This is a genomic window from Chitinophaga sp. MM2321 (assembly GCF_964033635.1).
In the GTDB taxonomy this organism is placed as follows: Bacteria; Bacteroidota; Bacteroidia; order Chitinophagales; family Chitinophagaceae; genus Chitinophaga.
The window spans coordinates 5,941,449-6,402,821 of record NZ_OZ035533.1 but is presented as its reverse complement, the minus strand read 5'-3'; the positions used below and the strand labels follow the sequence as shown (position 1 = coordinate 6,402,821).

Annotated in this window: 386 protein-coding genes, 4 tRNA genes and 1 riboswitch (2 of these 391 running past the window's edge); of the genes, 213 read left to right on the top strand and 177 right to left on the bottom strand. The window is 45.3% G+C overall.

Features of this window, described 5'->3' with window-relative positions:
• From gldN to ABQ275_RS25170, 7 genes are all read right to left on the bottom strand, one after another.
• Positions 1-974, bottom strand: partial view of a gliding motility protein GldN gene (gene gldN, locus ABQ275_RS25200; protein WP_349315915.1) — the 5' portion only. The gene continues 58 nt to the left of window position 1, outside the view; only the first 974 of its 1,032 coding nucleotides appear in the window; the start codon lies at positions 972-974; its stop codon lies beyond the left edge, outside the window.
• A gap of 20 nt (positions 975-994) precedes the next feature.
• The gene (gene gldM, locus ABQ275_RS25195; RefSeq protein WP_349315914.1) at positions 995-2,533 is read right to left on the bottom strand and encodes a gliding motility protein GldM; all 1,539 of its coding nucleotides are present in this window, start codon (positions 2,531-2,533) and stop codon (positions 995-997) included.
• 55 nt (positions 2,534-2,588) lie between these two features.
• Positions 2,589-3,326: a gliding motility protein GldL gene (gene gldL, locus ABQ275_RS25190; RefSeq protein WP_349315913.1), complete on the bottom strand. Its 738-nt coding sequence runs from the start codon at positions 3,324-3,326 to the stop codon at positions 2,589-2,591.
• Positions 3,327-3,482: 156 nt separating this feature from the next.
• Positions 3,483-4,766 (bottom strand): SUMF1/EgtB/PvdO family nonheme iron enzyme, encoded by a 1,284-nt coding sequence (locus ABQ275_RS25185; RefSeq protein WP_349315912.1) that lies wholly within the window; start codon positions 4,764-4,766, stop codon positions 3,483-3,485.
• 267 nt (positions 4,767-5,033) lie between these two features.
• On the bottom strand, positions 5,034-7,082 hold the full coding sequence (locus tag ABQ275_RS25180) for a thioredoxin domain-containing protein (protein ID WP_349315911.1): 2,049 nt from the start codon (positions 7,080-7,082) through the stop codon (positions 5,034-5,036).
• A 201-nt stretch (positions 7,083-7,283) separates the two neighbouring features.
• The gene (locus ABQ275_RS25175; RefSeq protein ID WP_349315910.1) at positions 7,284-7,925 is read right to left on the bottom strand and encodes a uroporphyrinogen-III synthase; all 642 of its coding nucleotides are present in this window, start codon (positions 7,923-7,925) and stop codon (positions 7,284-7,286) included.
• A 185-nt stretch (positions 7,926-8,110) separates the two neighbouring features.
• Positions 8,111-9,163 carry a DUF4271 domain-containing protein gene (locus tag ABQ275_RS25170; protein ID WP_349315909.1) on the bottom strand — a complete coding sequence of 351 codons (1,053 nt, stop codon included), beginning with the start codon at positions 9,161-9,163 and terminating at the stop codon, positions 8,111-8,113.
• A 198-nt stretch (positions 9,164-9,361) separates the two neighbouring features.
• Here ABQ275_RS25170 and hemW point away from each other — a divergent pair, with 198 nt between their 5' ends.
• A complete protein-coding gene (hemW, locus tag ABQ275_RS25165) occupies positions 9,362-10,486 on the top strand; it encodes a radical SAM family heme chaperone HemW (protein ID WP_349315908.1) in 1,125 nt (374 codons plus the stop codon).
• Between the two features lie 100 nt (positions 10,487-10,586).
• Here hemW and ABQ275_RS25160 read toward each other — a convergent pair whose 3' ends face one another.
• Together ABQ275_RS25160 and ABQ275_RS25155 are read right to left on the bottom strand one after the other, a co-directional pair.
• The gene (locus ABQ275_RS25160; protein WP_349315907.1) at positions 10,587-11,561 is read right to left on the bottom strand and encodes a deoxyhypusine synthase family protein; all 975 of its coding nucleotides are present in this window, start codon (positions 11,559-11,561) and stop codon (positions 10,587-10,589) included.
• A gap of 186 nt (positions 11,562-11,747) precedes the next feature.
• Positions 11,748-12,200 (bottom strand): hypothetical protein, encoded by a 453-nt coding sequence (locus tag ABQ275_RS25155; protein WP_349315906.1) that lies wholly within the window; start codon positions 12,198-12,200, stop codon positions 11,748-11,750.
• A 316-nt stretch (positions 12,201-12,516) separates the two neighbouring features.
• Here ABQ275_RS25155 and ABQ275_RS25150 point away from each other — a divergent pair, with 316 nt between their 5' ends.
• The 6 genes from ABQ275_RS25150 to ABQ275_RS25125 all read left to right on the top strand — a co-directional run bounded on the left by ABQ275_RS25150 (position 12,517) and on the right by ABQ275_RS25125 (position 17,605).
• Positions 12,517-13,113 carry an ACP phosphodiesterase gene (locus ABQ275_RS25150; RefSeq protein ID WP_349315905.1) on the top strand — a complete coding sequence of 199 codons (597 nt, stop codon included), beginning with the start codon at positions 12,517-12,519 and terminating at the stop codon, positions 13,111-13,113.
• Between the two features lie 96 nt (positions 13,114-13,209).
• Positions 13,210-13,803: a DUF2911 domain-containing protein gene (locus tag ABQ275_RS25145; protein WP_349315904.1), complete on the top strand. Its 594-nt coding sequence runs from the start codon at positions 13,210-13,212 to the stop codon at positions 13,801-13,803.
• Positions 13,804-14,194: 391 nt separating this feature from the next.
• A complete protein-coding gene (locus ABQ275_RS25140; protein ID WP_349315903.1) occupies positions 14,195-15,334 on the top strand; it encodes a cystathionine gamma-synthase in 1,140 nt (379 codons plus the stop codon).
• A 194-nt stretch (positions 15,335-15,528) separates the two neighbouring features.
• Positions 15,529-16,302 (top strand): TIGR02757 family protein, encoded by a 774-nt coding sequence (locus tag ABQ275_RS25135; RefSeq protein ID WP_349315902.1) that lies wholly within the window; start codon positions 15,529-15,531, stop codon positions 16,300-16,302.
• Positions 16,303-16,319: 17 nt separating this feature from the next.
• On the top strand, positions 16,320-17,261 hold the full coding sequence (locus ABQ275_RS25130) for a DUF6263 family protein (protein WP_349315901.1): 942 nt from the start codon (positions 16,320-16,322) through the stop codon (positions 17,259-17,261).
• Positions 17,261-17,605, top strand: coding sequence for a hypothetical protein (locus ABQ275_RS25125; protein ID WP_349315900.1), 345 nt, complete (start codon positions 17,261-17,263; stop codon positions 17,603-17,605). Before ABQ275_RS25130 ends, ABQ275_RS25125 begins: the two co-directional genes overlap by 1 nt.
• A 4-nt stretch (positions 17,606-17,609) precedes the next feature.
• Here the strand turns inward: ABQ275_RS25125 and ABQ275_RS25120 are convergent, their stop codons facing one another.
• Positions 17,610-18,266, bottom strand: a complete 657-nt coding sequence (locus ABQ275_RS25120) for a sterol desaturase family protein (RefSeq protein ID WP_349315899.1) — start codon at positions 18,264-18,266, stop codon at positions 17,610-17,612.
• A 189-nt stretch (positions 18,267-18,455) separates the two neighbouring features.
• On the bottom strand, positions 18,456-19,703 hold the full coding sequence (locus ABQ275_RS25115; RefSeq protein ID WP_349315898.1) for a serine hydrolase: 1,248 nt from the start codon (positions 19,701-19,703) through the stop codon (positions 18,456-18,458).
• A gap of 151 nt (positions 19,704-19,854) precedes the next feature.
• Here ABQ275_RS25115 and ABQ275_RS25110 point away from each other — a divergent pair, with 151 nt between their 5' ends.
• Together ABQ275_RS25110 and ABQ275_RS25105 are read left to right on the top strand one after the other, a co-directional pair.
• The gene (locus tag ABQ275_RS25110) at positions 19,855-20,868 is read left to right on the top strand and encodes a fumarylacetoacetate hydrolase family protein (protein ID WP_349315897.1); all 1,014 of its coding nucleotides are present in this window, start codon (positions 19,855-19,857) and stop codon (positions 20,866-20,868) included.
• 2 nt (positions 20,869-20,870) lie between these two features.
• Positions 20,871-21,749, top strand: a complete 879-nt coding sequence (locus ABQ275_RS25105) for a flavin reductase family protein (RefSeq protein ID WP_349315896.1) — start codon at positions 20,871-20,873, stop codon at positions 21,747-21,749.
• A gap of 107 nt (positions 21,750-21,856) precedes the next feature.
• Here ABQ275_RS25105 and ABQ275_RS25100 read toward each other — a convergent pair whose 3' ends face one another.
• The 3 genes from ABQ275_RS25100 to lysS form a co-directional block, all read right to left on the bottom strand.
• On the bottom strand, positions 21,857-22,600 hold the full coding sequence (locus ABQ275_RS25100; RefSeq protein WP_349315895.1) for a DUF4197 domain-containing protein: 744 nt from the start codon (positions 22,598-22,600) through the stop codon (positions 21,857-21,859).
• Between the two features lie 39 nt (positions 22,601-22,639).
• The gene (locus ABQ275_RS25095; protein ID WP_349315894.1) at positions 22,640-23,473 is read right to left on the bottom strand and encodes a universal stress protein; all 834 of its coding nucleotides are present in this window, start codon (positions 23,471-23,473) and stop codon (positions 22,640-22,642) included.
• Positions 23,474-23,645: 172 nt separating this feature from the next.
• Positions 23,646-25,154 (bottom strand): lysine--tRNA ligase, encoded by a 1,509-nt coding sequence (gene lysS / locus ABQ275_RS25090; protein ID WP_349315893.1) that lies wholly within the window; start codon positions 25,152-25,154, stop codon positions 23,646-23,648.
• A 316-nt stretch (positions 25,155-25,470) separates the two neighbouring features.
• Here lysS and ABQ275_RS25085 point away from each other — a divergent pair, with 316 nt between their 5' ends.
• The gene (locus tag ABQ275_RS25085) at positions 25,471-27,618 is read left to right on the top strand and encodes a S9 family peptidase (RefSeq protein ID WP_349315892.1); all 2,148 of its coding nucleotides are present in this window, start codon (positions 25,471-25,473) and stop codon (positions 27,616-27,618) included.
• 875 nt (positions 27,619-28,493) lie between these two features.
• Here the strand turns inward: ABQ275_RS25085 and ABQ275_RS25080 are convergent.
• The 4 genes from ABQ275_RS25080 to ABQ275_RS25065 all read right to left on the bottom strand — a co-directional run bounded on the left by ABQ275_RS25080 (position 28,494) and on the right by ABQ275_RS25065 (position 31,862).
• Complete coding sequence (locus ABQ275_RS25080) at positions 28,494-28,832, bottom strand: tRNA-binding protein (RefSeq protein ID WP_349315891.1); 339 nt, start codon at positions 28,830-28,832, stop codon at positions 28,494-28,496.
• Positions 28,833-29,091: 259 nt separating this feature from the next.
• Complete coding sequence (lptC, locus tag ABQ275_RS25075; protein ID WP_349315890.1) at positions 29,092-29,640, bottom strand: LPS export ABC transporter periplasmic protein LptC; 549 nt, start codon at positions 29,638-29,640, stop codon at positions 29,092-29,094.
• Between the two features lie 124 nt (positions 29,641-29,764).
• Positions 29,765-31,057, bottom strand: a complete 1,293-nt coding sequence (locus tag ABQ275_RS25070; RefSeq protein WP_349315889.1) for a hypothetical protein — start codon at positions 31,055-31,057, stop codon at positions 29,765-29,767.
• Between the two features lie 169 nt (positions 31,058-31,226).
• Positions 31,227-31,862 (bottom strand): LON peptidase substrate-binding domain-containing protein, encoded by a 636-nt coding sequence (locus ABQ275_RS25065; protein ID WP_349315888.1) that lies wholly within the window; start codon positions 31,860-31,862, stop codon positions 31,227-31,229.
• A gap of 139 nt (positions 31,863-32,001) precedes the next feature.
• On the opposite strand from ABQ275_RS25065, the gene ABQ275_RS25060 reads away from it, so the two are divergent.
• From ABQ275_RS25060 to ABQ275_RS25050, 3 genes are all read left to right on the top strand, one after another.
• Entirely contained in the window at positions 32,002-32,820 is an 819-nt protein-coding gene (locus tag ABQ275_RS25060; protein WP_349315887.1) for a glycosyltransferase family 2 protein, read from the top strand.
• An 11-nt stretch (positions 32,821-32,831) separates the two neighbouring features.
• Positions 32,832-33,734, top strand: a complete 903-nt coding sequence (meaB, locus tag ABQ275_RS25055) for a methylmalonyl Co-A mutase-associated GTPase MeaB (RefSeq protein ID WP_349315886.1) — start codon at positions 32,832-32,834, stop codon at positions 33,732-33,734.
• Positions 33,735-33,922: 188 nt separating this feature from the next.
• The gene (locus ABQ275_RS25050) at positions 33,923-34,249 is read left to right on the top strand and encodes a multidrug efflux SMR transporter (protein WP_349315885.1); all 327 of its coding nucleotides are present in this window, start codon (positions 33,923-33,925) and stop codon (positions 34,247-34,249) included.
• 5 nt (positions 34,250-34,254) lie between these two features.
• On the opposite strand, the gene ABQ275_RS25045 is transcribed toward ABQ275_RS25050, so the two are convergent.
• Positions 34,255-35,532, bottom strand: coding sequence for a chloride channel protein (locus ABQ275_RS25045; RefSeq protein WP_349315884.1), 1,278 nt, complete (start codon positions 35,530-35,532; stop codon positions 34,255-34,257).
• A gap of 197 nt (positions 35,533-35,729) precedes the next feature.
• On the opposite strand from ABQ275_RS25045, the gene ABQ275_RS25040 reads away from it, so the two are divergent.
• Positions 35,730-36,302 carry a protoglobin domain-containing protein gene (locus ABQ275_RS25040; protein WP_349315883.1) on the top strand — a complete coding sequence of 191 codons (573 nt, stop codon included), beginning with the start codon at positions 35,730-35,732 and terminating at the stop codon, positions 36,300-36,302.
• A 159-nt stretch (positions 36,303-36,461) separates the two neighbouring features.
• Positions 36,462-37,076 (top strand): MarR family winged helix-turn-helix transcriptional regulator, encoded by a 615-nt coding sequence (locus ABQ275_RS25035; protein WP_349315882.1) that lies wholly within the window; start codon positions 36,462-36,464, stop codon positions 37,074-37,076.
• Between the two features lie 9 nt (positions 37,077-37,085).
• On the opposite strand, the gene ABQ275_RS25030 is transcribed toward ABQ275_RS25035, so the two are convergent.
• From ABQ275_RS25030 to ABQ275_RS24955, 16 genes are all read right to left on the bottom strand, one after another.
• Complete coding sequence (locus ABQ275_RS25030) at positions 37,086-37,559, bottom strand: GNAT family N-acetyltransferase (protein ID WP_349315881.1); 474 nt, start codon at positions 37,557-37,559, stop codon at positions 37,086-37,088.
• A 78-nt stretch (positions 37,560-37,637) separates the two neighbouring features.
• The gene (locus ABQ275_RS25025; RefSeq protein WP_349315880.1) at positions 37,638-37,853 is read right to left on the bottom strand and encodes a hypothetical protein; all 216 of its coding nucleotides are present in this window, start codon (positions 37,851-37,853) and stop codon (positions 37,638-37,640) included.
• A gap of 61 nt (positions 37,854-37,914) precedes the next feature.
• Entirely contained in the window at positions 37,915-38,487 is a 573-nt protein-coding gene (locus tag ABQ275_RS25020; protein ID WP_349315879.1) for a DUF420 domain-containing protein, read from the bottom strand.
• A 79-nt stretch (positions 38,488-38,566) separates the two neighbouring features.
• Positions 38,567-39,241: an SCO family protein gene (locus ABQ275_RS25015; protein ID WP_349315878.1), complete on the bottom strand. Its 675-nt coding sequence runs from the start codon at positions 39,239-39,241 to the stop codon at positions 38,567-38,569.
• A gap of 74 nt (positions 39,242-39,315) precedes the next feature.
• Positions 39,316-39,723, bottom strand: a complete 408-nt coding sequence (locus tag ABQ275_RS25010; RefSeq protein ID WP_349315877.1) for a cytochrome C oxidase subunit IV family protein — start codon at positions 39,721-39,723, stop codon at positions 39,316-39,318.
• An 82-nt stretch (positions 39,724-39,805) separates the two neighbouring features.
• The gene (locus ABQ275_RS25005) at positions 39,806-40,480 is read right to left on the bottom strand and encodes a cytochrome c oxidase subunit 3 (protein WP_349315876.1); all 675 of its coding nucleotides are present in this window, start codon (positions 40,478-40,480) and stop codon (positions 39,806-39,808) included.
• Between the two features lie 27 nt (positions 40,481-40,507).
• Complete coding sequence (locus ABQ275_RS25000; protein ID WP_349315875.1) at positions 40,508-41,071, bottom strand: cytochrome c oxidase subunit 3; 564 nt, start codon at positions 41,069-41,071, stop codon at positions 40,508-40,510.
• Between the two features lie 13 nt (positions 41,072-41,084).
• On the bottom strand, positions 41,085-41,984 hold the full coding sequence (gene cyoE, locus ABQ275_RS24995; RefSeq protein WP_349315874.1) for a heme o synthase: 900 nt from the start codon (positions 41,982-41,984) through the stop codon (positions 41,085-41,087).
• 115 nt (positions 41,985-42,099) lie between these two features.
• Positions 42,100-43,911: a cbb3-type cytochrome c oxidase subunit I gene (locus ABQ275_RS24990; RefSeq protein ID WP_349315873.1), complete on the bottom strand. Its 1,812-nt coding sequence runs from the start codon at positions 43,909-43,911 to the stop codon at positions 42,100-42,102.
• A 112-nt stretch (positions 43,912-44,023) separates the two neighbouring features.
• On the bottom strand, positions 44,024-45,070 hold the full coding sequence (locus ABQ275_RS24985; RefSeq protein WP_349315872.1) for a cytochrome c oxidase subunit II: 1,047 nt from the start codon (positions 45,068-45,070) through the stop codon (positions 44,024-44,026).
• Positions 45,071-45,130: 60 nt separating this feature from the next.
• Entirely contained in the window at positions 45,131-46,336 is a 1,206-nt protein-coding gene (locus tag ABQ275_RS24980) for a quinol:cytochrome C oxidoreductase (RefSeq protein ID WP_349315871.1), read from the bottom strand.
• Positions 46,337-46,380: 44 nt separating this feature from the next.
• A complete protein-coding gene (locus ABQ275_RS24975; RefSeq protein ID WP_349315870.1) occupies positions 46,381-46,989 on the bottom strand; it encodes a cytochrome c in 609 nt (202 codons plus the stop codon).
• Between the two features lie 83 nt (positions 46,990-47,072).
• A complete protein-coding gene (locus ABQ275_RS24970; RefSeq protein ID WP_349315869.1) occupies positions 47,073-47,666 on the bottom strand; it encodes a DUF3341 domain-containing protein in 594 nt (197 codons plus the stop codon).
• Positions 47,667-47,714: 48 nt separating this feature from the next.
• A complete protein-coding gene (nrfD, locus tag ABQ275_RS24965) occupies positions 47,715-49,151 on the bottom strand; it encodes an NrfD/PsrC family molybdoenzyme membrane anchor subunit (protein WP_349315868.1) in 1,437 nt (478 codons plus the stop codon).
• Between the two features lie 116 nt (positions 49,152-49,267).
• Positions 49,268-52,327, bottom strand: coding sequence for a TAT-variant-translocated molybdopterin oxidoreductase (locus tag ABQ275_RS24960; protein WP_349315867.1), 3,060 nt, complete (start codon positions 52,325-52,327; stop codon positions 49,268-49,270).
• 121 nt (positions 52,328-52,448) lie between these two features.
• The gene (locus ABQ275_RS24955) at positions 52,449-53,678 is read right to left on the bottom strand and encodes a c-type cytochrome (protein WP_349318807.1); all 1,230 of its coding nucleotides are present in this window, start codon (positions 53,676-53,678) and stop codon (positions 52,449-52,451) included.
• A 490-nt stretch (positions 53,679-54,168) separates the two neighbouring features.
• Here ABQ275_RS24955 and ABQ275_RS24950 point away from each other — a divergent pair, with 490 nt between their 5' ends.
• The 3 genes from ABQ275_RS24950 (at position 54,169) to ABQ275_RS24940 (ending at position 56,298) form a co-directional block, all read left to right on the top strand.
• On the top strand, positions 54,169-54,918 hold the full coding sequence (locus ABQ275_RS24950) for a copper resistance protein NlpE N-terminal domain-containing protein (protein WP_349315866.1): 750 nt from the start codon (positions 54,169-54,171) through the stop codon (positions 54,916-54,918).
• Between the two features lie 37 nt (positions 54,919-54,955).
• The gene (locus tag ABQ275_RS24945) at positions 54,956-55,522 is read left to right on the top strand and encodes a phosphoribosylglycinamide formyltransferase (protein ID WP_349315865.1); all 567 of its coding nucleotides are present in this window, start codon (positions 54,956-54,958) and stop codon (positions 55,520-55,522) included.
• Positions 55,523-55,626: 104 nt separating this feature from the next.
• The gene (locus ABQ275_RS24940; RefSeq protein WP_349315864.1) at positions 55,627-56,298 is read left to right on the top strand and encodes a hypothetical protein; all 672 of its coding nucleotides are present in this window, start codon (positions 55,627-55,629) and stop codon (positions 56,296-56,298) included.
• Position 56,299: 1 nt separating this feature from the next.
• Here ABQ275_RS24940 and ABQ275_RS24935 read toward each other — a convergent pair whose 3' ends face one another.
• On the bottom strand, positions 56,300-58,759 hold the full coding sequence (locus tag ABQ275_RS24935; protein ID WP_349315863.1) for a TonB-dependent receptor domain-containing protein: 2,460 nt from the start codon (positions 58,757-58,759) through the stop codon (positions 56,300-56,302).
• A 179-nt stretch (positions 58,760-58,938) separates the two neighbouring features.
• Complete coding sequence (locus ABQ275_RS24930; protein ID WP_349315862.1) at positions 58,939-59,340, bottom strand: MerC domain-containing protein; 402 nt, start codon at positions 59,338-59,340, stop codon at positions 58,939-58,941.
• A gap of 272 nt (positions 59,341-59,612) precedes the next feature.
• Here ABQ275_RS24930 and ABQ275_RS24925 point away from each other — a divergent pair, with 272 nt between their 5' ends.
• On the top strand, positions 59,613-60,239 hold the full coding sequence (locus ABQ275_RS24925) for an SCO family protein (protein ID WP_349315861.1): 627 nt from the start codon (positions 59,613-59,615) through the stop codon (positions 60,237-60,239).
• Positions 60,240-60,252: 13 nt separating this feature from the next.
• A complete protein-coding gene (locus tag ABQ275_RS24920; RefSeq protein ID WP_349315860.1) occupies positions 60,253-60,687 on the top strand; it encodes a transcriptional repressor in 435 nt (144 codons plus the stop codon).
• A gap of 116 nt (positions 60,688-60,803) precedes the next feature.
• Here the strand turns inward: ABQ275_RS24920 and ABQ275_RS24915 are convergent, their stop codons facing one another.
• The 3 genes from ABQ275_RS24915 to ABQ275_RS24905 form a co-directional block, all read right to left on the bottom strand.
• Positions 60,804-62,516 (bottom strand): M3 family oligoendopeptidase, encoded by a 1,713-nt coding sequence (locus tag ABQ275_RS24915; RefSeq protein WP_349315859.1) that lies wholly within the window; start codon positions 62,514-62,516, stop codon positions 60,804-60,806.
• Positions 62,517-62,798: 282 nt separating this feature from the next.
• On the bottom strand, positions 62,799-63,467 hold the full coding sequence (locus ABQ275_RS24910) for a DUF5606 domain-containing protein (RefSeq protein WP_349315858.1): 669 nt from the start codon (positions 63,465-63,467) through the stop codon (positions 62,799-62,801).
• Between the two features lie 94 nt (positions 63,468-63,561).
• Complete coding sequence (locus ABQ275_RS24905; protein WP_349315857.1) at positions 63,562-65,283, bottom strand: lamin tail domain-containing protein; 1,722 nt, start codon at positions 65,281-65,283, stop codon at positions 63,562-63,564.
• Positions 65,284-65,433: 150 nt separating this feature from the next.
• Here ABQ275_RS24905 and ABQ275_RS24900 point away from each other — a divergent pair, with 150 nt between their 5' ends.
• On the top strand, positions 65,434-66,423 hold the full coding sequence (locus ABQ275_RS24900; protein ID WP_349315856.1) for an aspartate-semialdehyde dehydrogenase: 990 nt from the start codon (positions 65,434-65,436) through the stop codon (positions 66,421-66,423).
• A gap of 323 nt (positions 66,424-66,746) precedes the next feature.
• Positions 66,747-66,998 (top strand): hypothetical protein, encoded by a 252-nt coding sequence (locus ABQ275_RS24895; protein WP_079471700.1) that lies wholly within the window; start codon positions 66,747-66,749, stop codon positions 66,996-66,998.
• Between the two features lie 97 nt (positions 66,999-67,095).
• Here ABQ275_RS24895 and ABQ275_RS24890 read toward each other — a convergent pair whose 3' ends face one another.
• From ABQ275_RS24890 to uvrB, 4 genes are all read right to left on the bottom strand, one after another.
• Positions 67,096-67,755: a DUF2461 domain-containing protein gene (locus tag ABQ275_RS24890; RefSeq protein ID WP_349315855.1), complete on the bottom strand. Its 660-nt coding sequence runs from the start codon at positions 67,753-67,755 to the stop codon at positions 67,096-67,098.
• A 163-nt stretch (positions 67,756-67,918) separates the two neighbouring features.
• A complete protein-coding gene (locus tag ABQ275_RS24885; RefSeq protein WP_349315854.1) occupies positions 67,919-69,001 on the bottom strand; it encodes a porin in 1,083 nt (360 codons plus the stop codon).
• Between the two features lie 267 nt (positions 69,002-69,268).
• Complete coding sequence (locus ABQ275_RS24880) at positions 69,269-70,660, bottom strand: ammonium transporter (protein WP_349315853.1); 1,392 nt, start codon at positions 70,658-70,660, stop codon at positions 69,269-69,271.
• Between the two features lie 408 nt (positions 70,661-71,068).
• Entirely contained in the window at positions 71,069-73,123 is a 2,055-nt protein-coding gene (uvrB, locus tag ABQ275_RS24875; protein WP_349315852.1) for an excinuclease ABC subunit UvrB, read from the bottom strand.
• 104 nt (positions 73,124-73,227) lie between these two features.
• Between uvrB and ABQ275_RS24870 the strand changes: the two genes are divergently transcribed.
• Complete coding sequence (locus tag ABQ275_RS24870) at positions 73,228-74,019, top strand: S1/P1 nuclease (protein ID WP_349315851.1); 792 nt, start codon at positions 73,228-73,230, stop codon at positions 74,017-74,019.
• A 120-nt stretch (positions 74,020-74,139) separates the two neighbouring features.
• Here the strand turns inward: ABQ275_RS24870 and ABQ275_RS24865 are convergent, their stop codons facing one another.
• The gene (locus ABQ275_RS24865) at positions 74,140-75,063 is read right to left on the bottom strand and encodes a PfkB family carbohydrate kinase (RefSeq protein ID WP_349315850.1); all 924 of its coding nucleotides are present in this window, start codon (positions 75,061-75,063) and stop codon (positions 74,140-74,142) included.
• 79 nt (positions 75,064-75,142) lie between these two features.
• Positions 75,143-76,558: an MATE family efflux transporter gene (locus tag ABQ275_RS24860; RefSeq protein WP_349315849.1), complete on the bottom strand. Its 1,416-nt coding sequence runs from the start codon at positions 76,556-76,558 to the stop codon at positions 75,143-75,145.
• 394 nt (positions 76,559-76,952) lie between these two features.
• Between ABQ275_RS24860 and ABQ275_RS24855 the strand changes: the two genes are divergently transcribed.
• Entirely contained in the window at positions 76,953-77,471 is a 519-nt protein-coding gene (locus ABQ275_RS24855) for a hypothetical protein (RefSeq protein WP_349315848.1), read from the top strand.
• Positions 77,472-77,663: 192 nt separating this feature from the next.
• Here ABQ275_RS24855 and ABQ275_RS24850 read toward each other — a convergent pair whose 3' ends face one another.
• From ABQ275_RS24850 to ABQ275_RS24840, 3 genes are all read right to left on the bottom strand, one after another.
• Complete coding sequence (locus ABQ275_RS24850; RefSeq protein WP_349315847.1) at positions 77,664-79,715, bottom strand: OmpA family protein; 2,052 nt, start codon at positions 79,713-79,715, stop codon at positions 77,664-77,666.
• A gap of 66 nt (positions 79,716-79,781) precedes the next feature.
• On the bottom strand, positions 79,782-80,789 hold the full coding sequence (locus ABQ275_RS24845) for a PorP/SprF family type IX secretion system membrane protein (RefSeq protein ID WP_349315846.1): 1,008 nt from the start codon (positions 80,787-80,789) through the stop codon (positions 79,782-79,784).
• A gap of 112 nt (positions 80,790-80,901) precedes the next feature.
• On the bottom strand, positions 80,902-90,540 hold the full coding sequence (locus ABQ275_RS24840) for a gliding motility-associated C-terminal domain-containing protein (protein WP_349315845.1): 9,639 nt from the start codon (positions 90,538-90,540) through the stop codon (positions 80,902-80,904).
• Positions 90,541-91,149: 609 nt separating this feature from the next.
• On the opposite strand from ABQ275_RS24840, the gene ABQ275_RS24835 reads away from it, so the two are divergent.
• The 5 genes from ABQ275_RS24835 to ABQ275_RS24815 all read left to right on the top strand — a co-directional run bounded on the left by ABQ275_RS24835 (position 91,150) and on the right by ABQ275_RS24815 (position 99,204).
• On the top strand, positions 91,150-93,726 hold the full coding sequence (locus ABQ275_RS24835; RefSeq protein WP_349315844.1) for a hypothetical protein: 2,577 nt from the start codon (positions 91,150-91,152) through the stop codon (positions 93,724-93,726).
• 21 nt (positions 93,727-93,747) lie between these two features.
• Entirely contained in the window at positions 93,748-94,668 is a 921-nt protein-coding gene (locus ABQ275_RS24830) for a transglutaminase domain-containing protein (RefSeq protein ID WP_349315843.1), read from the top strand.
• A gap of 16 nt (positions 94,669-94,684) precedes the next feature.
• The gene (locus ABQ275_RS24825) at positions 94,685-96,535 is read left to right on the top strand and encodes a chloride channel protein (RefSeq protein WP_349315842.1); all 1,851 of its coding nucleotides are present in this window, start codon (positions 94,685-94,687) and stop codon (positions 96,533-96,535) included.
• A gap of 168 nt (positions 96,536-96,703) precedes the next feature.
• Positions 96,704-97,309 carry an NAD(P)H-dependent oxidoreductase gene (locus ABQ275_RS24820; RefSeq protein WP_349315841.1) on the top strand — a complete coding sequence of 202 codons (606 nt, stop codon included), beginning with the start codon at positions 96,704-96,706 and terminating at the stop codon, positions 97,307-97,309.
• A gap of 2 nt (positions 97,310-97,311) precedes the next feature.
• Positions 97,312-99,204 (top strand): monovalent cation:proton antiporter-2 (CPA2) family protein, encoded by a 1,893-nt coding sequence (locus ABQ275_RS24815; RefSeq protein WP_349315840.1) that lies wholly within the window; start codon positions 97,312-97,314, stop codon positions 99,202-99,204.
• On the opposite strand, the gene ABQ275_RS24810 is transcribed toward ABQ275_RS24815, so the two are convergent.
• The 3 genes from ABQ275_RS24810 to ABQ275_RS24800 all read right to left on the bottom strand — a co-directional run bounded on the left by ABQ275_RS24810 (position 99,205) and on the right by ABQ275_RS24800 (position 101,064).
• Positions 99,205-99,456, bottom strand: coding sequence for a hypothetical protein (locus ABQ275_RS24810; RefSeq protein ID WP_349315839.1), 252 nt, complete (start codon positions 99,454-99,456; stop codon positions 99,205-99,207).
• 24 nt (positions 99,457-99,480) lie between these two features.
• Positions 99,481-99,720 carry a hypothetical protein gene (locus ABQ275_RS24805; protein ID WP_349315838.1) on the bottom strand — a complete coding sequence of 80 codons (240 nt, stop codon included), beginning with the start codon at positions 99,718-99,720 and terminating at the stop codon, positions 99,481-99,483.
• 156 nt (positions 99,721-99,876) lie between these two features.
• Entirely contained in the window at positions 99,877-101,064 is a 1,188-nt protein-coding gene (locus ABQ275_RS24800) for a DUF5009 domain-containing protein (protein WP_349315837.1), read from the bottom strand.
• Between the two features lie 148 nt (positions 101,065-101,212).
• Between ABQ275_RS24800 and ABQ275_RS24795 the strand changes: the two genes are divergently transcribed.
• From ABQ275_RS24795 to ABQ275_RS24785, 3 genes are all read left to right on the top strand, one after another.
• Entirely contained in the window at positions 101,213-103,261 is a 2,049-nt protein-coding gene (locus tag ABQ275_RS24795; RefSeq protein WP_349315836.1) for a M13 family metallopeptidase, read from the top strand.
• Between the two features lie 197 nt (positions 103,262-103,458).
• Positions 103,459-103,875 carry a GxxExxY protein gene (locus ABQ275_RS24790; RefSeq protein WP_349315835.1) on the top strand — a complete coding sequence of 139 codons (417 nt, stop codon included), beginning with the start codon at positions 103,459-103,461 and terminating at the stop codon, positions 103,873-103,875.
• Between the two features lie 63 nt (positions 103,876-103,938).
• Positions 103,939-105,018, top strand: a complete 1,080-nt coding sequence (locus ABQ275_RS24785; RefSeq protein WP_349315834.1) for a family 10 glycosylhydrolase — start codon at positions 103,939-103,941, stop codon at positions 105,016-105,018.
• A gap of 77 nt (positions 105,019-105,095) precedes the next feature.
• Here the strand turns inward: ABQ275_RS24785 and ABQ275_RS24780 are convergent, their stop codons facing one another.
• The gene (locus tag ABQ275_RS24780) at positions 105,096-107,390 is read right to left on the bottom strand and encodes a GH92 family glycosyl hydrolase (protein WP_349315833.1); all 2,295 of its coding nucleotides are present in this window, start codon (positions 107,388-107,390) and stop codon (positions 105,096-105,098) included.
• Positions 107,391-107,730: 340 nt separating this feature from the next.
• Here ABQ275_RS24780 and ABQ275_RS24775 point away from each other — a divergent pair, with 340 nt between their 5' ends.
• On the top strand, positions 107,731-109,581 hold the full coding sequence (locus ABQ275_RS24775) for an ABC transporter ATP-binding protein (RefSeq protein WP_349315832.1): 1,851 nt from the start codon (positions 107,731-107,733) through the stop codon (positions 109,579-109,581).
• A gap of 600 nt (positions 109,582-110,181) precedes the next feature.
• Positions 110,182-110,385, top strand: a complete 204-nt coding sequence (locus tag ABQ275_RS24770) for a dodecin family protein (protein WP_349315831.1) — start codon at positions 110,182-110,184, stop codon at positions 110,383-110,385.
• Positions 110,386-110,459: 74 nt separating this feature from the next.
• On the opposite strand, the gene ABQ275_RS24765 is transcribed toward ABQ275_RS24770, so the two are convergent.
• From ABQ275_RS24765 to ABQ275_RS24755, 3 genes are all read right to left on the bottom strand, one after another.
• Positions 110,460-111,299, bottom strand: a complete 840-nt coding sequence (locus ABQ275_RS24765; RefSeq protein ID WP_349315830.1) for a universal stress protein — start codon at positions 111,297-111,299, stop codon at positions 110,460-110,462.
• Between the two features lie 96 nt (positions 111,300-111,395).
• Positions 111,396-112,073, bottom strand: a complete 678-nt coding sequence (locus ABQ275_RS24760; protein WP_349315829.1) for an ATP-binding cassette domain-containing protein — start codon at positions 112,071-112,073, stop codon at positions 111,396-111,398.
• The gene (locus ABQ275_RS24755; RefSeq protein WP_349315828.1) at positions 112,070-112,447 is read right to left on the bottom strand and encodes a hypothetical protein; all 378 of its coding nucleotides are present in this window, start codon (positions 112,445-112,447) and stop codon (positions 112,070-112,072) included. The genes ABQ275_RS24760 and ABQ275_RS24755 overlap by 4 nt, the downstream gene beginning before the upstream one ends.
• Positions 112,448-113,208: 761 nt before the next feature.
• Here ABQ275_RS24755 and ABQ275_RS24750 point away from each other — a divergent pair.
• Positions 113,209-114,210, top strand: a complete 1,002-nt coding sequence (locus ABQ275_RS24750; RefSeq protein WP_349315827.1) for a PDDEXK nuclease domain-containing protein — start codon at positions 113,209-113,211, stop codon at positions 114,208-114,210.
• A 196-nt stretch (positions 114,211-114,406) separates the two neighbouring features.
• Complete coding sequence (locus ABQ275_RS24745) at positions 114,407-114,691, top strand: hypothetical protein (RefSeq protein WP_349315826.1); 285 nt, start codon at positions 114,407-114,409, stop codon at positions 114,689-114,691.
• 47 nt (positions 114,692-114,738) lie between these two features.
• Here the strand turns inward: ABQ275_RS24745 and ABQ275_RS24740 are convergent, their stop codons facing one another.
• Positions 114,739-115,014, bottom strand: a complete 276-nt coding sequence (locus ABQ275_RS24740) for a hypothetical protein (protein ID WP_349315825.1) — start codon at positions 115,012-115,014, stop codon at positions 114,739-114,741.
• 216 nt (positions 115,015-115,230) lie between these two features.
• On the opposite strand from ABQ275_RS24740, the gene ABQ275_RS24735 reads away from it, so the two are divergent.
• Positions 115,231-115,437 (top strand): YwbE family protein, encoded by a 207-nt coding sequence (locus ABQ275_RS24735; RefSeq protein WP_349315824.1) that lies wholly within the window; start codon positions 115,231-115,233, stop codon positions 115,435-115,437.
• Between the two features lie 73 nt (positions 115,438-115,510).
• Here the strand turns inward: ABQ275_RS24735 and ABQ275_RS24730 are convergent, their stop codons facing one another.
• Positions 115,511-115,786, bottom strand: coding sequence for a hypothetical protein (locus tag ABQ275_RS24730; RefSeq protein WP_349315823.1), 276 nt, complete (start codon positions 115,784-115,786; stop codon positions 115,511-115,513).
• Between the two features lie 332 nt (positions 115,787-116,118).
• Here ABQ275_RS24730 and recD point away from each other — a divergent pair, with 332 nt between their 5' ends.
• The 4 genes from recD to ABQ275_RS24710 are packed head-to-tail and all read left to right on the top strand — an operon-like array spanning position 116,119 to position 125,270.
• Entirely contained in the window at positions 116,119-117,939 is a 1,821-nt protein-coding gene (gene recD / locus ABQ275_RS24725; RefSeq protein ID WP_349315822.1) for an exodeoxyribonuclease V subunit alpha, read from the top strand.
• Positions 117,940-117,970: 31 nt separating this feature from the next.
• Complete coding sequence (recC, locus tag ABQ275_RS24720; protein WP_349315821.1) at positions 117,971-121,168, top strand: exodeoxyribonuclease V subunit gamma; 3,198 nt, start codon at positions 117,971-117,973, stop codon at positions 121,166-121,168.
• Positions 121,169-121,171: 3 nt separating this feature from the next.
• Positions 121,172-124,591, top strand: coding sequence for an exodeoxyribonuclease V subunit beta (gene recB, locus ABQ275_RS24715; protein WP_349315820.1), 3,420 nt, complete (start codon positions 121,172-121,174; stop codon positions 124,589-124,591).
• A 52-nt stretch (positions 124,592-124,643) separates the two neighbouring features.
• On the top strand, positions 124,644-125,270 hold the full coding sequence (locus ABQ275_RS24710) for a hypothetical protein (RefSeq protein ID WP_349315819.1): 627 nt from the start codon (positions 124,644-124,646) through the stop codon (positions 125,268-125,270).
• 73 nt (positions 125,271-125,343) lie between these two features.
• Here ABQ275_RS24710 and ABQ275_RS24705 read toward each other — a convergent pair.
• A tRNA-Gly gene (locus ABQ275_RS24705) sits at positions 125,344-125,416 on the bottom strand.
• Between the two features lie 135 nt (positions 125,417-125,551).
• On the opposite strand from ABQ275_RS24705, the gene ABQ275_RS24700 reads away from it, so the two are divergent.
• From ABQ275_RS24700 to ABQ275_RS24650, 11 genes are all read left to right on the top strand, one after another.
• Positions 125,552-126,469, top strand: a complete 918-nt coding sequence (locus tag ABQ275_RS24700; RefSeq protein ID WP_349315818.1) for an AraC family transcriptional regulator — start codon at positions 125,552-125,554, stop codon at positions 126,467-126,469.
• Between the two features lie 110 nt (positions 126,470-126,579).
• Positions 126,580-127,215 carry an LUD domain-containing protein gene (locus ABQ275_RS24695; protein ID WP_349315817.1) on the top strand — a complete coding sequence of 212 codons (636 nt, stop codon included), beginning with the start codon at positions 126,580-126,582 and terminating at the stop codon, positions 127,213-127,215.
• Between the two features lie 426 nt (positions 127,216-127,641).
• Positions 127,642-130,698: a TonB-dependent receptor gene (locus tag ABQ275_RS24690; RefSeq protein ID WP_349315816.1), complete on the top strand. Its 3,057-nt coding sequence runs from the start codon at positions 127,642-127,644 to the stop codon at positions 130,696-130,698.
• A gap of 11 nt (positions 130,699-130,709) precedes the next feature.
• The gene (locus ABQ275_RS24685) at positions 130,710-132,224 is read left to right on the top strand and encodes a RagB/SusD family nutrient uptake outer membrane protein (RefSeq protein ID WP_349315815.1); all 1,515 of its coding nucleotides are present in this window, start codon (positions 130,710-130,712) and stop codon (positions 132,222-132,224) included.
• A 179-nt stretch (positions 132,225-132,403) separates the two neighbouring features.
• Positions 132,404-133,267: a hypothetical protein gene (locus ABQ275_RS24680; protein ID WP_349315814.1), complete on the top strand. Its 864-nt coding sequence runs from the start codon at positions 132,404-132,406 to the stop codon at positions 133,265-133,267.
• A gap of 32 nt (positions 133,268-133,299) precedes the next feature.
• Positions 133,300-136,017, top strand: a complete 2,718-nt coding sequence (locus ABQ275_RS24675; RefSeq protein ID WP_349315813.1) for a glycosyl hydrolase family 95 catalytic domain-containing protein — start codon at positions 133,300-133,302, stop codon at positions 136,015-136,017.
• A gap of 33 nt (positions 136,018-136,050) precedes the next feature.
• On the top strand, positions 136,051-138,177 hold the full coding sequence (locus tag ABQ275_RS24670) for a hypothetical protein (protein ID WP_349315812.1): 2,127 nt from the start codon (positions 136,051-136,053) through the stop codon (positions 138,175-138,177).
• 108 nt (positions 138,178-138,285) lie between these two features.
• Positions 138,286-139,929 (top strand): sodium:solute symporter, encoded by a 1,644-nt coding sequence (locus tag ABQ275_RS24665; RefSeq protein ID WP_349315811.1) that lies wholly within the window; start codon positions 138,286-138,288, stop codon positions 139,927-139,929.
• A gap of 59 nt (positions 139,930-139,988) precedes the next feature.
• Positions 139,989-141,359 (top strand): LutB/LldF family L-lactate oxidation iron-sulfur protein, encoded by a 1,371-nt coding sequence (locus ABQ275_RS24660; RefSeq protein ID WP_349315810.1) that lies wholly within the window; start codon positions 139,989-139,991, stop codon positions 141,357-141,359.
• Positions 141,360-141,367: 8 nt separating this feature from the next.
• The gene (locus ABQ275_RS24655; protein ID WP_349315809.1) at positions 141,368-142,090 is read left to right on the top strand and encodes a (Fe-S)-binding protein; all 723 of its coding nucleotides are present in this window, start codon (positions 141,368-141,370) and stop codon (positions 142,088-142,090) included.
• A gap of 65 nt (positions 142,091-142,155) precedes the next feature.
• Positions 142,156-142,935 (top strand): SDR family oxidoreductase, encoded by a 780-nt coding sequence (locus ABQ275_RS24650; RefSeq protein ID WP_349315808.1) that lies wholly within the window; start codon positions 142,156-142,158, stop codon positions 142,933-142,935.
• A 144-nt stretch (positions 142,936-143,079) separates the two neighbouring features.
• On the opposite strand, the gene ABQ275_RS24645 is transcribed toward ABQ275_RS24650, so the two are convergent.
• Complete coding sequence (locus ABQ275_RS24645; protein WP_349315807.1) at positions 143,080-144,015, bottom strand: DsbA family protein; 936 nt, start codon at positions 144,013-144,015, stop codon at positions 143,080-143,082.
• A 98-nt stretch (positions 144,016-144,113) separates the two neighbouring features.
• Here ABQ275_RS24645 and ABQ275_RS24640 point away from each other — a divergent pair, with 98 nt between their 5' ends.
• Positions 144,114-144,422, top strand: coding sequence for a helix-turn-helix domain-containing protein (locus tag ABQ275_RS24640; RefSeq protein ID WP_349315806.1), 309 nt, complete (start codon positions 144,114-144,116; stop codon positions 144,420-144,422).
• A gap of 236 nt (positions 144,423-144,658) precedes the next feature.
• Here ABQ275_RS24640 and ABQ275_RS24635 read toward each other — a convergent pair whose 3' ends face one another.
• The 6 genes from ABQ275_RS24635 to hflX all read right to left on the bottom strand — a co-directional run bounded on the left by ABQ275_RS24635 (position 144,659) and on the right by hflX (position 151,077).
• Positions 144,659-145,630, bottom strand: coding sequence for a hypothetical protein (locus tag ABQ275_RS24635; protein WP_349315805.1), 972 nt, complete (start codon positions 145,628-145,630; stop codon positions 144,659-144,661).
• A complete protein-coding gene (locus tag ABQ275_RS24630) occupies positions 145,599-147,392 on the bottom strand; it encodes a DNA methyltransferase (RefSeq protein WP_349315804.1) in 1,794 nt (597 codons plus the stop codon). The genes ABQ275_RS24635 and ABQ275_RS24630 overlap by 32 nt, the downstream gene beginning before the upstream one ends.
• Positions 147,393-147,614: 222 nt before the next feature.
• Positions 147,615-147,688: transfer RNA gene (locus ABQ275_RS24625), tRNA-Asn, on the bottom strand.
• 137 nt (positions 147,689-147,825) lie between these two features.
• The gene (locus ABQ275_RS24620) at positions 147,826-149,475 is read right to left on the bottom strand and encodes a glycosyltransferase family 39 protein (protein WP_349315803.1); all 1,650 of its coding nucleotides are present in this window, start codon (positions 149,473-149,475) and stop codon (positions 147,826-147,828) included.
• A gap of 70 nt (positions 149,476-149,545) precedes the next feature.
• Positions 149,546-149,887, bottom strand: coding sequence for a Rieske 2Fe-2S domain-containing protein (locus tag ABQ275_RS24615; protein WP_349315802.1), 342 nt, complete (start codon positions 149,885-149,887; stop codon positions 149,546-149,548).
• On the bottom strand, positions 149,887-151,077 hold the full coding sequence (gene hflX / locus ABQ275_RS24610; RefSeq protein WP_349315801.1) for a GTPase HflX: 1,191 nt from the start codon (positions 151,075-151,077) through the stop codon (positions 149,887-149,889). The genes ABQ275_RS24615 and hflX overlap by 1 nt, the downstream gene beginning before the upstream one ends.
• A 294-nt stretch (positions 151,078-151,371) precedes the next feature.
• Here hflX and ABQ275_RS24605 point away from each other — a divergent pair, with 294 nt between their 5' ends.
• On the top strand, positions 151,372-153,357 hold the full coding sequence (locus tag ABQ275_RS24605; RefSeq protein WP_349315800.1) for a S9 family peptidase: 1,986 nt from the start codon (positions 151,372-151,374) through the stop codon (positions 153,355-153,357).
• Positions 153,358-153,467: 110 nt separating this feature from the next.
• Positions 153,468-154,244 carry an enoyl-CoA hydratase-related protein gene (locus ABQ275_RS24600; protein ID WP_349315799.1) on the top strand — a complete coding sequence of 259 codons (777 nt, stop codon included), beginning with the start codon at positions 153,468-153,470 and terminating at the stop codon, positions 154,242-154,244.
• 38 nt (positions 154,245-154,282) lie between these two features.
• Here the strand turns inward: ABQ275_RS24600 and ABQ275_RS24595 are convergent, their stop codons facing one another.
• Positions 154,283-154,984 carry a porin family protein gene (locus ABQ275_RS24595; RefSeq protein WP_349315798.1) on the bottom strand — a complete coding sequence of 234 codons (702 nt, stop codon included), beginning with the start codon at positions 154,982-154,984 and terminating at the stop codon, positions 154,283-154,285.
• A gap of 273 nt (positions 154,985-155,257) precedes the next feature.
• Between ABQ275_RS24595 and ABQ275_RS24590 the strand changes: the two genes are divergently transcribed.
• Positions 155,258-158,215, top strand: a complete 2,958-nt coding sequence (locus ABQ275_RS24590; RefSeq protein WP_349315797.1) for a PAS domain S-box protein — start codon at positions 155,258-155,260, stop codon at positions 158,213-158,215.
• Here the strand turns inward: ABQ275_RS24590 and ABQ275_RS24585 are convergent.
• The 13 genes from ABQ275_RS24585 to gcvT form a co-directional block, all read right to left on the bottom strand.
• Complete coding sequence (locus ABQ275_RS24585; protein WP_349315796.1) at positions 158,212-159,921, bottom strand: ATP-binding protein; 1,710 nt, start codon at positions 159,919-159,921, stop codon at positions 158,212-158,214. The two genes, ABQ275_RS24590 and ABQ275_RS24585, sit on opposite strands and share 4 nt — an antisense overlap.
• On the bottom strand, positions 159,918-161,042 hold the full coding sequence (locus tag ABQ275_RS24580) for a sensor protein KdpD (protein WP_349315795.1): 1,125 nt from the start codon (positions 161,040-161,042) through the stop codon (positions 159,918-159,920). Before ABQ275_RS24580 ends, ABQ275_RS24585 begins: the two co-directional genes overlap by 4 nt.
• A gap of 30 nt (positions 161,043-161,072) precedes the next feature.
• Positions 161,073-162,155: a porin gene (locus tag ABQ275_RS24575; RefSeq protein WP_349315794.1), complete on the bottom strand. Its 1,083-nt coding sequence runs from the start codon at positions 162,153-162,155 to the stop codon at positions 161,073-161,075.
• Positions 162,156-162,286: 131 nt separating this feature from the next.
• Entirely contained in the window at positions 162,287-162,850 is a 564-nt protein-coding gene (locus ABQ275_RS24570; RefSeq protein ID WP_349315793.1) for a K(+)-transporting ATPase subunit C, read from the bottom strand.
• 25 nt (positions 162,851-162,875) lie between these two features.
• Positions 162,876-164,921 (bottom strand): potassium-transporting ATPase subunit KdpB, encoded by a 2,046-nt coding sequence (gene kdpB, locus ABQ275_RS24565; protein ID WP_349315792.1) that lies wholly within the window; start codon positions 164,919-164,921, stop codon positions 162,876-162,878.
• Positions 164,922-164,944: 23 nt separating this feature from the next.
• Positions 164,945-166,663 carry a potassium-transporting ATPase subunit KdpA gene (kdpA, locus tag ABQ275_RS24560; protein ID WP_349315791.1) on the bottom strand — a complete coding sequence of 573 codons (1,719 nt, stop codon included), beginning with the start codon at positions 166,661-166,663 and terminating at the stop codon, positions 164,945-164,947.
• A gap of 246 nt (positions 166,664-166,909) precedes the next feature.
• Positions 166,910-167,251 (bottom strand): hypothetical protein, encoded by a 342-nt coding sequence (locus ABQ275_RS24555; RefSeq protein WP_349315790.1) that lies wholly within the window; start codon positions 167,249-167,251, stop codon positions 166,910-166,912.
• A gap of 258 nt (positions 167,252-167,509) precedes the next feature.
• Positions 167,510-167,854: a DUF86 domain-containing protein gene (locus ABQ275_RS24550; protein ID WP_349315789.1), complete on the bottom strand. Its 345-nt coding sequence runs from the start codon at positions 167,852-167,854 to the stop codon at positions 167,510-167,512.
• A complete protein-coding gene (locus tag ABQ275_RS24545; RefSeq protein WP_349315788.1) occupies positions 167,844-168,137 on the bottom strand; it encodes a nucleotidyltransferase domain-containing protein in 294 nt (97 codons plus the stop codon). The genes ABQ275_RS24550 and ABQ275_RS24545 overlap by 11 nt, the downstream gene beginning before the upstream one ends.
• A gap of 39 nt (positions 168,138-168,176) precedes the next feature.
• Positions 168,177-171,911 carry a DEAD/DEAH box helicase gene (locus ABQ275_RS24540; RefSeq protein ID WP_349315787.1) on the bottom strand — a complete coding sequence of 1,245 codons (3,735 nt, stop codon included), beginning with the start codon at positions 171,909-171,911 and terminating at the stop codon, positions 168,177-168,179.
• Positions 171,912-172,282: 371 nt separating this feature from the next.
• Positions 172,283-173,005 carry a 2-phosphosulfolactate phosphatase gene (locus tag ABQ275_RS24535; RefSeq protein ID WP_349315786.1) on the bottom strand — a complete coding sequence of 241 codons (723 nt, stop codon included), beginning with the start codon at positions 173,003-173,005 and terminating at the stop codon, positions 172,283-172,285.
• A gap of 17 nt (positions 173,006-173,022) precedes the next feature.
• Positions 173,023-173,496: an SRPBCC family protein gene (locus ABQ275_RS24530; protein WP_349315785.1), complete on the bottom strand. Its 474-nt coding sequence runs from the start codon at positions 173,494-173,496 to the stop codon at positions 173,023-173,025.
• Positions 173,497-173,635: 139 nt separating this feature from the next.
• Complete coding sequence (gcvT, locus tag ABQ275_RS24525) at positions 173,636-174,724, bottom strand: glycine cleavage system aminomethyltransferase GcvT (protein WP_349315784.1); 1,089 nt, start codon at positions 174,722-174,724, stop codon at positions 173,636-173,638.
• Between the two features lie 202 nt (positions 174,725-174,926).
• Between gcvT and ABQ275_RS24520 the strand changes: the two genes are divergently transcribed.
• From ABQ275_RS24520 to ABQ275_RS24510, 3 genes are all read left to right on the top strand, one after another.
• Positions 174,927-176,210 (top strand): M28 family peptidase, encoded by a 1,284-nt coding sequence (locus ABQ275_RS24520; protein WP_349315783.1) that lies wholly within the window; start codon positions 174,927-174,929, stop codon positions 176,208-176,210.
• A gap of 250 nt (positions 176,211-176,460) precedes the next feature.
• Positions 176,461-176,868, top strand: coding sequence for a hypothetical protein (locus tag ABQ275_RS24515; protein ID WP_349315782.1), 408 nt, complete (start codon positions 176,461-176,463; stop codon positions 176,866-176,868).
• A 10-nt stretch (positions 176,869-176,878) separates the two neighbouring features.
• Positions 176,879-178,294 carry a nicotinate phosphoribosyltransferase gene (locus tag ABQ275_RS24510; protein ID WP_349315781.1) on the top strand — a complete coding sequence of 472 codons (1,416 nt, stop codon included), beginning with the start codon at positions 176,879-176,881 and terminating at the stop codon, positions 178,292-178,294.
• 142 nt (positions 178,295-178,436) lie between these two features.
• On the opposite strand, the gene ABQ275_RS24505 is transcribed toward ABQ275_RS24510, so the two are convergent.
• The 6 genes from ABQ275_RS24505 to ABQ275_RS24480 form a co-directional block, all read right to left on the bottom strand.
• Complete coding sequence (locus tag ABQ275_RS24505; protein ID WP_349315780.1) at positions 178,437-181,619, bottom strand: efflux RND transporter permease subunit; 3,183 nt, start codon at positions 181,617-181,619, stop codon at positions 178,437-178,439.
• A gap of 40 nt (positions 181,620-181,659) precedes the next feature.
• A complete protein-coding gene (locus ABQ275_RS24500) occupies positions 181,660-182,730 on the bottom strand; it encodes an efflux RND transporter periplasmic adaptor subunit (RefSeq protein ID WP_349315779.1) in 1,071 nt (356 codons plus the stop codon).
• 66 nt (positions 182,731-182,796) lie between these two features.
• The gene (locus tag ABQ275_RS24495) at positions 182,797-184,155 is read right to left on the bottom strand and encodes a TolC family protein (RefSeq protein WP_349315778.1); all 1,359 of its coding nucleotides are present in this window, start codon (positions 184,153-184,155) and stop codon (positions 182,797-182,799) included.
• 10 nt (positions 184,156-184,165) lie between these two features.
• Entirely contained in the window at positions 184,166-184,741 is a 576-nt protein-coding gene (locus tag ABQ275_RS24490; protein WP_349315777.1) for a TetR/AcrR family transcriptional regulator, read from the bottom strand.
• Positions 184,742-184,787: 46 nt separating this feature from the next.
• A complete protein-coding gene (locus ABQ275_RS24485) occupies positions 184,788-185,393 on the bottom strand; it encodes a TetR/AcrR family transcriptional regulator (RefSeq protein ID WP_349315776.1) in 606 nt (201 codons plus the stop codon).
• Between the two features lie 227 nt (positions 185,394-185,620).
• Positions 185,621-186,880, bottom strand: coding sequence for a pyridoxal phosphate-dependent aminotransferase (locus ABQ275_RS24480; RefSeq protein WP_349315775.1), 1,260 nt, complete (start codon positions 186,878-186,880; stop codon positions 185,621-185,623).
• A gap of 378 nt (positions 186,881-187,258) precedes the next feature.
• On the opposite strand from ABQ275_RS24480, the gene dnaN reads away from it, so the two are divergent.
• Positions 187,259-188,377, top strand: coding sequence for a DNA polymerase III subunit beta (gene dnaN, locus ABQ275_RS24475; protein WP_349315774.1), 1,119 nt, complete (start codon positions 187,259-187,261; stop codon positions 188,375-188,377).
• Positions 188,378-188,600: 223 nt separating this feature from the next.
• On the opposite strand, the gene ABQ275_RS24470 is transcribed toward dnaN, so the two are convergent.
• A complete protein-coding gene (locus tag ABQ275_RS24470; RefSeq protein WP_349315773.1) occupies positions 188,601-188,726 on the bottom strand; it encodes a hypothetical protein in 126 nt (41 codons plus the stop codon).
• On the opposite strand from ABQ275_RS24470, the gene ABQ275_RS24465 reads away from it, so the two are divergent.
• Together ABQ275_RS24465 and ABQ275_RS24460 are read left to right on the top strand one after the other, a co-directional pair.
• Positions 188,717-189,553 (top strand): sterol desaturase family protein, encoded by an 837-nt coding sequence (locus tag ABQ275_RS24465; RefSeq protein WP_349315772.1) that lies wholly within the window; start codon positions 188,717-188,719, stop codon positions 189,551-189,553. The two genes, ABQ275_RS24470 and ABQ275_RS24465, sit on opposite strands and share 10 nt — an antisense overlap.
• 43 nt (positions 189,554-189,596) lie before the next feature.
• Complete coding sequence (locus ABQ275_RS24460) at positions 189,597-189,848, top strand: hypothetical protein (RefSeq protein WP_349315771.1); 252 nt, start codon at positions 189,597-189,599, stop codon at positions 189,846-189,848.
• Here ABQ275_RS24460 and ABQ275_RS24455 read toward each other — a convergent pair.
• Entirely contained in the window at positions 189,845-190,321 is a 477-nt protein-coding gene (locus ABQ275_RS24455; RefSeq protein WP_349315770.1) for a lipocalin family protein, read from the bottom strand. The genes ABQ275_RS24460 and ABQ275_RS24455 overlap by 4 nt on opposite strands.
• A 42-nt stretch (positions 190,322-190,363) precedes the next feature.
• Positions 190,364-190,469, top strand: a riboswitch (TPP riboswitch).
• A 54-nt stretch (positions 190,470-190,523) separates the two neighbouring features.
• Between ABQ275_RS24455 and thiS the strand changes: the two genes are divergently transcribed.
• The 7 genes from thiS (at position 190,524) to thiH (ending at position 196,525) form a co-directional block, all read left to right on the top strand.
• Positions 190,524-190,727 (top strand): sulfur carrier protein ThiS, encoded by a 204-nt coding sequence (gene thiS / locus ABQ275_RS24450; protein WP_349315769.1) that lies wholly within the window; start codon positions 190,524-190,526, stop codon positions 190,725-190,727.
• Positions 190,728-190,812: 85 nt separating this feature from the next.
• Entirely contained in the window at positions 190,813-192,669 is a 1,857-nt protein-coding gene (gene thiC, locus ABQ275_RS24445; protein ID WP_349315768.1) for a phosphomethylpyrimidine synthase ThiC, read from the top strand.
• Positions 192,666-193,268, top strand: coding sequence for a thiamine phosphate synthase (locus tag ABQ275_RS24440; RefSeq protein ID WP_349315767.1), 603 nt, complete (start codon positions 192,666-192,668; stop codon positions 193,266-193,268). Before thiC ends, ABQ275_RS24440 begins: the two co-directional genes overlap by 4 nt.
• Positions 193,244-193,996: a hydroxymethylpyrimidine/phosphomethylpyrimidine kinase gene (locus ABQ275_RS24435; RefSeq protein WP_349315766.1), complete on the top strand. Its 753-nt coding sequence runs from the start codon at positions 193,244-193,246 to the stop codon at positions 193,994-193,996. Before ABQ275_RS24440 ends, ABQ275_RS24435 begins: the two co-directional genes overlap by 25 nt.
• Positions 193,993-194,637, top strand: a complete 645-nt coding sequence (locus ABQ275_RS24430) for a thiamine phosphate synthase (RefSeq protein WP_349315765.1) — start codon at positions 193,993-193,995, stop codon at positions 194,635-194,637. Before ABQ275_RS24435 ends, ABQ275_RS24430 begins: the two co-directional genes overlap by 4 nt.
• Positions 194,625-195,398 carry a thiazole synthase gene (locus ABQ275_RS24425; RefSeq protein WP_349315764.1) on the top strand — a complete coding sequence of 258 codons (774 nt, stop codon included), beginning with the start codon at positions 194,625-194,627 and terminating at the stop codon, positions 195,396-195,398. Before ABQ275_RS24430 ends, ABQ275_RS24425 begins: the two co-directional genes overlap by 13 nt.
• A 20-nt stretch (positions 195,399-195,418) precedes the next feature.
• Positions 195,419-196,525 carry a 2-iminoacetate synthase ThiH gene (gene thiH, locus ABQ275_RS24420; protein WP_349315763.1) on the top strand — a complete coding sequence of 369 codons (1,107 nt, stop codon included), beginning with the start codon at positions 195,419-195,421 and terminating at the stop codon, positions 196,523-196,525.
• A gap of 471 nt (positions 196,526-196,996) precedes the next feature.
• On the opposite strand, the gene ABQ275_RS24415 is transcribed toward thiH, so the two are convergent.
• Positions 196,997-197,458 (bottom strand): PA2169 family four-helix-bundle protein, encoded by a 462-nt coding sequence (locus tag ABQ275_RS24415; protein WP_349315762.1) that lies wholly within the window; start codon positions 197,456-197,458, stop codon positions 196,997-196,999.
• Positions 197,459-197,719: 261 nt separating this feature from the next.
• Here ABQ275_RS24415 and ABQ275_RS24410 point away from each other — a divergent pair, with 261 nt between their 5' ends.
• The 13 genes from ABQ275_RS24410 to ABQ275_RS24350 all read left to right on the top strand — a co-directional run bounded on the left by ABQ275_RS24410 (position 197,720) and on the right by ABQ275_RS24350 (position 214,030).
• Positions 197,720-197,872 (top strand): lmo0937 family membrane protein, encoded by a 153-nt coding sequence (locus ABQ275_RS24410; protein ID WP_349315761.1) that lies wholly within the window; start codon positions 197,720-197,722, stop codon positions 197,870-197,872.
• A 303-nt stretch (positions 197,873-198,175) separates the two neighbouring features.
• Positions 198,176-198,895 (top strand): ferritin-like domain-containing protein, encoded by a 720-nt coding sequence (locus ABQ275_RS24405; RefSeq protein WP_349315760.1) that lies wholly within the window; start codon positions 198,176-198,178, stop codon positions 198,893-198,895.
• 41 nt (positions 198,896-198,936) lie between these two features.
• The gene (locus tag ABQ275_RS24400) at positions 198,937-199,770 is read left to right on the top strand and encodes a ferritin-like domain-containing protein (protein ID WP_349315759.1); all 834 of its coding nucleotides are present in this window, start codon (positions 198,937-198,939) and stop codon (positions 199,768-199,770) included.
• Between the two features lie 93 nt (positions 199,771-199,863).
• Complete coding sequence (locus ABQ275_RS24395; RefSeq protein ID WP_349315758.1) at positions 199,864-201,024, top strand: esterase-like activity of phytase family protein; 1,161 nt, start codon at positions 199,864-199,866, stop codon at positions 201,022-201,024.
• 94 nt (positions 201,025-201,118) lie between these two features.
• On the top strand, positions 201,119-201,553 hold the full coding sequence (locus tag ABQ275_RS24390; protein ID WP_349315757.1) for a copper resistance protein NlpE: 435 nt from the start codon (positions 201,119-201,121) through the stop codon (positions 201,551-201,553).
• Between the two features lie 122 nt (positions 201,554-201,675).
• Positions 201,676-203,277 (top strand): DUF6377 domain-containing protein, encoded by a 1,602-nt coding sequence (locus ABQ275_RS24385; RefSeq protein ID WP_349315756.1) that lies wholly within the window; start codon positions 201,676-201,678, stop codon positions 203,275-203,277.
• Positions 203,278-203,675: 398 nt separating this feature from the next.
• Positions 203,676-206,627, top strand: a complete 2,952-nt coding sequence (locus ABQ275_RS24380; protein ID WP_349315755.1) for a SusC/RagA family TonB-linked outer membrane protein — start codon at positions 203,676-203,678, stop codon at positions 206,625-206,627.
• Positions 206,628-206,654: 27 nt separating this feature from the next.
• Positions 206,655-208,205, top strand: a complete 1,551-nt coding sequence (locus ABQ275_RS24375) for a RagB/SusD family nutrient uptake outer membrane protein (protein ID WP_349315754.1) — start codon at positions 206,655-206,657, stop codon at positions 208,203-208,205.
• A gap of 149 nt (positions 208,206-208,354) precedes the next feature.
• Complete coding sequence (locus ABQ275_RS24370; protein ID WP_349315753.1) at positions 208,355-210,814, top strand: glycoside hydrolase family 31 protein; 2,460 nt, start codon at positions 208,355-208,357, stop codon at positions 210,812-210,814.
• A gap of 164 nt (positions 210,815-210,978) precedes the next feature.
• Entirely contained in the window at positions 210,979-211,590 is a 612-nt protein-coding gene (locus ABQ275_RS24365; protein ID WP_349315752.1) for a hypothetical protein, read from the top strand.
• A 91-nt stretch (positions 211,591-211,681) separates the two neighbouring features.
• Positions 211,682-212,233 carry a methylated-DNA--[protein]-cysteine S-methyltransferase gene (locus tag ABQ275_RS24360; RefSeq protein WP_349315751.1) on the top strand — a complete coding sequence of 184 codons (552 nt, stop codon included), beginning with the start codon at positions 211,682-211,684 and terminating at the stop codon, positions 212,231-212,233.
• A gap of 199 nt (positions 212,234-212,432) precedes the next feature.
• Positions 212,433-212,999, top strand: coding sequence for a DNA-3-methyladenine glycosylase 2 family protein (locus ABQ275_RS24355; protein WP_349315750.1), 567 nt, complete (start codon positions 212,433-212,435; stop codon positions 212,997-212,999).
• Between the two features lie 116 nt (positions 213,000-213,115).
• On the top strand, positions 213,116-214,030 hold the full coding sequence (locus tag ABQ275_RS24350; protein ID WP_349315749.1) for an Abi family protein: 915 nt from the start codon (positions 213,116-213,118) through the stop codon (positions 214,028-214,030).
• 286 nt (positions 214,031-214,316) lie between these two features.
• Here the strand turns inward: ABQ275_RS24350 and ABQ275_RS24345 are convergent.
• Positions 214,317-214,390 (bottom strand) — tRNA-Ile (locus ABQ275_RS24345).
• Between the two features lie 145 nt (positions 214,391-214,535).
• Between ABQ275_RS24345 and ABQ275_RS24340 the strand changes: the two genes are divergently transcribed.
• A complete protein-coding gene (locus ABQ275_RS24340) occupies positions 214,536-215,165 on the top strand; it encodes an HAD family phosphatase (protein WP_349315748.1) in 630 nt (209 codons plus the stop codon).
• Between the two features lie 42 nt (positions 215,166-215,207).
• Here the strand turns inward: ABQ275_RS24340 and ABQ275_RS24335 are convergent, their stop codons facing one another.
• The 3 genes from ABQ275_RS24335 to ABQ275_RS24325 all read right to left on the bottom strand — a co-directional run bounded on the left by ABQ275_RS24335 (position 215,208) and on the right by ABQ275_RS24325 (position 216,180).
• The gene (locus ABQ275_RS24335) at positions 215,208-215,444 is read right to left on the bottom strand and encodes a hypothetical protein (protein ID WP_349315747.1); all 237 of its coding nucleotides are present in this window, start codon (positions 215,442-215,444) and stop codon (positions 215,208-215,210) included.
• A gap of 82 nt (positions 215,445-215,526) precedes the next feature.
• Positions 215,527-215,877: a TM2 domain-containing protein gene (locus ABQ275_RS24330; protein WP_349315746.1), complete on the bottom strand. Its 351-nt coding sequence runs from the start codon at positions 215,875-215,877 to the stop codon at positions 215,527-215,529.
• A 12-nt stretch (positions 215,878-215,889) separates the two neighbouring features.
• On the bottom strand, positions 215,890-216,180 hold the full coding sequence (locus ABQ275_RS24325; RefSeq protein WP_349315745.1) for a DUF2752 domain-containing protein: 291 nt from the start codon (positions 216,178-216,180) through the stop codon (positions 215,890-215,892).
• A 124-nt stretch (positions 216,181-216,304) separates the two neighbouring features.
• Between ABQ275_RS24325 and ABQ275_RS24320 the strand changes: the two genes are divergently transcribed.
• The 6 genes from ABQ275_RS24320 to ABQ275_RS24295 all read left to right on the top strand — a co-directional run bounded on the left by ABQ275_RS24320 (position 216,305) and on the right by ABQ275_RS24295 (position 226,109).
• Positions 216,305-216,808: a ribosome maturation factor gene (locus ABQ275_RS24320; RefSeq protein WP_349315744.1), complete on the top strand. Its 504-nt coding sequence runs from the start codon at positions 216,305-216,307 to the stop codon at positions 216,806-216,808.
• A 16-nt stretch (positions 216,809-216,824) separates the two neighbouring features.
• Positions 216,825-218,072 (top strand): transcription termination factor NusA, encoded by a 1,248-nt coding sequence (gene nusA, locus ABQ275_RS24315; RefSeq protein WP_349315743.1) that lies wholly within the window; start codon positions 216,825-216,827, stop codon positions 218,070-218,072.
• Entirely contained in the window at positions 218,059-221,817 is a 3,759-nt protein-coding gene (gene infB, locus ABQ275_RS24310) for a translation initiation factor IF-2 (RefSeq protein WP_349315742.1), read from the top strand. The genes nusA and infB overlap by 14 nt, the downstream gene beginning before the upstream one ends.
• A gap of 199 nt (positions 221,818-222,016) precedes the next feature.
• On the top strand, positions 222,017-223,402 hold the full coding sequence (locus ABQ275_RS24305; RefSeq protein ID WP_349315741.1) for a peptidylprolyl isomerase: 1,386 nt from the start codon (positions 222,017-222,019) through the stop codon (positions 223,400-223,402).
• Between the two features lie 310 nt (positions 223,403-223,712).
• Positions 223,713-225,440 (top strand): amidophosphoribosyltransferase, encoded by a 1,728-nt coding sequence (locus ABQ275_RS24300; protein ID WP_349315740.1) that lies wholly within the window; start codon positions 223,713-223,715, stop codon positions 225,438-225,440.
• A 174-nt stretch (positions 225,441-225,614) separates the two neighbouring features.
• Positions 225,615-226,109, top strand: coding sequence for a histidine phosphatase family protein (locus tag ABQ275_RS24295; protein WP_349315739.1), 495 nt, complete (start codon positions 225,615-225,617; stop codon positions 226,107-226,109).
• Here ABQ275_RS24295 and proC read toward each other — a convergent pair.
• Complete coding sequence (gene proC, locus ABQ275_RS24290; protein WP_349315738.1) at positions 226,106-226,903, bottom strand: pyrroline-5-carboxylate reductase; 798 nt, start codon at positions 226,901-226,903, stop codon at positions 226,106-226,108. The two genes, ABQ275_RS24295 and proC, sit on opposite strands and share 4 nt — an antisense overlap.
• Before the next feature lie 87 nt (positions 226,904-226,990).
• Here proC and ABQ275_RS24285 point away from each other — a divergent pair, with 87 nt between their 5' ends.
• A complete protein-coding gene (locus ABQ275_RS24285) occupies positions 226,991-230,281 on the top strand; it encodes an AAA domain-containing protein (protein WP_349315737.1) in 3,291 nt (1,096 codons plus the stop codon).
• 88 nt (positions 230,282-230,369) lie between these two features.
• On the opposite strand, the gene ABQ275_RS24280 is transcribed toward ABQ275_RS24285, so the two are convergent.
• Both ABQ275_RS24280 and dusB read right to left on the bottom strand, forming a co-directional pair.
• Entirely contained in the window at positions 230,370-230,939 is a 570-nt protein-coding gene (locus tag ABQ275_RS24280; protein WP_349315736.1) for an NUMOD4 domain-containing protein, read from the bottom strand.
• 44 nt (positions 230,940-230,983) lie between these two features.
• Positions 230,984-232,051 (bottom strand): tRNA dihydrouridine synthase DusB, encoded by a 1,068-nt coding sequence (dusB, locus tag ABQ275_RS24275; RefSeq protein ID WP_349315735.1) that lies wholly within the window; start codon positions 232,049-232,051, stop codon positions 230,984-230,986.
• A gap of 204 nt (positions 232,052-232,255) precedes the next feature.
• Here dusB and ABQ275_RS24270 point away from each other — a divergent pair, with 204 nt between their 5' ends.
• From ABQ275_RS24270 to ABQ275_RS24250, 5 genes are all read left to right on the top strand, one after another.
• On the top strand, positions 232,256-233,206 hold the full coding sequence (locus ABQ275_RS24270; RefSeq protein WP_349315734.1) for a CPBP family intramembrane glutamic endopeptidase: 951 nt from the start codon (positions 232,256-232,258) through the stop codon (positions 233,204-233,206).
• Between the two features lie 27 nt (positions 233,207-233,233).
• Complete coding sequence (locus ABQ275_RS24265) at positions 233,234-233,488, top strand: DUF2007 domain-containing protein (protein WP_349315733.1); 255 nt, start codon at positions 233,234-233,236, stop codon at positions 233,486-233,488.
• A gap of 64 nt (positions 233,489-233,552) precedes the next feature.
• Positions 233,553-234,404 (top strand): phosphatidate cytidylyltransferase, encoded by an 852-nt coding sequence (locus ABQ275_RS24260; RefSeq protein ID WP_349315732.1) that lies wholly within the window; start codon positions 233,553-233,555, stop codon positions 234,402-234,404.
• Positions 234,405-234,508: 104 nt separating this feature from the next.
• Complete coding sequence (locus ABQ275_RS24255; protein WP_349315731.1) at positions 234,509-235,162, top strand: phosphatidylserine decarboxylase family protein; 654 nt, start codon at positions 234,509-234,511, stop codon at positions 235,160-235,162.
• 25 nt (positions 235,163-235,187) lie between these two features.
• Positions 235,188-235,424, top strand: coding sequence for a hypothetical protein (locus tag ABQ275_RS24250; RefSeq protein ID WP_349315730.1), 237 nt, complete (start codon positions 235,188-235,190; stop codon positions 235,422-235,424).
• A 116-nt stretch (positions 235,425-235,540) separates the two neighbouring features.
• Here the strand turns inward: ABQ275_RS24250 and ABQ275_RS24245 are convergent, their stop codons facing one another.
• Positions 235,541-236,236 carry a YjjG family noncanonical pyrimidine nucleotidase gene (locus tag ABQ275_RS24245; RefSeq protein ID WP_349315729.1) on the bottom strand — a complete coding sequence of 232 codons (696 nt, stop codon included), beginning with the start codon at positions 236,234-236,236 and terminating at the stop codon, positions 235,541-235,543.
• A 97-nt stretch (positions 236,237-236,333) separates the two neighbouring features.
• Between ABQ275_RS24245 and ABQ275_RS24240 the strand changes: the two genes are divergently transcribed.
• The 3 genes from ABQ275_RS24240 to ABQ275_RS24230 all read left to right on the top strand — a co-directional run bounded on the left by ABQ275_RS24240 (position 236,334) and on the right by ABQ275_RS24230 (position 239,887).
• Positions 236,334-237,035: an SDR family oxidoreductase gene (locus ABQ275_RS24240; RefSeq protein ID WP_349315728.1), complete on the top strand. Its 702-nt coding sequence runs from the start codon at positions 236,334-236,336 to the stop codon at positions 237,033-237,035.
• 98 nt (positions 237,036-237,133) lie between these two features.
• Positions 237,134-239,083, top strand: coding sequence for a BatD family protein (locus tag ABQ275_RS24235; protein ID WP_349315727.1), 1,950 nt, complete (start codon positions 237,134-237,136; stop codon positions 239,081-239,083).
• 18 nt (positions 239,084-239,101) lie between these two features.
• Positions 239,102-239,887 (top strand): tetratricopeptide repeat protein, encoded by a 786-nt coding sequence (locus ABQ275_RS24230; RefSeq protein WP_349315726.1) that lies wholly within the window; start codon positions 239,102-239,104, stop codon positions 239,885-239,887.
• A 9-nt stretch (positions 239,888-239,896) separates the two neighbouring features.
• Here ABQ275_RS24230 and ABQ275_RS24225 read toward each other — a convergent pair whose 3' ends face one another.
• From ABQ275_RS24225 to ABQ275_RS24200, 6 genes are all read right to left on the bottom strand, one after another.
• On the bottom strand, positions 239,897-240,706 hold the full coding sequence (locus tag ABQ275_RS24225; RefSeq protein ID WP_349315725.1) for a histidine kinase: 810 nt from the start codon (positions 240,704-240,706) through the stop codon (positions 239,897-239,899).
• A 239-nt stretch (positions 240,707-240,945) separates the two neighbouring features.
• Positions 240,946-241,656: a response regulator transcription factor gene (locus ABQ275_RS24220; protein WP_349315724.1), complete on the bottom strand. Its 711-nt coding sequence runs from the start codon at positions 241,654-241,656 to the stop codon at positions 240,946-240,948.
• 65 nt (positions 241,657-241,721) lie between these two features.
• Complete coding sequence (locus ABQ275_RS24215) at positions 241,722-242,741, bottom strand: ATP-binding protein (protein WP_349315723.1); 1,020 nt, start codon at positions 242,739-242,741, stop codon at positions 241,722-241,724.
• The gene (locus tag ABQ275_RS24210; protein ID WP_349315722.1) at positions 242,738-243,226 is read right to left on the bottom strand and encodes a gliding motility lipoprotein GldH; all 489 of its coding nucleotides are present in this window, start codon (positions 243,224-243,226) and stop codon (positions 242,738-242,740) included. The genes ABQ275_RS24215 and ABQ275_RS24210 overlap by 4 nt, the downstream gene beginning before the upstream one ends.
• A 15-nt stretch (positions 243,227-243,241) precedes the next feature.
• Positions 243,242-244,117 carry a YicC/YloC family endoribonuclease gene (locus ABQ275_RS24205; protein ID WP_349315721.1) on the bottom strand — a complete coding sequence of 292 codons (876 nt, stop codon included), beginning with the start codon at positions 244,115-244,117 and terminating at the stop codon, positions 243,242-243,244.
• 123 nt (positions 244,118-244,240) lie between these two features.
• Positions 244,241-244,837, bottom strand: a complete 597-nt coding sequence (locus ABQ275_RS24200; RefSeq protein ID WP_349315720.1) for a pseudouridine synthase — start codon at positions 244,835-244,837, stop codon at positions 244,241-244,243.
• A gap of 55 nt (positions 244,838-244,892) precedes the next feature.
• On the opposite strand from ABQ275_RS24200, the gene ABQ275_RS24195 reads away from it, so the two are divergent.
• The 15 genes from ABQ275_RS24195 (at position 244,893) to ABQ275_RS24125 (ending at position 259,092) form a co-directional block, all read left to right on the top strand.
• The gene (locus tag ABQ275_RS24195; protein ID WP_349315719.1) at positions 244,893-245,603 is read left to right on the top strand and encodes a Crp/Fnr family transcriptional regulator; all 711 of its coding nucleotides are present in this window, start codon (positions 244,893-244,895) and stop codon (positions 245,601-245,603) included.
• Positions 245,604-245,687: 84 nt separating this feature from the next.
• Positions 245,688-246,242, top strand: a complete 555-nt coding sequence (locus ABQ275_RS24190; protein WP_349315718.1) for a hypothetical protein — start codon at positions 245,688-245,690, stop codon at positions 246,240-246,242.
• Entirely contained in the window at positions 246,242-248,680 is a 2,439-nt protein-coding gene (locus tag ABQ275_RS24185) for a heavy metal translocating P-type ATPase (RefSeq protein ID WP_349315717.1), read from the top strand. The genes ABQ275_RS24190 and ABQ275_RS24185 overlap by 1 nt, the downstream gene beginning before the upstream one ends.
• Positions 248,681-248,874: 194 nt before the next feature.
• Positions 248,875-249,165, top strand: a complete 291-nt coding sequence (locus tag ABQ275_RS24180; protein ID WP_349315716.1) for a cupin domain-containing protein — start codon at positions 248,875-248,877, stop codon at positions 249,163-249,165.
• Between the two features lie 7 nt (positions 249,166-249,172).
• Positions 249,173-249,331 carry a cbb3-type cytochrome oxidase assembly protein CcoS gene (gene ccoS, locus ABQ275_RS24175; protein ID WP_349315715.1) on the top strand — a complete coding sequence of 53 codons (159 nt, stop codon included), beginning with the start codon at positions 249,173-249,175 and terminating at the stop codon, positions 249,329-249,331.
• 41 nt (positions 249,332-249,372) lie between these two features.
• A complete protein-coding gene (gene ccoN / locus ABQ275_RS24170) occupies positions 249,373-251,517 on the top strand; it encodes a cytochrome-c oxidase, cbb3-type subunit I (protein ID WP_349315714.1) in 2,145 nt (714 codons plus the stop codon).
• Positions 251,518-251,537: 20 nt separating this feature from the next.
• On the top strand, positions 251,538-251,717 hold the full coding sequence (locus ABQ275_RS24165) for a CcoQ/FixQ family Cbb3-type cytochrome c oxidase assembly chaperone (RefSeq protein WP_349315713.1): 180 nt from the start codon (positions 251,538-251,540) through the stop codon (positions 251,715-251,717).
• Positions 251,718-251,726: 9 nt separating this feature from the next.
• Positions 251,727-252,794 carry a cbb3-type cytochrome c oxidase N-terminal domain-containing protein gene (locus ABQ275_RS24160; protein ID WP_349315712.1) on the top strand — a complete coding sequence of 356 codons (1,068 nt, stop codon included), beginning with the start codon at positions 251,727-251,729 and terminating at the stop codon, positions 252,792-252,794.
• Positions 252,795-252,797: 3 nt separating this feature from the next.
• Positions 252,798-254,186, top strand: coding sequence for a cytochrome c oxidase accessory protein CcoG (gene ccoG, locus ABQ275_RS24155; RefSeq protein ID WP_349315711.1), 1,389 nt, complete (start codon positions 252,798-252,800; stop codon positions 254,184-254,186).
• A gap of 33 nt (positions 254,187-254,219) precedes the next feature.
• Positions 254,220-254,657 carry a FixH family protein gene (locus ABQ275_RS24150; RefSeq protein WP_349315710.1) on the top strand — a complete coding sequence of 146 codons (438 nt, stop codon included), beginning with the start codon at positions 254,220-254,222 and terminating at the stop codon, positions 254,655-254,657.
• 93 nt (positions 254,658-254,750) lie between these two features.
• Positions 254,751-255,461, top strand: coding sequence for a sulfite exporter TauE/SafE family protein (locus ABQ275_RS24145; protein ID WP_349315709.1), 711 nt, complete (start codon positions 254,751-254,753; stop codon positions 255,459-255,461).
• Between the two features lie 6 nt (positions 255,462-255,467).
• A complete protein-coding gene (hemN, locus tag ABQ275_RS24140; RefSeq protein WP_349315708.1) occupies positions 255,468-256,826 on the top strand; it encodes an oxygen-independent coproporphyrinogen III oxidase in 1,359 nt (452 codons plus the stop codon).
• A gap of 26 nt (positions 256,827-256,852) precedes the next feature.
• Positions 256,853-257,077 carry a hypothetical protein gene (locus tag ABQ275_RS24135; protein ID WP_349315707.1) on the top strand — a complete coding sequence of 75 codons (225 nt, stop codon included), beginning with the start codon at positions 256,853-256,855 and terminating at the stop codon, positions 257,075-257,077.
• Positions 257,078-257,397: 320 nt separating this feature from the next.
• The gene (locus ABQ275_RS24130) at positions 257,398-258,342 is read left to right on the top strand and encodes a UDP-3-O-(3-hydroxymyristoyl)glucosamine N-acyltransferase (protein WP_349315706.1); all 945 of its coding nucleotides are present in this window, start codon (positions 257,398-257,400) and stop codon (positions 258,340-258,342) included.
• 69 nt (positions 258,343-258,411) lie between these two features.
• Complete coding sequence (locus ABQ275_RS24125; protein WP_349315705.1) at positions 258,412-259,092, top strand: hypothetical protein; 681 nt, start codon at positions 258,412-258,414, stop codon at positions 259,090-259,092.
• 15 nt (positions 259,093-259,107) lie between these two features.
• On the opposite strand, the gene ABQ275_RS24120 is transcribed toward ABQ275_RS24125, so the two are convergent.
• From ABQ275_RS24120 to ABQ275_RS24100, 5 genes are all read right to left on the bottom strand, one after another.
• A complete protein-coding gene (locus tag ABQ275_RS24120; RefSeq protein WP_349315704.1) occupies positions 259,108-260,094 on the bottom strand; it encodes an NAD-dependent epimerase/dehydratase family protein in 987 nt (328 codons plus the stop codon).
• 72 nt (positions 260,095-260,166) lie between these two features.
• Positions 260,167-261,024: a 3-hydroxyacyl-CoA dehydrogenase NAD-binding domain-containing protein gene (locus ABQ275_RS24115; protein ID WP_349315703.1), complete on the bottom strand. Its 858-nt coding sequence runs from the start codon at positions 261,022-261,024 to the stop codon at positions 260,167-260,169.
• A gap of 100 nt (positions 261,025-261,124) precedes the next feature.
• Positions 261,125-262,153, bottom strand: coding sequence for a phenylalanine--tRNA ligase subunit alpha (gene pheS, locus ABQ275_RS24110; protein ID WP_349315702.1), 1,029 nt, complete (start codon positions 262,151-262,153; stop codon positions 261,125-261,127).
• 68 nt (positions 262,154-262,221) lie between these two features.
• A complete protein-coding gene (locus ABQ275_RS24105) occupies positions 262,222-262,908 on the bottom strand; it encodes a response regulator transcription factor (RefSeq protein WP_349315701.1) in 687 nt (228 codons plus the stop codon).
• Between the two features lie 22 nt (positions 262,909-262,930).
• The gene (locus tag ABQ275_RS24100) at positions 262,931-264,367 is read right to left on the bottom strand and encodes a HAMP domain-containing sensor histidine kinase (protein WP_349315700.1); all 1,437 of its coding nucleotides are present in this window, start codon (positions 264,365-264,367) and stop codon (positions 262,931-262,933) included.
• 189 nt (positions 264,368-264,556) lie between these two features.
• Here ABQ275_RS24100 and ABQ275_RS24095 point away from each other — a divergent pair, with 189 nt between their 5' ends.
• Together ABQ275_RS24095 and ABQ275_RS24090 are read left to right on the top strand one after the other, a co-directional pair.
• On the top strand, positions 264,557-265,324 hold the full coding sequence (locus ABQ275_RS24095) for a GLPGLI family protein (protein ID WP_349315699.1): 768 nt from the start codon (positions 264,557-264,559) through the stop codon (positions 265,322-265,324).
• A gap of 38 nt (positions 265,325-265,362) precedes the next feature.
• Complete coding sequence (locus tag ABQ275_RS24090) at positions 265,363-268,224, top strand: outer membrane beta-barrel protein (RefSeq protein ID WP_349315698.1); 2,862 nt, start codon at positions 265,363-265,365, stop codon at positions 268,222-268,224.
• Between the two features lie 99 nt (positions 268,225-268,323).
• Here the strand turns inward: ABQ275_RS24090 and ABQ275_RS24085 are convergent, their stop codons facing one another.
• Positions 268,324-268,605, bottom strand: a complete 282-nt coding sequence (locus ABQ275_RS24085) for a hypothetical protein (RefSeq protein ID WP_349315697.1) — start codon at positions 268,603-268,605, stop codon at positions 268,324-268,326.
• A gap of 217 nt (positions 268,606-268,822) precedes the next feature.
• Here ABQ275_RS24085 and ABQ275_RS24080 point away from each other — a divergent pair, with 217 nt between their 5' ends.
• Positions 268,823-269,713, top strand: coding sequence for a TIM barrel protein (locus tag ABQ275_RS24080; RefSeq protein ID WP_349315696.1), 891 nt, complete (start codon positions 268,823-268,825; stop codon positions 269,711-269,713).
• A gap of 118 nt (positions 269,714-269,831) precedes the next feature.
• Here the strand turns inward: ABQ275_RS24080 and ABQ275_RS24075 are convergent, their stop codons facing one another.
• The 3 genes from ABQ275_RS24075 to mqnC all read right to left on the bottom strand — a co-directional run bounded on the left by ABQ275_RS24075 (position 269,832) and on the right by mqnC (position 272,575).
• A complete protein-coding gene (locus ABQ275_RS24075) occupies positions 269,832-270,374 on the bottom strand; it encodes a GNAT family protein (RefSeq protein WP_349315695.1) in 543 nt (180 codons plus the stop codon).
• Positions 270,375-270,524: 150 nt separating this feature from the next.
• Positions 270,525-271,157: a hypothetical protein gene (locus ABQ275_RS24070; RefSeq protein WP_349315694.1), complete on the bottom strand. Its 633-nt coding sequence runs from the start codon at positions 271,155-271,157 to the stop codon at positions 270,525-270,527.
• A gap of 293 nt (positions 271,158-271,450) precedes the next feature.
• Positions 271,451-272,575, bottom strand: coding sequence for a cyclic dehypoxanthinyl futalosine synthase (gene mqnC, locus ABQ275_RS24065; RefSeq protein ID WP_349315693.1), 1,125 nt, complete (start codon positions 272,573-272,575; stop codon positions 271,451-271,453).
• 133 nt (positions 272,576-272,708) lie between these two features.
• Here mqnC and ABQ275_RS24060 point away from each other — a divergent pair, with 133 nt between their 5' ends.
• The 7 genes from ABQ275_RS24060 to ABQ275_RS24030 all read left to right on the top strand — a co-directional run bounded on the left by ABQ275_RS24060 (position 272,709) and on the right by ABQ275_RS24030 (position 279,274).
• On the top strand, positions 272,709-273,941 hold the full coding sequence (locus tag ABQ275_RS24060) for an aspartyl protease family protein (protein WP_349315692.1): 1,233 nt from the start codon (positions 272,709-272,711) through the stop codon (positions 273,939-273,941).
• A 13-nt stretch (positions 273,942-273,954) separates the two neighbouring features.
• Positions 273,955-274,869 carry a retropepsin-like aspartic protease gene (locus ABQ275_RS24055; protein WP_349315691.1) on the top strand — a complete coding sequence of 305 codons (915 nt, stop codon included), beginning with the start codon at positions 273,955-273,957 and terminating at the stop codon, positions 274,867-274,869.
• A 65-nt stretch (positions 274,870-274,934) separates the two neighbouring features.
• Positions 274,935-276,173: a pitrilysin family protein gene (locus ABQ275_RS24050; protein WP_349315690.1), complete on the top strand. Its 1,239-nt coding sequence runs from the start codon at positions 274,935-274,937 to the stop codon at positions 276,171-276,173.
• 43 nt (positions 276,174-276,216) lie between these two features.
• Positions 276,217-277,497 carry a pitrilysin family protein gene (locus tag ABQ275_RS24045; protein ID WP_349315689.1) on the top strand — a complete coding sequence of 427 codons (1,281 nt, stop codon included), beginning with the start codon at positions 276,217-276,219 and terminating at the stop codon, positions 277,495-277,497.
• A gap of 96 nt (positions 277,498-277,593) precedes the next feature.
• Complete coding sequence (locus tag ABQ275_RS24040; RefSeq protein WP_349315688.1) at positions 277,594-278,400, top strand: class I SAM-dependent methyltransferase; 807 nt, start codon at positions 277,594-277,596, stop codon at positions 278,398-278,400.
• Between the two features lies 1 nt (position 278,401).
• Positions 278,402-278,797, top strand: a complete 396-nt coding sequence (locus ABQ275_RS24035; protein ID WP_349315687.1) for a lysozyme inhibitor LprI family protein — start codon at positions 278,402-278,404, stop codon at positions 278,795-278,797.
• Between the two features lie 63 nt (positions 278,798-278,860).
• Positions 278,861-279,274: a hypothetical protein gene (locus ABQ275_RS24030; protein ID WP_349315686.1), complete on the top strand. Its 414-nt coding sequence runs from the start codon at positions 278,861-278,863 to the stop codon at positions 279,272-279,274.
• A gap of 87 nt (positions 279,275-279,361) precedes the next feature.
• Here the strand turns inward: ABQ275_RS24030 and ABQ275_RS24025 are convergent, their stop codons facing one another.
• Both ABQ275_RS24025 and ABQ275_RS24020 read right to left on the bottom strand, forming a co-directional pair.
• On the bottom strand, positions 279,362-280,501 hold the full coding sequence (locus ABQ275_RS24025) for a formimidoylglutamase (RefSeq protein ID WP_349315685.1): 1,140 nt from the start codon (positions 280,499-280,501) through the stop codon (positions 279,362-279,364).
• Between the two features lie 119 nt (positions 280,502-280,620).
• Entirely contained in the window at positions 280,621-280,869 is a 249-nt protein-coding gene (locus ABQ275_RS24020) for a hypothetical protein (protein ID WP_349315684.1), read from the bottom strand.
• A 349-nt stretch (positions 280,870-281,218) separates the two neighbouring features.
• Here ABQ275_RS24020 and ABQ275_RS24015 point away from each other — a divergent pair, with 349 nt between their 5' ends.
• Positions 281,219-282,316, top strand: coding sequence for a glycosyltransferase (locus ABQ275_RS24015; RefSeq protein WP_349315683.1), 1,098 nt, complete (start codon positions 281,219-281,221; stop codon positions 282,314-282,316).
• A gap of 262 nt (positions 282,317-282,578) precedes the next feature.
• On the opposite strand, the gene ABQ275_RS24010 is transcribed toward ABQ275_RS24015, so the two are convergent.
• On the bottom strand, positions 282,579-282,908 hold the full coding sequence (locus tag ABQ275_RS24010) for an ArsC/Spx/MgsR family protein (protein WP_349315682.1): 330 nt from the start codon (positions 282,906-282,908) through the stop codon (positions 282,579-282,581).
• 95 nt (positions 282,909-283,003) lie between these two features.
• Here ABQ275_RS24010 and polA point away from each other — a divergent pair, with 95 nt between their 5' ends.
• The 3 genes from polA to ABQ275_RS23995 all read left to right on the top strand — a co-directional run bounded on the left by polA (position 283,004) and on the right by ABQ275_RS23995 (position 287,745).
• Positions 283,004-285,814 (top strand): DNA polymerase I, encoded by a 2,811-nt coding sequence (gene polA, locus ABQ275_RS24005; protein ID WP_349315681.1) that lies wholly within the window; start codon positions 283,004-283,006, stop codon positions 285,812-285,814.
• A gap of 152 nt (positions 285,815-285,966) precedes the next feature.
• On the top strand, positions 285,967-286,491 hold the full coding sequence (locus ABQ275_RS24000; protein WP_349315680.1) for a GNAT family N-acetyltransferase: 525 nt from the start codon (positions 285,967-285,969) through the stop codon (positions 286,489-286,491).
• 108 nt (positions 286,492-286,599) lie between these two features.
• Positions 286,600-287,745, top strand: coding sequence for a C1 family peptidase (locus tag ABQ275_RS23995; protein ID WP_349315679.1), 1,146 nt, complete (start codon positions 286,600-286,602; stop codon positions 287,743-287,745).
• A 139-nt stretch (positions 287,746-287,884) separates the two neighbouring features.
• Here the strand turns inward: ABQ275_RS23995 and ABQ275_RS23990 are convergent, their stop codons facing one another.
• Positions 287,885-288,196 (bottom strand): hypothetical protein, encoded by a 312-nt coding sequence (locus ABQ275_RS23990; RefSeq protein WP_349315678.1) that lies wholly within the window; start codon positions 288,194-288,196, stop codon positions 287,885-287,887.
• 13 nt (positions 288,197-288,209) lie between these two features.
• Positions 288,210-288,827, bottom strand: coding sequence for an L-threonylcarbamoyladenylate synthase (locus ABQ275_RS23985; RefSeq protein WP_349315677.1), 618 nt, complete (start codon positions 288,825-288,827; stop codon positions 288,210-288,212).
• A gap of 162 nt (positions 288,828-288,989) precedes the next feature.
• On the opposite strand from ABQ275_RS23985, the gene mtgA reads away from it, so the two are divergent.
• Entirely contained in the window at positions 288,990-289,706 is a 717-nt protein-coding gene (gene mtgA / locus ABQ275_RS23980; RefSeq protein ID WP_349315676.1) for a monofunctional biosynthetic peptidoglycan transglycosylase, read from the top strand.
• Positions 289,707-289,709: 3 nt separating this feature from the next.
• Here mtgA and ABQ275_RS23975 read toward each other — a convergent pair whose 3' ends face one another.
• The 4 genes from ABQ275_RS23975 to ABQ275_RS23960 form a co-directional block, all read right to left on the bottom strand.
• The gene (locus ABQ275_RS23975) at positions 289,710-290,231 is read right to left on the bottom strand and encodes an ATP-binding protein (protein ID WP_349315675.1); all 522 of its coding nucleotides are present in this window, start codon (positions 290,229-290,231) and stop codon (positions 289,710-289,712) included.
• Positions 290,228-290,851 carry a nicotinamide riboside transporter PnuC gene (gene pnuC / locus ABQ275_RS23970; protein WP_349315674.1) on the bottom strand — a complete coding sequence of 208 codons (624 nt, stop codon included), beginning with the start codon at positions 290,849-290,851 and terminating at the stop codon, positions 290,228-290,230. The genes ABQ275_RS23975 and pnuC overlap by 4 nt, the downstream gene beginning before the upstream one ends.
• 63 nt (positions 290,852-290,914) lie before the next feature.
• Positions 290,915-292,615 carry a PNGase F N-terminal domain-containing protein gene (locus ABQ275_RS23965; RefSeq protein ID WP_349315673.1) on the bottom strand — a complete coding sequence of 567 codons (1,701 nt, stop codon included), beginning with the start codon at positions 292,613-292,615 and terminating at the stop codon, positions 290,915-290,917.
• An 80-nt stretch (positions 292,616-292,695) separates the two neighbouring features.
• Positions 292,696-293,292 (bottom strand): NifU family protein, encoded by a 597-nt coding sequence (locus tag ABQ275_RS23960; protein WP_349315672.1) that lies wholly within the window; start codon positions 293,290-293,292, stop codon positions 292,696-292,698.
• A gap of 152 nt (positions 293,293-293,444) precedes the next feature.
• On the opposite strand from ABQ275_RS23960, the gene ABQ275_RS23955 reads away from it, so the two are divergent.
• The 9 genes from ABQ275_RS23955 to ABQ275_RS23915 all read left to right on the top strand — a co-directional run bounded on the left by ABQ275_RS23955 (position 293,445) and on the right by ABQ275_RS23915 (position 313,145).
• Positions 293,445-293,960, top strand: a complete 516-nt coding sequence (locus ABQ275_RS23955) for a ferritin (protein ID WP_349315671.1) — start codon at positions 293,445-293,447, stop codon at positions 293,958-293,960.
• Positions 293,961-294,019: 59 nt separating this feature from the next.
• Positions 294,020-294,472: a methylglyoxal synthase gene (locus ABQ275_RS23950; protein ID WP_349315670.1), complete on the top strand. Its 453-nt coding sequence runs from the start codon at positions 294,020-294,022 to the stop codon at positions 294,470-294,472.
• A gap of 63 nt (positions 294,473-294,535) precedes the next feature.
• Complete coding sequence (locus ABQ275_RS23945; RefSeq protein WP_349315669.1) at positions 294,536-296,404, top strand: mechanosensitive ion channel family protein; 1,869 nt, start codon at positions 294,536-294,538, stop codon at positions 296,402-296,404.
• Between the two features lie 87 nt (positions 296,405-296,491).
• On the top strand, positions 296,492-298,033 hold the full coding sequence (locus ABQ275_RS23940) for a family 10 glycosylhydrolase (protein ID WP_349315668.1): 1,542 nt from the start codon (positions 296,492-296,494) through the stop codon (positions 298,031-298,033).
• Between the two features lie 377 nt (positions 298,034-298,410).
• Positions 298,411-302,937 (top strand): glutamate synthase large subunit, encoded by a 4,527-nt coding sequence (gltB, locus tag ABQ275_RS23935; protein ID WP_349315667.1) that lies wholly within the window; start codon positions 298,411-298,413, stop codon positions 302,935-302,937.
• Positions 302,938-303,003: 66 nt separating this feature from the next.
• A complete protein-coding gene (locus ABQ275_RS23930) occupies positions 303,004-304,476 on the top strand; it encodes a glutamate synthase subunit beta (RefSeq protein ID WP_349315666.1) in 1,473 nt (490 codons plus the stop codon).
• Between the two features lie 238 nt (positions 304,477-304,714).
• Complete coding sequence (locus ABQ275_RS23925) at positions 304,715-305,347, top strand: hypothetical protein (protein ID WP_349315665.1); 633 nt, start codon at positions 304,715-304,717, stop codon at positions 305,345-305,347.
• A gap of 288 nt (positions 305,348-305,635) precedes the next feature.
• On the top strand, positions 305,636-310,711 hold the full coding sequence (locus ABQ275_RS23920) for a translocation/assembly module TamB domain-containing protein (RefSeq protein WP_349315664.1): 5,076 nt from the start codon (positions 305,636-305,638) through the stop codon (positions 310,709-310,711).
• The gene (locus ABQ275_RS23915; RefSeq protein ID WP_349315663.1) at positions 310,695-313,145 is read left to right on the top strand and encodes a BamA/TamA family outer membrane protein; all 2,451 of its coding nucleotides are present in this window, start codon (positions 310,695-310,697) and stop codon (positions 313,143-313,145) included. Before ABQ275_RS23920 ends, ABQ275_RS23915 begins: the two co-directional genes overlap by 17 nt.
• Positions 313,146-313,190: 45 nt before the next feature.
• Here the strand turns inward: ABQ275_RS23915 and ABQ275_RS23910 are convergent, their stop codons facing one another.
• Positions 313,191-314,927, bottom strand: a complete 1,737-nt coding sequence (locus ABQ275_RS23910; protein ID WP_349315662.1) for a thiamine pyrophosphate-dependent enzyme — start codon at positions 314,925-314,927, stop codon at positions 313,191-313,193.
• A 150-nt stretch (positions 314,928-315,077) separates the two neighbouring features.
• Between ABQ275_RS23910 and ABQ275_RS23905 the strand changes: the two genes are divergently transcribed.
• Positions 315,078-315,470: a septal ring lytic transglycosylase RlpA family protein gene (locus ABQ275_RS23905; protein WP_349315661.1), complete on the top strand. Its 393-nt coding sequence runs from the start codon at positions 315,078-315,080 to the stop codon at positions 315,468-315,470.
• A gap of 41 nt (positions 315,471-315,511) precedes the next feature.
• On the opposite strand, the gene ABQ275_RS23900 is transcribed toward ABQ275_RS23905, so the two are convergent.
• Both ABQ275_RS23900 and ABQ275_RS23895 read right to left on the bottom strand, forming a co-directional pair.
• Positions 315,512-315,880 (bottom strand): VOC family protein, encoded by a 369-nt coding sequence (locus ABQ275_RS23900; protein WP_349315660.1) that lies wholly within the window; start codon positions 315,878-315,880, stop codon positions 315,512-315,514.
• A gap of 78 nt (positions 315,881-315,958) precedes the next feature.
• Positions 315,959-316,777: an AraC family transcriptional regulator gene (locus ABQ275_RS23895; RefSeq protein ID WP_349315659.1), complete on the bottom strand. Its 819-nt coding sequence runs from the start codon at positions 316,775-316,777 to the stop codon at positions 315,959-315,961.
• A 144-nt stretch (positions 316,778-316,921) separates the two neighbouring features.
• On the opposite strand from ABQ275_RS23895, the gene ABQ275_RS23890 reads away from it, so the two are divergent.
• Together ABQ275_RS23890 and corA are read left to right on the top strand one after the other, a co-directional pair.
• Positions 316,922-318,181: a DUF3472 domain-containing protein gene (locus ABQ275_RS23890; RefSeq protein ID WP_349315658.1), complete on the top strand. Its 1,260-nt coding sequence runs from the start codon at positions 316,922-316,924 to the stop codon at positions 318,179-318,181.
• 183 nt (positions 318,182-318,364) lie between these two features.
• Positions 318,365-319,471, top strand: coding sequence for a magnesium/cobalt transporter CorA (gene corA, locus ABQ275_RS23885; RefSeq protein WP_349315657.1), 1,107 nt, complete (start codon positions 318,365-318,367; stop codon positions 319,469-319,471).
• Here corA and ABQ275_RS23880 read toward each other — a convergent pair.
• Together ABQ275_RS23880 and ABQ275_RS23875 are read right to left on the bottom strand one after the other, a co-directional pair.
• Positions 319,468-319,974: a DUF2480 family protein gene (locus ABQ275_RS23880; protein WP_349315656.1), complete on the bottom strand. Its 507-nt coding sequence runs from the start codon at positions 319,972-319,974 to the stop codon at positions 319,468-319,470. The genes corA and ABQ275_RS23880 overlap by 4 nt on opposite strands.
• A 144-nt stretch (positions 319,975-320,118) precedes the next feature.
• Positions 320,119-322,212: a SurA N-terminal domain-containing protein gene (locus ABQ275_RS23875; protein WP_349315655.1), complete on the bottom strand. Its 2,094-nt coding sequence runs from the start codon at positions 322,210-322,212 to the stop codon at positions 320,119-320,121.
• Between the two features lie 765 nt (positions 322,213-322,977).
• On the opposite strand from ABQ275_RS23875, the gene nadA reads away from it, so the two are divergent.
• Positions 322,978-323,985, top strand: coding sequence for a quinolinate synthase NadA (nadA, locus tag ABQ275_RS23870; protein WP_349315654.1), 1,008 nt, complete (start codon positions 322,978-322,980; stop codon positions 323,983-323,985).
• Between the two features lie 1,698 nt (positions 323,986-325,683).
• Here nadA and ABQ275_RS23865 read toward each other — a convergent pair.
• The gene (locus tag ABQ275_RS23865) at positions 325,684-325,920 is read right to left on the bottom strand and encodes a FeoA family protein (protein WP_349315653.1); all 237 of its coding nucleotides are present in this window, start codon (positions 325,918-325,920) and stop codon (positions 325,684-325,686) included.
• A gap of 162 nt (positions 325,921-326,082) precedes the next feature.
• On the opposite strand from ABQ275_RS23865, the gene ybeY reads away from it, so the two are divergent.
• The 5 genes from ybeY to ABQ275_RS23840 all read left to right on the top strand — a co-directional run bounded on the left by ybeY (position 326,083) and on the right by ABQ275_RS23840 (position 331,657).
• A complete protein-coding gene (gene ybeY, locus ABQ275_RS23860) occupies positions 326,083-326,511 on the top strand; it encodes an rRNA maturation RNase YbeY (RefSeq protein WP_349315652.1) in 429 nt (142 codons plus the stop codon).
• 641 nt (positions 326,512-327,152) lie between these two features.
• Positions 327,153-329,021 (top strand): tRNA uridine-5-carboxymethylaminomethyl(34) synthesis enzyme MnmG, encoded by a 1,869-nt coding sequence (mnmG, locus tag ABQ275_RS23855; protein WP_349315651.1) that lies wholly within the window; start codon positions 327,153-327,155, stop codon positions 329,019-329,021.
• 353 nt (positions 329,022-329,374) lie between these two features.
• Positions 329,375-329,965 carry a sigma-70 family RNA polymerase sigma factor gene (locus tag ABQ275_RS23850; RefSeq protein ID WP_349315650.1) on the top strand — a complete coding sequence of 197 codons (591 nt, stop codon included), beginning with the start codon at positions 329,375-329,377 and terminating at the stop codon, positions 329,963-329,965.
• Positions 329,958-331,154, top strand: a complete 1,197-nt coding sequence (locus ABQ275_RS23845) for an outer membrane beta-barrel protein (RefSeq protein ID WP_349315649.1) — start codon at positions 329,958-329,960, stop codon at positions 331,152-331,154. Before ABQ275_RS23850 ends, ABQ275_RS23845 begins: the two co-directional genes overlap by 8 nt.
• A 107-nt stretch (positions 331,155-331,261) precedes the next feature.
• Positions 331,262-331,657, top strand: a complete 396-nt coding sequence (locus tag ABQ275_RS23840) for a hypothetical protein (protein ID WP_349315648.1) — start codon at positions 331,262-331,264, stop codon at positions 331,655-331,657.
• 4 nt (positions 331,658-331,661) lie between these two features.
• Here ABQ275_RS23840 and cls read toward each other — a convergent pair whose 3' ends face one another.
• Positions 331,662-333,143 (bottom strand): cardiolipin synthase, encoded by a 1,482-nt coding sequence (cls, locus tag ABQ275_RS23835; RefSeq protein WP_349315647.1) that lies wholly within the window; start codon positions 333,141-333,143, stop codon positions 331,662-331,664.
• A gap of 188 nt (positions 333,144-333,331) precedes the next feature.
• Entirely contained in the window at positions 333,332-335,479 is a 2,148-nt protein-coding gene (locus ABQ275_RS23830) for an alpha-galactosidase (RefSeq protein WP_349315646.1), read from the bottom strand.
• A 353-nt stretch (positions 335,480-335,832) separates the two neighbouring features.
• On the opposite strand from ABQ275_RS23830, the gene ABQ275_RS23825 reads away from it, so the two are divergent.
• The 7 genes from ABQ275_RS23825 (at position 335,833) to ABQ275_RS23795 (ending at position 341,321) form a co-directional block, all read left to right on the top strand.
• Entirely contained in the window at positions 335,833-336,048 is a 216-nt protein-coding gene (locus ABQ275_RS23825; RefSeq protein WP_349315645.1) for a lipid II flippase family protein, read from the top strand.
• Positions 336,049-336,135: 87 nt separating this feature from the next.
• Complete coding sequence (locus ABQ275_RS23820) at positions 336,136-336,654, top strand: hypothetical protein (protein ID WP_349315644.1); 519 nt, start codon at positions 336,136-336,138, stop codon at positions 336,652-336,654.
• Positions 336,655-336,739: 85 nt separating this feature from the next.
• On the top strand, positions 336,740-338,086 hold the full coding sequence (locus ABQ275_RS23815) for a hypothetical protein (RefSeq protein ID WP_349315643.1): 1,347 nt from the start codon (positions 336,740-336,742) through the stop codon (positions 338,084-338,086).
• A 42-nt stretch (positions 338,087-338,128) separates the two neighbouring features.
• Positions 338,129-338,941: a helix-turn-helix domain-containing protein gene (locus ABQ275_RS23810; RefSeq protein ID WP_349315642.1), complete on the top strand. Its 813-nt coding sequence runs from the start codon at positions 338,129-338,131 to the stop codon at positions 338,939-338,941.
• A 258-nt stretch (positions 338,942-339,199) separates the two neighbouring features.
• Entirely contained in the window at positions 339,200-339,898 is a 699-nt protein-coding gene (locus tag ABQ275_RS23805) for a hypothetical protein (RefSeq protein ID WP_349315641.1), read from the top strand.
• Positions 339,895-340,869, top strand: coding sequence for a c-type cytochrome (locus tag ABQ275_RS23800; protein ID WP_349315640.1), 975 nt, complete (start codon positions 339,895-339,897; stop codon positions 340,867-340,869). The genes ABQ275_RS23805 and ABQ275_RS23800 overlap by 4 nt, the downstream gene beginning before the upstream one ends.
• A gap of 41 nt (positions 340,870-340,910) precedes the next feature.
• Complete coding sequence (locus tag ABQ275_RS23795; protein WP_349315639.1) at positions 340,911-341,321, top strand: DsrE family protein; 411 nt, start codon at positions 340,911-340,913, stop codon at positions 341,319-341,321.
• Between the two features lie 119 nt (positions 341,322-341,440).
• On the opposite strand, the gene ABQ275_RS23790 is transcribed toward ABQ275_RS23795, so the two are convergent.
• Both ABQ275_RS23790 and recQ read right to left on the bottom strand, forming a co-directional pair.
• Positions 341,441-341,516 (bottom strand) — tRNA-Phe (locus ABQ275_RS23790).
• Positions 341,517-341,804: 288 nt separating this feature from the next.
• Positions 341,805-343,982 carry a DNA helicase RecQ gene (gene recQ / locus ABQ275_RS23785; RefSeq protein WP_349315638.1) on the bottom strand — a complete coding sequence of 726 codons (2,178 nt, stop codon included), beginning with the start codon at positions 343,980-343,982 and terminating at the stop codon, positions 341,805-341,807.
• Positions 343,983-344,172: 190 nt separating this feature from the next.
• Here recQ and ABQ275_RS23780 point away from each other — a divergent pair, with 190 nt between their 5' ends.
• From ABQ275_RS23780 to ABQ275_RS23770, 3 genes are all read left to right on the top strand, one after another.
• Positions 344,173-345,147, top strand: coding sequence for a KpsF/GutQ family sugar-phosphate isomerase (locus ABQ275_RS23780; protein WP_349315637.1), 975 nt, complete (start codon positions 344,173-344,175; stop codon positions 345,145-345,147).
• 2 nt (positions 345,148-345,149) lie between these two features.
• Positions 345,150-346,241 carry a mannose-1-phosphate guanylyltransferase gene (locus tag ABQ275_RS23775; protein WP_349315636.1) on the top strand — a complete coding sequence of 364 codons (1,092 nt, stop codon included), beginning with the start codon at positions 345,150-345,152 and terminating at the stop codon, positions 346,239-346,241.
• A 98-nt stretch (positions 346,242-346,339) separates the two neighbouring features.
• On the top strand, positions 346,340-347,476 hold the full coding sequence (locus ABQ275_RS23770; RefSeq protein WP_349315635.1) for a methionine aminotransferase: 1,137 nt from the start codon (positions 346,340-346,342) through the stop codon (positions 347,474-347,476).
• Positions 347,477-347,594: 118 nt separating this feature from the next.
• On the opposite strand, the gene ABQ275_RS23765 is transcribed toward ABQ275_RS23770, so the two are convergent.
• The 3 genes from ABQ275_RS23765 to ABQ275_RS23755 all read right to left on the bottom strand — a co-directional run bounded on the left by ABQ275_RS23765 (position 347,595) and on the right by ABQ275_RS23755 (position 350,483).
• Entirely contained in the window at positions 347,595-348,269 is a 675-nt protein-coding gene (locus ABQ275_RS23765; protein WP_349315634.1) for a carbonic anhydrase family protein, read from the bottom strand.
• 68 nt (positions 348,270-348,337) lie between these two features.
• Positions 348,338-349,987, bottom strand: a complete 1,650-nt coding sequence (locus ABQ275_RS23760) for a SulP family inorganic anion transporter (protein WP_349315633.1) — start codon at positions 349,985-349,987, stop codon at positions 348,338-348,340.
• Between the two features lie 202 nt (positions 349,988-350,189).
• Entirely contained in the window at positions 350,190-350,483 is a 294-nt protein-coding gene (locus ABQ275_RS23755) for a hypothetical protein (RefSeq protein ID WP_349315632.1), read from the bottom strand.
• 394 nt (positions 350,484-350,877) lie between these two features.
• Between ABQ275_RS23755 and ABQ275_RS23750 the strand changes: the two genes are divergently transcribed.
• The 4 genes from ABQ275_RS23750 to ABQ275_RS23735 all read left to right on the top strand — a co-directional run bounded on the left by ABQ275_RS23750 (position 350,878) and on the right by ABQ275_RS23735 (position 356,161).
• Positions 350,878-351,216, top strand: coding sequence for a PadR family transcriptional regulator (locus tag ABQ275_RS23750; protein ID WP_349315631.1), 339 nt, complete (start codon positions 350,878-350,880; stop codon positions 351,214-351,216).
• A 36-nt stretch (positions 351,217-351,252) separates the two neighbouring features.
• A complete protein-coding gene (locus tag ABQ275_RS23745; protein WP_349315630.1) occupies positions 351,253-352,926 on the top strand; it encodes a PspC domain-containing protein in 1,674 nt (557 codons plus the stop codon).
• A 158-nt stretch (positions 352,927-353,084) separates the two neighbouring features.
• Positions 353,085-355,217, top strand: a complete 2,133-nt coding sequence (gene feoB / locus ABQ275_RS23740) for a ferrous iron transport protein B (protein ID WP_349315629.1) — start codon at positions 353,085-353,087, stop codon at positions 355,215-355,217.
• A 44-nt stretch (positions 355,218-355,261) separates the two neighbouring features.
• The gene (locus ABQ275_RS23735) at positions 355,262-356,161 is read left to right on the top strand and encodes a M28 family peptidase (protein ID WP_349315628.1); all 900 of its coding nucleotides are present in this window, start codon (positions 355,262-355,264) and stop codon (positions 356,159-356,161) included.
• A gap of 30 nt (positions 356,162-356,191) precedes the next feature.
• Here the strand turns inward: ABQ275_RS23735 and ABQ275_RS23730 are convergent, their stop codons facing one another.
• Together ABQ275_RS23730 and ABQ275_RS23725 are read right to left on the bottom strand one after the other, a co-directional pair.
• Complete coding sequence (locus ABQ275_RS23730; RefSeq protein WP_349315627.1) at positions 356,192-357,619, bottom strand: S41 family peptidase; 1,428 nt, start codon at positions 357,617-357,619, stop codon at positions 356,192-356,194.
• A 54-nt stretch (positions 357,620-357,673) separates the two neighbouring features.
• Positions 357,674-358,249, bottom strand: a complete 576-nt coding sequence (locus ABQ275_RS23725; RefSeq protein ID WP_349315626.1) for a hypothetical protein — start codon at positions 358,247-358,249, stop codon at positions 357,674-357,676.
• 263 nt (positions 358,250-358,512) lie between these two features.
• On the opposite strand from ABQ275_RS23725, the gene paaA reads away from it, so the two are divergent.
• The 5 genes from paaA (at position 358,513) to nadD (ending at position 361,875) form a co-directional block, all read left to right on the top strand.
• The gene (paaA, locus tag ABQ275_RS23720; protein WP_349315625.1) at positions 358,513-359,511 is read left to right on the top strand and encodes a 1,2-phenylacetyl-CoA epoxidase subunit PaaA; all 999 of its coding nucleotides are present in this window, start codon (positions 358,513-358,515) and stop codon (positions 359,509-359,511) included.
• A 73-nt stretch (positions 359,512-359,584) separates the two neighbouring features.
• A complete protein-coding gene (locus ABQ275_RS23715) occupies positions 359,585-359,953 on the top strand; it encodes a 1,2-phenylacetyl-CoA epoxidase subunit B (RefSeq protein WP_349315624.1) in 369 nt (122 codons plus the stop codon).
• The gene (gene paaC, locus ABQ275_RS23710; protein WP_349315623.1) at positions 359,950-360,714 is read left to right on the top strand and encodes a 1,2-phenylacetyl-CoA epoxidase subunit PaaC; all 765 of its coding nucleotides are present in this window, start codon (positions 359,950-359,952) and stop codon (positions 360,712-360,714) included. Before ABQ275_RS23715 ends, paaC begins: the two co-directional genes overlap by 4 nt.
• Positions 360,715-360,716: 2 nt before the next feature.
• Positions 360,717-361,211 carry a 1,2-phenylacetyl-CoA epoxidase subunit PaaD gene (paaD, locus tag ABQ275_RS23705; protein WP_349315622.1) on the top strand — a complete coding sequence of 165 codons (495 nt, stop codon included), beginning with the start codon at positions 360,717-360,719 and terminating at the stop codon, positions 361,209-361,211.
• Between the two features lie 94 nt (positions 361,212-361,305).
• Positions 361,306-361,875: a nicotinate (nicotinamide) nucleotide adenylyltransferase gene (gene nadD / locus ABQ275_RS23700; RefSeq protein ID WP_349315621.1), complete on the top strand. Its 570-nt coding sequence runs from the start codon at positions 361,306-361,308 to the stop codon at positions 361,873-361,875.
• Here the strand turns inward: nadD and ABQ275_RS23695 are convergent.
• Positions 361,866-362,948, bottom strand: a complete 1,083-nt coding sequence (locus ABQ275_RS23695) for an AI-2E family transporter (RefSeq protein WP_349315620.1) — start codon at positions 362,946-362,948, stop codon at positions 361,866-361,868. The genes nadD and ABQ275_RS23695 overlap by 10 nt on opposite strands.
• 214 nt (positions 362,949-363,162) lie before the next feature.
• Between ABQ275_RS23695 and ABQ275_RS23690 the strand changes: the two genes are divergently transcribed.
• The 3 genes from ABQ275_RS23690 to ABQ275_RS23680 are packed head-to-tail and all read left to right on the top strand — an operon-like array spanning position 363,163 to position 364,225.
• Positions 363,163-363,357 carry a YtxH domain-containing protein gene (locus ABQ275_RS23690; RefSeq protein ID WP_349315619.1) on the top strand — a complete coding sequence of 65 codons (195 nt, stop codon included), beginning with the start codon at positions 363,163-363,165 and terminating at the stop codon, positions 363,355-363,357.
• 25 nt (positions 363,358-363,382) lie between these two features.
• Positions 363,383-363,856 (top strand): hypothetical protein, encoded by a 474-nt coding sequence (locus ABQ275_RS23685; protein WP_349315618.1) that lies wholly within the window; start codon positions 363,383-363,385, stop codon positions 363,854-363,856.
• Between the two features lie 18 nt (positions 363,857-363,874).
• On the top strand, positions 363,875-364,225 hold the full coding sequence (locus ABQ275_RS23680) for a hypothetical protein (RefSeq protein WP_349315617.1): 351 nt from the start codon (positions 363,875-363,877) through the stop codon (positions 364,223-364,225).
• Between the two features lie 2 nt (positions 364,226-364,227).
• Here the strand turns inward: ABQ275_RS23680 and ABQ275_RS23675 are convergent, their stop codons facing one another.
• From ABQ275_RS23675 to ABQ275_RS23665, 3 genes are all read right to left on the bottom strand, one after another.
• The gene (locus tag ABQ275_RS23675) at positions 364,228-365,874 is read right to left on the bottom strand and encodes a M56 family metallopeptidase (protein ID WP_349315616.1); all 1,647 of its coding nucleotides are present in this window, start codon (positions 365,872-365,874) and stop codon (positions 364,228-364,230) included.
• Between the two features lie 5 nt (positions 365,875-365,879).
• Positions 365,880-366,242, bottom strand: a complete 363-nt coding sequence (locus ABQ275_RS23670) for a BlaI/MecI/CopY family transcriptional regulator (protein WP_349315615.1) — start codon at positions 366,240-366,242, stop codon at positions 365,880-365,882.
• A gap of 105 nt (positions 366,243-366,347) precedes the next feature.
• Positions 366,348-367,373 (bottom strand): SPASM domain-containing protein, encoded by a 1,026-nt coding sequence (locus tag ABQ275_RS23665; RefSeq protein WP_349315614.1) that lies wholly within the window; start codon positions 367,371-367,373, stop codon positions 366,348-366,350.
• 130 nt (positions 367,374-367,503) lie between these two features.
• On the opposite strand from ABQ275_RS23665, the gene ABQ275_RS23660 reads away from it, so the two are divergent.
• Both ABQ275_RS23660 and ABQ275_RS23655 read left to right on the top strand, forming a co-directional pair.
• The gene (locus tag ABQ275_RS23660; protein ID WP_349315613.1) at positions 367,504-368,244 is read left to right on the top strand and encodes a glycoside hydrolase family 25 protein; all 741 of its coding nucleotides are present in this window, start codon (positions 367,504-367,506) and stop codon (positions 368,242-368,244) included.
• 20 nt (positions 368,245-368,264) lie between these two features.
• Positions 368,265-368,540: a hypothetical protein gene (locus tag ABQ275_RS23655; protein ID WP_349315612.1), complete on the top strand. Its 276-nt coding sequence runs from the start codon at positions 368,265-368,267 to the stop codon at positions 368,538-368,540.
• Here ABQ275_RS23655 and ABQ275_RS23650 read toward each other — a convergent pair.
• On the bottom strand, positions 368,534-369,076 hold the full coding sequence (locus ABQ275_RS23650; protein ID WP_349315611.1) for a CAP domain-containing protein: 543 nt from the start codon (positions 369,074-369,076) through the stop codon (positions 368,534-368,536). The two genes, ABQ275_RS23655 and ABQ275_RS23650, sit on opposite strands and share 7 nt — an antisense overlap.
• A 375-nt stretch (positions 369,077-369,451) precedes the next feature.
• Between ABQ275_RS23650 and ABQ275_RS23645 the strand changes: the two genes are divergently transcribed.
• Positions 369,452-369,670, top strand: a complete 219-nt coding sequence (locus tag ABQ275_RS23645) for a hypothetical protein (RefSeq protein ID WP_349315610.1) — start codon at positions 369,452-369,454, stop codon at positions 369,668-369,670.
• A 110-nt stretch (positions 369,671-369,780) separates the two neighbouring features.
• On the opposite strand, the gene ABQ275_RS23640 is transcribed toward ABQ275_RS23645, so the two are convergent.
• Complete coding sequence (locus ABQ275_RS23640) at positions 369,781-370,218, bottom strand: nuclear transport factor 2 family protein (RefSeq protein WP_349315609.1); 438 nt, start codon at positions 370,216-370,218, stop codon at positions 369,781-369,783.
• Positions 370,219-370,336: 118 nt separating this feature from the next.
• Here ABQ275_RS23640 and ABQ275_RS23635 point away from each other — a divergent pair, with 118 nt between their 5' ends.
• The 4 genes from ABQ275_RS23635 to rmuC all read left to right on the top strand — a co-directional run bounded on the left by ABQ275_RS23635 (position 370,337) and on the right by rmuC (position 374,839).
• On the top strand, positions 370,337-371,527 hold the full coding sequence (locus ABQ275_RS23635; RefSeq protein ID WP_349315608.1) for a DegT/DnrJ/EryC1/StrS family aminotransferase: 1,191 nt from the start codon (positions 370,337-370,339) through the stop codon (positions 371,525-371,527).
• Between the two features lie 10 nt (positions 371,528-371,537).
• The gene (kdsB, locus tag ABQ275_RS23630) at positions 371,538-372,263 is read left to right on the top strand and encodes a 3-deoxy-manno-octulosonate cytidylyltransferase (protein WP_349315607.1); all 726 of its coding nucleotides are present in this window, start codon (positions 371,538-371,540) and stop codon (positions 372,261-372,263) included.
• A 20-nt stretch (positions 372,264-372,283) separates the two neighbouring features.
• Positions 372,284-373,360: an iron-containing alcohol dehydrogenase family protein gene (locus ABQ275_RS23625; RefSeq protein ID WP_349315606.1), complete on the top strand. Its 1,077-nt coding sequence runs from the start codon at positions 372,284-372,286 to the stop codon at positions 373,358-373,360.
• A gap of 99 nt (positions 373,361-373,459) precedes the next feature.
• A complete protein-coding gene (rmuC, locus tag ABQ275_RS23620; protein ID WP_349315605.1) occupies positions 373,460-374,839 on the top strand; it encodes a DNA recombination protein RmuC in 1,380 nt (459 codons plus the stop codon).
• A gap of 52 nt (positions 374,840-374,891) precedes the next feature.
• On the opposite strand, the gene ABQ275_RS23615 is transcribed toward rmuC, so the two are convergent.
• On the bottom strand, positions 374,892-376,076 hold the full coding sequence (locus ABQ275_RS23615; protein ID WP_349315604.1) for an MFS transporter: 1,185 nt from the start codon (positions 376,074-376,076) through the stop codon (positions 374,892-374,894).
• A gap of 177 nt (positions 376,077-376,253) precedes the next feature.
• Between ABQ275_RS23615 and ABQ275_RS23610 the strand changes: the two genes are divergently transcribed.
• The 3 genes from ABQ275_RS23610 to ABQ275_RS23600 all read left to right on the top strand — a co-directional run bounded on the left by ABQ275_RS23610 (position 376,254) and on the right by ABQ275_RS23600 (position 378,136).
• Positions 376,254-376,724 carry a DNA starvation/stationary phase protection protein gene (locus tag ABQ275_RS23610; protein ID WP_349315603.1) on the top strand — a complete coding sequence of 157 codons (471 nt, stop codon included), beginning with the start codon at positions 376,254-376,256 and terminating at the stop codon, positions 376,722-376,724.
• Between the two features lie 122 nt (positions 376,725-376,846).
• Positions 376,847-377,593: an NYN domain-containing protein gene (locus ABQ275_RS23605; protein WP_349315602.1), complete on the top strand. Its 747-nt coding sequence runs from the start codon at positions 376,847-376,849 to the stop codon at positions 377,591-377,593.
• A 3-nt stretch (positions 377,594-377,596) separates the two neighbouring features.
• Positions 377,597-378,136, top strand: coding sequence for an O-acetyl-ADP-ribose deacetylase (locus ABQ275_RS23600; RefSeq protein ID WP_349315601.1), 540 nt, complete (start codon positions 377,597-377,599; stop codon positions 378,134-378,136).
• A gap of 89 nt (positions 378,137-378,225) precedes the next feature.
• Here the strand turns inward: ABQ275_RS23600 and ABQ275_RS23595 are convergent, their stop codons facing one another.
• The 4 genes from ABQ275_RS23595 to ABQ275_RS23580 all read right to left on the bottom strand — a co-directional run bounded on the left by ABQ275_RS23595 (position 378,226) and on the right by ABQ275_RS23580 (position 381,843).
• On the bottom strand, positions 378,226-378,369 hold the full coding sequence (locus ABQ275_RS23595) for a hypothetical protein (RefSeq protein WP_349315600.1): 144 nt from the start codon (positions 378,367-378,369) through the stop codon (positions 378,226-378,228).
• 72 nt (positions 378,370-378,441) lie between these two features.
• Positions 378,442-380,415: a thiamine pyrophosphate-dependent enzyme gene (locus tag ABQ275_RS23590; RefSeq protein ID WP_349315599.1), complete on the bottom strand. Its 1,974-nt coding sequence runs from the start codon at positions 380,413-380,415 to the stop codon at positions 378,442-378,444.
• A 34-nt stretch (positions 380,416-380,449) separates the two neighbouring features.
• Entirely contained in the window at positions 380,450-380,794 is a 345-nt protein-coding gene (locus ABQ275_RS23585) for a phage holin family protein (protein WP_349315598.1), read from the bottom strand.
• Positions 380,795-380,913: 119 nt separating this feature from the next.
• Complete coding sequence (locus ABQ275_RS23580; protein ID WP_349315597.1) at positions 380,914-381,843, bottom strand: TIM barrel protein; 930 nt, start codon at positions 381,841-381,843, stop codon at positions 380,914-380,916.
• A gap of 196 nt (positions 381,844-382,039) precedes the next feature.
• Between ABQ275_RS23580 and ABQ275_RS23575 the strand changes: the two genes are divergently transcribed.
• The 3 genes from ABQ275_RS23575 to ABQ275_RS23565 all read left to right on the top strand — a co-directional run bounded on the left by ABQ275_RS23575 (position 382,040) and on the right by ABQ275_RS23565 (position 385,817).
• A complete protein-coding gene (locus ABQ275_RS23575; protein ID WP_349315596.1) occupies positions 382,040-383,005 on the top strand; it encodes an SUMF1/EgtB/PvdO family nonheme iron enzyme in 966 nt (321 codons plus the stop codon).
• Positions 383,006-383,042: 37 nt separating this feature from the next.
• Complete coding sequence (locus ABQ275_RS23570; protein ID WP_349315595.1) at positions 383,043-384,377, top strand: Gfo/Idh/MocA family oxidoreductase; 1,335 nt, start codon at positions 383,043-383,045, stop codon at positions 384,375-384,377.
• A 147-nt stretch (positions 384,378-384,524) separates the two neighbouring features.
• Positions 384,525-385,817: a D-alanyl-D-alanine carboxypeptidase gene (locus ABQ275_RS23565; RefSeq protein ID WP_349315594.1), complete on the top strand. Its 1,293-nt coding sequence runs from the start codon at positions 384,525-384,527 to the stop codon at positions 385,815-385,817.
• Here ABQ275_RS23565 and ABQ275_RS23560 read toward each other — a convergent pair whose 3' ends face one another.
• Positions 385,818-386,474 (bottom strand): hypothetical protein, encoded by a 657-nt coding sequence (locus tag ABQ275_RS23560; protein ID WP_349315593.1) that lies wholly within the window; start codon positions 386,472-386,474, stop codon positions 385,818-385,820.
• Positions 386,475-386,576: 102 nt separating this feature from the next.
• Positions 386,577-388,358 (bottom strand): carboxypeptidase-like regulatory domain-containing protein, encoded by a 1,782-nt coding sequence (locus tag ABQ275_RS23555; RefSeq protein WP_349315592.1) that lies wholly within the window; start codon positions 388,356-388,358, stop codon positions 386,577-386,579.
• Between the two features lie 235 nt (positions 388,359-388,593).
• On the opposite strand from ABQ275_RS23555, the gene ABQ275_RS23550 reads away from it, so the two are divergent.
• Positions 388,594-391,659, top strand: coding sequence for a TonB-dependent receptor (locus ABQ275_RS23550; protein ID WP_349315591.1), 3,066 nt, complete (start codon positions 388,594-388,596; stop codon positions 391,657-391,659).
• 11 nt (positions 391,660-391,670) lie between these two features.
• Positions 391,671-393,419, top strand: coding sequence for a RagB/SusD family nutrient uptake outer membrane protein (locus ABQ275_RS23545; protein ID WP_349315590.1), 1,749 nt, complete (start codon positions 391,671-391,673; stop codon positions 393,417-393,419).
• 112 nt (positions 393,420-393,531) lie between these two features.
• Here ABQ275_RS23545 and ABQ275_RS23540 read toward each other — a convergent pair whose 3' ends face one another.
• Genes ABQ275_RS23540 through ABQ275_RS23530 form a run of 3 tightly spaced genes read right to left on the bottom strand, consistent with a single transcriptional unit; the run spans position 393,532 to position 397,491 of the window.
• A complete protein-coding gene (locus tag ABQ275_RS23540) occupies positions 393,532-394,983 on the bottom strand; it encodes a Gfo/Idh/MocA family oxidoreductase (RefSeq protein ID WP_349315589.1) in 1,452 nt (483 codons plus the stop codon).
• 35 nt (positions 394,984-395,018) lie between these two features.
• Positions 395,019-395,714 (bottom strand): gluconate 2-dehydrogenase subunit 3 family protein, encoded by a 696-nt coding sequence (locus tag ABQ275_RS23535; RefSeq protein ID WP_349315588.1) that lies wholly within the window; start codon positions 395,712-395,714, stop codon positions 395,019-395,021.
• Positions 395,715-395,751: 37 nt separating this feature from the next.
• A complete protein-coding gene (locus tag ABQ275_RS23530; RefSeq protein ID WP_349315587.1) occupies positions 395,752-397,491 on the bottom strand; it encodes a GMC family oxidoreductase in 1,740 nt (579 codons plus the stop codon).
• Between the two features lie 81 nt (positions 397,492-397,572).
• On the opposite strand from ABQ275_RS23530, the gene ABQ275_RS23525 reads away from it, so the two are divergent.
• Positions 397,573-399,033, top strand: a complete 1,461-nt coding sequence (locus tag ABQ275_RS23525; protein ID WP_349315586.1) for a gluconokinase — start codon at positions 397,573-397,575, stop codon at positions 399,031-399,033.
• Between the two features lie 120 nt (positions 399,034-399,153).
• Here ABQ275_RS23525 and mutL read toward each other — a convergent pair whose 3' ends face one another.
• On the bottom strand, positions 399,154-401,049 hold the full coding sequence (mutL, locus tag ABQ275_RS23520) for a DNA mismatch repair endonuclease MutL (protein ID WP_349315585.1): 1,896 nt from the start codon (positions 401,047-401,049) through the stop codon (positions 399,154-399,156).
• A 322-nt stretch (positions 401,050-401,371) separates the two neighbouring features.
• Between mutL and msrB the strand changes: the two genes are divergently transcribed.
• The gene (gene msrB, locus ABQ275_RS23515; protein WP_349315584.1) at positions 401,372-401,857 is read left to right on the top strand and encodes a peptide-methionine (R)-S-oxide reductase MsrB; all 486 of its coding nucleotides are present in this window, start codon (positions 401,372-401,374) and stop codon (positions 401,855-401,857) included.
• An 82-nt stretch (positions 401,858-401,939) separates the two neighbouring features.
• Positions 401,940-402,956 (top strand): GyrI-like domain-containing protein, encoded by a 1,017-nt coding sequence (locus ABQ275_RS23510; RefSeq protein ID WP_349315583.1) that lies wholly within the window; start codon positions 401,940-401,942, stop codon positions 402,954-402,956.
• Between the two features lie 59 nt (positions 402,957-403,015).
• On the opposite strand, the gene ABQ275_RS23505 is transcribed toward ABQ275_RS23510, so the two are convergent.
• The gene (locus tag ABQ275_RS23505) at positions 403,016-403,294 is read right to left on the bottom strand and encodes a YciI family protein (protein WP_349315582.1); all 279 of its coding nucleotides are present in this window, start codon (positions 403,292-403,294) and stop codon (positions 403,016-403,018) included.
• A gap of 212 nt (positions 403,295-403,506) precedes the next feature.
• Here ABQ275_RS23505 and ABQ275_RS23500 point away from each other — a divergent pair, with 212 nt between their 5' ends.
• The 4 genes from ABQ275_RS23500 (at position 403,507) to ABQ275_RS23485 (ending at position 407,662) form a co-directional block, all read left to right on the top strand.
• On the top strand, positions 403,507-405,321 hold the full coding sequence (locus tag ABQ275_RS23500) for a DUF4836 family protein (protein ID WP_349315581.1): 1,815 nt from the start codon (positions 403,507-403,509) through the stop codon (positions 405,319-405,321).
• A gap of 107 nt (positions 405,322-405,428) precedes the next feature.
• Complete coding sequence (locus ABQ275_RS23495) at positions 405,429-406,079, top strand: ATP-binding cassette domain-containing protein (RefSeq protein WP_349315580.1); 651 nt, start codon at positions 405,429-405,431, stop codon at positions 406,077-406,079.
• A gap of 10 nt (positions 406,080-406,089) precedes the next feature.
• Positions 406,090-407,286: an FtsX-like permease family protein gene (locus ABQ275_RS23490; RefSeq protein ID WP_349315579.1), complete on the top strand. Its 1,197-nt coding sequence runs from the start codon at positions 406,090-406,092 to the stop codon at positions 407,284-407,286.
• 55 nt (positions 407,287-407,341) lie between these two features.
• Complete coding sequence (locus tag ABQ275_RS23485; protein ID WP_349315578.1) at positions 407,342-407,662, top strand: Dabb family protein; 321 nt, start codon at positions 407,342-407,344, stop codon at positions 407,660-407,662.
• On the opposite strand, the gene ABQ275_RS23480 is transcribed toward ABQ275_RS23485, so the two are convergent.
• Together ABQ275_RS23480 and ABQ275_RS23475 are read right to left on the bottom strand one after the other, a co-directional pair.
• Positions 407,663-408,781, bottom strand: a complete 1,119-nt coding sequence (locus ABQ275_RS23480; protein WP_349315577.1) for a DUF2891 domain-containing protein — start codon at positions 408,779-408,781, stop codon at positions 407,663-407,665.
• Between the two features lie 18 nt (positions 408,782-408,799).
• On the bottom strand, positions 408,800-410,035 hold the full coding sequence (locus ABQ275_RS23475) for a geranylgeranyl reductase family protein (protein ID WP_349315576.1): 1,236 nt from the start codon (positions 410,033-410,035) through the stop codon (positions 408,800-408,802).
• Positions 410,036-410,174: 139 nt separating this feature from the next.
• Here ABQ275_RS23475 and ABQ275_RS23470 point away from each other — a divergent pair, with 139 nt between their 5' ends.
• Entirely contained in the window at positions 410,175-410,477 is a 303-nt protein-coding gene (locus ABQ275_RS23470; RefSeq protein ID WP_349315575.1) for a YbaB/EbfC family nucleoid-associated protein, read from the top strand.
• Positions 410,478-410,644: 167 nt separating this feature from the next.
• Positions 410,645-411,886: a PepSY-associated TM helix domain-containing protein gene (locus tag ABQ275_RS23465; protein WP_349315574.1), complete on the top strand. Its 1,242-nt coding sequence runs from the start codon at positions 410,645-410,647 to the stop codon at positions 411,884-411,886.
• A gap of 54 nt (positions 411,887-411,940) precedes the next feature.
• Here the strand turns inward: ABQ275_RS23465 and ABQ275_RS23460 are convergent, their stop codons facing one another.
• The 3 genes from ABQ275_RS23460 to ABQ275_RS23450 form a co-directional block, all read right to left on the bottom strand.
• Positions 411,941-412,636 (bottom strand): hypothetical protein, encoded by a 696-nt coding sequence (locus ABQ275_RS23460; protein ID WP_349315573.1) that lies wholly within the window; start codon positions 412,634-412,636, stop codon positions 411,941-411,943.
• A gap of 61 nt (positions 412,637-412,697) precedes the next feature.
• The gene (obgE, locus tag ABQ275_RS23455) at positions 412,698-413,732 is read right to left on the bottom strand and encodes a GTPase ObgE (RefSeq protein WP_349315572.1); all 1,035 of its coding nucleotides are present in this window, start codon (positions 413,730-413,732) and stop codon (positions 412,698-412,700) included.
• Between the two features lie 161 nt (positions 413,733-413,893).
• On the bottom strand, positions 413,894-414,481 hold the full coding sequence (locus tag ABQ275_RS23450; protein ID WP_349315571.1) for an adenylate kinase: 588 nt from the start codon (positions 414,479-414,481) through the stop codon (positions 413,894-413,896).
• 283 nt (positions 414,482-414,764) lie between these two features.
• Here ABQ275_RS23450 and ABQ275_RS23445 point away from each other — a divergent pair, with 283 nt between their 5' ends.
• Positions 414,765-417,746 (top strand): glycoside hydrolase family 3 N-terminal domain-containing protein, encoded by a 2,982-nt coding sequence (locus tag ABQ275_RS23445; protein WP_349315570.1) that lies wholly within the window; start codon positions 414,765-414,767, stop codon positions 417,744-417,746.
• A gap of 71 nt (positions 417,747-417,817) precedes the next feature.
• Here ABQ275_RS23445 and ABQ275_RS23440 read toward each other — a convergent pair whose 3' ends face one another.
• Complete coding sequence (locus tag ABQ275_RS23440) at positions 417,818-418,264, bottom strand: hypothetical protein (protein ID WP_349315569.1); 447 nt, start codon at positions 418,262-418,264, stop codon at positions 417,818-417,820.
• Positions 418,265-418,479: 215 nt separating this feature from the next.
• Between ABQ275_RS23440 and ABQ275_RS23435 the strand changes: the two genes are divergently transcribed.
• The gene (locus ABQ275_RS23435) at positions 418,480-419,523 is read left to right on the top strand and encodes a COX15/CtaA family protein (protein ID WP_349315568.1); all 1,044 of its coding nucleotides are present in this window, start codon (positions 418,480-418,482) and stop codon (positions 419,521-419,523) included.
• 37 nt (positions 419,524-419,560) lie between these two features.
• A complete protein-coding gene (locus ABQ275_RS23430; protein WP_349315567.1) occupies positions 419,561-421,792 on the top strand; it encodes a patatin-like phospholipase family protein in 2,232 nt (743 codons plus the stop codon).
• 13 nt (positions 421,793-421,805) lie between these two features.
• Here ABQ275_RS23430 and ABQ275_RS23425 read toward each other — a convergent pair whose 3' ends face one another.
• Positions 421,806-422,807 carry an alpha/beta hydrolase gene (locus ABQ275_RS23425; protein WP_349315566.1) on the bottom strand — a complete coding sequence of 334 codons (1,002 nt, stop codon included), beginning with the start codon at positions 422,805-422,807 and terminating at the stop codon, positions 421,806-421,808.
• Between the two features lie 254 nt (positions 422,808-423,061).
• On the opposite strand from ABQ275_RS23425, the gene typA reads away from it, so the two are divergent.
• Positions 423,062-424,870, top strand: a complete 1,809-nt coding sequence (typA, locus tag ABQ275_RS23420) for a translational GTPase TypA (RefSeq protein ID WP_349315565.1) — start codon at positions 423,062-423,064, stop codon at positions 424,868-424,870.
• A gap of 249 nt (positions 424,871-425,119) precedes the next feature.
• Here typA and recA read toward each other — a convergent pair whose 3' ends face one another.
• The 5 genes from recA to ABQ275_RS23395 all read right to left on the bottom strand — a co-directional run bounded on the left by recA (position 425,120) and on the right by ABQ275_RS23395 (position 430,093).
• Positions 425,120-426,130, bottom strand: a complete 1,011-nt coding sequence (gene recA, locus ABQ275_RS23415) for a recombinase RecA (RefSeq protein ID WP_349315564.1) — start codon at positions 426,128-426,130, stop codon at positions 425,120-425,122.
• A 571-nt stretch (positions 426,131-426,701) separates the two neighbouring features.
• Positions 426,702-427,397 (bottom strand): hypothetical protein, encoded by a 696-nt coding sequence (locus ABQ275_RS23410; RefSeq protein WP_349315563.1) that lies wholly within the window; start codon positions 427,395-427,397, stop codon positions 426,702-426,704.
• A gap of 12 nt (positions 427,398-427,409) precedes the next feature.
• On the bottom strand, positions 427,410-428,834 hold the full coding sequence (rpoN, locus tag ABQ275_RS23405; protein WP_349315562.1) for an RNA polymerase factor sigma-54: 1,425 nt from the start codon (positions 428,832-428,834) through the stop codon (positions 427,410-427,412).
• 140 nt (positions 428,835-428,974) lie between these two features.
• Positions 428,975-429,574, bottom strand: coding sequence for a ribonuclease HII (locus ABQ275_RS23400; protein WP_349315561.1), 600 nt, complete (start codon positions 429,572-429,574; stop codon positions 428,975-428,977).
• 75 nt (positions 429,575-429,649) lie between these two features.
• On the bottom strand, positions 429,650-430,093 hold the full coding sequence (locus ABQ275_RS23395) for a hypothetical protein (protein WP_349315560.1): 444 nt from the start codon (positions 430,091-430,093) through the stop codon (positions 429,650-429,652).
• Positions 430,094-430,336: 243 nt separating this feature from the next.
• On the opposite strand from ABQ275_RS23395, the gene ABQ275_RS23390 reads away from it, so the two are divergent.
• From ABQ275_RS23390 to ABQ275_RS23360, 7 genes are all read left to right on the top strand, one after another.
• Complete coding sequence (locus tag ABQ275_RS23390; protein WP_349315559.1) at positions 430,337-432,499, top strand: S46 family peptidase; 2,163 nt, start codon at positions 430,337-430,339, stop codon at positions 432,497-432,499.
• 128 nt (positions 432,500-432,627) lie between these two features.
• Positions 432,628-433,791, top strand: a complete 1,164-nt coding sequence (locus tag ABQ275_RS23385; protein WP_349315558.1) for a porin — start codon at positions 432,628-432,630, stop codon at positions 433,789-433,791.
• Positions 433,792-433,803: 12 nt separating this feature from the next.
• Positions 433,804-435,234, top strand: a complete 1,431-nt coding sequence (locus tag ABQ275_RS23380) for an anion permease (RefSeq protein ID WP_349315557.1) — start codon at positions 433,804-433,806, stop codon at positions 435,232-435,234.
• 22 nt (positions 435,235-435,256) lie between these two features.
• The gene (locus ABQ275_RS23375) at positions 435,257-435,925 is read left to right on the top strand and encodes a succinate dehydrogenase cytochrome b subunit (protein WP_349315556.1); all 669 of its coding nucleotides are present in this window, start codon (positions 435,257-435,259) and stop codon (positions 435,923-435,925) included.
• A 6-nt stretch (positions 435,926-435,931) separates the two neighbouring features.
• Positions 435,932-437,836, top strand: a complete 1,905-nt coding sequence (locus tag ABQ275_RS23370; protein ID WP_349315555.1) for a fumarate reductase/succinate dehydrogenase flavoprotein subunit — start codon at positions 435,932-435,934, stop codon at positions 437,834-437,836.
• Positions 437,837-437,852: 16 nt separating this feature from the next.
• Complete coding sequence (locus tag ABQ275_RS23365) at positions 437,853-438,599, top strand: succinate dehydrogenase/fumarate reductase iron-sulfur subunit (RefSeq protein ID WP_349315554.1); 747 nt, start codon at positions 437,853-437,855, stop codon at positions 438,597-438,599.
• A 210-nt stretch (positions 438,600-438,809) separates the two neighbouring features.
• The gene (locus ABQ275_RS23360) at positions 438,810-439,184 is read left to right on the top strand and encodes an IPT/TIG domain-containing protein (protein ID WP_349315553.1); all 375 of its coding nucleotides are present in this window, start codon (positions 438,810-438,812) and stop codon (positions 439,182-439,184) included.
• Between the two features lie 95 nt (positions 439,185-439,279).
• Here ABQ275_RS23360 and ABQ275_RS23355 read toward each other — a convergent pair whose 3' ends face one another.
• From ABQ275_RS23355 to rlmD, 10 genes are all read right to left on the bottom strand, one after another.
• A complete protein-coding gene (locus ABQ275_RS23355; protein WP_349315552.1) occupies positions 439,280-439,987 on the bottom strand; it encodes a DUF4377 domain-containing protein in 708 nt (235 codons plus the stop codon).
• A gap of 142 nt (positions 439,988-440,129) precedes the next feature.
• Entirely contained in the window at positions 440,130-441,074 is a 945-nt protein-coding gene (locus ABQ275_RS23350; protein WP_349315551.1) for a hypothetical protein, read from the bottom strand.
• Positions 441,075-441,163: 89 nt separating this feature from the next.
• A complete protein-coding gene (locus ABQ275_RS23345; RefSeq protein ID WP_349315550.1) occupies positions 441,164-441,793 on the bottom strand; it encodes a DNA-3-methyladenine glycosylase 2 family protein in 630 nt (209 codons plus the stop codon).
• A gap of 46 nt (positions 441,794-441,839) precedes the next feature.
• Entirely contained in the window at positions 441,840-442,838 is a 999-nt protein-coding gene (locus ABQ275_RS23340) for a M28 family peptidase (protein WP_349315549.1), read from the bottom strand.
• A 19-nt stretch (positions 442,839-442,857) separates the two neighbouring features.
• A complete protein-coding gene (cysS, locus tag ABQ275_RS23335; RefSeq protein WP_349315548.1) occupies positions 442,858-444,354 on the bottom strand; it encodes a cysteine--tRNA ligase in 1,497 nt (498 codons plus the stop codon).
• 160 nt (positions 444,355-444,514) lie between these two features.
• A complete protein-coding gene (locus ABQ275_RS23330) occupies positions 444,515-445,657 on the bottom strand; it encodes an endonuclease/exonuclease/phosphatase family protein (protein WP_349315547.1) in 1,143 nt (380 codons plus the stop codon).
• Between the two features lie 28 nt (positions 445,658-445,685).
• Positions 445,686-446,786 carry an endonuclease/exonuclease/phosphatase family protein gene (locus ABQ275_RS23325; protein WP_349315546.1) on the bottom strand — a complete coding sequence of 367 codons (1,101 nt, stop codon included), beginning with the start codon at positions 446,784-446,786 and terminating at the stop codon, positions 445,686-445,688.
• 36 nt (positions 446,787-446,822) lie between these two features.
• Positions 446,823-447,755: a rhomboid family intramembrane serine protease gene (locus ABQ275_RS23320; protein ID WP_349315545.1), complete on the bottom strand. Its 933-nt coding sequence runs from the start codon at positions 447,753-447,755 to the stop codon at positions 446,823-446,825.
• A gap of 46 nt (positions 447,756-447,801) precedes the next feature.
• Complete coding sequence (locus tag ABQ275_RS23315; protein WP_349315544.1) at positions 447,802-448,635, bottom strand: rhomboid family intramembrane serine protease; 834 nt, start codon at positions 448,633-448,635, stop codon at positions 447,802-447,804.
• Positions 448,635-450,056 (bottom strand): 23S rRNA (uracil(1939)-C(5))-methyltransferase RlmD, encoded by a 1,422-nt coding sequence (gene rlmD, locus ABQ275_RS23310; protein ID WP_349315543.1) that lies wholly within the window; start codon positions 450,054-450,056, stop codon positions 448,635-448,637. Before rlmD ends, ABQ275_RS23315 begins: the two co-directional genes overlap by 1 nt.
• A 97-nt stretch (positions 450,057-450,153) precedes the next feature.
• Between rlmD and ABQ275_RS23305 the strand changes: the two genes are divergently transcribed.
• From ABQ275_RS23305 to ABQ275_RS23290, 4 genes are all read left to right on the top strand, one after another.
• Positions 450,154-451,560, top strand: a complete 1,407-nt coding sequence (locus ABQ275_RS23305) for a redoxin domain-containing protein (RefSeq protein ID WP_349315542.1) — start codon at positions 450,154-450,156, stop codon at positions 451,558-451,560.
• A gap of 113 nt (positions 451,561-451,673) precedes the next feature.
• On the top strand, positions 451,674-452,381 hold the full coding sequence (locus ABQ275_RS23300) for a porin family protein (protein ID WP_349315541.1): 708 nt from the start codon (positions 451,674-451,676) through the stop codon (positions 452,379-452,381).
• 148 nt (positions 452,382-452,529) lie between these two features.
• Entirely contained in the window at positions 452,530-453,147 is a 618-nt protein-coding gene (locus ABQ275_RS23295; RefSeq protein ID WP_349315540.1) for a porin family protein, read from the top strand.
• A 180-nt stretch (positions 453,148-453,327) separates the two neighbouring features.
• Positions 453,328-454,020, top strand: a complete 693-nt coding sequence (locus tag ABQ275_RS23290; protein ID WP_349315539.1) for a porin family protein — start codon at positions 453,328-453,330, stop codon at positions 454,018-454,020.
• A 287-nt stretch (positions 454,021-454,307) separates the two neighbouring features.
• On the opposite strand, the gene metF is transcribed toward ABQ275_RS23290, so the two are convergent.
• Positions 454,308-455,261 (bottom strand): methylenetetrahydrofolate reductase [NAD(P)H], encoded by a 954-nt coding sequence (gene metF, locus ABQ275_RS23285; RefSeq protein WP_349315538.1) that lies wholly within the window; start codon positions 455,259-455,261, stop codon positions 454,308-454,310.
• A gap of 169 nt (positions 455,262-455,430) precedes the next feature.
• On the opposite strand from metF, the gene lptB reads away from it, so the two are divergent.
• The 6 genes from lptB to ABQ275_RS23255 all read left to right on the top strand — a co-directional run.
• The gene (lptB, locus tag ABQ275_RS23280) at positions 455,431-456,189 is read left to right on the top strand and encodes an LPS export ABC transporter ATP-binding protein (protein WP_349315537.1); all 759 of its coding nucleotides are present in this window, start codon (positions 455,431-455,433) and stop codon (positions 456,187-456,189) included.
• Between the two features lie 24 nt (positions 456,190-456,213).
• Positions 456,214-457,743 (top strand): GH3 auxin-responsive promoter family protein, encoded by a 1,530-nt coding sequence (locus tag ABQ275_RS23275; RefSeq protein WP_349315536.1) that lies wholly within the window; start codon positions 456,214-456,216, stop codon positions 457,741-457,743.
• Positions 457,744-457,760: 17 nt separating this feature from the next.
• A complete protein-coding gene (fabG, locus tag ABQ275_RS23270) occupies positions 457,761-458,510 on the top strand; it encodes a 3-oxoacyl-[acyl-carrier-protein] reductase (RefSeq protein ID WP_349315535.1) in 750 nt (249 codons plus the stop codon).
• A gap of 182 nt (positions 458,511-458,692) precedes the next feature.
• Entirely contained in the window at positions 458,693-459,250 is a 558-nt protein-coding gene (locus ABQ275_RS23265) for an RNA polymerase sigma-70 factor (protein ID WP_349315534.1), read from the top strand.
• A gap of 110 nt (positions 459,251-459,360) precedes the next feature.
• Entirely contained in the window at positions 459,361-460,437 is a 1,077-nt protein-coding gene (locus tag ABQ275_RS23260) for a FecR domain-containing protein (protein WP_349315533.1), read from the top strand.
• Positions 460,438-460,677: 240 nt separating this feature from the next.
• Positions 460,678-461,373, top strand: partial view of a TonB-dependent receptor gene (locus tag ABQ275_RS23255; RefSeq protein WP_349315532.1) — the beginning only. 2,475 nt of this gene lie beyond the right edge of the window; the window shows 696 of its 3,171 coding nt (coding positions 1-696); its start codon is at positions 460,678-460,680; the stop codon falls past the right edge of the window.

The following is a 461,373-nucleotide window of genomic DNA, read 5'->3' as shown; positions in this document are numbered from 1 at the left end:
TCGAGGAGGCGCATGGTACCGTCTTTAATGTAATCCTTGATTTCGCGGTTGTAGGTATTGTTTTCCTTCACTACATAACTGCCGAAGAAGCGCATTTCAAAAAGATCTTCCCAGCTGATAGTAGAAGCATCGTTATTCTGGTTATATACATCGTATTTGGCCAGTGTAGGACGCATGTCAGGATAGTATACCCAGAATAAAGGGATGGAAGCACGGATGGTGCCATCTTCATTTATACGGGATACCATGGGCGCAATACCGAGGATACGGACTTTCAGAGCAGAAGCTTCTTTGTCGAACACCCATACTTCTTTGATCTTGTACTGTTTGATGGTACGTGGATCGAAGTCATCGCGGGTGGTCACCATTTTTTCTTCACCTGTTACCGGATCGATACTACGAACGGTTCTTTCTTCCCCGCTGATTTTACCTAGGATTTCATCGTAGGGCATTACGGTGGTGAAACGGTCATCGATAGGGTTGAAAGCCTCTACCTCTTTATTTTTGATTGCCTCCAGCAGAATGCTAATGAACAGCTGATTGGTACCACTTTCGTCTTCCACGTTATACTGGAAGGGAAGGTTTATTTTCTCCCGGACGTCGATCACCTGCCATACGCGTTTTTCCCAGAACCTGTCATCCTCGCGGATGTAGTCATAGACAATGGGAACACGTTCTCTGGCGAGGCTTCTTTCCACGACTCCGTCTACACGCAATGATTTGCGTGGCGTATCTACAACGGGGCCGGTAAGACCGTCCGGACGCTGGGATACAGCAGGAGCAGGTGGCGGTGGCGTCACAGCATTACCTGTTGCGGGGTTTACCACCGCATTAGGGTCCTGCTGGGGAGTTGTACCTTCTGTAGCGGTTCTGCGGCGGGTTGTACCACCACGGCGTTGCGCTTCAACGGCTGTTGCCAGCAGTACCAGCAACATTGTGCACCAACCAATTCTGTTAAACATTACTGCTCGCATAATTCAGTAATTTATGACCGTTAATTTAATTTAAAGATAGTGGATGGCATCGAACGAACAACGCCGTCGGGGCCTTTCACTTTCACATTTTCAAAATATACTTCATCTCCCGGACGCAGGGAACGGATAGATGCAGATACATTACCGGGGAAATAAGCAGAGGTAGCATCACCTTCCTGGTATTCCTTGCCTTTCGCAGAGATACCCACACGGTAACCTATCACTTCATATTTCACACCTTCAAATTCAAAATCTTCCAGGTCAGCACGTAATCCGCCCTGTACTTTAAAGTCGGCAGCTTTCATGTTTCCACCTTTATTAACACCTACTTTCAACACCGGATCAGGAACCCGTTTTACACGAAATTCTTTCTGGCCCAATGATTTCGTTTTGCCGTCCACGTTAGCGATCACATTAATGATGGCTTTACCTGGCTGGCTTACAGTTACGATGTATTCGCCTGAACCGCGTTTGGAAATACTACCGCCATTCATGGAAGCAGATACGGCTTCAGCAGGTACACCGGCAGCAGAGATAGAAATCGGATTCTGCAAACCAATGTATAATACATTCATTTTGTCGGCTGAGATGGAGGTGGTTGAAGCACCTACATTATAAGTTTCTGTAAAGGGATAGGAGATAGGATCGCCACCATTGGGGCTAGGTAAGGTAATGTTACCGGTAATTGTTTTTTCGCCAATACCTGACACAGGTATCGTGAATGTTCCTAAACCGTCTGTAGCTGTAACGGACTGTCCGTTTACCACGATAGTAGGATTAACTGTACTGCTGTAAGCGCCCACTGCGATTTGTGCAGTTAAGGTCTGGCCGTCCATCAGGTTTTTTGAATTCAGGGAGATGAATGGTCTTACTTTATCAAATTTGAAGTTGCTCGCATCAATCTGGCGGAACAGGTCATCAATAATAGCAGACTCGGAGTTTTTGATATCATTCTGGAATTTACCCAGGATGGTTACCGCGGCAATAGTAGGCACCATGTTGAAGTGGTAGGTAGTCCATGTTTTAGGACCGCCACCATGATCATTTCCTGATTGGCCAACTTCTATTTTCAACGGCAATGTTTTTGCAAATTTTTCTTTATCCTTAGGTTCTACAAAAGAAAGCAATTGCTCACGCAGGGCAATCAGTTTAGCTTCCATTTCAGGACCTTTTTTCATATTTTCCATCACACGGGTAGGCGCATCGAGGTCGGCTTTAGATTTAATATCGCCGGTTTCATCTTTACCACCACTTTCCGTAATGATGAGATTTTTTAAAGATTCAACATAGTTAAACATTTCTGCAGAAAGCTTCTTCACCTGTTCAGCCTTGGCTTTGAGTGGGGCAACTTTTGCAGCATTCTCCTTCATCTGACTCTCAAACTGCTGATAAATGAGGTCATTTTTGTCAGTCAAAGATTTATTTGAAGTATTGATTGAATTATTAACAATGTTAAAAGCGTTCAATATTTCAGCAGAGACGTTCAACGCGAGCATGGCCGTCAAGACCAGGTACATGATGTTGATCATCTTCTGCCTAGGATCTTTAGGTAGTGCCATAGTTTGTTTTCAGATTTAATTTAATGTTTGTTAACTCAAAACTACTAGCAATACCTTATCTGGTCCCGTGCATCGCGGACAACATGTTACCATATACTGAATTCAGATTGCTCAGATTTTTTGCCAGCAGCGTAATTTGCTCCTGCGTTTTCTTAGCATCTTCAATGCTGCCACTCATAGCGGAAGAAGCATTCTGCAAATTGCTGTAGAATGAGTTCATTGCTTTCAGGTGGTTGTTGGTATCCTGGAGTTCCAGTTCATAGATTGCATTGAGTGAAGCCAGATTTTTGGTCATCCCCTGCATCTGTACATGGAAATCTTTCGTGGATTCCGACGCACTGTTGAAAGAAGAAACAGCAGCAGCAGCAGTAGTGTAGGCAGTTGCTACATTACCAATAGCACTGGCAGCTTCTCTTGTTTTTTGTGTGTAATCACCTGTTGCGGCTACCACATCGCTGATATCTCTCATTTTATCAACGGTAGTACCCAGTTTCTGAAAGTTTTCGCTTAAACGTTGCAGGTTAGCAGGTGTAATGTCTGCTTCCTGGAGCATTTTGTCGAGACCGGCAACAGCAGGACTACTTGCAACTGCTACGGCGCCTTCCGGATGAGATGCACTGGCATCAGGTACAAAAGCGTATACAAAAAAGATCAGTGCTTCTACGCTCAAACCCAGGATCAGCGCAATATCAGCGCCGCGCCAGTGTTGTAATTTAAATAATGCTCCGATAATTACTACTGAAGCCGCAATACATACGAAAAAGTTCAGCCATTTAGCTTTGTTAGGATTCATAGCCATAGGTTAAAATTTACTGGTTAAAGTGTTTAGTGTTAAAGTTCTCTGTACGGAATAGTTATTACTCAAGGATTTGCTAATAGTGTTCATAATATAAAAGGCTTTTCGAGTTATATTAATTACCAGCTATTCTATAGTTGTTCAGCTATTTACTTATTTGTGTTTACTCCTTCTGCTTAATGCGATCGTACACCTGAATCCTACATATGATTTGGAACTATCCTGGTATTCGTAAGTTCTGGTACCTGTTTGCAGGAAGTATCCCACATCTTTCCAGGAACCACCCCTGATAGCTTTACGTTTCATTTTTCGTGGTGCATCATCCGGAACATCCATTCTCAGATATGGGTTCATATCAGATGTAAAGGAATACGCATTTTCGTAGAAGATATCCGCCGTCCATTCAGCTACGTTACCTGCCATGCAATACAGACCGTAATCATTGGGCCAGTAAGCATCTGCGCGAACCGTGTAGAAACCGCCATCTTCCGGATAGTTACCGCGGCCGGGTTTGAAGTTGGCCAGTAAACATCCTTTCTTATTACGGATGTAGTAACCTCCCCATGGATAAGGCGTTTGTTCTCTTCCGCCACGTGCAGCATATTCCCACTGTGCTTCAGATGGCAACTGGAATTTATCTTCCGTAAATAATTTCTTGGCATTCCTGTAATCTTCCCAGAACTTACTTCTCCACTCGCAGAAAGCCGTTGCCTGGTGCCAGTTTACACCCACTACCGGGTAGTTGTCGAACGCCGGATGCCAGAAGTACATACGTGTCATCGGCTCATTATAAGCATAAGAGAAATCCCTGATCCAGCAGAGCGTGTCCGGATAGATAGGAACATCCTTTTTAACGATAAACGTGGAGCGCGGCTTGCCGAAGTTTTCCCGCAGCTTTGCCTTGTCCCAGTTAAACGTTTCCTGGTGATAGACCAGCTTTCCTACATCAATATCTTTACGACCATATAGCCTGTCAGCTTCGGTATACACCATCGCATCCAGCTTTTCAACGGTAGCTTTGTCTTTCCAGTTAATTTTCTGTTTCCAGTCAATGATATCATGACCGTCATCCTGTTTTACATGGCCCAAAAGAATATGCGCAATAGAGTCCTGGACCCATTGCACAAACTGACGGTATTCGTTGTTCGTAATTTCCGTGGCATCCATATAGAAGCCCGAAATGGAAATTGACTTGTTACGTGCCGTGTAAGAATAGTTTACATCCTCATCACTGGGACCCATATGAAAAGTTCCAGGTGGTACATAAACCATCCCGTAAGGTACAGGGGGGGAGTACTTTGGTCTGGGGCTGACGCCAATTAATTGCCCTTGAGCGTTTTTGGGGGTTTTACTACCACCGCAGCTGGCCAGCAGGGAAACCAGCAGAACTGCCAACAGACCTCTTAAATAGTTAAGCTTCATAAGGGTAGCTTTCATCAGAATATGTTTTTCTATTAACCAGCCTGGTGTTATTTGCCTGTATGCAATGGAACACTTTTCTCATATTTTTCACCCGCTTTGTTTATATGAAAGATAGCAAATGTAATAATTAATTTTAATCCGTAGTTACTTTTTATCCAACTTTTTCAATTCCATTTACTTCGGTTCGGTAACTAATTTAAACGCACTTTTTAACATTTTATTATATTCCAGTCGTAACATTTATTTGCCCATTGGCTACCTTGTATAGGGCAAGTTACATAATTATTCTAATAGATTAATAATTTCTCGCATATAAAAAACGGGCTTAATACAATGATAATCCTTGCATAAATAAACTAATGTGTCATTTTCCCGGGCTCTTTCTCTCAGTAAAGGGAGGTCAGAAATATTTTTTTCTGCCCCTATTAAAACCCTGAAAGGAATAAACCAGTTACCCGCTTCATTCATCCGCGCCTTAAAATCCTGTCCCACCACTGCCAGTTCAGGTGTCCCTTTTACAAACTGTAATAACTGGCTCGCCCACACGCCGAAGGAGGTAGGATACCGTACCACTGTTTGTGAAAGGCTGGATACCGCCGCCACACACTTATCCGCCCATTGCTTATTATCAAAAACAATAGAAAGATACCAAAGGTTTTGAATCATAATAGCATTTCCGCTGGGAACAGCTCCATCATAAATTTCTTTCTTTCTTACAATCACATCATCCTGGCCATCAATGGTATAATAAAAGAAGTGGCCACTATCGTCTCCAAAATGATCATTTACAAAGGCGGTGAGATCATGCGCTTTATACAGGTAGGCCGTATCACCGGTAATTTCCTGCAAAGCAATCAATGCACGGATCAGGCACGCATAGTCGTCCAGGAAAGCCGGATATTTAGCCTGCCCGCCCTTCCAGGTATGGTAAAACGCCTGCCCATCTTCATGCTGCCGGAAATTTGCCAGGCAAAAATCCATGTTACGGATAGCCATCTGCCGGTACGTTTCTTCTCCCAGTGCCGCAAATGCCTTACAGCACGCATGCACCAGCAAAGCATTCCATCCCAGCAGAATTTTATCGTCCAATGCCGGACGAATCCTGTTAGCCCTTACTGCCAGGAGCTTTTCACGGCAACCTTGCAGCATAGCCTCCAACACAGCAGCATCGTAGCCCTTTTCAGCGGCAAACTGCTCCAACGGCTGTTGCACCCATAAAATATTCTGCTCTTCCCAGTTGCCCTCTTCCCGCACATCATAAAACGCACAGAAAGGTTTTGCCTGCTCACCGAGGATATGATGGATCTCCGCTTTGCTCCAGGTATAAAATTTACCTTCCACACCTTCCGAATCCGCATCCAATGCAGCATAGAAGCCACCTTCGGGGGAAGTCATTTCACGTGTTATAAAGCCCAGGGTGTCTTTTATGGTTTGTGCATACACTTTGTTACGGGTCAGCTGCCAGGCATCACACAGCACATCTATGAGCAATGCATTGTCGTAAAGCATCTTCTCAAAGTGTGGGGCCAGCCACTTTTCGTCGGTGGAATACCGGGCAAACCCGCCACCTATCTGATCATACAGGCCTCCCTGCAACATCTTGTCCAGCGACAACAGCGCCTGCTGCAACGCAGCCGGATGTTTATAGGCATGGTGATATCTCAACAAATATGCAATGGTAAAGGTTTGCGGAAACTTAGGCGCACGGCCGAAACCACCCCATACCGTATCCGCCTGTTTCAGGATATTCTCACACATCATATCACACTGCTCCCTGGTAAAGAGCTCCTCCCGCGGTATGCCCAGGTCTACACCCGCCTGCACCCCAAACTGGCTGGACTGGCTGATATGCTGCGTCAGGTTTTCGGATTGCGACTCTATTTCATCCCGCTTGGTGGCAAAAGCATCCGCCAGCGACAGCAGCACATCTTTCCAGGAAGGACGGTTGTGTGCTTTCACCGGCGGAAAGTAGGTGCCGCCATAAAAAGGTTTTTTATCCGGTGTCAGAAAAACATTCAGCGGCCAGCCACCAGCGCCGGTCATAGCCTGCACGGCATCCATGTAAATATGATCCAGGTCGGGCCTTTCTTCCCGGTCTATTTTAATATTTATAAAATGCTCGTTCATGATGCGCGCAGTAGCCGCATCTTCAAAGCTCTCCCGCTCCATTACATGACACCAATGACAAGCAGCATATCCAATGCTTACCAGTATGGGCTTATTTTCTGCTTTCGCCCTTTGCAGCGCCTCTTCTCCCCAGGGATACCAATCTACCGGGTTATGCGCATGCTGCAATAAGTAAGGACTTGTTTCCCCTGTAAGTTTGTTCATGGATTCCGCTTGCGAAAAAAATTGATCGATAAAATATTCTTATACAAAGAAATTTATTTTCCGGCATTTATTGGAATAAAATTTTGACATCGCCTAAACACGGACTATACATGGACCATACATGCACTATATATGGACTAAACATAGTCAAAAAAGGGATGGCATAGCGCCATCCCTCTGAAATTATGTCTGTACTAAAATTTACTTCTTGTTTAATGTAGCCAGGTACTGATCCAGTGCGGCTGCCATTGAAGGCGCCTGTGGAGCAGGTGCTTTTACATCCAGTCTTAATCCTGCTTCTTCTACTGCTGCGGAGGTGCTGGGGCCGAATGCGCCGATACGGGTACCGTTCTGTTCAAACTGCGGTACGTTCTCAAATAATGAACGTACGCCGGAAGGACTGAAAAACACAATCATATCGTACACCGTGCCGGCCAGGATTGCCGTTACATCGTTGGAAACAGTTTTGTAAAGGGTAGCCGTAGCATATTCACACTTATTCGCTTTCAACCACTCTTCAATATCCTTTTTCTGGCTATCTGAGCTGGGGAAAAGGAATTTCTCGTTATCCCGGTGCTTGTTCATGACTTCCAGTACACCTTTCGTTGAACCGTCTGCACCATAAAACACCTTCCGTTTACGATAAAGAATGAATTTCTGCAGATACAATGCCACAGCTTCTGTAATACAAAAGTATTTGCAATCCTGCGACACCTTCACCTTCATCTCCTCACAGATCCGGAAAAAATGATCTACCGAATTACGGCTGGTAAAAATTACAGCTGTATAGGTCAGTATGTCAATTTTCTGTTTCCGGAACTCCTTAGCGGGTAACCCCTCCACTCTGATGAACGGATAAAAATCCAGCTTTATGTTGAACTTTTTTGCCAGATCAAAATAAGGAGACTTTTCTGTTTCAGGCTTAGGTTGGGAAATTAGGATTGACTGAACTTGTTTACCTTGCAAATCTTTTTTTGGCCCGCCTTTAATCATACATTTTTTGCTCTAGTGTTAACAATAGGCGGTAATCAGGGATTACCAGTTAACCAGATATTAAGCAACACCTTAGTTAATATTAACACGGGTGCTACTTCGAAGGTGCAAAGGTAAAGAAAAAAATGCAATTTACTGAAAGATAGGTACTGCCTGACCAGAGAATAAGATCTTATATACCTGTATACAACAAGTAATGCAATAAAAAATATCGAAATATAAAGAAATGCATGCGCAATCGGAGGCTCACAGAAAGCCATGATCACCAAAAAAGGCACCAGTAAAACGCCCAGGATCTTATTAATCAGGTATAAAATAAAGATATAGGCATCCGCCAGCTCCGTATTACCAAACAACCAGCCACAGAAACGCAGCATCACATACTTAGTGCCATACACCACCACCACCAGCACAATCAACCCCGGAATCAGCAACCAGGGCTCTGCCTGCGGAAACACCTGCTGCCGGTACAACACCAGGTACAGGTACACACCCAGCGAAATCGTAAAGAATATATTGAGCAACAGGTTAGGAAAAGGAGACTGGGACAACTGATCCTTTAACTGCCGCTGACTCAGCGTAGGATTAAGAAAGGCCCGGAAAAGATCCGAAAAATACTTCCGGTAAGCCAGCCTGATCACACTCAGCATCAATAACACCCCACCCATTAAATAGATGAGCCAGTCCATACTACGATAGGGACGTAAGGGGTTGGTATCAATATAAGTAGGCTTATCGGGCTTCAGGAAATCATTTTCCGCGCTAATCTTTTTCAGGTACAGCTCATAGGCAGATACCCGTTTTGCCACGGGCGCCACGGCTGCACTGTCTGTAGCCAGCTGTGTTGTATCCACGGCTGCCACCGTATTTTTAATCTCTTTCTTTACCGGCACGGCCTTATTTACGGCAGCATTGGCAGTATCCTTTTTCACAGGCACCACCCGCGCTTTCGGGCGCGAAGAATCTGAAACAACATGGGTAGCTGCCGGCTTCTTTACAACAGGTGCCTTGGTACCAGTTGTATCCGCTGTTTGCGCCAATATTGGCAAATAACTGAAGATGAATAGAAACAATAGCCAGTTTCGCACCAGGAAAATATTTTGCAATGACTTTATAATCGGTTTTTTCAACAATGACCTACGCCCCCTGACCTGCCGTAAACAAAGGCAATTAACGGTGTCCTGTTCACATAACAAAACTGAAACGTAATTTTGCCGTTTGCAAAGATATTAAAATAGTCCATAGTTGGCCGGTAAACGGCAACGGTGGACCACTATAAAATGCTCATGTCCGGAATTTATTTACATATTCCTTTTTGTAAGCAGGCCTGTTTTTACTGCAACTTCCATTTTTCCACCTCGCTTACACAGCAGGCAGCGATGGTTGAAAGCCTCTTACAGGAGATCACCCTGCAACAGGATTACTTATCCGGAGCGCCGGTGCAAACCATTTATTTTGGCGGCGGCACACCCAGCCTGCTGAATGCTGCCGAATTACAGGCATTACTGGCACAACTCCGCGCCACCTTTCCCGTAGCCGGCAACGCTGAAATAACACTGGAAGCCAATCCCGACGATCTCGACATCGCTCAACTGCAAATGCTCCGCGATGCCGGTATCAACCGGTTGAGCATTGGTGTACAGTCCTTTCATGAAGCAGATCTGCTGTGGATGAACCGGGCGCACAACAGCCAACAGGCACTGGAATGTATTACCAACGCACAACAGCTCGGATTTTCAAATATTACCATCGACCTGATTTATGGAGGCCCCACCCTAACCGATGAAGGCTGGGAACAAAATGTAAAACAAGCCATTGCCCTGGGAATCCCTCATTTATCCTGCTATGCACTGACAGTGGAACCCGGCACGGCACTCGACCAGTTTATTAAGAAGAAAAAAATGGCGCCTACAGACGCTGATAAAGCGGCGAGACATTTTGAGCTATTGATGCAATGGCTGGGAGCAGCCGGCTATGAACATTACGAGATCTCCAATTTCGCATTGCCGGGATGGCATTCGCGCCATAACAGCAGCTATTGGCAAGGCAAACCCTATCTTGGACTGGGTCCTTCCGCACACTCCTTCAATGGGCATTCAAGACAATGGAATATTGCCAACAACGCCCTTTACATCAAAAGTATAGCCAGCGGTAAAATACCTTTTGAAATAGAATCGCTCACCACCACCATGATGTTTAATGAATACATCATGACTTCTCTCCGCACCTCAGCCGGCTGCAACCTGGAATGGGTAGCAGAAAAATTCGGCGCCGATCAATGCAAAAAGCTACAGGAGCAAAGCAAACAATTTATTTCAAAAGAATGGATGGAGCAACAAGGTGAAGTACTACGGCTCACAAAGGCCGGAAGACTGTTTGCAGACGGGATTGCAGCGGAATTATTTATTTAGTCATTTAATTATTTAGAGATGTAGATATTTTGTTTCAGAACAAAATCCTGATCAGCAACAAAATATCTACATCTCTAAATAATTAAATGACTAAATAAATCTACCAGCCCAGGATATAAGCAAAAATCAAGGGTGCTACGATGGTAGCATCTGATTCCACAATAAATTTGGGTGTATTAATATCCAGTTTACCCCAGGTGATCTTTTCGTTAGGAACAGCACCGGAATAAGACCCGTAAGAAGTAGTAGAGTCGGAGATCTGGCAGAAATAGCTCCAGAAAGGTACATCCGTCCATTCCAGATCCTGGTACATCATCGGCACAACGCAGATGGGGAAATCGCCGGCAATACCGCCACCAATCTGGAAGAAGCCTACACCCTTACCAGCGGAGTTTTTGCGGTACCATTCCGTCAGGTACACCATGTATTCAATACCGCTCTTCATGGTAGAAGTTTTCAGTTCTCCCTTGATGCAGTAAGAAGCGAAGATATTGCCCATGGTGCTATCTTCCCATCCCGGAACGATGATAGGAATGTTTCTTTCCGCAGCAGCGATCATCCAGCTGTTTTTCGGATCAATTTCATAATGATCTTTCATCACACCGCTGAGCAGCAATTTATACATGTACTCATGCGGTAAATAGCGTTCGCCTTTATCGTCAGCGTCTTTCCATATTTTATGGATATGTTGCTGGATAACGCGGAAAGCCTGTTCTTCCGGAATACAGGTATCGGTAACACGGTTAAAACCCTGTTCCAGTAATTCCCATTCTTCCTGCGGACTCAGATCACGGTAGTTAGGCACCCTTTTGTAGTGCGTATGGGCTACCAGGTTCATGATATCTTCTTCCAGGTTTGCACCGGTACAGGAAATTATATCCACTTTACCCTGACGGATCATTTCTGCGAAAGAAATGCCCAATTCAGCCGTACTCATAGCGCCGGCCAATGTCACCATCATTTTGCCGCCTTCCAGCAAATGTGTTTCATATCCTTTGGCAGCATCCACCAATGCAGCTGCATTAAAGTGGCGGTAATGGTGCTGGATAAATTGAGAAACGGGTCCCTTGTTCATGTCATTTAATCATTTATACATTAACAGCCTGGCTCATAAAGCCTTAACAGCTGGCAAAGTTAAGACAATTTTCCATGGAGTGCAGGCGTATACAGAATAAAACAACGGCCTGTGGTACCTGTTATAAAAAGGCCCGTGGAAACTACCACGGGCCTTAACTTCTAACAATATACATTACAACTGAAACTACGCTTTCTTCAAATGGTTCTGGACTTTTAAAGAACCAAACCTGTCAGCCCTTACTATGGTCCAGGTATCCTTACCTTCCAATGTAATATAATACAGGGCGTTTTCTCCTGCTGCATATTCCACTACACAATAGATGCTGGTAGCAGGGAATTTCTTATTCAGCCGGCTGATCACATTCAACGGCAACTGATCGGCCTGGAGATAGCGGGAAGTAGCCAGCAAAGTACCGTCGTCATTAAAGAAGGCGGTTACCCTTGTATTAACCATCGTGAATTTGGCTGTGAAGGTGATGTTATCATCTGTATACCATTTCACCTCTTTGGCGCCTGAGAATGACTCGCTGAAAGTATGCTGTATCTTGTTATTAACAGCGGTTTCATATGGCTTTGCAAAAAGCGTATGTGCACTCAGCAAAAGAGCTGCACTCATTAAAAAGATAAGTTTTTTCATGGCGGAAAAAATTTATGCTGATGTTTAAAAATCATTTTTACAACACAAAACTACGTGCTGAAATGGCCAGTGGTCAAGGGATTCTTTATTAATGGACATACTCGGAAACTTGGACTATCCGTTAATGAACGTCCGCCTGACCGGTGATGAACACCCTGCAATTCACAAGAGCCACAGCCAGTTTGTTGGTGCCAACGCGCCAATGTTGCACGGAGTCGTGTTAAGATTGTGTTAAACTGGATAGAGAAATAATGTGGCCTACAGGAATGGTGAACGATCGTTACATTTGTTACAACCGACACTATTCGCGCTTTCCATGAATTATCTGGCACATGCATATTTATCTTTTCAACAACCGCTGCTGATGACCGGCAACCTGATCGCTGATTATGTAAAAGGCAGACAGCAACTGCTTCAATACGAGTCGGGTATTCAGCAGGGCATCCGGATACACCGGGCTATAGATACCTTTACAGACCAGCATCCGGTAACAGCCAGGGCCAAGTTTTTTTTCCGCCCTTCCTGCGGCCTTTACAGTGGCGTATTTACAGACCTGGTATATGATCACTTCCTGGCAACAGACCAGGAACGCTTCACGGATGATACATTATATGCTTTTGCCCGTAGTGTTTATGGAGAGATAACCATCCGCGAGCCTGCGCTTCCACCCGCCTTTATGGAGATGTTTAAGTACATGCAGCAATACGACTGGCTGTATAACTACCGTACTGTTACCGGTATAGAGCGTGCTTTCAAAGGAATTACGCACCGGGCCAAATACCTGGAAACGAATCCGGCGATCATCTTTGCCGCCTTTATTGAACACTATGATGCGCTACAGGCATGCTACCACGATTTTTTTCCGTCGCTCCAGGCACATGTGGAAGCGTTGTTAAAAACAGAAAACAGCTAATAGCTTGTTAAAGCACTTCCCGCCTCTTTTCTGATTCCTCAAAATTGGGTAGGTTTGGGCGCTCAATCCAATTAAAAAGAAATAAAGTATTACAGGATGATAAAAAAAGTAATCTTTTTGGCCCTGCTGGCTGGCACATTCAGTATAAGCGCAGGAGCGCAGGATAAAAAGATGCCCCCGCTGGATGCCAGTCCGATGGATATGGCCTACTACCCGGTCATGTATCCTTATGTTGTGAAAGTAAAAGGAGAACCAGGCTCGCTGGTGGCAAGGGTTATTTACAGTCGTCCGCAAACAAAAGGCCGGCAAATCTTTGGCAACCTGGAAGAATACGGCAAAATATGGCGCCTGGGTGCGAACGAAGCCACTGAAATAGAGTTTTTCAGACCTGTGATCATTGCCGGAAAAAATATTCCCAAAGGCCGCTATACAATATATGCTATCCCAACAGAAAAGACCTGGACCATCATTCTGAACCGTGATACGGATATCTGGGGCGCTTTCAAATATGATCAACGCAAAGATGTGGTAAGAACCGCCCTGCCGGTAGTGTCAGTAGATACGCCTGTAGAAGCCTTTACCATGGCATTTGAAAAGGGAGATCCCGGGGCTAACCTGGTTATAGCCTGGGATAAAGTAAGTGTAAGCCTGCCTATTAAGTGGTCTGAAGCTATCGCGAAGAAAAAATAGTTCCTTCAAAAACACAAAGTCCGCAAAGATTTTTTTTAAAATGATTAAAAAAAATCTTTGCGGACTTTGCTATTTATAAAGCTTCAATTTAGACAAAAGAGAAAGGCGGTAAGAATACCGCCTTAAGAATTTTAACCATATCCTATGAAAAACCTAAAACGAATCTACTCCGAATATGCATATCCGTTACCTACGATTTGGTGAACGATATAAAATCGTTCGTTATCGTACCAAATAAGACGATAAATAAATACGCCCGAGCTAAAATTGACAATTTTGAGGGTGGGAGGCCGGGAAATGTATCTTATCCTTTCCAACCCTCCCGGCGTGTCAAAATCTAAAGTATCTTTGAAAAATTACCAGAAAATTGTTCATTATAAATATTTAAGATATGAAGCTGGGTACTAAACTCATACACGCAGGTGTAGCTCCCGATCCATCTACGGGGGCCATAATGACGCCTATTTTCCAGACATCTACCTATGTGCAGAGCGCACCCGGCGTACATAAAGGATATGAGTATGCGCGCACGCAGAACCCCACCCGCGATGCCCTTCAGAACGCCCTGGCAGCCATTGAAAACGGCACCCATGGCATCTCTTTTGGCAGCGGACTGGCAGCAACAGACGCCGTGATGAAGCTCTTGAACCCCGGCGATGAAGTAATTGCCACAAACGACCTTTACGGAGGAACCTACCGCATTTTCACAAAGATTTTTGAGCGTTATGGCATCAAATTCACCTTTATAGGGATGCAGGACGCCAAAAACATCGAGGCCCATATCACCCCGCAAACAAAAATGCTTTGGCTGGAAACACCCACCAACCCATTGCTGAACATCATAGATATCGCTGCCTGCGCTCAGATTGCCAGGAAAAGCGAGCTCCTGTTGTGCGTGGATAACACCTTTGCCTCCCCTTATCTGCAAAATCCGCTGGACCTGGGCGCTGACATAGTGCTGCATTCCGCGACCAAATACCTGGGCGGCCACAGTGATGTGGTACATGGCGCTATCATTGTTAAGAATGAAGCACTGGCCCAACAGCTCTATTTTATACAAAACAGCTGCGGCGCCGTTCCGGGGCCACAAGATTGCTTCCTGGTATTGCGCGGCATCAAAACCCTGCATGTACGCATGCAGCGCCATTGCGAAAACGGGGAAGTAATCGCCCATTTCCTGCGCAACCACTCCAAAGTAGACAAAGTATACTGGCCCGGCTTTACCGATCATCCTAACCACGATATTGCCAAAAGGCAAATGCGCGGCTTCGGTGGCATGCTCTCTTTTACATTGAAAGATGATAACCTGGAAGCTGCCAACCGCGTCCTGAGCAATACACACCTGTTTTCCCTGGCAGAATCATTGGGCGGGGTAGAATCGCTGATAGGCCATCCGGCCAGCATGACGCATGCTTCCATACCCCGTGAAGACAGGATCAAAAACGGATTGGCCGATTCCCTCATCCGCCTGAGCGTGGGTATTGAAGATGCCGGCGACCTGACAGAAGATCTGAATAACGCCATTGGATAAAAGCCGGAATAAAGTAGATTTTAAATGTTACGTGTTAAAAATTATCTTTACTTACATATTTATTTTACGAAAACCATATCCACAGTCTTTTTATCAGGCCATACCCCAGCCATCTGCTAAAACGCCACTGGTAATTTTAACAGATAGTTGTGGTGTACAGCCGGACTGCCGGAATTACATGTGACTAACTATATATGAAGATCCAACAACTGAAGGATTTCCTGGATGCTAAGGCCGCGTACTACAATCACCCGGACTTTATTGCCAATGATCCTATTTCTATACCGCACCAATACAGCAGGTTGCAGGATATTGAGATAGCTGGCTTTTTTGCGGCTATAATGGCGTGGGGGAACCGCACCAGCATCATCAATAAATGTACTGAACTGATGCAAATGATGGATAATGCGCCCTATGATTTTATCCGTCATCATGAACCCAGGGATCGCATGAAGCTCATGTCTTTCACCCACCGTACCTTTAATGGACTGGACCTGTTGTATTTTGTGGAATTCCTCCAGCACTATTACACCAATGTAACATCGCTGGAATTTGCTTTCAGTGCGCATATTACACCGGAAGACGAGAACGTGGAAAACGCGCTCATCGGATTCAACAAAGTATTCTTTGCACTGGAACATCCGGAAAGAACACGCAAGCATATTTCCACACCCGCCAAACACTCTGCCTGCAAGCGACTCAATATGTATTTGCGCTGGATGGTAAGAAAAGATGAAAATGGCGTGGATTTTGGGCTGTGGCAACACATATCACCCTCGCAGCTGGTTTGCCCCATGGATGTTCATGTGAGCAGGGTAGCTGCCAGACTGGGCCTGGTAACGGATCCCAAAGCGGATTGGAAAACAGCCACAACGCTGACCCATGAGCTGAAAAAACTGGATCCCGATGACCCTGCAAAGTATGACTTTGCACTGTTTGGCCTTGGCGTGATAGAAAAATATGTTTGATCAATTAAATAATGGTAATGAAAAGATTTTTGGGACTGATTACAATGCTGGTAGCACTCACTGTTACTACCAAGGCTCAGGAGTATATGGCGATGAACTATACCTTCGCTAAGGGACAACAGTTTGAAATGGAGCAGAAAAGCCGCAGCGAAACCTATATGACCGTAAATGATGTGGTGCAACGTACTACCCGTGATTATAATAACATCATTAGTATAGAAGCGACAGAAGTCAATCCCGGTAAAACTATTCTTACCTTCCGTTATAAGGAGTTGAAATTTAACTTCAACGCCAAAAACCAGAATATTTTTGTTGATGCCAAAGTAGCCAACGACAAAGAACCATTTCAGGCCGGCCTCAAAAATATACTGGACAAACCCTTTACCGTAGAAATACAATCTACCGGTATCGTTAATAAAGTAGACGGACTAGATAACATCCTTGACAATGCAGCCGCTGCTTTCAGCGCATTGAAAAAAAATGAACAGGAAGCCTATATGAAACTGATGAAAGACCAGTTTGGAACAGACGCCTTCCGCAGCTGGCTGGAACAATTGCTGATTATGTACCCTGCACACGGTATCAAAACCGGTACGCAATGGGAAGAAAATGTGCCCATGCGCGGCGGATTGATAGGCAGTATAGACCTGTACTGGAACCTGCAAACCTGGGATACACAAACGGCTAAAATTGGCGGTACCTCTAAAATAAAGACTGATAAAGTGCAGATGCTGACCCTGGAAGATGGCATTAAAGCAACCGCAGAAATCAGCGGTAGCACTTCTTCCAATTACCTGGTAGAACGCAGCACCGGCCTCCCCAGCATATGCGTACAAACCACGGAGATGAATGGTAACTATACCTATAAAGCCGATAAGGCCAAAAAGATCAGAAAGGACCTGAAAGTCCCCATTAAAGTGGTTACCAACGCTTCTTACAAAATAAAACAAATGAAGTAATGACTTCATTTCCTGCACAATACTTACAGGAAACAGCTGTCTGGGCACAGCAGACCTTTGAAGTACGTGTTCCCCTTAACGTTAGTTATGAATTGCTGGAAGAAATGCTGGCGGAAAGATTAGAATTACTGATCAGTAAAGACTTCCACCAATTCATTTTTATCCTGTACCGGATAGATATTGCTGAAAAGAAAGTGAAAGCGATCCTGGAGGAAGCAGCAGCATCCGGTACAGACCCTTATAAACCAATAGCAGCCCTGATCATTGAAAGACAGCTGCAGAAAATAGCCTCCCGTGCAGCATTGAAAAGAGACGACCTGCCGGATGACGAGGAAAAATGGTAAATCTTTAAAACGTTAGCTCCTTCACTTTCTCCTTGTCTTCTTTTTCCTTTTCCAGGTCGAAGAAAGTACCGAATACCTTATCCCATACAGCGGTGCTTACACCAAACCCTTTGTCCTCACTCTTATAGTGGTGCAGGTGGTGATTCCGCCAGATAGGTTTCATAAATTTAAACGGCGGATTCCAGGCATGGATAGCATAGTGCATGCTGCCATAAATGAGGTATCCTAACATGAATCCGGGGAAAAACATAAATGTAAACTGCCGCAGGAAAATATACTGCAACCCGAAAATGGCAGATGCCAGTACAAGGCTGGGTATCGGCGGCATAAACAAACGTTGTTTGTCGCGCGGATATTCATGGTGATTACCATGCATCACATAAATAAATCGTTGAATCCTGGGGCGGTCACTCGCAAAGTGGAATAAAAACCGGTGCATCAGGTATTCAAAGAACGACCAGAATAACATGGCGCCAAAAAATACCAGGGCTACCATTTCCAGCGAAAAGCCCAGTGAAGTGTGGCTATAATAAAGCATATAACCGATGATGGGTAAATATAAACCCCAGATAATCAGTGGATGCGTTTTGGTTAGCATCTCCAGGTACTGACTTTCAAATAATCTTGCCTGTCCTTTGTTCTTAATCTTTTCAAACTTCATGACTCCCATGATTTAGTGTAGTTACGGGAAAATGAATAAAACCTTCCTTATATCATCCTGGCAGCGTGTATCAAAAATTATGCACAATTTTAAATTTCTGACACTTCCTACAATAAAAATACAATGTTCGTTCTGATTGGAATATTTTACTATTTTATATCCTCATAAATAATTTCTATCCCAGAAAAACTACTTCGTATAATCTATCCTAAACTGGCTAAGGTCGGGGTTATGGGCTCTTTGACGCTGTAATTCATACCCATAAATTATTTTTCCAATTTCCTTAAAAAACGGATACCCATCCTCTTCATATTCATATTTATCATCATTCAAAATGCCGTCGCGGTTTACATAAATCGTACCGGTGAGCATAAATTCAACATTGTGTTTAAAATCAACAATATAGGCTGCATCAGTCAGGAATCCGTATGACCAGCCCGTTTTATTAAATACACGCATGTAGGGTGGAATGTTGTGCCCTGCACCTTTGAAGAGAAAAAATTTTGTATAACTGTCAAAATATTCTGTTGTGTCATATTTTGGATACGTTGTTTCTGACGGGTATTGCGACATATACCGGTATAAAAACCGGTAGTCATCTTCCGTAATATTAAAACGCCGGGAAGCAGGTACGGAAGCCGGGAACAATACCGACTGCAACAGCTGTTGCAGGTCTTCCAGCGGCAGGTTGTTTTGCCGTGTAAAGTCCATCGGAAGCGGTACCAGCTTATCATTTTTATCCATGTACGCCGTTCCCATTGTTATCTTTTTGCTGTAATCAAAGGCCAGTGTGCTATACGCCGGCGGTTGTGCGTAAATACTTTTCCCGTTGTCTTCAAACCGGATGGCGTTGGTATGCCGGTTTTCTTCTTCTGAGAGCGGCATAAAACGGCGTACGATGCGAGCCCTTTTATAACCTTTATCCCACAGCTTTTCATGAATCGTCTGTTGTCCCACAAATTCATACAGGCGGTTGTAAGCATCATTATCGCTGATGAGAAATATTCTTTTAATATAGTGATAGATAGATGGCAACCCGTTCTCCGCAGTACTATCTGTATGCACGGTAACCTGCCCGCTCCAGCTACTGTCTGTCAGCATGGGGGTATTGCCGGTAATTCCCTCTGCTTTCAGTTCCTTCAGTTTCTCCAGTGCCAGCAACGCAACTGGCAGCTTCACGGTGCTGGCGGGATTGAAATACTTATCAGCATCCACGTCCAGGTAATAATGCTTAAAATGCGGCTGATTGTGCGCATCCCGGTCGATCTGTGTGTAGATCAACTGATACCTGAAAGAATCCGGATACTGAAGTATGTGTTTCAGTGCCGGAGAAGCCTCCCGACTGATCAGGTTCCGTAAAAGGGTATCTGTGCGCGACTGGGCCTGCAATCCATATATCTGGCAGCAGCAAAAGAGCAGTATCAAACAATAACGCATAGGAGGCGGTTCTGTTTTCTAAATATAAAATATTTAGCCGGCTATTCATGTCTTTCCCACCTTTTCACATCGCTTTTATTCAATAAATCTGCATATTCAGCGCGCCATTCTTATATTTGGCCATTCATACATCAGCCACAATAACGAAACTATGAAACTTGTAAGTTATTTAAGAGAAGAAACAGACCAGCTGGCGATTTTAGTAGCTGGACTGTTGTATAATACACAGGAGTTGCATCCGGAATTACCCAACAATATGGGTATGTTTTTAATGATGTGGGAAGATGTGATTGACATTGCCAAACATGCAGATGAAAGCCTCAAAGCCGGCAAGCATCCTGGTTCTGCCAATGGCATTCCTGTAGAAAGCGTGCAGATATTATCTCCTGTACCATTCCCTACCTCCTGCCGCGATGGTTACGCTTTCCGGCAACATGTGGCTGCAGCAAGGCGCAACCGTAAAGCAGATATGATCCCCGAGTTTGATCAGTACCCTATCTTTTATTTCACCAACCACAATGCTATACAAGGTCCCGGCGATGTTAGCTGCATGCCCGACCATTTCGAAAAACTGGACTTTGAACTGGAAACAGCTATTGTCATCTGTAAACCCGGGCGCAATATTACCGCAGCAGAAGCTGATGACTACATAGGCGGTTACATGATCATGAACGATCTGAGCGCACGTACCCTTCAATTGGAAGAAATGAAGCTCAACCTGGGACCTGCCAAGGGAAAAGATTTCAGCACGGTTATCGGCCCAATGCTGGTAACAGCAGATGAACTGGACGCCTTTAAAATTCCGGCTAAACCCGGTCATACCGGCAACGCCTTTCAATTGAAAATGACCTGTAAGGTCAATGGCATCCAGGTAAGTGAAGGCAATATGGGTGATATGGACTGGACCTTTGCCGAAATTGTAGAACGCTGCGCATATGGCGTAAACATCCTTCCCGGCGACATTATAGGCAGTGGCACCGTAGGTACCGGCTGCTTCCTGGAACTAAACGGCACCGGCAAAAGCAATGACGCTAATTATACTGAACAATGGCTGCAACCCGGCGATGTGGTAGAAATGGAAGTAGAAGGACTGGGTACCCTCACCAATACAATTATTAAAGAGGATTCCGACTTCTCCATACTGGCGCTCAGGAAAAACGTATAGTCATGCAGGTGAATCCTACAGAAATAAAGACCAGCGAGCTGCATGCTTATCTGCTGGGCGCCATCGCGCCGCGGCCTATTTGCTTTGCCAGTACAATGGATCGGGATGGCCGGCCTAATTTGTCGCCCTTCAGTTTCTTTAATGTATTCGGTTCCAACCCGCCTACGCTGATCTTTTCACCTTCCCGCAGGGTGCGTGATAATACAACCAAGCATACGCTGGAAAATGTATCGGCTACCCGCGAAGTGGTGATCAATGTGGTAAGCTATAGCATGGTACAGCAAATCTCGCTGGCCAGCTGCGAATACCCGGCAGGGGTGAATGAATTTGAGAAAGCAGGATTTACTGCGCTGCCATCTGAAAAAGTAAAACCTTTCCGGGTAAAAGAGAGCCCGGTGCAACTGGAATGTGTGGTAAAGGAGATTATAGCAACCGGACAGGGCGGCGGCGCCGGCAACCTGGTAATTTGCGAGGTAGTAATGCTGCATATCGATGAAAGTATCCTCGACAGCAACGGTAAAATAGATCCGCATAAAATTGACCTCGTAGCCCGCATGGGCGGCGACTACTATTGCCGCGCTTCCGGCAACGCCGTATTTGAAGTACCCAAGCCTAATACCAGCCTGGGCATCGGCGTAGATGCCTTACCGTTAGCTATCCGCAACAGTCATATCCTCAGCGGTAATAACCTCGGGCAACTGGGCAATGTAAACAGCATCCCGTTTATAGATCCATCTTACCAGGATGATCATCTCAAAAATATTATCCAGTATTATAGCATTACCCCGGCAGAAATGGAGCAGGAACTACACTATCATGCAAAAAAACTGCTGGACGAAGGAAAGGTGGATGCAGCGTGGCAGGTACTACTGAGTATTTAGGGATTTTTTGATTTACGAATTTAGGAATTTGAAATGCAGCGAAGATCTACGCAATAATCTTCGCTGCATTTCAAATTCCTAAATTCGTAAATCAAAAAATCCCTAAATTATTTACCGAAAACCTTCTTCAATAAGTCCGTTGTTCTCGCGGCAGGGTTGGCGCGGATGGCGGCTTCTTCTTTACCGATCTGGTCAAACAGCGCGGTTACAGCCATGGTGGTTACGTAATCCTGCAAATCAGGATTTACCTTGTTAAAAGAAGTTGGCAGTTTATTGTAGGTAGTTACGATATCAGTATAATAACGGGTGGCGCTGGTACTATCCAGTGATTTCTTCACCACAGGCGAAAAAGCGGATTTCAGCTGATCTGTGGTTTTACTTTTGAAAAATTCTGTAGCCGAATTATTACCCCCTTTTACAAGGTTCAATGCATCTGTCAGCGTCATTTGTTTGATGGCATTTACAAAGATAGGTGCTGCATAACCCATTGCCTTTTCAGCAGAACGGTTTATTTGCAGGATAGCTTTATCCACCTGGCTACCCAAACCTATGGAGCGGAGCGTGTTACCAATTTTCACGGCATCCGGCGGCAATAATAATTTGTAGATATCACTACCAAAAAAACCGTCTGTTTTATTCAGTTTGGCAATACCTGCGGTTACCCCTTTTGATAATGCCTCTTTAATAGCAGAACCAGCTTCTGATTCTGTAATATTTGTGCCGGTAGCAGTTGTTCCGGAAGTAGTCGTCGTTTTAGTGCCAAGTTTGTCACCCAGTTTTTTCAGGAACTGCGCCTGGCTGGCCTGTAAGCAAAATACACCCAGCAGTACCAACATTGTTCTTTTCAGCATAGCGTTAAAATGAATATTAATATGTATCAAAAGTATAAATTATTCGTGTATTGTGAGCAAAGGTATATGGGTTTGATAGGCCAGCTTTGAAGTATGGCTCCGTTTGAAGATACTTTCGAACAATCCGTGTTTTTTTGGAATGGTAAGGATGAGATCGGCATGAATACTTTCTGCAAATTCTACAATCCCCTGTACAATATTAGGATTATCAATGAAATGATATTCAGGTTGATAATCTTCCAGTAAAGTATCCAGCATCAGTGTTTCGAAAGGGGTATCTGTTGTAAAGTGCCGGCTTTCATGATCAATATTGATTACATGCAGCTCGGCTTTAAAAACAGACAGCAACCTTTTGAGGGGTGCTACCGGCGTAGTATCAGCCACTTTGCGCAGATCGCAGGCAAATACTATTTTCTGGATGGGTTTATATTTTGCGGCACCAGGAACCACGAATACCGGGCAACTGGTATGTTTTACTACATCAATAGTGTTGGAGCCAACCAGGATTTCTTCCATCTTGCTGCCACCGGTGATACCCATTATAATCATATCTGCTTCTTCCTGGCGGCATACATCATCGATAGTGGCGGCCAACAGGGTATTATCGGCCCGGGTTACAATAGTAAGGCCGGGAGAGAGCAACGCAGTCAGTTCTTTTTTCATCTTTTCCAGACCTTCCAGGCTGGCGTCTCTCAGATCATCCGGATTTACCATCGGCACTACGGTAGGTACATCCGGGATGGGAACGATCAGCTCATACGCATGGTAAAGTACAATGCGGGCTACGCCCAGCTGTGGCGCTAACGCCAATGCATAAGTGGCGGCGTTATATGCGGTATCAGAAAAATCAGTGGGGACTAAGATCGTTTTCATGTGGCTAATTTTAAGATACAATGAAGCACTACTTAAAGTTAACGATGTGAAACGGTAAATGAGCGATTATTTCAGGCAAAGTTTTACCGGCCGGAAAGGCTGTAAATAACAAAGCAGCAAAGGAAAACACCTTGCTGCTTTGTTATTTATAAAAATCTGTATAAAATAAAATCTATTTCTCCTGCTTCATCTGCGGGAAGAACAGTACATCCTGGATGGACGGTTGGTTGGTCATCAGCATTGTTAAGCGGTCGATCCCAATACCAATACCAGAGGTAGGCGGCATACCATATTCCAGGGCACGTAAGAAATCGTAATCAATATACATGGCCTCATCATCGCCACGTTCCATCAGTTGCACCTGCTCTTCAAAACGTTCACGCTGATCAATAGGATCGTTCAGTTCACTATAGGCGTTGGCAATTTCCTTACCATTCACCATCAGCTCAAAACGTTCTACCAGGCCAGCTTTGCTGCGGTGTTTCTTTGTCAGCGGGCTCATTTCTACCGGGTAATCGGTAATAAAAGTAGGCTGGATATAATGGCCTTCACATTTCTCGCCAAAAATTTCATCTATCAGTTTGCCTTTACCAAATTTCGGATCTACGTGAATACCCAGTTGCTTACACACCTCGCGCAGCTGTGCTTCATCCATAGCGGCAATATCAACACCGGTATGTTCCTGGATTGCTTCAAACATGGTCACACGGCGGAAAGGCGCTTTAAAGTCGATCACTTTATCACCCACCTGTACTTCCGTGGTGTTGTGTAATGTAAGGGCTATTTTTTCCAGCAATGTTTCGGTAGTACGCATCATCCACTCATAATCCTTGTAGGCGGCATACATTTCCATTACGGTAAATTCCGGATTATGGGTACGGTCCATCCCTTCATTACGGAAATCTTTTGCAAATTCGTATACCCCTTCAAAACCGCCAACAATCAGGCGTTTCAGGTATAACTCGTTGGCTACCCGAAGATACAGCGGCATGTCCAGCGCGTTATGATGCGTAGTAAATGGCCGCGCAGTTGCGCCACCGGGAATAGGTTGCAGGATAGGTGTTTCCACTTCCAGGTAGCCCAGGTGGTTATAAAAGTCGCGGATGGTTTGCATGATTTTGGTGCGCTTGATGAACACCTCTCTCACTTCCGGGTTAATCACCAGGTCTACATAACGCTGACGGTATTTAAATTCAGGATCTGTTACTTCGTCAAATACCTGTCCTTCTACAGACTTCACTACCGGCAGCGGGCGCAATGCTTTTGCCAGCATGGTAATTTCTGTAGCATGGATAGAGGTTTCACCTGTTTTGGTAATAAAGGCATAGCCTTTTACCCCGATAAAGTCGCCGATATCCACCAGCTTCTTAAAAACGGTGTCGTAACCGGATTTATCTTCTCCCGGGCAAATATCATCACGGCGGATATAGATCTGGATACGGCCTGCTTTGTCCTGTATAACGGCAAATGCAGCCTTTCCCATATCACGTACACTCATGATTCGGCCAGCCAGGCATACTTCCTGAAATTGCGCCTTTGTTTCTTCCGAATAATTTGTTTTTATGTTAACGGAAGTATCATTAACCGGGTACTCCGCTGCAGGATAGGGGTCTATTCCCATGTTTTGCAGCTCCTGTAATTTTTCCCGGCGTATAATCTCTTGCTCAGATAATTGTGTCATGTAGTTAGTTGTAAATGCCAATTGGAGTGCAAAAATAACTGATTATGGGGAATATCTGCATGCAAAAGGGTTGTAAGACTACAACCCTCTTATTTTTTGACCATATCCTATGAAAACCATTATGAAGTTAGCCTGTTTCACTGCTATAAATAATAGCGTTTTACAGGACGAGGGTATTTATTGCATATCTGGTAGATAATCGCCTAAAACCGGTTTCGTAGCCGCTTCCGTTTATGGAAATTCTGCCTGCTTTTTTTTCAGTTATGCTTAATTTCGCCCGCCAACAGTCAACAACAAACACCTGAGATTATAACTTATGAGAAGTGTACAATGGTTAAGACCAATCTGCGTAACGGCCGCGGCGCTGCTGCTGACGGTGCCGCAACTATGGGCACAAGAAAAACAGGATCTTACATTTGAACAGGTTTTCCGTGGACAGCCCACCCATATCAGTAAACCGTTGCCGCTGATCAAGGAATGGACCGATGCGGATCATTACCTGGAAATGCGTCCCGATCCGGTTTCCGACCGCATGCAAGCCTGGAAAATCAATGCCCGCACCGGTAAGGCTGTTATTTATACCGCACCGGTAGACGGGCCCAGTGTAAGTATTCTTGAAAAAGATGTATTCTATAAAGATGCCGATGGCAACAGCATCCGCCTGACGAACGATACCGCTATCGAAAAAAATCCGACGCTGTCGCCCGATGGCAAATATGTAGCCTTTACCCGAAACAACGACCTCTACAGTGTTGAAATCGCTTCCAAAAAAGAGATCCGCTACACGACCGACGGTACCGATGTGATATACAACGGTTGGGCTTCCTGGGTGTATTATGAAGAAATCCTGGGCCGTCCTACGCATTACCGCGCTTTCTGGTGGAGTCCGGACAGCCGTCAGATCGCCTACATGCATTTTGATGATACCAAAGTGCCTGTATTTCCGATCTACAGCGAAAAAGGCCAGCATGGCTATCTGGAAAATACCCGCTATCCCAAAGCCGGCGATCCTAACCCGGCTGTAAAAGTGGGTGTAGTACCGGTTGCAGGTGGCGCCACTGTGTGGGCCGATTTCAATGAAAACGATGACCAGTATTTCGGTATGCCTTTCTGGACCAGCGATAGCAAGCAACTGTGGATGCAATGGATGAACCGCGGACAGGATAACCTGAAAATATATAGCATTAACCCGCAAAGCGGCGTTAAAAAAGAAATCTATGACGAGCACCAGAAAACCTGGATCGACTGGTTTGATGCAGTTCCTTTCCTGCAAAATGGCCGGGGTTTCCTGTTGCAGAGCGATCGAACAGGCTGGTCGCACCTCTACCTCCATCATATGGATGGCTCCCTGAAAAAGCAGCTTACCTCCGGCAACTGGACCGTGAAAGAAGTATTGCAGACAGATGAAAAAAACCAGGTTATTTACTTTACAGCGCGCAAAGAAGCGTCTACGCGCTTTGATCTGTACAAGGTTAGTATGAAAACAGGGGCGATCACCCGTCTTACTTTCGGCCCTTATAACCATGTGATCAATATGGCGCCCGGCGGCAAATACTTCATTACTACCTATTCCAACCTGCAAACACCCGCTAAAATGGCTTTGCTGGATCATAATGGCAAGGTGGTACGTGAACTGGGCGACAGCAAAGGCAGCAGGTTTGAGCAGTACAACCTGGCCAAAACCGCGCTAAAAACTTACAAAACCCGTGATGGTCTTGAATTACCAATGACCATCATTATGCCCCTGCATATGCAGCCCGGCAAAAAATATCCTATCCTGATCAGCATTTATGGCGGTCCTAATGCCGGAACCGTTTATGATACCTGGAAACAAAGCCTGGTACAACAGTGGTGGGCACAGGAAGGCGTGATCCAGGTGGCGATCGACAACCGCAGCAGCGGGCACCTGGGCAAAACAGGGATGAACTACATCCACCGGCAAATGGGGAAGTATGAAATTGAAGATTATATGGACGCCGCCAGGTGGCTCCGTTCACAGCCCTGGGCCGATAGCAGCAAGATCTGTATGACCGGTGGCAGCTTTGGCGGATATATGACTTGTATGGCCCTCACCTATGGGGCAGAAGTATTCACCCATGGCATGGCCAACTTTGCCGTTACGGACTGGAAACTGTATGACAGCCACTATACAGAACGTTACATGGATACGCCGGCAGAGAACCCTGAAGGCTACCGATCAACCGCTGTAATGACTTATGCCGACAAGTATAAGGGCCTCATCCGTATTGTACACGGTACGATGGATGATAATGTACATATGCAGCACTGTATTCAGTTGGTAGACAAACTGGAAAATCTTAACAAACACTTTGAGCTGATGCTCTATCCTGGCGAGCGCCACGGTTGGGGAGGCTTAAAAAGTGCGCATTCTGCCGGTGAAACATACCGGTTCATTTACAATAACCTGCTGGATAAGGCATATCCGGCGGAGTTTCTGAAATAAAGTACCCTGAAATGAAGAAGGAAGAATTATGAACCAGGATTAACCTGATTCGTAATTCTTCCTTTTATATTATAGGTATAGGGACACCATATTCGACATACGTCTCCAATGTAATTCCGTTATTCGCTATTCACTTTTCTTTTTGTTGGATTTGTACCTGGAGATGGTTCTTCGGGTAGTAGAAAAAAAAACAGGGCTGCAAGACTACAGCCCCGAAAAATTTTAACCATATCTTTATTGAAAAACCTATACCAAAGGTGGCCTATTTTTGGAAACAGTGTTGTCACATTTTAGTGAACGATGTATTTTAAACAGGGAACGTAGCGAAAAGGAAGGTTAACGTATAGGGCCCAAAAACATTTCATGATTAATGATAATGTGTCATAAAAAAGATAACGTGCTGATTATAAATGATATATGTGAAAAACAGTCATTTTAAGCAGTTCCAGTAGTAAAATAACCGTCGGGGAAGATGAAAACTGACCGTGTCTAAAATCCGGATATGTGCAGTAAACGAAAAAGGAGTGTTATTCAAAACCCGGATAAAGGAGAAAAAGAATAACCGGGAAAAAAGGGAATAAGTAAAAACCGACGGGAAAGGACAAAAAAAAGGGGTGGTAAGAATACCCCCCTTGTAATAATTTTAACCATATCCTATGAAAAACCTAGAACAAAGATATATCGCCGATTTTAGTTCTTGTTCTCATTTCCGTGAACGATGCATTATTGTTCGTGAAATCATGATTATGGTAACTAAGTTATTATATTAAATAAATTATCATATTATAATTATATAGAATTACGTTGAATAAATATGTATAATAGATTGATAATAAATAGATAACGAAGATGCAATGCTTATTAATTAAATTTTATTACGCTATACGTTGTCCATCCTTCACAATTCGGTCTGGTTTCAGCAATACAACTTCCTTATTTTCCCCTACAACACCCAGTACCAGGCACTCTGACATAAAATTAGCAATCTGCTTCGGGGGGAAGTTAACAACTGCAATAATCTGCCTGCCTATCAATGCCTCTTTTTCATAAAGCTGCGTGATCTGCGCAGATGATTTTTTCAGGCCCAGTTCGGGGCCAAAATCTATTACCAGCTGAAAAGAGGGATTGCGTGCTTTTGGAAAGTCATTTACTTCTACAATAGTGCCTGCTCTCATTTCTACTTTTTCAAAATCCGGCCAGTTAATTGTTTCCATATTCCTATCTGTTTTACTAAATATAAAAATCAGTCGCCACAAATACAACTCCGGTGGCTACTTTTTGAAGGGCGGCGCTATAACATGACCTGTGCGCTTGTCCAGCTAAATAAACTATTGCAAATGTGCATATAACACGGCAAACTGGCATAATTATTGTTTTTAATATTACAAATTTTAGGTTAAAAAATAGGTTAAAGCGAAAGAACCCCACCGTACAGGTGGGGTTCTTTCGTATATACGTTTCTGTTAATTGATCTTACTGTGTAGAAAGGCTGTCCTGTACGGTAATAGGACCGCTTACGCTGATGATCTTCTTTTCGCTGAAGTCTTCATTGGCTTCCAGGCCCCAGCCATGCAGGGAGTCCGTAGGCGTTTTTATAAACACTTCTTTGGTAGAATAGAAGATCTTCTTCTTAGGATCCCAGTTCAACTCTTCTGTATTGAGTTTTTCTCCTTTTTTGTTGATGACCACCACATTTTTCTTCAGGTATACATAACCTTCATCTTCCAGGTACCTGCCTGTATCGGCAGATAAGGTACTTTCCAGCCCCAGTGTATCATTATACATGAATACTTTCAATCCCTGCTTGAACATCACGTAAGAAGGCTTGTCGAGGCTACGCTCCATAGCCGGGGCGGTGAGCTTCGCATTTACTTTTCCTCCCTGGCTGAAAATGGTGGTAATACCCGTACCATTTTCAACGGCGGCTTTTTTAGAGTCAAACTCCATGACCGCCGCTATATCATTCTCACAACCAACAAAGGCAGCAGCTATCAGTATGTAAAAAAGTGTTCTTCTTATCATTGATTATGCTCCGGGGGAGATAAGTTAAAAGATTTCCAAAGATACGATGGCGTATTATAACAGAAAAGTGGAATGCATTTTTAATGCGCATTCCACTTCTCTGTTCTTTATTATGTTGATGATATTAATCGTATTTCTTCTTGATAAACCATCTGTCACTCAGCGTAAAGCCCAGTGAAACGCGGTAGATATTCTCTTTCAGGGCTGTTTTGTTGTTACCACGGTGTGCCACATCAAAGGCCAGGTTGACCATGCTGTACTGGTTAGAGTAGGGCAAACGGCGAACCGGCAGGCCGGCGCCTATGGTAAAGCCTGTCAATGGCATATCCTCGCCATTGAGCTTCAGGTAATCCAGTCCGTAGTAAGCACCCAGGCGATAAGCCACCCTGTTCCAATAGCCGCTCAGTGCGGTGGCATTAGGAACGAACTGGCCGCCTATTGATACTTTCCAGGCATTTTGTAAAGAATCCTTTGCACCGTAATTGGTGTAATTACTCCATTGTGTGCTGTTAAAATCCATGCCCACCATCCATTTATCGAATTTACGGATCATGAAACCAGCGCCCAGCTCTTCCGGATATACCACCTTGCCTTTTGCTCCTTTTGCATAAGAAACAGTATCCTGGTTTGTATAATCGTTACTGGAGGAATTGTATAAGAGGGTTTCACTCAGGGTTTCCCTACGTGCATTCATATTTTGTTTTAAGCTTCCGCTGGCGCCCAGGGTCAGGTCCATATCTTTGGCAAGCTTGGCTTTATACTGCAACCCTACCTTGTAGAAGAAGCTGTTATAGCTGATGCGCGACATATGCCTGGAAGCGAAAATATCATTTGTAGGATAGATCACCCGGGTGTTATTCTCGATATTGCCAAACAGATAGCCCACATTGACCCCGATGCTGAAATTCCCGATCCCTACGCCCGTACCAGCATACAGCTGATAGAGACCGCCACTGCCTTCATACTTATTGGTGATGGGCAGTTTCAGGGTATCAAAGAAATTATGGTCTTCAGATTGCTGGATATTATAAGATACCCTGGTAACCGGGCGCAAACCCAGGTTCAGTCCCCATTTTTTCCTGATGGGAATACCTATCTGAATATAAGAGAGCGTACCAAATCCGGAATTGAACTTGTTATTATTCTCAGAAATAGACCTGGAACCGCCTTCTATACCCACATCAAATGTTGTGAGCATCAGGTTGGTATAACTGGCCGGATTAATAAAATTGACGGATTGCGGATCACCGTAAGCCTGAGATACACCGCCCATACCACGGTTTACCGTATTCTGGTTGTTGTTCAGATCGCCTAATCCGTAACGCGAATATGGTGAGTTGTCCTGTGCTATAGCATTATTTGCTACCAGGAACAATCCAACCAGGAAGCAAAGAATACTGACTTTTGTCCAATGCATTTCGTATCAGATATTGAGTTAAACCCTTATACAGAGAAAATATGGGTCTGCAAATATCTACTTTTTAAGGCGGGAAGCAAAAAAAACCAAATTCCGCCCTGTTAAAAGCACGTTAAAGTTCCCTTAATCTAGCCTTGAAATCCTTACCAGATCATCATCTTCCTAAAAATTATAAATTATCAGCAGATAAATTCCTGAAATGCCCATTCAGCTTTACGCGCTCTTTGAGCTTTTCCATTTCCGCCATCATGGGAATAACCTTGTGCAGGTGGCGTTTCAGGTACTCCAGTCGCTGTACTTCATAAAACAGGTGCAGCAACTCATATTCTTCATGAATAGATAATCCTGCATGGTGTCCGATGTCATAAGAAGTAAGCTGGTCGTCATCTTTCTTAAACGTTTTATGTACCTGTAAAATGGCGTGCAGCTCCCGGATACCATGCAGTACCTCCTCCAGCAACCGGCTATTTCCGCCCTCCTTATTTTCAGGATAATTTACAATGGCGCCGGCATATAATTTATCGGGAATTGTGTGAATATGCTCCAGGGTACGAAACACAGTAGTACCACGGGTTATAATGTCCATTTCCCCATTATCATACAATTTATCTACCTGTTCTATCTCTACAAGTGTACCATATTCCATTATTTTTTTGTCAATTACAGCCGGAATACCAAAAGGCTTCTTTTCAGCGATACATTCTCCGGCCAGTTGCTTATACCGGGGCTCGAACACATGAAGATTCAATTGTTCACCCGGATATACCACTACGCCAAGGGGAAATATGGAGATAAAATTCGTCATCCTGCTGAATTGTATTTGTTCTAAAGTTAAAAAAATCATGCCTGATGTAGCATAGATAATATGCTTATTGAGCCGGCATCGTCTATATATTAAATAAAAGAAATACCTTTATAGATAACATTATTACTTACTCACAAACATGCTAACGACCACATCTACAATATCATTGTTGATTTCTACTTATAATTGGCCGGCAGCCTTATCCTTATGTCTTAATAGTATAAGATCACAAACAGTATTACCCACAGAGGTGATCGTTGCAGATGATGGCTCCAGGGAAGATACCAGGGAGTTAATCAACCTTATAAAAAAAGATTTCCCGGTACCCCTTATTCATGTCTGGCAGGAAGATAAAGGATTCAGACTGGCCCAGATCCGGAATAAAGGGATCGCACAATCCACCTCAGATTATATCATACAAATTGACGGGGATCTTATCCTCGATAAACATTTTATTGAAGATCATATGGCGCTTGCCGAAGAAGGCTACTTCATTACCGGCAGCCGCGCTTTATTATCTGCCCACATCACCGATAAACTTTTACAGGGGCATAAAATAGCGGTGAACTATCGTTCCGCTCCATTCAGTCACATTTTCAACGCATTACGTTCCGCCTCACTGAGCGAATACTTGTCTACCCGCTATAAAGTAAACGGCAAGTACAAGTACTATGTAAAAGGTTGTAATATGTCTTTCTGGAAAAAAGATCTTATTACCGTAAATGGTTATGATGAAAACTTTACCGGCTGGGGCATGGAAGATAATGATATCGCTGTGAGACTACTCAATGCAGGCATCCGGAAAAAATTTATCAAAATGGGAGGCGTTGCTTTTCATTTATATCATCATGAAAACTCCAGGGGCAAGCACCAGGAAAACAGTGTCCTGGTAAAAGCAGCCGTGAGCAGCAAGAAAATAAAAGCAGATAAAGGCATCCTGGAATACCTGATTAACTAAAGCGTTTGTGCATGTACCAGCAATATATAAATGGGCTCATTCATGGTGATATAAAAGCCCTGGCCCGTTGTATTTCACTGGTAGAAAATGAAGCTGCCGGTTATACAACGCTGCTGGAACAATTGCCAGTAAACAATCACACCAAAGTGGTTGGTATTACCGGTCCACCGGGAGCAGGTAAAAGCACCCTTGTCAACGCCCTCATCACACATTTGCTGGACCAGCAAAAACGTATAGCCATCATTGCTATAGATCCTTCATCCCCTTTTAATTTCGGTGCGTTGCTGGGCGACAGAATCCGGATGAGTCAACATTTCAACAATCCATTGGTATTTATCCGGTCTATGGCCAGCCGGGGAGCACTGGGCGGCCTGAGTCCAAAAATCATTGAAGTAAGTGATCTTATCAAAGCAGCTGGTTTCGATTATCTTTTTATTGAAACAGTAGGCGTAGGGCAAAGCGAAGTAGAGATTGCCGGTATTGCAGATACCACCGTGGTGGTAGTTGTACCCGAAGCCGGTGATGAAATACAAACCATGAAAGCAGGACTGATGGAGATTGCAGACATTTTTGTGGTGAATAAATCAGACAGGGATAGTGCAGATGCATTTGTAAAAAACCTGCGGCTGCTGGCGCACAGCAAGCATCATGACGACTGGGAGATCCCTGTAATAAAATCAGTGGCGACCCAACAGGAAGGCATCAACGAAATCAGTGCAGCCATCACCCGGCACCACCAGGGCGTATTGCATCATCAGCAGCGACATACCTTGCTGTTGGCCGAAAAAGCGTATCAGCTCCTGCAATACCGGCGCATGAAAGATGTCAGCAAAAAACAACTGCAACTGGAAATACAGGCACTGCTGCAATCTGAAACGTTCAACCTTTACCGTTATGTTGCCACCAAAAATTAATGTGCCACCGCTCCGGTACAGGTTCCCACAATTTTATTATCTTCGCCCCATGCGTTCTACATCCTTTGGCGTATCAATCGCCTACGCGGTATTTAATTACGGCCTGTAATCCACAGGGAGCGGGTGTCTCATCTCTTCAATCATTTAATAGTTTCTTCTTTTTTTTATCATCTGTAAATCTGGTTATCATGGCTTGGTTACTCCTGCTTATTGGCGGATTATTTGAAATAGGCTTTACTATTTCACTCAAATATTCTGAGAACTTTTCAAAGTTATGGCCTTCAGTGAGCTTCTTTGTATGTATTTCACTCAGCTTTTTCTTTCTGAACAAAGCCATTAACAGCGGCTTGCCCATAGGTACCTCCTATGCTGTATGGACGGGCATTGGTGCGGCAGGAACAGCCATTGCAGGTATGATCTTTTTTAAAGAACCGGCAGCTATGTGGCGGGTCTTTTTCCTGATCATGCTGATAGGGTCTATAGTAGGACTGAAATTTGTTTCGGGCGGAGAGTAATATTTTCAACAAAGCGCAAGGTCTTCAACGGCCTTGCGTTTTGTTTTTATCAGGAAGAAAGAAATACCATAAGAGACCATGCAAGTACAAACCAGCGGCAATACAGCTGCTGTTTCGTGCGTCATTTCCACGATCAGTATAACAGCGGTCAATAAAGCCCTGGACACGCCTGCAAAGAGGGCGCCCATACCTATCAGCGCCGCCATGGCAGGGTTGATAATCACCGCCGGGAAGATCAACTGGATAATGAGGGCCAGCAACAAACCGGTAGCCCCGCCCATGATCAGCAACGGCATAATAGCGGTACCGCTCTTATTAGCCGCCGTATAAAACAGCCAGGGAAGCAGTTTTATGATGCCCAGTATAAACAACAACTGTATCGTAACATGGGCCTGCAGCAGATCATTCCCGAAGTGTGCGCCCGTACCTAATGTTTCCGGTGCGCAATAACCCGCCACTCCCACCAGTGCCGCTCCCAGAAGCAGCCACCAGCGGCTGCGCAGCGATAGCTTATCAAACCACCGGGTCCATCTACGGGATAGTTTTACGATCAGCACCGATAATAAACCAATGAACAGACCAGCCACCGTATATGCCACGATGGCCATACCATTGTTGGCTGGTCCCGCACCCATAGAGAAGAACGGTTTGCCTTCCAACAGGTAATAGTGAAAGAGGCCGCCCGTAGCTGCCCCCATTACTACCGGTAAAATGGCCAGGAAAGACCATTCCAGCAGGAGTACTTCCAGTGCCAGGAAAATGGCCGCCACAGGGGCGCCCAGGTACCATGACATCCCACTGCCTATGGCGGCGACCAGCAGTATATGACCTTCCGCCGCTGTAATACGCAAAAACCTGCTGCCTGTAGCCACCAAAGCCCCACCACCATGCATCACCACTCCTTCAACACCAAGCGGGGCACCCGTACCGATGCCTATGGCCATCGCCAGCGTTTTGAACAAGGGAATGTTGCGCCCGGTCAGGAGGATAGCCAGTAACCCGCCGGCCAATGGCACCAGGATCACCCACCCCCCTAAATGATGAGCTGCCGGATCTCCGGTGCCCTCCAGGAAGAAAAATTGTGTAAATACGTTAATCAGCCATGACACGGACTTTGCCAGGATTACAACTCCCGCACCAAAAAAAAATGCCAGTAGGGATAGGTACATTATGCGTTGAGAATCGTTTCTAATAGGGAGGGTTATTGAATTCTCCGGCATTGGTACAATGGCAGGGGTAACAGACAGGCCGTTTTTATTGAACTGATAAAAAATGTTTTTCATGTGGGATGATTATTGCGCATGGATAACAAGCGGTCAAAGCTAAATTGTTAGGATCAGAATCTCAAATTATTTTAAACTATCATATGCGATATTGTTTCCGTGTATTTGTTAATCGTTATAAGGCCTTCTTTTAGTTAGGCTTCCTGATTATATTTGTAATATCAACCAGATCGCTATAAAAATCTAAATAAGCAGATATGAATAATGCGGCGCAGCGGGCTTCCGTAATTCCTGATCCCAAGAGATCATCTATTGATGCACTGACCCTGGTAAAACTGAAAAGAATGATGCTGTTCACCTATGAAGATGAGCAGTATCTTACCAAAGCCGGCGCAGTACTGGCACCACATGCAGAAGAGATACTGGATAAATGGCATGAGCAGCTGCTGGCCAATAATTACCTGGCTCATTACTTTATCAGCAGCGGTACAACCGATCCTGATTACATGCAATCGCTTCGCCCTCATTTCCGGGGATGGATCAACCAATTGTGTGAGCGGCCTGAAAACCGCCGTTGGTCCGAGTTTGAAGAAAGGATTATCACGCAGTTGCAATCAAAGAATGTTCCCATTGACGACCTTTCCCCACTTTCAACCATTTACCTGCGGTATATGTCCACTTTCATTTTTCCGATCAGTGAGGCAGGCAGGTATTTTCTGAATACTGCCGGTTATACTACTACAGAAACAGCACGCATGCATCAGGCGTGGTACAAAGCGGTTAGCTTTAGCTTGCTTTTGTGGACTTATCCGCCGGAGCAATCTGTCTAATTTTAATAGGTAACCATTCACCGAAAAGGCGCTACTGAAAGACGTTTTTGGCCACCATGATAAGTTGCCATTTTACAAAGTATGTCACTAAGATGTTATTTACAGCGATGCTTTTATATTGTACCTTGCCTGGCTAACTTTTAAGGATAGCATAAAAATATGGGGAAAGTTTCCACATTCAGCCCCGCTCAGCAGGCAGAACATACATCGAGCAAAGTAGTTGTAGCACTAGAGCGCCTCTCGGAGGCCTTCCGTGTACTCTTATGGCAGGAGGCTACACAGTATGGTTTGAGTCCCATACAGATCCAGGTACTTACCTTTTTGCTTCATTACCCGGAGGAAAAACGGACCGTCACCTCGTTAGCGTCACATTTTAATATGACGAAGGCTACGATCAGTGATGCCGTTAAATCCCTTGAACAGAAGCAGTACCTGGTCAGAAAGCCAAGCACCAAAGACACACGCAGTCACTTCCTACAACTTTTAAAGGAAGGCCGCACTGTCGCCAAAAAGGTGGAGCACTTTGCCCTTCCTTTGCTGGAAACAGTGGAAATGGCGCCGGCCAAAGAACAGGCGGCGCTATTGGAACAGCTGATGCAGCTGATCTATCAGCTCAATCAGCAGGCGGTCATCACCACACAGCACATGTGCTTTAATTGTCAACACTATACCGTGAAAAAAGGACATTATTGCACCCTGTTCAAATTACCTATGAAACAGGCCGATCTACGGGTAGATTGCCCGGTATTTGAACTGAGAGAAGAAGAGGAATAACATTATCACTCACTGTATACGGGGCAGCTGGAAGGTCATTTCACTATCACTGGCCAGAAAGCCCAGCTGTTCGTATAATGCACGTCCGTCGGCGCTTGTATGCAAACTAACTTTGCCCACATTGCGCTGCCGGGCTTCTTCCATAATTTTATCCAGCAAAACCTTTGCTATCCCTTTCCGGCGGTAGTGGGGGAGTGTATATACATTGAGGATGTAAGCCACCTTTCCCTCCATGTTGTGGTACAATGGCGGCTGATTATAAAAAACAATACCGGCGCTGGCCACTGCCTTGCCTGTGTGTTCGGCAAACCAGTTCACAAAATCGCCTTTGGGAAGATGTTCTGACATATACGCTGTTAACTGATCAATCAGCACACTGTCCTGGGAAAGATCAGCTTTAGGGTATACTTCTTTCAGAAACTGTAACCGCAAATGGGTTACCTGCGAGATATCCCTTATATCTGCTTTTCTGTAGGTAATCATAGTTGCTCGGGGTGTAGAAAAATGAAAGGCTATTTACTACCGGTTCACCATGCATGCAGTATAGCCATCCTGCTATATTCAGGCTTCCTTGTTGCTTCTCCACCAGCGGAAAGCGAGGAAACCAATAATGGCAAGGGGTGTTAATGCCAGCATCAGGATACCGTTGTTCAATCCTTTAGCAGGGCCTTCTCCCAACTGTTGCGCCGTTTTGGTACAGAGAGAACACTGTGCCATCAGCGAAGTACTCATCATCGTCAATACACCTGTAAGCAATAGCAAACACAACTTCTTCATGTCAACATATTTTGATTCAACAAAATTAGGGCATCTCCCCTAAAAATCTTCCTTAATTATATCAATGGTAGTAAGGAGAAATCATGATATACACGATCACACCGGTAATCGATACATAAAACCAGATAGGCCAGGTGATACGCGCTATTTTACGGTGGCGGGGAATATCGTTCTGAAAGCCGCGCAGCAAAGTAAAAAGCACCAGTGGCACTATCACCGCGGCCAACACGATGTGTGTAAGCAGCAGGAAATAATAGAGGTAACGGATTCCTCCCAGCATGGCTATTTCAGCTGCATCCACCACGCCGTTATGATCTACGTCGCCAAAGCGGGTTTCAGGCGCCAGCGAATGGTAAGTAACATACGACAACAGGAAGATGGCAGATAAACTTACCGCAACCAGGTTGGTTCTTTTATGCGCCGTTACCCGGCCGTTCTTTATAAAATACAGGCTGGCCAGCAGCAACACCGCTGTAGTAGAGTTGAGGATGGCATGAAAGAAGGGCAGGATCTTCACATCAAAGCCAGGATGCATATCCGGCTTCGGTAAAAAGAACAATGCCGCCACCAGCACCGGAATAACAACCGAGACGATGGCAATTGGTGTATTGAGATTTTTATCTTTTAGCTGCATATATCATAAAAAATGTGAAAGGTGGACAAGGAAAGGTGAAGAACCTTTCTTTATCCACCTTTCACAAAATATTGTTTTATCACTCTGCTCCGGAAAATATTTTTTTCAGGAATTGCATAAATCCGGGACGGTGTCTGCCTTTTTCGAGGTGCAGGGTAGCAATATCTGCTGCACAACGTTTTACGGCATTGGAATCGAGTCCGTTATAATATCCCCTGATGTTCCTGTCTTTATCAATCAGTACCAGCTTCTCCGTATGAATAAAATCATCCGGGCCGCCGTCACCTTCTGTTACTGAAACAAAAAAGTCATTCCGGGCAAGATCATAGATCTTTTTCTTATCACCGGTCAGCAACCACCAGTTATCAGGATTCACCTGGTATTCATACCCGTATTTACGTAGTTTGTCTACCGAATCCCTTACGGGGTCTACTGAAAAGGAGAGGATTTGCAGTAAAGTATCGTTCTTTACGTAGGCGCTCTGGACCTTTCTCAGGTTTTTTGTCAAAGTAGGACAGATAGAAGGACAGGAAGTAAAAAAGAAATCAACAAGTAATACTTTTCCTTCCAGGTTGCTCAGGCTTACTTTCTGACCTAACTGATTGGTCATTTCAAAGTCGCTGATCTTATGAAAAACGGTATCATAAGTAGTCTTCCCATCTTTTACAAGGGTATCAACTCTCTCGGGAATAAAATAACCGGGTATCGGTATTACATTTCTTCCGTAGTGATCTACAATGAGATAACCGATCAAGGGCACCAATATTGCCAACGAAACTCCTAAAATAGCCCTGCTAGAAATGATACTTATAATTTTAGCTGTAAAAACTAGTAATGTCCGTGTGCTGCTTCTTTAACAGGTGCCTTTGTTGCTTCAATAGGTGTACCTGGTTTGAGGTCCTTGATCATATTTTTCCATGAATTACCTTCATAGAGAAAAGCGATGATGAACCATACAAACAGCAGTAAAGGTAACATTATTGTATAGATCAGGTTTTTTATCTCAGAGCCGAGGTGCATAAATTCAGCCACGATATAAAATGCCTTCAATACTGTAAGACCCACAAATACGGCGTTTAACAGTACTCTGCTTGGGAAACCTGTTTCCAGGTGCAAAAATGCCAAACCTACTTCTATCATCGTGATAAACAGCAGAATCCAGAATGTTCTCCAGATCGCTTTGGTAGACCCACCGTGTGCATTTTCATGCCCTTCTGCAGTATGAGTATGCTCCATTACTATTTAAATTAAATAAATTCTAAAATCAGATTCAAATCATCAATAACAAACCATGTATTCATTTACTTACCTGTACGACTTAGAGCAGGTAGAAGCAAGTGAACACGAATACCCATACCAGATCTACAAAGTGCCAGTACAGACCTACTTTTTCCACCATCTCGTAGTGGCCTCTGTTTTCATAAGTACCTTTCAGTACGTTGGCGAGGATAACGATATTCAGTATCACACCGGAAGTTACGTGCAAGCCGTGGAAACCGGTAATGGTAAAGAAGAAGTTGGTAAAGTTAGTGGAAGCAACTGTGCCATCGATGTTTGGGAAAGGGTTACGACCCCACCAGGCACCTTCATGGTACAAGTGTGTCCATTCCCATGCCTGACAGCTCAGGAAGGCGAAACCGCCTATGATTGTCCAGATAAGCCATTTGGCGACGGTTTTCTTATCTCTCATGTGACCGGCATGTACAGCCAGTACCATGGTTACAGAACTCATGATGAGAATGAAGGTCATTAAGCTCACAAATACCAGCGGCATATTGGCATGGCCCATGCCGGGAAATGATTTGAACACTTCATTGGGATCAGGCCAGGAGGTGCTGGAAAACCGGATGGTACCATATGATATCAACAAGGCGCCGAAAGTGAACGCATCTGACATCAGGAAGTACCACATCATCAACTTGCCATAGCTCACATTAAAGGGAGAATATCCTCCGGCCCACCATTTTTTCTTCGCTGTAACTGCTGTATCCATTGTTAGTTTTATAAAATTTTACAAAGTTTATCTGGCGATACTTAAAAAAATTAACAGGTAAATCCACAGTATGTCCACGAAATGCCAGTAAGTGGCTGCCACTTCAATGGGCACTGCGCTATAGGTGCGTACACGGGTTCTGTAGGCCCTGCCAAACATAACGAGTAGTGCAACTACACCACCCAATACGTGCAACATGTGTACGCCTACGATTACATAAATAAATGAAGCCGAAACCGGCCCGTTCAGGGGTAGCCCCACAGATTTCAACTGCATGAAACCAATCCATTGACACACGGCAAATGCTACGCCCAGTATTGCTGTGATAGTGATCAGCTGCTTGTAACGCTGCATATTCCTTTCTTTAAATTGCTTTAAAGCCAGGTGAATGGTTAAACTACTCAGTAAAATTACGGCAGTAGATAACCAGAAAATATGCGGCAATTCAAATGCCAGCCAGTTTGCCTGTGATCTCTTCACAACGTACGCACTGGTAAACCCGATGAACATCATGGTAATGCTACCCATTGCTATCCATAGGGAATATTTATGCGGATGTATTTTTTTACGTTGTATGCTCATTGTATGCATCACTCCTTCTTTTTTAAACCTTGTCAAGCAGCTGTGCCAGCTGAATAACGGTCAGATAAATATAAGAACCGAACATCAGTTTACGCGCCGCAGGAACATCATTCTTTCTGTACAGGTTAATAGCCCGGTACAGAAAAAACAGCCCTGCAAGGATAGCCACGATGGCAGAAATACCACCTGTGATCTTTAACAGGTAAGGTGCTACGCCTGCCGGTATCAGCAATAATGCATACGTGGCAGCCTGTAAAGCAGTAAACCTGTTGGGTTCACCGTTTGCAGGTAATAGCTTGAAACCCGCTCTGGTATAATCTTTATGCGCAATCCAGGCAATAGCCCAGAAATGCGGGAACTGCCACAGAAACTGGATAGCAAATAAAGACCAGCCATCTTCACTAATGCTATTGGAGCCTGCCGCCCAACCGATTAACGGCGGTAAAGCACCCGGAATAGCACCCACTAACACAGCCAGTGAATTCCATTTCTTCCATGGTGTATATACAAAACCATATATGATCAAAGAAGCCAGACTTAGTACAGCACTCAGCCAGTTAAAGCAATAGGCCATGATAAATGTACCTGCCAAACCGGTTATCACCGCTATTCCGATCGCTTCTCCTTCAGTCATCCGACCGGAAGGTAAAGGACGCGGAGCTGTGCGTGCCATTAACTTGTCCGTATTTTTTTCCCATATCTGGTTGATGGTATTCGCTGATCCGGAAACCAGCAACCCACCGGCAAATAATAAAAGAACTTTAACGAGATTAAACTCCACACCAGGCACCAGCAGATATCCTACCACAGATGAAAACACCACCATGAAGGTGAGATTAAACTTCATTAACTGAGAGTAATCTTTCACCTTACTCGCTACTGCATACGATGACGACAACTTTATGGAGTTTTCTTGCAACATGTTTTTTCTATCCACATTCCGGGTTTTAATCCGGAACAAATTTACAAACTCACAGTGAACCGGATTCCGGAAGAAAGGTTATGTTAAACCGCTCTTCCGGCATCCTGAATATATTTTAGTGTTCTGATTCATTCGGTCCTATAGGCTCAGTTTGTGGAATGAAATCCCTTCCATCCTTACTGTAATCATAAGCCCAACGGTATACTTCCGGAATTTCGCCAGGCCAATTACCGTGACCGGCGTGAATAGGTGTAGTCCATTCCAGTGAAGTAGCTTTCCATGGGTTCAGTTCCGTCATTTTTCTTCCTTTGAAGATACTGTAGAAGAAGTTGAAAACGAACAACAGCTGTACAGCAAATACCAGGATTACCACGATACTGATAAATTCGTTCAATCCATGGAATTGGTTGAATGATGACCATCCGGATACATCATAATACCTTCTTGGCATACCCGCCATGCCTTCGTAGTGCATAGGCCAGAAGATCAGGTAAGAACCAATCATGGTAATCCAGAAGTGGATATACCCGATGGTGTTATTCATGAAACGGCCATACAGTTTAGGGAACCAGTGGTAGATACCGGCAAACATACCAAAGAAAGCAGATACACCCATTACAATGTGGAAGTGGGCGATCACAAACATGGTATCATGCAGGTGAATATCGATAGAAGAGTTACCTAACCAGATACCTGTTAAACCACCGGAGATAAAAGTGCTCACAAAACCGATAGAGAACAGGGAAGCCGGTGTAAAGCGGATATTTCCTTTCCATATGGTGGTGATCCAGTTAAATACCTTGATGGCGGACGGTACTGCGATCAATAATGTTAAGAGTACGAAGAATGCACCGAGGAACGGATTCAGTCCTGTTACGAACATATGGTGCGCCCAAACCAGGAAGGCCAGGATACAAATGGCGAACAGGGAACCGATCATGGCGAGGTAACCGAAGATTGGTTTGCGTGCGCTAACCGCCAGTACTTCAGACACCATACCCATGGCAGGGAGAATGATAATATATACCTCAGGGTGACCCAGGAACCAGAATAAATGTTGATAGAGGATAGCACTACCGCCTTCGTTTGCCAGTGCTTTACCAGCGATAAAGATATCAGACAGGTAGAAGCTGGTGCCAGCGTGACGATCCATCAGCAGCAGGATGAAACCTGACAGCAGAACAGGGAAAGACAATACGCCTAATACGGCAGTAAAGAAGAATGACCAGATTGTTAATGGCATTTTGGTCATGCTCATCCCTTTGGTACGCATATTCAGCAGTGTAGAGATGTAGTTCAAACCACCCAGCAGCTGAGAAACAACAAACAGCGCCATACTGGTTAACCACAAATCCACCCCTATTTTAGAACCGATAGCAGCATCTCCCAATGCACTCAGTGGCGGATACATTGTCCACCCTCCGGAAGCAGGACCCGTTTGTACAAACAGGGAAGCCATCATTACCAGGCTGGCCGTGAAGAAGAACCAGTAGCTCAGACAGTTCATGAAAGGAGAAGCCATATCACGTGCACCTACCTGCAAAGGAATCAGGAGATTCGAGAAGGTGCCGCTTAATCCGGCTGTTAATACAAAGAATACGAGAATTGTGCCGTGCATTGTTACTAATGCATAGTAGGCTTCGGGAGTTATACGGCCACCTTTGGCCCAGTGACCCAGTATGCTTTCCAGCCAGGGGAAAGTAGCATCGGGAAAGCCCAGTTGCAAACGGAACAATACAGAAAAGAAGGCACCAATGATAGCCCAGATAATACCCGTGATCAGGAATTGTTTGGCGATCATTTTGTGGTCCATGCTGAACACATACTTCGAAATGAAACTGTCTTCATGATGGTGCTCATGATCATGATGCTCATGCGCGCCGTGCATTACCTCCTGTTGACTGTGCAATGTTGCTTCGTTACTCATAATCTGTTCGATTTATTAATAAACTAACTCCCGGGAAGTATTATCGTTTGTCAGTTTTTATTTTAGTTTTTTAATTACTGCGTCAAAAAAATCTTCTACACAAAATTACGGCTTACTTGGTATTGGCAGCCACAGTTTTTTGCGTGCTATCTGCTTTAGGTGCATCAGGCGAAGCCGGTGCAGCAGCGGGATGAGCCAGTGCATACTGTAATGGCTGTTTTATCACCCAGGCGTCATATTCCTCCTGAGTTTCCACCACAATCACTCCTCTCATGGAGTAGTGACCAACACCACACATCTGATCGCAGGCAATTTCATAGGTAAAATCAGGGTTGCCGGTTTTTTCCCTCATTTCCTTGGTCGTATACTTAGGTGTAAACCACAGGGTAGTTGGGATACCCGGAACCGCATCCATTTTCATACGGAAGTGAGGTAAACCTACGTCATGGATAACATCGCGTGAACCAATTACAAATTTTACCGGTTTGTTTACTACCAGGTGGACTTCTGTTGCCATGAAGTCGTCTTTACCCAGTTGATCGTCCCAGTCCATACCCAGTGGGTTGCTGGCTGCTTCGTCGATTTTCTTGAAATCGCGGCGGCCCAGCTGACCATCTTTACCGGGGTAGCGGATAAGCCAGTTAAATTGTTTACCGGTAATTTCCACTATTGCTGCATCTTTGGGAGCATCAGAAGTTAACTGGAACCAGTGTTTCAAACCAAAGGCCACCAATACGGTGAGCGCGATGGCCGGGATAACGGTCCAGATCACTTCCAGTTTATTATTATGCGGGAAGTAAAATGCTTGCTGCCCTTCTTTTTCCTGGTATTTAAATGCGAACCAGAATAAAAGGATCTGTGTAACTACGAATACGATACCGGTGATAGCCAGTGTTACGTAGATAAGGGTATCTACCCCTTCCCCCTGCACGGATGCAGACTCACCCAGGATTTTGCCTTTCAGCAAATCATTACAGTAGTAAACGCCAATAAGCCCCAGCACCAGGAATGCTATCAGCAGATAACCATTTATACGGTTACTTTGCTGGCGCGCTTTCTTTTCTCCCTTCAATATGGACACATATTCGCTCGCCTTCGAAATCTGGAAGATGACTATGAATATGAGAACAACAACTAAGACTGCTAATAATCCTGACATTGCTATATGAAATAATTAAGTTATCTAATGCTTTTCTATTGCCTAATCTCCGTCACACGCTTAGGTGTGGTGAACGATACTTTCTTTCAGATATGGATGATTTTTCGGAACCAGAGAAGCTTTAGTAAGCTGGTTGGCAACCAGGAAAATGATCAGTCCTACGAAACCCAGTCCGAGACCGAATTCATACCAAGGGAATACCAGGGATTTTACGGTAGCCGGATAAACCATCTGCCAGAAATCCAGCCAGTGACCGAAAATGATCACAATAGCGATGAATACAATGGCAGTATAATTACGTTTAGTATCTCTTTTCATCAGGAACAACAACGGAGCAACAAAGTTGATCAGCAGGTTCAGGAAGAAAATCGGTCTCCATTCGCCCCATACACGTGGCTGGAAATATTCTGTTTCTTCCGGCATGTTGGCATACCAGATCAGCATGTACTGGGAGAACCACAGGTAAGTCCAGAAGATGCTGAAAGCAAACATGAATTTACCCAGATCGTGCAGGTGTTCTTCATTTACAAAAGAAAGGTACCCTTGTTTTTTCAGGTAAACAACGAACAGTGATATCAGTGCCAGACCGGCAACCCAGGTGCTTGCGAAAGTATACCAGCTGTACATGGTAGAGAACCAGTGTGCATCGAGGCTCATCAACCACATCCATGGAGTGGTAGAGCCTACGCTCAGAGTATATATTACCAGGAAGCCGCCACAAATAACGGTATTTCTCCAGAGCAGTTTGCGGCCGGTTTCAGGACGCAGATCCCATCCATCTTCTTCGATGGACATTTTACGCAGTTTCAGCGTAAACCAGATCCACAATGCCAGGGTGATAACGGTAGCAGTTGTGAAGAAGCTTTTACTCAGGAAAGGAGCTTTCCAGGAAAGGATCTTATCTTCCGCAACGTGGTGTGCATTTACCCAGTGGTAAACTTCATCTTTCCCGCCAAACACCAGGATCATTACAATTACAAACAAGATGGCAGACAATGCAGGTACTGCCATTGAAATAGCTTCAGGAATACGACGGAAGGCAATTTGCCAACCACCATGCGCCAGGGTAGTAGCTGCTATAAAGAAGGTACTGGCCAATGTAATCAGCAAAAAGTAGCTGCTGTTTTGCAACAGACCGGCCCAGAACCGTGCCGCGTTCTCACCTCGAAACGCAATTAATCCGATCAATAAAGTCAGCAAGCCCACGCCCATTAACACGAAGCTGGTCCTTTTTAATCTTGCCGGTACTACAAATTGGTCTTTCATTACTGTATATTAAAATACTTGATTGAAATTCAGTTTTAACTCTCTTATTTAGCTGCCGCGCTATCTTTAGCAGGAGCCGTTTCAGCAGAAGGCTGGGCTACTGCACCAGGCTGTTTGCTCTTTATATAAGCAGCAATCTGCCAGCGTTGTGCTCTGTCGAGCTGACTGGCGTAGCTACCCATCATGTTATAGCCATAAGTCATTACGTGAAACAGGCGGCCTTCTGTGTAACCGGATTTTGCACCGGCAACCAGGTTGGCAGGGGCTGCGGGGTAAGGGCCGTCGCCACCTTTATAAAGAGGTCCGTTGCCATCCAGCGCAGTACCGTGGCAAATGCCGCAGTAAATATTGAAAATACGCTCTCCTTCTTTCAGATCTGCCGGTGTAATAGCCAACGGATTCTTCACCAGATTCGCCAGCGCCGTATCTGATTCTTTCAGATGGTATGGCAATAGTTCACCTCTTTTTACTGTTCCTTCCACTGGCTTAAGGCCTGACAAACGAGCACTGTAAAATTCATACGCACGGGATTGATACATGTCGGGCATATAAATCCTGCCGGGCTTTCTGTTGTGCTCCCCCTTATTACAGGCTGCCAGGAAAGCTCCAGTTGCCAATGCGGCTACAATCAATATGTTGGAAGTCCTTTTCATCAGAAATTATTTATCTAGCTTTCATTAGTTCTTGCTTGCTCAAATCCTAATGTCGCAACTGTATATTTTAGCTGTTATTGTAATTAAGCGTTTGTGGTCTGGACCTGACGGAGATAAGGCTCATCATCCTTATCAAACCTTCCGAACCACCATCCTGCTTCAGCCCGCTGCTCATTGATCTCATGTGCACCTGCAGCAGCAAGGAAACTCTTCACTTCCTCGGCATTGGTTTTTTCTGTCAGTTCAATAACCATTACAAACTTGTCATCTGTCTGTCTGGGGTGAAAAATGTGTTTTTTCACGCCTGGCATGATCTGGCAAAGCCAGCAGAAAGTATATACCATACCCACTGCTGAAAATAATACCGTCAGCTCAAAGGTGATCGGAATAAATGCCGGTAACGGGAAATGTGGTTTACCACCAATATTCAGCGGCCAGTCTACATTAAATACCCAACTCATGAAACCTAATGCCGTAGTGGTACCTGTGATGCCGTATATGAAACCTGCTGTATGAAGGCTGGTTTCTCTTAAACCCATTGCATGATCAAGGCCGTGAACAGGAAAAGGAGTGTATACATCGTGCAACTTGTAGCCGGCGGTACGTACTTTTTTTACCGCTGGAAACAACACTGCCTCATCGTCAAACAAGCCTACAACAAAATTTTTAACAGCCATATATTTAAAAATTCAAATTCCAAGTAATTAATTCTGTCTATTCATCTTTTAGTGTGCATGTGCTGCATCATGAGCAAACTTCTCCGGTGTCTCTTCTTCGTATACTTCCATTTTCTCTTTAAAGTTTTCTCCGGAAGTTTTCAGGATTGCCTTGATTTCTGCCAGCGCAATTACCGGGAAGTATTTGGCAAACAGGAAATAGCAGGTGAAGAACAAACCGAATGTACCCATGTAGAAACCTACTTCAGGCCAGGACGGACGATAGTATGCCCAGCTGGATGGCAGGTAATCGCGGTACAGGGAAGTACAGATGATTACAAAACGTTCAAACCACATACCGATGTTCACAATAATAGACATGATGAAAGTCACGGTTACGCTTCTTCTCATTTTGCGGAACCAGAATACCTGCGGTGTAACAACGTTACACGTCATCATGATATAGTAAGACCAACCCAACGGACCGGCAGCACGATATTTAAAGAAGGAATCAAATTCGTAAGGGTTAGCGCCATACCATGCCATGAATAACTCAGTCAGGTAAGCACAACCTACAATAGAACCCGTCAGTACAATTACCTTGTTCATGGCCTCCATATGGCCCAGGGTAATATATTCTTCCAGGTGTAATATTTTACGTGTGATGATCAGCAGTGTTTGTACCATCGCAAATCCCGAGAAGATCGCACCCGCCACAAAGTAAGGAGGGAAGATGGTGGTATGCCAACCGGGAATTACGGAAGTGGCAAAGTCAAAAGATACAATCGTGTGTACAGACAGTACCAGTGGTGTAGCCAGACCTGCCAGTACTAATGACAGCGACTCATGACGTTGCCAGTGTTTGGTAGAACCTGTCCAGCCAAAAGAGGCCACACCGTATAATAACTTGCGTAATTTAGTTTTAGCCCTGTCACGAACGGTAGCGAAATCCGGTAACAGACCAGAGTACCAGAACAACAGGGAAACGGTAAAGTAAGTAGAGATCGCAAATACGTCCCAAAGGAGCGGGGAGTTAAAGTTTACCCATACTGAACCACGGGTATTAGGATAAGGCAGGATAAAGAACGCCATCCATACACGACCCATGTGAATAATCGGGAACTGGCCTGCGCACATTACCGCAAAGATGGTCATGGCTTCTGCCGCACGGTTCACCCCTGTACGCCAACCCTGGCGGAACAAGAGGAGGATAGCGGAGATCAGTGTACCGGCGTGACCAATACCTACCCACCATACGAAGTTGGTAATATCCCAACCCCAACCCACAGTTTTATTCAGGTTCCACACACCAACACCGAAATAGATCTGCCAAAACACTGAGAATGCACCAAAGCCCAACAGTGTCAGTGAAATAAAAAAGCCTACATACCACAATTTCCCAGGCTTCCCTTCAATGGGACTGATGATATCTTCCGTTACCTGGTGATAATCCTTAACCCCGTCTACCAAAGGTTCTCTCAGTGTGGATTCGTATTTTAAATTCATATTCTATAAGCTTTAGCTGCTAGCTTCTAGCTACTAGCCCTTGTCTTTTGTTATGATCTCAGATTCTGTGACTTCTTACTCTGTCTTTTCTCTTAACGATGACCTGTTAAAAGATATTAAGCGTGATGCGCTTCTTCCTTATGTGCAGATTCTGCTTTAGGAGCGGCATCTTTATTTCTGATCTTAGCCAGGTAGCTGATAGAAGGCAGTACGTGTGTTTCTTCCAACACATAGTACATTCTTTCTGTTTGCTCCTCGTTACGGATCTTGTAGATTTCGCTATTCTTATCGTTGATGTTACCAAAAACGATCGCATCAGCACCGCAAGCTTGCTGGCAGGCAGTTTTAGCAGCACCATCTTTCATTGGGTGACCTGCTTTCTTCGCATCCAGTTTAGCTTCCTGCAAACGCTGCACACAGAATGAACATTTTTCCATCACACCACGGCTACGAACCACTACATCAGGGTTCAGTACCATACGGGTGAGGTTATCGTTCATATCAGCTACATCATACAGGTTATTTTCAAAGCTATCAGCACCATTCCAGTCTCTCCAGTTCAGGCGACGCACTTTATAAGGGCAGTTATTCGCGCAGTAACGGGTACCGATACAACGGTTATAAGCCATCTGGTTAAGACCTTCAGAACTGTGGTTGGTAGCACCTACCGGGCAAACGTTTTCGCAAGGCGCGTTATCACAATGCTGACACAGCATTGGTTGGAACACTACTTCCGGATTGTTTTCATCACCACTGAAGTAACGATCGATACGGATCCAGTGCATTTCATGCGCTTTGATCACTTCTTCTTTACCTACAACAGAAACGTTGTTTTCAGCCTGACAGGCAATTGTACATGCACCACAACCAAAACAGGTGTTCAGATCGATGGACATGCCCCATTTGATACCTGGGTAGCTGTAGTTAGGATAAAGGGTAGCATCCTTACGGAAATCTTTACCGAACTTCTTCAGCTCTAACCTGTCTGCGTTTACTTCCACCGGATTCTTGATGAATTCTTCGAGGGTAGTTTCTTTAACGATAGGACGGCCTTCGTAGCTATTATGGGTTTGTGTTAAACCAATTGGATATTTTTCGCCGGTAGCTTCAACAGTAGCATCGATAGAGAAGTAATCGCGTGTCTGACCGTTGGAGGCAACCAGTGGATAAGCATTTTTACCGATTAAGCCGGCAGCTCTGCCTGTATTGGTGCTGTGACCGTAACCAACTGCAATGGCAACTACATCAGGATGTATGCCCGGAACAATCAGCAGCGGCAGCTCGATTTCCTTACCGTTGGCTTTTATTTTCAGTACTTTTTTATCAGCATTGATTTCGTAATCGTCTCCCAGTTGCATGGAGAACTTCTTAGCGAGTGTGTTGGAAACACAGGCGTAGTTGTCCCAGGTAGCGCGGGTGATTGGATCAGGCATTTCCTGCAACCATGGGTTGTTAGCCAGTTTACCGTTACCGATCGCTACTTTTTCATACAGTACCAGTTCGTATTGACCACCTTTCTTACCGCTGTTGATTTTAGCAGCAGCACCGGCTATATCACCGGCGAAAGAAGCACCACCTAAAGCCGGAGCAGTAGCTGGTTCAACAATACCGTCCTGCAATGCTTTGTCCCATGCTTCCTGGCTGCCCAGTTTGCTGATCCATTCATTTTTCAGGTAATCGGCCCAGATGGTAGTGTTACCAGCCCAGGTGAGTAAGGTATCCTGTACCGCACGTGTTTTGAACAGCGGCATGATAGTAGGCTGTGCAAAGCTGGTGTAACCTGCTCTTGCTTCTGCATCATTCCAGCTTTCGAGGAAGTGATGATCAGGCGCAATATATTTACACAGCTCAGTAGTTTCGTCTTGTCTGTCGTTGAAGGATACAGCCAGTTTCACTTTTTTCAGTCCTTCTGCAAACTTCTGTGACTCGAAATAATCGTAAACGGGGTTAGCGCCGTAAACCAGCACAGCACCAATGCTGCCTGCATTCATGTCGCTTACCAGTTGCGTCATATCGCTGTCGATACCCTGACGGTAGTTAGCCGGAGATGCCCAGTCGATAGTAGTACCATTAGCGCCTACGATATTGTTGATGGCGTTAACGATCAACTGTACGTTTACATCGTTGGAACCGCTTACTACCAGTGCTTTACCGGTGTTAGCTTTCAGTTCCTTCGCTGCTTTGGCGATCCCTTCTTTTACGCGTGCATCTGCAATAGCGGGTGCTGTAACGCTACCACCTACAGCAGCCAGCAGCGCCAGTGCGATGGCACCGGTTTCTGAAGGTTTGTGTGTATATCTTTCGTCCGCGTTTGCACCGGTCAGGCTCATCGTGCTTTCGAACTGGAAGTGTTTGGACATTTCCGGTTTTTTAGCATTGATTTTACGTGTTTGTGCAAATTGACGGGAGTATTCAACCGGGTTGAGCCAGGTTCCCAGGAAATCGGCACCCAGACTTACGATCGCTTTGGCATTGTCAAAGTGATAGGAAGGGATGGTTCTTTTACCGTAGGAAGCTTCGTTGGCCTGCAGCATGCCGGAATAGGACACTGCATCGTATACAACGTGGCGGGAATTAGGGTATTTACCCAGGAATTCGCCGATCACTTTTTTAGTAGACGGGCTGAGAATAGAAGAGCTCAATAAAACAACAGGAGCACCGCCTAATCCGGCTAGTGCTGCACCTATTTGTTTATCCAGTTCTGCCCAGGTCGTTTCCGTACCGCCGATCGATGGGAAACGCAGGCGGGCTACGTCGTACAGGCTCAATACAGCGCCTTGTACTTTTGCTGAGGTAGCACCATGTGTGATGGTAGACAGCGTATTACCTTCTATCTTGATGGGGCGGCCTTCGCGGGTTTTCACCACTAACGGCACATATTCACCATCAATAGAATAAGAGGAAGCATAATAATTGGCTACGCCGGGTGTTATTTCTTCCGGTTTGTTTACGTAAGGAATAGCTTTCTGTATAGGTGTTTCACAGCTGGCAGCAATAGTAGCAGCAGCCGTGGTGAAACCCAGGTACTTCAGAAAATCCCTGCGGGGGGTAGTAGCATTCAACAGGCCTTCACTCTCAAATGGCAATTCTTCACTGAATTCGTTCTTCACAATTTCCTGATGCGCATCGGTATTGTGCAACTCCTCCAAGCCTTTCCAATACTTTTTTTGCTCCATGTTATATTAACGAGTTACGTTTATAAATTTGATATCTTCTGAAACATTTTCAAATTTTCTGATCCCGAAATTTTTGCATTTAAATCTCAACCTGAAAAAATGAAAAATTGCTAATTCCTTCCTAGTAGTGACATTTTTGACATTCAGTACCACCCACCATCTCAACAGTTACGCTATCGATCTTCTTATCCTTTATGTCCTGATGAAGTTTCTCGAAAATGCTGTAATAGTTATTATCTGCAAACTGCACTTTGGTAGTACGGTGACAGTTGATACACCAGCCCATAGACAGGTCGGCGAACTGATGTACTTCATCCATTTCGGTGATGGCACCATGACAGGTCTGGCACTGTTGCTGACCGGCCACTGTATGTTGGGAGTGGTTGAAGTAAACGTGATCGGGCAGGTTATGGATCTTGGTCCATTCAATCGGTCTGCCTGGTTTGGTATATTTACCTGCTTCAGGATCCCATCCTACATAATCATATAATTTGTGGATTTCTGCTGTACCATCCACTTTTTTTCCTTCAGCGGTAAACAGCTCAGGACCAGCGTATTCTTTGATCGCCTTGTGACAGTTCATACAGATATTTTCGGAAGGGATCATAGCATGCTTGCTCTTCTCTGCGCCGGCGTGACAGTACAAACAGTTGATCTGGTTGATACCCGCATGCACCTTATGGCTGTAGAAGATCGGCTGCTCAGGCATATAGTCTTTCTGACGACCCAGCCCGATAGCTCCGTTAATAGTGAAGTAACCACCTACCATGAACAACACCAGAATAAACAGTGCGATGTAAGCTTTATTTTTATAAAAGGGGATCGATTCAGGGGTAGCAGTACCTTCTTTATCATTAGCAAGCTTGTTCAGGTTACTATTGATCTGCATCAGGATAAGTGCTACAACAGCCAACACCAGTGTAATAATACCAAAGAGGAGACTATTGTCACTGCCTTTGTCTTTAGCATCTGCAGCAGTAGCGCCGGCCGCAGGGGCAGCACCACCTGGTATTTTAACCTCCTCTACTTTAATATACGCCAGGATGTCGTCTATCTCCTCGTTACTAAACGCAGGGAAAGCCGGCATCGCATTTTTGTTATACTCAGCGAAGAGATCATTGGCGTACTTGTCGCCGGAAGCGAGGACAGAAGCGGAGTTATGAATCCACTGGTGCAATAATTTCTTATCTGGCCACCTATCCTCAACCCCTTTCAGAGCGGGACCTGTCAGCTTCTTGTGGACATTATGGCATGAAGCGCAATTTTGCTGAAATATTGCTTTACCCTTCGCTGGATCCGCAGCCTTAACTGAAGAAAACGGAATTACTATACTAGCGCATAGAATAAGCACACTCACAAAATGCTTGCGCAAAAGAATGGAAACACGACGATACACAGCCTATATAGTTTAGATTTGACCTAAAGTTTCTTAAAAGTGCGAGCAAAAATAAGACACAATGTTGACAATTTATCAACAATTATAAAATTAATTGCCTTAAATGATCTTCGATTTTGCCTGGCCCCGGCGCGCAAATTATGTTGAAAGCCTTTATGGTAGCCAACTACGTCACGCCGGTAAGTAAATCCGCTCCTGAGTTAATATTTTCTATGAGGTTGATTTTCTTTCTGGCGTAATACGCTTACACGTAATGTGGTGTAAGCTTTCCCGGGGATATAATATATATAGATGCAGATCAGAATTAAATAGTGGTCCCCTATATCCTTGCTTATATATAATATATTATGTACCTCCGCCTGTAATTCTCTGCGAGAATGCTATTTTTACCAATATAACCTGTTACCGGACCAGAATGTTCAATCTGCCCATAAAAAACATTCCCATGTACAAACTTATCTACTTATCCGTTTTTATAGCCGTTTTGGCCGCCTGTAATAACAATACCACCCCAGGCACCCAGGGCGACAGCACCGCTGCAGCTACTCCCGTCAAAACCGTCATTAAACCTGTTACCGGCACCTACCAGGGTACACTTCCCTGTGCAGACTGCCCCGGTATGGATTACCAGGTAACCCTGTTTGACGACCACACCTTTAGTGAACTTGTTGCCTACCAGGGCAGGGGACTAGGCATTGCACAGGTAGAAACCGGTACCTGGAAGCAACTCAGTGATTCTACCGTTCTGATAGAAAAGAAAACAGACAGCAGCTCATTCCTGGCCGCAGACGGCAAACTGCTCCTGCTCGACCGCGAGGGCAAACGTATTGAAGGGGCGCTGGCCACTAACTATGTCCTGAAACCAGTGGAAGGCGGCGACCGCCGCGCCCAACTGGCAGAAAAAGCAAAAGCAGGCATCCTCTTCTCCGCCCACGGCAACGAACCCGGTTGGGCCCTGAACCTGGAACGCAAAAAACTCCTTTTCTATACTATGAACGGAGATAGTGTACAGGTAGCTCTCCCGGCGGCCCGTCCCAATACTGATACCCTGAAAGTATATACCACCCCGCAGATCACCATCCAGATCCGCAATACCATGTGTATGGACGACATGAGCGGCCTCATGCAACCTAACACCGTGGATATACAAATCAAGGACAAAGTGTACCACGGCTGCGGACAATACATAAAATAAAGAATTACTTTTGCGCCAATAAAATAAATCAGGAGACTTGAAAAATATCGTCCTATTCGCGTCAGGCGCCGGAAGTAACGCGCAAAAGATCATAGACCATTTCAGAAATTCAGATAAAGGCAGGGTTTCGCTGATTGTTTGCAATAGACCCGGGGCGGGTGTTTTAGCAATTGCCGAACGTGAAGGCATTCCCAGTATATTAATAGAAAAAGACAAGTTCCTTCATACGGATACTTATATACAAATATTAAAGGAATACCAGACAGACCTGGTTGTACTGGCTGGCTTTTTATGGAAAATACCTGTCAACCTCGTACAGGCTTTTCCCAACCGTATCATCAACATACATCCTGCGCTGTTGCCGAAATTTGGAGGCAAAGGCATGTATGGGCATTTTGTACACGAGGCGGTCATCGCTGCCGGCGAAACAGAAAGCGGTATCACGATTCATTTCGTAAATGAAAAATATGATGATGGGGAAACAATCCTCCAGGAACGTTGCATCATCACCAAAGAAGATACACCGGAAACGGTAGCCCGCAAGGTGCAAGCACTGGAACATCAATGGTTTCCGGTAACTGTGGAACGATTATTGTCGATTTAGCGGCCAGATTTTTGCAGTTAACTTTAGGCTGTAGCTGTTATCTTTATACTAATAACTAACAGCTACAGATTCAAATCTGATCGCCAAAAGCCATCTACAACTGTATGAAAAAGACATTGCTACTTACTGGCCTGTTCAGCTTACTTATTCTTTCCTCCTATGCACAGGACGCAGCAAAGCCATTTCACAGGAATACCTATCTCAAGGTAAATCCTACTACGTTGATCAATGAACTGGATATCTCCATTGAACAGGAAATATCCGATAAAATAAGTGTGGAATTAGGCATCAGCGGTATTTATACAGACTATCCCGATTATGTACTCTCCAAAAAAATAGATATCGGGCAGAAGAAACCCGATATCAGCACCGAACAATTTGTAGACGGCCGCGGCCTTGGATTCAGAGCCGGTATACGCTGGTACCTCATTTCAAGGGAAACAATGCCTTCACGCGCAGCGGGCACTTACTTTCAACCCGTTCTTTTCTATAAAAAAGTATTCTACTCAAACGAAGACATCGATTTTAATAATACTACCTACACCAACTCCGGCTCCAAAGATGTATTCGGATTACAGCTTTTACTGGGCCGCCAGTTTACAAAAGATAAACTGGTGCTGGACCCCTACATCGGTATTGGTGTACGCAGCAAGATCTACAATTATAAAAATTACGACAATACGGATACCGGCGTACACCGCAACGATGGCAAGCTGGTGAGCGTACTCCCCAGCCTGCAACTAGGTATCAAGTTCGGATTGAACCTGCGTAAATAAGCTAAAAAGGCACCATCACTTTAGCACTGAAATTTCTTCCCATATTATAAATACCCAGGTGTCCTCCGGGAGAAGCACTGTAATATTCAAAATATTTCAGGCGGTTCATGTTGGCCTGATAAGCAGTGTTGAACACATTATCCAGCTGCAGGAACAACTCACACACCGTCTTGCCCTTTTTGTTGGTAATGCCCGTACCCGCACCCACATTAAACAGCGTATATCCTGCTGTAAATGTTTCGGTATCATCTACCCCGTAAAAATGAGATTGTGCTGCAAAACGATCTGCTTCCACACGGCCGTATATTTTGGAAAATACCCCAACAGTACGTTGTGCTGTAGCCCGCAGTTCTGATCGTATATGCATCGGCGGTATAAAGGGCAGATAGCGCACCAATGTACCATGTGAACGAATCAACTCCTCATTCCGGTTCAATCCCTCCGTATAGGCGATACTGTTATTCATGGTTAACCAGGCGATAGTACGCGGATGAAGGTTAACACTTACCTCTGCACCATACAACCGCGCCCTGGATTGCTGATAGCTATACGTTGTATTTCCTGGTACTATTACTACCGGATCACCATTATCGTCGTATAGCCGTGACTGATAGATGTAGTTATCAATATTATTATTAAATATCTCCACGCTGATATCCAGATCGGGCAGATAAGCCAGGAAGCCAATATCTTCCTGTAAACTAAACTCCGGTTTAAAACCGCGGTTGCCCAGGTATACAATATGTGCGCCCGGATCCAGGCCATTGGAGCCGATTTCAGTAATGTTTGGCGCGCGGTATCCGCGTGCAATATTGGCTTTGAACAGTACACGCTGGCTCAGGTTATAGGTAAATCCAAGACTGCCGGATATACCGGTGTAATTGTGCCGGAAGGAAGGAAACTGCAATACTGCATCAGCAGTATCCGGCAGCTGCGCATGTTGCTCAAAACCATTTTCCTTATTGATGCCCACATAAAAATCATTCCATCGTATATGCCTGCTGTCATAACGGATCCCGCCGGAAACATCCAGCTTTCCGATTGATTTTTTAGCAAAGAAAAAACCACCGATATCAAACAGGTTATAATCAGGGATCGGAAAATTAGTGCCGTCTTTACTCCGGTTTGACTGGTACATACCGTTTACACCTACCGTAGCTTCTATTCCTTCCAAAGCAGGAAGATTATACCGCACATCATAGTTTAGTGTATTGAGCACCACGTAGAGTCCAGGCTGGACAGGCACTTCCGGGTGATTATATTCCCGGCGGATACTGCGCTGCAAACCAATAGTTGTATTTATATCTCCACTACCAACTATCCATTTTGTATGATTATATACCCGGTAATGCTGGATGCGCTGGTGCAATGGATTGAGTGTGTAAGTACGCAATTCATTTTCCGGCACAACAGGGCGGTTTGTGATATCATCGGTTTCGTTTACCTGCCTTGTAAACTTTCTTGTCAGCGAATCCCGGCTACCATCAGGGATTTCCTGCATATTATCGTACAGGGTGGCGCCCCATTGTGAGTACCCCCACGACTTATCCACCCTCGCCAAAGCAGAAAGATTATATTCTTTGAACGCGGTACCGTAAACAAATCCGTCAATTTTATTCCGATAGTTATGTGCTGCTTTGGCAGTACCCCGCAATACAAATTTCCAGTCATGCTGTTGATATGCCAATCCCAGCGAAGAGCCGGCCATGCCATTGTTGCTATGATAGTCTGCCAGGAAGCTGCCTGCCAGTTTTTCTTCTTCCACTACCGGAATATCCGGGATCATATTGATCACGCCCGCCAGTGCATCAGAGCCATAAGTAAGACTGGCAGGACCTTTCACTACTTCCACCCTGGAAATACCGTATTGATCTATTTCGATACCATGCTCATCTCCCCATTGTTGTCCTTCCTGTCGTATACCATCATAGAGTGTAAGTACCCTGTTATATCCCAGGCCGCGAATAAAAGGCTTGGAAATATTGGGGCCGGTAGTGACAGCACTTACACCTGGAATACCTTTTACAATAGCATCAATCAGGTTGCTGTTCACGTTCATGTTCATTTCTCTTTTACCTATAACGGCAATGGGTATAGGATTTTTACGAACAGCTGTGGCGCGGGAAACACCGGTTACCACTACTTCATTTAATTTTGAAAGATCTTCTTCCAGTGAGATGTTCAGCACAGTGGTTTCGCCCGCGCTGATACTTCTTTTAAGTAGCAGTGGCTGGTATCCCAGCATAGATATTTTTATTTCGTAGGTACCGGGTTTAATATTCGTCATGATAAAAAAACCATACAGATCGGCTGTGGCACCTGTACGTAGCGCAGGCACCGAGATGCTGGCAAATTGTACAGGCTTGCCGGCAGCAGTGATGCGGCCTTTCAGCATACCTCCCTGCGCCTGTGATAATAAAGCTGGAATAAGAGCAAACAGTAGTGTAAATAAATGTTTCATACGCAATAAGAATATAGATGAAGTAACCGGCAGCATTCAGGGGTAGTAGCAAATGCATGCTTATCCGGTTACCTTATATTATTTTCAACGAAACTATACTCTTATTTTATACTTGCCTCAAATATTATTTAGTCCAGCCTAAATAACTGAAAAAGAAGAACTTTTTCCATATCTGATTGTTAATGTGGTTCGTGTATTCTACACTGCTTACATTGACGGTGATTCAGCAAATGCGCCGCGATGATAGCAGCAGCGCCTACACTGATGATAAAGGCCGCCCAGGCAGTTGCTACCGGCCAGAAATGCCCAGCGAGCAGCAATATAAATCCCGACGCAAACAGCAACAGTGGCTGCAACCGGCGGTGGTACCGGTAATACCCTCTTCCCAAGGCTATACATCCAATGAGAAAGGAGCCTGCCAATAATCCATACTCCAGTTGTTCATTTTCCAGTAATTCCACTCCCAACAGGGGAAGTGCTGCAAATAATAATGGCAACAGCGCACAATGAACAGCACAAATCAAAGAAGCACCAATCCCTACAGCATCCAGGTTCATCCGCCGTAATATATTCTCTCCCATACCTCCGTTTTTCTTTCCGGAAACAAATCTAAAACAATTTGCAACAATGTTGCAAATAAATCTTCCTAATTTTAGCATGTGAACTATTTTTTAACGGCAGGAACCAGGATGTGCAGTACAGTAAAAAAAGTTTTTAATGAGATAAATTACCAATTGCAGCATATATAAGCACTTGTTAATCTATCCCAAAAAAGCAGTGTTCCGCTTCATTGATGTGCATCTGTGAACTATATCCTACCTTTGTATATTGAACGAAAAAAGGGATTTTACCTATGTCAAAGAAAGCGATAACATTGATTGTATTTTTTGCGGTATTGAGTGTGGGTTTCCTCGGATATGCCGGTTTTTTGATTAAAGCAGACAGGGGAACTTTTCTGGGTAAGGAAAAATTGCCGATCCTGGGCGCTCCCGGTCACGTTGTTCAAGGGTTTTCCTTTACTGACCAGGAAGGTAATACCCGGACAAAAGAAGATGTAAAAGATAAAATCTATGTGGCCGAATACTTCTTCACTACCTGCACGGGTATTTGTCCGAAGATGAATGCCAACATGGAAAAGATATACGCAAAATATAAGAACAAACCTGATTTCCTCATCCTCTCACATACCGTAGATCCTGAGCACGACAGTGTTCCGGTATTAAAAGCCTATGCAGCCAAACATGGCGCGGACGCCAAAAACTGGTGGTTCCTGACCGGCGATAAAAAGCAGCTGTATGCACTGGCACGCCAGGGTTACCTGGTAGATGACGGTACCTACACCGGAGAAGATGATTTTGTGCACACTCAATGGTTTGCACTGGTAGATAAAACAGGACAGGTACGCGGTCTCTACGAAGGCACCAAACAACAGGATGTAAATAAGCTGATCGTAGATATAGACCGTTTAATGGAAGAATAAAGTTTTTTTCATCATGGGCACCAAACAACAAATAACAGAAAGAATAGGCGTTTTATTAAGGGATAGTAAACTGAGTGTTACAGATACCAGGACCAAAATACTGGAACTGTTCATGAAAAGCAATGGCGCACTGGAACACAGTGACTTTGAAAAGCTGGCCGGTAAATCATTTGACCGCGTTACCGTATATCGCACCTTACAAACATTCCTCGATAAAGGTATTATCCATAAAATACCTACTTCAGATACTTCCGTAAGATATGCCGTGTGCAAATCGGAATGTTCTGAACACGACCATCATGATCATCATGTTCACTTTAAATGCGAAGCATGTGGCAATACCCTTTGCCTGGATGAAACAGATATCCCACAAATCCAATTACCTAAAGGCTATGCCGTTCACAATGTGGAAGTGATTGTAAGCGGGGTGTGTAAAGCATGTAAATAATTTACGGATTTACGATTTTTTGATTTTGAGATTTGAAATGCAGCGAAGATTATTTAAATATCGATCTCCGCTGCATTTCAAATCTCAAAATCAAAAAATCGTAAATCCGTAAATCATTATATTTTCTCTATCTCGCTCTTCACAAAATCAGCCAGTTCCTTTACATAAGCCGGAGAAAAATCAAACCTGATACCAGCAGCTTTATATAGTTCGGGTAGTGTTTTGGTATTACCTAAACTTAACGCCTGTACGTAGTTATTGAGCGCCTGTGTTTTATTTTCCTTGTATTGTTTCCACATGGCGATGGCACCTAATTGCGCAATACCGTATTCAATGTAATAGAAAGGTACTTCAAACAAGTGCAGTTGTTTTTGCCAAGTAATAGCACGATAATCTTCATGCCCTGTCCAGTCTACCACAGCAGGGGAGAACTCCTGTAAGATCTCCAGCCATTTGGCGGTACGTTCTTCCGTTGTATGTTGCGGATGTTCATAGATCCAATGCTGGAATTTATCAATGGTAGCAATCCATGGGAATATAGTAATGGCGCGTTCCAGTTGTTGTAAACGTGCACGGCGTAGTTGTGCTGCATCATCGAAGAAGATGCTCCAGTGATCCATGGTAAATAGTTCCATGCTCATGCTGGCTACTTCGGCGATTTCCATCGGGTATTCCTTGAAGGCACTTAGCGGCAGGTTGTGGCTCAGGAAAGAGTGTACCGCATGGCCACCTTCATGTACCATGGTGGTGAGGTCTTTCATTTGCCCGGCAGCATTCATAAAGATAAACGGCACACCGGTTTCAGACAGCGGACAGTTATAACCGCCCGGCGCCTTGCCAATACGGCTTTCCAGGTCCAGCCGGCCCATTTGTTTCATTACCCGTAAACAGTTGCCAAAGAAGGGGCCCAGTTCATCAAAAGTGGCGATGGCTTTTGTAACCAGTTCCTCACCTGTCTGGAATGGCTCGAGTGGCTTCACACCTACAGGTTCTGCTTCTGTATCCCAGGGCTTTAATGTATCCAGCTGTAGTTTTTCTTTTTGTTTTTCCAGGATCTGTTGTACCAGTGGTACGATATGCGCTTTGATGGCGTCGTGAAACTGGAAGCTGTCTTCTTTGGTATAATCAAAGCGGCCCAGTTCCACGAATTTATAGTCGCGGTAATTGGCGAATCCGGCATTCTTTGCTACCTGGTCGCGTTTCTGAACGAGGCCGGTATATAGCTGATCCAATGCAGCCCTGTCCTGTAATCTGCGGGCAGCTGTTTTGGTAAACACTTCTTCTCTCAGCGCACGGTCACTGTTTTCCAGGAACTTGGCAGCCTGCTGCAACGTATATTCCTGTCCGTTAACAGTGATCGTCATCTTGCCAGCTATCACACCGTATTGCTGTGCCATTACACTCAACTCAGCCTGAATAGGAATATTCTCTTCCCGGAACAGTTTCACCTGTTTTTCTACATTGCGGAGATATGTTTTATAGAGATCCTGATCCAGTCCTTTTACAAACGGTGTTTCCAGCAATTTTTTATTGAGCGCATCGGCATAGGGTTGCAGTTTGGGCTGTATCTCCATACAGAAGTAAGTGAAAGCTTCTTCCAGTTCTTTGCTGGTGGTATCGCATGTCATGCGGATCTGGCGCCAGCAAGCATCTTCGCTGATCACGGCTTCCAGCTCACTCATATCTTTCAACCATTGCTCCAGGTCAGCTACATTACTGATACTCCGTTCCTGCAATGCTTCGAAGTAGGGTAGCAGGGTTTCCCAGGTTGTTACTTTGAACGTCTCCGGCAAAAAGTGGCGCGGAAGTTTCTTTATATCTGCATTCATAGTCAATTTATTTTCGAATTTTCGGATTTCGGAATTTAGTGATTTTTGTGCTTTTAACAGCAGCTTTCTCCGCAGAAATTGCTCTTTCCCGGGTAACAATCAATAAATTCCTAAATGATTCAGGCTTCTATGCTACAGGAAATACCGGTAACATAGAAGCCTGAAATATTTTGGGATTTTTTTATTTTGAGATTTTTTTATTTACTGTGTAGCGAAGATTAACATTGAATAATAAATGTTGGTATTCGCTGCACGATAAATCTCAAAATCAAAAATCGTAAATTATTCTTCTGTTTTTTTCTTGCGGGGTTTCGCTACTTTCTTAGGTTCTTCGCCTTCAGCAGTAGGTTCACCTTCTTTTTTAGCTTTTGCTTTTTTGGGTGCTTTTTCTTCTGCACCTTCTTCGCCTTCTTCTTTGGTAGCTTTTTTAGCGCGGGGCTTTTTAGCCTTTTCATCGCCGGCATCTGCATCGGTGGTTACAGCCGGTTCAGCTTTTGCCTTTTTGGCAGCAGCCGGAGCAGCATTTTCTTCTTCCACTTCCTCTTCACCGTCAGCCAGGATTTCCTCAAATTTCAGCAAATCATTTGCTTTAAGGATACCAAACCATTTCACCATTTTCTTCATATCACTCACGTATACCCTTTCTTCATCGAATTCAGGGAATACGCTCTGGAAATAAGTTTTAATAGCCTTATTATCTGCTTTACCATCAGCCAAAGGAAAAGCAGCCGCTTTTTCGTCCATGGCTTTGAATACTTCAGCCAGGTTTACGTTTTCGCCGGTGGTGAATACTTCTATACTTTCCAGTGGAGTAAAATTATGCACGCGGGAAGATACAAACCTTGTACTTTTATCTTCCAGTGACCTAACGATAGCGCCATCTTGTTTGCTGGCAATTAACTGAAACAAACCGCCCAATCCGGTTACTGCAACAATTTCTCTGTACTGCATGTTCAAATTTTTAGGAAGCGCAAATATAAATAATTATAATAGATTGCCCGCTGACAAATTTTCACTAGAAAAAAGCCGTTAGCAGGGGGCCCCATTAATTCAACTTTCGTGCCATGACCAGGGCGTGTTTCCAGCGTTTCACCTGACCTTTGAGGTTAAATATCTCTATAAAAAATATATAAATCCCTGCTGGTAAAACTACTGTATTTTCTCCAAATCCATCCCAGTTTACAACGCCTTTATTTCCCAGTAAAATATTCCGGGCAAGATAACGTACCGGCCTGCCGCTGGCGTTATAAACAGTCACATTGCCGATCCAGCCAGGTTCCGGCAACAGGTACGACAGCACCGCCTGGTCATCAACGCCGTCGTTGTCCGGCGAAAAAATGGCCGGAGCCAGTGAAATATTCACCCCTGTTTCCGGTGCTGCCCACTGCTGCGAATTAGGATAACCGGGCGTAGCATAACCCGCAGTGGCAGCAGCAGATTGCCAGTTGTCCGTATCCGTTGCCGGCCTGTTATAATCCAGCCGTTCCAGCGACACACCTTTTAACTGGCTGGCCAACCGAAAATGCAGACTTATCGTATAAGGCACTTCATCCAGTACCAGGCTGTCGGCACGCAGGAGTACCACGGTACCTTCTTCTACCGGCATCGTAGGCAGACTACTTACCTCCGCTATGCTTTCCAGGGATTTACAGGTGTAATACGCGCATAACAGGTCGGCATATGTAGTTAAGGCCAGCAGTTGTCCCGGTAACAGAATATGGCCTTCCGGTGCTATATTTTTAATGATGTCCAGGTTGCCGGCCGCCTTTCTGGCGCATATGCGCACCTGTTGCAGGTCTATCACTTTATTGCTACGGTTATATAATTCAATGAACTTTGGAATACCGGGTGGCGGATTAAACAACACTTCATTTATAACCAGGTCCGATGCTTCCGGTAATTGTGGAAGCCCAAATGCAGCCGTATTTTTTAAACCGCTCTCAGGGCCACCACAACTGGTTACGCCGGTTACAGTTACATTATATACCCGATCCGGCTGCAAGGCAGCGGATAATTGCAGGGTGACTGTATTAAATAATGGCGGCGTTACCGTGACGGCTGTTACAGATCCGTCACTCAGCTGGTAATGCGCAGGATCCGCGGCCACCAGGCTGTCTACCGTTTTACTGAAGTGCAGGATAATGTGCTGGCTGTCCGCCACCGCTACGTAGTACAGGTCCGGGCGGGAAAAATCAGTGGTGATAGCTGCGGCAGCATTGTAAGTACCGGGTGTACCACCGGTAGCGGAAAGGGAAGCGCACCAGTTTATTTTACCACAGCAGGGACAGGCAGCATCGATCATTTCCAGGCTGAATCCTCCCTTATCCTTGCTGGTATTGGCATACCAGGATTTATTATATGCCACCGCGTGTATAACATTTTTGTTTTCATTATACAACGTTACCAGTCCACTATCATCTGCCAGCGCGGGAAAACGGTCTACACCCACTATATTGGTAATAGGGTAACTACTCACAGCGGCGGGTGCACATAAAAGGAGTAAACCGCCCGGCTGCAGCAAATAAGCCGGCAGCACGGCTTCCCGCTTGTTTACACCCAAGCGCCAGTTTTGTAATTGTACAGGCTTACTGCTCCTGTTTCGTAACTCCACGTATTCGTATGGTGGCAATCCTGCTACAGGAGCTGGTTTAGGCATAATTTCATGAATAACAATATCATAAATGGCGGGTGCGGAAGAATCCTTCCACATCGCGGGGGCTGCAAATGCCTGTAGTAGCAGGCTTGCGCAAACAATGGGGGTATACATACTTTTCAATTTTGGGGTTACTCAAACCTACTTACAAAAATCCGGCAGTTTGTTAATTACATCTTAACAGGAATAAATAAGACACATTACTATGAAAAGAGGCCGTTATACACTAATTTTATGCTTCCAAAATTAAAAATGTAAAACAAAATGAAAGTTGCAGTAGTAGGAGCAACCGGACTGGTAGGCTCAAAAATGTTACAGGTGTTAACGGAAAGAAATTTCCCGGTGACTGAATTGATTCCCGTGGCTTCTGAGAAGTCCGTTGGTAAGGAAGTAACATTTAAGGGAAAAACCTGGAAGGTGGTAAATGCTGCAACTGCAATAGGCATGAAGCCCAATGTGGCTATTTTTTCTGCCGGTGGCAGCACCTCTCTTGAGTGGGCGCCAAAATTTGCAGCAGCAGGCATTACCGTCATCGATAATTCCAGTGCCTGGAGAATGGACCCGGAAAAAAAGCTGGTAGTACCGGAAGTAAATGGCGATGCCCTTACACAGGCAGATAAAATCATCGCAAATCCTAACTGTTCTACCATACAGATGGTGCTGGTGTTAAAACCTTTGCACGAAAAATATAAAATCAAGAGAGTAGTTGTTTCTACCTATCAGTCAGTAACCGGTACCGGTGTTAAAGCGGTAACGCAAATGATGAATGAAAGACAGGGGGTTACCGGTGAAATGGCGTATCCTTATCAGATAGATCTGAACGTGATTCCACAGATAGATGTATTTCTCGATAACGGCTATACGAAAGAAGAGATGAAGATGGTGAATGAAACGAAGAAAATTTTACGTGATGACCTGATCCAGGTAACGGCTACGACTGTACGTATTCCGGTGATGGGCGGCCATAGCGAAGCGGTAAACATCGAGTTTGAATCTGAATACGAAGTGAACGAGCTGCGTGCTTTGCTTGCAAATACACCAGGTGTAATAGTTGTAGACGATCCGTCTAAATCACTGTACCCGATGCCAAAAGATGCGCATGATAGAGACGAAGTGTTTGTGGGTCGTATCCGCCGGGATGAAACACAGGTTAAAACAGTGAATATGTGGATAGTAGCAGACAACCTGCGTAAAGGAGCGGCTACCAATGCTGTTCAGATTGCAGAATACCTCCAACAGAAGAACTGGTTGTAATCATGGTAATCATACTGTTGTGCTATGTAATTAGTGCCCTTAAAGGGCCTTAAGCGCAGCTCCCATATATGACTATACGAAAAGATATCTGTAAGTACTTAAAAGCAAGCGTTTTATCGCTTGCTTTTTTTTCTCCTTTTCATAAAAGAATAACATTCAAAACATAAAAATTACACGGAAGTAGTATTGATTTGTGACATATAAAAACCAATTTTGATAGTATAATCCTATGCCAACTATACTTTTACTAAAAGAGTAGTCCAATTTTAGAGAGATGCCGGATATTTTCGTTATTTTCTAATCAGAAAACACCCTTTAATCCTATGAAAACCAACACCAATCGTGAGCTTTTGTTAATGCATAAGTTTACCGAAGAGTGGAGTACCAACTTTTCCTCACAGGTATCCCGTATCATGAACATCGTTGATCAACAGGACACACTGGACGGAATAATTCCCATTATCGAAGTGGCAAATGTGTACAATCAGCGTTTTGCCCACGCGCGTACGGACAAAGAAAATCTGTTGAAGAACCGCAAAGCACGTCCGTTCGAATTTCTTATTCACAAAAATTAATCCTGGGCATTCCAGGGAAGATCAGGTTTATTAGTTTATAGGCTGGCAGATACCCCTTAATAAAAAACTATCCATAAACTAATAAACCTTACTTTTCTCAATCCATTGAACGGTTAATAAATTGCAGGAAGGGTTGCATGAGTGCAAATGTTTTCAGGATCTCTCTTACCATCGCCGGCTGTATACATGCTTCATCCGTAACAGGGTGTGTAACAATAAGACTTTTCAATTTAAGATAGGCAATAGCCGGGTTATCCGGTTGGTATCCCTGTGGTGCTGTTTTAAGGGCATCTCCCTCTACTTTTCCAAAATGTTTGATAAATTCTTTGTTGGAAATGATGTGTTCAAATTCTTCGAAGTTATAATCTATTTCCTGGCGCAGTTTTTTCAGCGCAGGTGCAGGCGGCATCCACAAACCACCACCGGCAAAACTATTGCCTCCGGGCTCCAGGTGAAAGTAATAGCCGGCTAACGGTGACTTCTTTCCACCTGCCTGAAAGGAGGCAGCCATATTTATTTTGTAAGGCGTTTTGTCTTTTGAAAATCTAACGTCCTTATATATACGAAAAACACAGTCTTTCAGCTGCAAACCGGCTAATGTGGCATCCTGTCTGGCCATACCGTCTATCAGTTGCTGCACCATATTCTCAAAATCTTCCTTGGCAGCCAGGTAAGTATCTCTGTGCTCATCAAACCAGCCTTTGTTATTATTCAACTTGAGTGACTTCAGGAATTTCAACGTGGAAGGTTGTAACATCTTATTTTTTTTACCAAGATAATGATCTGCCGGTTATGATTAAAATACCCGGAAAGAATTAAATCGTCCTGTCAGAAAAAAAGAAAGCCACCCCTGCCGGGATGGCTTTTGTTGGTTGGGGCTTTTCAATCTTTCTTCTTTCAAAATGAGCCAGATTCCGTTTTTAAAAATGGTATACTGCGGCTAACAGGACATTAGAGGTCAGATTATAAGGCGCCCCACCCGATTTGTTGAAAATATCGGCAGAAGCCTTATCCAGTCTGAATTCCGGGATAATAGTAAGGTTCCCTGCTTTATAGTTAAATGATAAGGTGCCTGCCAGCACATCCCCACCATCCGGCACGCCGCTGAATACTTTGAGGCCGTCTTTATCACTGAAATATTCACCTCTCAGCGTAAGCCCGAAATTGTCAGTGAAGTCGCAGTTAACATACAGCGCAGATCCCCACCAGTTTTTACTCCCTGACGGTGCAGATTTATCCCTGGTATCTGAATAGGTACTGTAAGTACCATTATACCCCAGTCCCAATACTTTATTGAACTGGTAGGTGGCTACCAGGTCTACCTGGTGGTTCTGGATACCAAAAGTATCTTTCCCTTCGAGGTAGTTGAGGTATAATTTGATGGGCGTTTCTGCCGGGGCAAAGCCCAGTTGTGCGCCTATATATTTATGACTGTTTAAGGTGACTGATTTAAGATCGGTAGGATTAAAAACGCCTACCATCGCGCTCAGAGAAGAGCTAAGTGCTATATCAGCTTTTACGCCGGTACTGAAAAAAGGGCCGTTACTAAACATGTAACTCATGCTGTAATTTCTGTTGAGATAGGCATCCACCAGTTCATAACCAATATGTGTGGCGTAGCTGCCAAGACTTACTTTTATTTTGTCTGTCAGCTCATAGGAAACATACAATTGTTTGATAGCCATTGACAGGCCCGTGGAGGCTTCCGGTAAATCATTGTAGGAAAATTCTCCTGCTCTTTTTCCAAAGCCGAGATCTGCTACAATGCTTCCTTTTTTAAACCCGTGTTCCACTTTCAGGGACACCATACCTAATTCAAAAGAATTATGTGAGTTGGTGAAGCTGGTTTTATTATCAGTGTAGTTACCGTTCAGGTTGTATTTATAATATACATCAGCAGAACCGGATAACTTGAACGCCGGTGCCGGCAAAGTGTCTGTAGACTGGGCGAAGGCAACAAAGGTGCTACCCACAGCGAATAAGGTCGTTAACATTCGTTTCATGTACTTATAGTTTGGTTGATAAAATGGTAAGTAACGATGCGGCCTTTTCTTGCGCGTTGTCTTGGGGGGTGCATGTTTGTTCCTCATAGAAGGAATGAATAATTAATAACTTAAAATCCGTTGCAGTTTCCACTTCTTACAGCAGACCAGCTATTAATTATCCATTCCAGTTTTTTCTAACGTTATCGCATATACGTTTTAATATAGTTGATAGAGATCTGTATCAAAGAGCTTTCTTTCATTTGCTATGATCATACGCAATATTTTTCAGGAGTGAATGAGTTCATCTTCTTCTTTGAGAAAACCGTTATCACTCACGCTTAATAATGCAGGATGATAATGTTCGTTGTGTTGTGTAACATCCAGGCCGAGTGCTTCTTCATCTTCCGTAACACGGAGCGGGTGAATAAAGTCGATCAGTTTGAAGATGGCGATAGACATCACGAAGCTGTATCCTACTACGATCAGCATACCCAATACCTGGTTTTTGAACAGGTCGAAGTTGCCATAGAACCAGCCGTCGTTGCCACCGGGGTTGATGGCTTTGGTGGCAAAAATACCAGTCAGCAACATACCCACGATACCACCTAAACCATGGCAGGGGAATACATCGAGCGTATCATCGATGCTGGTTTTTGATTTCCAATGTACCGCCATGTTAGAAATGATGGCAGCAATAAATCCGATGAATATACTTTGCGGGATAGCAACAAATCCGGCTGCGGGCGTGATAGCTACGAGGCCAACTACTGCACCGATACAGAAACCGAGTGCGGATGGTTTTCTGCCGCGGATCACATCAAAAAATACCCATGATAAACCTGCAGCAGCTGTAGCTGTATTGGTAGTAGCGAATGCGCTGGCAGCCAGGGCATTGGCGCCCAATGCAGAACCTGCGTTAAAACCGAACCAGCCGAACCACAGTAAACCGGTACCTAATAATACAAAGGGAATATTTGCAGGCTGCAACTCTTTCTTTTCTACGTGATCCTTCCTGCGTTTCAGTACCAGCGCACCAGCCAATGCAGCGCAACCGGCAGAAATATGTACCACCGTACCACCGGCAAAATCCAGTACACCCATTTTAAACAGGATGCCATCGGGGTGCCAGGTCCAGTGTGCAATTGGTGCGTACACCAGCAAACTGAATAATATCATAAACAGTACATAGGAAGTAAAACGAATCCTTTCCGCTACTGCACCAACCACCAGGGCGGGCGTAATGATCGCAAACTTCATCTGGAAGAGGGCGAACAACAACAGCGGAATAGTGGGGGCCAGGCTCCACGGGGCTCCTGACCCTACATTTTTGAACATAAAGAAAGTGGTGGGATCACCGATAAAACCGTGAACTGATTTACCAAATGCCAGACTAAATCCTACTACTACCCAAACAATGCTGATCAAACCGGTAGCGATAAAGCTTTGCACCATAGTTGAAATAACATTTTTTCTGTTGACCATCCCTCCGTAAAAGAAGGATAAACCCGGAGTCATCAGAAATACGAGAGAAGAGGCTACCAAAATCCAGGCGATATCCGCATTATTATATTCGCTCACATTGGCAAAACTGGGCAGTGTGGGAATAAAAATTCCAATTATTGCCACGATCGCAAGGAAAATGAATGGTAGATAGTCTTGAAATGTGTTTTTCTTCATAGCACTTGATTTTTAAATTTCTTAAATAAAAGTAGGTGTGAAATTTAAAACATCAAATAGAAGTCGATAAAAATAGAAATATTTAAATTTTAGGGGTGATATTTGGGATTAAGTCAATTATATTAATAATAATTGTAATGTTAATTATTATTTTTCGTCATATCAAAGTTTTTTAAGGCAGAAATAATCAGATTAAATAATTGATAATCAGATATTTGAAGAATAAATTATGAATAGATTAACATTTTTCAAAAAAGCCAAATGCCCGCGTTACTACAAGGTAGCAACATGGGCATTATCATATTGTAAATCAATAAATTATAGATTATGTAAAATAAATTACATTCTCAAACCAGCTAAAACATATTACATATAATTCTATATGCGTTTATTAAATCAGCCGGTTCATCATTGCTTCATTTCCTGTAATTCGCGTTCCATTGCAAACATCTGATCGCGTAAACGGGCAGCCTCCATAAAATCAAGATCACGGGCAGCCTTTTCCATATCCTTCTTCACCCTGGAAATAGCTTTTTCCATCTGCGGAATGGTTTTTACCGCAGCCGCAGACACTTTCGCGTATTCCATCGCATCTTCCGCTACCAGCGACAGCTCATCATGCACTGCATAAGGAGAAGACTCATCATAATGCTTGATCTGTAATACGGAAGTTTGCCCCATGATCTGCTCCTTGCTTTTCCGGATAGTGCGGGGGGTAATATTATGTGTAATATTATAAGCTACCTGCTTTTCACGGCGGCGATCCGTTTCATCAATGGTACGCTGCATACTGTCTGTCATCTTATCTGCATAAAAGATCACCAGCCCGTCCACATTACGCGCAGCACGGCCCGCCGTCTGCGTCAGGGAACGTTCATCTCTCAAAAAGCCTTCTTTATCCGCATCCAGTATAGCTACCAATGATACTTCCGGCAGATCGAGCCCTTCCCTCAACAGGTTCACACCCACCAGTACGTCTATATTACCCAAACGGAGATCCCTCAATATTTCAATACGTTCCAGCGTGTCCACTTCGGAGTGGATATATCTTGACTTAATATTAATACGTCCCAGGTACTTGTCCATTTCCTCCGCCATACGTTTGGTGAGTGTGGTCACCAGCACACGGTCGCCCTTCTGCACCCGCTTGTCTATTTCCTCCAGGAGATCATCCACCTGGTTCACACTGGGGCGTACTTCAATAGGCGGCTCCAGCAAGCCGGTAGGACGTACTACCTGCTCCACCACCACACCTTCTGTTTTCCGCAGCTCATATTCTCCAGGTGTTGCACTCACGAAAATGGTCTGGTTCAGCATATTCTCAAATTCGTAGAAGTTGAGTGGCCGGTTATCCAGCGCGGAAGGCAGCCGGAATCCAAATTCCACGAGGTTCAGCTTACGGGACCTGTCGCCGCCATACATACCGCCAATCTGCGGGATGGTTACGTGACTTTCATCCACTACCAGCAGGAAATCCTTGGGGAAGTAGTCCAGCAAACAGAATGGCCGCGTGCCTGGCTTACGACGGTCCAGGAACCTGGAATAGTTTTCAATACCGCTGCAATAGCCCAGCTCCCGGATCATTTCCAGGTCGTAATTTACACGTTCAGACAGGCGCTGCGCCTCTATCAGCTTACCATTCGCTTTAAAATACTCCACCTGGGCAAGCAGTTCATCCTGTATTTCAAAGATCACCTGTTGCATAATGTCTTTCGGCGCGAGGTAGAGGTTTGCCGGGAAGATGGCGGCATTTTCCATGGTGCCGATACGCTTGCCATTTTGCACGTCAAAACTTTCTATCTCTTCTATCTCATCTCCAAAAAAAGTAATTCTATACCCGTAATCCACATAGGGCAGGTTAATATCTACCGTATCTCCCTTTACCCGGAAATTACCCCGGTTGAAATCACCGGTAGTACGGCTGTACAAAGAGTTCACCAATCCATGCAGGAGGGTATTGCGACTTAATTTCTGTCCCTGTTCTATCCGGATGATCCCGTTTTCATAATCCGTAGGGTTACCCATACCATAAATACAGGACACGCTGGCCACCACAATAATGTCTCTCCGGCCGGAAAGCAGGTTGGAAGTGGCTTTCAGCCGGAGCTTATCCAGCTCCTCGTTAATAGCGAGATCTTTTTCTATATAGGTATCGCTCACCGGCATATACGCTTCCGGCTGGTAGTAGTCATAATAGGACACGAAGTATTCCACGGCATTATCCGGAAAAAACTGCCGTAATTCCCCATAAAGCTGGGCTACCAGGGTTTTATTGTGTGTGAGTACGAGGGTAGGGCGCTGTACTTCCTGAATTACATTGGCCACTGTAAACGTTTTACCCGAACCCGTCACGCCGAGCAGGGTCTGGAACGGTTCTCCTTCCTCTAATCCTTGTGTCAATTGTTTAATCGCTTCCGGCTGATCACCAGCAGGAGCATATGGAGCTTGTAACTTAAAAGGCATATTGAATGATCTTTTTGAGCAGTATTGTAAAAATACTAAAGAACCGGGATGTTAAAGTGTTAAAAAAGAAGCTTTAATTTAGCCCCTTAATCAAGGACGTACTTATGAGAAAAAAGATCTTAATGGGCCTGTTGCTGGCCTTTTTACTGCCTTTAGCCAGCTTTGCATGGGGTCCCAACGGTCACCGGATAGTAGCAGAGATAGCGTATCAACACCTTACACCACAAGCACGGAAAGCCATTGGTAGCATCCTTGGCCGGCAGAGCCTGGCCATGATCGCTAACTGGCCCGACTTTATTAAATCCGACACCACACACCAGTATGATCATACCAACACCTGGCATTACCTGGACTTCCCCGCAAATGTGAACCGTCCGGAATTTGACAGCTTACTAAAAGCCGCTACCGGCGAAAATTTGTATACCGAAACCCTGGCCATGATCAGCGACCTGAAAAACCGCTCGCTCTCCAAAGACAAAAAAGTATTTGCACTCACCTTCCTCGTACACATGATCGGCGACATGCACATGCCCCTCCACGTAGGAAGAGATGAAGATATGGGCGGTAACAAAATCCGTGTAACCTGGTTTGACAGACCCACCAACCTGCACCGGGTATGGGATGAACACCTGATTGATTTTCAGCAGCTCAGCTACACAGAATACACTAAAGCCATTGACATCGCCACCACCGCAGAAGTAAAGAGCCTGCAAAGCGGCACCATCGCCGATTGGCTCTATGATTCACATCTGCTGTCAGATAAAGTATATGAATACACCCAACCGGATGCAAAACTCAGCTACCGCTATAATTATGTATTTGTAAAAGATTTGAATCAACAACTCCTGAAAGGAGGATTAAGGCTCGCAGCGGTATTGAATGGAATCTTTAAATAATTTTGAGATTTACGAATTTTGGTATTTAGGAATTTAATTTTAGCGGAGATCTGAGCGACTATTAATACGCTTAGTTCTCCGCTAAATTCCTAAATACCAAAATTCGTAAATCTCAAATTTCTAAACAAGGTCGATATCGAAATTTACCAGCTGAACGAATTGTTCGAGGCGGGCGGAAATATCTTCATGGGTAATTTCTCTGAGGCGGGAAGTCCCAAATTTTTCCACACAGAAGGAAGCCATGGCGGAACCTACGATGATGGCTGTTTTCATATTCTCGAAAGAGATATCCTTTGTTTTGGCAAGATGACCGATAAAGCCACCTGCGAAGGTATCACCGGCGCCGGTTGGATCGTATACATCGTCCAGCGGCATGGCAGGTGCAAAGAATACGTGGTTTTCGTAGAACAACAGTGCACCGTGCTCTCCTTTCTTAATGATGAGATAACGTGGCCCCATGGTCAGGATCTTGCGGGCAGCTTTTACCAGTGAATACTCACCGCTCAACTGACGCGCTTCTCCATCATTTACCATCAGTACATCTACTCTCTTCAACACTTTCAACAGGTCATCCAATGCTACTTCCATCCAGAAGTTCATGGTGTCCATCACGATCAGTTTAGGCTTTACCTTCAGTTGATCCAGTACACTTATCTGCACCTGTGGCGTCAGGTTGCCCAGGATCAGAAACTCGCTACCCTGGTAGCTTTCAGGAATTACCGGCTGAAAATCGGCCAGTACATTGAGGTCTGTAGCCAGTGAATCACGGGTGTTCATATCCATATGATACTTACCTGACCAGTAAAAGGATTTCTCCCCTTTCTTGATCTGTACACCATCCAATGCCACGCCTTTGGCAGACAACGCATCCAGTTCCGACTGCGGAAAGTCTTCACCCACCACGGATACCTGGTTAATAGGCTTTACAAAGTTGGACGCAGCCCAAGCTATATAAGTGGCTGAACCACCAATGATCTTTCCTGATTTTCCGAAAGGCGTTTCGATTTCATCGAATGCCATAGTACCAACGACAGTGAGTGACATGCTGTTTGTTATGTGTTTATTGAGTTAAAGTTTCATGCAAAACCAGGCAAAGGTAATTACTTCTGCAGAAAGCAGGAAGCTAAATCTTCACCTGTTTCCAGGTTCCCCGGCGGAAGAGCAATATAGCTACTACCGCCATCGTAGATTCAGAAATGGCGATAGCCCAGAACACGCCCTGGGGGCCAAAATCCAGCCATACGGCCAACAGCCAGGCCAAAGGCATCTGCCACATCCACAATGCAAAAAGGTTAATGAGTGTAGGCGTACGCGTGTCGCCGGCGCCATTAAACGATTGTGTGAGTACCATACTATAAGCATAGGCGATGTAACCGAGGCTGATCAGTCGCAAACATTGTATCCCGTAATTCACTACCACCGGCTCATGTGTAAACAGCTTTATGATAACAGGCGCGCCCACCATAAAAATGATGGATACAATCCCCAGGAAGATCATATTGAAGAAAGCAGCACGCCAGGCCGATTTCTCCGCACGTTCCGGTTGCTTTGCTCCCAGGTTTTGTCCTACCAGGGCAGCAGCCGCATTCGCCATTCCCCAGGCCGGCAACATGGTAAAAATAACCACCCTGATAGCAATGGTATATCCTGCTACTGCATCTTTCCCGAAATAAGAAATAATGCGTACCATGAAGATCCAGCTGGCAGATGCGATCAACATTTGTGCAGTGCTGCCGGCAGCTATTTTCAGGATAGACACAATAACGGGCAGCGCAGGCGCCAGGTGTTTACGTGCAATGCGGATCAGATCTTTTCCTCTTATCAGGTGATACAACTGGTAACAAACGCCGGCGCTACGGCCAATGAAAGTAGCCAGCGCCGCACCTTTCAGGCCAAGCGCAGGCACAGGCCCCCAACCCGAAATAAGCAGGGGGCAAAGCAAAATGTTCAATCCATTGGAGATCCATAATGCACGCATAGCAAGCGCCGCATCACCTGCTCCGCGGAAAATACCGTTGATCAGGAACAGCAATACAATCACCAGATTACCGCTCAGTAATATCTTCGTATACACGTAACCGTAGTCAGCCACTTCCTGTGATGCACCCATCAGCAACAGGATCTCTTTGGCATAAAAAATACCCACAACGGTGATAAGCAGCGATATTAAAAACCCAAGGTATAACGACTGCATAGCAGCATGCGCTGCCGCATCCGGATCTTTTTCCCCTATCCGGCGCGCCACCATAGCAGTAGCCGCCACACTCAATCCCATAGCACCTGTATATACCAGCGTCAGTACAGATTCTGTGAGGCCCACTGTGGTAATAGCATTGATTCCCAGGTGGCTCACAAAAAAAATATCGACCACGGCAAACAATGACTCCATGGCCATTTCCAGGACCATAGGAATGGAAAGCAAAAATATAGCACGATCAATGCTACCGGTCGTAAACTCCTTTTCAGTACCGGCAACAGCTATCTTAAATAATTTGAAAAAACTGCCAACACGCGACAGCTTTGGCGTCTCTGTAGACATAACGAATCATTAAAATAATAAAAATGGAAACCAACAGCAGCCATGCTGCTATTAAATTGTGTGAAGCGGGAAGGGGCGACAAACGGGAAAACCGCTGTCTGATTAATTTTTCATAATGCGATTATTTTCACATCTTCAGATGCCAAACAAAAGTAAAGGAATTTTTGATTGATCAAAATTTTTCCCGATAAAAATATCAATAATCGTCTTCTCAAAAAAAATAATCGCTCCGGAAACACAGTGCAGTAAAGGATTGTAGCGGGCACAAAAATTGCATTTTAAAAAACACTTACCTGTATCTGTAACTTTTTATTTTGTATGTCGTTTAATAACAGGTAGGCGCCGGAAACCTGAACAAAAATTGCAACCTTAACACCTTCGTAAAACGGAAATTATGCTTATGTTTAACAAACATGCTCTCAAAACGGGAGTCGTGATGGCTACTGTATTGGGTATAACTTTTACTTCCTGCTCAAATGACGACAACCCGGACCCAGTGCCAACACCACGTTCCAAATCATTTACACTGAAAGGCACCGGTGCCGACGCTACTAAAGATGTAGGCGCCATCACTGTTACGGAAAACACAGACAGCTCTATCAATGTAATACTTTCACTTACTAAAAATGTGAAAGACACGTCGCACCAGGTATATTTTATTGGTGGCACCACCACCACACCTCTAACAGATACTTTATACGCCAACGAAGACGTGAAAGGTACGGGTGCTGCGATGAATATAGAGTTGTTTAAAAACGTGAAAAAAATTACACTCAAACAGGCTTCGGGCGCTACAAAGGATACTGCATTTAAATTTGATAACGCAGTACACTATGCCGCCTACCTGAAAGTGATGCACAGCAAGACTTCAACAGACACGCTTGCTATCGGCAACTTTGGCGAAAGCAATTAGTATTTCGTAAAATTAAAACTGTTCGGAGCATACTCTTTTTTTATAAAGGAGTATGCTTTTATTTTTCTGCATCCGGTATATTTTTTTTGAGAGATAAAAAAATAGCCGGCACTTACGGCCGGCTACTTCGTCGATAATTATAGGATATGGGAGCTCCGGGAACATAGCCCGGCAGCTTAATATGGTACTGGTTTACTGACTGCTGTTGTCTGTACTTACAGACACCTGTTTGCTCAACACTTTAAATTCTGTCCGCCTGTTCATCTGACGGCCTTCCGGATTATCTTTATGATTAGGCAGCGAGTTAGGTGCAATCGGATGTGATTTGCCATATCCTTTTGCGATAAGTCTTTCTGATGAAATGCCTTTACTGATCAGGTAATCCACGCATGACTGTGCACGTTCCTGTGATAATTGATCATTGAATTTAACGGAGCCGACACTATCTGTGTGTGCACTCATTTCAATGGTAATTTTTGGATTATCATTCAGCATATCCACCACTGTATCCAATACCATTTGGGATTCAGGACGCAAGGTAGCTTTACCGAAATCATAGTAGATATTATCCAGTACAATGGGTTTCTCTACTTCATAATGTTTGAGGCAAAGGGTTGGGTTATCCATAGAGTCTACACTTGTGAGTGACTCCGAATTAAAGTAGATGGCTTTGGTAAAATAATTTTCCTTTTCGGCCACCACTTTATAATAGCGTTGTACATCTACTTCAAAACTGTAACGGCCGGTTTCATCCAGGGTAATTGTCTGAATCGTTTTCCGGCGGATAGTATCCAGCAGGGTAACGGTTGCGCCTTCCAGCGGCTGGTGTGTATCACAATCCAGGATCAGGCCACTGGCCACTTTGCGGATCCTGCTAATACCAAAAACTTCCAGGCAGCAGATCGACTCCCTGTCTGAACTGATAAACCCTGCGGCAAAAGGATGTTTACTATTCAATGCCGTATAGTAGATATCATCTTTAGGGGAATTCAGCGGCTTACCCATGTTTACCGGTGCTGACCAGGTACCAAAGTCGCCTTCACTCTGGAAAAAATCCATACCGCCAAGACCTACACGGCCATCCGTACTAAATACCAGCACATTTTTTTCTGCATCATAAAAAGGGGCCTGTTCCTCATCTTTGGTATTAATAGCCGTACCCATATTACGTGCACCACCCGGTACAGTTCCGTTCATAATACAATACCAGAGATCATTTTTACCCATGCCCCCGGGCCTGTTGGAGGCAAACAGCAGGTATTTGCCATCCGCTGTAATAAAGGGCTGCATGGAGTTATAGCCTTCCACATTGATATTACTTCCCAATATTTTAGGTTCCTGCCAGCTGTCTCCATGTTTTGTACTCAGGTAGATAGCAGATTGTTTTACCCCGTTCTTTACCGTCCACCGGGTTACGTACAATGAGTACCCATCCGGCGACAAGGCAGCAGCGCCCTGATCATATCCTTTGGTAGCAGGAATCTTCTCCCGGCGACTGTGTTCAAAATTATTATTACCACCTATAGCGGTGTAGAGATCATTTACATAAGGCGTACCCTTTTTATCTTTTGCCTTTTGCTTTGTACTGGTTTTGGTGCCGTTGGGCAAAGGAGGATTATCGGCACGGGAAGAGGTAAACATGATTGTACCCTGATCTATCACTACGGGGGCGTAGTTAGCGCCGCCTTCATTTACATTACCGGAAGTTTTGGCGATGGTAAACCGCGGCTGCCGGCCTGCTTCCGCTATGGCAAATTCGCAGCAGGCAATTTCAAGCGGAACACGGGCAGATAGCTCGTCTGCCGCTGTATAGCTCTTTTTGAATTTATTAAATTCTTCCAGCGCCAGCTCATATTTTCCATTAGCCCTGAGGCAGATACCATACCAATAAGTCGCCTGGGGATATTGTGGATTATTGAAACCGACCAGTTGTGCATACCATTTTTCAGCATTGCCAAAATCGTTGTACAGGCGGTGAGATTCTGCTAACCTTGCTACTACCTGCTGGTAGTCTTTCAGCTTGCCTTTAGGGGGAACAACACCGGCAATGGTATAGGGCAGTACCTGTTCTGGTTTTATCTTAAAGCTGCCAAGGGCTTTATTGTAATACTGTGCAGCAGAATAATAATCTCTTGCGTTGTAATAGATATCAGCAGTATGCTTATAATCATAAACATACTGCGCCTGTATGGAGTTAATTATTCCTGCAAAAATTACCAGCCAGCAGAGTATAATTTTTTTCATGAGGGTACCATTTCTTGTTTCTGTATAAATATTTTCCTCCATTCTAATAGGATTTCAAGGTGCGAATTATAACCTGGGACAAATAAAATATTCTTCATTGAGCACTCTTCTTTTACGGCTGATGAAGGAAAGAGATACTTCAAAGCTCTGACTGCCATTCACCAGGCGGCGCATATTAGATGCATTGGCATCATAGCTGAGTCCCAGTACAAAGTTTCTGAAATGGAAACCGGCAAAAGGAATCACCGCATCATTAAAGCGGTAATTACCACCTAGCAGGAAGTCAAATTCCGGGTTTACCGCCAGCTGTGCATACATGCCGGCTACGATCTCTTCTGCATTCCCCTGACGCATGTAAAGCCCTGTTGGCGTAAGACTGAACTGCTCATTCAATTTTATTTTTGTACCACCATGAAAGAGGTAGCGGACAGGCAATCTTTTGTCTGATCCCGCAGATCCAAACGGATCTTTAGGTTGTGTAAGATGCGCAGCAGCAAATCCTGCAAACGGGTTAAACATATGATTAGGATTGCCATCAAAAAACACCGCACCTGCACCAGCATCAAATGCTGAAGAAGAAGTGGTGGTTACATTTTCACCATTGGCAATACTCGGATCATAACCTATTACAGGCTGATACTGGCTACCGGTCTGGAATTTAGCCGGATCAACCCTTCTGTTGATCACGCCGGCCTGAAGACCAAAAACGAGGCGGCTTGTTTGTGTTTTTCCAAATTTTACCCCGCTATAGGATACGCTGGCCATGCCATTAAAATAATTATACCCGGCATCACCGGCAGACATGTTCACTACATTGAGACCTACACCTATATTTTTATCGGTGGCAGCATCTACCGAAATACCGGCTGTAGAAAATGGTTTACCATAGTTGGCCCACTGGTTACGATAGTCACCACTGATCCTGTAGTCACCATCTATAACACCGGTCAATGCGGGATTTAACCACAACGGATAAGCATAATACTGCGAAAAGTGAGGATCCACCTGAGCAACAGATACTCCGGGCAACAAACTGCTCCATAAAAGTATTGCAACAATAAAAATCCTTTTCATAGGAACATTTTTTACTTGTTCAAGATTAACCGGGATGCAAACCAATGCAGCATTTGCATCCCGGCTATTATTAATGATTTTACGATTCAAACTACGGTGTCAAAACTGGATACTATCGCATGAGTGTTACGTTTCCTTTCTTCGTAATCACTGATCCATCCTGCATTGTAGCCTTAACAATGTATACGTATACACCCACTGGTTGTTTCTGTCCGCCCATGGTACCATCCCATCCCTGGCGTTGATCTTTGGAGGTGAATACAAGCTGACCCCACTGGTTATAGATCCTGAATTCGAGCTGGGCTATTGCGGTACCATATACAAGGTGAACATCATTGACACCATCGCCGTTCGGACTGAAGAGGTTTGGTACAAAGATGTTGTTGCCCTGCGGATTGGCTGTTGTACCTGTTACGCCGGCTGACAAAGCACTGTTCTGACATGTAGAGGCGCCTATGGCCCTTACCTGGAGCGTAACGTTCTGGTTAGGTTGCAGCCCCGTTACAGTATGTGTGGTACCATTAGCACCTGATGACGGTGGGATGAAGGTGACACCGTTATCCAGTGTTACTTCATAGCGTTGTGCACCGGTAATCGCGTTCCAGCGGAAAGTGATAGAGGTGGCAGTGGTAATATCTACTGTCACAACCGGTGTAGCCAGTGGTTGCAGGACAACTACTGCTGCCGCTGTTCTCGCCGTGCTGGCACAACCACCTGTAGTGAATACTTCCACATAGTAAGTGGTATTTGCAGTGATCGCAGGTGTAGTGAATACTGCACCGGTGAATAACGGCGTACCACCTGTTGAACTATTGTACCAGCGGAAGTCTGCACCGGCAGCATTGGATGTTGCCGTGAGCGTTGCAGTGCTACCAGGACAAACACCTGCTTCATTACCCGTTACCATCGGACTGGCAGGGGAAGGTGTTACGTTTACACTGACAGCTGTACGGCTTGCGCTCGGACAACCATTGTTATTGGTAGCTTCCAGGTAGTACATCTGGTTAGCGGTGATGACTGGTGTGATAAAGGATGCGCCGGTTCCTGCTGGTGTACCACCGGTTGGGGTAGTATACCATTTGTAAGTAAGTGTTGCATCCGGATTCAGTGCGTTCAGTGTAGCTGTCTGACCCTGGCAGGCTTCTATAGTAGCATTGGCTACTGCCGGTACCGCAGGGGAAGGATTCACGGTTACGATTACCACTGTTCTGCTGGCGCTTACACAACCGCCGCTGGTAGCTGCCTCCAGGTAGTAGGTAGCACCCACTGTTGGTGTGATGGTGAAGTCTGCACCAGTGAATACCGATGCTCCACCACGGGCTAAAGTGTACCAGTTATAGATGACACCATTTACTTTGTTTTTCACACTCAATATGCCTGTCTGACCGCTACAGATCGTGATCGGATCAGCCAGTGGCGCATCTATGGTTGTTACGACTGTTGCTTTTACTCCTTTACGGGCACTACTGCAACCAGCGTTATTCGTGGCTTCCAGATAGAAAGCAGTAGTAAGTCCTAATGGCGCAGTTGTATAGGCAGTACCTGTTGCCAGCAGCATACCATTAGACGGTGCATCATACCAGCGATAGGTAAGTGCCGCATCCGGATTCTGCACGCTGAAGGTGGCTGTTCCGCCAATACAGGTGACTACATCACCGGTAGCTATGGAAGGAATTGATGGAGCCGGATCAACCGTTACACTTACCGGTGTTCTGGTAGCACTGGTACAACCTGTACCAACCACTGCCTGCACAAAGTAAGTGGTGTTGTTATTGACCACCGGCACATTATAAACAGGGCCTGTAAAGAGCAATGAACCACCTGTAGCTGCATCAAACCACTGATAGGTAAGACCTGGCTGTTGTGTTTTCACTGCCACAGTAATACCGGTACCTGCGCATGTTTTGAGACTTGCAGCCATTACATCCGGTGCAGCAGGAGCTGACACCACAGTTACGGATGCTTTTACCCTTGCAGAAGGATTACCGCACTGGGCAATATCTCCCGTTGCTTCTACATAAAAATCGATGCTGTTAGTCAATGTACCGGTTGTATAATCCGGTCCGGTGAATACCGCGGTACCACCCGTTGCCACAGTATACCATTTGTAGGTAATACCATTGGTGGCGGATACTACACGGAGGGTAGCTGTTCCACCCTGACAAACCGTTAAGCTATTGGATTCGAGTACAGGTGTTGGTGCTTGCCCTGCACCTATGGATACTTTTGTTCTGATCGCATTGCTGCAATTACCGTTGCTTGCTTCTGCATAAAAATCAGTGCTGGCATTTAACGCACCAGTGATATAGTTTGCTCCGGTAAAGAGGAGATTACCACCGGTAGCCGCATCAAACCAACGATAGGTAACTCCTGATGCCGGTTTTTGTACAGCAAGCGTTACTGATCCACCCTGGCAAACAAACAAAGAAGATGCTGCTATAACAGGGGCTGTTGGTACACTGCTGGCAGTGATAGCAGCAGCTGTTCTGGTGGCGCTTGGACAACCGTTACCAACAAGAGCCTGCACATAGTAAGTACGGCTGCTGTCTGCTGTTACGTTGAATACCGGTCCGGTGAATACCAGGGTACCGCCGGTAGCAGCATCAAACCACTGATAGGTTACACCTGCCTGCGGATTCTTCACAGCAAGAGTGGTCGCCTGACCTACACAGGTATTTACATTGGCACTTATTACTGCCGGTGCCGCTGGCACAGGTACTGTATTCACAGTAGCCACAGCACGGGTAGAAGGCTTGCCACATTTGTTGATATCACCTACTGCTTCTACATAGTATTTTGTTGTAGCATTTACAACAGGTGTTGTGAAGATAGGTCCTGTAAAGATGCTGGTGCCGCCGGTAGCGGTAGTGTACCAGTTGTAAGTGACATTATTAACAGAGGATGTTACTTTCAGTATGGCAGTACCGCCCTCACAAACGGTTACCTGATTTGCATCCAGGATAGGTACAGGAGCTGTTCCCACACCGATGGATACTTTGGTTCTGGCACCACCGCTGCAATTACCGGAAGATGCTTCCGCGTAGAAATCTGCTGATGCCGTGAGTCCTTTTACTACGTAAACAGGACCGGTAAACAGGAGTGCTCCTCCGGTTGCCGCAGTGTACCAGCGATAGGTAACTGTATTGATGGCATTCTGAATAGTAAGTGTAGCACTATCTCCCACACAGATACTGATAGCGGAAGCCGCAATAACCGGCGCCGCAGGTGTTCCCTGTACGGTAATTTGTGCCGGAGCAGATGCTGCACCCTGACAACCATTCCTGGTGGCCCTTACGGTGTAAGTATAGGTACCGGAATCGAGTGTTGCAGGTGTCATGTAAGCGATGCTGTCGAGCAGGTGGTGGCCCTGACCATCAAACCAGCTATATACAACGCCGGACACAGGGTTCACTACGCTGAGGGTAGCCTGTGTACCCTTACATATCGCTGCATTTGTTACCTGTACAGTTGGTTGTACAATGGCACGCTGTGCATAGTTGAAGCCAATTTCTGTCAGCGCACCTACTATGCCTGATTTCAGTTTCACTTCCACACCATCAAATGGTTTGGTAGGAACGAAATACAACAGTGCACGTTTGCCGCCGCTGAGCAGATTGAGATGAACGAGCGGGTTGGATACCAGTACGGAATCGCCCGGTACATTACCGCTATAAGTAGTGAGTTGAACGCTTGCGAGTACCGCAGCAGAAAGGATCTGACCGGGGTTGGACAGCATTACTTTAACGGTATCACCCGGAGTGGATAAGCCGTTGAAGAATGCCCTCTGCCATACGGTTGCATTCAGTACGCCGAGGTTAATAACCAGCGAAGAAGCCGTATTGGCACTGTTATCTACCGCCAGTTGCGGGTTGTATACATTCCCCAGCACCAGGAGTCCGGAGCCGCCAATCGTCTGACTGGTAGCACCTTCGCAAGGAACAGGATTTTGTATATCCGTTACCGTTACTGCATTCACCGGTATCCTTGCAGACTTACAACTGGCTGCACCAGGTAAAGCTGCTTCCACCCAATAAGTAATGGTACCAAGGGTCGCAGATGCAGGTGCCGCGAAAATGGCGCCTTTGAACAACGTATCTGTACTGGCCTGACTGGCAAACCAGTAGAATTCAGCGTTTGCAGATGATGCAGTAGCTGTAAATACCGGCTGTTGATTTACTATTACGGTATCAGCCGCAGGGGTTACCACAGGTGAAGCCAGGGAAGAAGCGGTACCTACTGTAACTGCTGTTCTTGTTGCAGAAACTGTATTACAACTGTCGTTCACTGCTTCCACATAGTAGATGGCCTGTGCTGTCACATTTACCACTTTATAAGTAAAACCGCTATCTGTATTTAATTTGGTACCGCCGTTAGCTACATTATACCAGTTGTAGCTGTATCCTTTTGCAGGTGTGGCAACGGCCAGTACTGCATCAGAACCCGCACACACCTTTACATCGGTTGCCTGTACAACAGGCGCCGCAGGTGCTGCTGCTACTTTCACCGCTACCTTTGCCCTGCCTTTGCTGGCGCAACCATTACGGAATGCTTCCACAAAAAAGCTGCTGTCTGCAGTAAGTACACCGGTAGTGAAGGTAGCACCGTCTTTACCTGCCAGGTAATTTCCGTTGGCAGTATACCAGCGGTAGGTGATGCCAGTCACCGGATTCTGTACTCCGAGTGTGGTGGTATTACCTGCACATACAGTTACCTCGGCAGCCTGTACTTTAGGTTGTACCAGGGCACGCTGTGCGTAGTTGAAATCTATTGTTGTTAATGCACCCACTATACCGGATTTCAGTTTCACTTCTATCGCATCAAACGGATGTGTGGGAACAAATTCAAGTATCGCTTGTCTGCTGCTACTCAGCAGCACGAGTTTGATTAATGGATTATTCGCCATTACAGAATCGCCCGGGGTGGTGCCATTATAAGTAGTCAGTTGCACACCGCCCAATAAGCTGGCAGCAAGTACCTGGCTTGGGCTTGACAGTAATACCCTTACGGTGTCACCCGGAACAGATACACCATTGAACTTCACTCTTTCCCAAACCTGTGCATTGAGTGCACCAAGATTTATAACGAGAGAAGCACCTGTGCTGGCGTCATTATCTACGGCGAGCGCCGGGTTATATACGTTACCCAGTATCAGCAATCCGCTTCCTCCGATTGTTTGGGAAGTGGCGCCTTCGCAAGGTACCGGTGTTGGATTATTGAATGCGCCATAAACAACGGTAACGGGCACACGAATTGATTGGCAGCTACCACCGCCACTTATAGAAGCCTGTACCCAATAGATAACAGTTCCTGCTGTAGCCCGCGTAGGCGGAGAATAGGTAGGTCCTGTAAAGAGGCTATCATTGCCGGCCTGGCTGCCATACCACGTATAGATGGCGTTGGATGCAGGCGTAAATGCAGTGAGTACTGCCTGGGTACCAATATTTACCGAATCAGGATTCGGTGCAACAGCAGGCGCACTCAATGAAGATGACATCACCAGGTGAACGGCCTGTCTTGGAGATACTGCACCGCAACTGCTTACTGCTTCCACAAAGAAAGTAGTATCCCGGTTAATTGCCAGCGCCTTGAAAACATAACCGCTGTCAGTATTCAGCTTGGTGCCGCCGGTGGCTACATTGTACCACCTGTAAGTCATGGTACGATCCGGTGTAGGTATTGTCAATGAGGCGTCTGAGCCAGGACACAGGTTGATCGTTGCATCAGGACCAGGTACTACCGGCGCAGGAGACACCGTTACACTTACCGGTACACGTGTTGGATTGGCACAACCATTGGCGCCAACTACTTCCACATAATAGGTGACAGTACCCGCCGTTTTCAGCGTGTCTGTCGTATAAGTATTTAGTGAACTTAATACAGTGCCGCCTGTAGCAGTTGCATACCAGCGTACAGTTGTACCCGCAGCAGGTATTACAGACAAGGTTGCCTTGTTATTGATACACACCGTGTCTGTAGTTGTATTTATAATGGGGTTAGCATACAGGATGCGTGCACCATAAATATCAATAGCATTCAGCAGATTTGCCACTCCTGTTAACCTCACTTCCACGCGGTCGTAAGGAGCAGTTGCTGCTACGGTAGCAGCAAACTGATTACCACTCAGCACGCGGAGTGTGAGCAACTGTGACAGCGTTTCTGCTTTCACCAGTGTACCATTATTATATAAGGTAACAACCACACCACCGAAGAGACTTACATCCGCCAGTCCGCCAGGTGCTGCAAAAACAACCCGTACGCTATCGCCGGCACTTCCCGGAGTTGGGAATATCAGTCGCTGGTAAACGGAACCTCCCAGTAAACCTACCGGCATACTGAGATGGGTGAAGTTAGTGGTGACATTATCTATATCAGCCGTTGGATCCGTTACACTACAAAGGATACAACCCAGTGTAGTTCCGGATGCCTGGCTGGTAGGAACGTTACAATCAGGAGATGGGATAACCGGTCCTGTTACTACTACGTTTACGGCTACACGTGCTGACGCGCAGGCGCCGGCTATGTTCACAGATGCGTAGTAAGTATAAGTGCCCGGGTTAGTAAACGGACCTACTACAAAACTGGTTCCGGTTCCCGCAGGCGTGGGGGTAATGCCATCCGCATACCAGGTAATAGTTGCCCCAGGTACGGCGGCGGCAGTCAGTGTAGCCGGCTGACCGGTTGCTACGACTACATCTCCGGTAACTACAGGAGTGGCCGGTGCTGTGACCACTTTTACAACAGCCGCTTTCAATGCACCCGCTTCATTTTCACAATAGTTAGTACCGCTTACACTTGCATAGTAAGTATGATTGCCGGCAGCAAGACCGGTGATAGTTAGTTTACCGGCAGCATCTACTGCGTAGGTAACTGCACCTTCTGTAAGCCCGTTGGTTATCGGACCTGTTCTGTCTGCATTTTTATACCATTTGAAAACAGGTGTGGTTACCGTGGTGGATGTAGGATTGAGCACCGCGGTATTGCTTACACAGGCGATTGTAGTATCAGCCAGTGTGATATCTGCGGCAGTACCGGCTGGTGTTACCGTTACATTAACCGGCACCCGTGTAGGATTCGCACAACTATTGGCGCCCACTACTTCCACATAATAGGTTACAGTACCAGCTGTTTTCAGGCTGTCTGTTGTGTAAGTATTTAGTGAACTTAATACAGTACCGCCTGTAGCAGTTGCATACCAGCGTACGGTTGTACCCGCAGCCGGTGTTACAGACAAGGTTGTTTTGTTATTGATGCACACACTGGTATTGGGAGCATTTATAGTGGGATTAGCATAAAAGATGCGTGCACCATAAATATCAATTGAAGTCAGCAACGTAGCCACTCCTGTCAGTTTCACTTCCACGCGGTTGAATGGAGCAGTAGCTGCTACGGTAGCAGCAAACTGGTCACCACTCAGCACGCGGAGTGTGAGTAGCTGTGACAGCGTTTCTGTTTTCACCACTGTACTGTTATTATATAAGGTAATAACCACACCACCGAAGAGACTCACATCTGCCAGTCCGCCGGGCGCTGCAAGGTTAACCATTACACTGTCGCCGGCAGCACCGGAAGCAGGGAATATCAGTTGCTGATAAACGGAACCTCCCAGTAAGCCTACCGGTATATTCAGGTGGGTAAAGTTAGTGGTGATATTATCTATATCAGCCGTTGGATCTGTTACACTACAAAGGACACAACCCAGTGTAGTTCCGGATGCCTGGCTGGTAGGAACATTACAATCAGGAGATGGGATAACCGGTCCTGTTACTACTACGTTTACGGCTACACGTGCTGACGCGCAGGCGCCGGCTATGTTCACAGATGCGTAGTAAGTATAAGTGCCCGGGTTGGTAAACGGACCTACTACAAAGCTGGTTCCGGTTCCCGCAGGCGTGGGGGTGATGCCATCCGCATACCAGGTAATAGTAGCCCCGGGTACGGCGGCGGCAGTCAGTGTAGCCGGCTGACCGGTTGCTACGACTACATCTCCAGTAACTACAGGAGAGGCCGGTGCTGTAACCACTTTTACAACAGCCGCTTTCAATGCATTCGCTTCATTTTCACAATAGTTAGTACCGCTTACACTTGCATAGTAAGTATGATTGCCGGCAGTAAGACCGGTGATAGTGAGTTTACCGGCAGCATCTACAGCATAGGTAACTGCACCTTCTGTAAGTCCGTTGGTAACAGGACCTGTTCTGTCTGCATTTTTATACCATTTAAAAACAGGTGTGGTTACCGTGGTGGATGTAGGATTGAGCACTGCCGTATTGCTTACACAGGCGATTGTAGTATCAGCCAGTGTAATATCTGCGGCAGTGGCGGCGGCGGTTACCACCAATGTAACCAGTGCCTTGGCGGATTCGGTGGTACAGGTTTTTCTCGTAGCCGATACATAATAGCGGAAAGATCCCGCTGTATTTGTTGCTGGAGAGAAAGAACTGCCGGTACCTACCTGTGTATTAGTAGAGTCGTACCAGGTGTAATTAAGATTGGTATTATCCGGACTAAGCACATCCAGGGTAAAAGGGGTCGTATTCAGGCAGGTTGTTTTCGATACGCCTCCGGTAGCGGGAGCGGGGCCCATACGTTGGATTTCATTCACATTTAAGGTAGCCAATGCGCTTACCACTGAACCAAACCTCACCTGAATATGATCAAATTGGCCGGCGGAAGCAAAGGTCATTGTTTGTGGGCCAGAGCTGCCAGACAGCAGGTTAATTTTCAACAAACTACTATTGCCACGAATGGAATCCACCACTGTATTCCTGTTGTAGGTAACAATAGTGATGGCATCCAATACATCTGCACTTAATAAAACGCCTGAATTGGAAAGTATGATACGAACAGAATCCCCTGATTTGGATAATCCCGGGTAGATAGCTGTAAGTTGTGCATAGCTGTTTAATAATGTTGTTCCTGCTGTTGTATTCAACTGGGCGAAAGTTGTCGGATTTCCGTCCACTGCATTTGCCACACCCGAAATTGATCCAAGGGTAGCCAGTGCTCCAACTCTTCCATAAAGCACATCAATCGGGGCATCACAAGCTATCGCTCCGGTGGCCGGTGCATCGTAGTAGCCAGCATAAACAAGGATACTTACAGCAGCCGACAGCAGTCCGCCGTTGATAGACACCCTGATTCTATCATATGCAGCTCCGGGAGCCGGTAAAAATATTTCAGCCTGGTTTCCGCTGGCCAATAAATTCAGGATAGCCTCGGAAGCGGGTACTGGACTTCCGACCGGAGACGCTCCATTATAAGCCTGAATAGTAATGCCGCCGAAAAGGGCAGCTGAGAGGGCAGAACCCACACCAACTTTCACAGCGCCGGGCATTGCTCCGGTTGGGGTTTGGCCCGCAGGGAAAATAAGATCTTCATAAACGACCACATTACCCAGGCCAACTACCACACCAGCATTCAGCACAGCGGCAGTATTCAAGAATGTAGTACCGGTAACGTCTATCGCGCTGTCTGGTTTAGCTACATTACACAACACGCACACACCCAGACCGGTTGTGACAACATCATTTACCTGGTGATCGGCGTAAACACGTTTTGTTTGGGTTTGTGCCTGGCCGTCCATCATATTCCATCCGAATAGTAGGAGCAACAGGAGCAGGCTTTTCCAGGTAAGACGGGACCTCCATTTACGGGCAACCGGCACATTGGGTTTCAAGGTAGTTTCTCCCGAAGGTGCTGAGGTACACGGGATAGCAATAAAAGGGCAATTAGGAGTAGCGTTTGAATGCATAGCATCAAATATTTGAATAAAGGAATTTTCAGTTTCAATCAGTTACGATAAAAACTCTTAGGCGGCGGATAGGTTATGAACAAGCTCTAATGGAAAGCATACAGGGTTTTAATAAGTACCTCTTCCCTTTAAAATGTTAAAGCTTTGTTATATAAGTGGTACGAAAGTATAATGAACATGCCGTTATTGTGCAGGTCATTTCTGTTCATTTTGCTGTCAGAAATCTTTCTGTTCATTTTGCAAAATCTCTGTTCATTTTATTCATTTTGGTAGCGGGCTGAACAAAGGAAAAGGCTTCTGAAAGCCTCATTTTAAAATTATTTTGTGTGGCCAGGAAAGGAAATATTGTCTTTTTAATATTTTTTTAATATATATATATGGAAAATTTGCAAGCGTTATTTTCCATTATAAACTTGCTTATCTCATATTTATATATGATATTCATTCTTATATTATTGGGGAAAGCCCATTCATTGTAAATATTTATCTATATGAACAGAATTAATATATTCTGTTCATTTTGTTCATTCCAGGATGTTGAAATCTAAATCGCTGAAGCATACGTACTTAAAACGGTATCGAAAATTCCAAAATCCATTAGCGTCCCCTATGATTGATCTATCCTATGACTTCATCATAACACTGCAAAAAGAGGTTTTGCGGGTATTTGGTGTTGAAGTCATTTTACCAGCAGAATGCAAACAGCTATCCCAGTCCATACTGGACAGCACTACTAAGTTGATGAGTGAAACCACCCTCAAAAGGGTTTTCGGATTTGCCGTGGCACAACACAGCTTTTCCCGTTATACGCTCAACACCCTCTCCCAGTATTGTCAGTATAAAGACTGGGAAGACTTTCAGCAGTATCATTACAAGAAAATGATGGCGTCTTCTGATTCGGCTCCACAGGACACCAAAAAATGGGATGACCTGAAAATCAAAGCCGATGCAGTATCCCATTACACCATCCTCACGCTGAAAAACCGCTCCGGCATTGCCTTTCCCAACACAGTACCCCGGCAGTTCTGCAATGCACATATTGACCGGTTCCTGGAAAGCGACTATACCGCCACTGCATTGATAGCCCCTTCCGGATGGGGTAAATCTGTGGCCCTCGTTCACCTCGCCGAACACTTCTGGTTTGCACGGGAAGCGCGGTATCAACAGGATGTGTGCTGGTTCATTCATGCCCACGCCGCCGGTAGTCTCCTCCTCAAAGGATTCTCCCTCGCCGCCTGGCTAGATAACCAGATGAACATGGGCAACGGCGAAAATTTCCGGGAATATTTCGCCAGCCACTTCGATAAAAAAGGCGGACGACTCATATTAATAATAGACGGCTTTGACGAAATCGCCGTGTCAGGAGAAAAACTAAAAGTACTCTACACCAAACTGGAGGACTTCGTATACTCCAATGACCTGTACCCCTGGGTAAAGGTGATCCTCTCCATCCGCAGCAGTACCTGGTCTGAAATATTCCAGCACTCCCAGCAATACCCGGCATTCCGCCGCTACTGGTACCTGGGACAGGAAATGGACGAGGAAACAAACATCAATCTCCCCCAACTGGCGGAACAGGAAGTAAAATCAATCCTTTATAATCATCAGTTCGATCCCGCTACCGTAAAAACATTTTCCGAAAGCTTCCTGCAAAAACTGCAACACCCTTACTACCTGCAGCTCTTTTGCCAGTTAAATGCAGGCCCGGAACAAACCTTTGTAGACGAACACCTGAGCCTTTTTGAAATTGTATCCCGGTTCATTCAGAACAGGGTGTTCAATTCACCCAGCAATTCCTTTAAAATAAAAATCATTGAAAAGCTGCTAACGCTGCTGGATATGGGGAAAAACGGTATTTATACCAATAAAAATCTGCTCCTGAATCAGAATGCTGAACTTTTCCCCGCTTATAAAGAATTACTGGCAGATAATATCCTGGTAGAAGAAAATCTGAGCCAGGAAATCATGTTTCATGTGAAAGTGCGCTTCGCTCATACTTTCCTGCTGGAATACTTTGTGGCCATGCATTACCTGCAACAGAGCAACCAGGAAATCAATGAATGCCTGCTCCTGAATATATTGATGCACCTCCCGCAATCACCCTACCGGATAGGTGTATTCCGCTGGCTTTTACGTTATGCCATCACGCATAAGCAAACAGACGGCATCATAAAAATGCTGCATCTGCCGCTGGCCAATATCGAAAAATCACACCTGCTGGAATACCTGGTACTCCACTATCAACACGATGGCAATAACCAGGTAGAACTCAAGTCTATTTTCCCCACAGGATTCTTCAAAAAGAATCCCATCAGCAATATTATTAATGACGAATTTATACATTTCAGAAAACGGAAAGTGCTGAATGCTTTGCTGGGACTGGCAGAAACCCGGGATGACAAGCTGAAGATCAGGAACATGCTCTTTACCATAGGCGTATTGCAACTGGACGCAGAGCAATGCGAAATGGAACTGAATGTCATTAAAAAAATATGCAGTTCAAGCGAAATAGAAGAAGATCTGTGGGTAACGCCCTACGAGATCTTACTCTTCATTTATGAGCACCTCAAATTTGGCATCGTTAACAAAGAAGTACGCGACAAGCTCTATAACTATCCCGAATACTGGGGCAAGATCTCTCCAAAACCAATCTCTGTATCACAAGAGATTGTATTCCGTAATATGGGGATCGCATTTTTATTGATGGGAGATTATGACCGCCTCCTGGATTTTACCATCCGGTTATTTGATACCTATCCGTCGCTACAGCACCGCAAAACAGACTCCTTCCGCCTGATGATATTGTGCTGGCAAGCCCACGCTTACCTGGGACTCGGCAATATTAAGTCAGCAGAACGCCTGTGTGCGCATATCGACAAGGTGATGAAAAAATATTCCTCCGATTATTTCAGTGGCAAATACCTGGAAGCATTTTATAAACTACTGCATGCCACCGTATATTTTAGTGAGCACGAATTTCATAAAGCCATCCGTACAGCTGAAACTGCCGTAGAAAACGCACAGAAACTGGATTTTAAAGTACTTGCGCTGATGAACTTTGGCTTGCTTAAAAAGATATATAAGGAGTTAAATATGGACAAACAGCAATGTGATACCATGCAGCAAATTGAGCTGATCCGGAAAAGTACTTCCTTTAAACAGGCAGTTCCTAATTTTGCGCGATGATTATGGCATAATTTTGTTTTCTTGCATAGCATAATGGCCATTGATGAAAGCAAATACACCGCCACTCAAAAAATACTGCTCAACTTATTGAGCCTGCTGACGTTATTACCGCTGGCGCCATACATAAACCGGTTCATGCCCCCCATTGTTGCAGGTGGCTGGCATATTGACCTCGTTATTGCTGTTGCCATCAGCTTCCTGCTGGTGTACCTGCTCCGCTGGATCTTCAGACCACTGATCATTCCCGCTTTTATCCTCTTATGCAGCCTGCTGTTATTTAATAAATATACCGACCGCTATACTTTTACCAACGTACTCAATGACTATAAAGGTATGGTACAGGGCAACTGGGGCGCAAAAGACAGCAAACAGCTGGATATCCTCAGCTTATATCCCCGGCGCGTGGAAAGCTACCGAGATAAAACCGTACGGGGTATACGCGAAAAAATCAACATCCAGGATTCGGTGGTCCGTAATTTCTCCGTCAAACATTCACTCGAATATTACGATGAATACTTCTATAAATTTGGTAAGATCACGCGGTTCCTTTCCCTCTTCCGTTATATCAACACCCATTTCAAATATGTACTGGACTCCCGCCGCGATGAATACTTTGCAACGCCGCAGGAAACTATTCAGAACGGATTGGGTGGCGACTGTGATGACCACTCTCTTTTAATGACCTCCTGCCTGCAATCCATAGGCGCGCGTTGCCGCATTGTACTGATCAAAGGACATGCGTATCCTGAACTCTATTGCGGTGACAAAGACGATTTTGAGATCATGAAACAGGCCATCATCACGCTTTTCCCCAAGCCGGTGGTGCGGGAAATCTATTACCACGAACTGAAAGGAGAGTACTGGATCAATCTTGATTACACCGCCCGGCATCCCGGCGGCCCTTACATGAATGATAAAGTTTATGCATTGATTGAGCTGTGATCCCTAAATTTGCGCCATGAGCCAGTTTAACCACATCCGGAAATATCATAGCTTCATCAGGTTCAGAAAGGACTTCGAACAGTTCAGCATGAAGAAGGCCAGAAGCTACGAGCTAGTCATCCACTGGCTGCACAGTAAAATGAACAGGAGCCAGTTCCTGCTGTTATCCGGTATACTGGTAGGTTGCGCTGCGGGTTTGGCCGGTGTGGTGCTTAAACTCCTGGTACATTATATCCATTATGTTATCACCTACAAAGTACATTTCAGTACACAGGTTATCTTTTATATTGTATTTCCATTTCTCGGAATTGTACTCACTACACTGATCGTGATCTGGTTTTTTAAGGGACAGTCGAGAAAGGGCATCCCTGCTATACTCCATGAAATAGCGTTGAACTCCAGCCTGATCCCGCCGGTAAAAATGTACTCACAGATCCTGCAAAGTGCGATAACAGTAGGTTTGGGAGGCTCCGCCGGTTTGGAAAGTCCGATTGCGGTAACGGGTGCAGCACTTGGCTCTAACTATGCCCGCACCTATCACCTGGGATATAAAGAGCGTACCTTGTTGCTGGCTGCCGGCGCTACTGCCGGTATCGCAGCGGCTTTCAACGCGCCCATTGCCGGTATGATGTTCGCCTTTGAGATTTTGCTGACGGGTGTTGTGTTTTCAGATTTTATGCCGTTGGTAGTGGCCGCTGTTTGCGGAAGCCTGTTATCAAAAATCATTTTGCAGGAAGAAGTATTATTTCACTTTGAATCCCGCGTACCTTTCAACTATCACAATCTTCCTTTCTATATTGCCCTGGGCCTGCTATGCGGTTTCTATGCACGGTACTTTGTGGTGTTATCACAAAAAGTAGAACATTTTTTCAAACACCTGAAATGGAGCGCCCTGCGCAAAGCCATGCTGGGCGGGGTGCTGGTATCTGCACTGTGCGTGATCCTGCCACCTTTGTTCGGAGAAGGTTATACCAGTGTGAAATCGCTCGCCAGCGGCGGCGGCGAAGAAATCCTTCAGAACAGTTTCTTCCGGTATCTTCCGTTGCAAAGCTGGATGATCCTGGTATTCACCGGCTGTATCTGCCTGTTGAAAGCGTTCGCCACTTCCCTCACCATCCAGAGTGGTGGCAACGGCGGGAATTTTGCGCCGTCCCTTTTTGCAGGCGGGTTCTTAGGATTTTTCTTTGCTATGCTATGTGTACAGCTCGGGTTCACCGATGTTCCCGTTACCAACCTTGTTATCGTCGGTATGGCCGGCGTGATGGCCGGTGTAATGTATGCACCGCTCACCGCCATCTTCCTGATCGCTGAATCCAGTTCGGGTTATGACCTGTTTATCCCGCTGATGATCGTATCTACCATCTCATTTCTGATGGCAAAATGGTTTTCTCCCATCTCACCGGATATTAATGAACTGGCAAAAGAAGGAAAAGTATTTACACGCGAACATGACAAGAACATCCTCCTGCTCCTGAAAATGGAGGACCTGGTAGACAGGGATATATTGAAGATAGATATTAACGCCACCCTCCGCCAGTTGATAGACGTGGTAAAAGAAGGCACCCGGAATATTATCGGGGTCGTGAATCAGCAGCAGGTACTGGAAGGCATTATTACCCTGGATGATCTCCGCCCCATCATGTTCAACCCGGAACTATACGATACCATGACTGTTAAAAAAATCATGAAGGCCCCGCCGGCTGTGGTTACCCTGAAAGATAACATCAACTATGTGATCAATAAATTTGAGGAAGCAAATGTGTGGGCCCTGCCGGTAGTACAGGATAAAAAGCTCGTGGGCTTCATCTCAAAATCAAGTATTCTGAATAAATACAGGTTGCTGTTGCAGGAATATTCAGAAGGGTAGACCAGGATTAAACGGATATAAAGATTTACCATGATTTATTTTTTGTTGTTTATAAGATTTTTTAAGATGTAAACGTAATTTACACTTACATCTTCCCTGATTTTTTAACTAACAACAAAAAATAAATCATGGTAAATCTTTATATCCGTTTAATCCTGGTCCTGGTCTATGGCTAAAATCCTGATCAACTTCGCTCACCCTGCACTGGAAAAATCAAGGATGCACAAGCAATTGCTGGCGATGATCAAAGGTATGCAGGGTATTACGCTCAATGATCTGTATGAACAATATCCGGATCTGGATATTGATGTAAACAGGGAACAGAAGCTACTGGAACAGCATGATGTTATATTGCTGCAGCATCCTTTTTACTGGTACAGTGCACCTGCTATAATAAAGCAGTGGATGGACCTGGTACTGGAACATGGCTGGGCTTATGGTCATACCGGCAAAGCCTTAAAGGGTAAGTACCTGAGCAATGTTATTTCCGCAGGAGGTCCCGAGAGCGGCTATAACGCAGCAGGGCATCACCGTTTTACGATCCACCAGTTTTTGGCTCCTTTCATACAAACCGCTGCGTTGTGCAATATGCCATATGCAGCGCCTTATGTTATTTATGGTGTGCACCGGATGGATAACATAGACATAAAAAAAGAGGCGCAACAATTCAGACAGGTATTGGAACACTTGCGGGACGGGCATATTGACCTGTCGGCATTGCCGCAACTGACGTATATGAACCAGATTCTTCAACTTCCTTCTCAAACACAATAGATATGGATCAACACTCTTTGCTATTTCAGTCGATGGTATACCTGGCTGCTGCTATTGTGTTTGTGCCCATTGCAAAAAAAATGGGATTGGGCGCTGTGCTGGGATACCTGATTGCGGGTATTATTATAGGTCCTTCTTTATTGGGTTTTATAGGTAAAGAGGGAGAAGATATTATGCACTTCGCCGAATTTGGCGTGGTGATGATGTTATTTTTGATAGGTATTGAACTGGAGCCTGCGCTGTTATGGCGTTTGCGGGCATCCATTCTGGGGTTGGGCGGATTGCAGGTAATCCTCAGTGCGGCCGCTATTGCCGCCATTGCCTACTGGATAGGACAGCCACTGAATGCATCGCTGGCGCTGGGCATGATCCTCTCTTTATCCTCTACGGCCATTGTATTACAAACCTTGAATGAGAAAGGGTGGATGGGTACGGCCGCGGGGCAAAGCGCCTTTTCGGTGCTGCTCTTCCAGGATATTGCAGTGATCCCCATGCTCGCCCTGTTCCCTTTACTGGCTACTGCCGCCATAACCGCTGGAGACATACAAGGACATTCCCTGAGAGACGGCTTACCCGGATGGGGACAAACGCTGGTAGTACTGGGTGCGGTAGTCACTATTATTATTGGTGGCAGGTACCTGGTCCGTCCGCTGATGCGGGTAATTGCCCGTACGCGGGTACGTGAGCTCTTCACCGCCACGGCCTTGCTGATGGTGGTAGCCATTGCCGTACTCATGAACCTGGTAGGTCTCAGCTCCGCGCTGGGTGCTTTTCTGGGCGGCGTAGTGCTGGCCAACAGTGAATATCGTCATGAGCTGGAAAGCGATATTGAGCCTTTCAAAGGATTGCTGTTGGGATTGTTTTTTATTGCAGTGGGCGCCTCTATAGATTTTAAACTGATCATGCAGGAGCCTTTGCTCATAATCGGGCTGGTATTGGGTTTGATGGCGGTGAAAGCAGTGGTGTTGCTGGTGCTGGGAAAGATCTTTAAACTCAGTACCGATCAGAACCTGCTCTTTGCTTTTGCGCTGGCAGACATCGGTGAATTTGCTTTTGTATTGCTGGCATTTACGACGCAAACGAAGATCCTCGATGCGCACCTCACTGCCATGTTAACCGCCATTGTAGCCACCAGTATGGCGCTTACACCTTTGATTATGCTGTTGTATGAAAAAGTGATTCAACCCCGTTACACCCGCGACAAAGACCGGGAGGAAAGACGCAGCGATGAAATCAATGAAAAAAATCCGGTGATCATAGCGGGCTTCGGCCGCTTCGGCAGCATGACAGGGCGTTTCCTGCGTGCCAACGGCGTGAAGTGCACCATCCTCGACCTGGACTCGGACCGGGTAGACGCACTGCATAACCTGGGCATCAAAGTATATTATGGCGATGCATCGCGGTATGATTTACTGGCGGCAGCCGGAGCCGCAGATGCCAAACTACTGATCATCGCTACTGACCACCGGGAACAAACACAGGAAATTGTAACCATCGCCCAGCGTTACTTCCCCCACCTTCAGCTGCTGGTAAGAGCGCAACAGATAGAAGACACTTTTGAACTGATGGATCTGGGTGTATTACATATTTACCGGGAAACGGTAGACACTTCCCTCCGCATGGGCGCCGATGCGCTGAACATGCTGGGCGAAAGGGCTTATCACAGTCACCGCGCTGCACGTACCTTTTTAAAACAGGATGAAAGCACGCTGAAAGGCTTATCGGCCCTACGCGACGACAAAAAACAATACATCAACAGTATGAAGGAACGCATTGATGAAATGGAAAAGCTCATCTCTTCAGATCGTGTAAAAACATGGTTGGACGAAGGCCACGGATGGGACCCGGAATCTATACGTGATGAAGTGAGGGGAGAGCCGGAAAGCGAAGCCTGATCACTGAATATGCTGTATAATCAACTCCGCCACATGATGTAATAGTTCAACGTCTACATTGGGTGTATGGTCGTGCATGGGTTTACTTGAAACTGCGCGTACAAAACCTTCTTCATCGGGTTCGTAAGTAATTTCGTGTTCTGCAATATTTACTTTGTACACGGTTTTATATTGCTGGAAGCCAGTATGTACTTCCAGGATATGGGGGTGACCTTTATATTCAAATTTCAGGGTAAAAATATCTGCGGACATATGACACAATCGTTGTGTGATCCCTTATTCCGGTTCATTGTGATGCTCGTGATAGTAGCGTTTGATCCTATCCTTTTCATCGCGGGAAAGCTGATGAATAAACCACAGCGAAAAATAAGCAAGACCACTAATGATAAATATGTAGCCTATAAAGCCAAGGGTATGGAACACTTTGAACCACATCCAATCGTTCAAAAAGGCATACTGTGCTAAGGTAGCTAAAATCACTCCTGTTAAAGCCAATACAATTGCTATTTTTTTCATGGGGGTGAATTTTGGGATAAAAAAATTCCTGATAACAGACAATACACACAAACCAGATGCCATGGAATATCTACGTAGTACACACCGTTTAAGATGTTTTGCACGTAGATATTTCTCTACATTACGTTTATTATAACGCGGGGATGTGTAAGATAGTTACAGCTGCAAACGAATATGGAGTTTGTTTAAGCCTTTTACAATAAACAACATGGCTACTGCATAAAAAGCGCACCATATTACACCTGGCAAACCCTCACCCAACACAGCCGGGAGGCTGATGCCCAGCAGGATCATCAGGAAATAAACAATATCAGGCAGGATATAGGTCAGCAACGGGTTGGAGCCGGCCGGCCGGAAGAAAGAAGTCCATTTGCTGATCTTTTTTACATCTATCAAAAAATATAAAAAAGAAAATATGGCTACACATATGGCGGCGCTATACAAACACCAGCTGGGCGTAGCCAATACTTTTGATACTTTAAAAGAAGGACGTAACAGGGCCGCCGCAATCAGCAACAGGGCGAAATAGCCGGTTACCCGGGAAACCAGTTTACTCCCTCTCAGGTCAATGTCTTCATCAAAATAAAATAATGACAACAACATCCCGCATAAAACCACCGACGTATGCGCAGCGTTGCCGCTTTGCGATGCCAACCAACGCCATCCGCCCTGGTGCATAAACGGCTGTTGACATAAAATATAATAACCGGTACATACCGCTATCATCAGAAAAATACCTCCCGCAACACCTTTGAAAAGCTGGTAGATAATACAGGCATACAGGTAAGCCCATCCTATCAGTCCCAGTATTCCCCACCACTGCGGCGTTAAGCGCCCCGTACCCGCTTCGCCGCCGCGGTACATCAACGCCAGGATAATCAGCCCTGCGATGCCTGCGCCTTTAAAGCACCAGCTGATCCACTGCTGTTTAAAAGTGTATACATTCCATACCAGGATGGCGCATGCATAAAACAGGAGGGTCCATAATGCCGGACGCATCCCCGTGGCTTCACCATTGATGTTGCCGGTATTTACCATGAATACGCCGAGCACCAGCAGCCCCAGCGTACGCCATAAAATATGTTGCTGTAATTGCAGGAAGCTATCGCCCTTCGCCAGCCGGCTGTTGATTGCGAAAGGAATGGACATTCCCACGATAAACAAAAAGGCAGGAAACACCACGTCCACAAAGGTCATGGCGTCTTCATCCGCATGTGCATGCTGCATCCAGGAAGGGATGCCACTCACACCGGCCACACTGTTCACAAAAATCATGATCAGTATCGTGATGCCCCGGAAGGCGTCAATAGATAAAATGCGGCCAGTAGTAAGTCTGTTGATCATAACAGGATATTTGCGGATTGATATGCTAACAAAATACAATTTAATAATTGTATTCCATCCTGTAATCATGATCCATTCAGCCCATTTTAAGGATAGGGATTATGAAAAATATTTACCTTTCCGCTGTTAACAACAACCTTAAAAGCTTATGAAGAAATATCTGCTCACCACTATGGGAATAGCCGGCATGGCTACTTTCATGGCCTGCAACCAGGGGAAGCGTACTCCTGATGCCACGCAGTCCACCCCTGATGCCCTCGCAGCCAATGTTGACAGTACCGTCAACCCTGCACAGGATTTTTTTGATTACGCCAACGGCGGCTGGATCAAACGCAATCCCATTCCCCCCGAATACAGCTCCTGGGGAATCGGTAACCTCGTACAGGAAGAACTGTACAAAAGATTACGCATTATCAATGAACATGCGGCAGAGAACCCTGCTGACGACATCTCCCGCAAAATAGCTGCTTTCTGGAAAAGCGGGATGGACTCCGTAGGCATCAATGCTGCCGGCATCAAACCGATTGAAGATCAGTTGAAAGCCATTGACGCCGTCACTACCCCGCAGCAATTGCTCCAACTGGCCGCCACGCAAAACATCTTCACCGGCGCCATGTGCCAGACGTACATTGCACAGGATGCCAAAAACAGTGATGTAATGGCGCTGCAATTCTACCAGGGCGGCCTGGGCCTGCCCAACCGCGATTACTATTTCAATACAGACGACCGAACCACCAAAGTAAGACAAGCCTACCCGGCGCATATTGCACGGATGCTACAGTTTACCGGTCTTGACAGCAGCGCCGCCAACACCGCAGCCAACAACATCCTGCAACTGGAAACCATCCTGGCAAAATCCAGCCGCAAACTGGAAGCCCTGCGCGACCCGGAAGCCAACTACCACAAAATGCCGGTAACGGCATTAAACAAAATTGCCGGCAACATCGACTGGATCTCCTTCATCAAACAACAAGGTGTCAACAGCTTTGCAGATACCATTATTGTTGGTCAGCCGGAATTTTACACGGCGCTCAGTAATGCCGTCAAATCGCAACCACTGGAAACCTGGAAGAACTACCTGAAATGGCATCTCATCAGTAGCGCCGCACCTGCCCTCAGCGATACCATCGCCTTAACAGACTTTGCTTTCTACGGCACCCTGCTCAGAGGCCAGGAAAAACAAAAGCCCCGCTGGAAACGTGTACTGGATACTGAAGAACGCGCCATGGGCGAAGCCCTCGGACAACTATTCGTAAAAGAATTTTTCAACGCCACCGCCAAAAAAAGATATGAAGCACTCGTGGAAGATATTCGCGGCGCATTAAAAATACGCATCCAAAACCTCACCTGGATGAGCGACAGCACCAAAGAAAAAGCACTTTACAAATTATCCAGGATCACCAAAAAAGTAGGCTACCCTGATAAATGGAAAGACTTCTCTGCCATGGAAATCAAGGAGCAATCATACTTACAGAATATCACTGCCGCTCATAAATGGTGGCATCAATATGAAATCAATAAACTGGGCAAACCTGTAGACCGCAACGAATGGGACATGACACCACAAACCTACAACGCCTACTACAACCCCAGCAACAACGAAATCGTATTGCCTGCCGGTATCTTCACCGTTCCCGGCAAGCGCGATGAAGAACTCGATGATGCCCTCGTATACGGCTACGCCGGCGCTTCTACGATAGGTCATGAAATAACACATGGCTTTGATGATGAAGGCCGCCAATTCGATGCTGCCGGCAACTTAAAAAGCTGGTGGACCAAGGACGATGCCGCCAAATTCAATGCACGTGCTGCCGTGATGGTCAAACAATTTGATGATTATGTAGTGGTAGACAGTCTCCACATAAATGGAAAAGCCACCCTCGGCGAAAATATCGCCGACCTCGGCGGCATCCTCCTGGGATGGGATGCGTTTCAACAAACCGACCAATTTAAGAAAGGAGAAAAGATTGCCGGATATACGCCATCGCAGCGGTACTTCATGGGTTATACCTTAGGATGGCTGAGTCATACTAAAAAAGAAGAACTCGCCAGACGGGTACTCATTGATGTACATTCTCCTGCTAAATTCAGGGTAAACGGGCCTTTCAGCGATGTAGACGCCTTCTATGAAGTGTATGGCGTGAAACAGGGAGATGGTATGTGGAGAGCAGATAGCACGCGGGTGAGAATCTGGTAACTGACCAGGATTAAAGGACTATCAGGATTTATAGGATGGGTGTAGGATAAAAGAACAAAGCGGATGATACGGAAACATTTCTCCGCTTTGTTATTTTGGGTTTTTAATTAGTGAACTTTTATTAAATTAGATGTATTGTTTGTTATCCTTACCTTATTTATTTGTTGTTTTGTTATTGTTTGATTAACCAACCGGCTATGAATAATTACCAACCAAAATTTCATGAAATTACGGGTAAAATAATAGGGTGTGCGATGAAAACACATCGTATATTGGGCAATGGTTTCCAGGAATTTATCTATCAACGTGCGTTGGAAATTGAAATGCAGAAAGAAGGTGTTACTTTTGAAAGAGAAAAAGCAATGCTAATTTTATATCAGGGAGTATCTATAGGAACCAGGAGGGTGGATTTCCTCGTTGAAGAAAGATTACCTATAGAACTAAAAGCAATAATAAAACTAGAAGCTGTTCATTTAACACAAGCATTAAATTATCTGGAGATCTACAACAAGGAAATAGGACTGCTCATTAACTTTGGCAGCATTAGCCTGGAGTTTAAACGCTTATACAATGGTAAATTTAACGAAAATATTTCCTCTTCATCCTCTACATAACCACAAAACACCCATCCGGTTAATCCTCAAAATCTATATAATCCTGGTCAGAAAATAACAAAGATGGATAAACGTCATTTTATTAAAGCACTGGGTATTGGTGGACTAGCATTGGCAAAACCGTCGATACCCGCCAGTGCGGCGGTCAAAACGGCGCCACGGCGCATGGAAAAGCTCACCGCACAACACCGGGTGTGGATCAATCCGGATCATAAGGATACCGCAGCCATACTGCAAAAACGCTATGCCGCCTACAAAAACGCCGGCATCGCTGATATCTTTTTTGAAGCCGACAGTGAGCTGCATTTCAAAACAGCCAAAGCCAACGGCATCAATGCTCACCGCTGGATGTGGACGATGAACCGGGGAGAGAAAGAACTGCTGGCCAGTCACCCGGAATGGTATGCTAAAAACCGTAAGGGTGAGTCCTGCGCGGATCATCCGCCGTATGTAAATTACTACAGGTGGCTTTGTCCCAGTAAACCGGAAGTGGTAAACTATCTCAAAGATCAGGTAGAAAAGATCCTCTCCAAAGATTATGTAGATGGCATTCACCTCGATTATGTACGGTTCTGCGATGTAATTTTACCGGTGAATTTATGGAGTAACTATGGTATCGATCAATCGCGGGAATTGCCGGAATATGATTTCTGTTATTGTGAAGATTGTCGCAATGCCTACAAAGCTAAAAACGATGTAGATCCGCTGAAGATAGAACATCCCGATCAAAGCCCGTCGTGGCGCAAGTTCCGGTACGACTGCATTACCAATGTGGTTAACAACCTCGCACAGGTAGCGCAACAACATAAAAAACCTATTTCCGCCGCAGTATTCCCCACACCGGAAATAGCCAAACGTATTGTACGGCAGGACTGGACCAACTGGCAGCTGAATGCCGTATGTCCCATGATCTATCACGGTTTCTACAGAGAAAATATAAACTGGATTGGCGATGCCGTAGCAGAAGGCGTTAAAGCATTACACGGTGCATTCCCCTTGTATGCCGGGCTTTATCTGCCGGACTTCCACGGTAACTATAACGACTTGCAGGAAGCCATCAGGCTATCAATACAAAATGGCGCCGCAGGCGTTTCTATTTTTGGAGAAGTAACGCCGGAAGTATTGCGGGTACTCGCATTGTGATGATAAGAAAAGATATAAAAGCAAAGCGCCCATGCAGTACGATTCCTACATGGGCGCTTGTTTTATCTTCTTAATAATTATAATTCAGATACTGTTCCCGGCCTGTCTGCCACGTTCTTACCAAAATCATAATTAGGTTTATTACCCATTTTCACTACCATGGTACCACCTTTCACCAGATCCTGGTGCAGGATAAAGCTTTTGTTGTAAGGCTTACCATTGAGTGTGATACTTTGGATATAGATATTTTCACCGCTGTTCTGCATGGTTTGCACCGTGAATGTTTTGCCACCAGGCAGTTTCACAGTAGCTTTATCAAACAGCGGGCTACCCAATACATACACCCCATTAGCAGGGTTTACAGGATAGAAGCCCAGGGCAGAGAAAATATACCAGGATGACATAGCACCGCAATCTTCGTTACCGGCAAGTCCTTCAGGCTGATCAAAATAAAAATCTTTCATGACCTGTCTTACCTTCTCAGCGGTTTTCCATTGATTACCGGCAAAGGCATACATGTAAGTAACGTGATGACTCGGCTCATTGCCGTGTGCATACATACCGATCAATCCGGAGATATCATTAGATGCTTCCGCACCCATATCCCCTTTAGCGGTGAAGAGGCTGTCGAGCTTGCGGGTAAAGGCTTCGTCGCCTCCCATCAGGTTGATCAGGCCATCTACATCCTGTGGTACCAGCCAGGTATATTGCCAGCCGTTGCCTTCTGTAAAGTCGCCTTTTTCGTGAACGGAATTGAAAGGATCGTACGGTGTTTTGAAGCTGCCATCGCTCATACGCGGACGTACAAATTTAATGGTGCTATCAAAATAATTTTTATAGTAGCCGGCGCGCTTTTTATAGTATTCATAATCTTCCTGCTTACCCATTTTTTTTGCCATCGCCGCTATGCACCAATCATCGATTGCATATTCCAGTGCTTTGGAAACGGATTCGTATTCTTTATCTGCCGGAATATATCCTCTTTCTTTTACGTATTTCACGCCCAGGTCATCGCGGGTAGAAGATGCTTTCATGGCCGCAAATGCATCTTCTGCATTGAAGCCGGTAAAGCCTTTCAGGTAAGCATCCACGATAGGAGGTACCGCGTGATAGCCTACCATACAATTGGTTTCACTACCCATCAACGGCCAGATAGGCAATTTGCCTTGTTGCTTAAAGATGGTGAGCATGGAGTTCACAAAGCTGTTTACTTTTTCCGGATGCAGGATTGTACTCAATGGTGCGCAGGAGCGATAAATATCCCACAGGGAGAAAACAGAGTAGTTGTCGAAACCCGGATCAGGATATACTTTTTTATCGGTGCCGCGATAACTGCGGTCATGATCGTTGAATAATGCAGGATCGATCATGGTATGATACAGCGCGGTGTAGAACACGCGGCGTGCGGCAGCATCTTTTGTTTCGATGTTTACTTTGGAGAGTTCTTTATCCCATTTGGCGTTGGCGTTGTTTACCACTTTCGTGAAATCCCAGCCGGGTATTTCTGCCTTGATATTCGCCAGTGCATTTTCACTGCTGACAGGTGAAATCCCTACTTTCAACATGACCTGTCCGGGTGATTTATCAAAGGAGATTACTCCTTTCACCGCTTTCGCTTTAACGGAAGTACCGGCTTGCTGTTCGTCTCCCTCAAAAACAACAAACTTCGTTACCGGCACAGAAGATTTTATGGCGAACCAAAGGCGTTGATCTTCTGCCCAACCTTTGGAGAAACGGTATCCTTCCAGGGTATATTCATCTACCTGGCGGATATATGTTTCTACGGGCGCATCCCATCCAATGCCTTCTTTCAGGTCAATGATGATGTTGGAAGGCTGATTTTCAGGAAAAGTATATTTATGGAAAGCGACTCTTTCGGAGGCGGTTAATTCTACCTGTACATTATAATCATCCAGGTGAACGGCGTAATAGCCGGGGCGGGCTTTCTCGCGTGCATGTGAATAGTGGGAGCCATAACCTGAAGTTGGATCTTCCTGTGTACCGCGGTTAGTCTTTATTTTACCCGTGTATGGCATAATGAGTACATCGCCAAGGTCGCCGATACCGGTGCCGCTGAGATGTGTTTGAGAGAAGCCTATCACGACACTGTCTGAATAGTGATATCCTGAGCACCAGTCCCAACCTTTCACAATATTGGTAGGTCCGGCCTGCACGGCGCCATAAGGAACGCTGGCACCCACAAATACGTGCCCGTGGCCACCGGAGCCGATATATGGATCTACTGAAGCTACTGATTTACTTTCCACAAAGCCTGTTGTTGCCGGCCGTTTTACCTGGGCGTCTGCCTGTATGCCAACCAACATCACGGCAGATAGCGCAAATGCGCTGCCAATCCTGAATCCCGATTTCATAATCAAAAACCTTTAAGCAGGCAAGATACGGGGTCATGATAACTTTCCAAGCGTATTTTTTATAAGTGGTTGTCTGCCCCGGGGACGGGAACAGGCCGGGATGCTGCATCCGGACCAGGAAGATAGAGGGAGGTAGCAGCGTTTACTCGTCAAAAGAGGACCACTGTTTTGATTTCATATTGATAGCTGCAATACAGCCTGCGATAACCCCTATACTACCGGCGATGACCAGAACAATAAGTATTCCCATTAGATGACAGTTTTTGCATTCTCCGTATAAGATACAAATCTTACGCTGAAATGTTTGGGGCAACACCGCACAAATATGTAAATTACTGTTATGAGTACATTTAGCAACCCGCGGAAAAAGCGGTCGGAGAAGGATGAGAAGTTAACCTTCCGGGAGCGGCTGGCAGCATTGCGCAACCTCCCTGCCTTTTTCAGGATGGTGTGGCAAACCAGCCCCGGGCTAACCATTGCGAATACGTTATTACGCATTGCCCAGTCGGCGATGCCGCTGTCGTTATTGTATGTAGGCAAGTTGATCATAGACCAGGTGGTGCTGTTGAGTAAAGACAATTCCCAGCATTCCCCGCAATATTTATGGCAGCTGGTGGCCCTGGAATTCGGGCTGGCCATTATTTCCGATGCATTGAGCAGGGCCATTTCCCTGCTGGATAGTTTGCTGGGCGACCTGTTTGCCAACCACACCTCGGTGAAGATCATGCAACATGCCGCCGCCCTGGATCTCGACCAGTTTGAAGACGCAGAATTTTATGATAAACTGGAGCGTGCCCGTCAACAAACATCCGGCAGAACGGTGCTGTTGTCGCAGGTATTGAGCCAGGTGCAGGACCTGATCACGATGGGCTTCCTGGCAGCGGGGTTGATGCTGTTCAATCCCTGGTTGATCCTGCTGCTATTGCTGGCAGTGCTCCCGGCCTTTTTAAATGAAACGCACTTCAATGACCTGTCATATAAGCTCACCTGGGGACAGACATCTGATCGCCGGGAGCTGGATTATATCCGCTACCTGGGCGCCAGCGATGAAACAGCCAAAGAGGTAAAAGTATTTGATCTCTCCAACTTCCTCATTCATCGTTTCCGTATTATATCAGATAAGTTTTATGGAGATAAAAAACACCTGGAAGTCCGCCATTCCGTGTGGGGTACCGTGTTTGCCATGTTGGGAAGCGCCGGCTATTATGCCGCCTATATCCTCATCATCCTGCAAACGATCAGCGGGCACTTAACAATCGGTGATCTCGCCTTCCTGGCGGGTTCCTTCCGGCAGCTGAGGGGAACATTCCAGGGCATTCTGATCCGGTTTTCCAGTGTTACACAAGGAGCGATGTACCTAAGGGATATGTTTGATTTCTTTGAGATAAAATCCAGGATGGCAACACCCGCAACTCCACGTCACTTTCCTGCTCCTATACAACAGGGATTTACTTTTGAAGATGTTGGCTTTAAATATCTCAACGCTGAAAAATGGGCGATCCGTCACCTCAACTTCACCCTGCATGCCGGCGAGAAGCTCGCACTGGTAGGAGAGAACGGCGCCGGTAAAACCACGCTGGTAAAATTACTCTCCCGGTTATACGACCCCGCAGAAGGTCGGATACTTCTCGATGGTATAGACCTCCGGGAATATGATCTGCAGGAACTACGTACGCAGGTAGGCGTTATATTCCAGGATTATCAACGCTACCAGATGACAGTAGCACAGAACATCGCTGTAGGCAATATCGACCAGACCAACAACCGCCCCCTCATTGAAGATGCTGCGCGGCAAAGTCTTGCGGAACCGCTTATCGAAAAAATGCCACATGGCTACGATCAGATGTTAGGCCGCCGCTTTAACCAGGGCATAGAACTCTCCGGAGGCGAATGGCAGAAGATAGCCCTGGCACGCGCCTACATGAAAGACGCCCAGCTACTCATTCTCGACGAGCCCACCTCCGCACTGGATGCACGCGCAGAATACAATGTATTCCTGCGCTTCGCTGATCTCACCCGCAACAAAACGGCAGTATTAATATCGCATCGTTTTTCTACTGTACGTATGGCTAACCGTATCCTCGTACTGGAAAAAGGACAGCTGGCAGAAATAGGCAGTCACGAAGAACTGCTGAAGCGCGGAGGTAAGTATGCGGAGTTGTTTGAATTGCAGGCAGCAGGGTATAAGTAGTTATGAACCTTATACCTGATGGGGCCAGGTTCAAAGGCTACCGTGACGACACATCTCCAGCCATTGCATCCTGGAAATAGAGGCCCGGGGCTAAAGCCACCGGGCCTCTATTTCGGGTTGCACAATGGCTAAAGATGTGTCCTCACGATAGGGTTCAAAGGGGAGCAAATGCTTTAAAGGAAGCAGCTTACAATTGTACATATAATCAATCTCACCAAACATTTATTGCTGCTAAATCCGGCTATAACTATGTAGAAGCTCGTCATTTAATTCCATTATAGTTTCAAGGTAGTTTCGACTACAGTATTGATGTTCCCTAAAACATTATCGTATTATGTCCTAATTGCCATAAAGCAATTCATTATGGAAATGCGGATACCAAAAAGAAATTATTATAGCTCTTCTTCTCCCAAAGGAGTTCGCTATTGAAGGATAGAGGAATAAAAATACAGGAGGCATTGTTAATTCGATTATATTCGAAGAGCGAAGAGTTTGCAGAGTAAGTACGTTCCTGATATTGTGAAGAAGGAGATTTCGACGACTTTGTTTTCTAATCAATTATAAAAGACGAATATTCTCTCACTTACAAAAACATATCATATGGCTATCGTAAAAGTAATTGAAGTAATTGCCTCCTCTGAAAAAAGCATTGAAGATGCGCTCCAAAGTGCTGTTACCGAAGTCTCAAAAACCATCCACAATGTGGACTCGATATTCGTAAAGGATATTAAGGCCCATGTAAAAGATGGAAAGATAACCACCTATGGTTTGATCTGTAAGGTGTCCTTCAGAATAGATAAATAACGCTCCGTCATCCCGGTTTCATCAATGGCTGCTGTAGAAAATAGTGCCATAACAGTGGTGAAATATCAACACTGCTACTTCGTAGCGGGCAGGGATAATAACGGGATACTGGAATCATATGCCAACTTTTTAGAAATACTTCTACGAAACAAGGAGGCGAAAGTGCTATGCCTCTTGGGAACAGCCATAATCAGAGAGGCATGCTGTTGTTCGGAGAAAGCAAGGATGCCCTTCACCGTATCATCTTCATTGATATAATGAAAGGTTGGTTGATATTTTTCCAGGAGATTATGTAAGCTGGCTATCGCTTCTTTTGTTTCAGATAAATATTTTTCTTCTCCGGCGGGCGCCACATTTACCACGCACAAGTCTGCCGGGAACGCATCCAGGAATTTATACAGCTGTTCAACAGGCACCGTAGCGGGATCTTTCAGGTCCGTCGTAAAAACGATGGTTTTTATTCCTTTCCCGATGAAGGTTCCTTTAGGCACTACCAATACCGGCACTTCGCTGGTTTCCAGTATCTGGGTAGTTGTACTGCCAATTAACAATTTCTCAAGGTCGGACTTACCGGATACCCCCATCACAATGATGTCAATTTCTTCTTCCCTACATCGTTGATTGATAATGCTATGTAAAGGTGTGTTATCTGCAAGCAGATCAATTGCAACCGCATGTCCTGACATAGATTTAAGCTGATCGTGAAGCAGCCCCAGGGCCTCCATATTTTCCAGGTAAATATCGTGGTTGTTTTTTGACGTAGTTACGGGCAAATCCGTTCCTGTAACCATAGTCTGATAGGCATGATATAAAACGATCCGCTTTATTCCCAAAGAATCAGCCAGCTGACAACCATATTCAGCAGCGCGGAAAGCGGCATCCGAAAAATCCGTTAATATGAGCATCGATTTCATATGACTGGATGATTGGTTCAGGTAAGACACAACTAAATCCCTGCCAATACTGATGCGGAAGAGAAAGGGGTAAATACCTGATAATACTGTCCTTTCTTATACGGAGATTGTTCCTGCCGGTAGATAACCCCAATGCTCCAATTCGCTTAAAGAAGTCACTTTTTTACAGACGCCATTGGTCAATAGCATAAGGCTATCACTGGCTTTAATGATACTTTCATAGTCGTGGTCAGTAATAATAAACCCTTTTGTTGGTTGGTATTCTTTAAGCAGTTCTATGATAATTTCTCTGTATAGCGGCTCAATGTGCGAAAAGGGTTCATCCAAAAGAATAAAATCTGCCTCCAGATTAACGAGTAATAGCATCTCCAGATACCGTAATTCGCCTCCTGATAATGCTGTTACCCGTTTATGAATATGTTTTTCAATCCGCTCATTTTCAATGATTTTATTTCTACTCTTTTTATTATCAATAAATATCCTGACAATATTTTCTATAGAAATGTTCTTTGGAAGAAAAGGATGCTGCGGCAAATACGCTATTAAATTTTTATGCCGGTATGGCTGTTGATATATCTTTTTATTGATACTGATACTTTTATTATATGCAGGAAGTATTCCGAAAATTATCTTTAACAATGTCGATTTACCTGTCCCGTTTCTCCCCAGGATTCCAATAATATCCCCTGTTTCACATTTCAGGTAACAATCCGTTAATAGCTGATGACCGCCAAAATCTTTAATGATCCCGCAAACTTCCAATTCGTTTTTCATCCCGCAGCCATTGATTTTAATAAGAAAAATAAAATAAGGATAAGAAGATTAAAAAGATAGGATAAAATGATTAATGCAGTTTTGGAATATCCTTTATTGTAATAAAAATAATACTGCGATTTATACCTGAGTTCATAAAAAAAGAGGGCGAGAAAATAACCACCGGTACAGAAAGAAAACATGAAAACATTTAAAAAACCTATTATTTTATTCTCTCCACTAACACCTCCTAAAAGCCCAATCAGTCCGGAAAATAAAATATTAAACGTCAACAGTGCTTTATAATAATTAAATAAAACTTTCATCGACAACTTATAAGATCTTCCTCTATCAGTTAACACTCCTTTTACCCTGTTGAATACTTTATCATTCATAAAACCAGATTCAAAACATATATCTCATCAATTTACGGATAAAAATCATTCTTTTTTATGCAGATAAGTGGGGTATCAGATCAGTATTTCACTCAATTAAAAACCACGCCCGGTACCCCATGAAAAACTCCTCCCGGATAATTATACGCTAATTATCGGGGTAGCAGCCTCCTGATTTTGACCTTGCAGGTCAAAATCAGGACCTTTTAACCGCAAACTTTGACCTCAGCACACAAAACTTTGACCTCAAACATGGAAGCGTTGACCTCAGAGGTCAAAATTTGACTGTTAGACAGGCCGTTTTAGTGTCAGGAACCTCTGATTTTGAGGTCGGAGGTCAAAACTCCGGGTTAAAGGATCAAAACTTTCATGTTTTAGTATCAAAGGGGGAGTTCGAAGGTGGAAGCACTGACCGCTGAGAAGCTATTTAAAAATGATATTTAGAAACATCATATTGTGGAAAAGTGAATAAAAAGGCTATTGCCGTGAAGGTAGGATGATGCTAATTGAGAATAACTAGGCTTGTGGGAAGAAATACATTCGTAGATAAAATAAGAAAAAGAGCCGGGCAGGATGAGGAGCCAACGGTTGGAATTATTGATGCCCAAAGTGATATACTTATGCCCTTATATCTGACTGATCGTTTCAATCGGCACATCATTTTCAAACCTCACCATAATAACAAAACAGAGTTCATTTATATCAGATTGAGACACTGTATTAGCATGGCTTAAAGTATATTTGCTTTGCAACTTTTTCATATGGAATTATTGGAGCAAAAATACAAACAGCTCGTTTCCGGAATAGGACAATTGTTAGCCACCGGAAGGAAAAACGCAGCTCAACAGATAAATACCATTTTGGTGTATACCTATTGGGAAATTGGACGATATATTGTAGAATATGAACAAAAAGGGAGCGAGAAAGCTGAATATGGAAGCCAGTTATTTGACAAGCTATCCAAAGACCTCACTGCGTCTTACGGCAAAGGATTTAGCAGATCCAACCTGCTATACATGAGAAAATTATATAATAATTTCCCAATACGTGAGACACTGTCTCACAAATTGACATGGAGCCATTACTTTGAAATCCTCAAATCAGATTCAGATCTGGAAATTGGCTTTTACGCCAAACAATCTGAAAAAGAAAAATGGAGTGTAAGGGAATTAAAACGGCAAATGAAAAGTATGCTTTTTCATAGACTGGCTTTAAGTACTGACAAAGAAGGGATTTTAAAACTGGCCAATGAAGGACACGAAGTACAGCAAGCAGAAGATTTACTGAAAGATCCATTTGTGTTAGAATTCTTGAATATTCCTGAACAACACCTATATCTTGAAAGCGAATTAGAAGAAAAACTGATTAATAATCTTCAGCATTTCCTCTTGGAACTGGGGAAAGGATTTGCGTTTATAGGCAGGCAATACCGCATGAGTATTGGCGGTAAACATTTCAGACTTGATCTATTGTTTTATCACAGAATTTTGAAGTGCTTTGTTTTAATTGATTTAAAGAGAGGGGAAATTGATCATACTGATATTGGTCAAATGAATCTATATCTCAACTATTTTAAAAAAGAAGAGGCATCTGAAGGAGATAACGAACCTGTAGGAATATTATTAGGTGCATACAAAAACCATATCCTGGTTGAATATGCAACCAGCAGTATAACGAACAAAGTGTTATTAGCTAAATATCAGTTATACCTACCAGATAAGAAACAGTTGGAAAATGCGTTGAACAAACTACTTAATCAGTGACAGTTAGCGACAATTTAATAATTATATTGCTAACCTCAACGCTCACTTTTCTATCCTTATATATCTTTCCACAACTTTACCACTAAAAACTATCGAAAGGGGAGAAGTGACGTCACGCCTTCTGTACATGTTCATTCTTCATTTTTTTGGGACTATATTAGCATTCAACACAAGTAAAAAATCACGCCCGCATCCCATGAAAAAGCGTCTGTTGGAACTACTCGTCATTTATATCATTTATCTCGCGGTTTTACTCCTATACATCGTGTTACACAATGGCTATATTGCAAAGGCACTCTCGTCTCTCATCATCTGGTTGTTGCCTTTTATAGTTATACTGCCAACGCAGTTCATCGCTTTTATGATCGGGGTAGGGTGGCCTACCAACAGCGACCGGATAGATACCCGCATATATCGGCTTACGCACCTGATTGTATTTAGTATTATTATTATCCTGGTAGCTTTTTCATTGTATAAGTAAAGCGCCTGGCAACAGAATACCAGACGCTTCTTTAATAATGATAAAGATTATACTACCTGGTACCATGGCAGGCCATCACTGCCTCCGGGATGATGAATAGATGGTGTAATATTGTTTCCGTTGAGGTCAAACCAGGGGAATGTGCTCCTGCCTGCAGGATGATACATTGTTGGATAGACCTTATTCTCTCTTATTTCAAACCATGCCTGTGCATTGGTACCACTGGAGTGATGTACGGTATTAAACATTTTGCTGTCACGGATTTCGTACTCAGCCAGACCACTCCAACCGTCCGGATGATGTAAGGTTCTGTAAATATTCATATGCTGATTTTTGGGTTAAAAACAGATAATAAATGTAGGAAAAAATATTATTCAGGACGACCAGATAATTGTCATTTTTATTTTGAATGGAAAATTCCTTATCTCACTAAAAAAATAATTTTATCTTCTTCCTTAACCTGATAATATCACCGTAAAGGACATATATTTTCAGAAATGAATTAGCTTTGCAACGGACTCTTTTCTAATTTAACCGATATGCACGGACGTAACAGAAGCGATATATACCCTGGCCTGGAAGTAGCCATCATCCTGAAAAAGGATCAACGATCCGGTAAGCTCACATATGGCATAGTACAGGATCTGCTCACTTCAGCGCCTTATCATTCACGTGGCATAAAGGTGAGGCTGGAAGATGGACAGGTAGGTCGGGTGGCTGAAATAAATGTTACAGAAGAAGATTAAATTAATATGCCGGATCAGCATAGGTCAACACTTATTAAATATTTGGTCCCGTAGATCACTTTATAATTCTTTTCTACATACCCGCTGCTAATCTGGCAACGTACTCATCATAGGCTGATTGTCTGTTCAACCAAAAATGAGCTGGTATACCCAATACATTTTCAAACAAAACAGCTATATCCGCTGTAATACCGCTATTGCCATTTAAAATAGCAGCAATTGTTTTTTCAGGCTTTCCTGTTCTGACTGCAAACGCTTTGGGGCCCCATCCCCATTCTTCCAGCTTCTCCGCAAGATCTATTCCCGGATGCGGAACTGATTGCGGAAAATATTCATTATGTCTTGTCATAATATTTTTAATTAATAATAGTCAACAATCTCAATTATTTCCACTCCATGTATTTCCTCCCATCTGTACTAACTGACGCTAATAACCGGAATTGGATAATGATTAATTAAAAAAGAATAAAGAAAGCCGGATAGGAGAAGAAGTGCGAATCAGTGTCAAAATGAAACCCTGCTTATCATACAGGTCATCTTTTGTTATGTCGAATATAGAAATATATTTCGCTTCGCACAAAAAAAGTTAGTCGCCTGAAAAATGGTTAAAAACATGTAGCTCCTCCCTATATCACACGCAGAAAATGTCGTACTTTGAAGTCTTCAAGTGTACAACTTAAAATGCGAAATATATCCACCCTGAACGACGTTCACCAGCAATTTGCTGAGTACTTTGAAGTACCGGCACTAAAGCCGTATGCTTACCTGCTGTCTAAAAAGCTGAGTGAAGGACATATTTGTCTACACCTGGATAAAGTGGAAGAAGAACAGGAAAATCTGCCACCACACTATACAATACCGGAAAACAGCATCGCAGCATTAGCGCCGGTACCACTTGTGGGAAAGGATGGCAACGACTCCCAACCCTTTGTGTTGTATCAGAACAGACTGTACCTCCAACGGTATTACCGGTACGAAACAAATTTCCTGCAACATATAAAAGCATTTCTGGCAGCGGAGAAAGCGGTGCTACCGGAAAGAGTAGCTTTGCTACAGGAGCAGCAATCCCTTATCAGCAACCTGTTTGCACAACACGCTGCCATCAATGAAGGTGATGACCCTGCCGACTGGCAACTGGCAGCCGCTATCACAGGCGTGTTGCATAATTTCACTATCATCACCGGAGGCCCGGGTACGGGCAAAACTACAACCGTCGCTAAAATCCTCGCCATACTTTTTGCAACAGATCCTGGTCTGAAAGTGGCGCTGGCAGCGCCTACCGGCAAAGCCGCCGCCAGGATGGCGGAGAGTCTGCGGAATACCACGATCCCGGTAGATCCGGCTATCGCCAAAAAGTTCCAGGACCTGAGCCCTTCCACTATTCACCGCCTGCTGAAGCCGGTGAAGAATAGCCCCTACTTCCGGCATAATAAAAACAACCCGCTCAATTATGATGTAGTCATCGTAGATGAGTGCTCCATGATAGATGTAGCCCTGTTTGCCAAGCTAATGGATGCTATTAGTCCCCATACACGTTTGATTTTGTTGGGAGATAAAGACCAGCTGGCTTCCGTAGAGGCGGGCAGTTTATTCGGTGACCTTTGCCAGGCACAGGAAACGCTCAACGAATTTTCCAGTGAAACCATACAACGCATAAACCGGTTTATTGAAGATCCAGAGAGAAAGATTCCCGCATCTCATGAGCGCAACGACTCCCGGCACCCGCTGTTTCAACACCTCGTGGAACTCAGGCACAGCCATCGTTTCACAGGACATACCGGTATCGGCAAATTCAGTAAGGCAGTGATTCATAACAACCAGGCTGTTATCGAAGAATTTTTCCAGGCAGGTGCAGATGAACAGGTGATCATTGATCAGTCGTATACTACAGCATTGTTTGAACAATTCATCTCCGGATACGCTTCTTTCATCACTGAAAAAGATACGCTGACAGCACTGAAAAAACTGAATGCACAACGGGTACTGGTAGCCATTCGTGAAGGTGCGCAGGGATTATATGCTATCAACAGGAACATCGAAAAATATTTACACGATAAAAAACTGATCACCATTAATACGGAATTTTATGAAAACCGTCCCGTGATCCTCACCCGCAACTATTACGAACACGGACTGTTCAATGGCGATACCGGCATTATCCGGGCAGACCACAACGGCGTGCTCATGGCCTGGTTTGAAGATAGTACCGGCGGACTGAAAGGCGTACTCCCCGGCTATCTCACATTAGCGGAAACTGCCTTTGCGATGACTATCCACAAAAGTCAGGGCTCTGAGTTCGGGGAAGTTTTAGTGGTGTTGCCGGATACAACCGATGTACCCATTCTCACCAGGGAGCTGCTTTACACGGCTGTGAGCCGCGCCAGGCGCCGCGTATTTGTGCAGGGCACTGCGGAAGTAATACGCATGGCAGCAGCACGTTTTGTTGAAAGGGCATCGGGCATAGCCGCCAGATTTTTGGCAGTTGAAACTGCGGCAAATTAACGCATAGCTGCGTTCAAAACAGGATAGTAACATGGCATTATACTTAAAGGTTTCCAATTCACTCAATAGCCTGGCAGCGGGATTATCAGCAGATCTGCACGCTGCCGGCAACAGTGTATTCCAACCGCACTATATCATCACCCAGACAGAAGGAATGAACAACTGGCTGAAGCTGCAACTGGCCTACCGGCTAGGCATTGCGGCCAACTGCCGTTTCATGAAACCGAATGATCTGCTCTTTCACCTGTACATGCTGCTGGGCGGACCTTTCACGGAAGTACTGTCACCACAGAACCTCAGCTGGCTGTTATTCAAACTGCTGGGAGAACCAGCGTTTATTACCAAATACCCTGATGTAGCCGAGTATTACACGGATCACGGACCGGAGAGTGACCTCAAACGCATGGGCCTCGCGGAAAAAGTAGCCGATCTTTTTGACCAGTACCAGGTATACCGCCCGGAAATGATCGGGGAGTGGAGTAATGCGGATGCAGCAGCCCTGAAGGTTGCCGAGTGGCAGCCATGGTTGTGGGCAAAAGTAAAAGCTCTCTCCGGCGATGCCTTACCGGATAAAACTCTGGTTGGTAACTACATCCTGGATACCCTGGCCCAAAAAGGAAAAGATGCCGGACTACCGGCCAGGATGCCCGCCATTCACCTGTTCGGGTTGTCTATCATCACCGCGTATCACGTAAAGATCCTGCACGAACTGTCTGCCTTTATTGATGTACATTTTCATATCATCAACCCGGCGCCGGTGGTGTTCTGGTTTGAAGACCGCAACGAAAAACAACTGGCGCGGGGCCGCCTCAAAGAATTAAAAGAGACGGACGAAACTACCGCCGGCAATGCTTTGCTCACAGGCTGGGGAAAAGTAATTCAGAATAGCTTCGGGCTCTTCTTTCAATATGATGCCTTCTTTAATGCCTATGAAGAAATTGGTATAGAAGAACCCATACCGGACAACCTGTTACACAAAATCCAACACGATATTTTCTCCGCCGCCACCGATGATCGTCATCCGCTTTCCATCGATGATGTGCGCGATGGCTCTCTTACTATCAACGCCAGCTACACGGTAGCCCGTGAAGTGGAGGTACTCTATAACTACCTCGTACATCTCGTAGACCAAAGACAGGAGGCGCTGTCGCCCCGCGATATTGTAGTGATGGTGAGTGATATAGACGCCTATGCACCCTATATCAAAGCGGTTTTCAATCATGCGCCCTATAAGTTCAGGTACACCATTGCAGATGAAAGTTATACTGACAACGATAACCTTTTCAATGCCCTGCATGCCGTTCTGACGATGAATGAAGAAAACTTCACCGCAGAAACCGTCATGCAACTGCTGGACTTTTCATATATCCGCAACCGTTTTTCCCTGCACGATCCCGTACGTATCCGGAGCGTAGTACAGGCTGCGAATATCCGTTTCGGGCTAGAGGGGAATATGGAAGATGAAACCCGTTTTGTAAGCTGGCGTTACGGGATACAACGTATCATGTTCGGTATCTGCATGAGTGGTGGAGAAGAATACGGACAAGGAGCAGACAGCTTCTTCCCGCTGGATATGCTGGAGGGTAGCGATGCACATGAAGTCATCCGGTTCTGTCATTTTGTGGAAGTGCTCATGGCATCCGTCCAGGAACGTAACCATGTAAGAAGCATTGCCGACTGGGTAAAATATGCAGAACAGGTTATACATAATCTCGTATTTGAGCAACAGGAAGATATAGGTGAAGACTATACCTCACTCATGAAGCAACTGACGGATTATAACGTGCTGAATAAATACATGCACGATAAAGTGCCGTTTAATATTTTCAATCACAGTTTCCTCCAAACCCTTACCGGCACTACCCGGGCAGGGCTGTTTGTCAACGGTGGCATTACCTTCTGCTCACTGATCCCCATGCGTAGTATCCCTTTTAAAGTAGTAGCGTTGATGGGACTTAACTACGACAAATTTCCCCGCCGCGAAAATAAATCCAGCTTCAACCTCATGGAGCAAAAGTGGCAGCGGGGCGATCGTAACATAAAAGAAAATGATAAACATCTTTTCCTGGAAACTGTATTATCTGCGCAGCAGTATTTATACATCAGCTATGTAGGCAGGAATGCAAAAGACAATACCATACTGCCTCCTTCTGCACTGGTAGATGAATTGATAGATTATATTGAATCCGGTGTAAAGGCATATGCGGAAACCGTGCGTAACCAACTGATCACACAGCAACCCCTACAGGGTTTCAGCCGAAAATACAGCCTGGGAGACGAGCGCCTGTTCAGTTATCTTCATACAAATTCATCTTCCGGAAAATCAGTAATCAATAAGCAGAAGATCACAGATCCTTTGAATTTTGAAGAGATCCATCTCGATGAACTGGTGAGTTTCTTTAAAAATCCTTTCAAAGCCTATTACAATAAAGTGCTGGGCATCTATTACAATGATGAACATATCCTGTTGAGCGAAACAGAACTTTTTAGTCTCGATAACTTACAGCAATGGCATATAAAAAACCAGCTGCTACCGGTGAATGCGGCTGATACGATCTCTCTGCAAGCAAGCCTCGTAAAGAAAGGGCAGCTCCCGTTGAGCAACATGGCCTATGTGGCCATTCAACAGATAGAAGAGGCCGTACTGCCGGTACGTGCGCTTTACGAAGCATGTACAAATGGGGCTACAGAAAAACGTGTGTCGCTCGAATTGAGCTTCGGCGATACCCTGCTGAAAGGAAATATCAATAGCGTTTTTAACGATCAATTCTTGCAGGTTTCATGGTCGCGAAACGAAACCAAATACCTGGTAGAAGCCTATATCCGCTACCTCGCAGGCATTGCAGCCGGCGTGATTAGCGGTATGTACTTTATTTCCGGCACCAAAAAAGAAGCGACCTTTCCGGCATTACGATTGTCAAAAGAAACTGCGTATGATCGTTTAGGTGAGTTGATCAAAATATACAAAACAGGGTTTGATAAGATTCTGCCTTTCTATCCTGATTTTAAAACGGAACCTAAAGAACTGGAAACACTGGATGCTGAAAAATTTACGAAACTGGTGGATGCGAAATTGAATAGCTATACATCGTCCTCCACTGATCCATATATCATGCAGGAATATGAAAAAGGATATTTTGAAGCGGAAGCTGCGCTGGCATCTTACAAAAAAATATCTCAACTGCTGATCATGCCGCTGGCAGAAATTTTTCCTGACTATTACGCTTAAATAATGACTGATAATAACTATATACATTTTAAAGCAGATGAAGTTGCGCTGGAAGGCAGTAACCTGATCGAAGCCAGTGCAGGCACTGGTAAAACCTATTCCATCGCCATCCTGGTGCTGCGGCTGGTGCTGGAACAAAAGTTATCTATCAAGGAAATCCTGATGGTTACTTTTACCAAAGCTGCGGTAGCCGAACTGGAAGAACGTATCCGCCTGTTCATACGCAGCGCGTATAAAGTTAGCTTTGGTAATCCAATAGCAGATGACAACATCATCACGCTGGTATTGGCCGCTATTGATAAAGCGGACCCTATGCAGGTACAGCAACAACTCCGCGACGCCATCCTGCTGCTGGATGAAACATCTGTACTTACCATCCATAGTTTCTGTCAACAAACACTCAACGAATTTGCCTTCGAAACCGATCAGCTCTTTGGAGCGGAAATGGTACCGGATACTACTGCTATCATAGAAAATGAATTAAATAAATACTGGCGCAAACACGTTACCACACTGGGTACCACCTTACTACAAAAACTGTGGTATGAAAATATGCGGCCCGATATTCAAAAAGTATTGCAGGAACATCTCAGCGGAAAAAAATACCTGGACTTTGATGAAAATACTGCTTACGAAATAACACCCGCACAGGAAGCAGCATGGACTAAAGAACTGGATCAATTGTCTGCACAGCAATTGCAGGCAGAAGAAGCACTACACAGCTACATTGCTGCCAATGCAGCCGATCTTAAAAATACATGCAACACTAATACCCACGCCAAAAAAGCATTGCTGGAACTGGTGGCTACACCGGCTGATTTTATAGCAGAGATAAGAAAAAAGAAAGAATCGGCTTATATACAGCAATTATTTGCCGATATTCTTGAACAGGTAAATACGATTGATGCCATCTCTGAAACAACAGAGAGGGTCATTCAATCCATCCGCCGCCAACTCTACTGCCTGGCCATTAAAGAAGTAGGCGCAGGTGTACGCGCCTACAAAGAACACAGCAACATGCTGGGTTATGATGACCTGATCGGCAACCTGCACAACGCACTCGTAAAAAGAGATAACCCCGAACTCATTAGCAAACTACAGCATAAATACAAAGCCGTTTTTGTAGATGAGTTCCAGGATACGGACCGGCAGCAATATGAAATCTTTGATAAAGCATTTGGTCAGCATACGATCCTGTTTTATATCGGCGATCCCAAACAAAGTATTTACGCCTGGCGCAAAGCGGATATCGCCACTTATTTTAATGCCCGCAACAGCGTACAACACCTGTATGACATGAATCATAACTACCGCTCGTCGGAAAATATGATTGATGCCATGAACCTGTTCTTTAAACCCACCGCCGATTTCGACACCTTCGACTTCTCCGGTGAAAAAGACAGCATTGCCTATATTAATGTGGAAAGTCCGGATAACAACAGCAAAGGTTTTTTGTATAAAGCGGGAGATAAAGAAATTCCGCTTACCATATTCACCTGCAAAAACAAAGAGGACATCTGTACAAGTGTAGCTGCTCAGATAGCGCAATTGTTGCTGGACCCGGCCTATAACATTACAAAGGAAGGCGGCGCCCGATCCATTACGCCATCCGATATAGGCGTTCTCGTTAGAACCGGTAAAGAAGGGAAAGACATCAAACATAAACTGGCGCAGCTGGGCATCCCCGCTGTTACCATTGATGATACCAAAGTACTGGATACTGCAGAAGCACAGGAAGTACTGTACCTGCTGGAAGCCATGGAAACCCCGGAGCGGTCGGCTATTAACCGCGCCTTGCTTTCTCCTTTTACAGGTTTCAGCATACAGGATATTTTGCTGCTGGATGACGAGGCCACCCTCACGCGCTTTGGCAGATACCGGGAGCTATGGCAGCAGGATGGCGCCTATACCGCGTTGATGGCTTTCATCGCCGACTTTGGCGTACGCAACGTATTGCTGGAAGACAGCACAGAAAACGGCGAACGTATTATCACCAACCTGTTCCAGCTCACAGAACTGGTACACCAGGTGCAAAGCCGTAAAAATCTCTCTATGAGAGATCTTATCTCGTGGCTCAAACGCGGCATAGACGGCATGGCCACAGATGGCGACGAATACGCCCAACGCGTGGAAAGCGATGAAGAAGCCGTGAATATTGTCACCATACACAAAAGCAAGGGACTGGAATACAAGATCGTACTGGCGCCGTTCCTCGACTTCGTTGAAAATCCAAAAATCGAATTCGTCAGCTTCCGCGATCCGGATACCGGCGATTATGCCGGTGCAGAAAAAACACGGCTGACGGAACAGCAACTGGCCGCATACAAACAACAACAGGAACAGGAAAACCGCAGACTGATCTATGTGGCCATCACCAGGGCCGTATACAAATGTTATCTCTTCAGAAATACTTACTATAAAACAACCTCACTCACGGTGTTTCTGAACGCCATCAACGCCGCGACACCTGATCCGGCCCTGATCCAACAGCAGGATACTTTACCCGAGAAGCCGGAAAAACGTTATAGAAAAAGTCTGTTGCCGGCCGGAAAAGTAAACCTGGCCCCAGTATCCTTTAGCTTACAGGAAGAAAACTGGCGAAAAATGAGTTACACCATGCTGGCCGCAAAGCCCGAACAGCGCCCACGCATCCGCACTTTCCAGCAGGAAGATGCCTATGATAATTTTATTTTCAACACCCTTCGCCGCGGCGCCAAAACAGGTAACCTGCTGCACTTTATCTTTGAAAACATCAACTTCTCCGATAACAGCAAATGGGAACAGGTACTGGAAGATGCCATCCGCCGCTTCGTTCCCGGTCAGGGTGAGCTATATCTTCCCAAGCTGCTACAATTGCTGGAACATGTTTTTCATGCTGGCATTCACATCGACGGTAACCGCTTCCAACTGGCAGCAGTAGGACGTAATAAACGTATGGCAGAATTTGAATTTGATTTTCCGGTGCCGGTATTTCAGTCGGCCCAGCTGAACAGCCTCTCCGATGATCAGCTCACCGTTAGCATAAAACGTTTTTCTGAATACAGCACCCAGGAACTGGAAGGGATCATGAATGGTAAGATCGATCTTTTCTTTGAACATGATAACCGTTATTATATTCTCGACTGGAAATCCAATTACCTCGGCAGCAGGGTAGAGGACTACGCACCGGCAGCCCTGGCCGCCGCGATGAATGATAATAATTATCATCTCCAGTATCTTATCTATACGGTGGCTGTTAAAAAATACCTGGAAAGCAGGATCTCCGGATTTGATTATGAAACCCAGTTTGGCGGCGTTATCTACTACTTTGTGCGGGGAGTGCGGAACAACGGCAACTACGGCATTTTTACCGCAAAGCCAACCAGGGAAAAGATAGCTTTCATGGAGGCGTTACTGATCCGCGGAACAAACCCCAATTCCTGAAATAGCCGTATCTTAAAGGAGCAAACAAGTGTTAACCATTGACCATCCTGATATGAAAAATCTACTTTACGGGCTTTTGCTCACAGGGCTTATTGCCGGCTGCAAACAAAAAGTGCAGCCCTCCCAACAAACAACACCGGAAGAAAAAAAAGAAGATACTACCGTTAATATTCCTCCGGGAACAGCTACTTCCGCCGCCAGGCTGATTGTGCCTGGTAAAGCTATTGGCCTTACCAGTATCGGGGAAGATGTGCAAAATGTGATCAACAAACTCGGAGCCCCCGATAAGGGAGATGCAGCCATGGGCAAGGCCATGGCTACCTGGTACGCGGACCATGATCCCAAAGGAAACCAGACCACTATTTATACCGAACGGCAAATGGGTGTGGACGATACCAGCCGTGTACAACAGATCCGTATCACCTCATCGTGGTTCAGTACTGCCGACAGCATTCATACCGAAAGCACATTAAATGATATCAGGAAACATTTCGCGCCCAAAAAAGCAGCCACTTACAAAGAAGACGGAAAAAATTATTTTATATACACCACCGGTCAGGGAATTACTTTTGAAATAACGGCCGATAGTGTTTGCAGCGGCATCATTGTACATGATAGCAGCAAGACCGCCATATCTACTTATCTCCCTTTTCACGCCGGTATAAAACAAATTAAATAACTCATTGCGCGGGAAACTATTGATCTCCTGATAATTGCTGCAAGCATAATACACGCACACATATATGAAGAAGAGCGGAAGACGGGACTCGAACCCGCTACCTACAGCTTGGGAAGCTGTCGCTCTACCAGGTGAGCTACTTCCGCTGGTAAGAGGTTTAAAGATATAAAAAATATTAAAATATCCGGAGCTCAATCCCGCGTACTGTTTAAAATGATCAGGAAATGTTTTAAAATTCTGGATAAAACACTTAAATTCCTCGTAAACATACCACTTATGCAATGAAAAAAGGGAAGTCTTACAGAGGGTTATTAACCAGGAAGAGAGATGGTTTTATGGGTGAAAAGCAAATCATCCTTCCACTAAAGCTGTTGAAAAAAACGATTGTCAATGATCCTTTCCTGAATAATTTATATATCACACTGATTGGTTATTTCCCCAAGGCAACTTTTCATTACAGGGAAAGAAGATGGGGGTGTGAGGATAATATACTTTTCTATTGTCTTGATGGGAAAGGTTGGTATGAAAATAAAGACGGCTATCGGGAGATAAAGGCAAACGAGTTTGTTATACTGCCTGCCACCAATAAATATTTACGTTATGGAGCAGATGCAAAAGATCCATGGACATTATGCTGGGTTCATTTCTGTGGTAACCAGCTTTCACATTTTAACAATGTGTATTCCCTCAATCAGTTTTTAACACCTACTCTTTTATCTCCGGATGAAAAAAGGATACAGTTATGGGAAGAGATGTATAACACGCTGGAAATGGGGTATAGCATCAGTAATTTAAGTTATGCTAACTTCTGTCTGTATCATTTTGTAGCTTCTTTTATTTTTCCCAATAACGGGTTCTCTAAATTTCCGGTAAAGAATGATAATATCATTACGCAGGCGATTAAGTATATGCGTGATAATTTGCATGAGCAATTAAGTGTAAACTATTTAGCCAATAAGTTCAACTATTCCGACTCTCATTTTTCCAACCTGTTTCATAAGCAAACGGGTATTTCACCAATAGACTATTTCATCCAGATGAAGATGCAGAAAGCCTGTCAGTTGCTGGATTTCACCGATGCTAAAATAAAAGATGTAGCCATTAGTGTAGGCTTTCAGGATCCTTATTATTTTACACGTATTTTCCGCAAGTTCATCGGTACATCACCTACAGAATACAGGCTTACCAAAAAAGGTTAAGTAGCCGGAGGCAGTGATTCCACATTGTTCCATAGAAAATAATAGCATTATCCAGTAATATAAAGGGATACTCTATTGACCACCTTTAGGGGAACAACTAATTTCGTTCTATGAAAACTGATGCTTCCCGCGAAAATATCCTGCAAAGAATAGAAGATGCATTGAGCAGGCCTGTACCGCTTCCCTTTCCTGCTGCTCAGCAAGACCACTCTTTTGTTATCGCTGATGACGAAGACCTTACTGCAATGTTTACCACAGCATTTACCAGTTTACAGGGTCAGCTGGTTTTGTGTTCAGGCAAGGAAGATTTATTCAAAAAAATGAAAACGCTGGCAGAACAAAAGGCATGGAAGCATATGTTTTGCAAAACGCCGGAAGTTCAGCAGGATTTATTTTTGTATGGTTTGCCTTTCATAAGTACCGGAAGTATGCAGGAGGCGGATGTTTCCATTACAGATTGTATTTGTCTTGTGGCCCGCACGGGCGCTATCGTTTTAAGCGCCGCGCAGTCATCCGGGAGAGCATTGCCGGTATATGCCCCCATTCAGATAGTGGTAGCCTTCAGGCACCAGCTCGTATATAATATTAAAAATGCCTTGCAGGAAGTACAAGAAAAGTATACTGGAAAACTACCGTCAGCTATTTTTTTTGTTGCCGGGCCAAGCCGTACGGGTGATATTGAAAGAACCCTGGTCATGGGTGTTCATGGGCCCAGGGAAGTATATGTGTTCCTGGTAAATGAATAATCTGAACACTCCCGAAGCTGCATTTCCGTACATTTCTGAAAAATAATAGGATAATCCAGTATAATAGCCATATCCTCTATTGGCCTCCTGTCTTTATCACATTAATTTTATGGCATTGTCAGGTGAATCGCAATTCCACTTTCATAGTAACAGGCCCGTTAGTGCGTAAAAGCAGGGCAGCAATAAATTAGCAATATTTCAGCAGGAAGAAACCCTGCACAACCAGGCATTCAACAGTTAAAAGGATTTAGTGTATTAACCAAAACCTATCGTTTATGGCTTTATAAATTCATGTAGTATCCCGAACAAAGTCTGCAGACACCTTCCCCATTTTCATCTTATTCTTTATACAAATCCTTGATTACAATTCAAAGGGTATGTATGAACTGTGATTCATCGTAATCTAAAATTAAATTTATGACACGCATGAAAATTAAATTTACCACTTGTTGCCTATTTTTATTGTTGCTTGCGCATTTTGTATCCGCACAAACAATAAAAGTAAGCGGTACAGTTACCGCGGGGCGCGACCAATCACCTTTACCAGGCGTAACGATAGTTGCGCAAACCGGCACCCAGGGCACTGTCACAGATGCCAATGGAAATTATGTAATCAATGTAGGTTCTAATGATGCGCTGCTGTTTAAAATGATCGGATCAACATCTCAAATCATTCCTGTAAAAGGGAAAACAACGATCAATGTTGTTTTGACCGAAGAAGAAAGCTCATTGAATGAGGTAATTGTAGTAGGTTATGGTTCACAAAAGAGGGCAGATCTTACCGGTGCTGTTTCAACTGTTTCTTCAAACACATTACTACAGCGGCCCGTTACAAATGCTTCCAATCTCCTGGAAGGCCGTCTTCCCGGCTTGCAGGTAACGCAACCAAGCGGACAACCCGGAAAGGATGATGGCATTTTCCAGGTACGTGGATTAGGTTCTTTTGGCGCCTCTTCAGCTCCTTTAATTTTAGTAGATGGTGTTGTTGGCTCCATCACGAACCTTGCACCAAACGATATCGAAAATGTTACGGTACTGAAAGATGCCGCTTCCGCTTCTATTTACGGCTCAAGGGCTGCAAACGGCGTTATTCTCATCACCACCAAAAGAGCATCAAAAGGAAGATCCATTGAATACAAACTGGATGTAGGATCACAAGCAGCTACGAAGCTACCTGACCTCATTTATAATTCAGCTGAATACATGCAGATGTATAATTCAGCCCTCACAAGATCGGGGATGTCTCCCATATACTCACAGGAGCAGATTGACGCATATGCAAATGCGACTGACAAAAATCTTTATCCCAATTTTAACTGGATGGATTACTATTTCAATCCCGCTACATCCGTTAACCACTACCTGGGCTTGTCCAATTCCACTGAAAAAAGTACGTACAAGTTCTCCATGAACTATTTAAACCAGGATGGTATTTTGCCTAACATCAATTATAAAAGATACAACGCGCAACTGAATTTTACGAACCAGGTGAGCAAGGCGATCAAGGTGGGAACCATTATCGGTACGGTGTTTAAAGATAATCATGAACCTCCCGGTTGGACGGAGTCAAGTGTTTTGTCCGTCATACAAAACGGACCACTTTATCGCCCATTTCTGCCGGATGGCAGCGGCAGAAAAGTTTCAATGGCATATCCTTTTGAGCCTCATAATGCCACATCCCCTGTTGCCTTTTCCAACGGCGCCCGGTTTACCAAAAACTATGGGTTTAACGGGCAGGTGTATGCAGATGTTAATTTATTTAAAGGATTGCAATGGACTACGAGAGCCGCTGTTCAATATTCAGATAATACACAAAAGGACTGGGTATATAAAACGCTGGATCATTACTATTATCAAAAGTTGCCAGGTCAGTCGGATTATTCTATAGATCCTGCTGTTACCGCTCCTGGTGCTACCGGGGTAACGGATAACTATAATAAATCCATATTGCCAACACTGAACTCCGTTTTAACATATGAAACCCAGATTGCGCGTGATCACAATTTGAAAGTTTTAGCGGGATACGAACAACAATCTTTCAGGTATCAGGGTATTTCAGGGAGGAAAGTAGTATTCCCTGACCCAACCCTGGTTGAATTGGATGCAGGTGGCAGCGATGGGCAAACCGTTGGTGGTACTGCCTATGAATGGGGCCTGCGGTCATATTTCGCGCGTTTGAATTATGATTATAAAGGCAAATATTTATTGCAGGCCAATGCCCGCTATGATGGAACTTCCCGTGTATCAGATAAAAACAGGTGGGGTCTTTTTCCATCCGTATCTGCCGGATGGAGGATATCGGAAGAAAATTTCATGAAAAAGTTAACCTGGATGGATAACCTGAAATTCAGGGGCTCATGGGGTGTACTGGGAAACCAGGAGATAGGTAATTACCCTTACCAGGACATTCTCAGTTTTGTGCAATATCCGTTTGGTACGGCAGAAGCGCCAGGGGTAGTACTAACAAGATTGACAGATAAAAACCTGAAATGGGAATCCACTAAAGTAATTGACTTCGGTGCAGACATAGATATCTTCAAAGGATTGTTTGGGGTAACCGTAGATTGGTTTAAGAAAAATACGACCGGCGTACTGGCTACACAACCCGTACCGGCCAGTCTCGGCTTAACAGGCCCTGTCACCAATAACGGGGAATTGCAGAATACCGGATGGGAAATGGAACTACGTCATAATAATACGATAGGCGAGTTTACCTATGGCGTCAACATGCTGTTGTCAACATATAAAAACAAGCTCATTTCTATTGTGACGCCAACAAAAGGGATCAACGAAGCAGGGCTTCCCTATAATTCATTTTATCTGTATGAAATGATCGGCATTTTTCAATCGCAGGAAGAAGTTGATAAATCTCCCAAGCAGATATTGTTTGCGCCAAAGCCAGGAGATATAAAAATAAAAGATCAGAACGGAGACGGTGTTGTTGATGCAAAAGACCGGGTATCCTATTCTCCTTATCCAAAATTCAGCTACTCCCTTAACTTAAACGCTGCCTGGAAAGCATTTACCTTCTCCATATTCTTCCAGGGTGTTCAGGGATTGCAATCAAGAATTTATGGTTGGGGATGGGATCCCTTTGTACAGGGAGATCCACCACAGGCCAGGTTCAGGGATGCATGGACCCCCACAAATCCCAGCAATACCATTCCGGCAGTGTATATAGGCGCCGGCAGTGCTATCGGCGGCTATGGCGGTGTTAATGCGTATGAAAGCACTTACCAGTTGCAAAATGCCTCCTACCTGCGGATAAAGAACATCAATATCTCCTATACATTGCCAAAACGTGTAGCGGAGAAAATCTGGTCGCAAGGTATCAGGGTATATTTTTCAGGAGATAACCTGTTCACATTTACAAAATATCCGGCAATGGACCCTGAAAGAAGAATGGATGGACCAGGTGGTGGCCGTGCGTTCTACTATCCACAGGTACGTATTTTAAATGCAGGTGTTGACTTCAAGTTCTAAAGAAAATAACTATGAAAAAGATAAATATGCTTAAAGCTGCCGGAGCCATCATTTTCCTCTTGATCTGTTCCGCATGCAGCAAAGACCTTTTAAATAAAAATCCACTTGATAAGGTTTCCAGCGAAACCTTCTGGAAAAGCGATGTTGATGTGCAAATGGCTGTAGCGGGCTGCTACGACCGGCTGAGAGGTGGCGGCTTTGGTGGAAGTTCTTTAAATTATCAAAGGGGATATTTGGACGGACTAAGTGACGTTGGCTACGTATATTGGGGCTTACTCAGTATCTCCGATATGAGCATTGGCAATATCAGTACCAGCAGTGAAGCCGTAAGCATTGTTTATAACAGCTGTTATAAAGGCATTGCTTCCTGTAATTTCTTCCTGGATAATGTAGACAAGGCGACCTCTGTCAGCGCAGCTAAAATGAACCAGTATAAAGGAGAAATAAAGTTCCTGCGGGCGTTATGGTATTTTGACCTGGTAAATTGCTTTGGGGGTGTACCACTGTATAAAACAGCGCCGGAAAGTGCAGATGCCGCTAAAGTAGCCAAAAGTAGTGCCGCAGATGTTTTCAAATTTATAGAAGAAGATCTGGACTTTGCCATTTCCAATTTGCAGGATGAGGCCTATACAGATGGGCATGCCGTAAAAGGCAGTGCTATGGCACTAAAGACCAGGGTATTGTTATACCAGGAAAAATGGGAAGCAGCTGCTACACTGGCAAAACAAATCATGACTTCCGGTAAATTCAGTATCAGTAATGATTACCGGGACCTGTTCCTGAAAGCCGGACAGAAAAACAACCCGGAAATAATGTTTTCCTGCAAATACCTTAGTCCCGATGCACATAGTACTTACGGGATGAATATTGAATATACCGCCCACGTATTCTACCGTCAGAATTTTATGGATGCCTTTGAATGTATAGATGGAAAGTCTATCAAGGAATCACCGTTATACAATGCAGCTGATCCTTTTTCAAAGCGCGATCCCAGGTTTTATTACACGATCAGGCTCCCGGGTCAGGATTGGCCGGGGTTCTACACGTATGCTACCTTTAATCCAACCGGGGTACAAAACCGGAAATATATTGATACTTCCATTGAAGGTAACTATGCAAATGCTTATCGTAATGATTGGGATTTTGTACTCCTCCGTTATGCCGACGTTGTTTTGATGTATGCAGAAGCACAGAACGAAGCAAGTGGTCCGGATGCCAGCATTTATAGTGCCATTAACGAGGTTAGATCCCGCCCTGGTGTAAATATGCCTTCCATCGATCAATCAAAATATAAAACAAAAGAACTGGTAAGGGATTATATCCGTCACGAAAGAGAAATAGAATTTCCGATAGAAGGTATACGGTATTTCGATCTGAAACGCTGGCACATTGCACATACACTGCTACCTACGATCAAAGATGCAGGCGGTAATTTCCTGGTATTTGATCAAAGACAGTATCTCTGGCCGTTCCCACAATCCGAACTGGATAATAACGATAAACTGGAACAGAATCCCGGCTATTGAGCACCGGGAAGCAATATCAGCGCATAACTGTATGCATCACCCTATTCACATTAAACCGATCTGACATGATGAAATACTGCACACGTTTTTACTATTGTTTGCTTGTTATCTGCGCATTATCATCCTGCGCTCAAAATAATCATACGGAGGCAGTGCAAGTGCAGCCAAAACTCACAAAGTTGCCATTCGCGTTTTCACAAACGGGCCGGACGCCTATGGAAAATACGCCGGTACTTTTTGATTCCAGCCTGCTGCTGGTTGGCAATTACAGACCGGGAGGCGCCGATGCAAAAGGTAAAGATGCTTACCTCTACATTGAAAACCTGAAAACAGGAGAAGAGGTAAGCCGCTTTGGTACTGGCCACTCTTTTGTAAGCGCCATTGTGAACGGTCCGGAATTAAACGTTTTCGCTTTGGATTTCAGTGATTTCGGTAAAGTGATTAACTCCAATGGTATCGACCGTTTTGTGACAACGGACCTGAAAACATGGACACAGGAAAAAGTGATACTGCCGGAAGGGGATGAGCACTTATTTAATACCTCCGTGTGTAAGGATGAAGAAGGCTACCTGATGGCTTATGAATCTGATAAGCCGGTAGCATTTTGTTTCAAATTTGCCCGCTCCAAAGACCTAGCAAAATGGGAGAAGATACCAGGCATTGTATTTACAGGCGAAAAAAGGGAATACTCGGCATGTCCGGTGATCCGTTATCTGAAGCCATATTATTATGTGATCTACCTGCATGCCGGCAAGGGCGAACATCAGGAATGGACATCTTTTATGGCAAGATCAAAAGACCTGTCCAACTGGGAGCTTAGCCCCTTTAATCCTGTATTGGAAGCCAGTGCCGGAGAAGGAAAGAATAACTCTGATGTGGATCTGATTGAGACAGCAGGCAAAACATACCTTTATTACGCCACCGGTGATCAGGCCACCTGGAGTACTATTCGTGTAGCCATGTACGATGGCCCGATGAAGGAATTTTATGAAAGCTATTTTCCGGAGGGCACCTCATTCGTGCAAGCTTCTGCAAAACAGTAACACTTTTTTAGTGCTCTAACAGAAAATAATTTATGATGATCACTACCCGAAAAGAATTTCTGAAACTGGCAGGTCTCAGCATAGCAGGAGCCGCCTTGCCACTACACGTTTTTTCTACCGGAAACCGCCTGGCAGCCCAGCGGTTGAAATCAGCCTTTGACCCGAAAACAGGCACCTGGGATATTCAATGGCCCGGGAGGATATCCCAGTACGACCTGGTATACCTGAGTCCTCCGGTTGATCCTATGCAGGGCATCCCGTTAGGTAATGGGGATGTGGGTGCGCTGTGCTGGTGCGAAGATTCAAAAATAATTATTGCAGTCAACAAATGTGACCTGTGGGACGATGCAAAACCTGATGCATCCAATAACTGGAAGAACGAAAAAGAGGATCACTATACTACATTAAGACATGCCTGCCGCATTATTATCGATTTCAAATTACCGGTTTTTAATACCTTATATCTTTCCGGGTTTAAAGGTCGGCTGGATCTTGCCGGCGCTTCGCTGAGCCTTGATGGCAGCAGCCCATTCGGAACGGTGCATCTGAAAGCTTTCATAGACCATAGCTCCGGCGTACTTTCCTGCGAACTGGGAAGCAGTTTAAATGAAAATGTACCGTTGCAGGTGTCAGTAGAACGCTTTGGTTCGAGAACTTTCTCTGGTTGGTATAGTCAGATCAACCGGGATGCAGCTGTCGGGCTGCCGGGCTCCGAAGCATTTGCAGATGATGACAGTGTTTATATCACGCAAAAGTTGTCAGGTGGCACATTCGCAGTTGGTGGAACTGTCATTAAAACAAATGGCTTAAAAGTAGATTACCAAAGGGAGCATTCCAGGAATGCTACTATTTCGCTGAGCGGCAATGCTAAAAAAGAGGCGCAGCTCGCGTTTGCAGTAACATCTCCGGAAGACGGACCCACAGCCACATTCAAAGCGATGTTATCACAGGTACGGAAAACAGACGCCGGCTCCCTCCACAGTAACCACCTGGCCGCATGGAAAGCAATCTGGAACTGTTCCTTCATGGATTATGGGGACGATTATTTAAATAATCTGTGGCACCTGACCATGTACTATGCCAACGCTTCACAGGGCGGTAAATACCCCGGTAGATTCATTAACGGGTTATGGGGATGGGACCGGGATGTACAAAACTGGAACTATTATTTTCACTGGAATCAACAACAGCTTTACTGGCCGCTGAATGCCGCAGGTTATCACGAGCTTGTAAAGCCTTACCTGGATTACAGGTTTAATTCACTGCCGTACGCAAAAAAGGATGCACGGGATATATATCATGCTCCCGGTGCCTTTATTGCGGATGTTACAAACAGAAACGGATATAATTCCCCTAACACATCAGAAAATCATACCCCTGTAGCTGAAATAGCATTAGACTTTTGGCGGCAATATAAATACACAAACGACGCAATATTCCTTAAAGAAAAAGCCCTGCCCTTTATTCTTGAAGCGGCTAGATTTTTTGAATCACTTTTTGTAAAAGAAAGTGATGGATTATACCATGCTAAAGAAGGTACCGGTTATGAAGGCTGGATAAAATTGAAAGATGGTCTTACTGAACTGGCGTATGGGATGGCCATTTTCTCAACGGCACTGCAAGCTCTGAAAGCAGCAGGCAAGCATACCGCGGAGGCAAAGAAGTGGGAAGAGATGTTAAAGAATATGGCGCCACTCCCTGTTGTAAAGGCTTCCGAAGGGCTAATCATCGCGGAAGGGGCGGGGTATAAAATTAACTGGGGTCTTTATAAAGGGCGTCCGGTTCCTGCAGACGGGATCACCGCAGCCGGTTGGGGTATTAAAGAAAAAAAATGGCTCAATACTTATTTTAAAATCGGCGATCCTGCATATGGTTATTTTCCGGAAGATGACCCGGCATATTCATCCCTTAGTAAAAGAAACGGACTAAAGCTGCTGGACGGCATATTCCCAAGCGTTCCATCTTCACCTGTTTTCCCATCCGGCCTGATAGGGTTATCTCAAAAAGATAACAGCCTGTTTAAAACGATGGTAACTACCACCCTTTTATATGGCCCTGAATGCACAGGATGGGACCCTGTTCCGATAGTAATGGCCAGGTTGGGCCTTGCAGATGATCTGGCGATTGATCTCAGCAATTTCCCGGAACGGTGGCAGATCTACTGCAATGGCTGGGGCCATTGGGGTATGGAAGGTGAGATTAGAAAAGATAACGAGTTGTTTTTCAGAAAAAACATGGTAAAGGATGTAGCTGCACCGGAAAAAGAAAGATTCCCTTTTCCAATGTGGCCGTTCCGTCATACCTCTATGGAATCCATGTCGGTACTCGCTACTGCAATGAACGAATCACTACTCCAAAGTCATGATGATGTGGTAAGGATAGCGCCTGCTTTTGCTGCTAATAAATCCGGACGGTTTACGTTGCATGCACAGGGCGGCTTCATCGTTTCTTCCGAAATTAAATCAGGAGAGGTTCAATGGATCTGTATTAAAAGTAAATCGGGAGAAACCTGCCGGATAAAGCTACCATGGGCAAAAGCAACTGCAAAATCCAGTTTGAATAATCTTAACTACCCCGTTAGTGGAGACATAGCAGCACTAAAAACCAAGCCAGGGGAAGTCATTGTAATTGTTCCGGAAGGTGTAAACACGGCAGACTGGTCTCATACCAGCGAAAATCCATCTGCCAACGAAGTTGTCAAATATCATGCATCAGGAAAATCGCAATTAGGTCTTCCGAGAATATTTTAAATATTATTTTTTATAGCACAAAGACGTTTCACTATGGGTACATCCAGAAAAGATTTTTTAAAGCTTTCAGGACTTGCATTAGCCGGTGCGGCCTTTCCGCTAGACCTCTTTTCAGCAACCACCGGTTTAGAATACGGGCAGCGCCATACACCACTATTATGGAATACACAGGTTGACAGGTCATTCATTTCTTTCAGAATCGGCATTAAACAATCGCTTCCTGAAAAAAGGTATGCAGCGTTACTGGACCTATTTAATACATACAAGGGCGTAACAGACGAAATTACTTTCTTTACTTCTACAACACATGCACCGCTTCCCCTGTCTACATTCAAACAGCGGATGGATATTTTTAAAGACAGGATGGAACAGGCACGTAAAAATGGATATAAATCAGGTATCAATATCCTCACTACCATCGGTCATCATGAAGAAAACCTGGACAATTCACTACAGGGTAATTATACCCATCTGACAGATATTGACGGACAGGTCTCCAGGGGGGCGTTTTGCCCGAATGATACGCGTTTCCAGGAATATATCCGGGCTATCTACACAATGACAGCACGCGCGAATCCTGATTATATCTGGATAGATGATGATGTTCGTTTGGCGGGTCACATGCCGGTTGTTCAAACTTGTTTCTGTCATAATTGTTTAGCGGTTTTCGAAACGGAAACGGGTGTAAAATATACCCGGGAGCAGTTGAAAAAAACAATGAATGAAGGCGATATAAATACGAAACTAAAATTCCGGAAAACATGGCTGCAACATAACCGGAATACGATTACCCGGCTATTTAAACTTATTGAAACAACGGTACATGACATCCATCCCGGTATGCCGCTTGGGTTTATGACCGGTGATCGTTTTTATGAAGGATATGATTTTGAAAACTGGGCCACCACACTGGCCGGGCCCGGTCACTCCCCCGTAATGTGGCGCCCTGGTGGCGGGTACTATCAGGATAATGCAACAGCAGAACTGGTGGGAAAATCACACGATATCGGCAGACAGGTTTCCGTACTGCCGGCTCAAATACTTGCTATTCCTTCCGAAATTGAGAATTTCCCCTATCAACGCCTGAAAAAAGCTGCGGAGATGGTGGTGCTGGAAACCTGCTCCCATATTGCCGCCGGTTGTACCGGTGCTGCATTCAATGTTCTTTCCTTTTACGATGAACCACTGGATGAATATGAACCCCTCATTGCCCGGTTGCAACAGGCCAGACCATTCTTTGATCTGATGACCCGATCACTTGGGCGTGCGGGAATAAGCGGTATTCAGACTTTCTGGAATAAGGATAGCTTTATTGCATGTAATCCCAATAGTGGCAACTGGTTCAGTGGCAGTACTCCAATTCCGAGGCACGAAATTTATGATATAGGGCTGCCTGCTGCCTATTCAGGGAAATCTGCCTCCGTTGTCATCCTGGGAATGAATAGTATTTACGCCCTTTCCAGGAAAGAAATTGAAGCTATCCTTTCCGGAGGTGTATATATGGATACAGAAACGCTGCAGCAATTAAATGAGATGAATTTCGGGCATCTGACCGGGTTTGAAGTCATCAACACCGCCACTGTTGATCGTATAGAAAAGCTTAACAACCATCCATTAAATGGAAATTTTGCAGGAAGAGAGCGGGATAACCGCCAATCATTCTGGAAGTCGACAGCCAGCGCACTTAAAGCCACCGCTAAAACAGCACAGCCTATTTCCGGGCTCATTGACTATGCGGATAAGGAAGTGGCGGATTGTACGATGGGCGTTTTTGAAAATCCACTTGGTGGCCGCATTTGTGTGGCGGGCTATTATCCCTGGATTTTCATGGAAAACCTCTCCAAAAGCTCTCAGATGAAATCCGTTTTCCGCTGGCTCTCCAAAGACAAGTTGCCTGGTTATATAGCTTCTTTCCAAAAGATAAACCTGTGGATACGTGAATCCGAAAATGGTAAAATAGCGATCGCCTTTAGCAATGCTTCTTTCGATGCGGCCAAAGACGTTGAACTAATGTTGCGGACAGAGAATGAAAAGATTAAGGTGTACGACATGGCATGTAAGGAAACTGTTATACACGCATCAGGAGCTGATGGACCTTACCGGAAATTCCTGATCCCGCATGTGGACGCCTGGCAGATGAGGCTTGTCATATGCGGCTAATAAAAACGTTATAACGTAAAAGACCATACGAATATAAAGGGATGCATCGATAGCAATACTTTATCCATATCCCGCATCTGTAATTGAATAAATTGAATCAGCGTTTTTATGATTGGAAAAACAGATCTCGCCATTAGCATTGTATATATCCTCGGCATTGTAAGTGTAGGATTATGGATAGGGCTAAAGAAAAAACGGTCAGCCAATGCCCGGGAATATTTCCTGGCGGGAAAAACCTTGCGCTGGCCAATGATCGGACTGGCTTTATTTGCAACAAATATTTCATGTCTTCACCTCGTAAGCCTCGCCCAGTCCGGCTACGACACCGGCTTACTGAATGGCAACTTTGAGTGGATGGCCGCCTTTGTACTGATTATGCTGGCCTTATTTTTTGTACCGTTTTATATTAAATCAGGGGTACCTACTTTGCCCGTTTTCCTGGAGAAAAGATATAACAGGGCCTGCGCAGACTGGCTGACCTTTATCTCCATATTTTCTGCTATCATCATTCACATAGCATTCTCTTTATTGGCCGGAGGTATTGTACTGGAAACGCTTTTCGGAATTAATATGTACGTGAGCGTTATTATTATCTCTTTACTGGTGACCCTTTATACGGTTATCGGGGGGTTAAAGGCGGTAGTAGTAACGGAGTCGATACAAACAGTAGTGCTGGTAGCCGGTGCGCTGATCATCACGGCCGCTTCCTGGATAAAACTGGGTGGCTGGTCTTCTCTTGTAGATGTACTGCACAGTAGCGGAAGTATGGAAAAAATATCCATGCTACGTCCCAAAGGTGACCCCAGTGGCATGCCCTGGTATGCCGTATTCCTGGGCTATCCCATTTTAGGTATCTGGTATTGGTGTGCAGATCAGACGATAGTACAGCGTGTACTGGGAGCCAAAGACGAAAATAATGCCCGTATAGGTTCCCTGTTCTGCGGTTTTATCAAAATCTTACCGGTCTTCATTTTTGTAATGCCGGGATTATTCGCTTATGCCCTGGCGCAGAAAGGATTGCTTAACCTGGATTCAATTACCCACATCACCGCTTCCGGTGAACACGTAGTCAATAGCAAAGGTATATATACCCTTATGATCACGCAGTTATTACCAACAGGTGCTATTGGCATACTGGTAGCGGCTTTGTTATCGGGGCTAATGAGCCAGGTATCCGGCGCATTAAATTCCATCTCTACCCTGGTAAGTTATGATCTGTTCAAAAAATTCAGACCCGATCTTACTGACAGACAGCTGGTAAGTATAGGGCGGTTATCTGTAGGTGTTTCGTTGTTGTTGTCTATTGCCTTACTGCCTTTGCTTAACAGCTACGAAAGTCTTTTTAATGGGCTCAATGATATTATTGCACATATTGCTCCACCTATTACCTGTGTTTTCCTGTTGGGGATCTTTTGGAAAGGGGCTTCCGCCAAGGCTGCCCAGCTCACTTTATGGATCGGTTCATTACTCGGAGCACTGATATATACCGTAAATAAAATATTCCCACATACCCTGATGGCTGAAATTCCTTTTATGATGATGGCATTTTACTTGTTTTGTGTTTGTGTTTTTATACAGGTCGTTTTCTCTTACGTGTATCCCGTTCAGCATACTTCCCACAGCCGGGAGCTATACTGGAAATCTATCCGGGAACCTTTGCAAAGCCCCGGCTGGAAAGGATTGGCTAATTACAAACGTCTTTCTCTCCTGCTGATCATCATGATAGTATCACTGTATTACATTTTCAGGTAAGCGGGCAGTTTCTTTGGTTTATAAAATATCCAACTGTATATCAAAAACAATAAGCAGATATGAGTCACCGGCATAAAACCTTTTTAGCGGAGAGTGAAAAAAAGGTCACCGACCTGGAGCACAGGAGGAAAATTAATTTTAGTCTGCATCAATCAGATATAGCCTTTAAAAAAGGAAAGGATCAATTCGTAGATCTGGAGGCAATCAGACAAAAAGCAAAGAATATAAAATGGGAAGCAATAGAACACCTGCATACCTATTTAAAAGAATTTGAAACTGCGTTTACAAAAAATGGCGGAAAAGTGATCTGGGCGGAGAATGCACAGCAGGCACTGGATAAAATCCTGGAAATCTGTAAGGCTAAGAAAGCAAAGAGTATTGTGAAAAGCAAGTCGATGGTTACAGAAGAAATCCACCTGAATAAATTTTTAGAGGATCATGCTATTGATGTTATAGAAACAGATCTCGGAGAGTATATACAGCAGTTAGCCGGAGAGCCGCCGTACCATATTGTGGCGCCTTCCATGCATAAGAGCAAGGAAGATGTGGCAGCATTGTTTCATGAGAAGCTGCAGGTAGCTCCTAACCTTCCTCCGGAACAACTCACGCAGGTAGCGAGAGAACAGCTAAGACAACGGTATGTTGATGCAGAAATCGGTATTACAGGCGTAAATTATTTACTTGCAGATATCGGAGGAGTAGCCGTTACAGAAAATGAAGGAAATGCCAGGTTAACAACCAGCTTCCCTAAAACGCATATTGCTATTGCCGGGATAGAAAAAGTACTGCCATCTGTTTATGACCTGGATTTGTTCTGGCCATTACTGGCAACATTTGGCTCCGGCCAGACACTTACGGTATACAATACCATTTTTACAGGCCCCAAACAACAAAATGAAACAGACGGGCCGGAAGAAATGTATGTAATCCTGCTGGATAACGGGCGCACCAATATATTGTCTGATACTACTGCAAGGGAAAGCCTCTATTGCATCCGCTGTGGTGCTTGTCTTAATGTATGCCCGGTTTTTCAGAATATTGGTGGACACACTTACGACACCACTTACAGTGGCCCTATCGGGGCTGTGATAACCCCTCACCTCCGGGGTATCGATGAATACAAACATTTAAGTAACGCTTCTACCTTATGTGGCAGCTGCACAGCAGCTTGTCCTGTACATATTAACCTGCATGAACTTTTGCTGTATAATCGCCAAAAGGCGGTGAAGGAGAATTATACTTCCCGCGCCGAAAAGTTAGCCTGGTATGTGTGGAAACGGGCTTGCCTTAGCCGCGGAATGATGAATCTCGCCGGAGGCGGCATCAAAAACTTTGTCTTCAGCAAGTTGTTTACCAAAGCATGGGGCACACACAGGCGCCTGCCGGTGTTTGCGAAAAAATCTTTTAACCAGCAATGGGAGGAACAATAAAAAATAAAATGATAAAAGTACAACTCTTTATACCCTGTTTTGTAGATCAGTTTTTTCCTGCAACTGCCTTTAACATGGTAAAAATTTTGAAACACCTGGGATGCCAGGTTAGCTACAATACCAAGCAAACCTGCTGCGGACAACCCGCTTTCAATGCCGGATATTGGAATGAATGCCAGGAAGTAGCCAGAAAGTTTATGGAAGATTTTGATACCGCAGATTACATTGTTGCGCCAAGCGGATCATGCATAGGTTTTGTGCGCAACCATTACAAAAAACTTTTTGATAACAATGCGGCACATACACAATTACTGCAATTAAACGAACGGCTATACGAATTCACGGAGTTTTTAACGCAGGTATTACATGTAAGTGATGTAGGTGCCACCCTTCATGGCACAGGTACCTATCACGATGCTTGTGGCGCTTTGCGGGAATGTGGGATAAAGGCTGCGCCGCGCGAACTGTTGTCCCATGTAAAGGGTCTGGAGTTGCAGGAAGCGCCCGATTGCGAAGTCTGTTGCGGGTTTGGCGGCACCTTCGCCGTAAAATTTGAGCCAGTCTCTATTGGCATGGGAGAGCAAAAAGTACTGAATGCTATTGCAACAAAAGCCGATTATCTTATTTCTACCGACTTATCCTGTCTCATGCATCTGGACGGTTATATCCAGCAACAAGGATATGCTATTAAAACAATGCATATAGCAGATGTGTTGGCGAGTGGCTGGTAAATATAAAGTCATTTGTTCGATACACATTTAAAAGAAAAGAATTTTAAAGTAATAAATATTGATGTATGAATTTGAATTTAAAGGATAAGGTTATTATTGTTACTGGTGGTGCAAGAGGTATAGGAGAGGGGATCAGTAAAACATTGGCTGGTGAAGGCGCAATACCTGTGATCGTTGGAAGGGATGAGGAAGATAATGTAAGAACGGTATCGGATATTTTACAAAGTGGAGGTAAGGCATTCAAAATAACGATTGAATTGAATAACCCTGAACACAGTAAAATTGCCGTTAAAAAAGTTATTGAAGAATTTAAACGGATTGATGGATTGGTGAATAACGCTGGAATAAACGATGGCGTAGGATTGGAGAGTGGAGGCTATGGAGAATTTATGGAGAGCATGCATAACAATATTATACATTATTACATGATGGCACATTATGCTTTGCCGGAACTAAAAAAATCTAAAGGAAGTATCTTAAATATAAGTTCCATGACAGCGGAAGCAGGACAGGGGGGCACCTCTGCTTATGCGGCGGCCAACGGAGCCCGGAATGCACTAACCAGGGAATGGGCGGTTGAGTTATTAAAGTACGGGATACGGGTGAATGCAGTTGTTGTAGCCAATTGCTATACACCATTGTACGAAAGCTGGATCAAAACATTTGATAATCCGGAAGAAAAATTAAGAAGTATCATGTCAAAAATCCCTTTAGAGAACCGCTTTACTACAAAAGAAGAAATTGCCAATACCGTTGCGTTCCTTTTATCGGATAAATCGTCTCATACAACCGGGCAATTAATTCACGTAGATGGGGGGTATGTTCATCTTGACCGGGCCATTTAACACGTCAGTGGCCCTCGGAGGGCACTATCTCAAAAACTGTGTAAACATATAAAATCGGAGTTTCAAAAGATCTCCGATTTTATATGTTTGTTATTTTTCCTTGTAGAATAATACCGGGAGATAAATAAATATGCTGTCACTTTATTATTGGCCGGCACTTCTTAATGTCCATAGTATTCCATTCTTTGTTACTTTCTTCTCGAGTTTTTGTTGGCTGTACAGGTTGTTCAGTTCCTCTTCCGCTACTGCTGTTGTTTTGTTTGAAAGCACAGAAAACTCTTTCGTAAACAGGCTGCTATAGTGTTTAAACAGTCCTTCCCATGTAGTGTCTGCCTGTTGCTTCTCTGCTTCCGGCAACAATTCCAGGATAGCCTTCTCATATACTGCGTAAGGCTTGTAACCGTACACAAAAACCTGCTTATTGGATGCGTCGGAAAAAAACAGGGATGGAAATCCTCTTACACCCATCTGACGGGCAAGTTCCAGGTCTTCTTTAAAAAGCTGTGCTGCCTTTCCTTCATAGTCTGTTTTTAGTTGCAGCGGATCCAGACCGGCTTCCAATGCAGCCCGTTCGATATGTTCCCACCTGGTGATATTCTTTTTTTCCAGGAACAGCATTTCACGGCTTATGCGCAGAAATGAAACGGCTTTCTCTGTATCCTGCATTTGTGCAGCTTTAAAAGCGATAGAAGGAGGGAAGGAAGAACTCAATGGATCTTCGAGCCACACATCTCCATCAATAGGTGCATCATAATAAGCACTCACTTCATCCCAGTGGTGTGCTACATCCGAAGGCTTACCAATGCCGCCGCTGTTATAGATGTCCCATGATGGTAATAAACCACCCATGCGGTAGTCGATTTCTATCAGGTCGCCATATTCCAGTTTCAGTTTTCTCAGTTGCGGCTCTATTCCCCAACAGGTAGAACAGATAGGGTCCGTGAAATATATAATCTTAATAGCTTTGGTGCTGGTGCTGATCATTTGTTTTTCCGGATTACCGGCTATACCCGGTATTTCGCAAACACCCGTTACCGGGTCACACAATAAAGGATTAATTTTGTTTGTATCTTTCATCATTATTTATTTTTTACCGGTAAAGCTTACCGGATAGTTTATTAATTTATTTATTACAAAGTTGCATTGACTTACCCACCTAAACAATAAGTCAGAAAAAGATGACTACCAACGAGGAACATACAAATCCTGAAAGCTGTCCCGCAGAAGGACTCTTAAAGCTGCTATCCGGCAAATGGAAGCCGCAGATATTCCGTTTGGCCGTGGAAGGGCCTTTACGCTTCAGCAGCTTACTCCGGCAAATGGAAGGCTCCAATAAGCAATCTGTGTCGGTAGCATTAAAAGAATTGGAGAACGAGGGCCTTTTGGAAAAGAACATCATTAAGCAGAAACCATTGCATATTGAATATATACTATCTGAAAGAGGGAAAGCCCTGATTCCTGTATTCAGGCAACTGGAAGGATTGTAGCAGGAGCGGGTCGGTGTACTACCCGGAAGCTAGAAATACGTGTTTACTGCAAATTCATATATGAGCTACATTAGGCATTTTTTTGAGCTATATTTAAAATATAGCTCGCCAAGAGGTATTTTGTAGTTCATTTTCACTCCAATTTGAACTTCAACTAACCATATACTGAGCTCCATTTATAAAGGCTACAAGATTATCACTAAGTAATTGATTTAAAATTAGTTACAAACAGAAAACTATTTAATTTGCGCCAAAACAAGCTTCATACTATGCTCATCACTGACGCCCTTTACGCTTTCAATGAGCAATTTATAGGCATCCTCTCTTATTTCAAGACTAACGCCGTCTTCGATGTGTGTTAAAGGGTCCGTCTCTTCCTTTGCTTCAATAGACGAACAAACTTCAACGAGTCTATCACTGATAATATCAGCGTCAGTAGTAGCTAAAACCCTGGTTAGTTCGTTGAAAGTATTATCAGTTAGCCAGATGCGCGTGTAGCCGGCTCTTATATTTTCTCCTATAACGGTAAATAGATAAACATTGGGATCTGTCGGTGGAGGAACGTCAAAATAGGGTTGTATTTTAGCGCCGGCACTTGTTGTTATTGAATATCTTTTCTTTCCTGTTTCTTTCTCATAAATCCATAAGTTCACACTTTTCTTCCGGCTTCCCCCTCCAATTGTTTCTTTCCATTCTGCAACATACTCTGACGGATCCGGCTCCAACATTTCTTCCTCGAAATAGAGAAACTGTCTTAATGATTCCTGCCACAATAACCAACCTGTTCGCATATCAACAGCAAGGTCCGATTTATTCTGCATGGCTACCTTATCCCTTCTATTTCTAACCAACTCGGCATATTGCGTTAATAAATTAGCCATTGCTTCGTTAGGGTCTTTGGTATCAGGTATCCTTATTGAACGGGTTAATGAGGGGTGCATTGCTGTAGTCCCGTATGCATTTGCCAAATCTAAACCTGAACGATAGCACAACATTTTATGTTCAAGCCCTATATTATTGTAAATGATATCAATATCCAAATTACTCCAGCCTCTTTCCGCAATGCCCTTTGCTTTGCAATAGACATACGACCAGTCGCCTTCTTCCAACTTCCGTCCCATCATATGAGCAACCTTGATTCCTAAATACTTTTGAATTAATGCTTTCTCATCTTCATTAAAGGCAGCTAGCGTTCTCGGTCTTGGCATGTTCAATTATTTTTGATACAATATTTCTAAAATTATCGAATGAAATATTAATATTATTACTCACAATTTGATGAGCGATCCATTCTGAATATAACTTTCTAAAGTTTGTTTCAGGATTGCGTTCAACATGTATAAAGCTAAAAACATAATCAGATTTCTTCATCATTTCCCTGACAAAATCTTCAATAGACTTTTCTACTACCGCATGTCCTACCAATAAGTCATTCTTCTGACAGTGTAAAATCAAATCATACCCAACAGCATTATCTGAAACAAACATTTTAAATGTTCCATGTTCTTTATCAAAAATATGGGCATCACTTATAAAGAACCCTGCGTCATACAAAGAATTTCTAATGGCGTCCCAAACTTTTCCTGAAGAGTTATGAAATACAACGGTCAACCAGGAATCGTTCTTCAAAACCCGGTGCATCTCACTAAAACTAGTAGTCATTAATGCTTTATAGTCTTGTACCCCTTTACCTTGTACTTTATTTACAATAGCCTCCTTCGTATTATCCGTAAATACCTGTAGCCAACTTTCCCAAAGAAAGTTCATTTCTGAATAGTTAATATTAGAGCCAAAAGGAGGGTCCGTAAAAATATAGTCTATTGAGTTATCTGGTATATGACTTAGATCCGTTGCGCTTCCAACGCTAATATGTTTTTTTGAAAGATGCTGTTTTATTTCATCCAGGTGGAGAACAATAGTATTCGCCTTTCTTTTGAATGTTTTAAATACATTCTGTTCATTCATTATTTGAGGAACATTATAATTTGCTGTATTACTACTTCCTCCCCAAAATCTAAATTCAGATAGAACAGATACCCGTTGATACAATGACGTAAATGTCCACATTAATAATGGTCTGAGTGCTGCTACCTTATAGTTTATACAACTATCCCAAATCTCAGCTAATGCGATCAAAGCTCTATGCGTATATATTTTGTCAATTGAATCTAATCCATGATTAATCAATTGACCGGTATTTACACCTGAAGGGAATTTATTTTTCGGATACCATTTATTAATCTTAATGGTATTTATTTCCTGTAGTGCTTTAAAATCCTGCGCTGTAGGAACGTGTACAGTATCTTTCAACCCTTTCTCACAGCACTTATAGCCAATTGACACCGGATTTAATTTCGTTCTTTTAAGCTTACCCTTCTTTATTACTTTATGGCAATTAGGGCATTGAAACTGAGAGAGAATTTTACTTTCTTTATAGGAAGGCTTTTCGTCTCTGGCAACATCCCACAAAATAAATTCCTCATTGCATTCATTACAAATTAAACCATAGCTCCAAACTGTATAATTTTGAATTGTTGGTTGAGCACATTTTGCACATTGTGTTGTATAAAGTTCTTTTTCTAAAGAAGCCAATTGTTTCAGAATATCATCAATTGCTTTTTTATATGCTTCAACAGAATAGGTAGCTGTAAAATTCTTCGCAATAAAAACCGCTGCCGGCGAAAGATCTGAAAGAATAACATGGCGATTTTGTCTTATAGCGGCTAGCCCCGTCATTCCTGAACCACAAAAAGGGTCCAGCACTACATCATTCTCTTTTGTATAGTATTTAATTAATATTTCGATACCCTGAGGAGGCACCTTGGTATGGTATGTATGTGCATCATAAGCATACGAGTTTTTACCCGCTTTAATTGAATCGTGGTAAGCTTCCGTTATATGGCTAATACCCTTATTTAATAAGTCATCAACGTTTGGATTAATATTTAAAAATTTATTTATATCAAACATAATTACATCTGGATAGAAAGTCTGAAATCGAAACTAATTAAAAATAAACATAGAAATCGATAATGAGTATTAATAGTATACGCAACAAAAACATCGGGAATTGAATAACAGGTAGATGGGTAGATGCGCAATGAAGTGTTCACGCTTATCACTAGAAATAACCAGGCTTTCGAAGTGACTAAAAACAAAAAGGTCCGCATTGCTGCGGACCCGTCTAGTGTGCTCCCCCTGCTGGACTTGAACCAGCGACCCTCTGATTAACAGTCAGATGCTCTAACCAACTGAGCTAAGGAGGAGTGTTTCCCTTATCGCTTGCGTGATTTGGGATTGCAAAAATAGGCAAATTTTCATTTTTGCAAAATCTTATTTCATTTTTTTTAAGAATTTATTTCAACAGAAAACATAACCCGCTACCATAGCAGGTTTCAGCATATTACTTTTTTACTGTTATTAGTACATTTTCCCCCAGAGTACCTGCCCGGGTGGCTTTTCTCATGAAAGGTAAATCAAGTTTACTCACATAAAAATTGGGAAATGATTTTATGATAGTACAGGAGCTCCGCTGTTGTAGTTCGGAAAGACCATCAGCGGTGGTGAAGAAAACCCCGTTGCTGACCGTATCTGTTCGCGTGACGGGCGCTTTCATATAAAATTCAAAAGCATACGAATTCATTTTGTACATACCGATAGTGGTTCCGGGGAGTGCGGTATTTGCAAAAAGGGCAGCCTCGCTGCCGCTCTGGTACTGCATCATATCCGGGTAGAGGATCGTGTTCAGATAAAGATTCAGCAAAATACTGATAGCTACGGTACGATAAAAAACAGCTGCTTTGGTGGTTTTATCCAGCCAGTAATGCAACAGAATGTATAAAAGGATCAGTGCTGCTACCGGCAGCAGCCAGATGTAGCCCATGGCGGGTTTGTACAGCAGGTCTATTACCACGCCGGCAGCAGCCAGCAGGAGAATGATTGTATACTGTGTTACGCGGAAAAAACGCAGCTCTTTATCGGTGTGCAGTGTCAGTATATATTGTGCGGTAAGGATAGCAAAGAAGGGGAAAATGATATTCAGGTAGTGCGGCAACTGGAATTTTGATAAGGAAAACAGTATAAATGTGGCTAGTGCAGCACTGATACAAAAATATTCCCGTTGCTGTTTCCATTTTTTTATGAAGATGATGACCGCCGCGTATAACATCACCGACCAGGGCAGAAATGCCCACAGGAGCGTATGAAAGAAGAAGAAGGGATCGCCGGCGCCTTTGATAGGACCCGTGTTCATAAAGCGCCCGAACTGGCTGTCCCAGAAAAAGAATTGCAGGCCCGATACGCCCGTGGTGCCGAATACCACCTTTTCAGGATGCAGATCAAATTGCCAGTAAAGCGCATATAGTTCCGGTGTAATGAATATACAGGTCAGTAATGCCGCTATCAACCATTTCCATTGTAGTATCTCCTGCCAGTTGCGTGTAAACAGCAAATGCCCGCCGATTGCCGCCCCAACTGGCACGAGGGCAAACATTCCCTTCGTCATCACAGCAGCGGCCGTAAAAAGCGCGCCCAGGAACAAATGATAGGACCAACGGAAACCTATACCCCTATAAAAATGATAAACGCCCGCAATGATCAAACCTGTGAGATAGGGCTCTGCACGCACATCGTTATTGGAAATAACCAGGTGCTCGGCCGTCAGCATAATACATACCGCCCAGCGCGCAGTACGCTCACCATAAAGCGACCAGGCAAATTTATAAGTATACCACGCTCCCAATAAAAGGAAGAGGATAGCAGGCAACTTGTAAGACCAGGTATGAAAACCAAAAAAACGGAAGCTCAACGCGGCCATCCAGAAAGGAAAATGTGGCTTATCCAGCCAGTCGTGGCCGTCGGCAAACAGATTCAGATAATCATGTTTTTGCACCATTGTTTTGGCAATACCGGCGTAGAGGGCGCCGTCCGGCTCCAGGATAGGGACTTGCAGGGCACTGAACTGTAGCAGTACCAGCAAAAAGATCATGAAAAAACAAAGCTGCTTTTCCGTAAAAACAACAGGTAACGTAACAGCTGTAGGTTTGGGTAGCATATGCAAAAGTTACTTGCATCCGTTGGTTAGTGAAAACCGGCAACCACTATTTAACAAAAAGATAAAATCCTCACCACAACCAGCCTGTTTTCTCCATACCCAGGTAGGCGCCATCTTCCCGCTGTTCTATCGGATACGTTTTGAGATAATATCCTTCCCCGCTGCAATTATAGCCATTTTTCATACTGAACTTATACCGGTGTACGGGACATACAATATTACCGGATGCATCTATGATACCATCAGCCATCATGCCGCCGGCATGCGGACATTTATAGGCAAAAGCAAACAATGCGCCGCCCTGCCGGGCACAGCAGATCTTTTTTCCATTTACCTCCAGCACACTGATCTCACGCTCGGCCAGCGGTAAACTGCCTTCATCCAGTTTATACCAGGAATACGTTTTAGCCATTAGTAGAAAAATGCTGTTTTATAAGGAAACCGTTCCTTATAAAGCTGTGTAACCTTATCCATGATGTTTTTCCGCAGCTCCTCAAGATTTCTTTTTTCAATCGCCGCTATAAATACCGTATTCCCCTGGGTCTTCAGATCCCAGCTCTGTTTCAGGGAAACAAGCATATCCTGCTTTACACCTTCTTCCAGCCACTGGTCAAATGTGTTCGCTTCATACAGATCCATCTTGTTAAAGATCATAATGGTAGGCTTCTCAAATGCTTTCAGGTCCTGTAGTGTACGGTTTACGACCTCTATCTGTTCTTCATATTGCGGGTGGGAAATATCTACCACGTGCAGCAGGATATCACTCTCGCGTACCTCATCCAGCGTGGATTTGAAGCTCTCTACCAGGTGATGGGGCAACTTGCGGATAAATCCTACGGTATCACTTAACAGGAAAGGTGTTTGTTCAAATACCACTTTACGGGTGGTGGTATCCAGGGTGGCAAACAATTTATTTTCAGCAAAAACCTCACTCTTGCTGAGCATATTCATGATAGTACTCTTGCCTACGTTGGTATAACCTACCAGCGCCACGCGGATAAACTCACCGCGTTCCTTACGCTGGGTAAGGGCTTGCTTGTCTATTTCCTCCAGGCGTTTACGCAACAGGGAGATCTTATCTTTTACGATACGACGATCCGTTTCTATCTCCGCTTCACCCGGGCCCCTGCTACCAATACCGCCTCCCTGGCGTTCCAGGTGGCTCCACATACCACGCAACCGCGGTAAAATGTATTGGTACTGCGCCAGCTCTACCTGCACCTTCGCCTGCGCCGTGCGGGCACGACGGGCAAAAATATCCAGGATCAGGTCACTACGGTCAATCACTTTTACCTTCAATACTTTTTCTATATTAGCGATCTGCGAACCCGTCAGTTCATCGTCAAATATAACCAGTGATATATCTCTGCCTGCTATAAACTGAAAGATTTCTTCCAGCTTTCCCTTACCCACAAAGGTAGCCCTGTCGGGATGCGCCAGCTTTTGGGTAAAGCGTTTGACAGCAATTGCACCGGCAGTTTCTGCCAGGAACATCAGCTCGTCCAGGAACTCCTGTACCTGGCGCTCCGTTTGATCCTTCGTAATAACACCTACGATGACAGCCCTTTCCTCTTTTTGAATCGCTTGTTTTTTCTCAATCAAAGTATTTCGAAATTTGGTGCAAAAATACTTACAATTTACCGGATTGACCAAGATTGACCAAGATGGCCAGGATCACCAGGATTTTCCGGATGGGTGTCATGCTATAGTATTTAATCAATACCATATAAATAACAGCAATAATTACCCGCAAAAACCAAACAACATAACACCCATCCGGAAAATCCTGGTGATCCTGGCCATCCTGGTCAATTTCTTCCTACATTTATACGATCCAAAACAACCTTTCAGCTCATGTATAAACCTTTTTTACTGACAGGATTATTAATTTCTACTATGGCTACAGCCCAGAACAAGATGACACCCGAAATGCTATGGCAATTGGGCCGGGTGAGCGGAGAAGCAGTGAGTACAGATGGCAAGACCGTTATCTACAGCGTATCCCAGGTTAATATTGCAGATAATAAAAGCGAGAAAAACCTCTATTCCATTCCCCTTGCAGGCGGCACTCCACAACAGCTCACGCAAACACCGGAAGCTGAAGGCGATGTAGCCGTGTTACCAGGCAACAAAGTTGGCTTTTCTCTGAAAGGCCAGTGGTGGGAGATGAATACCGATGGCTCCAACCCGGTACAGAAAACCAATGTAACCGGCGATATGCAGAATATCCGCATCTCTCCCGATGGCGCCCACATCCTGTTTTCCAGGGATGTGAAAATAAAAAAGATCACCGGTGTGGATGTGTACCCTGATCTTCCCAAATCCAATGTACTGATCTATGACAACCTGAACTATCGTCACTGGGATGCCTGGGAAGATGGTAAGTTCCAGCACGTTTTCTATGCCACTTATAATAACGGAGAAGTAGGTACGCCGATAGATATTATGGCAGATGAACCGCACGACTGCCCGCAAATGCCCTCCGGTGGCGCCGAAGATATGATCTGGAGCCAGGATGGTAAAAGCATCCTGTATGTATGCAAGAAGAAATTCGGCAAAGAATACGCCCTCAGTACCAACACCGATATTTACGAATACGACCTCGCTACCAAAAGTACCCGCAACCTCTCCGAAGGCATGATGGGATACGATGTAGCACCCGCCTTCAGCAAGGATGGTAAATACCTCACCTGGTTAAGTATGGCCCGCGATGGTTATGAGGCAGATAAAAATGATATTATCATCCTCAACCGCGCCACCGGCGTAAAAACCAATGTCACCAAAGGTTGGGATGGTACTGTATCTGCGGTACGCTTCAGCAACGACGGTAAAAAGATCCATTTCCTGGCCATTATAAAAGGAACAGAACAACTGCTGGAAATAGCCCTGCAAAAAGAAGTAGCGAAAACAACGGAGAAGCATATACGCCAACTTACTACCGGCGACTTCGATATTACCGGCTTCGTAGCGCAAACAGGCAATACCCTGGTGGTATCCCGCACGGATATGAACCATGCCACCGAGCTGTTTACAGTAGATCTGCGGACAGGCGCACTGCAGGCTCTCACCCAGGTCAACAAAGCCACCTACGATAAAATAGGCATGTGTAAAGTGGAAAAGCGTTGGGTAAAAACAACCGATGGTAAGGAGATGCTTACCTGGGTTATCTTCCCTCCCGATTTCGACCCTGCCAAAAAATATCCTACGCTGCTGTATTGCCAGGGTGGGCCACAGGCTGCATTATCCCAGTTTTATTCCTATCGCTGGAATTTCCAGTTAATGGCTTCACAGGGATATATTGTAGTAGCGCCCAACAGAAGGGGCATGCCAGGCCACGGCGTTGAATGGAATGCCGCTATCAGTAAGGATTGGGGCGGACAACCCATTCGCGATTACCTGAGCGCCATTGATGATGTAAGCAAAGAAAGTTATGTAGATAAAAGCCGGCTTGGTGCCGTAGGCGCCAGCTATGGCGGATATTCTGTATACATGATGGCCGGGGTACACGAAAACCGTTTTAAAACTTTCATCGCGCATGACGGCCTGTTCGACCTGAAAAGCTGGTACGGCACCACGGAAGAACTCTGGTTCGCAAACTGGGATATCGGCGCTTACTGGGATTCCGCCAATGCCAATGCTTACAAACATTTCAACCCAAGTGAATACGCCAATAAATGGAACACGCCTATCCTGATCATTCAGGGTGGTATCGACTACAGGGTACCTGTAGAACAGGGCCTCCAGGCTTTCCAGCTGGCACAGCTGAAAGGCATCAAAAGCAAACTGCTCTACTTCCCGGAAGAAAATCACTGGGTACTGAAACCACAAAACGCCCTCGCATGGCAAAGAGAATTCTTTAGCTGGCTCAAAGAAACACTATAAAACATTTATGAATTTTGAATTTGGTTGTTTAGGTATTTAAAAATGCTGTTTAGGTCACCGCTGCATTTTTCAAATACCTAAATAACCAAATAACTAAATCCCAAAATATCATGGTTGCTTTATTACTGGATATCGAAGGTAGCATTGCTACAATCACCTTAAACAGGCCGGAAGTATACAATGCTTTTAATGATGCACTCAGCTATGAATTGCAGGAGGCGCTGAAACAGGTAGAAAAAGATGACTCTGTGAGGGTGGTGGTACTGACTGGTGCAGGCAAAGCCTTTTGCAGCGGGCAGGACCTGAAAGCATCCATGGAAGAGGGCAAACGTAACCTGGGCGAGTCGCTGCGCAAACGTTATAATCCTGTTATACGTGCGATCCGTAATATGCCAAAGCCGGTTATCTGTCAGCTGAACGGGGTGGCAGCAGGAGCGGGGTGTTCCCTTGCCCTGGCCTGTGATGTGATCATTGCCAGTGAAACGGCCACCATGATTGAGATCTTTGTCAACATTGCGCTGGTGCTGGATTCCGGCTCTTCCTATTTTCTCCCCCGTACAGTTGGCTACCACCGGGCATTTGAACTGGCTACAAAAGCCTCCAAGATCACCGCCGCGGAAGCACTGCAAATGGGGCTGGTCAATAAAGTAGTAGCTGCTGCCGATCTCAGTGAGGCTGTAAAAGCGGAAGCAGCATACTACGCTGCCGCACCTACGAAAGCCATTGCACTCATGAAAAAGATGCTCACCAAAGGCATGACGGAAAACCTGGATACAACACTGGACTATGAAGCCTATTGCCAGGAAATTGCCGGCAACTCAGCCGATCACCAGGAAGGGACCAACGCTTTCCTGGAAAAACGTAAACCCCTGTTTAAAGGGGTTTAGTTATTAAGAAGGTCATATAAAATTACTTCCGGGGTAGCTTACAGTCCGCTCAAACAGATCCCGATCTGGTACGGTCTGATATCCAGGTTGCTATTATCTTTCAACATCGGATTCAGAGAATAAGCGCCAAACAGGGCAAAATTGCCATAACCTACGCGGCCGGTAGCCGAGAAACGCCATGGGTTGAAGAAGCCCTTGTTAGCATCTTTATCAATATTTTTACTGCCGTTGGCACCCGTTGTTTTAGCCTTGGTATGCGCATCTACCAGCGCACCTACTTTCACGCCCAGTGCTGCCTTGAAGCCTTTGTTGGCATTATCAGGCACCTTGCGGTAACGTAATTCTATCGGAATTTCCAGATAGGTAGTCGCTACTTTAACCTTCTTGGAAGCAGTGCTTACAGGGAAGGTAGCTGCACTAGGATTGCTTTTTCCTGAAATATCAAAGGTGTGATCCTTCAGGTATACGCCACTGGTACTAACACCCAAACCTGCTGCCACACTCAGCGGAGATTTCTTGAACGGGAAGTCGTACATCAGCGCAACATTGAAGCCCCTGTTGAGACCCGTCTTCACGCTGTCCGGCGCTCCTGCCCAGCCATCATAAGATAACTGGATCATTAAAAAGTCCCTGGAATGGGTGGCTCTATTCACCGCCTTGTTCATCGGAGAACCGCCATCCTGTGCAAACACACCTATAGAAACAGCTATCAGACCAAGGGTAAAAATTATTTTTTTCATAAAATATTAATACTTAGGAAAAAGAATATTAGGCAAATTTAATGGAATGATTGTAAAAGCATTGGTTAAAATATTGCAAAAACATGTTCCGTATTAAACCTTCCGACGGCGGAAGTTACACAAAAAGTAATATTGACATCATAATCTTTCCATGTTACTGAACAAGATGAACAACAATATTGGTGTAAAATATCCTTAATTTCAAATAAGAATCCTTTACCAAGCACATAACCCCTGCCAATTCTTGTATTGAGTCTGTGAAACGCAATCAAAATGAGAAAAATTGTATACACCGTCCTGTTCCTGGTAGTGGCTGTGCTCATGGCGCTCAGCGGCTTTGTCTTTTATGCCTGGATGGTGCAGAAAAGAACAAAAGACGCCGCCACATGGATAAAAAACAGCCAGATCATCACCGATCAGGCCCGCGCCATTGCCTCCCTCGACAATAGCTACACCTACAACACAAGAGGGTACCTCCTCAGCAGCGACAATACCCTCCCTCCCCTGGAACGCACCATACCAGACAGCATACAACAGCTCCTCCAACGGCTGATGACGCTGGAGCAAAATAATACTGCACAGGAAAAAAAACTGGTTACAATCCAGCAACTGCTACAGGAAAAAGTGACCTACACCAGGATGGTACTGCAAACCGCCACGCTGCAACCGGAAAAAGCAAGACAACTCATCAGTGCTCCCCAAACAACAACACGCAACACCAGCATACAAAACCTACTCAACAACTTCCTGCAAACAGAACAACAACTGCTCATCCAAAGGGTAGACAAAGATTCCCGCTACACCAACTACTCCTTCTGGTTTACATTGCTCATCAGCATCTTCACGCTCATTATTTTATCTGGCGAAGCCAGATATATATTTAATCTCTTTAAAAAAATAAAAACCTGGGGCAACAACCTGTTAAAAAGTGAACAATCATTTAAACGGCTTGCGGAAGAAGCAGAACAAATTATCTTCAAAGCCAGCAGCAACGGCCACTTCACCTATGTAAGCCAACGCGCGGCAGACATTACCGGCTATCCCGGTCACGCCCTCATAGGAAAACATTACTCCATTTTCCTGGAAGATGAGGTGTATGAAGACCTCCAGGCATTCTACCAACTACAAAAAGAAAGCGGGGAAGATTACTCCTCCAAAGAGTTTGAAATCATTACCAAAACAGGCGCAAAGAAATGGGTGGAACAACTCGCCACCGTTATACGCCACGACGATGGCACCGTAAAGGAATTTCAATGTATTGTAAAAGATATAGATAATGAACGCAGGAATGATGAACACCTCGCATACCTGCAAAAGCGGCTGGAAGCCATTCTCGACTATATGCCCTCCATGATGTTCGTGAAAGATATGCCCGGTAAATACCTGCTCGTAAATAACCGCTTCGCGGAGATAATGCAGGTAGACAAAAATGATATTATCGGTAAGACAGATGCCGATCTCGACTACCCCTGGATAGCCCGCTATGCAGAATCAGACCGGAAAATATTGGCAGGAAGCGGAAGGGAAAAACTGGAAGAAACTATTACCGCAAATGGTAAAACATATCATTTCATGATCACCAAATTCCCTTTGCGCAATGCAAATAATGAGATGATCGGAATATGCAGCATAGGAACAGATTTTACGGAAAAGATGAATTACATCCGCCAGGAACAGGAGGCAAGACAGCTGGCCGAAAATGCAAAAAAAGCACAGGAAGTATTTCTCGCCAACATGAGCCATGAAATCCGTACGCCCATGCATGGCATCGTGGGTATGACCCACCTGCTATTGCAGGATGGCTCCCTCAGCGCACAACAGGCAGGATATGTAGGCGCTATCAGGAAATCGGCCTCCAACCTGCTGGTGATCATCAACGAAATTCTTGATTTCTCCAAAATTATAGCCGGCAAACTGCAAGTCAACAGTGAACCCTTCAACATCTATGAAGTAACAGATAACACTTTATTTCCGCTGAAATTACAGGCAGAAAAAAAGAAAATTTATTTTTTTACAGAGATAGATAAAGACATTCCCGCTCACCTCCTGGGCGATGCGGGACGACTCAGCCAGGTACTGATCAACCTGGTCGAAAATGCCATTAAATTCACCAATACCGGGTCTGTCAGTGTAAAAATATCGCTTGCAGGCACAGACAAGGATAACTCCCGGATACAATTGCGTTTTGAAATAAAAGATACCGGCATAGGCATCCCTGCAGATAAACAAAGTATCATCTTTGAGAGCTTTTCCCAAAGCCATAGCAGCAACAACCGCGAATTTGGCGGCACCGGGCTGGGACTGGCCATCTGTAAGGAACTGATAGCATTGCAACATGGCGTCCTCGGCGTGCAGAGTGAGGTCGGCGAAGGGTCCCTGTTTTACTTCGAACTACCTTTTACCAGGAACCCTTTTCCACCACCATCCAAACAGGAAAGAAGCCCACGCAGCATAGCCGGGAAACCACTGCTCGGAAAAACAATCCTCGTAGTAGAAGACAATACAATAAGCCAACAGGTAGCCTTGTATACCCTGCAATATGGTGGCGCCAATGCCGACATTGCAGGCACCGGCAACGCAGCCCTGGAATTGCTAAACAGCAAGCCATATGACTGCATCATTATGGATCTGCAAATGCCCGGAATGGACGGCTACGAAGCCACCCGCATCATCCGCAACACTGGCATACAAACCTGCGTAATAGCCGTTACGGCTTCCGCACTGGAAGGAGAAAAAGAACGCTGCCTGGAAGCCGGCATGAATGATTATGTTTCAAAACCCTTTGAACCCGAAGAACTGTTCCAAAAGATCCTGATGGGTATCGGCGAAGCCGTACCCCACCCGATAGAAAAACAAAAAACCGCTGCTATGCCACTATTGCCGATTGATTTCAAGTTTGTTTTTGAAATGGTTTCCAATGATAGAGAAAATGTGAAACTACTCCTGGAAGAGCTGATAAAAGTTGTCCCCGAAAAACTCGCCGAATTAAACGTACTCGTTCAGGAAGAAAAATGGGAAGACGCTTTTATGCTGGCACATCAACTAAAGTCCAACTTTGATATTGTGCGCATGCACGAAGCCGTACAACTTGCCCGCAGCGTAGAAAGAGACGCCCGGTTACAAAACAACCTCCAGGAAATACCCCGGAAGATAAATGAAATGGCTGCACTCTTCAATCGCTACAGACCACTCATTGAAGAACAGGTGAGGAAACTCACTGCATCCTCCTAAGCAATGGGCAACGTAAACCAGAACAGGCTGCCTTTACCTTCTTCACTTTTTACACCAATAACACCACCTTGCGCTTCAATAAATTCTTTTGAAATAGCCAGCCCCAAACCGCTTCCTTTATGTCCCTTCATACCCGGCACCTGGAAAAACCGCTCAAATATTCTGTCACGGAAAGCAAGCGGAATTCCTTTGCCAAAATCCTGCACCGCAAAAGACAACATATTTGTAGCAGTAACCGTTACCGTTAGATCAATGGATGTTCTGGCCGTAGAATAACGGATGGCATTCGTCAGCAGATTCACCAGCACCCAGGCTGTTTTTTCCACATCCGCAATTACCTGCGGCAGCGTATCCGGTACCTGCTGCCGGATAGTAATTTCCCGCTGCGCCGCTTGCTGCTGCACGGTATCCATAGCATATTGTACGATATTCAGCGCCGCTACCGGCTGCGGTTGTAGCTGGATATTACCACTCTCCACCTGCGACAGGTCCAGCAGCTCACTCACTATTTTAATCATACGCCGGTTATCCTGTTTCATGCTCTCAATCAGTTCCCGTTGTTCTTTGGTGAGATGTCCGGTGCGCTCATCTTCCAGGATTTTAATGCTGAAATCAGAAGAGGCGAGCGGCGTTTTTAATTCATGCGAGATTGTTGCGATGAAATGCGTTTTAGCGAGATCATGCTCCTTAAAAGAAGTGATGTTCTTCAATATAACGACATAGCCTAAACGTTTTTCTTCATGCCGGATGTCGGCTACTTCGCGGGTAAAGAAACACTCTTTGCCATCAACAACTATTTTTAAGGGTACATTCTCCTGTGTGTTTACCAGGAAATTCAGCAGGTCGTTGTGTTTTCCCACTTCTTCCGCGGCGTGTCCCACCAGTTCTTTCTCCGGTGTATTGAGCAGCTGCAAAGCCTGCGTATTGGCAAACAGGATCGTATTTTTCACATCAAAGCCGATGGTGGCATCTTTCAAACTGCTGATCACCGCTTCCGCACGTTGCTTTTCAAAAGTGATGCGTGCCAGGTTACTATGCTCATAGTCATCCAGCCGCTGCGCCATTGTATTGAAGGCCGTGGCGAGCTCCCCGAATTCATCACCTTTATTAAAATACAACCGCTTGCTGTATTGCTTGTCTGCAATGCCTTTGATACCTTCTGTCAGCTCATGGATAGGATTGGCTATATAGCCGGGGAAATTATATACAAAGGTGAAGCCCAGCAAAAAACAGATACCACTGATAATGGCAATATACACCAACGCATTATCTGCTGTATGTTTCACCCGTTCATGCTTACCTACTATTGCTGCCATATTGAGATCCATGATCACAAAAATGCTTTTCTTCATGGCAGCAACATCCGCATCGCTGTTGTGGAGTGAATCCGTTTTTATCCGTTGCAACAGTTTTGTCAACTCATTTGTAGCAGCTGTTTCTCCCGGTTCTGTTTCATTATGCTGTTGTTGTTGCAGATTTTTTGAGATGGTTTCAAGGGCAGCATTCCGGTTGACAGATAGTTGTTCCAGCGCCACCAGCATATTCTTGGCGTATTCAAGTGATTCATAGTTATCTTTCAGGATAATCTTTGCCTTTTCGTTTAGCCCATGGAGATAGTAAAATCCCAGTGCGCTAACTAACAGCAACATAAGATAGAGGAATAATACCCCCAGTGTGATCTTCGTTTTTAACCTGAGTGTGCTCATGATAATATGATAAGATCTATATCGTTGGAGGAAAGTGTTTTCAACAACTGGTTAAACAGGCTAGTCCGCACAATAATACGAAAAAGACTGATGTGTGGCTTTCCGATGCATACCGTTGTAATCCGCTTATCCACTGCAATATTAATGATAGCCTCCGATATGCTGGCATGTTGCTCCCGTATTACCTCTGCGCCCAGTTCTGTGGCCAGTTTCAGGTTATTAATAAGATGCCGCTGCGCCGCCAGTGCAATCTTATCCGCACTTTCACCGGGTGTTTGTACATACAACACGAACCAGTCCGCATGATAGTAAGCTGCCAGCCGCGCCGTTTTGCGGATCACTTTCCGCGCCACTTCATCATTAGTAGAAATACAGGCAAGAAAGCTTTCATGCCGCATCTGCTGACTACGGGGAATTTCCGTTTCTACTTTCCGCTCTACCTGTGTGGTTACTTCTTTCAGCGCCAGCTCACGCAGTTGCAGGATCTTCTCCGCCTGGAAGAAGTTGCGCAACGCCATCTCTACTTTCGACTGATCGTAGATCTTACCTTCTTTCAAACGTGTGATCAGCTCGTCGGCAGTCAGGTCGATATTTACCACCTCGTCGGCCATTTGCAGCATGCTGTCTGGAACCCGTTCCGTCACTTCCACGCCGGTGATGGACTTCACCTGCTGATTTATACTTTCAATGTGCTGGATATTAACAGCAGATAATACATTGATGCCGTTGTTCAACAGCTCCATAACATCCTGCCAGCGTTTTTCATTTTTGGAGCCGGGGATATTGGTATGCGCCAGTTCGTCCACCACCACCCATTGTGGCGATAGCAACAGGATGGTATTGACATCCATTTCTTCCAGCATCTTGCCTTTGTAGAATACCTGTTTGCGTGGTATAGCCGGTAAGCCATCCAGCAGGGCATGCGTTTCCGCACGCCCATGTGTTTCTATATAACCTATCTGGATATTGATACCGTTTCTCAACATGGCATGTGCTTCCTGCAACATGCGGTAAGTCTTTCCCACACCGGCGCTCATGCCGATATAGATTTTGAATTTACCTCTTCCTGCGCGCCCTGCCAGGTTGAGATAATGTTGTACGGTATGTTCTTTTTCTGTCATGATGGTATTGCCAATGGCTATACGTTTTACTTAAAACCATACTGCCAGCGAAGCCGTTACCGCAGTATTTGTATTTTTCAGCTCTGTTCCTTTCATAAAGGTCTGGTCTTTGCCATCAAACATCCTTCCTTCTATTCTGAACATTACATTATTAACAGGCGTAAAATCCAGGTTCAGCGAGTAGCCGGTAGTCTGAAAACCTTGCTGTGTACCGGTATTGATAACCACCCCATTTTTATCGTTATAATGTTCTACACGTCCTGCTATCGCAAATTTATCGGTGAAGATGTAACGCGCAATTACAACAGGGCTATACCAGCTATCCAGCCCACTTTTCCCTTTTTCCTTTTGTTGTAGTCCGTAATCGAATCCGGCAATAAAACTGAACTTATCTGTGATATTAAAGGTACCATAAACGTTGTTAAAGTAGCGCATACGGCGGGTGCTATCCGGGAAGTCATTACCAATATACGTACTCCAGTTAAGCAATATTTTACCGGTGGGTTTGAAGGTAATCTGTGTGCCGAAGTTGGGTGTCTGATTGCCATCTACCCGTTTAATGCGTTGCCACCCGTTGAGGTACATGACTGAAAACAGCCACTTGTCATCCAGTGTCCATGTTACTTTGGCGCCGGTTTCATAGTAGGGTGAATTTTCCGCCAGGATGCTGCGGGTAAGGGTGTAGCAATCTTTACCGATGGCGCTTTCAAAGCCTATATGTGCAGGCATGATCCCGGCATCTATCCACACGTTGCGGCCTACACGTATACCAACATTGGCTTCATATACATGCCGCATCAGTTCCGGCTCGGCAGCCAGGTTATACTGTGCATAAGTACCCGCCATCAGGCCCACATTAGCTCTTACACGATCAGCACTATAGCTGGCTTTGATCAGCCCCAGGTTCAGATTCATTTCGTTGTGCCGGTTAAAGTTATACAGGAAACCGGGCTTCAGATGGTCTGCCGGTTTATTCATATCATAGCTGTAGTATACTTCTGCATATCCTGAAAAGGTTACTTTACCTTTCTCTTTTTCTTTGTCCGTTACTTCCTGGGCAAAAGCGGTCACCGATGCGGACAAAGCGCCTGCAAGGAACAATAGTTTTCTCATCTTGGGTTTCTTTTATTCATGGGAAGATTTACGATGTTGGAATTTTTTGATTTTGAGATTTGGTAAAGGAGATAAGTGCGAACGATGTAAACAGCTTCGCAGATAAATCCGTAAATCAAAAAATTCCAACATCATTTTGTTTCGTCTAATGCAATATTCAGTTTCAATACATTTACAACAGCGGGTCCGAAAAGCCCCAGTACAGGTGCTTTCGTGTTGGCATCCACTAATTGTTTTACCTTATCTTCCGGAATGCCTCTTGCTTTGGCAATACGGGCTATCTGTACGTAAGCCGCTGCCGGAGAGATGTGCGGATCAAGGCCGCTCGCAGATGCGGTGACCATTTCAGCAGGAATATTTTCTTTCTTTACGGTAGGATTATGTACCATAAAAGAATCGATCCTTTCCGCTACTGTTTTCAGGTAGTCAGGATTACCGGGTGCCTTATTGGAACCACCGGAACCGGCAGCATTATAGTTTACTGTACTTGGCCGTGGCCAGCAATATTTATCTTCCGTAAATTTCTGTGCTATATTTTCATACCCTACTATTCTTCCATTATGCGTTACCGTTACACCATCTCCTTTACCGGGCGCCATCTTGGCTACCGCAGCAAGGAACAGGGGATATAAGCCCGCCAGTAATACGATCAGAAGGGCTGTCAGTTTTATAGAGGGCCAGAGATACTTTTTCATAATTATACTTTTATCAATTTATCTGTTACATAAGAAGCGCGATCAGCATATCGATCAGCTTAATACCAATGAAAGGGGCAATCAGGCCGCCCACACCATAGATCAGCAGGTTCCGGCGAAGCAGTGCGCTGGCGCCGATAGGCCGGTAAGCCACGCCGCGCAATGCCAGCGGAATAAGCATAGGTATAATGATAGCATTAAAGATCACCGCACTCAGGATCGCCGATTCAGGGCTGTGCAGCTTCATAATATTGATCGCCTGCAAAGCGGGGATAGCCGCTACAAAAAGTGCCGGTACAATAGCGAAATATTTAGCTACGTCGTTGGCAATAGAAAAGGTGGTAAGCGTACCGCGTGTCATCAGCAACTGTTTTCCTATCTCCACAATTTCAATCAGCTTGGTAGGATCATTGTCCAGGTCCACCATATTACCTGCTTCTTTTGCCGCCTGTGTACCACTGTTCATAGCCACGCCTACATCGGCCTGCGCCAGTGCCGGCGCATCATTGGTACCATCGCCCATCATCGCTACAAGGCGGCCTTCCTGTTGCTCTTTACGGATGTAGATCATTTTATCTTCCGGCCTTGCTTCTGCAATGAAATCATCCACACCGGCTTTGGTAGCAATATATTTTGCTGTAAGCGGGTTATCGCCGGTTACCATCACCGTTTTCACGCCCATCTTCCGCAAACGCTCAAAACGCTCGCTGATCCCGGGTTTAATAATATCCTGCAATTCAATAACGCCTTGTACTTTGCCGTTGAGTGCGACCACCAGGGGGGTACCGCCATCCTTTGAAATCGTCTCTACTTTTGTTAGTGTTTCCTCCGGAAATTGAAACCCTTGTTTTTCTGTCAGTCTTTTGATGGCGTCATAAGCGCCTTTTCTGATATGGTTACCATCCGGCAAGTCGATGCCACTGCTGCGGGTTTCCGCCGTAAATTTCACGAGGGTAGCACCCACTACTGATAATTTACTGATTACATCTTTACCGGCCAGTTCCACAATAGATTTCCCTTCCGGCGTTTCATCAGATAGGGAGCTGAGTGCGCAGAGCTCAACAAATGCTGCTGCATCCACACCATTGGCGGCGTAGAAGTTGGTGGCCTTGCGGTTACCGATTGTAATGGTGCCGGTTTTATCCAGTAACAATACATCGATATCGCCGGCGGTTTCCACGGCCTTCCCCGATTTGGTGATCACGTTGGCACGCAACGCACGATCCATACCTGCAATACCAATGGCTGATAACAAGCCGCCGATAGTGGTAGGGATCAGGCAAACAAACAGGGAGATGAAGGCCGCAATCGTGATCGGTGTTTGCGCATAATCCGCGAAGGGTTTCAGCGTTACACACACAATAATAAATACCAGTGTAAAGCTGGCCAGCAAGATGGTTAACGCAATTTCATTCGGCGTTTTCTGGCGGCTGGCGCCTTCCACCAACGCAATCATTTTATCCAGGAAAGACTCACCCGGCTCCGTACTTACCCGCACTTTAATGTGATCAGACAATACTTTGGTGCCGCCTACCACACTGGATTTGTCGCCACCCGCTTCGCGGATCACCGGCGCACTTTCACCCGTGATGGCCGATTCGTCAATACTGGCAAGTCCCTGCACAATCTCGCCATCGGCAGGAATAATATCTCCCGGCTCGCATACAAATATGTCGCCCTTACGCAGCAGGGAGGAGGATACTATTTTTATCTCGTTGGTAAAGATCTCACCAATCAGTTCTACTTTTTTAGCCGGTGTTTCTTCTCTCGTTTTACGCAGGCTCTCGGCTTGTGCCTTTCCACGCGCTTCCGCAATGGCTTCCGCAAAATTGGCGAAGAGTACTGTGAGGAACAGCACGATAAAAATAAGCAGGTTATAACTGGCACTGCCCTGATCCGTATTCCCGGTGATCAGCGAGTACAGCGTCACTATCAGCATAACGATGGTGCCTATTTCCACGGTAAACATCACCGGGTTTTTTATCATCCGTTTCGGATGTAGTTTCACGAAGGATTGTTGCAGGCTTTCCATCAACAGTTCCCGCGGAAACAATTTATTATCTTTCTTCATGGTAGTTAGTCATTATTGGTTTATCATCTGTACAGGGAAAAGTATTCTGCTAAAGGGCCCAATGCCAGCGCAGGGAAGTACGACAGTGCTGTCAGTATAATAATGACGGCAAATGTCATGGCGCCGAAAGTGAGCGAATCTGTTTTCAGCGTACCCGCAGCGGCAGGAATATATTTCTTGGATGCCAGCAACCCTGCAATAGCCACCGGGCCAATGATAGGCAGGAACCTGCCCAGGATCAGCACAAAGCCGGTAGAGATATTCCAGAATACATTACCATCTCCCAGTCCTTCAAAACCGGAGCCGTTGTTGGCATTAGCAGAAGTATACTCATAGAACATTTCCGAGAACCCGTGATAGCCGGGGTTATTCAGCCAGGATGATGGTTTCACCACCCAGTCCGCATCCGGATGATGCGCCAGTACCCAGGATGATAAAGCCGTTCCGGCAAGGATAAGGAAGGGAGATAACAGCGTGATGATAGCGGCGATCTTTATCTCGCGCGCTTCCAGCTTATGCCCCATTAATTCTGGCGTACGGCCTACCATCAGCCCTGAAATAAATACAGCAATGATGATGAAGATGTAATAGTTAAGGATACCAACGCCACAACCACCATAGAAGCAGTTCAGCAACATCCCTAACAGTTCCATCATACCGGTCATAGGCATCATGCTGTCGTGCCAGCCGCATACGGAGCCGGTGGAGATAATAGTTGTTACGGTACTCCAATAACCGGTGGCCGCAGGCCCGAACCGCACTTCCTTTCCTTCCATAGCCCCCGTGGCCTGTTGTATACCCATGTGCGCAATAGCAGGATTTCCGTTCATCTCTGCCTGCATGGAGGGGATCAGTAAACAGACCATCCCAATGGTCATGATACCAAAAATGACGTACGAGAATTTGCGCCTGTTAACAAACATGCCCAGCGCAAACACCATCGCAATAGGAATGACTACCTGCGCAAACATTTCTGTCATCCAGGTGACATAGTTGGGGTTCTCCAGCGGATGTGCGGAGTTGGCGCCGAACCAGCCACCACCATTGGTTCCCAGGTGCTTAATGGCAACAAATCCTGCTGCCGGTCCGCGTGAAACCTGAACGGTATCGCCCTGCATGGTGACAACCGTGTCTTTACCCGCATAGCTGGCAGGCGTTCCATTGAAGAGAAGAATGAGCGCCAGCACAATACTGATAGGCAACAGTATTCGCGTAATCGTTTTCAGAAAAAACTCCCAGAAGTTACCCAGCTTCGTAGCCGTTTTTTCTTTCATTGCCTTGAACACTACAATCAGTGCAGCAATACCCGTAGCAGCACTTACAAATTGCAGGAATGCCAGTACAAACAACTGCGTGAAATAGGTAACACCTGTTTCACCGGAATAGTGTTGCAGGTTACAGTTGACCAGAAAGCTGATGGCGGTATTAAACGCCAGATCAGCAGACTGGCCCGGGTTTCCATCAGGATTGAGTGGTAATTTATCCTGGAACATCAACATAAAAAAGGCATACACAAACCACACAGCGTTGATGGTGAGAAGCGCCTTCAGGTGCTCTTTCCAGGTCATCTCTTCTTTCGGATTGATACCTGCTATTTTGAAGAACAGGCGTTCCATCGGCGCCATGAAATCAGACCAGGTCTTTTCCCCTTTGAATATTTTTACAATGTACCTCGCCAATGGCCAGGCCAGTAACAGTGTTAGCCCATAGGTGGCAATAACGCCTAATATTTCTGTTGTCATTTCTATAGTTAGTTAAAGAGCTTTTGCGTGTAGCCGTAGGAGTAATGCGGCTCACTTAGAATTTTTCGGGCTTCAGCAACACGTAGATCATGTAGCCGAAAACCAGTATTGATAGCACAAATAATGCGGTCATCGTTCCAGTGTTTAATTAGATCTTTTCAAAAAAATCTACTGATTTAAAGAATAAGGCAAAGCAGGCTAATCCCGCTACTACCAATAGCATTGTCATGATCATAAAAGATTTTTTTAAATAGCGATGGTTTGTAAATGTTGAATCCTGACTGTCCGGAGAGATATCGGAAGTAGTGCTTTATGCTGCATACCGAGCAAAGGAGACAGGGCATACATAAATACGCTCTCAATAGCATTGCGTAACAGGCTGCTGCCGTTTCGGTATAATACACCTGCAATGGTAAAACAACGCTTTACTTCCTGGAGTTGCTCTTCCCGGATCATCTTGCCCGTATAGTCAGCAAACGTATGAATCACTTTACAGATCCGTTCTGTTGTCGGGAGCTGCTGCATAGGAAATGATAATCCGGGAATCTGCAAACCAATTAAATGGGAGATTTTTGAATCTGGTAACATATGGATCAAATGTTTTGATACAGTACCAGCGATACCAGCGGAGTGCCAGCAATAAAAAAAGCGTTGCTAAATAGGCATAACCACCTGTTTATCAACGCTATAAATTTAAATCAGCAAAAAGGAGAGGGGTATGCCATTGCTGTTTGCCATGCAGAAACTGAAGGGTGGATGCAAAAAGTGAAAGGTGATGCTATAGCCGCATAAAAAAAGTGAGATATTCTCGCCGGAGGGCAAATAAATATCTCACTAAAAAAAATATTATATATTATCGAGGATAAAATCTATCCTTTCTTTTAATACAGGTAGATCAGTTTCAACAATCTGCCAGATAACTTCCGCATCTATTCCAAAGTAATCATGTACCAAAATATGCCTAAGCCCAATGATCTGACGCCATGCAACATCAGGATAATTTTCACGCAATTCTTTGGTAAGCAGGTTAGCCGCCTCTCCAATGATCTCGATCTGCTTTACTGAAGCAAAGCGCATCATGGAGTTTTCAATGAAGTCTGAAAGAGATTTGCCAGTAGTATAGCTTTCGATTTCCTTTATTGCTTCCGCAATATGCTGTAACCTTTGCTTATCACCCATTCTACCTCTCATAGATCAATTGTTTTTCAGAATCTACAAAAGGAAGAATAAACTTTGAAAGTGCTCTTTCTGAAATAAGGTCTACTTTTTTTTGCAATTGCTCTTCAAGATCCTGTTGCATTTTAATAAACCCTAAACCGATATATTTAGTATAGTCCAACTCTACCAGTATATCAATATCACTGTTTTCATCCGCCTCATCTCTTACCTGAGATCCAAACAGAAAGGCTTTCTTCACAGGTTGATCTGCAAAGTACTGCTGAATTATTCCGATATCTTTTTGGGAGAGCTGCATAAACCAAATTTAAGCCTTATTCCTTACCCCTCCAATTCACTAACTAAACAGATACAACACGTCTTCCTTCGTCAGTTTCTTTACAAAACCGCTATCATCGGAAATGATTTCTTTCACCAGTGACTTCTTACGTTCCTGCAACTGCAATATTTTTTCTTCCACAGTGTCTTTACAGATCATGCGGTAAGCAAAAATATTTTTCGTTTGCCCGATACGGTGAGTACGGTCAATGGCTTGTTGTTCCACAGCCGGATTCCACCAGGGGTCTACTATGTATACGTAGTCGGCTGCGGTGAGGTTAAGACCTACACCACCGGCTTTCAGTGAAATCAGGAATACGCGGCATTCGTCGTTATTCTGGAAATTCTGAATAGCTTTTTCACGATCCATCGTGGAAGTACTGCCATCAAAATATTCGTAGGAGATCTTCATATGTTGCAACCGCTCGCGGATCAGTCCCAACATACCCAGGAACTGGGAGAATACCAGCACCTTATGGTTGCCGATGTTCTCTGCTATTTCGCGGGTAAGCTCATGCAACTTTACTGAGTGATTCGGATATTGCTCGGTATCATTCAGGATGGCAGGCGAATCACAGATCTGCCGCAGTTTCATGAGACCCTGCAAAATGGTTAGCTGCGAACGTTCCATGCCCTGGTCTTCTATTACGCCCAGGATTTTTGAACGATAAGTATTGCGGTAAGCATCATAAATATGCCGCTGTTCTGCATCCATTTCGCAGAAGATCACAGTTTCTATTTTTTCCGGCAGGTCCTTCGCTACCTGTTCTTTGGTACGGCGAAGAATAAACGGATAGATCAGTTTACGCAGATGTTCTTTTCTTTCCTCATCCTGGAACTTGTCGATAGGAGTAGCAAACTCATTACGGAAAAAGTCCACACTACCCAGCATGCCGGGGTTGAGGAAGTTCATCTGCGCATAAATATCGAATGTATTATTCTGCATTGGCGTACCGCTCAATGCCAGCCTGTTTTTTGTATGAAGCAACTGCGCCGCTTTGGTCACCTTTGATTGCGGGTTCTTGATAGCCTGCGATTCATCAAGGACCACATAGTCAAACTCCAGCTTTATGAGGGTTTGAATATCGCTGCGCAGAGTACCGTAGGTAGTGATGATAACATCAAACTTGCCCAGCTCCTCCGGACTTTTAAGACGGGCAGGCCCGTGATGAATATGATGCCTGATGTCCGGTGTAAATTTCCGGATCTCATTTTCCCAGTTATAGATCAGCGTAGTAGGACAAACCACCAACGCCATGCACTTGCCGCTCTTGTTTTTATAATACTGCAGGAAAGTAAGCGCCTGAATGGTTTTACCCAAACCCATATCATCCGCAAGGATACCGCCCCACTTGATTTCATCCAGGTAGTTGAGCCACTGGAAGCCGCTTTCCTGGTAAGGACGCAGCGTTGCATGCAGGTTAGGAGGTAGCTCAATATTGCGGATCTCATCAAACTGCAACAGCTTTCTACGCTTCTGTTCCAGCTCTATCACCACCGCTTCATCATCTATAAACTCGTACAATTCATCAATAACGCTGAAATTGTATTTGCTGAGTTTTAGTCCTTTATCTTTTTCTTCCCCTACTTTAAATAACAGGGAATATTTGCGCAGCCATTCTTCCGGCAGGAGGCCCAGAGAGCCATCCGCCAGTTGTACATAGTTTTGTTTATTGGCCAGCGCATGCTTGATATCCTTGATACTTACTTTCTGATCCCCATACAACACTTCTATCTGGGCATCAAACCAATCGATACCGGAACTGATCTGAAGATTGGTAACCGGCTTATGGGAACTGAATTTGAAATTGCGCAGATTATCAAACCCGAATACACGCACATTCATTTCTTTCAGCGCATCAAAGAACAGGAAGAACCAGTTGTTCTTCAATGCTTCCTTGGCACGCAGGTAGAAATAATTGTGGTTATCGAGCTGCGCGAAATTGGTGTGTAAGGTGCGCAGTTTATTTACAAAATCATCTTCTGCTGCTTTATTCCGGTGGATGACCAGCACTTTATTACCTTCCTGCACGGTGATCTTGCTCTCATCATTCCATTCTACTTCCTGGCCGCGGTAAGCAAATCCGGGTTGGATAATAAATGTTTCACCCAGTTCTTTCAGGTACACCCTGCATTCCGGTACCACGTCGGCCACTTCTGCCAGTAGTCCTTTATCGAAAGCGATATCATACTGCCTGCTTAATGGCAACAGGTAGTCTTTCAGGTATACCGGCCATTCTTTATTGGCAATAAGCAGCTTGCCGTTTTGTTTGAAAAGCTCTACGTGCAGGGCGTCCTGCGGACTTTCAAACAAATAGATCACATCCTGGTACAGGAAAAGGATGGGGCTTTCCCAGGCGTTTTCTGATACATTAATGAGTTCTCCTTCAATGGAAACAAAACAGTTGACTTCTACGTGGCTGCTGCCGGTAGTGGTTTTGATCACGAGTTTCAACCGTTCTGCACCTATTTGTAAAGCCTGTAAATTCTTTGTTTTAAACTGCTGCCTGTTAGGCAGATAAAATACCAGGCCGTGTTCCGCCAGCTGGGGGAACAGCTTTGCCAGTTTGGGATGCAGGTATTCCAGCATCAGCTCTTTCGTTTCGGTGGGGAGATCTTCCGCATTTTCGTGCGTAATGTTTTCCCAGATACCTGCAAACGGTGAGTTTTTGCTGAGGAATTTGCTGACTTCGTGGCCCTGTAATTTTCGTATAGGCGCTATCAGTTCCCTGTCTTTTTCCTTGTATTGGTAAAAGTCCACGTATTTGGTAAGATCCAGTTTGCTGGCCAGTGATACAAAAGCGGTTTGCTCTTCATTCACTTCACCGCTAACCATATCTATTCTGAAGTATGGATATAAAGGTTCGTTGGCATTAAAGATAGCAGCCAGCCGTTGTGTGATGGTAATCGTTTCTTCCGGCGGCGGGGGCGCTACTACCGGCTGACGACCGGCGGTTATGCCATCTACCCGTTTGATGCTGGGGTCCAGCACCCGCAGGAAGGGCTTCCCGTCCATATAGGAAAAAGCAAACTTCCCGCTCAGGTCATCTGTGAGGGAGTAGCCGTACAACGACAGCAGCTTGTTCTTTTCTTTGTCCCAGTTGCGGAGGGTATCAAAATAAAACGGGCCGTTCTTTTGCAGTAATTGCAGGAACAGGGCTGTTTTATGTACACAGAGCGCGTGTTCTGTTTCATCACAGGTGCAATGTGTATCAAAAAAACGCTCCTCATTACGCTGTATGATCAGCGGATATTCTTTGCCATCGAGCTTCAGCAGGGCTTCCACTTTTTCATCCTTTGCCAGCTTTATTTTGGCCGGATGTTGTTTGGCAATGGTTTCTGCATCAGATAAAATAATACCCGAGGTGAGTAGCTTGATAGACTTAATATCAATAGACTTCATTTTAATCAGCGTGTGCTGCTGATCAAAATGTGTTTCGTAGCTCTCAAAATGGTTTTTATCCAGCATTTCCTGTAGCTGGAATAGCGCAGCAGCTTCATGCCGGCAGATATCACCCAGGTTATAGGGACACTGACAGCGGATAGACATACCGCTTGTTTCTCCGTATTTGCTGATAGAAACACGGTAGTAATTGGCATGCGTGTCGCTCTTTACGCGGAAAGTAGCCGATTTAAGTACCGGGTCAGCCTCTATGAGTTCAACCCCCCCGGTAGAAAAAATACGCTTCCCCCTGCGGATCACTTCATCAGTGCCGTTGTTGTAAACATATTTAAGCAAGTGGGGTAGCGACATACTTACATTCTTGCCTGCTTTTATTATCAGTGCTACGGGGTAAATAAATATATCGAAAATCTTTAGCCGCTGATAAAAAGGCAATCCACAAAAGTACGCAGAAAATCTCTAATAAAAAGCATTAAACTGGTGGGGAATCAGGAAACCCTTGTGATGGCAGATAACCTGTTACCTTCAGCCAGCCAGCACCTAAGCCAATATGGAGATGTAACCTTGAAATATTTTTATAATACTTAAAACGCAGGTCAATTTTACGGTTGTTTATCAATATTTTACAATTGCATCAATTGTAAAACCAGGAAATCGTCCGCTCAACTGATACGTATAGGCGTAAGCGTACGAAATATCGAAATAATCAAATCATTAAATCCCTAAATACTGATCAGTTCCCCGTTTTTAAACAGCGGCAACACATTGGCAATATCCGGTGTCAAACAGTATTCAATATCCTTTTCCAGGCCGTAATTCGCGAGGCGCTGGTAGTGGGAAGCCTGCTTCATGAAAGTGAGCACATCTCCTTTGGCAGATTGGTAAAGTGTTTCGGCAACAACAGCCGAGTCGCAGTTTACATCAAAATGTTGTTTGATCCGGCTCACCACGGCGCCGGCGAAGAGGGTATCTTCCATATTTATACGGTCTTTCCAGGCGGCGCAGCCCAGGACTACGGGCAGGTTTTGTGCTACCAGGTAATCGCATACTGCACTGATGTTGGGAAAGGAACCTGTAATGATCTGTACCGCATCCTTTGCCATATGCAGCAATTTGGTACCATTGGTGGTGGTTAATACCAATGTTTTATCTTCTATAAACGAACGCGGATATTCAAAAGGTGAATTGCCATGTACCAGGCCTTCCGCCACTTTGCCATCCCGCTCACCGGCCGTAATACCGCCAACAGCGCGGCCAATATTCACGCATTCTTCTACAGTGGCCACCGGAATTACTTTGGCAGCACCATTATACAGGGCAGTACAGATAGTAGAAGTAGCGCGCAATACGTCGATTATAACAACGATACTATTCTTTACATCAAATAAATGTAATAACGCCGGGGATAAACACACTTCCAGGCTGGGTTTATTGCTTTCTGTCATTCAGTTATTTTTATGCATTAATCAAGGATTACCCGCCACTTTTCACTTTCTGCATAATCCTTAATGGTTTCATTGCGGAGCTGTAGCAGTCTGATCATATATTTACGCAGGTATACCCGCTCTAATAATCTTCCTACCCAGCCATATGGTGTACCAAAATCCATCATGTCTATCATTACCGTGCCGTTCCCGATCTCTTTAAAATGGTGTTCATGCTTCATGTAAGAAAAATCGCCTTCGGTCATCTCATCACTGAAAAATGCAGCTACCTGCATAGCCGTAATTTTTGTTGTCAGCTCCCGCATTTTCCCCAGGTGCTTTGCACGCCAGGTGACGGTTTCATTATATGATATGAGCCCGTTGGTACGGCCCCTGATCGCATCTTCCTGCAAATGCGCCATACTGCGCTTGTGCAGGGTAATACTCCTGCTGAGGTCAAAAACCCTGGCCAGCGGAGCATGGATAACGGTGGTTAAATGAATAATAGGCATAGATAGATATGGTAATAAATATAACGATCCCGTTAATGTTTCCCGTAAAGAAGCGGGGACGTAACGCTTTACTTCTTTACGGGAAGACGAGAAATGTTAACGAAATTAACAACTTTCACCGGCTATTTATACATTTTTCCTAGCTCAGGAATGGTACTTTCACCACTTTTGCTTTCAGCAACCGGTCTCTTATAGCGATGAATATTTCGGAATCCTGCGCAGCAAACGGCATTTTCACATAGCCCAGACCGATAGCCTTTTGCATCGTAGGAGACTGTGTACCAGAGGTAACGCGGCCTATTGCATTGCCGGCTGCATCCTTGATTTCGTAGTCGTGGCGCGCAATACCTTTGTCTATCATTTCAAAACCAACCAGCTTCTGTGTTACGCCGGCTGCTTTCTGTTTTTCAAAAATTTCGCGGGAAGGGAAGTCCTTCGTGAATTTGGTGATCCAGCCTAAACCCGCTTCCATCGGGGAAGTATGGTCGTCAATATCATTGCCGTACAGGCAGAAGCCCATTTCAAGACGGAGGGTATCGCGTGCGCCCAAGCCAATAGGCTTTAGTCCTTTAGGGCCACCGGCAGCGAAAATAGCATCCCAGATCTTGTCTGCGGCACCATTGGCATCTTCAAAATAAATCTCAATACCCCCTGAACCGGTATAGCCGGTAGCACTGATCAGTACATTGGATACACCCGCAAATGTGCCTTTTGTGAACGTGTAGTACTTCATATTCACCAGGTTCACTTCTGTCAATGGCTGCAGCAGGCTGGCCGCGTTAGGCCCCTGAATAGCCAGCAAACAGGTTTTGTCGGAAATGTTATGCATTTCCACCCCTTTGGTGTTGAACTGGCTGATCCAGTTCCAGTCTTTTTCAATATTGCTGGCATTTACAACCAGCATATATACCTTGTTTTCTTCTATGCAATATACCAGGAGGTCATCCACCAGACCGCCTTCGTTGTTGGGCAACGCACTGTATTGTGCTTTACCGGCTGTAAGTTTGGAAGCATCATTGGTGGTAACGCGCTGGATCAGGTCCAGGGCATTTTCACCCTTCAGCATAAACTCACCCATGTGGCTCACATCAAACACGCCGGCATTGGTACGCACCGCCTGGTGCTCATCGTTAATACCAGTATAGGAAATCGGCATGTTGTAACCCGCAAAAGGAGCCATCTTTGCTCCCAGTGCAATGTGTTTTTCTGTAAAAGGTGTGTTTTTCATACTTCATTTTTAAAACCGGGCAAAAATAGCGAATTGGGGATTATGAATCATGCTTCGCAGTCGGCGAATGACGCTTTTCAGACCAAGTTATCATATTATACATACCTGATATGCAATGATATCAGCAAAAGATCTTCCCAAAATACACCATTCACCTGTTGTAATTCGTAATTTTGCAGCAGGACCCAAAAAAACTGATTGCGTGAAAAAGATAACCTGGCTGTTGCCATTGGTACTGACTACCATGTTCGCGAATGCACAGAAAAAAAATGACCGGAAAACCCTGACAAACCTGCAACAGCACATCAACTATCTGAACAACGATAAGCTGGAAGGCTGCAGAACGGGTACACCCGGCGAACAACTGGCTGCTGCTTACATCTCTTCACAGCTACGGCAGATGGATATTACGCCGAAAGGCGCCGATGGCTTTTTGCAGACATTCACCATCAGCGAACGCCGGGAACCCACGGGAACCTGCGCTATGTCTGTTAACAAAGACCCGCTACATGTAGGAACCCAGTTCATCCCGCTGCCCTTCAGCGCCGGCAAAAGCGCCAAAGGGGAAGCCCTCCCCAACGTAAATGAGCCGGATAACATCTGGCTGATCAACGTGAGCGAGCTGGATACCGGCCACTTTAAAAGCAGACTGGCACTGTATCAGCAGCAAACACAAATAGCTGCCCAATCAGGCGCTACCGCTGTTGTTTTTTATAATGGAAAAGAAACTCCTGAAGAAGTAAACGGATGGCTGGCCCAAAACCCACCACTGTCTACTATCCCGGCGGTATGGGTCAATGCTGATATCAGCAAAAAGATAAACGCCGATGACGCCAGCGCATTTCAGATTGAATTACAGGTTTCTTTAGAAAAAGTAAAACATACCGGCACCAACGTAATCGGTTATATCGATAATAAGGCGCCCAAAACGGTGGTAATAGGAGCACATTACGATCACGGGGACTACGATAACGCCAGTGGCACCGCGGCACTCCTGGAAATAGCCCGGCTTCTGAAAACATCCAGGTTCCAACACCATAACTATCTCATCATTGCCTTCTCCGGAAATGAACAGGGATTGTCAGGATCAAAATATTTTACTACCCACAGCAATGTTGAACTGAGTCAGATCAACTATATGATCAATATGGACATGATCGGTCAACTGGACCCTGCAAAAGGGCTGCAAATAAGTGGTACCGGCTCTTCTCCCGGATGGCCCGCCATCATTAGTGGTGCAGCCGCCAGGGAAACAAAGCTGGTATATGATTCCAGCGGAATAGGCTCCTCTGATCATACTTCCTTCTATAATAAAAATATTCCGGTCCTCAGTTTCTTCACAGGCCACCACAGCGGTAATACCGGCAACATCAATTACAATGGCGCCCTCAGCGTGGTAAAACTCGTGTACGATATTATAGGTAAAACAAACAGCATGGAAAAGCTGGTGTTTAGCAGTACCCCCCAGGCTACCGCTAAGAAATAATTACATAATCTCCGGATTCAAATAGTGGATTTGACAAGATTTAAACGAATTTTATACATTCGCAGATGGCAATGCGTATCATGTAATCATCCGCGATACGTAATGTGTAATTATTATAACTTATCCCTTTAAATGGACGAAAAGCTGGCACCCGTATACTGGTATTTTCAATTGCTGGAAAATTTCTCAGCAAATCCCGTTGAATTTGCCACGTAATTACGCTTGCTATGAACATTAAAACATTGAAATTATGAAGAAAATATTATCGCTGTTACTCGTCGGCTCTTTCCTGTTTGCGTGTAACCCTTCCCGTAATGATCACCAGATAGATAAATCTGCCTATGAGGTGATCTCTGAAAAATGTTACGTTTACCGTGAATTTAAACCGGCTCCCGGTCCACTCGTGGATTCTGTACTGCAACTACGGAAACAGATCACGGATTACCTGGACCAGCAAGGGTTTAAAGCGCATATGGCAGGTAAAGACAGCCTGCTGTTTCAACGTGCCAATACCCAGGAAGTAATGATTGAGTTGCCGCAACCACAGGATGCCTGGGAAGCCAACGTTGTCATCGTTTTCGATCCGCAGAAAAATCCTTTGTTTGTAAATTTGCACAAAGGCACCAGCCAGATAGACCACTACATCCAACTAAAATAATCCAGCTGATATGATAAAGGAAAATCTCATACTCCTGGCAGATGCTTACAAATATTCTCACCACAAATTATATATTCCCGGTACACAACTTATTTACTCCTACCTGGAAAGCCGCGGCGGTAAATTTGATGAAACCGTTTTCTATGGCCTCCAGTATTTTCTGAAAGAATACCTCGAAGGGGTCGTCTTCACCAACGAAAAGCTGGACGAAGCGGAAACCACGCTGCTGGAGGTTTTCGGCCGCAAAGATATATTTGAACGCAGCCGCTTTGAATATATCATTAACAAACACGGTGGTAAATTACCCATCCGCATCAAAGCAGTGGCAGAGGGCACGGTAGTGCCTGTACGAAATGTGCTGATGACCATTGAAAACACCGATCCCGAATGTTTCTGGCTGACCAACTTCCTGGAAACATTACTGATGCAGGTATGGTACCCCTGCACTGTTGCTTCGCTCTCCCGCGAAATTAAAAAGATCATAAAGCATTACTATAAAGCAACAGCCAGTGAAGCCGCTTTTGCAGGAATAGATTTTGTACTCAATGACTTCGGCTTCCGCGGCGCCAGCTCCGTAGAAAGTGCCGGCATAGGTGGAAGCGCCCACCTGGTCAACTTCTCCGGCAGCGATACCATCCCCGGTTCTGTTTTTGCCAAACGCTATTACCACGCCCCTACGGCGCCGGGCCTCTCCATCCCCGCCACAGAACACTCTGTCTGTACTCTTCTGGGCGAAGAAGGGGAACTGGAAATATTCAAACACATCCTCGATACTTACCCTACCGGCACCATCGCCTGTGTATCTGACTCCTACAATATTTTCCGCGCCTGCGAACAATACTGGGGCACTGAACTGAAAGAACAGATCCTCAGCAGAGACGGCACCCTCGTGATCCGCCCCGACAGCGGCGATCCGGTAAAAACACTGCTGACAATATTCGATATACTAATGAATAAGTTCGGCTATACTGTCAATGAAAAAGGATTCAAAGTACTACCGCCACAGGTACGCGTAATACAAGGCGATGGTATCAGCTACTCTTCCATTCCCGGCATCTTTGCCGCTTTACAGGAAGCTGGTATCAGTGCCGAAAACCTGGTTCTCGGCATGGGCGGCGCCTTGCTGCAACGGGTAAACCGCGACACACAGGAATTTGCCTTGAAATGCGCTTACGCAGAAGTAAATGGCAAAGGTATCAACGTACAAAAAATGCCCGTAGAAATGGATGCGAACGGACAACTGCGGACATCTTTCAAAAAATCAAAAGCCGGCAAACTAAAGCTGGTAAATGATAACGGTATCTTCAAAACATTCACTCAAACAGAAGCGCCTCATCTCGAAGATGTACTCCACACCGTATTCGAAAATGGCAGGGTAACAAAAAGTTACACCTTTGAAGAAGTGCGTAAAACAGCTGCCTTGTAAGTCAACTGCAAAGGGGAGGAGAGGAAAAACGTATATAGTACACCGTTAGTATCACTGAAAATAAAAAGGCCGGAATATGAATATTCCGGCCATTACCTAACCTACAACTGTTACATTGTTCGTAACAACTCTTTATAATAACTTAATTATTATGTATCTCATGTAAAGGAATTGCTTTGTAAGGCGCCTTCATACGCTGTCTGATATAGCGTTTGGAGGATAGTTTACCTATACCGAATTTCGCCATCCCCTTATCTACCACCATATACACTACCGGCACTACAATCAGGGTCAGGAACATAGAGCTCATCAACCCACCGATAATAACCCAGGCCAGCCCGTTTTTAGTGGAAGCAACGCCACCCGTAGCCAGTGCAATGGGCAACATACCGATCACCATCGCAATCGTAGTCATGAGGATAGGCCGCAAACGCGCATTATTGGCATGTATCAGCGCCTGATAAGTTGTTTGCCCCTCTTCCTTCATCTGGTTGGTAAAATCCACCAGGATGATCGCATTCTTCGCCACAAGCCCGATCAACATGATCATACCCAGGATGGTAAAGATGTTCAGTGTATTATTAGTCAGCGCCAGGGCCAGCAAGGCACCGATAATTGCCAGCGGAATAGAGAACAATACCACAAAAGGATGGATATAGTTGTCGTACAACGCTACCATGATCAGGTACACCAGTACAATAGAGATCAGCAACGCCGTGCCCAATGTACCAAAGGAATCACCCTGGTTCTCCGCGTCCCCGCCAAACAGGTAGTTGATCCCGGCAGGTTTTTCCATCTGCGTCAGCTTTGCAGCAAATTCCTGTGTTACCGTACCGGATGGGCGTCCTATTACCTGCGCCTGCACAGATACAGAAGTATTTTTATCCCTTCTCTCCAGGTGGCTCGGCCCTGAACCTTCCGATATATTGGCAAACTGGGATAACTTAATCAGCTGTCCCTTGTCATTAACAAACTGGATATTGGATACATCCTGTAAATTCTTTCTATTGAATTCATCAAAACGGATGTTGATATCATACTCATAATCTCCCTGGCGGAACTTCACTTTGGAGTCGTCTGCCGTACCGCTGAAAGCAGTTTGCATGGTACCGCCCACCGCATCCAGGGTAAGTCCTAAAGCAGACATCTTATCACGATCCACCTGCACATTGATTTCGGGGTTACCATCTTCCACCGATAATTTTACCTCACTGGCGCCACTGATCGTTTTCAGGGTGTCCATCGCCTTCTTTGCATAAGCCATCACACTGTCCAGTTCAGTACCCATCACGATCAATTCTACCGGCGCTCTCTCCGCAGTACCCAGGATACTCACATTAGTGGTTTTCACTTTCACACCCGGCAGTATGCTCTTCAGTTCTTTCTTAATCTTTGCGCCATATATATCGGAACCATCCAGCCGCTGTTCAGGACTCACCAACATTACGGTGATCTCTGATTTATAAGCGGTAGACTGTGCATTACCAAAACCATCTTCACTGGTTTGTCCTACAGTAGTGATCAAACGTGTAATCTCCGCCTTCTTGCTAAGATATTGTTCTGCTGTACGGGTAGCCTGGTTCGTTTGTTGTACGGACGCATCTTTCGGCATTTCCAGCATGATGATAAACTGTCCGCGGTCGCCTTTGGGAATAAACTCCCCACCAATGTACCCTTTGCCTACCAGCATAAAAGAGAGAAACAACAAGCCCACGGCCGCGATCAGCGTAACAGCTTTATGTGCCAGCGCCCATTTCAGGACACCTGTCATCCAGTGGGTAAAGTGCTGTAATTGCTTTTCAAACCAAAGGATAAACTTTTCAAATACGTTCTTACCTGTTATATGTTCCAGCTTACCAAAGCGGGATGATAACAGCGGTACGATCATAAAGGAAGATAATAAACTGAGCATCGTGGAAATCATTACTACCACGCAGAACTCACGGAGGATCTTTGATACCAGTTCGTTTGTTAAAGAGATAGGTAAGAACACCACCACAATTACCAGGGTAATGGAGGTAACGGTAAACCCTACTTCCTTTACACCGTCAAACGCTGCACGGACACGGTTTTTACCCATTTCCATGTGCCGGTAAATATTTTCCAGCACCACGATGGCATCATCCACCAGGATACCTACCACCAGCGATAAACCTAACAGTGACATGAGGTTGAGCGAAAAGCCCATCAGTTTCATGCCAATGAAAGTTGCTATCAGGGAGGCCGGAATAGCGATCATTACAAACAATGCACTACGGATACTGTGCAGGAACAACAGCATTACAATGGCCACCAGGGCTACCGCCAGGATAAGGTCATGTATTACTGAGTCAGCCGATTCCAGGGTAAAATCCGAGGAGTCATTTGCCACTAATATTTTTAAGTTATTGGGGGCATAATCTTTTTCTATGCTGGCAATTGCCTTCTTCATGCCTTCACTCACCGTTACCGCATTGGCATCGGTTTGTTTCTGCACCTGTAATGCAATGGCATTTACGCCATCTACACGGGCAATACGCTCTGCATCTTTCTGTGCATCCTGCACATCAGCTACATCCTGCAAACGCACCTGGGTGCCGTCTGCTGTGGTTTTTAACACCAGGTTACGCAGCTGATCCACATCTTTATACTTACCCGCCAAACGGATCAGGATCTGCTCATCAGCAGTTTTCACCTTACCGGTAGGGAAGTCGAGATTCGCATTCGTAATCATCTGCCGCAGTTGCAGAATGGATAATCCAAACGCCTGTAACCTTTTAGGGTCCACGTTTACCTGGATCTCACGTTCCTGTCCACCAATCAGCGATACCTGGGCAACGCCCGGCAGACGTGATAAAAGTGGCTGCAACTTTTTATCTACCAGGTCATAAAACTGTTTGTCATCCATATCAGCGGTGGCAGACAATGTCATGATCGGTAAATCATCAATAGAGAATTTATTGAGAGAAGGCGGTTTGGCATCTCCCGGCAAATCGGCCAGGATAGCGTTTACCTTACGTTGTGCATCCTGCAGGGCAATATCCACATCGGCATCGTTATTCAACTCTACCGTAATAACGGAAAGGCTTTCAGAAGACTTCGAAATAATCTTCTTGATCTTTTCCATGGATGCTACCGCATCTTCGATCTTTTTTGTGATCGTACTTTCCACCTCATTCGGCGAAGCACCCGGGTATACCGTAGCAATCGTTACGATGGGTGAGCTGAACTTCGGCAGTAGCTCGTAGTTCAGTGATTTATAGCTCATAACCCCCAGCAGGGTGAGGATGGTAAACACCACCACCACTATGGTAGGCCGCTTTATTGATATTTCAGTAATCTTCATGTTGCAAAAATTTGTTCAGACACCAGATACAATTCCACACTTATTTTTTGGCGCTCTGCACCACTACGGTAGCCCCTTCCGACAGGTTAATCTGTCCGCTTGTGATTACGGTATCACCTTCGTTCAGCCCTTCCCGTATTTCCACCTGGTCGCCTATAATACGGCCGGCTACTACCTTCCGTATCTTTGCCACGTTACCTTCCATCACATACACCTCATTGCTGTTTACACCACCTACAAAGGCGGTGCGCGCAACGAAGATGGTTTGTGCACTTTCAGGTGATTCAAAATGTGCGGTGCCGTACATACCGGCTTTCAGCGGTTTGCCCGCCACATTGCTTACTTCCATTTCTACGGGATAGTTCAATGAGTTGTCGCCTTTTGCAGCGATGAAAGTGATCGTACCATCATAGCTTGTTTCAGGAAATACAGTGGAAGTAACTTTTACGCGTTGTCCTTTCTTCAGTTCTACCACCTGGCCTTCCGGTACCGCTACTGCCAGTTTCAGCCTGGATACATCCACGATGTCAAACATTTTATTGCCTATAGAGAGATAAGCACCCTGTTCTATATATTTTTTATTGATAACACCGGAAATAGGCGCTTTCACATAAGTGTCGCTTACACGGCGACCAGCAGCCTCATAACGGGTTTTAGCAATATCATACTGAAGCCTGGCATCATCCATTTGCTTCTGTGTAACGCCTCCTGTCTGGAAAGCACTTTCATATCTTTCCTTGTCTACTTTCAACTGTGCCAGGTTAGCTTTTGCAGATTCCAGGTCTGTATTTACGATCTGGCCATCTATGTAGGCGATTGCCTGTCCCTGCGTTACTACGCTGCCTTCATCTACCAGTAGCCTGGTAATACGGCCGGCAGCTTCCGCCATATAGGACAGTTCGCGGATAGGAGCAAAGTTGCCATTGGCCAGAAATCCCTGTGAAAAATCATTCCGGGATACTTTCTGTATCAGTACCGGTATAGCACCTGTATTACTTTCTTTTACAAATGCTGTTTTAGCTTCGTTAGCTTTTTTATTTGCGTTAAGCTTCCACATGATCAGTACCACTGCACCTATTGTTACCACGCCCCAGATTATAAACTTTTTCATCTGCAAATAGTTTGTTTGTTTTTGTCTGCGTAAACCGCAGGCGGTCGTTATATTTCGTTTATACGTTTAGTTTAGCAGTTCTTTCAAACTGCCTTTGCTTTTTATAATTTCCAGTTCTGCCAGTTTATACTGCAACAATGCTTCGTTGTAGCTATTCTGTGCGTCTGCGAGGGAAGTTTCGGAATTCAGCAGATCCGTTAAGCTGGCCAGGCCGAGTTTGTAGTTATTCTGTGTAGAATAATACACTTCGTTGGCCAGATCTACGTTTTCTTTCTGTGTGGTAATAGTGGAGAGATTACTTCTCACCTGTAACTTGGCATTTTCGTATTCGGTATTAAGTGTGAGTGTTGTTTCTTCCAGTTGCTTGTTGAGCTGGCGCAGGGATACATTTGCCTGACTCATTTTAGCACGGCGGCCAAAGCCATCAAAAATGGGGATCTTCATGGAGAGCCCTACTGCAGCGGCCCCAAACCAGTTGGTAGCATTGGAAGGGTCTTTTGCAAAAGCAAAATGCTGACTCATTCCATTATAGTTATACCGGCCAAACAGGGAAATCGTCGGGTAATACTCCGCCTGGTAAGCCTGCTTTTGCAGTAATTGCAGCTCTTCCTGCTTCTTCAGCAATTTGAATTCTGTTCTCTCGCCCAGGTTCATATCATCATACTGCAAAACGCCTGCGGCTTTCTTTTCTATCTCCGTTAATGAAGCGGGAGGCAAAGAAAAGTTTGCTTCCAAAGGCATACCCATGACGCGTTTCAGGTTGTTCGTCTGCATATGAGACTGATTCTGCAACTGGGTACGCTGGGTAACGTAATTGGTAAGATTTACCCGGATACGGTCCAGGTCTATTTTCTTAGCCAACCCGTTATCATATTGTGATTTGGTAGCGGCTACCAGTTGCGTCAGCTTTTCGATATTGCTGTTGATGGTGATTATTTTTTCCTGTGTTACCAGCAGTTGATAATATAGCTGGGATACATTGTAGATCACATTTTCAGCGGATTGCTGTGATTGCAGGGAATAATATTCTTCGCCTGATTTAGCAGCTTTCAGCCCGGTAAAAACGGCCTTGTTAAAAACCTGTTGACTTAATTCAGCGCCTACAGACGTGCTGTATTGAACACCAAAGGCTACCAGTACAGAACTATCAGCAGATTTTCCCAGCATTTCACCAGGTATCAATGATTTCTGGAGCATGAGGTTATCGGTATAGTTGGCACTACCATTGATCTGCGGTAATGCCTGGGAGCGGACTTCCTGGGTTTTGAACTTACCCATTTCCTCTTCCATTCTTGTTCTGGCGAGTTGCTGGTTATTACCCAATGCGAACTTCAGGGCTTCCTGCAACGTCAGTTGCGTTTGTGCATAGCCGTTATATACCCCTATCCCCATCAGGAGAATAAGCGTTAACTTTAATCGCTTCATACGTTTCTGATTATTCTTCTTCTTTGATTTGCAAATACTGGTTTACCAGCTTGTGTCCTTTAATAGTGGCAATACCCAGTATAAAATGTGCGGTTACCTGTTCCATTACTTCGTGCATTTCAAAATGATCTGCCGGGTACTGGATCGGGTCAAAAGCAGCTTCCAGTTGCAACTGTCGCATGCGTGCTACAATATTTATATTCAGGTTCTGACGGTATAGGCCTTCCGTCATTCCCCGCTTTAAATTTTCTTTGATGCCATACAGAATACAGTCTCCTTTAAATTTTTCGATATTCAGCCAGGTATCCGGATGATATTTCTGGATTTCAAAAAGCATCACTGGGTTCAACTTTTTAGCAAGACGGGTCACATACTTCATATTACGCACCAGTTCATCTATGGCATTTTCAGCGTGTTGGTGGCATTCCTGGAAAAAAGCAATATGATTGTTCAGCAATTGCTGCATCCCTTCATCAATCAGCGATTGTTTATCCGCAAAATGCTCGTACACCGTTTTTTTAGAAACCCCGCAATCACGGGCTATATCAAACATGGTCACCCCTTTCACACCGTATATTCTGAACATACGCAACGCCGTTTCCAATATTCTATCTCTCGGTACCATGTTTTATTTACGCCTTAATTCCTTTAATAAATATTTCCAGCAGCTGTTTCTGTTTTTCAATCACTTTGGCAAACAATTCATCATCCAGTTCCATATCCTGCCGTACGTGATCCGGCACCGAAAAGCGCAGGCCCATCATACATTGTACAAGCAATTCTGCCGTTTGATCAATATGTTTTACCTTAAACTCTCCCGCGGCCACACCGGCTTTGATGATGGCTGCATGAAGCGCCACTTCTCTCTTTTTCGCTTTGATCATCTCTTCCTGCAAAAGATCGGAACCATTCCGCATCAGCTTAAATATTTCCAGGCGGCAGAATTTTTTCACAAACACTTCCCTGATCTCAATGATCCTTTGCAGAGCTTTTGAAGCCGATTTTACATGCCGGCTTTCTTTCTCCATCTCCTGGAAATACGCTTCCCCGATCTTTTCCAGTGCAGCCAGGTGCATGGCATTCTTATCCGGGAAGTAATAATATAAAGAAGCCTTTGAACAATGCAGGTCATCGGCAATCTCATTCATGGTGGTTTTTGCAGCGCCATAGTGAGTAAAACGCTTCAGAGCCGCCTCCAGGATCTTCTCCCTCATCTCGTCTTTATTCTCTGTTTGCATTAACTTTTTGACTTTTTTAGTTTCAAGGTCAAAATTAGGAACATTTTTTGAATTAGTAATCAAAGTTGACCATTTAACAGGTATTTAACAGTTAAGCAGGGTTATTTGATTAAAAAGATGAGAAGATTTTATGCGATACATACAGCGGGGGCTACCACAACACTATATAAACACAATAGCCCCGGAAGAACATCTTCCGGGGCTATCTTATAAAAATATCAGCATCTTTATTTCAGTTGCTCCAGTGCCGCCTGCAACTTTTCAAACATAGCAGGAATTTCTTCTTTTACGCAGGTACCTACGCTGAGGCGGTACCAGGGAGCGTTTTTAGCTGCCCCAAATGCATAGAAAGGTACCAATGCCAGTTTTGCTTCGTTCAGGATATAGGAGGTAACCGCCGCCTGATCCTGTAGCACCGTGCCATCAGCAGTCTTTTTACCTGTGAGGTCAAGCTTTACGGTGAGATAGATGGCCGCCTGCGGTGCGATTGCATCTACAGCATGACCAGCTTTTTTCAGGCTGTCAAAGCCCTGGTATATTTTCACCAGTCTTTCTTCAATCTCGCTTTTAAAGTGCTGCAGGTACCTGTCCACATTTTCTTTCTGTACCAGGTAGCGGGCAGCGGCTTTCTGTTCGGCCATCGGGCTCCAGGCGCCTACGTGGGAAAGGATTGCTTTCATTTTAGCGATTACATGTGCAGGTCCCAGTGCCCAACCAACTCTTACGCCGGTAGCAGCAAACGCTTTACTCATGCCATCAATGAAAATGGTATATTCTTTCAGTTCAGGACGCAAGGTAACCGGGTTGTAGTGCTCCGTTTTACCAAAGGTCAGTACCCAGTACATCTGATCAAACAGCAGGTATAGTGGTTTCTCGTTAGCATCCCTGCTTTTGTTTTCAGCAATTACCAGGTCACAGATCTCTTCCAGCTGTTGCTTGTGGAAAGCCGTGCCGGTAGGGTTTTGTGGAGAACACAGTGCCAACAGCGTAGCGCCTTTCAGCAATGGTTTCAGTTCTGCTGCTGTAGGCATGAAATCATTTTCAGGCGTTGTTTCCAGCACCACATGTTCTGCTTCCAGGAAGTGTGTGTAGTGATTGTTATTCCATGATGGTGTTGCGTAAACAATTTTCTCACCACGGTCTGCAATGGTTCTGAAAGTGGCGTAAATGATGGGACGGCCACCGCAGGAAATTACAATTTCCTTAGCTGGGTCGTAGTGCAGGCCCTCACGTGTGGCAATGAAATCACTTACTGCTGCTCTCAGCTCTGCAATACCATCGGCAGGGGGGTAGTTCGTCAGGTGTTCTTTATAAGCAGTAATGATTTCCTGTTCAAATTCAACCGGGATAGGGAATACTTTCGGATCAAAATCGCCGATCGTGAAGTTATAGATCTTTTCTCCCCTGGCCTGCTTCTCCTTTATTTCAGCTGCCAACTTAATAATTTCGGACCCTATCAGTGTTTCGGCTAAATGAGACAGTTTCATAACCTGCTAATTTTGTGGTTTACAATATTTTTTCAGCGCGGCAAAAGTAACTGATTTGAAGATAATTTAAGGAAACAGGCTTATTCTTTTTATAACCATCAAACTTATCCCTTTATTGTTAAAAGATATCTAATCAAACAAGTCGTTTCATCATTTCTATTCAGCATTAATAATATTTTTCATATATCTAAATCCGGTCAAACCCTGTGTAAAACCACTTATATTTAGTGTATAAGATGTGATGAAATTAGGGGGAATGACAAAACTTTCTATCTTTGTTTACAGTACATTTACACCTTTTACAGGTATCATGTGGCAGGCAGGCAAGTGGTGCGGGAATACCTATCACCTTAGAATGATAAGCAAATTTATATAAACATGAAATTTATTGTTTCTTCCTCTTCTTTATTAAAACAATTACAACAGATCAGTGGTGTTATCAATTCAAATACAGTATTGCCGATACTGGAAGATTTCCTCTTCTCGATTGATAAAAACGAGCTGACCGTAGTTGCAACTGATCTTGAAACCGTAATGCGGGTGAAGCTGGAGGTGGAAGCCAAGGAAAACGGAAGGATCTGTATCCCGGCAAAAATTCTGATGGACTCTCTCAAAAATCTGCCGGATCAACCCCTCACTTTCCACATTGACCTGAATTCTTACGCAGTAGAAATCACTTCTGACAACGGTAAGTACAAGGTAATGGGCGAAAATCCGGAAAACTTTCCGAAAGAACCCGCTGCTGATGACACCACCTCTTTCACCATGTCTGCTACCGGCCTGGTTACTGCCATCAACAAAACACTGTTTGCTGTCAGCAACGATGATCTGCGCCCGGCTATGACAGGTGTATTCTTCGAAATCGGTACTGACAGTCTCACTTTTGTAGCCACAGATGCGCACCGCCTCGTGAAATACGTGAGAACAGATGTGAAATGCCCACAGGCCGACAGCTTCATCGTTCCTAAAAAACCGTTGAACCTGTTGAAATCAGCCCTGCCCGATAACGATTCTGAAATCAGGATTGCGTATAGTCAAAACCATTTCTTTGTGCAGCACGAAGGCGCACAAATGATTTGTCGCCTCATTGACGCCCGTTTCCCTGACTATAAGGTAGTAATACCAAAAGATAATCCTTACCGCCTTACAGTGGTTAAAAGCGACTTCCAGAACGCATTAAAACGTGTGGGTGTATTCGCTAATAAAAGCACTAACCAGGTAGCACTCAATATCACCGGCAGTGAACTGCAACTCTCTGCACAGGATGTGGATTTCTCTTTTGAAGGTAATGAACGCATGAATTGCCAGTACACCGGCGATGATATGCAGATCGCTTTCAATGCTAAATTTCTCATCGAAATGCTGAACGCTGCAGAAGGAGATGAAATCTCCATCGAGCTGGCAACCGCCACCAAAGCGGGTATCCTCAAACCTTCCGAAAAAGAAGAGAATGAAGACCTGCTGATGCTGGTAATGCCGTTAATGCTGAACAACTAGTATTAACAACCGTATTTCAACTTCAAAGACTAAAGTCAACGGCTATATTAAAATGCATTTTGTCAAAAGATTAAATGCTTAAAGCTAAAAACTCATATGTAAAGCAATCTCTCCCAAAGAGGTTGCTTTTTTCTTTGCCTATGGCCGAAAAGAGAGCTATTTATTCCCCAAATTGTTGTAATTTTTGGCCGGAGTCAGGCAAGTAAAAACAGTAAACAGATCATCAGTCATTCATCACTCCCCCATATCCACCCGTAAAGAATTTGTTGGCCTGGTCAGAAGAACCATTTACATAGGCGAAGAAGATACAGTTTCCATAGATATATATTTTACCAGCATATGGTAACATTTTTTGAAAATATCCCGTCATACTATCGTACTGCCATCCTGGTTGGCGGACTGTTGCTCTTGTGGATCATTGAAGGCGTAGTGCCGCAATTCCGCTTCCGCAACAACCGTTACCGGCACGCAGGCACCAATCTGTTCTTTACACTCTCCACCGTGCTTGTAAACACCGGTTGCGCGTTTCTGATTGTAAAGGCGGCACAATGGACCAGCGAAACTCATTTCGGGCTGTTATACCAGTTGCATCTTCCATTATGGTTACATGCAGTACTGGCTATCCTGATGCTGGACCTGATCGGTGCATATCTTATTCACCTGGTACAACACAAAACAGCATGGATGTGGCATTATCATAAAATACATCATATCGATACCGCAGTAGATGCTTCTACCGCGTTACGGCATCACCCGGTGGAAAGTATATTCAGGGTAGTGGCGCTGTTTGTTGCCATTATCACCATGGGCGTGCCCTTCTGGGTAGTAATGCTGTATCAGTCTGTATCCGCTTTTATGTCGCAGTTTAATCATGCTAATATCAGGCTGCCCAAATGGCTGGATACCACGCTGAGCTGGATCATTGTATCACCGGATATGCATAAGGTGCATCACAGTCATCATCAGCCTGAAACGGATTCCAACTATGCGAATATATTTTCTATATGGGACCGGTTGTTTGGCACCTTTACAACGGTGCGTGATACCACCGCTATCCGTTATGGCCTGGATGAATACCAGGCGCCCCGTTACCAGGAGGTAGGACCGTTGCTGAAAGTGCCCTGGGAACAAACCTACAACACAAAAGAAAAATTAAGTGGTCAACACAACCTATAGCAGTACAATTATTCCTTAACCTGTTTCTAAAAATTCGAATTATATGCAACACTCAACAACCTTAACAAAAACTGCCTGTATATCGGCACTCATCATTGGTGTACTTGCTGCGGCATTCGCATTCAGTACCAAAACACCCAGCTATGCTGTAACCGCCGGCGCGGTAGCAACCGTAATCGGCCTTGTTTCATTATACATGGGTAGAAAAAATATCGATGACATGCAACTGGCTGCAGCTGGCGTTTTTATGGCCGTTGTATCCTGCCTGGTAGGACTCTGGCAGATTTACAATTAAAAGCTTCGCCTGTATTTATCTGTATAGCCCTCTGCGGCTTTTACAGGAAAAAGTATTAGCGAAGTATCTGACAACGCTTTTATAATCGTGGTGTCTACAATACCGGAAGAGTCTTTTGTACCTTCTGAATGACTCCACAACAATAAAGTATCGTGTGTCAGCTGCCATTTTTCATATACAAGCGTATACATATTAATGGACCGGGCCACGCCGGTCTTCCGCAATTGAAAACCTTGCATTTCCTTATCCAGGCCTTCTACAGGCTGTATCCATTTCCCTATGAGCTTAGCTGTATCAATATACAGCGTATCAGTAACAGCAGCGATGCTATCAGTAATGCCGGCATTGCTGCTGTCTGTAATACCCACCAGACTGCTGTCGTGTACAATATCTTCCTGCGGTTCCCCACTTTTCGGATTACACCCGAAAACAAATAATAGTAATAACGGAAAGAGGTTTCTTTTCCTGATCATAGATTAAAATTACGAATTACAAATCATTTCCATTACTTTTACGCTTCACTTTAGGGGTGTTTATCCTTTTACAAAAGGATAAACTGAGATGATACCCTCAGTACCTGAAGCAGTTCATACTGCCGTAGGAAAAAGTAACTGAACTTTCTTCATCTTTCCACACATCCTTAAAGTTTATTGTTTCACTTAAATTCCAACACTCATGGAAGTGCTTGTAAACAATAAACTTTATGCGGTGCAGCACGGAATAACCATTGCTGCACTCTTACAGTTTATTCAGCTCCCTGCTCAGAAAGGCATTGCAGTGGCCGTCAACAACCAGGTAATACCAAAAACATCCTGGGACCACCGACCGCTATCCGCGGCCGACAGTATTACCATTATACGCGCCACACAAGGCGGGTAAAATGCCTGTCCGTTTATTTTCGTATACACGTTTCCGTAATTAATTTTTACGGAACCAATCTTCCTGTCTCTAAAACTCAGTCAACATGCAGCAGCAGCAGGCGGCCATCAGCCGCACACCATTCCCCGCGTCAGAAAAAATTTATGTAGATGGCAGCATCCATCCTGTTAAAGTAGCCATGCGTAAAATAACGCTAACGGATACACGCATGCACGGAAGAAATGGTATAGCCACTCCCAACGATCCCGTCATCATTTATGATACGAGCGGCCCTTACACAGATCCCGCTATCGACATCGATGTCACGAAAGGTATTCCCAGGCTCCGCCAGGAATGGATCACCGGCAGGGGAGATGTAGAACAACTGCCCCGATACTCCAGTGCATATATCCGGCAACTCCTGCAACAGGGCGGCAAAATGCCCCTCATGAGCATTACAAACAAACCATTGCGCGCAAAAGCCGGACAAAATGTAACGCAACTGTACTACGCACAACAGGGGATCATTACCCCCGAAATGGAGTACATCGCCATCCGTGAAAACCAGCATGCAGATACCCTTTTTCAAGAGAACAATGCATTGTGGCACCAGCACAAAGGCAATAGCTTTGGCGCCAATACCCCGGTGAAATTTATTACACCCGAATTTGTTCGGCAGGAAATTGCCGCCGGCAGAGCCATCATACCCGCCAATATCAATCACCCCGAAAGTGAACCGATGATCATCGGCCGCAATTTCCTGGTGAAGATTAATGCCAACATCGGCAACTCGGCTGTTACATCCAGCATTGAAGAAGAAGTGGAAAAAGCGGTGTGGTCCTGCCGCTGGGGCGCCGATACCATCATGGATCTCAGCACCGGCAACAACATCCACGAAACAAGAGAATGGATTATCCGTAATTCACCCGTACCCATTGGCACCGTACCCATTTACCAGGCACTGGAAAAAGTAAATGGTAAAGCAGAAGCCCTCACCTGGGAAATATTCCGCGACACCCTGATAGAACAGGCAGAACAAGGCGTGGACTATTTCACCATTCACGCCGGCGTACTGCTCAGGTATATACCGTTAACGGCTAAACGTGTAACGGGTATCGTTTCCCGCGGCGGTTCCATCCTGGCCAAATGGTGTCTTGCACATCATAAAGAAAATTTCCTGTACACGCATTTTGAAGAAATCTGTGAAATCATGAAAACCTATGATGTTTCCTTCTCGCTCGGCGATGGTCTGCGTCCCGGTTGTATCGCTGATGCCAATGATGCTGCACAGTTTGCCGAACTGGAAACACTGGGAGAACTCACCAAAATAGCCTGGAAACACCATATACAGGTAATGATAGAAGGGCCCGGCCATGTACCTATGCACCTGATCAAAGAAAATATGGACAAGCAGCTGGAACACTGCCACGAAGCGCCGTTCTATACCCTGGGACCCTTAACTACTGATATAGCTCCCGGATACGACCACATCACTTCCGGCATAGGCGCAGCCATGATCGGCTGGTTTGGCACCGCGATGCTGTGCTATGTAACGCCTAAAGAACACCTGGGCCTGCCGGATAAAGAAGATGTACGCCAGGGTGTGATCACTTACAAAATAGCCGCACACGCTGCCGACCTGGCAAAAGGCCATCCCGGCGCACAACACCGCGATAATGCACTGAGCAAAGCCCGCTTCGAATTCCGGTGGGAAGACCAATTCAACCTCTCCCTCGATCCGGAAACGGCTCGTTCTTACCACGATGAAACACTCCCCGCCGAAGGCGCTAAAGTGGCGCATTTCTGCTCCATGTGCGGACCTAATTTCTGCTCCATGAAAATCACGCAGGAAGTTAGGGAGTTTGCCGAACAACAGGGACTTGAAGCCAGCGCAGCACTCGCCGCCGGAATGGAAGAGAAAGCAAAATCATTTGCAGAACAGGGAGGGGAAATCTATAAATGATCTGGATCATCACATCACCAGAACGGCTAAACGAAGAAGGGAAAATACTGACAGCCCTGCTCAAGGCCGGGGTATCCAGGATACTCCTGCGCAAACCGCAGTGGACACCGGAAGCGTATCATGATTTGATAGCTGCCATAGATCCTGCCTTCTATAGCAAAATTATCATCCATGATAATTTTCAGGTGTGCCATACTTATGCGCTGGGCGGCATTCACCTGAGCGGCAAAATGCGGAACAGCATCACCGGCAGCGAATGGCAGTTATGTCTCCGGCAGTATCCACTGCGCAGTACAGGTATTCATCACCCTTCGGAGATAGCAACTATGGATAAACAATTCAGTGCATTATTACTCAGCCCTGTTTTTAACAGCATCTCAAAACCCGGCTACGGGGGAAGATTTGCACAGGCGCTGGATAATAAAGCAGGACATACCATACTGGCATTGGGTGGCGTAGATCATACCAATATCACCCACCTGAAACAATGGCATTTTGATGGCGCCGCATTACTGGGCGCCATCTGGAAACAACCGGCTAAAGCAGTAGACAATTATTACCGTATTCAGGAATTATGGAACAGGAACGACCTTTCGTGATGAGCTTTGCAGGTCTGGACCCCAGCGGGGGCGCAGGTTTGCTGGCAGACATTAAAACATTTGAGCAGCACCGCGTTTCCGGATTGGGTGTGTGTACAGCTATCACCGTGCAAACGGCAGCAGATTTTATTTCGGTGGAATGGTTGCCCGTCACGCAAATCCTTGCACAGGCGAAGCCACTGCTGACTACTACTACCATCCGGTATTGCAAGATCGGGATCATGGCAGATGTGCATGCCCTGCTGGAACTGGTACGCAAAGTAAAACAACTGGCGCCGGGCATCCGCATCATCCTTGACCCGGTGCTGAAAGCCTCTGCGGGCTTCACCTTTCATGGCAGCATTCATCGACAGTCATGGCAGGAACTCTTATCAGCACTCTACCTGCTCACGCCCAACTACGACGAGGCACTGTTGCTCTCCGGTCATACCAACGGCGATGCGGCTGCGCAGCAACTAGCTGCTTACTGCGCCGTGCTGCTGAAAGGAGGCCACCATACCGGCAAGCCCGGTGTGGATACCCTTTACACCGGCCATGCAGTGCATGAATTTTTGCCGGGAGGCAACCGCGTATTCCCGAAGCATGGATCAGGATGCGTGCTGTCTGCCTCCATTACGGCCTGCCTCGCGCTCGGACAGTCATTACATGAGGCGTGTTATAACGGAAAAGCATATACGGAAAATTTATTATCCAGTCATTCATCACTAACAGGATACCATTACATATGATCAGCACCTTACATTATATATCACGACAAACACCTGCGGCCGCTCATACAGATCAGATCATGGCAGCCTGCGATGCCGGCTGCAAATGGATTCAGCTGCGCATCAAAAACGAAACGCCGGAAAATATTTTACCCGTGGCAGCCGCCGCAAAAATAATTTGCGACCGTTACAAGGCGGCCCTGATCATCAATGATTATCCTCATATAGCCGTGGCCGTTGAGGCCGCCGGTACACATGTGGGCCTGGGAGATATGACGGTAGCCGCCGCCAGGGCCATCACCGGTCCTGAAATGATCGTAGGCGGTACCGCAAACACTGCTGCCGATATTATACAACATGCTGCGCACGGCGCCAGCTATGTTGGACTTGGGCCTTTCCGGTTTACCACCACCAAGCAGCAGCTAAGTCCCATCCTGGGCCTCAGTGGCTACCAGGCTATTATGCAGAAGCTGCAACAAAAAAGTATAACCATTCCCGTTATAGCCATCGGTGGTATCCTTCTCCAGGATATTCCCGCGCTGATGCAAACAGGCATCCACGGGATAGCCGTCAGCGGCCTGATCACACAGGCATCAGACAAGGCTGTACTTGTACAGCACATTTTCGAACAAACAAACAAGCAGGCATTATGGAACCATTAATCATAGCAGGCAAACATTTTTCATCGCGGTTATTTACCGGCACCGGCAAGTTTTCTTCAGCGCAGGTAATGGAACAGGCCCTGCTGGCCTCCGGCAGCGAACTGGTGACTGTAGCACTCAAACGGGTGGATCTGCACAACAACGCAGACGATATGCTCCGCCACCTGGCCCATGCTCATATCCAGCTGCTGCCGAATACCTCCGGGGTGCGCACAGCAAAAGAAGCCGTATATGCGGCACAGTTAGCCCGTGAAGCACTGGAAACAAACTGGATCAAACTGGAAATACATCCCGATCCCCGCTACCTCATGCCCGATCCTGTAGAAACACTACAGGCGGCCACGGAGCTGGTTAAACTGGGGTTTGTGGTACTGCCTTATGTACATGCCGACCCGGTGTTATGCAAGCGGCTGGAAGAAGCCGGTACCGCCGCAGTGATGCCATTAGGCGCACCAATAGGCAGCAACAAAGGATTAAGAACAGCTGATTTTCTCGAAATCATTATTGCACAAAGCAACATCCCGGTCATTGTGGATGCGGGCATTGGCAGTCCTTCGCAGGCAGCACAGGCCATGGAAATGGGCGCCGCCGCTGTATTGGTAAACACGGCTATTGCCATTGCCCGTGATCCCGTACGGATGGCTGCTGCTTTTAAAACCGGCGTAGCAGCTGGCCGTATGGCCTATGAAGCAGGACTGCCGGCTATCAGTACACAGGCCATTGCGTCCAGTCCATTGATTGCGTTCCTGGATGAACGCTGAAAATAAAAAAATTAAAACCCATGTTTAAAAGCGTTTTCGATCAATATCAATGGGAGGAAGTAAAAGCGGGCATCTATGCTAAAACAGCACAGGATGTAGAACAGGCGCTGCATAACAAAAGCCGCTCGCTGGACGATTTTGCCGCACTGATATCACCGGCGGCAGCGGCTTACCTGGAACCGATGGCCCGCATGAGCCATGCACTTACCTTACAGCGTTTTGGTAAAACCATACAGCTGTATATCCCCCTGTATTTATCCAATGAATGCCAGAATATCTGCACCTATTGCGGATTTAGTCTTGATAATAAAATACGACGCAAAACCCTCAGTCACGCGGAAATCCTGCAGGAAACGGCCACCATCAAGCAAATGGGGTATGATCATGTGTTGCTGGTAACCGGCGAAGCCAATCAGCTCGTTGGCCTCGAGTATTTTAAACAGGCGCTGCAACTGCTCCGCCCGCATTTTGCCAATATCTCCATGGAAGTACAACCCATGGATGAAGCGGATTATGCCGCACTCATTCCATTCGGATTACATGCAGTACTGGTATACCAGGAAACTTATCACCAGGAAGATTACAAAAAGCATCATCCCAAAGGGCGCAAATCGAGCTTTGACTACCGGCTGGATACGCCCGACAGACTGGGCCGTGCAGGAATTCACAAAATGGGGCTGGGAGTATTGATAGGACTGGAAGACTGGCGTACGGACAGTTTCTACACGGCGCTGCACCTGCAATACCTGGAGAAAAAATACTGGCAAACAAAATACAGTATTTCCTTTCCGCGCCTGCGTCCGTTTTCGGGAGGGCTCACCCCCAAAGTTGCGATGAACGACCGGGAACTGGTACAGCTCATCTGTGCTTACCGCCTGCTGAACCAGGAAATAGAACTCAGTATTTCTACCAGGGAAGTTGCCGTTTTCAGGGATCATATTATCAGGCTGGGTATTACTGCCATGAGTGCAGGCTCTAAAACAAATCCCGGTGGCTATGCCGTAGATCAGCAATCGCTGGAACAGTTTGAAATATCTGATGAGCGCAGTGCAGCGGCTATTGCCGCCATGTTACGCGGGCAGGGATACGAGCCGGTATGGAAGGACTGGGATAAAGTTTTTTCCTGAAACAGCGAAGGTGGCTTTTCAGCCACCTTCGCATAAATTGATCCTTACATATCAACTTTAATCATCCAACCATCAACTGGTTAAAAACTAAAATTGTATGGCAGGAATAGTAGCTATCTCTCAATCACCTTAAAGGTAAGAAGGGTATTGATTTGAAAAACACGCTCAAAGCATTTGAACAAAATGAACAGTAAAGCGTAAACTGAACAGAAACCGTGGTATTTCATCGTTTTTCACAGTCATTCGTGGCCGGTATCATGCTGCAGATTTATTATAAAAGGGCTGCCTCAAACGATGAAGAAGCAGCCCTGTACCGAAAAATCCCGTAGTTGCCATATTACTTATTAAGATAAGTATGATTGGAATACCGTTATTCAAAAGTAGAGCGGTATTCCTGAACAACCCATTATATGGGTTGTTTGAACAAAAAGAACAGCACAAGATCATCTGCACAAAAAAAACATTAGTAAATCAATGACTAACGTTCTCTACATCTCTATATGTTTTAATGGTATCGTGCGAATCCTTTAACGCAGCCTGCTGTCCGCCAATCAGTTCACGCAGGTAATAGGGCATAGGGGTGTCACTTTTCAACACCATGGAATAAACGGCCTGTGCCGCATCTTCACCATACTCACAACAGGAAAGAATAGCATGACGATCATAACCCATGAAATTGCATTTCATATCCATCCATGTTTTGAATAATTTACCCGGTGCGGTGATAGCTGAAACGGTCCGTTCTCCCATCGCTACAAGCTGTTCATTTAACTGGGCTGCATAATGCTTGCTCTCATCGATCATGCCCTGGAATAACGCCTGCATATCAGCATCATTCGTTGCCTCAATCGCTTTCTCATACCCCTGTACTCTGTCATGATTTATTTTGACAAGATCGCTTAACACTTCTGTGAGCATTGCTGGCTGTTTCATGATCAATAGTTTTATAGTTTAAAATAAGGTTGCCGCTCATTATCCATTTTCAAAAATACGACCAGTTTGCAAAGCCTTTATCACAAAGCATTTGGGGAGATGTATAACAACTTTTTCGTCCTTTTTTTTCTCGGATGGTGGAATAGGTTCCACACTGTTCCGGACTCTTCCGGGCTGGCACCCCTGTTATACCCCTATAACAGGCTTTTATTGGATTGGCATAAATTTTAAAGTATATACTATGAATCAAATCCTGAAAACATGAGCAATCTTTTGTATTTAATCGCCGTAATTCTGATCATTGGATGGATACTTGGTTTCTTTGTATACTCCGCAGGTAGTCTTATACACGCCCTGCTCGTACTAGCTATCATAGCAATCCTGGTGAATATCATCAGGGGAAGAGCTTTATAGGGTCTGACCAGGATAAAAAATTAATAACGTTTTCCATGATGGGCCTGGCAGATATAAGAGAAGAAAATTTTGCGCTTCTTTTATATCTGCCAGGCCCATCGTGTTTATGTTTTTTATTTTTTTTATGTTGATTAAATAATGTGCTGAAAAAATTTTCTGCTTTTTAAAACCAATGCCGACAAAGCCCCGTATATGATCATCAGGTGTCTGCGCGAGCGTACCTGCCGGCACTTATGAAACCCGCTACTGTTAACCAACAGAGCTGTGTGATCATATATTATTCCATCTCATAAATTTAAGCTTATGTACATTTTGAAGACCCGCTCTCAGGATGAGAGCAAGGAAGTTATGCCCAATATACAACGCCGCAACTTCCTTAAATATATGGGCCTCGGCTCCGCATTCATTACTGCAACCACGCTCGTAGCCAGCTGCAAAAAAAATGATGACAACAACAACATGCCTGGTGAAGGCGTAAGTCTGGGTAGTGGCGACATTGCAGTATTGAATTACGCCTATGCACTGGAGCAGCTGGAAGCCGCTTTCTATACACAGGTGGTATCGTCTCAATATGCCGGCATCTCACCCATGGAAGTACAATACTTTACAGATATCAGGAATCATGAAATAGGTCACCGCGAATTTTTAAAAGCAGCATTATCTACCAACGCCATCGTTGGCCTGGAAGTAGATTTCAGCTCCATAGATTTTTCCAAAAGAGATAGTGTACTGGGTACCGCCAAAGCATTTGAAGACCTCGGTGTATCTGCTTACAATGGCGCAGGACAATATTTCTCCAACACGGCTGCCGGTCAAACCTACCTCGGCCTCGCAGGAAAAATAGTTTCTGTAGAAGCCCGCCACGCGGCCTATATCCGCGACCTGATCAGCAACGGAACGTTTGCAGGTGATGATGTGGTAAATGCAGATGGACTGGATAAATCAAGAACACCGGCGGATGTTTTCGCAATAGCCGGCACGTATGTAAAAACGAAGATCGACACCAACACGCTGCCTAAATAAGCCGCACTTCTCTTCATTATTTCACTGTTAAATCTGATCATATGGACATGCTTAATATTTTTAAGGAAATCGAAAAAATCGATCCCGAAGTATACGATAAACTGGATACCCGTCGTAACGCCATGAAACAGTTTACCAACATCAGCGGTAAAATTGCACTGGCTGCCATCCCGTTTGCACTGGGCAGTATGTTTAACAAAGCATACGCCCGGCAGGCATCATCTACTGACGTGAAAGGCGTACTGGCACTTGCGCTCACACTCGAATACCTGGAAGCTGCTTACTATGCCAAAGGACTGGCCACACCCAATTTAATTCCTGCTGAAGGCATGGGTGCTATTACAACCATCAGCAAACATGAAACAGCCCACGTAAAATTCTTACAGGGCGCACTAAGCGGAATGGGTGGCTACGATCCAAGCCCCACTTTCGACTTTACCGCCGGTGGTACTTTCCCCACCGTGTTTAGTAATTACGACTACTTCCTCGCCGTATCACAGGCTTTTGAAGATACCGGTGTACGCGCCTACAAAGGTCAGGCACCTAAGCTCGCCGGACAAGGGGCTGTATTAACTGCAGCACTGAGTATTCACTCCGTGGAAGCACGTCATGCAGCACATATCCGCGCCATGCGCAGAACAAGAAAGGCACTGGGCGCTGACGATAACCTTAAACCCTGGATCACGCTGAAACAAAGTGGTATCGCCACTTCCGCTGTTGATCCGGTATATGCAGGCGAAGAATTAACAGTACAGGCAGGTGTAAATATTTCCGCTATCAACAACATGGGAGATGCCAGCGCATCTGAATCATTTGATGAGCCATTAACAGGCGAACAGGCAGTAGCTATCGCCAGTTTATTTATAAAACCTTAGTACGCTTAATAGTTGGTCAGATGAAGAAAAGGCTGGCCCTTCCGGGTCGGCCTTACTGACGTACGTTTGCCCGATATTCCCTAAATTGCTGCCATGAGAAAATACCGGTCTTTTCCGGCGGCCTTGTGTATGCTGTGTATCATCAGCTGCAGCAGTACCCGCAACAAAATACAATCCACTACAAACACGGTTAGTTTGTATTACATAGGGCAACAGATCATCCCACACAACATGCCTTTCAATGGCACTGTGGTAGGCGGTTTGTCAGGAATAGACTACGACCCCGGCACGCAGCAGTATTACATGATCTCTGATGATCGTTCGGAACGCAACCCTGCCCGCTTCTATACCGCCCGGCTTTACTTCTCCGAAAAATCATTTGACAGCATAAAATTTACGGGCGTAACATTTTTGCGGCAACCGGATGGTAGTACATTTCCCGGTATTAAAGAAAATGCCGCCCTTACACCCGACCCCGAAGCCATGCGTTATAACGCAACAAAAAAATGCCTGGTATGGAGCAGCGAAGGAGAACGGATCGTGCAGGAACAGGATACGATTCTCACCAATCCCGGTGTATTTGAAATCGGTACCGATGGCCATTATATTGATTCATTTATTTTGCCGGCACAATTCCGCATGCAGGCTACCGATAATGGTCCACGGCGCAACGGCGTATTTGAAGGACTCGGCTTTACGCCCGGCAACCGTTTTATGTATGTGAGCCAGGAAGAACCCAGGTATGAAGATGGACCACGCGCGGGTGTACACGATACCTCGGCTTTTACCCGTATCATCAAATACGATAATGATACCCGTCAGTCTGTTGCCCAATATGCTTATAAACTGGATCCGGTAGCCCATGCCGCCATTCCTGAAAATGCCTTCAAAGTAAATGGTATTGCGGATATCCTCGTATTGTCGGATCACAGAATGCTCACCATTGAACGCTCTTTTTCTTCCGGTATAAAAGATTGTACCATCAAGGTATTTATGACGGATGTACGCAACGCCACTGATATAAGCTCTGTTAATTCACTTCAGTCGGACACACTTTTTAAACCTGCTACTAAATTGTTGTTGTTTGATTTCGCAAGCCTGAATACTTATATTGATAACATAGAAGGAGTAACATTTGGTCCCATACTTCCCAACGGTCACCAGAGCCTGGTGTTTGTAGCAGACAATAATTTTTCCGCTGTTGAAGAAAGCCAGTTTTTCCTGTTCGAGCTAATGCCATCTGCTACATTTTAACCCGAAAAATATTTTTTTTAAAATTTAGGGAGATAAAAACCTGCATTTTAACTAAAAGCAGGGGCCATTTGTTATAAAGGAAGAAACCTTCTTTATGAGATACCTTTCTTTATTGCTAGTCATAGTATTGGCGGGCTGCCAACATTCCGGGAGCACGGCCGGCGCCTCGGATACCGCCGGTAAAAAAGATAGCTGGATCACTTACACAGGTACCCTGCCATGCGCCGATTGCATTGGGATCATAACGGAATTAACCCTCCATGAGCAATTACAGGATCCTGACTTCCAGTTTAAACTCAAAGAAACCTACCAGGGTGTAAGTGCGGGGAAAGACGCCATTTTCAATAGTGAGGGTTCCTATCGCCTGTTGCCGGGCAATGGAGATACGGTGGTGATCCAGCTCAATCCTGATAAAGACAGAAATCTTCAGCGTTTTTTTCAACGGGTAGGAGAGCGGGAATTAAAATTACTTGACAGAGACAAGCACCCCATAGAAGGCAATTTAAACTACAGCCTCACAAGCCGGTAATAATATTTCTATATAGCAGCCACACAGGAGATCCCCGTTTTATAAAGCGGTACTAACCGTTATTTCAAAAAAGTCGCTTAAATTTATTGCTGACCTGTGAATCTTTTACATTTGTTATTTCTATGAATCGTATTATAGGCTGTTTGATTTTATTGCTCACCCTGCATTTTACTGTGTATGGAAACACTCCTCAGCAAGCATTACTGAAAGAGTTAAATAGCAACATAGAAAGATCAGGTGCCTACGATGCATTAAAAGTAAAGGGTATCGATAGTATCAAACATACGCTGGCAGGCGCCGGCAGCGATCTCACCCTCCGCTTTAATATCAACCAGCAACTGTACGAGGCCTACAAAGTATTTAACTTCGATTCCGCCTTCATTTATGCCCGGCATCTGGAGCAGATCGCTACAGAAATGAATGACCCTGTGCGCATTATGTGTGCAAAAGTAAAACTGGGCTTCATTCTGCTATCATCAGGCATGTTTACAGAAACAGCCGCTTTCCTGGACAATATCAATGTAACCGGCATGCCCGATAGCATCCGGGTACAGTTTTACCTGATGAAAAGCCGGTTCTATTACGACCTCGCCGCCTATAACCAGGATAAATACTACACCCCTGAATATACCCACCAGGGAGGTATATATATGGACTCCGCGCTTCACCTGTTACCGGAGGCTTCCTTTGAATATAAGTACAATAAAGGTTTGCAATATTTCATGAAAGGCAACCTGCCTGCTGCTATTGCCTGCTATCCTGACCTGAACCAGCCGGGACTGAACTACCGGCAACTAGCCGTAGCCGCCTGCACACTGGGCAACATCTACTTACAAAGTAATCAGCCGGATACCGCCATCACCTTGCTGATCCGGTCTGCCATTGCGGATGTTAAATCGTCTACCAAAGAAACCATGGCCATGTATATGCTGGCCACTTTATTATTTGGTAAGGGAGATGTTAAAGATGCCTCCCATTATATTGAAAAGGCGATTGCAGAAGCAGTATTTTATGGCGCCCGGCAACGTAAAGTACAGGTTAGCAGTATTTTACCCATCATTGAGCAGGAGCGGATCTATACTGCTGAAGAAAAGACACGCTCGCTACTCATCTATGCCGCCATCGTTACGCTTTTACTGATTGCCCTTGTGGTATTGGCGATTACTGTTTTCAGACAGGTACAGAAACTGAAAACAGCCCAGCATATTATTACTGCGGCCCATCTTAAACAACAGGAAATCAATAACCAGTTGCTGGAAGCCAATAAGATCAAAGAGGAATATGTAGGTTATTGCTTCAATATCAACGCTACCTATATCGGCAAAATTGAAAAGATCAAACAAACGCTTGAGCAGAAATTAACAGAAAACAAGCCCAATGAAGTAAAATTCCTTGTAAATAACATCAATATCAGGCAGGAAAGAGAGGATCTTTTCACGAATTTCGACCGGGTATTCCTTAAAATATTCCCGCATTTCGTGGAAGAATTCAACGCCTTGTTTGATAAAAACAACCAGGTGGCGCTAAAAGAAAATGAGCTGCTCAATACAGATATCCGTATTTTTGCCCTGATCCGGATCGGTATCTCCGATAATGAAAAAATTGCCCGCATCCTGGAATATTCTGTAAATACGATTTATGCCTATAAAACCAAAATCAAAAAGCGGTCATTAGTGCCCAGTGAAGAGTTCGAAAACCATGTTATGGGCATTAAAGCACTCTGAAAACACCTTGAATTAGTAGTAACCCATCAATATATGTAAAATTTATATTTGTTCGTAACTCATTAGATATCAGTATGATAATATTGATTCTATCCTAATATTTGCGTTTATTTTCTATATTTATCTTGTATAAGTTGTTCACCTGCGCATACCTATTTTACTTTGGTTAAAAGTAAAAAAGTATAAAAAAACCAAAATCACTATCTGAGAATCTATAAGCCAAAATCAGTAAACCAGGCTAACGCCACCCACGTATGAACCGGTAATTAAATCCACGTTGTTAAAAATGTTGAGCAAGCCTCCGCATGCAACGCAACTACCTGTTCAATGAGTTATTCACTAAATCTTTAAATCCACGGTAACAGAACAGTCCATTCACTGCTCAAAAAATCCACTTTATGACCAAATCGCGACTTTTCAAAACTCTATTTCTGTGCTCCTTCCTGTTATTGGTACAGGGCCTCGTAATGGCCCAGAACAAGACCATTACAGGCAAGGTAACAGATAACAATGGCGTTGCCATCCCAGGCGCCACCATACAGATCAAAGGCACCAAAAGCGGCACCAGCGCAGATGCTGAGGGCAACTTTCAGGTATCTGTAGCTCCCGGCGCCACTACCCTGATTGTTTCCTTTATTGGTCAAACAGCCCAGGAGGTAGATATCGTCAACAAAACACACGTAGACGTGAAACTGGTGCAGGAAAACACCACCCTCACCGATGTAGTGGTAGTAGGTTATGGTACTACCCGTAAAAAAGATATTACCGGTGCTATTGCCCAGGTAAAAGCCGCCGAATTTAACCGCGGTATCACCACCGCACCGGATCAGCTGATCCAGGGTAAGGTATCCGGCCTGATGATCCTCAATAACAGCGGCGCTCCCGGCGCTTCTGCTACGGTACGTATCAGAGGGGTATCCTCCGTTCGTTCCGGCAACCAGCCCCTGTATGTGGTAGACGGGGTTCCACTGGATGGCCGCGTTGCGCGCCCTGATATCAACGTAAATGGCCTCGGTCAGACACCCGATGCCAACCCGCTGAACTTTATCAACTCCGCCGACATTGCCTCCATGGACGTATTAAAAGATGCTTCTGCAACAGCCATCTACGGTTCCCGCGGCGCTAACGGCGTAATCATCATCTCCACAAAAAAAGGTACACCCGGTCCTACCAGGCTGGATGTAAACTATTCTGTAGGCATGAGCAACATCATGAAAAAACTGGACGTACTGAATCCCGACGAATACCGGGCAGCACTGAAAGAGTATAACCTCACCGGCGGCGACGGCGGCGGTAATTCAGATGGTATGGAATCTATTTTAAGAACCGGTATCACCCAGAATGTAGGCGTAGCCATGAGCGGTGGCAACGAAACCAGCCGCTACAGGGCCTCTTTCGGTTTACAAAACCAGGAAGGTATCGTTAAAAAAACCGGTCTTAAAAAATATACAGCTACCCTCAACGGTCAGAATAAATTCCTGGACAGCAAACAGCTGGGCATCGATTATAATATCATGGCAGCACATACTATTGAACAGCTCGCACCTATCACCAACGATGCAGGATTTACCGGCAGCCTCATAGGACAGGCATTGCAATGGAATCCTACCCTGAATATCAACAACCCCGATGGCTCCTTTAATATCCTCGATGTAGGTAAGGCCGTGAATCCGGCAGCGATGTCCAAGGCGTATGACGACAAAGCCAGCATCAGCTATATCCTGGCCAGCGTTTCTCCCTACTTCAAATTCAATGATGACTGGGAATACCGCATGACATACAGCATAAATCACCAGACAGGTCAGCGCCGCTCACAGGTAGCCTCCTTTATCAACATCAAGGACATCTTTGACAATGGTGCTGCACTTTACAATACCGCTGAACTAACCACACAGTTGTTCAACAATACGCTCAGTTATAACAAGCAAATTTCTTCCGCATTCAACCTGAGTGCCATGGTAGGATATGAATACCAGAAATTTGCCTATTCCGGCGTAGCGGTATCTGCCACTGGTTTTCCCACGTATGCTGTTGATTATACAGACATTCTCCAGGCGCCTTCCCAGGCAAATACCGGGATCGGTTCTTTCCGTAATCCAAGTTCCGAACTGCAATCATACTTTGGCAGGGTAACCCTTAATGCAAAGGATAAATATCTCCTGACAGCCACCATGAGAGCAGATGGCTCCAGTAAATTCGGCGCCAATAACCGGTACGGCTACTTCCCTTCCTTTGCCGGTAAATGGAATATCAGCGGGGAAGACTTCATGATAGACAATACCTTCTTCAATAACCTGGCCCTCAGAGTTGGTTACGGGATTACCGGTAACCAGGAATTTCCTGCCGGCGCAGCGCAGGCACAATACGGTCTTGGCTCCGGTGGTAGCGCCAGTCTGATCAATGTTGCCAACCCCGATCTGAAATGGGAAACATCCAAACAACTGAACACAGGTCTTGACTTCATCATCCTGAAAAACAGGTTATCCGGTACGGTGGATTACTTTTTAAAGAATACCACTAACCTGCTTTTCAGCTTCCCGGCTATTCAACCTGCCCCGGCTTCCAACTACTGGATTAACCTGCCTGGCAAAGTACTGAATACCGGTGTGGAAGTATCCCTGAAAGGAGACATCATTCAGAATAAAGACTGGAACTGGAAACTCGGCGTAAACGGCACCTTCCTGAAAAACGAAATGAGAGATTATGTAGGACCAACCGTACTTACAGGCTCTATCAGCGGTCAGGGTGTATCCGGCGCTACGGCACAAAGACTGGCAAACGGTTATCCTTTAAATACTTTCTACCTGCAGAAATTTGAAGGCTTTGATGATAAAGGTCAAAGTGTGTATGCAGATAACGGAGCGTTATTTTACCTGTCAAACCCCAACCCTAAAGTGTTGCTGGGTATCAATACTGAATTGTCGTACAGGAAATGGATCCTGAATGCCAGCTCCCATGGTGCTTTTGGCTTCGAAGTCTATAATAATACGGCCAACACCGTTCTTCCAATTGGTAACCTCGGATCTACCAATATTGCGAAAACACTGTTGGGTAACGGAGAAGCACAAACGAATTCACCGGCCGCTTCTTCCCGCTACCTGGAAAAGGGTAATTTCCTGAAACTGGATAACGTTACCCTTACCTACAACATTGGTAACGTAGGAAAAGTATTGAAAAATGCAGCAGTATATGTTACCGGACAAAATCTTTTCGTAATCACCAAATACAGCGGGTTCGATCCTGAAGTAAATACAGACAAAAACGTGAATGGCGTTAGCTCTTTTGGCATTGAGTATTCACCTTATCCAACTGCCAGAAGTGTAATGTTTGGGTTACTGTTTTCCTTATAATTTTCCATTCATCTAAAACTACTAATAATGACTTTGAATATAATCCGATCAGTTATCGTAATAGCCTGCTGCGTAGGATATACCGCCTGTAGCCTGGATGAAAAACTAGGCTCCACCCTCACCAAAGACCAGGCGGATTCCATTATTAAAGCGCCGCAGCTGCTGCAAAACGCTTATAATAATCTGCAGAATGCCTATCAGGCCTTTTCCCAGACATGGGGTATGTCTGAAATGAGTACAGACGAAGCCCTTGGGCCCACACGTGGAGGCGACTGGGATGACAATGGCGTTTGGCGTGCCCTTCATGAACACAAATGGACACCCGATCACGCACATATTCAGAATACATTCAGTGCCTTGCTGCTGGAACAATTCAGCGCCACCAACGTACTGAACTTTCACCCCACACCCGAACAGGAAGCAGAAGCCCGCTTTCTCCGCGCATTATCCATGTTTTCCGTACTGGATCTGTATGGTCAGGTTCCTTTCCGTAATCCTACAGATACCCTGCTGACAGCACCTAAAGTGTTTAAAGCACCGGAAGCCATCGATTTTATCATTGCCGAATTAAATGAAATTCTGCCCAACCTGGCCGACAGGCCCGCTGCGCAGGCATATGTTGCCAATAAAGATGCCGCACGTTTCCTGCTGATGAAAATGTATCTCAACAAAGGTACATTCACTAACCGGCAAACACCCACCTTCGATGCAGCGGATATGCAAAAGGTGATCACACTGGCAGATGAAATCAATGCCACAGCTACTTATCGGCTTGCAGATAACTATTACGACAACTTCGCCCGCGATAATGATGTGAAATCAACAGAGAATATTTTCACACAGCAAAACGGACCGGGATTCAGTACCGTCCGCAATGGTGATGCTGTATTTTGCAGATGGATGTGTACCCTCCACTACAGCCAGACACCAAGTGGCTGGAACGGATTCACCACCCTCTCAGACTTCTATGATAAATATGAAGCTGCTGATAAAAGGTTAGGTGGCGCATATCCTAACCTGACAGAAAAAACCGGCCTGAAAGTAGGCTTCCTGGTAGGACAGCAATACGATCAGCATGGCAACAAAATACTGGACAGAAAAGGACGGCCACTGGTATTTACACGGGAAGTGGAACTGAGAGCTACCGGCGACCAGGTAGAAATGGCAGGCATCAGGGTGATTAAATATCCGCCAGATCTGCTTACCAGCGAAAAATCATTGAGTAACAATGAAGCGAGCAATGATTTTGTTTTCTTCCGTTATGCAGATGTAATGCTGATGAAAGCAGAAGCCCTTTTGAGAACCGGCAAAGGCGGTGAAGCACTTCCCATCATCAACCAGATCCGCAGCAAACGTGGCGCCTCCACTTTCGGCGCACTGACCCTCGATAATCTACTCGATGAAAGAGGCCGCGAATTATACTGGGAAGGCTGGAGAAGACAGGATCTTATCCGCTTCGGAAAATTCCTGCAACCATGGCAGTTGAAACCAACAGACGATCCGAAGTACCTGTTGTATCCTATTCCAACCAGTGATCTGGCCGTTAATAAAAACCTGGAACAGAATCCGGGCTACTGATAAATACACTTTTTGCTGAAGGCAAGGTCGTTTTTAGAAATGGCCTTGCCTCCTGGCAAATCCTCCACTACAGCTATTCTTATAACTATTTCGCATTATGCAAATAATGCGGTAGGGAGATGTTTTGTTAAAAAAAACCTACACGACTCATGTATAAAAACATTCTGCCGGGGCTTTCAGGTCTGCTCTTGCTACTAACCTGCTGTGCTGCCACCGCCCAAAACCAGGTGATGAAGATCGGAAAAATAAATACGGTCAATATCTCCGGACAGCAAATAAAGATCAACGCAGAAAATGCTTTCGCAGAAATCACCGTGTATAGTCCGTCCGTGATCAGGGTACGTATGGATAAGCAACCCCTCACCGCCGACTTCTCTTACGCCGTCATTGCAAAGCCGGTTACAACAAAAACACAGATAGCGCAAACAGACAGTGAGATCAGTATAACCACCGATTCCCTGCGCATGCGCATTACAAAAAGGCCTTTCTCCATTAGTTTTTTTACCCCTTCGGGAGAAGTGATCAACGAGGATGAACCAGGATTAACCACTTCCTGGATCGGTAATGATGTAACAACCTACAAGAAGATGCAGGAGGGCGAAAGATTTATAGGCCTGGGCGAAAAAACAGGTAACCTTGATCGTAAAGGTGAAGGCTATACGAACTGGAACTCCGATGTATTCGGATACGCTACCAACAAGGACCCTATCTATGCTACCATTCCTTTTTATGTAGGCATCCATCACCATCTCAACTACGGCATTTTCTTCGACAACACCTTTCAAAGCGATTTCAATTTCGGCGCCAGCAACAACCGGTTTTCTTCTTTCGGCGCCAGGGGAGGAGAGATGAATTATTATTTCATCTACCACCCGCAAATGGCAGACATTATTACTTCGTATACCAGTCTTACCGGCCGCATGCCCATGCCGCCCTTGTGGAGCCTGGGATACCAGCAAAACCGCTACAGCTACTATCCTGACACGGAAGTAATGCGTATCGCACAAACATTGCGGGAAAAGAAAATCCCCGCCGACGGTATCACACTGGACATTCATTATATGGATGCCTATAAGCTGTTTACCTGGAATAAAGATCGCTTCCCAAATCCCAGGCAACTCACCAGTCAACTGAAAGACATGGGCTTTAAGATAACGGTGATCGTAGATCCGGGTATCAAAGTAGAAGAAGGCTATGCGGCCTATGAAAACGGAAAAAAAGAAAATATCTTCCTCAAATACAGCGATGGTGAAAACTATACCGGCCAGGTATGGCCCGGCTGGTGCCACTTTCCGGACTTCACCAGTATGAAGGGCCGCGACTGGTGGAAAGGGCAGATAAAATCGTATATCCGTGACGGTGTGAGCGGTATCTGGAATGACATGAACGAAATTGCTACCTGGGGACAGAAAATGCCCGACAATGTCATCTTCAACTACGAAGGTCATCCGGTTACACATCAGCAAGGACATAACATCTACGGTCTTCAAATGGTGCGCGCCAGTTATGAAGGCACAAGGGAAGAACTGAAAAAAAGACCCTTCCTGTTAACACGTGCAGCATATGCCGGTAGTCAGCGTTACAGCGCCCTGTGGACCGGTGATAACCGCGCCGAAGAAGATCATATGCTGTTAGGCGTAAGGCTGTTGAATAGTTTAGGTGTAAGCGGTATGGCCTTCACTGGTATGGATGTAGGTGGCTTTACCGGTAATCCTACCGTAAGTCTGTATGCCCGCTGGATGCAGATAGGCGCTTTTATTCCTTATTTCAGGAGTCATACCGGTATCAATACCAAGTCCGCCGAGCCCTGGACTTTCGGAGAAGAAGTGCTGGAGATCTCCCGTAATTATATCAACCTGCGCTATCATCTCCTGCCATATCTCTACAGTACCCTGTTCGAATCTACGCGTACGGGCATGCCCGTTATGCGTACACTGGCACTTAACAATACGTTCGATGCAAAAGTATATGACACCCGTTTTCAGAATCAATATGGTTTTGGCAATGCGTTCATGATCGCGCCTTTCGAGAGTACCAAAGAATTTGGTAAAATATATTTCCCCGAAGGGAAGTGGTACAACTTTTATACGGATGCCGTTATCGATGGCCAGCAGGAAGTTACAACAGACCTCAGCATTAAAATCTTACCGGTGTATGTAAAAGAAAGCAGTATCATTCCCATGCAATCATTGATTCAGTCTACCATAGAAAAGCCTGTAGACACGCTTTTCCTGCACATCTATAAAGGCGATAAGACAAATACATTTGTTTATTATGAAGATGATGGTGAAAGCTTCGACAATGAGAAAGGTGTCTTCTATCAACGCGCCATTACTTATAACCCTGCCGATAAAAAAATCGTGCTGGAAAAAACTGCCGGCAGTTATCAGTCAAAATTTCATTACGTCAAATTACTGTTGCATGGGTTTTCATCACAAAAAAGTATAACCATTAACGGTAGTCAGCTGTCTTTACAGGCAGGTACACATGCTTTCCTGTCGCCTATTTCCCGGTTTGATCCGCAGGGTACATTTATTCCGGCAGATAGTTGTCTTATTCAACAGGCTACTTTCGGTAATAGTAACGAGCTTATTAACGTGGGTTTATAAGAAAAGAACGGCCCCCCTGGTTTGCCGGGGGGCCTTCTTTATATGCGGGAAGCCTTTTCTATTGCTTGTCCTGCCCGGGCAGCTGATGGGTCAACTACCGGGTAGCATATAGCCATATCAATTTTTAGCGCCGGAAACTGTAATTTTAAATAAAGAAAATAACCATGCTACAGAATAGAGTTGACCCAATGGGCAATATTATCAAAACAGCGGCAAGGGGAATCTTTATGGGAAACCGGGGAGTTTTACACAATGAGAATAAGGAAATCCTTCGTCCATTTAAAATCAAAACATGGATCACCTGTGTACTTGAATTTAAAAACAGGAAGAGAGAAGTAATGGCCCATAACAGATATACAGAACTTTTCTTTATGGATGAAGCCACCTCTTTTTCCGCAGGTCACCGGCCCTGCTTTGAATGTCGCAAAGAAGCGGCTGTTAAATTTAAAGCTCTTTGGCTGAAAGGTAATCCTGGTTATGAATTCGACACAAAAACTTTGATCAAAGAAATAGATAATGTTCTGCATAAAGAACGGATTAGTAGCAGTAATACAAAAATAACTTATGAAGAAAGACCCGATGAATTACCTGACGGAACTTTCGTCATATTCGGGGATGAGCCATATTTAATAGTGAAAGGATATATGTATTTATGGTCCCCCTTTGGCTATTCAAAAAGAATGCACTTACCCCAGGCCGGCAAATTACCAGTTTTAACACCCAGGTCTATTGTCAATACATTCAGAGCAGGCTATATCGCTCAAATATCAATTTAAATAGCAAACTATTTGCAAAAAACAGATAGCAAGAAACGGGTTCTTTTGCGCGTCAGCAGATCGTAAATTTGTATTCTAAAAATAAAAAATCATGGAAACGAAACACATCTCTGCTATAACACCAGCCCACATCAAAGGGAATACGACAGCATATTATTATAAAACAATGGCATCTCCTGTAGGAAAGCTAAAACTGATAGCCAGTGATAAAGGGCTTGCTGCCGTTCTTTGGGAAAATGACAACCCGAATCGCATACAGGTAAGTGCTGATGTAGAGGATAAAAACCATCCCATCCTCTGTAAGGCAGAAGGGCAACTCAACGAATATTTTGCCAAAAAAAGAAATACATTTTCTATTGAACTGGATTTTGTAGGAACTGAATTTCAAAAAAAAATATGGGCAGCACTGCTAACTATCCCTTTTGGAGAAACGAGAACTTATGGGCAGATCGCAAAACAAATTGGTGATCCGAAAGCAGTACGTGCTGTTGGAGCCGCTGCGGGCAAAAATCCTGTTTCTATCATTACGCCTTGTCACCGGGTAATAGGCGCCTCCGGGAAATTAGTTGGATTTGCAGGTGGCCTGGATAACAAGCACTGCTTACTTCAATTAGAAAGCAAGGTGAACCCCACTCTTTTTTAATGAAGCACCCGGGCATGCGCATCATGCTCGGGCTTTGGTATGAATACTTGTTGAGGTTAGGAGTTTATATTATCTTTCCAAAAACTCAATTTAAGTGTTGCATACGTTTTCAACGGAAAATTTTCACGCCATTTGCGAACAACTTTCCTCGAAAGATCCGGAGTTGGCATTCATCATAAAAACATTTGGTTATCCTCCAATGTGGACAAGACCAAATACGTTCGAAAGCCTGGTGCATATTATACTGGAACAACAGGTATCGCTGGCTTCCGCCCTGGCAGCACTAAATAAACTGCGTGAAAGACTCCCAAAAATAACTCCTGACAAACTACTGGAACTAACAGATGAAGAATTAAAAGCCTGTTATTTTAGCCGTCAGAAAATGTCTTATGTCAGATCTCTGGCGGAGGCCATTCAAAGCAGGCAGTTCAACCCAAAAGCAATGGAGAAATTGCCTGATGAAGAAGTCCGTAAAAAACTGGTTGCCTTAAAAGGAATTGGCAACTGGACGGTAGATGTTTATCTGATGTTTGTGCTCCGCCGGGCGGATATTTTTCCAATCGGCGACCTGGCAGCAGTAAATGCACTGAAACAGGTTAAAAAACTGCCAAAGGATACTTCAGTGGAAAAATTACTTAGTCTGTCAGCCGCATGGCAACCCCACCGGACTGTTGCCACAATGATATTGTGGCATTATTACCTGTCGTTAAGGGTAAAAGACAAATCGGTGGAAGTAGAGAAGGTGAAGAAGGCGGTTACGCTTTGAGGCGATATTACGTCTAAATATATTTGTAACCTACCTAAAATCGTATTACCTTCACTTCAACAGTACTCGCCACGCTTCCCACAGATCAGCGCACCCAGGCGGGGCTTTTTTTTTATATGACTACCCCCTACACAAAACCATCTACATCAACCTCCCATCAGATAGCCCTTTTACAGCGAAGGGGATTAACTATTGATGATCCTCTTGAGGCAGAACACTATTTAAAGCACATTGGATACTATAGATTAGCTGGCTATTGGCAAATCTTCCAGAATGATGCTGTGACACATACTTTTATTCCAGGATCTACTTTTGAACAAATAGCCGAGTTATATAACTTTGATCGTGAATTAAGAATTTTGTTACTTAATGCAATAGAGCGTATAGAAGTATCCTTTCGTTCTGTCTTGGTCAATGAAATGTGTTCAGCGTATCATCCTGCTTGGTTTACTCGTGTTGAATATGCATTTAGTGAAGAAGTATTAGATAAAATTCTTAAAACCATTGACAAAGAATTAAGCCGTTCAAATGAAGATTTTGTAGCTCATCATGATCGCAAGTATGGAACGGACAAATACCCTCCTGCCTGGAAAACAATGCAAGTACTTTCCTTTGGCGTGCTTTCAAAAATATATGGCAACATTCATAAAAACGTACCAGAAAAAAAGAAAATCGCAAAAATTTACGGCCTTCCTAGTGAAGCATGGATGCATAGCTGGATGCAAGTAATATCTGTATTGAGGAATTATTGTGCGCATCATTCAAGAGTATGTTACCGTATATTTAGTTTTCCTCCAAAGGACATGCGGCGCCCACAATTGCCTTGGATTAAGAATGCTCCCCCCACCGGCGGCCCACTTAGTCAACATCTTTATTATCAATTGTGTGCAGTAAGGTATTTATTACATACTTGTTGTCCTGATAATCATTTCAACGACGAGTTAAGACAATTGATAATAAAATCTCCAGGGGTAGAATTAAACCGCATGGGATTCATTCCTGAATGGGAGCATGAAGACTTGTGGCAGTAATTAAGCGATTGAGCATTCAAAATGATAATACCCCTTTCTAGAACTAACTAAAAAGAAAAATATATATGTGAATTGCCAAATTCATCAAAAATATAACTTCCAAATCCTTTCATTTAGACCTAAATGTTGAATTGTGTGGTTCTTTATAAGAATAAATCGCGAATTGGTGGTAAGTGCGAGTGTGGTGTCAACTCCTGTAAAACTACCTCCCCACCCAACTTCCAAAAACATGTATCAAATAAAAAAGGCTTCCTGCGTCTAACCGCTGAAAGCCTTTCCTACCGCGTGGTCCCACCTGGGCATGATCCAGGGACCCCCTGATTATGAGTCAGGTGCTCTAACCAACTGAGCTATAGGACCCGTTCCGAAGAACTACATTTCCCTTTTTCAAGGGACGGCAAAATTAATTATTTTCCTGAATTATCCTAAATTTTTTTTCTCCGTAAAACGTTAACGCCTACACTTTAGCAAAAACCCGCTTTCTTTGTACCCAATTTCTGACCATATGAAAGGCATTAAAAATATCATTTTTGACCTGGGGGGTGTCCTCCTCAATATCAATTATAAGCTGACCAATGATGCATTTGTAGCGTTGGGCGTTACAAACTTCCATGAATTGTATACGCAGTTTCAGGGGGCGGACCTGTTCAACAACCTCGAAACGGGCCATATCAGTACGGCTGAATTCCTGGAAGAAATGCACCGGCATGTTCCAGAGAGTGTAACGGATGAAGCTTTAACGACCGCATGGAATGCCATGCTGCTGGACTTCCCGCTGCAACGCCTGCAATTATTGCAGCAGTTGCGGCAGCATTATAACCTGTATCTGCTGAGTAATACCAATGCGATTCACCTGGAGGCGTTTAATAAGATCCTGCAGGAGAGCAGGGGAATTCCGTCACTGACCACATTTTTTGAGAAAGCATACTATTCGCACCTGATGGGGTACCGGAAGCCCGACAAGGCTTCTTATCAGCTGGTGCTGGAAGAGAATAACCTGAAAGCGGAAGAAACGTTGTTTATTGATGATACCCTGCCTAATATTGAAGGTGCACAGGCGGTAGGATTGCAAACGATTCACTTGCAGTCGCCTAAAACCATCCTGGATATTTTTAGACCACAGAACGCCGGATAATAAAAAAGGCCGGTTGTAAGAACCGGCCTTCAACTATTTATCTTATTTGATTTCTTCGAAGTCCAGGTAGTCATCTTTACGCGGCTTTTCTGCCGGCCGCTGGGCAGGAGGTGCCTGCTGGGGAGCTTGTTGCGCCTCATATTGCTGGCGCATGCCTTCCTGCATGTCGCTCATTTGTCGTTTTACTTTTTGGGTGAGCCGGTAACCTGGAACAATTATATTGAATACCAGCTTATATAGGAGCCATCCAAAAAATACAATAAGTATCCATCTCAACATAGTGTCGCGAAGTTAGCGGAATATCCTTTCCGTGGACTTGAAAACCACCTCATTTTAAGGTTTCTTTAACTTTCACGGGTACTTACAGCCCTAAAAGTGCGGCGGAAGTAAGGGCTTCTTTTTTGTTGAATTCCCATGCCAGCTTGCGATAGTTCACCGCATCAATGATGGTTCCTACAAAGCAAAAGCCCAGGGTGACCAGGTAAATAATCCCCATGCCTACCTGGTTGATGAGGAAACGCTGGATGCCGGCAGCGCCAAAGAAGCCAATCAGGCTGCAAAGCAGGATGATCTGCGGATCTTTACGCCGGGATTGATATACGGCCAGAAAACGCTGTTTGTTTTCCTGGCTGAAATTTTTGCTCAATTCCTGCAACCACAGCACTTCTTCCGCTTCGATACCTGGTAACATCGCAAATGAATAATCAGTCATGGCAGTTATTTGTTATTTAAATTCAGCGTACTGGAAACGGGCCAGCTGTATGGTACGATGTAGCAAAACCGCTACTACTACGGGAGACAGCCAATGATGATGAAGTGATTCCTTCCATTGTCCATGCAAAAAATAATGAATACCATGTCCTAATCCGCAGCCGGGGCAAAAGGGGAGACCTGCATTTTTAAACAGGCATAATGTGTGACTGTTTTCGGATGGCGTCATCAGGTATAATAATAGCATTCCTACCGGCCATACGATCAATTCCACATTGATTTTGCTGTAAATAGCAGTTCGCATTAAATATTTTTAAACCATATATGAGAGATAGTCGTGCGTCTGCGGTATTTATTTATATACAAGTTAAAGAAATTGTTTTTCAATCAAAATAAAATCCTAGTTTTGCGTAGGAAAAATGATTCAAATGAAGGGGACGAGATATTGTCCCCTTCCGCTTTTTGGTATGGCAAACGAACACGTGATAAAAACTATCCGGGATATGGCAGAAGGACTGCTGATAGACGATCCCGACAACTTTTTGGTAGACATCAGAATAAAGCCCACTAACAATATAAAGCTCTTTTTAGATGGGGATAAGGGGGTGCCGGTTGAAAAGCTGGTATCTTTTAACCGTAAGTTATATCCTTTACTGGAAGCAGCTGAACTGTTCCCTGACAACGATTTCTCCCTGGAGGTATCTTCACCCGGACTGGATGAGCCCTTGAAATTGCACAGACAATACCTTAAAAATATTGGACGCAAAGTGGAAGTGACCCTCCTGGATGGCACTGTTAAGGAAGGGACATTGCTGGTAGTAACGGAGGAGATGATCAACATCGAAGAAGTTATTGGCAAAAAGAAAGAAAAGATATCCACCGATTTAAAACTTAATGAAATAAAGCACACAAAGGTGTGCATCGTGTTTTAAAATATAACAACTAAACATGGCTAGTATTAACCTGATTGAGTCATTCACCGAGTTCAAGGAGGCGGAAAACATTGACCGTCCTACGTTGATGAAGGTATTGGAAGATGTGTTCAAAACACTGCTGCGGAAAAAGTATGGCTCTGATGAGAACTTTGACGTGATTGTAAATACGGAGAAAGGCGACCTTGAAATATTACGCCGTCGTACAATCGTTGCAGATGGAGAGGTGGAAGATGACAATGCACAAATCGCTTATTCTGAGGCTATAAAAGTAGAACCGGATTACCAGGTAGGAGAAGATCTGTACGAAGAAGTAGAGATACTGGATTTCGGCCGCAGGGCTATCCTGGCGGCTAAGCAAACCTTATCTGCCCGTATCGGTGATCTCAAAAAGAACATCCTCGTAAAGAAATATGCTGATAAAGCAGGTGAAATTGTAAATGGAGAAGTTTACCAGGTTTGGAAAAAAGAAGTTTTATTGCTTGATGATGAGGGGAATGAGTTAATTTTGCCTAAATCTGAACAAATACCCACAGATTATTTCAAAAAAGGGGAAAACGTAAGAGCGGTAGTGAAAAAAGTGGAGATGAAGAATAACGCTCCACTCATCATTCTTTCCCGCACTCATCCATCCTTCCTTGCTAAATTGCTGGAAATTGAGGTGCCTGAGATCTTTGACGGACTAATTGTAATTAAGAAAATCGTTCGCGAACCCGGTGAAAGAGCGAAAGTTGCCGTAGAATCCTACGATGACCGTATTGACCCGGTAGGAGCCTGTGTGGGTATGAAAGGTAGCCGTATACACGGTATCGTTCGCGAACTCAGAAATGAAAATATCGATATTATCAACTTTACCACCAACATTCAACTGTTGATCCAGCGTTCATTAACACCCGCCAGGATCAGCCGGATGGAAGTGGATAACGAAAATAAATATGCTTCTGTTTACCTGAACCCTGACCAGGTTTCCCTGGCCATCGGTAAAAAAGGGGTAAACATAAAGCTGGCTTGTGAACTGACCGGTTTCGAAATAGATGTATTCCGCGACGAAGCCCAGGAACAATCCGAATTTGATATCGATCTGGAAGAATTCTCAGATGAAATCGAAGAATGGATCATAGACGAACTGAAAAGAATAGGTTGTGACACTGCCCGCAGCGTATTAGAGTTAACCACTGAAGAGCTGGTTCGCCGTTCGGATCTTGAAGAAGAGACAGTGCAGGATGTAAGAAGAATATTACAGGAAGAGTTTGACAAAGAATAAAGCCCAACCAGAACCCTTCCCAGGTAAAGGGCTTATAAGAAGGGGAATTGATTTTTTCGAGTTATTGTTTAAACGTAAAAAAACATCCCGTTTTGAAGAAACGGGAAACAGGGGAGGCCCGAAATACGATATGCCTGAAACAACAAACAACACACCACGATTGCTGGCTGCAGCCAAGGAGTTTAATATTGGTAAGGAAACCCTCATAGATTTCCTTGGCAATAAAGGCTTTGACATGGGTGGCTTTGGATCTCCAAATGCCCGCCTTACGGCTGTTATGTACTCAGCATTGCAGTCGGAATTCCAGCAGGACAAGGCTAACAAGCGCAAAAGCGACCAGATAGCCCTGCCTAAAGGAAGCGTGTTAGAGACAATGAAGAAGAAGGAAAAAGAGGAAGCAGAGGCCGCGGCTAAGAAAAAAGATACGTCTAAAGAAAAAGAAGAAGCGGCTCCCGTTGCGGAAGCGCCTAAAGCAACACCTGCGCCTGAACCAAAACCGGAACCCGTTAAGGAAATACCTAAACAGGAACCACAGGCGGTTGCTCCAGCTCCACCACCTCCTCCTCCGGCTAAAGAAAAAGAGGAACCCAAACCAAAACAGGAAACGCCCGTTGTTACAGCTCCCCCTGTTGCGGAAGTCCCTGCTGCACCGGCTACTACTCCCGCTGATCCGGAAGTAGTAAAAACAGAAGCGCCAAAAATTAACGGCCCCAAAGTCATTACCACTATTGACCTGGACGCCCTTAACCGCAATAAAAAACCTGCCTCTAAAAAGGATAAAGCTGATCCGGAAACACCGGCGCCGAAACCCGCAGAAGCAGTAGTACCACCGGCGAAAGAGGAAAAACCACAACCCGTGGCTACTCCTCCCGTTGCCGAAAAACAACCGGAACCGAAACCGGTAGCCGCTCCTCCGGTACAGGAAGCAGCTCCTGCTGAAAAAGCAGCAAAAACGGAGAAAGCCGAAAAAGTGGAAAAAGCTGAAAAAGCCCAATCCACTCCACAAGCAGAGCAAGTAGCTAAAACAGAAAAAACCGATACGACAGCAAAAACGGAGAAAGCCGCACCGGTTCAAGATAAACCTGTAGTTAAAAAAGTGGAAGAAGTATTACAAGCGGCAAAACCGGCTGCAATTAAAGAACCGGCCAGAATTCCTGTTAAAAATGCCGTAAAGGAAGAACAGCGCAATACCACTGCTGCGGATACTAACAGCCAACAAACACCTCCTCCTCCTGCATCACAGGAAGACCAGGGCCCCGCTGTTATTACAAACATCCAGGCCGAAAAGCTAACCGGCCCCAAAGTAATCGGTAAAATAGAACTGCCAGTTCAGTCTGACAGACGCGATAACAATAAAAATAACTTTAGCAGGGACGAAAAACGCAAACGCAAGCGTATTATCGTGGAGAAAAAACCAGAACCCATCCAACCTAAAGACTTCAAAGAAGGAGATCGTAAGGAAGGTGGCGCACCTGGCGAACATCGCCCGAATACACATGGCGGACAAGGCGGCAATCGCCCGCATCATGATCGCGGTGGTCATCAGGGTGGTGGAAACCGTCCCCAGGGTGATAACCGTAATCGTCCCGGTGGCGGCGCCCATACAGGTGCCGGCGGCGGCGGATACAACAGACCAGCCGGTCAGGGTGGTGGCTTTAACAGGCCAGCCGGACAAGGCGGTGGCAGCAGACCTCCCGGTCAGGGTGGCGGATTCAGCCGTCCTACTACCGGTGCAGGCGGCAACAGACCAGGCGGCGGCGGTTACAACCGTCCGGGCCAGGGTGGTGGTTATAACAGACCAGGTGCCGGCGGCCGTGATGATAAACGCACTGTTGAAGAAAAAGAAATCGATAAGAACGAGATCCAGAATAAGATCAAGGAAACCATGGCCAAACTCGGTGGTGGCGGACGCGGTAAGAACGTGAAAGCTAAACATCGCCGGGAAAAACGTGAGGAAAGAGCCCACCAGAAATCCAAAGAGGGTTCTGATGATAACAAGCTCCAGGTAACGGAATTCGTTTCCGTGAGCGAGCTGGCCAACCTGATGGATGTGAGCTTCGCAGAAGTTATCTCCAAATGTATGGGCCTCGGTATCATGGTATCCATTAACCAACGTCTGGATGCGGAAGTAATAGAACTCGTAGCCGGCGAATTTGGCTATGAAGTAGAATTTATCGGCCTCGACGCTGCAGAAGAAACAGATGAAGATGAAGAAATAGATGCGCCGGAAGATCAGGTGTCACGCGCACCGATCGTTACCATCATGGGTCACGTAGATCACGGTAAAACATCATTGCTCGATTACATCCGTAGTGCAAACGTAGTAGCCGGTGAAGCCGGAGGTATTACCCAGCATATCGGTGCCTACCAGGTAACGATGGGTAACGGTAAAAAGATCACCTTCCTCGATACACCTGGTCACGAAGCGTTTACCGCTATGCGTGCCCGTGGTGCCAAAGCAGCAGATATCGCTGTTATCGTGGTAGCTGCGGATGACGCCATCATGCCACAAACAAAAGAAGCGATCTCCCACTCCCAGGCTGCTGGCCTGCCAATGGTATTCGCTATCAATAAGGTGGATAAAGAAGGCGCCAACCCTGAGAAAATTAAAGAACAACTGGCACAACTGAACCTCCTGGTAGAAGACTGGGGTGGTAAATACCAAAGCCAGGAAATATCTGCTAAAAACGGGCTGAACATCGACATTCTCCTGGAAAAAATATTGCTGGAAGCGGAACTCCTGGAATTGAAAGCCAATCCCGACCGCGAAGCATCCGGTAGCATCGTGGAAGCATCACTGGATAAAGGCCGCGGTTATGTAGCCTCCCTGCTGGTACAAAATGGTACCCTCCGTCAGGGCGATACCATCGTATCAGGGTCCTTCTACGGTAAAATCAAGGCGATGTTCAATGAACGTGGTCAGAAAATGGAAGAAGCCGGACCATCCATGCCGGTACAGGTACTCGGTCTGAATGGTGCACCACAGGCTGGTGAGAAGTTCAAAATGTATCTCGAGGAATCTGAAGCCAAAGATGTGGCTAACCGCAGGGCACAGATTGTTCGCGAACAAGGTATCCGTACCAAGAAACATATCACCCTCGATGAAATCGGTCGCCGACTGGCTCTGGGTAACTTTAAACAGCTTAACCTCATCATCAAAGCCGACTTTGATGGTTCCGTAGAAGCATTGAGTGATTCCCTCCAGAAACTGTCTACCGAAGAAATCGTGATCAGTATCGTTCACAAGGCAGTAGGTCAGATCACAGAATCCGACGTATTGCTCGCTACCGCTTCTGATGCCATCATCCTCGGATTCCAGGTACGTCCTTCTTCCCAGGCTGCCAAGCTCGCGGAAAAAGAAAATATCGAAATCCGTAACTACTCCATCATCTATGACGCGATCGATGAAATCAAGAGCGCCATGGAAGGGATGCTGGAACCAAAAATCGAAAAGAAAGTGGTGTGCAACGTTCAGGTGCGCGAAACTTACAAATTCGACAAGGTTACCGTTGCAGGTTGCTTCGTACTCGATGGCAAGCTAGCCAGGAATACCCGCATCAACGTGGTGCGCGACGGTATTGTGGTACACACCGGCGAACTCGGATCTCTGAAACGTTATAAAGATGACGTGAAAGAAGTAGCTTCCAATATGGAGTGCGGTTTGAGTGTACGTGGCTACAGCGATCTGAGACCGGATGATATCATCGAAGGTTTCGAAGAAGTAGAAGTGAAGAGAACTTTATAAGGCTATCAATCAGCCTTTAGCATATGGAAAGCTATCAAAAAAGGAGATATAAGTATATTATCTCCATTTTGATAGCTTTCTGCTTTTATACCGGCCGATCATGGTAAGCCATCCGCTTATCTAAACTTTTGTTAAATCCGTCGATATTAAATACAGTCCTGATTTTTAAATGGTTATTTTTGAGTTTTACCGCTTTTGTATGAAGAAACTTTTGGCATTATCTGTAGGTGCATTGTTGTTTGGGCAGGCCACTATGGCCCAGCAAAGACTGGTGGCAGACAAAATTATCGGCGTTGTGGGTGATAAGATCATCCTCAAATCCGATATGGACGGGGCGCTCAGCGATCAGCAGCGCAACTCGGTAGACGGCAACCTGGCTCCGGACGCAGCCTGTCTGACCATGGAAATGCTGATTTCCCAAAAGGTGATGGTGCTCCAGGCTGAACGCGACAGCTTACCGCTGAACGACGGAGATGTGGAAGCGCAAATGGAAAACCGTATCCGCTACTTCGAACAGCTCTACGGCTCCAAGGAAAAAATGAAAGAAATAACCGGCTACACCGTATACCAACTTCGTGAACGCTTCCGCCAACCCATCAAAGAAGGCTTGCTGGCACAGGCGATGCGGAATAAAATCGTTGAACCGGTAAAAGTAACTCCCTCTGAAGTAAAACGCTTCTTCGATGCTATTCCAAAAGATAGCCTCAAATTCTATGAGTCAGAACTGGAAATCGGTCAGATCGTAATACAGCCCAAAGCTACCCGCGAAATGGACCAATACGCCGTAGACCGCCTCCTGGACTTCAAAAAACGCGTACAGAATAAAGAATCCGACTTTGGCTCACTGGCTATCCTCTACTCTGAAGATCCCGGTGTTAAAGACAACAAAGGCGTGTATGTACTAAACCGCAACGATAAAAATACCTGGGACCCTGACTTCCTCGCCGCTGCTTTCCGTTTGAAAGAAGGTGAAATTTCATCTCCCGTAAAATCACAACATGGCTACCACCTCATCCAGATGCTGAAACGCCAGGGGGATAATGTAACCGTACAACACATCCTCGTAAGATCGGCCGTAACAAAATCCGATCTCGCCGCCTGTATGGGTAAGCTGGATACCATTCGCACAGCGATCCTCAACAATAGATATACTTTCGCGGAAGCAGTAACCAAATACAGCGATGCCCAGACGGCAAAGTTTGATGGCGGTATGCTCCAGTCCAAAACCGGCGACGGAAGCACGCTTATCACCATCGATCAACTGGATGATCCTTCTGAAAGAGATATCGTTTTGATGCTGGATACCCTGAAACCAGGCAATATCTCTGCACCAGCACAGTTTACAGATGAAAACGGCCGCACTTCTACGCGTATCGTTTACCTGAAAACCCGCACCCAGCCACACCGGGAAAACCTCACGGATGACTATTCCCGTATTCAGCAACGCACATTGGACATCAAACGTGCCGAAGCAATCAATAAATGGCTGATAGAAAAAATACCAACTTTCTACGTACACGTAGATAATGAATATAAAGATTGCCAGCATATTAGCCAGTGGATGGCGAGCCTCGCGAAGCAATAAAATAAGCATCATAAACGACGGAGTTGTGAGAAGATATATAGCGAATGATTTTCGCAGGTATCTCTTCACAACTCCGTAATTATTAATACGTAACCATAATTTTTCCACTCATCTTTTCCCACAATGCTGTAATTCGCGATTCGTAATTCGTAATTATTTGGCGTACCTTTGCGACTTCAATTTTCTTGCGATGAGTGATGCGATCAAACATGAATGCGGTCTGGCATTTATAAGATTAAGGAAGCCGTTCTCCTACTACCAACAAAAATATGGGACTGTTTTTTATGGGCTGAACAAACTGTATCTTCTCATGGAAAAACAACACAACAGGGGCCAGGATGGCGCCGGTGTTGCCACCGTGAAACTGGATACAGAGCCGGGCGTTCCATTTATGCAACGTATCCGCAGCGCAGCCCCGCAAGCCATTGGGGATGTGTTCAGCAAAATCCGCGAAGAAATACACGAAATAGAAAAATATCAGCCGGAAATCATCAAATATCCCGGCCTCCTCAAAGGACATGTAAGATTCCTGGGAGAACTCCTGATGGGTCACCTCCGCTATGCTACCCAGGGAAAAAATAATGTAGAACTCTGCCACCCGTTTGTACGCTATAATACTATTCCCGCCCGTAACCTGGCCATGGCCGGTAACTTTAACCTGGTAAACGCAGATGAACTTTTCAAGTTTGTAAAAGCAGAACCCGGTGAAGTACATAAAAACAGTGACCTGGCTGCCATGCTGGAAACCGTTCACCACTTCCTTTCACTGGAAGATGAAGAACGCCGCAATGGCCTGGATGTGAAAAAGATCCTCCAGCAATCATTCTCCATGTTCGATGGTGGCTACCACGCCTGCGGTCTTATCGGCTCCGGCGACGCTTTCGTGATCCGTGATCCGCACGGTATCCGTCCTTCCTACTACTACGTTAATGATGATGTGATCGTAGCTGCTTCCGAAAGAGCTGCCATCCGTACGTCCTTCAATGTAGGCGAAAATGAAGTACTGGAACTGATGCCCGGTCATGCACTGATCGTTAAAAACAATGGCGATTACTCCATAGAACAGATCCTCGAACCCAAAGAGCGCAAAGCCTGCAGCTTTGAAAGGATCTACTTCTCCCGCGGTAACGACGAAAAAATATATAAGGAACGTACTGCTTTAGGTCGCAATTTATCCGGCACGGTGTTGAAAGCCATTGATAATGACCTGCGCAATACCATCTTTTCCTTTATTCCAAATACCGCTGAAGTGGCCTTCTATGGCTTGCTGAAAGGATTGGAAGATTATCTTAATAAAATCAAGGTAGAACGTATCCTCTCCTGGGATAAGGATTTCGACGAGGAAAAGCTGAGCGAAATGGTGAACCGCCGCATCCGTATTGATAAAATAGCCATCAAGGATGTGAAGATGAGAACCTTCATTACAGAAGATTCCAGCCGTAATGAAATGGTACAGCACGTGTACGATATCACCTACGGTACGGTAAGACCGGGCATTGATTCCCTGGTTGTGATCGATGACTCTATTGTACGCGGTACCACCCTGAAAGAAAGCATCGTTAAAATGCTGGATCGTTTAGGACCCAAACGTATTATTGTTGTTTCTTCTGCTCCGCAGATCCGTTATCCGGACTGCTACGGTATTGATATGAGCAAAATGGGCGATTTTGTAGCCTTCCAGGCGGCGATTGCCCTGCTGAAAGACCATGACAAGGAACACATCCTCCAAGAGGCTTACGGCCTGTGTAAGGAGCTGCAACGCACCAACACGCTGCATGCCCAGAACGTCGTGAAAAATATCTACAAGCCATTTACACCGGAAGAAATCTCTGCCAAGATCGCCGAGATCCTGACGCCTGTTGGCCTGAAAGCAAAAATAGAAGTGATCTATCAATCTATAGAAAGCCTCCACGAAGCCTGCCCTAACAACCTGGGTGACTGGTACTTTACCGGTAATTATCCCACTCCGGGCGGCAACCGTGTTGTAAATAAAGCCTTCATGAACTTCATGGAAGGCAAAAACGAAAGAGGCTATTAATATCTGGTTATTAAATTATTTAGAGATGTAGCTATTTGGTTCAAAGGAAAATTTCTTCCTGAAACTAAATAACTACATCTCTAAATAATTAAATAACTAAATATAATATAACCTTAACACATTAACGTCCTTTAAAACCTTATTTTCGTTTCTGCTAACAATACGTTTTCAGCCATGAAAACACTACTACTCATCCGTCATGCAAAATCCAGCTGGACCAATCCGGACATGGATGATTTTGATCGACCGCTCAACAAACGGGGGAAGCAAAACGCCCCGGAAATGGCTAGCCGCCTCATTACACGGGGAATGGTACCGGAACTGATCATTGCCAGCCCGGCCAAGCGAACGCGCTCCACCGCCAAAATAATGGCGGACGAATGGAAGTATCCCAAACAAGCGATCCTGCTGGAAGAGGAACTTTATTTATGCTATGCCTCCACTTTCCTGAAAGTGATCACTAAAATTGATGATGATTTCAGCGCAGTAGCCATCTTCGCACACAATCCGGGGATCACTGACTTTGCTAACTACCTCACCGAAGAGATCAGGATCGACAATGTACCCACCACCGGCATCTTTGCCATCCAGGCAGATACCGATTGCTGGAAAGATTTTGATCTCGCAAAAAAGAAATTCCTCTTCTTTGACTATCCGCGCAATAATTAACCCTTGGTAATTTTATTGTAAGAAGCTGTAATCCCTTTGATCAGCGAAGAACTGAAACCCTGGTGTTCCATTTCATTCAATCCCGCTATAGTACAACCTTTGGGGGTTGTTACCTTATCAATTTCTTCTTCCGGATGACGGTTTTCACGAATCAGCAATTCTGCCGCACCCTTTACTGTTTGTGCTGCAATAAGACTGGCAGTACGTACATCAAACCCGATTTCAATACCACCCTGGATATTGGCGCGGATAAAACGCAGCGCATAGGCAATACCGCAGGCGCCCAGTACCGTGGCCGCATCCATCAGCTGCTCGTCAATGCTCACCGTAGCGCCCAGCTGATCAAACATGGTCTTCACAAAACGTACCTGTTCCTCCGTTGTATGTTTATAACAGATACAGGTAACGGATTCCTGGATAGCAATGGCCGTATTGGGCATAGCGCGTACCACCGCCATACCGGGAATAATATGCTCCAGGTCCGCTATACTCACACCGGTAACAACGCTGATGAGGATCTGTTTTTGGGGATCAAAAGAACTTTTGAACTCCTGCAATATTTCGCGGACGTTATAAGGCTTTAACGCTACTACGATCACCTCTGCCTGACTGATAGCAGCGGCGTTGTCCGAAATCACTTTTACACCCGCTTCCTGTAGCGCAGTGAGTGTCCCCGTATTACGCTTGGTAACCGTGAGATCTTCTGCCTTTGAAAAGCCGCTTTTCAACAATCCCTGAGCGATGGCCGATCCCAGATTTCCACCACCTATAATAGCTATTTTTTTGGCTGACATAAAAAATAAATTTTCACTATAAATCGTACGGAAGGTATAACAATTGCCCCATTGATGCAAACCGGCTGTATTCCTTAACTTGCAGCCATGCAGGCAACAGACAGGGCAGCGGCGTTTTATGCCCGGATTAAAGAAACGTATAGCATATCAACCCCGGAAGATAAAATCCGTCACTATAAACTAATCCTCGAAGGTCTTTTCCGGGAACTCACCCGCGAAGAAACCCGGTCGTTCGGGAACCTGTTTGCACGCATGCAATTCTACTTCGATAAACAGGTAGTGCCGCCCGATATTCACAAACAACTGACGGCTTTACGCATTCTAACGAACAAGGCTACACGCGGATTATTTTCCCTCCAGGATGCGGAACAGCTGCTATGCATTAAAGCACTCGCCACCGCGGTGGCCTGGTTTTATAATACGCCCGTACCGGCGGCCCTCAGCGAATTGTATGCCCCTTCCGGCAGCAGTAGCCTGTCGCTGTCCTACCAGCACCGGCCATCCGATCTTGCCCTGCTGAAATGTATGATCACAGCAGTAGGAGAGCTGGGCACCGATGCCAAAGGGAAATATACTTTTTTGCTGGAAGTAAAGAATGATGAACAGGGAGATTTTCACTTACACCTGGAGCACCTTGAACCCGTTACGGTCATGGCGCTGCATGGACTATTGCGCCCCTACGATACCATTCACGTGCACCATTGCCGGCAGGGAGCAACGGAGCAAGCCTATACTACTACCGCAGAAAGCCAGGTGATACTGGAACCGGATCTGCTGATAGATATCAGTGATCTGGCCGAATGCTTCACCCACAAAGGCGCTAACCGCTTACTTTATCTTGTTAAAAAATTAACACCGCAACAGCCCGCACCCGCAGCCTTCAAGGGAAACCTTGTAAACGCCCTGCTGGACGAGATGCTCCGCAATCAGACGATAGATTTCAAAACCTCTTTTGTAGAAGCCGTTGCAGAAAACGTACTCCAGGCCGCTGCCTACGGACGTGAAAAGCTGAATGAAATGTTTCGCGATATCCGCCACCAGCACTGGGGCAACCTTCACAGCACGGTAAAAGACCTCCAGGATAAGCCGGTACGTATTGAGCCTACTTTTTTCTCTGCCCAATACGGTCTGCAAGGCCGCCTGGATCTGATGGCCGAAGACGATACAGATCCGTACCGCAAGGAAATATTTGAGCTGAAGAGTGGAAAAGCACCCGACTTCAACACCTGGAAAAATCATGAGATGCAGGTTGTAGGCTATAACCTCCTGCTCCGCTCTGCCTTTGGGCAGCAACGCAAAGGCAGCTCTGCGATCCTCTATTCCGCCGCAACGGCCAATCCGCTGCGAAACGTGACCAGCACCCACCGTACTGAAAATGACCTGCTCCTGCTCCGCAATGAAGTAGTAGCGATGCTACTGCGCCTTGCGGGTGGCGAGTTTGAGGTATTGTCAGCGATTTCGGGAGCCGCCGCCGCGGGCCTGCCCGCCTTCAGTGCTGCACATTTCATTTCTTTTGAAAAAGCATGGTATGATGCCCCCGATGCTGCAAAAACATATTACAAGCAGTTCCTGGCGTTTGTATTGCGGGAATATCTGCAAGCCAAATGCGGTATGTTTTCGGAAGTGAACAGGGAAGATGATGCAGACGGTTTCTCCGCGCTGTGGCTGCAACAGGAAAATGAAAAGGCCGCCCGCTTCAATATTATATCCGGGCTTCGTTTCCGTGAATTTGATACGGTCAACAGCGCCGTACTGTTTGATATAGTCGTCCCCGTTAGTCATAATTTCCGTACCGGAGATACGGCCATTATTTACCCGCGTACCGGCACTACATTGCAGCCCCTGCAACAACAGCTGCTCAAAGGCCGTATCGATGACCTGGGAAAAGACCAGCTTACCTTTTCGCTCAATAACCGGCAAATGACGCTGGACTTCTTCCGCCAGTATGACGAATGGATCATAGAACATGATATCTACGAATCCAACTATTGGACAGCAGCGGCCGCGCTTTTCCATGTTATATCCCCGCAATACCGGCAACGCACCAACGTATTACTGGGACTTGATACCCCACGCCGGCAGCCGTTACCAGGTACCGTACCAATCATGTTCAACAGCAACCAGGAGCAGATCGTACAACAGGCACTGGAAGCGCAGGACTACTACCTGTTGCAGGGCCCTCCCGGCACCGGAAAAACATCTTCCCTGCTCACAACCATTGTAGGGGAGATGATCAAAGAAGATCGCTGCGTGGTCATTGTAGCCTTTACCAACAAAGCAGTGGAGGAAATCTGTCATAAGCTGGAGGCAAAAGATATACGCCATCTCCGCCTCGGTGGCAGGAATACCGCAGCAGCCGTCAAGCTACGGCAATATTGCCTCGATGGTACGCTGGATGAAGCGCGCAGTTATATCACCGGTCATAAAGTATTTGTAGCCACGGTAGCCACCATGGCTACCCGCCTGGATCTGCTGGTGATGATGGGCATTCCTGCCGATACGCTCATCGTGGATGAAGCCTCTCAGCTCACGGAGCCACAACTACTGGGCCTCCTGATGCCTTTCCGGAAATTTATCCTCATCGGTGATCAGAATCAGCTGCCGCCGGTAGTAACCCAGGAAGCATATTTCTGCCGGGTAAGAGAGCCGCAGCTGCTGGAACTGGGCATTCATGACCTGCGCGCTTCCATTTTTGAGCGGTTGATGCAACGTTGTAAGACCAGCCACTGGCACCATGCCTGGGGCATGCTGAATACCCATTTCCGTATGCACGACAACATCGCCGACCTCGTAAATCATTATTATGCGGGGCAGTTGTCGTCCGGAAAAGAAATGCAGAAAGCCGTTTTTGAAATCAACGGTAGCAGTGAAAATGTAGGGTGGGAGCGGGTGTTGTCATTAGGCAGGAAAGTATTTATACCCAGTCCTTACGAGGCTACTTCAAAAATGAATAGTACGGAAGCCACACGGGTGGTATCCTTATTACATCATCTGAAAGGCTGTTATGGCGCAGATTTTAGTAAAGATACCGTAGGTGTGGTAACGCCGTGGCGCACCCAGATAAGCCTGATCAGGGAGCTGATAGACAATGATAAAGACTTGCATCAGATCAACATTGACACGGTAGAGCGTTTCCAGGGTTCTGAAAACGATATTATTATTGTTTCGCTGGCGGTGTATCATGCCGCGCAGGTGCATACATTACAATGTCTCGGACAATTTAAATGGGAAGAACAGGATATCGAAGTAGATCGCAAGCTGTTGGTAACGTTATCGCGTGCACGAAAACAGGTGATTCTGATGGGGTATGAGCCGGTACTGATGGAGAGTCCTCATTACCGGAAAGTGCTGGAAGAAATGGCCAGGGGAAATTTGTAAGGGGGTTTCAAAAATAACTACGGCCACACTTGCTGTGTGGCCGTAGTCAGACAACATCATATATGATCAGTCCCGGGCAAGCCAGGCATTAATCCAATGTTACATGCGACCAGTTTTCGCCGCTTTTGATACGGTATAGCTGCATTTCACTGATATCAAACTGTTCGGCAATTTGCTTCATCGTTTTTTTACCAGGTTTTGTCAGCAGGCGCTTGATATTTTTCACTTTGCTAACATTCAGCTTCAGTCCTTTTAAACGGTTGCGCTGTTTTTCTTTATAAGCCAGCTTGGCCGGACTGTTTTGCTGATGATCTTCCATTTCCTCCTTGGTGGCCCAGCGAAGGTTGGTAGCTTTATTATTCTTTTTATCGTAATCCAGGTGGATCACATACTTGTGCGAACGACCTGCTTTCTTGCTGAACAGTTTGGCCACTTCGCGGTGCAGGTAGAGTGACTGGTAGCTGTCGGCCGGTTTCACATTTAAAACCGTATAGCCTTCCACGGTAGAACCCGTGAGCAGCTTACCATCTTCCGTACTTTCATGATAACTGATCACTCTCCCCATGTTAGAAACAGCGTATTTTTTACGCAGGGCAGACTTGTTTTTAATCTGTAAGTCCTTCCAGACTTCATTTTTCAGATTTTTAATTGTGGTCATGTGAAAGTAATTTATATTTTTTTGTTTTTCGTGGGGTCATCCGTTTATCCGTAAACGTTACAACCAGCCATTTCATTATCAGCCGGCAGAAAATTATGTTCAATTAACTGGGGAGCAGTCCTTTCGAATATATGATCCTTGTATTGCAATATCACCGCGTCTAACACTTCTTCTATCTCTGCTAACGTCTTGTAAGTTACTAATTGTTGTCTGAATTCCTTGATATGCGGTAATCCTTTGAGGTAATTTGTATAATGGCGACGCATTTCAAGTATTCCAACCACATCACCTTTCCATGATACGGACTGGTGCAGATGCTTTCTACAGACTTCTACTCTTTCCAAAACAGTTGGAGGCGGTAAATGTTCGCCCGTCTTCATAAAATGCTTGATCTCTCTGAAAATCCATGGATAACCAATAGCAGCGCGGCCTATCATTACACCATCCACGCCATATTTTTGTCTCGCTGCAACGGCTTGCTCCGGCGTACATATGTCACCGTTACCAAAGATAGGAATTTGTATGCGTGGATTATTTTTTACTTTTCCGATCAAAGTCCAGTCAGCACTACCTTTGTACAATTGTGTGCGGGTACGTCCGTGAATAGTGAGTGCTTTGATACCTACATCCTGCAACCGCTCCGCAACTTCTTCAATGTTCCTGGAATCGTCGTCCCAACCGAGGCGCGTTTTCACGGTAACCGGCAGCCGGGTAGCTCTTACCACTGCTTCCGTGAGTTTTATCATCTTGGGAATATCTTTCAGAATACCGGCACCGGCGCCTTTACAAACCACTTTTTTTACCGGGCAGCCAAAGTTGATGTCCAGTAAATCAGGATTGGTTGCTTCCACAATCTGGGCGGCCATGGCCAGCGGTTCTTCATCTCCCCCAAAAATCTGAATACCTACCGGGCGCTCATAATCGAAAATATCCAGCTTTTTCCGGCTTTTGATAGCATCACGGATAAGCCCCTCCGAAGATATGAACTCGGTATACATCAGGTCAGCCCCGTTATCCTTGCATACTGCACGGAAAGGCGGATCGCTCACATCTTCCATGGGAGCGAGTAATAAAGGGAATTCCCCCAGATCAATATTTCCTATCTTCACCATAAATTATATACCACAGCTGGTTTTGACCGTAGTTATTATTTTAATATTTTATATATTGTTTCTTTTCGCAATGAGACATTTGCAGTTACGCTCCCTTATTGTCAGCAGCATCGCATCATGATATGTTCATTATGTAAATCTGCTATGTCACTGCAAACTGAATTTCGCGATGTAAATTTACGCAATTTAATACAGTAATACTTTATGACCGGTTATCTGAAGCAATCGCCTCTTCCCTTACAGTTTGTCACCTTCATCGGGTTTTTCTTCGGATTTACCTCCCTTTATCTCGTAGGAGTCGGTACCCTTTTTCCGATGCTGACCGGGCATTCACTTGCTGCCCTGCAAAATGTTGATCTGAAAGATGCTAACCTGATCGGCTATCTGAAAATAACACAGTTTCTTTATACTATCATCTCTTACTTTATTCCTGCCGCTGTTTTTGCTTACCTGTGGCAACCTTCCCCCATGCGGTACCTGGGCCTCAAACCCGCGCCCAAAGGCTGGCAGGTACTGCTGGCGCTCATGGTTATGTACAGTGTTTTATGGTTTGCCGGACTGGTAAATCAATGGAACCAGACCTGGAATGTACCCCAGGCGGCACGCGATATGCAGGCCCAGACAGAGCAGCTGGTGAAGATCATGCTGCACATGCCGCAACCCAAAGACCTGCTGATTAATCTCCTGTTGATAGCCGCAGTACCGGCCATCGCAGAAGAACTTTTTTTCAGGGGCGTATTACAACGGCTGATGATCAAATCTACCGGTAAAGTATGGCTGAGCGTATTTATCACCGCCATACTATTCAGCGCCGTACACCTGGAAATGCTGGGTTTTATGGCCCGCGTAGTACTGGGCTTTGTGCTGGGAGCGATATATGTTATCAGTGGAAATTTATGGTTAAGCATCTTCGCACACATTCTCAATAACGGGTTGCAGGTGATCATGATCTATATGTTTCAGCATGGCATGATGAAAACCGATCCCACCAAAGACACGCCGGTAGCGTGGTACATCGGTCTGCTCAGTTTTGTGGTGACAATCGGTTTAATGTGGGCATTAAGTAAAAAGTCTACACCCATGGACATGACGGATAAGCCGGAGAAAGTTGAAAACAAAGATGTTGACCACATCGGAGTCGATGAAAATTTGTAATTTAACAGTGATCTAAAAGCTATAAATATGGAAAAAGACTGGGTGAAAATCTTTTCGAGCGACCGGCCTTTTGAGGCGGAGATTGTAAAAGGTATGCTATCAGAGAACGGCATCATAGCGGTTTTAATCAACAAGCAGTCATCTTCCTACAATATTGTACTCCCGGACCAGGTAGAATTATATGTGCATGAAACCGAGGAGAAAGTGGCTAAAGATCTCGTACATAATCACAACAATCTGCCCACGGGAGATCCTGATTCAGTGGATCCGCAACAGGGCTAATTTGCTCCATCGGGTAATTTTGTACACTTTTGCGTCTCAGAATTAATTAACAGAATTACGCATAATGAAGACATTCTTTACCCGCACTGCCTCTGCACTGGTGTTTGTGGCAGTAATGCTGGGCGGCATCTTATGGAGTCCATTTACTTTTTTCCTGCTGTTCTTCCTGATCAGCTTCTTTGCGTTACAGGAGTATTTTAAACTGCTCCGGCTCATAGATACCGATTATGCAACAGTGCCCTCCTGGCATAAATGGGGGGTAATGGTAGCAGGATGTGCTATCATGCTTGCTTTCACAGGAGAGAATTTTAAGATAGGGGAGATAGCTACCGGCTTCATAGGCTGGTGGGTAGCTGTTATATTCTTACTGGTACTGCCTCTGGGAGAAATATTACTGAGCAGGGATTTTTCCCTGAAAAACATAGGCTATTCCGCCCTGGGTATACTATATATCATTATTCCGTTCAGTTTACTGGTGAATATCAGGCTGAATGCAATTGATCCCGGATGGCTGATTCCTTTACTACTCCTCGCTTTCATCTGGATTAACGATACTATGGCCTACATTGTAGGCTCACTCATAGGCCGTACGCCCTTTTTCCCGTCCATCTCCCCTAAAAAAACAATAGAAGGCACCGTAGGCGGCATGATCCTGGCGGTAGCTGCAGCCGGGGTTTATGGTTTCTATTGGGGGCAGGAATACCTGTCTTTACAACATTGGCTGGCACTCGCCGGCATCGCTGCCATCTTCGGTACAATCGGCGATTTGCTGGAATCCAAGCTGAAACGGATGGCTGGCGTAAAAGACTCTGGTCACATCATGCCCGGCCACGGTGGCTTCCTGGACCGTTTCGACTCCCTGCTGCTGGCAGCTCCCTTTGCCTGGATCTATGTTCACTTCTTTATGATGGGCTAGAAATTCGTTTCCGGGAGAAAATTGAATTAAAGTAACTTCGCAACAGCTTTAACCATCCCGGCGTAGCCGGGACATATATAAACAACTTAACAAATAAACAAACAATGAAGATCCATCGTGAAGGATTTGCTACCATTTCCCTTGTATTCCTTGTACTGGCGCTCATCAACGGCGCTGTATCTTACTGGTTTGGCCAGTCGCCGGCCCTATCTTACAGCGTGCTGATTGTATCCATCCTTATTTTCCTTTTCATCGTATCCTTCTTCCGTATACCCACCAGACAATATACCGCAGGAGCATCACTCGTTACTTCTCCCTGTGATGGTAAAGTAGTTGTGATTGAAGAAGTATATGAACCGGAATATTTTAAAGATAAACGCCTCCAGGTATCTATTTTTATGAGTCCGGCCAACGTGCATGTAAACAGGAACCCCATCAGTGGCCAGGTAAAGCTGTCGCAATACCATGCCGGTAAATACCTGGTAGCCTGGCATCCCAAATCATCTACCGAAAATGAAAGACATTCTATCGTTATCGGTAATGGTAAAACGGATATCCTGGTAAGACAGATTGCCGGTGCACTGGCACGCAGGATCGTAAACTACCTGAAACCAGGCATGCAGGTAGCTCAAAACGAAGAAATGGGCTTTATCAAGTTTGGCTCCCGTGTAGATCTCTACCTCCCAATAGGAACAGAAGTAACCGTGAAATTAGAAGAAATCGTGAAAGGCGGACAAACGGTTATTGCTAAAATCTAGTATCTTAGTCACTTAATCAGATAGCATGAAAAAAGTTTTTACCGGCGTTGCGGCGCTCTTATTCATGGGAAGCGTAGCATTTGCACAGGATAATACCAAAAGCAAAGCTACCACAGATAAAACAGCGAAGTCAGAAAAGAAAAGCGATGCTGTGGCAAACTGTAAAACCACCGCAAAAGGTAAAAGCTGCTGTCAGCAACCTTCTAAAACAGCCAGCCTGAGAATGGCCGCCGCTGCCAAGAAACCAAAAACAGCACAATAATAATATTTTCGAATTTTTTGATTTATGAATGTAGGAATTTGGAATGCAGCGGAGATAACAAATAATTGTCAGTTCCGCTGCATTCCAAATTCCTACATTCATAAATCAAAAAATATTTATAAGATCTCCTTCAGCTCTCTCAAATGCCCGATGGTAAAGGTAGGTGTGAAGTCTACCGGGGGTTTGGCCGGGTTAAAATATACCTGGTCCATTCCTACACCATGTGCTCCTTTTATGTCAAGCTCCATGGCATCTCCGACCATTATGCTTTCAGTGGCAGTGGTACCGGCTTTGGCAATGGCATATTCAAAAATCTCCTTATATGGTTTCAGGCTGCCCGCTACTTCAGAAGTAACGATATGCGTAAAGTATTGATCAATACCGGCATTCTTCATTTTCAGCAACTGCGTTTCCTCAAAGCCATTGGTGATCATGTGCATCGGGTAATTTTTGGCAGCCAGGTAGTCCAGCGTTTCAACGGTTTCCGGGAATAACGCCGTTTTGTAAGGGAGGATTTCCAAAAACTCCTTACACATCGCTTGCGTTAATTTTTCATCCCCTATTTTAAAGTCCAGCAGTGCAAGGCGGAAGCGTTTATCGCGTAAATCATTGCGTGTAATAAATCCTTTACGGAAACGGTCCCACAAACGCTCATTATGGCCTACATAGGAGATGGAAAACTCCTCAAACGAGGGAACCCCTCTACCTGATAAATTATGGCTGTTATACAGCTCCAGCAATGTTTCCTGTTCATTTGTTTCAAAGTCCCAGAGTGTATGGTCCAGGTCAAAGAAAAGATGTTTGTATTTCATGACTGCGCAAAGGTACAAAATACAAAACAGATGGACCGGGATGCTACCCCTGCATTCAACTAAATTCACTATTTTACCGCTTCAATCAAGGATATTTATGAATGCAGTTATTACAGGTGCCAGCAAAGGCATCGGAAAGGCTATTGCAGAGAAACTGGCACAGGAAGGGTTTAACGTGGTTATTTGTGCACGTAGCGCAGATGCGCTGGCCGCAGCAAAAGCCGCTATACAACAGCAAAACCCGGCAGTAACTGTCATGGCAGAGCCTGTTGATATGGGAGATAAGGCGCAGGTACTGGCTTTTGCTAAAAAAATAAAATCTACTTTTTCTTCTATCGATATCCTGGTAAATAATGCCGGTATCTTCATCCCTGGCAGCATCCACCAGGAAGCAGACGGCCTGCTTGAAAAGTTAATGGCGGTAAATGTATACAGTGCCTATCACCTGACACGGGAACTGATGCCGCTGATGATACAACAACGCAATGGTCATATTTTCAACATGTGTTCCACTGCCAGCCACAGCGCCTATCCCAATGGCGGCTCCTATGGCATTACCAAACACGCCCTGCTGGGATTCAGTAAAAACCTGCGGAAAGAGCTGGTACCCTATAATATCCGGGTTACGTCAGTAAGCCCTGGCCCTACGCTTACCGCCTCCTGGGAAGGCTTTGAAGCCCCTCCCGACAGAATGATGCCCCCTGAAGATATTGCCAACATTATCTGGGCGGCCTTCTCCCTGGCCAAACAAACCGTTGTAGAGGAAATCCTCCTGCGGCCTATGCTGGGCGACATCTAGTGGTAAATTTTCCATTTATATATAATCTTTTAACTAAGTTTTAACGGGTCGTAACGCCGCTTCCCTAGCGGCTTTGGTTAAATTTGTTGACATCAATTATGAAGGACAGATTTAGTATAAGGAAGTGTATTTTCTCCGTTTTGTTCTGTTTGGGACTGGTGGCTTGTGCCAGCGCGCAGGAGTTTCGCTTCACTACCAGTGTGAGCAGCAATACTGTGTCGCAGGATGAACCATTCCAGATCCAGTTCATGCTGGAGAATGGCGTCAATGTGAGCAGCTTTATCCCTCCAAGCTTCAAAGACTTTGAGATTTTACAAGGCCCCTCCCAGATGCAGGGCCAATCGATTTTCAATGGCAAACGCTCTGAATATATTGCCCTGAATTATATCCTGCAACCCAAACATGTAGGTAACTTTACTATTGCCGGCGCACAGGCACGGGTAAACGGGAATGTGGTGAAATCCAATCCAGTACTCATTGAGGTGAAAAGAGGTAATGCGCAGGCACAACAACAACAGCCGCAACAGCAACAACAACAACCCGTTGCACCGCCACGCCGCAGCCAGCCAGGCAATGGCGAGGATCTTCCCGAAGGCGTACTCAAAAAAGGAGAGGACGTAACAGAGAAACTGCGCAAAAATATTTTCCTGAAAGTAGACGTTGATAAAACGGATCTGTATGAAGGCGACCAACTAACGGCAACGTATAAACTGTATACACGTCTCCCTACAAATTCAAGCGTTACCAAAGTACCCGCTTTTAAAGGCTTTTCTGCAAAAGATATAGAGCTTCCCAATCCGCCGCAGGCCACAGAAGAACGGGTGAATGGCATTCCTTTTAAAGTGTTTACCATCCGCAAAACCCTCTTATTCCCCCTGCAATCGGGCACACTGGAACTGGACCCGGTGGAAGTGGATAACCAGGTGCGCCTCGTAAAATTGGTGAACAACAAACGCGCGCATGCTAAAGATCCCTTCGACGATTTCTTCAATGATCCCGCTTTTAAAGATCCGTTCTTCGACGATTTCTTTAACAGGCCGGAAGTGGAATACCAGGATGTCCCTTACAAAATACAGAGCAGCCCCATTAAGGTAACGGTGAAACCGCTGCCGGTAGAAGGCAGACCGGTGAGCTTCAATGGCGCCGTTGGTCGTTTCAACATGACTGCTGTAATAGATAAAAATAAACTGAGTACTGACGATGCCCTCACGCTCAAAGTGACCATCAGCGGACAGGGAAATGTAAACCTCCTCAACTCGCCTAAAGTAGAGACCCCCAGCGGATTTGAGAAGTATGATCCTAAAGTGACGGACAATATTGAAAAAAACAGCAACCCGCTCTCCGGCAGTCGTCAGTATGAATATGTGCTGATGCCGAAAGAAGCAGGTGAACATACTATTCCGGCAGTGGAATTTTCTTATTTCGATCCTGCTGCCAACAGCTATAAAACACTGAGCTCCGGACCTTTCGTTGTCGATATTACACAAGGCAAACAGGTACGGGAGAACAAACACGATTTCAGCGTAGGCAAAAATGATATGGTGAAGAATGATACCAGTATACTCAACTGGACAAAGAAGCACAGCTGGTTTATTGTCAGCCCCTGGTTCTATCTGTTGTTGTTATTGCCCTTGCTCATAGCAGCAGGTATCATCCTGTACAAACGCAGAAAAGATTATAATACCACCAATGCAGCACTGCTCAAACATCGCTACGCCAATAAAGTAGCCCTGAAAAGACTGGAGCTGGCGGCACGTTATCTGAAAGAAGGAAAGGATAAATCTTTCTATGAAGAAACATCCCGCGCAGTATGGGGATACCTGAGCCATAAGCTGAAAATACCATTCGCAGACCTTAACAAACAATTAATACAAGACAAGTTGGCAGCGCGCCAGATCAACGGCAGCAATACCAGCAACCTCTTTGAACTGATTGATAATTGCGAAATGGCGTTATATGCACCGGCACATAATAATCATAAAATGCAGGGCACTTATACGCAGGCGGTCAATATTATCAGTAACCTGGAAGATGCGCTGAAGAATTAATTATTTAACGACGGCAGAATGTTGAATCACAGAAATATTACCTCACTTTTTTTTGCCCTGGGCCTGTTTAGCCTGATGCTATCAGGTATCAGTACACAGGCACAGCAAAAAGGCCAGCAGCAACGTTTTGATGAAGCCAATAGTCTCTATCAGCAAAGTAAGTTTACAGAAGCTGCAGCCGCTTATCAGCAACTGCTGAATGAAGGCAACAAGCAGAAAGCCTTATATTTCAATGCCGGCAACGCCTGCTACAAAGCAGGGCAAACCGGCAACGCCATATACAACTACGAAAAGGCATTGCAACTTTCGCCTGATGATGCCGACGTAAAACATAACCTGTCGCTGGCCAATCAGAAGGTAAGCGGTTACGTAGAGGAGTTACCGTTAGTATTCTTTCAGCAGTGGTGGCGGCAATTACAACAGCTCCATGCGCCCAATGCATGGGCCATCGGCACCCTCTTCTTTTTCTGGCTGCTGATAGCCGGCGTTATGCTGAATACTTTTTTACCGGGTTGGAAAAACAAATTCCTGCGCTGGGGTAACTATGCGATAGGAACCTTGTTTGTATTATACCTCGTCATGTCTGTAGATACCTACCTGGTGGCTAATGACCACAACGATGGTATTATCATGCATAATAACCTCAAAGTAAAACTGGCGCCCGACGAAAATAGTAAAGATGCATTTGAAGTGCAGGAAGGAATGAAAGTACATGTAGCAGATGCCACCAAAGATTTTTGCAAAATAGCACTGGCAGATGGAAAGAGTGGTTGGATCAGCTGTACTTATATCAAGCGGTTATAACAGGCGCTTTTATCCTGCCATAGATTGCCGGGAAGCCATATGCTGCATGCTGATAGTAAGCCGGTTACCACAGGGTTCCTGCTGCTCATCCAACAGCTGCTGTGCCTGGATACCCGCCAGCATATGATATTTTTCACTCATCATATATAATCTTTCGGCGGCAATATCAATACCGGAAGCCTGTCGCTCACCGGTATCATCGAGTAATTCCGTTGTCAGCACTCCGTTATCTTCCACCTGGATAAAGAGCCGATCATTTTCTCTGCCGATGATAATCAGCAAGTGGCCTCCGCTCTTTTGCGGACGCAGCAACAAACGGTGCCAGATAGCATACTGCACATATGGTTGAATGATCAACGGCGGCACCAGGGAAAACTGCTGATTCACTTCCGGCAGGATCTCTACCTGGTAACTAAACTGGTGATCAAAACGCAACTGCTCCAGCTGGATGTATAGTTCCAGCGCCTCCAGGTCGTCATACAGCGACACCCATTCCTTATTAAAATTACCGATCATCAAACGCATGAGCCGCGAAAAGCGGGTCAGGTATAAAGATGCCATATCCGTACTGGTAGTAAGAATGTAATGGTGAATAGCATTGAGGCTATTAAAAATAAAATGCGGGTCCATATGCGCCTGGAATGCATGCAACTCCAGGTTAGTCAACGTATGTTGTATGGTTATTTCTTTCGCTGAGGCTCTCCTGATTCTTCTTTCCCGCAGGATAAAAAATACGACGAGGGTAATGAGACTTAACAAAAAAAACAGCCAGTACGGCCATCCCGCAGCAAAAACAATTTCATTGTAATAATGTGTCACACATAAGGTTTACAGGAGATTGAAAAGCTCTGCTGATAAGTACATTAAATATCGGTTAATTCATTACGAATAGAAAGGGGGATTTAGCCGGAGGCAGGTTTTTACAGGAAAGTGGGGAGAAAACGCGGAAAAGTGGCAAAGGGGCTTATACAAAGGCGCCCCAACATCGTTTTTGTTTTATTGCATGTAATGCTTCAAAGCTTTGTTGGGGCGCTTTCTACGTGTTTTTTGATGCAGTATTATACTTCCGTGAATTTATACCCCACACCTCTTACAGAGTGGAAGTATTTTGAGTTACGGCTGTCTTCTTCAAAATATTTACGGAAGTTGAGAATAAAGTTATCGATCGTACGCGTAGTAGGGTATACGTTATACCCCCAAACTACCTGTAGAATTTTTTCGCGTGTAACAACCTCTCCTTTATTTTCTATCAGGAGTTTCAGTAACATCGCTTCCTTTTTGCTCAGTTCATAATGCTTACCATCTTTCCCTACACATTCCTGTGCGGCAAAGTCGATCATATTTTCACCGAAGCGGTAAACATTGGGAACGCTGTCTTTATCCTGGATCTTCTTGTTTTTCACGATCAGCTTCTCAACACGGAGCAGCAGTTCTTCCAGGTTAAAGGGTTTGGTCATGTAGTCATCTCCTCCTTTTTTGAGGCCGAGTACGCGGTCTGCACTGCTGTTTTTGGCGCTCAGGAAAAGAATGGGAACTTCATTGTTCTGAATGCGGATGTTTTCGCATACGGCGATGCCGTCCATTTCAGGTAACATGATGTCCAGTATGATGAGATCGAAGTATTCGTTTTTGACAGCTTTGAGTGCAGCTGTGCCGTTGTCTACCGCTGTCACTTCATATCCTTCCAGCTCCAGGTTCAGCTTCAGCGCCTCCTGGAGGTTTTCCTCGTCCTCCACCAGTAGTATTGATGCCTTGGTAGCTTCCTTCATGTGTTAATGTTTGATTTTACTACAAATCGCGGACCGATAGGTTATATCCGTATCCGGAATCTAATTTACGCTGTTTGCACGGAATATTCAGGCCACGTTATTTCAAAGCAGGCACCTGTTGGAACATTTCCCTTTACTTCAATATAGCCGCCATGCTGTTCTACTATTTTAGCGGTGAGGAATAAACCCAGTCCGGAGCCTTTTGCTTTACGGGTGTTTTCATTGCCAACGCGGTAAAATTTCAGGAAGATCCGTTTCCGTTCTTCCAATGGTATTCCCGGACCTTCGTCCGTTACCTGCAATTTCAGTTCTTCGTCTTCTTCAAACAGTTTTACATTGACAGCCGTATTACGCGGTGCATATTTCACGGCGTTTTCTACCAGATTGCTCAGGATGATCTGCAACATCAGTTTATCTCCTTCCATCCACACGTGCGGTAAAATACTGGCATTAATAGCATGTGTGCCTATACGTCCGCCCAGATCTCTGATCCCGGCTTCCAGTAGTGCAGAAAAATCCAGCGGCTCTTTATACAGCTGGTATTTATGTGTTTCCAGTTGTGCGGCCAACAGGATGTTATTGCAAAGCTGATCCAGCCGGTTGGTTTCTCGAATGGTATTATCTATCAGTTTAGCCTGTTTCTCTTCGTCCAGCCGGTGACGCCGGATGGTTTCAAGGTTCAGTTTAGCCGCTGCAATAGGTGATTTCAGTTCATGCGTAACTGCCATCATAAAATTCTGTTGCTGCCGGCTGAGTTTCATATATTTCCACACAGCCCTGTACACAAAGAGCGCGCCGAGTAAGATGATCACCAGGAAGATAACGCCTTCTCCAAAATATTTAAAAGAACGCATGTGTTCCTCCTTGTCGATCCGCTGCATCTCCAGCACGTGCTCTACGGGTTGTGTAAGACTATCTATACGCAAAGAGAGGTTTTGCCGTTCAAAGCGGGTAATTTGTTCGCTTTGTCTGAACAGTAATACGCCCCACCAGATCAGGGCCGCAATGGTATATCCCAATACCAGCAAATAAACGAAGGAAACAGATTTTCCTTCCTGCATTTTATTGAAAATCTTTCTCATCATGGCCGTTTGCCGGCTTTCTCAATCCGCAAGCCAACATTCATCACATGCGGAAGCGGATTTTGCCGCATGTTTTGCTCAAATGTAAATTTATAGGTGCCCGGCTTGTCGAAAATGGCTTTTTGCTGAATGGGGATACGGTGTTCGTAGATATCATCCAACCCGCTTCCCAGCCATTTCCCGTTTATATCAGATAACGGCAGTTCTACCCTTTGCTCGCGGGCAGTGCTGTCTCCCGGATATTGTGTGCCTACCAGGATCCATACATTGCTATATGGATAGGCATCGGTATGCCGCACGTTCACGTAAATATTGTACAGATCGGCAGTATCTTCCGGTTGTATAGCTACTTCAAAAGACGGTTTAAAATCGTATGCCCAGTCATGACCCGGTATTTCCAGGTTCTTCTCGAACGCATCCATTTTAGGCGGCTTGCAGGCAGCAGCCAGTAAAAATAAGCCTGCTGTTACCAGGAGTAATCTCTTCATACGGTATACGCCTTGCTATAAAACATTTAAAACTTGTTCTTTGGCCTTCTCCAGTTCATCTTTCATCAACACCACCCATTGCTGGATGCCGGCATCATTGGCTTTAGAACCGGTTGTATTTATTTCACGCCCTATTTCCTGTAATACAAAACCCAGCTTCTTGCCTTTTGCAGCATCTGCATCTTTCAGGATTTCTTTAAAGTAACGGAGATGATTTTCCAGGCGCGACAGTTCTTCAGAAATATCCAGTTTTTCCAGATAAAAGATCAGTTCCTGTTCAAGCCTGTTGGCATCCACATTTTCTTTCCCTACATGTTCAGCCAGCAATCCTTCCAAACGCTGGCGGATACGGTCTTTACGCAAAGGGTCCAGTTCTTTCACCTTCAGCGTATAGGCATCAATGTTTTCTATGCGTTGTTGCAGATCAGCCTGCAGCATCAGTCCTTCGTCCTGACGATGAACGTCCAGGTCGGAGAGGGCTGCTTTCAGGGTGTTCTCCACATCTTTCCATTCTTCTTCCGCCATCTGCTCTGAAGCAGGGCTTACTACTTCCGGCAGTTTCATCAGCACATTAAGCATATCTCCCTGTGGCAGATCCAGCTCGTTGGCTAATGTAGTGATGGATTGATAGTAATACTTGGCAAGGTCAGTATTGATTACAACCGGACGGGTAGCGCCATTCTGACGAATGTTGATCGTTGCATCGAGTGTACCGCGTTGCAAAGTTTGTTGCATAAGCGAACGGATGTCGAACTCATAAGGCTTTAGCAAAGGAGAAAATTTCAGGTTCACTTCAAACTGCTTACCATTCAGCGATTTGATTTCCACCACTATACTCGTTTCGCCTCTTGCGCTTTCTGCCCTTCCGAAGCCGGTCATTGATTTCAGCATAATAGAATTTTATAGGTGACAAACCTAGTTAAAATTTGTGGATTTCTTGATTTTGAGGTTGCCTGATTTTGGAATCCTGCATTTGTTGATTCCCGCGCGATAGTATAGCTATCTCCGTAAATCTCAAAAGGAGGTGAGCTGCAGTTTCCGGTGGATCTCTTCCCGGCTCAACTGAACCATGTCTCCGGGCTGCATTCCTTCCACGGTAATGTGCTCAATACGATAACGGACAAGCCTCAACGTAGGAAAGCCTACAGCTGCCGTCATTTTTCTCACCTGCCTGTTCTTTCCTTCCTGTAAAATCATACGGATCCAGGGCGCCGGAATGCTTTTACGAAAACGGATAGGTGGGTTGCGGGGCGGCAGGAAGGGTTCTGCTGCAAATATTTCTGCAAAACAAGGTTTCGTACGATGTATTTTTCCATCCACAGAAATCTGTACCCCCTCTTTTAATTGTTTGATAGCTGCGTTCGTAATGGCCCCGTCTACCTGTACCCAGTACTCTCTTTCATGCGCATGTTGTGGCAACAGCAGCCTGCTATTCAACGACTTGTCATTGGTAAGCAGGAGCAACCCCTCACTATCGTAGTCGAGACGACCTACCGGATATACATCCTGCGGTACTTTGAAGTAATCTGCCAGGCAGGATTTATTACCCTCGGGTGTAAACCTTGTCAGCACTTCATATGGTTTATAAATTACATAATAATTAAGCGGCACAACTACAATTGCTTTGGTTAAGGGCCCGTAAATTAGTACTTTTGCTGAATTGATTATGGGTACTTTATGTCAAAATCCGTCCTGCCAAGACTGTAAGGATCGTTTCTCGTCTATCTTCTGTAAAACAGAACTCGACAATCTGGAACTGATTGATGCAGCAAAGGTATGTTCCATCTACAAGAAAGGTCAGGTGATCTTTCATGAAGGGGCGTACCCATTTGGTGTGTATTGTATTAATGATGGAAAAATAAAGCTCTCTCATAGCGGCGATGATGGCCGTGAACAGATCATCCGCCTGGTAAAAGACGGTGATATCATGGGTTACAAAGCCTTGCTGAGTAACGAAAGATATACCGCCACCGCTACCGCCCTGGAAGATTCTTCTATCTGCTTTATTCCGAAAGATCTTTTCCTCAGCATCCTGCAAAAAGACGCGTCCCTTTCTTTTGAAATGATGCGCATCTTATCCAGTGAGCTGCGTAAAGCCGAGCTGAAAATCACGCACCTGGCGCAAAAGCCGGTACGGGAACGCCTCGCAGAAACCCTGCTCTTTATTAAAGAAACATACGGCGTGGAAGAAGATGGACACACCCTCAGTGTACGCCTCTCCCGCGATGAAATTGCGAACCTCGTTGGTACCGCCACAGAATCCGCTATCCGCCTCCTGTCCGAATTCAAAAAAGATGGTATGATAGAACTGGATGGTAAAAAGATCCGCCTCCTGGATATAAAGGAAATTGTGCGGACAGCCAACCTCCAGGACTGATAAATATCATATTCTCCCTTGACACATATCATTCTCCCCCTCCCATGCTAACGGTACTTTTGTGTTATCAAAAATACTAACTGCATGCATGCTTATGCGCTCATCAATTTTCATGAACTGTCACCCGCAGCCCTCTGCGATATCATCGTGAATAAATTCCATCTGCCGGTAGAACAAACGGCAGAACAGGTTATGGCGTACTTCCTCCTGGAAAGACAGGAAGACCCTACAACCCCAACAGCTGCCGATCTACAGCAACTATTGTTTGCAAAAATGCAGGCGGAATGCATACAGCTTATCCGCAAAGAAAGCACCATCCTCTTTCCTGTTATCCGTAATACTTCTATCCATAATACCGGTAAAAAATGTATTCAGCCTGCTGCTTATGAAAGCATTCAGCAGTCATTTCAAAAAATACTGCTGCTGCTGCAAAAGCTCAGGCAGGTAACAGATAATTACTTGATCCAGGGCCATTGGAGCAGCGCCTATAAAATATGTCTCAGCGATATGTATACCATGGAACAGACCTTACAACAATGGATATACGTAGAACAGAACATTCTTTATCCGGCTGTCATGCATGCCAATACCATCGTTGTAAAGCAGGATGATCTTACTAACAATATAAGTATTGACTAATGGCTACTTCACCCAATACCAACATACAAATTTCCTGCTACCACTGCGGAGAAGACTGCACAGACAATGAGATCACCCTGGGTGAAAAAATATTTTGCTGTAGCGGCTGTAAAATGGTGTACGAAATATTGCACCAGTACGACCTCTGCGAATATTATGACCTGAATGACCAACCCGGTCTCAACCAGCGCATGATGGTAAGAAAGGATAAGTTTGCCTTCCTGGATGATGAAAAAATAAGTCAGCAACTGGTGCAGTTCCGCGATGATACACAAACACACGTTACCTTCTATATTCCGCATATCCATTGCAGTTCCTGTTTATGGCTGCTGGAAAACCTGCACCGGCTCGATAAAGGCGTGCAACGTGTAACCGTTAACTTTAGTAAAAAAGAAGCGGCGATCATCTTCTCCCAACAAAAAACTTCTTTACGACATGTAGCGGAAATACTTGCTGCTATTGGATATGAACCCTATATCAGTTTACAGGACCTGCAACATAAAAAGCCCGGCGTAAAACGTAGCCTGATCTATCAATTAGGTGTAGCCGGTTTTTGTTTTGGCAACATTATGCTGCTTAGTTTTCCCGAATATTTTACCGGCAGCAGTCACGCCGACGAAGGCATGAACCGCCTGTTCAGAAATATGAACCTAGTACTGTCACTACCTGTATTTTTTTACAGCGCGCAGGTGTTTTTTAAATCCGCCTGGAGTGGACTAAAACATGGCTTTCTGAATATCGATGTACCGATCGTACTGGCAATAGTAGTTACCTTTGTACGCAGTGTGGTGGAGGTTTACAACGGTAACGCCGGATACTTTGATTCCATGTCGGGCATCGTATTTTTTATGTTGATAGGAAGAATTTTGCAGGATAAAACTTACCAGGGGCTTTCTTTCGACCGTGACTACACTGCTTATTTCCCTATAGCCGTCAACGTTATAAAAGAGGGAAAGGAAATTCCTACCGCTTTGCCCGATATAAAAACAGGCGACACCCTCCTCATTCACAACAATGAACTCATACCGGCCGATGGCATCATCGTAAGAGGAAAAGCCCTCATAGATTACAGCTTCGTAACCGGCGAAGCCACGCCGGTAAATAAGTCCGTAGGAGAGATCATATACGCCGGCGGCAGACAACTGGAAGGTAATATTGAGATCCTGACCATCAAAGAGGTGGCACAAAGTTATCTCACCAGCCTATGGAACAGGGATGAATTAAAACAGACAAACGAAAAACATCTTTCATTTGTGCACCTGCTGGGGCGCTACTTTACCTGGGTAGTAATCACCATTGCCGTCATCAGCGCAGCTTACTGGGCTGCCTATGAACCAGCCCGCATCTGGCCCGCTGTTACTGCCATCCTGATCATTGCCTGCCCCTGTGCATTATTACTGGCATCTTCTTTTACCAACGGACATATTTTACGCATTCTCAGCAGGCATCAGCTTTACCTGCGTAATGCGCAGGCCATCGAAAATATGGCCAATACCACACACCTCGTATTTGATAAAACAGGAACGCTTACCGGCAAAACAGGCACCCGGGCCATCTACTTCGGCACGACGCTTACCCCGCAGGAAGAAACCATGATAGCCAGTCTCGCAGCGCAATCGTCACACCCTTTAAGTAAAGCGGTTCTATTGTATTGCGGGCACGCCGCCATACAACCAGTGCATGACTTCCAAAACTTTGCAGGCAAAGGGGTATGCGGATGGATAAACGAAACGTTTATCCGTTTGGGTAATGCTGAATTTGCCGGCGCACACAGAACAGAAGAAGTTGATGGGAGCGTGGTATATGTTTCCATCAACGAAAAACTTACAGGATTATTTACGATCCGCAACAGCTACCGTACCGGCATCCGCACTTTATTAAAACAGCTGCAGCAACACTACCCGCTCTCTGTACTTTCAGGAGATAACAACCGCGAAGCCGTCAGTCTGCAAAAACTCATGGGACCCAATGCCACCCTGCTTTTCGAACAACAACCGGCAGACAAACTCGCTTATATCATCTCCCTTCAAAAACAAGGAAAAAAAGTGATGATGATCGGTGATGGATTAAATGATGCAGGCGCACTTAAACAAAGTGACATCGGCATCTCGCTCACAGAAGACAGCAATAACTTTACACCTGCCAGTGATGGCATCCTGGAAGCGAAACAACTGCCTTTGCTGCTGCATTTTATCCAGCTTTGCAAAGCCAACAAACGTATTATCCTCGCCAGCTTTGCACTGTCACTGATTTATAACATTACCGGTTTATATTTTGCGGTACAGGGCTTGTTATCACCACTGGTGGCGGCCATCCTGATGCCAGCCAGCTCTATCAGCATCGTAGTGGTTACTTTTCTGTTCAGTGAATGGTGCGGCAAAAAGCTTGTCCTCCGGTCATTACGGCAAATGAATGATAAAAGTCATATTCCTGATTGAGCAATATCATAGCTGCCGTCCTTACGTGCAACTACCTTTGTTATGAACATGACACACACCATGTAATATCTTAAAAGCACAGTATCAGACCCGGTTGAAATGGGTGTACGGGCAGTCTCAAAAAGACTGTCTGTACACAACGGGGGAGGTATGCCTGTAGCTTTCAGGGGTATCACATCATAAACCCAGCGCAAATGAAAGCTATGAATGTAATGCAGGTAGCAGGAAACGATAAAATCAAAAGCTACGTGGCGTTCAAAACAAAACGTTTTGATGCCAACCTGATGATCCTGCAACAGGGGCAACAGATCCCCCCGCACACTTCACCTTCAGATGCCATGTTACTGGTACTGCAGGGGAAGATCGCCTTTATGCTGAATGAGGAAGTAACCGTGTTGGAAACCGGCGACATATTCACTTTTAAGGCCAATGAAATACATGCATTACAGGTATTGGAAACAGCCAGGTTTTTACTGGTTAAATAAACACACCATGAGCGTAATTATTCTTTTACTCGGCGCCAGTCTTACCGTAGCAGCAGGATTCCTGGCCGCCTTCATATGGTCTGTAAAAAACGGACAGTTTGAAGATGATTTCTCTCCGGCTCACCGCATCCTGTTTGAAGACAAGAAAGATAACGATCAGGACTAAACGTAATTCCACCATTCATAAAAGAACCAATAAACAGCACTATGTCACTCGAAAAATTTTATTACGACAACCGTACGGTTAAATGGTTTGCCTACGCTTGTATGTTCTGGGGACTGATAGGCATGCTCGCGGGCTTGTGGGCCGCACTGACACTGGTTATGCCGGAGTTCAACCTGGGCTATGCACCTACCACTTTCGGACGGCTCAGACCCGTACACACCAACGCCGTGGTTTTCGCCTTCGTAGGCAATGGCATTTTCATGGGTGTCTACTATTCCCTGCAAAGGCTTTGCAAAGCCCGCATGTTCAGTGATGTGCTGAGCAAAATCCATTTCTGGGGCTGGCAGGCCATCATTGCAGGAGGCGCCATTACTTTACTGATGGGTTATACCACCGGAAAAGAATATGCCGAACTGGAATGGCCTTTTGATATTGCGATTACTCTGATATGGGTTGTATTTGGCGCCAATATGCTGGGCACCATCTTACGCCGCCGGGAAGCACACCTGTATGTGGCCATCTGGTTCTATATCGGTACATGGGTAGCCATTGCCATGTTGCATATCATCAACTCCTTTGAATATCCGCTGACACTGTTTAAAAGTTACAGCTGGTATGCAGGTGTACAGGATGCACTGGTACAGTGGTGGTATGGTCACAATGCGGTGGCCTTCTTCCTCACTACGCCCTACCTCGGCCTGATGTATTATTTTGTACCTAAAGCCGCTAACAGACCCGTATATTCTTACCGTTGGTCTATCATCCATTTCTGGTCGCTGATCTTTATCTACATCTGGGCAGGCCCGCACCACCTGCTTTATACGGCATTACCCGAATGGGCGCAGTCACTCGGAACAGTATTCAGCATCATGCTCATCGCGCCTTCCTGGGGAGGTATGCTCAACGGATTACTCACCCTCCGCGGCGCCTGGGACAGGGTACGGGAAGATGCGATCCTCAAGTTTTTTGTAGTGGCATTAACCTGCTATGGTATGGCCACTTTTGAAGGACCGATGTTATCCCTCAAAAACGTAAATGCGATCAGTCACTATACCGACTGGACTATCGCACACGTGCATGTGGGTGCATTGGGATGGAACGGATTCCTCACTTTTGGTATCCTCTACTGGATGATCCCACGCATGTTTTCTACACAGCTGTTCTCTAAAAAATGGGCGAACACTCACTTCTGGATTGGTACGCTGGGTATCATTTTCTATGTAATCCCACTGTATTGGGCCGCTTTCACACAAAGTATGATGTGGAAACAGTTTACAGAAGAAGGACAACTGAAATACCAGTTTATGGAAACAGTAACCACCATTGTGCCGATGTATGCACTGCGCGCTTTTGGCGGGTTGCTTTACATTGGTGGCCTGGTACTGATGATTGTAAACCTTTACAAAACCGTCCGCCGCGGTTCTTTTGTAGCCAACGAAGCAGCGGAAGCAGCGCCTTTGCCTAAAGAAATCGTTACACATGGTAAAGCACACTGGCACAACTGGATAGAACGCCGCCCCATACAGCTGGTGGTATTCAGTCTTGTAATAGTAGCTATTGGCGGCATCCTGGAGATGGTACCCACCTTCCTGATCCACAGTAACATTCCTACCATCAGCAGCGTGAAACCTTATACCCCGCTTGAATTGCATGGCCGCGATATTTATTTGCGGGAAGGTTGTTATACCTGTCACTCACAGATGATCCGGCCATTCCGCGATGAGGTGGCCCGCTACGGTGAATATTCCAAAGCAGGTGAATTTATCTACGATCATCCGTTCCAGTGGGGTTCCAAACGTACCGGTCCTGACCTGGCCCGCATAGGTGGAAAGTATCCCGACAGCTGGCACTACAACCACATGCTGGACCCGACTTCTATGTCGCCCGGATCTATCATGCCTACTTATCCCTGGTTGTTTGAAGACCGTATCGATAAAGGTAAAACACCGGCCATGATAAATGTAATGCGCAAGTTGGGTGTGCCATATGCAGAAGGCTATGAAAAACAAGCTATTGCAGACATGGAAAAACAGGCGGAACACATCGCGGCTTCGCTGGAAAAAGATAAGCTGCCGATTAAACCCGACCGGGAAATTGTAGCCCTGATCGCTTATCTGCAAAGGATGGGAAAAGATATTAAGTCCGCCCCCAAAGAAGAAGCAGTTACTGACAAAAATGATTTTTAGTTCTCATAAAAACACGGATCATGAAGTTCATTAATTACCTGGAATCAATTGCAGGCATCAGCATTTACCCGCTGGCATCCTTACTGATCTTCTCCATCTTTTTCGCTATTGCCTCGTTGTGGGCTTTCAAGGCAGATAAAAAAATGGTGGATCACATCAGCCGCATCCCGTTAGATAATGACGATATACATAGCCTATAAAAGAATAGTATGAACAGGAAGCTTTTCAATATACTCAGTGCCTGCTTATTATGCAGTGTACCTGCTCTTGCCAACGGTCCGCAACCGCCATCAGAATTATCAGATCCTGTTGCAATGGTATTGCTGGTTGTAATAGGAGGACTATTGCTGGCGATAGGCATTCTTGGCAATGCCGTGATAGGAGCGATGGATATTTTCCGGGAGAAGATGAAGAAAGAATCCGGTAAGGCGCCGGTGACAACTGCGACACTGGCACTCCTCCTGGTATGCAGCAGCAGCGCGTTTGCGCAGGATGCTGCTGCTACTGCCAGTCCTTATTTCACCCGGTTATCATCCTCCAGTTTTTACCTGCTTATTTCCATCATTATACTGGAACTCGGCGTCATTATTTCTTTGTTGTTCGTGCTGCGGTTTCTCGTTGGCATCAAACGTAAACGCAAACCGGCTAAAGCAGTTGTACCGGGTAAGCCCCGCGTTTCCTGGCTGGAAAAGCTGAACAAAACACGGACCATCGACGCGGCGTCCGAAACAGAACAGGACATGGGCCACGATTTTGATGGCATCCGTGAACTGAATAATCCTACGCCACCCTGGTGGAAATGGAGTTTCATTTTCTGTATCTGCTTCGGTATTGTTTACTTCTGGCGTACAGAAATTTCTCACTCAGCGCCCGGCCAACTACAGGAGCTGGCGATGGCGGAAGAAAAAGCAGCTATTGCCAAAGAAGCATACCTGAAAAATGCAGCCAACAACATCGATGAAAATAATGTGAAACTATTGGAAGATGCCAATGACCTGGCTGCCGGACAGAAGATGTTCATCGCCAGCTGCGCGCCTTGTCATGGCCCGCAGGGACAAGGCGTTGTAGGTCCCAACCTGAGCGACGACTACTGGCTGCATGGCGGTAAACTAAACGAAATCTTCAAAACCATTAAATATGGAGTGCCGGATAAAGGGATGAAAGCATGGCAGGAAGATTTTTCACCTAAACAGCTGGCACAGTTAACAAGTTTTATCAAGTCTATCCAGGGTAGTAATCCTCCCAATCCAAAAGAGCCACAAGGCGCAAAAGAATAAGTAATGGAAGACAGTAATACATTCAGAGACAGTATAGCCACCGTTGATAAGCAGGGGAAGCGTAACTGGATTTTTGCACAGCGGCCAAAAGGTCGCTGGTACAATCTCCGCAGCATTCTCAGCATCTTTTATTTTAGTGTTTTTTTTAGTCTGCCGTTTATTTCCATAAATGGCAGACCCTTATTCCTGCTCAATGTGGTAGAGGGAAAATTCATTTTATTCGGTGCTATTTTCTGGCCGCAGGACTTCTTCATTTTCGGTTTGGCGATGCTGGCATTTATTCTCTTTATTGTATTATTTACCATGGCCTTTGGCCGCCTTTTTTGTGGCTGGATGTGCCCACAGACCATCTTCATGGAAATGCTGTTCCGCCGCATCGAATACTGGATAGAAGGCGATGCCGCTGCACAGCGGTTATTACAGCAACAGCCCTGGAATACCAACAAAATCATCCGTAAAACAGGCAAACAGCTGGCTTTTTTTGCCCTGTCCTTCCTGATCGCTAATATCTTCCTCGCTTACATCATCGGCGCCAAAGCGTTGGGAAAGATCATTGCCGAACCCTTGTCTCAGCATACCGGCGGGTTTATCGCCATTATTGCCTTCTCCGGGGTTTTCTATGGCGTATTTGCCTTCCTCCGCGAGCAGGTATGCACCATTGTATGCCCCTACGGCCGGTTACAGGGCGTTTTGCTGGATAAAAACTCTATACTGGTAGCCTACGACTACGAAAGGGGAGAACCCCGCGGAAAGTTCCGTAAAGACGATTCCAGGGCTGCCGGCGATTGTATCGACTGTGCCCAGTGCGTGAAAGTATGCCCTACGGGCATAGATATACGTAATGGCACCCAGCTGGAATGTGTCAACTGCACCGCCTGCATAGATGCCTGCGATCATATGATGGAGAAAACCGGCCGGCCGAAAGGGTTGATCCGCTACACTTCCGAAAACGGTATCGCCAAAAAGGAAAAGATCCGTTTTACACCCCGCCTGAAAACATACACCGCTATCCTCACCCTGCTGCTCGGCGCCATCACCTTTATGCTGTCCAGCCGCAAACCGGTAAGTGGTACCATCATGCGTACCGCCGGTATGCTGTACCAGGAACGGGGCAAGGATAGCATCACTAATCTTTACCGCATTAAACTGATTAACAAAACAACGCAGGACATACCACTGACACTGCAACTGGAAAATAAACCCGGACAAATAGAAGTGATAGGAAATGCCTTGATCCGGGTCAGGGCAGAAGGACAGGGGGAAGGCACCTTTTTTATTGTATTGCCGCTAACGGCCATACAAAACCGCAAATCATCCCTGTACATCGGCATCTATCAGGATCATAAAAAAATTGCCCGCATGCGTACCACGTTCCTCGGACCTGTACAATAAACGGACAGCTATCAATCACCTAAACACATTATCATGAACTGGGGACATAAGATCATCATCGTGTTTGTAGTATTTGCCGCAGGGCTTTTAACACTGGTCACCAAAAGCATGCGTACCAGGATAGATATGGTTACACCGGATTACTACGGCGAAGAACTAAAGTATCAACAGGTAATAGACGGCAAACAAAATGTACACCTGCTGTCTGCACCGCCGGCCATTTCCCGGCCGGATGAAAACATTACCATCACCTTTCCTCCCGAACTGCATCATGCGGCTATTACCGGCAAGATAAAATTCTATCGTCCTTCCGATTCGGATAAAGATGTGGAACTACCCTTAAGCCTCAACGACAGTGGACAACAAGTCATTGAGCGTCACCTCCTCAGCAAAGGACAATACCAGGTAAAGTTGCAATGGGAAAAAGACGGGAAACCGTTTTACCAGGAACAGTTTTTAAATATTAATTGATTTACGGATTTATTGATTTACGGATTTTGTTGAACCTTTTCCCGGAATACAAAATCTCAAAATCAATAAATCACAAAATTTGAAAATTCCAAAATGATCCTTACCGCTTTCATTCTTGGCTTCATCGGCAGTTTTCACTGCATTGGTATGTGTGGGCCTATTGCGCTCACATTACCGGTACAGCATCTTGACGGTAAAAGAAAACTGGCGGGTATCCTGCTGTACAATATTGGTCGGGTTAGTGCTTATGCATTGCTGGGGATGATATTTGGATGGTTAGGAAAACAATTTTACCTGGGTGGTTTGCAGCAATGGTTGTCTATTGCTACCGGTAGCCTGTTATTACTGATCGTATTGCTGAAGTATACCGGTTACCGTTGGATCAAACGCAGGCATCTCCCTAATATATTTGTTACAAAAATAAAATCGTCCCTGGCAACGCTGTTGCGCCGGCAGCAATTCCGGACACTGTATGCTATCGGCTTCCTCAACGGCCTGTTGCCCTGCGGACTGGTATACCTGGGTATTGCCGGTGCGGTAGCTACCGGTGAGATAGCAAAAGGAATGTTGTTTATGGCGGCCTTCGGCGCAGGTACATTGCCGGCTATGATGGCAGTTACCTGGTTCGGGCACCTGATCAGTATCGGTTTCCGTAACACCATGCGTCGCCTGATACCAATTATTGTTGTGATCATGGGCGTGTTGCTCATTATGCGCGGGTTAAACCTGGGCATTCCTTATATCAGTCCGGTCCTGTCGCCGGACACTGAAAAAGTTGTAGAAAGTTGTTGTCATAAAACATAAATTATCATGAACCTCATCCGCAAATACAATGTAGCTGCTCCCCGGTACACCAGTTATCCAACGGTACCCTACTGGGATGAAAACAGTTTCGACATACAGGAATGGAAAGCCCTGCTGAAAAAATCTTTCCGGGAATCCAACGATAAGGATGGTATCAGCCTGTATATCCATCTTCCGTTCTGCGAAAAGCTGTGTACTTACTGCGGCTGCAATAAATACATAACGGTTAATCATGCGGTGGAAGTACCCTACATACAGGCATTGCTCAAAGAGTGGCAACTCTATACAGCTACCTTCGGCGGGCGCCCCCGCATCCGCGAAATACACCTCGGTGGAGGTACGCCTACTTTCTTCAGCCCGGAAAACCTGACCCTGTTACTGGAAGGGATCTATAGCACTGTTGAACTATTACCGGATGCTTCCCTCGGCTTTGAAGGACATCCCGGCAACACCACACCGGAACACCTGCAAACACTTTTTAACCTCGGCTTCCGTCGTATCAGTTTAGGCATCCAGGATTTTGATCCACGCGTACAGGAGATCATCAACCGGATACAACCCTTTGATACCGTTGCAACTGTAGTAGCCAACGCCCGTAAAACAGGTTTCACGGCGATCAACTTTGACCTAATTTACGGACTGCCTTTGCAAACAGCATGCGGCATGCAGGACACCATCGACAAAGTGATGCAACTACGGCCCGACCGGATCTCTTTTTACAGCTATGCACATGTTCCCTGGATAAAAGGAGTGGGGCAACGTCGTTATTCAACAGCAGATCTTCCCAAAGATGAAGAAAAAAGACGCCTGTATGAACTGGGTAAACTATTGTTTGCCAGGAACGGATACGCAGAGATAGGGATGGATCATTTTGCATTGCCGGGTGATGAGCTGTTTACCGCCTGTAAAAAGGGGCAGCTGCATCGTAACTTTATGGGATATACGGTTTCGCATACCTCGCTGTTAGTGGGCCTGGGCTCATCTTCTATCGGTGATAGCCGCTATGCATATGCGCAGAATGAGAAGCAGGTAACGGCTTACCAGGAGATGGTCAACAAAGGATTGTTCCCTGTCGTTCGTGGTCATGTGCTGAGTAAAGAAGACCTGTTGTTGCGCGGTCATATTCATGACCTGATGTGCACCTTTGAAACATCGTGGTGTAAAGCAGATACCCAATGCGATGCCGTTATAGATGGGTTGCAAAGATTACAGGAACTGGAAAGAGATGGCCTGGTGGATGTGATCCCTGATAAAGTAGCGGTTACCAGTAAAGGAAGACCTTTTATCCGCAACATCTGTATGGCCTTTGATGCGCGCCTGTGGCGGCAGTTGCCGCAATCGGAATTGTTTAGCAAAGTCATCTGAGTAAGCGATATGGAACGCTATAAATTATGTTTAACGGAGTTGCAGGGGAGATTAAAAACGATGAACAGCCATTTGATCTTCCCGCAACTCAAAAAAATTTTAATTCGCATTCGATTTTAGTAAGAAAATTTCTCCTTTTTGTCTCATTCCTGGTCAAAAATCAAAAAAACAGCGCCGTTCCAATTTTGGGGCATGTCGATAAAAAAGATGAAAAAGCAGTCGTGTTTAAAGTGTGTTTTTTAGAGAGATAAAATATCGGTCGGCTGTAATGCTTTGTACCAGCGGGTTTCAGAGGCAATAAAAAAAGTCTGACCGTTGGAACAATCAGACTTTCTTGTTATGTGAATGGGTTAGTAAGTACAGGGAAACAAGATTCCCTACACAATATTAAAAAGAATTTCATGACAAAAGAAAAATTTTACAAAAAAATTTATTCACACCACTAAAATAATTGTGGATAACAGCAGTCTGAAAGTTTCCCCTTATCATCATCGTCCGACCATATTTTGATTATTGCTTTCTCTGATTTACTACCTTTGTCGCACTTTAACATTATTCAATCATTCATATCATGAAGTTCGAAGCACCTGTTGCAGTAACAGATATAGCGGCATTCATAGGCGCAGAGCTGGTTGGCAACAGCCAACTGATGGCTACCGGCCTCAATGAAATACATAAGGTAACCACAGGAGATATCTCCTTTGTTGACTTTGAGAAATATTATAACGCCAGTCTCCATTCTGCAGCAACGATTATCATCATTAACAAAAAAGTAGATTGCCCGGAAGGAAAGGCATTACTTGTACTCGATGATCCGTTTAGTGCCTACGTAAAACTGGTAAACCGTTTCCGTCCTTTTGAAGCGGCAACCAAAGTGATCAGCGACTCCGCCGTGATAGGAGCAGGTACGGTAATCCAACCTAACGTATTCATTGGCAATCATGTGCGTATTGGCAGCAACTGTTTGATCCATCCTAACGTCACTATTTACGACCACTGCATTATTGGTGATAACGTCATTATTCATGCAGGTACGGTGTTGGGAGCGGATGCTTTTTACTTCAAGAAAAGAGCCAACCGCGAAGTGATGTACGACAAAATGGTAAGCTGTGGCCGGGTAATCATTGAAGATGATGTGGAACTGGGTGCCGGTTGCACCATCGACAAAGGTGTAAGTGGTGATACGATCATCGGTCGTGGTACCAAACTGGATAACATGATCCATGTTGGTCATGGTACCGTAATCGGCAGGAACTGCCTGATCGCTGCCCAGGTAGGTATTGCCGGTAAAGTAACCCTGGAAGATAATGTAATCCTGTGGGGACAGGTAGGGATCAACAAAGACCTGACTATCGGAAAAGGTGCCATCATACTCGGACAAAGCGGCGTACCCGGAGATGTGGAAGGCGGTAAGATCTATCTCGGCTCTCCGATAGAAGAGGCTGGTGTTAAAAAGAAAGAATTCAACTGGGTAAGACGTATTCCCGAGATCTGGGAAAAAGTAAAAAACCTGTAGTACCTATCATATTGAAATAACGGATTACAAAATTGTAATCCGTTATTTTTAAAAAAACAGCTCCCGAAAATGAAGCGTCTCTCTGTATTATTATTATCGCTGTTATGCGCCTGTACCACTACTAAACATGTCTCCTCCCGGGATGCTTTATACAGTAATGAACAGGAGTGGAAAGTGAAGATCCGTGATGGCTGGCTTTCTGCTAAAACAATTGCATTTGGTCCTTACACTACTTCCTCCCGCAAAAACGGGGTTACGGATGCAATGGCGGTCAGCTTCATAAAAGACCCGAAGAATCCGTTCAGTTTTTATACTACCGGTAATGACGAACGTATCCTGGTACAAACCATGAACACCAACCTGGTCGCCTTCTCCAGCCGCCCTTTACCAACCCTTTTTAACGGCATCAGTCAGGACACGCCCATCTATTACACCTTGATAAACGGCAGCGGAAATGACCCGCTAAAACGCTGGGAAATGGTATTGAGAACGTCTTCCTACATGGAGCTGAATGACAACAAACCGGCAGGCATATTACGCTCACCCACCACAGATATCCGCATCACTGCGCACAACCGTTTTGGTAAGGTTAATTCCTACGAAAAGATCTGTTATGAGTTCCAGTACCGTGGACAACCCGTAGCGGCAGTAATGCCGGGCGAAAATCCACGCGTATGGGTAAGTAAGGATACCGATGCAGCTACCGCAAAAACACTGGCCGCTGCCATTGCTGCGTTATTGCTGAAGTAATGTTCAGGAGGTTTATTATTGCTGTACCGCCTTTTCTTTGATAAAAGCAGCAGAGATCTCTGCGATCGTTTGCTTCAATGGCCGGAAGCTGAAACCAGGCAGGAAGGAGAGGACCTTACTGTGATCATAATACACTTTGAGTTGTGCGGTGCGGGCAGTTTCTTTCGTTACCAGCGGAGGTTTACCGGTAATCATTCCTTTCACTTTTTCCAGACGCCATACTACTTCGGCTATCCATGGTTTTACGGCAATATGCGGCGGCTTTTTACCCAGTGCGTGCGCCATTTCCGTGAATAGCTGCTGATAGTTCCAGTTGTCTGCCGAGAGGATAAACCGCTCTCCGCTGATACTGCTGTCCATCAGTTGGATCATCACGTTTGCCACATCTTTTACATCTACAAAACCATTCACTCCCAGTGTATAGAAAGGAAATTCTTTCCAGGCGCTTTTCAACAAGGCGCCGGAGCCATCTTCCCAGAAGCCTGCACCTAAAATAATGGAAGGATTAACGATCACGGCATCGAGCCCTTCGGCAATGCCTCTCCATACTTCCATCTCTCCCTGGAATTTGCTGATACTGTACTGAGAGTTATTGCGACTGTCTTCCCATTCGCAATCTTCATCTACAGGGGCATTCTCTTTCGCCCTGCCGATGGACGCTACGGAGCTTACATACAGGAGTTTTTGTACGCCGGCATCCAATGCCATGTTCACCACATTGGCGGTGCCTTCTGCATTCACCTTTAGCAGGTTGTTACGGTCACCGGGTTGAAAAGAAACGATGGCCGCACAGTGATATACCTGCGTAATACCCACCATGGCATCTTCCAGTGAAGGCACATCCAGGATATCTCCCGGCACCCATTCTATTTTATCAGCAAGGTCCTGCAACCGCGGCGAAGGTTGTTTGCGGCACAAGGCTCTTACAGGCTTACCTGCATCGACCAGCGACCGTATTAAATGACTCCCTAAAAAACCTGTACCGCCGGTTACTAAAATCATGAAGACTAAATTCGTTTTACGTATGAAGACCCAAAAATAAGTATTCCCCCTTACTTCTATCTGTAAAAGGTATTATTGTTCATACCTGTAAAATCCCAATCCTGTTTTACGTCCCAGCTTACCGTCTTTTACCCTTTGCTCCTGCAGGATATTGGGTTTAAAACGCGGCGCCTGTGCGAATGCATTATACAACGACTGCGTTACTGCAAGGTTCACATCATTGCCGATCAGGTCCATCAAAGCAAAAGGGCCCATCTTAAAACCGGCGCTTTCCAGCAACTGGTCAATGGTGCTGAAGTCGGCCAGCCCCTGTTCTGCCAGGTGCATCGCTTCCAGGTAATAATGCCTGGCTACCCGGTTTACAATAAATCCGGGGGCATCTTTTACACGCACCGGGATCTTCCCCAGTTGTAAAGCCAGCTCATAAATGAACGATGCTGCTTCGGGCGCTGTTTGTACACCGGAGATCACCTCTACCAGCTTCATGATATGCGCAGGATTAAAAAAGTGCATTCCCACCACACGGGTAGGGTTAACAGCTATAGCTGCCGACAGGTCAGAAACCGATAAAGAAGAAGTATTGGTAGCAAAAATAGTGTCGGGTGTATTGATGGCCGCCAGTTGATTAAACAGGGCTGTTTTGGCAGTTATCCGCTCTACAATAGCCTCTATAATCACATCTGCCACACAGTCTTCCATCACAGTAGTAAAAGAGAGGCGTTGCAGGATATCCTCTCTTCCGGCGGTGGTGAGCCGGCCTTTTTCAACAGCGATCCCCAGGCTTCTTTCAATTTGTGCCTTTGCCTTGTCGAGCCCTGTTTGCTGTATATCAAACAACACGGTATTAAAACCGCTGGAAGCCGCCACCTGTGCTATCCCCGCACCCATTGTGCCGGCGCCACATACTGCAATAGAATGCATCATCATCATGGAGGATTTTGGGATTTGCTGATTTTGGAATTTTTTGATTTAAACTCCAGCGTTGGATGTATCCCGGAACCAAATCGCAAATCAAAAAATTCCAAAATATTTACACTGCTCCCTGGAATTGCTCCAGGAAACGGGTGTCGTTCTCGGAGAACAGGCGTAAGTCCTTGATCTGGTACTTCAGCATGGTAATACGTTCTATCCCCATACCAAAGGCAAAACCAGTATATTTCTCCGGATCTATGCCGCAGTTGGCCAATACTTTGGGGTGCACCATACCACAACCTAATATTTCCACCCAGCCGGTTTGTTTACATACGGAACATCCGGTACCGCCGCAAATAAAACAGGATATATCCATTTCTGCGCTGGGCTCTGTAAAAGGAAAGTAGGAAGGACGGAAGCGGATCCCTGTATTTTCGCCAAACATCTCTTTCACAAAATGGTAAAGCGTTTGTTTCAGGTCTGCAAACGATACATTTTCATCTATATACAATCCTTCTACCTGGTGGAAGAAGCAGTGTGCACGGGCAGAAATGGTTTCGTTGCGGTATACTCTTCCCGGGCTGATGATACGGATAGGCAGTTTGCCTTGTTCCATCACCCTTACCTGGGCGGAAGATGTTTGTGTACGTAACAGCCAGTCAGGATTCTTGCTGATAAAGAAGGTATCCTGCATATCACGCGCAGGATGGTTTTCCGGCAGGTTCAATGCAGTAAAGTTGTGCCAGTCATCTTCAATTTCCGGTCCGTCTGCAATGGTAAAGCCGAGGCGTTCAAAAATGCGGATAATTTTGTTCCGTACCAGGCTGATAGGATGGCGGGTGCCCAGCCTGTGCGGTGCTTCCGGCAATGTATAATCAACAGCTGAAGTATCCGCGCCGGTAGCTTCTTTCAGCTCACCAAACTGATCGTAGCGCGATTCTGCCAGTTGCTTGAATTCATTCAGGATCTGTCCGAATTCTTTCTTACGGTCGTTAGGTACCTGCTTCATTTCCCCAAACAGGGCTTTCACGATACCTTTTGTACCCAGAAATTTTATGCGGTATTGTTCCAGATCGGCCGCGTTTGCGGGCGTAAAAGCCGCTATTTCCTGTTTATAAGTTGCTATTTGCTGTACTAACTGTTCCATAAAGAACAAAGATAAGCCATAAATTAATTATGGAAGTCGCCTTCAGGGAATTACAGCTGCCGTAACGGCTAAAAAATCAGCTTATATCCAACACCCCTGATATTCACGATCTGTACACGGGTGTCTTCTTTCAGATAACGGCGCAGCTTCGTAATAAAAACATCCATGCTCCGGGCATTGAAAAAATTATCATCTCCCCAAAGGTCCAGTAGCACTTTTTTCCGTTCCATCACATCGTTTTTATTATCGTACAGCCGGCGCAGTATTTCCGCCTCCCGGTGGGAGAGAAACTCGGTGGTATTATTGCGGGTAAGCGTTTGCTTGGCGTAGTTAAAGATGTATTGTCCTATCACCACAGAGCCTTCTTCCATTTCCCGCACGGCCGGATGGTCACTGAAACGTTTCAGCAACGCCTTGATACGTACAATCAGTTCATCCATACTGAAAGGCTTTTTCAGGTAGTCATTGCCCCCGAGCTCGAAGCCTTTTACCACATCTGCTGTCTGCGATTTTGCGGTGAGATAGATGATCGGCGTAAATTTATCCAGCTTGCGGATCTCGGCGGTTACGGTAAACCCGTCCATGTTGGGCATCATAATATCAAGTACCACCACATCGGGATGCTCCTGCTGATAAAGACGCAGGCCCTCTTTCCCGTCTGATGCATACAGCATCTCAAAACCCCTCATTTCCAGGCTGTCTTTTACGATCTGACCCAGCTGCAACTCATCTTCTATCAGTAATACTTTTGCCATAACCTAATTTTTAAAACCTCACTTATGCTGTTGGAATAGAAATGATAAATTCTGTGCCCTTATCCTGTTCGCTATGCACCCGGATAGTTCCCCCATGCATTTCAACGATTTTCTTTACATAACTTAAACCCAGTCCGAAGCCTTTTACATTGTGCAGATCTCCGGTAGGTACCCTGAAAAATTTATCAAAAATATTCTCCTGGTAAATCCTGGGGATGCCGATACCACTATCCTTTACCCTGATCTTTAACTCCCCGTTTTCCACCTTGCACTGGATATACAGCTGTACCTGGTCCCGCGAATATTTGATGGCATTATCCACCAGGTTATTGATCGCGTTGGACAAATGCGTTTTATCCACGAATACGGTTTCTCCGGATAAATTATTGTCAAACCGTAACTGCAATGGTTTTGTTGCTTTCAACTGATGACTGGAGAGGATATAATCAATCACTTCATTCAGATCAGTCTCTTCTTTGAACAGTTCAATATCCTCTTTCTCTTCCGCTGCAATATGCAATACTTTTTCCACCAGGTCAGATAAACGTTGCAGTTCATTTTTGGAGATATCCAGGTAAGCCTGTGTTTTACGCTGATCGCTGAGTGCATTAAAGTTCTGCATAGCTTCTACTGCTGCAGAAACGGTAGCAATCGGCGTTTTAAGCTCATGCGTCATGTTATTGATAAAGTCGTTCTTAACTTCCGACAATTTCTTTTGCTTCAGGATGGTACGCAACATATAAACGAAGCAAAGCGTAGTAAGCACCAGCAACACCACCGAGGTGAGTAATGTCCAGATCATTTTCTGTAAAATGAACTGTAACGGTGAATCAAAGCTGGCTTGTACAAACAGGTTGCTGGCCGGGTTAAAAGGTACCTTCGATGTTTGCCGGGGCACTCTCCGCCGGATGCTGTCGCGGAAGCTCTCTCTTTCAAATCCCCTGTAATTCATGTGAAAAGTATCCAGGCGATAAGAAGTGGCAATCTGCCGGTTGTTGAGTTCACCACGAAAAATAGAGTCCAGTTTTTTTAAATTGATGCTATCATTATGGGTGTTGGTGATCAGAAATTCAGAGATCTGCCGTGCAAGGGTATCTGCATAAATGCGCGCCGGAATATCTCCCGGTAAATTAACGGAATCCTCCCGCAGACTATCAGGTAGCGGTGTGTTGCCGCCACGCATCCTTAGCTGATGCTTGCCTTTTACCAGTAATTTCGCCCTGGCAGAATCCTTCTCCCTGCTGTAGTAACGCGCATATCCGCGCACATCCGAAAACTGCCGGTGCACGTCTGCAAACTGCCGGCTGAATACCGCCGAACGCAACGCCTCATTGATCTCTTTATTAAACTGCTCCTCACGTATACGATAGGAATTATATAACCAGTACCCCTGGAAAAGAAATATTCCCAGGATACAGCTCGACATGAGGATAAGGATGTTGATGATTCGTTGTCGCATTAATATTCTTTATATCCTTACAAAACTATCCATTCCACCCGGAAAGGGAATAAATACTTAACAGTAATTAACAGTAAATAAGGAAGATTAACGGTAGAAAGTAAGTATTAACAGTAAATAACAGTAAATAAAGCTTTTTAACCTAAAAACCGGCACGGAAGAGGGACTTTTGTATAAAAAAAGAATATTATGAAACATCTATCCAGCTTTATATTTACCGCGGCAGCACTGCTGCCTTTTACTCAGCCGCTGTTTGCACAGCAGTCGGGTGTAATTGAATACGAAGTAACTGCTAAAACAGACCCCAACCGCATGCGCGGCTTCCAGCGCGATGGCGACGATGCATCAGAAAGACCTGATGTGATCACTTTTAAACAAACCTTTACGTTTAACAACAACGTCGGCAAACTGGCTACTGAGCGTCCTGATTTTGGCGACAGAAGACCACAAAGACAACGGCGCGACAGCTCCGCACAAGGCCCGCGCCGGATGGGAATGGGCGGCCGTGGAAACAATGCGCAATACATCGACCTGGCAAATAAAAAATATCAACAGGTTTTTTCCACCTTCGGTGATGATAAGAAAACATATTACACAGAAGAAGATTTTCTCATAGGCACCAATAGCAAACCCGGAGATAAAACAAAGAAAATAGCAGGATATGCCTGCAAAAAAGCAACCATACAGTTGAAAGACGACACTTACACCGTATGGTATACCACCGATCTCCCGTTCAGCTTTTCGCCGATAAATGGTTTATTACCGGAAAGCAAAGCTGTAGTATTATCTGCCGAAGGCAGCAAACGCTCTTTTGTTGCAAAAAATGTGAGCCTGAAAGCAGTCACAGATGCAGATCTTAATATACCTGCCGGCGCAGAAAAAGTAAGCCAGGAACAAATGAGAGAGATCAGAAAACAGGAGATGGAGAAATTTCGTAAACGTCAACCACAACAGTAAATAATTCTTCTATCTTACCTTTTTCTGTTAATCTTATTATGAAGAAAATTATAAAACTATTGCTGGTACTGGGTTTGGGCATCTTACATGCCCAGGCCCAAACGCCACAAGGAAAGATCAAAGGCCAACTGACAGACCAGAAGACCAAAGAAGCTATGCCTGCTGCTACCATCGTATTGCTGCATGCAAAAGATTCTACGGTTGCCAATACCGCATTGACAAATGACAAAGGAGATTTTGAAATCGACGGCGTAGCTGACGGCGCATACCGGCTCTACATCAGCTTCCTCGGCTACAAAGCCATCAATAAACCCATACAGATCAATGCTGACAATAAACAGGTATCCCTCGGTAATATCACGATGGAACTCAAAGGCGTTGACCTCAACACCGTAGAAATACTGGACGAAAAACCACCCATTGTAGTTAAAAAAGATACCCTTGAATTTAATGCAGATGCCTTCAAAACCCGCGAAAATGCAGTAGTAGAAGACCTGCTCAAAAAACTCCCCGGCGTAACCGTAGATAAAGACGGCGTTATTACCGCCCAGGGCGAAACCGTTACCCGGGTACTGGTAGATGGCAAACCATTTTTTGGAAATGATCCCAAGCTCGCCACCAAAAACCTGCCCGCCAACATCATCGATAAAGTACAGCTGATCGATAAAAAATCTGATCAGGCAGAGTTCACCCAAATTGATGACGGGCAAACAGAAAAAGCCATCAATATTGTTATCAAAAAAGATAAAAATAAAGGCGTCTTTGGCCGCGCTACCGCGGGCTATGGAACAGATGACCGTTTCGGCGGATCACTCAGCCTTAACCGCTTCAACGCCAGCCAGAAGATATCACTGCTCGCTGGTGGCAACAACGTCAACAATATGGGCTACACCGCACAGGATCAGATAAGCTTCAGTGGCGGCGGTGGTGGCGGTGGACGAGGAGGTGGTGGTGGCCGTGGCGGCGGAGGCGGTAACTCCATACAACAAAACCTGGGCGGCAGTAGTGGCAGTGGTATCACCCGCAACTGGAACGCCGGTCTTAACTTCAACCAGGACTTTAGCCCAAAACTGACCGTCAACGGCAGCTATTTTTACAATGATACTAAAACGGATGTCGCGCAAAAAAGTGCCCGTCAGAATTTCCTGGCAGACTCCAGCTCGTACTATAACAATACCTCGGCATCACAGACAGATAACAGCAATAACCGTATAGCTGCAAGGGTAGAGTATAAGATAGATTCCATGCACTCGCTGATCTTTTCCCCCACGTATTCTTTTACCAACGGGAACAGCTATTCCATGAGCGACTATCAGTCTTTAAATAACAACAAGGATACAGTAAACAAAGGCACTTCCTTTAACGACGGTCATGGCAACATGCAGAACCTCGGTGGTAACCTCTTGTTCAGAAAGCGGTTCAAAAAGCCAGGGCGCTCACTCAGTGCCAACTTCAGCTATAACAACAACATCAGCGATCAGGAGAATTATAATAAATCAAACACCACTTTCTTTAATGCAGACGGCTCACAAAATACAACCGTCTTCAATCAACGCAACGACATCAACACTACCAGCCGCAACGCCGGTATAAACCTGACTTACACAGAGCCGCTGTTTAAAGACCGCTACCTGGAAGTGAATTATGGTCTTACAAAATATAACAGCAACAGTACAAAATATACGTATGATTTTAATGATGGCAAAGATACCTACGACAAGCTGAACGACTCACTGAGCAACGCTTTCACCAATAGTACACTGAACCAACGGACAGGTCTTGCCCTACGCACCATTAAACTGAAATATGACTACTCACTGGGTGTAAATATTCTTTTTAACAACCTGGATAATATAACACACTCCTTCAGAACACAACAGGACAGCCTCATACAACAGCGTACCGTTAACTTTTCACCGAATGCATCTTTCAACTATACATTCGCTAAAAACAAACGCTTACGTATTAACTACAACGGTGCTACGCAGCAGCCTACTGTACAGCAATTGCAACCAGTACCGGACAACAGTAATCCGCTGTACATTCAGTTGGGTAACCCCGACCTGAAACCGGCGTACAACAACAGCCTGAACATACGATATAACCAGTTTAACAACATCACTTACCGGGGTTTATTTACCTCCCTTACCGGCTCATTCGGGAGTAATAAAATTATCAACTCTACAGTTCTCGATAGTCTCGGTAGACAAATCAGTAAACCGGTAAACGTAAATGGTTATTACAATGTGCGGGGTATGGTGCATAATTCCATCCCGCTGTCGCAAACACCTGGTCAGAACCTGAATACAGGAACCTCCGTCAGCTACGGCCGCGATGTAAACATTACCAACGGCTTGCTTAACTACGTTAATAAATTACAGCTGTCGCAATCTGCCAGCGTAAACTATATGTACAAAGAATTGCTGGATGTATCGGTAGGAGGAAGTGTGAGCTATAACTCTACGAGGTATACGTTAAAGCAAACCAATAATACCAACTACCTGGACTATAGCGCCAACCTGGATTTCAACATTAATCTGCCCTATGGTTTTATGCTGGGCAGTGATGTTACCACTACGCTGAACAGGGGTCGTGCAGCAGGATACAACCTGACCTCCACTATGTGGAATGCCAATATATCAAAGTATGTATTTCCTAAAAAACAAGGGATGTTCAAGATCCAGGGCTTCGACCTGTTGAGACAATATGTGAGTGTTTCCCGGAATGTAAACGATAACTATATTGAAGATGTACAGACCAATGTACTGCAACAATATTTTATGGTAAGCTTCACTTACTTCCTGAATAAATTCGGTGGAAATACAAAAGGAGGAGAGAACAGGGGCATGCGGATGGGTATGCCCAGAGGTGGTGGAATGGGAAGACCGGGAAGATTCTAAAACATTTAGGAATTTTTTGATTTACGGATTTAGTTATTTTGTTTCAAAATAAGATATACCACTGAAACAAAATAACTAAATCCGTAAATCAAAAAATCCCTAAATGGACATGGTTCTTCTTCCAGCCCATATCCTTTTCAATGCCCAAGCGAGCGTAAAGGAAGGAATGATATCTGTTCCGGGGAACAGTTCCTCCAGAAAATTGAAAACACTTCCGAAAGTACCGAGTGAACCGCCAAACATGCGATAGAAAATAATGGCCGAAATGGGCGCCCATACAAGATCACTCACGTCGCCTAAAACAGGAAATGCGTAACTGGCGCATCCTATAAGATCCATTAAGATACAGATCCACAAACTGGGAGTATATTTCTTTTCCATATCCACCTCCGCTTTTTCAATACCTATAAACAAATTACTTACCAAAGTATAAAATCTACCTGCAAATTACTTTATTTCCGCGGTGGGAGCGCAGCCAGATCTATGCAAAACATAAATTCCGTATATCCACGTAAATCCGGGATAATTTGCAACCCCTGGGCTTGCAACTCCGCGTTATTTCAGCTAAATTGATCTCAATTTAAAAAGCACTCACTTTATGCACGAGGAAAACTCACGCCGCGATATGATCAAAAAAGTAGCTACTATGGCCCTGGCATCCACTGCTTTATCATCTCTCTCCAACCGGGTATCTGCACACGACAATGCCGTAGGAGAGCACCTGAAAGGGAAAATCAACCACTCCGTATGCGCCTGGTGTTATAAAATGCCATTGGACGAACTCTGTAAGGCTGCCAAAGAAATCGGCATCCCCTCCATTGACCTGGTGGCCCCGGCAGAATTTCCCATTCTGAAGAAACATGACATGATTTCCGCCATGGTGGCCTCCAACAGTCCCGATTGGGGCATCACCCGTGGTTTCAATATGGTAGCCCATCACGAAAAGCTGGAAGAACATTTCAAATACCATATAGACGAAACCGCCAAAGCCGGCTTCACCAACCTGATCTGCTTTTCCGGTAACCGCAATGGCATGGACCCGCAACTGGGCATTGAAAACTGCACCAAGGGCCTCCAACGCATTATGGGGTATGCTGAAAAGAAAAAAGTGGTCCTCGTTATGGAACTACTCAACAGTAAAGTGGATCACCACGACTACCAATGCGACCATACCGCGTGGGGTGTAGAACTATGCAAATCAGTGGGCTCTCCGAACTTCAAGCTCCTTTACGATATTTATCATATGCAGATCATGGAAGGCGATGTAATCCGCAACATCCGCGAAAGCCACCAGTACTTTGCTCATTACCATACCGGTGGAGTACCGGGCCGCAATGAAATAGACGAAACACAGGAACTTTACTATCCGGCCATCATGAAAGCGATTTATGACACCGGCTTCAAAGGCCACGTGGCACAGGAGTTTATCCCTGCCCATGCAGATAAAATTGCTTCGCTGAAACAGGGTGTACAAATTTGCGACATCTAAACCAGGATTAGCAGGATAAAAAAAGATTAACAGGATGGGTGTTATGTTTTAATTCTCCCGAATTATTACTCAACATAACACCCATCCTGTTAATCTTTTTTTATCCTGCTAATCCTGGTCAGTGTTTCCAGTCCTGGCGCAGCACTCCCATCACCACCATATCCACATATTGTCCGTGGAGTTTGGCGCTATGGCGTAAGATCCCTTCCCTGGCAAATCCCAGCTTAATGGGAATCTGGCCGCTGCGTTCATTCTGTAATACGAAGCGGATCTCTATTTTATTCAAACGGAGTTTCTTAAATGCAAAAGTGATGAGTGCTTTACAAGCGGCAGTAACGATTCCTTTGCCCTGAAAAGGCTCTCCGATCCAATATCCTACCTCTGCTTTCTGTAGTTGATGATCCCATCCATGTAAATCCAATACACCACAAAACTCTTGCTGATACCATATTCCCAGCGCAACGGCTTCCTGTTCTTCTGCTTTGCGCAGCATCAGTTGTATAAAACGCAGACTATGTTCTTCATTGGTATTATAATCTACCCAGGGTAAAAATTTGCGCAGACTTTTACGGGAGGAATCCAGCTGTTTATATACAAGTGGTGCATCCTGCAATTGCAGTTGCCGTAAATAGATGCTGTCATTAACAGGTACTTCGAACATAGCTGGGTTTAAAAACGGCATTAAACGTACAAAAAAATTGCGAATCAGGCCATGGATTTATACAATTAGCCTGATTAGCGAAGATAGAACGGATCATACTTTTACCCGCCCTGATCTTCACTAATCAGGCTAACCACATAAATCAGCGGTCTAGTTATTTGTTAACAACTGCCGCTTACCCATATCCTTCACTACTTCCTGTGCATATAATACCGCCATTCTTTCTGTAGTGGGCGGGTCAAAAGATCGTGATTGCACGGAATACAATAGCTTACCGCTTTGCAGATCATACAAATTGCCTTCCCATTGATATTTGGTACTATAAGTAATATATCCACCCGGAGCATACATTCTTGAATACCAGCTGGAATAGTAAGGCCAGAAGCCATAATAACCATAAGGCTGATACATATAGCCTGGAACATAATTCTTTTCCCTGCCCTTATCCAGCATGACAATCGTCATTACCTGGTTTACATCGCTGCCCTGTAACTTGCTGACCACCTGCTTTTCACCCATTTTACCAAACTGTTGTGGTCCGTATTCCTTTAATGCAGATACCGCATTGTAGCCTTTCTTCCTTAACTCGGAAACAGTATAGGTTTCCATCTGACTCCTTAAGGCACGGTCTTTCGCAGGAACCAGCGCCATCACCATTATTTTCTGATCCTTCTGCAATTGCTGTGCATCATTTCTACGCCACGATGATGTTACTTTGGTACTCGTACAGGCTGACGTGGCCATTATTGCCAGTCCTGCCATTATTAAACCCAGCTTTTTCATGGTCCCTCCTTATTTTGATTAGTTAGTACCTGTTAGACGTACAGAGAAAGGATTTGTAACACCTGAAAGCGGGTTTTAACAATTTATTCACCAAGATGGACCAAGATTTAACAGATGAACGGATTTAAAGGATTTAAAGCGGGTATTATTTTTTTGTGAGATAAAAAAATTAGCGAAGATAAAAGCGTATTATGCTTTCATCTTCGCTAATTATTTAAATATATATAATAATCTGTCTAATCTCTAAAAAACCTGTCCCATCCTGATAATCCTCAAAATCCGTTCAATCCTGGTCAGTAGTTGATCACTTGTTCTTCAATAACTGCAGGAACCTCTCTGAACTCATATAACTGTGTACGTAACTGCGGCTCAAAACCAGCTTCTTTAATAGCCTCCTGCATAGAAAGGTAGGTAAAGCGGTGAGGGGCGCCGGCGGCACTTACCACGTTTTCTTCGATCATAATAGAACCGAAATCGTTGGCGCCTGCATGCAGGCAAAGTTGCGCTACCTGTTTACCTACTGTTAGCCAGGAAGCCTGGATATTTTTAATATTCGGCAACATGATACGGCTCATGGCAATCATCCGGATATATTCTTCGGAGGTGGTCATGTTATGCACGCCACGGATTTTTGCCAGCAGGGTATCCACATCCTGGAAAGTCCATGGAATAAAGGCGGTAAAGCCATAATGACCTTCCGGTTTCTCACTTTGCACCTGCCGGATAGCTGCGAGGTGTTCAAAGCGTTCCAGCACAGTTTCTACGTGTCCGAACATCATGGTAGCGGATGAAGCGATGTTCAGCTTATGCGCTGCACGCATCACGTCCAGCCATTCCTGTGCGCCGCATTTTCCTTTGGAGATGAGCCTGCGTACACGATCATTGAGAATTTCAGCACCGGCGCCGGGTAAACTGTCCATACCCGCTTCCTTCAGCGCACGCAATACTTCAATATGCGTGCTCTTTTCCAGTTTGGTGATATGCGCTACTTCCGGGGGCCCAAGTGTGTGCAGCTTTAATGTAGGATACAGCTGCTTTAACTCCCTGAAAAGAGTGGTATAAAAACTGAGTCCCAGTTCAGGATGATGGCCGCCTTGCAGCAGCAGCTGGTCACCGCCAAACTTGAGCGTTTCTTCTATCTTGCGTTTGTATTCGTCTATGCCAGTAATATATGCTTCCGCATGCCCGGGAATACGATAAAAATTGCAAAACTTACAGTTGGCTGTGCACACATTGGTGGTGTTCACATTCCTGTCTATCTGCCAGGTTACCTTTCCATGTGGTACCTGTTGTTTCCGTAATTCGTTGGCAATATGCATCAGTTCAGCCAGCGGTGCATTTTCAAATAAGTATACACCTTCTTCTGCTGTCAGAAATTCGAAATGCTGTGCCTTTTGGTATAAATCCTGAAGTTCCATATGCTTTTTTTCATCCCTGAATAACCAGGCAAAGGTAGTATTTCGCCGATTAACAGCCTGTAATAAAAATATTTTATACGACGGTTTTTAAATGTTAAATTTATATAAATACGATACTCCCTGCATCCCGTGTATGCTTAAACCAAATCTGTTTTGTTCATTACTGCTGCTGCTTGTAGCCTCCGCCGGTACCTTTCAGAATGCAATAGCCGGAAATGCCACGTTAGAAAACGATAGTACCAGGGAATCCGTGCTTATCACCCGCTTCCATTTTAAACAATACTATGGAGGGGTAGTGATCATACAGGCGTTGCTCAGTAATATACCGGATACCCTCCAGTTTATCCTGGACACCGGAAGCGCCGGCATCTCCCTGGATACAAGCACATGCGTGCGACTGGGAATCAAACTAACCCCTACTGATAAAATAGTCAAGGGCCTCGGCGGTTCCAAACCCGTATCGTTTGCCATGCACCATTCCCTGAAACTGCCTGGCCTCCGGATCGACAGTCTCGATTTTCATATCAACGACTATGAACTTATCAGCCAGGTATACGGTATACAGATAGATGGGATCATCGGCTACAGCTTTCTCTCCCGGTACATCGTTACGGTAGATTATGATACGGAAGAAATTATCGTCTACAGTAAGGGAAAATTTAACTATCCCAGGGGAGGACAACTGCTCAAACCTTCTCTCACCCAGATTCCCCTGGTATCTGCCCCTTTGAGGAACAACAAAAAGACCATCAACAACCGTTACTATTTCGATACCGGTGCAGGTATGTGCCTCCTGTTGTCTACCCAGTTTGTGAAAGACAGCAGTGTATTCAGCAACTCAAGGCGCAGTAAGAAAATTATCCAGACAGAAGCCCAGGGACTTGGCGGCAAGATGCAGATGTCGCTTACCACTATCCAGGAGTTCCGTATCGGCAACTATGCTTTCCGGAATGTGCCTACTTATATTTTTGATGATGTTACCAATGTTACTGCCTATCCTTTTCTTGGAGGTATGATCGGCAATGATTTGCTGCGGCGGTTCAATATCACCCTCAATTACGGCAAAAAGGAAATATTTCTCATGCCCAATACGCATTACAGGGATATGTTTGATTACTCCTACACAGGACTGATCATTTACCTGATCGATGGCAGGGTAGAAGTAACCGATATCATCAAAGGTTCTCCGGCAGAAAAAGCCGGCTTCAAAAAAGGAGATATAATCATGGCGGTCAACAATAACCTGGGGGCTAATCTGCAGCTATTCCGCGAGCTGCTGAAAAATATCGGTACCCGCGCAGTGATCCTCATTAGCCGGGATAATGACCTGCTCATTAAAAAATTGCCAATAAAAAGTATTCTTTAGCGTTATTTGTGGCATGTGGCGTTTCTTAGGGATTGTAATTGTGTTTTTCTGCCATGCTGTAGTACCTGCCGGTGCACAGCGTAAAAATACGTCTGCGGAAGTGGACAATAAGAAACCCGTAGCGGTGATCCCTTTCAAACTGATAGATAAACATGTTGTCATCCCGGTACTCCTTTCCGGGAGCATTGATACCCTTCATTTTATTTTTGATTCCGGCGCGGAAGTCACCATCCTGCATACACGTATCGCCGAAAAATTACAGCTAAAAAGTGGGCGGGAAGCCTTTATGAGCGGTAGCAACAACGGCATGATTAAAGTGCCGGTAACTACTTTAAACGCCCTTTACCTGAAAGAAATACGGCTCCCTTACGTCAGCGCCTATCTCGAAAACCTGGATGCACTGGGACCTATAGACGGCGTGATAGGCGTAGCTTTGCTCAAATCCTACATCGTAAAAATAGACTACCGGCAACAGCAAATAACCCTGTTCCGTAACGGTAAAACGCCTATTGGCAATACCGGCCGGCTGCTTCACTTTCAGCTCAATTTCAGCACACCGGTCATTGATGCCGCTATCCAATTGCCTGATGGCCGCTCCTTACCCGGGCACTATCACGTCACCACCGGCGGAGATTATGGCATCCTGTTTAACTGGGCTTATGTAGATAAAAACAAACTCAACACCGCCTTACCCACCATCGATACAGACAAGGTGCAGGATATGATAAAGATCCTCTACTATATCAACAGCAGCATTCCCTTACTCCAGCTGGGCGGACATGATATCAAAAATGTTCCCGTCAGTTATTGCAAAGATGTAGACGATGTAGGCGTATTTACAGAAGTGGCCGGCGCTATTGGCTACGATATCTGGAAACAGTTTACCCTCACAATCAACTACAACAAAAAAGAACTCTATCTGGAATAAATACGCGCAACGGGCCCGATTCGTAAATTTTTCCCCTATTTTTACCTTTACACAACAATCATATTATGATTCACTATAATAAATTTACGTTAGCTAATGGGCTGCGGGTAATCGTTCACGAGGACCATACCACTCCCATGGCTGTACTAAACGTACTGTACGACGTAGGAGCGAGAGATGAAAATCCGGAACAGACAGGCTTTGCTCACTTATTTGAACACCTGATGTTTGGAGGGTCCATTAATATCCCGGAATATGATGAACCCTTGCAGATGGCGGGCGGAGAAAACAACGCCTACACCACCAGTGATCTTACCAACTACTATATTCAGCTCCCGGCAGAAAATATTGAAACCGCCTTCTGGCTGGAAAGTGACCGGATGTTGTCGCTCGCATTTGGCGAAAAAAGCCTGGATGTACAACGTAAGGTCGTTTCTGAAGAGTTTAAGGAACACTACATCAACAAACCATATGGTGATGTATGGCATAAAATGCGCGAGCTGGCCTACTCCACACATCCTTATCGCTGGATGACCATAGGGAAAGAACTATCACATATTGAAAACGCTACCCTGGAAGATGTAAAAGCCTTTTTCTTTAAATTTTACAGACCAGCCAACGCGATCATTTCAGTAGGAGGCAACATCACCACCGAACAGGTGAAAGTACTGGCAGAGAAGTGGTTTGGCGACATTCCTTCCGGTGATAAATATCTCCGTAACCTGCCGGCAGAACCGCCGCAACCAGCGCCGCATAAACTGGAAATAAAAGCTAAAGTACCCCTGGACGCATTGTATAAATGCTACCACATGTATGCCCGTGAGGACAAACGCTATTATGCTGCTGATCTTATCTCCGATATCCTCGGTGGTGGCAGTTCTTCCCGCTTACACCAGGTACTGGTAAAAGAGAAAAAAATGTTCAGCAATATCGACTGTTATCATTTCGGCAGCCTGGATGCCGGTTTACTCACCATCGAAGGCAAACTGGTGAAAGGCGTAAAAATGAAAGATGCCGAAAAAGCTATTCAGATAGAACTGGAAAAACTGCAAAGTGAAATCATCACCGACAGAGAATTGCAGAAAGTAAAGAACCGCGTTGAAAGTATGCTCGCTTTTGAAGACATGAGCTTACTCAATCGTGCCAACAACCTCGCATTTTATGAACTGCTCGGCGATGCCGCATTAATGAACAAGGAATTTGATAACTACGAAGTAGTTACCGCAGCAGAAATACACCAGGAAGCAAAGCTGCTTTTTGATGAGAAAAATTCCAACACTATTTACTATTACGCCGAAAACTAAATCTATGGCTGCTTTGCAGCTATATCGGTTTAAATAAAACCTAATGAACAGAACCATTCCTCCTTCCATTAAAGATGCTGTGGAGTTTAATATAACGCTGAAACCGTACGAAAAATTTACACTGGACAACGGTATCCCCGTTTATGTGATAAAGTCGGATGAACAGGAGACACTTCAACTGGAGCTGGTATTTCCTGCCGGCAGCTGGTATGAAAGTGAAAGCCTGGAAGCTACTGCTACCAACTTCCTGATGAAGAGTGGCACCAGCAAACACACAGCCCAGGAAATAAATGAAAGCATCGACTACCACGGCGCTTACCTGAACCGTAATGCCTATCATGAAAATGCAACGTATACACTGCACTGTCTTAGCAAACATACAGAAGTACTGTTGCCGGTATTACAGGAAGTAATCCTGGACCCCATATTTCCGGAAGAAGAACTAAATCTCTACAAACAGAATCAGAAACAAAAACTGGCTGTTAATCTTCAGAAATGTGACTTTGTTGCTAATCGCTTTATTGATAAATACCTGTTTGGCGAATTTCATCCATACGGCCGCGTAAGCAGCATGATGGCTTACGATGCACTGCAAACAGAAACCCTGCGTGGCTTTTACAAAAAGCATTACACTTACAATAACTGTCGCATTTTTGTAGCAGGACACATGCCGGACAACATGGTTGAACTGCTGAATAAATATTTCGGTAGTACGCCCTGGAACGGAGATTCCCGGCTCACCAAACTGGATCTGCTGATCCAGCCGGCTGAAGAGAGAAAGTTCCGCATCTTCAATGATGAAAATGGCGTACAGGGTGCTGTACGGCTGGCGCGGCCTTTCCCCAACCGTTACCATCCCGACTTCCCAAAAATGCTTGTACTGAATACCATAATGGGCGGCTATTTCGGATCGAGATTGATGAGTAATATCAGGGAAGACAAAGGCTACACCTACGGGATCTATTCGCAACTCTATAACTTCAGGCAAACCAGCGCCATCAACATCCAGACCGAAGCCGGCAGGGATGTTTGTGAAGCCACTATTGAAGAAGTGTATAAAGAGTTATTGAAGCTGCAAAATGAACCGGTGCCGAAAGAAGAACTGGACCTGGTACGCAACTATATGATCGGCTCTGTTTTAGGTGACCTGGATGGCGCATTTCAGTTGATCCAGCGTTGGAAAAACCTGATCCTCAATGATCTGGACGAACATTATTTCTACAATAATATCCGCACTATTAAAACGATTACCGCAGAAGAATTACAACAGCTGGCGAAGCAATATTATTCGCCAGGCGATTTTTATGAGCTGGTAGTTATTTAAGAAGATGAAAACCGGGGATAGAAAAGACTTCCGATACCGGGAACTTTTACTATCACCGGTTTTGGTTAGTGCGCTATACTTAAAACGATCACTAACATGGAAAATGAATCAATCTATCTGGCGGCCAATAAAACACTTTGGAATAAATGTACCCCCGTTCACGTTACCTCCGCTTTTTACAACGTAGCAGGATTTGTGAATGGCAATAATTCGCTCAATAGTATAGAGCTGGAATTACTGGGGGATGTACAAGGTAAAAAGATACTTCACCTGCAATGCCACTTCGGACAGGATACGCTTTCACTGGCCAGGATGGGTGCAAACACAACAGGGATAGACCTTTCAGACGCCGCTATCGCCGAAGCCAATACCCTCGCCGCACAATTGCAACTACAGGATAAAGCCCGCTTCATTTGCTGTGACCTCTACAGTTTACCCGCGCACCTGCAAGGTACTTTTGATATCGTATTCACTTCTTACGGCACCATCGGATGGCTGCCTGATCTCGACAAGTGGGCCGGTGTGGTGAATCATTTCCTAAAACCCGGCGGACAATTTATCATGGCCGATTTTCATCCGGTGATGTGGATGTTTGATGATAGCTTTACTTCCATCCGTTATAACTATTTCAATACAACAACGATTGTGGAAGAAGTAGCCGGCACGTATACAGATGGCGGATCAGATCTCAAAAGTGTTTCCTATTCCTGGAACCACTCTCTGTCTGAAATCACCGGATCGCTTACTGGTAAAGGGTTACAGATACAGGTGTTTCGTGAATATAATTATTCTCCCTACAACTGTTTCAGTAACATGGTAGAAAAAAACAGCCGCTTTTACATCAAAGGAATGGAAGAAAAACTGCCGATGGTATATGCATTTAAATTCTTTAAACCCGATTGATATGAAATCACTTTTCATGGCGCTTTTACTGATGGCCGGCAGCTTTACCGGATTTGCGCAGTCACAGGCGGAGATGAACAAACAGGCCGCACAGGAATACAAGGACGTTGATAAAAAGATGAATACTGTTTACCAGCTGATCCTGAAAGACTATGCCGCCAACAAAACATTTATCAACAACTTCAAGGATGCACAACGGTTGTGGGTGCAGTTGAGAGATGCCCAACTGAAAGCCATGTATCCCGAATCTGCCAAAAGTTATGGAAGTGTTTTCCCGATGTGTAAGGCCAATTACCTCGCGGAGCTTACCAACCAGCGCCTCGATGCCATAAAAGTTTGGATCAATGATACCCCGCAGGGTGACGTATGTACCGGGTCGATTAATGTGAAGCAATAGTCGACATAAATTAATATATTTAAATATATTAATATTAGTATATTTGCGCTTCACCCGGCGCCTATGCGAATCCTTATCCCTATACTGCTGGCGGTTTTTTTGTGTACGAACACTTATGCGCAGTCATCCCCTGCGACACTGGACTCACTCGAAACCCGCTACCAGCAATGTCTTAGCGAAAGCCATACCATGTATGGCTGTGCACTTGACTATTACAAGCAGCTCGACAGCCTCCTGTATATCACGCTCCAACATCTATACAGCCATATAGACCCTTCCCGGCTGCAACAATTGCGGATAGAGCAGGGGACATGGGAAGAAAAAAAGTATGAATATTTTAAGAAGATAGATGAACGCGTAGAAAAAATGCACAAACGCACCATGCAGGGTCTGGACGATGCCATGATCTCCACCGACAATAAAGCCACATACCTGAAAGACAGGGTAGCAATACTACTTCATTTAGAGATTTTTTGATTTACGGATTTTGCGATTTTTCTTCAGCGCAAAATCTTTCTATCAAACAAAATCAAAAAATTCACAAATCAAAAAATCCCGAAATGATTAGAGTCTTTCCTGGTGCCGCAACCATCTCTCGGGCATTTCGTTGTTACTGGCCAGGAGGTAGTCGTTATAAGCGCATGGAACAAATTCCCTGTCTGGTAATTGCATCCACCAGCGGCCTGTTTTTTTGCTTTTCAGAAATACGGTTTCTATATCGGAGAAGGCTATATGAAACTCCCAGAAAGCATCACGGTCATCCAGCAGGGCTTCTTTATTTTTCACAGCCCGACCGTCCATAAAATACCACAGCATTTGTGAGATCTGTCTGGCGGTAAGTTGTTCTTTATCTTTTTCCGGGCGGTATCCGTAGATGCCGAAAGAAGTAAGCCGGCTGCTCATGCCTGCATAACGGGCCAGGGAGCAGGTTTCTTCGCCACTGAATCCATTCGGCGAAAGGTGGTTGGCCGGTGCATCCGTATGCCGGACAATATTGATATCCAGGCTAAACATATCTGAATGGCGCAACACGGGTTCTGCCTCTTCCATATTTTCGCGGATGCGGCCAAGGCGGAAACAATCAAAGCGTAATTTATCCAGTGTTTCCAGCATGCGTGGATGAACAAAATAACTTTGAAAACCAAGATGATTGTAGTGACGTAGATAGTTGGGCTGCTCTGTAAGCATATCCATTAAAAAGCGTTCACTGCGCAAGGGAGACTCTTCCTGCAAATCTATCAGGGCATCAGCTACGGTAGCTTCAATAATCAGTTGCTGCGACGCATAAGCCTTGTATTGCGCATAGGTGAGGTCGTGTGATCCTCCCAGGATAATGACGGTTTTGTTGGCTTGCAACAATTCTGCGATCACTGTTTTCATGGCAGCATAGGCATCTGCCAGGAAAGCGCCGGAGCGCAGATTACCAACGTCTGCGAGTTTAATATCCCGGTGCCAGTTGTAGAGTCTGAAAAATTCACGGCGGATGGCATCAGGGCCACCGGTATCCGTTTTACCGGAAGCACTACCTCTTTCTTCTCCAACGCCGAGTAATACAATATCAGCCGCATCCAGATCCGGTTGATGATGATCTTCATAAACATCAATGGTGCCTCCAACCTGGTAAGCATCATACTCCTGGTCGTCATTAAGAAATGCCTTGGAAACAGGTTGTAAAAAATCCTGCAAGTGCGAAAAATCGGCCATCACTTATTTGGGTTTATTTTGATGGCAAACGTACAACAAGAATTTAATAAAAAAAGCACAGCGAGACAGATAAGCAGCGGGCTAAAGCTCCTATAACGGGAATTGTGAATGCACGACTGTTAGTTCCTGTGAACAATAAACTCAAACGGTTTGTGCGTTTTACGTGAAATGGCCTTCTCCAGCACCGATCGTTTGCTGGTGATCCTGCTTCTGTTGCAATCTACTACTTCCATCACAGCGCAGAGGTAATCCATCGTTTCAATCAACGATAACATATCGCTGATCTGCCTGACGGCGGACTGGATTTGCTGCTCTGTGTACCGATCTTCATGTAGCAGGATTAGTAAATCTCTATCTACAGGTTTCATGAATAAAAAATTTGACTGTTCCCCGAAAATATTGTTTGGTCAGGTATTCATGGGATAATCCAAATAAAAGGATAAGGTTAATTGTTAGTTGTTTGTTAGTCTCTTTAGTTGTCAGTTGTCGCTGTATTACAGAAATTTGTTAGTGCATTCGTTTTTTATTCATGGTGGGACATCCGCAATCATTTTTCTTAAACACTTTACATCCTGTCACCAAACTTCCGCAAAGAAAAAAAATCACTATCCATTTCATTACTTTCATAATGTATATTATATCCGTTCTGAGAGTTTACCTTTTCTTAACAGTGCCCATTTGTAATTTAAGCTAAATTCGCAAAAAAAATCAAATTATTTGTCCACAATCCTGACACCCGCAAAAATTTTAATAGCGCCCCTGGATTGGGGCCTCGGACACGCCACCCGCGATATTCCCCTGATCCATGAAATGCTAAACGCAGGTTGCGAAGTATTTATTGCAGCAGAAGGTAAACACGCCGCACTGCTACAACAGGAATTTCCCCGGATCACCATATTACCACTGCCCGGATACCGCATCCAGTATGCACAGAAAGGGAAATTTTTCGGACTGAAGATCGTCCAACAAATTCCGAAAATCTATCTGTCTGTAAAAAACGAGCAACGTTGGCTGAAAAAAGTGGTCGATACACACAAAATCAATGCAGTCATCTCTGATAATCGCTTTGGCCTCTATCATAAAGATATTCCAACCGTTTTCATTACACACCAGCTACTTATCAAAACACCCTTTGGTGGCTGGATGGAACGCGCCCTGCAAAAAATAAATTATCGCTTTATCCGTAAATACGGCTCCTGCTGGATTCCTGATTTCGCAGGTGACAACAACCTCTCCGGTGAACTGGCACATCCTGCGGAGTTGCCGCCAAATACCACCTATATCGGCTGTCTCAGTCGCTTTGAGCCGCAACCATCCGTCACAAAAAAGTATGATCTGCTGGTGCTGATCTCCGGTCCGGAACCGCAACGCTCCAACCTGGAAACGCTGATCCTTGACCAGATTCGCACCCTGCCCATTACGGCACTGATCGTAAGTGGCAAACCTGGCTTACCGCAACATGAACAGATTACACCCGGCATAACACAAGTAAACCACCTCAATGCCAAAGAGTTAAACGACGCCATGCTGGCTTCTGACATGGTATTGAGCCGCTCCGGTTATACCACACTCATGGACCTCGCAAAACTAAATAAGAAAGCAATCCTCATTCCTACACCCGGTCAGTCGGAACAGGTTTATCTCGGTGAATACCTGATGGAAAAAGGATATTTTTATTCCATTGCTCAGGAAGACTTTGCGCTGCAACCAGCCCTGGACGCTGCTGCCGCCTTCCCCTTCCGCTCTTTCCACCATGAGGATATGGATCAGTATAAGGCGGTGGTGCAGCAATTCATAAAGCATTTGGACATTTAATTATGTAGAGAAAACGCGTTGTGCTATTAAACCAGCGCATATTTCTGCCCCCTCCCAGCCTCCCCCGAAGGGGGAGGAGAAAGAAGACGATGGCTTATTTTCGTCTTTGAGGTGGCAATTGCAAGTAGATAATATTATATCAGATGGTCACATAACGTACTCCCGTATTATCCGTAAAATGCTTGTAAATCGAAGATCAAAATAAACCCTCGTCTCCTATTCTCCTCCCCCTTCGGGGGAGGCTGGGAGGGGGCAATAAATACTAAATATTCTTCGTTTCGCTTCCCACATAGATCCTGTTGCCGGCAATACCTACAGGCCGTTTAAGAAAAGAATATTCCTGTAATATCAGGTCGCGGTAATCACTTTCTGTCAGTTGCTTTTCATGTAATCCCATGGGGCGGTATTGTTGCGACCTCCGGCTAAACAAGGCTTCATAGCTGCCTGCCAGTGCATGCATCTCCTCCAGTTGTGCCGGTGTGATCTTTTCTTTCTTGATGTCCTGCAAAATAAATCCCCGGTCTTTCGCCTTTATTTCTTCCAGGATTTTCTTACAGGTGCTACAGGTAGACAAATGATATATCTTATTCATATGCTTGTTTTTCAGTTTCAAAGTTACAGCGTGATGGTATATGGTAGTACTATCTTAATTTTGTGCATTTAAATTAATTCTTGTAGGTTTAGCAAATGCAAAAGAAATTATTTTTACTGGACGCTATGGCCCTGATTTACAGGGCTTATTACGCCCTGATCAGGAATCCCCGTGTTACCAGCACAGGGCGCAATACCAATGCGCAATTTGGCTTTACCACTACTTTACTGGATCTCATCAATAAAGAAAAACCCACTCACTTAGCCGTAGCATTTGATACGCATGCGCCTACTGAACGCCATACTACTTTCACCGATTATAAAGCCAACCGCCAGGATGCGCCGGAAGATCTGCTGGACGCCCTTCCTGATATAAAACGCATCATCGACGGGTTTAATATTCCGGTAGTGGAACTGGATGGTTATGAAGCGGATGATGTAATCGGCACCCTGGCCTGGCAGGCTGCTGACGCAGGTTACACCGTGTATATGGTTACCCCCGATAAAGATTACGGACAACTGGTAAGGGATAATATCTTCATTTACAAGCCGCCATACATGGGCAGCAAGGAAGAGATCATGGGGCCCAAAGAAGTATGTGAAAAATGGCAGATCAAAGATGTACACCAGGTAATTGATATTTTAGGATTGATGGGAGATGCGGTGGATAATATCCCCGGTATCGCCGGTGTTGGAGAAAAAACAGCCATGAAGCTCCTGGCGCAATACGGCACCCTCGAAAATGTACTGGCCAATGCGGATGCGATAGGCGGTAAAATGGGGGAGAAGATCAAAGCGGGTCACGACAACGCCATCCTTTCTAAAGAACTGGCTACCATCATCACAGATGTACCGGTAACCTTTCATGAGGAAAATTTCTGCCTCACTGAAATTCATAAGGAAAAGCTGACAGAGATCTTCACTGAACTGGAATTTAAAACCCTGGGTAAAAGAATCCTGGGCGATGGATTTACTTCCGGAAACACTGCCGCGCCCCAAACAAAAGTAGTACAAACAGACCTCTTCGGTAATACCACCGAAGAAGTGATTGTAATAGCAGAAACAGTGGAGGTGGCCACCTTCATGGCACCGGAAAAAAATATCGGCAATACCCCGCATAACTATATACTGATTGATACCCCCGAAAAAAGAGCGGACCTGCTGTCGCAACTATTGCAACAGCAAGAAGTTTCTTTCGACACAGAAACCACGGGAACCGATGCCAACGAAGCAGATATAGTAGGCATGAGCTTTTCCTTTATAAAAGGAGAAGCCTACTACATTCCTTTGCCGGCAGCACATGAAGCCGCCCGCGCTATCATGCACGAATTCAAACCACTTTTTGAAAGTGAAACCATCACCCTCATCGGACAGAATATCAAATATGATATGCTGGTTCTCAAGTGGTATGGCATTGATGTTACCACCACCGTATTTGATACGATGCTGGCCCATTACCTGTTGGAGCCGGAAGGCCGCCGCAGCATGGACGCACTGAGCGCCCAGTTCCTTGGATACGAACCCGTATCCATTGAATCGCTCATCGGGAAAAAAGGGAAAGGCCAGGGCACTATGCGGGATGTGGAAATTGAAAAGATCAAAGAATATGCGGCGGAAGATGCAGACATCACCCTGCAACTGAAAGAAACCTTTGCCCCCATGCTTCCCGAAAAGAAAGTGGACAAAGTATTCTACGAAATAGAAAATCCGCTTGTAAGCGTACTCACAGATATGGAGTTTGAAGGTATCGCTATCGATACCCTTGCACTGGCAGACTATTCCCGCGAACTGGAAACAGAAATAAAACGCGCCGAAGAAAGTGTATATGAACAAGCTGGTGTAAGATTCAAACTGGCCTCCCCCAAACAACTGGGCGAAGTATTGTTTGAAAAATTACAACTGGACCCGAAAGCAAAAAAAACACGTACCGGCCAATATGCTACCGGTGAAGATGTGCTACAGAAGCTGGCGCACAAGCATCAGATCGTAGAAGACATCCTCATTTTCCGCGAGCTGAGTAAGCTCAAATCCACCTACGTAGATGCGTTGCCGTTAATGCAGAATAAACGCACCGGCCGCATACACACATCCTACAATCAGGCGGTGGCGGTAACGGGTCGTTTAAGCTCCAACAATCCTAATTTACAGAACATTCCTATCCGTACGGACAGGGGCCGGGAAGTGCGCAAAGCCTTCGTTCCGCGCAACGAGGAATTTGTGCTGCTATCGGCAGATTACTCACAGATTGAGTTGCGGATCATTGCCGCCATCAGCGAAGACAAGCACATGATGGAAGCCTTTCAACAGGGCATAGATATCCATGCTGCTACGGCTGCCAAAGTGTATAATGTAGAACTGGACGCAGTTACCCCGGAAATGCGCCGCAATTCCAAAAGTGTGAACTTCGGTATCATCTACGGCGTGAGTGCATTTGGTTTGTCCGAAAACCTCAGCATTCCCCGCAGCGAAGCCAAAATGCTGATAGACAATTACTTCGCGCAGTATCCATCCATTAAACAATACATGGAGAACCAGATTAAATTTGCACAGGTTAACGGCTACGTACAAACGATATTGGGCAGAAAACGCTGGTTAAAAGATATCAACTCCTCCAATGCCGTTGTGCGCGGATACGCAGAAAGGAACGCCATCAATATGCCGATCCAGGGTACAGCTGCCGATATGATCAAACTGGCCATGATTGCGGTTCACAAGGAATTTAAACAGCGCAATCTCCGCTCCCGCATGCTCCTGCAGGTGCATGATGAGTTGGTTTTTGATGCACATCGCTCAGAATTGGAAATAATTAAACCCCTTATAATAGACTGTATGCGTAATGCCCTCCCGTTGTCCGTTCCGGTAGAGGCGGAAATGGGAACAGGCAATAACTGGCTCGAAGCACATTAGCAAAGCATTACAAATTAAGGATTACGGAATAGTGAGGAGATTTTTACCAGGAGAGATTCATTTACATCTCCCCATACCTCCGTAATCCTTAATTTGTAATTCTTTTCACTTCCCTCTCTTGTATTTCCCAAAACTGTTTACTAGTTTCAAACATGATCCAAACACCTCGACTACACTTATTGCCTTGCTCCCTGGAGCACTTTGAATCGCTGTTACAAGGCAATGACATACTGGCCGACCTGCTTGGAATTACCGTTCCGGAAGGCTGGACAGAGTACCCGGAAATGGTACTAGTTGCTTATGATAAATTGCGCAATAACCCCTCCCTGTTCGGGTGGTTCTTTTACCTGGTTATTCACCGGGAAGATAAACGCCTGATCGGTGCTGGTGGCTTCAAAGGAAAGCCTAATCACCAGGGGGTGGTTGAAATGGGTTATGAAATATCATACGACTACCGCGAAAAGGGCCTTGGCTCCGAAATGGCACTGGGACTCATCCGGTTTGCCTTCGGTCATTCCTATGTACAAAAGGTAATTGCACATACGGAAGAAGAATACAATGCTTCGGTAAAAATATTACAAAAAGCAGGAATGCGTTTTGTAGGCACCGTCAAAAATAAAGAGAATGAAGACCTCTGGGAATGGGAAATTACCAGGGAACATTATAACGAAAGATAACCAACACCAGCGGCTGTAGCAAGCTCCGTTCATCCATCTTATCTTGGGAAGAATATCTCCTTTCCCTTACATTTGGCACTTGTTTTTAAAACTTATTATAATACACTCATGAAGAAATGGATGATGTGTGCAGCCATGCTATGCAGTACAGCAGCGTTTGCACAAAACAGTACCAATGTGGAGGGTAGTAGCTACCAGTTTACCGTTTTAAAAAATCTTGATGCCGGTGATGTAGAAAACCAGGGGCGTACCGGCACATGCTGGTCTTTCTCAGGTCTTTCTTTTTTCGAATCTGAAGTACTCCGTAATGGCAAAGCCAAAGGACTGAACCTCAGTGAGATGTTCGTTGTACGCAAAATGTATCCGCTGAAAGCCGACAACTACGTGCGGATGCATGGTAAGGCCAACTTCGGCGAAGGTGGCGGCTTCCCGGATGATCTGTTGTGCCTGCGCGAATACGGCCTGGTACCACAAAGTGTATATGATGGCAATAAAGGTAAAATGTATAACCATGCTGAAATGGAAACACTCCTGGAAGGCATGGCCAAAAGTATCGGCAACGCATCAGGCACCATTAATCCCGACTGGAAGAAAGCATTCAACGGTGTACTGAATGCCTACATGGGCGAAGCACCGGAACAATTCCAATACAACGGAAAGTCCTATACGCCACAGTCTTTTGCAAAAGAACTGGGCCTCAATGCCGACGATTATGTACTCATTTCTTCCTTTACGCACCACCCGTACAATTCACAGTTCGTACTGGAAGTGCCGGACAACTGGAACTGGGAAAAAGTATACAACGTTACCCTGGAAGACTTCACCAGCATCGCTGAAAACGCTGTCATGAATGGCTATACCCTCGCATGGGCAGCTGATGTAAGTGAAAAAGGCTTCAATTTCAAAGAAGGACTGGCCATCGTTCCGGATAAAGACTGGGAAGATATGTCTGCAGAAGAAAGAAAAAACATCTTCCTGCAACCAGGCAAAGAAAAAGCGATCACCGCGGAAGTCCGTCAGCACGCTTTCGATAACTTCGAAACACAGGACGATCACGGTATGCACATTGTAGGGCTGGTGAAAGATCAGAACGGCAACAAATACTTCCGGGTTAAAAACTCCTGGGGTACTCCCAATTACGGACAAGGCTACTTCTATGCTTCCGAACCTTACTTTGCTTACAAAACCACCTGCTTCATGGTAAATAAAAAAGGGTTACCGGCAGCTATCGCAAAGAAACTGGGCATCAAATAAGGCGCAATAACGCTGTTAAAAAAGGCAGACTGCTGGCAGTCTGCCTTTTTTAACACATATAAAATATATTTGCCTATGTCAACAAATATTAGTTGATATCGGCAAGCATCTCCCTTAAAAATCAAACCAGTAAAAGCTGTTAATGTTTTCCCTCTTGTCGTTGGGCATAGGAATAGTTCCCTAACCTGAATTTAACAGGTACGCCTGTATGTTTTTGCAGGCCCCATTCCTGTTTACAGAAAAAACCGAAGCACTGGTTGTAATAAGTGTTGGGTGCAAGCAGGTAAACGGGGTAATCCGGCCGGGGAGGAGCAGGAACGGGAGCTGTAATATGCGTGGTTGTTTTAACTGCCGGCAACAGCTTCACCGGCTTCAATGAAAAATTTTGCGCCCTGAGTCCGGGCAGGGCTAATCCCATACAACACAATATGATCAACCATCTCTTTCTCATAAAAAATACTTTATCAGGATATTTCCTCAAAGCTGCCAAGACCTTCGCGGATCAGCTCCGGTACCGGACCGGTACAATCCACTACCGTGGAAAATGCCATGCCGCCGGGGCCACCATCCACAACAATGTCTACCAGCTTGCCAAACTTCTCATAAATAATTTCCGGGTCCGTATATTCTTCCACGTAGTCTTCTATAGGCAGGGTAGTACTCATTAACGGGTTACCCAGTTCCTGTACAATCGTTCTGCAAATATTATTATCAGGCACCCTGATCCCTACGGTATCTTTCTTCGTTTTCAACAATTTGGGTACCAGCCTGCTGGCAGGAAGAATAAATGTATAAGGGCCGGGAAGCGCCTTTTTCAGCATCCTGAAAACCGGTGTATCCACGCTTTTGGCGTAATCCGATAAATGGCTCAGGTCATAACAGATAAATGAAAAATGCGCCTTCCTCGGATCTACCTGTTTAATACGCGCAATGCGCTCAATCGCTTTGTGCTGCGTAATATCACAACCAAGACCATATACGGTGTCAGTTGGATAAATGATGATCCCACCATCCTTCAAACATTCAACGATCGTTTTCAAATGACGCGGATTCGGGTTATCGGGATGTACGTTTAACAACATAAATAAATAATTACGGATTGCAGATGAAAGCACTACCCTGACATACTGCTCTCCTGTAAATTTACCAAATAATCCCCTCACAACATGGTAATTCTCAATTCGGAATTCGGAATTCACAAATATCTTCCTACCTTTCAGCCCGATTTTTCTAAACCTACGCGGATGAGTTTAAAAGGCATTGTTCCCAGAACGTGGAGGAGATTAAAGAGAGTATTACTGGTTTTATTTGTTGCACAATTCGTTTATATCATCCTGCTGAAATGGGTAAACCCACCTATTACAATTACCATGATATCCAGCTGGGTAAGCCTGTGGGGAACGGATAGTAAATTTCATAAAACATGGGTAAGCTACGATGAGATATCTCAGCACGCCAAACTGGCCGTGATAGCCAGCGAAGACCAGCTCTTCCCTGATCATGATGGATTTGATTATAAGTCTATCGAAAAGGCCATGAAACACAATCAGAAAAGTAAAAAAATAAGAGGCGCCAGCACGATCAGTCAGCAGGTGGCCAAGAACGTATTCCTGTGGCAGGGCCGCAGCTGGATACGTAAAGGACTGGAAGTGTATTTTACTTTTATGATCGAAAAAATCTGGGGGAAGCAACGGATACTGGAAATGTACCTGAACGTTGCACAAACCGGTGATGGCATTTTTGGTATTGAAGCTGCGGCGCAAGCCTACTATAATAAAAGTGCGGCCAGTCTGAACCGGGAAGAATCCGCCATGATAGCCGCTTGTCTTCCTAATCCTGTAAAATATACCGTCAATCCGCCGGCAAAGATCACCGCTTACCGTCAGCGGAGAATACTGATCCAGATGCGTAACCTGTCGCCCGACCGGGATATTATGGAGCTGGTAACCGGTAGAAAATAACGGCTAATTTTCCAACAGCTGCTGTACCGCCGCTATGGCAAGGGTTTCGCGCTGTTCATAGCCACCGCGTATATCCGTCCAGGTTACACCGGATTGCATCACGATATCCCTGTAAACATTATAAAAATAAGTACGCATTTCGGGGTCGGGATACTCGCGTTGCGGGTCCTCTTCCCAGGGAAGATCGATGTAAGTAAGCAGGTAATGGTCGCAACGTTGCTGCGCAATCTGATCCAATATCCGTGCATCACAATCGCCATACTTATGCTCACTCCATACTTTTATCACATACAGATCCGTATCGCAAATCAGGAGCTTATTGGCTTTGGCGGCCTGTTCCCGTTCCAGTTGTAATTGCCCGGTAGCTATTTCCAGCAGGTCGTGCTGTTCATAGGGCCGTGGTAACCGGTCAATATATGCCCGCGCATATTCCGGCGTCCACACCGTATTGAAATGTGTGGACAGCTTTTCACTCAGGGTGCTTTTGCCCGTTGATTCAGGGCCGATAACGACTACTTTTTTCATGAATGGGAAATTTCTTCCTGCTGCACTGTTTTCCTCCAACTGATAAATCCGAATATGGCAATGATAAATAAAAAGATGGTAAGAAAGGCGGTAAGATATAAGTGCTTGTAAAAAAGCAGCGGCACGGCTACAAAGTTGGAAATGTTGAGTAGTATCCAGTTTTCCAGCTTGCGTTTTGCCAGCAACCACATGCCACTACAGGCCACCGCAGAAATAAAGGCATCCATTACCGGTACATTGGAATCAGAAAAATTGACCAGCAACAGATAAAAAATACCCCAGCCAGCAACGGCAATAATAACCGCTGTTAATAATTCCGTTTTTGTACTGCGCGTAATTTTTATGGGGGTCTTTTGCGGTCCCTTCTTTGCCCAGTACAACCAGCCATACACGCTCATTACCAGGTAGTAGGCGTTGAGCGTAGCATCTGCATACAACTTGAAATGTTCTCTGGACAAGAGATACGTATAAATACCCGTACTGATAATACCAGTAGGGTATACCAGGATATTATTTTTTTTCTGAAAGATAACAGACAAGACTGCAAACAATACCGCCACTGCTTCCAGCCCTGTCATTTCGTGCAGCCCCTGCAAAAGCCCTTCGGATATCTCGTTCATGAACCAGGATTAAAGGATGTTGGATTTTTTGGATGAATCTGGCAGATCAGCAATATACCAGGATTAATGAATTTTTTCTCCAATTAATGCACCCGAAACATCCCAGAAGTTCTGACTTGTACCAGCAGGTTTACCTTGCGGAATAGCCACTTTAATGGTGTGTATACCGGGTGTAATATCAGGTAGTGAGATGATAACCGGAGAAGTAAGCGTGCCAGGGCACCAATTGGAGCGGCTCAGGTCCGATGAGGACAGGCCATTGCCAAAGTTGCCCGAAGCCGGATTTGACAGGCGATACGTGGCGCAATCGGTACGCCAGGGTATGAAGTGATACGCCCGTTTCCCATCTACAAAAATTTCGTTCTGTTTCGGGTTAAATTCATCACCGCCGCCCCAGCCTCCATGACCGGTGGTGATATAGCGCAACTGTATGTTCTTAATTCCTTCCGGAATGTTGACCGTAACGGATAATGAATCCCGATCGAAGAGGGTAGGGTATTCCTGTCCGGCCATTTCCATCAGGTTAGTGGTGTTGAATACGGGATAAACCCAGTCGGGTGCGGAGTGGTTCTCATCTTCCCTGTCTCCCGGATAATATTTGAAGCTAAGACTTACTTTATGTCCGCCCTTATCATAGTTGCCGATGTATACGCCCAGCCACACTTCGCCCTGGAGGCGGCTTTGCAGTTCGGTAATATCTTGTTTATAGATAACGGAATCCGCCCATTTATATCCCTGGATCTTTACCTGCTCATTAAAATGGCGCACGCCAAAAGGTGTAAAAAACCGCAGGATCTCCAGCGCAGGCAGATAGTTTTCTGTGGCTACCATTCCCTGGTAGCTTTTACCGTTTTTAGCGGTAAATAACGGCAACGCACCTACGCCCTTCTGCAACCCATCGAGGAAAGAGGTGGCCTTATCTGCCGGGATCATAAACACTGAGCCCGTTCTGTCGTAAGCATCCCCGTTGGAATATTGTATCAGCTCTGCAAACATGGTGGTGTCTTTTCCCGTTTCAGGGAGTTTCACCTTTTTAAGGATCACGGTACCGCCGGCGTAATGATAGGTTTGATTGAGCTGTTCGCCCGCAGGATTCGTGATGGGATTGCCCCAGCTGATCTGTTCCTGGTTAAAGACAGGCACAGTACTGTAACGGCTGTCTATCACCTGCCGCATGTAGGCGGCATCATCCACTTGTTGTCCAAGATTGGTGGGCCATGCCAGCTCCTTGTCGGTTATTTTGCGATACGTTATCTTCCTGGCGATGGTTTCGCTGTTACCATTGCGTACAATCCTGAGTACAAGGCCAAGCCCCGGAGCGATGGTGATATTGGGTGTTCCTTTCAGTTGCAGCGCGTTGGTATACCATACTTCGATGGTGTTGGAGCGTATGAACAGTTTTGCTTTTTTACATACATACCCCAGGATGGTAGCCGTATCCGGCAGCAGTTCGGCCGAAGTATATTCCGCAAAGGGCTTCCTGAGCGTATATATGTCCCCGTTAGGAGTGCCAAGTACCTGGTAAGTGGCGGCTTCTCCCAAATGCAGGTATTGTTGTTCTTTTTGTTTTGTTCCTCCCGCAACAATATGTGCGCGGTTGTGGTCAATAATGAGTTGCAGTCCGTTGCCGGAAACTTCCTTTCCGTTGCTGAGGTAACCATAGGTGATAATGGCGGCGGCACTATCTATCTGTTTCTTTTTCTGCGCCAGTACTGGCATGGTGGCCATTATCAGGCCCGTCGTCCAAACAAAAAATCCTTTCATCTCTCTTTTATTAAACAATAAAAAAGCACAGCCACTAAGACTGTGCTTTCATTTAACACTATCATTCACTCAACTATGGCTTATTCTGCTTCTGCCACTACTTCCTTCACTTCCGGGATCATACGCTTCATCATGCCTTCAATACCGGCTTTCAACGTAATCATGGAAGAGGGGCATCCTGAGCAGGAACCCTGTAACATCAGTGTCACCGTACCGTCACTGTAATCTTTGAACTGAATGGCGCCGCCATCCATTTCTACAGCAGGTTTCACATAATTTTCCAGTAATTCCTTAATTCTTACAACCACATCACTGTCATCTGCACTCACTGTGTTGCTGGCAGTATCTTTCGTTACTACCACTTCGTCTTCATTGATCACAGGGCGGCTATCCTCCAGGTATTCCTTTAAAAAGGCTTTTACTGTAGGAATTATATCATTCCAGTCTGTTTCATTGGTTTTAGTAAGCGTAATAAAGTTAGCCATAATAAATACTCCCCTGATGAAAGGGAAGCTAAACAGCTCCATAGCTAAAGGAGACGGTTTTGCGCTGGCTTCGTCCGGAAAATCAATGCTTTTACCAGGATACAGGAGTTTGTTTGCCACAAACTTCATTGTTTCCGGGTTAGGCGTCATTTCTGTATATATGCTGATGATCGGATTTCCTGTTTTAATCATTTTATCCTAATTTACTTTACAAAGGTAGCATTTTTCGGGCATAATTTCAGGACGCCTTTAGCTAATCCCATCGAATTTGACAATATCGTTATAGGTAGAAATAATACCCCTGCTGCTACGCATCGTCTCTCCTCCAATTAAACTTTTAGACTATGTTACTGAAAGAATTATCCCCTAAAATTGAAACGGCGCTGAACCAGCAGGTAGAAATGGAAGCCGCCTCTTCCCAATACTACCTTGCAATGGCCTCCTGGTCTGAAGTACAGGGATACAACGGTATCGCCCAGTTCCTTTACCGCCATTCGGACGAAGAAAGGGCGCACATGCTGAAACTGCTGAAATTTATCAACGAGCGGGGCGGGCACGGACTGGTTCCTGCCCTGAAACAGCCTACTGTCAAGTTTAAAAACATACAAGCCATTTTTGAACAGGTGTTTAGTCATGAATTACTGGTTTCAAAAGAAATCAATAACCTGGTAGACATGTGCCTGAGCGAAAAAGATTACGCCACCCATAACTTTTTACAATGGTATGTAACAGAACAGATTGAGGAAGAACGCATGGCACGGCATATTCTCGATAAACTGAAACTGATAGGGGAAGATAAAGGCGGCCTTTATATTTTTGACCGGGATCTCGCCACCCTGAACACAACCGATAAACATTAACACATTATTACAAATCAGCATTTCTTATTTGCTCGCTACTGGTTACTTTTGCATTACATATGCAGACAATAAAAACGCTTAAAGCCCGCAAAAGGATCGCTCTCATTGCACATGACCATAAAAAGGCTGAACTCATTGAGTGGGCCATTTATAACAAAACTGTGCTGAGCCGCCACGAACTGTATGCTACCGGAACGACCGGCAAGCTTATAGAAGAGGCGCTGGACGTATCCGTAAGAAAGCTGTTGAGCGGCCCCCTGGGCGGCGATCAGCAAATCGGTGCCCTCATAGCAGAAGGCGCCCTGGATGTCATCATTTTCTTCTGGGACCCCATGGAAGCATTGCCGCATGACCCCGACATCAAAGCACTGCTGCGGCTGGGTGTAGTATGGAACATTCCGATTGCCTGCAACCGTGCATCCGCAGACTTTCTGCTTACCTCTCCGCTCATGCACCAGGACTATGAAGTGATCTTGCCGGATTATTCCCAATACACACAAAGGAAATTATAGCCGGTAACCGGTCAGCTGCATACGCCTCAGGAATTTTCCGTACTTTAAATAAAAGCTTCGGGAATGAGATTTGTTTTCACCCTTTTATCAACCGCCGCCATTGTCATCGCGGGTTTATCCGCTGTTGCCCAGACAACAGACAGCAGCAAAGCTACCCGCGACGCTATTACCAATACACAACTGGTAAATACAACCCGGCTGTTACGGGAAAGCGACTCTCTTCTGAAGGCCGATGCCGCTGAAAAAGCCGCCCTGCAGGAACAGCTCCTGCAGCTGAAAAACAACAACGATCAGCACAAGCAAGCCTTACTGCAAAAACTGGCCGGATTTGAACAAACAGATTCGCTCAAAAACATCACCCGCCGCCAGCGCATCAATGAGCTGAAAGCCGTTACCATCGGCATTCCTGTAACACCTTTTGGCGACACCCTTTTCAGTGTTTACAACAAACTGGGGCCCCTGCAACCCAGCGAGCGGGCAGAAAATACCATCCGGAAAATACAACAACTGGAAAAAGACCCTTTCTTTTCTCCCGACTCATTACTGGTAGTACCCAATGAAAACAATGTGGACGTTATCTACAACGACCTCATCTTGCTAACTGTAACCGACGATGATGCACTGTGGCTGGAACTGGATAAAAACCAGGTAGCCGCCAATTATGCAACCATTATCAGAAAAACGATCCTGCAACAAAAAGAACAAAACAGCCTGCAATATATCCTGATCCGCATAGCCTGGCTGGCATTGATCCTGGTGATATTCGGCATCATCGTATACTTCATCAACCGCCTTTTCAAACGCCTGCGCATCAGGCTCGTCAAGCATAAAGACCGCTACTTCAAAGGCGTAAAGGTGAAAGAATATCCGTTGCTCAACCAGCAAAAGCAACTGGGTATTGCTTACAGCATTCTCCGGGTTGCCCGCATCGTACTGATCCTGTTTATCTTTTACATTACACTCCCTTTTATATTCAGCATCTTTCCCTGGACAAAAGGCATTGCTGATAAACTCATTAACTGGACGCTGTCACCCATCAAATCCATGCTGTTGGGATTGCTGCATTATCTCCCTAAATTATTGACCATACTCGTTATTTATATCATTACCAGATACCTGGTAAAACTGGTTAACTACCTGGCTGCGGAAGTAGCCGTCGGTAACCTGACACTCAATGGCTTTTATCCCGACTGGGCAAAGCCCACAGCCAGCGGGATCAAGTTCCTGTTATATGCATTCATGTTTGTAGTGATCTATCCTTATCTCCCCGGATCAGATACCAAAATATTCCAGGGGGTGTCTGTTTTTGTAGGTATCCTGTTTTCATTGGGTTCATCTTCGGCCATTTCCAATGTGGTGGCTGGTTTCGTCATTACATATATGCGCCCTTTTAAAATCGGTGACATGGTCAGGATAGGAGAGATTACCGGAGAAGTGATCGAAAAAACATTGCTCGTAACCCGGTTGCGTACCCTCAAAAATGAAGAGATCACCGTACCCAATGCAAGTATTCTCAACGGTCACACCATCAATTTTACCTCCTCCAGTAAAGACCTTGGACTGGTACTGCATACCACGGTAACCATTGGTTATGATGTACCCTGGAAACAGGTACACGAATTACTGATCAGCGCGGCCCTCGCAGCGGAAGGTGTGCTTAAAGACAGGAAACCGTTTGTACTTCAAACCAGTCTTGATGACTTCGCCGTGGCTTACGAAATCAATGCCTATACAGATCAGTCGCTGTTGATGCCACAAATTTATTCCTCCCTGCACCAGCAGATCCAGGACCATTTCAATGCCGCCGGAATAGAAATTATGTCGCCCCACTACTATGCCCACCGCGATGGTGGCGCTACTACCATTCCACCGGATCATCTGCCGGGAGATTATAATGCACCTCCTTTCCGGGTAAAAGTGGAAAAGGAATAATCATCCTATCACCATAAGAATCACATAATTGTGTAGAAACAGACCTGCTTTTGCTATTTTCGCATCTTACGGTTTAAAGTAAGGCAGATGTTGAAGCAATTTTTAGCAGGCGTGGTCCTATGGATAATTATGACGCAACAGGCATGGGCACAGATGCCGCCCAAACGCGAACTTCGGGCGGTGTGGATAGCCACTGTGGGCAACATTGACTGGCCATCGGGACGCGGGCTGAGTACGGAGCAACAAAAACAGGAATTCATTGCAATCCTCAACCAGCAGCAACGTAATGGCATGAATGCCATGATAGTACAGGTTCGCCCGGCAACCGATGCCTTTTATGCATCGCCGTATGAGCCGTGGTCGGAATACCTGACCGGTGTACAGGGACAAGCCCCCAATCCTTACTATGATCCGCTTGAGTTCATGATAACCGAAACGCATAAACGTGGTATGGAGTTTCACGCCTGGTTCAATCCTTATCGTGCCGCCATGAATGCCAGCCGCAATAATGTGGTAGCCAATCATATTACCCGCCTGAAACCACAGTGGTTCGTTACTTACGACAACAAAAAATATTTCGATCCGGGTATCCCGGAAGTACGCAATTATGTAACCACGGTAATCCGCGACGTGGTTAAACGGTACGACATAGATGCCGTGCATTTCGATGATTATTTCTACCCTTACCGCCTTCCCGGTAAAGAGTTTCCTGACAACAGCTCCTACCGGCTTTATGGCAACGGGGTGATGAAAGATGACTGGCGCCGGTCCAATGTAGACGCCATTATACAGATGCTCAGTGTGGCGATCAAAGCAGAAAAGCCCTGGGTAAAATTTGGCATCAGCCCGTTTGGTGTGTGGCGCGACAGGGCCAAAGACCCCGAAGGCTCCTATACCAGGGGTGGCATGACCAACTACGACGATCTTTTTGCCGATGTATTGAAATGGTTAAAAAATGGCTGGATAGACTATGTAGCACCGCAATTATACTGGGAGCGCGGTCACCGGCTGGCGGATTACGAAGTACTGCTGAACTGGTGGAGCCAGCACGGCTATGGCCGGCATATATACATAGGCCATGGCGTATACCGCCTTGGCAGTAATGCCGCCTGGAAAAACCCCCGTGAACTGCCTACACAGATAGAAGAAGCACGCACCCTGAATACCATACAGGGAAGTGTTTTTTATAGTGCTAAATCATTCAGTGGAAATCCGCTGGGGATAGAAGACACCCTGCGCAATCACCTCTTTAAATTCCCGGCGTTACGCCCCACCATGGCCTGGTTGCCCAATATGGCACCGGAACCACCCTATTTTATTGATGCTTTTGAAAGACCCGGCGGGTTGGAAATTCACTGGGCTGATGATGATACCAGTGGTCACACCATGCAATATGTGCTGTATCGTTTCGAGCAAAACGAGCCGGTGAACATAAACGACCCGAGAAAGATAATCGGTATCCTGCCACAGGCTTCCGATCCTGAATTTAAAGACGCCACTTATGTGAGGGGTAAAACCTATACTTACGTGGTTACGGCGCTGGACCGGATGCAAAATGAAAGTCATGTTGGCGAGCCCTTACGCATGGAGTTAAGAGGAGGGAAGCCGTTCTTTATTTTTGAACCATAAAAGCGGCCTGTCACCCCGGAATACCAGGGCAAAATACCGGGTATTCCGGGGACAAAAATCTCCCCTTCTCATCTCACAAAAAGCGACCGCTGCCTTTTTTTCTTGTCTAACTGTGCTGGCCTGACCTGGTATAGCTTACAGCCACCCTCTCCCTGATTTTTTGATCCGGGAGGTCGTTTTGGGCCATTCATTTTTTCAATTTTTCTAACGAAAGAAACGTATTTTTTCAATTTTTCTAAATTTTACACCCTTTACAAATGTTTATATAAAAAATACCGCGTTCCTTTAGTATCTTTAAACCGTTCCCGAATAATATCGTACACCACTATCGGCACAAGTCGGAAGAGCGTGTGTGCCAAAGCAAAAAATCTAAACCAATGGATGAAGTGAAAATGCAAGGTTTATACCGTCCGGAATTTGAACATGACGCCTGCGGAACAGGTTTTACAGCCCATATTAAGGGTCGTAAATCCCACCATATTATACGTGATGCATTAACCATGTTGGAAAACATGGAACACCGCGGAGCTTGCGGTTGTGAGCAGAATACGGGTGATGGGGCAGGGATCCTGTTTCAAACGCCGCACGAATTCTTTTATGACGAATGCCTGAAAATAGGTATCCGTCTGCCTGAATTCGGAAAATACGGTGTAGGTATGATCTTCTTTCCGAAAGAACCTCGCTGGCGCGAAGAATGCCGTGAAATTCTGCAAAGAAGTGCAGAGAAACTGGGCCTGGAAATTCTGGGCTATCGTAAAGTACCGGTGCGTCCGGATGGTATTGGCGAAACCGCCTTATCAGTAGAACCGGAAATTGAACAGGTATTTATTGCCTGTCCTTATCATATCAGTGATCCGGAAGTTTTTGAGCGCAAATTGTTTGTGCTCCGCAATTACGTTTCTAAAACAGTCCGCAATACAGTGCCTAAAGAAAAGTCACTGTTTTACATTGCCTCCCTGTCATATAAAACGATTGTATATAAAGGTCAGCTGACAACCTACCAGGTACGTCATTATTATACTGACCTGAGTGATGAGAAGATGGTATCTGCCTTCGCCCTCATCCACTCCCGTTTTGCAACCAATACTTTCCCCAGCTGGAGACTAGCGCATCCGTACCGTTACATTGCGCACAACGGCGAAATCAATACGCTCAAAGGTAACCTCAACTGGCTCCGCGCCAGCGAAAGAGACTTTGTGTCTAAATATTTCAGCCAGGAAGAAATGGAAATGCTGCTTCCCATTGTGGAAGAAGGACAATCCGACTCCGCCAGCCTGGATAATGTGATCGAACTGCTTACCATGACAGGCCGCTCCCTGCCGCACGTAATGATGATGCTGGTACCGGAAGCATGGGATGGTAATGAACACATGGGTGAAGAAAAGAAAGCATTCTACGAATATCATGCTTCCCTCATGGAACCATGGGATGGACCTGCTTCTATCTCTTTCACAGACGGAAAGATCATCGGCGCCACGCTCGACCGTAATGGTCTGCGTCCCAGCCGCTTTGTCGTAACAAAAGATGATCGCGTTATCATGGCTTCTGAAGCCGGTGTATTACCGATCGATCCTAAAAATATCAAAGAAAAAGGCCGCCTGCAACCCGGTAAAATGTTTATTGTAGACATGGACCAGGGTCGCATCATTGGTGATGAAGAGCTGAAACAACAGATCTGCTCCCAGAAACCTTACGGCGAATGGCTGAATAAATACAAGATCCGCCTGGAAGAACTGTCTGAACCAAGAGTAACCTTTACTCACCTAGAACACGAACAGATCTTTAAATACCAGCGCGCATTTGGCTACAGTACGGAAGACCTGGATCACATCATCGCCCCGATGGCTATTGATGGTAAAGAACCGATCGGCTCCATGGGTACCGATACGCCACTGGCAGCATTAAGCAACCAGCCGCAACACCTCTGCAACTATTTCAAACAGCTGTTTGCACAGGTAACCAACCCGCCTATCGATCCTATCAGGGAAAGACTGGTGATGTCGCTGGCCACCTTTGTGGGCAACAATGGCAACCTGCTGGATGAAGATCCGCTGCACTGCCATGGTCTGGCCCTGCGTCATCCAATCCTGAGCAATCATGAACTGGAAAAAGTACGTAGTATTGATACCGGTTTATTCCAGGCTAAAACATTACATACCTATTTCAAGGCAGACGGAAAACCCGGCTCCCTCGAAAAAGGGCTTGCCCGTCTTTGCCGCTATGCGGTAGATGCGGTGGAAGATGGTTTTGAAGTGATTATCCTTTCCGACCGCGCCATCGACTCCGAGCACGCCGCTATCCCTTCTATCCTGGCTGCTTCAGCAGTACACCACCACCTGATCCGCAAGGGCCATCGTGGTTCTGTAGGACTGATAGTAGAAGCCGGCGATGTATGGGAAGTACATCACTTTGCCTGCCTGCTGGGCTTTGGCGTAACCGCCATCAACCCATACCTGGCGCTCAGCACCATCCGTGATATGAAGCTGAACGGCAAGCTGGATACTGCACTCGATGTAGACAAACTGAAGAAAAATTATATCAAGGCAATCTGCGACGGACTGCTGAAAGTATTCTCCAAGATGGGTATCTCTACCCTGCAATCCTATCAGGGTGCGCAGATCTTTGAAATACTGGGTATCAGTCAGCAGGTGGTTGACAAATATTTCACCGGTGCCGTTTCCCGTATACAGGGACTCACAACAGATGATATTGCCCGCGAAACACTGGCAAAACACTGGATGGGCTACGGTCGTAAAGAAACACCTGTACAACGTCTGACAGAAGGCGGTGTGTATCAGTGGAAACGTAAAGGGGAATTCCATCTCTTTAATCCCAATACTATCCATCTGTTGCAACTTTCTACCAGAACAGGAGATTACAGCGTTTTCAAAAAGTATTCAAAAGCGGTCAACGACCAGAGCGAAAAAGCCGCTACCCTGCGTAGCCTGTTTTCGTTCAAGCGTAACCGTGCCGCTATATCCATAGAAGAAGTAGAACCAGCTACCAGCATCTTCAAGCGTTTTGCTACCGGTGCCATGAGCTTTGGATCTATTTCACACGAGGCGCACTCCACACTGGCAATCGCCATGAACCGCATCGGTGCCAAAAGCAATACCGGTGAGGGAGGAGAAGATGAACTGCGTTACCAGGAATTACCTGGCGGCGACTCTATGCGCTCCGCCATCAAACAGGTAGCCAGCGCCCGTTTCGGGGTTACCAGCTACTACCTGACCAATGCAGACGAACTACAGATTAAAATGGCCCAGGGTGCTAAACCCGGTGAAGGCGGACAACTGCCCGGTCATAAAGTGGACGACTGGATCGCGAAAGTAAGACACGCTACTCCTGGTGTTGGGCTTATTTCACCACCACCGCACCATGATATTTATTCTATTGAAGATCTGGCGCAGCTCATTTATGACCTGAAAAATGCCAACCGTGCCGCACGTATCAGCGTAAAACTGGTATCCAAAGCAGGGGTAGGCACTATCGCCGCGGGTGTTGCCAAAGCAAAAGCCGATGTGATCCTGGTTTCAGGCCACGATGGCGGTACCGGCGCTTCTCCCGAAAGTTCTATCAAACACGCAGGATTGCCCTGGGAACTGGGTCTGGCTGAAACACATCAGACACTGGTAAAAAACAAACTCCGTAGCAGGGTAGTAGTGCAAACAGATGGTCAGCTGAAAACTGGTCGTGACATTGCCATTGCCACTTTGCTGGGTGCAGAGGAATGGGGTGTAGCTACTGCTGCACTGATTGTGGAAGGTTGTATCATGATGCGTAAGTGTCATGTAAATACCTGCCCCGTAGGTGTAGCCACACAGGACCCCGAACTGCGCAAACGCTTCACCGGCGATCCGCAACACGTTGTAAACCTGTTCACCTACCTCGTGGAAGAACTCCGCGAAATCATGGCTGACCTGGGTTTCCGTACAATCAATGAAATGGTGGGACAAGTAGAATGCCTCCAGATGCGTGAAAATATCACTCACTGGAAAACGCAGAAACTCGACCTGTCACCTATATTATTTAAAGAACCTGCTGCCCCTGAAACCGGCCTGTACAAACAGGAAGAACAGGATCATGGCATCAGCGAAGTGATCGACTGGCAGCTGTTAAAAGCAGCACAGCCGGCGCTCGAAAAGAAAGCAAGGGTATACCAGCAGTTCCCGATAAAGAATACCGACCGTACCGTTGGCACTATCCTTTCCAATGAAATATCCAAACGCTACAAGAGCGAAGGATTACCGGAAGATACCCTGCACTTCAAATTTACCGGTTCCGCCGGTCAGAGCTTTGGTGCTTTTTCTACCAAAGGTCTTACACTGGAATTGGAAGGAGAAGCGAATGACTACTTCGGTAAAGGATTGTCTGGTTCCAAACTGATCCTGTATCCACACGGAGAAGCAGGATTTAAGGCAGAGGAAAATATCATAGCAGGCAACGTATGTTTCTATGGCGCCACTTCAGGTGAGGCATATATCCGTGGTAAAGCAGGCGAACGCTTCTGCGTACGTAATTCCGGCGCTACTGTTGTAGCGGAAGGAGTAGGCGATCACGGATGTGAATATATGACAGGTGGTAAAGCAGTTATCATCGGTGAAACCGGCCGTAACTTCGGCGCCGGAATGAGCGGTGGTATTGCTTATGTATATGATGTAAAAGGTACTTTCGCCAGTAACTGCAACCGGGATATGATTGATCTGGACCCTATGGACCAGGGAGACGTAACCATCCTGCAGGATCTGATCACTAAACATCACGCCTATACGAATAGTACGGTGGCGAAGTTTATTCTGAAAGACTGGGAAAATCAATTACGTCACTTTGTGAAAGTATTCCCGAAAGAATACAAGGCAGTGTTGAAGTCAGGAAGAGTGCTGGAAGAAAAGATCGGCCGTTAAGGCAGCAAACAATTAACATTCATCATCAAAATATCCCTTGCAGGTAAGGGACTGTGGAGGAAATTTATGGGTAAACCTACAGGATTCCTGGAATTTACACGCGAGCAGCCCGGGAAAGCGGATCCACGGGAAAGGGTAAGCCACTATAACGAGTTTATAGACCGCTTCCCTGATAACAAACTGAATCAACAGGCAGCCCGCTGCATGAATTGCGGCGTACCCTTTTGCCACAGCGGATGCCCGCTCGGTAACGTGATACCAGAATTTAATGACGCCGTATACCGCCAGGATTGGAAAAATGCATACGAAATCCTTACTTCTACCAATAACTTTCCTGAGTTCACCGGACGTATTTGTCCGGCTCCCTGTGAAAGTGCATGCGTGCTGGGCATCAATCAGCCGCCGGTAACGATTGAGGAAATCGAAAAACATATTATTGAAATTGCTTTCGATAAAGGATTGGTACAAGCCAAAGCGCCCCGTATGCGCAGCGGCAAAAAAGTAGCCGTAGTTGGCTCCGGTCCTGCCGGACTGGCTGCTGCTGCACAGCTCAACTATGCCGGTCACCAGGTAACCGTGTTTGAACGCGATGATAAACCAGGCGGACTTCTTCGCTATGGTATCCCCGATTTCAAACTGGAAAAATGGACCATCGACCGCAGGGTGAAACTGATGGAAGAAGAAGGAGTCGTATTTCAGTGTAATACCAACATAGGCGTTGACGTTAGTGCCAACGACCTGCTCAGGGAATACAATGCCATCGTGCTGGCGGGTGGGTCTACCATTCCCCGCGACCTGGGCATCACCGGCCGTGAGCTGAAAGGTGTACACTATGCCATGGACTTCCTCAAACAGCAAAATAAAAGGGTTGCTAATCTTCCTGTGGAAGGAAATGATATCTTTGCTACCGGCAAAAACGTAGTAGTAATAGGTGGAGGTGATACCGGCTCCGATTGCGTTGGTACCAGCAACCGTCATGGCGCTACCAGCATCATGCAACTGGAACTGTTGCCAAAACCTCCGGGAGAACGTAACGAATTCATGCCCTGGCCTACTTATCCCATGATATTAAAAACATCGTCTTCTCATGAAGAAGGTGCTGATCGTCAATGGGCTATTGCAACCAAAGCATTTATCGGTGACGATAACGGCCACCTGAAGGCGCTACGCCTGGTAGACCTGCAATGGACTTCCAGCGAGGGCAGACCCGCTAAGTTTACAGAAGTGCCCGGATCTGAAAGAGATGTACCCTGCGAACTGGCTTTATTAGCCATGGGCTTTGTACATCCGCAGCACACCGGCATGCTGGATCAGCTGGAAGTGGAACAAGATGACCGTGGCAACGTAAAAGCAACAGAAAAAGAATACCTGACATCTATACCAAAAGTATTTGCTGCCGGCGATATGCGCCGCGGACAATCGCTGGTGGTATGGGCTATAAGTGAAGGCCGCGAGTGCGCAAGAAAAGTGGACGAATTCCTCATGGGCAGCTCCCAACTGGAAAGTAAAGATCATTCACTACAGGCAATGGCATTATAATAATTGGCTTTTAGCCACTTTAAAATATCAGCTAAACACTGGAAATTTTTCTCATAAGCAGGTTTAGATTTTGTTGTAACCTTCAGCCGGGCCGGGTTTTTACCCGGCCTATATTTTTTTACAACAACGGCTCTGCTGATACAGCGGGAAAGAATTTAGAGACAGAAATCTCACATCAGCAGAAACAAAACAATCATTCAGCTATTTCTCTGTACACCGCTCCCTAAACAGGATACATTTGTCTCCTATGAAACAGGTGTGGTGTTTTTTCGCGATCTTTTTTATTTCCATGATATCGGCGGCACAAAATAAAGATGAGGCCGACCTGATCATCTACGCGCACGCCCTGAAAAAAGGATTGTATAAATCTTTTGAAGAATTTCAAACAAACAATCCCTCCGGAGAAGGCGACCTTGTTATAAAAAACCGTAGCTCCGCAGCGCAGATCTATCTGCTGGCAAACAGGAACGAGCTCGTCATGCGCGATGCCGCCGGACAGGAACATAAAATAAAAAATTACTGGGGCTACTGCGACGGGCAGTATATCTACATAAAAGACAACGGCCTCAATAAAATAGAACCAGCCGGTTATTACTGCATCTATGAACTTCGTGGCGTACAACCTTCCCGCGGCTACTACAATCAGGCAGACATGACGGTAAACAGCATCAGCACACCCGTCCGGCTGAAGAAAGTGATTAACATCATCACCGGTGAAATCCTGGAGCTTTCTGCTTATAATCTCAAAAAATATATTCTCCCGCAGGATAAAGATTTGTTGGAAGAATTCAGGAGAGATAATGCCAGAAAAGATCAACTTGAGTATTATATTGACCAGTTCAATCAACGGAATAAACCTGTTTTCCAATGATCATACTCCCGGCATAAAAATCCCATTTGTAATAGCAACGGATGCTATCATCCGCTAAAATCCACCCACAGCCGCGCAATGCGTCATTCGCAATTCTTAATTTTTAGTATGCCCGTTCCCGTAATTAATGTATCCTTGCAATAATTATTTATCCCCTTATACCTGCGGGTATGGATTTTGTGATACCCCACCTCAGACGTACGGGAGCATTATCTCATGTGAAAAAGTAAACCATTAGGACGCTTGTGCGTTTTATTTTCAGTAAATTACTATTAGTAATAAATCATAGTGACAGAACCAGCAGAAACCGGAGAAAAACACGGCCGCCCCTGGTGGCGATGGCTTTTATGGATTGTTGTTGCGGTGCTCCTCTTGCCCGTAATGGCTGTTTTATTATTGCAGCTAAACGGCGTGCAGAATTATTTGCGGGAGCAGGGGGAAGTATACCTGCAGAAAAAGCTGCGTACAAAAGTACAGATCGGCTACCTCCACGCCCGTGGATGGCAATACCTCGAACTCAGGAATGTATATGTGGCCGATACAGCCAACCAGGCATTATTTTATACCGGCAGCCTCCGGGTGCATTATAATCTCCTGTCGCTGCTCAACAATGAGCTACAGATCAATAAACTGGAATGGGATACCCTGCTGGTAAATATTTACCGCCACCAGGGCGACACCGCCTTTAACTACCAGTTTGCTGCGGATGCATTCAGCAGTAAAGATGCCACCCCCGATACAATAGCCCCGGCCACTGGCACCACGCTGCAGTTCAGGATCAAAGACGTTTCCCTCCGCCATACGAAAGTCAGTTATATAGATGTACCCGGCGGTATGAATGCCGTACTTACCTGGACAACACTGCACATAGATCCCGATGATCTGCTGATAGATGATGGTATTTACGCTTTCAGGGGGATAACACTGGATGGCCTTAAAGGTTTCTTCAAACAAAATTATATACCCGCTGTTGCAACGGCTGCCGCACCGCCACCACCACCGGTAGATACCAGCAGCGCCGCCTTTCACCTGCTGCTTAAAAAACTACAACTCTCTAATAGCTCGTTCCTGTACAGCAACGATGGCATCGGTATCAGCACCGCCTGGAGAGTAGGAAGCCTGGTATTGCGCAACAGCAGCCTGGACCAGGATTCCACCCGCATACAGGTTGGCGATCTCACCATCCGCAATACCAGGGGAATGCTGTCTATGGTACCCGGTAAAGACACCACCCCGGCGCCACCAGACACGGTTCCTAACACCTGGCAGCTATTTGCCACGCAGGTAAACCTCGACAGCCTCGCATTCCGTTATGATAACGGCAGCCCCGCACCCAAAGCTGCCGGTCCCGATCCCGATTATAATCACCTGCTGCTGACCAATTTTAACAGCAGGATCTCCAACATAAAATATAAACCCGACAGCATCAGTGTAGCATTAAAATCACTGACTGCACGCGACTGGTCCGGCTTTGCCATCCGTAAGGCAAATATGAACGTATTGTTCACGCCCCACAGCCTCGTACTGCAAAACATGCTGTTGCAAACAAACAAAAGCATTTTCCGGAAACACATCGCTGTTACCGTTCCATCCTGGTCCGGCATTTCCGATCATCTTGATCAGCTGGGGCTGGATGCCAACCTCGACTCCGTGCATATTGCACTGGCAGAATGGCTACCCTTTGTTCCCGATGCACGAAAAAACAAATCTTTTGATCCGTTGTGGAAAAAGCAACTAACGCTGGCGGCTATATTAAAAGGCAATCTCGGACTCCTGAATATCAAAACGCTGTACATAAACGATCATGAAGGCAATCTCATAAAAACGGAAAACGCACAGGTGGAACATGTTACAGATATGGACCGCCTCAATGCCAACCTGCCCGACATTTTCGTTGAATCAGGCAATACACCGCTGCGTTCCTGGCTACCCGCCGGTACGCTATCGGACACACCGCGTCTTCCCGAACACATGATCATTACCGGCATGTTTAAAGGCGGCATGAAAAACATGCTCACCCAATTGCAGCTTAAAAGCGACATCGCTACTGCAACAGTCGATGCCCAACTGGTCAACATCGCCGATAGCATACACAGCAGCTATGATGTAAATGTTTCTTATTTCCGGGTTCACCCCGGCATCATGCTGTATGATACCACCTACGGATGGATAGCTGGAAAAATGAGTGCTACCGGTCAGGGCTATACGTTGCGGCAGATGGTAGCCAAAGCAGCCATCCAGCTAAACGAAGCCACCTACAATAAATACACTTACCATGATGTAGCCCTGAATGCAGCCCTGAATAAAGGCGTATTTGAAGCAAAGGGAGAAAGTGCAGATACCAACCTGGTAACCACCTTTGATATCAGCGGCAACCTGGCAGATACCTCTATCCAGGGCCTGAAAGTCAATATGGAACTTACCAAAGCTGACCTTTATGCTACCCATTGGTATACAGCGCCATTAACGCTGAAAGGAAACCTGACCGCGGATTTTAACAGCCTGGAACCAACACACCTGGATGGCGCTGCATTTCTGACCGACTGGCAGATAACCACCAATGGGAACGTGTTTCCATTAGACAGCATCTCATTGATAGCCAAATACAGCGATCAACAATACCTGACCCTGCAAAGCCCGTTCGGACTCATCAACGCCAATGGGATCATCGATTATACAAAAGTAGGCAGCGCCTTCAGTGGGATCATCATGAAACCGTTGCTGCCAGACGACTCCAGCCGCATCATACAAATCCCTGCAGGACAACACCTGCAATGGACCGCGTCATTGCAATGGCCGCGCAGCCTGCAAGCCATGATGCCTGCCCTTCACATGGAAGTGCCCCTGGAAATAGCCGGCCGCCTCAACAGCGATAGCAGCCTGCTCTTTCTCCGCGCAGACATGCCTAAAATTAATTACGACTCTTTACAAATAGACAGCCTGAAACTTTATGCCCGCATCGTAGACACTTCCTTGCAGACATATGTTTCACTGGTAGACATGAAACACCCTACTTTCCCGCTGTATCACACGGTGCTGAGAGCCCGCGCCAACACAGGCGTAGTCAATTTCGACCTTTTACTGGATGATATAAAAAAACAGCCCAAATATAAAGTAGGAGGCCTCTTAACCTTCCTGCCGGATAGTGTGATGGAACTATCTCTCAAACCCGGACTACTGCTCAATAAACAGGAGTGGACCGTGGCTGAAAATAATATCCTGCGGATAAAAGACGGCGCACCGGATACCGCTAACATCAAATTATCACAGGGCGATCAGTCTATCCAGATCAGTACCCGGTCAGACACCGGCACCACCAAAGCACTACAGGCCAATATTGCTGGTTTTCAGCTATCCACCATCACCGGACTGCTGGCTTCAGATACCTTGCTGGCAAACGGCGTATTGAATGCCGAAGCACTTGTACGCAACTGGGATACTTCTCCCCTTATCAACGCTAAACTAACACTGGACAGTCTAACGGTGAAGAATACACGTATGGGAACACTCAATGCTACCGTGGAAAACGATCAACCCAATCAGTATAAACTTACCGCAGCACTTTCCGGAAATGAAAATGATATAAAAATAGATGGTAACTACGATAGTACTATCAATGCACAGGTAGATATCAACAACCTGAACATGGCCACCATGGAGCCTTTTACAATGGGTAATGTATCCCACATGTATGGCAGCGCCAACGGGCAGTTTCATATTTCCGGTACCACCGCAAAACCTGCTGTAAAAGGCAACCTGCATTTCAATAATGCCGGTGGCACCATCAACTACATTGGCAACACCCTTCACCTGCCGGACGAAGATATTGTGATCGATGAAAAAGGAATCCTATTCAACAACCTCGTCATTGCCGATAGCCTCAATAATGAACTGGTAGTAAATGGCCGCATCAATACATCCGACTATATGAAGTATAACTTCAACCTGGATGTTAATGCTGACAATTTTATGGCCCTGGGCAAACAGCAAAACGAAGAACAATGGATCTACGGGCCCGCATTCATTGACAGCAAAGTGAAGATCCGCGGCACAATGGACCTCCCACGGGTAGACGCCAACCTGAAGCTGCGCGATAAATCAAGTGTAACCGTGATGCTCCCGCAGGAAGAACCGGGACTGGCAGACCGGGAAGGCGTTGTGGAATTTGTTGATAAATCAAACCCTATTGACACCGCGCTGCTGGCGAAACTGGATAGTATCAAATACAGCAACCCAAGATTGAAGGGAATGTTTTTCTCCGGTAATGTGGAAATAACACCGGAGTCTGTTCTGAAAATTATCATTGATAAAGAAAACGGAGATTATGTACAGGCAAAAGGTACGGCAAGCCTCAATGCTACGCTGGACCCAAGCAGCAAAATGAGCCTGACCGGCCGCTATGAAATTACAGAAGGTAAGTATGAAATGTCGCTGAACCAGCTCATAAAACGTTCCTTCGATATTCAGAAAGGTAGCTTCATCTCCTTCAACGGAGATGCCATGAGCGCAGACATGGATATCACGGCCAAATACACCGTGAATGCTCCCGCCATCGACCTGGTGCAGGATCAGTTGGGAAGTATGACTGCGCAGCAAAGAAATACCTACAAACAAAGGATTCCTTTTGAAGTTTACCTGATGATCAAAGGAAGCCTGTTAAAACCCGATATCAGCTTCCGCCTGGATATGCCGGAAAAAGAACGCAATGATTTTAATGGTGCGCCTTACAATCGCATCAAACAAATAAACCAGGTACCATCAGAGCTGAACAAACAGGTAATGGGATTGCTGGTATTAAATACCTTCATTCCAGACGATCCGATGAACACCCTCGATAACAGCGGTGGTGGGGTAGGACAGGCAGCCCGTAACAGCGTGAGCAAAATTTTATCACAACAGCTCAATAACCTGGCGGGCAATCTTATAAAAGGCGTAGATCTCAATTTTGATCTGCAAAGCAAAGAAGATTATTCTACCGGCACAGCACAGGAAACCACTAACCTCAATATCGGTGCCTCTAAAAATCTGTTTAATGATCGTTTAACCGTTTCCGTTGGTTCCAATATTGTTTTAACTGGTAATCAGCAAAGCGCCAGCTCGCTGGTAGGCGATATCTCCATCGAGTATAAACTAAGTCGTGATGGCCGATACAGGATACGTGTATATCAGCGTAATGATAACCAAACCGTCATCCAGGGACAGTTTGTAGAAACGGGCGTAGCGTTTATGCTCGTGATGGATTATGATGAATTCAGAGAAATTCTGCAACGCACAAAAGACACAAAAAAAGCGCAGAAGCTGCGGGACAAAAAAGATAAGAAGGAAAATAAAAACACGAACAATCAGGATGCGGAAAAGAAATAGCCATATTATCTGTTGTATCATATGCTGTCTGGGTTTCCTGGGCATCAGCTCCTGTAGCACTACGCGCACCGTGCCGGAAGGTGATCGCCTGTACACCGGCAGTTCAGTAACATGGAAAGATAAAAAACCGAAAGACTATGGCTCGCTGAAAGAGAATATGGAAAAAAGGATCCGGCCCAATCCCAACCGGAAGTTTATCGGCATGCCTTTAAAACTGTGGTTATATAATATGGGTAAAGAGCCTAAAGGGAAAGGCCTCAATTACCTGTTACGGAAAAAATGGGGAGAGCCTCCTGTATTACTCAGCAAGGCCAAGCCGGATTATACCGGCACTGTGCTCCAGGAATACCTGGTTGATAACGGTTTCTTTCAGGCCGGTGTAACATCTGCCGTAAAAAATTCAGGAAAGAAAAAAGCGTCTATCAATTACACTGCAACTCCCAATCATCGCTACACAATTAAAAGTGTTACCTTCTTAACAGATAGCAGCTCTATTGGCAAAGCCGTTACCGGTACTGCGAATGAAAGCTCTCTGGTGGTAGGTGCGCCCTATTCGCTGGACTCCGTCAAGGCCGAACGGGAACGCATACACGCAAGTCTGAAAGAACAGGGTTTTTATTATTTTACACCCGATTATTTACTGGTACAGGTAGATAGTACCAACCGTGGAACTGTTGATTTATTTGTGAAGATAAAAGACAACACGCCCCTGCTGGCGCTGCGTCCTTACCGGATGCATGATATTAGCCTGTTCCCGGATTATTCACTGGATAATGATTCTACCTCCACTGTAGGTACGCCTTTAAATTATCACGGTATTTACATCGTCGATTCTGCCAAACGTTTCAAGCCCATTGTATTTGAGCGTTCCGTATTTCTGCGGCCGGATAGTTTATACCGGCTGAGTTCTCACAACATCACCTTGCAACGTCTGATCAACCTGGGGGTATTTAAATTTGTGAAAGGCTCTTTCCGCCCCATACGTGATACCAGCAGACACACCATCGTTGGCAGAGGGCTGAATGGCCCCGGAGGACGCGATACTACGGTAAGGAGATTAAGTCCCGCAAAAGAGGCCACCTACAAACGCGATACCACATTGGCCAGTACGTATCGTGCCATGGTAAATAACAAAGTATCCCTGGATAGTGGCTGGCTCGATGCCCAGTTTTTTCTTACACCTTACAAGCGCCGTTCCCTTCAGGCAGAATTACGCGGTACCTCCAAATCAAATGGGTTTGTGGGCTCCGAAGTAAGACTCTCTGCTAAAAACCGTAACTGGCTGCATGCTGCCAACCTGTTGGAAATAACACTCAACGGCGGCCTCGAATGGCAAACAGGTAATAATAAAGCGGGTGGCGGAAATTCATATGTATTAGGAGCAGAAGCAGCGGTAACCATTCCCCGCTTCCTTACACCGATAAAAGGAATTAATATCCGTACTCCATACGTTCCGCATACACGTATCAGCGCCGGATATGAATTATACAGCCGCGCAGATCTGTATAACCTGAACGCATATACGGTGCAGTTGCAATACCTCTGGCAACGCTCTGCATACCTCAGTCACGTGTTTTCACCGATAGCCGTTACTTATGTGCTGCCCACTAAAACAACAGCAGCATACGATAGTATCCTCGTCAATGATCCCAGCCAACGGTCGGCTATAGAAAAACAGTTTATCCTGGGTGGCAACTACACCATCACCTACAATAATCAGGCAGCCAACCGGGTACATAGTTTTTACCTCAGCGGGAATATCGATGTATCCGGCAATATTGCGGGCCTGTTGATAAAGAAAAGCGATTCTACCAAAAACATATTAAACAATCCCTTTGCGCAATATGAACGGTTAAGCCTGGAAGGCCGCCACTATTGGAGCCTGGGGAAAGGTAAACAATGGATCAACCGTTTATTTCTGGGCTATGGTTTGCCCTACGGCAACTCTACCACGCTGCCTTTTGTAAAACAGTTTTTCACCGGTGGTAGCAGTAGTATCCGTGCGTTCAGGGCGCGTACACTAGGCCCCGGATCATTTCATAATCCACAGGTAGATTCCTCCTCATTGCTCGCCAATGAAGCCGGCGATATCAAACTGGAATTCAACTCCGAGTTGCGGGTTCATGTAGCCAGCGTATTCAATGTCGCCGCGTTTGTAGATGCCGGTAACATCTGGTTACAGAAAGCAGTACCTGATAAAACAGGCAGCCGGTTTAAATGGGAATCATTTTATAAAGAAATCGCTGTAGGCGCCGGTGTCGGTTTGCGCATTGACGCCTCTATTGTGGTTGTACGTTTTGATGTGGCCATACCACTCCGCATTCCTTACCTACCGGAAAATGAGCGTTGGGTGATCAACAAAATAAATTTCGGAGAACCCGAATGGCGCAAAAAAAACCTGATCCTGAATATTGCAATAGGTTATCCATTTTAATAATTGTGTGAACAATGATTGCTATCAATCATCGTTCACACAATCCTACAATACATCCTTGATATATTTGTAATTGCTTTTCACTGCATCAAATACCTCATCATAACGTCCGCCCAATATCATCTTGCCCATCCATAATGCATATCCTTTCATCTGTTCAAATTCAATCTTTGGTGGCATCGCCAGGGCGTTGGGATTAGTAAAAATATTTACCAGTACCGGACCAGTAGCCTGACAGGCCTGTGTAAGTATCGGTTCCACTTCATCCGGCTTACGGATGGTATAGGCTGTAAATCCCATGGCCACGGCTACTGCGGCAAAATCCGGATTTTCCATATCTGTTTGCCAGTCAGGAAGACCGGCCACTTCCATCTCCAGCTTTACCATACCCAGTGCGCGGTTGTTGAACACAATTACTTTTACCGGCAACTGGTATTGTTTGATCGTCATCAGATCGCCCAGCAGCATGGTGAGTCCGCCGTCTCCGCAGAGGGCAAACACTTCGCGGCCCGGTTGCGCCAAAGCCGCACCTATTGCCTGCGGCATGGCATTGGCCATGGAACCGTGATTAAATGATCCCAGCAAAGTGCGCTTGCCGGTAGCTTCCAGGTAGCGGGCAGTCCATACATTGGTCATACCGGTATCCACGGTAAAAATAGCATCGGAAGCTGCCAGCCTGTTAATGATTGTTGCCACAAACTCCGGACTGATACTATCTTCTTTTCCGTTATCCGTTACATAGGTTTGCATGCGTTGCTGCACGTCTTTGTAAAACGACAACATAGCATCGAGAAATGTGCGGTCTGTTTTATCTTTCAGCAAGGGGAGCAGCGCCCGCAGTGTATCCCCGATATCACCGCACAGGCCCATTTCCAGGCTGGCCCTGCGGCCCAGCCGTTCCGGCTGAATATCTACCTGTACAATCTTTGGTTTCTCCGGCATAAAAGGCGTGTAAGGAAAATCCGTTCCCAACAGCAGTACCACATCTGCTTCATGCATGCTTTTATAGGCGGAGGCGAGGCCCAGTAAGCCGGTCATCCCTACTTCATTGGGGTTATCATATTGAATTCCCATTTTGGCGCGAAAAGAGTAGGCTACAGGCGCTTTCAGTAATTGCGATAATGCCACCACTTCATCATGGGCCGCAGCGGCGCCTAGTCCGCAGTAAATGGCAACCCTGCCTGCACCATCCAGGAGTGCGGCCAGCTGCTGCAATTCCGTCACTGACGGACAGATCACCGGCTTCGGCTGATACAAACGGATGGCTGTAGGAATATCTACAGCATCTGCGGCGCCTATGTCTCCGGGCAATCCTATTACGGCCACTCCTTTTTTATGCACGGCATGTTGCAATGCCGCCTGTAACATCCGCGGCGCCTGTGCTGCGGTAGCAGCTACCTGGTTATAACAACTGCAATCAGCAAATAATTTGATGGTATTGGTTTCCTGGAAAAAGTCGCTGCCAAATTCATTGGTGGCACAAGTAGAAGCAATGGCAATCACTGCCGCACCGGAACGGTGTGCATCATAAAGGCCATTGATCAGGTGTACATGCCCCGGACCACTGCTCCCCGCACAACAGGCAAGCCCGTTCAACTGCGCTTCTGCTCCGGCTGCGAAGGCGCCTGCTTCCTCATGCCGCACATGCACCCATTGAATGCGGCCATCCCGACGCACCGCATCATTGATATGATTCAGGCTATCGCCGGTTACGGCATAAATTCGTTTAATACCGGCCTGTGCCAGCATCTCTACCAATTGATCGGCAACTAATTTCCCCATAAAATTCTTTTTATCGCGGTTGAAATGATTTATAAAAAACATTTCCTTACACACATTGTTCAACGGTAACATTCCGCTGCCGGAGGTTGCCTCACCGGAAAGCACAGAAATTTCCTTTACTTTTATGGACAGATAAACCGCCTTATTACTATGACTATCTACCCTACTACCCCCTTGAAAAATAAGCTGGTACTGATAGCAGGTGCTTTGCTCATCCTGTGCGGAACTGCCTGTAACCGCAAGATTACCCAAACCGGTAAAGCATCCTATTACGCCGATACATTTGATGGAAAACGAACCGCCAGTGGTGAAACATTTCACCAGCGTCATCTCACCGCAGCGCATCGTAGTTTGCCTTTTGGTACACGCGTAACCGTTATAAATGTCGCCAACGGGCGGAGTGTGAAAGTACGTGTCAATGACCGGGGACCTTTTGTGCAGGGACGTATAATAGATCTCTCCCGCAAAGCCGCCACCAAAATAGGTATGCTTAATACGGGTGTGGCTAACGTGGAAATAAAATATAAAAAGAAAAAGAAGTAAAAATAAACGGAGTGATGATGTACATCATCACTCCGCTCACATCATTTCATACTTTGCAGCCCAAGCCTGTTTCCTTCCGTATCAATGAAAATACCTACGTGTCCGGCTTCTTCTCCCATAAACGTTTTATCCATCACTACTTTTCCGCCGGATTTTTTCACCTGCTTTAATATATCATTCAGGTCATCACCACCATTCAGATACACGAGCAGCCCGTTCTGAGCCGGTTCATAACCATCGCCCTGCACAAGTGCGCCGCTGTTGTACTGATCTTTTGTAGGAAACAAGGCATACTGTAACGGCCCCATTTTCATGTCAAAAAATTCCGCCTTAAAAAGTTGTGCATAGAATTTTTTTGCACGCGGAAGGTCTTTCACCGGAATCTCTATCCAGTTAGATAAGTGTTGCATGATCTTGTTTTTTAAAGATGAATAATCATGCACAAATCTAGCAGCTGCCTTGTCTGCAAAATTGTAAAAATGGGAACACTATGATTTGTAAAAAATACGCCCGAATGCATTGTCCTGGCGGGCATATCGGGTAGGGGAAAACCCGGTAAACCGTTTGAACTCTTTTATAAAATGCGACTGATCATAATAATAATCATACAGATCCTTGCCAAAAAAATGAATTACTTCCCGCTGATTATATGCTTTATAAAACAGTTGAAACCGGCTCACTGCTGCCAGCGTTTTTGGATTCAATCCCATGCATTGTGCAAACCGTATGTCCAGGTAACGGCGCGTATAGCCTAGCTTCCTGGAAAGCTCCTCCATCGTGATCAGGCCATTATTAGTAAAGATCTGTTGCGCCGCATAATCCACAATAACATCTTCCTTATTCAATACCTGTAGCTGCCGCAATAAAAACTGTTCCGTTAAGGCTATCTTTCTGTGAACCTTTGTTTCATTGGCGACCACCTCTTGTAGTTGCCGGCCAGCCTTTCCCAGTATGGTTTCCAGCGTCAATACTTTATTGGTCAGTTCATGCATGGCCACCTGAAAAAAACGATAAGCCGCAAAGGGTTTAAATTCAATACCAATGGAGCCGCAGTTACCTTCGCTCACAATTGTTGCAGGCGTATCCATTTGCCCGATAAGAATAATGGACGACTCACGGTGCGTATCTGCAAAACCAATGCGCGAGCTGCTGATCGCACTTTTGTAAGGAATAATCATTTTCAGCATCCCGTTCGGAACAATCAGTGCAAGATCCCCCGGAGGAATACCGGTACTGCTTTCAAATACCCATATCTGTTCAATGTAGGACTGCAAAGCAGGGCAGGGGAGTTGTTTATGTAAAAACACAATAACAATTTACTCATTTTATTATTTAATTACTTAGTTATGGACCTTTCTTTCGGCCCTTTCTCATTCCATTGTAATTTTTTCAAATCAACATTGCTTTTGGCCGTCATTGCTCCTTTATTTGTTGATATTAACTACTGAACAATGAAACAAAACGTACTTTTCGCGACCCTGCTGGCTATTTGCTTTACGGCAAACCATGCAATGGCACAAATACCGCCGGCAGTACTTCCCGGCTTTACCGCTTATGCCGACCCCACTGAAGAAAATGTAGAAATCAGTTCCAGGAGTGGCGTAGTGAACTGGACAGGTAACAGCAATACCGTAAATTTTTATTTTCATGCCGCTAGTACCGGCCCGCTAAAAGTAACGATGCAGGCAAAATCCGATGCTGCCAGTAAAATAAGTGTTACTGTAAATGGTGCTGAAAAAATAGTTAGCATACCTAACAGTACTGACTATACGAATATACCGGTATTGCAAACCAATATCAAAAAACCAGGCTTCTATTGTGTGTCTTTAAAAGGGCTGGAAAAAACAGGCCACGTGTATGCCGATGTAAAAAGTATTACCCTGAACGGTGCTGCTGTAAAAAATATTCAGTTCAACGCCAAACCCTGGCGCCGTGCGGCTTCTGTGCATTTAAACTATCCCGTTCCGGAAGGTAAAAATGTAGAATGGTTTTATGGAGAAATTAAAGTACCGGAAGGAGAAGATCAACTGGGTACCTACTTCATGTCATGCGGTTTTCACCGGGGATATTTTGGGATGCAGGTAAATTCTCCGACGGAAAGAAGAGTTATTTTTTCCGTGTGGGATGCAGGTGGAGAACCGGATGAACGCAGCAATGTAAAGTATGAAGACCAGGTAGTAATGCTGGCAAAAGGCGACAGTGTATATGCCAGCGGGTTTGGTGGAGAAGGAACCGGCGGCCATAGCCATTGGGTGTATAACTGGAAAGCCGGTCAAACTTACCGATTCCTGATGCACAGCGTACCACGCGGCACCACCACCACCTATACCGCTTACTTCTATGTACCGGAACACCAGGAATGGAAACTGATCGCCAGTTTCCGCGCACCAAAAGACGGAAAGTATATGGGCCACCTCTATTCTTTCCTGGAAAACTTCTCATTTGAAAATGGTCATATCGGACGTAAAGGCTATTTCGGTAATCATTGGATCAAAACCAATACCGGTGAATGGATAGAGCTGACAAAAGCAAAGTTTACCAATGATGCTACAGCCAAAGCAAAAGACCGTATCGATTATGGCGGAGGCGCTGAAAATGGCTGGTTCTACTTATGGAACAGCGGCTTCAAACCTGCCAACGCACAATACGGCGACATGTTTGAACGCCCTACCACCGGCAAACACCCCGAAATAGTACTCCCTCCGTTTTAAGCTGAATAGAGCAGATCGAAGTTTCGCTTCGATCTGCTCTATTCATATAAATCACATCAATGATCATTTATTATCCTATATACCCCATAGGACTGATGTAACAAATTTAGATCTGCTCCCCCTTAGCGGATTTTAATTTAAATTCGATTTGAAAATGATATCTCTGATAACATCATTATACACATGCCCATAAAAAAAATGCTGCCTATTCCGGATGTACTGGATGCGCTGAACCCGTTTAAAGTAAAAAAACAGCGCCTGATGAATTTCAATCCGGCAATGGGAATAACTCCCCGGAAACCGGCAGAAACAAGTAAAATCACGGTATTTGAGTATAACAGTGATGATTGTAAGGAAAAAGTGCTGGACAACATAGAGGATACTTTTCCTTATATGAAATCCCAACACCTGAGCTGGATCAATATAGACGGCATTAAAAAAGAAGATGTTCACGCCATCTGCGAGTACTTTATGATCCACCCGTTGATTGAAGAAGATATCCTGAGTATTGGGCAACGTGCAAAAATGGATGAAATCGGGGAGCGACTATTCTGCCTGCTTCCTATGATGTATTTCAATAAAGAAAGTACCACCATCGACCAGGAACAGGTGAGCATTGTGTTAGGAAAGAATTTCGTGATCTCCTTTCAGGAAGATCCGCAACGCGATGTTTTTGATCCGGTGCGGGATAAACTCAAAATTCACGGATCACGGATCCGCAACGGTGAAGCGGATTATCTCTGCTATTCACTCCTCGATGTAATTATAGATAATTATTTTGTGGTGCTGGATAAATTAGGAGAAAGGATAGAAGTGATGGAAGATGTAGTGCAACACAACCCCGACACCCGCGCGCTTGCACGCATCAACTTCCTCCGCCGGCAGGTATTATTTTATAAACGCGCTATTTCTCCTGTGCGTGAACTGGTAAATGGTTTTCTCAAAAGCGAAAGCGATCTCCTGGAAGATAAAGTAACGAAGTACTATAAAGATGTGTACGACCACATTATCCAGTGTAACGACCTTGCAGACAACTACCGGGATATGGTGCTGAATCTACAGGAAATGTATCATACACAGCTCAACCTGAAGATGAATGAGATCATGAAAGTGCTGGCAGTGGTAACCACGCTCATCACACCTCTTACCCTCATAGCGGGTATCTATGGAATGAATTTCCACAACATGCCTGAACTGGAGTCCCGCAACGGCTACTTTTATACATTGGCCGCCATGGGCCTGCTCCTGGTAATCATGATCATGCTTTTCCGCAAACGCGGCTGGTTTTAACCCCTGTTCTTATAGATAGGTACGGTAGAACAAGGTTCTCCATACATCATACTTTTTACAACCGGGCGCAGCAGGCGTGTAATTTCTGCATAGGCAACTTCTCCCACCCGTTTATCCCCACAACCTTTTATAACAATCCTTTTATCAGTAAAGGACGCGACATCTATTTTAGAAAGATTTTGCAGGAACAGTGTTTTATAGATAAAATCAGCATCTCCAAAGGCTGCATAGTTCACCACCGGCTCCAGGTAAGTCATTACAAGCATATATGCCCACAAAGGGATCACCGCATCTGCGCTACAGATTAAACCCACATTCTTTCCACGGTATTGTTCCCAGTCAAATGACTGCAATCCTGCCCGGAAGTCCTTTTCTTTCAGGATAAGCCCCATGAAAAGGTGATCTTTCAGGTCAAATACAACGATATCACCTGCAGGGAAATAATGTTCCAGGTCAATGGTTTCCAGGCCACTCTGCGCTACTTTATTTATTATTTCGTCCATTGGTATCCTTATTTAAGAATACAAATTTACGAATAAGCTGGAAGGAATGTAAATAAGAAGACCCGGAGCTGGTCAAACGCCCTGAAAACAGAAAAGGGAAGCGTTTCCGCCTCCCTTTCCATATGTCAGTAAAAATGTATTTGTCTAGAAGAATTTGCCACGGTTATCTTTCACGTCGCTTTTCTTTTTCAGTACTTCAAATAATTGCTGATCCAGCATGGATTTAATACCCTGTTCGTAGGCGGCCTGTTGACTGGCTACGTCCTGTGCAGGCTGCGCAGCAGCTTCATAACTGTCGGCTTTTACAACATAAACACCGGCATTACCTTCAATTGGAGTGGAAACACTCGTTGTGCCCCATTTCTTATTGAAAGCAGCACCTGCTACGCGAGGTTCAAAGCCCATGGAAGCAATGAAAGGAGTAGCAAAACTCACACCTTCTGCCTTTAATACCGGCTGATTGGTAGATTTCGCAGCTGCGTCCAGGTTTGCCGGAGTTTGCAGTTTAGCGATGATCTGTTCTGCTTTTTTATGCTTCTTAACTTCCGCTTCAACCTGTGGTCTTACATCTGCCAGTGGGGCAGTACCTTCTTTGCGTACGCTGGTCAGTACAGCTACTACATATTTATCATCAAAAGTAAATACGGTGCTAACATCGCCTTTTTTAGCTTCGTAAGCCCAGCGAACCAGTTCGCGTGACTGGCCAATACCCGGCGTAACGAAATCCATAGGACGTACATTATCAGCGATCCTTTTGTTTAATTTTTGTTGTTGAACTGTTTTTTCGAAAGCAGCTGTGTTACGGCTTTTGCTGGCGAAATCACTTGCAGCACTGAAAGCGATGTTATTCGTTTCCTTGCTTGCTTCTACTGGTTTACCCAGGTAGGCTACTTTAATAGCAGGGCCGATATTTTTCAGGTCCATGATCTGCATCACGTGATAACCGAATTGGGTTTTCACTGTTTTCACCTGGCCTTTGCTGCCTTCAAGTGCAAATTCTTTAAATTCAGGTACAAATTGGGAAGCAGGGGTAATATCATATTCGCCACCGGTTTCTTTGCTACCCGGATCATCAGAATATTTACTTACCAGTGCTTTAAAGTCTGCACCACCTTTCACCGCTACTTCAATGCTATCAGCACGTTTTTTAGCGATAGAATCGGGTAATCCGCCCTGGGCGCTGGAGCCAATCAGGATGTGGCGCACTTTTACGGTGTCTGGCATGTTTTTACGATCCACCATTTTCGCAAATACGATCAGGTTGTTATCGTAATAAGGTCCATATATACTTCCTACAGGCAGATTTACGATAGAGTCTTTCTCCGGAACCTGTGCGGCATTTTTGGAAATATAGCCATCGTAATATTTAATATCGGAGTTGCGGTTAATGAAACCGGCAAGATCTTTTGTGGTGTCCAGCTCTGCTTTGAGTCCTACGATCTGGTGGATCGCTGTCGTGGAATCCTGTGCAGAAGGGATTGCATCAAATGATACATATTCCACTTTGCGGGATTCTTCTACTTTGAAGAGTTCTTTGTGATCCTGGATAAAACGATCCAGTTCAGCGTCTGTTACTTTAATAGTAGAATCTGCAATAGAAGCATAAGGAACGCTTACATATGATATGGTAGCAGTTTTGCTATTATCTTCCTGTTGCTGTTTGGCTAACCAGGAAGGATAATACACACCTTGTTTAACCATTGTTACATACTTCAGTTGTTCCTGTGACTTACCAATGTAGTTTTCCAGCTGTTCCAGGGCCTGACGGATCTGGGGGTTGCTGCTGGCTTGCGAAATGGTTTGCTGCAATGCAACGCGGTCAAACTGGCCATCACGTGTAAATTGCTGAACAACGATCGGATTAGGATTCTTTCCTTTAATCTGATCTACTATTTCGGCCTCAGTTACAGCGATACCCAATTTTTTATATTGAGCCTGCATAATTTGTTCATTCAGAAACTGGTTCCAAACCTGTTCACGGATATACTGACGTGTTTGTTCGTCAATATTACCATTCGGCATCTGCTGACGTGCGCCAGCTTCCGCGTCCTGAATAAGGCGCTGGTAATCGCTAAACTCCAGCCCTTCTCCATTTACTTTTCCCACGGTGGTAGAACGCTGGGACATAGAACTTTTGCCAAAAAAGGCATCCTGCAACAGGAAACTAACAATAGCCAGGCAAATCACTACTACGATCATGACGGCGTATTTCTCCCTGATTTTCTGAATTACTGACATATATTATATAGTCTACATTTTTAAGGATAGCAAAAATAGAATAAAATAACTGTAACTGCAAAAGAGTATTTTCATCGGTGAAACCCAATACAGTAAAGGGTTCTATCGTCATATAACACTTTTATGGTCTAAATATCATTCACAGGTTTTCCACATACGGGGTTTTTATTCAACTTATTTTTTTTCAATACTTTAATGTTTTAAAATGCCCGCTATGCGAATGTTTTCGCAAAAAGAGGAAAATAAACCGCTCATTGGTTTATGCACAAATGTGAAAAAGCTCATTTCAACAATTCACACGAAAATGTGAATAAGATATGTCTAATTTGATGACACACACGATTTGACTGTTTTTCATTCCCGACTCCTTTTTTTCCACATTTGATGTGTAAAACCCCCTATAAAAGTGAATATAAAGTGGGAAAAGGTGCCTACCGACAGAGGTAAAACTAATTTTGTTTTTATGCCCGAAATTACCCTTAGAAATGGAAAGCGGAATATGTGGATACCAAACGTCGTCTTCTAACATTTTCCTAATACCTCTCCGACGAAAAAGATTTTAACGAACAAGGATATCCACCTATGTGGATGAAATAGTAAAAAACCAGTAATGACGCGGAAAGAGCATGTTAATTAGATGTGGAAAGCGTATAAAAAAAGAATAACAACTACATTTGTATACGGGCCGGAAAATTAATTTCCACATATTCACAGCCCTAATAGTAGTGGGCTTTTCTTTTTAAATATTTAAATAAGTATATAGTTATGATTACGGAAATCGCTGTCGCGAAAAAAAATTTGCAACACAACGGATTTTTGGATATATCGGTGGATCCCGGTTTGGATTTGTTTGCAGCGATAGAAAATTTAAAAAAAGAAAAAAATGCCATCGTGCTGGCACACTATTACCAGGAACCCGATATCCAGGATGTAGCCGACTACATCGGAGATAGTTTGGGTCTTAGTCAGCAAGCTGCAAAAACCGATGCGGATATGATTGTTTTCGCCGGTGTACACTTTATGGCTGAGACTGCTAAGATTTTAAGTCCGCAGAAGAAAGTCTTGCTGCCGGATCTCAAAGCAGGTTGCTCACTGGCCGATAGTGCACCACCAGAGCTGTTTAAGAAGTTCCGGGACAAGTATCCTGACCACATTGTGATCTCTTACATAAACTGTTCAGCGGGTATCAAAGCACTCAGCGATATCATTTGCACGTCTTCTAATGCCCAAAAGATCATCGAAAGCGTACCACACAATCAGCCCATCATATTTGCACCTGACCGCAATTTAGGGGCTTATCTGATCCAGCAAACGGGTCGCGACATGGTTTTATGGAATGGCGCCTGTATGGTGCATGAGATTTTCTCCCTTGAAAAAATTACAAAGCTGAAAGTACGGCATCCTAAAGCCAAAGTGATTGCGCATCCGGAATGTGAACCTGCTGTGTTAGCTATTGCGGATTACATCGGTTCCACTACCGGCTTGCTGAAATTCAGTCAGCGGGACGACGCACAGGAATATATCGTGGTTACGGAAACAGGGATCCTTCACCAGATGCAAAAGGAAAATCCCGGAAAAACTTTTATTCCCGCACCACCCAATAATGCGTGTGCTTGTAACGATTGCCCACACATGAAATTGAATACGCTTGAAAAGCTGTATTTGTGCATGAAGTACGAACAGCCGGAAATTACCATGGAAGAAAACCTGAGAATAGCCGCTAAAAAGCCAATAGAACGAATGTTGGAGATTAGTGCACAAGCAGGTCTATAATATAATTATTTGATTACCAGTATATTTTAAATATTATTTTTAGATAATTAATAAATTGAAACAAACAGAATGCCCTGAGATTCTTATGGTCTCAGGGCATTCGTATTTATGTACGAACCGATTAATTCTCAGCGCGTTATGAATGCTTTGAGAAGCGGCTCTTTTCTTTCCTTCCTGCCCCTTGTGCTATATATTACAGCCATAAATCATTCCTTGATAAAATCTTATATTGATAAGAGGTAAGAATAATTTTTAAGCGCCTTGAGAATGAAGAATTTATTTTGGTCCCTGGGTTAGCACGTACAATTTTTTTTCATCGGATTGTCAAAGCTCTCCTAGCGTCGTGAGAAGCTGATATTTGTTGTTCTACCGCATCCTTTACCGGAATTATCTCCTATACCGGTGTTAAGCCCTGTTTTTCAAAGGCCTTGAGAATTGAATATTTTGTTTTCACTCAGCTATATGGCGGACTTCCATTTTTCGTGTAATTCTCCGGCACTTTATTTTCGATCTTTTTATTTTAGTTATCTGGAATTCAATACTACGTGGCTTATCCGGGGGCTTAGCCAGTATTAGTCCGATGTTTCTTTTTACCAAAATGAGCCACCTTGATGCCTGCAGGGCCTATTTTTTGAGTGGCATGAGAATCAAATATTTAAAGATATCGTGGGGTTACCCCAGTGTTTTGGTTTTTGTTTGATTGTCGTGAGACTTGTAGTGCGTTGAGAATGTATCGCGTATTGGGGTATGCCAGGGGATCAAAAATATATTGGATTCTCAGCGTCTTCATAAGGCTGTGAGAATTAGTTATTTTTTTTGAAGGATGATTTTCAAATATTTTGATGATTCTATTCAATTGTCAACACACTACAAGTGCGCTGACAATGGAATATTTTTAACACTTTTCTATTAAGATGTGGGAGCGAAAAACAGCGGGGATTCTCACGACGTCAGGAGTGGGCTGAGGTTTTGTTATAAAAAATTTGCCTGGAGTATTCAGTGAAGAATATAAATTTTGCATTGTCAGCGTACTTGTAGTGTGCTGACAGTGCAAAATTTTTTATTTTTTTAATGACTTATAGCTGTGGAAATAATAGGGGATTCTCGCAGCACTTGTAGTGCGCTGACAATGTAAAATTCTTAAATTTTCAATGACTTATAGTTGTGAAAATAATAGGGGGATTCTCAGGGCACTTGTAAGATGCTGACGATTGAATATTTCTGATTTTTATTCACTTATGTCTGAAAAAATAGCCAGGCGATTGTGACGATACTCCCAAGGTGCTGACAATTGAATATTTATTTTACGCTTTGGGAAGATCCTGCTTAGGAGAGATGTGAAGTTGTTATGAGTGGTCTGAGGATCAAGTATTTATTTTTACCCGTGGTAACTGCGGGTATTTTTAAAATATTTGATCGTGGTGGCAATGATGTTGCGCTGGAAATTGAAAGAATAAATTTCCTTGAGGAAGTGAACCGGAGAATGAAGTCTCAGGAGTATTTTATTAACTTTTTAGGAAGAAATAGTGGAAATGAGAGTAATTCTTCTCTTTTTTAAGAGAAAATGTTTTTTTTTCTAAAAAAATTTTTGATTTTTTATTGAAAAAAGAGAAGAATAGCCCAAAAATGGAGATAAAATTTATTTTTTGAGCTATTTTTTGTGCTGAAATCAACTTTTTTTCAGGGAAATAGGGGAAATTATATTTCCTCTACCCAAATATGATCTGCTTCTGTTTTTCTTAAAGATAAATTATATCCAGCAACCATAATTGAAATGGGATCTCCCAGCGGTGCAATTTTCTCTATTTTAACTGTCTCACCTGGTACGCAACCCATTTCCATCAGCTTAATATGAAGATCATCTTTTTCGAATTCTATAATTACCGCGCTTTTACCTGTAGCCAAAGAGGATAATTTCTTAATGCCTTTTTTCATTACCTACTTATTAATCTGTTTAAACTTTGTTCCGGCACAATGGAATAAACGTGATGAAATGATTGGACAAAGGTACCTCTGCGGGAGGAATATCCAAAAAGAAACCTTGATCGAATCCGGAATTTCATTTTAATTTTACAACTACTTAATAATTGCATATAAATGGCTATTCAGTTTACAGCTCACGAAGTAAAAGTGAATTTAAAAGAGAAGAGAAAATTAAAAGCGTTTTTGGCGGATTTGTTTTCTAAGGAAGGACAGGGTTTAAAAGATCTGCATTATGTTTTTTGTTCTGATGCATATTTATTGGAGATAAATAAACAGTTTCTTCAGCATGACACCTATACCGATATTGTAACTTTTGAAATGGGGGAGGATCCTGCTGTTACAGAAGGTGAAATATATATTAGTGTGGATCGTGTTCAGGAGAATGCAGAAAAATTTCAGGTTTCAATAAACCAGGAATTGCATCGGGTAATTTTTCATGGTGCCTTGCATTTATGTGGGTTTAAAGATAAAAGTAAAGCAGATAGCATCTTAATGCGTAAGATGGAAGATAAATACCTGACTAAGTACTTCGGATCGAATTAATTTGATGTTCCACGTGGAACATCAAATTTTATAAAGATTTTAATAAGATGTAAAGGGGGAATGTTTCACGTGGAACATTCCCCCCTTTATTATTTATGTTAGCGGGTTTATAGAGCAATCGTAATGGAATGTTTAATATTTGTTCTTATGGTGATAGCTGAAGGATGTGCTTCGGGAGGAATAAATAATGATGTAGGTCGGAAAGTGGACAGGGAAGAGGATGATTATATTAGTGCCTTGTCTTAAAATAGGGTTGTGCACTATAAATTTTTTTAGGACGAGACACAGAATGATAAAGGACCATCATTAAACTCAATGATATTCTATACGCTATAAAATGAAGGGCTTAAAGGTGATGTTTGACTTCCTGGAGGGCCTGGCAACATCGGTAATGTGAACAGATACATAAAACAGCGACCCTATATTTAGTAATCAGTCTAAGATTCGGACACACAGTTTTTGAACCCAAATTATTGTGAACAGAAACGAAATAGTATTATTCCTCAGGTAGAGGATGAGAAGTAGAGCAATCCCGTAAAACCACTTGCCTACAATCCCCTTGTAAATGTTCCACGTGGAACATTGTACTTTATCTCAACAATGTGCCTTCTTCTACGTAATTTTGCACTTTCTAAATTATTATGTTTCCATCATACGATATTATTGTTGTGGGTGCAGGTCATGCCGGTTGTGAAGCCGCCGCTGCTGCAGCCAATATGGGCTCCAAGGTTTTATTGGTGACCATGAATATGCAAACCATCGCCCAGATGAGCTGTAACCCAGCCATGGGAGGAATTGCAAAAGGACAGATTGTAAGAGAGATAGATGCTTTGGGTGGATACTCCGGTATCATTACCGACCAGTCTATGATCCAGTTCCGCATGCTGAACCGTTCTAAAGGACCAGCTATGTGGAGCCCCCGCACTCAGAACGACCGGATGCTTTTTGCTGCCAAGTGGCGGGAAGCATTGGAAAAAACACCCAACGTAGATTTTTACCAGGACATGGTAAAGGGCCTGCTGGTGAAAGACGGCCGTTGCTATGGTGTAGTTACAGGACTGGGGCATGAAATTAAAGCCAAGGCGGTTGTATTGACAAACGGCACCTTCCTCAATGGTGTTATTCATATCGGTGACAAGCAATTTGGCGGAGGACGTGTAGCAGAAAAGGCGGCCACAGGTATCACGGAACAATTGGTATCCCTGGGCTTTGAAAGCGACCGGCTTAAAACAGGTACACCTCCACGCATTGATGGCCGTAGTCTCGACTACTCCAAAATGGAAGAACAGAAAGGTGACGAAGAAATCATAGGCTTCTCCTATATGGATGTGGAAAGGATAAAACCTGCTCAACAAAAGAGCTGCTGGATCACTTACACCAGTGAAGAAGTACACAATATGCTACGTACGGGTTTCGACAGATCTCCCATGTTTCAGGGTCGTATCCAGGGAACAGGCCCCCGTTACTGTCCCAGCATTGAAGATAAAATCAACCGTTTTGCAGAAAGGGAACGCCATCAGCTGTTTGTAGAACCGGAAGGATGGGATACCGTGGAGATCTATGTGAACGGATTTTCTACTTCTTTACCCGAAGATGTACAGATGAAAGCACTGCGCCTGGTACCCGGCTTTGAAAATTGCCGTATGTTCAGACCAGGATATGCCATAGAATATGACTTCTTTCCACCTACACAATTACAGTTTACCCTGGAAACAAAGCAGGTACAGAACCTGTTCTTTGCAGGACAAATAAACGGTACCACCGGCTACGAGGAAGCTGCCTGCCAGGGTATAATGGCTGGTATGAATGCACATCTCAAAGCAAAAGAACTGGATCCTTTTGTATTGAAAAGAAGTGAAGCATACATCGGTGTACTCATAGATGACCTTATTAATAAAGGAACTGAAGAGCCATATCGCATGTTTACCTCCAGGGCAGAGTTCAGAACACTGCTCCGCCAGGATAATGCAGACCTTCGCCTCACAGAAAAAAGCTATAAACTGGGATTAGCATCAGAAGAACGGATGAAAAAGGTGCAGGAAAAGAAGGAACAGGTAATACAGGTGAAGCGCATTCTGAAAGAATTATCAATAGACCCGGAAGAAATCAGTGCCCTGCTGACATCTAAATCTTCTGCTGAACTTACCCAAAAACAGAAAGCACAGCAAATTCTGCTGCGCCCGGGACTGGATATTTTCTCTATGAAAAATGCAGTTCCAAAGATTGAACAGGCATTGGCCGGTATAAGTAAGGATGCATTGGAACAAGCAGAAATCCAGATCAAGTACGAGGTATATATCGAAAAGGAAAATGAACTGGTGAAAAAAATGAGCCAACTGGAAGATCTCATTATCCCCGAACATTTTGATTATGCCAAATTGGTGTCTCTTTCAAATGAAGCAAGACAGAAGTTTAATAAAATACGTCCACACACTTTAGGACAAGCAAGTCGGATCAGCGGAGTAAATCCAAGTGATGTACAAATTCTGATGGTGTATATGGGCAGATAAATTTAAAAGTACTTTTAAGCGAGGGGTGAACTGTTTTTCAGTTTACCCCTTTTTTATGCTCAAAAAGGTGGTTTTTTCTCCCAAAATGCGAAAAATCGACCTTCAGAAATAGGGTAAATTTTGAGGATCGGGCAGTGGGTAATAATATGTATTCAAAACAATGTAAAGTTGAAAAATAGGGCTAAAAATGCGATTTTTGGGGTGTCAATGGAATTCGCCCGGAGAAGCAACCATTTTTAATGACTTTTCGTATTCATTCCGAGAGATGAAAAGATTTACTCATGTCCAATTGAAATTATTTTTGAGAGAAGTGAAAAGGGATGTTTTAGAAAAAGACAGGTAAGAAAAAATTTGTGGAAGACCTGAATCAAATTAATGAACTGGTTGCCGGTTGCTGCAAAAAAGAACGCAGCAGTCAGGAGATGCTATACCGGAAATTTTTTGGGTATGCCATGAGTATTTGTTTGCGGTATGAACCCAACAGAGAAGAAGCCGTAGAAATTATGAATGATGGGTTCCTGAAAATATTTCAACACATTTTAACTTTCGATACCAACAGATCATTTAAAACATGGTTAGGAAAAATTATGGTCAATACTTCTATCGACTTTCTGAGAAGTAAAAAGAAGTTGGTATTTACAGATGATTTTGATCAGTTGTATGATATCGGAACAGATGATAAAATCGTAGAAAAACTATCCTATGAAGAACTGCTAAAGCTCGTGCAATCCTTATCACCCGCATATCGCACGGTGTTCAATCTATATGTGATGGAAGGTTATCAGCACCATGAAATTGCTCAGCTATTGGGCATTTCTGCTGGTACATCCAAATCAAATCTTTTCAAAGCAAAAAAAATATTAAAGGAAAAAATTATTAAAGCCGCCACCAGTGGAACGTCAGATGACGTGGCGATAAACCTTTCCCTGCATAAAAATGAGTGAAGAATTTGAAAATAGTATCCGTAAAAAGCTACAGGAAGCTGATATTCCATTTGACCAGGATGCCTGGTTAAAAATGGAATCGCTGCTGGATGCCCCGGAAGATGACAAGCCCTTGGTAGCCTGGTGGTGGTGGCCCATCGTGGCGCTGTTGCTGGGTCTTGGCGGATGGTGGTATATGCAGGACGGAATAGCTAGTAATAAAGAAAAAGGATTTACCACGCCGGCTCCGGTTGTATCAGATAATGCGGCCGCCACACCCGGACATAAAACAACCGCCGCACAACCACTGGTATCCCGAAAAATAAAAGGTGGCAATCCTGCTGAAAATAAAGGTGATATAAGAGGTGGTGGCGTAACAAACAAAACTACATTATCGCTGGTGACAACACCAAATTCAGGAAGACAAACAAGGGAATTATCTCCCCCGGTTTCTCCCGAAAAAACAAACAAAAACAATGTGCAATCAAATGATAATATTGATTTTCTGCAAATAAAAAACACTAGTAACGATTACGGATATACGAAAATTAACAAAACGGCTGGAATAGCTATAAATACTAACTTACAGCCTACTGATACTACAAAATTATATAGCCCCGGAAGGAAAGAAAAAAAATGGTACGTAGGGTTAACGTTAGGTCCGGATCTGAATGTAGCGCCTTCATTTAAATATGGTAACATCGGTGTTAATGCCGGTGTTTTACTACATTATTATTTTAAGCCGAAATGGTTTGTAACAACCGGCGTAGTATATAGTAAAAAGATTTACCGGGCCGCCCCTACAGATTATAAAGCACAGATTTCAGGCAGTCCTTATGACCTGGTGAGGGTGAATGCAGATTGTGATGTATTGGATGTTCCTGTTAATATGAACTATACTTTTCTGAAAGTAAAAAATAATACTGTCAGCGCCACACTTGGCCTGTCCAATTATTTTATGCTGAAAGAAAAATACCAATATTCCTACGAGAATGCACCCACAAAAGAACGAACAGTACAAAATGAAAACCAGCACTACCTGGCTGTTTTGAATGTTGGGGCGCTTTATCAACATCCTGCTGGTAACAGGCTCATTATTGGGGTACAACCTTATGCCAAAATACCCTTGCATGGGGTAGGGGCCGGGCAGGTAAAACTATATTCTGCGGGTATCTCTGTACAACTGAATTTTACCGGTAAACGGCGTTAGCACACGGTTTTAAACAATCATCTGCCGGCTTTGTTAATAATGGTTACGCCCTGTCGATACTATTATGGCATGGCTTTTTATGTCTTTTCTACACTAAAAAGAATGTTATGGAAAATAAAAAAGACAAACCGGATGATAAAATAAAAAATAAACACCCTGAAGAAGACAAAGACTTTCCTGGTTATCCCGAATATCCTGCCGGTGAAGATATTATGAACACAAAGAACAGGGATAAAGAAGTAGACCTTGATATGGATGAGGTAACACGTTCATTCCGGCATAACAGTGACCTGTCTCCCGGTAAAAGTAAAGGTCCGGCGAAAAGTGATGAACAGGAGGAAACCTGGAAGCAGGATAAAACAGGTGCAGAACTGGATGATGAAGAGGAAGCCATCGGAGAAGAAGACGAAGAAAATAATATTTATAGTCTTGGAGGCGACAGGCATGCTGACCTCGAAGAAGATAACGGCGCGTTTCCGGATGATGAAGATGAAAAGGATTAGTGCTTTATAATAAAGGGGTTAATAGTCTGCATACCGCATCCATAAAGCGTTTTACCACATTCCGTTTATTCCAGCGTGTTTCCTGGACAGGCAGTGCATAGAGCAGGTCTTCATCGAAGGACCGGTTTAATTTGGCTGCGACTTCTTTATCATAAATGAGGGCCGCTATTTCGCAATTGAGATAGAAGCTCCTGTTGTCAAAATTAACCGAGCTTACCCAGGCAAGATTATCATCTATCACCATTGTTTTAGCGTGAATAAATCCGCGTGTGTAAAAGAATATTTTAACACCGGCTGCCAGCAGCGGTTTGATATAAGAAAGCGCCGCATGCTGTACAATGAATGAATCGCCGCGCCAGGGAAGCAGCAGCTGTACATTTTTCCCAGCCAGCGCAGCTATTTGCAGGGCTGTAAGCAGTTCTTCCGTAGGAATAAAATAAGGGTTGGTAATCCGGATACTTCTTTTTGCCACATTGATGGCCATCAGGATAGATTGCATGGTTATAGGCCAGTCCGAATCAGGACCGCTGGCTACTATATCCGTAAAGCAGGTGCCGGTGCCAGGTAATGACCTGACAAAGAAAGGCGCTTCAAAAGGGAAGACTTCTTTGCTACAATACCGGTAGCTCATGAGAAACTGTAATTGTAGCAGGTTTACAGCATCACCTTCAATTTTAAGGTGGGTATCCCGCCAGAATATATCATGCTTGCCATTGTTGAGATAACGGTCGTCCAGGTTAATGCCGCCGACAAAACCTACGCAGCCGTCTATCACAATGATTTTCCGGTGATTGCGGTAGTTGGCATTGAGATAAAAATCTACGAGCACAGGAGAGAAGGCATATACACTGGCGCCATGTTCTTTAAGTCGTGCCGGTATTTTGCTGATGCGGTCACTTCCCACGTCATCATACACAAAACGAACCTCTACACCCTGTTTCAGTTTTTCAATTAGAATATCTGTTACTTCATTGCCAACATCATCTGCTGCAACCATGTAATATTCAATGTGGATGTGATGTGTGGCCGCACGCAATGCCGCCATTACTTCCGGGAATTTTTCTTCGCCGTTGATCAGTAATTTAACCTGGTTATTTTTTGTGAGAATGGATTGACGGGTATTTAATAACATAGCAGATAGTTCCTGCTTATTACCAACCAAGTGTCGCAGCTCCAGCTGCATTTGCTCTATTTCAGCACGTTGCGACTGCCAGTATTTGGCAAACAAAACTTCATCTTTACTACCTTTTAAAGTAAACCTTCTTTTCTTGCGCAGATCGCGTCCCAGGTAGTAGTATACAATAAGACCTACAATAGGCACAAACACGAGCAACAGGATGTAGGCGATAGCCTTTACGGGATTGCGGTTTTCGAGCAGGATGGTACTCACTACGCCCAGGAATGTAAGCACCAGCAGGATAGAGCTGCCGATTTTTATATAAATATGCCAGTTTGTTCCTGTGAGATAATTGATAAGCGAATGCACCCGTTGTTGTTTTAATACTTGTAATATTAACGTTTACCTGCTGAAAAAGTTATAGGCTGCTTTTTTATGAAAAGCGAAAGCCGCCATTATTTAGTCATTTATTTATTTTAAGATGTAGATATTTAGTTCAGTGGAATATCTCCTCTTGAGCTAAATATCTACATCTTAAAATAAATAAATGACTAAATCTATTCGGCTGTTATCTCCAGTATATTACTGGTTAATGGATGTATCCTGCCCGCAGTAAGGTCAATACCAACTTTCATCAGGAAATCACCGCTGTATGACTGATTAAATTTAAAGGCAGAGGTGGTGCCGGGAAACAGGTTAATTTCATTGATCCTGTAGTTTTTTTCAGGATCCAGGCCCTGAAATTTTACAACGGAGAAATTATCTGTTCTGCGTGCATTCATCATGTAGTTGAATACGATGGCCTTTTTCTGATCATCGCTGGTGTACAGGAATACTGCCCTGTTTTGTTCATAGGGAGATACCAGCCGATAAAGGTTGCCATACCACACGATATCACTGATACGCCTATACGTAGTAACGGCATCATGACTGAACTGTAATTCTTTCTCTGTTAAATCATCTACTTTAATATCATAACCCAGCTTGCCCATCATGGCTACATCTGTCCGGAATTTCAGGGATTGCTTTCCCCAGTTGGTAACGTGGGCCGACATGGTATTAGCAGGGAAGAAGTGGGAATATCCATATTGAATATAAATCCTGTCGAGACCATCCGTATTATCACTTGGCCAGAATTCCGTGAAATATTTCAACGCGCCATAATCAGTACGACCACCGCCACCAGAGCAAAGCATGATGGGCAGGTGCGGATATTTAGCGCGTACTTTTTCAAATACTTTATACAGACCGCGTGTATACTCAATGAAGAGATGCGACTGTTTTTCTTTCAGATAAGGAGAGTAGGTATTAGTGAGCATGCGGTTGCAATCCCACTTGATATAAGCGATGCCGGGATTTTGCGACATTGTTTTATCTACCACATCAAAAACAAAATCCTGCACGGCGGGATTAGGCAGATCCAGCACCATCTGATTCCTGTAGTAGTTTTCGGCGCGGTTAGGTAATCGCATGATCCAGTCGGGATGTTTAGTATACAATTCACTTTTTGGATTCACCATTTCAGGTTCCAGCCAGATACCGAATTTAATGCCCTGTTTCGCTGCTTCTTTTACCAGGTATCCGAGTCCGTGCGGTAATTTTTCTTTATTGGTATCCCAGTCGCCTAGCCCGGCATTATCGCTATTGCGCGGGAATTTGTTTGCAAACCAGCCGTCGTCCAAAAGAAAGAGGTCTACTCCTAATCTGGCGGCGCCGCCAAAGAGACCGGTAAGTTTTTGTTCATTGAAGTTCATGCCGGTGGCTTCCCAGTTGTTGAGAAGGGTGAGCCGGGGTGAATGACCATCGAGGATACCGTAGTTCAGTGCCCAGCGTTGCAGGTTGCGGCTTGTTTGTCCCTTTCCTGTGTTGGAGTGGGTGAAGATAAACGCAGGCGTGGTAAACACCTCATTGGGTTTCAACGTATAGTCGCTGGCGTAAGGATTGATGCCGGCGTTGATGTGTAATGCGTTGCGCTCGTCCACTTCAAAGGCAAACCTGAAATTCCCTGTCCAGGCAAGGGTCCCGGCTATTACTTCCCCCTTGTTTTCATCTGCGGTATTGTCCAGTGCCAGCAGGAACATGGGAGATTGGTACATATTGGCGCGTACACCCAGTTTGCTGTCCAGCGTTTTTGTACCGGCTGTGAGCGGGGATTCTACCATGTTGGCTTCCTGTGCCCAGTCGCCATGGAATTGTGTTAACCAGTATTTAGCCGCCTTGAAATGAAGCATGGAAGAGGAATAAGCAGTCAGGTGGACAGGTTGTTTTTCCTGGTGTTTTATTTCGGTCCATGCCTTGATTACGTCTTCATTAAAATATGCTTCGAAATGAAGGATAACGCTTACCGGGTATACGGGATCTTTGAGGGAGATGTCTGTAGTGGTAATGTTATTATCTTTTTTTGTGGTGTGGTGGGAAACATATTTCAGCTCCAGGGAAGGGTTGCCATCATTGTGTACGATGCGGATAGCCGGTTCCAGCAGGCTTTCCATGCCGGCTGTTACATAGGCTTCCTGCGTTGATTTCTCCAGGGTATCTGCAGCAGCAGGCTGCAATAGCCGGCCAAAGTATTGCTGAATGAGCCGCCCTTCCTCATTGACAGCGTAAACGAGGCTCACGTTGCGTGTGGTAACACGTATCGGTTGGTTTTGTGCCTGTACCCAATGGGCCATTAACAGTAAACATACACTAAGTAACCTTTTCATGATATTGCTGTATTTACTAACGTGGAAATAAGCGTACAAAATACAAATATTGAGAAAAGATGTACATGATAATTTACCGGAGGCATATTTTTTAGCGTAAAAACGGTGCTGTACGGATCAGATAAAAGAGGGGAGAACAGAATAATTATTAGTTTAGGGAGTCTATTAAACTAATACCCAATGATGCCGCAGATTATTATTGTGCTCGTTCTCACTGTGTTGATTAACCTCATTACCACATTGTCCTATGCCGTGCGGATTGTGGGGGTAAGAACGGGGAGGATCGCTATTACTTTTTCCCTGTTTAATATCCTGGTATTGAGTACCGAACCACTGCGAGTAGTTTATCATCGGTGATCAATGGTATTGCTACCATCCTGATGGCATTGTTTATTGATCCTGTTTTATCAGTGTTGACGGATGATGTGGTATTGGGAAAGATCAGTGCGGGATATTTCCGGAAATTTATTGTTTATATGGTAGTCGCCCGTATTGCAGGCACTTTACTGGCACAATTGTTATTTTTACCGTGTGCGCAACTGATTGCGCTACTGGCAGAGCGGTTATAATTTTAATCATGGTATCGGAAATAAATTAATTTGAGTCGTTAAGAAATGGTTAACATTCTTTTGAGAATTAATTTATTCTTTTGATGCATGAAGGTTAAGCCCAGAAAATTATTTGTGCTTGTTGGCTATCCACATTCAGGAAAGAGATTAATGTTGCACCATCTTTTTAACAGAAAAAATTTCTTCCCTCACAAGGCGCCAATCTACGCACCCGGATTCGATAGCGGGAAATTTGTAGTGATCAATATCACGAACTACAGTAACTCCACAGCAGACTATCTGAATCGTATCAACGATGTATTGGAACGACATACAGATACCAATACCTCTTTCATGATCCTCATGAGCCTGATCTTCGACGGCCGTGCACATGATATCAAAAAGGTATTGGAATACCTGAACCGGACGTCGTATGAACTACATTACCTGGTATTGACCAGCAGTTACTATGACCAGGAACCGATGAAAGAACAGGACCTGGAGCAGCTGCGGCGTTTTATTACAAAGGGGCGTATTCACCTTTTTGATACGTTGGTTACCCAATCCTCCCTCCGGTTTAAACAGCGGCGGGATGAGGTTGCAAAGCTGATCAGCGACATCGTATAGTCTGCTACCTTGGAGCGTATCCGGATTTCCTCTTACGGCAATGATGATGTAAGTTGCAGGAAGTTGTTGTTAACGAATAGCTGATATGCGAATACAGACCATTGCTTTATTGATTACCTGTTTAACAGGATTGATACAGATTGCGCATGCGCAGCGCACTTCTGCGCGACCTACACAAGCCCGCATTGCGGCGGCTCCGGCTGATAAATGGACGGGCACCTGGCGTATGGTGTATAAACCCTGGCCACATATTCCTGCCATCACTATGGAGTTGCAGATAGGAGAGAGCAGTTATCATATGTTATATCCCGCTTTGCTGAAATTGGATTATCCGCCGTTTTCAGGCGTCTATGAAGTTTTGCTGGCGCGAAAAAATGATCAGCAGCTGGGTATAGGCAGGGGTAAATACCCGATAAAAGAAACGCCTTTTAAACTGCGGTCCTGGATGTTATATCTGAATGGTACTTTCGATTATGGAAAGGGTTCCAACGCTATGCCGGTATTGAATCTTCATAGAATGTGGATCAATGCTTTCGGTCTTTTTATGCATGGACTGTATGCCGATGATGAAATATTTGTGAACACGAAAGTGGCGCTCCGCGATTTTTTATACAGAGACAGTATTCAGCTGAAAAAAATAAACAATAAGCCCTGGAATGATCCGCATACGCGGCGGATCCTGCACCCGGAAGAAGATTCTATCTACTTTGGTATTTATGAAAAAATAATGGTAAAAGACAGCATTGCGCACATCACCATTATCGATAAAGACCAGCTGGATAGAGATACGGTCACTCTTGTGCATAACGGCCAGGTGCTGATGAACAGCATGGAGATTAATGCCCAGACCCGCGAGCAACAAATAAGGCTGGATACCGGCATGAATATCTTTTCTTTTTTTGCAGATAATTATGGTGGACTGCCACCCAATACCGGGGATATGCGGGTGAATATTGATAGCGGGAAATACTCGTTCGATTTCAGCGACGGCCCCAATGCATTTGCCACTTTCCTGGTGGCACAATTTTACAGGGAGCCCGGGATTACTGTGCCACCGCCATTACAGGATACATTGCAGCGCACCGCAAAGGCTACTACCCGTCAGGATGAGTGGGTTACTTCTCTCGTTGTTAAGCAGGCCAACATCACCCTCGAATTATGGGACGGACAAACAGAAGATGGCGACAGCATCTCCCTGCGGCTGAACGATACCTGGATTGCCAGCGGTTTTGCGGTGAAAAAGAAAGTACAGCAAATAAACGTAACACTGCAGCGCGGAGAAAACAGGTTGCTGTTTATGGCGGATAACCTGGGAAGCATACCGCCCAATACAGCCGTGTTACGCATAAGGTTTGGGGAAGATGCAAAAACAGTAGAACTAAATACAGACCTGAAACGTAATAATATGATCCGGATTGTGTATGAGGAGTGAGGGTTTATGGGATTTAAAATGCTGAATATAAAGCGTTTGAATATGTTTAAGGTGCAATCTTTCCAGTCACACAGGTTGTTACAGGATTATATACTTTCCTACCTGATCGTGGAAAGTGATTTCCAGGAGGAAGCCGGCCGGAAGATGACCATATTGCCACACCTCATCCAAAACCTCGTATTTAATCTAGGCCCACCGGATAAGGTTTATGATGTTACTAATAAGGAATATGTAGCATCAGACAGCATTATGGGTCCGAATGATACTGTTTGTGAATACTGCATTTATGCGGGAATGAAAACCCTGGTGGTAAATCTTAAACCAGGTGCCTGGTTCAAACTCTTTCATATTCCGGCAACAAAATTCACAAATAAAAGCAGTGATCTGTCGGTTATTGCCGGTTGTGAAATGCATGAATTAGGGAATCAGATAAGGGAATGCAGTAGTGGAGAACAACAGATTGCTATCCTGGAGGCATTTTTTATCCGCCAGTTATTAAACGAAAGAAAATATTCGAGAAATCTGAATGAGACAATACGGCTGATATATACAGCAGATGGGAATATTACCATCCGGCAATTGGAATCGGGAACCTATCTTACTAAACGTACTTTAGAAAGAAGTTTTCTGGAACAAACAGGGCTTCATCTGAAAACATTTTGTCGCATTGTGCGTTTCAGACGAACGATTGAATACATAGAAAAAGAAAAAAATGTTCAATGGTGTTTGTTGGCTAACCGGTTCGGGTACAGCGACCAAACCCATTTTATTAATGAGTTCAGGCATTTCGCGGGATGTTTGCCGCATGAATATCCTGGTTTCCGCAGCAGCCTGGAACAGGCGTTGGGAATTTAAATTTTGTCACTTTTATCCGATAGTCCCCATTCTTATTTTCCTACATTAGCATCACTTACAATTCCCCGTGTTAATACGGTTAAGCAATGATAACATTGGTTGACGAATTGGCCGTATTAATGATGTCGAAAATGCATCTCCTGATATTTTTGACCGTTTCCTCGGAATCCCCGCTATCCTTTAAAGCTGTTTTACTAACTATCTGCTATCAATACAGATGCTACAGGTAATTATTGCATTCACCAAAATAGCAATCATATGAATACTGAAAACGAAGCAACCAACCGCCGTGATTTTCTCGGGAAGATCATCGCAGGGGCAACGGTGTTTACGATGCCGTCTTTTGCTCCTTTGGACCTGCAGGCAGCGTTCTCCCCTGAAAAAATGGATATTGGCCCCGAAGATCTCGAAGCATGGGTAAATAAAATCAAGGGGAAACACAAAATGGTGCTGGATGTAGTGCGTCCGCACGATATACTGCCTTTTGCCTGGCCTAAAGTGTTTTTATTGACCAATGCAGCTACGGGTACTCCCGAAAAAGAATGCTGTGTGGTGGTGGTGTTACGTCACGACGCGATTCCATACGCTATGAAAAGTGAGTTATGGGCCAAGTATAAATTTGGAGAGATGTTTAAGGCAGATGATCCTGCCACAAAAGCGCCGGCAGTCAGGAACCCGTTCTGGGAACCTAAACCGGGAGATTTTAAAGTTCCGGGCATTGGTGACGTAGCAATTGGAATCAATGAACTGCAGGCCAGTGGCGTATTATTCTGCGTGTGTAACATGGCGATGACAGTGTATAGCGCAGTGGTGGCACAAAACATGTCGCTCGACGTTGCTGAAGTAAAAAAAGAATGGACGAACGGAATCTTACCGGGAATACAACTGGTGCCTTCCGGTGTGTGGGCCGTAGGCCGTGCTCAGGAACGGAATTGCGGTTATTGTTTTGCGGGATGAAACGATATTCTTTCCAGGTGTTGTGGGGTGTGTTGTTGCTGGGATTGATCCTGGTTGTTATTATAATGTTTTTCAACAATCAGGCTAAACATGGAAAAAAGGCAATGACGGTGTTATGGATAGCTCCTGATACAGGTACGATTCCGCATACACCAAATGGCGCAATGATCCGTTATGGCCGGGATCTTATTGCGCATACCGCTGTATACCTGGGACCTAAAGGAAAAATAGCGACCATCAGCAATGGTATGAACTGCCAGAATTGCCACCTGGCGGCGGGGACTAAAAGCTGGGGAAACAATTATGGCGGTACAGCATCTATGTACCCTAAATTCAGGGAAAGAAGCGGCGCCATTGAATCGATTGCCAAAAGAGTGAATGATTGCCTGATCCGCAGTCTCAATGGTAAAGTCCTCGACAGCAACAGCCGGGAACTCAGGGCCATGATAGCTTATATACAATGGCTCGGGAAAGATGTACCTAAAGGATACAAACCACCTGGAAGCGGAATAAAAGAAATGGCGTATCTGGAAAGAAGGGCAGATACCACAAAAGGTAAGCTGGTATATGTGCAGCAATGCAGTAAATGTCATGGAGAAAATGGTAATGGGAAACTGTCTGTAGATGCTGTTGAGTACGAGTATCCGCCTTTGTGGGGAGATAAAGCCTATAATACAGGTGCCGGCATTTACAGGATATCGAGATTTGCCGGATATGTAAAAAACAATATGCCGTTTGGCGCTGACTATAACAAAACACAACTAACGGACGAGGAAGCGTGGGATGTGGCGGCCTTTGTAAATTCACAACCACGTCCCGTTAAGGTATTCCCTGAAGACTGGCCTGTAATAAGCACCAAGCCGGCAGATCATCCTTTCGGACCGTTCAGCGATACCTTTTCCGAGCAGCAACATAAATACGGTCCTTTTGGTCCCATTCTTCATCAAAAGAGCAAGGGGCACATTAAATAAACTGCTAGTTAATATTCATCATTTCAAATAAAAATATGATCATGAAAAAGCTGTTCATACTTGTTGGATGTTTGCTTGGATATTTCGCATCTTATGCCCAGGCTGATTACAAAGTAATATTTGATATTACCAGTAAATCGGTAGAGGATCATAACACGGTGATGCGGCAAATGAACGGTATCCTGAAAGGGAGTCCGGATGCACAGCTGGAGGTGGCCGTTTACGGCGATGCATTGGATATGGTATTGAAAGATAAATCAAAAATTACACCTGCCCTCACAGAGCTACTGAACAATAAAAGAGTGAGCGTAAAAGTATGTGGTGCTACCATGAAACGGAATAATAAAGACGCCAGTGAATTGATCCCGGGCGTTGACGTGGTACCGGATGCCATTTATGAAATAATCACTAAACAGAGAGAAGGGTGGGGGTATATCAAAGTGGCGCAATAGTAAAATGTGATACGCCTGTGGAGGTCAGAGCTCCCTGCGCATAATAAATGCTGAAACCCGGTTGGACCGGTACTTACGGGCATAAAAAAAGGCCATCTTCCGATGACCTTTTTTTATGCTGGTGGTGTGAGCCGGGATCGAACCGGCGACACAAGGATTTTCAGTCCTTTGCTCTACCAACTGAGCTACCGCACCATCTTTTTTTATATCCCCTTCCGTGTGAAGGGATTGCAAAAGTAAGATAAAATTTATAATTACAAAATTTTATTGCAGATTTTTTTTCGACCCACTTTTTTACTGCGGATACTACGTGGTTGCTGATACGCTTAAAGCCGGTGCCAGTGCACGTATTGGGCAGTTTTTTCTCTTCTTTTCACTGCATCACCACTGCATTTCTGCGCTATTTGCATGGAGCAGGAACGCGGTGGTGATCATCATTTATATTGATAAGCTGTACAAGACTGATTTTCGTCAACTATTGGTTTAGTTTCCGTAAACCACCAGGAACTTAATACGCATCAGTTTCAGCTGCTCGAGCGAATAATCGTTTTCGATCAGTTCTTCGCGGGCCAGGGCCAGACTGGAAGTTTCACATCCCTTGAAGTATTCCATGATCTCTTCCTGGGCATAGTCATCCAGTTCTTCATCCAGGCAATAATCCAGGTTCAGTTTGGTGCCGCTGGCAACAATGGTTTCCATTTCATCCAGTAACTGGGAGATGCTCAACTCTTTGTTTTTGGCGATGGTTTCCAGTGGAATCTTTTTATCGATATTCTGAATGATAAATACCTTCATGCCGCTTTTGTTCACCACACTCTTCATCACAAAATCATCCGGCTTGGTGATATCATTTTCTTCCACAAATTTGGAGATCACGTCCAGGAACTGCTTGCCATAGCGAACCGCTTTACCCTTGCTGACGCCCTGGATTTTTTCCAGTTCCTGTACCGTGGTAGGGTACTGGGTGGCCATGTCTTCCAGGGATGTTTCCAGGAAGATCACAAAGGGAGGCAGGTTCTTTTCCTTGGATACTTTTTTACGCAGTTCTTTCAGCATTTCAAACAATGCCGGATCTGCGGAGGCCTGTGCTTCTGCTGCTGCTTCCTCTTCTTCCTCGATGCCGTCTTCGTCAAACTGGTGATTGAGGGCCACCATGATAGAGAAGGGTTTCTTCAGGAATTTTTTACCTTTTTCCGTTACTTTCAGCAGGCCGTATTCTTCAATATCTTTTTCAATCAAACCTTCCAGCATCATCTGGCGTATCAGGGAATTCCAGAAGTGTGCATCGAATTCTTTTCCTTCTCCGAATATTTCCAGTTGATCGTGGCGATAGGTCTTGATCTGCGGCGTTATTTTACCGGTGATGACGTTCACCACATAGTCGGCGCCGAAGCGTTCTTCCAGTGCGCGGATGGCCTTTAGGACTACCACTACACGGTTTTTAGCCTCTATTTTTTCTTTCGGGTTGCGGCAGTTATCGCATTGACCGCAGTTTTCCGTTTCATATTTTTCACCGAAGTAGTGCAGGATCACTTTACGGCGACAAACCGCACTTTCTGCATAGGCTACTGTTTCGTTGATCAGTTGTGCGCCCATTTCACGTTCACTCAGTGGCTTATCGCGCATCAGGTGTTCCAGTTTCTGCACATCTTTAAGGGAGTAGTAGCAAACACAGTTTCCTTCCAGCCCATCACGGCCGGCGCGGCCGGTTTCCTGGTAATAGTTTTCCAGGCTTTTTGGGATGTTGTAGTGAATTACAAAGCGTACGTCCGGCTTGTCGATGCCCATGCCAAATGCGATGGTAGCAACAATCACTTCGGTATCTTCATGCAGGAACATATCCTGGCGTTGTGCCCTGGTAACGGGGTCAAGACCGGCATGATAAGCTACTGCCTTGATGTTGTTTGCCGTCAGCATATCAGCCAGTTCTTCCGTTGTTTTACGGTTGAGGGTATAGATAATGCCGCTTTTGCCTTTATGTAGATGAATATATTTTACTATATCCTTGATCACCTGGTCTTTCTTGCGTTTGGGCCTGATTTCATAATACAGGTTAGGACGGTTAAATGACGAGATGTATATATTCGCATTCGTTAATGCGAGATTTTTTACAATATCACTCTGCACTTTGGGCGTAGCCGTAGCGGTTAATGCGATGATAGGCAGCTTGTCACTGATCTGATCGATCATCTCTTTCAAACGACGGTATTCCGGTCTGAAATCGTGGCCCCATTCAGAAATACAGTGTGCCTCATCTACGGCAATAAATGAAATTTCCAGTTCCTTGAAAAAATCCAGGTTCTCCTGTTTTGTCAGGGTTTCCGGCGCCACATACAGTAGCTTGGTTGTACCTGACAGGAGATCTGCGCGCACTTTTTTTATTTGCGCTTTGGAAAGCGTGGAGTTAAGAAAGTGTGCTACATTGTCCCTGCTGCTGTAGCCACGAACCAGGTCTACCTGGTTTTTCATCAGCGCGATCAGGGGTGAAACGATCAGTGCACAACCGGGGCTCATCAGAGCAGGTAATTGGTAGCAAAGAGATTTACCTCCACCAGTTGGCATTATAACAAAAGTATCTTTACCTGATAGGATGCTATTAATGATTATTTCCTGATTTCCTTTAAAGGAATCAAACCCAAAATGTTCTCGTAATGCATCCATCAAACTTACCTTTACAACAGCCATTGCATTCAAATTTAAAAACGGTAAAACGCTAAAGAATTGACAAATGATGAAATAGTTTTATATGTTTTTTAGGGGACACGAAGTTACTTAAAAAAGCGCGTAGTATCAATATAAATTACATGATCGTACCGGTGCTGACTAAAAAATGATAAATTTGTAAATTGTCATGAAAAGGAACGGAACCAATAACATAAGAGAGGTAGCAAAACGCACAATTGCGGTTGAAGCAGCAGCTATTAATGATTTGCAGCAGTTTATAGATGCAGATTTTGAAAAGGTGGTGGAACTGGTAGCGCAAGGCAAAGGACGACTGGTGGTGACCGGCATTGGAAAAAGTGCCATCATTGCCCAGAAAATTGTTGCCACCCTTAACTCTACCGGCACACCGGCCCTTTTTATGCACGCTGCTGATGCTATCCATGGAGACCTCGGAATGATCCGGCAGGAAGATATTGTAATGTGTATCTCCAAAAGCGGGTCTTCTGCAGAAATAAAGGTATTAGTACCCTTAGTGAAGAATTTTGGCAACACATTAATAGCCATGGTGGGGAATACTGACTCATTCCTGGCCGCAGAAGCGGACTATGTGCTGAATACGACCGTTAGCCAGGAAGCATGCCCTAATAACCTTGCACCCACTACCAGCACCACTGCGCAGCTGGCAATGGGAGATGCATTGGCGGTATGCCTCATAGAATGGCACGGATTTACGGCTGCTGACTTTGCAAAATTTCATCCCGGTGGCGCACTGGGTAAAAAATTATATCTTAAAGTAGCAGATCTTAGCAAACAGCATCAGGCGCCAAAGGTATTGATCAACAGCTCCCTCCGGGAGGTAATTGTGGAAATTTCCTCCGGAATGCTTGGTGTAACAGCTGTACTGGACGAAAAGGAGTTATTAAAAGGTATTATTACAGATGGAGACCTGCGCAGAATGCTGGAGAAAAATGTAGCTACAGCTTCTGTAACGGCAAAAGATATCATGTCGCTACACCCAAAAATGATCCAGCAGGACGAACTGGCTATCAATGCATTGGAAATGATGCGCCGGAACGATATCACACAACTGCTGGTAATGGATGGAGAACGATATACTGGTATTATTCACTTACATGATTTAATCAGAGAGGGAATTATTTAGAAATGACACAGCTGAACAGCCACTTTTATGTGGCAATAATGGCAGGAGGTATTGGCAGCCGCTTTTGGCCCCACAGCCGCACAGACAATCCCAAGCAATTCCTGGATATCCTGAACACCGGGAAAACCCTGCTTCAATGGACTTATGAACGTTTCGCCAACTTCATTCCAAAGGAAAACATCTTTGTGGTCACACACCAGCAATATAATTCCAAGGTAGCCGAACAATTACCGGAACTCCCTGCGGCCAATATTGTGAGTGAACCATCCAGAAAGAATACGGCTCCTTGTGTGGCATATATCTCACACAAAATCCATAAACAGGATCCGCTGGCGAATATCATCTGCGCACCTGCAGATCATCTCATCGTTGATGGTCCCGCTTTTACCAGCGCATGCCTCAACGCGCTCCTGTTTGTACAAAAAAACAGCGCCCTCATCACCCTGGGGATCAAACCTACCCGTCCCGATACCGGCTACGGCTATATCCAGTTTGAACCACAGCAGGTAGCGGATAATGTATACCAGGTGAAAACATTTACAGAAAAACCGAACCTGGAACTGGCGAAAACATTTTTGCAAAGCGGCGATTTCCTCTGGAACGCCGGCATCTTTGTCTGGAATGTAAAAACCATCCTGACGGCTTTCCGGGAATACCTGCCCGAAATAAATGAACTCTTTGAGCAAAGCACTTTTGCCCTGAACACCCCACAGGAAAAAGAAGTGATTGAAAGGGTTTATCCGCAGTGTACCAACATCTCCATAGATTATGGCATTATGGAGAAAGCGGCCAACGTATACGTAATCCCTTCCAACTTTGGCTGGAGCGATCTCGGTACCTGGGCTTCCGCCTACGAGAACCTGGAAAAGGATTACCTCGGCAATGCGGTACAAGGTAAAAATGTAGTAGTCATTGACGCCACCAAATGCATGGTGAAAGTGCCTAACGACAAGCTGGTACTGCTACAAGGCCTCGATGAATTTATTGTGATCGATACCCATGATGTGTTACTTATCTGCAAAAAAGATAACGAACAACAGATCAAAGAATATGTGGGTGAGATCAAACGGAATAAAGGGGAGAAGTTCTTATAATTTTGGGATTTGATTATTTTGAAATTTAGATATTTTGTCTCCAAAAGCGGCTTGCTTTGAAACAAAATATCTAAATTTCATTTTAATTAAATAACTAAATGATTTCAAAACTGCCTGATACCGGTACTACCATCTTTTCCGTGATGTCTGCGCTCGCAGCTACGCACAACGCTATTAATCTTTCACAGGGATTTCCGGATTACGATTGCAGTGATGAACTGAAAGCATTGGTGAATGAAGCCATGCTGCAAGGGCATAATCAATATGCTCCCATGCCCGGGCTGATGCCGCTACGGTCGGCGATTGCAGCTAAAATCGGTCGCCTCTATCAGCAAAACATCAATCCGGATACAGAAATAACAATTACACCCGGCGGCACTTACGCCATCTTTACGGCCATTGCTACGTGTATCCATCCGGGTGATGAAGTAATTATATTTGAACCGGCATACGACAGCTATATTCCCAATGTGCTTGTAAATGGCGGGAAACCGGTATTGATCCCACTTTCCTTTCCGGACTACCGGATCAACTGGGAGGAGGTGCGGCGTAAAATCACCTCCCGTACCAAAATGATTATGCTCAATACACCGCATAATCCAACGGGAAGCATCTTACAGGAAAATGATCTGGAAGAACTGGAAAAACTAGTGGTGGAATTTAACCTGCTGGTATTGTCTGATGAAGTATACGAACACCTGATCTTTGATGGCGCCCAACACCACAGTATTCTGCGATACCCGACTATTTACCGCAACAGCTTTGTTACTTTTTCTTTTGGTAAAGTGTTTCATAATACCGGTTGGAAAATGGGCTATTGCGTAGCGCCGGAACACCTGACGCAGGAATACAGAAAGGTGCATCAATATCTCTGCTTTTCGGTGAACACACCCATGCAATACGGCCTCGCTAAATTCCTGGAAACGCCTTCGCATTACCTGGAGCTGGCGGGCTTCTATCAACAAAAAAGAGATTACTTCCTGGACCTGATGAACGGTTCCCGCTTTACGCCGCTACACAGCCAGGGGAGCTACTTCCAGCTGATGAAGTACGACCGCATTTCGGACGAAGGAGATAAAGCATTTGCTATCCGGCTTACCAAAGAAGCAGGCGTGGCGGTTATTCCGGTATCAGCTTTTTACCAGAACGCTAAGGATGATCACGTGATCCGTTTCTGCTTCGCCAAAAAGAACACAACGCTGGAACAAGCTGCCGCAAGACTGTTAGCGGTTTAAAACAAACATGAGACTATTGATAACGGTTTAAACAATCCTGTTAAGAATTGAATAAACACGTTACCAATGCCTCAAGTACTTCAAAAACAAACGACTCCTTCTTTATAAAAACCGTTTATTAAACGGCTATGGCTGTTGTTGGCTCCTTTGCTTCCTCCAGGGTGAGGGTATGTTCTATAAAGTTCACGATACCGGTTTGCACATCATACATAGCGCCGATAATACCTACTTCTCCTTTCAGGATCATTTCGCGCAGGATATTGCTTTGCTCTATAATCGCCTGTACGGAACGTTCTACATGAATGTGCGCAACAGCGTCTACAAAGGCCGGGTTATTGGAAGTACGGTTATGGGTAACCGTTTTTTCTGCAAAAACGGATGGCGTAATTTTATTTAACAAGCCTGTCAGGTTCCCCATTTCCACGGTATCACAGGCGCCGCTGATGGCGCCGCATTTGCTGTGACCCAGTACCACAATGAATTTGGAACCAGCCGCCTTGCAGGCATATTCCAGGCTGCCCAACACATTATCAGAGATAACGGCGCCGGCTAAACGAATGCTGAATATATCTCCCAGTCCCTGGTCAAAGATCAGCTCTGCGGAAGTGCGTGAATCCATACAGCTTACGATAGCTGCCATAGGCCACTGCCCGTCAGAAGTATCATTCACCATTTGCAGGAGGTTACGGTTAATGCGCAGGTTATCGACAAAGCGGTTATTACCTGCTTTTAACAGATCGAATGCTTGTCTGGGGGAGATGCTGTCCTGGTATTTTTTATTAAGTGTTTTCATTTTTTAAAATTTGTGAGATGAACAAAGAAGAATGCATGGTTTCCGTTGGGCATTCTTCTGGCTTTCTGCTAGTTTAATTGTAACTGTTTCAGGAGTTCCCTGTGATTCCCTGTAGAAATGGTGTGGGTATGACTGGTGGTAAGTCTGCCCTGTTCTTCTACAGAGAGGTCTGCGTTGTTCTGTATCTTATACACCTCTTTGAATCCTGTGAGGACAACATTAATGTTCTTCTGAGGGGCTTTGATATCTTTAAATTCCCGTATTGTTTGCAATACATCAAAATCTATATAAGCAGTTTTCCGGGCATCAATAATCAGTGTTACATTGGATGGTATGTGATCCAGTGTGAGCAGGATGCTGGCTTTGTTCAGGAAAGAAACTTCCTGTGCAAGCTCCAACCGGATACTGTCGCCGGTATTATATTTTTCCTTACGGAAGTAGTAGGAGCTTTTCATATTACCGCGTAAAATGGCCAGTACGCTTACCGCCATACCTAATGCAATGCCTATCAGGAGATCCGTGAATACGATGGCCGCCACTGTTGCCACGAAGGGCACCCATTGGTATTTACCGTTTTTAAACATCTCTTTGAAGATAGAAATCTTACACAGCTTGTAGCCTGTTACGAGCAGTACTGCTGCGAGGGTAGCCAGGGGGATTTTATTCAATAGCATGGGGATCAGTGCAGCACACACCAGCAACAGGGCGCCATGTATCATGGATGATAACTTCGTTTTGGCGCCGGCATTGATATTGGCACTGGAACGCACAATCACTGAGGTGACGGGTAGTCCACCTATCAGGCCACTGATCATATTGCCGATACCTTGTGCTTTCAGCTCACGATTCGGTGAAGTATAACGTTTCAGCGGGTCGAGTTTGTCTGTTGCCTCTACATTGAGCAGTGTTTCTACAGATGCCACAATCGCAATGGTGATAGCGGTGATCCATACTTCTTTATTGGAGATGGCGCTGAAGCGGGGAAGGGTAAACTGACCAATAAAATCGCTGAAGCTGTCGGGAACCGGTAACGATACGAGATGCGCAGATCCCAGTGCCAGCACACCGTTGCCGGAAAACGCGAGGTTTAGTAAAACCCCCACAATAACCGCTACGAGTGGCGCCGGCACGATGTTTAGTTTCGGGATCCGGTTCCAGTACAGAATGATCAGAACAGAAAGAATGGTTATCAGGGTGGCGCCAATACTGATATGATTAACAGCCGCCAGGATGGAGCTGAAAAAAGTATTGCCATCTGCCTGGAAAAAAGTAACGCTGCCGGCTGTTGCAGGATCATAGCCAAAAGCAAGCGGTATTTGTTTCAGGATAATGATGAGGCCAATGGCGGCAAGCATTCCCGTAATAACATTGGACGGGAAATAGTTAGCCACGGTTCCTGCTTTTATCAGGCCCAGGATCAATTGAATACCGCCACCAATAACCACGCTGAGCAGGAATATGTCAAATGCGCCCATTTGCGTGATAGCGGTTAAAACTACTGCAGTAAGACCTGCCGCAGGGCCGCTTACACTCAGTTGTGAGCCACTGAGGAAACCTATTACCAGACCGCCTATGATGCCGGAGATCATACCGGCAAACAGCGGTGCGCCGGAGGCCAGGGCAATACCCAGACACAGCGGCACAGCAATAAGGAAGACGACTAAACCAGCGGAAAAATCGCCTTTAATATTTGAAAATAAGGATGCTTGTTTGTTCATAAAATGAGCTTTTCCGTTCAGGGATCACGTTTCCGGATAGCAGCTAAAGCTGCAACCGTGGACGTTACAATGACGGGTTAATAGCACCATTACCAAACAACATACACGTATCTCAGGTATGGATACAGGATGCCCTGGCAGTGATAGCTATAAATAATTTAATTGGGAATACGATTGCTGTGATAACAGCAATAAGGTTTGATTACGCGTTGAAGGCGTTGGGAGGCGGGGCATGTATTTCCTGAGCCGGGTTGCTCGGAATATCTTCAAATAGCTGATAGTGCAATGTGCTGATAATTAACAGCGGATTAAATTGCATCACATCAAATTGCTTGCAGAACTTCAGTTCCTTGGCGATCTTGGTATGATCTATTCCCATGTCTACCGGATGTTCTTCAACGATCTGGTTATTAAACAGCAACTTCCCTACTTCCTTGATGGGAAGCAGTTGAGAAACCATCAGGCTCAACAGGAATATACCGATTAATTTTTTCATGAAACTATATTACTTGCACAAATGTAATTTAGTGAAACCATAAATACCATGTTATGTTGATTAAAAAAATGTTAAAGCATTTTAACAGCTTTCTCATCCTTATTTCCTGAAAGAATCCATTCATAATTGATTAAAACCGTTCGTCACTTTTTACAGCTTGCTTTTTTTAGGATATTTATTTATGTAGATGCCCGACAGGTAGACTTCCCGACTGTTTTTTCCGGTAACATTTAAAGCAAGTTATTTTGCTTACTATGGTATTGTGTATTGCATAGTAGTAAATATTCCCTACTTTTGTATTGTAAAGTTGAAGAATAGCTATCACACTTTAATATTTAAATAACTGATCAGAAACCACCATTAAGAAAACATTTTTTTTAAAAGCTCACTTGCCATGAATATTGATAACACACAATCGCAGATGAGGAAGGGTGTGCTGGAGTTTTGCATTTTGTCCATCATTAAGCAAGGAGAGGCTTACCCGTCAGACATCATTGAAAAGATGAAAGAGGCAAAGCTGGATATCCTGGAGGGCACTTTGTATCCCTTACTAACAAGATTGAAAAATGCCGAATTACTCACCTACCGGTGGGTGGAAAGCAGCTCAGGCCCCCCCAGAAAGTATTTTTCCATGACGGACAAAGGAGAAGCCTTTTACCGCGTACTGGAAAGCACCTGGAACGAACTGGCCAACGCTGTTCATCAATTAACACAAAACAGTACACCCCTTTAAGGGTCTCTAACCTAAAATCCTAAAAGCAGCATCAAGATGAAAAAGATAATTAACATAAATCTGTCGAGTCGGCTTATCCCTATTGAGGATAGTGCATACGAGATACTACGTCAGTATCTGGACAGCCTCAAAAAATACTTTGCGAAAGAGGAAGGTGGAGATGAAATTGTGGCAGACATAGAAGGTCGTATTGCTGAAATATTCCAGGATAAGCTGAAAAAGGGCGCACATTGCATTACAGACGATGATGTACTGGCGGTAAAAGCATCCATGGGTACTCCTGAGCAATTTGACGATGCCGCTCCTGCTGAAAACGCACAGGCAAAGCAGGAAGAAACCTCCGAGGAATATATCCGCCGTCCGCGCAAGCGTTTATACCGCGACCCTGAGAACAAGGTGTTAAGTGGTGTATGTAGCGGTTTGGGCGCCTACTTTAATGTAGACCCCGTGATTTTCCGTATCATCTTCGCATTGCTGGCCATCGGTGGATTTGGTTCCGGTATCCTCGTATACTTCATCCTGTGGATAGCCACCCCCTCTGCCGATACGGCAGCGGAAAAGCTGGAAATGAGAGGAGAAAGGGTAGACCTGAATAATATCAAAACCACCATCCAGGAAGAATTGAGTCATATGAAAGGCCAGATGAAAAACGTAGGAGAAGATATCCGAAATTTTTCCGTGGGCCGCGGAAGACAAGTAGGGGGTGACCTGGAACGCTTTTTTGTAAACCTTGCTGAAGGTTTGGGAAAAGTACTGGTATACGTTACCAAAGGTTTCTTTTACTTTTTCGCTGTAGTGATGCTGATCTGCCTCATAGTAGTAGGTATCGGAATCACTATCTCTTCTGCGGCCCTGTTCCCTTTAAAAAGCCTGATGTTTTCCACCCCGGTACAGAATTATCTTTTCTGGCCCGCAATAGGACTGATCATCGGTATACCGGTAGTAGCGTTGCTGATCTTTATTGTCCGTAAACTCACCGGCGCAAAACAAGGCAACCGCTATGCAGGCTATACATTGGTGTTCCTGTGGTTGCTGGGATTGGCTTTTGCCGCAATAATCGTTACTTCTGTGGTAAAAGATTTCAGAAGACGTAGCAATACAACGAATGAAGTAATTGCCATTAAACAACCGTCGCAAGGAAAACTGATCCTGAAGAGAAGCCCGGGGATATTGAGTGACGACTTTTATTTTGGCTGGTTTGATGACCACATGATGGTGGCAGATGACACTATCATCATCAATTTCATCCGGGTTAAAATAGAAAAAAGTCCTACCGACAGTTTTGGGGTGGAAGTAGCCCGCTATTCTCAGGGTCGCACCGTGCAACAGGCCAACGCGCTGGCACAGGATATTCAGTTCCAGCTGAATCAGCAGGATTCTGTACTCTATCTGCCGGAAGGTTTTGCACTGCCCACGCACTCAAAATACAGGGGACAGCGGGTAACCCTGATCATTAAGGTACCGGTTGGCAAAAATATTGAGGTAGATAAAGAAGTATACCGCAACTACTCCTTTAGCAGGAATGACCGGTACGACGACGAATGGGACTTTGATTATAACGATAACTACCCCGGTCCTGTGAATATGAAAATGACCCCGGATGGCGCCGATGATATCCGGCCGGTTACACCAGTGAAAGAGTTGCCTGTCAACGATTCCACAGAGGTGAAATACCGCTACAGGGGAAATGATAGTAATTCCAACAGATAAAACAGCGCAATAATAGGTAGAAAACCAGGGTCGCCACCCTGGTTTTCTTATTTATAACCGTTCTGCTTTTTTCCGGATCCGATCATTGACCAGCCTGATTAATGTTTAACTTTGCATATTCGGCACACAACACATTAAAAAAGAGGATAAGGTAAGGAATGCAGGCTCCCATAAACATCGCGCTGGTAGGAAATCCTAATAGTGGCAAAAGCTCCCTTTTTAACGCGCTCACCGGTTTAAATCAGAAGGTGAGCAACTTTCCCGGGGTAACAGTAGATAAGAAAACCGGCACAGCAAACATTGCTCCCGGGCTCTCGGCTAATATTATTGATTTGCCGGGAACCTATAGCCTGTATCCCAAAAGCGCGGATGAGTATGTGACCTATGATGTACTTATCAATCCCAACAATGAAGAGGTCCCGGGCCTGGTGGTGATCGTTGCCGATGCCTCCAACCTCAAGCGTAATCTCCTTTTCTGCTCCCAGATCATTGACCTGAAAACACCCGTGATCATAGCACTGACCATGATGGACATTGCCCGCCGGAAAGGCGTGGAAATTGACCTGGACGGGCTTGAAAGAGAACTGGGCGTGCCGGTAGTGGCCATCAACCCCCGCAAGAATAAAGGGCTGGCCGATCTGAAAAAGATCGTTGAGCTGGCAGCAAGAGGCCATTACAGCGTGCCACCACGCGACTTTATCAACAACGCAGCATTAGCGAAACCGGTTATTGAAGATGTAAAGAAAACAGTTCCCGGCAAAAGCGACTACGCTGCCCTCCACATAGCAGTAAATACAGATGAACTGAGCTTTTTAAATGGTGGTCAGAAACTGGCCATCAGGAACTCATTACAAACACATCAGTTCAATAAAACAAAAGTACAGGCGGAAGAAATCATGCAGCGGTATGCCCGGATCAAGCATATCATGAAAGCAACTGTTGTGGAAACAGATCCGCTACAGAAACAGCTACGTTCTGAAAAAATAGACGATCTGCTCCTGCACCGTTTCTGGGGGTATGTAATTCTGCTGGTGGTGATGTTCCTGTTATTTCAAAGCATTTTCTGGCTGGCTTCCTATCCGATGGATTGGATCGAAGGAGGCTTTGGCGCATTGAGCGGCTGGTTAACCTCCATCCTGCCCGATAACAGGATCACCGATGTGTTTATTAACGGTATCCTGGCCGGTATCAGCGGGTTTGCTGTATTTATACCGCAGATCATGATATTGTTTGGATTGATCACTGTATTGGAAGATACCGGCTATATGGCCCGTATCAGCTTCCTGACAGACCGGCTTATGCGGCAGGTAGGCCTCAACGGAAAGTCCGTGATGCCCCTGATCAGTGGCGTGGCCTGTGCGGTACCCGCGATCATGGCTACCCGTACCATCGAAAATAAAAAAGAACGCCTTATTACCATATTGGTTACCCCGTTAATGAGCTGCTCTGCAAGACTGCCTATTTACACCATGATGATTGCGCTGGTAGTACCAGACAAGCGTATACTGGGTATTCTGGGTTTGCAGGGATTGGTGATGATGGGACTTTATCTGCTGGGCTTCTTCATGGCCATCTTTATTGCCGCCATCATGAAGCTGTTTGTAAGGATTAAAGAGAAGAGTTATTTTATCATGGAACTGCCGGTTTACCGTGCTCCCCGCTGGAAAAACGTGGGTACTACCATGGTGGAAAAAGCCAAGATATTTGTTACAGATGCCGGTAAGGTGATTGTGGTTATCTCCGTTATTCTCTGGTTCCTTGCTTCTTATGGGCCAGCCAGCAGAATGGAGCCGTTGCATGCGAAATACGACCAGCTGATATCTCAGGTGCCAAAAGAATCACCACAGGCCGATGCGCTGGATAAAGAGTTCCGCTCTGAAAAATTATCTCATTCTTATGCAGGCATATTAGGTCATGCAATAGAACCGGCTATCCGCCCACTGGGTTTCGACTGGAAAATAGGGATTGCCCTGATCACCTCTTTTGCTGCCCGTGAAGTATTTGTAGGTACCATGGCCACCTTATATAGTGTGGGTGAAAATCCTGATGATAATAACGCTACGCTGCGTGAAAAAATGGCTTCCGCCACCAGGAAGGATGGTACCCCGGTATATACGCTGGCCACCGGGCTGTCGCTGATGTTGTTTTATGCATTTGCGATGCAGTGTATGAGTACCCTCGCCATTGTGAAACGCGAAACCAAATCGTGGAAAATCCCGATAGCACAATTTGTTTACATGACAGCACTGGCGTATCTCTGCAGTCTTATCATCTTTAATATCTTCAAATAATATCTTGTACATTGCGGGTATGGTTCATACTCAATAAATGTACTATGAGATTGTTTTGTTACTGCTTATCACTGCTCTTTGCTGTGCCGGTTCTGGCGCAAACAAAAATAGATTCTTCCAGGCTGCTGAAAGACCTGCGCACACTGTCGGCCGATACATTTGAAGGCCGTAAAACAGGTACCCGTGGCAATCGCATGGCCCAGTTTTATATTATAGACCGGTTTAAGCAGATAGGACTTACACCTTATCACGGCACCTATGAATACGCCTTCTATTTCCAGGAAGGAGATAAAAAAACAATGGGGACTAACCTCTACGGCTATATTCCCGGTAAAACAGACCAGGTAATCGTGATTTCTGCTCATTATGATCACCTGGGAACAGGCAAGCCCAATGCGGATAAAGACAGTATCTATAACGGCGCTGATGATAATGCTTCCGGTGTGGCAGCCCTGCTGGGTATGGCGGCATATTTCAAGAAACATCCGCCCCGTCATACGCTTATCTTTGCTGCTTTTGACGGCGAAGAAGAAGGGTTACAGGGGTCTACTGCATTTCTGCAACAGCCCCCGGTACCGATAGCAGCTATCCGGCAGAATATTAATATGGATATGATTGCACACAATGATAAAAATGAATTGTATGTATGCGGAACCACGCCATATCCTGCACTGAAAAAATACGTTGATGCCGTAGCGGCCAATAGCAAAATAAAACTGATTGCCGGCCACGACAAGCCGGGAACGGGCAGCGATAACTGGACCAACCAAAGCGATCAGGGCCCCTTCCACCAAAAGAAAATTCCCTTCCTGTATTTCGGCGTAGAAGATCATCCGGATTATCATCAACTAACGGATGAGTATACACGAATAAATAATGTCTTCTACTACCAGGCAACGAAAACGATACTGGAAGTGGTAGAAGCCCTTGACCAGGATCTGTAATATATTAAGAGATTTACAGGCTATATTTTATTACCTGTTAATCCTGTTTTCTATCATTCCTCTGAAAGTAGCACCTCTCAGGGCGTTTACCATCACACCCAAACGGTTTGTTGATAACAGCGCCATTCTGCCCAGCTGATTGGAGGGGATACCCATGTCCAGTAAGGCGCTATGCAAGAGCGGATCACTCAGGTCTCCCCAGTCGGTTGTATAGTCATCTCTTACATCAACGGTGGGAGGCAGGCCATCAAAGTAGTTGCCTTCTCCTGCTGAATTGAATGTCTGGAAGCAGGCGGCATACATATCGTATTGGCCAAAAGTGATATTGATAAAGCCAACAGGTTTGCCGTAAGTCTGGCGCCCTATCAGTGCGGGGTTCATGGACGGTTTCAGCACGTTGTATAGTAATTCGCTGGCGGAAACAGTGTTGTGTGTTGCCAGGAAACTGATTTTGCTGAGTTCCAGGGCACCTTGTTTTTTAAAGGTGGCTGTTTTGTATTGGGTGGCTTCGTTGTGAAAGATGTCTGTCCAGTTGATGGCCGGATAGTTGGGCCGCGCTTTCATGTTTTTGAAATAGGCGCTATAGTTATCTGTATTCACATTGTTGTTGAACGATTGTGTGTACATCACGGTATTGCTTTTGGCTGCGGGTACCAGTTTATTGGCCAGGTATTCGGCTGTTTCCAGGAGTCCGCCGCCATTGTAACGAAGGTCTACAACCAGGTTTTTGATGCCGGCATTGGTGAACGCTGTGAAAATGGAATCCATTTTAGGTTTCACATCCTCCAGGGCCACGAAGTTGTTAAAGACGAAGTAGCCCACTTTGGTGCCGTTAAAGTCGAAAATATTGGAATAGAGGATGGGGTCCAGGTTATAATCCACCGCACTGAGGGTGCTGGTTTGTGTGTTCCCATCCGGTTTTAAAAAGCTGAAACTGGCATTGGTGCCTCCCAGCGACTGGTTCAGGAGATCGTTGGTAGCGTTGTCCTGGTAATTGAATTTGCTTACCCCGTTGATGGTGGTCACTTTCCAGCCACGTTTGACACCGGCTTTGCTGGCTGGTGATCCCGGATATACATAGACCACATATATCGTGGTATCTGTTTGAAAGCCCACTTCGAAACCAACATTGCCTACTATTCCTTCCTGTAGGGCTCTGGAGGTAGTGCCATCGTCCAGGAAGCTGTACCGGTCCAGTGTGGCACCGGCATCATTTTTCTTGAACTGCGTAAGCGCCTCGAACATCGTGTTGGTGCTGGAATAGCTGTGAGGGCGGAAAGTAGCGGAATCGGGGATAACGTCTGTCCAGAGGTAGATGTCTTTAAAAATGAAGAAAATGCTGTCATTGATATTGCCTGTTCCCTGGGGTGCAGGGGTGTCACGTTTTTTACAGGATGGGAGTAGTAAGGCGAATAGTACGCCTGCCAATAGCCATCGGTATGGGTGGGTTGGTTGCATAGTTGCTAATTTAGGAGATATAACTGGTATGATTAAACGAAAAATCAGTAGAAGCTAGTGCGGGCGAAAGGCGCCAAATAAATCAAATCCAAGCTCTTCCGGCATTACACCTTTGTTTTTCAACCCTACATTTACCTTATCCCGCCAGCGGGTTTGGGCGGCGGGGTCCATTCCATGCCGGGTATCCTGGTCAAAAGCATATTGCAGGCGATTCATTTCCCTAAACGACTGGATGTACTGATATTGTATAACACCGTCATAGTCGTCCCGGTTCAGGGCTGTTTGCAGCAGTTTTTGTTTAAACCGTTCCACTACCAGCCGGGTAATATCGAAATGTAGTTGTTCGTGTGCCAGGGCGTAGCTGTTTTTGGCTTCCGGTCTTACCCAGGATGCACTTTTTATGAAGAAAACCTGTAGCGACAGGGTAATTTTCAGGGTGTCGTGCTGGAGGAGACTGTTGCCCTCATAGGCAAAGCTGGTATAAGCTACCGCCGCACTGGGGCCTGATGGAGATGGCTTTCCCTGGAAATCTTCCCACTGTAGCTTTCTTTTCGCAGCGTAAAAAATGGTATCCGTTTGTGCTGTATCCGGCTGATGATAGTCTTCAAAAACCAGTTGAATAACGGTCATTTTTTTGTGAGAAGAGAATACCGCGTAGGACATCATCTGCCCGAAGGGCAATAACAGTAAACATAGTATAACAGATGATAATTGCATAGCGGGAAACCGACAGGATTAAAATTACCGAAAATGAGGGGTGACTGCTGAAAAACGATAAAATTTGTGCATTCTATAACATTTTCCCGGTGCCGGAACAACGGGTTTTAACAATCATTTTCCATCGGGAAACGGTCTTTTTTCCGTAATTTACTCTCAACCAAAACAATCCCACTATGTACGGCGGCGGATATATTTTTGACGAGCCAGACGGAAAACAGTTGCGGGAAGAACAGCTACACGATGAGCCGGAAAAGCTGGCTGTTTTTGAGGATCGTATTGCCAGGGGGGAAAAGATAGAACCCGGCGACTGGATGCCTGTGGAATACCGCAGACAGCTGATCCGTTTGATAGAACAACATGCACACTCTGAAGTGATCGGCGCTTTACCGGAAGGTACCTGGATTACGCGCGCCCCTGGCTTCAAACGTAAGCTGGCGCTCATTGCAAAGGTGCAGGATGAAATAGGCCACGGGCAATTGCTGTACAATGCTGCAGAAACCCTGGGTAAATCCAGGGAAGCGATGATCAACGACCTGCTGAGTGGCAAATCCAAATATTCCAATGTATTTAACTATCCGGCCAAAACCTGGGCGGATGTTACCGTGATCGGCTTCCTGATAGATGCAGCCGCCATCGTAAACCAGGTAGCAAATGCCAAGGGCTCCTACGGCCCTTACTGCCGGGCGCTGGAGCGTATCTGCTATGAAGAAAGCTTTCACCTGAAACAGGGGCATGATGCGCTTATAGACCTGGCTACCGGCACACCTGCCCAAAAGGAGATGTTGCAGGACGCATTGAATCGTTGGTGGCAGCCTATCATGCACTTCTTCGGGCCGCCGGATAAAAAATCGACGCACAGTGAAAAGCTGATGCAATGGCGGGTGAAAATGGCCAGCAATGATGATATGCGCAACCAGTTCCTGGATTCCTATGTGCCCAAAATATGGGAGCTGGGATTAACATTACCGGATCCGGCGCTGCGCAAAAATCCGGATACCGGCCGCTGGGAATATACAGATCCTGATTGGGACGAATTTTTCCGGGTGATCAATGGCGGCGGGCCTTGCAATGAAGAACGGCTACAGGTGCGTAAATGGGCAGAAGAACATGGGCGTTGGGTACGCAAGGCATTGATGGATCCTACAGAAAAACGTGCATTGCCCGTGGCATAAATTATATATCGTATATCCCTGTACGTTAGTGACGGTTTTCAGGGTTCAACAAATAAAACCAATTCATTCATTCATGTCTAACGAGTCTTTAGATCCGCGCGTAAACAGATTGAAACTGGGAGCAGCCGGAGAAGTGATCACAGTAGCAGCCGGAGAGAACTGGAACATATATGAAGTCTTTCACCAGGAGAAAAGAGGCGCCCATCATGAACATGTTGGCTGTGTACACGCACCGGATCCTCAACTGGCACTGGTGTTTGCAAAGGAACAATTTGGCCGCCGGAAAAAATGTGTGAATCTCTGGGTAGTAAGGAGTGCGGATATACTGGCATTTGATACAGAAGATGAAGATATGTTTGCCAACAACCTGGAGAAAACCTACCGCGATGCCAGCGGATTTAAAGTGATGGAGAAGATCAACAAATTCAAACAATCCAAATGATCCATAACGCAGCACTCACAGATCTGATCATAAAAATGGCTGATGATGAACTGATTCTGGGGCACCGGAATTCCGAATGGACCGGCCTGGGTCCTGTGATGGAAGAAGACATTGCTTTTTCTTCCATGGCGCAGGATAAAATAGGCCATGCATGGGCGTTGTACCGGGTGTTGCAGGAAGACCTGGGCGGTAGTGATCCGGATCATTTCGCCTTTATGCGATCCGGAGATGCGTATAGATGTTCGCATCTTGTAGAGCTGCCCAATGGTGCTTATGATTTCAGCCTGATGCGGCATTTCCTGTTTGACCAGGCAGAAACGGTGAGGTATGAAAGTTTGCAGGACAGTAGCTTTGAGCCGTTCCGGCAGCTCGGTAAAAAAGTGAAAGGGGAATTAAAATATCATACCCTGCATGCAAACGCCTGGATCATGCAGCTGAGTAATGCGGGCGAAGAAAGTCATGCCCGTATGCAAGCCGCGTTGCATAATACGATTGCGCTGGCAGCAGGCATTTTCGAAACGTCACCCGAATATGAAGATGCGCTGATAGCAGCGAAAGTATATCCCGGCGAAAAGGAATTATATAGCCGCTGGCTGGATCGTATTTATCCGGTGCTGGTGAAGTCGTCCCTTAATTTGCCGGAACTGAGCAGTATTTCGCCGGTGTATGGCGGGCGACAGGGAATTCATACGGAGTACCTGTCACCCTTGTTAAAGGAAATGGGAGAAGTATTTAACCTGGATACGGAGGCCAGCTGGTAAAAATGTCACAAACAATTTCGATAGAAGCGGTGTATCGTTCCCTGGAACATGTGATGGACCCGGAAATACCGGTATTAAGTGTTATTGACCTGGGTATGATTACGGGGGTAGAACTGACGGGAACGGAAGCGGTACTTATAAAAATGATCCCCACATTTGCTGCCTGTCCGGCGGTTACCTATATACAGCGGAATATCAAAACAATTGTAGAAAAAGAACTCGGTATAGCCGTTACCGTAGCAACAGATAAAAATGTACACTGGCAGAGCAACCGGATGACAGAAGCCGCCAAAGAGAAGCTGAAAACCTTTGGTATAGCGCCGCCACAATTACTGGAAGGCGAGGTACGGGCAGAAATTATGTTGCATACACCTTGTCCGCATTGCGGTAGTGAGGCTACCTATCTACGTTCACCTTTTGGTTCCACACTTTGCCGCGCTATCCATTATTGTAAATCCTGCGGACAGGTATTTGAGCAATTCAAACCATTGGAGTAAACCTTGTTTGTATGTTCCCATTCCGGCTCTCACCGGAAATCCCTATTTTTACACGCATTATTAGTATAGCCATAGGCAACTTATACAATGAAACATGAGAATAGGCTTGTATTTTGGATCCTTTAATCCTATACACACGGGGCATTTGATCATTGCCAGTTACGTAGCGTACAATACTGATCTTGATAAAGTATGGTTGGTGGTTTCTCCGCAGAATCCATTGAAACCCTCGTCTGCACTGCTCAATGAGCATGATCGCTTTCACCTGGTAGAACTGGCAATAAAAGATGAGCCAAGGCTGCGGGCAAGCAACATAGAATTTTCGTTACCGCGTCCTTCTTATACCGTTGATACGCTGGCTTATCTTGGCGAAAAGTTTCCTACACAGGAATTTGCCATCATTATGGGCAGTGATAGTTTTCAGAATTTGCCACGATGGAAAAATTATGAGCACATCATAAAAAACTACCCGATCTACGTTTACCGCCGCCCCGGCCATGAGATTAAAGAGACCTTCGGTGCACAGCTGGAAATACTGGATGCTCCTATGCTGGACATCTCTGCCACGGATATCCGTAAATGGATCAAAGAAGGAAAATCTGTTCGTTATATGGTATCGGATAGTGTGATCAATTATATAACAGAGAATAGTTATTATCGCTGATCATCTTCCTTATCTTTCCTTATTACATCCCGCTTGAGTACTTCTCTTTTATTAAGATCTCTTCTTTTTACGAGATACTCATTGGAGTATATCTGTAGCAGGAGGATGAACATGGAAATGAGCAGGGGACCGAAGATCAGCCCAATGAACCCAAAGAGGCTTACGCCTATTATTACACCAAAGATGGTGATCAGCGGATGTACATCGGCTATTTTCTTTGCCAGTAACAACCGGGCAATATTATCGGATGTTCCTACTACGCCAAAGCCATATACCAATACGGCCACACCCTGCCAGGTACTACCAGCGGCCAGGAGATATACACCCAAAGGAACGTATACGGCTGCCGCACCAACTACCGGCAACATAGCAGTGAAACACGTTATTACAAACCAGAACATGGGCTGTGGAACACCAAAAACGAGGTAGCCGATCAATGAAATGACCCCCTGTACAATGGCTATTACCGGTATCCCTACCGCGTTGGCAAACACCAATGTGTTGAACTCTTTACCCAGTCGTTCTACGTTTGCCTCTTTCAGTGGGATATATTCGTACAGGTCTTCTTCCATTTTCCGCCCGTTGACCAGCATAAAATAGAGGATGAAATACATAATTGCGATGGCCGTCAGGGTATTGAAAGTAGCGCCCAGGAAGCCAGGTAAAAAGGCAGTGATGCCTTCCTGTAATTTTTGTAAACGCTGGTCGGACAGCAGGTCTATTCCGATGGTTTGTTGCACGTGTTCGTTGGCGGCTTTCACACTGTTGATCAGTTCCGTAGAGTGCGTGGCTGCATAGGCCACCTTCGCAGTCAGGAGGTTTACCAGCATGCCTATGGGCATCAGGATGATCAGGAAGGAGGATACCATCAGCAGGGCTGCGGCGAGGTTCTTTTTCCATTTCCGGTTTTCCACCAGACGGAACATCCATTTCCGGCAAAGTACATAGAGCGTAACGGCCCCCAGGAAGCCGGGGAAAAAGGTATATAACTCCATGAAAAGGAGTAAAGCCAGGAAAACAACGAGAAGCAGAAACCCCATTTGTTTAAGGCGGTCATTGTCAAGATAGCTCATAGTACAAAATATCGTATAATTTATTGGTATTGTCAAAAAACGGACCGGTACACTATGTGGTGCTTGTGCAGCACTAAACAAAAAATGGGGATGCTTGTTCTTAATGCGGAGTAAAATCGGTAGTTTCAGGCAGTATTCATTTGTGGAATAATGTTTGTGAACCTTTAAATGCAAAAACGAAAACCTTTATTTTCTAATTTTTAAAACCTTAGTTATGAGTACAAGTTCCAAAGCCGTGGTTTCATTTATAGTAGGGGCAGCCGTAGGCGTTGCTGTAGGATATTTCCTGAATTCTGACAAGAAAGACGAACTGGTAGAAAAACTGAGAGATCAGACAGAGAAACTGAAAGACAAGTGGAAGAAGAAGAAAGATCAATTCCAGGATGAGTTGGAAAATGAGTTGGCATAACTCGCAATAGATTAAATTGATTTGCATGGAAGATAATTTCGGCAACTACTTTAACAAAACAGGAAAAGTAGCCAGGCAATACCTGGAAACCAGGCTGGACCTGATTAAGCTCCAGGCAGCAGGAAAGTTATCTAAAGCGTTGGGATTGTTTTTCTCACTGATGATGGCTTTCCTGTTGTTCTTTTTCGTGATTGTATTCCTTGGGATGGTACTGGGCTTCTGGATCGGTGAAATGACCGGCAGCTTTACTATTGGGTTTGCGTGCGCAGCAGGCTTATTTGTACTATTGTTTGTAGTGATCCTGTTGTTCCGTCAACAGCTGATTCAACGACCGTTGGCCAAATTGCTGATAGCGGAACTGGTAGAGGAGATCGAAGAAAGTGATGATGATGAGTCTGACCATCTTCAGTATCAACGGCCTGCTTACAAAGCATATAAGGAAGAGGCGTATGATCATGTTCCCAATGAAGAGGCAACAGAAAACACCATGAAAGCATAAAATGAAAAAAGTTTACACATGCGTAAGGTAAAAGTAACCAGCTTCGAAACACTGGAGCTGGAAATTGCCCGTTTGAAAATGCGGTCAAAAAACCTCGAGAATGAACTTGGTAACCGGGTAGACTACTTCAGAGACAATTATAAAAAAATGGCTTTGAATGCTGTCATCCCCGGTAGCGCCAAACATAGCGGTGCCCTGAACGTAGCCATGAACGTGGCTAAGATGGCGTGGGGAAGTGGTAAATTTAAGAATTTTGCTACCGGGGCATTAATGACAGCACTTGAATTTATTGGTGTACAACTGGGTATTAATATCTTTAATAAAGTTACCAACCGGAAGAGAAAGAAGAAAGAACCTGTGGCGGAATAAACTTACTTCGTCATAACCCCATACCCATATACAATTACATCTGCATCCTTGAGTCCGGGGACCTGGGGCGTTTGATCATTTCTATCTATCAATAGATATGCTACCCGAAGTGTTACGCGGGTTGTTTTGCCGGTAGGATCAGCATTGAACGGAGGCAGATTTGCAATGACTCTTTTCACTTCGTCCGTCATTTGCTGATCCGGTGAAGACAACGCTTCTATATCCTTTATGATGCCATCTGCCTGAATCTTGTATTGCACAGTTACGATGCCTATCGCTTTTTTTTCCTGCGCAGCCCTCGGATAACGAATTGTTTTTGACAGCGTTTTTTGATAAGCCAGGCTACCACCCGGGAACCGGTTCTTATAAGAAGTGTCTGTAGTGACACCTTTCAGCTCACCATTATTCTCGTCTTCTGCGCGCGCTATCAGGCTTTGCGGAAAATGCTTTGTCGGGAATACACCAATACCGTTTTCTTTTTCGCTAAGGTTGAAGTAAAAGGGCGTGATAGGGCTATCATCTGAGCGCATACTCAAGCTGCTTCCTTTCTGAAGGGCGAGGTCGAATTTGATCTCGGTTATTTCCCCTGTCTGGTTGCGTTTTAGCAGAGGAAGCGTGACTGTAATTCCTTTTTTTGCTAGTATCTCTTTCATACCGGCCAGGTCATCATCCGATGTTAGCTTAGTCACCATACCGTAGGTGATGCCCATATCTTCTACCAGGTATTTGTTGCGTGCTGTGTTGGTAGAGGATGAAGTGGCGGATAGAAGACAGGCAGCGAGTGCCAGTACCGGAAGCGCCAGCAGGTACTTCCAGGCGTGTACATGGGGGGAGTGGGTCTTGTTCATCATAAATATCCTGTTTTTAAGGAAGGATTTACTGAAATGACTGACAACAGATACCGGGCTGCAGTGTGCGCCTATCTTTAATAAGCTGTACTGATAGGAGGCGGGGGTGGTGGAATGTTGCAGGGCGGCTTCATCTGCCAGGAACTCCAGGTTCAATTGCAAAGCTTTTTTACACCACCAGGCAAAAGGATTGATCCAGCAAATGCAGCAGTAAACGGCTGCCAGTAGTGTATCTATTGAATGGTATTGTTGTACATGCGCTTCTTCGTGTTTTAGAATGTGTTGTAATTCCGTGTGTTCGTAAGCGTTAGGGTCGAAGAAGATGGCGCGCATAAACGAAAAGGGCGTGGTAAGGCCGGGAAGTTGTACATACGTGATATTGTTTTTTCGGTAACTGCTGCCGGCCAGCCGGCAACGCCTGATCTTCCATAATGGCACCACGTGTGCCAGCAGCAACCCGATAGCCACCACGATATAGATGCTCAGCAGGATGGGCGTGCTGTGTTGCACCAGTGCATCCCACCAGGGATGAGTAGCAGGAGCGGCCATGCTTTGTGTAGGCGCCTGCACATTATTGTTGAAATAAACGATGGTATTGGATACTTCTTCCGGCGTATGGGCGGCCCATTGCAGGGCGGGAATGGGTAGCAGTGGTAGCAGGGCGGAGAGGAAAAAGGCGCTGAGTAATAATATTCTGTTGTACCGGTAAAAGGTTTCCTGCTTGAAACATAAAATATAGAGCAGGTAGAAAAGGATCATCGCGCCCGATGCTTGCAGGATATATATGAATAGTGTAGGCATACACGTTATTTTTTATCTTTTTCAATCATCTTCATGAGTTGCTTTAGTTCATCCGGGCTGATTTTCTCTTCCTTCGCGAAATAGGCCAGCATATTGAGATAGGAGTTGTCGAAAAAAGTATTCAGCACTTTTTTCATGAAGGTTTGCTTGTAGCTTTCCTTGCCTACGACGGGGTAGTATTCGTAGGAGCCGCCATATTCATGATGCGCCAGAAAGCCTTTATCTTCCAGCCTCTTCATGAGCGTAGCAATAGTGTTATAATGGGGTTTTGGGTCGGGAAGCTGCTCTATCGCATCTTTAACGAATGCTTTCTCCAGGTCCCACATCACCTGCATCAGCTCTTCTTCTTTGCGTGATAATTTCTTCATGACACGAATCTATAACTATTTTTGTAGTTTAAAAACTATTTTTGTAGTAATTAAACTATAATTATAGTAACGTGTTGGTTAACAATGTAATATAAGGTAAAAAAACTATCCCCACACCTTTGTGCCTTCGCTGCAATTTGCGCAGATATCGATGTTTTTACGGGTATCGAGTATCTGACTACGGAAACGGATATACTCTTTATTATGCCATAGTTCTTTAAAGGATTCTTTTTTCAGATCGCCGAGGCGGTGTTGCGCATCTTTATCAAAGCAGCAGGGAACCACCAGGCCATCCCAGGTAACTACCGGTGAATGCCACAAACGCCAGCAATGGTTGCTCAGCTTATTTTTGATGGCATAGGTACCGTCTTCATTACGATGGTAGCGGGAGTATTTATCTATAGTAGGAATTAACTTGTTGCCTTCTTCATAATCATACACCTGCGCTGTTTTAAACCGCACCTGGTCTACACCTATTTCTTTGGCCAGCCTTTTAATATCTTCTATCTGATGCTCATTGGGCTTCACAACGAGGAACTGGAAAAACACAAATGGTTTTGTGGCGTTCAGTTCCTTTTTCCATTTCACAATATTTTTTGCGCCTTCGATCACCTTATCGAGGTGGCCACCTACACGGTACTGCGTGTATACGTCCTGGGTAGTGCCGTCAATAGAGATGATCAGCCTGTCAAGACCGCTTTCCACGGTTTTCTTTGCATTGGCATCTGTGAGGTAGTGGGCATTGGTAGAAGTGGCGGTATAGATCCCTTTGTCGGCGGCATATTTCACCATGTCGAGGAAGCCGGTATTCAGATAAGGCTCTCCCTGGAAGTAAAAGATGAGGTATAGCAGTTCCTTTGAAATCTCGTCGATGGTTTTCCTGAAAAAATCCTGTTCAAGCATCCCGGTAGGGCGCGTAAACGCTCTGAGACCGCTTGGGCACTCCGGGCAGCGCAGGTTGCAGGAAGTAGTAGGCTCAAAAGAGATAGAGATGGGGTACCCCCATTGAACCGGTTTATTGGTCCACTTGCTCATAAAATAACTTCCCAGCACTTTACCAGCATTCCAGGCACGACGGAACGTGAATTTGGAAGCAAGGTTCAGGGTATCATTCAGGTTAAAATCAGGCATATAAAAATCACTTGACCGCTGTAAAAGTAGCTTCTTTAAACAAATTATAACCTATACTTGCTGTAAAAAAAAGGACTGTGGGCATTATTGCAGCATACTTTCCCCATTCCCTGGCACTAACAGCAACAAAGTGAAAAGCATCTGGATCAGATTATTATTAATAGCATTGGCCGTGGTGGCTTATATATGGTGGCGTGAACGTGATAAGCGGATTGAATTTGTGCGGTATGAAGAATTTGGGATCGATATGCCGGTAAATTATGACATCCATGGGATTGACGTTTCCAAATTCCAGAAAGAGATCAACTGGCACGCAGTAAAGCAGATGCAGGTGGAGAATATTCGTATATCCTTTGCCTTTATAAAAGCAACAGAAGGGATTACCCGTCAGGATGCAGCCTTTAAACAAAACTGGGACAGGGCCGGCAAGGCCGGATTGGTAAGAGGGGCGTATCACTTTTTTTATGCTACCCGCGATCCCATCAAGCAGGCGATCAATTTTCAGAATGTGGTGGCGTTGCAATCCGGCGACCTGCCACCGGTGCTGGATATAGAAACAAGCAATAATCAGCCGGCAGCGGTGATCCGCAGTACAGCAAAGATATGGCTCGAAGAAATGGAGAAAGTATATAAGGTAAAGCCAATCATCTATACGAATATTCATTTCTATGAAACGTATCTTGGCAGTGAGTTTGATGATTATCCCCTGTGGATAGCCCATTACTATCAGAAAGAGCGTCCTGCTTCAAAAAGAGCCTGGCTCTTCTGGCAGCACAGTGATATTGGCAGGGTTAACGGTATCAAAACTTCCGTTGACTTTAATGTATTTAAAGGAGATAGTTCAGACCTGGTTAAACTGTGTATCCCTTAAAGTTGTTGAAATAAGTAATTATGGAAGAAGAACCGGAAAAACCAGTAAAAGACCCGAATAAATTAGACAGAGAGCTTTTCTTTTTCTTGATAAAGATCATGCGCACCATATTCGTTGGCTTTTTCTGGATGATGATTAACGTATTCCTGGGCTTGTACCTGGGATTTGCCGTGCCGGAGGAGTCCACCAAAGGCCGGATGATCTTCTTTTATGCCTGGTTCGGCATCTCTCTGGCGGCTTATCTGTACATGATCTGGCGTTTCTGGCGGAAAAAGATGAGTGCCCCTGATTATTGAGTTACGCTTCTTCTCCCTAATTCCATGGTCCAGTCTTTATCATACAGGCCAATTCCCACTTCTGTGAAATTTGCATCCATCATATTCTTACAGTGCTGGGGACTGCTGAGCCATCCCATAATAACGGCCTGTTCTTCCATTTGGCCGCTGGCAATATTTTCCCCGTATTTATTCCAGCGGTAACCGGCGGCGTCCATGCGGGTACCGGGTGTAGAACCATCCAGTCCGGTATGATCAAAGTATTGATGGAGCGCCATGTCTTTACTATGGAGGTAGGCGGCTTTTTCCAGTAAACCACTCCAGGTGAGCGGGCCTACGGCGGGCATCTTCACATCACCACAGTTGCAGCCGCGGCTACGTAATCCATTTACCAGTTCTATGAGTGCGGTACGGTCTATCTTATTCTCGGGTATGGTGAGTGTGTCCGTACCATCCTTTACAAAGGGCGACGGCTTAATAGCTGCGTCTTTAGCACAGCCTGAAAAAATAGAAAATGCCAGCAGCAGCATGGCTATACAAATAATTCTCCCGGACATAACCAGTTATAAGTTATTGATGAATAGATACCGGGTTCTAAATAGGACTTGAATTAAAACTAAAGTGGCTTTTAGGAGGATTCGGATTAAAACTACTCTTGGCTGATCAGCGGTTATGGGTTAAAACAAATTGTGACCCGAAGGTACTGCGTTGTCCTGAAAAATAAAGGTCGTTTTTGCAAAGCTAATGTTAACGGACGCTGCTATATTTTCGCAGTTGTTCCCTTCTTTTCCCATTTGCAGGAAGGATATGGGGAATGGATACCACGTATCCTGTTCTCTATAATGCTAATAACCACTGTTTTCTGGTTGGAATAATGTTTGTCGCATGACAAGGGTATCTATTTTATCATTTCATCTGCAAAAAAAGAGATTATGAAAAAGAAAAAGGGGGAGCAGGATGTGCAGACGTATCAGCAAAACGACAAGAAACCGGTAAAGATATTGGACACAGATAAGGCAACTAACACCCGTAATCCGCTTCACGGTGATTTATCCGGTACGCCGGAAAGTGAGAATAAAGCGGTGAGGGATGATGAGAAGAATAAAAAAAGAAATAAAAAAGATAATAAAGACGCATTCCATATCCTTTGAGAAACCTGATCAAGTTTTTAATATTAAGAAGACGATGTAATAGTCATAGTTTCTTCTTTAATGTTGTGGTGTATAGCGGCCATCCTATTCTTAGGATGGTTTTTTTATGGTCAGCTGCTATGATCTGCTATAATCTTCCATTCTCCTTTGATCTTCTTTAACACCAGGCTGAAATGCCCCTGCAGGTCGCCGATGCTGCGTTGCAGGTGCCATTTGCCAATGACCAGGTAGACATCTGCCGCCAAAGGCTTGAATTCCAATAATTTAAAATCGAGTTTGCCCATGGCCTTTTTGTCCGGATAGGTTTTATTGTACCTTTCCAGCGTAGCCTGCCAGCCGTAGGTAACGCCACTTTTCCCGATGAACAGCAGGGAGTCGGAGTGCCAGTAAGTTTGCATAAAAGCGGGCACATCGCCCTTATTCCAGGCGGTTGTTTGGGTGGCCATGAGGGCTTCTATCTGTTGCCGGTCGGTCTGTTGTGCCTGTAGACAGGGCATGCAGAGCAAGAGGGCGCTTCCGGAAAGAATCAGATACAGTATAAAACGCATGTTAAATTTTTAGCAAAAGATAATCAGTTTTTACGATGTAACGCAACCCTGATTATAGTAACTTTGCAGCACTATTTAAAATCATCTCTTTCAAATTATATTTTAAAATCAATAGTTTATGCCGGGATACGAACTATTTGGCGACGAAGAAAGGAAGGAAGTAAACGATGTACTGGAAACAGGAATCATGATGCGTTACGGATTTGATGGTCCGCGTAAAGGGATCTGGAAAGCAAAAGAGCTGGAACAGGCTATTTGTGACAAACTGGATGTACGATACACGCAGCTTGCCTCCAGCGGTACGGCTGCATTAACTACGGCTATGGCGGCCCTGGGACTGGGTGCCGGCGACGAGATTATCATGCCCACTTTTACTTTTGTGGCCAGCTTTGAATCTATATTTTCAGTAGGAGCTACCCCGGTGCTGGTAGACATTGACGATACCCTTACCCTCGACCCCAAAGCGGTGGAAGCCGCCATCACTCCCCGTACAAAGGCTGTTATGCCGGTACATATGTGTGGCGCTATGGCTGATCTGGATGCATTACAGGCTATCTGCAAAAAACATAATCTCCTGCTGCTGGAAGATGCCTGCCAGTCGTTTGGAGCTTCCTATAAAGGAAAGGCCCTCGGCTCTATTGGCGACGCAGGAACATTTTCCTTCGATTTCGTGAAAACGATCACCTGTGCAGAAGGCGGCGCTATTGTCACCAATAACAAAGACGTTTATACAAAATGTGATGGCTATACAGATCATGGTCACGATCACCTGGGTGTGGATCGTGGTGCAGACCTGCATCCGTTTATAGGATATAACTACCGTATTTCGGAACTGCATGCCGCTGTAGGGCTGGCACAGGTCCGCAAGCTGGATCACTTCCTGGAAGTACAGCGTAAAACAAAGAAAATATTTAAGGATGCACTGAGTGCCATACCCGGTGTAACTTTCCGCCGTTTACCGGATGAAGCCGGCGATAGTGCTACTTTCCTGTCTTTCTTCCTGCCAGACGCCGCGCAGGCGCGCAGTGCTGCCGAAGCGATGAAAGCAGCCGGTTTACCAGCCTTCTACTATTATGACAACAACTGGCATTATATCCGCCAGTGGGATCACTTCAAAGAAGGAGCCGCGTTAACGCCGTTTGCACCCGGTTTGAAGCAGGCCATGGAAATCTACAAAACAAAAGAATTCCCGGCATCCGATGCTGTTATCGGCAGAAATATCTCCACACCCATCAACCTGTCATGGAGTGATGCGGAAATCCAGGAAAGAAAGGAGAAAATGGTGAATGCAGTTAAAAGCGCCTTATAAAATTTCAACCATGAAAAAAATAGCGTTGATACCTGCCCGTTATGGAGCTACCCGTTTCCCTGGTAAAATGATGGCCCTGCTGGGCGGAAAAACAGTGATCCTCCGCACTTACGAATCTACAGTAAACACCGGCGTTTTTGATGATGTAATGGTGGTAACAGACAGTGAGGACATCTATAATGAAATAGTAAGTCATGGCGGCAAAGCCGTTATGAGTAAGAAAGAACACGAATGCGGTACGGATCGTATAGCCGAAGCCGTTGTAGATATGGATGTGGATATAGTGGTGAATGTGCAGGGAGATGAACCATTTACCCAACGGGAGCCGCTGGAGAAATTATTGAAAGTATTTGAAGGGGAAGCAGGCAGGCAGGTGCAGGTAGCATCGCTGATGCAGGAGTTGAAAGACCCGGAGCTGGTGGAAGACCCCAACTACGTGAAAGTGGCGGTGGATAAGAATTCCAACGCCCTGTTCTTTTCCCGTTCTGTGATTCCTTATCCACGCGATAAAGCCATAAAAACTGTTTACTACGAGCATATCGGGATCTATGCTTTCCGTAAGCAAATGTTGCTGGACTTCACACAAATGCCCATGACGCCATTGGAATCTGTCGAGAAGATTGAGTGTTTGCGGTACCTGGAAAATGGTATTCCTATGAAGATGGTGGCGACTACTTATATGGGCGTAGAAATAGATACGCCGGAAGACCTGAAGAAAGCGGCGAAATTTTTATAACATCTAACTAATATGGGTATATGAAATTCAGGAATTTTAAAATGGTGGATTACGTAATTTATGGCAGCGGATGTTTTGATCAGCTGGACGAAATACTAGCCCCCAAGCGCAAAGGCGATGCACCCATGATATTCTTCGTGGATGCGTGGTTCCAGGATAAGCAGGCGTTTTTGTCGCGCATACCTTTACAGGGGAAAGACAAAATTGTGGTGATTGATGTAACACACGAACCTAAAACAACGGATGTAGATAAAATCCGTGATGAACTCCTGGCTGAGTTTGGAGAGGTATCCGGTATCATTGGTATCGGCGGCGGCTCTGTTATGGACATGGCCAAAGCGGTGGGTCTGATGATGACGAATTCCGGCTCTTCTGCTGATTACCAGGGATGGGACCTGGTGAAAGTGCCGGGAGTATATAAAGTGGGTATTCCCACGATTTCCGGCACAGGCGCGGAAGTAAGCCGTACTTGCGTATTGACTGGTCCTACCCGCAAACTGGGGATGAACTCTGACTTTACCCCTTTCGATCAGATCGTACTGGACCCGGCTTTAACCAGGACCGTGGAAGTAAACCAGCGTTTTTATACTGCCATGGATTGCTTTATTCATTGTGTGGAATCGCTGAAAGGTACTTATCTGAATGCATTCAGTAAATCCTATGGTGATAAAGCGCAGGAGCTTTGTGAAGAGATTTTTCTGGGGAAAGAGCAGTGGGATGATGAGGCAGATGAGAAACTGATGATGGCTTCCTATGCGGGCGGTATGAGTATCGCTTATTCCCAGGTAGGCGTGGCGCATGCGGTTAGTTACGGACTGGCCTACCTGCTGGGTACCAAACATGGTATCGGTAACTGTATTGTGTTTGATAAGCTGGAAGAATTTTACCCGGAGGGCGTGAAGAAATTTAAGGAGATGGTAAAGAAACACAACATCGATATTCCGCAGGGGATTACCAAAGGACTGACAGACGAACAGTTTGAAACGATGATCGATGTATCATTGGGAATGGCGCCACTTTGGGAGAATGCGCTGGGTAAAGGCTGGCAGGGGATCATGACGCGTGAACGCCTGCGTAAGCTGTACGAAAGACTATAAGCTTCATTTATATCTATATTCCCCGGATAAAACAAACGTTTTTCCCGGGGATTTTTTATGCTACGCAGATTCAGTGCGTAGTTATTAACGATATTGCTGATGATGGATATACTCATGTTACTATTATTGGTTGTTACGGGAGTGGCGGCAGTGGTGCTGGGCTACCAGTGTTACGCTGTTGTGCGGCGCCATAAACAACAGCTGGCGGTCAACGGGCAGCAGCAGGAGCGTTATAACCAGTTGGAGGCCCGGCAGGAATACCTGCAAAGCATGCTGGATGATAAACAAATGTTGCTCAGGGAAAAGCAACAGCAACTGGAACGGATCAATGAGGAGTTTTCCGCCCTGATGGCTGAACAGGCGCGGCTGATGGAGCAGAATAAACACCTGCATCAACAGCTGAGCGGGGAGAAGGATCGCCTGCTACAGGTACAACAGGACTTTAAGCTGCAATTTGAGCATACAGCCCAAGTGTTGTTACAGCGTATATCCGGTACGTTTATGCAGCAGAACCAGGTAAAGATGGATGATCTGCTGAAGCCACTGGCAGAGAAAATAGATAACTTCCGGAGTAGTGTGCAGCAGTCGCTTGTAGCAGAAACCTCGCAGCGTGCGGAACTGAAGAGCGAGTTACAGCGGCTGTTACAGCTTAATCAAACCTTGTCTAAAGAAGCGAATAACCTGACCAATGCGCTGAAAGCGGATACTAAAAAGCAAGGCAACTGGGGGGAGATGATCCTGGAAAAAGTACTGGAGGCTTCCGGGCTTGAAAAAGGCATTCATTATTTTACACAGGATGCACAGCGGGATGAAACCGGCCAGTTAAGAATGCCGGACCTGGTATTACAGCTACCCGAAAACCGGCAGCTGGTCATTGATTCCAAGGTATCACTGAAAGCATATGAACAGTATTGCAGCGCAACGGAAGAAGCGGAGCAACAGCAGGCGTTGAAGCTGCATATACAATCGGTAAAGAACCATGTGAGTGAATTGAGTCGCAAAGCCTATCACACATTGTATAACAATACGACTGATTTTGTGATGTTGTTCATTCCTATAGAACCGGCGTACGCATTGGCTATTATGCAGCAGGATGAAGACCTGTATGATTTTGCTTTCCGTAAGAAGGTGATCCTGGTGAGCGTACCCTCCCTATTGGCTACGCTGCGTATTATTGATGCCATGTGGCGCCTGGAGAATCAGAATAAAAATGCAGAAGAGATCGTGCGGCAGGGGAGTGCGTTGTATGATAAGTTTGTGGGCTTTGCAGAAGATATGGGGCTGATAGGAGAACACCTGAAACGTAGTCAGAACGTATACGAAAACGCCATGAACAAACTGACCACCGGTAATGGCAACCTGGTAGGAAGAGCGGAAAGAATGCGCCGCCTGGGGCTGGACAATAAAAAGGCGCTGCCAAAGGAAATGACAGCAGACCTTATTGCACCGGCTGATGAAGCAACGGAAGCAACCAGTTAACGGATCATGTTTTTTTATGCAGTATAATATTTTAAGAAGACGTTGTTCGCCATCAGGACTCTTTCAGGGCCGCTAGTGGCTTCTTGTAGAAGAATGCCAGGTAAAAGGTGGCCAGCAGTGTGATGACGGCAAACAGGTAAAAAGTAGCGGGGAAGTTGGTGGATTTATTGTCATAAACAAAAGCAGAGAAATAGGCACCCAGACCAATACCTGCTTCCATGGCTATATACATGCTGGCGAGTGCGCGGCCGCGGTGTTCCGGCAGGCCGAGGTCTATTGTCCAGGCAGTAATTGCGGGGGAATTGAGTCCTACAGCAATACCATAAACTACCGCGGCAGACAGGAGTAAAGTTCCCGTGTCGGCTAGTCCCATCATAAGCATGGACCCGGCCATCAGTAAAGCAGATATTTTCAATACCGGCACCCTGCCGTAACGGTCAGACACTTTGCCCGCAAGCAGGCGGATACCAATAGAACTGGCCGTAAAGAAAGTAAAGAACACCCCTTTATTCGCGATGCCCAGGAAACTGCTGAAGTCCGGGATGATCGTCAGGATAGCGCCATAGCTGAAGTAAGTCAGGAAGCAGATGATCACCGGTGACCAGACCAGTGGCTCAAAGATTTCATTACCCGATATCTTCAACAGGGAAAAACGGAAACGTTGTTTGTTGACAAGTGTTTCCTTCATACCCACTAATATCACCACAGATAACAGCGCAAATACGGCAGACAGCTGGAACATCACATTTATATTCCACCGCACGGCCATATAGCCGCCAATAGCCGGTCCAAGCGCCATGCCGATGGTACTGGCCAAACCTACCATACCCATCGCCTCCCCGCGCCGGGTAAAGGGTACCAGGTCGGAAACATAAGCAGCCGTTCCGGTGGGTTTAAAACCGGTAGAAAAACCATGGAAAAAACGTAGTAGCAAAAATGCCCCAACAGAACTTACCAGTGGGTACATTAAACTACAAATCACACATACCAGGGAACCGAATATCATGACAGGAACACGGCCGATTGTATCCGTAAGCTTGCCGCTGAATGGCCGCGAAAGTCCGGCCATCAACGTAAATAAACCGATGATATAACCCTTGTAATCCGCGCCACCCATCTTGCTCAGGTAAGCAGGAAGCTCCGGAATCATCATGTTGAAACTGGCCGAAAAGAGGGCATTACTGAGGCACAATAAAATAAACTGCAAGCTGTATATCTTCCCGTTCGACTGATACATAGCGGCAAAATTATGGAGTATGGTACAGTTTTCGCAAAGAAATTGACCACATCGCTACTTTACGAACAAAACGGCAACGTTCCCTGTTTATATTAACCGGCGGTTAAATTATGATATACCTCATGATTCTGCTCCCGTAGATGTCGTAAATTTACTTTAACCAAAAAATTCAATGATATGAAAGTACAAATCGGTGTTTCAGCAGAGCACACAAAACAGATAGCATTAGAATTAAATAAGGTATTGGCAGATGAATTACTTGTGTATGCTAAAACGCGCAACAGCCACTGGAATATTGAAGGCGATAATTTCATGGAAATGCATAAATTCTTTGAAGAACAATATGAAGAGCTGGAAGAATATGGTGACGAGGTGGCTGAATACATCCGTAAACTGGGACACTACGCAGAAGGCCGCTATGCAGACGTATTAAAACTCACCAATCTAGTGGAATCTGAATATTCCAATGATCAGAAGAAACAACTGAAAGAATTACTGGACGACCATGAAACAATTATCCGTAACCTGCGCAGACTGATCGACGAATTTGACGAAAAGTATAAAGATAAAGCCGCCAGCGACTTTGTTACCGGGCTGTTGCAAAACCACCTGAAACTGGCCTGGATGATCCGTTCCTATCTCAAATAATCCTGCCTGAAAGCATATAACAACGTGTTAGTTGCAGCCAAAAACGCTGGTAGCTAACACGTTTTTGGTTTCATTATTTGGCTACATTTGTTTGAGCCTTCATCCCCATAAATATTTTTTACATGGATAATACAAATGATCTCCGGTTGGCCGTATTAATAGATGCTGATAATATCCCTTATCATAATATCAAAGGGATGCTGGAAGAAGTAGCGAAGTACGGTAACCCTACCTTTAAAAGGATCTATGGCGACTGGACCAAACCCACTGTGGCGGGATGGAAAGGCGTATTACTGGATTATGCCATTACTCCCATACAACAGTATAGCTATACTTCCGGAAAAAATGCCACCGACTCCGCGATGATCATCGATGCCATGGATATTTTGTATACGGGACGTGTGGACGGCTTCTGCCTGGTATCGAGCGATAGTGACTTTACCCGGCTGGCTACCCGCTTGCGGGAAGCCGGTATGCGCGTAATAGGTTTGGGCGAGAAGAAAACCCCCAGTGCTTTCCGGGCTGCCTGCGATAAATTTATATACCTGGAAATATTGCAGGTGCGTGAAAAGAAATCAGATCCTGATAAACCAAAGTCAGCCAAAGACAAACAAAAGGGTATCAGCAAAGCAGACAAAGAATTGATGGAACTGTTGTCTGCCAGTATCAACGATATAGCAGACGAGGATGGCTGGGCTTACCTGGGTGAGCTGGGAAACCTGTTGCTGAAAAAACAACCTGACTTTGATGCCCGTAACTATGGCTACAATAAGCTGTTACAGCTGATAAAAAGTTTCCCGAATTTCGAAATTGACATCAGGGAAAGCGGTAAAAAAACCGGTAAACTGGTGTATGTAAGAACGATATAGGAGATGGCATACAGAAAGATTAAAATTCTGAAAGAAGACATTACAAAGGTGGAGGTGGACGCCGTTGTAAACGCCGCAAATACTTCCCTGATGGGAGGTGGTGGTGTGGACGGCGCTATTCACAGGGCCGGTGGGCCGGCTATCCTGGATGATTGCAGGGCCATTGTAGCACGCCAGGGTGGGTGTAACCCCGGCGAGGCAGTGATCACCACAGGAGGACGCCTGCCCGCAAAGTATGTTATCCATACGGTAGGCCCGGTATGGAACGACGGCAATAACCGGGAGGAGGAGCTGCTGGCCAACTGTTACCGGCACTCGTTGGAACTGGCAGCCCGGCATCATTTGAAATCTATCGCCTTTCCCAATATCAGCACAGGCATCTATCATTTCCCCAAGGACCTGGCGGCCAACATCGCCATGAACACCATTGTGGACTACCTGGAACAGGATAGTTCCATTGAAGAAGTGATCCTGGTGTGCTTTGACGATGAAAATCTCCGCTATACACAGCACTATTATAACCAGTATATCAGACCTGAATAATATTGTTGTGCCGGTAAATTATAAAAGGAAAGGCTCCCCATCAGGGAGCCTTTCCTTTTATAATGCGGTTGTAAAAAACAGGGGAATGATTAGATCTTTGCGTACTTCACCCAAGCATACAGAAACATCAGCGCAAAAACTGCGATGGCTACGGGTGTCAGATAATGACCAATGGCATCGCCAACTTTGTAAAAGTTAGTGGTCTGTACTACTGTTAAAAGATTCATCAACATAGTATAATGATTTTAAATTATTTCTGGATGCAAATTAGAACTTTCGGGGCAATTTCCCAATCCCGATTCCTGTTACCATGCTATTAATTGCTGGATACACTTGTCCAGTCTTGCTTTGGAGAGAAAATTTTTTTCCAGCGCCGCCGCAAAAGGCACGGGTGTATCGAGGCTGGCGCATCGTATGACGGGGGCATCGAGGAGATGGAAGCAGTGTTCTGCTATCCAGGCACTTATTTCGGCGCCAAAGCCACCGGTGAGCGTGTCTTCATGCAGTACCAGTACTTTGCCGGTAGCGGCTACTGCATCCCGGATGGCGGGATAGTCCAGTGGCAGCAAAGTACGGAGATCGAGGATGGCGATGGATAAAGCCGGGTGTTGTTGTGCATATTCCAGCGCCCAGTGTACGCCGCTGCCGTAAGTGATAATGCTCACATCATCTCCGGGCTGTACCAGCCTGGCTTTACCGATTTCCACCGTATAATAGCCATCGGGTACCTGGCCGCTAACACTGCGGTAAAGCGCCTTGTGCTCAAAGTACATGACAGGGTTGGGATCTGCAATGGCAGCGGTGAGTAACCCTTTGGCATCTTCCGGCGTGGCCGGATATACGACCTTCAATCCGGGAACATGGGTAAACCAGGCCTCGTTGCTTTGGGAGTGGAAAGGGCCGGCGCCCACGCCGCCACCGGCAGGCATACGGATCACCACATCGGCGGGCTGTCCCCAGCGGTAATGTATTTTAGCCAGGTTGTTCACCACCTGGTTGAAGCCGCAGGTAACGAAATCGGCAAACTGCATTTCCACCATGCTCTTGAAGCCGGCAATTGATAAGCCCAGGGCGGCGCCTATGATGGCGCTTTCACAAAGGGGCGTATTGCGTACCCGCTCCCGCCCGAATTGTTCCACAAATCCTGCTGTAATTTTGAAGGCGCCGCCGTATTCCGCAATGTCCTGTCCCATTAGAATAAGTTCAGGATGCTGCTCCATGGCTTGTTTCAGCCCTTCGGAAAGCGCATCGATAAACCGTTTCTCCGATCTTTCTCCGGTAGCTGCCACGATGGCCGGGGCGGGGGCGTAGATATCTTTTAATTCTTCGCTGGTATCAACAGTAATAGTAGTTGTTGTTAATCCCCTGGCTACATCGGCATCTATACTATGTTTCAGCTCTTCATGAATAGTATGGATGTCATTTTCCGAGAGTAACTGGCTGGTAAGAAGGAAAGATTCGAATTGTGTGATGGGATCTTTCTGGGCCCATTCTTCAAAAAGTGCCGGTGGCACATATTTTACGCCGCTGGCTTCTTCGTGGCCGCGCATGCGGAAGGTGAGGGCTTCAATCAATACGGGCTGTTGTTCTTCAATGGCGTAGGCCCTGGCAGTACGGATGGTTTTATATACGTCGAGGAGGTTATTACCATCTACCTGTATACCTTTCATGCCATAGCCAATGGCTTTATCCACCAGGTTGGCGCAATGATATTGTTCGCTGATGGGGGTGCTAAGGCCATAGCCATTATTTTCTATGAGGAAGATAACCGGCAGGCCCCATACTGCAGCCACATTGAGGGCTTCATGAAATTCGCCTTCGCTGGTACCTCCTTCGCCGGTAAAGGCAAGGGCTACTTTGCTTTCTTTTCTGAGCTGATGTGCCAATGCGATACCATCGGCAATAGAGAGTTGTGGCCCCAGGTGAGAGATCATCCCGCAGATATGATGCTGACGGCTGCCAAAGTGAAAGGATCGCTCGCGTCCTTTGCTGTAGCCGCTTTCGCTGCCCTGCCACTGTTGCAGCAACTTATCCAGTGGCATATCCCTGGTGGTAAATACGCCGAGGTTGCGATGCAGGGGCATGATCCATTCATCTGCATCCAATGCCAGTGTGGCGCCCACGGCGATGGCTTCCTGGCCGATGCCGGAAAACCATTTACTTATCTTACCCTGTCGTAACAGCAGCAGCATTTTTTCCTCTATCAGCCGGGGATATAACAATGCTTTGTAAAAAGACACTAACTGCGCATCACTGAGATCAGACCGGTCAAAATACATGGCGGAGATTTTTTAACAGCACGAAGGTAAGCGGCTAGTTGTTGCCGGCAAGACCAATCAAAACGCTGTTGATGATGGTCATTACAATACTGAACAGCATTGCCCACCAGAAGCCATCTACCTTAAAGCCCGGAACTATTTTGGCTGCCAGCAATATGATCAGCGCATTAATTACAAAGAGGAATAAACCCAGTGTAACAATGGTTACAGGAAGGGTGAAGAGGATCAATAACGGTTTTACCAGGGCGTTCAGCAATGACAGTACCAATGCCAGGATCAGGGCCGTAACAAAGCTGTCAATTTTTACTGCCGGTTTCAACAGGTAAGTCGTTAACATGGCCGCCAGGGCACTTACTAATATACGGATCAGGAAAGCCATAGGAGAAAAATTTAGAGATTTAATTATTTGGGAATTTAGATATTTTGTTTCAAAAAGCGGTCCTGCTTTGAAACAAAATATCTAAATTCCCAAATAATTAAATCTCTAAACAGGGTTCTCTACATAAAGCTATCTGCTTCTCTGTATGCTTTTATTAAAGTTGCTTCTCCTTCCTTACCCTGGCCGGATATACCGTGTTCCATACCCAGTACGCCTTTGAAGCCTTTTTCATGGAGATGCTTAAAGATGTTCTTATAGTTGATTTCACCGGTGCCTGGTTCTTTACGGCCCGGATTATCACCTATCTGGATATACGCAATTTCATCCCAGCACAGGTCCATGATAGGGATGAGATTACCCACATTGCGTTGCATGTGGTAGATATCGTATAATATTTTGCAGGAAGGACTGTTTACAGCTTTACATACTTCGAAGCTTTGTTCGGCTGTGCGCAGGAAGAGATCCGGCGTATCACTGAGTGGTTCCAGCACCATGATGAGGCCGTGGGGTTCAAAAATTTCGGCGCCACTGCGTAAAGCGTCTATTACATGAGCGGTTTGAACGCCCATAGGCAGGTTACGCTCAAAGAAACCGGGCACCACTGTAGCCCATTTGGCATTACAGCGTTTGGCCACTTCTACACTCTGCTTACAGGTTTTGATGAAAGCATCTTTAAATTCCTGTTTCCCGGTAGTGAGGGAAGTTTTCCAGTTATTGCCGGTATCAACTACAAATACGCCCATCCGCATCCCCAGTTTATTCAGCAGGTTGCCGATCTTTTCTTGTTCTGCGGTAGAGCGGCCCATCATACCATTATCTTCGATAGAGCGGAATCCCTGGTCATACATGTATTTTATCTGATCCAGGAAGTCGCCACCAGCACTGTTTTTAAACATACCATCATGGGGGGCATAGTCCATATTGAATGGCTTTCCTTTCCCAGCGGTATTTCCGGTGGTGGCTGCCTGGCTGCTGTTGGTAATACCGCCCAGTGCCAATGCGGATATGCCTGCCAGCGTACCATGTTGCAGGAATTTTCTTCTTTCCATAACGTTGGATTAAATGTATAGTGATTTTAAGTGTACCAAAGACATAACGTTAAATTTAACAGGTTTTACAAAGAAATACTAGTAATGATAAAAAAAATTCAATTCATCAGCGTTTTCCCGCATTCATAAAAAAATATTGCATTCCACTTTAGTATTTTTTAAATTCACCCATCTTATTTTTATATAATCGCGTTAGATGACTAAACAGTATGTGGCTTTATTGCTGGGTGGAATGCTCAGTCAGGGTGTTTTTGCACAGACACAACAACCTTTCGAGGCATATGAACAACAGATCCCCGGAACAACGGTAAGTTTTAAAATGGTTCCTATCAAAGGGGGCGCCTTTACACTGGGTAGCCCGGAGAATGAAAAGGGGAGAAAAAAGGATGAGGGACCCGCTAAAAACGTGGAACTGTCTGATTTCTGGATGGGGGCTATGGAAGTAACTTTCGATGAATATGATATTTATGCAGATGCAGAAAAGGATAAGACGCCCGTTCCTGATGGAATGACACGCCCCAGTCCGCCATATATTGATCTGACACTGGGTATGGGCAAATCCGGCGGTTTTCCTGCCAACAGTATGAGCCAGTACGGTGCGCTTATGTATTGTAAATGGCTTTATGCCAAAACAGGTGTATTTTACCGTTTGCCTACAGCCGCTGAGTGGGAATATGCCTGCAGGGCAGGCGCCACTACCGCTTATCCTTTTGGCAATGACGAATCACAGCTGAAGGATTATGCCTGGTATAAGGGAAACAGTGAGGAGAAGTATCATAAAGTAGGTCAATTGAAACCCAATGCCTGGGGATTATACGATATGCTGGGTAATATGGGAGAATGGACAATGGACCAGTACGAAGAAAATGGAGTGGCAAATGCTACCGGCAAAGATCCCTGGATAGTGCCTACCGCTAAAACACCCCGTGTGGTAAAAGGCGGTAACTATACAGATGCAGCCCCGCAGTTGCGCAGTGCCGCCCGGTTAAAGTCGGACCCGATCTGGAACCGCAGGGATCCACAGATCCCGAAAAGTTTCTGGTGGAATGCAGATGCACCGTTTATAGGTTTCAGGGTAGTAAGGCCCGTACATCAGCCAACAGCGGAAGAAGCACAACAATTCTTTGAAGACAACATTGATAAATATAAAGGAGCACGCTAGATTTCATCATCCTAAATCTTTAAATCATAACGCATTTATGGAAAGCGAACAACAAAAATTCCACGGGCAGGGTCGCCGCGAATTTGTCAAGCAAACATCTTTGCTGGCAGGCGGATTATTGGCCATGCCTATTTTATCCAAAGCCAACTTCTTCTCCGGCTCTTCGGATGTTATTAAAATCGCGCTGATCGGTTGCGGCGGTCGCGGTACAGGTGCTGCTACGCAAGCCCTGAGTACCAAAGAAAATGTGCAGCTGGTAGCCATGGCCGATGCATTCCCCGACAGGCTGAAAGATAGCTACGATAATATTAAAGAAGCACTGGGTGATAAAGCCAGCCGTGTGAACGTGCCTGAAAGCAACAAGTTTACCGGGTTTGATGCTTATAAACAAGCCATTGCTCTGGCAGATGTAGTGATACTCGCCACCCCTCCGGGTTTCAGACCTATCCACTTCGAAGAAGCGGTTAAACAGGGTAAACATATCTTCATGGAGAAGCCCGTAGCGACTGATCCTGCTGGTATTAAAAGAGTATTGGATGCAGCTGCAATAGCTAAAACCAAGAAGCTGAACGTGGTAGTAGGCTTACAACGCCACTATCAGAATTCTTACCGTGAGCTGCACAAACGTCTCAAAGACGGTATGATCGGCGATATCGTATCTATGCAGGTATGGTGGAACCAGGGCGCGCTGTGGGTAAAACCACGCAAACCTGAGTATACAGAAATGGAATACCAGATGCGCAACTGGTATTATTTCAACTGGCTTTGTGGTGATCATATCGTAGAGCAACATATCCACAACATTGACGTAGGTAACTGGTTCATGGGTGCTACACCTGTAACAGCCCTCGGTATGGGTGGCCGGGCAGTACGTACCGGAAAAGAGTACGGTGAGATATTTGACCACCACTCCGTAGAATACCGTTATGCCAATGGGGTAGTGATGAACAGCCAGTGCCGCCACTGGAAAGACGCACCGAGCAAGGTAGATGAAGAAATAGTAGGTACAAAAGGCCGCATATTCTGTGATAAAGCACAGATTGTAAACCATAAAGGGAAAGTGCTTTATCAATACGATAAAACAAAAGAAAACAATCCGTATCAGACAGAGCATGATGAACTGTTTGCCGCCATCGCAAAAGGAGAATTTAAATTCACCGATGCAGAAAGAGGCGCGCAGGCTACTTTATCTGCCATCATCGGACGTCTGGCTACTTATTCCGGCCAGGTGATCGACTGGAACACTGCCCTGAATTCAGGACTGGACCTGCATCCTAAAACGTATGCTTTTGATGCACCTCCTCCGGTATTACCAGATGCATCCGGTAATTATGCGTATGCGAAACCAGGTATCACTAAATACTTTACCTGAGATCAGGATTAGATGATTGACACGATTTTTGTTTTGTTGGGGTAACCTACCGGTAGCAAAAAAATGATGTTATTTCGATAAAACCCCGGATAAAAACGAGATTTGTTTTTGTTCGGGGTTTATTTATTAATTCACGGTTGCCAGTATATGCGGAATCTTCTTCTCTTAACGATTGCCTGTTCTTTCATGGTGATAACGGCCAACGGCCAGACTATTGCTATCAGCAAATGGGCCAATGCGGCATTGCACGAAAAGCCGCTGGAACAGGCACATGTAGGCATCTCCATCTATGAACCGGCAACGGGCAAATACTGGTATCAATACCAGGATGATAAATTTTTCACCCCCGCATCCAACACAAAAATATTTTCTCTCTACGCCGGTTTGCGGCTACTGGGCGATTCCCTGCCGGGTATCCGCTATTATGAAAATGATACCGCCTTATTTGTAAAAGGGGTAGGAGATCCGTCTTTTTTGCATCCGGATTATACATGGCAGCCGCTATTGCAACTGTTGCAGCAAACATCCAAACAGATTTACCTGGTGCCTGCGGTGAACCTTAACAAGCGTTATGGACCCGGCTGGGCATGGGGTGACTTCGCAGACGACTATCAGCCGGAACTCAATGAATGGCCCATGTATGGGAATGTAGTCAGGATCTATCATCACCGGGATACCAGCATGCTGGTACCTCCGTTGTATGACCTGGAAGCAACCGCTGATGATACCATCAGCAGTACGGTAACGGATAGGGATGAACGAAATAATTTATTCTTTCTGAAATATAATCCGAAGGATAAAGGTATTACACAAACGGAAGTTCCTTTTATTACAGGGTCCGTACAACAGCTGCGGGAGCGGCTGGAGGATACCCTGCATAAACGTGTAGGCCTTGCCGTTACTCCACCGGCAGGCGCATTTAAAATACTCCACAGCATCCCTTCGGATTCTCTTTTTACGCCCATGATGCACCGCAGTGATAATTTTTTTGCGGAACAAACGCTGCTGATGAGCGCCGCTACCTTGTGGGATACCATCAGCACGGACCGCTGTATTCAATACCTGCTTGACGGCGATTTAAAATCACTGCCGCATCCGCCGCAATGGGCAGATGGATCGGGCCTTTCACGTTATAACCTCTTTACACCGCGCGATTTTGTAACGGTGCTCACGCTGATGTATCAACAGTTTCCAAAGGAAAGGTTGTGGCATATCCTGCCTACAGGTGGTAAAGGTACCATGAGAAATTATTACCCCGAGCAGTTTGTACATGCCAAAACAGGGACGCTCAACGGCGTGGTAACGCTGAGTGGTTATCTTGTTACAAAGAAAAATAAAACACTGGTTTTTAGTGTACTGGTAAATAATCACCACGAGTCGGCCACGAGTGTAAGAAGGGCTGTAGAAAGGCTGCTGACAAAAGTCTGGAAGGAATATTAATCAGGGCTGTAACGTATACGACAATAGTTTGATCGTATCTTCCGCCTGATCTGCTTCTATCAGGCCCACTCCTTTTGCATAATAGCTGGTGGAGATAGTACCTACAGATACAGGGTTATTAAGAATGATCGCCGATGCATCCATTCTTACTACAATAACGTCTGTATAGTTTTTGCCATTTACTGTTTTAGTAATATTCTTTTCTGTAATGGTCTGTTTCAGGATGCCGGAGCTGGTAACGCCTCCGTTGTTGACTGCAACCGTATCTTCCCAACTGGTGCCGGCGGGTACATTGTCTTTCAGGTAGGTGATCTTCAGATCGTCTGCCTTGTATCCCTGGAAAGTAAGGATGCTGGCTATTTGTGTATAGATCCCGTCTTTACAGTTGGAGCAGGTGAAAACACTGTCATCACCTACTTTTTTGTAAACAACATTGTTAATGGTTGTATCTCCGGAAACCGTGAGTGTATAAGCGAGGGTATCCTGTGTTTGATTGATATCGATATATGAGAAGGAAGAGCCTGTTGTGTAGGGTGCGTAATCACAATTGCTGGTAGCGGGCATGTCGCCTTCCCGGCTCATTTCTTTGCTACAGGCAGTCAGCAGCATGCTGCCAGCCAATATTGTCAGGAGAAAGTGAGGGAGTTTCATAAACATCAGATCTGGTTTATGTATAACGCTAATTAGTGTCAATTTATGCAAAAAAGGCCAATAGCGGGAAACTATTGGCCTTTTTTATGTTGATTGGTTGTAAAGTTTTTACTGTATTCTTATCCTGAATGTTCCGCTGATGGGCACCACAAGCGTATCAGGGCTATACCTGGTTACATTGCCGCTTACACTTCCCTGTACATATTCACCCAGCGTGCCCGTTTGGGTAATGGTGCAACTGATGTTGTCACCGTAGTAGTCCTGGTTGTTAGCGAGCACATAAAAAGACCAGATCCTGGATGTTCCCACTTGCATGGACCCCAGATTGAAGTTGAGTTGTTCGTTGGTTGGACTGCTGCTTGCCCGCTTAATATCGGCGATAAACATGCGTGTGGTATCAGAACCACGATCTATTACGCTTAGTGTATCCGGTGGCGCTACAAAAGAATAGGTTTCTCCGTTCATGACAAAGTCGGCGAAGCTGGCTTCAATGGTTTCGCATACCTGGAGGTTTCGCACATGGTTCCCGATTCCCAGTACCGCTGTTGTAGTAGCCATTTTATTATTCACTTCATCTACAGCGTTCAGGATGATTTCTGCTGGTTGGGCCTGACAACGTATAAAAGAAGTGGCGTAAGTACCCTGCGAAATATATGCGTAAGAACGGACACCATCTACTGTATAGGTTAAGCGTCCTTTTGCCACAGGAGTGCCATCGCAGGTGGTTACATTACCGCTGATATTGATAGTGATTATATCGGGCGTACTTGTTTTAATAATGCCGATATCTGTTTTATCAGAAAAGGGTCCGATCTTTTTTGAGAGTATTTTCTGGCTGCATACCCCACGGTTGTATACAACCATGGTGAGTGACTCGTTGGAAGGAATGGAACCACTTACTTCTCCTTCTATATTTGTATAGGCGGTTGCATAGCTGTCGTTTTCCCGGACCATCCTTACAAACATATTGGCTAAAGGAATGCCTTCGTTATTCTGTAATACCGCTTTAAAAGGTATGATAGGGAATTGTGCATCACAGTTCCAGAAAGAAAAGTGTTTTACAGTACCAATGTAGTTGTCGCCGGTTTTTGTGGCGCTGCCTTCTTCTATCCATACACCTGTTGCTTCATCAAAATGCCAGAGTGGAATAGTGGCTGGTGCTGTGCTGCGTAAGGAGGTAGGAATTTCCAGTTTAAAGGTGACTGCTTTGGTGGTGTCCAGATGAAGTTTCTCTCCATTCTCTCCCCGTAGTTCCAGTGCCATCATACCGAATGACTGCAGCCCCACCAGTGCGTTGCTGTTGTTTATCGCGCGCAGATCGCCGGGCATGATATCGGCAAAATCAGCTCTTTCAGGATTGATCGGTGCGTATAGCAGGTCAACTTTTCCTGTATAAAGGGAGTTGTCGCTATTCAATACCTGTTGCGGGACGAAGATAAACTGTGCATTGGATGCATTGATATTACCACCTGTGGCAGCATCAAAAGATCCGGCTGTTTTCTTCGGCAGCAATTGCAGTTGTGTATACTGTATTTTGTTTTCTCCCGCCACAGTAAAGGTGCGTACGCCTTTGAAGTAACCATCTTTCTCAGCGGTTAGTACAGCTGCGGCTTCTATTACGGTAATATTTTCCAGCAGAAAAGCACCTTTGGCGTCTGTTGTAATTACTTTATTGCCACATTTCACCTGCGCGCCTTGTAATGGCTGATTGTTTTCATCCAGTACCAGTCCTTGAATACCGGTAGTTGTTTCAACAGGAGAGATGGGAGAGTCAGGAACTATTACGGGTGGTGTAACCTCTGGGGGATTATCAACGGTAGCCATTCTTTTATCACAGGCCAGCAGGGAGGTTAAGCATATAGCCAGCAGCCATAAATTTTTTTTGAGCATAAACGAGGTATAAGGGGACACTTTCGGAATTAGGCCAGGCAGCACAGAAATCTGGGTGCAAATATAAATAAATCTCCCTATACATGCATTTATTTAGAAAAAGACGTCATTTGTACACTTATTTTTAGAAAATAATTAATAGTTTTCTTGATAACTTAATGAAGTCAAATTATCCTGTTTGGTCGATACAAAAGGGTAATTCAGAGATACTATTCACTATTCAAAATCCTGTAGTATGAATCCACGTTATGCAAAGGCCATGGTCTTGCTATGCCTGTTTGCGACCGCAACAGGCGAACTCAGCGCCCGATCTCCGTTGCCCACTGTCTGGCAACAAGGCAATTTAACCATTAAGGGAAAAGTAAAAGACATTAATGGTAACCCGTTGCCAGGTGTAACCATCCTGGTAAAAGACACAAAAAAAGGTGCCACCACCGATGAGAAAGGAAACTATGTATTGAATGATGTGAAGAAGGATGCTGTGCTGGTTTTCCAATATATCGGTTTTGACTCCCAGGAGATTAAAGTAGACGGCCGCTCCGGCGTAAATGCCGTACTGAAGGAAAACCAGAAAACGCTGGATGAGTACGTAGTAGTAGGTTATGGCACACAAAAGAAAGTAACAAAAACCGGCGCGGTATCATCTGTGAAAGGAGCCGAGCTGCAACAATCTCCCAACGTTAATATCTCTAACTCGCTGGTGGGTCGTATTCCGGGTATCATTGCGGTGAATAACAGCGGTGAGCCGGGTTATGATGGATCCAGGATCTTTATCCGTGGCCGTAGCACACTGGGTGTGAGCACCCCGTTGACAGTGATAGACGGCATTCCGCGCGAAGGTTTCGACCGCCTGAACCCCAACGATATTGAAAGCGTATCTGTTCTTAAAGATGCTGCTGCCGCTATCTATGGTTCCCGGGCTGCCAACGGCGTTATCCTGGTCACCACCAAACGCGGTAAGATCGGTAAGCCTACCCTGAAGTATGGTTTTAACCAGTCTTTTGTATCGCCTACCCGTTTGCCTAAGATGGCCGATGGGCCTACATATGCCCGGCTGGTAAATGAAATACTGGAATATGGTGGAGATGCCCCCCGTTTCTCTGAAGAACAGATCCAGAAGTTTGGTGATGGATCTGATCCATGGCTCTATCCCAGCACCAACTGGTATGATGCTGCGATCAAGAAAACTTCCCTGCAAAACAGACATGACCTGTCACTGAGCGGCGGTACTGAAAAGATGACCTACTACGTTTCCCTGGGAACATTATTTCAGGATGGTATTTATAAGAACAGTGCTACCAATTATAAACAACAGAATGTAAGGGCCAATCTCGATGCCGCAGTGAATGATAATATCCGCCTGCGTTTTGACCTGGCAGGACGACTGGAAAACAGGAACTTTCCACCACGTAGCGCCGGCTCTATATTCCGTTCGCTGATGCGTGGCCGCCCTACCGAAAATGCCATCTGGCCCAACGGCTTGCCGGGTCCGGATATTGAATATGGCGATAACCCGGTAGTAACAAGCACTAACGAGATCGGCTATACGAGTGATAAGAACTACGTACTCAATGGTACATTAGGCGCTACCGTGAATATTCCCTGGGTACAGGGTTTGTCTGTAGACGGAACCTTTGCATACGACCAGAATTTCGACTTCTTTAAATCATGGGTGAAACCCTGGACGCTTTATACCCTGGACCCTAACAGCCCCGATCACAAGCTGAATGCGGCCCAAAGAGGAGTAAGCGCACCTGAACTAAATGAGAACTTCAATAGCAATCGATTGTCTACGGTGAATTTTAAAGTGAATTATGTACGTTCCTTCGGAAAACATAACCTGAGCACTTTTGTCGCCTTTGAACAAGCCACTTTTAATGGAGATACCCTGATGGCTAACCGCAAATACTTTATCAGTGATAAACTGGATCAGCTTTTTGCGGGCGGCGATAAAGAAAAAAGTAACAATGGAACAGGGTTTTCATTTGCACGGCGCAATTACTTCGGACGTGTTTCCTATAACTACAACGAAACCTATCTCTTTGATTTCAACGCCCGGTATGATGGCACCCAGAACTTCCCGAGAAATAGCCGCTTTGGTTTCTTCCCCGGCGCGTCTGCGGGTTGGGTACTTTCCAATGAAAACTTCTGGAAAGAAAATATCCGCGCCGTCAACTACTTCAAAATACGTGCTTCCTGGGGGCAAATGGGTAATGACCAGATCCCTTCTTTCCAATATCTCAGCACCTATGGCTTTAGTGCCGGTGGTGTAATGTTGGGGGAAGATCTTAACAAAGGTATTTACCAGCTGCGTTCTCCCAACGAGGCCATTACCTGGGAGATGGCCAATAACTATGATGTGGGTATTGAAGCCCAGCTGCTGGGTGACAAGCTGGCGATTGAAGGCGATTACTTCTACACCCGCCGCGCTAATATCCTCGTAAGCCGCAGCCAGTCTATGCCTGCATATACCGGTATGACGCTGCCACAGGAAAACCTTGGCCGCGTAGAAAACAAAGGCTTTGAAGTAGTAGTCAGTCATAAGAACGATATCCGCAAATTCCACTATGAAGTAACCGGTACGGTTACACATGCACAGAATAAAATTCTTTTCTGGGATGAAGTACCCGGCGTACCCGAATGGCAGAAGTCTACCGGCAGACAAATAGATGCGCCATTATATTATAAAGCTACCGGCATTTATAAAACACAGGAAGAAGTAGATAAAACACCCCATATCAGTGGCGCCAGAGCGGGTGATGTGATTTTTGCAGATATGGATGGAAATGGGATTATAGATGACCTGGATCGCATCCGTGTAGACCGTACGCAAAATCCTACCTGGATCTTTGGATTGACCATGACCGCCAAGTTTAAAAACTTCGATTTCACCATGCTGTGGCAGGGCGCCCAGGGCGCAAGTCAGTATCTGCATACTGAATCCGGCCTGATAGGTAACTTCCCCGAAGCCTATGTAAAAGACCGCTGGACAGCAGACCACACCGATGCTACCTGGCCCAGGGTTAATGACCGTGACCGTGAATATTGGGTAAGCCGTCAGAATACTTTCTGGTTCTGGAATACCAACTATCTACGTCTCAAAACACTGGACTTCGGATATAATATTCCGGAAGCATTATGTAAAAGAGTGGGCTTACAAAATTTCCGTGTTTACGTGAGTGGTCAGAACCTGATCACCATTGATAATGTGAAGATTTTTGATCCGGAAGCACCTAGCGGCAGCGGTCAGTTCTATCCGCAGACGAAGATTTACAACGTAGGATTAAACCTTACTTTCTAAACAAACGAGCCATGAAGAAAATGAATATCATAAAATATTTAGCAGGTATAATGTTGATGTATTCCATCACGGCCTGCAACAAGGATTATCTTGAAAAGAAGCCACTGACTGAATACCAGGAGTCTGAAGTATGGCAGGATGTGGGTCTTGTACAGGCATTTGTAAATGACTTGTATGTGCAGATGCGGCCGGGATTTGAAGAAGTGATGCTATCCTCTATGACAGATGAAAGCCGCTTCATTCATGATTACAATACCTCCCGTGTGGTACAGGGAAATGTATCGCCGGATGATATCGGCAAGCTGGTAGAGTTCAGCCGCTGGGATGAGCACTACAAAACCATTCGCAATTGTAACATGTTCCTGGAGAAAATAGATGCAGTACCGTTTACCGATGAAGCGCAACGTATACGGATGAAAGGAGAAGTACATTTTATGCGGGCGTGGTATTATCATATGCTGGTAAAGTATTACGGAGGAGTGCCGCTGATCACCAAAACATTTAATATTAAAGGTGATGAAACGGAGATACTGAATGTCAAACGGGCTACGTTTGATGAATGCGTTAAATTTATTGTGGCGGAATGTGATAGTGCTGCCAAGGTGCTGCCACTGGTTTATGAAGGCGCCGGAGATAAAGGAAGGGCAACCAAAGGAGCGGCCATGGCGCTTAAATCCAGAATCTTAATGTATGCTGCCAGCGACTTGTTTAACAAAGAAGTAAAAAGCCCTTTAATGGGTTATACCTCCGGAGATCAGACGGCCCGTTTCCGCCTGGCGAAGGATGCCGCCAAAGCAGTAATGGACTTGCACCTGTATGATTTGTATCATCCTACAGATTCTGCCGCTGAAAACTACAGCCGTATTTTTCTTGATAAGGATAATCCGGAGCTTATCTTCATAAAGCTGTATGATAAGGCGCTCCTGGGCACCTCTCATGACCTGTACAATGGCCCCAATGGGTATCATAACTGGGGCGGCAATGTACCGATCGAAAACTTTGTGACCGGCTACCAGATGAAAGACGGTACCGATTTTTCCTGGGCCAATCCTGCGGAGGCAAAGGCGCCTTATGTAGGCCGTGATCCGCGGTTTTATGCCACCATACTGTATGATGGCGCCAAGTGGAAACCACGTCCGAAAGATGGCGCTGAAGTAGATCCGGTAGGTGTTATACAAACCGGGAAGTATGAATCCAAAAATGGTACAGACAGTGTATGGGGACTTGACACCCGCAACAGTGTTATTGAAAACTGGAATGGTACTTTCTCCGGTTATTATTTGCGTAAGTTCATGGACAAAAACCTGGATGCACAGTTTTTCCGCGGCAGTCAGCCCTGGATCTTTTTCCGCTACGCAGAAATTTTACTGAACTATGCGGAAGCCAGTATATGGTTGGGTGAAGATGGCGATGGCAGGACAGAATTGAACAAGATACGGACGAGGGCAGGGATGCCCGCCACTACTGCATCGGGCGAAGCTCTTAAAGCAGTATTGAAATATGAAAGACGCTATGAACTGGCATTTGAAGAACACCGTTTCTTTGATGCACGCAGATGGGTAACAGACGCCTTAACTGCTTTCAATGAAAGCGCCAAAGGTATTGAAGTACTGGGATCACAGATTGCCAATCATCCGTTCGTATACAGGGTAATAAGCATCCAGGACCGCGCATTTAAAGAGAAAGATTTTCTACTGCCTATTCCGGCCGCTGAAATCAGGAAAAATGCGAACCTTGAACAACAGGTACCGTATAAATAATTTACGAATTTTCGAATTTTTTGATTTAGAGATTTAAAAAAAATGCAGCGAAAATCTTCGCTGCATTTTTTTTAAATCTCTAAATCAAAAAATTCGAAAATTCGTAAATTATTTATACGCCGAGTGACCATCCGTCTCTGTAGGTGCGTTTCACAAACTGGTTCGCATCGTCAAAGTTGGTGATTTTCATATTGGCGCCGTCCCACAGCAGTTTAACATAACGGCCTGGGTAGTCGTATCCTTTGCCTGTTGCTTTTGCTTTGCGGATATCAAAACTGCGGATAGCCAGGTTGGCCATCAGGATTGTTTCCGTAAGCGGACCTGCAATTTCGAAAGGAGAGCTGAGTGCTTTTGCTTTGCTGCTGCTGTAACCGGCAATAGCTGCATTTACCCACTGTTGGTAGTGACCTTCCGGTACACGCGCAATCGTTTTGGGTACATTAGCTTCTGCAGTGCGTGATGTTGGCAACAGTTTAGGATCTATACCATATGTACCACACATCATTTTACCTTTATCACCGATAAAGAGCGCGCCGTTACCGCCATCGCCCATTACTTCGTTAGGACCCAGTTCATCAGGACGTTCTGGCTGAATACCACCATCCATCCAGTGAAGCGTTACTTCTTTGCCGTTTTTGCCGGCAAATTTCATGATCACATGTGAGGAAGGAGGACAGCTTTCAGGGAAATATCCGCGGGTAAATTCGCCTACATATACACTACCTACGCTACATTCTACGGAAGTAGGATAGCCAAGACCGAGTACACGGAAAGGAGGTTCAATAATATGACAACCCATATCCCCGATAGCACCGGTACCGTAATCCCACCAGCCGCGCCAGTTGAATGGTACGAGGTTATCTACGTAATCTTTTTTAGGAGCGGTTCCCAGCCACAGATCCCAGTTGAGTTCTTTGGGAATATCCTGTTTGGCTGCGGGCCAGGGAATACCCTGTGGCCATACCGGACGGTCTGTCCAGCAGTAAACGGTATGTACATCACCCACCATGCCGGCATTGTACCATTCCATTAACTGGCGTACGCCATCTCCGGAAGCGCCCTGGTTTCCCATCTGGCTAACTACTTTATGTTTCTTGGCACCTTGCGTAAGCATACGTGCTTCGTAGATGTCGTGTGTTAAAGGTTTCTGTACATACACGTGTTTGTTGAGCTGCATAGCGCCCATGGCGGCTACGGCGTGTGTATGATCAGGTGTGGATACGGAAACGGCATCGAAGTTTTTATGTTCTTTGTCAAACATTTCCCGGAAATCGGTGTAGAATTTTGCTTTCGGAAACTTCTTAACGGCTTCGGCTGCACGACGTGCATCAACATCACAAAGGAAGTTGATATCTGCCGGGCCTTTGGCGAACTCGGAAATATCGCCGAAACCTTTGCCACCAACACCAATACCTGCTACGCGCAGACGGTCACTTGGTGCAACAAAACCCCTGCCTAATACATGACGTGGAACTATCATGAAACCGGCTGCTGCAAGCGCGCCGTTCCTCAGGAATGATCTGCGGGACACTTCACTTCCCTCATTCTTTTTTTCTGGAACCATGAGTACGATAATTTTTTAGATATAAATTTTAGTTGTTAATCCCAGGTCATAATCTTATTCCTGTCCTCAATTTTCAGACAGGTAGCCAGCGTTTTTTCATCATAGGCATAGCCGTATTGCTGTAATACATCAGCAGGAACGCCGTCCCACTCGTTGGGCGTATTGCCTTTGTAGTCCAGGTCCTTGATGCCGATTTTGCTGGTGAAGAAACCGGTAGCGGTAAGATTACGCATGCGGTTGAAGAAAGCGACACCCTGTGAATTTTCAGGCGCTGCTTTTTCAGGATAAGCAATCAGGTCTACCATTTCAATGCGTTGCTGCTCGCTGCAATCCGAAAAGGATTTGTCATACCGTTTGGCGCATTGCAGGTCCAGCCAGCGGAGGCCGCCGCGCATAGGCAATTGATGCTCCGGCATATCCTTCACAATAAATTCTATGAAGTCAGGCACTTTGGCATCAGTGGCACTACCCGAATGCTCATCTGCCGGGATGATAATATCAGCGAGGATAGTAATGGTTTTCATTTCTTCCGGTGAGAAGAATTTTTCTTCCATCAGGCCCTTATCTCTTTGGGCCTCATCTGCTGTACGGCCATATCCTGGCTCGTTTCCGGCAGCACCTGCTTTTTTATCGCCCGTTGTTTTTTTGTCTTCACAACTGGTGGCAGATAGTATAGTACCTACAGATAAAGTTCCCAGCGCAAGAGCTTTGAGGGATTCTCTTCTATCCATAATATGAAATTTGTGATTCGTGATTCGTAATTGATTATCAGATATTTTGCTTCTTCAATTCATCAATGATGTATTCAGAAGCACGCATAGACAACGCGAGGATGGTCCAGGTAGGGTTTTTATCTGCCTGAGACACAAAAGCGCCACCATCTACAACGAACAGGTTCTTTACATCATGCGCCTGGTTGAACTTATTCAATACAGACGTTCTCGGATCATTACCCATGCGGGTGGTACCTACTTCGTGAATAATACGGCCGGGATTTTCCAGACCATATTTGCTGTCAGCACCCGGTTTAGTTCCGTTTGGAATACCGCCCAGTTCATGAATGAGCTTTTCAAAGGTATCCTGCATATGTTTTGCCTGTTTGATCTCGTGATCGCTCCAGGTGTAATGAAAACGCAATACCGGGATACCGAATTTATCAACTACGTTCGGATCTATTTCGCAATAGTTATCTTCCCGTGCAATACATTCTCCTCTGCCGGCAAAGCCAATGTTAGCGCCATAGAAACGGCGGTAATCATCTTTCAGGGATGCACCGTAACCACCGGCATCTTTTGGCTTGCCATCACGACCGGGATATTTACCGTTCATGCGTTCCATACTGAAACCATAACCATAAGATGGCATGTGCATACCACCACCAAATTCAATATGATAGCCACGGGCGAAGTCAAGTTTTTTATTGTCTTCCCACCACGGGATGTACATGTGCATACCGCCTACGCCATCTTCATTATAACGTTTACGGTCCATCAGCTGTGGTAAAAATCCACTTCTGCCGGCGCCGGTAGAATCGTGCAGGTATTTACCCACCACACCACTTGAGTTGGCCAGGCCGTTCGGATGTTTGGCAGATTTTGAATTGAGCAGCAGTCGCGCTGATTCGCAGGCACTGGCCGCCAGTACAATTACTTTTGCATTGACGGAATATTCCTGCATATCGGTTTTGTCCACATAGGCGATGCCTGTAGCTTTTCCGCTGTTGTCTGTGAGCACTTCCCGTGCCATCGCATTGGTGTACAGATCTACATGTCCGCTTTTCATCGCTGGTTTTACCAGTACGGAAGAAGAGGAGAAGTCACCATATACGGTACATCCGCGGCTACACTGACTGCAATAAAAGCAGGGGCTGCGGTCTTTGTTTACAGAGCGGGTGAGTATAGACAAGCGGGCCGGGATCACAGGGATGCCCAGGTTGTCGCCGGCTTTTTTCACCATCAGCTCATGCAGCCTTGGTTTGGGAGGGGGAAGAAAGTAACCGTCCGGTTCATTGGGCAGGTTTTCTTTTGAGCCAAATACGCCGATCAGTTTATCCACCCGGTCGTAATAAGGCTTTACATCTTCATAGCTGATTGGCCAGTCGTCGCCCAAACCATCATAACTCTTATGTTTAAAATCACGTTCCCCAAAACGAAGAGAGATGCGTCCCCAGTGGTTGGTACGGCCTCCCAGCATGCGGGAGCGGAACCAATCGAACTGCGTACCATCTTTTCTCGTGTATGGTTCACCTTTAATTTCCCAGCCGCCGTATGCCGCATCGAAATCGCCGAAAGGACGTGTCGTGCTGGCACCTCTTCTGGGTGATTCATAAGGCCACTTCAATTGAGTCGCCTGTTCCGGATCTGCCGGGTCATACTTGGGCCCCGCTTCCAGGAGCGCCACCTTTAGACCGGCTTCTGATAATATTTTGGCCGCCATACCGCCACCGGCACCGGATCCAACAATACAAACATCATAAAGCTTAGCCTGTTTTTTAATTTCAAAAGCCATTTGCGTGGAAATTTTGCACTTTATTTTAAGAACACCGATTTTAAATCTATAAATTAAATGCGGAAAAAGGAAGGTTTTTTTATGAACGATCGCACAACTTATATTATTGGCGTAGATATCGGCACGAGCAGTGCTAAAACGATTGGGCTGGGGATCGGCGGAGAGGTGCTGGCCAGCTTTCAGCAAGCATATTCAACGGATCACCCACAACCGGGGTACAGCGAACAGGATCCGGCCGTTTTATTGTTGGCAGTGATGAACGGTATCCGGGAAGTGGTGCGGAAGACCGGTTTCGCCCCCGCAGCGATCTCTTTTAGTAGTGCCATGCATAGTATTGTGGCGCTGGACGCGAAAGGAACACCACTCACACCGCTGATCATCTGGGCAGATAATCGCAGCGAAGCGCAGGCGATGGCACTGCGGGACACACCGGCAGGAAAGGCCATTTACAGGCAGACAGGAACACCCGTGCATGCCATGTCGCCGCTGTGTAAGATCATATGGCTGCGGGAGCAGCAGCCTGCCTTGTTTGCCCGTACAGCCATGTTTCCAGGCATCAAGGAATACATCATCCACCATTTTTTGGGCCGTTATCTCACCGACCATTCTATTGCGTCGGCCACCGGTCTGTTTGATATCAGTACACTGCAATGGAGTGCGGAGGCGCTGGCAGTTGCCGGCATTCATGCTGCGCAGCTGCCACAACCCGTACCGGCTACCGAAGTGGTGACCGGCCTGAAACCAGCCATCGCTGCGGATCTGGGCATTCCTGTATCTACTCCTTTTGTGATGGGTGGCAGCGATGGTTGCCTCGCACAACTGGGCAGTCAGGCCATGGATCCGGGACATGCTACACTGACTATCGGTACCAGCGGCGCAGTGCGCATGGCGGGCAGCCAGCCACTCATTGATGCACAGGGGCGTCTTTTCACCTACCTGCTGACGGACGATGTGTACATCACCGGCGGCGCTACCAATAATGGCGGCGTTGTGCTACAATGGCTGGTACAGGACTTCCTGCAACAACCGCTTACCGCCCTGCAGGAACTGGTAGATGCCGCCCTGCGCGTGGATCCGGGTAAACTATTATGCCTACCTTACCTGCTCGGGGAAAGGTCGCCCATATGGAACAGCCATGCCACAGCGGCTTTCATTGGAATACAGCCGCAGCATACGCCGGCTCACTTTACCCGTGCCGTGCTGGAAGCTATTTGTTATGCGTTGCTGAGTATTAAAAAAGCGTTGGAGGAAACAGCCGGTCCGGTACATAAGATCTCCGTCAGTGGTGGGTTTACCCACTCCCCGGGATGGATACAGCTGATGGCAGACATCTTCGGGCAGCGCATGCATTTGCAGCAACAAAGCGATGCTTCTGCTATAGGCGCCATCATATTAGCCGCACAAACCCTGGGAATGCCTCCCATCGCTGGTTTGACAGACGCACCGGAAAAAGTTTTTGAACCGGATATGGAGAAACATACCAGCTATATAACAAGCTACCAAAGATTTATATGGCTCTATGAGCGACTGAAAGAGGATTAAATATTTACGGATTTACGGATTTTTTGATTTAGAGATTTATAATGCAGCGGAGATCATTAAATTTTCTATTCCGCTGCATTATAAATCTCTAAATCAAAAAATCCGTAAATCCGTAAATATTTAATCCTGGTTACTGCGTTCGAACATCCGCGCGAGATCGGTGAGTTTGAAGGAGATGAAGGTGAATTTCCCGCCTGGTGCTACGTTGGGCATGCTGCAGGCAAAGAGTTCATCGATCATATTCTGCATTTCACGGGCAGATAATATTTTTCCGGCAGGAACGGCGCTATTGCGTGCCATAGAGCGGATCAGCGTTTCGCGTCTGTTGACTTTCAGTTCACAGAAGTGCTTGAATTGTTCCAGCAGTCCTTCTATGGTAGCCTGGTCGTTGCCGGTTTGTATGTCGGCGGGTGTACCACGTACTACGAAAGTGTGATTTCCGAAAGGTTCCAGTTCATAGCCCAGCGCCTGTAGTTCCGGTAGCATTTCGCTGATGAGGATGGCATCTGCGGGGGGCAGTTGCAGCGTTTGTGGAAACAGGCTTTGTTGTGTGGCCATGGGTGTTTCCTGCAGGGCGCGCATGTAGCGTTCGTACAGAATCCTTTCATGGGCGGCCTGTTGATCTATTAATATGAAACCTGATTTTATCTGTGACAGGATGTATTGCTGGTGTACCTGTACGGGTACTTTCTGGTCAGTAGCAGTGTCTTGCCAGCGTTCATCGATAACAGAGGCGGTGGCATGCGGCTGACTTTCATACGTAACAGCAGGGCGGGTTTCCGGTTCCGTAGTATAGGCGTCGGAGGTATACTGGCCGCTGCTTTTGTTTTCGTAGAGATCTTTCCAGTGGCGGAGGTTACTGCTATTGCTGCTCTTATCAATCATGTGGGCCTGGTTGGCCTGTGTAAATGATTTGTATAAGGGAGAATGGGTGTATTCCTCCTGTTGCTGTGCGGTGAATGGTTTGCTCACAGCGTCCAGTGCCTGGATGTTGGGGTCCAGGTCAAAATCCAGGGTAGCAGTTACGCTGAACTGGGCCAGGGCGTGTTTGATGGTTGCCTGTACAAAGGCATACATCACTTTTTCGTCATCAAATTTGATTTCCTGTTTCGTAGGATGTACGTTGATGTCTATGTGTTCCGGGTTTACATCAATAAACAATACATACAGCGGGAAGCTGTCTGCCGGGATAATATCAGCAAAAGCGTTCATCACTGCGTGGTGCAGGTACGGGCTTTTGATATAACGGTTATTCACGAAGAAGAACTGGTCGCCGCGTGTTTTTTTAGCGGTTTCCGGTTTGCCTACAAAGCCGTATACGTTCATGTAGTCGGTGCTTTCCTTTACACTTACGAGGCGGGCATTGTAATGTTGTCCGAGAATAGCGATGATGCGTTGTTTGAGTGATCCTTTATCCAGGTGGAAAAGTTGCTGGTTGTTGCTGACCAGGGAAAACTGGAGTTGGGGATAAGCCATGGACACCCGGATAAATTCATCCACAATATGCCGCATTTCTGCCGCATTGCTTTTGAGGAAGTTTCTGCGGGCGGGTACGTTGAAGAACAGGTTTTTCATGGCGATGCTGGTACCTTCTGCTGTCTGGCAGGGTTCCTGTTTCTTCACCAGGCTGTTGTCTATCTCTATATAGGAGCCGAGATCTGTTCCTTTTTTACGGGTTTTGAGTTCTACCTGTGAAACGGCGGCAATAGATGCCAGGGCTTCCCCCCGGAATCCCATGGTCCGGATCTGGAAGAGGTCTTCTATAGATTGTATTTTGGAAGTTGCATGACGCTCAAAGCACATACGGGCATCTGTTTCACTCATACCACCGCCGTTATCAATTACCTGCACTAACTCTTTGCCTGCATCTTTTATGATCAGCTGAATCTCTGTTGCACCCGCATCCACTGCATTTTCCAGTAATTCTTTTACCGCCGATGCCGGTCTTTGTATCACTTCTCCTGCAGCTATCTGGTTCGCTATATTGTCTGGTAATAAATTGATGATATCCGCCACTTACTAGCCTTTTGGCGTAAAGTTAATAATTTAAATGCAGTTGCTCACCGGTGATTATCAGACTGTTTGAAACAAAAAGGCATAGGATTTGTCAAATTAGCTGTTTGATTTAAAGGATTTAACAATCCATAGCGTCCGTTCATACGTAATTTTATAGGAGAAAATGGCATGACTGGAGATAGGCTGAAAATAAGAGATAGTGTTAAAGACATGTTAACGAAACAAATCTTCACATATGAACCTGCGGAATCTGATACTTTTGGGGATATCGGTTTTAGTTACCAACTGTACATACTCGCAAAATAGCGAAAAAAAGAAAACAATGGAAGAAGAAGGAAAAAAGAAGGGAGAAATTTACTCCCACTCGGATACCGGCAAAGTAAATAAAACGGATGAAGAGTGGCGGAAGATTTTACCGGCAGACGTTTACAACATTGCGCGTGAGAAGGGTACAGAATGGGCATTTACGGGAAAATACTGGAACAGCAAGGAAAAGGGGATGTACTATTGCGCCGCTTGCGGAAATCCTCTTTTTGTGTCTGATGCTAAATTTGAAAGCAGCTGCGGCTGGCCGAGCTTTTTTGAGCCGGTTACCAAAGGCAGTGTTATTTATGCACCGGACAATGCACATGGGATGCATCGTACAGAAGTACTTTGCGGCCGCTGTAAAGCTCACCTGGGCCATGTATTTGATGACGGGCCGCCGCCAACCGGTTTGCGCTACTGTATTAACTCCGTAATCCTGGATTTTGAACAGGCAAAGGAAGCTGATCAGAATTTTAAGGGAAAAGAGAAAGGAAAAGAATAATTCGCTAGCCCAATCTATTGCCAACGCTACTGCGGGTTGCACAATAAAATGATGTATTTTTATTGTAATCAATCCCAAGAGTATGAAAGTATTAAAAACACTCGCCTGGATTATAGGTATTCTCTTGTTCATTTTGCTGGTACTCATTTTTGTTGCTCCTACCCAAATGCATGTGGAACGCTCGGTGGAAATTAATGCACCCGCGGCCATTGTGTGGAATGATATTGTGAAATTTGAACGGTTCAACGAATGGAGTACCTGGAAAAAAATGGATTCCTCTGCCAGGTATACCATCACGGGCGATGACGGCACCGTAGGCGCCAAAGATTCCTGGAAAGGAACCAAGATAGGAGAAGGGTTCCTGCAACATCTTTCCCTTGAACCCTATAAAAGGGTCCAGCAGAAACTCACTTTCCTGACTCCCTTTAAATCCGAGTCCGACGTCTTTTTTAATTTATCCGAAGCTGCCGGTAAAACAAAAGTTACCTGGGGATTTGATGCACATTATGACCGGCCACAGAATGTGATGTCGTTTTTCATGAAAAGCTCCCTGGAAAAGGATTTCGAACAGGGGCTCAATAACCTGAAAAGCATGTCCGAAGCAGATAAGGACGGTCCAGGTACCCCCAATGGTATTGATGTAACGGTAAAGGAAATGGATTTTCCGGCTACAACGTATGCGGCTGTACGAAAAACAATTCCCATGAGAAACATAGCCGCCTTTTACCAGACCAACCTGGGAGCTGTATTTAAAGCTGCTACGGCCGCCAATCTTAGCCCGGGCGTACCTTGCGGTTTATTCTTTACCTGGGATGAGAAGAAGCAACAGACAGACATGGCAGCAGCCATTCCTGTTCCCGAAGGCAGTACCCTGGGAAACGGATTTGAAATAATAAAACTACCTGCCGCCCGCGCTGCTTATGTAGATTATTATGGGCCTTATGATAAAACCGCTAATGCGCATGTGGCACTACAGCAATTTATTGCAAACAAGGGGAAGAAAATAATACCGCCCATGATAGAGATGTATGTGACAGATCCGGGCATAGAAAAGGATAGTAGCAAATGGCTGACTAAAGTCATTTACTTTATGCAGTGATAATCAGCTCGTAAGAGATCTGAGCGTTGGAAGTAGGCGCAATAAAAAAGAAGAAAGAACTATTTTTCTGCCACCGCTGCGTAGGCCGTTGGCTCAAACTCAATGATCTCATACAATGCCAGCTGGTATTTCTCCAGTGGATCTTCGCTCATGATTTGCTCCACCTCCTTGCGGCTGGAAGCCTGACAGAGTATCAGGGAGCCGGATTTGGGCTTCCTTCTGCCGGAAAGAATAAACTTTCCACTGTCATAATACTTCTGAAGGAACGCTGTGTGGGCCTCCATAAAGTGTTCTACGGCCGCAACCGGACGGATGTACTGTAATAGAATCAGGTACATAATGGTTTTTCTATGGTTTAGTTATTAGGTTCATAGCAATAGCAAAGGTATAAACTTATTCAGTATGGAAATATTGTGCATTGACAGATAAAAAGAGACATATAAGCTACAAAAATATACGTACTTTTGCAGGAATAAAATACCACGATAGTGGGAATGTACTGTAGACGATTGTGTGAACTCCGAACCAATTTTTAATTTTTATACTTTTTATGAAAAGAACAATTTCCAAAGTTTTGTTAACCGCTGTAACAGCAGCGGTTGTGATGTCGGCCTGTTCCAGGATGCCGGATGAAGCCAGGCACATTCCCAAAACAGCCGGTATCGTACTCGACCTTAATGCCAGACAGATCAGTCAGAAACTGGTGACCAACGGGGTTACCATGGACAAACTCTTTACTGCTGTGCAAACCAAAGACACCGCCAACGAAATGATGAAAGCCTGGAAAGACGCCGAAAATTCAGGTGTTAACCTGCAAGGCCACTTTTTAGCGGCTTTCGTTTTTCAGAACGTACCTGCTGATCATAAATCCTACGTAAGTATTACGGCCAGCCTGAAAGATGCGGATAAATTCGAGGCCTACCTGAAAAAGAACGTGCCCGACTTCTCCCTTAAAACACAAAATGATTTTAAGTATATATGGGAAGCGAAGCAGCATGCCGTGATCGGCTGGAATAAATCCACCGTTATCTACGTCAGCGCAGTAGATGCCAACGATCTCAATAAATTTACTCCCGGCGGCACTCCCGGTATACCCGATGAAGATCAGTCCGATGAGATCGATTCAGCTGCTGAAGATGCAGCGGCAGCAATTGACTCCGTTGCTACAGCTACACCTGCAGCCATGGTAACCGCAGAAGAGGACGCCGAGGTGAAAGCCTGGGTTGCTGAAGTAGATCATCTCTTCCACCTGAAAGAAGCTGAATCAGCCGGTTCCCTGGAGCCATTTACCAAAATGCTGAAAGAAAATGCTGATATGGGCATCTTTATGAACCCCGAAGCTATCTATAACAGCGGCCAGTTCACCATGATCCCTGCCAACTTCAAAAAGCTGATGGAAGGATCATACTATGCAGGTACCGCTAATTTTGAAAAAGGCAAGATCCTGATAGATGGCTCTTCTTACTTCGGTAAAGAAATGGCTGCTATCTACAAAAAATATGGTAAGAAAGAAATTGATATGGATATGCTGAAGAAATATCCTTCAGAAAATATCACCGGTTTTGTTTCTTATGCTTTTGATTTCCACATGATCGGAGAAATCATCAAATCAACCGGCATGGACGGTATCGCCAATATGTTCCTGACCGGAAAATCAGGACTGTCGCTGGATGACCTGCTGAATGCATTTGAAGGTCAGATGACCTACGTGGCTTCCGACTTCGCCATCAACAAAAAAGAATCTGCTTATTTCCCCGGCGAATTTAGCGAAGAACCAACCGCTAAATGGATCTTTAACCTGAAAGTGGGTAACAAAGATGCTTTCAATAAAGTGATGACTTCCCCTATGCTGAAAGATGTTTTCACAAGGGAAGGTGACCATTATGTAATGACCAACCCGATGATGGCTGGCGGTGTACCACCGATGTCTATCACGGAAAAAAACATCACCCTTGGTTCAGACAGCCTGCTGTTGCAGCAATACCTGGCTGGCAAAGGCAGCATCAAACTGCCTGAAGGCGTTGAAAGCAAAGTAAAAGGCAGTATGCTGGGCGGCTATGTGGATCTGGAAAAGGTCATCAAAGTTATCCCGGAAGATAAGGCGAGCGAAGATGAAAGACCCATCCTGATCAAAGCGAAAGAACTGTTTAAGGATTTCACCATCGTAGGTCATCCGGTAAGCAGCGGTGTACAGCACACAGAAGCGGTACTGACTTTCAAAAACAAGGATGAAAACAGCCTGGTGCAGTTAGTCAACTTCGGTACAGAAGCAGCGAAAATAATGGAGGCAAAAAAACAAAGAGAAAAATCTTACGAAGACAGCCTGTTCGCAGCACCTGCTGATACAGTGAGCGCAGCCTACTAAAAAAATAGGAATTTAGTTATTTAGAGATTTAGTTATTTTGTTTCAGTAGCACATTTCTTACTGAAACAAAATAACTAAATCTCTAAATCATTTATATTAGCTGGTATATGCAAATACAGCTCGAACACCTGCTGCCCATACCCTTAAAGGACAAGCTCCTGCAACGGCCATCCGGTATCTGGAACCAGGAAGTCACCTTTAAGCCAGGCAGTTTTGTGAAAATTAAAGCGCCTTCCGGCACCGGCAAAACCACGCTGGTACATTACCTGTATCATATCCGTTACGACTATACGGGAAAAGTGCTGGTGAACGGACAGCCGTGGCAGGCATACGATAAGAATGCAGTTGCAGCAATGCGGCAGGAGCAGATCAGTATTATATTCCAGGACCTGCGCCTGTTTGATCAGCTTACTGCGGAGGAAAATATTACCCTGAAAAGAGTGATGTTACAAAATCCTTACTGCTCCGCAGAAAAGATAAAGGAAATGGCCGCGTGGCTGAACGTAACCCATGTGTTACAGCAAAGCAGCAAAACCCTTTCCTATGGCGAGCGACAGCGTATTGCTATTATCCGTGCACTGGTACAGCCATTCCGGTGGCTACTGATGGATGAACCATTCAGCCACCTGGATGAAGATAATGCACAGCGCGCTGCCGCACTGATTGCAGATGAGTGCAAAGCCCGCAACGCCGGGTTTATTTTAACAGACCTGGATAATGATCAGCACTTCCATTACGATGTGCATTATCAGCTTTAATGTATTTTTCATGCGCCCTTTTTTCGAACTACTCAAAAAGATAATACAGACCGGTGTCGGTAAAAGCCGTTTCCTCATGGCTTCCGTGGGATTGGGCATTGCTATGCTGCTCATCCTGGTGGCTATCCAGGTACACACCAATTTCAACCAGTTGCTGTATGGCGCTAAAAATCAGAATGAAACTGCCGACTTCCTCGTAATCAATAAAAAGATTACCAATGCTACAATGGGACAAACCGGTAAGAGCGCATTTACGCCCGAAGAAATTGCAGCGATACAACAGCAGCCTTTCGTACAGGCGTTTGGGTTAATTACCTCCAGCCAGTACAGGGTAGTGGTACAGGCTCCCGGCGATCTGCATTTTGCTACCGACATGTTCTTTGAATCCGTGCCTGATAGTTTTATTGATGTGAAAGATGAAGACTGGAAATGGCATCCGGGCGACCGCACTATTCCCATCATTTTGCCCAGCGACTTCCTGAACCTGTATAACTTTGGATTTTCGCTGAGTCAGGACCTGCCGCAGATTTCACAGGAAACGGTAAAGGCTTTGCCCTTACAGGTGAATATCTCCAACAATGCTGTGTCCGAGCAATATATAGGGCATGTTGTGGGATTTTCCGACAGGATTTCTTCTTTCCTGGTACCAGCTTCATTTATGGAATGGGCCAATGAAAAATACAGCGATACCAAAGTGACGACCACCTCCCGGCTGATCATCAAAACACCGGACCCCTCAAGCCCGGTGCTGGTAAAGTTCCTGGATGATCATGGCTATACCACCAATATGGACAAGCTGAAATTCAGCAAGACCCGGATGATCGTACAAACCATTGTATCTGTAATAGGTTTTTTTGGGTTGATATTATTGCTCTTTGCTATGCTGGTATTCAGCATGTTTATACAATTGATCATTGCTTCCTGCAAAAAGGAGATTCAGCTGCTGGTGACATTAGGAACAGCTCCGCAGCAACTGCAACGATACCTGTTGAAACAATTTGTGCCACTGTACATTATCATCGGTCTTGTTTCGCTGGTGGTAGTAACCGGCTTGCAGTACTGGGCTGCAATGGTATTGGCTAAGCACGAAATGATTGTTACGCCCTGGCCCGGACTGCCGGTGTTTGCTGGGGTTGTGCTGATCCTGGGACTTGTATATGCGGTAAACAGGTATACCGTTAACGCGTATGTAAACAGGGAATCATAAGCCTTGCATTTTCTGCTACTAACGTGTATTTTAGAGCACTTAAAAAATAAACAGGATGAAAGCGTTGGATAAAAAATTTGTACACGTTGTTAACTTCTACCTCAAACCAGGTTTGTCGCAGGAAGATGTATTGCGCTTTGAAGCCGGTGTGAGCAGCCTGCATACGATTGATGAGATCAAAATATTTAATGTAGGAAAGCCCGCGATTACAGATCGTCCGGTGATAGACAAAAGCTATAGCTATTGCCTGCTTTGTGTTTTTAATGACATAACAGCGCACGATATTTACCAGGTACATCCCGTACACCTGCACTTTATAGAAACCTGCAAGCAGTACTGGGATAATGTAGTGATCTTCGATTCTGAAACGATCTGATTATAATTGCTGTTCGGCGGTAAGCATGTATACGGCAAATGATGCGAGCCAGTGTTCGCCGGCGTAATTACCGCTGGCGATCTGTGGAAAAGATGTCATCCGGTGCTTATCTGCCAGTTGCTGAATGGCTTGCTGATTCCTGCCTCCATGACGCGCAATAGCCTCCAGGCACCAGGTGCGGCTCAGGTTCAGTCCATCCAAATGCACGAGCTTTCCATCCGTACGATCCTTTACCTGCCCGGGTTGCAGGATACTGATAGGTGCTTCAAACAGGCCGGGTAAAAAAGCGTATAGCCATGTGCGGTATTCCTTTTCCGGCATGATGCGGCGCATCAGGTCCGCTTCTTCCAGGCTGGGCGACAGGAAATCATAACCTCCCGGTTCCCAGGCAACGGGTGCATTTTTATCGGCGGCATAAAAGCGGGTGGCCGTATGGCGGATCGCCGTTTGCAGGGCGGTATCGTTGGCTGTTTTTGCATAATCCCAGGCCAGGCAAAGACCAAAGGCGAGGTTGGTGTGTTCGCCTACCCGGATGGGATACATGATCTTATCTAAAAAATCAATGTAAGCTTTTGAAAAGAAGGTTGCGAGTGGTTGTACGTTTTGACTCAATTCCTTACCCAGCGGGTCGTTCCAGGTGAGCAGCTCGCGCTGTAATTGCAACAGCCAGCTCCATCCATAGATGCGTTCAAAACTTTTATTTTCCTGGCTGGTAAAGAGTTGTATCTCTGTTTTTATATTAGCTGCGGTGAGATGTTGTGCCAGCCGGGTACGGATCACCTGGTTCTTTTCCATATCCGGAAACATTTTCACCAGGCGTACCAGCATCCAGTGACCGTGTACACTGCTGTGCCAATCGAAACAACCATAGAAAGCCGGGTGATAGTTTACCGGCGCCCCCAACAAAGAACTGTCGGAAAATACAATACCGGTTTTATAAGGATACGCCTGATCCAGACACTTCAACGGAAGGGCTGCCAACATATCGGCCACCCTGGCTGTGATCAGGGGGGTGTGCCGGGGAGAAGGTTCTTTTTCTGCTGCTGTCATCTTGTTTGCTTGTGCGGTTACGGCTACAGGAAAAAGGAGTAGTATAACCCATCTGCTTAAATATCTCACAAAAGAAAAATTATTATATTATCTATTAAATAACAGCTTTACATAGAACATTGGATTCCCTAGTTTTTTCCGCAGGTCTACTTCATGGAACATGCAGGACATCAGGTCTTTCAGTTGTTTATTGCGGGAGCCCATTTTCATCAGCATATTAAACAGCCATGGGTATTTGATGAGTTTCTGCAGTTTGGTGCTCACCTCTAATTCCGGTCCCAGGATGCGGTATACATTTTCGTCGTAGGCATCAAAAAACTTATCGGAGTAGTCGTTGGCAGCGATGGCCGCAGCTGCCTGCTGGGCGGCTATTCTGCCGGAGTACAGCGCATTGCCGATGCCTTCACCTGTGAAAGGATCGATGAGGTACCCCGCATCGCCTACCAGCATATACCGTTCGCCGTGGAGTTTTCTTTTTTTGCTGCCCAATGGAAGTCCGTAGCCATCTATGTTTCCAACCAGGGTGGCGTCTTTAAAACGGTCCTTCATGGTAGGATCTGTTACCACCGTTTCGAGCATCAGTTTTTTCAGGTTTACCTTTTTGTTGCGGGCATTGTTGCTGAGCATACCTACGCCCACATTGGCTTCGCCATTGGGGAGCGGGAAAATCCAGAGGTAGCCGGGCAACATATTTTTAAGGAAATGCAGTTCTATGAAATTGTCTGTATGTAGTCCGGTGATGCCTTTATAATAGGCGCGGATGCCGGCCACATAGTGTTCCGGTTCCATTTTTATACCGGCTACATCTTTGGTAAAGGCAGAATGGGCGCCGTTGGCAACCAGGATCACCTGCGCTTTTACCTGGAAGGAGCCATCATTATTAGAGAGATAATATCCATCTTCCTCCAGCCGGTATTTATCTATACTTACGCCTTCAAACAAACGGATTTCCGGGCGGCGTTTCATTTCGTCTACCAGGAAATTGTCGAAATCGATGCGTTTGCATACAAAGCCACGGGGATCATTTTTATGGTTCTCGTAATCGGGTTTGTAAGGAATATCCATACCGATGCGATTAGGTGCGACAAACTTTACGCCCCAGCTATCCATTTTAAAGGCAGCTTTTTGCAGGCGGGCACCCATTTCCTTGTCTATCCGTTCAAGTATGGTGAGCACTTTTCCGCTGAGACCATCGCCGCAGACTTTATCTCTCGGGAACACTGCTTTATCTGCCACGATACATTCAATGCCAAGTTGTGCCAGCTGTAAAGCCGCGCAAGCGCCACCGGGACCGGCGCCAATGATACAAACCTTTGTTTCCATTTTTGCTGATACTATTACCTGCTGGTAAGATACGGAATTGTTGCTTCCACCATCGCTTATAAAAAAAAATATGCATATCAAAGCCTTATGCAGAGCGGCTGTAATCGCTTATCTTTGCAGTTCTTAAAAACACACGAACATGTTTGGTGATTTATTTGGTAAGCTGACACAGATCCAGCAAAAAATGAAAGAAGGTAAAGCGCGTCTGGCGAATGTAACACTGGAAGGGGAAGCCGGTGACGGTGCGGTAAAAGTATCGGTGGATGGTAACCGCCAGGTAAAAAGTATTGATATTGCCGCGCACCTTTTTGCGCCTGAACGCAAGGAAGAAATGGAAGACCTGTTGCTCACCGCTTTAAACCGTGCGCTGAAAGATGCAGAGGGTTCCTGGGAAGCAGAAATGAAGAATGCCGCCGGTGGTATGCTGGGCGGGTTATTATAAGCGGTTCACGCAGCCGCATACAGGGGCAGGTGAGCAACGGGTTTTAAAGGTCCGGTGCTTACCTGCCCTTTTTTTGCAAAAAATTCCGTTTTGCGTAAATCTTTTTCCCGTTTTGCGTAGACCGTTCCGGGTTATGATTGTTTCTTTGCCTTTTGGATCGATCTGCTATGAAAGTTTTTTTTCGCCGTATACACTTATATCTTGGTCTGGCGGCCGGCCTGGTTATTACGATTAGTTGCCTGACCGGCTCATTGCTGGTTTTTGAAAAGGAACTGACAGAAGCGTTTAACCATGACCGTTACTACGTGCAACCTGCCGCCCAGCGTCTTCCGCTGGACGAAATAGCCGCCATGGTAAAGCAACAGGTGCCCGGCGCCGGCGTGTCCCGCATCCAGGTATTTGCAGATCCTTCCCGTACCCTGGCCGTGTCGCTGGACGAAAAAAAGAAAGGCGGAAAGAAAGAAGTGAAAGGGGCGGCGCCTGCACAAAATAAAGTAGCAGGCAATAAGGATGTAAAAGCTGCCGAAAAGAATGCACCCCCAAAGAAAGAAAAGGGTGGCCGCACGGCGTTTGTAAATCCTTACACCGGCAAAGTGGTGGAACTATACAGCTATCAGCAAACATTTTATTATAAGATCTTTTCATTGCATCGCTGGCTGCTGGCGGGCGACACAGGAAAGATGATAACAGGGATCAGTACCCTCATCTTCGTATTTATACTGATCACCGGTATTGTACTCTGGTGGCCTAAAACCCGGAACATTCTCAAACAACGCATCAAAGTGAAGTGGGACAGGGGCTGGAAGCGCCTGAACCACGACCTGCACATCGTACTGGGTTTCTACGCCGCGATATTCCTTTTTGTATCTGCTTTTACGGGGTTAACTATCGGGTCCGAATGGTTTAGCAAAGGGCTGTATGCCGCATTGGGCACTTCTCCCAAACCGACGGAAGCGCCGGTTTCTGTACCGGATCCTGTCATCACCCATAAAACTATTTCTTTTGAAACAGCGTTGGCACAGGTAAAGCAACAGGTACCGGATGCTCAATATTATTCCCTGATGGCGCCCAAAGACACTGCTGCGGCCTTTATGGTAACCCTGCTCCCCGCGGGAACCCTGCACGAAGGCGCTACTACCAGCTATTACCTGGATCAGTTCAGTGGCAAGGTGCTCAAATCACAGACTTTTGGAGAAAAGAACCTGGGCCAACAAATCCGCAGCAGCGTTAAACCGCTGCACACAGGCGCCATTTTCGGAAAAACCTCAAAAGTATTTGCCCTCATCATTGCATTGCTGGGCGTTACTTTCCCTACTACCGGCACCATACTGTGGATTAACAGGACGATGAAGAAAAAGAAAGGCCCTAAAGCTAAAAGCAGGATAACTGCTACAGCAGTAGCTGCATAAAATATTTTAGCGGGAAATTTTTGCAGATAAACAAATGAAGATAACAGCCTCATTTTAGAAAGCTACCTCTATGACCAGCAGTTTGTTGATCCTCGCAGCTGTTCTTTTACTGAGACTGTTCAGTTTCAGGTAGTAGGTGCTGATAGTGGCCTGCGGGATCTTTTCCGTGTGTGCAATACGGGCATACACGTCTTTACTATAATTTTTTTTCACGTATTGCTGTAATGCCGGGAGGCTGAAGGCGGGAAACAGGGTGCGTTCCTGGAGCGTATATCTTTTGCAGATAAAAAAGTTATTGGCTTCGGCAGTAAGCATTTCCCAACCGGCGCGGTAGTGCTTCCAGTTTTTAAGTGCTACGGTACCAATAACGATACTGGTTTCATAGCTTTGGGAGACTTTAATTTTCTCCGTTTCGCGGGTAGTGATGGCCAGCATCTGGCCTTCGATGGTATGATGACGGCGGAGGGTGAAGAAGAGGGTATCCGGACGAAGTTCAAAATCATTGCGGGCGTGGTCCGGGGAAATCCAGTCGAGCGACAGGTAACAATCACCGAAACGGATATACGTAGTAGAGTCGTGACTTACCACAGATACTTCGTTGGAGGCTACTTTAACGGCTGATTGTGCCGGAGGCGCTACCAGCAGCATTGTATCAATTTGTACAGGCCTTTCCATTCCGGGGACGGCAGATTGCTGGCAGGATGCAAGCAGCGCCAGTGCGGGCGCTGCCAGTTTTACAAATATATTCATGGTATGTGGGATCGTATAAAAACGAACGTTGGCGTTGTTATCCCATTCAGCACTGCACCAGTTATTCTGCTTTCACAGTGTCCCCGGTATTTACCTTGTTGTTATTGGCAGTAAGGGCAGTCCACAAAATATCTTTCAATTCACTCAGCCCCAGTTGTGTTACGGACGAGATAAATACGTGTGGTACATTTTCCGGTAATTCCGCTGATATAGCGGCTTTCAGCTCATCATCCAGCATATCGCTTTTACTGATGGCCAGCAGAAACTGTTTATCCAGTAATTCGGGATTATATTGTTCCAGCTCATTTACCAGTACATCAAACTCTTTACGGTGATCAGCACTGTCGGCAGGAATCAGGAATAATAATACGGCGTTTCTTTCAATATGTCGTAAAAATCGGTGACCTAATCCTTTTCCTTCGTGGGCGCCTTCAATAATACCGGGAAGATCTGCGATACAGAATGATTTGTTGTCGCGGTATTCCACCATACCCAGTTGGGGGGTGAGGGTGGTAAAAGCGTAATCGGCTACTTTGGGTTTGGCAGCGGTGAGTGTAGAAAGGAGGGTGGATTTACCGGCATTGGGGAATCCTACCAGTCCTACGTCTGCCAGTACTTTCAGTTCTACTACTTTCCAGCCTTCGGTGCCGGGCATGCCTGGTTGGGCATATTCGGGTGTTTGGTTGGTAGCGGATTTGAAGTAGGCGTTGCCTTTGCCGCCCTGACCGCCGGGAATCCAGATCAATTCCTGGCCATCGTGTAGTATTTCGGCTTCTATGCGGCCGGTTTCTTCATCTTTGGCTTGTGTGCCCAGCGGTACTTCGATAATGATATCCTTTCCAAAGCGGCCTGTGCAGTTGTCGCCACTGCCGTTTTCACCATCTTCCGCCAGCAGGTTTTTATGCCAGCGCAGGTGCAACAGGGTCCATAACTGGGCATTACCTCTTAAGATAACGTGCCCGCCTCTGCCGCCATCACCACCATCCGGACCGGCCTGCGCATTGAATTTGGTACGCATAAAATGCATACTGCCGGCGCCGCCTTTCCCGGATTTACAAAATACACGGATATAATCTACGAAGTTCGCTTTTTCCACTAGTCTCAAAATTTTAAAGTCACGCTGTTGTCAGACAGCGTGAAAAACAAAACGCAAAGATCGTTAAGTTTAAGCTAATTAGTACATCCCGGTACTATGAGCCGCCAACTTACAATCTTTGCGTTGTATAATAAGATGATAAAAGTCTTTATGAATAAAGGTTACACCTTTTCAGCCACCAGTTCATTCACTTCTTTGCTCAGCAGTTCGAAAACTTCTTCTTCGCTGCCATCGCCTTTCACTTTCCTGAATTTACCAAATTTGGCGTAGTGATCAGCCACTGGTGCCGTTTTATTATGATACTCCACGATACGGGCTTTTACCACGCTTTCAGAAGCATCATCGCTGCGACCGGAGGTTAAACCACGGTTCAGCAAACGTTTTATCAGTTCATCTTCCGGAACTTCCAGGGATAATACTACTGATATCGCCGTTTTTTTCAGCGCCAGTAATTTATCCAGTGCTTCTGCCTGAGCAGTAGTACGGGGAAATCCGTCGAAAATGAAACCACGTGCTTCCGGATTAGCGTCCAGCTTGGAACTGATCATGCCTATCACCACTTCATCCGGTACCAGTAATCCCTGATCCATGAATTTAGTGGCTTCCTGACCCAACGGTGTCTTATTACCTATCTCACTACGCAGCAAATCGCCGGTAGACAGATGTATAAGTCCGTACTTTTCAATAATCTTAGCACTTTGTGTACCCTTACCACTACCGGGAGGGCCAAATAAAATGAGATTGACCATGTTTTATTAAAATCTACGTTTTCGCGCAAGGTTGCAAATATAGCAAACAGTTGAATGTATTTGTAATTAAAATTACAATTGATTAAAGTAATATGAAAGATTCCGGCAAAATAGTAAAGATATTTTAAATTTTATCCGTAATCTCTAAAGTATCGTTAAAGAGGAATGCTAATTTAATGAATATCTTCCTGTCTGACAAAATCATATAATTAATATTAATAATTAGTTGATTGTCAGCCGGACAGCTACTGGATTCTTGCCCGATTATTTGTAAGTTTATGACATGAGGAAACAAATACTGGTTGCAGGACTTACCGGCTTGCTGATGACGGGGAATGCGATTCCCATGCCGTCCGGTGCGAACAACGGGAAGAAACATAAAAAGGTAACCACACAAACAGATCCGCGGCAGGACAGGGCCTCGCAGTGGGCCGATAGCGTATTTCAGTCGCTCACCCCGGATGAGCGCATAGCACAACTCATTATGATCCGTGCACATTCCAACCTGGGACAGGATCATATCAACGCAGTAATAAAAGATATTCAGGATAACAAAGTCGGTGGCGTCATCTTCTTCCAGGGAGGGCCGGTACGGCAAGCCAACCTGACCAACTACTACCAGTCCATTTCAAAAGTGCCGTTACTCGTGGCTATCGACGGTGAATGGGGACTCGGCATGCGCCTGGACAGCGTGATTTCATTACCCCGCAACATGATGATAGGCGCCGTGCAGGATACCGCCCTGGCTTATGACGCAGGCCGTATCATGGGAGAACAGTGCAAACGGCTCGGTATTCATATGGACTTCGCGCCGGACATGGACGTAAATAACAATCCCAACAACCCGGTCATTAATGACCGTTCTTTCGGGGAAAATAAATACCAGGTAGCCCGTATGGGTATAGCCACCATCAAGGGCATGCAGGACGTAGGTGTAATGGCCTGCGCCAAACATTTTCCAGGTCATGGAGATACGAATGTGGATTCACATCTTGATCTGCCTACCATTAATAAAACACGGAAACAACTCGACTCCCTGGAGCTGTATCCTTTCCGGGAAGCCATCAAAGCAGGTGTAGGGGCCGTCATGATAGGACATCTCTATATACCTGCTATCGATAAAAAACCGAATACGCCCACCTCTATTTCCTACAACGCAGTAACCAAAATCCTGAAAAACGAATTTGGATTTAAAGGACTTGTAGTGACCGATGCGCTGGAAATGAAGGGCATTGCGAAATTCTATACAAAAGGACAGGAATCCTTACAGTCGCTGCTGGCAGGCAACGACCTCATGATCCTGCCTTCTACCGCTGCCGGCAGTGTTGCCGCCATCAGAAAAGCTATCAAAAACGGGCAGATCAGCGAGGAAGAAGTGAACGAACGCGTGAAAAAAGTACTGCGGGCCAAATATGACCTGGGCCTGTGGAAACCGCAACAGATTGATACCCGCAACCTGGCAAACGACCTTAACGAACAAACAGATTCTCTGCGCCGCCGCATTGCACAAAATGCGATTACCCTGGTGAGGAACGATAAAAAACTGGTGCCGTTTTCTCCGGCTATGGTGCAACAGAAGCTGGCTGTAATAGCTGTGGGCGCGGATGTAAACAATACTTTCCTGGAAGCCGTGAAAACATATAAACCCGGTACAGATGCTTTTATCTTCACTTCCCGTCAATCTGTTCAACAGATTGCGCCGATTGTATCCCGCATCCAGCGTGATTATAAGGCGGTAATTATCAGTGTGCACGACTTCAGTCGCCGGCCGGCCAACAACTTTGGCTTATCGCTCGCGGAAAAACTGATTGTGCGCCAGTTGCAACAGGAAATGCCTTCCGTTACCGTGGTATTCGGAAATCCGTATGCCATTAAGAACTGGTGCGATGCACCCGCTATCATCGCCGCTTATGAAGATGACAGCACCACCCAGCGGGTGGCTGCCGACCTGTTATTTGGAGAATTGGGCCCTAAAGGGAAACTGCCGGTAACCGTTTGTCCCGGTCTGCCTTCCGGTACAGGCATCACGTATGAAATAAACCAGTACACGGAATTACTCAAGGCTTCACCACTGGCAGCCGGATTGAACGAACAGACATTACTGAAAATAGATGGCCTGGCCAGCGATATGATTGCCCGTGGCGCTGCTCCGGGCTGTGAAGTATTGGCAATGAAAGATGGGAAAATAGTGTACAACCGTTGCTTCGGACATTACGAATACAACAAAAAGGAACCGGTATCACCACAATCTATTTATGACCTGGCATCCGTAACAAAGGTTTGTGCTACCACGATATCTGTTATGCGCCTTTATGATGAAGGGAAAATAAGGCTCGACGCTACGTTGGGCGATTATCTCCCTTTTGTGCTGGGTACAGATAAAGCGGGTTTGAAGATCCGCGATGTGTTGTTGCATCAGGCGGGCCTGGTTGCCTACATTCCTTTTTATAAGGAAACGCTGTATCCTGATGGCTATCCCGATACGCTGCTGTATCATCCTACAGCGGAGCCCTCCCATATGATCCGTGTAGCGGATCGCATGTATATGAATGACGATTATGTAGACTCCATCTGGAAAAAAATTCTTGACAGCAGGTTGTCGCCCCGTCAGGGCTATGTCTACAGTGATCTTGATTTCCTTTTCCTGGGAAAGGTAGTAGAGCAGGTAACCGGAAAAAAACTGAATGTATACGTACAGGATACTTTTTATAATCCGCTGGGACTGGCTACCACCGGCTTTTTGCCAAGAACACGGTTTGATTTGTCGGCGCTGGTACCAACGGAGCACGAGCATTTTTTTCGTGAACAGTTACTACGTGGGGATGTGCATGATCCCGGCGCAGCCATGCTGGGCGGCGTAGCCGGTCATGCCGGGTTGTTTTCCAATGCGCATGATCTGGGAATTATTATGCAGATGTTGCTGAACAAGGGTTCATTCGGTGGGGTACAGTATATTAAACCGGAAACGGTCAAGCTTTTTACAGCATACAGCAGTAATATCAGCCGCCGCGGACTGGGGTTTGATAAACCTGAAAAAGATAACAAAACCAGGAGAGAAGCATATCCCGCAAAGTATGCTTCCAGCGCGGTTTTTGGCCATACCGGTTTTACCGGAACCTGTGTATGGGCTGATCCGGTGAATAATATGGTTTTCATTTTTCTGAGTAACCGCGTGTATCCTAATGGCGGTTCCAATTCAAAAATATCAGCACTGAATACAAGAGGGAAAATGATGGATGTGGTATATGAAGCGATAAATAAATAATTTATTAAAGATAAACGCCGGTTCATCCAGCCATTGTTGGGCAGATGAACCGGCGTTTATTATTTCCGCAACTACATGGAAACGCTCCTGTTTACCACGGTTTGTGTTTTGATCTCAATTTCTTTCTCTGTTATTCTATTCTTTCCGTTTTTAATTTCAAAAACATATTCACCGTCTTCGAGTGACTGTAGGTTGTAGCGTGCATCAAACCTGGCAGCAACCGGCAGCATTTCACGGTGGAGGATATTGTTGAACTTATCTTTTATGTAGAGTGTCAGCTTTTCGTTTTCGGGGTTATCAACAGTGAGTTTGAAAAGCAGGGAATTTTTTTCCAGTTGTGATATTTCAAAGCTGCATGTTTTCTTCGCTGGTGTTGCAGCAGGTTGTTCATGTGTATACCTGGTGGCATTATAAGCAAAAGGCTTTTCCTGTGCAGTGCTGTGTAGCACTGTGGTGAGGATAGTGGCCAATACCAACGTTACTGCTTTGGGAGCTAAAACAAAATTTACGTGTTTCATGACATTATTTTTTTTATGTGTTGAGCTTTTTAACCGGGTTTTCTATTTTCGATGCAAAGCTCCGGTGTTGGGGTTAACAGAATATTACGGAAGTGTTAAAAGAATGGAAAATTTAAAGTGAATTACGGGAGATCGGGCTATTTCTGTACATCTTATTAATCCTGGTCTGATTTGTAATTCTTTTAAGCCTGTTATTCCCTATTTTTGCAGCGTTTATGGAAGCAGTTAATATTAAAAATAGCCGCCCCGTTGCTATCTGGTTATACATAGGCGTGGGCATGTTGGTGATTCAGGTATTATTGGGAGGACTTACCCGTCTGACTGGCTCCGGCTTGTCTATTACGGAGTGGCAACCTTTGTTGGGCGCGTTTCCGCCTATGAATGAGACCGATTGGCAAAAAGCGTTCGATGGCTACAAACAGATTGCACAGTATAAATATGTGAATAATCATTTTACGTTAACGGATTTCAAATTCATTTTTTTCTGGGAATGGTTGCATCGTGATTGGGCCCGTTTGATAGGTTTTGTGTTTATCATACCCTTCATCTATTTTGTTATTAAGAAGAAGATCGATAAGAGTATGATCAATCCTATGATTGTACTGTTCCTGTTAGGTGCATTGCAGGGTGTTATTGGCTGGGTAATGGTAATGAGTGGGTTGAATGATGAGAATCTGTATGTAAGCCATATACGGCTGGCTGTTCATTTTATAGCTGCATTGGTGCTGTTGTGTTATGTGTTTTGGTTTGCGTTGAAATTAAGCGTGCCCGACAGAGAAGTGCTGCAGGTACCTGGTTTGCGCCGGCTGAATATATGGTTGTTGATGATTGTGGCGGTGCAGCTGGTGTACGGCGCTTTTATGGCTGGTCTTCATGCCGCCCTGGTGGCCAATACCTGGCCCGATATCAATGGCGCCTGGATTCCTGCCGGGATGTTTTCCCAGGGAGGGTTTGTTGTCGATATTGTTCATAATCCCATTACTATCCAGTTTATTCATCGTGGGCTGGCTTATCTGATTACCATTTTGATTGCTTTGTGGTGGTGGAAGGCAGCAAAAGTACCTGTTGCCAGTTGGCTGCATGGTACCCGCTATCTGCCTTTGTTGCTGGTATTATTGCAGGTGTTACTGGGTGTGCTGACCTTACTCAGCAGTCAGATCAAAATACCATTGAGCTATGCTATCCTTCACCAGTTTGTAGGAATGCTGTTGTTATTATCATTGGTATGGAGCTTATTTCTCAGCAGGGCTGAGAAATAAGTAATTTTTCCGTAGGTTTATTCGTAATAATCGTCTGATGAAGGTGAAATTATTGCTTATAAAAATTTACTATTCTTTCCCTATACAGTTACTGCTGCTGCATTTCAGAAAGTACCAGGTATTACTCATCTTCTGGGTCATCCTGTTTAGTACGATCAATGGAGGATTTGCCAAGGTATTTGGGGGAGATGCGCTTTACCTGGCACCGGAGTACCTGGGAAAGGTAAATTTTTACAGTACCACCATCCTGGGACTCGCTACTGGCATGTTTATCATGAGTTGGCAGATTACCACCTTCATTTTGCATACGGGCAGATTTAAATTTCTGGCAACTACTTCCCAACCCTTTTTTCGCTATTGTCTCAATAATTCTATTATACCGCTGGCTTTTTTCCTTTGCCTGATTTTCCGGGGATGGGAGTATCAGCGTTATGAACAGTTGAGTACCATTCCTGAAATCCTGTTGCTGGGAGAAGGGTTTGTGTGCGGAGCACTGTTTATCATCTTCTTTTGTTTTTTCTATTTTTTTAATGCAGATAAAAATATCGGCCGGCGCCTGGAGAAGCGTTTTGGTAACCCGCGCAATTTCCTGCGGATCATATTAAAGCCTACACAGGAGCCGGATGAGAATGCGCTACCGGTGCATAATTACTTTTCAACACCGTGGCGTATCCGCCGGGCCAGGAATGTGGATCATTATAACAAGCATTACCTGGACAGCATCCTGAAACAACATCACTTTGCCGCGATGATCACTGTGGGTTGTTCGTTGATCTTCCTGGTAATACTGGCGTATATGATGGATTATGAAGTGTTCAGGATCCCTGCCGGCGCCAGTGTACTGATCTTTTTTGCCTTCCTGATAGGAGTGGCAGGGGCTTACTCCTATATGTTGCAAACCTGGTCTATTCCTGTGCTGTTGGTGATGTTATTCGGTCTGAACTGGATGGTGGAAAATAGCTGGGTGGATAACCGCAACAAAGCCTACGGCCTGGATTACCGTCAAAAGAAGGAGCGACCGGAATATAGTGTAGATGCCTTGCAAAAATTTTTTACACGGGAGAAGTATGAGGCAGACAGAAAGCAGACCTTGGAGATCCTGCGTACCTGGAGGGCCAGGTTTCCGGCAGGTAAAAATCCACCGCTGATCGTCATGAACTTCAGTGGTGGTGGCAGCCGTTCCGCTACCTGGACACTGAATGTATTACAACGGCTGGATAGTTTACTCCACGGCCGTTTGATGAAACATACCGTGCTGATGACCGGTGCTTCCGGTGGTATGCTGGGAGCCAGCTATTTCCGGGAATTGTATTATCAGCAGTTACAGGGAAAGCCGGTGAGGTTGGGAGATAGTATTTATGCAGAAAGAGTTTCGCGTGATCTGCTGAATTCTGTATTCAGCGCGCTGGCGGTAAATGATTTCATTACTCCCTGGAGAAGTTTCCAGATGGGGGAGAATCATTATGCGAGAGACAGGGGCTATGCTTTTGAGATGCAGCTGAATCAGAATACAGACAGCGTATTAAATAAATCGTTGAAAGACTATCAGTTGCCGGAGAAAAGGGCAGACATTCCCATGCTGATCTGGAATGCTACTATCAATGCAGATGGCCGCCGGTTGATGATTTCCCCGCAACCCATCAGTTATTTGTGTAGTCCGCAATACCTGTATCCTACCCGCCAGGTACGCGATATTGACGGGGTGGATTTCGGGCAGTATTTTGCCGCTCAGCATGCGATGGATCTTCGGGTGACGAGTGCGATCCGCATGTGTGCTACCTTCCCTTATGTGTTACCGAATGCTTTTTTGCCGAGTAATCCCATCGTGGATGTGATGGATGCCGGTATCCGCGATAATTTCGGACAGCAAACCACTTTGCGGTACCTGTATACTTTTAATAAATGGATCAATGAAAACACCAGCGGCGTGGTGTATCTTCAGATACGCGATACCCGCAAAAACGATATCTCTCCCATCAAAAAAACAAAAGATCTCAGCGACCTGCTTTTTGAGCCACTGTTTACTATGCAACAGCACTGGAGCGCCATGCAGGACTTCGACCAGGATGACCTGCTGAATTATATGGAAGGTTATTTCCCCGATAAGTTTCATCGTGTCATCTTTCAGTATGTACCGCAAAAGCAGGATAAGGCAGCGGCGCTTTCCTGGCATCTTACCTCCCGTGAAAAGCTGGATATTGCGCATGCGCTGGATAACCCTGCCAATCAGAGTGCCCTGGAGTATGTGGTGGAGCTGCTGGCGGAATAGAAAGCCGGCGCAACTACGATTTCAGGAAATCCAGTAATGGTGTAATAAATTTCGTATAGGCTTCTATGTGAGGGAGGTGACCTACGCCTTCAACCGGCACAAGTGTGGCGTGAGGTATCCGCTTTGCTGCATTTTTCCCCAGTTCGGGATAGTTCCCCAATGTTTTGCGTACCTCTTCCGGGGCACTGGCTTTGCCGAGGGCGGTGCGGTCGCGCTGCCCGATGATCAGCAGGGTAGGCGCCTGGATGTTTTCGAACTCATAATATACCGGTTGGGTAAAGATCATATCGTAGGTGAGGGCGGCATTCCATGCTACCTGTGCATAGTCGGGGCTGTGTATCCAGCTGGCTTGCAGGGAGGCCCATTTGTCGTAGGCGGGCCTCCATTGGCCGGCGTAGTAGCTGTCCAGCTGGTATTTTTTGATCTTATCATAGTTCTGAACCAGCTCTGATTTATACCATTGGTCTACTGACTGATAGGGCACTTTTACTTTCCAGTCTTCCAGGCCGATGGGGTTTTCGAGGATGAGTTTTTCTGTCACTTGTGGGTACATGAGGGCGAAGCGGGTGGCCAGCATGCCGCCCATGGAATGCCCCAGTACGGCCACTTTTTCTATCTGTAAGGAGTCCAGCAGAGCTTTGGTGTTCTGAGCCAGGAGCTGGAAGCTGTATTGCAGGTGTTTGGGTTTGGATGATTTGCCGAAACCTACCTGGTCGGGGATGATGACGCGGTAGCCGTTGTTGCTAAGGCCGGCTGCGGTGCTGTCCCAGTAGGCGCCGCAGAAATTTTTACCATGGAGCAACACAACTGTTTTGCCGTTTGGGTGCGCGGGTTGTACATCCATGAAGGCCATCAGTAAGGGTTCGCCCTGGATCAGCAGTTTAAAGAAATGAACTGGGTAGGGGTATTTATAAGCCGTGAGCATGATATCCTGTGCAGGAATTGTTTGGGCTTGTATTTGTGGATAATAACCAGATAGGCATATAATAGCCAAAACGAGTAGTTTCTTTCTCATAGTGAATATGTTGCGTATGGGGCTTGGAACAAATCTGACGCCATAAAACTTTTTGTTTTATAAACGGACTAATAATTAATTATAAATAACTGGCTGTCATATTGTTAGAAGATGGATTTTACAAGTGACTAAATGGTTACATTTATTTAAAGCACGCTCCCTTCATTTTCGCTATGTTTTCGTACCTTTGCGCCTCATTTTTGTAGCTATTAGCTTAAATTTTGTTAATGGCTGATAGCTAAAGACATAAGTATATGAACATTCGTAATATCGCAATTATTGCACACGTAGACCATGGTAAAACTACTTTGGTTGACAAGATCCTTCATCAGGCCAATGTATTCCGGGCTAACCAGGATTCAGGGGATTTGATTATGGATAGTAACGATCTCGAAAGGGAACGTGGTATCACCATCTTCAGCAAGAACGCTTCTGTTGAATACAAGGGAACCAAGATCAATGTAATCGATACTCCGGGCCACGCCGACTTCGGCGGTGAGGTGGAGCGTGTATTGAAAATGGCTGATGGTGTTATCCTGCTGGTAGATGCTTTTGAAGGTCCGATGCCACAAACCCGTTTTGTGTTGCAGAAAGCTTTACAGCTGAACCTGAAACCTATTGTTGTTATCAACAAGGTGGATAAAGCTAACTGCCGTCCTGATGAAGTACATGATGCAGTATTTGAATTGTTTTTCAACCTGGATGCTACTGAAGAACAGCTGAACTTCCCAACCTTTTATGGTTCCGGTAAGAATGGCTGGTTCAACAATACATTAGAACAGAGTGAAGATATTTCTCCGTTGATGGATGGTATCCTGGAATACGTTCCGGAGCCTTCAACACCGGAAGGCAATCTACAGATGCAGATCACTTCCCTGGATTACTCTTCTTTCCTTGGCCGTATTGCGGTAGGTAAAGTTGCACGTGCTTCCATTGAAGAAGGTCAGTGGACTACCTTAATGCAGACAGATGGTACCAGCAAAAAACAGAAGATCCGTGAGCTGTATATCTTTGAAGCATTAGGTAAAAGAAAAGTAACAAAAGTATTTGCCGGCGATATTTGCGCGGTAGTAGGTATTGAAGATTTCAACATCGGCGATACTATTGCTGACGCTGAAAATCCTGAAGCATTACCGGTTATCAGTGTGGATGAACCTACCATGAACATGTTGTTTGGTATTAACAACTCACCGTTCTATGGTAAAGATGGTAAATTCGTTACTTCCCGTCACCTGCGTGATCGTTTGATGAAGGAAACTGAAAAGAACCTGGCGCTGCGTGTAACAGATTCTGAAAATGCAGATAGCTTCATGGTATATGGTCGTGGTATCCTGCACTTAGGTGTATTGATTGAAACCATGCGTCGTGAAGGATATGAGCTGACTGTAGGTCAACCTCAGGTAATTGTGAAACTGGTGGATGGTAAGAAATGTGAGCCGTACGAGACCCTGGTGGTAGACGTTCCGCAGGATTTTGCCAGCAAAGTGATTGACCTGGTTACCCGTCGTAAGGGCGAAATGCTGATCATGGAAACCAAAGGTGAAATGCAACACCTGGAATTTGAAATTCCTTCCCGTGGTTTGATCGGTTTGCGTACACAGATGCTGACTGCAACTGCAGGAGAAGCTGTAATGGCACACCGCTTTAACGATTATAAACCTTGGAAAGGCGCTATCCCAGGCCGTAACAATGGTGTACTGATTGCTAAGGAAGCTGGTACTACTACCGGTTACTCTCTCGATAAATTACAGGACAGAGGTTCTTTCTTTGTTGATCCGGGAGAAGAAGTATACAAGGGCATGATTATCGGAGAAACCAATAAACCAGGTGACCTCGTAGTGAACCCGAATGAAGGTAAGAAACTGACCAACATGCGTGCAAGTGGAACAGATGGTGCTGCCAACATTGCTCCTAAGATCCTGATGACACTGGAAGAATGTATGGAGTACATCCAGCATGATGAGTGCATCGAAGTAACGCCTAACTTTATCCGTATGCGTAAAACCATCCTGGACGAAGAAGAGCGTAAGAGATCTGCTAAAGGCATGAAAGCGGAAGCTTAATTTGATAAGATAGTAAGATTAACAAGTGATAGAAAAGCCGTTCCGATTACCGGAGCGGCTTTTTGTTTGGAGGATACTGTTATTTTAAAAAGCAGTTGTGTGTGCTGTAAGTGACTTCATTGCAAAAAAAAATCCCCGCCCAGAAAAAGGCAGGGATGTGCATACTAACCCAATGCTTACTAAAACTAAAACTAACTTCTAAGTATATACTAAAATTATATTTTATGGCGTAGCTTAATCACATAACAATTAAGCCTCTGCTTGTTTTTCAGCTATTTTTACTTTGATTTTTGCTTCTATTTCTGCGGCCAGTTCGGGGTTATCGTTCAGCAGTTGTTTTACTGCGTCGCGGCCCTGACCAAGTTTGTTGGTTTCGTAACTGAACCAGCTACCACTTTTCTGTACTACACCATATTCCACACCCATGTCGATGATCTCACCCATTTTGGAGATACCCATTCCGTAGATGATATCAAATTCAGCCTGACGGAAAGGAGGTGCTACTTTATTCTTTACTACTTTCACTTTCACGCGGTTACCCACAGCTTCGTCGCCATCTTTGATCTGGCTCATACGGCGGATATCCAGTCTCACGGATGCGTAGAATTTCAGCGCATTACCACCTGTTGTTGTTTCGGGGTTGCCAAACATAACACCTATCTTTTCACGTAACTGGTTAATGAATATGCAGCAACTGTTGGTTTTGGAAATGGTGGCTGTCAGTTTACGCAATGCCTGTGACATTAAACGTGCCTGTAAGCCCATTTTGCTTTCTCCCATTTCTCCTTCCAGTTCAGCTTTTGGTACCAGTGCGGCTACCGAATCTATTACGACTACATCTACTGCACCGGACAGGATCAGGCGGTCTGCGATTTCCAGTGCCTGCTCACCATGATCTGGCTGAGAGATCAGCAGTGAATCCACATCTACGCCCAGTCTCCTGGCATAGCTGCTATCAAAAGCATGTTCCGCATCAATAATGGCGCATATACCACCTTTTTTCTGCGCTTCTGCTATGGTGTGTATAGCAATGGTTGTTTTACCGGAAGACTCAGGACCATATATTTCTACGATCCTGCCTTTTGGCAAGCCTCCGATTCCCAGTGCGATATCAAGACCCAATGAACCGGTAGAAATTACCTCCATTGGCGCTTCTGCTTTTTCGCCCATCATCATCACAGATCCCTTGCCGAAATCTTTCTCTATCTTATCCATCGTAAGGCGCAGTGCCTTCAATTTTTCCGCGTTGATTGTAGACATATCAGTAATTGTTTTTACAAATTTAAACGAAAAGCAAATCACAACTGGTCTGCTAAATTATAACCTAAATTTTAATTTTCCTAAATTTTTTAGCAATTTATTTTCAATGCTAAAAAATATAGTATTCATTATTTCTTTCCAATCAGCTCCCATTCCAATATTTTAAAAGGGCTAACCCGCAATGGCATAACAAAGATGCAAAGTCATTGCGCATTGAATGTGCGCAATCATTTTTCTCTCAAAAAAAAATTAATAAGGGCAAAATGAGAAAACTACGGCTTTTTAAAAAAACGTAGTTATACGCTTGAGTATCAATACAGAATATCAGACTTTTGTAGTGTCAAGTTTAGTTGTTGAAATTGATACCCCGAAGTGTTTGTTAGTTATTGTTTGTTAACCTGCCTTACGGCCTTGCATCCATGTTACCGGGGGTAACACACCACTGGTAACTGGTTCAACCCCAAATTTTTTTATTCGTCCTGCTATATTCTTCTTACCCTGTTTCCGGGGCCATCCTTGTAAAAGGATAGGCAACGGAAAAGGAGTAAGGGATGCGGCAGGACGAAACTATTTACACCACCAGGATCCAGCAGGCTGCCAGCTGGCAGATGATACCGATGATGAAGCCGAGATAGACCTCCGCAGGCGTATGCGCCTTCAGCACCATACGGGCAGTAGCCACCACACCGGCAATAAAGAAAGTGATTATCAGCGGTACAGACACATTCATATGCATGCCCCACATCAGCGACAGCAGAAAGCCGATCACGCCGCCCCAGCCTACGGTATGCATGCTGGTTTTCAGGAAACTGTTGGTTACAAAAGAAAGGGAGATCGCCAGGAACATGCCCAGGAAAAAGGCTGAGTAGAACTTGGGTGCCCGGCCTTCCTGTAAAAATGTATAGAACGCCCAGAAGTAATAAATGATGATCGCCACGTATGGAATAATACGATCACGCTGGGTTTTCATATAAATAGAAGAAATGAACCCCAGCGCCTTGGCCAGTAAAACCGTCAGCAACGGGAAAAACAAGCTGATAATAACCACCCTGAAATACAGCATATCGAAGGCAAACTGCTTGCTCAGCGGCTTAAATGCCACCATATACTCCGGAATAGATTGCAGCACAAGGAAGGTAACCAGCGTTGGAATAAACAGCGGATGCGTAACATAGGAAATAACCTGCGCCAGTGAGCGGACAGCAGGAGGGAAATCCGGTTCCATATGCAAATGCCCATCCCGGTCTAATACAACTTGTTCTTGCATGATTGTTTTTACTTATAATTCTTTACGTAAACGGGCCACCGGAATATTCAGCTGTTCCCTGTATTTGGCCACAGTACGGCGGGCTATATTGTACCCCTTGTCCTGTAGCATTTTGGTGAGATTTTCATCACTCAGCGGCTTCCGTTTGTTTTCAGCCTCTATCAGGTCAGACAGGATCTTCTTTACTTCACGGGTAGAAACTTCTTCGCCACTGTCTGTCGATAAAGATTCGGAAAAGAAGAACTTCAGTTTGAAGGTACCAAACTCCGTTTGTACATATTTGCTGTTGGCTACCCGGCTTACCGTTGAAATGTCGAGCTGGGTGCGGTCTGCAATATCTTTCAGGATCATGGGTTTCATCGTGGTTTCATCCCCGGTAAGGAAAAACTCCCGCTGATAGTCCATGATAGACTCCATAGTGGATAACAAAGTATGCTGGCGCTGTTTGATAGCATCTATAAACCATTTGGCCGCATCAATCTTTTGCTTGATGAAAAGTACGGCCTCTTTCTGTCGTTTGTCTTTTTTGTCGCCACGATCATATTCCCGCAACATTTCGCGGTACCCGCCAGAGATGCGCAGGTCCGGTGCATTACGTGAATTGAGCGTGAGCTCCAGTTTGCCGGCATTATTTAAAATAAAGAAGTCGGGCAACACATAGCTTTCTGCTTTATTAAGCGTTGCATAGTTACCGCCCGGTTTGGGGTTCAGCTTAATGATCTGATTGATGGATGCTTTCAGGGCTTCATCCGTCAGGCTCAGCGCCTTCTGTATCTTTTCGTAGTGTTTCTTGGTAAACTCGTCGAAGTAATTTTCGAGGATCAGGTAGGCGGTATATACGCCTTCGTCGTCCTGTGGCTTCCGTTTCAACTGTAACAGCAAACACTGTTTCAGATCTGTGGAGCATACACCGGCAGGATCAAATTCCTGGATCTTTTTGATCAGCTCCTGTAGTTCTTCTTCCGTAGTATCAATATTCTGGGAGAAAGAAAGATCATCTACCATCGCACTTATTTCCCGGCGCAGATATCCGTCGTCATCAATACTGCCGATGATATGTTGGGCAATGGTGTTCTGATGGTCGTCCAGTTCCAGCATGCCTAGTTGACTGAGCAGGTGTTCATGAAAAGAAGTTTCCACCCGGATGGGAATGGTTTTATTGCTTTCATCCGGATCGGGGTAATTATCATCGCGCAGTTTGTAATCTGCCACGTCATCATCTCCCTCACTTACATATTCGGAAATATCTATATTGTCGTATTCATTCTCACTGCCATCCGGTTCAAATTCTTCCTCCTCTGTCTTCGCGTCAAACTCCTCCTGTTCTTTAAATTCTTCGTCATGGGCTTCTTCACCGTATTCCAGCGCAGGGTTTTCTTCCAGTTCTTCCTTGATCCTCTCTTCCAGGTTGACAGTAGGAACCTGCAGCAGTTTCATTAGCTGAATCTGCTGGGGTGAGAGTTTCTGTAATAACTTTTGCTGTTGTGTCTGCTTTAACATAATCGTTCCCTATCAGGGCAAAATTAATAAGTATAAGGTTAACGAGCGCCATTAGCATGCAGCTTACATGCCAACGGTTATAATTCCAGTTCCAGTTGTTCCGGCAACAGGCGGAATGTTTTGCGGTGGTAGGGCGTATCGCCAAACTCCCGGATTGCGTCCCGATGTTGCTTTGTTGGATAGCCTTTATTATCATTCCAGCCAAAATGCGGATATACGGCATGTAATTGCTGCATATACTCATCCCGGTACGTTTTGGCGAGAATAGAAGCCGCTGCTATAGAAGCATATTTACCATCTCCCTGGATAATACAGGCATGTGGGGTGCTTCCATAGTTATAAAACCTGTTGCCGTCTACAATAATAAATTCCGGCTGCCGGCTTAGTTGCTCCAATGCCAGGTGCATGGCCCTGAATGAGGCTTTCAAAATATTTATCTTGTCAATTTCCACATTATCCACACTGGCTACTGCAAAAAACAGCGCCTCTTTTTCTATCACTACCCGGAGCTTGTCGCGGTCTGCTGCTTTCAGTTGCTTGGAATCATTCAGTGTAGGATGACGGAACCCCGGGGGGAGAATCACCGCCGCAGCAAACACCGGGCCTGCCAGGCATCCCCTTCCGGCTTCATCACAGCCAGCCTCCACTAATAAATCCTGATAATGAGAAAGTAGCAAATTCAAATCGGTTTAAGACGGGTAAAATTACAAGAATAATGTTCACGGAACAAGGAATGTGGAATTTAGCAATTACTACTCCGAGTCCTTCTTAAACAGGTCTTTGAAATTCTGCTTGAAATCGGTCCATTCTTTATCTGATTTCCGCATCAGTTCATCGCTGGCTTTGTGGGTGCTGTCCCATGCATCGGCGCTACTGTTGCGGATATCTTCCATTTTCTTATTCATTTCCGCCTTCAGGTTTTCCAGTTTTTTACGGGCTGCTGCACTCTTTTCTGATCCTTCCTTTTTCAGTTCAGCACTGGTCTGGTCTATTTCCTTTATCCGGGTATTGATGGCATCCTCCACCTGTTTCTTTTGCTCGTCGAGGTAATCGCCGGCGCTGTTGGCAGTGGATTTGAGGTCATCTTTTACTTTGGCGGCGCCCTCTTTTACTTCTTCTTTCTTCTCTTGCTGGGTATTATTTTCATTGCACGCAAAAAAAGCGGCGATACCCATGAGTAACAACAATTTTTTCATGATCAACAGATTTATTACATGTTTAGCACTATAGGTATAAAATATTGGCATGGGCCAATATGAAGTCATCCCTTTATCAAAACATATTCCAGTTTTTTTGTTCACCACAAAATCATATAAAATCAGGTGGTATATAAAATGCTCTCCCACACAACAGATAGCGGAAATACCGCTAGTACGGAAGCATGCGACCGTTAACAAAAAAATAACTACGTTTGAGGTCCAAAAACAAAACCTGATTATATGAGAAAAAATCTAGTGGTTTTGCTCTTGTTGCTTAGCGTAAGTATAAAATGGGCTAAAGCAGACGAGGGCATGTGGTTGCCGTATCTGTTAGGGCAGCAAACCTACAACGACATGGTGAAGAAGGGCCTGAAACTGACGAAGGAACAGTTGTACAGTATCAACAAGGCATCCATGAAAGATGCTATCATTATTTTTGGTGGTGGCTGCACCGGGGAAATAGTGAGTAATGAAGGTTTAATCTTTACCAATCACCACTGTGGTTATGGCGCTATTGCTTCCGCCAGCTCAGTAGAACACAATTATCTTAAAAACGGATTTTACGCTAAAAACAGGCAGGAAGAAATTCCTTCCGCGGCGCTATCAGTGCAATTCCTCGTAAGGGTGGAAGATGTGAGTAAAGAGGTGGAAGACGCCCTGAAAGGACTGAACGGCGCAGAGAGAGTACAGAAAGAACAGGCGGCTTATAATGAAATCATTACCAAAACAACAGCTAATACCGACTATGAAGCGAAAGTGGTGCCGATGTTCAAAGGCAACCAGTACGTGATGTTTGTATACGAACGCTTCAAGGATATCCGCCTGGTAGGTGCGCCCCCTGAAAACGTAGGTAAATTTGGCGGCGATACAGACAACTGGGAGTGGCCCCGTCATACCGGCGACTTTTCTATATTCCGCGTATACACGGGCAAGGATGGCAAACCTGCTACCTATGCTGCTGATAACGTGCCCTTAAAACCCAAATATTTTCTGCCGGTATCTATCAAAGGTGTAAAAGAAAATGATTACGCCATGATCTTCGGGTATCCCGGTGGTACCAACAGGTATGAAACATCTTATGGTATAAAACTGAAAACAGAAGTAGAAAACCCGTCCCTGGTAAACCTGCGCGATGTGCGGCTGAAAGCGATGATGGAACAGATGCTGAAAGACCCTGCGGTTAAACTGCAACTGGCGTCTTCCTACGCAGGCATCGCCAACTACTGGAAATTCTTTGATGGGGAGTCCAAACAGCTGAAACAACATCATGTGCTGGAAGATAAAGAGCAGAAGGAAGCCGCTTTCGCCAAATGGGCGCAGGACAAACCTGAATTTGCCAGTATCCTGCCAGACTATGCAGCTGCTTACAAAGCATGGAGTCCGTACGCCAAACACCGCGTATATATCAACGAAGGTATTCTGGGTTCCCCGGTAGCCGGCTTTGCCTCTACTTTACTGGCTGTGGAAAGAGCTCTGGTAACTCCCGGTGCGCCGAAAGATGCGGTGAAACAGGCCGTAGATGCGGCTGATAAAGCACGTGTTGCTTTCCTTCAGGGAGAAAATAAACCAAGTGATCAGAAGATCCTGGCAGCTACCTGCCGCATGTTTTATACAGACGTGCCTAAAGACCAGCAGCCTATTGGCTTCTACGAGGCGCTCAAAAGCAAGTTTGGCAGCCTGGAAGACGATAACACCTACCGCTTATGGTCTGCTGCGCTGATGAATAATACCATGATCTTTGATGACGCAAAATGGAAAGCATTTGTGGCTAATCCGGATGCAGTAACCCTCCAGGAAGATCCTGCCTTTGCTTATGCCAGCACATTCATTAAAAATTATGCAGGTAAATATCAGCCGCTATTCTCCCAGTTCAATCTGAAAAATAATGACCTGGGCCGCGAATACCTGAAAGGTGTTATGCAGATGCAACCCAATGCCAACAGGTATCCCGATGCTAACTTCACGATGCGGTTATCTTATGGCCAGGTAAAATCATATGCTCCACGCGATGCGGTGAACTACGATTACGTAACCACCATGAAAGGCGTGCTGGAAAAATATATTCCGGGTGATTATGAATTTGACCTGCCTGAAAATTATGCAGACCTGTATAAAAAGAAAGATTTCGGTCAGTATAAAGATGCTAAACGCAATGATGTGGTGATAAACTTCATCACAACCAATGATATCACCGGCGGGAACTCAGGCTCTCCTGTTATCAACGGTAACGGGGAGTTGATTGGTCTTGCCTTTGATGGCAACTATGAAGCCCTGAGCCACAAGATCCAGTTTGATTCCCAATACAACCGTACTATCTGTGTAGATATACGTTATGTACTGTGGTGTATTGAAAAACTGGGTGGTGCAAAGAATATTATCAATGAGTTGAAACTGGTAAAATAAGTCACATCATATTTTTTTGAGTGTCCCGCTCCGGCTCTGCCGGGGCGGGATTTTTTTGCGAAACATTTTTCTGATGATGGTTGTTAACAAAAATATGTGATCCTGTTTTGAACCATCAACCATCCTGCATGGATAAACGTAGCGCGCTTCTTTTAGCATTTTTTTTATTTGCCTGTGGTAGCGTTTATGCGTGGAACGAACCACCAAAAGACAGCACTGTCAAGGATTCTTCTCTTCAAAAGGCAGCCGGGTTTCTGAAAAAGATAACCCTGGGCGGTGTATTCCAGGCACGGTATACCGTTTCCCTGCATCATGATGTGGATGTGAATGGTACCCACCAACCCAATAGCGATGAGGTGGTACGCAATAGCTTCAGCCTGAAACGGGCGAGATTGCAGGTAAAGGCGCAGGTAAGTGATCGCTTTATGGCCGCGGTATTGGTGAACCTGGCCGATTTCAGCAGCGACCCCAAAGGAAAGGTGCTGGAGAATGCATACATCTCCTACCGCTGGAACGATGCCGTTAATTTCACTGTTGGGCAGTTCCGTCCTTCTTTTGGGCTGGAAGACCTTTATCCCGTGGATATTATCCGGTCCATGGATTTCTCCAATCAGTATTATGCTTTCGGAAATAATGGCTGGCAGAGCTTCCAGGTAGGCGTGTCTATGTTTGGCTCGTTTAATAAAGACACGAAAGTGCCCGTAAAATATGCGCTGTCTGTTGTGAATGGGAATAACCGCAACCAACCATCTGATGATGACAACGGCAAACAGGGTACGGCGCGGCTGGAATTCGGAAACATGGATAAAGTGGCAGTAGGCCTTAATGGTGGTTACGGAGATGCAAAGAGGAAAAACATATATGCGTTAGGGGTAGATGTGTCCGGTGTTATTCCCATCTCATCCAGGGTGGATCTGCAATTGCAGACAGAGTTTAAACAGGGTACTAATCACAAAAATTATTTCGCAATACCGGATAGCCTGCGGGTAGATCCGCTTAGTAAATACCTGATGCACGGGGTATATGTTTTGCCAAATATCCGCTATAAGATCAACTATCACAAACTCACTTCCATAGAGCTTTCCATGCGGTATGAATATTTCAATGACGATTTTAAACATAGCGGGAATGCCCGCCGCTCTTACATCCCTATGATCAGTCTTGCTTTTTTGAAAGATTACGGCGGACGGATACAGTTAGGAATGCAGATAGATAATTATGATAAAGATATCGCTGGAACAAAAACACATAACAGTAACCTGATGATTGTGCAGGTGCAATGCAGATTATAAAAGGGATTTTATATGAAGGAGATCAAGTATCCACAACTATTAATAACGCTGGCTTTTGGCGTTATTATCTGGTTCATCCCCGAGCCGGAAGGCGTGACGCCTGATGCCTGGCATCTGCTGGCTATTTTCCTGGCCACCATCCTGGGTATTATCCTGAAAGCTGCTTCCATGGGCACTATGTCTATGGTCGCTATTGCGCTGGTGGCGGTGAGTGGAGTCCTGGCGCCGGGCAATCCTGGCAAATCCATTACACTGGCGCTTAGCAGTTTTGGTGATAAAGTGATCTGGCTGATCGGTATCTCTTTCTTTATTGCACGCGGATTTATTAAAACGGGCCTGGGCAAACGGATCGCTTATCTCTTCGTCCGTATTTTTGGTCGTAGCTCGCTGGGGCTGGCTTATGGGCTTGGGTTGGCAGACCTGGTACTGGCGCCGGCAGTACCCAGCAATACTGCGCGTGGCGGTGGGATCATTTATCCCATCATGAAATCCATGGCAATGAACTTTGGTTCCGTACCGGAAGATCCGGCCACACATCGCAAGCTGGGCGGATATCTTACATTGAACAGCTATAACATAAACCTTATCACATCATCATTATTCCTGACAGGTACGGCGAGTAATCCCATGTGTCAGAAGTTCGCTAAAAATATGGGCATAGACATTACGTGGATGTCGTGGTTTACGGCGGCTCTTGTGCCGGGTATTATTTCTCTCATTGCCATCCCGTATATTCTCTATAAGATCTATCCACCGGAAATAAAATCAACCGGTGATGCGCCTACCCTGGCGGCAGCGCAGCTGAAAGAAATGGGGCCGGTGAAAAAAGATGAATGGTACATGCTATTGGCTTTTGTAGTACTGTTATTCCTGTGGATTACGGGAGATATATTTGGGATAGATGCTACCACCACTGCGTTGATCGGACTGGTATTCCTGTTGCTTTCCCAGGTACTTACCTGGGAGGATGTGAAGGCTGAAAAAGGCGCCTGGGACACGATTGTGTGGTTTTCCGCGCTGGTAATGATGGCCAGCTTTCTCAATTCACTTGGTTTTATTCCATGGTTTAGCAACCTCATAAAACAACAGGTGGGTGGTATGAACTGGCTGGTTGCGTTCCCCATTATTGTGCTGGTATATTTTTATAGTCATTACATTTTTGCCAGTGCTACGGCACATGTGGCGGCGATGTATTCCGCTTTCCTGGCAGTAGGGATTTCTGTGGGTATTCCTGGTACGCTGCTGGCGCTGGTGCTGGGTTTCTGCGGCGGAATCTTCGGAACACTCACCCACTATGGGCATGGGCCTGCGCCGGTATTTTTTGGCAGCACCTATGTGGAACTGAAAGACTGGTGGAAGTGCGGATTCATTTTAAGTATTGCCCTTATTATAATATGGATGGGTATTGGCGCCGGCTGGTGGAAGGTATTGGGACTCTGGTAATGTATCGCTTAAAAAGATTGTTATGGGTCAATGGAAGCAACAAACTTTATCCAGGAAAAACTGGATGGCATTTACAGGGCTGTTCCTGTGTTTTTTTCTCGTCATTCATCTGCTGGGCAACCTGCAACTGCTACTGCCACCTAAAGAAGCACATCTGCAGTTTAATGCTTATTCTCACTTGTTGGCGGGTAATATCATCATCAAAATAATTTCCTATATACTCTACGCCAGTATTATTGCACATGTGGTATACGCCATAATTATAACGTTAACGAATACACGTGCGAGAGCCGCGAAGTATCATTACGACCGGAGAGGTGCGGTGAGTAAGTGGTATAGCCGTAACATGGGCCTGCTGGGTACAATCATTTTCATCTTCCTCGTTATTCATTTCCGCGACTTCTGGTATGTATACAAATTCGGGCAGTTACCATTGGATGCGCAGGGGCATAAGGATCTATATACCCTTGTGGTGGCGGTGTACAGCGAAACCTGGTATGTGGTACTATATGTGGTTTGCATGGTGGCCCTCTGTTATCACCTGTTGCATGGTTTTTTCAGTGCAGCGAGAACACTGGGGTTGTATCATCCGCGGTATGCCCGGTGGGTAAAAGTTGTTGGCTGGATCTACAGCATTGGTATCAGTGCCGGGTTTGCGCTGATACCGGTATATGTTCATTTCTTAAAATAGTTGGTGATGCTGGAATCTAAAATACCGGACGGACCACTGGAAGAAAAGTGGCGTCATTACAAAGCACACGCAAAGCTGGTGAATCCGGCCAACCGCAAAACGCTGGATGTAATTGTGGTGGGCACTGGTCTTGCCGGCAGTTCCATCGCGGCTTCTCTTGGAGAGATGGGTTACCGGGTGAAAAGTTTTTGTTTCCAGGACAGCCCGCGGCGTGCCCACTCTGTGGCAGCGCAGGGTGGCGTAAATGCGGCCAAGAACTATAAGAATGATGGCGACAGCGTATTCCGCATGTTTTATGATACCCTCAAAGGAGGTGATTTCCGTGCGCGTGAAGCCAATGTATACCGCCTTGCAGAATGCAGTGCCAGCCTGATAGACCAGGCCGTAGCGCAGGGCGTACCTTTTGGCCGTGAGTATGGCGGTTATCTGAATAACCGTTCTTTTGGCGGGGTGCAGGTGTCCAGAACATTTTATGCCCGCGGCCAAACAGGTCAGCAGTTGTTGTTAGGCGCCTACCAGGCATTGATGCGGCAGGTGAATGCCGGTTCCGTAAAATTATTTGCCAGGCATGAAATGCTGGACCTGGTAACGATCGATGGCCAGGCACGCGGTATCATTGTGCGCAATATGGATACCGGCGCTATTGAGCGCCACGGTGCGCATGCGGTGGTATTGGCTACGGGAGGATTTGGTAAAATATATTACCTGTCTACACTGGCAATGGGTTGCAACGGTTCTGCTATCTGGCGTGCGCACAAGAAAGGCGCGTTTATGGCCAGTCCCAGCTGGACGCAGGTGCATCCTACCAGTCTTCCGCAATCGGGGGAATACCAATCCAAACTAACCCTGATGTCTGAATCGTTGCGTAATGACGGCCGCATCTGGGTACCTAAAAAGAAAGATGAACAGCGTGCGCCAAACCAGGTGCCGGAAGGAGATAGGGACTATTACCTGGAGCGCCGTTATCCTGCATTTGGCAACTTGTCGCCCCGCGATATTGCCTCTCGCGCCGCGAAAGAGCGCATTGATGCAGGTTATGGAGTAGGACCGCTAAAAAATGCGGTATACCTGGATTTTTCAAAAGCTATCCATGATCAGACGGTATCGAAGATCAGGGAAAAATACGGCAACCTGTTCCGCATGTACGAAAAGATCACCGGGGTGGATGCTTATAAAGAACCGATGCGGATCTCGCCGGCAGCACACTTCTCCATGGGTGGCCTGTGGGTGGATTATGAACTGATGACAACCATCCCCGGATTGTTTGCATTGGGAGAAGCAAATTTTGCAGATCATGGCGCCAATCGCTTAGGCGCCAACTCCTTGCTGCAAGCCTGTGTGGATGGCTATTTCATAGCTCCCTATACGATGGCTAACTACCTCGCGGATCAGATTAAATCCGGCCCGGTAGATGTGCGTCATCCGGCTTTTGAAACAGCAGAAGATAATGTACAGCAACAATTGCAACAGCTGTTGGCTATCCAGGGAAATTTATCTGCCGATCATTTTCATAAAACATTGGGTAAGATCCTGTATGATAAATGTGGGTTGTCGCGGTCGCGGGAAGGACTGGAAGCGGCTATCAAAGAGATTGCTGCATTGCGGGAACAGTTCTACCGGCAGCTGTTTGTGCCGGGTGGTTATGCCATTAACAGTGAGCTGGAAAAGGCCGGGCGTGTAGCGGATTACCTGGAGCTGGGAGAATTGATGTGTTATGATGCGCTTACGCGCGATGAATCCTGCGGCGCCCATTTCCGTGTGGAGTACCAGACACCGGAAGGAGAAGCAATGCGTAACGATAAGGATTTCTCGTTCATCTCTGCATGGGAATGGGATGAGCAGTCACCGCTATTGCATAAGGAGCCATTACATTTTGAATTTGTTACACCCAGTGTAAGAAGTTATAAGTAATTAAAAACTATCGTGTATGCATATACGATTAAAAATATGGAGACAGGAAAACCAGGATGCTGCCGGTAAAATGGTTGCTTACAAACTGGAAAATATAGATCCGGAGTTGTCGTTCCTGGAAATGCTGGACATGCTCAATGAGCAGTTGCTACAGCAGGGAGAGCGTACCATCGAATTTGACCACGACTGCCGCGAAGGTATCTGTGGCCAGTGTGGGGTGATGATCAATGGCCGTGCACACGGGCCGCTGTTGAACACCACTACATGTCAGTTACAGATGCGTGTTTTTAAGGACGGCGATGAAATTTATATAGAACCTTTCCGGGCTACGGCTTTCCCGGTAAAATGCGATCTTAAAATTGACCGCAGTGCGCTTGACCGTGTAATCCAGTCGGGCGGTTATGTAAGTGTAAACACCGGACAGGCGCCGGAGGCAAATAGTATCCCTATAGGACATACGGTGGCTGAAGCAGCCTTTGATGCGGCGGCCTGCATTGGTTGCGGCGCCTGCGTAGCGGTATGTAAAAATTCCAGTGCTGCATTGTTTACCAGCGCAAAAATTGCGCACCTGGCGATGTTGCCGCAAGGACAGATAGAAGCCCAGTCGAGAGTGAGGAAGATGGTAGACCAGATGGACCTCGAAGGCTTTGGCCACTGTAGTAACACAGAAGCGTGTGAAGCGGAATGCCCGCAGCAGATTTCTGTGTTACATATTGCCCGTATGAACTGGGAATATAATAAGGCGCAGCTGCTGAAAAAGTAAGCTGCTTATTTTCATATAGCCGGTTACGTAGTACTACGTATTTATTATTTATGTTGCTTTTACGCGTGTTTTATAACATGACAGATTGTAAATTTGCATTCGTTTAATACCGATAAATACTATTACAATAATGAGTTGCAAAATGTGATAGTGTTAACCCCGGTGAAAATTTGTAACAGGGTTTTGTTGCCCACCCCCAAAAGAAAAAAAATGAAACATTGTAAAATGTTTGTGGCCCTCCTCACGTTGTTGATAACAGCCATGATGGCTTGTGCCCCAAACCCCGGAAAGAAAACATCCGCTGCGATACCCGTAACCGGTAGTGCAGGAAATTTTCTGATGATCAAAGGTCATGGATTCAGCGAAGAAATAGCGGATAATAAAGTGATTTTTGGTGATGTAGCTGCGCAGGTATTGCAGGCAAACCCTGAATACCTGGTGGTGCAGGTGCCTGCTCAACGGGAAGGAAGGGTGCAGGTGGTAGTAACAGTAGGAGCGCATGACTCTAACGCCATGTTGTTTGAGTATAGCTCCGGCAATAAGCTGGTAGCAGCGTTGGGAGATATTGCCAGCGCGGCGTATTAATAACAGTGCTTTTAATTGTTAGCAAACCATAGCTTTATCAAAACGAAAAGGGTTGTTACAGTATACCGTAACAACCCTTTTATTATGCGTGTTTGTTATTTATTTTCTTCTTTCTGCATCATTCCCAGCATCAGTACTATTTTTCCATCTTCGTACAGGTTGAGGGTTTGATCTGCTACATCATATTTGTAGGTATGCTCGCTGATCAACTGGAGGAATGCTGTTTCACGGTGCATTACGCCGGGGTCCATGCAGGCCATCCTGGTACTGATTGCCATCGTAAAAGTGATGTTGTCCGCAGTGGAATTGTAGCCGCCGGAAATGCTGTTGCAACCGCCTTTGCCATGGAAACGACCAGCTGCCGGGTCAAATTCAAGCCAGATACCGGACTGCGACAGGATGCTGTCGCCCATCTTTATTACACCCCATCTTTTGCTGGCAATGTATGCCCACTCGCTGCCTTGTGTTGGCTTATCCGGTGTTTCAATTTTCTTTTTCTCCAATACTTTTTTAAGCGTGTATTTTAAGGAAGAACCGTCTGCCGGTGGATTTTTGATGGTGGTAACCTTTACAATCAGTTTGTAGCGATATCCCGGAGTGTATTTAAAGCCGTTAATATTGGTATACAGGTTTGTCCAGGCGGAATCCCGGATACCTTTTATCTGCAGGCATTCCATCGGAGCTACGCCGGTGCAGGGTTCCTTGGACTCCTTCACGTAAATCGTCTGTGTTTTCGGGGGCCGCTGTTGCTGAACAGGTGTAAAAAATGCAGTGGCCAGCGAGATTGCTAATTCGAGTAACATAATGTTTGTTTTAATCTTTAACAACAAAAGCGCCTTTCGGGTTTACTTCTGTCAGAATACTTCATGTTTGCAAAAACGCTGCCGTTATCAGGAAAGTTACAGTAGTATTATTTTTTTATGAAGATGATTACCGGCATCTTTCTTATTTCAGTTTTCCGATGCGGTGAATAATTGTTTTATAATAAGCGAGTTTGTCTTTTCCCGGCAAGCTCACAATAGTTACATCATTGGCTTTAAGCAGGTCCAGTTTGAATTTCGAGGCGGCCATATATTCTTCCGGGATATAATAGTAAATGTTGTTGGGTACCGGGATATTTTTATGATGAAATTTTTGCCGCGCGCGATATGTCAGCAACCACCACAGGTCTGTTTCTACAAAGTCCAGCGACAGCCCGAAAATATGAATGTCTCGGGTAAAGAAAAGATCGATCCAGGAATGGAAGTACACTTGTTTAGCGTGTATGCGTCGCAGTAAGGATGCCTTTGGTACTTCTTTGCTGGAGTAAACAGTGCCGCTTACTACATAGTTGCGCATCAGCTGTAACTGGCCGCCATAGTGCTCAAAGCCCAGGTTAATGCTCATGGGATTGAGACAGTCGCCATGAATATGCCAGTAATTGATGTCATCCATTTTGTACCGCCTGAAAATGCTGTAGAACTTTTCATTGATAAGACTGGTATTTTCAAAAGGGGTACGGCCTTCCAGTGTAAACTCGTAATTGGTGGTGAGTACATGCGCCGGCTTCAGTGCACGTATGGCGTTGTGCAGTTCATTACCTTTTATTTCGGCTGCTTTGATGGCTATAAATGCTTTCAGGTCTTTCTCCCTGAGTTTTTCTCTTTTGATAGCGGTTAAAAATATTTCTTCATACAGGAGCGGGAATGGTTTTTTATCATCCAGTTCTATGCAGTCACCGGTATGGCAGAAGGTGATAATATCCTGTAGCAGATCTTTCCAGCTTTGTCTGCTGGACATGTTATTGATATCATTTCCGATTAATAAAACAAGGTTGTTCATAGCAGGCGTATCTGGTTTTTTAAGGGTGGATACAGCGGAAGGGGGTGGTTTATAACAGGATCTTATCATCCGGAGGCTGTTTATCAAACAACTTCCCTGCACGCTCGTAAAACAAATATAAAAAGTGGGTACGCAATGTATTTACATCGGAAGATTTATTACTGGTCCAGCCACATCCACAGATACCGGCAGGCATGTGTACGATAGGGCGCCCATTTGGAAGAGATCTTTTTCAGCTTTTCCCGGAGGGCTTTTTTATCGGTGTCGTCCAGTTTGTACAGCTTGATCATGGCCTGTTGCAGGCCGAAGTCGTCGATGGAAAATACATCCTCGCGCAGGAGATGAGACATGAGCAGCATTTCTACGGTCCACCGGCCCACGCCCTTGATTTGGGTAAGATAAACAATCACCGCTTCGTCCTCCATCTTATGCAGCTTCGCATCGGTTAGTTTTTCTGCCAGCACAAAAGTGACTACGTTGTGTACATAGGAAACTTTGGCATTGGAAAGACCGATGCTGCGTAATACTTCCGGTGCTGTGTTGAGGATTTGGCGGGGGGTAGGTTCCTTGTTATTATAAAGCGCCAGAAACCGCGCGTAGATTACGTCTGCCACTTTCGTGGAAAGCTGCTGGTTCATGATGGCGCGCACCAGGCGTAGGGGAAAGTTTTTCTGTATAGTCCGTTCCTTTAACGGCCCCAGGATGATCTTTTGCAGCCGCTTGTCCCGGCAAAGATGGGTTTGATAATCTGTGGGCGCTATTGTCAGCGTGCGTGGAGATATGGGCATAAGTTGTTTTTTTAAATCAATATATCCGGTTATCCCTGTTGCGGCATTAATAGCTGAAAGGCTGTGTGTATATTACCTGCAGGATGGTTTGTCCTACTGCTTTTAATGTGCCTTTATCAATTACACTCATGTTATCATTCTGCGTATGCCAGTGTGGTACAAAGTGCCCGCTGGCCTGCCATGCAAGGATATCGAACGTAGGAATATTAGCCATGGTATTTACGAAGATGTGGTCATCTGTAATATAGGAGCCATTATCTTCGTAACGGAAAAAGTCTGAATACCCGATTTTATTGGCAACATCCCAGAACATTTTCATGGGCGCCATGGCGTATTGTTTTGAAGCGCCTTCCATGAAGAACTGGGAGCCGCGGCCGCCTACCATATCCAGCAGGATGCCGTAGTTGGCGGTATAGCCTTTGATATGCGGGTTTTTAGCCCAGTACTGGGTGCCGAGTCCAAAAGAGTTCTCGTTATTTTTAGCCCCGTAGTCTTCCACATCTACCAGTAAAATATCAACACCTGCTTCCGGCTTCTGTAAGTGGAACTGCCGCGCTGTTTCCAGGAGTACTGCTACGCCGCTGGCACCATCATCGGCGCCATCCAGTTGCTTTGTTTTATCAAAGGCGTCTTCATCCGCCCAGGGACGGGTGTCCCAGTGTGCCAGCAGCAAAACGCGCTGTTTGGCTGCCGGGTTGAAGCTGGCAATGATATTGATGCAGGGAAGTTTTTGTTTGTGGGGGGCTGTTACAGTAGTGCGTTGCACATATACGGTATCGGCCCATTGGCGAAGGGTACTGATCATCCATGCGGCGCACTTTTCCTGCGCAGGTGTATTCGGAATTCTTGGCCCGAAGCTAACCTGCCGCGCGGTATAAGCGTAGGCGGAATCCGCGCTGAATGCCGGTACGGGTACATCCAGCCTCACTACTTTGCTTTCTCCTGCACTATCCTGGGTGTTATCCGTTGTATTGGATGACTGCTGGCATGCGCCGGCCATGAGGACCAGCGCCGCCATTGTCATAATGATCAGAGCTTTACGCATTATCTTCTTGAATTTTTGCTTATTGAACGCTGTAAGAAATAGTGCCGTCTTTTTCGTCTTTGAGTTGAATGCCGATAGACAGCAACTCATTACGGATCTTGTCAGAAGCTGCGTAATCCTTGCGGCTTTTAGCTTCCTTGCGCATTTCTATCAGCATTTGTAAAACGCCATCCAGCTTGTTGTCGTCACCTGTTTGCGAAGGCTGTTGAATACCCAGGATGTCAACGAGGTAAGTCTTCCAGGTTTGTTGCAGGAGCAGGAAGGTGTCTTCGCTGATCTCATGCATTTTTATCTGTCCGCCTTTCAGTGAATTGATCACCGGCGCCAGTTCAAACAGGTTGGCGAGTACTTTGGCAGTATTGAAGTCATCATTCATGAACGTAGGGCATTCCAGGCACCATTCACGTACCTGTTTGTCCAGTTCTTCGTTGATGCCTGCAGTGCTGCCGCTGTAGGTGAGCTTTTGCAATGTTTCATAGGCGGCCCATAAGCGGTGTAGTCCCTTTTCCGTAGCCTGCAGGGCTTCGTTGGAGAAGTCCAGTGTGCCGCGGTAGTGCGTCTGTAAAACAAAGAAACGGATCGTCATTGGGCTGTACGGCTTCTCCAGCTGTGGGTTTTCACCGGTAAACATTTCGGTCAGCTTAATGGTGTTGCCATAAGACTTGCCCATTTTACGACCGTTGATCGTAATCATATTATTATGCATCCAGTAGCGGGCCATCATATCGCCATGTGCTATTTCGCTTTGTGCTATTTCGGATTCATGGTGGGGAAACTGTAAGTCCATACCACCGCCATGAATATCGAATTGGGCGCCCAGATATTTGGCGCTCATAGCGGAGCACTCGATATGCCATCCGGGGAAACCTTCTCCCCACGGGCTTGGCCAGCGCATAATATGTTCCGGCGGCGCTTTTTTCCAGAGGGCGAAATCGGCTTTGTTATGTTTATCATCCTGGCCTTCCAGCTCCCGCGTGGTTTCCAACATATCTTCCAGTATACGGCCACTTAAAATACCGTAGTTGTAGTTGGCAGCATATTTTTTTACATCAAAGTACACGCTGCCGTCTACTTCGTAGGCATATCCTTTTTCTATGATCGTTTTGATCATTTCAATCTGCTCAATAATATGACCGGTGGCAGTAGGTTCTATGCTGGGCTCCAGGCAGCCGAATTGCAGCATGGCCCAATGATACAGGTTGGTGTATTTCTGTACCAGTTCCATGGGTTCCAGCTTTTCAAGTACGGCGAATTTGGAGATCTTGTCTTCTGCCGCACGTCCTTCTTCTTCAAAGTGGCCGGCATCGGTGATATTGCGTACATAGCGTACTTTATAGCCGAGGTATTGCAGATAACGGAATACCACATCAAACGTGATATAAGGGCGGGCATGGCCCAGATGAGATTCGCCTGATACGGTAGGACCACATACATACATGCCTACGTGGCCGGGGTGCAGTGGTGTAAATACTTCTTTCTGACGGTGTAATGAATTGTATATCCTGAGTTCTGACATATATGCTGTAATTAGAATGTCATCTGGCAGAGCCATTACTGACACCCGGTTTTTTTGTTGATGGATGGCAAAGATAAATATTGTTTCAGACGTATGTTACATATGAGATAATAACATCGGTCAGCGGCCAAAATATTATTTTTTTTCATAATGGTTACAGTTATTTATTTACTTCTACTTCCGTAAGGCCACTGCCTATCAGGCTAAGGTTGACAATTACAGGATAATGATCAGACAGGTCAGAATTTATTTTCCGGAAACTATTTACTTTAAAATCATCGCTCACAAAAACATAGTCGATACGCAAAGTGGGCGCCAGTCCGTTGAAAGTACGGCCTATGCCGAAACCCTTTTGCAGAAAGGCATCCTGTAGCTTTCCTTTAATGGTAAAATAAGTATAGGAAGAAGGGGTGTCGTTAAAATCACCGCAAACAACTACCGGGTAGGGGCTTTGCCGGATGAAATTACCCACAATATCGGCCTGCTGGCTGCGGCGTATATACGCCTCCCGCATTTTTTGCACAATACTCTTCGTGGCTTTCAGACCGGTATCTTCCTGGTTTTTTATCTTCCTGATATCCTGGTAATCATTTTTATCAAAGCGGTAAGACTCCAGGTGCATATTCACAATACGGATGGTATCTTCATCTTTCACAATATCCGCATAAATAAGGCTCTCGCTGAGCGGCCCTGCGCTCATCTTCACTTTGTCTGATGCAATGATAGGATAGCGGGAATAGATGATAGATCCCCAATGTTGCATTCCATCGCGGTTAAAATCGCTGGAAAAGAAACGATAGGGTAATTTCATCTCCCTGGAAATATCTTCCCGGTTATTAAAATCATTCTTTTTTTCAGAGGTATAAAAATCCTGGAAACAAGCTACATCCAGTTCCTGTTTTTTGATCATGGCAAACATCGCCTGCCGGTTGTACTTACTGTCCTTTTCCCTGTAAAGTCCGAACTGGCTTACGTTGTAGCTCATCACTGTGAGGCTTTCGGTGGTATTCACCGCCTTGTTGCCGGAAGGCATATGAAAGGCGATAAAAGCACTGATGGATTTCCATCCCAGCAAAATCGCGATCAGCGACAGCAGGGTATACCGGTAATTGAAAAAAAGCCAGCCTATCAGGAAGATCACTAATATGCCCAGTAAAAAAGGGAATGCCAATGTTAAAAAACTGATTGGCCAAAACCATGCCGGTGAAATATATGGCGCCAGACAGGCAGCCAGAAAAAGTAACACCACGGCGAAGTTGATGATCACAAAAAATCCTTTCGTAAAGAGTCTTAAAAATCGCACCGCGTACGCACTTTGTTGATGAATAAAGTTACTGATTTTTCAATGACAGGCAGGCCATAACCGGGAAATGCTCTGATAACGGGGGCTGGAAAACTTTACACGAATGAATGTTGAAGTTGGATTGCGGTAATAAATAATCAATACGCAGGGTAGGTGACAAGTAAGATAAGGTACGTCCCCAACCGCTGCCGGTTTGCAGGAAAGCATCCTGTAATCCTTTACTGATGGTGTTGTAAGTATAGGACGCGGGGGTGTCATTAAAATCTCCGCAAACAATTACCGGGTACGGGCTTTCAGCTGTCAGTGCTGCCAGTTGAAGGGCTTGTGCCGCCCTGCTGGAAAAAGTTTTCTTCATCTTTCTTAGAAAGGCAGCCGAAGCAAGGGCGCGTACATGTCTGTCCTCACTGTGAAACATATACGAAATCAGCTGCCCCGTCAGAACCCGGATGGTATCACCGTGTATCACTAGATCTGCCTGTAAAAAACTTTTACCGCTGCCTTTTGCATTTTCATCACAGGTAATTGTTTTTGCATTCACCACCGGGTAACGCGAAAACAGGACGATACCATAGTACCAGGTATCCCAGTTGACCCAGTCGCAGGTAAAATAGTGATAAGGATATTTTCCTACCAACCTAAGACTATCCAGGTTACGTGATAGGTCGGGGTTATCGTTTGTATAAAATTCCTGCATGCACAGAATATCAGGGCTGGCTTGTGAAACCATATCAAAAACAGCCAGGCGCTCGGGTTGGTTTATTTTGTATTGCGAGAGTCCCATGCTGCTCACATTGTAGGTCATCAGCGTAAACTGCTTGCTGTTGGCCTGTATACTGTGATCATTATTCCCGAAGATGTGGAGGCCCCATGTTTGCAGGGCCGGTTTTGTGCATAGCAGCATGATTGCCAGTATCACGAAGGCATATTTCTTTTTATAGAAAAACCATAGCGGAATCAATGCCAGGCATACCAGGAATAACACGGGAAAGAAGATGCCTGCAAATCCCGATATCCAGTATTTACCGGGATTGAGATAAGGAAGATAAGCACTTAAAAGAAGGCATACGACCAGTAAAATGCTACTCCAGCGTAGCAGGTGATGGATGATTTTTTGGGGTACTGAAAACATAGATAACTAATTTGACAGGGATAAATCCTTATCAAATTAGTTATTTTCCGGCTTACTTGCACGCAACAACGTATCTCTTTCTTCAGGAGAAAGGGAAGACAGGCCGTTTGTGTTTATTTTATCCAGGATTTCGTTTAGTCGTTGTTCAGGTACTTTGCCGACACGCTTGAAAGGATGTGAATCTGAATCGGCCTGTAAATTTCTTTTGAAATCATCCGGGTTAATCCGTTGGGATGCCGGGTGAAATACGTGGGTGAGTTTAAAGGTCAGTTTGTTGAATCCTGCGCCCAGATCTCTGCCCTGTTTCCATTTGTACATGTATAACATACCGGCTAATGCGGCGCCTGTTAACTGAATAATATACGCAATGCCTGCGGGACTGGTTACACTGGTGGCCAGGGAAAGGCCCGCATAAAGCAGGGTAACTACCCACAACGGAATACCTCCGGCCAGCAATGGAAAAATACGGTAGCGGGGAGCGATGAGGGTAATGCCGGCAGCGATGGCCATAATACTGGGAGATGCGCCTACCACTGTTCCGGCAGGTATGAGTACATGCAGTGCGGGGATAGCCTGTACACCCAGTACATAAAAAATATTGCCGCAGATACCACCAAAAAGATATAACGGTAATACCCGCTGGTAGCCGGTGATGTGTTGCATAAAGGTACCGAAGCACCATAACCACACCATATTGGTAAAGATCTGCCACACTTCAATATGTGTAAACAGGGAGGCTACCAGCGTCCAGGGACGCAGCAGCAGACTGGATGGATCAGCAGGAACGCGGAGCCAGCTCATGATATCACTGTAAAACCGTGATTCACCCACATCTTCCATCTTGTATATAACAAGTGTAAACAGGAGGAAAATAAAAATAGTAAGATTAAATACCACTAAGTGTGTAACCATATTTCTACCTTCTCCTAAGGAAAGGCGGGGCAATTTCTCTTTTTCCAACGCATGCATGGTACAAAGTATTTTCAGTACAAATTTACGGCTTAATACAGTCGTGTTAATAAAAATCCGATCGTTTTTTCTTGTTCCAGGCTCTCAACAGGAGGTAAGCAAAAAGTGCGCCGCCGAGATGGGCAAAGTGCGCCACATTATCGCCGGGAGCGTTTTGAATACCACCCCATAATTCCGTCAGGATCATGAAGCCGACAAAGTATTTTGCTTTGACGGGGAACAGAAAAGAAAACAGGATAATGGTGTTCGGAAACAGATAGCCGAAGCCGAACAGGATACCATAGATAGCACCGGAGGCGCCTACGGTAGGGATACTCCTATATCTGATAACATATTCCTTTACATATAGTTTACAGATTTCTATGATCTCCGGATTGTTTGGATGGGAGGAGAAGGCAGCTTTCAGGCTGTCTACGCTCACATTTTCGTCACCCAGCCCGATCTTTTTGTCCAGCAATATAAAGTTGCTGTAGGTAGGATCATGCAGAAAGGCGGAGGCGTATTTCGTCAGGGTCATATTTTCGTACGTGAGTACGCCCATATAACAAAGCGCGGCGCCAAGACCACATATCATGTAGAAGATGAGGAACCTTTTTGGGCCCCAGAGGTTTTCCAGGGTGGCGCCAAACATCCACAGGGTGAACATGTTAAAGATCAGGTGCATCGGACCTGCCGTGGAGTGCATGAACAGGTGTGTGATGAACTGATGTGGCCGGAACAACTCTGAGCCCCAGTAATGGAGGGCAAAAAGATCGTTCATATCATACCCGTACCTGTGCAGCAGGGTCATCTGAACCAACCAAACCAAACCATTGATGATCATCAGGTTTTTGATGATCATGGGTAAAAACTGAAATTTTCCGGGCCTGTACTCGTTCATTATTTCTGGTTATTAGCTCTTTTTTTCAGCAACACCACATTTTCAATGTGGTGGGTATGCGGAAACATATCTACGGGTTGTACCTTTTCCACCGTGTACAGCGCGTCCAGCAAAGCCAGATCCCTGGCTTGCGTTGCTGGGTTACAGCTCACATATACGATTTTGGGCGCTGCTATTTCCAGCAGCTTGGTTACCAGTTTTTCGTGCATGCCTGCCCGTGGGGGATCTGTAATGATCACGTCCGGTTGCCCATGATGTGTAAAAAATTCATCATTACAAATATCTACTACATCGCCTGCAAAAAATTCGGCATTGCTGACGTTGTTGCGGGCAGCGTTTTCTTTTGCATCATCTATGGCTTCTTTGATCAGTTCTATACCCACTACTTTGTGGGCTTTCCTGGATACAAAAATGCCGATGCTGCCTGTGCCACAATAGAGGTCATATACAATTTCCGAACCGGTTAATCCGGCGAAGTCCCGGGTAACTTTATATAATACTTCTCCCTGGTAGGTGTTTGTCTGAAAAAAAGATTTGGGACCTATTTTAAAAACAAAGTCCTCCAGCTTCTCTTCTGCATAACCTTTGCCAAAATAAACTTTCGGATCGAGGTCGAAGATGGAATCGTTCTTTTTAGGATTCAGGGTATACAATACCGTGGTGATAGCAGGGACTGTTTTCAGGAGATGATCCAGCAGGGCAATCCTGTTATCTTTATCCTCGTGGTGGATGACCAGGTTAACCATGATTTCACCGGTAGTACAGAGGCGTACCACCAGGTTGCGCAACCAGCCTTCCTGTGAACGGATATCGTAGAAAGAAAATTCGTGTTGTATCGCATATTCACGGATCGTGTTGCGGATCAGGTTTACCGGTTCCTGCATGAGGTAGCAGGTGTGGATGTCCAGCACTTTGTCAAATAACCTGGGAATGTGAAAGCCCAGTGCGGGTTTTCTGGGTATTTCCCCATCGTTGTCCCTGATTTCTTCCGTGGTCAGGTATGCTTTGTTGCTGAAGGTAAACTCCAGTTTGTTGCGATAGTGCTGACTGTGGGCAGATCCCAGGATAGGGTTCATGGGGGGCAGTTCCAGCTTGCCGATTCGTTGCAGGTGATCTTCTACCTGTTGCTGTTTGTACTCCAGTTGAAGGCTGTACGGCATCATTTGCCATTTACATCCTCCGCAGGTGCCAAAATGTTCGCAAAAAGGCGTGACTCTTTTGTCAGAATAAGCATGAAAATGGATTGCTTTACCTTCAGCCCAGTCTTTTTTGTTTTTTCCAAGGCGCACATCTACTACATCACCGGGCATAACGCCCCCTTCAATAAAGATAACTTTACCATCTTGCCGCGCCAGGGCCTTACCTTCTGCGGCATAGCCGGATACCGGTACTTTTTCTAAAACAACATTTTTTTTCCTCACGGCTGCAAAGGTAACTGGAATTAGTGAATGGTTAATCTTAAAAGGATTCCCTGGTTACCTTTTTTACCCTTATTTTTACATATTGCTACCAAATCCTATGCGTAAGATATTTTTATTGCTGCTTGCAGCGTTTTTTATCCAGCTACACCTGCAGGCGCAGGGCTATCAGCTTTCTGTTAAGCTGAAGAATTATAATAGTGGGACATTATTCCTGGCAAACTACATGGGCAAAACTACCTATCTGGCGGATTCTGCTGATGTAAATGCTGCCGGGGAAGCCGTGTTGAAAGGTAAAGAGCCTTTGCTGCCAGGCATTTACCTGATTGTGCTGCCCGGTAAGCAGAAGTTCCTGGAAACGCTGATTGATAAACAACAGGTATTTGCGGTGACGATTGATACGACAGATCTCATCAACAATACCGTCTATAAAAATTCTCCCGATAACGAACTCTTCCTGGAATATAATAAATTTATCTTCCGGCAGGAATCTCTTACCAGGGGTATTGCGGAGCAGTTGAAAACAGCCCGTACAGCGGCCGATTCTGCCAAAGTGCTACCACAGCAACAGGAACTGGGTAAAAAGATCCAGGATTACCGCAATGAATTCCTGACGAAACACCCGAAAACGATACTCGCCACCATTTTCCGCGCGATGAAAGAACCGGAAATCCCTAAACAGCCCGCGGGAGAAGATTCTTCTTTTGCGTACCGTTATTTTAAAGCGCATTACTGGGATGAAGTGGACCTGAGCAGCGACCGGCTTGTAAGAACACCGATCCTGGAAGGTAAGATCAGGAAGTATTTTTCCCAGCTGGTGGTTAATTCTCCGGATTCTATTATTGTGGATTGCGACGCCATGATTGCCAGAACACGCAAAAGCAAGGAGGCCTTCAAATTTGTCTTGTGGTGGCTTACCTACAATTATGAAAGCTCTCCTTATATGGGTATGGATGCTGTTTTTGTACATCTTGTGGAGAAATATTACGTTCCCGGAGAAGCATTCTGGCTGAATGATGAGCAGTTGAACAAGATTGTGACGAGGGCTTATGCGCTGGCGCCTAACCTGATTGGGCAGCAGGCCGCACCACTGGAACTGAAGGATACGGCTTCCAGGCCGGTTTCATTATATAAAACCAAAGCAAAATATACGGTATTGGTATTCTGGGACCCCACCTGCGGGCACTGTAAAACCGAAATCCCACGGCTGGACTCTGCCTACAAGGCTAGTTGGAAAAGCAAAGGGGTGACGATGATCGGGATTAAAACCGAGGGTACACAGGAGCAGTGGTTACAGTTTATTAAAGAGCACCATCTTTCCGGGTGGGTACATGCCTGGGACCCACAGTCAACCAGTAATTACCGCCGCCTGTACGACGTTTACAGTACACCGGTAGTATACCTGTTGGATGAGAAAAAGAAGATTGTGGCAAAGCGGCTGGGGGTAGAACAACTGCAAGATTTCCTGGAACGCAGTACTTCCGGAAAGGAAGCAGCCAGCTTATAAATGGCTGTTTTTATAGGCTGTTTTAATATTGATAATCAATTGTTTATTTAATTTTAACGTTCCTTTGGCATAGTCTTTGACTTTCTGGTAAGCGGACCATAAAATTAAAGCTTATGACAAAGAAGATGATTGTTTTATCATTAGCCGCGCTCAGTATTTCAGTTGCGGCGATGTCGCAAGCCCGGGTAGGGATTAAAGGAGGCTGGAATCTTGCAAATATCACCACAGATAATGCCGGAAATACGAAAGACAGCCGTGCACTATCTGGTTATAATGTTGGTGTGATCGCTGATTTACCTTTAGTTCCCAGGATTTTATCTTTCCAGCCAGGGGTTTTCTATTCTACCAAAGGCACCAAGTTTGAAACAGGCGATAAGAATAATTCAACAGTGGATCCATATGCAAAGTATACGCTTAATCCATCCTACGTTGAGATTCCGCTGAATTTTGTTGCTAAATTACCTTTGGGAGATAACACCAGTTTATTTGCCGGTATTGGCCCTTATTTTGCTTTTGGGGTGGCCGGAAAACAAAAATATGAAACATTGATAGCTGGTGTTTCCGGTAGTGGATCCAGCAGTATTAAATGGGATGATGACACCCCCTTTAATAATGATCCTAACACGGCATACAATAAAATGAAACGTTTTGACTGGGGCGGTAATTTGCAGGTAGGCGCTGAAATAAGCAATTTCCTGATTGCTGCACAGTACGGGCTTGGTTTCGCGAAGGTGCGTTCCGGCCAGGATAACAGTACAGATGAAAAAGGTAAGAACCGTGTATTCAGTATTTCTGTAGGTTACCTGTTTGGCGGAAAATAAAAGTTACATAACAAGTTATTGAACGTTTTGTAATTACAAGAGGCAAGCAAAAAATCAGGCATATTCATAGTTAACAATCCAAAAGAAAATAGAAGTGGCGTCATTGCCTGTAGACGTCACTTTTCACCTAATCCAAATTAAATTAAAAATGAAAAAGGTATTATTATCTGCTGCGGCTTTACTTATTGCTGGCCTTACTTTCGGTCAGGCTAAATGGGGCATCGTTGCAGGTCCGCAGTTCTCCAGTGTAACCACTAAAAATGCCGGTTTAAGCAGCGGTAAAGAAACCAGCAAGATCCTCACTGGTGTGAGAGCAGGCTTTACTGTAGACCTTCCCCTGGCAGATGAATTTTATATCGGTACCGGTCTTTTGTATTCCGGAAAGGGAGGCAAGAGCAAAACTACAGATGACAAAATCAGCTTGTCATATTTACAGTTACCGGTTAACTTTATGTTCAAACCCGAAGTTGGGAATGGCCGGATGGTATTAGCTGTTGGTCCTTATGTTTCCTACGGTTTGTCCGGTAAGTATAAAGGTTCAGGACCAGAATTAAATGCATTTGATGACGAAGCTCTGGTAGGTAAACTGAAACGTTTTGACGCAGGTGCCGACATACAGATCGGTTATGAAACGCTGATGGGCATATACTTTGGCCTGAATGCCGACCTGGGTCTGGTGAATGCTTATGATAACACCGCCAACGACCGTAGCTTCAAAAACACGTCATTCGGCGTATCTGTCGGATATAAATTCGGCGGTAGATAACACCGGATACACCACAAGTAAATAATTTTTAAAGGCTGCCTGGTTTATACCGGGCAGTCTTTTTTTGTTTTGTAAAACCTTTTCCTGCGTTTAACCGTTAGTAACCGAGAGTGTTCGAGCAAGTCTCAATTTGCCTTTTGCTGACAATGGTCTTTTTAGTCCCAGTTATAATCATATCTAATGAAATTTTTTACACTTGTTTGTGTAGTCTCTTTCTTTATTGGTCCCTTGGTAAATGCCCAGGTAAGCCTGGGGGTCCGGGGAGGCTATATCAATTCCGGGTTGGATCTTCATCAATCTGCAAACAGTTCCCCGAAGCTGAAGGCTTCCAATGTAGATAAGTGGCAGGCTGGCCTATATTTGAGCATCCCGCTTTTTAAGCAGGGGTATTTGCAACCGGGTCTGAGCTTCATTACAAAAGGAACAGAGCTGGCGTATGTTTCGCCGCTCCCGGCAAATGTATTCCTGCCGAGAGCCACCCAGATCAACCTGCAATACCTGGAATTACCCGTTAACTTTATTTATAAGATACCAGTTGGTTTTGGTAAAGTATTCGTGGGGGCGGGCCCGTATGGTGCCTATAGTGTGCGGGGAGACTATAAACTGGGTATTTATAATGAAGGCAAGATGTTGCAGACAGATTCGCGGCAGGTTAACTTTAGTAAGGCCCCCAATGTTTTTTCTACCGGTATGAATTTACATCGGTGGGATGCCGGCATGAATGTAACCGCCGGACTGGAGCTGAATTGCTTTATTACGCTGGGGGCGAATTACAGCATGGGCTTACTGGATATTGATAAATCCGGTAGTCGTATCAGGAACCGGTATTTCGGGGTGAGTGTGGGCATGTTGTTTGACCGGGAAGACTGGTAAAAGAATTATTATTTATTGCCATAAACTGAAAGTTCTTCCGGAAGGGAGAACTTTTTTATTTTTTAACAGGGCATAGGGGAGAAATGAATGTACAGCGTCTTATTACCGAAAGTACTACTTAAGGGTAGTTTCCAGTGATCAATGAGCAACAGATTAAAAAGTGTGACAGTTATAGGGATATGCCACTACGTATCTACGTAATGGCATTATTTAATTTATATGAAAGAAAGCAAAAAAGGGAAAGACTTTTGTCCTTCCCTTTTTCTGTATGATTTTATAAGAGATGCTTATATAATAGCTTCTACCGCTTTGCGTACTACATTGGGTTTGCCCAGGGTGTAATAGTGCAATACGGGTACGCCAAAAGCTTTCAGTTCTTTGGATTGTGCGATCAGCCACTCTGTTCCTACCAGCTCTACATCCTTGTCTGTTTTGCATTTCAGGATTTCATTGGAGAGATCTGTTGGTAAGTCCACATGAAAAACACGTGGCAGCATGGTCATCTGTTTTTTTGATGTGAGGGGTTTTAATCCCGGGATGATCGGAATGGTGATCCCCATTTCCCTACATTTATTTACAAAATCGAAAAATTTCTGGTTATCGAAGAACATCTGGGTGACGATGTAGTCAGCGCCGTTTTCCACTTTGCGTTTCAGATGGCTGAGATCTGTTTGCATGTTGGGGGCTTCAAAATGTTTCTCCGGGTAGCCTGCCACACCGATGCAGAAATTGGTTTTAACCCCGCTTTGTAGATCGTCTTCCAGGTATACGCCATTATTCATATGTGCCACCTGGTCCAGTAGTTCAATAGCGTAGCTATGGCCATGAGGGTCAGGTTCAAAGAAAGTTTCATTTTTGGGGGCATCTCCCCTTAATACCAGTACATTGTCTACACCCAGGAAGTTAAGGTCAATGAGGGCATTTTCTGTTTCTTCCCGGCTAAAGCCGCCGCAGATGAGGTGGGGAACAGCATCTACCTTGTAATGGTTCATGATGGCCGCGCAAATGCCCACCGTGCCGGGGCGTTTACGGATTTCAACCTTTTCAAAGGCACCATCGGCCTTTTTTTTGAACATATGCTCACTACGGTGGTAGGTGACATTAATAAAGGAGGGCTTGAATTCCATTAAAGGGTCCAGGTGGTCATAAATCGACTCAATGCTCTTACCTTTAAGCGGGGGAAGGATTTCAAATGAAATAAGGGTGTCCTTTGCCTGGGCGATATGTTCTGTTACTTTCATAAAATTATAAGCTTTGTGGAATGAGGGCTGCTTGATTAAACCCGATTCCTGCTAAATTACGCGGGCAAAAATAACATATCCGCCGGTCAATATCACATCATTTTTCATCTTAGGATAACTATAACTAGGCTAAGTGAATGAATTGTTTAATTTTGCTAAGTTTGATCATATGGCATTAAGAATACATACGGACCAGTTGGTAAAGCGTTACGGCAACAGAACGGTGGTAAATCATGTGTCTGTTGAAGTGTCTCAGGGTGAGATAGTGGGGTTGCTGGGCCCTAACGGAGCGGGTAAAACCACCACCTTTTACATGGTAGTAGGGCTGATTAAGCCAGATGAGGGCAATGTGTTCCTGGATGACCTGAATATCACTAAATTGCCCATGTACAAGCGGGCAAAGATGGGTATCGGCTATTTACCGCAGGAAGCTTCCGTGTTCCGGAAGCTGAGTGTGGAAGATAACATCTCGGCAGTACTGGAAATGACCAACCTGAAAAAGGCGGAGCAGAAGGAGAAGCTGGAATCTTTATTGAGCGAATTCCGGTTAATGCACGTGCGGAAAAGTCCGGGTGATGTACTGAGTGGCGGGGAACGCCGTCGTACTGAAATAGCCCGTGCCCTGGCGGTAGACCCAAAGTTTATATTGCTGGATGAGCCTTTTGCGGGTATTGATCCCATCGCCGTGGAAGATATTCAGTCCATCGTTGCCAAATTGAAATACAAGAATATAGGTATCCTGATAACAGACCACAACGTGCAGGAAACCCTGTCTATTACCGACCGGGCTTATTTATTATTTGAAGGGAAAATCCTGAAGTCCGGCTCCGCGGAAGAACTGGCAGCAGACGAACAGGTTAGAAAAGTGTATCTTGGCCAGAATTTTATCCTTCGCAGGAAGACTTACGTGGACGAAGCGGCTAAATAGTAAAATCATTCGAGAGCATCCTATATGAGAATTTTAAGTCCTGCAATATCACAACTGGCAAGATTGCGCATGGGGCGCATTGCATATTTTATGCAATATCCCGTGCAGGTGCAGCAGCAGGTGTTCCAAAACCTTATCAGTGCCGCCCAGTATACGGAGTTCGGCAAGCAATACGGCTTTTCAAAGATTTATAAAATAGACGAATACAAGGAAAGGGTGCCCGTTCATACCTACGACACCATTAAACCATATATTCAGCGTACCATGGAAGGACAGCAAAATGTCCTCTGGAATACACCTATTAAATGGTTTGCCAAATCCAGCGGTACTACCGCAGACAAAAGCAAGTTTATTCCTGTTACCATCGAAAGCCTGGATGAATGTCATTATCGTTCCGGCCGTGATGTTATTTCCCTCTATTACAATAATTTCCCCGACTCCGACGTATTTACGGGTAAATCCCTGGTCATTGGCGGAAGCCACCAGGTAAATAAATTATCAGAAAACAGTGATTCCTATTGTGGTGACCTCAGTGCCGTGATGTTGCAGAACATGCCATTCTATGGTAACATGATCCGCACACCGGACCTGGAAATTGCCCTGATGGACGAATGGGAAGAAAAGATAGAACGCATGGCCAATGCAGTGATTCACGAAAACGTGACCTCCATTGCCGGTGTTCCTACCTGGACAATTGTATTGATAAAACGCATCTTTGAATTGACCGGTACAGATAACCTGGCAGATGTATGGCCAAGCCTGGAGCTTTATATGCACGGAGGGGTGAGCTTTACACCTTACCGCGACCAGTTTGCAAAACTGATCCGCAAACCGCTGATGCATTTCCAGGAAACCTACAATGCTTCTGAAGGCTTTTTTGCTGCCCAGGATGTTATCGGTGAAGAAGGACTGCTGTTGTTCCTTAACCACGGCATCTTTTACGAGTTTATGCCGATGGAGGAACTGGGTAAAGAAACCCCACGCACCCTCCAGTTGCAGGAAGTGGAACTGGGTAAAAACTATGCCCTGGTAATCAGTACCAACGGCGGGTTGTGGCGGTACATGGTGGGCGATACCATCCAGTTTGTATCCCTGCTGCCTTACCGTATTAAGATCAGTGGCAGAACAAAATCCTTTATCAATGCTTTTGGTGAAGAAGTGATCGTGGAAAACTCCGATACCGCGGTGGCCCGTGCCTGCGAAGCTACCGGTGCAGTGGTCAACGATTATACCGCGGCCCCGGTGTATTTCAGCGATAACGCCAACGGTGGGCATGAATGGCTGGTAGAATTTGAAGTGGCCCCGGATGATCTGAACCACTTTACCCAGGTACTGGACAGCACATTGAAGTCCATTAATTCAGATTACGAAGCAAAAAGATATAAAGATATCGCCTTGCACATGCCTGTTGTACATGTATTACCAAGAGGTACTTTCTGCGAGTTCCTCAAAAGCAAAGGCAAACTGGGCGGACAACATAAAGTACCAAGATTAAATAACGACCGCGATTACCTGGAAGAAATCCTGAAATATGCGGCGAGTATGAACGCTTAAAACCTATCAACTATAACATGAAATTACTGGAGAACAAAGTAGCGATTGTAACAGGCGCCAGCCGCGGTATCGGTGAAGCGATTGCATTAAAATTTGCAGCACAGGGAGCTAACGTAGCCTTCACCTACGTAAGCTCAGACGAAAAAGCCAGAATACTGGAAGAAAAGCTCCGGGCTTTAGGCGTACAGGCAAAAGCATATAAGTCAAACGCCGGTGTATTTGAAGAGTGTGAAGCGTTGGTAACAGATGTATTGAAAGAATTCGGTAAAATTGATATCTGCGTAAACAATGCCGGTATTTCCAAAGATAACCTCCTGCTGCGCATGAGCCCTGATCAGTGGGATGATGTGATGAACATCAACCTGAAAAGCGTGTATAACATGACCAAACATGTGATACGCCCTATGATGAAGGCCAAGAGCGGCAGTATCATTAATATGAGTTCCGTAATCGGTATTATGGGCAATGCAGGCCAGAGCAGTTATGCTGCCTCCAAGGCTGGTATTATCGGGTTTACAAAATCTATAGCCCAGGAAATGGGTAGCCGTAATATCCGCTGCAATGCAGTGGCACCGGGCTTTGTAGAAACAGATATGACCAGCTACCTGAAAGAAGGGGATAGCGCAGGCAACTACATTCAGCAGATTCCCCTGGGCCGTTTTGGTACCCCGGAAGATATTGCCAACGTATGCCTGTTCCTGGCTTCAGACTTGGGCGGGTATGTAACCGGGCAAACCATCAGTACCTGTGGTGGTTTATGTATGTAATTTTTTTAAGGGAGATAGAAAAACGCGGGTGATTCATCCGCGTTTTTTATTTTAATACCAACTTGTCGTATCTTTTCGCGGGCAGCAGGTAATTGTGCTGCATGCATTTGTAAGTGAACAATGTGCACGATGTTAAAGGGCAATAAAAACAGCCCGCTTATATCGCGAAAGGAGTCCGCATTTTGGAGGAGGAACGTAAAAATATTAACCATAGCCTGCTGCCGGCTTTTGAATCATTATTCAAAAGCTATTATCCTGCGCTTTGTACTTTCGCATACGATTTCGTAAACCGCCATGACTTAGCAGAAGAAATTGTGCAGGATACTTTTATGAAGATATGGGAGAGATACGGGGAACTGGATATCCAGGTTTCCGAAAAAGCATACCTGTACCGCTCCGTACAAAATAACTGTCTCAACTTTATAAAGCAGGATAAAATCAGGACCCGTTACGGCGGCGAGCTGCTGGAACAGCTTGAATCCCGCATATCTATCTTTGGCATGCCTGCTGCACCCTCTCCGGTGGAAACGCTCCTGCACTCCGAACTGGAGCTATTGGCTGAAAAGGCCATCCGCAAGTTACCACCACAATGCCAGGACATATTCCGCCTCAGCCGCTTTGAGCAACTGAGCTATCCCGAAATTTCCCGCCACCTGGGCATTTCCATCAATACCGTAAAAACACAGATGACCCGCGCCCTGCAAAGGTTGCGTGATGAACTCCTCCCTTTATTGAAATAACCCGTTAAGAAAATAATATTTTTTTTCTTGTCTTGTCACCCTGTTAATCATGATAAGTTGTCTTAGTAGCTGTTTAACGAACTATGGGGCTTAATTATTCACAAGTGCAGATGGACGACCTGATTGCATGTTTCTTGTCTGGCAATACAACACTGGAAGAGCAAAAGATACTGGAAGACTGGATCTCAGCAGATGCCGGTAACCGGATTTATTTCCTGCAACTGCGGGATGCCTGGCTGGCTGCGGCACAGCCAGGGCAGTATGATGCTGTTGCCGGCTGGAATGAGGTGTTGCGGCAGGGTGCCATTGCTCCCATGAAACCGGTGGCCGGGTGGAAACGTTACCTGCGGATAGCCGCGTCTTTTACCCTGCCATTCATGATAGGCGGCGGCGTTGTATTTGCCTGGTTTTCTCTTGGTAAGCAAGCAGATAGCCAGGGAATGGTAACCGTAACCAGCCCAAAAGGAGCCACTACAAAAATAGCCTTGGCTGATGGTACGGAAGTATGGCTGAACGCAGGCAGCAAACTGCAATATGCGTCGTCTTACAATACACAGCGCCGCGAAGTAAAGCTGGAAGGCGAAGCCTTTTTTAAAGTGCATACCAATCCGCAAAAGCCGTTCACCGTCAATGCAGCTGACTTGCAAATTCTTGCGCTGGGTACATCTTTCAACGTAAAAGCCTACCCGGAAGATAAAACTGTGGTGACCACATTGGTAGAGGGAGAAGTGAAAATCGATGGTAGCAAAACAGCCAGTCCATTCCGGATGATGCTGAAACCGCGCCAGCATGTGGTGTATAAAAAACCGGTAGCAGACAAGAAAAATGAGCCGGTCAAAGTATCGGCCCAGGACCCCGGCAACAAACCGGTGGAAAGTAAGGAAGTAAACGATACAGAAATATATACCGCGTGGAAAGACGGCAACTGGATAGTAACCGCCCAAACCATGGAGGAACTGGCCATCACTATGCAACGCCGGTTTAATGTAAAAGTGATCTTTAAAGATGAGGAATTGAAAACTTACCGTTTCAGTGGCACTTTCCGCCAGGAAACACTGGAACAGGTCCTGAATATTCTGAAACTGACAGCACCATTGCGCTATACAATTGATAGTGGCGTAGTTACTGTAGAACTGGACAAAGTACTGAAAGAGAAATATGCCAATGCTCTACGAACCGGTAAATAGCCGGGAGGCACTGCATAATCATTTTTAAACCTGTAAAACAACATTCATGTAAGAAGTGAACAGCTGAAAAAAAATTGGGGTAATGCGACTTACCCCAATCCAACGAAAATCACATGTTGGTGAATGGCCTTTGCGACGGGCCGTCACCGTAAATATTCGTTTAACTAAAATCTATACAAGTTTATGAAATCCACTGCACACTTGGCGGCATTTCTTTGCCCCAGGCGAAAATTATTGCTAATGATGAAAATGACGGGGCTGCTGATTTTCGGAGGTATTCTACAGGTATCTGCTACTGCGTATGCGCAGGAAAAGATCAGCGAGCTACATGCTGAAAATAAAAGCGTAAGAGAAGTTTTCAAGTTGATTGAAAACAAAAGCAATTATCGCTTTTTCTACAATGAAAATTTTGCCGACCTGAATAAGTCGGTAAGCATTGATGTAAAAAATAAGCCAATAAATGATGTACTGGGCATCCTCTTTTCCAGATCCAACGTTACTTACCAGGTGCTGGAAAATAACCTGGTGGTGATCACGCCTGTGCGTACGGCAGCTGTGACAGTAACCGGAAGGATTACCGATGCTGCCTCTCACGATCCTTTACCGGGTGTAACCGTAGCGGTAGAAGGTACCAGTATAGGTAGTGTTACCGATGCCAATGGTAAATATACTTTGCAGGCGCCCTCAGAAAGCAGCATACTGGTGTTTTCCTATATCGGCTATATACCGCAGAAAGTGGCCGTGGGCGGTCGTTCTGAGATCAGTATCCAATTGGAAGCCGATACTAAAAAACTGGAAGAAGTAGTGGTAATGGGTTATACCACCACTACCACAAAAAATCTGACCGGTGCGGCCCAGGCAGTAAGTGCTGCCAAGCTGAAAGATGTACAGGCTACCAGTGTGGACAAGATGTTGCAGGGTAAAGTGAGTGGCGTA

Bases quoted from the DNA above. Each gene is read 5' to 3' on its own strand.
- ABQ275_RS24490 (WP_349315777.1), bottom strand. From the start codon at position 184,741: ATGTTCAGAATATACGGTGTGAAAGGGGTGACCATGTTTGATATAGCC.
- ABQ275_RS24870 (WP_349315851.1), top strand. From the start codon at position 73,228: ATGAGAAAAAAGATCTTAATGGGCCTGTTGCTGGCCTTTTTACTGCCT.
- ABQ275_RS24845 (WP_349315846.1), bottom strand. From the start codon at position 80,789: ATGAAAAGGATTTTTATTGTTGCAATACTTTTATGGAGCAGTTTGTTG.
- gldL (WP_349315913.1), bottom strand. From the start codon at position 3,326: ATGAATCCTAACAAAGCTAAATGGCTGAACTTTTTCGTATGTATTGCG.
- ABQ275_RS23735 (WP_349315628.1), top strand. From the start codon at position 355,262: ATGAGATTGTTTTGTTACTGCTTATCACTGCTCTTTGCTGTGCCGGTT.
- rmuC (WP_349315605.1), top strand. From the start codon at position 373,460: ATGATGGATATACTCATGTTACTATTATTGGTTGTTACGGGAGTGGCG.
- mtgA (WP_349315676.1), top strand. From the start codon at position 288,990: ATGAGTTTAAAAGGCATTGTTCCCAGAACGTGGAGGAGATTAAAGAGA.
- paaA (WP_349315625.1), top strand. From the start codon at position 358,513: ATGTACGGCGGCGGATATATTTTTGACGAGCCAGACGGAAAACAGTTG.
- ABQ275_RS24790 (WP_349315835.1), top strand. From the start codon at position 103,459: ATGAATAATTACCAACCAAAATTTCATGAAATTACGGGTAAAATAATA.
- ABQ275_RS24880 (WP_349315853.1), bottom strand. From the start codon at position 70,660: ATGAAGAAAAACACATTTCAAGACTATCTACCATTCATTTTCCTTGCG.
- ABQ275_RS24930 (WP_349315862.1), bottom strand. From the start codon at position 59,340: ATGGGAGAGAATATATTACGGCGGATGAACCTGGATGCTGTAGGGATT.
- cysS (WP_349315548.1), bottom strand. From the start codon at position 444,354: ATGTCAGAACTCAGGATATACAATTCATTACACCGTCAGAAAGAAGTA.
- ABQ275_RS24760 (WP_349315829.1), bottom strand. From the start codon at position 112,073: ATGAAAAACGAATTGGAAGTTTGCGGGATCATTAAAGATTTTGGCGGT.
- ABQ275_RS24755 (WP_349315828.1), bottom strand. From the start codon at position 112,447: ATGAATGATAAAGTATTCAACAGGGTAAAAGGAGTGTTAACTGATAGA.
- ABQ275_RS24030 (WP_349315686.1), top strand. From the start codon at position 278,861: ATGCGAATCCTTATCCCTATACTGCTGGCGGTTTTTTTGTGTACGAAC.
- recA (WP_349315564.1), bottom strand. From the start codon at position 426,130: ATGTCTACAATCAACGCGGAAAAATTGAAGGCACTGCGCCTTACGATG.
- ABQ275_RS23805 (WP_349315641.1), top strand. From the start codon at position 339,200: ATGAATACTGAAAACGAAGCAACCAACCGCCGTGATTTTCTCGGGAAG.
- ABQ275_RS24630 (WP_349315804.1), bottom strand. From the start codon at position 147,392: ATGTTTGATATAAATAAATTTTTAAATATTAATCCAAACGTTGATGAC.
- ABQ275_RS24405 (WP_349315760.1), top strand. From the start codon at position 198,176: ATGTACATTTTGAAGACCCGCTCTCAGGATGAGAGCAAGGAAGTTATG.
- ABQ275_RS24735 (WP_349315824.1), top strand. From the start codon at position 115,231: ATGCACGGACGTAACAGAAGCGATATATACCCTGGCCTGGAAGTAGCC.
- ABQ275_RS24550 (WP_349315789.1), bottom strand. From the start codon at position 167,854: ATGAGAGGTAGAATGGGTGATAAGCAAAGGTTACAGCATATTGCGGAA.
- ABQ275_RS25125 (WP_349315900.1), top strand. From the start codon at position 17,261: ATGACTTCATTTCCTGCACAATACTTACAGGAAACAGCTGTCTGGGCA.
- ABQ275_RS23810 (WP_349315642.1), top strand. From the start codon at position 338,129: ATGTTTAAGGTGCAATCTTTCCAGTCACACAGGTTGTTACAGGATTAT.
- ABQ275_RS23905 (WP_349315661.1), top strand. From the start codon at position 315,078: ATGACTATCTACCCTACTACCCCCTTGAAAAATAAGCTGGTACTGATA.
- ABQ275_RS23755 (WP_349315632.1), bottom strand. From the start codon at position 350,483: ATGAAAAAATTAATCGGTATATTCCTGTTGAGCCTGATGGTTTCTCAA.
- ABQ275_RS24010 (WP_349315682.1), bottom strand. From the start codon at position 282,908: ATGAATAAGATATATCATTTGTCTACCTGTAGCACCTGTAAGAAAATC.
- ABQ275_RS23410 (WP_349315563.1), bottom strand. From the start codon at position 427,397: ATGCAAGAACAAGTTGTATTAGACCGGGATGGGCATTTGCATATGGAA.
- ABQ275_RS24000 (WP_349315680.1), top strand. From the start codon at position 285,967: ATGATCCAAACACCTCGACTACACTTATTGCCTTGCTCCCTGGAGCAC.
- ABQ275_RS23690 (WP_349315619.1), top strand. From the start codon at position 363,163: ATGAGTACAAGTTCCAAAGCCGTGGTTTCATTTATAGTAGGGGCAGCC.
- ABQ275_RS24915 (WP_349315859.1), bottom strand. From the start codon at position 62,516: ATGAATGCAGATATAAAGAAACTTCCGCGCCACTTTTTGCCGGAGACG.
- ABQ275_RS24695 (WP_349315817.1), top strand. From the start codon at position 126,580: ATGAAAACTGATGCTTCCCGCGAAAATATCCTGCAAAGAATAGAAGAT.
- ABQ275_RS24280 (WP_349315736.1), bottom strand. From the start codon at position 230,939: ATGACCACAATTAAAAATCTGAAAAATGAAGTCTGGAAGGACTTACAG.
- ABQ275_RS24020 (WP_349315684.1), bottom strand. From the start codon at position 280,869: ATGAAACCTGTAGATAGAGATTTACTAATCCTGCTACATGAAGATCGG.
- ABQ275_RS25085 (WP_349315892.1), top strand. From the start codon at position 25,471: ATGAGAAGTGTACAATGGTTAAGACCAATCTGCGTAACGGCCGCGGCG.
- ABQ275_RS24585 (WP_349315796.1), bottom strand. From the start codon at position 159,921: ATGAGCACACTCAGGTTAAAAACGAAGATCACACTGGGGGTATTATTC.
- ABQ275_RS23375 (WP_349315556.1), top strand. From the start codon at position 435,257: ATGGGTCAATGGAAGCAACAAACTTTATCCAGGAAAAACTGGATGGCA.
- polA (WP_349315681.1), top strand. From the start codon at position 283,004: ATGCAAAAGAAATTATTTTTACTGGACGCTATGGCCCTGATTTACAGG.
- ABQ275_RS23440 (WP_349315569.1), bottom strand. From the start codon at position 418,264: ATGAAACACGTAAATTTTGTTTTAGCTCCCAAAGCAGTAACGTTGGTA.
- ABQ275_RS25030 (WP_349315881.1), bottom strand. From the start codon at position 37,559: ATGATTACCTACAGAAAAGCAGATATAAGGGATATCTCGCAGGTAACC.
- ABQ275_RS24960 (WP_349315867.1), bottom strand. From the start codon at position 52,327: ATGGAGCAAAAAAAGTATTGGAAAGGCTTGGAGGAGTTGCACAATACC.
- metF (WP_349315538.1), bottom strand. From the start codon at position 455,261: ATGAAAGTAACAGAACATATCGCCCAGGCAAAGGACACCCTTATTTCA.
- ABQ275_RS24795 (WP_349315836.1), top strand. From the start codon at position 101,213: ATGAAGAAATATCTGCTCACCACTATGGGAATAGCCGGCATGGCTACT.
- ABQ275_RS23795 (WP_349315639.1), top strand. From the start codon at position 340,911: ATGAAAAAGCTGTTCATACTTGTTGGATGTTTGCTTGGATATTTCGCA.
- rpoN (WP_349315562.1), bottom strand. From the start codon at position 428,834: ATGAAACTGCTGCAGGTTCCTACTGTCAACCTGGAAGAGAGGATCAAG.
- cyoE (WP_349315874.1), bottom strand. From the start codon at position 41,984: ATGTTGCAAGAAAACTCCATAAAGTTGTCGTCATCGTATGCAGTAGCG.
- ABQ275_RS24935 (WP_349315863.1), bottom strand. From the start codon at position 58,759: ATGAAACATTTATTTACACTACTGTTTGCTCTTATTCCAGCTTTATTA.
- ABQ275_RS24240 (WP_349315728.1), top strand. From the start codon at position 236,334: ATGAATGCAGTTATTACAGGTGCCAGCAAAGGCATCGGAAAGGCTATT.
- ABQ275_RS23890 (WP_349315658.1), top strand. From the start codon at position 316,922: ATGAAACAAAACGTACTTTTCGCGACCCTGCTGGCTATTTGCTTTACG.
- ABQ275_RS24500 (WP_349315779.1), bottom strand. From the start codon at position 182,730: ATGAAAAAGTTTATAATCTGGGGCGTGGTAACAATAGGTGCAGTGGTA.
- ABQ275_RS24395 (WP_349315758.1), top strand. From the start codon at position 199,864: ATGAGAAAATACCGGTCTTTTCCGGCGGCCTTGTGTATGCTGTGTATC.
- ABQ275_RS25005 (WP_349315876.1), bottom strand. From the start codon at position 40,480: ATGGATACAGCAGTTACAGCGAAGAAAAAATGGTGGGCCGGAGGATAT.
- ABQ275_RS24250 (WP_349315730.1), top strand. From the start codon at position 235,188: ATGAAAAAAGTTTTTACCGGCGTTGCGGCGCTCTTATTCATGGGAAGC.
- nadA (WP_349315654.1), top strand. From the start codon at position 322,978: ATGATTACGGAAATCGCTGTCGCGAAAAAAAATTTGCAACACAACGGA.
- ABQ275_RS25105 (WP_349315896.1), top strand. From the start codon at position 20,871: ATGCAGGTGAATCCTACAGAAATAAAGACCAGCGAGCTGCATGCTTAT.
- ABQ275_RS24035 (WP_349315687.1), top strand. From the start codon at position 278,402: ATGAAATCACTTTTCATGGCGCTTTTACTGATGGCCGGCAGCTTTACC.
- ABQ275_RS25150 (WP_349315905.1), top strand. From the start codon at position 12,517: ATGAATTATCTGGCACATGCATATTTATCTTTTCAACAACCGCTGCTG.
- paaC (WP_349315623.1), top strand. From the start codon at position 359,950: ATGATCCATAACGCAGCACTCACAGATCTGATCATAAAAATGGCTGAT.
- ABQ275_RS23745 (WP_349315630.1), top strand. From the start codon at position 351,253: ATGAAAAAGATAATTAACATAAATCTGTCGAGTCGGCTTATCCCTATT.
- ABQ275_RS23385 (WP_349315558.1), top strand. From the start codon at position 432,628: ATGGATAAACGTAGCGCGCTTCTTTTAGCATTTTTTTTATTTGCCTGT.
- ABQ275_RS24515 (WP_349315782.1), top strand. From the start codon at position 176,461: ATGAAGAAAATATTATCGCTGTTACTCGTCGGCTCTTTCCTGTTTGCG.
- ABQ275_RS23495 (WP_349315580.1), top strand. From the start codon at position 405,429: ATGCAAATACAGCTCGAACACCTGCTGCCCATACCCTTAAAGGACAAG.
- ABQ275_RS24690 (WP_349315816.1), top strand. From the start codon at position 127,642: ATGAAAATTAAATTTACCACTTGTTGCCTATTTTTATTGTTGCTTGCG.
- ABQ275_RS23880 (WP_349315656.1), bottom strand. From the start codon at position 319,974: ATGGACGAAATAATAAATAAAGTAGCGCAGAGTGGCCTGGAAACCATT.
- ABQ275_RS23820 (WP_349315644.1), top strand. From the start codon at position 336,136: ATGAAGGTTAAGCCCAGAAAATTATTTGTGCTTGTTGGCTATCCACAT.
- ABQ275_RS24840 (WP_349315845.1), bottom strand. From the start codon at position 90,540: ATGCATTCAAACGCTACTCCTAATTGCCCTTTTATTGCTATCCCGTGT.
- ABQ275_RS25045 (WP_349315884.1), bottom strand. From the start codon at position 35,532: ATGAAAAACATTTTTTATCAGTTCAATAAAAACGGCCTGTCTGTTACC.
- pnuC (WP_349315674.1), bottom strand. From the start codon at position 290,851: ATGAACGAGATATCCGAAGGGCTTTTGCAGGGGCTGCACGAAATGACA.
- ABQ275_RS24895 (WP_079471700.1), top strand. From the start codon at position 66,747: ATGAAAACCAACACCAATCGTGAGCTTTTGTTAATGCATAAGTTTACC.
- ABQ275_RS23425 (WP_349315566.1), bottom strand. From the start codon at position 422,807: ATGAGAAAGAAACTACTCGTTTTGGCTATTATATGCCTATCTGGTTAT.
- ABQ275_RS23365 (WP_349315554.1), top strand. From the start codon at position 437,853: ATGCATATACGATTAAAAATATGGAGACAGGAAAACCAGGATGCTGCC.
- pheS (WP_349315702.1), bottom strand. From the start codon at position 262,153: ATGGAACAGTTAGTACAGCAAATAGCAACTTATAAACAGGAAATAGCG.
- ABQ275_RS24040 (WP_349315688.1), top strand. From the start codon at position 277,594: ATGGAAAATGAATCAATCTATCTGGCGGCCAATAAAACACTTTGGAAT.
- ABQ275_RS24305 (WP_349315741.1), top strand. From the start codon at position 222,017: ATGAAGAAACTTTTGGCATTATCTGTAGGTGCATTGTTGTTTGGGCAG.
- ABQ275_RS25010 (WP_349315877.1), bottom strand. From the start codon at position 39,723: ATGGAGCATACTCATACTGCAGAAGGGCATGAAAATGCACACGGTGGG.
- ABQ275_RS24330 (WP_349315746.1), bottom strand. From the start codon at position 215,877: ATGACTGATTATTCATTTGCGATGTTACCAGGTATCGAAGCGGAAGAA.
- ABQ275_RS25130 (WP_349315901.1), top strand. From the start codon at position 16,320: ATGAAAAGATTTTTGGGACTGATTACAATGCTGGTAGCACTCACTGTT.
- ABQ275_RS23780 (WP_349315637.1), top strand. From the start codon at position 344,173: ATGAAAAGGAACGGAACCAATAACATAAGAGAGGTAGCAAAACGCACA.
- ABQ275_RS25155 (WP_349315906.1), bottom strand. From the start codon at position 12,200: ATGAAAAAACTTATCTTTTTAATGAGTGCAGCTCTTTTGCTGAGTGCA.
- ABQ275_RS24890 (WP_349315855.1), bottom strand. From the start codon at position 67,755: ATGTTACAACCTTCCACGTTGAAATTCCTGAAGTCACTCAAGTTGAAT.
- ABQ275_RS24390 (WP_349315757.1), top strand. From the start codon at position 201,119: ATGAGATACCTTTCTTTATTGCTAGTCATAGTATTGGCGGGCTGCCAA.
- ABQ275_RS23290 (WP_349315539.1), top strand. From the start codon at position 453,328: ATGAAATTTTTTACACTTGTTTGTGTAGTCTCTTTCTTTATTGGTCCC.
- ABQ275_RS24675 (WP_349315813.1), top strand. From the start codon at position 133,300: ATGATGATCACTACCCGAAAAGAATTTCTGAAACTGGCAGGTCTCAGC.
- ABQ275_RS23575 (WP_349315596.1), top strand. From the start codon at position 382,040: ATGACTAAACAGTATGTGGCTTTATTGCTGGGTGGAATGCTCAGTCAG.
- ccoS (WP_349315715.1), top strand. From the start codon at position 249,173: ATGAGCGTAATTATTCTTTTACTCGGCGCCAGTCTTACCGTAGCAGCA.
- ABQ275_RS24975 (WP_349315870.1), bottom strand. From the start codon at position 46,989: ATGAAAAGGACTTCCAACATATTGATTGTAGCCGCATTGGCAACTGGA.
- ABQ275_RS24745 (WP_349315826.1), top strand. From the start codon at position 114,407: ATGAAAAAGCGTCTGTTGGAACTACTCGTCATTTATATCATTTATCTC.
- ABQ275_RS24255 (WP_349315731.1), top strand. From the start codon at position 234,509: ATGAAGATCCATCGTGAAGGATTTGCTACCATTTCCCTTGTATTCCTT.
- ccoN (WP_349315714.1), top strand. From the start codon at position 249,373: ATGTCACTCGAAAAATTTTATTACGACAACCGTACGGTTAAATGGTTT.
- ABQ275_RS23300 (WP_349315541.1), top strand. From the start codon at position 451,674: ATGACAAAGAAGATGATTGTTTTATCATTAGCCGCGCTCAGTATTTCA.
- ABQ275_RS24980 (WP_349315871.1), bottom strand. From the start codon at position 46,336: ATGAAAGACCAATTTGTAGTACCGGCAAGATTAAAAAGGACCAGCTTC.
- ABQ275_RS24320 (WP_349315744.1), top strand. From the start codon at position 216,305: ATGAAGGGGACGAGATATTGTCCCCTTCCGCTTTTTGGTATGGCAAAC.
- ABQ275_RS25060 (WP_349315887.1), top strand. From the start codon at position 32,002: ATGCTAACGACCACATCTACAATATCATTGTTGATTTCTACTTATAAT.
- ABQ275_RS23295 (WP_349315540.1), top strand. From the start codon at position 452,530: ATGAAAAAGGTATTATTATCTGCTGCGGCTTTACTTATTGCTGGCCTT.
- ABQ275_RS23695 (WP_349315620.1), bottom strand. From the start codon at position 362,948: ATGAGCTATCTTGACAATGACCGCCTTAAACAAATGGGGTTTCTGCTT.
- recB (WP_349315820.1), top strand. From the start codon at position 121,172: ATGACTGATAATAACTATATACATTTTAAAGCAGATGAAGTTGCGCTG.
- ABQ275_RS24360 (WP_349315751.1), top strand. From the start codon at position 211,682: ATGGAAACGAAACACATCTCTGCTATAACACCAGCCCACATCAAAGGG.
- ABQ275_RS23815 (WP_349315643.1), top strand. From the start codon at position 336,740: ATGCGAATACAGACCATTGCTTTATTGATTACCTGTTTAACAGGATTG.
- ABQ275_RS23940 (WP_349315668.1), top strand. From the start codon at position 296,492: ATGTTGAAGCAATTTTTAGCAGGCGTGGTCCTATGGATAATTATGACG.
- ABQ275_RS23725 (WP_349315626.1), bottom strand. From the start codon at position 358,249: ATGACCGTTATTCAACTGGTTTTTGAAGACTATCATCAGCCGGATACA.
- ABQ275_RS24180 (WP_349315716.1), top strand. From the start codon at position 248,875: ATGAAAGCTATGAATGTAATGCAGGTAGCAGGAAACGATAAAATCAAA.
- ccoG (WP_349315711.1), top strand. From the start codon at position 252,798: ATGGAAGACAGTAATACATTCAGAGACAGTATAGCCACCGTTGATAAG.
- ABQ275_RS23305 (WP_349315542.1), top strand. From the start codon at position 450,154: ATGCGTAAGATATTTTTATTGCTGCTTGCAGCGTTTTTTATCCAGCTA.
- ABQ275_RS23390 (WP_349315559.1), top strand. From the start codon at position 430,337: ATGAGAAAAAATCTAGTGGTTTTGCTCTTGTTGCTTAGCGTAAGTATA.
- ABQ275_RS24285 (WP_349315737.1), top strand. From the start codon at position 226,991: ATGCAGGCAACAGACAGGGCAGCGGCGTTTTATGCCCGGATTAAAGAA.
- ABQ275_RS24865 (WP_349315850.1), bottom strand. From the start codon at position 75,063: ATGTCACTCACTGTCGTTGGTACTATGGCATTCGATGAAATCGAAACG.
- ABQ275_RS23360 (WP_349315553.1), top strand. From the start codon at position 438,810: ATGAAACATTGTAAAATGTTTGTGGCCCTCCTCACGTTGTTGATAACA.
- ABQ275_RS23340 (WP_349315549.1), bottom strand. From the start codon at position 442,838: ATGCGTAAAGCTCTGATCATTATGACAATGGCGGCGCTGGTCCTCATG.
- ABQ275_RS24495 (WP_349315778.1), bottom strand. From the start codon at position 184,155: ATGAAGCGATTAAAGTTAACGCTTATTCTCCTGATGGGGATAGGGGTA.
- ABQ275_RS24195 (WP_349315719.1), top strand. From the start codon at position 244,893: ATGGGTACTTTATGTCAAAATCCGTCCTGCCAAGACTGTAAGGATCGT.
- ABQ275_RS23530 (WP_349315587.1), bottom strand. From the start codon at position 397,491: ATGGCTTTTGAAATTAAAAAACAGGCTAAGCTTTATGATGTTTGTATT.
- ABQ275_RS24370 (WP_349315753.1), top strand. From the start codon at position 208,355: ATGTATAAAAACATTCTGCCGGGGCTTTCAGGTCTGCTCTTGCTACTA.
- ABQ275_RS24380 (WP_349315755.1), top strand. From the start codon at position 203,676: ATGACCAAATCGCGACTTTTCAAAACTCTATTTCTGTGCTCCTTCCTG.
- ABQ275_RS23450 (WP_349315571.1), bottom strand. From the start codon at position 414,481: ATGGTCAATCTCATTTTATTTGGCCCTCCCGGTAGTGGTAAGGGTACA.
- ABQ275_RS24805 (WP_349315838.1), bottom strand. From the start codon at position 99,720: ATGAAAAAAATAGCAATTGTATTGGCTTTAACAGGAGTGATTTTAGCT.
- ABQ275_RS23395 (WP_349315560.1), bottom strand. From the start codon at position 430,093: ATGAAAAAATTGTTGTTACTCATGGGTATCGCCGCTTTTTTTGCGTGC.
- recC (WP_349315821.1), top strand. From the start codon at position 117,971: ATGGCATTATACTTAAAGGTTTCCAATTCACTCAATAGCCTGGCAGCG.
- ABQ275_RS23435 (WP_349315568.1), top strand. From the start codon at position 418,480: ATGGAAGCAGTTAATATTAAAAATAGCCGCCCCGTTGCTATCTGGTTA.
- ABQ275_RS24410 (WP_349315761.1), top strand. From the start codon at position 197,720: ATGAGCAATCTTTTGTATTTAATCGCCGTAATTCTGATCATTGGATGG.
- ABQ275_RS24350 (WP_349315749.1), top strand. From the start codon at position 213,116: ATGACTACCCCCTACACAAAACCATCTACATCAACCTCCCATCAGATA.
- ABQ275_RS23680 (WP_349315617.1), top strand. From the start codon at position 363,875: ATGCGTAAGGTAAAAGTAACCAGCTTCGAAACACTGGAGCTGGAAATT.
- ABQ275_RS24770 (WP_349315831.1), top strand. From the start codon at position 110,182: ATGGCTATCGTAAAAGTAATTGAAGTAATTGCCTCCTCTGAAAAAAGC.
- ABQ275_RS24135 (WP_349315707.1), top strand. From the start codon at position 256,853: ATGTTTAACGGAGTTGCAGGGGAGATTAAAAACGATGAACAGCCATTT.
- ABQ275_RS24670 (WP_349315812.1), top strand. From the start codon at position 136,051: ATGGGTACATCCAGAAAAGATTTTTTAAAGCTTTCAGGACTTGCATTA.
- ABQ275_RS24925 (WP_349315861.1), top strand. From the start codon at position 59,613: ATGTCAAAGAAAGCGATAACATTGATTGTATTTTTTGCGGTATTGAGT.
- ABQ275_RS24470 (WP_349315773.1), bottom strand. From the start codon at position 188,726: ATGTTACCATATGCTGGTAAAATATATATCTATGGAAACTGTATCTTC.
- ABQ275_RS24425 (WP_349315764.1), top strand. From the start codon at position 194,625: ATGGAACCATTAATCATAGCAGGCAAACATTTTTCATCGCGGTTATTT.
- ABQ275_RS24055 (WP_349315691.1), top strand. From the start codon at position 273,955: ATGTGGCGTTTCTTAGGGATTGTAATTGTGTTTTTCTGCCATGCTGTA.
- ABQ275_RS24905 (WP_349315857.1), bottom strand. From the start codon at position 65,283: ATGTATACCCCCATTGTTTGCGCAAGCCTGCTACTACAGGCATTTGCA.
- ABQ275_RS24325 (WP_349315745.1), bottom strand. From the start codon at position 216,180: ATGCGAACTGCTATTTACAGCAAAATCAATGTGGAATTGATCGTATGG.
- ABQ275_RS24590 (WP_349315797.1), top strand. From the start codon at position 155,258: ATGAGAAAAATTGTATACACCGTCCTGTTCCTGGTAGTGGCTGTGCTC.
- ABQ275_RS23275 (WP_349315536.1), top strand. From the start codon at position 456,214: ATGAGAATTTTAAGTCCTGCAATATCACAACTGGCAAGATTGCGCATG.
- ABQ275_RS25080 (WP_349315891.1), bottom strand. From the start codon at position 28,832: ATGGAAACAATTAACTGGCCGGATTTTGAAAAAGTAGAAATGAGAGCA.
- ABQ275_RS24090 (WP_349315698.1), top strand. From the start codon at position 265,363: ATGAAGAAAATTATAAAACTATTGCTGGTACTGGGTTTGGGCATCTTA.
- ABQ275_RS24430 (WP_349315765.1), top strand. From the start codon at position 193,993: ATGATCAGCACCTTACATTATATATCACGACAAACACCTGCGGCCGCT.
- thiH (WP_349315763.1), top strand. From the start codon at position 195,419: ATGTTTAAAAGCGTTTTCGATCAATATCAATGGGAGGAAGTAAAAGCG.
- ABQ275_RS24080 (WP_349315696.1), top strand. From the start codon at position 268,823: ATGCACGAGGAAAACTCACGCCGCGATATGATCAAAAAAGTAGCTACT.
- nusA (WP_349315743.1), top strand. From the start codon at position 216,825: ATGGCTAGTATTAACCTGATTGAGTCATTCACCGAGTTCAAGGAGGCG.
- ABQ275_RS23975 (WP_349315675.1), bottom strand. From the start codon at position 290,231: ATGAAAAAAGTAGTCGTTATCGGCCCTGAATCAACGGGCAAAAGCACC.
- ABQ275_RS24210 (WP_349315722.1), bottom strand. From the start codon at position 243,226: ATGAAGAGATTACTCCTGGTAACAGCAGGCTTATTTTTACTGGCTGCT.
- ABQ275_RS24125 (WP_349315705.1), top strand. From the start codon at position 258,412: ATGAAGCGTCTCTCTGTATTATTATTATCGCTGTTATGCGCCTGTACC.
- ABQ275_RS24645 (WP_349315807.1), bottom strand. From the start codon at position 144,015: ATGATGAAAGATACAAACAAAATTAATCCTTTATTGTGTGACCCGGTA.
- ABQ275_RS25135 (WP_349315902.1), top strand. From the start codon at position 15,529: ATGAAGATCCAACAACTGAAGGATTTCCTGGATGCTAAGGCCGCGTAC.
- ABQ275_RS23355 (WP_349315552.1), bottom strand. From the start codon at position 439,987: ATGTTACTCGAATTAGCAATCTCGCTGGCCACTGCATTTTTTACACCT.
- ABQ275_RS24085 (WP_349315697.1), bottom strand. From the start codon at position 268,605: ATGGAAAAGAAATATACTCCCAGTTTGTGGATCTGTATCTTAATGGAT.
- ABQ275_RS23545 (WP_349315590.1), top strand. From the start codon at position 391,671: ATGAAGAAAATGAATATCATAAAATATTTAGCAGGTATAATGTTGATG.
- ABQ275_RS24070 (WP_349315694.1), bottom strand. From the start codon at position 271,157: ATGAAAAAGCTGGGTTTAATAATGGCAGGACTGGCAATAATGGCCACG.
- ABQ275_RS25145 (WP_349315904.1), top strand. From the start codon at position 13,210: ATGATAAAAAAAGTAATCTTTTTGGCCCTGCTGGCTGGCACATTCAGT.
- thiS (WP_349315769.1), top strand. From the start codon at position 190,524: ATGGAAGTGCTTGTAAACAATAAACTTTATGCGGTGCAGCACGGAATA.
- ABQ275_RS24765 (WP_349315830.1), bottom strand. From the start codon at position 111,299: ATGAAATCGATGCTCATATTAACGGATTTTTCGGATGCCGCTTTCCGC.
- gcvT (WP_349315784.1), bottom strand. From the start codon at position 174,724: ATGAAAAACACACCTTTTACAGAAAAACACATTGCACTGGGAGCAAAG.
- ABQ275_RS24220 (WP_349315724.1), bottom strand. From the start codon at position 241,656: ATGAAGGAAGCTACCAAGGCATCAATACTACTGGTGGAGGACGAGGAA.
- nrfD (WP_349315868.1), bottom strand. From the start codon at position 49,151: ATGAATTTAAAATACGAATCCACACTGAGAGAACCTTTGGTAGACGGG.
- ABQ275_RS23560 (WP_349315593.1), bottom strand. From the start codon at position 386,474: ATGTTTATGAAACTCCCTCACTTTCTCCTGACAATATTGGCTGGCAGC.
- ABQ275_RS23475 (WP_349315576.1), bottom strand. From the start codon at position 410,035: ATGGAAACAAAGGTTTGTATCATTGGCGCCGGTCCCGGTGGCGCTTGC.
- ABQ275_RS24635 (WP_349315805.1), bottom strand. From the start codon at position 145,630: ATGCCAAGACCGAGAACGCTAGCTGCCTTTAATGAAGATGAGAAAGCA.
- mnmG (WP_349315651.1), top strand. From the start codon at position 327,153: ATGTTTCCATCATACGATATTATTGTTGTGGGTGCAGGTCATGCCGGT.
- ABQ275_RS24335 (WP_349315747.1), bottom strand. From the start codon at position 215,444: ATGTTGAGATGGATACTTATTGTATTTTTTGGATGGCTCCTATATAAG.
- ABQ275_RS24810 (WP_349315839.1), bottom strand. From the start codon at position 99,456: ATGTCCGCAGATATTTTTACCCTGAAATTTGAATATAAAGGTCACCCC.
- ABQ275_RS23370 (WP_349315555.1), top strand. From the start codon at position 435,932: ATGCTGGAATCTAAAATACCGGACGGACCACTGGAAGAAAAGTGGCGT.
- ABQ275_RS24820 (WP_349315841.1), top strand. From the start codon at position 96,704: ATGGCTAAAATCCTGATCAACTTCGCTCACCCTGCACTGGAAAAATCA.
- ABQ275_RS23565 (WP_349315594.1), top strand. From the start codon at position 384,525: ATGCGGAATCTTCTTCTCTTAACGATTGCCTGTTCTTTCATGGTGATA.
- ABQ275_RS23380 (WP_349315557.1), top strand. From the start codon at position 433,804: ATGAAGGAGATCAAGTATCCACAACTATTAATAACGCTGGCTTTTGGC.
- ABQ275_RS23550 (WP_349315591.1), top strand. From the start codon at position 388,594: ATGAATCCACGTTATGCAAAGGCCATGGTCTTGCTATGCCTGTTTGCG.
- ABQ275_RS23625 (WP_349315606.1), top strand. From the start codon at position 372,284: ATGAAATTCAGGAATTTTAAAATGGTGGATTACGTAATTTATGGCAGC.
- ABQ275_RS23510 (WP_349315583.1), top strand. From the start codon at position 401,940: ATGAAAGTATTAAAAACACTCGCCTGGATTATAGGTATTCTCTTGTTC.
- ABQ275_RS24595 (WP_349315798.1), bottom strand. From the start codon at position 154,984: ATGAAAAAAATAATTTTTACCCTTGGTCTGATAGCTGTTTCTATAGGT.
- ABQ275_RS23945 (WP_349315669.1), top strand. From the start codon at position 294,536: ATGAGATTTGTTTTCACCCTTTTATCAACCGCCGCCATTGTCATCGCG.
- ABQ275_RS24575 (WP_349315794.1), bottom strand. From the start codon at position 162,155: ATGAGAAAACTATTGTTCCTTGCAGGCGCTTTGTCCGCATCGGTGACC.
- ABQ275_RS24510 (WP_349315781.1), top strand. From the start codon at position 176,879: ATGATAAAGGAAAATCTCATACTCCTGGCAGATGCTTACAAATATTCT.
- ABQ275_RS25160 (WP_349315907.1), bottom strand. From the start codon at position 11,561: ATGAACAAGGGACCCGTTTCTCAATTTATCCAGCACCATTACCGCCAC.
- ABQ275_RS24985 (WP_349315872.1), bottom strand. From the start codon at position 45,070: ATGTCAGGATTATTAGCAGTCTTAGTTGTTGTTCTCATATTCATAGTC.
- ABQ275_RS23260 (WP_349315533.1), top strand. From the start codon at position 459,361: ATGGACGACCTGATTGCATGTTTCTTGTCTGGCAATACAACACTGGAA.
- ABQ275_RS24340 (WP_349315748.1), top strand. From the start codon at position 214,536: ATGAAAGGCATTAAAAATATCATTTTTGACCTGGGGGGTGTCCTCCTC.
- ABQ275_RS24075 (WP_349315695.1), bottom strand. From the start codon at position 270,374: ATGTTCGAAGTACCTGTTAATGACAGCATCTATTTACGGCAACTGCAA.
- ABQ275_RS24785 (WP_349315834.1), top strand. From the start codon at position 103,939: ATGGATAAACGTCATTTTATTAAAGCACTGGGTATTGGTGGACTAGCA.
- ABQ275_RS24485 (WP_349315776.1), bottom strand. From the start codon at position 185,393: ATGCAAACAGAGAATAAAGACGAGATGAGGGAGAAGATCCTGGAGGCG.
- ABQ275_RS24700 (WP_349315818.1), top strand. From the start codon at position 125,552: ATGAAAAAAGGGAAGTCTTACAGAGGGTTATTAACCAGGAAGAGAGAT.
- ABQ275_RS24460 (WP_349315771.1), top strand. From the start codon at position 189,597: ATGCAACACTCAACAACCTTAACAAAAACTGCCTGTATATCGGCACTC.
- ABQ275_RS25095 (WP_349315894.1), bottom strand. From the start codon at position 23,473: ATGAAAACGATCTTAGTCCCCACTGATTTTTCTGATACCGCATATAAC.
- ABQ275_RS25070 (WP_349315889.1), bottom strand. From the start codon at position 31,057: ATGCATTGGACAAAAGTCAGTATTCTTTGCTTCCTGGTTGGATTGTTC.
- ABQ275_RS24815 (WP_349315840.1), top strand. From the start codon at position 97,312: ATGGATCAACACTCTTTGCTATTTCAGTCGATGGTATACCTGGCTGCT.
- ABQ275_RS23730 (WP_349315627.1), bottom strand. From the start codon at position 357,619: ATGCAACCAACCCACCCATACCGATGGCTATTGGCAGGCGTACTATTC.
- ABQ275_RS23460 (WP_349315573.1), bottom strand. From the start codon at position 412,636: ATGAATATATTTGTAAAACTGGCAGCGCCCGCACTGGCGCTGCTTGCA.
- ABQ275_RS24205 (WP_349315721.1), bottom strand. From the start codon at position 244,117: ATGCTGAAATCAATGACCGGCTTCGGAAGGGCAGAAAGCGCAAGAGGC.
- ABQ275_RS23930 (WP_349315666.1), top strand. From the start codon at position 303,004: ATGGGTAAACCTACAGGATTCCTGGAATTTACACGCGAGCAGCCCGGG.
- ABQ275_RS23485 (WP_349315578.1), top strand. From the start codon at position 407,342: ATGAAAGCGTTGGATAAAAAATTTGTACACGTTGTTAACTTCTACCTC.
- ABQ275_RS23500 (WP_349315581.1), top strand. From the start codon at position 403,507: ATGAAAAGAACAATTTCCAAAGTTTTGTTAACCGCTGTAACAGCAGCG.
- ABQ275_RS24605 (WP_349315800.1), top strand. From the start codon at position 151,372: ATGGCTACAGCCCAGAACAAGATGACACCCGAAATGCTATGGCAATTG.
- ABQ275_RS23610 (WP_349315603.1), top strand. From the start codon at position 376,254: ATGAAAGTACAAATCGGTGTTTCAGCAGAGCACACAAAACAGATAGCA.
- lysS (WP_349315893.1), bottom strand. From the start codon at position 25,154: ATGACACAATTATCTGAGCAAGAGATTATACGCCGGGAAAAATTACAG.
- ABQ275_RS24385 (WP_349315756.1), top strand. From the start codon at position 201,676: ATGAATCGTATTATAGGCTGTTTGATTTTATTGCTCACCCTGCATTTT.
- nadD (WP_349315621.1), top strand. From the start codon at position 361,306: ATGAGAATAGGCTTGTATTTTGGATCCTTTAATCCTATACACACGGGG.
- uvrB (WP_349315852.1), bottom strand. From the start codon at position 73,123: ATGCCTTTTAAGTTACAAGCTCCATATGCTCCTGCTGGTGATCAGCCG.
- ABQ275_RS23315 (WP_349315544.1), bottom strand. From the start codon at position 448,635: ATGAACGAGTACAGGCCCGGAAAATTTCAGTTTTTACCCATGATCATC.
- ABQ275_RS24115 (WP_349315703.1), bottom strand. From the start codon at position 261,024: ATGATGATGATGCATTCTATTGCAGTATGTGGCGCCGGCACAATGGGT.
- ABQ275_RS23540 (WP_349315589.1), bottom strand. From the start codon at position 394,983: ATGGTTCCAGAAAAAAAGAATGAGGGAAGTGAAGTGTCCCGCAGATCA.
- paaD (WP_349315622.1), top strand. From the start codon at position 360,717: ATGTCACAAACAATTTCGATAGAAGCGGTGTATCGTTCCCTGGAACAT.
- ABQ275_RS24100 (WP_349315700.1), bottom strand. From the start codon at position 264,367: ATGCGACAACGAATCATCAACATCCTTATCCTCATGTCGAGCTGTATC.
- fabG (WP_349315535.1), top strand. From the start codon at position 457,761: ATGAAATTACTGGAGAACAAAGTAGCGATTGTAACAGGCGCCAGCCGC.
- ABQ275_RS24540 (WP_349315787.1), bottom strand. From the start codon at position 171,911: ATGTCGCTACCCCACTTGCTTAAATATGTTTACAACAACGGCACTGAT.
- ABQ275_RS23430 (WP_349315567.1), top strand. From the start codon at position 419,561: ATGAAGGTGAAATTATTGCTTATAAAAATTTACTATTCTTTCCCTATA.
- proC (WP_349315738.1), bottom strand. From the start codon at position 226,903: ATGTCAGCCAAAAAAATAGCTATTATAGGTGGTGGAAATCTGGGATCG.
- ABQ275_RS24270 (WP_349315734.1), top strand. From the start codon at position 232,256: ATGACCGGTTATCTGAAGCAATCGCCTCTTCCCTTACAGTTTGTCACC.
- mqnC (WP_349315693.1), bottom strand. From the start codon at position 272,575: ATGGAACTTCAGGATTTATACCAAAAGGCACAGCATTTCGAATTTCTG.
- ABQ275_RS24295 (WP_349315739.1), top strand. From the start codon at position 225,615: ATGAAAACACTACTACTCATCCGTCATGCAAAATCCAGCTGGACCAAT.
- ABQ275_RS25100 (WP_349315895.1), bottom strand. From the start codon at position 22,600: ATGCTGAAAAGAACAATGTTGGTACTGCTGGGTGTATTTTGCTTACAG.
- ABQ275_RS23605 (WP_349315602.1), top strand. From the start codon at position 376,847: ATGGATAATACAAATGATCTCCGGTTGGCCGTATTAATAGATGCTGAT.
- ABQ275_RS23535 (WP_349315588.1), bottom strand. From the start codon at position 395,714: ATGGATAGAAGAGAATCCCTCAAAGCTCTTGCGCTGGGAACTTTATCT.
- ABQ275_RS23490 (WP_349315579.1), top strand. From the start codon at position 406,090: ATGCGCCCTTTTTTCGAACTACTCAAAAAGATAATACAGACCGGTGTC.
- ABQ275_RS23595 (WP_349315600.1), bottom strand. From the start codon at position 378,369: ATGTTGATGAATCTTTTAACAGTAGTACAGACCACTAACTTTTACAAA.
- ABQ275_RS23840 (WP_349315648.1), top strand. From the start codon at position 331,262: ATGGAAAATAAAAAAGACAAACCGGATGATAAAATAAAAAATAAACAC.
- dnaN (WP_349315774.1), top strand. From the start codon at position 187,259: ATGAAATTTATTGTTTCTTCCTCTTCTTTATTAAAACAATTACAACAG.
- ABQ275_RS23830 (WP_349315646.1), bottom strand. From the start codon at position 335,479: ATGAAAAGGTTACTTAGTGTATGTTTACTGTTAATGGCCCATTGGGTA.
- ABQ275_RS25110 (WP_349315897.1), top strand. From the start codon at position 19,855: ATGAAACTTGTAAGTTATTTAAGAGAAGAAACAGACCAGCTGGCGATT.
- ABQ275_RS24665 (WP_349315811.1), top strand. From the start codon at position 138,286: ATGATTGGAAAAACAGATCTCGCCATTAGCATTGTATATATCCTCGGC.
- ABQ275_RS23875 (WP_349315655.1), bottom strand. From the start codon at position 322,212: ATGTCAGTAATTCAGAAAATCAGGGAGAAATACGCCGTCATGATCGTA.
- ABQ275_RS24910 (WP_349315858.1), bottom strand. From the start codon at position 63,467: ATGCAGTACAGAGAAATTGTTGCAGTAACCGGATTGGGCGGTTTGTTT.
- ABQ275_RS24095 (WP_349315699.1), top strand. From the start codon at position 264,557: ATGAAACATCTATCCAGCTTTATATTTACCGCGGCAGCACTGCTGCCT.
- ABQ275_RS24900 (WP_349315856.1), top strand. From the start codon at position 65,434: ATGAAAGTTGCAGTAGTAGGAGCAACCGGACTGGTAGGCTCAAAAATG.
- ABQ275_RS24970 (WP_349315869.1), bottom strand. From the start codon at position 47,666: ATGGCTGTTAAAAATTTTGTTGTAGGCTTGTTTGACGATGAGGCAGTG.
- ABQ275_RS24230 (WP_349315726.1), top strand. From the start codon at position 239,102: ATGTTGAATCACAGAAATATTACCTCACTTTTTTTTGCCCTGGGCCTG.
- ABQ275_RS24150 (WP_349315710.1), top strand. From the start codon at position 254,220: ATGAACTGGGGACATAAGATCATCATCGTGTTTGTAGTATTTGCCGCA.
- ABQ275_RS24620 (WP_349315803.1), bottom strand. From the start codon at position 149,475: ATGCTACCCAAACCTACAGCTGTTACGTTACCTGTTGTTTTTACGGAA.
- ABQ275_RS23635 (WP_349315608.1), top strand. From the start codon at position 370,337: ATGCCGGGATACGAACTATTTGGCGACGAAGAAAGGAAGGAAGTAAAC.
- ABQ275_RS24260 (WP_349315732.1), top strand. From the start codon at position 233,553: ATGAAGACATTCTTTACCCGCACTGCCTCTGCACTGGTGTTTGTGGCA.
- ABQ275_RS25120 (WP_349315899.1), bottom strand. From the start codon at position 18,266: ATGAAGTTTGAAAAGATTAAGAACAAAGGACAGGCAAGATTATTTGAA.
- dusB (WP_349315735.1), bottom strand. From the start codon at position 232,051: ATGGTGAAGATAGGAAATATTGATCTGGGGGAATTCCCTTTATTACTC.
- ABQ275_RS24920 (WP_349315860.1), top strand. From the start codon at position 60,253: ATGGGCACCAAACAACAAATAACAGAAAGAATAGGCGTTTTATTAAGG.
- hemW (WP_349315908.1), top strand. From the start codon at position 9,362: ATGTCCGGAATTTATTTACATATTCCTTTTTGTAAGCAGGCCTGTTTT.
- ABQ275_RS23325 (WP_349315546.1), bottom strand. From the start codon at position 446,786: ATGTTTTCAGTACCCCAAAAAATCATCCATCACCTGCTACGCTGGAGT.
- ABQ275_RS23580 (WP_349315597.1), bottom strand. From the start codon at position 381,843: ATGGAAAGAAGAAAATTCCTGCAACATGGTACGCTGGCAGGCATATCC.
- ABQ275_RS24885 (WP_349315854.1), bottom strand. From the start codon at position 69,001: ATGAAACGAATGTTAACGACCTTATTCGCTGTGGGTAGCACCTTTGTT.
- ABQ275_RS24850 (WP_349315847.1), bottom strand. From the start codon at position 79,715: ATGAAAAAAATTATACTCTGCTGGCTGGTAATTTTTGCAGGAATAATT.
- ABQ275_RS23585 (WP_349315598.1), bottom strand. From the start codon at position 380,794: ATGGCTTTCCTGATCCGTATATTAGTAAGTGCCCTGGCGGCCATGTTA.
- ABQ275_RS24545 (WP_349315788.1), bottom strand. From the start codon at position 168,137: ATGCAGCTCTCCCAAAAAGATATCGGAATAATTCAGCAGTACTTTGCA.
- ABQ275_RS24950 (WP_349315866.1), top strand. From the start codon at position 54,169: ATGTACAAACTTATCTACTTATCCGTTTTTATAGCCGTTTTGGCCGCC.
- ABQ275_RS23590 (WP_349315599.1), bottom strand. From the start codon at position 380,415: ATGTATTTTGACCGGTCTGATCTCAGTGATGCGCAGTTAGTGTCTTTT.
- ABQ275_RS25040 (WP_349315883.1), top strand. From the start codon at position 35,730: ATGAATAATGCGGCGCAGCGGGCTTCCGTAATTCCTGATCCCAAGAGA.
- ABQ275_RS23615 (WP_349315604.1), bottom strand. From the start codon at position 376,076: ATGTATCAGTCGAACGGGAAGATATACAGCTTGCAGTTTATTTTATTG.
- ABQ275_RS25050 (WP_349315885.1), top strand. From the start codon at position 33,923: ATGGCTTGGTTACTCCTGCTTATTGGCGGATTATTTGAAATAGGCTTT.
- ABQ275_RS25115 (WP_349315898.1), bottom strand. From the start codon at position 19,703: ATGCGTTATTGTTTGATACTGCTCTTTTGCTGCTGCCAGATATATGGA.
- ABQ275_RS23900 (WP_349315660.1), bottom strand. From the start codon at position 315,880: ATGCAACACTTATCTAACTGGATAGAGATTCCGGTGAAAGACCTTCCG.
- ABQ275_RS23800 (WP_349315640.1), top strand. From the start codon at position 339,895: ATGAAACGATATTCTTTCCAGGTGTTGTGGGGTGTGTTGTTGCTGGGA.
- ABQ275_RS23985 (WP_349315677.1), bottom strand. From the start codon at position 288,827: ATGTTGTTAAACGTACATCCCGATAACCCGAATCCGCGTCATTTGAAA.
- ABQ275_RS25020 (WP_349315879.1), bottom strand. From the start codon at position 38,487: ATGCAGCTAAAAGATAAAAATCTCAATACACCAATTGCCATCGTCTCG.
- ABQ275_RS24860 (WP_349315849.1), bottom strand. From the start codon at position 76,558: ATGTCTACAGAGACGCCAAAGCTGTCGCGTGTTGGCAGTTTTTTCAAA.
- ABQ275_RS24655 (WP_349315809.1), top strand. From the start codon at position 141,368: ATGATAAAAGTACAACTCTTTATACCCTGTTTTGTAGATCAGTTTTTT.
- ABQ275_RS23910 (WP_349315662.1), bottom strand. From the start codon at position 314,927: ATGGGGAAATTAGTTGCCGATCAATTGGTAGAGATGCTGGCACAGGCC.
- ABQ275_RS24710 (WP_349315819.1), top strand. From the start codon at position 124,644: ATGAAAAATCTACTTTACGGGCTTTTGCTCACAGGGCTTATTGCCGGC.
- ABQ275_RS23645 (WP_349315610.1), top strand. From the start codon at position 369,452: ATGAAAAAGAAAAAGGGGGAGCAGGATGTGCAGACGTATCAGCAAAAC.
- ABQ275_RS25025 (WP_349315880.1), bottom strand. From the start codon at position 37,853: ATGAAGAAGTTGTGTTTGCTATTGCTTACAGGTGTATTGACGATGATG.
- corA (WP_349315657.1), top strand. From the start codon at position 318,365: ATGCCCATAAAAAAAATGCTGCCTATTCCGGATGTACTGGATGCGCTG.
- ABQ275_RS23505 (WP_349315582.1), bottom strand. From the start codon at position 403,294: ATGTACCTGATTCTATTACAGTACATCCGTCCGGTTGCGGCCGTAGAA.
- ABQ275_RS24160 (WP_349315712.1), top strand. From the start codon at position 251,727: ATGAACAGGAAGCTTTTCAATATACTCAGTGCCTGCTTATTATGCAGT.
- ABQ275_RS24145 (WP_349315709.1), top strand. From the start codon at position 254,751: ATGATCCTTACCGCTTTCATTCTTGGCTTCATCGGCAGTTTTCACTGC.
- ABQ275_RS24165 (WP_349315713.1), top strand. From the start codon at position 251,538: ATGAAGTTCATTAATTACCTGGAATCAATTGCAGGCATCAGCATTTAC.
- ABQ275_RS23955 (WP_349315671.1), top strand. From the start codon at position 293,445: ATGTTACTGAAAGAATTATCCCCTAAAATTGAAACGGCGCTGAACCAG.
- ABQ275_RS24990 (WP_349315873.1), bottom strand. From the start codon at position 43,911: ATGAGTAACGAAGCAACATTGCACAGTCAACAGGAGGTAATGCACGGC.
- gldM (WP_349315914.1), bottom strand. From the start codon at position 2,533: ATGGCACTACCTAAAGATCCTAGGCAGAAGATGATCAACATCATGTAC.
- feoB (WP_349315629.1), top strand. From the start codon at position 353,085: ATGCAGGCTCCCATAAACATCGCGCTGGTAGGAAATCCTAATAGTGGC.
- ABQ275_RS24940 (WP_349315864.1), top strand. From the start codon at position 55,627: ATGAAAAAGACATTGCTACTTACTGGCCTGTTCAGCTTACTTATTCTT.
- ABQ275_RS24365 (WP_349315752.1), top strand. From the start codon at position 210,979: ATGCTACAGAATAGAGTTGACCCAATGGGCAATATTATCAAAACAGCG.
- ABQ275_RS24060 (WP_349315692.1), top strand. From the start codon at position 272,709: ATGCTTAAACCAAATCTGTTTTGTTCATTACTGCTGCTGCTTGTAGCC.
- ABQ275_RS23845 (WP_349315649.1), top strand. From the start codon at position 329,958: ATGAGTGAAGAATTTGAAAATAGTATCCGTAAAAAGCTACAGGAAGCT.
- ABQ275_RS24050 (WP_349315690.1), top strand. From the start codon at position 274,935: ATGATTCACTATAATAAATTTACGTTAGCTAATGGGCTGCGGGTAATC.
- ABQ275_RS24855 (WP_349315848.1), top strand. From the start codon at position 76,953: ATGCTTATGTTTAACAAACATGCTCTCAAAACGGGAGTCGTGATGGCT.
- ABQ275_RS23775 (WP_349315636.1), top strand. From the start codon at position 345,150: ATGACACAGCTGAACAGCCACTTTTATGTGGCAATAATGGCAGGAGGT.
- thiC (WP_349315768.1), top strand. From the start codon at position 190,813: ATGCAGCAGCAGCAGGCGGCCATCAGCCGCACACCATTCCCCGCGTCA.
- ABQ275_RS23715 (WP_349315624.1), top strand. From the start codon at position 359,585: ATGTCTAACGAGTCTTTAGATCCGCGCGTAAACAGATTGAAACTGGGA.
- ABQ275_RS24750 (WP_349315827.1), top strand. From the start codon at position 113,209: ATGGAATTATTGGAGCAAAAATACAAACAGCTCGTTTCCGGAATAGGA.
- ABQ275_RS23750 (WP_349315631.1), top strand. From the start codon at position 350,878: ATGAATATTGATAACACACAATCGCAGATGAGGAAGGGTGTGCTGGAG.
- ABQ275_RS23555 (WP_349315592.1), bottom strand. From the start codon at position 388,358: ATGCTCAAAAAAAATTTATGGCTGCTGGCTATATGCTTAACCTCCCTG.
- ABQ275_RS24235 (WP_349315727.1), top strand. From the start codon at position 237,134: ATGAAGGACAGATTTAGTATAAGGAAGTGTATTTTCTCCGTTTTGTTC.
- recD (WP_349315822.1), top strand. From the start codon at position 116,119: ATGCGAAATATATCCACCCTGAACGACGTTCACCAGCAATTTGCTGAG.
- ABQ275_RS24685 (WP_349315815.1), top strand. From the start codon at position 130,710: ATGAAAAAGATAAATATGCTTAAAGCTGCCGGAGCCATCATTTTCCTC.
- ABQ275_RS24660 (WP_349315810.1), top strand. From the start codon at position 139,989: ATGAGTCACCGGCATAAAACCTTTTTAGCGGAGAGTGAAAAAAAGGTC.
- ABQ275_RS23915 (WP_349315663.1), top strand. From the start codon at position 310,695: ATGCGGAAAAGAAATAGCCATATTATCTGTTGTATCATATGCTGTCTG.
- hemN (WP_349315708.1), top strand. From the start codon at position 255,468: ATGAACCTCATCCGCAAATACAATGTAGCTGCTCCCCGGTACACCAGT.
- ABQ275_RS24215 (WP_349315723.1), bottom strand. From the start codon at position 242,741: ATGATGAGAAAGATTTTCAATAAAATGCAGGAAGGAAAATCTGTTTCC.
- ABQ275_RS23670 (WP_349315615.1), bottom strand. From the start codon at position 366,242: ATGAAGAAATTATCACGCAAAGAAGAAGAGCTGATGCAGGTGATGTGG.
- ABQ275_RS24775 (WP_349315832.1), top strand. From the start codon at position 107,731: ATGAGTACATTTAGCAACCCGCGGAAAAAGCGGTCGGAGAAGGATGAG.
- ABQ275_RS23350 (WP_349315551.1), bottom strand. From the start codon at position 441,074: ATGATAAGATCCTGTTATAAACCACCCCCTTCCGCTGTATCCACCCTT.
- ABQ275_RS24465 (WP_349315772.1), top strand. From the start codon at position 188,717: ATGGTAACATTTTTTGAAAATATCCCGTCATACTATCGTACTGCCATC.
- ABQ275_RS25035 (WP_349315882.1), top strand. From the start codon at position 36,462: ATGGGGAAAGTTTCCACATTCAGCCCCGCTCAGCAGGCAGAACATACA.
- ABQ275_RS24535 (WP_349315786.1), bottom strand. From the start codon at position 173,005: ATGACAGAAAGCAATAAACCCAGCCTGGAAGTGTGTTTATCCCCGGCG.
- ABQ275_RS24800 (WP_349315837.1), bottom strand. From the start codon at position 101,064: ATGATCAACAGACTTACTACTGGCCGCATTTTATCTATTGACGCCTTC.
- ABQ275_RS24120 (WP_349315704.1), bottom strand. From the start codon at position 260,094: ATGATTTTAGTAACCGGCGGTACAGGTTTTTTAGGGAGTCATTTAATA.
- ABQ275_RS23675 (WP_349315616.1), bottom strand. From the start codon at position 365,874: ATGCCTACACTATTCATATATATCCTGCAAGCATCGGGCGCGATGATC.
- kdpA (WP_349315791.1), bottom strand. From the start codon at position 166,663: ATGACAACAGAAATATTAGGCGTTATTGCCACCTATGGGCTAACACTG.
- ABQ275_RS23995 (WP_349315679.1), top strand. From the start codon at position 286,600: ATGAAGAAATGGATGATGTGTGCAGCCATGCTATGCAGTACAGCAGCG.
- ABQ275_RS23525 (WP_349315586.1), top strand. From the start codon at position 397,573: ATGAACGATCGCACAACTTATATTATTGGCGTAGATATCGGCACGAGC.
- kdsB (WP_349315607.1), top strand. From the start codon at position 371,538: ATGAAAAAAATAGCGTTGATACCTGCCCGTTATGGAGCTACCCGTTTC.
- ABQ275_RS24400 (WP_349315759.1), top strand. From the start codon at position 198,937: ATGGACATGCTTAATATTTTTAAGGAAATCGAAAAAATCGATCCCGAA.
- ABQ275_RS24375 (WP_349315754.1), top strand. From the start codon at position 206,655: ATGACTTTGAATATAATCCGATCAGTTATCGTAATAGCCTGCTGCGTA.
- ABQ275_RS23600 (WP_349315601.1), top strand. From the start codon at position 377,597: ATGGCATACAGAAAGATTAAAATTCTGAAAGAAGACATTACAAAGGTG.
- ABQ275_RS24105 (WP_349315701.1), bottom strand. From the start codon at position 262,908: ATGGCAAAAGTATTACTGATAGAAGATGAGTTGCAGCTGGGTCAGATC.
- ABQ275_RS23960 (WP_349315672.1), bottom strand. From the start codon at position 293,292: ATGATTAAAACAGGAAATCCGATCATCAGCATATATACAGAAATGACG.
- recQ (WP_349315638.1), bottom strand. From the start codon at position 343,982: ATGGATGCATTACGAGAACATTTTGGGTTTGATTCCTTTAAAGGAAAT.
- ABQ275_RS24355 (WP_349315750.1), top strand. From the start codon at position 212,433: ATGTGGACAAGACCAAATACGTTCGAAAGCCTGGTGCATATTATACTG.
- ABQ275_RS23765 (WP_349315634.1), bottom strand. From the start codon at position 348,269: ATGAAAACACTTAATAAAAAATACCAGGACAGCATCTCCCCCAGACAA.
- gltB (WP_349315667.1), top strand. From the start codon at position 298,411: ATGGATGAAGTGAAAATGCAAGGTTTATACCGTCCGGAATTTGAACAT.
- ybeY (WP_349315652.1), top strand. From the start codon at position 326,083: ATGGCTATTCAGTTTACAGCTCACGAAGTAAAAGTGAATTTAAAAGAG.
- ABQ275_RS24440 (WP_349315767.1), top strand. From the start codon at position 192,666: ATGATCTGGATCATCACATCACCAGAACGGCTAAACGAAGAAGGGAAA.
- ABQ275_RS24555 (WP_349315790.1), bottom strand. From the start codon at position 167,251: ATGTTACCAGATTCAAAAATCTCCCATTTAATTGGTTTGCAGATTCCC.
- ABQ275_RS23770 (WP_349315635.1), top strand. From the start codon at position 346,340: ATGATTTCAAAACTGCCTGATACCGGTACTACCATCTTTTCCGTGATG.
- ABQ275_RS24615 (WP_349315802.1), bottom strand. From the start codon at position 149,887: ATGGCTAAAACGTATTCCTGGTATAAACTGGATGAAGGCAGTTTACCG.
- ABQ275_RS24530 (WP_349315785.1), bottom strand. From the start codon at position 173,496: ATGCCTATTATTCATTTAACCACCGTTATCCATGCTCCGCTGGCCAGG.
- lptC (WP_349315890.1), bottom strand. From the start codon at position 29,640: ATGATAAGAAGAACACTTTTTTACATACTGATAGCTGCTGCCTTTGTT.
- ABQ275_RS23470 (WP_349315575.1), top strand. From the start codon at position 410,175: ATGTTTGGTGATTTATTTGGTAAGCTGACACAGATCCAGCAAAAAATG.
- ABQ275_RS23655 (WP_349315612.1), top strand. From the start codon at position 368,265: ATGGAAGAAGAACCGGAAAAACCAGTAAAAGACCCGAATAAATTAGAC.
- ABQ275_RS24650 (WP_349315808.1), top strand. From the start codon at position 142,156: ATGAATTTGAATTTAAAGGATAAGGTTATTATTGTTACTGGTGGTGCA.
- ABQ275_RS23865 (WP_349315653.1), bottom strand. From the start codon at position 325,920: ATGAAAAAAGGCATTAAGAAATTATCCTCTTTGGCTACAGGTAAAAGC.
- ABQ275_RS23990 (WP_349315678.1), bottom strand. From the start codon at position 288,196: ATGAGAAAGAGATGGTTGATCATATTGTGTTGTATGGGATTAGCCCTG.
- ABQ275_RS23465 (WP_349315574.1), top strand. From the start codon at position 410,645: ATGAAAGTTTTTTTTCGCCGTATACACTTATATCTTGGTCTGGCGGCC.
- ABQ275_RS24245 (WP_349315729.1), bottom strand. From the start codon at position 236,236: ATGAAATACAAACATCTTTTCTTTGACCTGGACCATACACTCTGGGAC.
- ABQ275_RS24455 (WP_349315770.1), bottom strand. From the start codon at position 190,321: ATGATCAGGAAAAGAAACCTCTTTCCGTTATTACTATTATTTGTTTTC.
- ABQ275_RS25140 (WP_349315903.1), top strand. From the start codon at position 14,195: ATGAAGCTGGGTACTAAACTCATACACGCAGGTGTAGCTCCCGATCCA.
- ABQ275_RS24730 (WP_349315823.1), bottom strand. From the start codon at position 115,786: ATGACAAGACATAATGAATATTTTCCGCAATCAGTTCCGCATCCGGGA.
- ABQ275_RS24025 (WP_349315685.1), bottom strand. From the start codon at position 280,501: ATGGCCGATTTTTCGCACTTGCAGGATTTTTTACAACCTGTTTCCAAG.
- ABQ275_RS24185 (WP_349315717.1), top strand. From the start codon at position 246,242: ATGGCTACTTCACCCAATACCAACATACAAATTTCCTGCTACCACTGC.
- msrB (WP_349315584.1), top strand. From the start codon at position 401,372: ATGGAAGAAGAAGGAAAAAAGAAGGGAGAAATTTACTCCCACTCGGAT.
- ABQ275_RS25185 (WP_349315912.1), bottom strand. From the start codon at position 4,766: ATGAAAGCTACCCTTATGAAGCTTAACTATTTAAGAGGTCTGTTGGCA.
- ABQ275_RS23965 (WP_349315673.1), bottom strand. From the start codon at position 292,615: ATGAAAGGATTTTTTGTTTGGACGACGGGCCTGATAATGGCCACCATG.
- ABQ275_RS24480 (WP_349315775.1), bottom strand. From the start codon at position 186,880: ATGAAACTGTCTCATTTAGCCGAAACACTGATAGGGTCCGAAATTATT.
- ABQ275_RS24580 (WP_349315795.1), bottom strand. From the start codon at position 161,042: ATGACAGAAAAAGAACATACCGTACAACATTATCTCAACCTGGCAGGG.
- kdpB (WP_349315792.1), bottom strand. From the start codon at position 164,921: ATGAAGAAAGATAATAAATTGTTTCCGCGGGAACTGTTGATGGAAAGC.
- lptB (WP_349315537.1), top strand. From the start codon at position 455,431: ATGGCATTAAGAATACATACGGACCAGTTGGTAAAGCGTTACGGCAAC.
- ABQ275_RS24740 (WP_349315825.1), bottom strand. From the start codon at position 115,014: ATGAATATTTACAGAACCTTACATCATCCGGACGGTTGGAGTGGTCTG.
- ABQ275_RS23685 (WP_349315618.1), top strand. From the start codon at position 363,383: ATGGAAGATAATTTCGGCAACTACTTTAACAAAACAGGAAAAGTAGCC.
- ABQ275_RS24435 (WP_349315766.1), top strand. From the start codon at position 193,244: ATGGAACAGGAACGACCTTTCGTGATGAGCTTTGCAGGTCTGGACCCC.
- ABQ275_RS23665 (WP_349315614.1), bottom strand. From the start codon at position 367,373: ATGCCTGATTTTAACCTGAATGATACCCTGAACCTTGCTTCCAAATTC.
- ABQ275_RS24600 (WP_349315799.1), top strand. From the start codon at position 153,468: ATGGTTGCTTTATTACTGGATATCGAAGGTAGCATTGCTACAATCACC.
- ABQ275_RS24415 (WP_349315762.1), bottom strand. From the start codon at position 197,458: ATGAAACAGCCAGCAATGCTCACAGAAGTGTTAAGCGATCTTGTCAAA.
- ABQ275_RS23640 (WP_349315609.1), bottom strand. From the start codon at position 370,218: ATGCGTTTTATACTGTATCTGATTCTTTCCGGAAGCGCCCTCTTGCTC.
- ABQ275_RS24300 (WP_349315740.1), top strand. From the start codon at position 223,713: ATGGAAAAACAACACAACAGGGGCCAGGATGGCGCCGGTGTTGCCACC.
- ABQ275_RS24130 (WP_349315706.1), top strand. From the start codon at position 257,398: ATGAAGTTCGAAGCACCTGTTGCAGTAACAGATATAGCGGCATTCATA.
- ABQ275_RS23320 (WP_349315545.1), bottom strand. From the start codon at position 447,755: ATGCATGCGTTGGAAAAAGAGAAATTGCCCCGCCTTTCCTTAGGAGAA.
- ABQ275_RS25180 (WP_349315911.1), bottom strand. From the start codon at position 7,082: ATGAACAAACTTACAGGGGAAACAAGTCCTTACTTATTGCAGCATGCG.
- ABQ275_RS23345 (WP_349315550.1), bottom strand. From the start codon at position 441,793: ATGCCCATATCTCCACGCACGCTGACAATAGCGCCCACAGATTATCAA.
- ABQ275_RS23445 (WP_349315570.1), top strand. From the start codon at position 414,765: ATGAGGAAACAAATACTGGTTGCAGGACTTACCGGCTTGCTGATGACG.
- ABQ275_RS23570 (WP_349315595.1), top strand. From the start codon at position 383,043: ATGGAAAGCGAACAACAAAAATTCCACGGGCAGGGTCGCCGCGAATTT.
- ABQ275_RS24570 (WP_349315793.1), bottom strand. From the start codon at position 162,850: ATGAAAAAGTATCTCTGGCCCTCTATAAAACTGACAGCCCTTCTGATC.
- ABQ275_RS24045 (WP_349315689.1), top strand. From the start codon at position 276,217: ATGAACAGAACCATTCCTCCTTCCATTAAAGATGCTGTGGAGTTTAAT.
- ABQ275_RS24780 (WP_349315833.1), bottom strand. From the start codon at position 107,390: ATGAAATCGGGATTCAGGATTGGCAGCGCATTTGCGCTATCTGCCGTG.
- ABQ275_RS23950 (WP_349315670.1), top strand. From the start codon at position 294,020: ATGCAGACAATAAAAACGCTTAAAGCCCGCAAAAGGATCGCTCTCATT.
- typA (WP_349315565.1), top strand. From the start codon at position 423,062: ATGAACATTCGTAATATCGCAATTATTGCACACGTAGACCATGGTAAA.
- ABQ275_RS24825 (WP_349315842.1), top strand. From the start codon at position 94,685: ATGAGCCAGTTTAACCACATCCGGAAATATCATAGCTTCATCAGGTTC.
- meaB (WP_349315886.1), top strand. From the start codon at position 32,832: ATGTACCAGCAATATATAAATGGGCTCATTCATGGTGATATAAAAGCC.
- ABQ275_RS24640 (WP_349315806.1), top strand. From the start codon at position 144,114: ATGACTACCAACGAGGAACATACAAATCCTGAAAGCTGTCCCGCAGAA.
- ABQ275_RS24190 (WP_349315718.1), top strand. From the start codon at position 245,688: ATGCATGCTTATGCGCTCATCAATTTTCATGAACTGTCACCCGCAGCC.
- ABQ275_RS24835 (WP_349315844.1), top strand. From the start codon at position 91,150: ATGATTGATCTATCCTATGACTTCATCATAACACTGCAAAAAGAGGTT.
- ABQ275_RS25000 (WP_349315875.1), bottom strand. From the start codon at position 41,071: ATGCATACAATGAGCATACAACGTAAAAAAATACATCCGCATAAATAT.
- ABQ275_RS24265 (WP_349315733.1), top strand. From the start codon at position 233,234: ATGGAAAAAGACTGGGTGAAAATCTTTTCGAGCGACCGGCCTTTTGAG.
- ABQ275_RS24505 (WP_349315780.1), bottom strand. From the start codon at position 181,619: ATGAAGATTACTGAAATATCAATAAAGCGGCCTACCATAGTGGTGGTG.
- ABQ275_RS23650 (WP_349315611.1), bottom strand. From the start codon at position 369,076: ATGTCCGGGAGAATTATTTGTATAGCCATGCTGCTGCTGGCATTTTCT.
- ABQ275_RS25065 (WP_349315888.1), bottom strand. From the start codon at position 31,862: ATGACGAATTTTATCTCCATATTTCCCCTTGGCGTAGTGGTATATCCG.
- ABQ275_RS23760 (WP_349315633.1), bottom strand. From the start codon at position 349,987: ATGAACAAACAAGCATCCTTATTTTCAAATATTAAAGGCGATTTTTCC.